We start from the raw sequence: 461,373 nt of genomic DNA, 5'->3' as shown, positions 1-461,373 counted from the left end.
GCAGCGCCTCCTGCCTGTGCCATTGTTTCAACCAACACGACGCCGGGCACTACCGGATATTCGGGAAAATGTCCCTTAAAAAAGAACTCCTCCGGCTTAAAAGTGTAGCGGCTTTCGCTGCCCTCATCATCGGCGCGGATAATTTCATCGACAAATAAAAACGGTTTCCGATGAGGAAGCAAAGCTTCAATATCTTTTGTCATCGTTTTCTCCTTTAGGGTAAACGCATCAGACATTTTTATGGATATCCCGCAGAACAATCTCCATTATTCTGCGATTCTTACCCATTTGTCTGATGCGTTTACCCTTCGTCTAAATAAATAGCGCGAAATTTTATCTAAAATTTCGCGCATCTCAAAAGGAAGGCAACCGCTTGAGATATTCCTAATGCGGTTGCCCAATTTTTCCTACTTTACTTTTTTGAACACTAACACGCCGTTGTGGCCGCCGAAGCCGAGTGAGCCGGATGCGGCGCAATCGACTGTGCAGGAAACGCCTTTTTGCGGCAGGTAATTCAAATCGCACCCTGCTTCCAAATCCGGTTCCGTTAAGTTCACGGTGGGAGGACAGAAGCCCTCCTCAATTGCTTTTACACAGATAATTGCCTCCAAAGCGCCGGCAGCTCCCAAACAGTGCCCGATCATCGATTTGGTAGATGAAATTTTCAGGTTGTATGCCTGTTGTCCGAAAGCTTTTTTAATCATCGAGGTTTCAGAGGGGTCGTTGATTGGGGTGGAGGTTCCATGTGCATTATAATACTGCACGTCCTCAGGTTTTACTCCTGCGTCCTCTAAGGCCTTTGTCATAGCCAAAGCGCCGCTAACACCGGAAGGGTCGGGGCTGGTCAGGTGATATGCGTCGGAGGATCCGCCGTAGCCTGCAAGCTCCGCGTATATTTTTGCACCGCGTTTTTTTGCATGTTCGTATTCTTCAAGGATAAGAATACCTGCACCCTCTCCCATCACAAAACCGGAGCGTTTCTTATCGAAGGGACAGCAGGCTTTGTGTGGTTCATCGTTGTAATCCGATGCAAGTGTTTGCAATACGCTGAACGCATTGATGCCGAAACCGGTGATTGCAGCCTCGGTTCCTCCTGCAAGGCACATATCCATTCTACCCGAGCGGATTAAATCGAGGGCATTGCCCAAAGCGTCGGTGCTGGAAGCACAGGCGGTCGTAATTGTCCACGAAACGCCGTGTAGTCCAAAATGCATACTGACGTTGCCTGCTGCCTCGTTCGGAATGAGCAGCGGAATAGCGAGAGGCGGTATCCGCGAGTGCCCCGCTTCAAAGTATTTTTTGAACGAACTTTCATGGATTTCAAAACCGCCGATGCCGTTTCCAATCATCACACCGGTACGGTCGCCCTCTATCGTTTCTTTTGAAAGCCCCGCATCCGCTACTGCCTGTACCGCTGCCGCCACTGCAAACTGCGAAAAGCGCGCCATTTTACGGGCATCCTTTTTATCCATAAACGCGGCAGGATCAAACTCTTTACATTCAGCCGCAATTCTTACCCTATCATCTCCCGGGTCATAGTTGACGGTAATCTTCTCGATTCCGCAGCGGCCTGCTTTTATTCCTTCCCATGTTTCCGCAACCGTATTTCCCAAAGCGGAAACGGCGCCAAGACCGGTAATTACAACTCTTCTCATTCTTTTCTCCTTATGATTAGGCGCCCATACCGCCGTCTACGCCGAGTACCTGCGCGGTAATATACACGGATAAATCGGATGCTAAAAAGACAGCCGCATTTGCAACATCAAGCGGCGTACCTCCGCGTTTTAGAGGAATAGCCGTTTCTATCCAATTCTTCCGCATATCTTCCGGTAATGACGAAGTCATATCCGTTTCGATATAGCCGGGCGCAATCGCATTGACACGCACCCCTCTGCTGCCGATCTCCTTTGCAAGGCTTTTGGTCATACCGATTAAGCCTGCCTTACTTGCCGCATAGTTAACCTGCCCGCCTTGTCCGTGCAGACCGACGATACTGGCCATATTGATAATGGAACCTTCCCGCTTCCGCAGCATATCGGAAGAGACGATTTGAGACGTTAAAAAGGCGCCGGTCAAATTAACGCGTAGCACCGAGTCCCAATCATCCTGCGGCATACGGAACGACAGTCCGTCCCGCGTAATTCCGGCGTTGTTGACTAAAATATGGAATCCACCGGATTGCTTGAGCGCCTCTTTTACCGTAGCGGTCAGTTCTTCGGCATTTCCGCAGTCGGCGTATATCTCGTGGAATACGCTATTGTGCTGTGCGGCGAAGGCTTCCATTTCCGCCTTTCCTTGCGATGGTTTTGTGCAAAGCCCCCATATCTCAGCTCCTTCTTCCAGAAAGCGACGGACTATCTCTCTCCCGATTCCGCGTGAAGAACCGGTTACCAATGTTTTTTTCCCTTGTAATAACATATAAACCTCTTATGAACGGCTGCCGTCTATCACAGCCGATAATTGTTCAGCGGTACCGGTGGGGTCGCAGTTTCCTGCACAGCCGCTGTCCCGCCACAGATTGCAGAGCGTCATACCCGGCCCTATTTCTAACAGCGGACATTCCGCCGTTCCGATTAACGATGCAATTTCCCGCTCTTCCTCAAGCCAATGTACGGGATGCGTTAGGTGTAGCACGGCGTTCTTTTTCGCTTCTTCGCCGGTTAAAAGCCGTTTTCCGGTAACATTTGAAAAAATCGGAATAACGGGATCATTGAACGGCACATCCTGCAGCACCGCGAAAAATTCTTCGGCAGCACCGCGCATCAACGGCGAGTGGAACGGCCCCGCTACCGCAAGCCGGACAAAGCGTTTTGCCCCCGCTTCCTTGCAGAGTTTTTCTGCGACATCAAGCCCTTCGGCTGTTCCCGATACAACGGTTTGCATCGGACTATTCAAATTTGCCGCAAAGACAATCCCCGTTGCAGGATCGGAATACGGTTTCAAAATTTCGACAATCCGCTCAGGATCAAGTTTGAGTACCGCCGCCATACCGCACCCACTGCCGGACGCTTTACTCTGCTCATCGAGTTTTTCGCAGTATTTCTGCATGATTTTTCCGCGCAAAGTTACCAGTTTTGTCATCGTTACAAGGTCTAAGACCTTTGCGGCATACAACGCTGAAAATTCGCCTAGGCTGAACCCTGCGGCGGCGGCCGGCGTAATACCGTGTTCCTGCAAGACTGTAATAATTGCAGCCTGCATCGCGGTGATTGCAATCTGGCTCCGGTCGCTGCGTGCAAGTTCTTCCGGTTCCGTGTTCCACAAGAAAGACGCAATATCCTTTCCCGAAGCCTTGCTCATCTCATCGATGACGGCGCGGGCTGACGGGTATTTCTTACATATATCTTCAGCCATTCCCTTAAACTGAGAACCCTGCCCCGAAAATAAAAAAATGTATTCCATTATTTTCCTTCCATAAGAATGATCTTAAAATCGTATTAGGCATTAGAACCGGATAATAGCGCCGCCCCATGTCAGCCCCGCACCGAAACCGGTAATCAGTATGGTCATACCTTCATGTAGTTTTCCCTGTTCTATCAATTCCGTAAGGGTGATGGGAATGGAAGCGGCTGAGGTATTCCCGTAGTTTTCGATATTACGGATGAATTTACCGAAGTCGATTTTAAGCCGCTTCGCAGCAGCTTCCAGTATCCGCTCGTTTGCCTGATGGCAAACAATTAAATCAAGATCGTCAGCTTTCAAGTGCTCCTTTGCAAGCAGCGTCTTAACGGTTTCGGTGATATGGCTAACTGCAAAATCATATACCGCTCTGCCGTTCATGTGTACGCGGCGGTCGGGCGAAATATAGAGCTTATCAGCACCTGTTCCGTCAGTGCCGAGTATGGTAGCGCCGATTCCAAGACCGCACGGATCAAATGTGTTTTCAAGCAATGCTGCGCCTGCCCCGTCGCCGAATAAAACACAGGTGGAACGGTCAGTCCAGTCCATAATACGGCTAAGTACCTCCGCCCCGCACACAAGTGCAAACCGCCAATGGTGCCGCTCCATCATACTTGCCGCCGTGTCCAGCGCATAGATAAAGCCGGAACATCCCGCCGTTAGATCAAAGCACACCGAATGCACTGCTTGTAGTTTATTTTGAATGAGGCAGGCATTTGACGGAGACCCCGGAAAATTAGGCGTTGCAGTACCGCAAATAATAAGGTCGATTTTGTCTGCCGTTACAGGTTCGGATGTTTTACTGTTCTTTATCGCTTCCGTACATGCCTGATACGCAAGCGATGCGCTTGTTTCATCCTCTCCGGCAATCCGGCGCGATCCGATACCGGTGTGACTCCTGATCCATTCATCCGACGTGCCGAGCTCCGGCGGAAAATCGGTATTTTTCATCTCTTTTAAGGGAAGGGCTTTACCCAATCCCTGCATAACAATAGCCATATTTATCTCCAAATAATATTGCGTTAGATATTTCGGTACAGTTTATAGTAGACTAGTATATTTGTTAATTTTTCCCTGTCAACCTTTTCCTTTTGAAAATATACGACGCATCTGCGTTGTCGCTCGTTCAGCGAAGTACATCCGTGTACTTCGCTGAACACAAGTTTGACCGGTGTCAAACTTGTTTCTGCTTAATACGCGCGGCTTCCGTGCCGCTACTGAAAATCCTCAACGTATCAAAAGCGGCACGGATGCCGCTGGTTCCCAGCAGTAGCGATGTTTTTGTGCAGCAAAAACTCGCGTTCAAAAATTGACAAGGAAGTCAATTTTTGAACTTGCCACGGACGGCGGTGGTTCTATTCAGTAGCGTGTTTGCAGGACAAACGCATCGGACAGGATAGATAAGAGGGAACCTCTAAAAACTTCCGTTTTTAGAGGTTTTCCTTAGATTTATTTGCGATGTATTTTTTATAAATTATTACAGTATAAAAATTTATAAAAAATACTCGTCGGGCATCTCTAAAAGCTAACCGAGTTTTTAGAGATGCCCAAGAATCGCAGAATACTGAGGCTGTGAGACCATTTGAGCCGCAGTCAGAACTGCCAAGGATGGCAGAGGTGATAAACAGAAACCGGTTTTTGAAAAAACCGGCAGCCAAGGAATTGACACGGATGGCAATTCCTTGGCGTTATTCCGGTTGAACAGCCTCAGTATTCTGCGGGATACTCAAAAAAGTGTCTGATGCGTTTGTCTTGGCAGAAAATGCAAAAATATACGGTTTTTCCTGATTTACTGTATAAATATACTTGATATAATGACAAGATTATGTATAATTAAATAATATCACTCACTATAACTTAAAAGGAGAAGTAGAGTATGAAGCGTAAAATGGTATGCTTATTAACTGCTTTGGTAAGCGTCGCGCTGATTTTAGCAAGCTGCGGCGGGCAGAGCGGTGAAAAAACTTCAGCAGCCGGTAATGCCAATGCGGAATTTATTATCGGTAACGGCGCCGAACCGCAGAGCTTGGATCCTGCAAAAATTCAGGGTGTGCCCGAACACCGCATCAATATGGCGTTGTTTGAAGGCTTGGTAACGTATGATCCCAAAACCGGTAATCCGATACCGGGTGTTGCAGAATCGTGGGATATCAGTGAGGATGGCATGACTTATACCTTCCACCTACGTAATGCAGAATGGAGTGACGGTACGCCGATTACCGCACAGACCTTTGTCGATTCATGGTTGCGTACACTTGCCCCTGAAACAGGTTCACAATACGCCTTTATGATTAGTTTAATCGTAAAGGGAGCGGAAGATTACAACACCGGTAAGGCGGATGCTTCTGCTGTTGCAATTAAAGCTGTGGATGATAAGACCTTTGAAGTACAACTGACCGGTCCGGCGCCTTATGCGGCCGATGTTATTGCACACTATGCTTTCAATGCAGTGCCGATGCATACAATTGAAAAATTCGGTGCCGACTGGATTAAACCCGGTAATTTTGTCGGAAACGGAGCCTTTGTGCTTGAATCATGGACACCGCAGGAAAAAGTTACCGTCGTACCGAACGAGAAGTACTGGAATAAAGAAAATGTGCATCTTTCTCGCATAACGTTCTTACCGATCGAAGACAGTAATACGTCTTTTGAAAAATATAAGGCCGGAGAGATAGATTGGGATACCGGTATTCCTGTTCCCCGTATCGATGAAGTGAAGCAGCTGCCCGACTATCAGGTAGCGCCCCAGCTTTCTACCTATTACTACATCTTTAACGTAAAACGCGGTCCGTTGCAGGATGTTCGTGTACGTAAGGCATTAACAATGGCTTTAGACCGTGAGGAATTGGTGGAAAAGGTAACAAAAGCAGGTCAGCTTGCAACTCGTTCTATCGTTCCTCCGATGGCAGGTTATACACCCGGTGAAGGCGCTGGCTACGACCCTGAGCAAGCGAAAAAGCTTCTTGCAGAGGCTGGATATCCCGACGGAAAAGGGTTCCCGGTAATGACAGTTATTTACAATACGCTGGAAGGTCATAAACTCATTGCTGAATATGTACAGGCGTCGTGGAAGCGTAACCTCGGTATCGATATTAAGATTCAGAATTATGAATGGAAAACATTCCTCGATATGCGTAATCAGCATGATTTTGATATTTCCCGTGCCGGATGGGTTGGCGACTATCAGGATCCCAACACCTTCTTGGAACTGTTTATAACCGGCAGCGGTAATAACGACGGCGAATACAGCAATCCTAAGTTCGATGAATTGATCCGTAAAGCTGCTACTATGAAAGGTGGGGCGGAACGCTTCCAAGTGTTGCACGATGCAGAAACTGTGTTCTTAACCGAAGATCAGGGAATATTGCCGATGTATTCGTATGTCAGCCAGAACCTTATCGACACGACCAAGTGGGAAGGCTGGTATACCAATCCGCAGAATATTAATCCGTATGTCGGTCTGAAGAAAGTAAAATAATGAGGCGCTCTTAAAACCTGAGGTTGTAAGACGTCCCATGGCGTCGGTTGATTTCTGAACAGAATATTCCGGCGCCGCAGAAGCTCGGGGATGGCGAAAAAGTAACCAACTTTTGAGACATCTCCGAGCTTTCTTTAAATTAAAAAAATTGAGTGGAGTATTGATATTATTCGCAAGGATACCGGTTTGTTATAATGAACGAAGAATCGGTGTTTCTTTTTTAATCGTGTCAATGCTTCCGTAAACACGTATGAATTTGGGGGAAGCATGATTCGATTTATCATACGCCGGTTAATCAGTTTGATTCCGACGCTTTTTTTAATTGTAACATTCAGCTTTTTTATCATGAAAGTTGCGCCCGGGGGACCTTTTTCCGCTGAACGGAATCCGCCGCCTGAGGTGCTTGCAAACATCAATAAGGTCTATCATTTGGATGAACCGATTCCGAAGCAGTATGTGCGGTATTTGGGGAATATGCTGCGGGGAGATCTCGGTCCGTCGTTCAGATATAAAGATTATACCGTCAATGACTTAATCGGCAATACAATGCCGAATTCGCTTATTCTCGGTATTACGGCTCTTTGCAGCGCTCTATTTTTCGGCTTGCTGGTGGGACTTGTTTCTGCGGTAAAGCGCAATTCCGTTGCCGATTATGCGGCGATGTCTATAGCTGTTATCGGTATTTCGGTGCCGCTGTTTGTTGTCGGTCCGCTTTTGATGCTCCTTTTTGCAGTAAAATTAAAATGGCTGCCGACTTCCGGCTGGATTACCGGCCGTCAAGGGTTAAAGACACTTATTATGCCGGCGCTTGCACTATCGCTGCCGTATTTTGCGTACATTGCCCGTCTTTCCCGTGCCAGTGTGTTGGAGGTGCTGCGTTCGGATTATATCCGCACAGCTTATGCAAAGGGGCTTTCGTATCCGGTAGTGCTCTTTAAGCATGCATTAAAGGGTGCAATGCTGCCGGTTATCAGCTATCTTGGGCCTGCCTTTGCAGGTATTATTACCGGCTCTGTTGTTATCGAAAGAATATTTTTAGTTCCCGGGCTTGGTACCTTCTTTGTACAGTCTGCTCTTAATCGTGACTATACACTGATTATGGGAACGGTAGTTATGTATTCCATCATTTTGATTTTGATGAATTTTGTTGTTGATATTCTCTATGCGGTTATCGATCCCCGCATTTCATATAAGTGAGGCTAAGATGGACGTTAAACAAACGGACGGCACAAACCAAACTCAGGAAGGCACACCGGTTAAAACGAAGGGTGATCTTCCGGTTAATGAATTCAACCAATCGATGAAGCCGATATCTCTCTGGGATGATGCATGGCGACGGCTGAAAAAAAACAAAATGGCGCTTATGGGGCTGTTCATTGTGAGCTTTTATGCAGCGCTTTCTCTTCTAGCACCAATTCTGCCGATTTATTCTTATTCCGAGCAGACGATTATCCACCAAAACCTGCCTCCTTCTCTTAGTAAGGCAGGGGATATGATGGTGCGTGTCCTCCGTGCGGATATGATGCGTACGGCAAAAAAAGAAGGTCGCGCGGAACTTTCTCAAAAGCAAAAGGAAGAGCTCGCTGCGTTACAGCGGGAAGTAACGAACAATCCGGTGCATAACCGCCGCTATCTTTTAGGTACGGATGCGCTCGGTCGGGATATGTTTGCCCGTGTCGTATATGGCGGCCGTATCTCGATTATGATCGGATTGATCGGTACGATTACCTCGCTTTTTATCGGCGTACTGGTCGGCGCGGTGAGCGGTTATTTCGGCGGCTGGCTCGATAACGTATTGATGCGCTTTGTCGATATTATGTACGGTTTGCCGTATATGCTCGTCGTTATCATTATGATGGCGATCTTGGGGCAAAATATCGTCATCCTATTTGTCGCGATTGCGCTTGTTTCGTGGCTGACTATTGCGCGCGTTGTACGCGGACAGGTTATCAGCTTAAAGAATGCTGAGTTTGTCGAAGCTGCTCGTTCGATGGGCGCTTCTACGCCGCGCATTATCTTCCGTCACATACTGCCGAACACGCTCGGTATTATCATTATTTACTCAACGCTTTCCATCCCGGGCTTTATTATGAACGAGAGTTTTCTTTCATTCTTGGGACTTGGTGTTTCAGCTCCGCGCGCTTCATGGGGGTCGCTTGTGTCCGATGGTGTAAACGTAATGACGATCTATCCGTGGCAGCTGTTGGTTCCGGCAATCGCAATGACGGTTTTCTTATTTGCAATGAACTTTCTCGGCGACGGCCTCCGCGATGCCTTCGATCCTCAGAGTAAAAACAGGGTGTAATGATGAATAATCAAAAATCAGACGAGAAAATCTTACAGGTTAAAAATTTACAAACATGGTTCTGGACTGATGCCGGCATCGTAAAGGCTGTTGACGGTGTTTCTTTCGATTTGCATAAACGCGAAATGCTCGCCATAGTCGGTGAATCCGGTTCAGGAAAGAGCGTAACCAACTTAGCAGTTATGAACCTCATTCCGAATCCTCCGGGGAAAATTATCGGCGGAGAGGTGTGGTTTGGCGGTAAAGACGTGCTCAAGATGGATAAGCAAGAGATTAGGCAGCTGCGGGGAAATAAAATCTCAATGATTTTCCAAGATCCGATGACGAGCCTTAATCCCTTCTTAAAAATCTCGACGCAGATGATAGAAACAATTCGGCTGCATCAGGGCTTATCGAAAAAAGATGCACGTGATCGGGCGATTGAAATGCTCAAGCTTGTCGGCATCCCCGCAGCGGAAAAGCGGGTTGACTGCTATCCTCACCAGTTCTCAGGCGGTATGCGGCAGCGCGTTATGATTGCGATGGGATTAAGCTGCGACCCCGAAGTGCTGATTGCCGACGAGCCGACCAGCGCGTTGGACGTTACCATTCAAGCACAGATTTTGGACTTAATCGGGGACTTGAGCGCCCGGCTCGGCACTGCCGTTATCTTGATTACCCACTCGCTCGGATTGGTGGCCGGTATGTGCGACCGCGTATGCGTTATGTATGCGGGGCGTATTGTAGAGCAGGGTGGGGTGGATGAACTGTTTGCAAATCCTGCACACCCCTACACGCGCGGGTTGATTAAATCGGTGCCGCGGATGGACAAGAAAAATGCAGGACGCCTGTTCTCTATCAGCGGGCAGCCGCCGAATGTTATCGACTTGCCGCCGTGCTGTCCGTTCTATCCGCGCTGTAGTGAAGCGATGCCGCAGTGTAAGACGGAGTATCCCGCTTCATACAGTCTTTCGCCCAGTCACCGCACGAGTTGTTGGCTCTATCAGTCGGGCAACGCTGCGAAGGAATCGGCCGCCGTATTCCAAGATTCAACGCAAGGCGGAGAGGCTGTTCCGGCTGCTTCCGTATCGAACAATGGCGTCGCTGAATCTGCGGAAAATAACAAATAGGAGGACGCTTTTTTATGGAAGAAAAATATAACGAATCGGAAGCATTATTGACCGTCAAGGATTTAAAGATGCATTTTCCGTTTGCGGAAGGCGGCCTCTTCTCACGTAAGAAAGGTGCTATCCGTGCGGTGGACGGCATCAGTTTTTCGGTCAAAAAGGGTGAAACGCTCGGCCTTGTCGGGGAGTCCGGTTGCGGAAAATCAACCGCAGCCCGCGCCATTGCGCAGTTGTATACACCGACGTCGGGTTCCGTTCTGTTTAAGGGGATGGAGCTTGCCGGTTGTTCGCACCATACGCTGATGCAGGCGCGCAAGGATATGCAGATGGTATTCCAAGACCCGTATGCATCGCTGAACCCGCGTATGACGGCAGGAAATATTATCGCAGAGCCGATGCGGATTTTAACGAAGCGCGGCATCCTTTCGTATACAAAAAAAGAAATTGACGATCGTGTCGAAGTGTTAATGGAAAAGGTCGGACTTTCTCGCTTTTTCCGCAACCGGTACCCGCATGAGTTTTCAGGCGGGCAGCGGCAGCGTATCGGTATTGCCCGTGCGCTTGCGCTTCAGCCGGAGTTAATCCTTGCGGATGAGCCGGTCAGTGCGCTCGACGTATCCATCCAAGCGCAGATTCTTAACCTCTTTAAGGATTTGCAGGATGAGTTCGGGCTTACCTATGTGTTTATCGCGCACGACCTTGCCGTTATTCAGTATATTTCTACGCGGGTTGCGGTTATGTACCTCGGTGTTATCGTAGAAATTGCGAATGCCGAAGAGCTGTATTCAAAGCCGCTGCACCCGTACACGGAAGCGCTCCTTTCTGCAGCGCCTATTCCCGATCCGGAAATCGAGCGCAAGCGCAAGCGCATTATCCTGTCGGGAGACGTACCGTCTCCTGCGGAAAAACGCACGGGCTGCTATTTTTACGATCGCTGCCCCAAGCGTATGGAGCACTGCAAAAACGCTATCCCGCAGCTCAAAGAAAAAGGCAACGGCCATCAAGTCGCCTGCTTCCTCTGTGAATAAGCTTTCTACCCTACAAAAAGCCGCCGCCGCTTTCGGCAAGCAATTGAAAATTGCAATGTTGTAAGTAAAAAAACATTACCAATTACAAATTAAATCGACCGTCCTCAAGTTGGAGAAGATTCCGGCATGGGGGCGTTTTTTTTGTGTGTTCGTAATTAAAATGGAAATTTTTTCTTGAGATTCTTAGCTATTTTTGTATCTGTGCTTCTGCATGAAACCACCGCCATCCATATTGCGGTACTGAAACGAGTTAGTGTTAAAACCATCACTTCTTAGCTTTTATTTTCAGAACTATGTCTTGAAACAAAGGCGGGTTCTTAGGGCAGAGCCCTAAGCCGTTATTTTTCTTTTTAGGGGTCGTAGGGGATATTTTTCTTTTTGTCGGAAAAAAAGAAAAATATCTCCTACTATCTTTCTTCCGTCGGCGCTTTAATGGGGGTGTATACGTAAAAGCCTTTTTTGGAGCGGAGGCGGAAAAGTTCATGCAGCACCTGTAAGTCGGCGGTTTTATAGAACCGGGCATTTTCGGCAAGCAAGGTCTTTAGGATTTCATCGGCTATGGGCGGTTCTTTGTATAAAACCTTGAGCGAATAGGTTTCTTTTATACCTGCTCTTGTCGCTGCATAATTGACGGCATCGGTAAAACCGCCTAGTTCATCGGCAAGCTGCAGCTCCTTTGCCCGTGTGCCGGAATATATCTTCCCTTGAGCCAATTCTTCGACCGTCGCACGCGGCAGGTTTCTGCCCTGCGCTACCGTATCTAAAAAGATTGAGTATGTATGCATAACTTCCAATTCCGATTGTGTTTTTTCTGCGTCGGTCGGATTGCGGAAAATTGAGTAGGGCATGCGGCCGGAAACACTTACTCCATCTACATGGATTCCGAAGTATTCTTGTACAGCCTTTTGAATAGATGGTGAAACGGCAAAGACACCGATTGAACCGGTAATGGTATAGGGTGAACAAAAAATATAATCGGCGGAAGACGCAATCCAATATGCACCCGAGGCTGCTATATCGCCCATCGACACAACAACAGGTTTGCCGATTTTTTTTGAGAGCCGTTCCAAACTTCTCCGTATATCCTCAGAGGCGTTCACCTCTCCGCCGCCTGAATCAATCCGCAATACTACTGCTTTAATTGAATCGTCATCAGCTGCTTCGTCGAATAAGTCTACGAGGGTGGGACTGTCCGCATTATCGGATGTATTATTGGAAGTTCCTGTAATGGAGCCGGTTAAATAAATAACGCCGATTTGATTATCCGTTTCTTTCTTTTTAAAAGACTTATTATAGCTATAGTAATTGATATAGTCCCGTGAAGAAAGGTTGTATGTTTCCTCATCCAGTACACCGAGTTCAACACCGCATTCTTCATACGTACCGATATCGGTGATCAGATTTGCATCAAGTGCCGCTTGAGCGCTGTTGCCGTTTACTTTCCGCAGTGCATCATTGTAGTTCACCGTATAGGTTTCAAAGCGGTTCGCATCATCGGCTCTATTTGCGGCTATATCCTGTAAGTACGTGTGCCATAAGTCTTTCAGTACGGATAGATTATTGTTACGCACGCCGGCAGACATCTCGGTACGTGAATAAGTTTCCGCCATCGACTTGAAAGCCCCCGCATGAGCAACATTCCATTGAACCCCGAGTTTATGTTCCATTTCGCCGTAGAAAAGCGATTCGGTGTAAAATCCCGATAAGTCCACTTCGCCCATCGGGTCAAGGTAGATATGGTCGGCAAAAGAGGCGATGTAATAGCGTCCTAATCCATAGTTTGTTGAAAATGCGTAGAGCGGTTTGTTGGCGTCTTTGTATTCAAGCAGCGCAGTCTTTAATTCGGTAAAATGCCCTGTGGAAATACCGTAGAGTCCGCTAAGGTCGAACAAAACCGCCGTGATACGCCGGTCGTGCGCTGCATGCCGTAACGCATCGGTAATATCTGATAAAAGAATTGCATCGGAGGCTGTGTCCGACAGTAGATAATTCCGCCAGATAAATTCATCGGGTTTTTCGGTAAGGCGTCCGGCAGGATTAATCAATAAAAGAGAATCGGCATAAACTGTAATACGGGTATTCTTTTGCTTTCCAGTGTTGTCATTGTATTTATAAAGACCTGCAATAAATAAAAAGAGCAAAATGAAAAATATAAGATTGATAATAATTAAGCGGATAAGATTCAAGCCGCGAAAGAACGAATAAAAGAAGCCGCGTTTTTTATCTTTCATAGTGAATTCCTCCGATGCAGAGCGCTTTCGCAAAGGCGATTTGTTACAGTCATTACCGGTAGAAAAAATTTGTATGGTGTCATTTTGACTGAGAAGATGTATCGGTGAACGGTTATTCGGCGGTATCTATTATATACGTTCCATATCTAATAGAAGGACTGCCCTGGGGGGGACTTGAACCCCCATGCCCGTGAAAGCACTAGTACCTGAAACTAGCGTGTCTACCAATTCCACCACCGGGGCAAAAAGCGCATTGCAATGAACATATTATAGATAAAAAGAGGCTTTTGTCAATCGTTTTTTTTTGATATACTCATCATAAATATGAGCGTATATCCGTCGGACAAACTATTTAAATTGTTGCGAAGCATTATCATTGTTTTGATTGCAATTATTGTAATCGGAACGGTGATAGCCTTTGTCAAAAAAACAAAAGAGCGAGCTTCAGAACGGCAGAATGAAGAACCGGCAGGAGGAGCTGCCTATATTCCCCCTAAGGAATATGCATTGTATGGCGACCTTGGCCAGCTTCGCGCCGTTACAGCCGATAATCCGCCGATTACGGTTATTCTCAAGCCGTTCCTTGAATATAAGGCTTCGGATACTGCATTTCAGGAAGAATTGGTTGCCAAAAAAGAAGCGCTAAAAAAAAGCATACTCGACTGGTTCTCGCTCGAAAGCGCATATCGGCTCAGCAGCGAGTTACCGCAGGATATAAAACAGACGCTTATGGAACGGATAAACAAGCAGCTCGTATTGGGAAAGATACATAATATCTATTTTGAAGAATTTGTTATTCTTTATTAAAGCAAGAACAACCTTTAAAAACTTCGGTGAGTTTTTGAGTGTTTATTTGCGGAGGAAGCAGTAAAAATGGTTGCAGTACAGATTATTATCGCCGTTATTCCGATTGTTGGGATTGTGATGGGCAGCGTTTTGGTCTTCTTTTATTTTTTATGGCGGCATAAGCAGATTATGCTTCAAATTAAGACAAATACCTATATCCGTCCTGCCGTTAATATTCGCCTTTTTTGCTTACTGTTAGGTATTATGCTGACCGTTATCGGCTGTGTATTATTCGGTTTGTTCTATTTTATTGCCGGAGTTGGGTATATTTTACTCGGAGGTCTAATTCCGCTCGCGCTTGGTATTAGCCTTACGCTCTTTTATGTAATTACTCGCCGCAGTTGGGGCAGTGAAGTACGAACGCCTGTTGCTTTGCCGGAAGGAAAAACGGAGGGATAGGCAATGAATATGACAACCGATTATGCCGCCGTTTATAAAAAAGAAGGGCTTAATCAAACGCTGCGGGATTACGAAGTGTGCAAAGCGGTATTAAACGGCAATACGCAAGCCTTTGCCGTATTAGTGGCGCAATATCAAAAACGGGTCTATATGCTTGGGCTGAGTTTTTTTGACAATACCGATGATTGTGAAGATTTTGTGCAAGACGTGATGTTGAAGGCATACGCTGCACTTGGGACGTTCCGCGCTGAGGCTCCGTTTGCGACATGGCTGATGCGTATCGCCTATAATACTGCCATTAACTCGGCTAAAAAACGACGGAGTTATATGTCGCTTGCTGATGGTACTGAAATTGAGTACCGGGGAGATAATCCCGAAGAAAAGCATCTCAATGAATGTATCATCTTGTCGGTGCGTGAGGCGGTAAACAGTTTACCCGATAGTTACCGTATTTGTATCGACCTTTATTTTTTTTACGATATGAGCTATACCGACATCGCGGCTGTTACCGAACTGCCGTTGAATACGATAAAATCTCATATCTTCCGTGCAAAGAAAATTTTACGGGAATATTTGAAAGAAGACCGGACGATTTTTGAGTACACCCATCGGGATACGATGTTCCCGTATCCGGTTGTTGTGCACAATTAGCAATTAATGGATGGAGATTCTATGAATTGTGATATTTTTCAAGATCAGTATCTTTTACTTGATAAAAACGAATCGTTGCCGACAGGGCTCAAGATGCATCTTTTATGCTGTACGTCATGTAGGCAAGCCGTTAATCGGATGGTTGCTGGAGAGAATGTTCAGCGGCAGATATTGCGTACACCTATTGCAGCGGATGAGCGGATGTTTGCTGCGACAATGAACGCAATACACTTACTGAATAAACAGACTGTTCCGGCTGTCTCTCGGCAGGAGAAAAATAAGTCGCTGCTTCCGTGGCTCGCTGTTGGTGTCTTTTTGATTACCGGATTTATCTTTTTGCCGTTCAGCGATATCGGAAAAATCGGTTTAAGCCAATTCGGCGATTCTTTCTGCATCTCGTTCGCGCTTTTATGCGCGGGTAGTATTATTACCTATTCTGCCGTATTCCTTGCAAAGAACTTGGTATTTTTTACCGAAAAATTTACGCGGCAAGTGTAAGGCAGAGTACAAGGTAAGCCGATTTTAAGAATTCGTTTTGCACCTAGCTGATTTTATGAGCTGTATTTATAATCCGCGGCTTTAATACAGAGTCGACCTGTTCTGAAACGGAAGTTTCCGAACAGGTTTGGTGTTTATTCCTGCTGCAAAATGTTCAATATCTTTTCTTTATCGCTTGCAGCAGTGTATTCCGTAAATGAATTTCCGTTTAAGTGTAACACGATGCTGCAAATTTCCATTAAAAATTCATAGTCGTGAGAAATAACAATAACGATTTTATCTTGTGCTTGCAATTCCCGTATTTTATCGGCTATAAGACGCATATTTTTTCCGTCTAAGCCGCTCGTCGGTTCGTCGAAAATGTACACATCCCTTTTTAATAATGAGGCGGCGGCGATTGCCAGTCGTTGTTTTTGTCCACCGGAGAGGATTTGCGGATGTGTATCCGCAACGGTATCTAAACAATAGTCTTTTAGGATTTCAGCAGTGTCGGCGGCGGAATCGTTTAATCGCAGTTCTTCTGCAGCGGAAACTTCAAAAAGATTACTGTCAAGGTTATTTGACAAATAGTATATCGTTTTCCTCCGTGTACGGCAGTTGAGTTTTATGTCATTGCAGCTGTCTTTTCCGCACGAATAAATACTGCCGTGTTTTTCACGCAGCAGTCCGCTCAGTACTTTTGCGAAGGTGCTTTTACCGGCGCCGTTACCGCCGATGATGCCGTATATCGTGCCACTCATAAAACAATAGCTTAAATTTTTCAGTAACGATTGTCTGTTGTATGAAAAAGAGATGTTATCGATTGTTAGGCGCCGTGTTCCGGACATTGTTTTTCCGTGCGGTTCAATACGGTCAAGGGAATATAAGCGTAAGCCCTGCTGCTGAAAAAATTCAACCGGTGAATGTTCAAATATTTCCTTTGTATAGCAGCGAATAATTTTTCCGTCTTCTATGTAATAATACCTATCGATGATATCTTTGAGATAGTAGATTCGATGTTCGGAAACGATAAGCGTTTTTCCTTTCTTTTTTAACAAAGCCATTAATCGTTTTAGCGCTTCCACACTTGCCATATCAAGATTTGCAGAAGGTTCATCAAATACATAGACCGGCGGATCAAGTGCATTGATTGATGCAATCGCGACTTTCTGTCTTTCGCCGCTTGAAAGCTGAAACAGATTTCTTGTTCGTAACGTTTCGCCGTTAATCATACGTAGAGAGTCGGTAATACGCTTGACAATTTCGGTACGTTCGATACCATAATTTTCCAAGCCGAATGCAATTTCATCTTCTACAACTTCTGCAAAAAACTGACTTTTTGGATTTTGAAAAATAGAGCCGATCATCCGCCCTATTTCATATAATTCCTTTTTGCTCGGGTCGATGCCGTTAAGCGATATACTGCCTTCCATTTTGCCTGAAAAAAATGTATAGGCGAGCCCGTTGAGGATTCGTGTTATCGTTGTTTTTCCGCATCCGCTCAATCCGATTAAAGCGACAGCCTCTCCGTCTTGTATCTCCATCGTTATATCATCAAGATTTTCTTTTGACGATTGCGGATATGAATAGTAGATATGATCTAATGTAATCATTTTTAATGCAGTTCCCAATAATATAATCCCGCGGATATAACAAGAGCGATCAGTGTGATAGTCCAATCAACGGCGGTAAATACGATAGCCCGCTTAGAGGTGTGTACTCCGGCAGCGGATATTCCTCGTACTTCCGCAGCAGCAGCTAATTCTTCCGCTGTTTTAGAAGCGGAAAACATCATTGGGATAAAGACATATTCCATTGTTTGCAGCGGTTTTGTTAAGGTAAATAATCCGCGCAATTTTAAAGACTCGATAATCTCTTTAAATTCATTTCCGATAATCGGAAAAAAACGCATCATAAAAATAAAAGACAACGCAATATTTCTATTGATTTTTAATTTGTTTATAACAGCGGTCAATTCTCCCGGCGGTGTTTTAATGATTGGAACAACCGATATAAGCACAGCGATCATTCGAGTGATAATAAATAAAAACATTTCAGGCAGCATTGTGCCTAATCCGTTACCCTTTGAAATAAGCTGTATTGTTTCGACAATGAGTAAAACAAAAACACAGCGGAATATACTGCGATAGTGTTTTTGAAAAACGCTATATGCTGCCAATAAACCGATTAAACAGAAAAATACGGTATTCTTGGAAATAACCGATACCAAAAATACCGTACAAAAGAATACTGCTAATTTAGTACGGAAATCCATACTTAATTTAACAACCCTGTTTTTATAAAATGTTTTTTAAGCATTTTATTGCCGATATAGCAGCCGAGCATTGCAGCAATAATAGTAAGGATTAATGAGATTGCAACCCATTTAGGATCGGTATAGTATTGTGTTTGTATATCGATTTGTTCCTTCGAAACACCGGTCTTTACAAAAGCATTATAGAAAAACCAAATTTCGCTCATACCGTGTGTGGCTCGTGTAAGTGAAGTAATAATCCACGCTATGGTAATTCGTTTGCAGTTCCGGTAGCTATCTTTACCCCACATGGAAAGTTCGCCGATAATTCCGCCGACAAAAAACCAAGGGAACATAAACGGTCCCATAAAGACGGTTGTTAAAACAGCATGCAGCGTATTATAAATAAGAACTACGCCCGGCTTATTGACCTTCATTGCCATGTACACAAAAAACGGTGCGAGGATAAACGCTGCAAACACGGCATTCAACACCATATTAAAAAATAAGGACGCGCCGGTGATCATCGAGAATGCAATAAACACAACGATCATTATTGCCGAAAAAATACCGATCGTCGCCAAATCCTTTACGGATAACCTATTTGACATAATAATACCTCCAGGTAGGAAGATATTACCATCGGTTTACATTATTGTTCTTTCCGAATCGGACAAGTTGTACCAAATAAGGCGGATAAAGAAGTCCGTCAGCACCGCCACGGACGGCGGTGGTTCCATACAGCAGCGATGTTTTTGCACAACAAAAACTCGCGTTCAAAAATTGACAAGGAAGTCAATTTTTGAACGTGCCACGGACGGCATTGTTCAGAAATGTCCATCCGTGGACATTTCTGAACTTCGAGTTTTTCATAAGAAAAACTCGATACTGTTTGGAACCACTGACATCCTGTCAGTAAGCAGCGGTTCCAAACAGCGTTAGCGGCGGGAGGGGAATTTTGTACATTTTTCAAAATGTACAAAATTGTACACAACCGTGCAGCAATCTCTGCACGGTTGTACCGATAGCCCCGTACAGAGCGGCCGGTACCTTGCAAGCAGTTGTTTTAGAGCAAGGTACCGGCAACGCCCATATAATGATGCTATTTTAAAAAGCGGGTATCTTTTTAGAGCTGCCGAATTAATTTTTTATATTCGCTCGGCCGCAAGTTATAGGTCTGCTTAAAGGCTTCCGAAAATTTTGCATGACTTGAGTAGCCGATTTCCAAAGCAATTTCCGTAATGTTTGCGGAGGAGTTTTTAAGAAGATCGATTGCTTTTTGAAGCCGCGCTTTTTTGACCGTTTCGTGAATGGTTGTTCCATAAACCGATTTATAGCAGGTTTTCATTGTTGTCGTTTTAATATGAAAGATGGCGGAAAGCTGCGCATAACTGTAGTTTTTATTTGAGTTTTTTATGACAAACTGATGGAGGCGTTTGATAATTTCCCGATTGTTTTTTTGCGCGTATTCACGGTCGATAAAATCGATGCCGCTTTTTAATATGCTTAAATACAAAAACAATTCCTGTATTTTTACTTTTAGATACGGAACGGCAATTTCTTCCGGCACGTGATACATTTCGTGAAATATATGATCAAGTTCGGGCGTTGCTCGTTTCAAAAAGAGGGTTCCGTTCTTACACAGGTGTTCTAAAATGATTCCGTAATCGATACAAAAATACTGCTGCAAGGTGCGGGCTTCTTCTCCTAATTCCGCCGGAATAATGTAAATGCTGATACCGTGATAGTGCCGTATCGGAAACCGAGAATGCTGCGAACAATTTTCTAAAGGATTGATTGCAAAGTCACCGGCATTCATGCTGACCTGTGTTCCGTCTTTTAATATCGATTCAAATGCGCCTTCTCTGCAATGGTTCAGTTCGTATTGCTTGATATTGTTATTGAGCAGATCCGCAGCGGAAGGTGGACATAATGTATCGGTATGGATGTCGTTAAACATAACATTCACACCGGGGAAAATACGATACGATGTAACGTAGCATATTCCGTTCCGTGTTTTGACGGTATGCACTGTTCCGTGCTGTAATTTTTTTACGGTTTTTATATCTCTGCCGTAGAGGTGGTTTAGGTAGTCCATAGAATTACCCTATCACGCTTTTGATGAAGGGAAGTACTGCGGTAAGCGAAAAGATAAAGATTGCACTGTAGGCTGCCAGCGAGAGTATTAATGCGGCTGTTTCGGCATATTTTTGCGTTTTGCCGATTCGCTTAAACAAACGCTGCCGTCCTGTCCATGCGAGGTATGCTGCGACAGTAATCGGGAGTGCCATACCTATCGACATACCGATAACCGCGATGATGCCGATACCTGCCGCATCCAACGTAGAAACCAGTACCAGTACAAGTAAGGCAGCGGGGCAGGGATATATGCCGCTGAGTAAAAAAGCACCCCATTGTATGTTTCCGGCGCTGCTGTACTGCGGGCGGTGGTTTTTATACCGTGCGGAACCGTAGCTGCCGGTATTATACGCCGGTTTGCTGCTTTGCCCGGGTGCGAGTGAGCGGCGGCTGAAACGAAAGCGGGGAAAACGATTGGGAAATATACCGGACAACAAATGGAGGATGGAAGCTACGGAAAGCAGCATCAGCAGAATAAAGGAAAAACCTTCAAGGTAAATTGCTGCAGAGTCGGTATGTGCGGATAATGCGCCGCTCACATTGCGAAAGATTAACAGTAATAAGAGGCTGGTTATGCCGTGCAGTCCCGCTAAGGTGAGGCTGGTTACAGCGGGCTCCCACACGGGGGCTTTTCTCGTCAGATAAAATGAGAACACCAGAGTTTTCCGGTGCCCCGGCCCCAACGCATGCATAATCCCATAAAAGAAGGCGAGCGTGATAATTGTCCAGAATGCTTGTGCCGAATGTGTCTGTGTCCACTCATAGATGGAATCGCCGAGCTTTGTGTGCAGCTGCGCTTGCCGGTTCACAATAAAATCAGCCGTTTTTTCCGTGCGGATGGGTGCAGGCGTATCTTTTTTGCCGGTAAAGGGGTTTGCCCAGAGCCCGACGGTCATAATACAGAATACAAACAGGATAATTCCGCGTCGTATCGTTTCTACTCCTATGTGTTTCCTTTTCAAATAATATAAAACGTATTTATATTGATTTTTCAGCATTACTCCGTATCGCATTATGTGATGTTCCTTAGTAGGTAATATGAATTTCTCTAGGATAATATGTTTGTAATCCCGGCTTCCACGAATTGTATGTCATTGTCATATCGGCGGTATCAAAAGGGTCGTAATATACCGGATATTTTTTATTTTCGACAATCGTGTATGTCGGCATCGTTTTGCCGGAAGCTCCGGTAAAAAACACCGGCGTCTTTTCATCATATCGGAAATCACAGAAAAAGGTGTAATCGTATACAGCAAAGTAGAAATTGCCGTTGTATTTTGACAAATCAACATAAAATCGATACGAAGCGATGCCGTTTTTTTGACGTACCGAAAAATCGCTCACCTGTGCAGGGCTCTCCCGCTTATCACCTTGCCGGATAAAGGTAAAATACGAATAGTTTTTAGTGTTGATAAAGGCATTGTCATAGACATCCTTTGTTTCAGCTCTATCAAAAAGACCGTCTCGGTTCAGATCATATCCTTGAATAATATCCGCGCTGAAAAAACGATCAAATGTCCATGTCTCATACGCACCTTGAATTTTTCCGTTATTCAATACGAACTCGGTTTGAGCGGAAACGAAAAGATGCGGATGGGCCATCAGTTGAACATGGGCGATAAAGAGCAGGGTAGTCAATAAAATCGAAATGCATACTATTTTTTTGTATCTATACCGTATCATTCCTTATACCTCAGGTGATTTTGTTGGAATATCGAGCAGATATAAAAAAAGAGTCCTTAACTCGAGGACTCTTTTTAGAAAGAATAAAAAACGGAGCGCTTAGACTTTCTTAACAACATAGTTGCTCTTTAAGCAGCGGGAACACAGTTTCAAGGTTAACGTTCTTCCATCAATTTCCGTTTTTACGTCGATAAGGTTGGGGCGCCATACGCGGCGTTGGTGATTCATTGATTTACTAACCGTATTACCGCTCATCGGCCCTTTTCCACAAATATCGCATCTGCGTGCCATAGTTCACCTTCCTTAGCTTTATCTATCAGCATTCAAAATAAAACGCAGGGTAGTATACTGTAAAAGGAATATTATGTAAAGAGGTGAATGAATATCAACAGGGGAAACGCATCAAGTCGTTTTTTTAACACCCCCGCGGAAAAATTGAGACTACTCGACCGGAACTGCCAAGGAGGGCAGTGGTTCCATATAGCAGCGATATTTTGGCTTTGCCAAAATTCGCCTTCAACTGTTGTACACGGATGTACAACAGTTGAAGATGGTTCAAATGGTCTCACAGTCTCAATTTTTCCGCGATTTTTATCTATTTTGCCTGATGCGTTTCCCCCTTTGCTGGAAAAATGTGCGAAATTTTATTTCCTTAAAATGCAACAGTTGAACAAAATATGAATTTTGGAAACTGTTGCATTCGTGCGCGAAAAGCGCACACATCAATACGCAAGTTTTCGAAAGAAAACTTGACGGTTAAGGTGAGCGGTGTCATTGTAGACGCTCACCTTATACCTATGAAATTTCGCACAGAAGGAAGGCAATCGCTGCAAATATTTTATAATGCGGTTGCCCTGTAAATATCAATTCTGAAACTGTGGGGCAAACGCTGCGACAAACTTCGGTATCAATTGTTCGGCAATCCCTTCTATATAAAGCCCTGCGGCTTGCTTATGTCCGCCGCCGCCGAATGAAGAGGCAATAATGCTAACATCGATGGTATCGAGAGATCGGAAGCCGACGCTGCAATGTGTTTCGGTATCCTGCCGGACAATACAAATTGCCTTTACTCCTGCAATGCTCTGGATAAGCTGATATGCCATATCGGAATCTCTGTTTTCGATGCCGATTTCTTGTTTATCCTGATACGTTTCATACGAAACGATGAGCCTTCCGTTATAATACGGCTTCATACGGGCTAATACGCGCGAGATAAGCGTCCGTGAGCCGAATGACTTACCACCGTTAATGGCTGCAAAGGTGTATTTCGGGTTTGCCCCCGCCTGTACCAACCGCGCAGTATGAGCGAACACTTCGCCGCTCCGTTCATCCAAGTGGCGGAAAAAACCGGTGTCGGTACAAAGTCCGAAAAACAGCATCTCCGCTTCATCCCGTGTTACGGAGCCGGTCATCTCTTCGATGATTGTTTGGATAATAAATGTTGTTGAAGGGGCGTCCGCATATACAAGCGAACCTGCTTCATTTGTCGTATTAGTAGCATGGTGATCAATGCAGATTGAAGGAAAGTTTTTTAATTGTTCGGCAATGTCGCCCGTCCGATCTATTCCCGAACAGTCAACAATGATGACGCCTGTGTTTTCAGGGTGTTTGATGAGCGCTTCCGGTACCTGCGCAGAAAAAAGCGATTCATACATCCGTATTTCAGGCCGTTGGAACGGCCCTGCAGAAAGCATTTGTGTCTTTTTCCCCAGTCGTTGTAAGAAAAGAGACATTGCAATACTGCTTCCGATACAGTCTCCGTCAGGCTCTTTATGACCGGCTATGAGGAACATCGGGTATGAATGCAAAAAATCGATTAATTTCTGCGGAACGGCAGGTGTAATAATATTAGCCATGAATAACCTAGTTTAAATGGAAAACAGGCATATAGCTCCAAGCTATTTTTAAGCCGACGAGGAGCTCTGAAAATCAATCGGATTTTTAGAACTCCTTATGCCAATTTCCGATACGGATTAGAACTCAAGCGCGAGCGAATCTACTCCGTCAAATTTATCATTATATTGTTGGGGATACGGCAGGAGACCCCATATTGAAGTATTTAAATCTTGTCGCGGGGCAGAAATTCTCACATATTCACATTTTCCGTCGCGGATAAAGAAAGACAGATACGGATTAATACGGGTATTGATAAATGAAATATCTGCCTTGTTTTCTTTCGGACTGAACCATGTGAACGGGATAAACGCCTCTCCGGTCTCTAATCCTGCCCGTCGATAGATAACATAGTATCCCTTTGGATGGGAGAATATTTTCAAAAGCTGAGTGTTGACATAATATACATCAGCTTCTTTTGATTCGGCTGCCAGCGGAAATACGCTCACTGCTCCAAACAGTAAAACACAGAAAACAAAATAACGGCATATCTTTTTCATAAAATTCCTCCAGAATATAGTAGTGAAATTATAACAATGGATATAAAAAATTGCAAGCATACGATTGCATCAGAAGCAATCGGAATCAACAGGCTTGACAGTAACCGTATAAATCCGTATATTCGATCAAACCAAGCATGGGGATGTTCCGGTTTCGACTAGGAAGCAGAGGCTTGAGTTGCAGGTGGAGAGCCGTGCTCCTAAAAAGCGGCAAACTTTATAACTGCCAACAATGACAGTTCCGACTACGCATTAGCTGCGTAATCGCGGAACCTACCGAGTGTTGCTTCCGAGCGAGGTAGAGTTCCGACGCTATTCGGAGCTTGCTTTTTACCGGATGCGGACGGTAGAAAGGACACTTCCCGCAATACGGATTCGACGCTTTCGGCGCTGACACCGGATCCCGACAATCACCTCGCGCCGATAAACCTGTAGACGCTCCTGTATCTCTTTTTAGGACGGGGGTTCAATTCCCCCCATCTCCAACGTTCCTTCCTATTGATACATAATCAAATATGGGCGCGGTTTAAGCGAAAATACTTCTTCCGGTTTCATAATTGGAATATCATATCCGGCGCCCTCAACCATCGGCTTCAAAAAAAGCTTGAAAGATTTGAGCGGAATATTTTTTGCCGCTGCATTATACGCATACGTCTCTTTTTTTAACTTCGGCGATCCAAAACCGTCGGAACAGTGGATGAGCTGCACCCGCTCATAATTGCTTTTTACTAATTGCCGCTGTTTAATCATCCGCGCATTAAACTGATGGATAACCAACATACGCCTGCCGCCGATACCATGCTCAATCATATAGTTCTGTATTATTTGCTGCGCTTCGTTGATTTCCTCTGCCGTCACAGAGCCGATTTCCTGCATCGGTTTTGTGGTACGCCATTCGGGATCAAGTGCGAGATGAACATTCGGATATTTTAAGAACGGGAGCAATTTTTTCGTTGCCTCGGCAACCGGATACTTTCCGATTTGATGGTCGAGGAACACATACCAACCCCGTTCCGCTGCAAATGTAATATACTGCTCTACAATAGCGGTAGAAAGTATACCGATTTCGCCGGCAGGCCAACAGGTACCGTAAATGATATAAAATGCGGGGATGATTTTTCGATTGCCGTTTGCGGAGTCGTAGAGTTTAACGAATTCGTTCATAATCGGTTCAATCTCTTCAAGCGAATACTGACCGAGTATCCCCATCGTGCGGGCATTAGGCTTTCCGTACAGGGCAAAAACATCGCTATTGAGCAATACCGATTGTAAGCCTTGTTCCGCTCGCTCTCTGTTCTTTATAATATCCTGATACTCAATAGGACCTGCCAGACCGCCTGTTTCCATCACGGCAATCTCTGACCTATCGAGGAAAAGGGCGCGGGGAAAGACCGGCTTCCATTCAATCTGTCCCTGCGGTACGGTGGTGTTCCTTTCAGGATTGACGGAATCATAGGTATAAGCGCCGACTGTATAAAGCACGGCTGCACAAAAAAACAAAGCGATTTTTTTCGGTAAAGGTACTACCATAGCTTTCATAGTATCGGCAGTAAACCAAAAAGCTATAGGTGCCGCTTCAAATCCGATTGTTAGGATTCGGGAGCCGGTTTAAACACATTTTTATTTCTTTGCAGCAGCCGGTACATATCGAGCAATTCACTGCGGATGCCGGAAAGTTCGGTGATACGGCTGCTCCCTCCCTTGCCGGAAAGATCGGAAAGGAGTTGTTGCCCGGCGCCTTCAAGCGTAAACTTCCGTATCTCAATCAAATACTTCATACGGAAGATTAAATCGAGGTGATGGTCGGTATACAGCCGTCGCCCCTGCTCATCCTTTTGCGGACGCAAAAAGGGCAGCGCCTGCTCCCAGTAGCGGAGAACATGCGCCTTAATGCCGGTTATCTTTTCAACTTCGCCGATGGAAAAGCCTGTCACGGTTTTACCCTGTCTTCCCATTTTACCCGGCTGCCCTTTACCCGTACCAAAAAGGGAATCGATGTAAAGCCGAGGTCTTTGCGTATTCGGTTGGTAATGTACCGGAGATAGGATTCGGAGACAAGGTCGGGTTTATTGGCAAAAATTAAAAACTCAACCGGTCGTGTGGAAGTTTGCACCATATATTTAAGCGTGAAAGAATTACGCTGCCCGTGCGGAGGAGGCACCGCCTCGAGCCAGTCCTTGAGCGCGAGGTTGAGTGCAGAGGTTTCTACCTTTTTGGTGAGCTGATCGAAGAGTTCCAGTGCGGTGTTCAAGAGGTCGGGAATGCCGCTTCCGTTCTGCGCGGACACCGGCACAATCGGGGCATATTCCATCTTGCCGAACATAATCTTGATATGTTGCTCCGCATCGCGGAATTTTTTTTCGCCTTTCACCAAATCCCATTTATTCAACACAAAGATGACGCCCAGCCCCCGCTTGGTCGCCTGCACGATGATTTTTTTATCCTGTTCGGTTAGCCCTTCCTCCGCATCGATCAGGTGAAACACAATGTCGGCATGTTCCAAGCTCTTCATTGCACGGACAACCGAGTAATACTCGATATCCTCTTTTACCTTTGTTTTACGCCTGATGCCGGCGGTGTCCTGAATGATAAACTGTCTGTCTTTATAGAAAAACTCACCTTCCACCACATCGCGTGTTGTACCGGCAATCTCCGACACAATCGATGCGGAGGTCTTGGTGAGGTAGTTGCTAAGCGTGGACTTACCAGTGTTCGGTTTTCCAATGAGCGCGATGCGGATCGCAGTATCGGCGGGCGCTTCGCATACCTGCGAAAAGTCCAAGCCCTTGGTTATCTCTTCGGCAAGCGGCGTGATATTGTCCCCGTGTTCGGCACTGATACACAGGAGCGTCGGGAAACCGAAGCTGAGGTAGTTGTAGGCTTCCGCTTCGCCGCGCCCGCCTTCGGTTTTATTTACCGCAGTGATGAGCTTATCCCAATAAGGCCGCAGAAAGCGGATAAATTCTTCATCTTCCGCAGTGGGTGCAGAGGCCTCTAATAATAGAAGAATTTTATCGGCACGGCGGAGCGCTTCCTGCGTTTTTTCTACGACCAGCTCATCCATCAGGTCTTCTTTTTTGTCGCCGCTGCGGGTCAGCTTAAAACCGCCCGTGTCCATCAGCCGTACCGGCTTCCCGTTGATAATTGCCTGCTCCTCGATGGGGTCGCGGGTTACGCCGGGGGTTGGGTCGGTAATAGCGCGGCGCTTCCGCAAAAACCGGTTGAATAGGGTAGACTTTCCTACATTCGGCCGCCCTGCTATCACCACAAGCGGCGTGTTCTCGTATTTTTTGCGGTAATCGACCCCACCTTCCGTTCCTTCCGAAGCTGTAGGGTCTGCATCTGGAAATTCCAGTCCTGCATCCGCTGCTGTGTGCTCGTGCATTATCGTATCGGTATTGCCTACTTCATTTCTATCGTCTCTTTCTGTATTTATCCTGCGATTTTTACTCATTCTCTTTCCTTATCGGACGTGATTATAGAAAATTACCGCAGCTCTCTCAAGCACCTAGCAGAAATAATAATTCTTGACGATACGTATCAATTATATCTATACGTACAAGAGGTGCTGTAGATGCAAGCAAAATTAACATTAAAAATGGAAAAGGATATTATCGATGCAATGAAACGCTATGTGGCAAACAACAACAAAAGTCTTTCGCGGTTGGTTGAAGATTTTTTCAAAACCTCTATCGGAGAAACACAGCAAACCATCACATTATCTCCGCTCGTAAAAGAATTAACAGGTATTATCAGTGAAGCGGATATAGAAAAGAGCAATTACATCGATTATAATGACAGAGAGATTCTTGATGTATTTTTGAAGTTACAAATAGTTTTTGTCGGAGATGAAGATTATAGAGATAAGTTTAAAAATAACGTCATGCCCGATGATATATTACTTATAAATAGTGGTCGTATAGTAAAAGCAATTGGCATTGTAAAAAGCGAGGGATTTGCTTTATCAGATTTTGATATTTCAGATATAGATGAAAATGATTTAATTAGTTCGACATATCCTGACTTTGATTTTTATGACGCACAAAGTTTTGCTAACGGCTGTAAAGTTTGTATTTACAAGCTCAAAGAAAGGGATTATTTAAAGATAAATAGAGGAGCTACGTTCTCTAATTGCTATCAGTATTCTGAACAAGATGTAATCAATCTCATCTCAATATATAGTGGAGAAAAAGATATGTTAAATAAAATAAAAAATTATACCGGTATCTTACGTACAAAGAAAAATATTATTTTACAAGGGGCGCCTGGAACAGGTAAAATATATATTACCGCTTCTCTTGCAGTATCACTTATAAATCCTGCATTTAAAGATTTTGATGACCATCAAAAAGTTATGGAAGAATATAATAAGTTTTTGATTGATATTGATGATGAACAAGGTGAAATTGTATCCGGTCAAATTGGTTTTGTAACTTTCCATCAATCATTAGATTACGAAGAATTTATAGAAGGATTAAAACCCTCTCTTGTTAATAATAATGTCACCTATAAAATTGAAGATGGAATTTTTAAATTGTTAGCTAATAAAGCAAAATATAAGAAGAATAATAATTTCTCTGAAGCGTATGAAGTTTTAATTGAGCAATTGGAAAAAGTAAGAGACGAAAATCCTAATGAAAAAATTCTGTTTAAAGATGCCTGTAAACGAAACAAGGTAAATAGCTTTATACAATATAAGTATGAATATATTGCTCCTACAGTGGGAATCGCTCCATCGTTTCGCGGCGGATTTCTTCGGAGGTGTCAAACCGGCTGGCAGCTTTGTAGAGAGTCTCTGCATCGGAAAGCCGGATAGATTCGATGCGCTGCGCAATCTCCGGTATTTTCTGTGCTGCCATGCTGAACCTGCGTAACCCCATCCCAAGAAGAAGCGGAACAGCCTCCGCCTTGGAAGCCATCTCTCCGCACATGGATACAAACCCGCCGCGCGAATCGCCGGTACGGTGCAGGAGCGGTTCCGCTTCGATAACATGGCGGATAAGCCGCAGTACCGCGGGTTGAAAACAGTCGGCTAAATGCGCAATGATTTGGTTTTCCCGATCTGCCGCCATCGTGTATTGAATAAGATCGTTGGTACCAATGGAAAAAAAGTCGACCGCCGGTGCATACAGGTCGGCGGCGATTGCGGCGGAAGGAACTTCTATCATAATCCCCACCGGAATATCTTTTTTATACGGTATCCGATTTTGTTCACACTCCAGCTCAATCTCTTTGATTAACTTCCGCACTGCGATGATTTCTTTTTTACAGGAGATCATCGGAAGAAGAATATGCAGATTGCCGGTACGCCCCGCTCGCAGCAGCGCCCGCAGCTGAGGCTTAAAGACTTCGGGTCGATCCAAACAATACCGAATACCCCGCCAGCCGAGAAGCGCATTCCGTTCCAAAAGGTTTTCCTGTTCTTTCAGCATTTTATCGGCGCCGGCATCAAAGGTGCGGATCAACACCGGTTTTGAGCCCATCCGTTCCAAAACGGTACGGTATGCTATGTATTGATGTTCTTCATCGGGGATATCACTGTTCCCTAAAAATAAAAATTCAGAGCGGAAGAGTCCGATTCCGGCAGTATTCTGAACAGTCGGCATCTCCGATTCTTCCGTAAGTACAATGTTTGCACTCAAATGAACGGGAATACCGTCTTGCGTATACACTTGCGCATAGTCCCGTGCTTCTTCGGTTACCTCAATTTGTTCAGTACCTGCAGATTTTATTTGAGCGACGGTTTTCTCATCGGGTTCCAAAATCAACGTTCCGTTCGTGGAATCCAGCACGGCATACATTCCGCTTTTTGCCGACTCCATAAGGCCTTGAACGGCAATCAATGTCGGAATGTTCCACGCTCGTGCCATAATCGCAATATGACTGGTTGCGCCTCCTTCTTCCATAATAATCCCACAGGGTGCAAGTTTTTTTATTTCGAGCGCTTCAGATGGTTTAAACACCCGTGCTGCAAGCAGGGTGTCCGGCTGTACGCCGACAAATCGAGAGGGTGGTTGCTTAGGCTGCGGATTCAAATGAGAAAACACCGGTTCGTAAGCATCCTGAATATCAACCGCCCGTTCGCAAAGATAGCTGTCGCCGGAAGCGGTCAGCATCGTAGTAACTTCATCTAATTTCCGTTTGAGCACTGCTTCGGCATTCGTCAGCGAAGTTTCTATTTCCGTATAAATACCGCGCATGAATTCTTCGTCGGCAAGCATTGCTTGATGGGATTCTAAAATAGCCTGTTCGGGGGCTTTTGAGGGAGCATTTGTTGTTCGGTATTGAGTAAGCGCCTGCCTTAGCTCTTCTTGAGCAGCTTGCACCGCAATCCGCAGCCGTTCTTGTTCATGGCGAATATTTTCTGCGGTAATTGCGTAGGCGGGGGTGGCCTGTATAACGTTTTCAGGAATACACACAAGCCGACATGCAACGAGACCGTCGCAGACAGATAAACCGGTAAACTTTTTCATAAAATCATTATAGAAAAAAAGATGGGGTTTGCATATATAACGGAACAGTACATCTAAAATGAGAACCGGTCCCTACGGGAATCGAACCCGTCTTTTAAGATTGAGAATCTCATGTCCTAACCGATAGACGAAGGGACCAAAAACAGAGCATCGGTTGCTCTACTAAGCGAAAACCTCTAAAAATAATCATTTTTAGAGGTTTTTCGGCGTATTCCCCAGGGAGGATTCGAACCCCCACAAGCAGAACCAGAATCTGCGGTGCTACCATTACACAACCGGGGAAAGTTGACGGGGGAGATACTATCATATATTGCTATTTCGTGTCAAGAATAACGGAATAACGATTCTATGTAAAGAACTTACCTACTTATTGCGTTTTTTATCAAAAACTGTTATCGTTGCACACACGAGAACGCCTTATCAGCAAAGCTGCTGGCGGCTTTTAATAGGTATCTCCCACAATCGAGATTTTTGGGAGTACTCTTATCATAATTAAGCGAGGTAAACTATGTTTTCAAATAAATGGGTGGCATTCGGCGTAGGTGTTGCAGCGGGTCTCGTAGCAGCATCCGTTATTAAAACTCCGGCTTTTCGCAAGGCCTGTATAGCAGTTACGGAAAAAGGTATGCAGCTTAAACAGGATGCCGTGGCCTTTATGGAAGCGGTGAAAGAGGACGCACAGGATATCGCAGCCGAAGCTGCATATAACCAATCGCAAAACGCATAAAAGCTTTTTATCAATTTATCGATGAACGTAACCGTTAAACACTCCCTGCCCGGCAGAATACGGCTGCACTACAATGCGGTTGAAATTTTGCCGCGGCAAGCTATCCTTGCGCAAACCCTCATCGCGGTGCAAGACGGCATAACCGACATTCAAGTTAATCCCAAAGTCGCATCTTTTTTGGTGTATTACGATGTAAAGACTCTTTCGGAAGATGAGGTACTCGCCTTATTCCGAGTGCTTTCCGAAAAATACCTGTCCGATGAAAGTCTGCTTGCCTCCGTCGCAAAAATTCCTGCGCCCGAAAGTGTATTTGATGTATTAGCGTCTACGCTCTTTGACGTTACCGTACGATCGCTTCTCCCGATGCCGCTTCGCAATCTGTTGCTCTACAAAAGGATTGTCCCGCGTATTATAAAAGCGGTACAGTCCATCTTTGCAGGAAAATTCTTTAGCACGGATTTACTGGATGCAACGGCGCTGACGGTTGCCGTTCTGGACGGCAAGGCGCAGACGGCTCGTTTTGTAGCAACATTGCTCGATATGGGGGAAGAAATTGAAGAGCTGACCCGCCGCCAATCGTACAATAATCTGGCGCAAATGCTGTTGATTTCAAATGAGCCGGTACATCTCATCGAAGGTGATCAAGAACGGACAATCCCGTCTTCCGCACTTAAAAAAGATGATCTTATCGTTGTCCGCGCCGGAAGCCAAATCCCCGCAGACGGGAATGTTGAACAGGGTGAAGGCCTTGTGAACCAAGCGAGTATTACCGGAGAATCGCTGCCGGTAGAAAAAAAGAGCGGAATATCGGTCTTTGCCGGCACTATTCTGTTGGAAGGGGAACTGTATATCCGTGTACGCACGGTCGGGTCGGAAACAAAGGTGAACAATATCATCGCGATGATCGACCGCTCGCAATCTTTAAAAGCTGCCGCTCAAAAACGATCGGAACTTATCGCGGAAAAAGTAGTGCCCTTCAATTTTTTACTGACCGGCTTAACCTATTTATTTACACGAAATATCACCAAGACTATTTCTACATTGATGGTTGATTATTCCTGCGCGATGAAGCTTGCCGCACCTATTGCCGTTCTTTCTGCAATGAAGGAAGCGGCGGAGCACGGTATTTCGATAAAAGGCGGAAAGTATTTGGAAGCGGCGGCGCTTGCCGATACCGTCATTTTCGATAAAACGGGAACTCTTACTTATGCGGAACCGGTTTTAGCCGGAGTGTATCCGTTCGGCGCTTTTGCAAAGGATGAAGTGCTTAGGCTCGCTGCATGCCTTGAAGAACATTTTCCGCATCCGCTGGGAAGAGCCGTTGTGCAAGCCGCCCAAGACCGGAACCTTGTACATCCCGAACGCCACGCAAAGGTTGAATACATTGTCGCACACGGTATCGCGTCTTCGTTAGAGGGCAAGCGGCTCTGTATCGGAAGCGCTCATTTTATTTTTGAAGATGAAAAAGTTCCGACAACCAAAGCGATAGCCCGCGTGCAGAAATCTGCCGAAAAATCCGGCTATTCTTTACTCTACTTGGCGATTGACGGACAGCTCGCCGGTATTTTGACTATTGGGGATCCTGCTCGAGAAGGTACCGCAGAAACCGTCGCCGAGCTGAAACGATTGGGTGTGCGTAATTGCGTTATGATTACAGGCGATGCCGAACAGGCGGCGGCAAAAGTCGCAGCTCAAGCCGGTATTACGGAATATCATGCACAGACGCTGCCGGAAGATAAGGTGCGCTATGTGCAGGAAGCGAGGGATGCCGGACACAAGGTGATTATGATCGGTGATGGAATCAACGACGCGCCTGCGCTTTCCGCCGCGGATGTCGGCATTGCGATGGGTAATTGTTCTTCCATTGCGGGAGACACCGCCGATATCGTACTGGCTGACGACGGACTTTCCGGTTTAATTACGGTGCGGAAGCTCGGTCAAAAAACACTGTCGCGGATAGATAAAAACAACAAGCTGATTATCGTCGGCAACTCACTGCTCCTGTTTGCCGGTATGTTCGGCCTTATTCCGCCCGCACTCGCGGCGGCGCTGCATAATTCGCTGACCATTGCCGTCAGTATCGAATCCATGCAAAAGCTATTAAAGGATGCGCGATGATTACCGGCTTTTTCCCCGGTCGCATACGGCTGCGAGCGCCTGTCTTTAAAGACACCGCAATCACCGAACGGGCATTATCCATCCTGCAAGCTCCGGCGCTCTCGTCAATCGTCAAAGCCATTGAGCATAATCCCGTTACCGGAAGTGTGCTGATAACGTACCATCCGACAAAGGTACCCATGGCGAAGCTGACCCCATTGCTTCCGTTTTTTAAAAAGCTGGGAAAAGAAGCTGAGACCTATTCTGAAAAAAACAAAGCTGACATTCTTGCAATGCTGGATGAACTGGAAGGGTACGTCAAAAACTGGGAAACGGCTTAACTGATTATGCAGCGTTTTCTATTATTATTCTGAGGGGGTTGCTAACAAACAGCCTGATGCGTTTGCCATGGTTTAAAACAGCAACCTTGTTACCACAATATAGATCGGGATAAGCGCTAAACTCAACAGCGTTCCCCACGCGGTAAGGCCGGCGGATTTTCCCGTATGGCAGTAATGTGTTTCCAGCACGATAATGTTGGCGGCAGGCGGCAAGATACAGATCATATACAGCGCCTGCTTATTGGCGGTTACCAATTCCAAATGCAGCAGCCCCGCAATAAAGATAAAGAGCGTCATCAAACAGGCGACCGTAAGCGCCCGTAGTACCGCCAGTTTAAGCGTGAGTTTTAAATCTTTTATTTCAAGCTTAATCTTTGCAAGCCACATACCGAGCACACCCATACCTAAAATACTCATAACCAATTTAAGGATTCGATATAAGGGCGGCAAATAAAGTTTGATACTGTCCCCGAAAGGAATACAGATAATGCCGATAATGAGCGCCGCAACGGGAGGAGATTTCAGTGTCCGTTTTATATCAATCTTTGCAGCGCCATTATTGATCAGCATCCCTGCGCCGATGGAATTTCCAAAAAGAGAGTTTCCGATATACAGCGAAAGTACGGCGGTTGCGGCGCCGTCTCCCCATACCGATGCAACAATCGGCAACGAAAGCCACCCGATATTCAAATAGAAAAAACATAACTGTTCGACGGCATCGGCGCTGAAAAGACGGCTCATATACATCATTACCGTCATCATAATAATCATAGCGAATATGCTGACAAATAAGTCGGCACGGCACGTTGAGATATTGTAAATAATAATCAACGGAATAATTATTCTGGTAAGCAAATATGCCGTCTGATTTTTTATATCGATCGGCGTTTTCCCAACAAGAAAACCGAACCCGAGATATAAAAACGGAAGCACTATTTTAACAGCCATTATTCCCCCCTTCCAGCGCTTTTGAAAATATACGGTGCATCTACTTCGCTGAACACAAGTTCGACCATTATCAAACTTGTTTCTGTTTAATCCGGCGGCATCCATGCCGCTCCTAAAAAGCCTTTTGAAAATAGACTGTTGAGCAGTGTACGTCCTTGTACACTGCTCAACGACGAGTTTGCAGGGCAAACTCGCTTCTGCATGGAATCACCGCCATCCATGGCGGTAAAGATACAAGGCGCGAACAAAAATAAAGCGGAGACGTACTTGTTGTACGTTGAGCATTTATTTTTGTGCAGCAACGCAGTAGACGGTATGCATATTTTCAAAAGAGGACGCTAAAAGATTCCAAACCTTGATATTGCGCCGCTGTAACGGTAAAATTGGAAATATAGGCGCGTGGATGGCTGTGCTGCACCGCATCGAAAAATTCGTAGAGCGCGGTGCCTTCTCCTTCCGCAAATATCTCCACCGAATAGTCGGGACAGTTCCGTACCCAACCGGTGATACCGAATTCCCGCGCTACCTGTACCGTCCAATAGCGGAATCCGACGCCCTGCACTCGGCCTTCCACAACGGCACGGGCGGCCTTTCGTTCGGCAGTATGCGGCGTATTCTTATGCATAGCATATCCTCAAAAAAATGCCCTCTTTCAACATACCGATGAACCTATCCTACTTATGAGCAAAGCCCAGCGCTTCCGCCGCATCGAGTATCGGTATGCCGAGGTCTTCCGCATAGTCGATACCGTTTCGTACTCCAGCTAAAACCTGTTCTATTTGGTGTGCATCGGCATTGCAGATAATACGGGCATTTTTTTGTGCCGCCCGTTTCCAAAACGCCGCTACGGGATATTGATAGTCTGCGCCGTAATCCCGCTGCACCTTCGATTTAATCAACCCGTAGCCGTTGATTTCAAGCGGCATTCCCAAATCATTTGCCGCATCGATCAGTGCATCAATGCAGGCAAGGCAGTCTGTGTCGATAGAGCGGATGCTGCTCAAAAACAAATCGGGATGAGCCAAAAATGCATAGAACCCCGACTGCATCCCCTCAATCGTAAAATCGATATAGGTATGCAACCGCCGCCTTTCGGTAACAGTTGCGATATATTCAAGTCCGCCGTGCAGCGGAAACCAGTGAGAACCAAACACCAAATAATCGGCTCCGTAACGGCCGATCAGTTCATCCTTAAACCAGCTGCGGTGCTGCGGCGACCATTCGCACTCAAAGCCGAAGTATACGGGAAAATCGGCTTCTTTTTTTGCTTCTTCAACAAGGCGCTTGTACAGCGGTATATCAGCCGCCGCCATCCGGCAGTAGAGCCACATGTCGTCATGCGGATAAGGACAATGATCGGAAAATCCGAGTGCGGAACAACCGTCAGCAGCAGCCTGCCGTACATAATCAATTGGAGTGCCCTCAGCGTGTTTGCACAGATACGTATGCGTATGAAAATTACTGAGCATAAAAAAAAGTATAGCGGTAAGCCCTTCAAATGTCAAACTTCTGCAGGGTAAACGCATTCTGCCCCCGGCAAAATTAGACGCAGGGTTTCGGCGGATGTATTATTTCCCGGACGGAGCTTCGCCTTCCTTTTTCCCTCGGTTCTTAAAATGATACAGATATCGTTTTATCTTTTGACTGGCGGTCTTTTCAAAGGCTTCGACCTGCTCGATCTTATCGATCCGTGACATCTTATTCACACTGGAATTAACGAAAAATTTAATCTCGTTTAAGATTTCCGCCCGTTTATAGGCCATTGCATCGGTAATGCCCGAAACAGCGTCCGCTACGGCAGATTGTAGATTCTGAATGGCGGAACCTTCTTTATTTTGATTTTGCTCTTTTTGTACCTCGGCTGCAAGTTTTTCTTCATCAAGCTGCACGTAGGCAACAAGGGATGATTTTTCCCCCTCAACAACGAGCGATTCCGTTACAAGCGGATGCTGATTCAGTACAAACTCAATATCTTCGGGGTAGATATTCTCGCCGCTGGCGCCGAGAATCATATTTTTTGAGCGGCCTTTAATTGCTAAATGCCCTTTTTTGTCCATTACAAAAAGATCACCGGTTTTGAACCAGCCGTCTTCGGTAAATGAATTTTTTGTAAGCTCAGGGGCGCGGTAATAACCTTTCATCACATTCGGTCCCTTGACCAACAGTTCGCCGATGCCGGTTTTGGGATCAGGGTTATCGATTTTAACCTCGACATCGGGGACGGCGTAACCGATCCAGCCCGGAACACTTTGGCGGACGGTCGAGCCGGCAATAAGCGGCGCCGTTTCCGTCAAACCGTACCCGATAACATACGGGAACTTAGCATCTCTCAAAAATTCTTCAACGGTTGTATCGGTTTTCGAGCCGCCCAAGCCGAAAAATTTCAAGTGTCCGCCGAATGTTTTTTTCAGCTGCTTTCCGGCAAGACGGTTTAGGAGTTTTTTACCGAGCTTAGTATGGTACATCCGTGCGCGGAACGGCGAGGAGTTAAAAGCCGGGAGTATCTTGTTCCGGTATATTTTTTCCATGACGATAGGAACGCTCAGCATCATTGTCGGACGTACTTTCAACAGAGCAGGCAGGAGTATCCGCGGCGAAGGAATCCCTTCAAGGTAGTACACACAGGCGCCGTTTAAAAAGAACATCAAAAAGCCGATCGTAAATTCATATACATGCGAAAGCGGCAGAATGGAAAGCGCCCTGTCATACTCGTTAATGCGTTGGCAGGACTGCCCTGCGATTGCATTGCAGACAAGGTTTTTATGCGAAAGCTCCACGCCCTTGGAACGACCCGTCGTACCGGACGTATAAATAACGGAAGCGGTATCGTTTTCCCTGCAGGTATGAGGCGGAGGGGCGCCGTCTCTTGTTTCCGTACCTTTTTTAACCGAAAAGTCCTGAATATCGATGAGGACGGAAACGGTTTCGGGCACTCTGCTCATCAGTTTTTCCGAAACGATAATCATCGTTGTTTCGGAATGTTCCAAACAAGCCTTAACCTCTTTGTCGGTAAAATCAGGCAACAGCGGAACGGCGATAGCCCCCATCGTAACAATTGCAAAATAGGCGATTCCCCAATGGGGCACGCTGTGGCTGTAAATTGCGACCTTATCACCGGGATTAACGCCAAGCCGATACAAATTTTGTTGCAGCTGTTTTATTTGCTTACCGGCTTCATTGTATGAAATCGGCTCTCCCGACACAAATGAAAGCGCCGGACGTGCCCCGAACCGCTTGATGCTATTCTCCAGCATCGCTTGAAAGGTATAATGTCCCAATTCATTGATTGTTTGCATAGGCAGTGTTCCTCCCTACAAGGCATTGTAATTTAGGAAATTGCTTAAAAACTGAAAGTCTATCAGCTTTTCCCGTAAGGAAATGATTTACCATATCCTCCAAGGCGGATTGCGAACCGGTTTTTAGGCAGTCCCAAATCGGAATGACTTTTACTTTTTAGTATTTTTTTTCGTTACCGGCGCCGCCGCTTCCGCTTCCCGTTCCGCAAGGCGTATCCCCTGCGCCTTTAATCCCTTTTCGGGATAATCCGCTGTTTTAAAACGCCCTTCGTTTTTCTTTGTCCGAGGCTTGGGCGCGTACTGCACCGTAAAGTCAAAATTTTCAGCCGTACTTGCGTAGAGTACGGTCGCCGTATCCGGTACGAACAGGTAATCGCGGTTCAAGATATAGGATTCAACCCGCGCCCGCTTGATATACGGATACTGTGTTTTCTCATCTTTATAAATAACCGTAAAGAGGATTTGTGACAATAATTCTTTTTCAGCAAACCCGCAATACCACATACCGGTATCGACAAAGAGCCGGTCGGGCACATCCATAACGGTGTACACCCCGCTTTTGCGCAGGATAAAAACACGGTCATACGGCGAAACTTTGAGTATTTCTTTTCCGGTAGTTACGGCAGTGCCGAGGTAGCCGGTTGCTTCGTCATAGCGGAGCGATACATCACGATTAACGGCTTCTTTTACATCTACCTTGGTAAAGCCGGTAATCTCCGTTTTGCGCGCCGTAACTTCGGGTGGCAGTTTTGCGAGGATTCCGTCAAGAACGCTGAGCGCATATTTTTTGAGGTTCTTTAAAAGACGGGCTATCTCTTTGAGCCGAGCGGAAATTTCCTGCACTTCGGCACGGTTTTTTTGAATATCGTAGAGCGAAATACGCCGAATGGGGATTTTGAGGAGCCGGTCGACATCGTCTTCCGTTACTTCCCGTATCAGCTCTGCCTTAAACGGTTCAAAACCTTTGATGACAGCCTTAATGACCGACTCGGCTGTTTTCATCGTTTCAATCTTTTTATAAATTCGCTCTTCGATAAATATCCGCTCAAGCGTTCTCAAGTGCAGCCGGTCGGTCAGCATCTCCTGCTCATACAAAAGCTCATCTTTCAGCAGGGCGGTCAGCTGTTTCGCGTGGGTTTTAATCACCTCGGTAACAGTCGTCTGTACCGGCAGATTGTCTTGAATGACCAGCAAATTACAGGAGATAGACTGCTCACAGTCGGTAAAGGCATAGAGCGCATCGACAACATCCGCTGCGTACACGCCGCGCGGCAGCTTGAGTTCTATTTCTACTTGTTCCGCCGTATAGTCGTTAATTTCCGAAATTTTTATCTTTCCCGACTTCGACGCCGATTCTATCGAAGCAATGAGGCTTTCTGTAGTGCTGCCGAAGGGGAGTTCACGGATCACAATCCGTTTATCGTCGGAGGTGTCCAACTTTGCCCGCACCAGCACCTTGCCCTTGCCGTCCTGATAGTCGGACACGTCGATAAGTCCGCCGGTTTGAAAGTCGGGATAGAGTGTAAAAGATTTACCGGAAAGGCAGGCTTTTTCCGCCTCGATAATTTCGCGGATATTATGCGGAAGTATTTTGGTAGACATGCCGACGGCGATGCCTTCCGCCCCGATGAGTAGTACGACAGGCAGTTTAGCACGGAATACAACCGGCTCTTTATTTCTGCCGTCATAAGAAGGAACATATCGCGTAATATGGGGATTAAACAGGATATCTTTTGCAAATTCGGTGATGCGGCATTCGATATACCGCGGGGCGGAAGCTTCGTCCCCCGTAAAGAGGTTTCCGAAGTTCCCTTGCTTGTCGATAAAGAGGCTTTTATTGGCGAGTACCGTCAATGCGTTGCCGATGGAAGCGTCCCCGTGCGGGTGATACTTCATACAATAGCCGACGACATTGGCAACCTTATGGAACTTTCCGTCATCCATCTCAAAAAGAGAATGTAGGATACGCCGCTGTACCGGCTTTAAACCGTCCTCTACGTCGGGAATTGCGCGGTCACGGATAACATAACTGGCATACTCTAAAAAATTCGTGTTAAATAAACTTTCTACATAATCCATACAAGGTTGTTAAGCATAGCGGAAAACACCGACATTGTCCAGATTCGCCAGCAGGGTAAACGCATCAGACTCTCTTTTAACATCCCGCAAAATATTCTGTTTTCTGTTTTTCTTCCATAAAATTGGAAAACTGAGAAAGCGACTGCCCTGTTACTGCCCTACTCTATTTTATGGAAAAAAACGGCAGCCTTGACTTTTTACTGCTGTTCGGCTATTATCTCCTATCTTTATAAATAAGGAGTGTGTTCACGTGCCCTGCGGAAAAAAACGGAAGCGACAGAAAATAGCAACGCATAAACGAAAGAAGAAGCTTCGAAAGAATAGACATAAGAACAAGTAACCTCTAAAAATATCATTACGCTTTTTAGAGGTTTTCAATAATCTTGTATCCTTCTCGATTATACCACTATACCGGTGTATAAAGCATATAAGAAGGATCTTTTATTATTTGCAAGATTATTATAGGCGTATTGTTCTATCGCTTTTATTACGGTGAGAAAGGGCTTTGTTGAGTATCTTCACAGCCCTTTTTTTATGTATCCGGCAGTTCACTGAACATATACATGGATAAAAACGTACTCTTATCAATACATGACCCGAAAGACCTACAATCTCTTTCAAGAGAAGATCTACATATATTAGCGCAGGAAATGCGCAGCGTTATTCTGGAAACAGTCGGCGCAAACGGCGGGCATCTTGCCAGCAATCTTGGCGTTATAGAGTTAACTATCGCACTGCATCGAGTGTTTTCGAGCCCAAAAGACGCAATCATCTGGGATGTGGGGCATCAATCCTATCCTCATAAGCTCCTAACAGGAAGGTATGATAATTTTTCAACACTCCGCTTAAAAGACGGCCTTGCAGGGTTCCCCAAACGGGAAGAAAGTCCCCATGATGCATTCAACACAGGACATGCCTCTACCTCAATTTCAGCAGCCGAGGGAATTCTTATCGGGCGAAAGCTACAGCACCAGAGCGGAAAGGTTATCGCTGTTATCGGCGACGGGGCTTTAAGCGGAGGAATGGCCTTTGAAGCGCTCCTGAATGTTACCCCGCTTACAAAGAATCTGGTTGTTATCCTTAACGATAATAAGATGTCCATCTCTCCGAATATACGGGCGGTTTCCGAATACCTGAGCCGCTTAACCGTGCGGAAAGGATATCAGCAGTTTAAGTATATATTTGATACCGCTGTCGGCAAAATTCCGTTTTTAGGTAGGCGCATTAATTTTTTGATTCACCGGTTAAAGCGGGGCGCCAAGGGGATTTTTTACAGAAACAATCTTTTTACCGATCTCGGCTTTGAGTATGTCGGGCCGCTGAACGGGCATAACGAAAAAGAGCTTGAAAAAGTATTCCGCAATGTCAAAAATATTGATGCGCCGGTACTTATTCATATTGAAACAAAGAAAGGGAAAGGCTATCCGCTCGCGGAAAATAATCCTTCCGCCTTCCACGGCATCGGACCGTTCAATATTGCCGACGGAAAAATTGAAAAGGCGAGTACAAACTCTTTTACCGAAGCATTTTCTCATATTATCATTGATGAGGCGGCAAAACGAGACGATATCGCCGCAATTACCGCTGCAATGGCACAGGGAACCGGACTTGAGCGGTTCCGGCAGCAGTTTCCCGATCGTTTTTTTGATGTCGGTATTGCCGAACAACATGCGGTAACCTTTGCCGCCGGACTTGCCGCGGCCGGTTTACGGCCTATCGCAGCCATTTACAGTACGTTTTTGCAGCGGGCAATCGATCAAATTATCCATGACGTTGCACTGCAAAAACTGCCGGTTATCTTTGCGATAGACCGTGCGGGAGCGGTTCCCTATGACGGCGAAACCCATCAAGGTCTCTACGATATCTGCTTTTTACGCAGTATTCCCAATATGACGGTGCTCGCTCCCGCCTCGGCAGCGGAAATGCGGGCGATGTTTGAATGGGCATTGCAGTTGGATGCACCTGTTGCAATACGGTACCCTAAGAATACCTGCGCAGCGGAGTGCCCCGCATTTTTGCTTCCGATGGAAACCGGCCGCGGCGTGTTCACCGTAACGGCAGAACACAGCAATGTGCTGCTGGTGTGCACCGGCGGGATGTTCCCGGAAACCGTTCAGGCGGCAGAGCTGCTCGGACAAAAAGGCATATCCGCCGATATATACAATCTTCGCTTCTTAAAACCCATTGACGAAACCTTTTTCTTGGAAAAAGTCAAAAAATACCCTGCCGTACTCTTTATCGAAGACGGCGCATATATCGGCGGTGTCGGGCAGTATCTGGAAAGTTTGGTTCAAAAACGACTTTCCGGTACAAAAACGGCAGTATGCGCCTTTCCCGACACGGTCTTTATGCAAGGTTCGCGGCAGGATGTTCTTGAATGCGCCGGACTAACCGGTGAGCAGCTTGCCAAAGCCGCATCGAGGCTTTGCTGATGAAGGATGGCGAAAAAGTAACCAACTTTTGAGACATCTCCAGTGTTTCCCTAACCGAGTTTTTAAAGATGCCTTAATGTATCTCAAAGCGGAAGCCAAGCGGTAAATGGTCTGAATATCCTTCGCCGGTCAGTACATTGTACCTGACCGGTTTACCGCCCTCAACGAGCGGCGGTTCATATAGCACGAAAAACAACAGCGGTTCAATATAAGCGGTTCCGTCATCCGAGGCAGTTTTTGAATCAGCGCCACTGTCCGCGCCGCCCTCGTAGAAAATATGATCGATTTTTTCCCACGAATTTTTAAAGTAATAACTGCCGTCAGGCTGCGTGCCTGCTTCGTTCTCCGCTTTATAGTTCGATACATCCCAACATACCGGAAAATCATTCAGCTGATTAAATTCTTTAAGGGTCTGATTAAAATCTCCACATACGATAAAAGGAATGCGCGGATTTTTTTCTCTATGCTCTTGAATCTTCTTTATCAACTGAGCTTCCTGCTGAGCACGGATAGCTGCACTGTCGGAACTGCCGGTCTTTGATTTCCAATGCGCTGCAAAGACGGTTAATAACCGCGGTTTGTCGTTACTCCCCGTATTCAATACAATCTCTATCAATGCTCGCAACGCTCTCTTTTGCTCGGTATAAAGGCGATGCACAAAATAGCGTTCAATGGGATACTTACTAAGGATGATTGTGGTAAATGCCCCTTTTTCCGAACGCGGCGGGCATATTGCATAGGGATAGTTTTCCCCGCTTGGCAGCTGTTTACAAAAATCCTCAATCACACGCTCATTTTCAACCTCCTGTAAGACTACAATATCGGGTAACCGGTCTTTTTTGCCGGTCAATTTTTCTCCTGCCGCAAACAAGGTGCCTTTCAGCCGTTCGAGACGCGCTTTATACTTCTGAGCTGTCCATCGGGATTTGCTTCCTTTGTATTCTTTGAATTCGCTACCGTCTTCTACGGCATCAAAAAATGTCTGCGTGTTATAAGTAACAAGCGTAACGGGTTCCTTAAACTGCGTATCCGTAAGAGGAGTGCACTGCGTGCATTGCAGAAAGAGAATACCGGCGGTAATACAGGCAAAGAACGAAAATAACAATCGTTTGAGTTTCATGGTTTAACCTCCGCCTCTTATATAGAGCACGAGATGCAAAATGGCTAGAAATTAGACGTATCTAAATCATTTCCTTACAGAAAAAGCCGGTGGACTTTCGGTTCTTGGGTCCTCGTTCCCTGTACACGTTGTGCCTTTTGTGATTTTATTATCGATATGAATAAAATCGTTTCCCATAAATCGATCGCAGGCAATGCCTGCTTTACTGTTTTATGTTCCGGCGGAAAAGGCGGGCAGAAAGAAAGAGATAATCGTAGTATGACAACCGGAACAAAGACAGCTGGAATAAAATGCAACAAGAAATGCAAACGGGATTTCGGACGGGAGAAGATTACCATCCTGTATGAAGATGAATATCTTGCGGTGATTTACAAGCCGGACGGAATGCTTTCCGTGCCGTATCCGGGGAGCCGCGCGCAGACTGCTCTCGAAGTTCTTGAGCGGATAATGCGCAAAAAAGGAACCTATTCTCAAGCGCATAGACCGTTTGCAGTTCATCGTCTTGATCGCGAAACATCGGGAGTAATGATGTTTGCAATGACGGAAAAAGCTCAAAAAAAGATTATGGATCATTGGCAGACTCTGGTAACGGGGCGTATTTACCGTGCGGTTGCGGAAAATCCTGTGCAGGGAAATTATGCGCGGAGCTATTTCGGTGTAATGAAGAACAGCGGCACCATTAACGATGAAATTGCATACAATGCGCACAATCGAGGTTTTGTTCCGCATGATAAAGCCCGCTTTAAGATGGTAAGCGCTGTAACTCATTACAAAATAATTGAGCGCGGGACTCATTATACGCTTTTTGAATTAAGCCTTGAAACGGGAAGAAAGAATCAGATTCGGGCGCATTTGGCATCGAAAGGGTATGTTCTTGCCGGAGATGAAAATTACCGAGCAAAAACCAATCCTTTCGGGCGGCTTGCTCTCCATGCACGGACGCTTGAATTTAATCACCCATTTACAGGAGAACCGTTGAAATTTGAAATCCCCGAACCGAAAGAATGGCTTCTGTGCGTCAAGAACGGAGATAGACCCAGTGCAGTTAAACATCCAAGATAAACCGCACCGGAGATATTTCAAGCGATTGCCTTGTCACTGGTGGTGGGTTTCGGGTATAGTGCTTTCCGTTTTTGAGGCATTATGTTTACAAAAGATTTTGACTTTGACTTACCGAAAGAATTAATTGCGCAATATCCTTCAGCCGAACGCGGAAATGACCGGCTGCTTGTGTTAAATAGACGGACGGGGACATTAACCGATGCGATGTTTTCCGACTTGCCCGATTTTCTGCCGCCCGATTGTTTAATGGTGTTTAACAACACAAAGGTGCGCCATGCCCGTTTGTATGCCCATACCGGTAGCGGCGAAACTGAATTTTTGCTGATTGAGCCGCTCGACGAAGGCTTTGTGTGGAAAACCATCGTAAAGCGTGCCAAGCGGCAGCGGGAGGGGAAGGAATACACTTTTGACGACGGCACCCGTGCCGTGCTGATTCCACCTCCTTCCCCCAATGCAGCGGAATCGGATTGCAAATATATACGTTTTGACCGCTGCATTGATGACCGTTGGCTGGAAGCCAACGGTCATATCCCGCTGCCACCGTACATCAAGCGCGGCGACACGGATGAAGATGCCGCGCGGTACCAGACGGTATACGCAAAGAACACCGGTTCGGTTGCGGCGCCTACTGCCGGGCTCCACTTTACGGAGCCGATTTTACAGGAACTGGATAAGCGGCATATTGCACGAACCGCTGTAACGCTGCATGTCGGCCTTGGTACGTTTTTACCGGTGCGAACTGAGGTTGTCGAAGAACACACGATGCACTCCGAAAAATTCTTTATTTCCGACGAAACAGCGGATGCAGTGGAAAACGCTCACCGGAGCGATAAAACCATATTGGCAGTCGGCACCACTTCGGTACGGACACTTGAATCCGCATGGAAATCCGATACGCAGCAGTTGAGCCGCGGAATGCAGGCAACGGATATATTTATCTATCCCGGCTTTCGGTTTGGGCTTACCGGAGCGCTGCTTACCAACTTTCATACGCCGCAGTCGAGCCTCGTAATGTTGGTATCCGCATTTGCCGGCCGTGACAATATCTTTGCAGCTTACCGCCATGCAATAGAAAAAAAATATCGCTTTTTCTCTTACGGCGATGCCATGCTCATTCTTTAAGAACCGTGGTAATGGACTAGGGCAGCCGTATTGGCAATATTTTAAGCGGTTGCCTGTCTTCTGCGCGGAATTTTATGCAAGATTATGCATATTTTTGTCTATATTTTTTATTTTTATTGACTTTTTTGAATATTTATGCACTATTACTCCATAGGTGACATAAGTGAAACAGCGGCTAACAAGATTAAAAACAATCAGAAAATTGATAAAATCATACCCGATTGAATCACAGGAAATGCTGCTCGGCTATTTGGATCGCGAGGGGTTTTCCGTTACTCAAGCAACCTTGTCGCGTGACTTAAAAATGCTCAAGGTGAGCAAGGTTTCCAACGGAAAGGGTGATTATGTCTATACGGTACCGAGTGAAGACCATCCTCGTGAAACCGAGCAGGCGGGCATCCAAGATTTTTTACGCGGGTATATTTCTATAGATTATTCGGGAAATATGGCGGTTATCAAAACGTACTCAGGGCATACCGAGCTTATTTCGATGGCGCTTGAAAATATGGGGTTTGAATCCGTTCTCGGTATTATTGCAGGCCGTGATAATTGCGTATTTATTTGTTTGAGGGAAGGAGTAAGCGGCGAGCAGTTTCTGCGTGAACTGAAAGATCGGATTCCCGAATTGGAAGACTGAAGGATGCGCCGAAAAACTTCATTGACTTTAAGTACCTTCGATGGTGTTTTAAGATATAATACGGAAATGCCGATACCATAGAAGTATGAAAAGCGTTCATTTTAGGATACCTTCTTATCTGATAGGAAGTATTCTCATATTCATAAGTATAGCGGCTGCTTTTGGAGCTGATGTGTCCTCACCGAATTCCCCGGCAGTAAAACAAGATGCCGAGAGCAAAGAATCCGTTATTACGGTAGAAACGGTAGCCGGTGAAGATCCGAAAACCATACATCTTTATCCGTTTGATCAAATACCGGATTCTGTTGAAGTTCGAGGATCGATTACCGGTTCATGGCTTTCCGCGCCGATTGAAAAAGTTATCAAAAAGGCGCCCGAATTGCATACGGATTCAAAAGGAAATACGTTTACGGTATCGGGAAAGTATGCGGAAGACAGTAAGAATGTATATATCATTTCTATTATTCCTAATCTTACCGATTACAGTTTGCCGGAGCACAGTCTCGTGCCGCAAGGTACGTGGATGCTGTACCGAAGGGCTGATACCGGCGCTCCATTGTCGATTAAAATATATCCGCGTGAAAATCCTGCCCTTTCGGTTTCTCTCCGTCCTGCAAGCCAAAAGGCTTATAGCGGGAAGTCGTTTATCGATATATGTCTTTTTAATGCTTATGTGCGGAAAGACATCGCTATAGGCGTTCCTTTTGAAACACTCTATCATATTTCGCTTTTACGGTTGAAAGCATTAAGTCAGTCAATCATTCCATGGGATTTGTTTAATCCGCCGCGTGATAACAGCCCCGTTAAATCGATGTCGCGCATAGTTGAAAATCTCCGGTATCGGTTGGTACGGGTGAAAGACGGTTGCTTTGACCATGACGGAAAGCCGGTGCATATCAGTAATTCCCAGCCGCAAACGGAATTGGAAATAACAGCTGCGATGAATATCGACCAAATCCGCTCTGAAGTAATTGGCGGTGTTGATTCGGCCGGTTTTGCAAAGTGGGTTATCGATGGGATTATTCGTCCTATTGCAGGGCAGGGGACGGTTGTTGAAGCGTTAAAACGCGAGACCGATGCGCCTAAAACTCATTTTACAAGGCCGTATCTGGATACCGAGAATATCTTTTTCGGATTGGATTGGATACGGAATCTCGGCGCCGCTGCTTTAAGCTTAAATTTGAAGCGCACTGTTTATCCCGACTCTTCCGGTTTGGATGTAGATAGCTGTCCTTTTGCGCTTACCGGAGCGGCAATTCCGGTAAGTACGAGTGCAAAAACGGGATCGGTAAAACAACCTGCTTTTTTGGGGTATCAACGATATGCAGGATATCAAACATCGTATCTTTTACCGCTTTTATATTATTTTGCCATCGTCGAACCTGATCACTTTTATCTTGCATGTATCAGCACGGTGTCTTCGGCTACGGAGCTGAGAACGTATGAGCGGATAGCCGTATTCTTTCCGTATTTTGACGGTTTTGGAGCATTCCATCTTGACATATATGAGGACGGCGAGCTGATACCGGTTGATGAGTTTATTGAAAAAAACAAAGATGCTTATACAGCGATGGTACGGGTACGCGCCCCTGAGAAAGGCCTCTTTAATCCGTGAAGTTATTGAGACCTTATGCCCGCTGATTGAATTTTTCTTCAAAATTTCAATCAGTTTCTTAAAAGAAGGAAAAATGCATCAGAGAATTATAGCACAAATTCCGCAAAAAAAGAGACTGGACAACCATTTGAGCCGTGTTGCGGCGAAACTCTGGTTGGGCAGTCTCTTTTTTTGCGGGGGGTATTCAAAAAAATATCTGATGCATTTTTCCTGAGTCCTTGACACTTTCTTATTCTTCTGGTATTCTCAAGCGTCATTCTGCTTCTGTAGCTCAGTCGGCAGAGCACAACCATGGTAAGGTTGGGGTCAGCGGTTCGATTCCGCTCGGAAGCTTTTTGTTTTATAGGAGGTTTGTGATGGCTAAGAAAACATCTGTTGAGCTTATCGCATTACAATGTACTGAATGTAAGCGGAAGAACTACACAACCGCAAAAAATCGGAAAAATATTCAGGGTAAGCTTGAGTTAAGTAAATATTGTCCGTTTGATCGTAAGCATACCGTACATAAAGAAACAAAAGTTAAATAAGTATTTGAAGTCCGACCGATGGCCTGCGGCTTTTAAATAGAGGTCAGTAGCTCCAATGGTAGAGCGTCGGTCTCCAAAACCGAATGTTGAGGGTTCGAGTCCTTCCTGGCCTGTTTCATAAATAAGGGGTAGATATGTCAAAAATAATTACTTTTGGAAAAGAGTGTGTTGCTGAGCTGCGCAAGGTGGTTTGGCCTACTCGTGATGATGTCGTTTCTGCTGTGAAGGTTGTTATTGTTTCTACCATTCTTGTTGCTGTTTTTCTTGGTATTGTTGATACGTTTTTTGTTGCTTGCCTTGGCTGGTTCTTTTAAGGAACGGTTATGGCAAAAGAATGGTATATTCTACATATCTTTTCGGGCTATGAAAAGAGAGTGGAGCGTGCAATACGCCTATTAATGGAAAACGGTGAGATTCCTGCGGGAGTTATCTCTGAAATCAAGATTCCCGAAGAGGAATTGACTGAGGTAAAAGACGGTAAAAAGCGGGTTGTTCGCCGAAAATTCCTGCCCGGGTATATCCTTATTGAAATGGACTTGCCTGCCGTAAACTGGAAAGGGGTGTGTGCTCCGATTAGAAGAATACATGGTGTTACCGGATTTTTGGGTGTTGTCGGCGATGCTCGGCCTCAGGCTATTTCGGCTGATGAGGCAAAAAGTGTTTTGCAGAAGTCAGGGGAGATTAAGGGCGAAAGAGCTCGATCCGTGCAGATGTTTACGCCCGGTCAACAGGTTAAAATTATAGAAGGGCCTTTTGATACCTTTACCGGCACTGTAGAAGAGGTTATGGCAGATCGCAATAAACTGCGAGTGATGGTTGCTATATTCGGTAGGACAACCCCTGTTGAAGTTGATATGCTTCAGGTTGAGTTGATTTAGTGGTTTGGTTTTTTATTTATGGGAGGGAATGTTTTCCCGTTAGTACCAGAAGGAGATGGTTATGGCAAAGAAAAAGGTTACTGCGGTTATTAAATTGCAGTGTCCTGCCGGAAAGGCAACGCCTGCTCCGCCTGTAGGTCCTGCGCTTGGGCCGCATGGTGTAAGTGCACCTCAGTTTGTGCAGCAATTTAACGACCGCACAAAATCGATGGAGCCGGGCTTGGTTGTTCCTGTTGTTATTACGGTCTATTCGGATAAAAGCTTTACTTTTATCTTGAAAACTCCGCCTGCTGCGGTTTTAATCAGAAAGGCATGTAATATCCAAAAAGGTTCTGCAAATTCGATAAGTCAGAAGGTTGCAACTTTGTCAAAAGCAAAGCTTGAAGAAATTGCTAAGATGAAGATGCCGGACATTACTGCAAATGATTTGGAGGCTGCAAAGAAAATTATTGCGGGAACTGCACGAAGTATGGGTGTGGAGGTAGAGCGCTAATGAAACACGGAAAAAATTACCGCAATGCGTTAAAAAAATACGATAATGCTGCTCTTTTCTCTGTTCCCAAAGCTGTAGAATTGGTGAAAGAGCTGAAGTTTGCAAAATTCGATGAAACGGTCGAAGTTCATGTCAGTCTGAAACTGGGTAAGAATCAGAGCGTTCGTGATACTGTTGTTTTGCCACATCAATTTAGAGGCGAGAAGCGTGTGTTGGTGTTCTGTAAAGAAGACCGTGTGAAAGAAGCTTTGGATGCCGGAGCTACGTATGCCGGTGCTGCCGATTATATCGAAAAAATTAAGGGTGGTTGGCTTGATTTTGATATCGCTGTTGCTACCCCTGATATGATGAAAGATGTCGGGCGGCTTGGTATGGTGCTTGGTCGGAAAGGTTTGATGCCTAATCCTAAAACCGGAACGGTTACTGCTGATATCGGCGCTGCTATCAATGAGCTTAAAAAAGGTCGTGTTGAATTCCGTGCCGATAAAACCGGCGTTGTTCATCTTGCAATCGGTAAAGTTTCGATGGATACGGATAAAATCGCCGAAAACATTACGATCCTTTTGACTGAAATTGGACGAAAAAAGCCTGCCGATGCGAAGGCTGATTTTATCCAATCGGTTTCTGTCAGCTCTACGATGGGGCCGGGTGTCTGGGTAGATTATAAGGTAGGAGAATAAGATGGCACTGCGAGCGCATAAACCGCAGCCTGCAAAAACGGCTGCTATCGAAAATATTACGAATGAGTTAAAAGCTGCTTCGTCTTTTATTTTTACAGAATACCGCGGGTTGTCTGTCGAGCAGATTACACAGCTGCGCGCAAAACTCCGTGAAAATAATTGTACCTACAAAGTCGTGCGCAATAATTTTGCACGCATCGCTTTCGACTCCGTGAATTTGGATGTTAAAGACTATTTAGTCGGGCCTACTGCAGTTGCGATGATGAGCGAAGATGCAAACGCTGCTGCAAAAACGTTGTTTGAATTTGCAAAAGAAACTCCTGCACTGGTGGTAAAAGGTGCTGTGGTTGACGGGGAATTCTATGATGCTGCAAAAATCGAAGCATTCTCTAAATTGCCCGGCAAAAAAGAACTTATTGCAATGTTTATGTCTACGGTCAATGCAACGACCGCAAAGTTTGTGCGTACTCTTCAAGCTATTGTTGATAAAGAAGGTGGCGCTTCCGACGCTGCACCTGCATCGACTGAAGCATAATTGGGTAGCTCTAAAACTTTGTTAGATTTTTAGAGTTCCCAATTCCAAATGCGGTAGTCAGGCTTCACGCGCTGTCTTCCTGTCTACCGTTACTGCGGCTTGTATGAGCTGTGAAATTTTAATTTATAGGAGAAGATAATATGGCGGCATTAACAAACGAACAAATTATTGAGGCAATCAAAGAGAAGACTATTCTCGAGCTTTCCGAATTGATTAAGTCGATGGAAGAAGTATTCGGTGTAACAGCGGCGGCTCCCGTTGCAGTTGTTGCCGGCGGCGCTGCAGGCGGTGCAGCAGCAGCTGAAGAGCAGACTGAATTTACCGTAACGCTTAAAGGTCTGACAGACCCCAGCAAGAAAATCGGCGTAATCAAAGAGGTTAGAAACGTTGTTGCAGGGCTTGGTCTTAAAGAAGCAAAAGAACTCGTAGAAGGCGCTCCGAAAGTATTGAAGGAGAATGTTTCTAAAGAAGAAGCTGAAAAGATTAAAGAGGCAATGACAGCTGCCGGTGCAGAGATTACGATTGCTTAATTTTTTTGATATAAGCCGGCTGTGTAGTGCAGTCGGCTATTGTTTGATTCTATGATTTTTTTCTCAAACGCTATGTGGAGCTTCCTCGTCAATAGGGGAGGCTTTTGTAGTTTAAACAGGTAAAAAATACGGTAATAAAAATAACGAACTATTAAAAAAATCTGTTTAAAAAATGGGTAGATTGTAAGATAAATTATATGCTGTGCAGTATGGCGTGCTTATTTTAAGTTTTTATAGAGACGCGAAGCTGCTTGGGCGAGAGAAGGGGGAAGACGGGATGCCTGTGCGGAAAACGGTTAATCGCCAATATATCGGAAAAAATATCCAAAATTTTATGGAGCTGCCTAATTTAATTGATATTCAGCTCGCATCTTATGAAAAATTTTTATGCCGCGGAACACACCGGAGCGGAAATACTTCGGAGGAAGTCGGTTTGGAGGATGTGTTTCGGACGACCTTCCCAATCGAAAGCCCAAACGGCGATATGACGCTGGAATATCAATCATATACACTTGATGAAAATGACATTAAATTCAGCGAATATGAGTGCAAGCAGAAGGGGTTGACTTATGCTATCCCGTTAAAGGCTCAGATAGACTTGGTATTTAATCAAACCGGTGAAATCCGCCGTAAGAGTATCTATATGGGCGATATTCCCTTGATGACTGAGCGGGGTACCTTTATCATCAACGGTGCCGAGCGTGTTGTCGTATCTCAAATACACCGCTCCCCGGGCGTTATCTTTTCTCACGACAAAGGTGTTTATTCAAGCCGTATTATTCCCTATCGTGGCAGCTGGCTTGAATTTGAAATCGATCAGAAAAAAGATCTGATTTATGCAAAGCTCGATAAGAAAAAGCGTATCTTAGGAACCCTGTTTTTGCGGGCGTTGGGCTATGAAAGCCGTGAACAGATTATCGACTTTTTTTATAAAACCGAAGTCTTACCGGTTGCCGAAGGAACAGCGGAATACGATAAACTGGTAGGCCGTGTGTTTGCCAAGCGGATAACCGTAGCAGATGAATCCGGGGAACGGACGCTCTATCAAGCCGGTGAAAAGATTCATCCGCACGTTGTTGATGAATTGCAGCAAAATCATATTACTGAAATTACCGTTATCGATTTTAAAAAAGAGGGCAGTCTTGATTCTCCTGTAATTATCAACTGTTTTGAACGGGAGGAAATCCGCTTTGCCGATGCTGCAAAGGGGCAAGAGCCTACAAAGGAAGAGGCGCTGTCTGTCGTTTACGCCGCTTTAAAGCCCGGTGATCCGATGACGGTAGAGGCTGCCGAAAAAGATTTAACTTCGATGTTTTTCTCTCCCCGCCGGTATGATCTCGGACGTGTTGGGCGGTATAAACTCAATAAAAAATTTGATTACGAGCATCCCGTTGAAGAATGTACGCTTATCCTCGACGATATCGTAAATACGATGAAATACCTTATTCAGGTTTACATTGGAGATGCTTCAATCGATGATATTGACCATCTCGGAAACAGACGTGTTCGCTCAGTCGGCGAGCTGATGACCAATACGCTCAAAACCGCGTTTCTCCGTATGGAGCGGATTGCGCGCGAGCGGATGGGTTCAAAAGAAATTGAAACGATTAAGCCGCAAGAGCTTATTTCCATAAAGCCTATTGTCGCAACCATCAAAGAATTTTTCGGGGCAAGTCAGCTTTCGCAGTTTATGGATCAGGTCAATCCACTCGCGGAGCTTACCCATAAGCGCCGTCTAAACGCATTAGGTCCCGGCGGTCTTTCCCGTGACCGTGCCGGTTTTGAAGTCCGCGACGTTCACTACACTCATTACGGTCGGATGTGCCCGATTGAAACGCCGGAAGGTCCGAATATCGGTCTTATCGTGTCGATGGCGAGCTATGCGCATGTTAACGATTACGGCTTTTTGGAAGCGCCGTATGTAAAGGTCGTGAATGGCGTTGCAACTCGCGAGGTTGAATACCTTTCGGCGATGGACGAGGATAAATATTACATTGCGCAGGTATCCACCGCAGTGCAGAGCGACGGTACGATTACGGCGGAGCAAATTGCGTGTCGTCATCAGGGGGACTACACCACGCGCAGCTCAAAAGAAGTGCAGTACATGGACGTGTCGCCCAAGCAGATTATTTCCGTGTCCGCTTCGCTTATTCCCTTCCTTGAGCACGACGACGCGAACCGTGCGCTCATGGGTTCCAACATGCAGCGGCAGGGTGTGCCGCTCGTATTTCCCGAGCCTCCACGGGTCGGTACCGGTATGGAAGGCAAGTGCGCCTATGATTCGGGCGTGTTAATCAAAGCAAAGCGGAGCGGTACGGTTACGTTTGTTTCCTCCGAGAAGATTTCCATCGAATCGGACGCACCGGAAGGAACGGAAGAGAAGATTCGCGACTATACGCTGCTGAAATATCAGCGCACCAATCAGGATACGTGTTACCATCAGCGGCCGATTGTTTCCGTCGGGCAGCACGTAGAGGTCGGTGATGTCATTGCCGACGGCCCCGCAACCTATCAGGGAGAACTTGCGCTCGGTCGCAATATTCTGGTCGGCTTTGTGCCGTGGAACGGGTATAACTACGAAGACGCTATTTTGATTTCTCGCCGCGTACTGAAAGAAGATATGTTCACGTCGGTGCATATTAAAGAATTTACGACGGAAGTCCGCGAAACCAAGCTCGGTGCGGAGCGGATTACCGGCGATATTCCAAATAAGTCGGAAAAAAGCCTCGACAACCTCGATGCGGAAGGTATTATCCGCATCGGCGCTCAAGTCCGCTCCGGCGATATATTAATCGGAAAGATTACGCCTAAAAACGAGTCGGAAACAACGCCGGAATTTAAGCTGCTCAACTCAATATTCGGTGAGAAGGCAAAGGATGTTCGCGATTCATCGCTGCGCGTACCGCACGGCGTTGAAGGCACAGTTATCGATGTACAGCGATTGAAGCGCTCACAGGGTGATGATCTTAATCCGGGTGTTGACGAATTTATCAAGGTTCTCATCGCGACAAAACGCAAGTTGCGCGAGGGCGATAAAATGGCAGGCCGCCACGGAAACAAGGGTATTGTTGCCCGCATTTTACCGGAAGAAGATATGCCGTATATGGAAGACGGTACACCGCTCGATATCTGCTTGAATCCACTCGGCGTTCCGTCTCGTATGAATATCGGTCAGATTTTGGAGTCGGAACTCGGACTCGCGGGCTTGCGCCTTGACGAATGGTACGAAGCGCCCGTATTCCAGTCGCCGACCAATGAGCAAATCGAAAAGAAACTGGTGGAAGCGGGTATCCCCGCCAACTCAAAGGTGAAGCTGCGCGACGGACGAACCGGTATGCCCTTCCAAAACGACGTATTTGTCGGGGTTATCTACTTTATGAAGCTGGCGCACCTTGTTGACGATAAGATGCACGCCCGTTCAACCGGTCCGTATTCTCTGGTAACTCAGCAGCCGCTCGGCGGTAAGGCCCAGTTCGGCGGTCAGCGCTTGGGAGAAATGGAAGTGTGGGCGCTCGAAGCTTACGGTGCAGCTAATACGCTGCAGGAGCTTTTAACTATTAAGTCGGACGATATGCACGGACGTTCCAAAATATATGAATCCATCGTAAAGGGACAGGCTGCGACCGCTGCCGGAATCCCCGAATCGTTTAACGTATTGGTACAGGAATTGCGCGGTTTGGCGCTGGACTTCACGATTTACGATGAAAAAGGAAAGCAAATCCCGCTGACTGAGCGTGATGAAGAATTGATTACCGAAAACAGCTCCAAGTTTTAATTGAGATAAGGATGGGCTATGAGAGATATACAAGATTTCGACAATATTATGATTAAATTAGCTTCGCCCGAAGCGATCCGTGCGTGGTCGTACGGCGAAGTGAAGAAACCCGAAACGATTAACTACCGTACCCTGCGGCCGGAGCGGGACGGGCTTTTCTGCGAGCGTATTTTCGGAACTACAAAAGAGTGGGAATGCTATTGCGGTAAGTTTAAATCAATCCGCTACAAGGGTGTTATTTGCGACCGTTGCGGTGTCGAAGTTACTCACTTTAAGGTACGCCGCGAGCGTATGGGACATATCGAATTAGCGGCTCCCGTTTCTCATATCTGGTACTATCGCTCGGTACCGAGCCGGATGGGACTTTTGCTGGACTTGCCGGTTGCGGCGCTCCGTTCGGTACTGTACTACGAAAAGTACATTGTTATTGAGCCGGGTGGAACCGATTTAAAGAAAAATCAGCTGTTGAGCGAAGATGAATACCGCGATGCTCAGGAGCGGTACGGCGGAGCCTTTACTGCAAATATGGGTGCGGAAGCTGTTAAAACCTTGTTAAGTAACTTAAATCTGGATGAGCTTGCCGCTCAGCTCAGAATGAAGATGATCGAAAAGGGCGCAAAAAGCGATAAGCGGCTTTTAAAGCGTATCGAGATTGTCGAACATTTTAGAACGTCAAACAATAAGCCCGAATGGATGATCCTCGACGTTATTCCGGTTATTCCGCCCGATTTGCGCCCGATGGTGCAGTTGGACGGCGGACGCTTTGCGACTTCGGATTTAAACGATTTATATCGCCGCGTTATTCACCGGAATAGCCGTTTGACCCGTTTGATGAGCCTTAAAGCGCCCGATATCATTATCCGCAACGAAAAGCGGATGCTGCAAGAAGCGGTGGATGCTCTGTTCGACAATTCGAAGCGGAAGCGCGTTATTAAGGGTTCTTCAAATCGCCCGCTTAAATCCATCTCCGATATGCTCAAAGGCAAGCAAGGACGCTTCCGTCAGAACCTGCTTGGTAAGCGCGTTGACTATTCGGGACGTTCGGTTATCGTTGTCGGTCCTGAACTGAAACTGTGGCAGTGCGGCTTGCCTACCAAGATGGCAATGGAGCTTTTTAAACCGTTCATTATGAAAAAGCTCGTTCAAAAAGAAATTGTTTCCAATATCAAGAAAGCGAAAATCATGGTTGAGCAGGAGGCCGCTCCGGTTTTTGCCGTTCTCGACGAGGTCATCAGCGAGCATCCCGTTATGCTGAACCGTGCGCCGACGCTGCACCGTCTTGGTATTCAGGCTTTTGAGCCGGTTCTTGTCGAAGGTAAAGCCATCAAGTTGCATCCGCTTGTTTGTAAACCGTTCAATGCGGACTTTGACGGCGACCAGATGGCTATCCACGTACCGCTTACGCAAGCGGCGCAGATGGAATGTTGGACGCTGATGCTTTCGAGCAGAAACTTACTCGACCCTGCAAACGGAAAGACAATCGTATATCCGTCGCAGGATATGGTTCTCGGGTTGTACTATCTAACCAAGCAGCGTTCGTTAAAGGAAGGACAGCATATCCGCCGGTATTCTTCGGTTTCCGAGGTTATGATGGCCGCAGAGGCAGGTTCTATCGGTTGGCAGGAACTTATCAAGATTAACTATCGCGGCGAAGAAGTGGAAACAACACCCGGACGGATCGTTTTTAATGAAGAGATGCCCGAAGGCGTTCCGTTTGTCAATACCGCTTTGGATGATAAGCAAATCCGCAAGCTGATCGAAACTGTGTACCGCACAAAAGGAACATGGATTACCGTTCAGATGCTGGATAAGCTTAAATCCGTCGGTTATTACTATGCGACTTTCTTCGGCGCAACACTGAGTATGGACGATATCATTATCCCTCAGGAAAAATCGACTATGCTCGAAAAAGCAAACAACGAAGTTCTTTCTATATATAATCAGTACCGTGGCGGCCATATCACGCAGGAAGAGCGGTATAACAGGGTCGTCGAGGTGTGGTCAAAGACAAACGAAGAGTTGACCACGATAATGATGGATACGCTCGCGAAAGATCAGGACGGCTTTAACACGATTTATATGATGGCTACCTCCGGTGCGCGAGGAAGCCGAAACCAGATACGTCAGCTTGCCGGTATGCGAGGTCTTATGGCTAAACCGAGCGGCGATATTATCGAATTGCCCATCCGTTCAAACTTCAAAGAAGGTTTGAATGTTATTGAATTCTTTATTTCTACGAACGGAGCTCGCAAGGGTCTTGCCGATACCGCGTTGAAGACTGCAGACGCCGGTTATCTGACGCGCCGTCTGGTCGATATTGCGCAGGATGTTGTTGTCAATGAAGAAGACTGTGGCACCATCAACGGTATTGAATACTCGGCGGTAAAATCCGGAGATGAGGTTATTGAATCTTTAAGCGAACGGATTGTCGGTAAGTATACGCTCGAGCGGGTAGAGCACCCGATTTCGCATGAACTCTTAATCGATGTAAACGAATATATCACCGATGAGATTGCAGCGAAGATTGAAGAGGCGGGCGTACAGACCGTTAAGCTCCGCACGGTATTAACCTGCGAGTCCAAACACGGCGTCTGCGTGAAGTGCTACGGCCGCAACCTTGCCCGCAATAAGATTGTTGAAATCGGTGAAGCGGTCGGTATTATTGCGGCACAGTCCATCGGTCAGCCGGGTACTCAGTTGACGATGCGTACCTTCCACGTCGGAGGTACGGCAAGCAGCACAACCGAAGAGAATCATATCACCTTTAAATACCCCGTCATCATCAAAGATATTTTGGGTACATCAATCTCACTTGATGACGGTAATCTGCTGTTTACCCGCCGCGGCACGCTTCTGTTTGAAAAAGTTCTTGAGGAGTATAGGCTTGCGGCAGGGGATTCCGTTGCGGTGGAAACGGGCGTTCGTGTTCTGCGTGACGATGTGCTGTATACCGCTGCGGATGGTACGGTTGTGAAGAGTCCGATGAGCGCTTTTGCCTATTTGAACGGTTCGACACTGTATTTGACGGCTTCCGAACAAAAAACCGAAATCAGAAACGGTTCGACGGTTGTTGTCAAAAAAGGTGATTACGTACCGGCCAGCTCGGTTATTGCAACCTTCGATCCGTATAATGAACCGATCCTTGCGGAGCAAGATGGGTTTGTCCGGTTTGAGGATATTATCCCCGGTTCAACCCTCGAAGAAGATGTGAACGATGAAACCGGCGTGGTTGAGCGCCATATTTCCGAACTGAAATCGGATATGACCTTGCAGCCCCGTGTCTTTATCTCGGATGAATCCGGTAATGCACTCGGCTTTTATTACCTGCCGGACGGCGCTCAGCTGATGGTAGAAGAGGATACGCAGATTAAGGCCGGTACTGTTATCGCAAAACTTGCAAAAGCTGCTGCGAGAACGCAGGATATTACCGGTGGTCTTCCCCGTGTTTCGGAACTGTTTGAAGCTCGCCGTCCGAAAGCTCCTGCTGTACTTGCTCAGGTCGCCGGTACCGTTTCGTTTAAAGGCTTGCTGAAAGGTAAGCGGATTGTTATCGTGAAGGATCATTACGGCAAGGATTATAAACACTTGGTTCCGATGTCCAAGCGATTGCTTGTCCGAGACGGCGATACGGTTGAAGCAGGTGAACGGCTGTGCGACGGTAACCTCGATCCGCATGATATTCTTGCAATTTTGGGTGAAAATGCGCTTCAGAATTATTTGATGAATGAAATCCGTGATGTCTATCGGATGCAGGGCGTTTCCATCAACGATAAGCATATTGGTGTTATCGTTCGCCAGATGCTGCGGAAAATTGAGGTTATGTCTGTCGGCGATACCCGCTTTATCTACGGTCAGCAGGTTGACAAGTATCAGTTCCATGCGGAGAACAAGCGCGTTACTGCGGAAGGCGGTCAACCTGCTGTCGCTCGTCCGATGTTCCAAGGTATCACCAAGGCTGCATTGAATATCGATTCGTTTATTTCGGCGGCTTCGTTCCAAGAAACGACGAAGGTCTTGACGAACGCCGCTATTGCCGGAAAAACCGACGAGCTGCGCGGCTTAAAGGAAAACGTTATTATCGGGCATCTTATTCCTGCCGGTACCGGTATGCCGCAGTATCGTTCGGTCAAGCTCTTCGATAAGAATATGAGCGACTTGGATGAGCAGGTCAACGAAATACTCGAACGGCGCAGACGCGAATTGGAAGAAGCGGAAGCTGCCGAAGCTCAAGCGGAGATGGATGAAGAAGACTTTGATACGGATGACGAGCTCGGCTACGAGAATACGGAGTCCGCCGAAACTTCTTATGATGAAACTTCTCTTGACGAACCTACAGGAGATTTTGAGGATTGACAGACTGTATATAGTACACTAGAATAGTGCGTCTGTATGTTCAGATTATAAGTGTATATACTTTGGGATCGTTATGAACAGGAATTTGTAACGATTCCGATTATAGCTTAATCCGTAGTGCTGGCGGAGAGATATAAGGAGTTAGGGCAAATGCCTACGATTAATCAATTGATAAAGCAGGGTCGAAAAGCGGTCGTCTCGCGAACCAAGAGTCCTGCATTGCAGTCATGCCCGCAGAAACGCGGTGTATGCACCCGTGTAATGACGGTTACGCCGAAAAAACCGAATTCCGCATTGCGGAAGGTTGCCCGTGTGCGCTTGAGCAACGGTATCGAAGTAACTGCCTATATTCCGGGTATCGGACATAACTTACAGGAACACTCCGTCGTGTTAATTCGCGGCGGCCGTGTTAAGGATTTACCGGGTGTGCGCTATCATATCATTCGTGGAACAAAGGATACGCTCGGTGTTGCCGATCGTAAGCGCGGCCGTTCAAAGTACGGCGCAAAGAAGCCTAAGGCGTAAAGGAGAGGTTTATTATGGGACGGAAAAAGAAGACTATCAATAGACCGATTGCGCCGGATGCACGCTACAACAGCGTTGTGCTTTCAAAGTTTATTGCCCGCATGATGCTTGACGGAAAAAAATCCGTTACGACAGCTATTTTGTACGACAGCTTTGATGTAATTAAATCAAAGACAGGCGAAGATCCGCTTACCGTATTTACCAAAGCGCTTGAAAATGTTAAGCCGCTTGTCGAGGTAAAATCACGCCGCGTTGGAGGCGCCACCTATCAGGTACCGATCGAAATCCGCGAATCCCGCCGCGAGGCGCTCGGAATGCGCTGGATTATCGGCGCTGCCCGCAGCCGGAACGGTCATGCAATGTCCGAGCGTTTAGCTGCCGAGGTTATCGATGCGTACAACAATACCGGTACCGCCTTCAAAAAGAAGGAAGATACCCACCGTATGGCGGAAGCGAACAAAGCCTTTGCTCACTACCGCTGGTAGTTTACAACTGCCGGTATCGATTGCATCGGTAATGCTGTGTAGTATGGAAAGCCTTGAAACAGTACGTTTCAAGGCTTTTTTTATTCGTCTTTTCGGTAATGCTTATATCCGGGATGCTTGCCCCATACGTTATAGTCGGCGCGCATACGGCAGAGCCGGTCTATGTTTTCTCGGGAAATTTCCGTTTTCTAACTTGACTGATACATTTCCGTTATTTGACGCGACCCAGCCGAGCTGCCACATTTTATGGCAAATGTCGCACATCTGATCTTTCATCTCTAAAATATTCATAGCGTATAGTATACTGCGGAATTTCTTTCTGCCAATTTCGCCCGCTTATTATTCGTGCGGAGGATTTAATACCCCGACGCTCTGCGTCGTAACAAAGGGTATTAAAGCCGACTGCAAACACCTTATGAGAACAACACCCCCGACGCTTGCGTCGGGGGTGTTGATTTTGACAAAACATACACATATTTGTATTATTCGTACGACTAACATATTCGCAATCCGGTTATAAGGAGTATAAACCCTATGGAAAAATCGATGGAGCAGCCGCTGATATTGCGTAGAGGTGTTCCGTACTTTTTGCTGTTTTCACTATATGCGATAATCAATACCTATTTACCGATTATGCTTAGAACGCTCGGCTTTTCAACTGCCCAAATCGGTATTCTGCTCGGCATTATTGAAATAGTAGGCGTATGTGCGCCTTTTTTTATTACGCGGCAGCTTGATAAAACCGGCCGCTACGGGTTGATAATGTGTATATTCGGATTCGATATTGCGCTATTACTGCTGCCCATTCTCCGCTTTCATTCATTTTTTGTTACGGCGCTTTGTCTCGGTATTTTTGCTGTAGGTTTTCAGGGAATGGTTCCGGTACTGGACGGTTTTACAACAAAGGCACTGGGGCAACATAACGCTCAATATGGGAAAATTCGGGCGCTCGGTTCTGTCGGCTTTGTCGGTATGAATTTATTTTTACAGCTGCATCCCTCTATTTCAGGGAAAAATCCTGTTTCAATGATTTTGGCTGTCAGTATAGTTGCACTCATGTTTGTGGTAACGCTCCGGTGGGTACCTGATTTATATGCTTCTTTGCTTGTCGAGACGGGAACCCCGATGAAAACGGAAGAAGCCACATTAAAAGAATCTACCGAAGGACAATCGGTAAAGGAGAAAGTTGCGTTTGCTGCATTCCCTAAGCTGTTTTGGGAATGTTTATTATTGATCTTTCTGGCCTTTTTAGGCTTGGTTCCCTGCCAGCGTTTTTTTTCGCTCTATGTTGAAGAATATATTAAAGTGGAAGCTTCTGCCGGTTTATGGGCGCTGTCGGCAATGGCGGAAATACCGTTGCTTATTATCTCCGGAAAACTTATCCGGCGTTTCGGCAAAGAACGGCTCCTTGCTGTCTGTTTACTAAGCGTGATTATACGGAATTGCTGTTATATTTTTATTCCCGGAATCAGCGGTGCGGTCGTAGGGCAGCTCTTGCATTCGCTGAGCTTCGGTTTATTCCACCCATTGGGTGTACTGCTCTGTGTTGTGCACAGTTACGGTAAAACAGTTACTGCTATGACTTTTTTTACTGCAGCAAACGGCATTGCCTACGTAATAGGGAGTATGGTTGGTGGGTATGTTATCGAATGTTTAGGGTATCCGGCGCTTTTTTTATTATTCAGCGTGTTTCCTGCTATCGGTATTGTATTTTATCTTTTTATTATGCGGCATGGTTGCTGATTATGCGGCGGGGTTAATATTTTCCAACCATCGAAACATCGGCTCCGAACCACTTTGTGGATATTGCCAGCAGGGTTCCGTCCCGTGCCATATCGGCAAGAAAAGCGTTTATTGTTTCCATTAATTCTCTGTCTTCTTTTCTAAATGCATAGCTGTAAGTATTGATGCTAATCGGATCTCCAATTACCTGATATAGTTTTTTCTTTTCTATTGTAATTTTACTGTAATATGTCAGCAAGTTCATGACGACCGCATCAAGCTGATCGTAATCCAATGCAAGCAGCATACTTTCTTGTCGGGAATAACGATATGGCCGACGACCGTTATTAATATAAAGGGGAGACTTCATTACAAGTTCGAACATTCCCTCATCGGATAGTATGCCGATCCGCTTATTCCGTAAATCGGAAAATTGACTGAATGGCACTGTGCCGTCCATACTTTGAAGTACAACAACCACTAACGCATCTCGTAAATACGGTGTACTTAGTAAAAAGCGTTCTGCATTTGCCTCATTATTAATAAAACCGCTTGCAATATAATTAATTTTTCTGTTTTCGAGCGCTGCGATTCTATCTGCGATGCTTATAATAGGTACAAGTCGCAGCTTTACGCCAAGCTTATCGGCAAGAGCTTGAGCTACATCCGCTTCGAATCCGGCAATTGCTCCTGTGCTGGAATAAAAACTGAGCGGTGGAATTGACGGATCGACGCCAACCACAAGCTCATTTTTGACAATAATCCTTGCCAATGAAGTATCATTTATTCCTTTATTCTCTATCCGGTTGCCGGTACAAGAAAAAAGTGAAAATACTAATAATATGCCGAAAAGACTTTTTATCTTCATTTTTACCTCAGCGTTATTAAAATCGAACATTCAATACTGATAAATTAGAACCGAACCATTTTCGGGAAAAATCCGGAATAGTGCCGTCTTCATTCATTTCGACCAAAACGGATTCGATTTTAGCGACCAGCGAACCGTCCGTTTTCCTAAAAGCGAACGTGTAATATTCGGTAGAAATAGCTTCATTTATAATACTGTAGTTCGGGCTTTGATCGAGCGTGTTGCAGGAGTAAATAAGGTCTAATACGATGGCATCGCAGGTACCTGCATTGAGCGCTTCATACAGGCGATCTATGGAGATCAATTGCTGAATGCTCACATGATCTTTCAATATCTCCATATCCGATAATGCTTCATCGCCACCTGTGCCTACCTCAACTGCTATCCTTCTATCTCTTAACTGATCCAATGTTTGGTATCCTTTGCTTGCAAGCGTTACAACAATTTTAGCATTTTGAAGATATGGCGCACACATTCGGTAATGCTGCTTACGTTCTTCCGTAAGGCTAAAACCGCTTGCAATGCAATCGATTACTCCCGTATTCAAAAGAATTTCTTTTTGCGTCCAATCTATCGGGTAAAAGATCGGATGAATACCGAGGCGGCGGCATAATTCCGTCATTATATCGACGTCATACCCTACTATTTCGTTCTTTTCATTTCTAAAAGAGAGGATGGGAACAAAATCGGAAACACCGATGACCAATGTGGCTTTTACCTGAACTTTCGCCCAAGAAGGATCTTCAATATATTCAATTTTATGATTGCGGTGGCATGAAGAAAATAAAATAAACAGTATACATAGCGCCGCATATACAGTTATCCGTTTTTTCATATTAGTTTCTACGACCTTCAACAACATTTTTACCGGAAAGGTACACAAACAGTATCATTTTTTATGTGTCCTGTAAAGGGAAATTGTTCAGGGCAAACGCATCAGACACGCTATTTTCAAAAGGACTTGGTTGTATTTTTGTTATATCCATAGTATCCTTTTGGGTATGACAAATAATACACGGATACAAGAGCTTGAAGCGCTGATAAAAAAGCATCAGGACTTATACTATAACGCAGAACCGGAAATTTCGGATGCGGATTTTGATTTATTGTGGGACGAACTGCGGAGCCTTGACCCTCGGAATGCCTTATTTGCAACGGTACCCAAGGACAGCGCCGACGGTTTCCCAAAAGCGGAACATATTATCCCGATGGGGAGCCAAGACAAGGCGGCGGATCCCGAAAGTTTCCAAAAATGGGCGGAGAAAATGCCGTTTTCCGATTTTCTGGTACAATACAAACTGGACGGCGCCAGTATGGAGCTGCAATATGAAAAAGGGCGGCTTGTTCGTGCGGTAACACGGGGTGACGGCAAAATCGGCGATGATATTACTGCGAATGTTAAAAAGATGCAGGGAGTCGTACTTGAGATGAAAGGAGATTCCGCTCCTAACGGAGCATCACCCTTTTCCGGCGGCATCCGCGGCGAAGTGCTGATGACCAAAGAGGTGTTGCACAATTTTTACCCCGATAAAAAGAATTGCCGGAATGCAGCAAACGGGTTGATGAAGCGGAAGGACGGCAGCGGCAGCGAGCGCCTCGAAATTATTTGCTATGATGCTGCCGCGGGAACAGTCGGGAAGCCCTTTACCGAAACCGCGCCTTTCACTACGGAAACCGAAAAGCTCAACTGGCTTAAAACGCAGGGCTTTTTACAAGTGCCGGTTACGCGGTGCGTCGGCGTCAGGGAGGTTATCGACTACCGCGCCCATATTATGGATATCCGCGGTACCATTCCTTATGACATCGACGGCCTTGTCGTCAAAAACGATGCTATCGATACTGCAGACCTCAGCAGGGCGCGTCCGGAAAAACAAATCGCCTTTAAGTTTAGCCTTGAAGAAGCGGTCACTGCGCTGCGCAGCGTCGAGTGGAGCGAATCGGGCGCTACCTATACCCCCATCGCGCTTATCGATCCGGTACAGCTGGCGGGTACAACCGTCAAGCGGGCAAACCTCTGCAATCCGAACATGATTGCGGAACTGAACCTCAAGATCGGCAGCAGAGTGCTGGTAACCAAACGGGGAGAGATTATCCCCAAGATAGAAGCGCTTATCGAAAATCCTGCATCAAGTGTGCCCATCGAACAGCCGTGCCGATGTACGAGCTGCGGCGCTGCGCTCCGTGACGAAGGTACCCGCCTGTATTGCCCTAATCCGGCGTGCCCTAAGCTCATTCATCACCGGATAGAAAAATGGATCAACACCCTTGATATTCAGGACTTTGGGACGGTGCTCCTCAAACAGCTTTTTGACGCACAGCGCCTTCGCTCTATTTCCGATTTATATACGCTGACTGTTGAGGAACTCGCAGCCCTCGAACGCATGGGAAAAAAGTCGGCGGAAAAAGTGTACCGCGCACTGCACGCCAAGCGGGAAATTCCGCTGCCGGTTTTTATTGCCGGTTTCGATATCGAAGGCATCGGCCGCACGATGGTAGAAAAACTGGTTGATACGGGCTTTGACACCCTCGAAAAACTGCTTGCAGCTTCGGAAGAAGATTTTGCCGCCGTATATCAATTCGGCAGTGTCCTTGCCCATACGCTTACGCTCGGCCTCCGCGATGCAAAGGAAGAGATGCTGCGCCTTACCGGCTCGGGGCTTATCGTTATTCAAGCGCCCGCCGCTGAACAAGGGAATCTGCCGCTTACAGGAAAAAGTTTTTGCTTTACCGGAGAGTTGAACACACTTAAAAGGAAAGAAGCTGAAGCGATGGTTCAAGCAAAAGGCGGAACGGTAAAATCTTCGGTAACGAAGGGACTTACGTACCTCGTAACCAATACCCCCGATTCCGGTTCGTCAAAAAACAAGAAAGCGCAGGAACTCGGCACTGCAATTATCACCGAGGAGGCATTTTTAAAACTGTTTTAATGTCGGCAAAAAAACTAAACTACCCGCGACCCCTGTCGACACAAAACAGAGCCGATAAGTATTCACTTACCGGCTCTTTGCTTTCTGCATTCGCCCCCTTAATTCACAGCTTGAATGAGAAATTCCTCACCGGATAAACCGATGAGGAATTAAGTATTCTTCCCCACAAAAGCGCCGTAGGGATTTTACTCTCAGTTAATTGTATAAATCGATAAAAATGAGTATAGTCCTTTCATGCTTGAATTTTTAGCGCTTTGCGCAGTCGGCGCCGAGCCGATCCTTTCAAATGAATTAAAACTGTTAGACTTTAAACCGGTTAACCGATTGCCGGGGCGTGTTTTTTTTACATCTACACTGAAGGAGCCGGAAGTTGTAAGCATCATGCGTGCAAACTTTTATCTCCGCACTGCGGACAGGCTCTATCTCGTTCTAAAAGAATTTGCCGCTGATAACTTCGATACGTTGTATGACACCGTTGCCGCGGTGGATTGGCAGCGTTTTTTTTCCAAAGATTCCAAGATAACGGTAGACAAGGTGAGAACCTTTAAGAGTAAACTCGCCTCCGAACATGCAGTGCAGCGAGCTGTTCATAAGGCGGTATGTACCGCGCTCTGTTCTGCATGGAAGATGGATGTATTACCGGAAACGGGAAGGGAGTGCAGCATACGCATATATATAGAACATAACCGCGTGTACCTGCTGCTTGACCTTTCGGGAGAACCGCTGCACCGACGGGGATACCGATTAAGCGGAGGCGCCGCGCCGATGAGGGAAACGCTGGCGGCTGTTCTGTTGCAGTGTATGCAATGGAAACGGAAGCTGCCGCTGCACGACGCTTTTTGCGGGTCGGGTACCATCCCGATTGAAGCGGTGTGGTATGCCTATAATATTCCGCCCGGAATCGGCCGCAGCTTTGCCTTTGAAACCTTTGCCTGCTATTCGTCTAAAAAAGACCGGCAGCTTATTGAAGAAGAACGCCGGCGCGGTACGCTCAATATCCGCACGGATTGCTTGGTACGGGTGAGCGGTTCCGACAACGATCCGGAGGCGGTGCGGCTTGCGCAAGCCAATGCAGAGCGTGCCTGTATGCTTGCAGGTAAAGCGCTGCAGCGGATTGGAAAAGATAACCGTATCCCGCGCCCCGAATTTATCCAAGCTGATTTTAGCGAACTTGCCGCGCCGTATCCCGAAGGAGTGCTTCTTTCCAATCCGCCTTACGGAGACCGCCTCGGCGATGAACAGGAAGCAACCGCGCTCTACGAAAAAATGACGTCCATTCCGCACGAGTTTGACAACTGGCGCTTAGGTTTTATTACTGACAAACCGGCTTTTGCAGATATATTCCTGCGTACAGGTATTACGCTCAAAAAGCGTCCGTTAAAAAGCGGTAACCTCGACACCTGCCTGTATTATTACGGAGTGTAGAAGATCTTTATATGACGGCTTTTTTTTCTACCATACATACCGTTTTTACCGGCATCGTGCTGCAGGCTGTGCCATTCATGCTGGTGGGGGCGCTTTTATCCTCAGCGCTGTACGCTTTTGTTCCCGACCGGATTCTTATCAAGGTTTTTCCTAAAAGACACGGACTTGGCTTTTTAACAGCGCTCTTTGCCGGAGCTCTGTTCCCCGTTTGCGAATGCGCTGCCGTTCCGCTGATGCGCAGCCTGATTAAAAAAGGCATTGCAATGCCCATCGCGGTTACCTTTATGCTTGCTTCCCCCATCGTCAACCCTATTTCGATTGTCTCGACGCTGTACGCTTTCCCACAACAGCCGTCCGTAGCAGTCTATCGGCTATGCTTCGGCTTGCTAGTTGCAGGTACGATTGGGCTTCTACTGTTGTTTTACCCCGAAGAAAAATACTTAAAGGAAGATTTTGATATGGAACAGGCAGCTCAACCACACACCCTTGCCGGCGTAGACACAGCGTTTCGGCTTGCGACAGGCAGAACGGCTCCTCAAAACGTACACAATGAGCTTCAATCGGACAACTCCGGCAAACCCACTGCAGAAAGCAGGATGCAATGGCTGCAATCCAAAACATACACGCTGCTGATGCACACCTGTTCGGAATTTTTTACCACAGGCCCCTTTTTAATTCTCGGTGCGTTTATCACCGCCATGATACGTGCAGCAGTCCCGCAGGAATTGTTCAGCATAACAAGCAGCAGCGCGATAGGTTCGCTTCTGCTAATGATGCTTTTCGCCTTTGTATTTTCCGCCTGCTCCACCTCCGATGCCTTTATCGCCCGCAGTTTTTTAGATAGATTCTCCTTAGGTTCAATCCTCGGCTTTTTAGTATACGGCCCGATGATGGATATAAAAAACCTGTTTATGCTGTTTTCTTTGTTTAAAAAACGGTTTGTCATAGAGCTTACGCTGATTATCACGGTAATCAATGTTATCGGTATTTCAGTATTAGCTCGGCTATTTTTATGATTGATTCGTGCGGGTTTCATACCCCGGCGCTCTGCGTCGGGGTTGTTGATTTTCCTTGATATCATATTTTTTATAAAAATTTTCATTTTTTGCCCCGAATTTCAAGCCATTTTGCGGCGCGTGCTTTATAAGACAGGCAGCATCAACCGCAAGGAGGTTTCTATGCAACAACAAGAATGGGCAAAGTCCACAACACGTATCAAACACCGTGCTGTATTGTTGATCTGGCTTGCAGCAATAGGCATAGCAGGGTGTCAACAACCGACAAAGCCGCTGCTGAAAGAAACAAAACAAGAAAAGCCTACAAACCCTTCTTCACCCAAACAGGATAAGCCTAACAACCAGCAGGGAGAAATTACCTATAAAGGGCTTGAGCTTCCCGAAAGCCTTGCACGTTCACCGCAGCGATTGCGTGAGCTGATTTTCCAAGGACAGCAAATTAGAGAAACGGAACCGCAACTCAATGCTCACGGGCAGGTAGTCAAATACATCGAAAAAGAAGTAGAACACGATCTTTCGGCAGCTTTTGATAACACGCTCTTGCTCGATCCTTCCCAGAACTCCATTTATCCCGGGTCAGTCTTGCGCGGTGATAATCTTGACAAAGATAGTTATCAAGAAATTACCGAAGGCAATAAACGGAAAGCGATAATATCTTTCGATTTGCAAGGTGTAAAAGATAAAGGTGGAAAATCGGGAATTACTTCAGGCGAAATTTTTCCGGATTTGGCATCATATAGAGATCTGCGCAATCGAATCCTCAGTCAAAGTATTACTTACCATGCCTCGGCCAATTTAAGCTATGAAGAGATGGAAATTACCAATGAGAAAAGCCTTGAAGCACAGCTTAAAATAGGAGTAGGTTTTGGTGCAGCAGGGATTAAAAGCAAAATTGCAGCAGGTTTTAAATTCAAGGATGGAGAACAGAAGGAGCGGCGTCTTATCAAATTCGTCGAAACATTTTACACCGTCGATGTGAATCAAGAAGCGGCACCGCTTATGGTCAATATACCGCGCGACAAGGTTGGAAACACAATGCCGGTGTATGTATCGTCGGTTTCTTACGGACGCATCGCCTACCTTACCATCGAATCCGATCAAAAGAAGTCTGAGCTCAAGGCAAATCTTGACGCGGTATTTAAAGTTACAACAACAAACCATGCCGAAGCCGATATTGATTTGGCAATCAAAAAGCTGGAAAAGGGAACAACCATTACAATCAATATTATCGGAGGCGGCAGCGAGGCAGTAACCGATCTGAAGCAGTTCCAAAAGTATATTGTAAAAGAAGGTTTTTCCTCAAAGAATCCGGGGCAGATTATTAAGTATCAATTACGGTTCTTAGATGACAATGCGACTGCGTATATCAAATATAGCGAAAAATACAAGACCGTCGAACGTACGGAAATTCCTGCAAAAGGATACAAGGTAACCGCAACGGTGGAAAAGATAAAATACACCGGACATAACACTATAGATGTTACCGGTACTATCGGTATGCAGCCGCTTGATAAAGATAAGCTGCGGAAAACGATCTTTAACTACGACAATAATACGAAACCAAAATTAACATTTACATATATGAAGGATGCACAACCTCAAGCGCAGACGGACACTATTATTGTACCGAACGAATCTTCTGTTGTTCAGCTTGCCTTCGATATAAAAGGAGACATCAGTGGCGTGGAGAATATTTTTGTAAGCGATAAACAAGGGAACAATCCACTGCAGAAGAGCCGTGCAGTCAGCGAGTTTAAAGCAAGCCCATTGCAATCTTTTACACTCTACCGGAAGGGAAACCCGACAGATACGTTATTATTCGATATCCGGTTTAAAGTTGAAAAAGAGCCGTAAGTCGTGCCGTCGTTGAACAGCGCACGTCCGTGTACGCTGTTCAACGACGAGTTTGCAGGACAAACTCGCTTCTGCATGGAACCAGCGGCATCCGTGCCGCTGGTGAACAGTGTACATCAGGGCTAATACCAGTCGCCACAGATAAGCCGATGAGCGGCGGAGCCGGGGAGCGGTATCGGGGGCAACGCATCGCGCGTAAACCATGCGGCCTCCGATAACTCTTCTTTTTGTACGGTAATATCTCCCGAAACATATTCGGCGCGGAAGGCAAGCATCAGCTGATTAGGATACGGCCAGCCTTGGCTTCCACGGTACCGGATGTTCTTAACCGTTAAGCCGACTTCTTCACGTACTTCACGGATAACGGCTTCCTCTGCCGTTTCACCGGCTTCGATAAAGCCCGCAATGCACGTATAAAGGTCGGAGATGTGCTGTACATGCCGTGCTAAAAGGATATGTTCCCCCTTACTGATGAGCACAATAATGCACGGCGCAAGCACAGGATAAAATATTCTGCTGCATTGCGGGCATTCCAATGCTGTTTCGGTTACGCTTAAATACAGCCGACTGCCGCATGAAGCACAATACTTAGTATGCTGCAGCCAATCAAGCAAAAGAGCTGCACGGGCAACAATCGAGGCATACTCGACAGGTTCCGTTATAAATAAATTCCGGTACGGTATCCGTTTAAAGCCTTCCGGTTCCGCTGCATCAGGCGATAAGGCCGCTGCAAAGGTACGGTATATCCTTTCACCGTAAAGGCTGATAATATCTTCATTACGATATGTTTTAAGAGCTTGGGAAACTTCGCTACCGATCGGCAGCTGTCCGCTTTCTAAAATAAAAATATCTTTCTTTTGTATTAACACACCGAATTCAAAATCAGTCCCATTGGGGCAATCTATAAGCGCCATATTCCCAGTTATCCTTTTATCAGTTTAAATGAACTCAACAATGGGACCTCTAAAAACTTGAGTTTTTTGCAGATGCCCAGTCCATGATTTCGGCAATTCCGACGCAGAGAATATACGCATTCTTTTTTGATGATGAGCGGGTGTTCAGGCATGAAGTGCGAACTTCATTGATCGGTTTCATAACCCCCATTATAGCAGAAAATTAAAAATGATGATACTTCTTTGATAGGACTAATTTTAAACTCGTCGGGCATCTCTAAAAATCTAACCGACTTTTTAGAGATGCTCCATAGTATAAGCAAGGAAAGCACAATGTTGATAATTACACATACCTCATCTGAAAGGTTTTAAGCGGCGTTCCTGCCATCTTTTCGGTTAAGAAAAAGAGGAACCGCTTGAGTTCCCCATAAGCGGCGGGGCTGAGTGGTAAATGCCGCGAATATCCGGGAGGCATTTCCGTCACTGCATACAGATACCCGAAAGCCTCTGCAGAAAGCGGAAACGTATGAGCATCGAACCGGCGACAGGAGCTGCAAAAGCACTCATCCTCTGCGGGGCTATATACAGCGCAGCACGTTTCCGCCGGGCAGGACGCGGCGTTTGCCGCAATTTCAGCGTCGGCTGCAATCTCGGCGCTGCCGGTTACAACCCCGGCGCTATGTGCAATCTCGACGCCGCACGTGCCGCCGCTTCCCCACCCCGCAGCATTGGTTACACTCCTGCCGCCGCTCCCCGCACCGATGCTTACAATCTCCGCGCTGCCGGTTATAACGCCGGCGCTAGATGCAATTTCGGTGCCGCACGTACCGCAGTGGAATATATCGGGAGCAACGCCTGCCGTCTGTAGCAGCCGCCATAAAAAGCGCAAGAGTCCCCGCTCGCATCCTGCATCGTCGGAAACGCACAGCCCGTCCAAAAAAGCGTTCACCAGCTGCCAGTTCACCGTGCCGCAGGTTTTTATCGTGATTTCGCTGCACACGGCGGCGCACCAACTGCGGGCTAAACTTTCGCGCAGCTCCATCCGGTAGGCGCTCACTGAAAAATCGGTAATTTTGTTTGAATTTTTTATCGGGTTTGAATAGAGCCAGACTTGCCCGCTCTGATAGGTAGAAACCATCCCCCGCAGTTTACTCCGTGCGCCGCCGAAAAGGGTCGCCGGTACAATCGTGCACCCATGTTCCTGCGGCACAAGAAGCGACACGTTCCGATGGTCGCTGCTAAAAGAAGAAACCGACAGCACAAGCGCCTCGGTATTCCAATAACGGTTACTCATACTGCCGGTCTTATGGTCGGAACGTGTAAGTGCGTCACGAACAAGTACGACCCATATAAGAACAACTTGCGCAGTGCGCGCGTAGCGGTACGCTGCATTGCGGTACAATCCACTGTGTTGCTGCGGTTAAAATTCCGCAGATTTCGGAGTCCGCGGATACGGAATAACATCGCGGATATTCGCCATACCGGTAACATAGAGGAGCAGCCGGTCAAATCCGAGCCCGAATCCCGAATGCGGTACGGTTCCGTAGCGGCGCAAATCCAAATACCACCAATAGTTTTTGACATCAAGGCCGAGATCGGTCATACGGGTTTCCAGCGCAGCAAGGTTGTCTTCCCGTTCGGAACCGCCAATAATCTCTCCCAGTCCCGGCACCAGCACATCCATCGCCCGCACCGTTTTGCCGTCCTCATTTTGCTTCATATAGAAGGCTTTTATTTCCTTGGGATAATCCGTTACGATAACGGGGCCTTTAAATACCTGCTCGGTTAAATATTTTTCGTGTTCGCTTTGAAGATCGCAACCCCAGAACGGTTTAAACTCAAACTCGGAAGCGTGTTTTTCAAGTTCCTTCACCGCATCGGTATAGGTGATGCGGGTAAACTTGGACTGCACCACGTGTTCCAGCGTTTCGATAAGCCCCGGTTTAATCTGCGCATTAAAAAACTCAAGGTCGGCTCTGCAATGAGTTAACGCCCATTTAAGGAGATAGACAACAAATTTCTCCGCTAAATCCATGTTGTCCTCAAGCCGGAAAAACGACATCTCCGGTTCTATCATCCAAAATTCGGAGAGGTGCCGTGTTGTGTTTGAGTTTTCCGCACGGAAGGTCGGCCCGAAGGTATAGACCCGTGAAAGAGCGGTTGCATACGTTTCTATCTCAAGCTGACCGGAAACGGTCAGATATGCCTCACGTTCAAAGAAGTCTTGTTTGTAATCAACCGCGAAGGTGGCAGGATCAACTTTATCTTTTAAGGCCTTGCGGATAATCTCCTGCATATTGAGCGTGGTTACCTGAAACATCTCACCGGCGCCTTCGCAATCGGAGGCGGTAATCAGCGGCGTATGCACGTACTGGAACCCGTGCTCTTGAAAGAAGTTATGCACGGCAAAAGCCATTTGGTTTCGCACACGGGCAACCGCTCCGAATGTATTGGTACGAGCGCGTAAGTGAGCTATGTCGCGTAAAAACTCAAACGTATGCCGTTTTTTTTGCAGCGGATAGGTTTCGCCGGAAGCCTCGCCGTACACAAAAATCGTTTTTGCGGCGACCTCTACGGCCTGTCCCGATGCGGGAGATTCGATCAATGCACCGACCGCTTTAATCGAGGCGCCGGTCGTAATCCTGCTTAATTCTTTTTCGGTTTGCGCATCGATCCCCTTATCGCGGTCAAAGGTGAGCTGAATCGACGCAAAGCATGAACCGTCGTTTACCTGAATAAAAATGAGGTTCTTTGTCTCGCGTTTGGTACGCACCCATCCGTAGACGGCAACCTCCTGCCCGTCCGGTTTTTGCGTGAGTATGTCTTTAATCAATGTAATCATTTTAAAATCTTATCCCTATTCGCTGTCGTATTCGATCAGTGTTTTAATCGGTAAATCACCGATAATTTTATCGTAGTGCAAAAACGGCAATCCGATAACGCCGCAAAAACCGACCACCTCGGCGCCGCCCTGATTCAGCATTTTCCGCGCCGCATTCAGCGTGCCGCCGGTTGCAATCAAGTCGTCGAGCAGCAATATTCGCTGACCTTTTTGTATATCGGAGGTGTGCACTTCGATCGTTGCTTGCCCGTATTCGAGGTCATAAGAACAGGAATAGGTTTCACCCGGCAGCTTTCCCTTCTTTCTGATGAGAATCAGCGGAATACCGAGCCTATCCGCAAAGGGAGCCGCAAAAATAAAACCGCGCGATTCGATAGCTGCAACCGCATCGATTTTTTCATCCTTATAAAAGCCCGTAAGCTTATCCAAGCAATAGTGAAACGCTTCAGGATTTATCAGAAGCCCCGTAATATCATAAAACAAAATTCCCTTCTTAGGAAAATCCGGAATCTTGCGGACGGCACTATCTATCAATGTATCTTTCATACTAACATTTTAACTTTACGGGGTATAATAGTCAAGGTAAAGCAATTGCAGCGCAGCGCCCTAGAGACGCCTCTTCGCTATTCTTTTCTAAACGCTTGTTTTTTGATACTATCGTTGAATGATGATACGGAATTTAAACGATATTGCAGGGCTTTCGGTAACGATTATGGGACTCGGATTAAACGGCGGAGGGCTTGCTTCGGCTCGTTTTTTTGCGGAACACGGCGCAAAAGAGGTTATCGTAACCGATATGAAAACCGAAGAGGAGCTTGCTCCCTCGGTTGCGGAGTTGCGGCGCTATCCCAATGTACGTTTTGCGCTCGGCGGTCACAATATTGAAGATTTCCGTACGGCGGATATGGTGATTAAAAACCCCGGCGTAAAATCGGAAGGAAATCCGTATCTTGCAGCTGCGCGCTGTATCGAAACCGATATTTCAATTTTTTTACAGCTGAGTTCCGCGCCGGTGCTTGCCGTAACCGGCAGTAAAGGAAAATCCTCAACCGTCAGTGCGCTGTATTATGGGCTGCAGCAATGCGGCATACGGGTATTCCTCGGCGGCAACATCACGGTGAGTCCGCTCACCTTCTTAACCGAAACACGAGCCGACACACCGGTTGTGCTGGAGCTTTCCAGTTGGCAGCTCAGCGACCTTGCGCAAAGCCCGCAGTTAAAACCGAAAATAGCGATTATTACCCATATTATGCCCGATCATCAAAACTGGTACGGCTCGATGGAACGCTATGTAGCCGACAAAAAAATCATCTACCGCAATCAGGATAACACCGATTACACAATCTGCAATTACGATGACGGCTGGGGAAAGACCTTTGCGCAAGAAACAGCTGGGCAAGTCTTTTGGTACAGCGCACATCCGCTGCCGCCGCATCTACTCGGCGCATGGATAGCCCCCGACGGCTCTGCTCGGATACGGCTGGCGCCGGACGAAGACCGCCTGCTGCTCCCTTCACGGATTACCGTTCCCGGCGCAGCGCTCAAACAAAATGTTATGGCTGCCTCGCTTGCTCTTGCGTTATACGGCGCCGATCTGCAACAGATCCCGTTCGTTATGCAAAACTATGGCGGTATTCCCCATCGGCTTGAATTTTTTTACGAAACGGAACAATTCAAATTCTATAACGATTCCGCAGCAACAATTCCCGAAGCGGCAGCGGCAGCAGTGAACGCTTTTGAAAAGCCGGTTATCCTCATCACCGGCGGAACCGATAAAAAGCTTGACTTTACCACTCTTGCGCCGGAGCTTAAAAAGGCAAAAGCATTGTTTTTACTTGCCGGCACAGGAACCGATAAATTGACACCGCTACTGCAAGCTCAGCACACCCCGTACTTTGGCCCCTTTCAAGACCTTTCTACCTTGCTTGAAGTAATCCGCCGAGACTATGAACCGACACTGCAAAACACGACTGCTGCAGAACAAGCAATCGTCGTATTTTCCCCCGGCGCTACGAGCTTCGGCATGTTTAAAAACGAGTTCGACCGCGGTCTTCGCTTTAAAGAAACAGTGCGGAAATGCTGGCCAAAAATCTGATGCATTTTCCTGTTCATTGATGTCGACGAAGCAAGCAATACCCTTGACGGCATGGTCAAAGATTTAAGCAAGCGCTATCTTGGACACATCAACTGTGCGCGTTTTACCCCGAACAAAGAGCGGATTGAAGATATTAAGCGTCTCGCTTCCGAATTTAAAGCGGACGGCGTTATCGGCGTCAATCTGAAGTTCAGCAACCTATACGGACACGGAAGGATACCTTGTGGAACGTACGATGAAGAAGCCGGTATACCGTGTCTCTGCATCGAAACCGATTTAATAAAGAGCAGCGGTTCCTTTTATTACGACGCCGGTTTTTCCATTCAGCGTGATAATATCGCCTGTTTTTAATACGGTTGTTGCATCAGCTGCGCCTACGATAGTCGGTTTCGATAGGTTCATCCCCATCAAGGCGGCGTGTCCGCTCAAATTCCCGTTTTCGGTAACGACGGCGCCTGCCCGTTCGATAAAAGAATTCATCAAATCGTTGGTTGCTTGGGTTACGATAATGTCTCCGTCCGCAAAGTCGGTCAGCAAGTCTTGCTCGGTACGGATAACTTTTACACGGCCGGTTACCACCGATTCAACGCCGGTGCCTTTGCCTTTCAGCAGTATCTTCCCGACGGTTTCAACCTTTAACAGGTTTGTCGAACCGACAAGTCCGATCGGGACGCCTGCGGTCAGTACGGCAAGTTCCCCTTCGTGCACATACCCTTTTTCTTTTGCGACGTTAATGCACTGTTCAAACATTTCGTCCGTCGATTTAAAAGAGGTCGTTACAATCGGGTATACGCCCCAGTTAAGCGATAACCGCCGAGCCGTTGCTTCAAAGGGAGTTACGGCAACAATCGGTACCTTCGGTTTGTATTTTGAAAGTGCTCGCGGCGTTTCGCCTGAAGAAGTTGCGGTAACGATAACCTGCGCATTCATTTCCAGCGCCATAGAACAGGTTGCGTGCGCGATGGCATTCGTGATGGTCAAAGAATGCTCCCGCGCGACCGCCCCCAAAATCTTGTCGTAATTTAACGAATTTTCGGTTGTAACGGCGATACGGTGCATCATCTTAACGGTTTCTACCGGATATTTTCCCGCCGCCGTTTCGCCGGAAAGCATGATTGCGCTTGTTCCGTCAAAGATAGCGTTTGCAACATCGGTAACCTCCGCCCGAGTCGGACGCGGATTATGCGTCATCGATTCGAGCATCTGGGTTGCCGTGATTGCCGGTTTGCTTGCCCGCAGTGTTTTGCGGATAATCATCTTTTGCACGAGCGGAATTTCTTCCGGCGGAATTTCGATACCCAAATCCCCGCGAGCAACCATAATGCCATCGGAAACTTCAATAATCTTATCGATGGCATCGACACCCTCTTGGTTTTCGATTTTCGCAATGATATGGATATTGTTCCCGTTCTCTTCTTCCAAAACTTTGCGGATACTTAAAATATCCGCCGGGCCGCGGGTAAACGAAGCCGCCACAAAATCGACTTCGTTTTGAGCGCCGAATTTTAAATCGGAAACATCCTGCTCGCTTAGGAAGGGAAGATTGATTTTTGCTCCGGGAATATTGATGCCTTTATGATTCGATACGGGGCCGTCGCTTTGGACGGTACAGATAATATCGGTACCGTTATCGATCCGCTCAACCCGCAGTTCGATTAAGCCGTCATCGATGAGGATGCGATTCTGAGGCTGTACTTCCTGCGCAAGGTTCTTATAGGTTACGCTGCATATCTTTTCATCGCCGACAACATCGCGCGTGGTGAGCGTAAACTCCTGCCCTTTAGTCAGCTGTACGGAATTAACACCGAAGTTTTTCAGCCGTATTTCCGGCCCTTTGGTGTCCAGCATAATCGCAATCGGCAAGTTGAGTTCTTGTCTAATCTTTTTGATACGGTCGATACGGATCTGGTGCTCTTCATGCGTACCGTGCGAAAAATTAAGGCGGCAGACATTGAGCCCTGCCTTAAATAATTCGCGCAGTATTTCTTCCGAGTCGGAAGCGGGACCGATAGTACAGACAATCTTTGTCTTTTTCATATCTTCTCCTATCGAATTAAAGCGAATATTTACGATTTCCACGCACGAATGCAACAGCTTCTAAAATATATACTTTGTTCGGCTGTTGCATTGTAAAGAATGAAGCCTTGTCTTTACGCCTTCTTCTTGTCGCGCGAAATAGCATCCACCAAAATGGCGATTGCGCCGTCTCCGGTTACGTTACATGCAGTTCCAAAGCTGTCCTGTGCAATATAGAGCGCGATAATCAAAGAACTCATCGTGTCGTTAAAGCCGAGGATGGACTGCACAAAGCCGAGCGCTGCCATAACTGCGCCGCCGGGAATACCGGGAGCTGCAACCATTGCAACACCCAAGATCGCGATAAAGGGGAGCATAATGCCGGCGCTTGCCGTTTGTCCGTGCAAGATGAGGATAGCCATCGAACAGCTGGTTAATGTGATGGTGCTTCCGGCAAGGTGAATGGTTGCGCAAAGCGGGATAACAAAGTCTGCAATTTTTTCCTGAATGCCGATTTTCTTTGCGGAAGCAAGCGTTACCGGTATGGTTGCTGCGGATGACTGTGTTCCCAATGCAGTAACATACGCCGGCAGCATTGTCTTAATCGATGTAAAGGGATTCCGTTTCGCAATCGTACAGGCAATGAGGTACTGGATGAGTATCATAATGACGTGCAGCGCAATGACGATTGCAAATACTTTGATGAATACCTTGAGGATAAGCCCAACTTGTCCCGCATGGGTCATGTTGGTAAATACGCCTAAAATATGAATCGGCAGAAGCGGAATAATGATAACTTCGATAACTTTCGTAACGATATTCTGAAATTCGCGTGCTGCATTTTTTAATGTTTCAGAACGGGTTACCGCGATACCGATACCCAGAACAAAGCTTAAAATCAACGCAGTCATAACGCCCATCAGCGGCGGCATATCGATACCGAATAAGCCGGGCAGCAGCGCATCTTCAGGGTTCGCATGGGAAAAAACATCCACATGAGAACTTAAAAAGAACGGGAAGAATATGGAATCGGTTACAAAGGCCAACGTACCGGCAAGCAGTGTTGAACCGTACGCAATACCGGCAGTGATAGCGAGCAGCTTTCCTGCATCGGCGCCCAAATCCGCAATACCCGGAATAACAAATCCGAGGATGATCAGCGGAATGATAAAGCTGAGAAAGTTGCCGAATACCCCGTTAAAGGTTGCCAAAATCTGAACAGGCAACGGCAAATGGATGGAGCGCGTCAAGTTACCGATTAAAATACCGGCAACGATTGCAATAATAAGACGCGGCAATAGACCTAATTTTTTTGCACTCACAATAAACTCCTTTTTAAAAGTGTCCGAACATCTCTAAAAGCTGACCGGTTTTTTAGAGATGTCCAACTATCTTTCTATAGTGTAGCTGACTTTCTGACGGTTGTCCAGTTTTTTTTGATATTCCGGCATCGTGATGTACCTCTTCTATAATTCTCTTCAATAGTATATACTGCCCCATCTGATGATTAAACTCAACATCTAAAGTTTTTAGAAATTGGTTGATAATTTGATACATCACATAATTAAGAAGGTGCACTATGGAACTCACGTATAAAGCAAAAACAGCATGGGAAAAGCTCACCGAAAGTGAACTTGCCGAGATGCAAACGCTTTCTCAAAATTACATCTCATTTTTAAACACCGGAAAGACCGAACGCGAATGCGCCGCTCAAATTATACGGCAGGCAAAGGAAGCAGGTTTTAAGCCGCTTGAAGAAGTGATAAAGAGCGGAAAAGCGCCTGCGGGTACAAAGGTCTATCTTAACAATAAAGATAAGTCCGTTGTGATGATGGTGCTCGGCGAGGATATCATGCAGGGGATGAATATTGTCGGCGCTCATATCGATAGCCCGCGTCTCGACGTCAAGCAGATGCCCCTCTATGAAGATTCCAACCTCGTGTTTTTAAAGACCCACTATTACGGCGGTATCAAAAAGTACCAGTGGACTGCAATTCCGCTCGCTATTCACGGGGTCATCTTTACCAAAGAAGGCAAGAAGGTTGAAATATGCATCGGTGAAGATGAAAACGATCCGGTGCTCTTTATCAGTGACTTGCTCATCCATCTTTCAAAAAAGCAGCTGCAGGAAACCTTAGCGGAAGGCATTACCGCCGAGCAGCTCAATGTCCTCGTCGGGAATATGAAACCTGCAACGCCGGATGAATCGGATGATAAGAAAAAAGACAAATCTAAAGAGGATAAAAAAGGAGATAAGGAGTCTCCCGTTAAGGAAAATATCTTAAAAATCTTGAATCAAAAATACGGCATTACGGAAGAAGATTTCCGCGTTGCGGAACTCGAGATTGTCCCCGCAGGAAAGGCGCGGAATGTCGGGCTTGATAACTCGATGATTGCAGGGCACGGCCATGATGACCGCGTATGCGCCTATACCACACTGAAAGCGATGCTCGAAGTTTCGGGGACTCCCGCAAAGACCTCCGTCGCCCTCTTTGCCGATAAAGAAGAGATCGGTTCGGTCGGTAATACCGGCATGACAGCGCTCTACTTTGAAAACATGGTCGCGGAGATTGCCGCCCTGCAAAAGGCTCCCTGCGATTTAGGCGTGCGCCGCGCATTTGCCAATTCCTGTATGCTGTCGGCCGATGTATCCGCCGGTTATGACCCCGCGTTTACGTCCGTATTTGAAAAGCTCAATTCGGCGTTTATCGGCAACGGTATCTGCATCAACAAATACACCGGCTCCGGCGGCAAGGGCGGCTCAAATGACGCAAACGCCGAATATCTCCAAAAGATCAGACATTTATTCGACACCAACAATGTTGTCTGGCAGACGGCGGAACTCGGCATGACCGACGCCGGGGGAGGAGGCACGATAGCCTACATCCTCGCTAAGTACGGAACGGAAGTCGTAGACTGCGGAGTGCCGGTATTGTCGATGCATGCCCCCATCGAATTGATCAGTAAAGTAGACCTTTTAATGGCCTACCGAGCCTACAAGGCGTTTTTAAAAGCACATTAAAGCGAAGCGGAACCTCTAAAAGCTGTGGTTTTTAGAGGTTTCGGTTAATCGATTTCGATACGAGAGAATATCAATGAATACAGCATACCCTGAATTACAGCAGGCCTTTGAAAAGATGATTCTATCGGCGTCAGGCTGGCGCAAAGTATTTGCTCAATCCGGAAGCGAAAACGACGGAGCGCCGGAAATTTCCGCCGCCGACCGCGATATTGTTTTCTTTGCCGCTCAATCATTTGCGGAATTCTTACAAGCTGAGTTTCCGGCAATCCGCACGATAGTCATAGCCCGCGACAGCCGTCCCACCGGCGCAGCGCTTTTAAAAGAGGCTGTAACGGCGTTTGCCGCTGCGTCCGCGATAACAGGTTCGGATGTGCCTATGGCGACGGTTGCTACGGCTATTTCCGCGGTGAAAAGTTCGGCGGCTTTAGCGGTACAATCGGTTGGAATAGCAGCGGCGCCGGAGATTATGGCGTACGCACGCGCTGCAGGGGCGGCTTTCATGTATATTTCCGCAAGCCATAATCCCATCGGGCATAACGGCTTTAAGTTCGGGTTGGATACCGGCGGTGTACTGGACGGCGCTCAATCCGCCCGGCTGATAGCCTTATTCACACAAAAATGCGCCGCCACACACCAAGATACTGCGGCTGCCTTGCGCAAACAGGCTAATCCGGCACAGGTACAAATGGTGTTTGAGGCAGAGGCTGCGCATAAACAAGCGGCGCTTGCAGCCTATCAAAACTTTTTACAGGAAGTGATTGCCGATTCAAAAGAGAGCGCGGAACAAGTGCGATTCTTTGACGGCATTCGACTTCAATGTACTGAGCTTGCAAAAGCAGGGAAGCCGTTTACGCTGGTTGCAGACTTTAACGGCAGCGCCCGCGCCGCTTCGGTTGACCGAGCTTTCTTTGAAAAGCTCGGTATGCAGCTTGTCGGTATTGCGGAAAAGGCCGGAAATATCGTCCACGGTATTATTCCCGAAGGGGGGAACCTCGCAACTTGTGCTGCAAAGATCGAAGAACTGCACCGGAGCAATCCCGCACAGGCGGAGAATACGTTGTTCGGCTACATGCCCGACTGCGATGGAGACCGCGGCAATATCATTTACTGGGATGAGGCGCAGCAAAAAGCGCTGATCCTTGAAGCGCAGGAAGTCTTTGCTCTTTCGGTTATCGCAGAACTGAGTTATCTGCACTACAGCGGTAACACCGGCGCGCCGCTCGCAGTTACCGTCAACGGGCCGACCTCGCTCCGCATTAACGAAATCGCAAAAGCCTTGGATGCGGAAGTGTTTTATGCGGAGGTCGGTGAAGCCAATGTAGTAAACCGGGCGGAAGATGCGCGCCGGTACGGTTACAAAGTGCGGATACTTGGCGAAGGTTCCAACGGGGGGAATATCACCTACCCCGCCGCCGTGCGTGATCCGCTGAATACACTCTTTGCAATCAGCAAGCTCTTGCTCATAAAAGATGAACCGAACCGCCTATGTCCGTTCCACATCTGGTGCGAGCGGTCGGGACAAGCGGCAAAGTACCGGAAAGACTTTACCTTTGCGGATATTATTGCAACGCTCCCCTGCTATTGGACAACCCCGACGCAGGAAGCGCGGGCGCTGATGCACATCCATACAACCGACCACACTGCGTTAAAATCGGCATATCAGAAGATTTTTATGCAGGAATGGGCGGATAAAAAACAGCTGCTGAAAGACCGGTTCGGTATAGCAGCCTGTAAAGTGTTTGCGTATAATGGAACGGTTTGTACGGAAAACCTCAGAGATTTTGGAGTTTCCGCAAAGGGTGGCCTCAAAGTGCAGTTCTATAATGCAAGCTATATGCCGATTGCCTTTATCTGGATGCGCGGTTCCGGTACCGAACCGGTATTCCGCATTATGGCAGACATCAAAGGATATGATCAGGCAGCGGAAGAATACCTTGTGCAGTGGCAGGGAGATATGGTACGCAAAGCCGATGCGGCGGTATCGGCAAAAAATTAAGAAAGCTGTAGCCGAATTTTACGGCGCCGGTAAAGGAATGCTGATGGTCTTACTGGCTATATGCATTCCGGCAATTATCGGTAGCTTTTAAGGGAAGGATAACGGAATGGGAATTCGAGGAGAATTATTTACCACTCAAATTCCGGTAGAGAACCGGACATATTTTTTTAATGTGAAAGAGAATCGGCTGGGTGATGTTTTTTTGCAGATTGTCGAAAGCAAAAACACTGACGGCGCCGGTTTTGACCGCCATGCAATTGTCGTATTTCAGGATGAAATGCAAACCTTTTTGCAGGGGCTTAACGAAAGCCTTGAATTTATCGAAAAAAAACGGAAAGAGCAGCTCAAGGAAAAACGAGAGAAAAAGCAGCGGAGTATTTCTGCAGAGACAGTCGGCGGAGAAAAAAAGAAAATCATCAATAAGCACAACTCAAGTACAAAACCGAAACCCGCGCGGAAGGTACGCATTGTCAAAAAAGACGAGGCAGAATAGGAAGTCTCCCTCGATGTCTTTGTCCCTTTATTTCATAAGCGATACGTTTAGAAAACCTTTGAATATCCGAAAAACCATAGCTTGCGTATCTTGCTTTTAGCTTAAACTTGGTGTATATTGCCGTAGTTTACGATTATCAGCCTTATGCGGAATGGAGCCTGTTTCGGCGGCACAGAAAGCAGCGGCGGTCATTTTTATTGATTGGCATACAGCCTGTTTAAAAATCAAAGCAGTTGTGTGAATGGGTGAGGTATGTCCTCATCTTATTTCGGAGGTGTCGGACATGATTTCAAAAAAAATCATCGAATATACTATGCGGTGTATGTCAATGTGTATCGCCGTTGTAATCTTTCTCCTTTCTGCGCAGTCAAAGCTGCCTATTCCGGAGAGCGTTTCTTTTCATGGATTAGATAAGCTTTTGCATGCATGCGCTTTCGGGAGTCTTGCTTTTACGCTTTCCTATTGGTTTGCTTCTGGTAAATGGCTTGCAAAACCGTTTAAATATTTCACGCTTGTTTGCCTTTTTACTGCTTGTTACGGTATCTCTGATGAAATCCATCAAATCTTTGTTCCCGGGCGCGATGCTTCCGTATATGACTGGTTTGCCGACTGTACCGGAGCTGTCTTAGCAACACTTGTACGGTTGGGGATGCTAAAACATCGGTTGGAGTTTTGATTCATGTAGCTCATGTAATGCCCCTGTGCTCATGCGTTAGAGAATATTGTTTTTAGGAAAAAGGCGCGAATGAATACCGCAATTATAGAAAAACTTACGGTCTTTTTTGATGCTAGACCCGAAATTATCCTTGCAATGCCTAAGGAAAGTGTTTTGCTGCATAGGCATACGATGACCGCTCTCTACTGGTATGAAGATTATTATCCCATCTATAAGCGCGGGCAAACATATATTCTTGAGCATGCTTTTAAGAAATAGACTGTTTTTATGAATTTTTGAGTGTGGTGTTAAAAATATTTAATTGATATTGGCGAATATGAGGCTTGATACAAGCTTGATGTTTTTTGGGAAATGTAACCTATGGAAAAAACAGTATATTTGGGAATTACCGGGGATATCATCCATCCCGGCATTATCAATATTATTGCAGAAGGTGCAAAATACGGACGCCTTATTATTGGGGTGTTGACGGATAGCGCTATTGTTTCGCATAAAAGATTACCGTATTTGACGTATGAACAACGAAAACAGGTTATAGAGAATATTAAAGGCGTAAGCGAAGTCATTCCGCAAGAAGACTGGTCGTATGTTCCGAATTTAAAAAAATTAAAACCGGATTTTATTATTCACGGTGATGATTGGCAAGTCGGCCCCTTAAGCAAGATCAGAGATGAAGTTTTTCAAGTAATGAACGAGTGGGGCGGTCAGGTGATTGAAATTCCTTACACGAAAGGAATTAATTCAACGGCGCTTGCCGCTAATATGCATACTATCGGGACAACGCCTGAAATTAGAATGAAAACGTTACGGAGACTTATCGAAGCAAAACCGGTTGTGCGGATTATGGAAGCTCATTCCGGCCTCTCAGGCTTGATTATCGAAAATATTGAAGTACAAAAAGAAGATGGTGTTCATCGTTACGATGGAATGTGGTCTTCAAGTCTTACCGATTCTACCAGTAAGGGAAAGCCAGATATTGAAGCGGTTGATCTTACAACTCGTTTACAAAGTTTAACGGATGTTCTGGAATGTACGACCAAGCCGATCATTTATGACGGTGATACGGGCGGCAAACCTGAGCATTTTGTATTCACCGTTCGAACTTTGGAGCGGAACGGTATTTCCGCTATTATAATAGAAGATAAAGTCGGTTTGAAGAAAAACAGCTTATTCGGTACGGAAGCTAAGCAGGAATTGGCACCGGTAGAAGATTTTTGTCATAAAATAGCGGAAGGTAAAAAGGCACAAGTTACCAAAGATTTTATGATTATTGCTCGCCTTGAATCTCTGATAGCAGGCCATTCTGTGGATGAGGCCTTGGAACGGGCTTTTGCATACGTAAAAGCCGGAGCCGATGGCGTTATGATTCACAGTAAAGAAAAAACAGGGGAAGATATTAAAGAATTCTGTAAACGCTTTAGAGGCGAATATAAAAAAGTACCGATCGTTTTAGTACCCACTACCTATAATCAATTTACCGAATCGGAGCTTGCTTCCTGGGGAGCAAATGTTATTATTTATGCGAATCACATGTTGCGGGCATCGTATCCTGCAATGTATAAAGTCGCAAAGACTATTTTAGAAGCTGAACGTTCTTTAGAAGTGAATGATATGTGTCTTTCAATAAAAAATATTTTGGAATTAATTCCGGGGACTAAATAAATGATACGCCCTCAATTTTTTTATGAGTTATTACAGGAAAACGGTACCGATTTTTTTACCGGAGTGCCTGATTCTTTATTAAAAAATTTCTGTGCATATATAACGGATACGGCAGATAAAACGCATCACATTATCGCAGCAAATGAAGGATGTGCTGTCGGACTCGCAGCGGGGCATTATTTTGCAACCGATACTATTCCGCTTGTGTATATGCAGAATTCCGGATTGGGTAATACGGTTAACCCGCTTCTTTCACTTGCAGATAAGGCGGTATATTCGGTTCCGCTTTTGCTTGTAATCGGATGGCGGGGGGAGCCCGGTGTTCATGATGAACCGCAGCATATAACGCAGGGAAAAGTAACTTGTGCACTTCTTGATGCAATGGAAATCCCGTATGCAATTTTGGAAACCGATGAGGAAAAGGCAGCTGTTCAAATTATACATGCCTATAAAATGATCAAAGAGAGAAATGCTCCGTTTGCGCTTGTAGTGCGGAAAGATTGCTTTGCACCCTATACGCTTAAATCAAACGACTCTGTCCCTGCTGAAATGACGAGAGAACAGGCAATAGAGCAGATAATAGCTCACGCTCCCTCAAATGCAGTTTTTGTTTCGACTACCGGAATGGCATCTCGTGAATTGTATGAATTACGCGAGAAAAATCGGCAAAAGCATAATACGGACTTTTTAACGGTCGGTTCAATGGGACATGCTTCTCAAATAGCGCTCGGTATTGCTTTATGCAAAACGCATCGTAAGGTCGTGTGTATTGACGGCGATGGCGCAGCTCTTATGCACCTTGGAGGGCTCAGTACGATCGGTACTCAAAAACCGAAAAACATGGTGCATATCGTTTTAAATAACGGCGCTCATGATTCGGTCGGCGGACAGCCTACTGTAGCGCGGAACATAAACTTATGTGCTGTTGCTTTGGCATGTGGATATGATCAAGCTCTATCCGTTGCAGCGCCGGAAGCGTTGCTGTCAAATTTAAAAATCGCGTTTGCAAGCCCCGGTACGGTATTTATTGAGGTGATGGTATCTAAAGGTGCGCGCCCTGACTTAGGAAGACCGAAATCATCTCCTATTGAAAATAAAAAAGCTTTTATGGCATTACTGGAGAAATAGTATGATTAAGGAAGCTGTTATTTTGGCTGGTGGCTTGGGGTCCCGCTTAAAAGATAAGACAAAAACAATGCCGAAAGGTTTTTTGGAAATAGGGGGAACAGCAATTGTAGAGCAATCGGTACAAAAACTGCTTGCTCATGGAATAGAAAAAATTATTATCGGTACGGGGCATTGCAACGAATATTATGACCGTCTTGCCCAAAAATATCCGGCTATCATTACGGTAAAAAATGAGCGCTATGCTGAAACCGGCAGTATGGGAACGCTTGAATGCTGTGCACCTTTGGTTACCGGTTCCTTTTTACTGCTGGAATCCGATTTGATTTATGATTCGATCGGATTATTTACTCTGATAAATGATGAGCGGAAAAATCTTATTTTAGCGAGCGGCGCTACGCATTCCGGTGATGAGGTATATCTCCAAGCTGATGCGGATATGCGCCTGACGGGGCTGTCTAAGAAGAAACAGGACTTACACAGTATTTTAGGTGAACTGGTCGGTATTACCAAATTGACGAAAGAAGTGTTAAATAACATGTGTGCGTACGCAAAGGATCATTATAATGATTTACCTAAAATGGAATACGAGCATGCGCTTTTGAAAATTGCGGAGACTGACGCTGTTGCGGTAAAGAAAATCGAGTACTATGTATGGCGGGAAATCGACGATGAAGATCATTTGGCGATGGCGGTAAATGATATTTATCCTCATATCGTAGAAAATGAAAACCTGCGCAATGTTCGCCGTGAAGTGCTTCTTAATCCGGGGCCTGCCACAACTACCGATAGTGTTAAATATGCTCAAGTCGCAGCAGATATTTGTCCGCGTGAAAAAGAATTCGGAAATTTAATGCAATGGCTTTGCGATGAAATGAAGCTGTTTGCGCTGGCGCCTCAGACTAATCCCGATGAGTATGAAACCGTTATGTTCGGATGCTCCGGTACCGGTGCGGATGAAGTCATGGTTTCTTCCTGTGTGCCCGATACCGGAAAGCTGTTAGTAATTGATAACGGCTCGTATGGGGCGCGGATGGCAAAAATCGCGCAAGTATATAAAATCCCTATGGATGTATATAAAAGTTCAACGTATGAACCTATCGACTTGGAAAAACTTGAAGCTGTATTTGCATCGAAAAAGTATACTCATCTTGCATGTGTATACCATGAAACAACAACCGGCTTGCTTAACCCCCTGCATATTATCTGCCCTATGGCAAAAAAATATGGCATGGTTACGATTGTTGACGCGGTAAGCGCTTATTGCGGAATGCCGATGGATTTAAAAACACTCGGTATAGACTTTATGGCATCTACCAGCAATAAGAATATTCAAGGCATGGCGGGTGTAGGATTTGTTATCTGCAATAAAGCCGAGCTTGAAAAGACCAAAGACTATCCGATGCGCAATTATTATTTAAATCTGTATGATCAATATGCGTATTTTTCAAAGACCCATCAAACACGGTTTACGCCGCCGGTACAAACGATGTATGCATTACGGCAGGCTGTTTTAGAGACCAAACAAGAGACCGTTCAAAAACGGTATGAGCGCTATACCGAGTGTTGGAATATACTAGTAGCAGCGGTTAAAAAGCTTGGCCTTGAAATGCTGGTAAAAGAGGAGCATCAAAGCCATTTTATTACGGCAATTTTGGAGCCGAAGACCCCTCAATACAGTTTTGATGCCCTGCATGACTTTGCTGCTGAACACAGCTTTACCATTTATCCGGGAAAGCTGGGGAATATTGATACATTCCGTATCGCAAATATCGGTGATATCAAACCTGAAGAAATGCGTACTTTTACCGTTAAACTCGAACAGTATATGCATGGAATCGGGGTAGGGAAGTAAACAACTTTTAAGGCACCCCCATTGATAATGCAGCCCTTTACAAGGGGCGTATTGTGTTTAGTAATATGTTAACGCTATTGGCATATATATGTTGATGGTATTGACATACAATGCAGTTGTTGATATATTTTCTTCACAATGTTACAGGCAGAATTAAAGAAAATATATCTTACACAACTTGAAAAACTGTGGAAAACCGATGACGGCATATATCGAGATGCATTAGCGGATATCCCCGATATAACAACCCATGCGTTTGTGGTATGCGGTGTTCGGCGGTGCGGGAAAAGCACCCTGTTACAGCAGTTTGTAAAGAAGCTCAATAAGCCGTTTTTTTATCTGAATTTTGATGATTTACGGCTGTTGGAATTCTCCGTTTCCGATTATGCAATACTGGATGCTGTTATTGAGGAATCGAAGAGTTCTCTTATTTTTTTTGATGAAATACAAGCCGCAGCGCATTGGGAATTGTATGTGCGGCAAAAGCTGGATCAAGGTTTTCAGGTTGTATTAACAGGCTCTAATGCCTCCCTTTTAAGCCGTGAACTTGGAACAAAACTGACCGGGCGGCATATCGTAAAAGAGTTGTTTCCGTTTTCTTATTCCGAGTATCTGCGCTTTGCGCATGCACAAAAAGGTATTCAATCGTTTGAAAGCTATTTTCAAACAGGCGGTTTTCCCGAGTATCTCAAGCTGAATAATTCCGAAGTTGTTATGCAGCTTCAAAAGGACATCTTATATCGGGATATAGCAGTGCGCTACAATGTCAGTGATGATAAATCGCTGCAGCGACTCTATGTGTATCTCGCTTCCAATGCCGCATCGCTGATTTCTCCCAGCAAGTTGAAAACAGTCGCCGGAGTAAAGTCGCATACCACCATTCTTGATTATTTTTCATATTTTGAGAATGCGTATTTGTTGAGCTTAGTGTCGAAATTTGCGTGGTCGCAAAAAGCGCAGAGCCTTGCCCCAAAAAAAGTTTATTTTACCGATATCGGATTGATACGGACGGCAGGGCTTACGTTTAGCGAAAATTCGGGGCATATTTTAGAAAATTTTGTGTTTAACGAACTCCGCCGAAAGTACGGGACTTTTGACGATAAACAAATCTACTATTATAGTGATGATGCGTGCGAGTGCGATTTTGTCGTTAATCCGCTTTTTGCACCGCAGTGCATTCAGGTATGCTTAGAGCTGAACCTCGATAACACCGAACGAGAGTTAAACGGACTTCTGAAAGCTATGGATTTCTTTAAGGTTCGGGAAGGACTTACCCTTACGCGGGATTCTCGTGATCTTTTTGTAAAAGAAGATAAAAGGATAACTATCATGCCTGCGTGGGACTACTTTGGGTAACAATGCGTCTGTCTGAAGAAACTAAAAGCATCATCATCGATTCCGTTCGTCGGCATTTTACGCAAGCTGAAAAAATTATCCTATTCGGTTCTCGTGCTGATGATAGCAAGCGGGGCGGGGATATCGATATACTGGTGCAAACGCCGCTTACTTCTGCTGCAGCCTTTGAAGAAAAATTACAGACGGCTGCGGCTCTACAATTGAAGCTCGGTGAGCAACGGATTGATCTACTTACAACAACCGGCGCTGATGATGGGCGGTTGATCGTGCAGAATGCATACCGGCAAGGTGTAGTATTATGGACGAAATAGCAAAACTAAAATGCGCTTCTGCACTGGAAGAATGTAAAAAACATATACACAGGATTGATGTGGCGCTTCAAACTTTGCATTCGTTTTTTCCGATTACAGAAGAGAGGCTGAACGCATTATCCGATGAGCAAACTGCTGTTTTGGATCAATTCCTCTATCGGTTTGCAAAGTTGCAAGATTGCATTGGCTTGCGGTTAATCCCTGCTGTATATAGTTTGCTGGAAAGCGATACAACCGCGCATCCGTTTATCGATATTCTCAATAAACTTGAAAAATTTAACATTTTAACATCGGCGGAGGACTGGCAGTATTTCCGTTCGTTGAGAAATAGTTTTGCCCATGAATACCCCGAGCGGCCGGAAGATATTGTCAATGCGGTTAATGCACTCTATGCTTCATGGGATAAATTTATGACACTATACATGAAGCTTGCTGTAACGGCAGAAAAACTGCTTGGTACGGAAGATTTGGAATGCCCGCTATCCAATAAATGAATAGCCTCCCCTGAAAACTTCATTTTTGAGGGGCTTGGGGTTAATTTACACGTTGTATAAATAGATTATACTATTTTATGGCTGTGTCTTTAAAGATTTTAAATTTATTGCTGTTTTTGTGCCTATACCTATAAAAACTTTAATTCTTGTTGGCTTTTTATGCTTATAGCTATAAGATTTGATTTATATTAGGATGTTTTATGGGTGTAAGCATAAAAACTACGGTCAGGCAATTGGATTATCTGCAGGACAATTTCTACAAATGCAATTTTCGGATGAATCTTGAATGTCTTGCTTGGAAGACGCTTAAAGATAAAATGGAATGTGATGGATTGACTTTCGAACGATTGTCTCCAAAATATATTTTTAAAGATGCCTATAAAGGTAAGTATATCGATTGCGAGCATATTTGAGCAATGAGGTAACATCTCCATGAAAAAACTACCGGTTGGTATCCATACGTTTTCTCAAATTAGAAATGAAGATTACCTGTATATCGATAAAACACAAGAAGCGTATCAGTTAATCAATAATTAAGCAAATTTAAGTATGTGGCTTTGGAGTGAAATTAAGAGAAGGATATAAAATGAAATATAAGATTGCGTTAATCGGCTGCGGCCGAATTAGTTTTAAGCATATTGAAGCATTTGTTGCGATGCAGGATACGGTTGATTTAGTTGCTGTTTGCGATCCCGTGCAGGAGCGTGCAGAAGAGAAAAAAGCTGAGTACGCTAAAGCACTGCCGAATGCAATGGTGAAAGTATTTGCCGACTATAAAGAAATGCTTGCGACGTGTAAACCGGAGATAGTAACGATTGCGACCGAATCCGGTAAGCATAAGGATATTGCGGTGCATTGTTTGCAGAATGGCTCTCATGTAATTTGCGAAAAGCCGATGGCACTTTCTACAGCTGATGCACAAGCGATGATTGATACGGCAAAACAACACGGTAAAACATTGGCAGTGTGCTTTCAGAATCGCTTTAATGCACCGGTGGTAAAAGCACGTGAAGCATATCAAAAAGGCCGTTTCGGTAAAATGCTGCACGGAATGATCCAAGTGCGCTGGAACCGAAATGAAGGTTACTACGAACAGGCAAAGTGGCGCGGTACGTGGGAGCAGGACGGCGGTACTCTGATGAACCAGTGTACGCACGGTATTGATCTTTTGCAATGGATGATGGGGGAAGATGCTGTCCGCGTGCAGGCGCAAACCCGCCGGTTTATCCGTCCGATTGATGCAGAGGACTTCGGTTGTGCGATTGTAGAATTTGCTTCCGGTGCTGTTGGCATAATAGAAGGAACTGCCGATGTGTATCCGAAAAATCTCAATGAAACATTGAGCTTATTCGGTTCGGAAGGTTCCGTTGTGATCGGCGGGCTTGCGGTTAATAAGATGGAAACATGGCGTTTTGCCGATGCGGAACAGGTAGGGGACACGGAAGAAAATGTCCTTAATCCTAATGAAAAAGACCCGCCGACGGTGTACGGTTTCGGACATACGGCTCTTTTTAGAGATGTCGTCGATGCAATCGAACATAATCGTGAACCGCTCGTTTCGGGCGAAAAAGGCAAAAAAGCTTTAGAGATTATCTTGGCTATTTATAAATCTCAAAAAACCGGATTGCCGGTAACGCTGCCGTGTGATTTTTCAACGTTGGAAATGAGGGGTATCTTTAAATAGATTAAGAGGAGAAAGATGATGAAAGTACCTTTTTATACTGCGACACGAGAATATAAAAATTTAAAAAATGAGTTCGATACGGCATTATCCTCAGTGCTGGAAACGGGGGATTTTATTTTAGGAAAAGCTGTAGCAAGTTTGGAAGAAGGAATACAACAGTATACCGGAGCAAAATACGCGGTCGGGGTTGCGAACGGCAGTGACGCATTGGTGATTGCTTCCGATATTCTTGGCTTTAAAAACGGCGCAGAGGTTATAACACCTGCTTTTACGTTTTTTGCATCCACTTCCTGTATTGCCCGCTTAGGCGGTAAACCTGTTTTTTGCGACATTGATGAAGACACCTTCTGTATGGATATGCAGGATGCGAAAAAACGTATAACAAAAAATACGGTCGGACTATTGCCTGTGCATTTATTCTTACAAACGGCGGATATGACTGCTTGTATGGCACTTGCAAAAAAGCATAATCTCCGTGTGTTGGAAGATGCAGCTGAGGCCTTCGGGATGCAGGATATGTATAACGGCGCTTTGCATCAGTCAGGAACTATCGGCGATATGGGGATTTATTCGTTTTTTCCGACCAAGACGCTCGGCGGCTACGGCGATGGCGGTATGATCGTTACGAATAACGAAGAGTATTACTTAAAAGCGAAAAGCTTGCGTGTCCACGGAGCGACAAAAAAATATCATCATGACTATATCGGCTATAACTCTCGGCTTGACAGTTTACAGGCTGCCGTTTTGGGTGTTAAGTTAAAATATATTGATGAATCGATTGCAAAACGAGCTGAACACGCAGCTCAGTATCGTGCTTTACTCAAAGATATCGGACAGATAAAACTCCCCGTAGTCAAAACGAAGGGAAAAGAGGTGTACTACGTGTTTAACATCCTTGCTGAGAAACGGGATGAACTGCAGGCATATCTCACCGAAAAAGGCATAGGCACAACGGTGTATTATCCCAAGTGCTTACATGAACAGGAATGTTTTAAGTATCTCGGTTACAAGAAAGGGGATTTCCCCGTTGCCGAAAAACTGTGCGCTTCCGTGCTTGCTTTGCCGATGTACCCTGAGTTGACTCAAGATGAAATTGCCTATACCTGTGATGCGATAAAAGTATTTTATAAGCGGTAGGGGAATATGGCTAAAAATTATTTTGTGCATGAATCGAGTTATGTTGATGAAGGTGCGGAGATAGGAGAAGAAACCAAGGTCTGGCATTTCACGCACATTATGAGCGGCGCTAAAGTCGGTAAAAGATGTTCCATCGGGCAGAATGTTAACATCGGCGGGAAGGCTGTTATCGGCAATGGCGTAAAGATTCAAAATAATGTTTCGCTATATGACGATGTGGTGATAGAAGACGATGTTTTTTGCGGCCCCTCCTGTGTGTTTACCAATGTGATAAATCCCCGTGCCTTTATTGAACGCAAACATGAGTATAAACAAACCTTGATTAAAAAAGGCGCATCTATCGGTGCAAATGCTACGATTGTTTGCGGAGTAACTGTCGGTGAATATGCGTTAATCGGTGCAGGAAGCGTAGTAACAAAAGATGTGCCGCCATACACCCTTGTCTATGGAAACCCCGCACGGGTGCACGGCACGGTGAATGAGGCGGGGGAGAAGGAGTAGAGGGGATGAAAGCCCTCTGGAAAAGTATTTATCATAGGCAATGATGAAAGATACGGAAAATATCCGTTGGAAACAGCGGTTTCAAAATTTTGAAAAAGCCCTCATCGTCTTTAAAGAAAGGTGCTCGGACGTTGAGGAACATCCTAAGGGTTCAAAATATTATGATGCATTTCAGATGGCATTGGTACAAGCTTTTGAAATTCTTATAGAGCTTTCTTGGAAGGTGTTAAAAGACTATCTTGAGAATGAAGGGTATACGGAAGTTCAAACAGGAAAGAGAGCATTCCGTCAAGCCTTTCAAGATGGAATGATTGAAAATGGAGAAGTTTGGTTAAAAGCTCTTGAAGTGAGAAATCTTACGAGTCATGTCTATGATGTTTCCCTTCTTGGAGAGCTTAATGATTTTGTGATTGAAAGCTTTTTACCTGAAGTTGAAAAACTTAATGATACACTGCGAGCGGAACTTTAGCGTATGCGGTACGGTTTGCCAGAAGAGCATATCAAAATCATTTTAAGTTACATTGCACGGCATAGCGAAATTGAGGAAGCTGTTTTATTCGGTTCGCGTGCATTAGGAACGTATAAGCAGGGTTCGGATGTGGACATTGCATTAAAAGGTAATAAAGTAGATTCTTTTTTGGCAGCGCATTTGAAGTCGGAAATTGAAGAGGAAACATGCCTACCCTATTTTTTTGACTTTGTTGCTTATGCTAAATTGAACCATAAGGATTTAATCAAGCATATCGATGAATACGGTGTGGTGTTAAAGTAGCGGTTGTTGAAAAATATCAAAAATATTTGTGTTTTGTAAAAGGATTGATAAAATGAATATAGGTGTTATTTTATTAAGTGTTTGTCTTAACTGCTGTGCCCAACTGTTTATTAGAAAAGGAATGCTTCAAGTCGGTGAAATGAACATGCTTCGAATGGCTTACAATATAGGGCTTTTAGCAAGCAATATATGGCTTTGGATTGCAATGTTTTGTTATGCAGTAAGTATTATCCTTTGGATGTCTGTTCTTTCAAAGGTTCAAGTCAGTTTTGCATATCCGTTCCTCAGTATAGGATATGTGCTTTCGGCAGTTGCCGGTTACTTGTTTTTTCAAGAATCTCTTTCGCCGGTTCGTATTGCGGGGATTGCAGTTATCTGTATTGGTGTTGTTCTTATTTCAAGAAGTTAAGGAAATTAAATGTATTATATCTTTGGTGGTAATGGTTTTGTTGGGCGCTATCTTGCAAATGAACTGTTAAACAGGAATGAATCGGTAACCGTTTGTGATATTCATGAAGTTCTGGATAGCCAAATAAATGAGAAGGCTGACTATGTTCATGTCGATATTCGTGATAAACGACAAATAGAAAATCTTTCATTTGCTTCGTGCGATACTGTTATAAATTTGGCTGCGAATCAGTATCACAACAGAGTACCCCAAAATCGCCATGATTATTTTTTTGATACCAATACTACAGGAACTCAAAATATCCTAGAGGTAATGTATGAAAGAGAATGTCTTAGCTATATTATGTTTACAACGGATATGACATACGGCAAGCCTCAATATCTTCCGGTTGATATAAATCATCCGCAGAATCCTTTTGGTCCTTACGGACAAAGTAAAAAAGTCTGTGAAGATATTTGCCGTGAATTTCGCAAAAAAGGGATAAATATAACGATTTTTAGACCTAGAATGATTATTGGACCTGGACGGTTTGGCATCCTTGTTAAGCTATTTAAACTGATTGATTTAGGTCTTCCTGTGCCTACGATCGGAAGTGGTAAAAATCATTACCAAATGATTTCGGTCTTTGATTGTGTTTCAGCAATTATTTGTGCTCTTGAAAAAGATATCCCTAATAAGGAGTATAATCTCGGATCGGAATCTCCGCCTAATATTACGATTCTTTTAGAAAAGGTTATACAGTATGCAGGCTCTTCTTCATCTGTTATTCATACGCCGGGAGGTTTTGTAAAACTAATACTTGCTCTTTTTGATAAAATAGGACTAACGATTATGTATCCCGAACAATTTATGATAGCCGATGAGGAGTACATTCTTGATATTTCACAAACTAAAAAAGATTTGGACTGGCAGCCTAAATATAGTGATGATGATATGTTAATAGATGCATATAGGATGTATTCGGAAACGAAAAGGAGAGACGGTAAGATTTAAATGGAGAAATTTAGAAATATATTAAAGCTCCTTCGTCTAAAACACTGTATAAAAAATTTTCTTGTTTTTGTTCCGCTTATATTTATGCGGGATGAAGGGGGGGGGCAGAGAATACTATATGTTTTAATTGGTTTTATTTCGTTTAGCCTTATTGCTTCAACAATATATATAATAAATGATGCTAAGGATGTAGAAAAAGATAAACTTCATCCAACTAAAAAAAACAGACCTTTTGCAAGCGGAAAAATTTCGATAGCAGAGGGTTTTGTGTATGCTGTATGTTGTTTTTTTATTTCTATAGGATTGCTTTCTTATCTAATTGTATTTCATCATGTCAGTTTTTTTGCTTTGTTCAATTTATTGCTATATTTTATTTTGAATTTAGCATATAGTTTGGGACTTAAAAATATTCCAATTATAGATATCACTATTCTAACAGCAGGTTTTTTGATTAGGGTTATGTTTGGTGCCATTCTTGCTGGAACCTTTGTTTCTTCATGGTTATATTTGACGATTGTTTCAGCTGCTTTTTATTTAGGTCTAGGGAAGCGTAGAAATGAAATCAAAATGGTTGAGGGTGGTATAGATGGCGCTACTCGTTCGGTTTTGCAAAAGTATACATTAAACTTTCTTGATAAATTTATGTATCTGTGTTTGGGTATGACCTGTGTGTTTTATGCTCTGTGGGCTAAGGAGTACCCTAATCCATATATGATTTTGACTGTGCCTGTGGTTATTATTATATTTATGCAATATAGTCTTGATATCGAAAGTTCCTATGATGGAGATCCTGTTGAAGTTGTTTTTGCAGATAAAAAGATAATGGCTTTTTGTTTGTTGTTTTTATGTATGTTGTTTGGAATTATATATCTATTATGAATGTATTTGATTTTGACGGAACGATTTATGATGGAGACAGTTCAATCAATTTTTGGCTTTTCTGTTTAAAAAATGATATAAAGCTTATTCGCTTTTTTCCTTTGCAAGTTAGCGGTCTGTTTTTATATATATTTAAATTTGTTGATAAAAAAGAATTTAAGAAATTGTTTTTTAAATTTTTACAAGGAATAAAGGATATAGATGCTTGTATTCTCTCTTTTTGGATTGAGAATGAAAATAAAATTAAAGGATGGTACAAAGAGATGCAGGCTTCAGATGATTGCATTATAAGCGCATCTCCTGATTTTTTGCTTCGCCCAATATGTAAAAAAATTGGTATAAATAATTTAATAGCCACAAATATGGACCAAAAGACGGGGAATATTCTAGGTGAAAACTGTTATGGAACTGTTAAGCCGATTTTATTTAAAGAAAAATTTGGAAAAATAGAAATTGAAAATTTCTACTCCGATTCAAAATCTGATTTGCCTATGGCTTTGCTAGCTGGAAATGCGTATTTTGTTAAAAGAAATCAAGTACAAAAATGGTGTCTAAGCTGAATTTGTGAATCATAAATTTTTATTATTGAGGATTTTTATGTTGAAATTAAAAAAGAAAGAGAGATATTTATTGCGTGTAATATTGCTGCTTGTGATTGTTTTTCTTGTATTTCCGGCGTTTATCGGTGAGAATTCTATCATTTCCATACACGATAATTTGGACTCCAATGCTGCATGGGCGAAAATGATCAAGGATAATGACTCTTTTTTTACGCTTAATAGTCCCACACCATCCTTTAATAATTTGTCAACTTTGTATTTTATGCAGGTTAATTATTCTTTATATTCTGCTATCTTTTGTCTTTTACCTACTTTCTTTGCCTATATGATTAATTATTATATTGCAATTATTGTAGGTTTCGTATCTATGCTTATCTTATTAAAAAGGCTTGGAATAGAAGATGATTTTATAGCTGTTGTTATCTCTATAATTTTTGCTGTATTGCCTAAATATTATTGGTCAGCTGTTGCTATTTCCTCTATACCAATTTTAGTAATTACATTTTTAGATATAATCAAACAAAATGCCGGATTTAACAAAAAATATATACTCCTTTTATTTTTTCCACTTATTTCAAATTTTGCTTTTGTCGGCATATTTGCTATAGGGTTATGGCTGCTTGTTTCCATAATTTTATTAATACGATCTAAAAAAATAAATATCAATCTGTTTGTTGCCTTTTTTGTTTTGTGTACTGGGTATATCCTTGTTGAATTTAAATTATTCTATCATGCCTTGGTAATAAAGGAGCCGTTAAATAGGTCAATATTTGCTCTGGGCGACGGTAATGTTTTGCTATGGTTTAAAAATTATTTTTTGAATGGTTGGTATCATTTTGCTTCTTTACAAAGAAAAATCATAATCCCGTTTGCATTTATTTTTTTACTTTTATATTTTTTATCTTTTTGGGTAAAACGGATAAAAACGCAATTTGAAAATATCAGTAGAAAAAATATTCACATAATATTATTTTTATTTTGTATACTTATCTCTTTTTCATTCATTGCGGCTTTGTATGAAAATAATTCTATCAGCACATTTGTTGAAACTGTCATTCCTCCTTTATCAGGGTTTAATTGGGGAAGAATTTGGGTTTTGAATATTCCGGTTTGGTATATTTTGTTTGCTTTAGTTGCTGTACAGATTAATGCTATATTTAATAAAAAATGGCTTGGCTATACCGTTGTTTTGTTGCAATTATGCTATGTTTTATTTTTCCCGACAGAGTATAATGATACTATTAAAACATGGTATAACGAAATTGTTTATAAAACAGGTCTTGATAAGGTCATCCATATAGATAAGACAATCTCTAAAAAATTTGTCTATAGCTCTGATGATTTTATTTCTTATAAAGAGTTCTTTGATATTGAGTTGTTTAATGATATAAAGCATGACATTGGATATGCTAATGAAAATGTAGTCGCTTTTGGCTATCATCCTGCGGTACTAATGTATAACGGCTTCCACACGGTCGATGGCTATAATAGTATTATTCCTCTTTCATATATGAGGAAATTCGGAAAACTGCTCGAGCCTGAATTTGCAGTGAATCCTGAAATGAGAGACTATTATAATAGTTGGGGTGGACGCATGTACTTATATAATGGCGGAGCTGATTTTTATGCGCCAACCCGTAATAAAAATCCTCAACCTGCGGCTTTACGTGTAGATATGAATATTTTGAAAGATACTTTTAATGTCAAGTATATCTTATCAAGGCCGGTGATTACTAACGCTGCTGTCTTAAAATTACATTTAGTGGAAACTTATACGCATAAAAATAGCATATATACTATTCATGTGTATAAAGTTTTGTAGTTAAATGTATTGAGCTTTTTAAGTAGGGCTAAATGGTTGATGTTTTTTCAAAAAATAAATCGATTTCCCGCGTTGTTATTTTTAATGTGTTTGGGAGTTTCGTTTTACAAGGGATATCGTTTTTTACTGCTCCAATATTTACGCGTCTTTTAAGTCCATCTGATTATGGTATCGTCGCTGTTTATACGGCATGGCAGGGCTTATTTATGTTATTTATCGGACTGCAAACTTATGGTTCTATTGCAAATGCCCGTATTACGTATGAAAAAAATACAATAGATATGTACTTATCTGCAATTATGACCTTAAGCTTCCTTTCTTTTGCTTGTGTTTTGAGTATTTGTATAATCTGGGTACGTCCATTATCAAGGATTTTGGGTATACAGCAGGGGTTTGTAATTCTGCTGCCCATTCATAGTTTTTGCGTCTTTATTGTTAACTTTTATACGACAAAATGGATGCAATTTAAAGATGTTGAAAAGAATGCTATTTTTGGAGTGTTAATAGCTGTCGTAAGTGTTTGTCTGTCGCTCATTTTTATTTACTTTTTTCAGGAGGAAAAATATCGAGGAAAGATATATGGTGCTGCTATTCCCCAAATTTTGTCGGCATGTATTTTTTTAGTTTTTCTATATAGGAATGGTCGATGTTTTTATAATAAAGACTATTGGCAATATTGTTTAAAATTGACTCTGCCGCTTATCCTTCATGGTGCGGGGGGGCTGATTCTATCCCAAAGTGATAGAATTATGCTGAAGAAGTTTGTTGGAGAGGAAAGTGTTGGTATATACAGTGTAGGATACAGCTTAGCTCTTATTATTTCTTCGATTTGGGGAGCCTTGAATACTTCGTGGGTACCTTTTTACTATGAGTATAAGAAGGATAACAACAGAAATCTCATTTTGGAAAAGGCTGGTCGGTATATGACGCTTTTTTCCGTGCTAACTATGGGGTTTTTACTATTAGCACCGGAGGTGTATAAAATTATGGCCCCATCGGCCTATTGGAAGGGAATCCGCCTTATTCCGCTTATTGTATTGGCGTACTATTTCAATTTTTTGTATGCCTTTCCTGCTAATCATGAGTTTTTTTATCAAAAAACTATCTATATATCATTAGGTACTTTAGTAGCTGCCGGTATTAATATTGGTCTAAATTTCTTGCTGATTCCCATATATGGAGATATGGGGGCGGCCATTGCAACGGTTGTTTCGTTTGTGTTCTTATTTCTTTTTCATGACATTATTGCGCGGTATGTTATAAAAAATTTGGAATATCATTTTAGGTTTTATCTGTGCGGTCTCGTACCTGTTCTGTGCGTTGCTATCTTATATTATTTTACATTATCGTTTTGGTATATACGATGGGCAGTCGCAACCTGTTTAGGGGTATTCCTTTTATTGCGTATTATTAAACAAAGGGCATTGTTTTAAAAAGGAAGGAGTCTTTATGGTTGATTTTAATATAGAAAATTTTATTTCAGAATATGTAATAAAGCGGAAAGAAAGTCTTTTTGCTTCTGATATTCGTGCAAATACAAAACAGTTGAGTGCTTGTATTGAAGGAAAAACAATGCTCGTAATTGGAGGGGCAGGCAGTATTGGAAGTTCTTTCATTAAAGCGTGTTTACCGTTTAAGCCCCGCACCCTTGTCGTAGTTGATACAAACGAAAATGAGCTTGCGGAATTGACGCGAGATTTACGAAGCACAAAGGGGTTGTTTATTCCCGATGACTATGCTACGTACCCGATTAATTATGCGGATGTTGTCTTTGAGAAGATATTGAGAGCGAGGAAAGGCTTTGATATCGTAGCAAATTTTTCTGCACATAAGCATGTCAGAACTGAAAAAGATATATATTCTATTGAAGCTTTGCTCAAAAATAATATTATAAATGCGAAAAAGTTATTGGATTTGTTAAAAGAATTCCCTCCAGCAGCATTTTTCTGTGTTTCTACGGATAAGGCTGCAAATCCTGTGAACGTAATGGGTGCAAGTAAAAGAATAATGGAGGATTTAATTTTTTCATACTCCGATTATTTCCCCGTTAAAACGGCACGTTTTGCGAATGTGGCTTTTTCAAACGGTTCGTTACCGGCAGGATTTTTAGAACGCATAGCTAAATATCAGCCGATTTCTGCTCCAACTGATGTCAAGCGGTATTTTGTTTCTCCGAAAGAGAGTGGCGAAATTTGTATGCTTGCTTGTATGCTTGGGCATAATCGTGAGGTATATTTCCCAAAGCTGGATCAAGTTTCAACAATGACTTTTTCCGATATTGCAGAAAAATTATTACACGAGTTGGGTTATACCGTATGTAAGTGCAGTTCGGAAGAAGAGGCAAAAGAGAAGGCCTTACAACTGTTTAGAGGTAGTAGGGATTATCCTGTTTATTTTTCTGTTTCAGATACAACAGGAGAGAAACCTTATGAAGAGTTCTTTACCCAAACAGAAACGGTTGATATGAATAAGTTTTCCGCACTGGGTGTTATTACGGGTATACAAAAGCGTTCATCCACTGAAATTAATGAATTTATTTTTGAACTGGAGCGATTGTTTAATAACGATACGCTGAAAAAAGCGGAGATTATAGCACTCTTAAAGAAATTTCTACCAAATTTTGAACACGAAGAAAAGTATAAGAATTTAGATGGGAGAATGTAAATTATGAATATTAATGAAGTTATTACTTTTATCAAAAAGCTCTATAATGCTGATTCCGTACAGCTGCACGCACCGGTTTTTATCGGCAACGAAAAAAAATATCTTGCGGAGTGTATTGACACCTCCTATGTTTCCAGTGTCGGTGCGTTCGTGGATCGGTTTGAAAAAGATATGGCAGAATATACGGGAGCTAAGCGGGCCGTTGTGTGTGTTAATGGCACGAATGGCATTGCAATAGCGCTTAAACTTGCGGGCGTTGAAATGAATGATGAGGTTATTACACAACCGTTGACATTTATTGCAACAGCAAATGCTATTTCTTATTGTTATGCCCATCCGGTATTTTTAGACGTTGATAAGGAAACAATGGGGCTTTATCCTGTAAAGATGGTTGAATGGCTGAAAGAACATGCTCTAATTAAAAATAATGAATGTTTTAACAAACAAACCGGTAGGCGCATTAAAGCTTGTTTGCCTATGCACACCTTTGGGCATCCTGTTAAGCTCGATGAACTTGTACAGGTTTGTAATGATTGGAAATTGGAATTAGTTGAAGATGCTGCTGAAAGCATCGGATCCTTTTATAAAGGGCAGCATACCGGAACATTCGGTAAAATCGGTGTTATCAGTTTTAACGGTAATAAGACAATTACAACCGGCGGCGGCGGGATATTGCTTTTTCAGGATGAGAAGCTCGGCTCCTATGCAAAACATATTACAACACAGGCAAAAATTCCTCATCGGTGGGAATTTAAGCATGATGCAATTGGATATAATTATCGTATGCCGAATATTAATGCTGCATTAGGATGTGCCCAGCTTGAAAATCTTGATGTGTTCTTAAAAAATAAACGGGAAACAGCTATGCGGTACAAGGCATTTTTTGAAGGCTCCGATATTACTTTTTTTGATGAACCGAACAGTACGCATTCGAATTTCTGGCTCAATGCGGTTATATGTGAAAATAAAGCAAAACAACAAGAATTTTTAACAGCAACGAACGATGCCGGTGTAATGACTCGTCCTATTTGGGAACTTATGAATCACTTACCTATGTTTAAAGATTGTGAATGCGGTGATCTGACCAATGCCGAATGGTTTGCAGAGAGGGTTGTGAACATTCCGAGCGGAGTAAGAATCGATTGTATAAAATAGATATAGGCGCATTATGAATAGACGATCAATTTTGAAAAAGATAGAACTTGCCGGTTTTAAATCAATTAGTTCATCAAAAGAATATGCCTTAGATATGGACTTGACCGATGTAAATATTGTTATCGGTTCGAATGGTTCCGGAAAAACAAATTTACTTTCTTTTTTCAAAATGCTTAATTACATGATGACCGGAGCTTTTCAGAACTATGTTGCTCGATATGGTGGTGCGGAATACCTTCTCCATTTTGGTTCGAAATATACATCGTCGATTGAATCGCGTCTTACGTTTGTTAACGATAAAGATACCGATGTATATGATATAGTGCTTGCAAAAACCATACAGGATTCTTTAATTTTTTTGGATGAATCAATAGAATGGAGAGAGCGGCGTTATGAACTCGCGGGGGGACAAAGAGAAAGTTATTTAGCTACTAATAACCTAAAATATAGCAGTGAAAGAATTATCAAATATATTTTATCAAATTGTAGAACATTTCAATTTCATGATACGTCTATGACTTCTCATATCAGGAATACGTCAGAAATTGAGAATAACCGTTGCCTTATGAGTGATGGCGGAAATATTGCTGCATATCTCTATATGTTAAAAAACAAATCATCAGAATACAAAAAGTATTATGACAGGATTGTTGAAAGAATAAAGTTTGTTATGCCGCAGTTCTGTGATTTTTCACTGGAACCACAGGTATTAAATCCTGACTATATAAAACTACGATGGTTTAGTGCTGATAATAATGAGTATGATTTCGGGGCTGAACAGTTATCTGATGGTTCTATCCGCTTTATTGCGCTTACAACGCTTTTTTTGCAGCCGCCGGAATTACTGCCGAATGTTATTATTGTCGATGAACCTGAGTTAGGCTTGCATCCGCAAGCAATTGATTTATTGGCTTCAATGATAAAAACCGCAGCAAAAAATGCTCAAGTTATTGTTGCAACGCAGTCTGCACGGCTTCTTGATAGCTTTGATTCATCTGAAATTATTGTTGCCGAGTATGATAGCATACGCAAATGCAGTCTCTTTCATCGGTTGGATCAAGAACAATTAAAGCTATGGTTGGAAGATTTTACTTTGTCTGAATTGTGGGAAAAAAATGTTTTAGGCGGGCAGCCGTGAAGTATATCTCTGTTATTTGCGAAGGGCAAGCTGAAGCTACTTTTGTAAAGCGCATACTGGTGCCATATTTTGCTTTACGAGATAAAATACTTATTCCTTGGACTGTATTAACCAAACTTGATAAAAAGCATGGTAAAATGTACAAGGGCGGAATGAGCAATTTTGAAAAAGCTCGTTCAACAATAACTAAGGCTCTTGCCAATGTAAAAAATGGTCACATATTTGTTACGACTATGTTTGATTTTTATAAACTTCCGCAGGATACACCTGGTATGGATAAAATAGAAACCATTAGTGATCCTTATAGGCAGGTGTTGTTGCTGGAGAAAGAAATACAAGCTTTTGAAAAAGTATCTCCGTATGTATATCTTCCGTATATACAATTACATGAGTTTGAAAGTTTGATTTTTGCTGATTTGGATAAGATCACCCAAAAATATTTTGAATCTGATTATGATATCAGTCCTCTTAAAGAAGCTTTAAAAGAAGTTAAAAATCCGGAGTTGATTAACGATGGAGAATCTACAGCACCGTCAAAGAGAATTCTTGCGTGTATTCCGGATTACGATAAAATTGGCGGAGGAATTTCCATACTCGAGAAAATCGGAATAGCAAAATTACAAAAAGAATGTAAGCATTTTTCCGATTGGATTTATAAATTGGAGCAGTTATAAATATGACCAAAATTTGTATTGTAACAGCAACACGAGCCGAATATGGTTGTCTACGCAGTTTAATAGATGCGGTGCATCATGATCATCATTTTCAGTTGCAGCTTGTTGTAACCGGTGCACATTTACTAAAAGAACAAGGCTATACGGTTGAGCGTATACAAGAAGATGGCTATCCGATCGCAGCGCTTGTAGATGTTGCGGTGGATAATACTTCTGAACTAACTATTGCTCATACAATGAGCCGTTATGCGGAAGGCTTTGCTGATACCTTTCATAAACTGATGCCGGATATTGTTTTTGTATTGGGTGACCGGTACGAGCTTTTGCCGATCTGTTCTGCAGCATTTATGATGAAAATTCCAATCGCACATCTTTCAGGCGGGGATGTTACCGAGGGGGCTTTGGATGATGCTATACGAAATGCAGTAACAATGCTTGCCGAGTATCACTTTCCCGGTACGGACGATTCTGCAAAAAATATCATCAGAATGCGGGGGAGTGATAAAAATGTCTTTACAGTCGGCGAACCTACGCTGGATTTCTATACAACAGGAACTTTGTTGACTCGCACGGAATTAGCCGAAACGCTGCATCTCGACTCCGGTAAACGGTGGGTATTGATGACGTATCATCCCGAAACGATGCAAGGTATTGATTATAATTTGGAAGCGGTAAAGAATATTATTCAAGCATTGCAGAGCATTCCGAATGTTCAAATTGTTATTACCAAGGCGAATATGGATTATGGCGGCAAGGAAATTAACGAATATCTTGAAACTGTCGCAATGCAATGTCCTAAGGTATTTTGTGTCGTTTCTTCGTTAGGACAGCTTCGCTATCTAAGCTTCATGAAACAGGCAGCGTTCGTTATTGGAAATTCGAGCAGCGGCATTGTTGAAACCCCTTTTTTGTCTATTCCAACCGTAAATGTTGGGAATAGGCAAAAGGGGCGGCATCAGTGCGCTAATATTATACAGGTATCTATTGGAGTTAATGAGATACAAGCTGCTGTTACTACAGCGCTCGCTGCAGATAAAAATGCCTACAACGATAAAAACTATTGGGGTGACGGGCGTACTGCTGAAAAGATTATAGAAGTTTTACATTCAATTATTTACAAGCAGGGATAAATTATGAAGAAAATTGTGAATACAGTACATGAGCTAGAAACACCTTGTTTTATAATCGATGAAGAACGGTTGCGTAATAATACCTTACAGTTACAGACTGCCTTGCAAACCTATTTTTCTCATTCAATTTTCTCATATTCGGTGAAAACAAATTCATTACCATGGTTGTTGACATATTTAAAAAATAGTGGGTGTTATGCAGAGGTTGTATCAGAAGATGAATACATGCTTGCTGAAGCATTAGGTTTTTCAAATGGAGATATTGTCTACAATGGACCGCTGAAATCAAAAGAAACATTTTTCCATGCACTTTCTAAAAGGAATATTATCAATATCGATACGAACCGTGAGTTATTATGGTTGGTTGAATTTTCACAACAAAATACTATACTTGCAAAAATTGGGTTACGTGTTAATATCGATATGGAAGCTCTATTGCCCGGTGTAACTGATTATCCCCAAGATGGTAGCCGTTTTGGGTTTGATATAGAAAATGGTGAATTTGAATCGGCACTTGCATATTTAAAATCTAACAATATAACGCTGTCGGGATTACATTTACATAGAACGACTAAAACAAGAAGCGTTGATGGGTATTTAAAGTTGTGTCGTTTTGCTATAGCTATAGCAAAAAACTATGGGTTAGATTTGGAATATATTGATATTGGTGGAGGATTTTATGGGGATAAACCGAATGCTCCTACCTATAATGACTATTTTGCTGGTATAAAAAATGTTCTTCAAGAGTATTTTGACCTGCAAAAATTAACTATTATCGTTGAGCCTGGTAATGCTATTGCTGCATCGTGTTTCGATTTTCTAAGTTCTATTATTGATGTGAAAAAAATAAAACAGCATTATGTAGTCACTATTGATGGTAGTCGAAATGATATTGATCCATTTTTTCATAAAGATTCATATTTCTATGAGATATATACCGCCCATCCTCATGATGAGCAAATTAAAAAAGTAAAGAGACAGATTATTGTTGGCTGTTCATGTTTGGAATATGATAGGCTTTTTGAAATGCACGATACTTACAAATTGACCACTGATAATAAAATACTGTTTAAATTTGTCGGAGCGTATACTATGGCATTAAGTCCTGTATTTATACGCTATTTCCCAAATGTTTATGTCTATAAAGAAAAATATATTTTAATAAGACCTCGATGGACATATCAAAAACTTATTTTAGACACTTAAATACAAGGAGTTTGATGTATTATGGTAAATCTATTATTTTGTAATGTTGGAAGGCGCGGGCGGTTACTTCACAATGCACAGCATTCGTTTAAAGGACGTGGAAAAATTATTGCAACTTCCCAAACGGAGTATTCTCCCGCATTATATTGTGCTGATAAGGGGTATTTAACACCGCCAATAGAAGATGCTTCATATCTTGACTGTTTGCTTTCTATATGTAAAAAGGAAAAAATTAACGCAATTACTACGCTAATCGATCCTGAGATAAGTCTCTTAGCAGCGAATCGGGCATTGTTTGAAAAAGAGAATGTTTTTGTTTTCACACCGGATGAGATGACAGCTGATATTTGTTTTGATAAGTTCCTTTTTTTTGAATATCTAACACAAAAAGGTATTGCTACTGTTAAGACATTTCGGACTTTAGATTCATTCATGATTGCATATGCAAACAAAGAAATAGATTTTCCTGTATTTATAAAGCCTGTTTCCGGAAGTGGTAGCGTTGGTGCCAGAAAGGTTGCAACAATGCAAGAGCTTCAAAGCCTTTTTGATGAGCATCAGTACGATTATATAATACAAGAATTTATGGATGCTGCAGATATGGATGTGGATGTATATGTCGATTATTATACACATGAAGCAGTTTCTGCGTTTGCAAAACGTAAATTAGAGACAAGAATTGGAGGCGCTAGTAAGACTGTTTCATTTAAAGATGAACAATTATTTGACACAATTAAACAGCTAGTCAAAGTCTTTAAATTCTATGGTACGATCGACGTTGATTTTTTTTATAAAAATGGTGTGTATTATATTTCTGAGATTAACCCTCGTTTCGGCGGAGCTTACTTACATCCTTATGGCATTGGTTTAGATTTTTTTGATTTTATGTTTAAGAATATGAATGGCGAAAAGAATATTCCTGTATTCGGTAATTATGATGAAGGAAGCGTTATGATGATGTACGATGATGTCGTTGTCTTAAAACAAGAAATGCTTGTGAAACTGAATGGGTGAGGAGAATCGTGGATTGATTGATATTATTTTAGCAAGTACTGTTGTATTACGGGATTGTGCTTGTAGCCCCTTTTTTCTACACAATGGACATTAATATGAAGTACAAAACTTTTATTATTGCAGAAGCAGGGGTAAACCATAATGGTAGCTATGATCTTGCTTTAAAATTGTGTGATGCTGCAAAAAAAACGGGAGCAGACGCCGTCAAGTTTCAAACTTGGAAAACGGATGCTATTATTACAAAAGATGTTGCCCAGGCAGAATATCAAGTAAAAAATACCGGAAAGGTAATCTCTCAATACGAAATGTTGAAGTCGCTTGAACTTTCGTATGATGATTTTCGTAAGATAAAGGCCTATTGTGATTCGATTGGTATTCTGTTTTTGTCTACTGCTGATGAACAAGAAAGTCTTGATTTTCTTGTTGAGCTGGGTGTTCCGCTGTTGAAGATTGGTTCCGGTGAAATTACCAATATTCCATTTTTGCGGTATGTAGGCTCAAAAAGGCTACCGGTAATTTTAAGCACGGGGATGAGTTCTTTAGCAGAGGTCGATGTTGCCTATCGAATTTTGCAACAGGCTGGAACTGATGATATTACCCTGTTACATTGTACGACCAGTTATCCGTGTCCTATCGAGACAGTCAATCTAAAAGCTATGCAGACACTTGCCGACGCTTTTCACTGTCCGGTTGGGTATTCCGATCATACTCTTGGCGATGAAGTCGCTATAGCTGCTGTTGCGCTTGGGGCAGTAGTGGTCGAAAAACATTTTACGCTTGACGTAACAATGCAGGGACCTGATCATGCAGCGAGTACTATGCCGAATGAATTTACGGCTATGGTACAAAAAATTCGACATATTGAAGCAGCGCTCGGAACCGGCATAAAAATACCGTCAAAAATGGAAACACAGATTTCCCAAGTGGTATTAAAAAAAATTGTTGCAGCACAAAATATCGCAAAAGGCGAAATCTTTACGGCAAACAATATCTCTGTAAAGCGAAGCGATAGCGGACTTTCAGCCTCATTGTGGGACTCTATAATCGGATTAAAAGCCGGAAAAGATTTTGGGATTGGCGAAGGGATAACATGGTAGCAAGAATAGATAATGACTTTTTGTACATTATTCCAGCCCGCGGCGGTAGTAAAGGGATACCTCATAAAAATATCAAGACATTGCACGGGAAGCCGCTGATTTATTATTCGATAGACATAGCACGTGCGCTAACAAGTGATGAGAATATCTGTGTATCGACGGATGATAAAGAAATTATCAAAGTTGTTTCTGATTACGGTTTGCAAGTTCCTTTTGTGCGACCAAAGGAATTGGCAAGTGATACGGCAAGTACGAATGATGTTTTGCTTCATGCACTGAAGTATTATGAGTCTATCGGAAACAAGTATATGGCAATAGTGTTGTTGCAGCCGACCTCTCCATTGCGTTTGGTAGAAAATGTGCGAGCAGCTGTAAAATTATATACTGATGATATAGATATGGTGGTGTCGGTAAAACTATCTTCTTCCGCTGCCGTTATATGTGAAGAAGATTCAGATGGCTTTTTAACGATGACTCTAAATAAAGATGATGTCCGGCGTCAAGATGTTAAATCGTATTATGAGTATAATGGTGCTGTTTATGTCATCAATCCAATATCTTTGAAGGAAAAAGGGTTGGCTCATTTTTCCAGGATAAAGAAGAGCATTATGGAAGATATAAACTCGATAGATATTGATACTCCATTTGACTGGCAGCTTGCTGAAGCAATTTTGGAGAAAAAGTTGGTAAAAGGCTTAAAGTAGTAATGAATACACATGATTTTACAAAGTATCTTGTACTAGATAGTACGAGTATTCTCGATGCTTTAAAGCAACTTGATGCTGTCTCTGATAATGGGATGCTTACATTGTTTGTTATCGATGAATCGAAGCGGGTGGTGGGTTCATTGACTGATGGTGATTGTAGACGAGCTCTAATCAAAGGTGCTTCTTTAGCGGATCCCATAGCAACCGTTATGCGGAAAGATTTTACCTATATTGATGATGATAATTATTCTTCCGATTTAATTTCCTTTATTAGGCAAAAAGGCATTAAACTTGTCCCTTATCTTCATAAAGATAAAACCGTTAAGAAAATTCTTGATTTTTCAAATGGAAAATCCTATTTGCCCATTGATGCGGTGTTGATGGCGGGAGGAAAGGGAGAGCGTCTTCGGCCTTTAACGCTTAATATACCTAAACCGCTCTTAAAAGTCGGCGGTAAGGCGATTATCGATTATAATATTGATAATCTTATGCACTGCGGTATTGATAATATAAATGTTACGGTAAATTACTTAGCCGAGCAAATAGAGGAGCATTTCTCAACTGAAAAAGATGGTATACAGATTAAATGTATTCGCGAAGGTGAAAAATTTTTAGGAACTATTGGCGGTGTGCAATATATACATGATTGGCATAATGATGTTATTCTTTTAATGAATTCGGATCTTTTTACCAATATAAATTTAGAAGAATTTTATTTGCATTTTTTAAAGAATGGCGCGGATATGAGTGTTGCAGCTATGCCATACAACGTGAATATACCGTATGGCATACTTGATATTGAAAATAAAAGAGATATTATTGGAATCAAAGAAAAACCGAGTTATTATTACTATGCAAATGCAGGGATATATCTTTTTAAGAGGTCGTTGCTTGATTTAATCCCCCATAATACTTTCTATGATGCAACGGATTTTTTGAATGATCTTATAGCAAAGCAATACAAAGTCATTCGTTTTCCGATTTCCGGCTATTGGATAGATATCGGTAAACCTGCTGATTTTCAAAAAGTACAGGAAATTGCAGAGCATTTGAAGGGGTGAGGTTAAAGGTCTTAACTTGAAAACTTTTTTACTTGGCATTATACAATAAATTTACTTTATGGTGTAAAAATGAAAACTGATGTTATAGAAAAGATAAAGTATATAGAAACAACATATTCTGTTGAAGATATTGAATATGCAGGTATCAAATTATGGCCTTTTTTTAGAAGTAATATTTTTACTCTGTACTATTATTCCGGTGAAGCACCTGAAGCGAATGAAGCTCAGAAGAAAAATAAATTATGGCGATTATTTACAGCATTGAAAGAGACTTCTTTAACTCAGATGTTAAAGAAACAAAGTGTAATTATTTTTACTGATGATCTAGAAATTAAGAAGCATAATGATGAATATATTGATAGGATTATGCAATGTGTTTTTGCTATCGAAACAAGGCAGATACCGGTTATTGTAAAACGTTTGTCGTATAATGTGCCTATTAAATATTACGTACAATCTGATCTTATTGCCAGTTTTATCGTATTATTTTCGAAATTGCTTCACTTTAAACAGAAAGCCTTTCAAGGAGAAGAGATAGTTAAAAATATTATCCATGATTTAGGGATTCAGTTTAATTATGAAAAAATTGTCCGGTTAATCATTGGTGGAATCAATTTTTATTACATATATTTTGAGTTGATAAAACCTTCTAAGATTTATGTGAATTGTTATTATGATATTATGCGAATGCCTGCGTTTTATGTTGCTAAGTTGAAACATATTCCGGTAATTGAGATGCAGCATGGGGTAATCAATAGTCATCATACCGCGTATACTTCGTTTAAAAGTTTTGATCCGAATCCCTATCCTGATTATCTATTGGTTTTTGGTGACCGATTTAAATTAGACGTTAGCGAACATATATATCATAAAAATTCAATATTTACCGTAGGCAGCTATTATATTGATTTAATGCGGCAAGAGGTAGAGATCAATAAGCATCTATTTGAAAAAAAATATGGGTTTTTAAAAGACAAAATTATTATTACTGTTGCAAGTCAGTATGACATCGATAGGGATATTCTTACATTTGTTGAGCAAGTGACTAAGTTAGATAGTCGATTGTTTTTTGTTTTTATTCCTCGGTTTGTTAAAGGTTATCACCGTAGTTATAAGAATGATAGTATTGTGATTGAAACGGAACTTAATGTCTATCAATGTATGCAAAATTCACATATAACATCCGCTGTGCTATCAACATGCGCAATAGAAAGTTTAGCTTTCGGTACTCCTGTAATCTTGATGGATATAGGCGGTTTGGCAAAGTTTGTGTATGGGGAATTTTTTAAAGGTATTGTATCGGTATTATATGTTTCTGAACCGAAAGACTTTGTAGAAAAAGTGGATCAAGCTATTCAACTCGACAGAAATATCATTCGCCGGGAAGGATCATGGTTCTTTGCGGATAATTATGAAGAAAGATTAAAAAAAGCTCTTACTATTATTGATGAAAAGAATAGGGTATCTCTAAAAACCTCAGGTGTTTAGAAATGCCTAATACTATTAGGAAGCATGATGAAAAATAAAGACAGGTATCATACGTTTTGTGAACAAGAAAAAGGTGTCCCAATTTTTAATAAAGATTGGTGGCTTGATGCCGTGTGTGGTGAAGATAATTGGAATGTAGTGTTAGTAGAAAAAGGTGGCAGTATAGTCGGCGCTTTGCCTTATTGCATTGATAAAAAACTATGGTTTAATAGAATACAAATGCCATTGCTGACTCAAACATTGGGGCCGTATATAAAGTATCCTGTAAACCAAAAATATTATAAACGTCTTTCTTGGGAAAAAGAAGTATATTCGGATTTAATTAAGCAATTACCTAACTATGATTTTTTTCAACAAAGCCTTTCTCCACAAATTACCAATTGGCTGCCGTTTTATTGGTGCGGGTTTAAACAGACAACACGCTACACGTATCGGATTAAGAATATTACGGAAGACCAATTAGAGAATGAATATGAAACTGATATAAGAAGAAGAAGAAGAAAAGCTGTTAATCTTGGTATTACTGTTGATGAGTTACATTCTGTAGATGATTTTTTTCTTTTAAATACAAAAACATTTAATCGGAAAAATATGCAGATTCCTTATTCAAAAGATATTGTTGTCCGTATTTATAATGCATGCATAATGCATAGCGCGGTGAAAATGTTTGCCGCAAAGCTGCTTGATGGGACTATTGTTGCTGCAAATTTTTTGGTTTATGATGATAATACGGTTTATTATTTGATGGGAGGAATAGACCCTACTGCAAAGGATATGGGAGGGATGGATATGGTGCAGCACCACTCTATTTTATTTGCCTTACAGTCCGGTAAAGTATTCGATTTTGAAGGAAGTATGGTTGAAAGTATTGAAAAATATTTCCGATCATTTGGAGCTGCACAAGTACCATATTTTCAAATATATCGTTGCGGTTCCCGATTATATAAATGTATGAAAAATATAAAAGATATTTTTGCGTCAGTTTAATTATTTGGAAATAAATACTATGCTGAAAATAAAAATTCCTAACTTTTGTATTTCCGAAATTGAATATACCTGCTCCATTGTTTTTACCGAATGGCTTGGCATCGATTATGAAATTACACCTATGGCGCAAAATACTGTTCTTATATCTTCCGGTGATAATACATTGCGGCTTAGTGCGGACTTTTTTGTTAGAGCTTCAAATAACTGGCTTAATGAAGAAGCAATGCCGTGTTTGCCGTTAAAGAACTATAATTTGACTGAATTGAAAACGACTTTACATAATGAAATTCATATTTGCGAGGCTGAGCTTCCCGTATTGTATGGTGTGCCGAAAATAGCGGTTGACGAAAATACTATTGACTGTGATATTGATATTTTAGGCAGTATCTTTTTTATGATTTCGCGTTACGAAGAAATTGTGGTAAAAGAACGGGATAATCATAATCGTTTTTCTGCAAAATCTTCAGTCGCATATAAAGAAAGTTTTTTATTTCGTCCTATTGCGAATGAATATGTGGAACTGTTATTTGCGTTGCTCCACTATTTATTTCCGCAGCTGGAACGGAAAAAAATGCAATTTAGAATATCTCCTACGCATGATGTTGATGTTCCGTTTAGATACCTCAATGTATCTGTGCCGCGTTTTATTAAGCATATGGGAGGAGATGTTTTAAAACGTAAATCTGTACTGTTAGCTTTTGATACATTATCTCGATGGAATAAAGTTAATAATGGCAAAGTAGAAGATGATCCCTATTACACATTTGATTTTATTATGTCTGAAAGCGAAAAGCGTGACTTAAAAAGCGCATTTTACTTTTTACCTTCAAGCAGTCCTGAAATGACAATACAATATCCCGTTACATTACCTCATATGCAAGCCTTATTGCAGACTATTGATAAACGCGGTCATGAAATAGGTATTCATGGTTTTTATGGGACGTATTTAAATAGTAAAGCGTTCACAGACGATGTACAATTGCTGCGAGATACACTTGAAGTGCTTGGAATTGGTCAAGAAATAAAAGGCGGTCGGCAGCATTATCTCCAATGGCAGAATCCCGAAACTTTCGTTATTTGGGAAAATGCAGGGATGAAGTATGATTCTACATTGAGCTTTGCAGATATGCCCGGCTTTCGATGCGGTACGTGTTATGAGTATTCAGTGTATGATTGTATAACACGAAGAAAATTAAAATTGAAAGAACGCCCGCTTATTGCAATGGAGTGTTCTATAATTGCAGAGCGATATATGAATTTAGGGCTAACCGATGATGCTTTACAAGTATTTAAAAATTTAAAAGTAAAATGTAAATATTATAACGGCAATTTTGTTTTACTGTTCCACAATACAGAGTTCTTAACAGAAGCTCAGAAACAATTTTATATAGAAGTTTTAGATTGTTGATTTTTTGAATTGGGAGCTTCTACAAACCCCAGTTTTTAGCGGTTCCCCTTTATTCGGAATCTTTATACCCTGCGGGTTATCCTCAATTTTATGGAAATTGGTATATGCAGGACGGAGTATAGAAGTTTTACAGGGATAAATATTGACGGATGTTACAAGAATACGATATAGAGTGATATAATAGGTTATAGGAGAGTTATACTATGTCAAATGTTGAAGCACTCATGAAAAAAATTGAAAACAATACCGAAGTTGTCGGTATTATCGGTTTAGGTTATGTGGGGTTGCCGCTTGCCGTGTCTTTTGCAAAAAAAAATGTGCAAGTCTTGGGATTTGAAAAAAGTGTGAAGAAAGCTGATGCAGTAAATGTCGGAAGCAACTATATCGGCGATATAAAAGATGGAGATTTGATTCGTGTTGTAAAAGAAACAAAAAAGCTTTCCGCAACAACAGACTTTTCTCGCATTAAAGAATGCGATGCTGTCATTATCTGCGTTCCGACACCGCTTGATCATTTTAAGAAACCTGATATGAAATTTATTGAACAGTCGTGTGTTGATATCGGAAAAAATATGAAAGTAGGCACTTTTATTTCACTTGAAAGCACTACATATCCCACGACAACTGAAGACTTTATGAAGCCGATTATCGAAAAAGAATCAGGCTTAAAAGAAGGTCGAGATTTTTGGCTTTGCTTTAGTCCCGAACGGGTTGATCCGGGCAATAAAGATTATAAGACTGATAATACGCCGAAAGTAGTCGGTGCTTTAGGCGAAGATGCTCAGAAAATTGCGGTTGCTCTCTATAGTAAAGCAATTCAGCATCTTTATCCTGTTTCCAGTCCCCGTGTTGCGGAAATGGTAAAAATACTGGAAAACACCTATCGGCTTATCAATATTTCACTCATCAATGAACTAGCGCTTTTAGCGGGTAAAATGGATATTAATATTTGGGAAGTAATAGACGCTGCAAAATCGAAACCCTATGGGTTCCAGGCGTTTTACCCCGGTCCCGGCATCGGTGGTCACTGTATTCCGCTTGATCCGTTCTATCTTGAGCATATCGCAAAGGGTTTTAACTTCGATTTAACAATGATAAATACGGCCGGTAATATCAATAACCAGATGCCGCATAAGATGATGAACAAGATTATGTATGCACTTAACCGCAAGCAAAAGGCAATGAATAGTGCAACAATTTTGTTTCTTGGGGTTGCGTATAAACCTGATATTGACGATCCGCGTGAAAGCCCTGCCTTACTTGTTATGGAGGAATGTGCTAAAAAAAGAGCAAATGTCCTGTATCATGATCCGTATATCTCTGAATGTATTGACGATCACGGAAAAAAATGGATCGGTACGGATTTAACTGATGCTTTATTATCTAAAGCAGATTGCGTTGTATTTACAACCAATCATTCATGTTTTGATATTGAGCATATTGTTGAAAAATCAACGTTAGTAGTTGATCTACGAAATGCTGTTAAGACTGTGCATATTGAAGATGGAAAGGTGTTTAAACTGTAAGATGAGGTTTTTATGAAAAGAGGTTTATATCTCTGTAAACAAAATTATAATTTCGATGATATAAATGTACATGCAACCGGAATTGCTAAAAAGATTCTATCTCAGCTTAAAGTATTGAATACAAATGGGTTGGATACAAAGTTGGTAAATTATAACTTTACAGATGTATCGTATTTTAGGCGGTTGCTTTCTTTCTTTTTTACTAAACGAGTGTATATAAAAAAAATTTCTAATATTGATTTTTCTGGAATTAATTTTATTTATGTTCGTCGATTTAGCCCTACCGATAGGAATTTACTTTATTTGCTTGCTGCTATCAAAAAAGTAAATCAGAATTGTAGGATTATTTATGAAATTCCCACATATCCTTATGATGAAGAGCATACAGGAATAAAAGGTTCCATTGTACTATTTACTGATCGTTTATTTAGAAAATGTTTATATAAGTACATTAATTATATAGCTACATATTCTCATCACGATGAGATTTTTGGCGTTCCAACGATCAAAATAGTGAATGGAATAGATTGTAGTGCTATCCCTCTTGTTACCGCTAAAGCATACCATGATGATATACATTTAATTTGTGTAGCCCAATTTTCTTCATGGCATGGGTATGATAGGTTGATAGATGGATTATATGCACACTATAAAAACAATCCTGAAAAAAAAATATTTATTGATTTTGTTGGCGATGGCGATGCATTGCAACAATATCGAGACATGGTGAGTACATATAAGTTAGAACGATATGTTATATTTCATGGAATTTTAGCAGGCGATGATTTGTCTGCTGTATTTAATCAAGCTGATATGGCTGTATGCTCACTGGGGTGCCATCGTAAAGGTATCATACTTTCTAGCGAGCTAAAATCGAGGGAATATATGGCTCGTGGTTTACCTATGGTGGCATCAGCTAAAATCGACATATTAACTAATGACTATGTATATGTGCACTATGTTCCTGATGATGATAGTCCTATTGATATTGAAGCTATTTTAAGTTTTTATGATATGCTTAAATGGAGAGAACCTCGGCAGAAACAGATATATAATATTAGAGCTTTTGCAGAAAATAATTGTGATATGCATATTACAATGCGGCCGATCTTGGATAAACTTTATGATTAAAAATAGGTTTGAATTTTGTTTAAGAGGTCAAGTTATTTTCTTGTTCTTCATTGGATATTTTTTTGCTATTATAGTTGCTTTGAGACCGATCGGAGCTGATAGAGATTCATTATCGTATTTGAGTTTATTTGATGCTATTTCTGGTGGTGTTATAAATGCCGGAGAAGTAGCTTTTACCACTGATATAGGTTTTTTGTTGATAGCCAAATTATCAATCTTTTTCGGAACAGGCTTTCGAGGCCTCCTTTTGATGTATTCGTTGTTAGCTTTTACATTAAAAATTTGTGTTATTTGTAAACAAGCCCTTTATCCGTATCTTTCTTTCTATATATATATAACTGCTTTTGTACTGCTCCATGAAGCGACCCAAATTCGAGTAGCCGTTTCTATCGGTTTTTTTTTATTGTCACTTCCCTATCTTTTTAAAAAAAAATATTTCATGTATGTACTTACAATTGTTCCTGCGATACTATTTCATTATTCCGCGTTTTTTTTATTGCTTCTTCCATTGGTAGAAAGGTTAAAAATTAAGCGTGTTTTTTATTTTCTGTTTCCAGTTATATTACTTTTTCTCGTTGAGGTTGGATGGTCGCTTTTTATGCTTTTTCGAATGATTGTTCCTGTTTTGCCTTCTTTTTTATCTAGTAAAATCAATATTTATCTTACTCTATTAGCTAATAGTAATAATACGGGAGCTAATATTTATTCTTTTGCTCATATTGTAATGTTTCTTTTGTATTATTTTTTATTGTATGTTAATAAATACCTCGCTTCTGATTATGATAGATTTCTTGTAAGAATATCATTTTATGGTATATGCAGCTTCTACCTTTTTAATTTTTTACCGGTTTTTGCTGTAAGAATTTCTGGGTATTTATCTACCGTTTTAATTGTTTTATTACCGAACTCAGTATATGCTATTAAAGAAAAACACATGATGGTTTTAGGGATGTTCTTTACTTTTACTTTAGGTTTTGTGTATTATTTTTTCACGTTAATGAATCCCCTTAATTTTTCTATATAGTGGAGTTGATATTCGTTATGACTATTGGCGTTATCATTGTAACATATAATCCAGATATTAATTTGTTAGAACAAACTTTTTTTTCTATTGCTGAGCAAGTTGATGAAGTCTTATTAGTTGATAATGGATCAGAAAATTTTGATGATATAAATACAAAATTTTCTCGTCTAAGAAATTGTACCATTGCTTCTTTGCATAAAAATATGGGAATTGCATATGCTACCAATGTCGGTTTTAGATATTTTATTAAAAAGAATTTTGATTATATTGTTTTAAGTGATCAAGATAGTATATTTGCTAAGAATTACATAAAAACTTTTTATGAAGCCTTGTCTTCAGTTTTATTGGATAATATCGCTGCTTTTGCACCTTCTATATATGATGTTATATCTAATCAGCATAGACGGTTTTATTATAAAAGAAGAATATGGATTAAGCAATGTTATCCAGATGCTCTTTATAGTGTTGTTTTTCAAGCGATTGCGTCAGGATTAGTAATTCGTGTGGCATATCTAAGAACTATTGGTTGTATGAATGAAGACTTATTTATCGATTCTGTGGATTTTGAATGGTGTTGGAAATTAAATTTTTATGATTATAAAATTATTGGCTGCAAAAACTTAGTTTTACAACATACTCTTGGTGACCGAGTTCGTGTGATTGGTCATAAGAAAATAAACATCCATACTAATATTCGATGTTATTATATTACACGTAATACGATATATTTGTCTTTACATACTAGATTTTTATCAGTGGTTGATAAGTTTATATTATTTTGTAAAGGATGTGCTTATCCATGGTTATTTGCCGTTTGCTCGGCTAAAAAGTTTACTACATTCAAATATTGTATGAGGGGACTCTATGATGGTGTTTTAGGTAGATTAGGCTACCATACTTCGTAATATACTATGTATCGTAGTTTTGTATATGCTGCAAATGTATTATACCATAAGGGAAATTAATAAATGATAACAGCTTCAATTGTTTTATATAATACAGATATTTCTCAATTACGTAGTGCAATTAATTCGTATGCGCCAAGTGCTGAACGGATGTTGTATCTGATTGATAACTCTGAAAAAGAGTTTGATCTAAAAGCATTAAATATGGATTTGACCCATATACGGTATATTTTTAATAATAAAAATGTAGGGTATGGCGCAGGACATAATATCGCTATTCGTAAAGCAATAGATGAAAATTCTCTATACCATGTGGTTTTAAATCCTGATATTCGATTTGATTCTCGAATCCTAGATGATTTAGAAATATTTATGAATCAGCATGGTGATACTGCCTATATATTGCCGAAAGTAATATATCCTAACGGCGAGTTGCAATATTTGTGTAAGCTCTTACCAACTCCTATAGATTTATTTATTAGGCGCTTTTTACCAGCTTGGGAATTTTTGAATAATATTAACGATAGATATGTGTTGAAAAATTCAGGATACGATAAGGTTATAAATCCTCCTTGCTTATCTGGATGTTTTATGTTTTTGCGTCTGGATACTATAAAACAAGGCAATATTTTTTTTGATGAGCAATTTTTTATGTATCTTGAAGATTTTGACTTTATTCGTCGTTTGCACAGAATTGGAAAAACTATTTTTTATCCTTATCTCACTATTATTCATGACCATGCGCGAAGTTCGTATCGTTCAAAAAAAATGTTGAAATTACATATCATTTCAGCAATAAAGTATTTTAATAAATATGGATGGTTCTTTGATAAAGAAAGAAAAATCATGAATGATAAAATTTTAAAAGAGATAGCACAATAATTCTATATATGTTAATTATTAATACCCTTTAGGAGCTCTATATGAAATCAATTATTCTTGCCGGAGGTTCCGGTACTCGGTTATATCCGCTGACACGGGCTGTTTCCAAGCAAATATTGCCGCTTTACGATAAGCCGATGATTTACTATCCGCTGTCAGTGCTCATGCTTGCGGGAATTCGTGAAGTTCTCATCATTTCTACGCCGCGGGATATTGCTCTCTTTAAGGAACTATTTGGAACCGGTGATTGGCTTGGTATGCGTTTTGAATATGCTGTCCAAGATAAGCCTCGCGGATTGGCTGATGCTTTTATTGTCGGTGAAAAATTTATCGGTAATAATTCATGCGCTTTAGTGCTTGGCGATAATATCTTTTACGGTCGTGGCTTTTCTGCAACCTTAGCTGATGGTGTCCATACAATAGAGCAGAATAACGGCGCTGTTATTTTCGGTTATTATGTAAAAGATCCTACTGCCTACGGTGTAGTGGCGTTTGATCAAGACGGTAAAGCTATTTCGATAGAAGAAAAACCGCAGCACCCTAAATCGCACTATGCGGTGCCGGGCTTATATTTTTATGATAACAGCGTTGTGCAGATTGCAAAAAATGTAAAACCTTCCGCCCGCGGTGAAATTGAAATTACGTCCGTGAATAATGCCTACCTTACTGCGGGAAAATTAAAAGTTGAAAAACTGGGACGTGGAATGGCATGGCTTGATACCGGCAGTTATGACGGTTTATTAGAGGCATCCAATTTTATTGCGACTATTCAAAAACGGCAGGGCATGTATGTATCGTGTATTGAAGAAATTGCATACTTAAAACGATGGATAACCAAGGAGCAGCTTTTAAAACTTGCTGAAGGTTATAAAACCGAGTATGGACAATACTTACAGTATATTGCGGAGAATTATTAATGCCTTTTACCATTGTACAATGCCCTATTGAAGAGTTCTTTTAAAAAAGAAAGCTGGAAAATCTAATTTTGTGAGATTACAATGAATAACTGTCATGGAAAAAAACTGCCGGTAGGCATACACTCATTTTCTGAGATCATTACCGGTAACTACGTCTACATTGATAAAACACAAGAAGCATATCAGTTAATCAATAATTATAAATACGTTTTTTTATCTCGCCCGCGGCGGTTCGGTAAAAGTCTCTTTTTAACCACCTTGCAAGCAATTTTTGAAGGGAAGAAGGAGCTTTTTAAAGGCTTATATATTTACGATAAATATAATTTTGAAGCCTATCCGGTTATCAGGATTCATTGGGGCGGTAATTTTACATCGGAAGTTAATTTCCAAAGTGAAGTACAATCAGCACTAACTTGGAATGCCGAATCCCTTGGTGTAATGCTTGATAAAGAATTATCACTTTCTTCTCAGTTTGATTTACTTATCAAAGAAACCTATAAAAAGTACAACAAGCGCGTTGTTATTTTAATAGACGAATACGATAAGCCGATACTGGACAATATTACCGATCCTGCAATGAGGGATTATGCACGCGATACGCTGAAAGGTTTGTATGAACATATCAAATACAACGACGAATATGTCAAATTTGCATTTCTGACCGGGGTGAGTAAATTTGCAAAGGTGAGTATTTTTTCCGGACTGAATAACCTTGTCGATATATCGTTGTATCCTCAATACGGAAATATCTGCGGGTATACGCAAACCGATCTCGAAACAAGCTTTCAGCCGTATCTGGAAGGCGCTGATATGGAAAAGGTGAAGCGCTGGTATGACGGGTATAATTTCTTAAAGGACAATGTATATAATCCGTTTGATATTCTTAACTTCTGTACGGCAGGACATTCATATAGGAATTATTGGTTCGAATCCGGAACGCCGACTTTTTTGATACGCCTGATGCAAGAAAAGCAGTTCTTTCCGCCTGATTTACAGAATATAAAAGTCGGAGAGGAAATCCTGCAATCTTTTGACATCGATAATATTGAGTTACCGGTATTATTGTATCAAGCGGGGTATCTTACGATAAAGGCAGCTGTTACGGTAAGGGAAGGACTTTATTATCAGTTGAGGATTCCGAATTTTGAAGTACAAAAATCTTTAAATGAAGAACTCCTCAATGTGGTAACGCCCTCAGTTATTGAAAAAACAAAGATGCAGGATAATCTATATTCTGCACTGGAAAATGCGGACATGGAAACGTTTAAAAACCATCTTGTGCGTGTTTTTGCGAATATTCCGTATCATAATTATTCAAGTAACTATATTGCGCAGTATGAAGGTTTTTATGCGAGTGTGATTTACACCTATCTCTATAGTTTGAACATGCCCTTTGTTGCCGAAGATTGCACCAATCAAGGGCGTATTGATATGAGCATCACCATTGAAAATAATGTCTATATTATTGAGTTTAAGATGGGTGCAGGAGACGGTATCGCACAAATAATGGAGAAAAAATACTATGAAAAATATCAAAATCAAGGTAAAGATATTTATGTCATAGGTATTAATTTTGATAGTGAAAAGAGAAATATAAGCGAATTTAAGTATGCGAAGCTATAACTTCGGTAGCTGCAATGAGATCGCTTCGGTGTAATTAAGGATACTCTATTTCGCCGTATAGAGCGGAAATGTATTGAAGAATTAAACAGGAGAATTATTAATGCCTTTTACCATTGTACAATGCCCTATTGCCGGACTTTACGAAATTCAGCCAAAAGTTTTTTCTGATAACCGCGGTTATTTTTTTGAAAGTTGGTCGCAACGCGATTTTGCTGCTGCTGGCATTGCTTATAATTTTGTGCAGGATAATCAGTCAAAGTCTTCCAAAGGAGTGCTGCGCGGGTTACATTTTCAAAAGAACTATCCGCAGGGAAAATTGGTACGAGTGTTAAGCGGAGAGGTTTTCGATGTTGCAGTTGATATTCGTAAGGGGTCTGCTACTTACGGAAAATGGTACGGGGTTCTCCTTTCTGCAGAACGGCAAAATCAGTTTTTTATTTCACCGGGATTTGCACACGGCTTTTTAGTATTGAGTGATGAAGCTGTCTTTGCGTATAAATGTACGGACTTTTATCACCCTGAAGATGAAGGTGGCATTATGTGGAACGATCCTGTAATCGGTATCGAATGGCCGAAATTAGATGTTCCCTATATATTCTCCGAAAAGGATACAAAGTACCCTGCTTTTGTTTGATTTTTTTGTTGATAAATTTATTCCTTTATAAGGAGGAATGAAAATGAAAAAATATTTTATTTATTTTGGTTTAATTTTTTGTATTTTAGGTAGTATGATAAGCTGTGATCAATTATCAGGCAAGTCGAATGAGCCTGATAATCAAGGTAACGAGAAAAAGTTACAGAGTATTAAAATTTCAACATTACCCGATAAATTAAATTATTTTATTGGTGATCAGATTGATTTTTCGGGTCTTAAACTTTATGAGGTATATAACGATACAACTACTTCTTTACTGCCGTTGGAGAAATGTACTATTGAGCCAATAAATATGTTTAAAATTGGAACTCAAGATGTTGTTATTAAGATTAATGAGATTTCTACAAACTTTCAAATAAATGTATCGTATAAAGCTAATAATTTGCCTGCTGTGTATATTGAAACTGATGATAAAAAACCTATTGCTTCTAAAAAAGATTATGTTGATGCCTCTATGAAAATAATTTGTAGGGGGGGGTAACATTTGATGATAAAATAAAAATTCGCGGTAGAGGTAATGCAACATGGGTTTCTTATCCTAAAAAGCCGTATCGATTTAAATTAAAGCAGAAAGAAAATTTACTTTCTGTTGATGCAGGTAAGGATACTGCATGGGTCTTACTTGCAAATTATACCGATAAAACGCTCTTACGTGTTGCTGTTGCTTTTTGGTTAAGTGAAGTATTTGATTTTCCATGGACTCCCAAAATGGAGTTTGTTGATCTGTTTATAAATAGTGAGTATATCGGAAATTATCAGCTTGGCGAAAATGTAAAGGTTTCGAGAAAAAGAGTTAATATTCCTAAAGAAACAGGTTATTTGATTGAAGTGGATCAATATTATGATAAAGAACCTAATTATTTTATTAGCGAAGAATATAAACGCGGTTATAGCTTTAAACATCCTGATGGAGAAAAGATAACTGGCGAACAAAGAACTGCTATTTTAAATTGGATAAATAATTTTGAAAGCGTTTTAAAATCAGATAATTTTAAAGATGAAAATTCAGGCTATAGAAAGTATATTGATGTTGAATCGTTTTGTAAATGGTTTTTATTTCACGAGGTTTTAGCTAATCTTGATACAAATACGTATTGCTATATAAATGATTTATTGTCAGATAAGCTTAAATTGGGACCTGTATGGGATTTTGAATGGTCACTTGGTATAGGATGGTATGATGGACATCGTCCACGTGATGTGAATTATTGGGCTCAAAAAGATCAGTATCTATATTTTAAACGCTTACTTGAGGATGAATATTTTGTAAATCATTTGAAAAATATATGGAATAATAAAAAGAACTATATAAAAGATAATATATTTTCTTTTATTGATGAGAAAGCTGATGAGATTGAGCAATCCCGAATACTTAATTTTAAACGGTGGAATATATTGCATGAAAGAATAAGTGTAGGCGGTATACCTCTTGGAAGTTATGAATCAGAGTTGAGTTGTGATAAAGAATTTCTCAAGAAACGAATAGACTGGCTGGATAAAGAAATTGAAAAATTATAGGCATATTATAAAATTAAAATAATCAACAACCCCGACGCAAGCGTCGGGGGATTAAACACTCCGCACGAATAAAACTTGGAGAGGTCTTTTATATGATTTGGCTTATAGGTTCTAAGGGGATGCTCGCAAGCGAGGTTGCTGCGCAGCTTAACCAATATAGTATACAATGGATCGGTTCGGATAAGGAAGTTGATATTACCGATAGAACATCTGTAGAAACTTTTGCGCAACGGAACTTTGTAACCGGCGCTTTGCAGTGGATTATTAACTGTGCTGCATATACGGCAGTAGATAATGCGGAAGACGACCCTGAAACAGCCCAAAAGCTGAATGCGGATGCCCTTATCAATATTTGTGAAATTGCAAAGCAATATGGGGCACAGCTTATTCACTTTTCTACGGATTATGTGTTTGACGGTGCTTCTGCCGTTCCTTATACGGAAGCTGATCATCCGCAGCCTCAGAGTGTGTACGGTTCCACGAAGCTCCAAGGTGAACGGAATATTGTTGAACGTTTGCCGGAACATTATATCATCCGTACTGCGTGGCTCTATGGAAAAAACGGAAATAATTTTGTTTCTACCATGCTCCGTTTGATGAATGAAAAAGAGAGCCTGAAAGTGGTCAATGATCAGAGAGGATCCCCAACCTATGCCGTGGATTTGGCAAAAGCTGTACTGCAAATCATTCAGCAGAACAATCACTGTTATGGTATCTATCATTATTCAAATGAAGGAAATATCACGTGGTACGATTTTGCTTGTGAAATTTATAAACAGGGGAAAGAATTTGGACTTATTAAAAGTGATTGTGTAGTTGCCCCTTGTGCAAGTAATGAATTTCCGCAGAAAGCTCATCGTCCCTCTTTTTCTTTACTCAACAAAGAAAAAATAAAAGCAGCCTTTTCTCTTTCAATTCCGCAATGGAATGAGAGCTTAACGGCATACCTTAAGGAGTTAGTCTAAATGCGTAGTTTTCAAAATATTCTTATCACCGGCGGTGCCGGTTTTATCGGTTCAAATTTTATCCGTACCTTACTTAAAAAAGACCCTACATTTACGGGACGTATTATAAACCTTGATGCCCTTACTTATGCAGGAAATGCCGCCAGTCTTTCTGACATAGAATTCGAATTCGGCGGCGATACGGCTGCCACACGGTATATTTTTATTCACGGTAATATTTGTGATAAAGAACTTGTCAAGAGTATTTTTGAAAAATATGACATTGATACAGTTGTGCATTTTGCTGCGGAAAGCCATGTAGATCGCTCTATTTTAGGACCTGAAGTATTTTTGCAGACAAATATACTCGGAACTTTTACGCTTTTAGAAGCGGCAAAAAAAGCATGGCAAGCAAAAAACGGTTCTATGCGGGAGGATGTGCTGTTTCACCATATCAGCACGGATGAAGTATACGGTTCTCTTGGATCGGAAGGATATTTTCAAGAAACTACCCCGTATGATCCGCGCTCCCCCTATTCCGCAAGTAAGGCATCAAGCGATCATTTGGTAAAGGCGTATTTTCATACCTACGGTCTTCCGGTTACGATGTCTAATTGTTCCAATAATTACGGTCCGTTCCAATTTCCGGAAAAACTCATTCCGCTGATGATTTTGAATATGCTGGAAGGAAAACCTCTGCCGGTGTATGGCGACGGTATGCAGATACGCGACTGGATTCATGTTGAAGATCATAACCGTGCCGTACAGCTCATTATGCAAAAGGGTCGGGTAGGAGAGACCTACAATATCGGCGGCGAAAATGAATGGGCAAATATTACGCTGTTACATAAATTGATTGATATTGTTTCTAAAAAAGCAGGACTGAATAAAGAAAAGGTTATTGCTTTAATAACCCATGTAACCGATCGGCTCGGGCATGACCGGCGCTATGCTATCGATTGTACAAAGCTTAAAACAGAGCTGGGCTGGAAGCGTATGTTTGATTTTGAAACAGGACTTGCTCATACTGTTGACTGGTATTTGCAAAATAAAGGTTGGATTGAAAATGTCCGTTCCGGCGAATACCGTAAGTGGATAGAAAAGAACTATGGCGGTCGGTAATATACTTGAAATGCAAAAAATACATAGGCTGTGACTTCCTAAAAATTAACTGGATCGAATAAGCTCTAAGGAGATTATAGTGGAACATGATATAAATAATAATTCTGACGAAATATCTTTGTTAGATTTAGTTGCCGTATTATGGCGCTGGAGATGGCTGATTGTTGCGCTAACGGGTATAGTTTCAATAGGTGTTTTTACCTATGTTCTTATTGGTAAAAAAATGGATCCCCAAAAGTCATATATGCCGGATGTATACACCAGTACAGCCTTTATGCGCATACAAAGCAGTACAAGTTCTTCCGGTGGAACTTTAGCGTCGATGCTGCAGCAAAACGGTCTCGGTAATCTAGCAGGGGGGGGCAGCGATAATACGCAGCAGTTAGCGCTCTATATTGCCGGCAGTAATTCTTTTCTCGATACTATTGCAGATGAATTGCATATTGCCGAAAAATATAAGATTAAAAAATTCCTCAAAACCGAGACCCGAACCATAGTCAAGGGTTTACTTAAAGCAAAAATGGATGAAAAAAGTGGAGTGTTTTCATTAGCTGCTACGCATATTGAGCCTGAGTTTGCGCAGAAAGCTGTCTTGATTGCTGTTGAGTATTATGAAAAACGTTTTGCAGAGCTTGGTCTTGATAAAAAAGTCCACGAAAAAGAAAATTTAGAGAAAAGTTTGAAACAATCATTTGATGAAATAAAACGTTTAGAGCGGGAAGCAGGCAATTTGGAAAATAAAATAGCTCAATCAGGTGGGATGAGAGGTACCGCTCTTACGATAGAACAAATCAAGCGTGAAATTTCTATTCAAGAAAAGATATACGGGCAATTAAAAGCTCAGTATGAACTTTTGAAAGTAGAAATGGCGGGCGAAACTCCGGTATTTCAAATATTGGATATGCCCGAAGTACCCGAAAAAAAATCCGGACCGTCGCGCGCAAAAATATGTATCGTTGCTTTTGCTGCAGGATTATTCTTTTCGATTTTTCTTGCTTTCCTTTTGAATGCCGTGCAGGAGATATATCGCGATCCTGAAGTGCAGGCAAAGTTCTTACGGAAAAAGGACAAGCCACATGAAGTATAAAACTATTTTACTCGTCTGTGTATGTTTTATTGCAGCTTTTTCATTGTGTGCAGCTTCAAATTCCGATGCGGAAACTGAGTCAAAGCGATTAGCTCAACAAGCAATGGCGAATCCCGATTATCGTGTTTTGCCGGGGGATATATATCAACTTGGTTATACGATTGGGCAAAATGCTGTGAGTTATCAGATCGTTGTGGACTCAAGCGGCATTATCCGTGTTTCTAATTTGGGTTCAGTGAATACGAACGGCAAAACATTTCTCGCAGTTAAAAAACAGGTTGAAACACTGGTTTCACAAAATTATCCACTGAGTGTGGTTCAGTTTGTACTTACAGCCCCCAGTACTTTTACCGTAACGGTGAAGGGGGAAGTGAATAAAACAACAGAAGTAAAAGCCTGGGGACTTATGCGCGCATCTCAAGCTATTACCGGTCTATTAACGGATTTTGCTTCAAATCGTTATCTGTCTATTACAGGGCGTTCCGGAAAAACAATTGATTATGATCTTTTTCAGGCAATACGTTTTGGGGATCTTACTCAAGACCCGTATTTATCGCCCGGTGATGTAATCTCTATCCCACGTGTTAAGCGGCGTGTTACACTTTCCGGAGCAGTTGAGCGTCCCGGAACGTATGAATTGGCAGAAACAGAAACGCTTGCTCAGCTGATTGACGTTTACGGCAGTGGATATACCGCCGGAGCCAATAGAACACAGGTTAAAATAACCCGTACAACAAACACAGAAGATGGAAGCACGAAGTTTGATTCTTTTTTTGTTGCGCTGAGCGGTGAGCCGGATGGAAATGAGCAGCTGCAGCATTTGGATAAAGTCTATATTGATACTCAAAAAACACTGCGGCCTTTTGTGTATCTGGATATGCCGCTTGATGCAGAAACGCGAGCGGGGCTTTTAGCAGATAATCAGACAGGTAATATAAGAGGCGGTCTTTCAAATCAGACCACTGCGAGTGCAATAAATAAAGACAGTGAAGGTAAAATTGTGGCTACGACTATTCCAATTCCCTTTAATGAAGGGGATGATCTTATTTCGATCGTTCGCGAGCGGTTACCGATTTTCACTAAACCGTGGATTGATGTTACAGGAGCGTATATCTTTCGGCAAGGAAAACAGATACCGATAAATTTAAGTCCGCTATTGTTTGATCAATCCTATCACGAAATTATTCCGATCGAGGCAGAAGACCGACTGGTTGTTCCCGAGATTAAACAAACCGTAACCGTTGATGGTGCTGTAACGAATCCCGGTTCGTATCCGTATACTCCCGGTCGTAAAGCTGACTTTTATATTGCATTAGCGGGCGGTTTTGACTATCAACGGAATACCGGTGGAGCTGTGGTAATTAGGGATGTGTATGGTAAAAAGCTTACCAAGGACGATATTCTCGGTCCAAATACGATTATTACGGCAAAAAGTAATGCCTTTATGTATAATTTTAATATGTATGTACCACTCATTACGGTAACAGCAACGATTTTAACTATCATTACTTCTATCATTACCTTGACGAAGCGATAAATTTTTTATTCGTGCGGAGTGTTTAATCCCCCGATGCTCTGTGTCGGGGTGTTGATTTCTCAAGATTTTTCCTTTCTTTTTTGAGGCAATCGCTCTAAAATATTTTAGGTTGTTATCTTCCTTCTGTGCGAAATTTGAGACAAGATTTCGCACTTATATCCTTCCTCTTTAAAAATCCCGTAAAATAGTATATGCTTTCCTCATGAACAATACGAAGGGCGACAGCGATTTCCTCTTTGCGCTTGATTATATATTGAATAAAGCGAATATACGCGAAATCGATGCATTTGCTGCAGCAATTGAACGTCGGCAAGGTCAGCTTGAGGGAGCGTTAAACGGTAACTTCCCGTTTACTCCGGAAGAAGCAGCCAAGAAAATGTCGGAATCGATCTATGCTTCTATTGATGCTAGTATGGATGGCGTTCGGCATACTTTTCGGAATTACGCCACCGATATTTTGCAAAAAGAAGCGCCTGAGCTTTCCAAGGATCAGATCGTCGATCTGGTTGATTCATGGATTCCTCAATCAAGCAGTCAACGTGGAAAAAGCCGCCGCGCTTCTTTAGCAAAGAACGGTTCGGTACAAGGTGTTCCTGCCGATCTGTTATACGAAATGGTTATACAGTTTGTTTCGTACAGTTTGGGCGAAATGCCGGTTGACACACAGCGCAGTCTTACCGCTGCAATGCATGATTGGACGGGTTCTTATTGGCGGCGCTTTCCTACCGGTATAAAGCAGGAGATAAAAGCTTTTTTGAATGGGGAGACAACATCCGGAGAGTTCCAAGGTCATCTGCGCGAGATGTTGGGGCTAGCATAAGGAGATTTGTATGCAGAAAAACGAACAGCCGTTTGAGGCGTGGACCGGATATTATAAAATAGAATATCTTGATGAAGAACCTAAAGTAACGGAAAAAGAGCTCTTTGATACGGTATTTGCCAAGTTGGAAAAAATACAAAAGCAAGTTATGCTTGAAAAAATTAAAAAGGCGGAGGCTCAGCTCATAATACTGGAAGATGAACTAAGCGTATTTTTAGCAAAAGGTGGACTGTAAATTATGATAGACCTATTCCTCCGGTAGATGATGATGAAGTCGATGGTAAGTATAATGAGCATGCAGGAGGATTTCATATGCTTAAATTATCGACATTGGTTCGCCTGGCTTTGGAAAAAAATCTGAAAAAATCACTGGAAACACCAGAAATCATCGATATTCTTAAGGCAAAGCATAATATCAGTGAAGGTGAGGCAAGGAATCTAATTGCATCGGAAATTAAGGATACTGTTAAAAAGTATCTGGATAATTTTCCCCCATTTGCGGATAACTTCAAAAATCTTAATGACTGGGATGTTTATATTTCTTTTGGTAAATATTTTCTTAGTGGAGGTATGTTTCCTAACGAGATATGGCGTAATACTTATAAGGTTACCGGTCAAGATGCAGAAGATTTCTGGAAAAAATGTTGGGAGTAATCTAATTTATTCGTGTGGTTTAGTACCTGCCGTTGCGCAGCTCAGCAGCGTGTTTCCTCTGCAAACACGCTGCTGAGCCGAGAACCAGTGCCATCCGTGGCAAGTTCAAAAATTGACCTCCTTGTCAATTTTTGAACGCGAGTTTTTGCTGCGCAAAAACATCGCTACTGCTTATAACCACGGACATCCTTGTCCGTTCCGATACGTTGAGGATACTTTTTTACCGTATGACGCAGTAGATATGTCGTATATTTCAAAAGGAGCCCAATCTTTTAATCTCTTCGATCTTGTCGCGAATGACCGCCGCCTCTTCAAACACTTTCTACTTCTTCTTGGCTGAGACCGGTCATTGTACAAATTTCGCCAATCGAGTAATTATGTATACGCATAAGTTTTGCCGTTTCAAGCTTTGTTTGGTACGCTCCATCGGAAAATCCTTGTTTAATACCCTGTTTAATACCCTGTTCAATGCCTTGCTCAATACCTTGCTCAATACCCTCGGCAAAGGCTATTCTGCCCGCTTCTGCTCGCTGTACCGCAATGTCCGTATCATAGTCGTATTCTGCTACTAGCATATTAATTACCTCCCGTGATTTTCTTTGTAAGTATTCCTTTAAGATACCTTTTTCTATACATATTTTTACCGCATTCGTAAAGCCGTTTTCAGGGTCGAGTTGTGTTTGTATGCGTACTTCTTCTACAAACAAACTGTATTCATCTAAAGTTCTGCAACAGCTTAATATTTGTGCTCCCTTCCTCGTATTTATATTATAGACCTTTACGATAAGTTCCAGCGGCAGGGCATCCGATTTTGTCATAAATGCATCTGAAAGCTTTAAAATTGTAGTTTCAGGGTAGTCTTCCATCCCATTGTAAAAGACGTAAAATTCCGGTGTAGGTATTTTTGACAGCTTTCTTAAGTATCTGTCTGTCGGAGTTTGCAGCTTTTCGTAGAGCCGCGCGATATATTGTAAAAAGCGTATCGGCATATTTTCATTGATAGTAGACTGATGCTCCGCAAGAACAACAATCTTATTGTCTACAAGGCAAGATATATCGTTGATAATATTCATGTACATGACATTATCAAGCCGTATGTTTTCTACCGGACATGAAAGCTGTAAATTAGTATTATGTAAGGCATTATACAACGACAAGAAGTTTTCTTTTGCCTTTTCGTCTTCGCTGAAAAGGTCGACAAACACCGAGTCTTTGTACCTGCGGTTGTGCTTTGGCATAGCGTACCTCACTTGTACGTTATTATACCATACTTACCACAATTTTATAACCTCTCTAATCAGAACGTCCTCGTCCATCCGAGGACGTTCTGATACGTTGAGGACACTTTTTTACCGTATGACGCAGTAGATATGTCGTATATTTTTGAACCAGGCTTTTGAAAATAGACGCCACAGATGCTAGGAGCGTACAAAAAACATCCGCAGGCGTACTTTTTGTACGTCGAGGACTGTTTTTTGTTAAGCGACAACGCAGATATACCGTATATTTCAAAAGGAGCCCAATCTTTTAATCTCTTCAATCTTGTCGCGAATGACCGCCGCTTCTTCAAAGAGGAGCATGTCGGCATATTCTGCCATCTGCGCTTCGAGCTTTTTGATAAGCTTTTTACGGTCGGCGGGGTTCAAAATATTAAAGCTGTTGACGAGCGGTTCCGTTTCGGTACGGGCGGCTTCTTTTTTGATTTCCGCTTCGCGTACCAGAATATCCTCGATGGATTTTTTAATAGTCTTGGGCGTAATGCCATGCGCCTCGTTATATGCTTGCTGGATTGAACGGCGGCGGGTTGTTTCTTCTATGGTTTCCTTCATCGCATCGCTGATGCGGTCGGCATACATCACCACGCTGCCGTTGGCATTACGCGCCGCCCGCCCGACAATCTGTACGAGGCTGGTGGTTGAACGCAAAAAGCCGATTTTATCCGCATCGAGGATACCGATAAACGATACTTCCGGCAGGTCGATACCTTCCCGCAGAAGGTTAATTCCGATCAGCACATCGAACTCACCCGCCCTCAAGCCCTTGAGGATTTCTACCCGCTCGATGGTTTCCACTTCGCTGTGAATGTACTTTACCTTTAAGCCCAGACCGGTGAGGTAGTCGGTAAGGTCTTCCGCCATCTTCTTGGTAAGCGTGAGAATGAGACTCCTCTCATCCTTTACGATACGTTTTTTCACCTCACCGTAGATATGCTCCATCTGCCCCTCACTCGGATGAATTTCGATGAGCGGGTCTAACAAACCGGTCGGGCGGATGAGCTGCTCAACAACGCGGGTGGAATACTGCAGCTCTTTGGGGCCGGGCGTTGCGGAAACAAATATTGCCTGATTGAGCATCTGCTCAAACTCTTTCATTTTGAGCGGGCGGTTATCCAGTGCGCAGGGGAGCCGGAAGCCGAAGTCCACAAGGTTCTGCTTACGGCTGCGGTCGCCTTCGTACATCGCGCCGATTTGCGGAAAGGTTACATGGCTTTCGTCCATAAAAAGGAGAAAGTCTTTGGGAAAGTAATGCAAAAGCGTTGCAGGCGGCTCCCCGGGCTTGCGGTTTGCAATCGGCGCAGAGTAGTTTTCTATCCCCGGACAATAGCCCATCTCGGAGAGCATTTCGATGTCGTATTCGGTACGGGTTTTCAGCCGTTCCGCCTCCAAGAGCTTTCCCTGCGTCTTGAGTGTTTCCAAACGGGTATCAAGCTCTTGTTTAATCCGCTCGATAGCATTAGGTATCGCATTCTCCGGCATAACAAAGTGCTTTGCAGGATAAATCGAAAGCTCTTCGTATTCTTGGCTCACATCTCCGGTCAGCGGATTAAAGCGGCGGATACGCACAATCTCTTCCCAGTCAAACTCAATGCGGTAGGCTTCTTCCATATACGCAGGGAATACTTCCATCACATCGCCCTTGACACGGAACCGACCGCGCTCCAACACCGCATCGTTCCGCTCATATTGCAGACTGATCAGCTGCTTTTTGAGTTTTCCGGGATCAATGGTCTGTCCTTTTTCTATGGTGATGCGTAAATCGCGCCACGATTCGGGCAAGCCCAAACCGTAGATGCAGGATACCGTCGACACAACGATAACATCCCGCCGCTCCATCAAACTGAATGTTGCCGAAAGCCGGAGCCGGTCTATTTCGTCGTTGATAGAAGCATCTTTTTCGATATAAAGGTCCCGCGCCGGGACGTAGGCTTCCGGCTGGTAGTAATCGTAGTATGAAACAAAGTATTCAACGGCATTTTCCGGGAAAAAGCCTTTGAACTCGCGGTAAAGCTGCGCCGCAAGCGTTTTGTTGTGGCTGATAATCAGCGTCGGCTTTTGTACCGCCTGAATGATATTCGCCATCGTAAAGGTTTTACCCGAACCGGTGACGCCTTTGAGCGTTTGAAACCGATCGCCTGCCAGTATACCGTCCGCAAGCTGCCGTATTGCATCCCCTTGGTCTCCGGCAGGCTGATAATCCGCCATGAGTTTAAACTGCTTCATAATGGAAGAAGTGTACCTTATTACGCACGGTTTGTGTAGAAGGAAAATATAATATAGTCCTAGCGGAGAACGGGTGAGGGGTGGTACAAGCGCGTGCCCTGCAGCAACCGCCTATTCCGCTGTATTTGCGCCTACCGTTTCGGTGTAAACCTCTTTGTTGAGTACTTCCAGCGACAGCTTTGTTCCTTCCGGAACGGTGTATGGTACTGAACATGCGCCGCCCGGATGCCGGAATGAGGTAAGGAGATCTTTATCCCCGTTGGGATACGCTGCATAGAGCGAAACGGTAAAGGGATAGGGAAACTCTGCCAGTGTTGTTTTAAGGATGCCGGACACCATACCGTTTGCCGATTCCGGTAGGGAAACGGTCAGTGTTACCGGAGAAAATACCGGAACTTCACTCTGTGCTGCGGCACTTTGCTGTTGTACGGTAATATCCGTTCCCGTGGCGCTGCCTGCGGTAAAAGCAAAGGTTACCGCAGCTCTTTGCATTACCTGATATATTTTTTTAAGATCGGCGCCGGTCATATCGGGAACTTGGGTTGTTTCCGTTTGCGTTCCCTTGCTTACCACAAAGGTCAGCTCCATATTATTTGAAATCGGTGTTCCCGCTGCGGGTTCCTGCTCAAGGATGGTGCCTGCAGGTTCGGCGCTGTATTTCGTCAAATACGGCTGTTTAATCCGGATGTATTGACGGCTGCCGGAAGTAAACAACTCCCGTATCCGGTTTTGTACATCTTCGATATTTTCTCCGATATAATTCTGTACCGTATCGATAACAGTCCCTTGGCTTACCACCAGCTCGATCCGCTTGCCTCCTTTGACGATAGCTCCCGGGCTGGGATCCTGTTCAAGGATAAGCCCTTTTTCGTCCGCTTTTTGAGAATAGCGGAGCTGAATGCGCGGATAGAGCTCACGCGCCTGCAAATCGAGCAGCGCTTCGGGTAAATCTTTACCGACAACATTCGGCACCATCACCTGTTCGGCACTTTTTAACGAAATAAAAAAGACCAGCGTCGAAACCGCAACAAAAACGATGAGCATCACCAACGATGTAATAACAATTGTTTTTCCGTTTCCGCTGATATCATCAGCAATATCACCTATACCCATAGTTAATCCTTAGATTTATGTTTCAGGAAGAGACCGGAGCGTTGTTCCGATAAAACCGGTTGCTCCGTTTAAAAAATCCTTCCATTGCATTGCTTTTTTGGTTTCTTTTTGGAGTATCTGAACCGCTAAAATACCCTTTCCCGTTTGTATCAAGACGCCTTCCCGTTTATCAATGCCGAGTACCAGTCCCGGCGTTTCGGGAGATTCCGCCGCTGCGTTCCCCGCATACGGATGAGCCTGTGTAATAGAAAGTTTTGAGCCAACCCAATAGGTAAAGGCTCCCGGCCACGGGGTGTAGGCGCGTATTTTCCGGTCTATTGCGGCAGCATCGTCCTGCCAGTTCAGTAATCCGCTGTCTTTTTGTATCAGAGTACAGTACGATGCCGTTTCATGATGTTGCGGCGTTGCAGTGACGGAACCTGTTTCTACCATTTTAAGCGCTTGCACGATGAGCAAAGCGCCGAGTTCTGCACAGCGGGTTAACAGTGTTTCGGTCGTATCGGACGATTCAACCGGCAGTTCTTTTTGAATGATGATGTCTCCCGCATCCATTTCCTGCGCCATATACTGAACGGTTACACCGGTTATGCTGTCTCCTGCAAGGATTGCTGCGGGTACCGGACTCGGGCCTCGCCAGTGGGGCAGCAGGGATGGATGAATATTGAGCGCGTGTTTGGGAAAGAGCGCCAGCGCCTTGGGGCCGAAAATCTTTCCATAGGCAAAACATACCATTATATCGGGTCTGAGCGCTGCTACGGCTTCGCGGAAGTCCGCATTTAGTTTTTCGGGCGTCAGTACCGGTACCTCCTGAGCGATAACGCCGTGTTCTTTTAGTTCGGCAACCGCCTGCGCTATGGCAGACTCAGCATACTTTTTACCGCGTCCGATACGGGCGGGCGGAGCGGTCAGCACACCGGCAAGAGGATATGCCTTTGCGATTGCCTGCAATGCAGGAATTGCACAATCGGGAGTCCCTGCGAAAAAAACATTCATTATGCACGCGCCCGCTTTTTTGCTTCGCGCTGTTTTTTGCGCTCTTGCTGTTGAGTGAACTTTGCAACGAGGCTATCCCGTTCTTTTTCGGATAACCGATCGATGAAAAGGACGCCTTCAAGGTGATCATACTCATGTTGGATAACCCGCGCGAGTAAACCGGTTGCTTCTATCGTCCTACGCCGTCCATTCATATCCTGATATTGCACGGTTACGGCTTCGGGGCGGATAACATCCGCATACATTTTAGGGATGCTTAAACAGCCTTCTTCGTAGCTGCATTGCTTTTCCGAAGTACCGACAATGAGCGGATTGATAAACACCCGTTCAACGCCGTCATCGATTTTTACGATAAAAAGTCTTATGTTTTTTCCTATCTGAGGCGCCGCCAAACCGATACCCTTATCAGTATCCATCGTTATAAACATTTCCCGTATCAATTCATGCAAGGCTTCATCGATATGTTCTACCGGCTTTGAGGGCTGCCGGAGCGTTTCTTCACCTAAATACAGTACCTTCATTGCGCATCATAGTACAAAATTTATGCGGTGCGGTCAATGTGTTTGCAAGGCACACGCATCTATCAACGGCTACTTGACTTTTTTGGGCTTATCTGGCATCATCCTTGGCATTCACGGTGGGTGTAGTTCAGTGGTAGAGCGCCAGATTGTGGATCTGGTTGTCGTGGGTTCGAACCCCATCACCCACCCTTTTACGTTTGTGCTCAATGGGCAGATGTTTATACATTAGTCTGTTTTGGGCATAACGGAAAATGCGCCTGTAGCTCAGCTGGATAGAGCAACGGACTTCGAATCCGTAGGTCGCACGTTCGAGCCGTGTCGGGCGCATTTTTTTACCTATTCACTTTTTTTAAACAATTCCTGTTACTCTTCAATAGACAAATCTTTTACATACAACAGTCCCATCCGCTTAAATCCGTTCCGTTCAAGTTCCGTAATAAAATGGGACGGCGTGCAAAAGTCGGCAAATAACAGCGTAGCAGCTAAGGGTGCGCTGTAGACGCAGGCACGCTGTAAAAGCGCCTTGCCGAGTCCAAGCCCCCGATACTCAGGCAATACGCGTAAGAACGGAATACAAAAACTTTCATTAAATGGAAATGCAATGACGGAGCACAATCCGCACAAGCCGTTTTCATTGTATGCAGTGATATACGCGGCATGATTCTGAGCGGTACCGTACTGGCGTCCGGCTGCAGCGCACACATCCGCATTAAAAAATGATGCGTACCCAAGCAATCGCCCCGCTTCCAATGCCGCCTTCTCGTCAAAGTCGTCAAAGGATATTATTTTATCACCGTCGTCGGAAGTTTCTTCCGTTTTACGGATAAAATTTTGCAAAAGTTCGCGATTCAATGCATCGTGTTTTTCAATTTGAAATATAAAATCTTCCTGCAAAAGTTGAGGGTCTGTTTCATCTTCAAAACCGATTTTTTCCAACCCCCAGATCATCCTGAGTTCATTGTACCATTCGTAAACGGCAGCTTTCATTTGCTGATCCTTGAAGCGGTACCATTCGCGCTCGACGGTAGGTGCGGTTTTTAGCACTTCTTTATACCGGCGGAACACTCCTTTCCGCTGACCGAGGGCATTCAGCAGCGCTTCTCTCAGCAGAGGGTTGTGTACCCGCGTCGTAAACTGTTCCATTACACGGAAGCCTTGGGCAGAAGTCCATTCAGGGAGATCATAATAACGTTGATCATCGATAGTCGTCTCATAATCATCGTCAATCTCATCCATGTCGACACAGATACCTTCAAGCGCATCGAATGAAAGAATTTGATCCTGATTTTCCATCGAAAAGATAATATCGTCGATTATTTCGGGTGATAAAATAAATGTCATACCATTTGATTATATCATAAAATAAGTGTAAAATGTATGTCTATTATAAATTATCCATAACAATATGGGAGGTCGTATATGAGCGATATTGTGTATATTGAAGGACGTGAGATTCTCGATTCCCGCGGAAATCCTACCGTTGAAGTTGATGTTGCGTTGAGCGACGGCAGTTTCGGCCGCGCCTGTGTTCCGTCGGGAGCATCTACCGGAGAGTTTGAAGCGCTTGAGATGCGCGACGGTGATGCGAAACGCTACGGCGGCAAGGGTGTGTTAAAGGCTGTCGATAATGTGAATACCGTTATTGCAGAAGAGCTTGAAGGAATGGATGCCTTGGAACAGGCTGAAATCGATCAGACTATGCTCAATCTGGATGGCACACCGAACAAATCGAAACTCGGCGCTAATGCGATGCTCGGTGTTTCTATGGCGGTTGCACGCGCTGCCGCCGACTATGTCGGTTTACCGCTGTACCGCTACTTGGGCGGCGCCCATACCTTACAAATGCCGGTGCCGATGGCGAACATCATCAACGGCGGTAAGCATTCCGACAACAAAATCGACTTTCAGGAATACATGGTGATGCCGATCGGCGCCGAGTCCATTCACGAAGCGGTGCGCATGACGGCGGAAGTATTCCATGCGTTAAAAAGCCTTTTAAAGGCGGACGGCAAGGCAACTTCCGTCGGCGATGAAGGCGGTTTTGCGCCGGATATCGATAACGAAGCGGCGCTGGAGTATATTATGAAGGCAATCGATAAGGCAGGCTACAAGCCGCGCACCGATATTGCCATCGCGCTTGACTGCGCTTCTTCCGAATTGTTCGACGAGGGCGGACGCAAGGGCTATAAATTCTGGAAATCCAATCCCGATAAGCTGTTCACTGCGGATGAGATGATCGAAATCTACAAAAAGTGGATTAACACCTATCCGATTGTTTCTATCGAAGACCCGCTCGATCAAAACGATTGGGAAGGTTATGCCCGTTTGACCAAAGAGCTCGGCAGCAAAATTCAGATTGTCGGCGACGACTTCTTCGTTACCAATACCGAACGGCTGCAGCGCGGTATTAAAGAAAAGGCCTGTAACTCCATTCTGATTAAGCTCAATCAGATCGGTACGGTTACCGAAACCATCGATGCGGTACGCATGGCGCAGAATGCGGGGTACACTGCCGTTATCTCCCACCGCTCAGGTGAAACCGAGGATGCGTTTATCGCCGACCTCGCCGTTGCCGTAGAAGCGGGACAAATCAAAACCGGTTCGATGAGCCGCAGCGACCGTATTGCAAAGTACAATCAGCTGATTCGCATCGAAGAAGAACTCGGCTGCCAAGCCCGCTATGCAGGCGCCGCAACCTTCGCACGCTACGGGTTTTAAGCAGTTATAGGCGGATATTTCTAAGCAGTTCCAAGCGGATATTCGGAAGTTCTTTTTCTAAATGAAAAACGAGTCCGATGTCCGCATGCTGATTTAATATTTTTAATTATATATTCATAATTAAAAATGATAGTAATTACCCATTACAAATTACCAATTACTAATTGATTTATAGGAGGATTTATTTATGAAACAGATTATTGCAACAGATAAGGCGCCGGCTGCAATCGGACCGTACTCACAGGGAACAGCCGCAAACGGCTTGATTTTCACCTCCGGTCAGCTGCCGATTGATCCCGCTACGGGCGCTTTTGTTCCGGGCGGTATTGCCGAACAAACCCGTCAATCGCTGATGAACCTGAAAGCGGTGCTCGAAGCCGGCGGCAGCAGTTTGGATAAGGTGCTTAAAACAACCGTGTTTTTAAGCGATATGAACAATTTTGCGGAAATGAACAAAGTGTACAGCGAGGTATTCGGTACCGGAAACTATCCGGGGCGCTCCGCTGTAGAAGTTGCCCGCCTGCCGAAAGACGGACTGGTCGAAATTGAGGCAATCGCTCTTGCGTAAGTCGATGTTGGCGCTGCCGCTTGCAGCAGCGCTTGTTTTTTCCGCTTGTACAAAACAAAAGACGGAAACCGAAGTCCCCCCAGCGCAAGAAAGCGCATCGGCGGTTCCGGTTGAAGAGCCGTCTGTCAATCATTGGAAATATTTTTCCGTTGACGGCAACGGTTCTGTGCAATTAAAAAATGCCGATGCTGTTTCCGAAATACCTGCTGCGGCGTTTAAACCGTGGACGGAGGCGGTTCGCGTTGCCGATTTCGGTTTAAATCAGGGGAATACCGTCTTTTTAATCAATAAGTGCGGGCTGTATCCGATTCACTCCTTACAAGCAGGCGCATCGCTTTCTCTTGGGCATGAGCTTTTTTCACACGCCACCGCGGGGGATCTGTATACAGTGGACGGACAGTATTTTATCCGTATCTATCAAAATTCGATCTTTTCATCGCGCGGCACATCAGAAAATACGCACTTCTTGTTACGTACTGACCCTGAATGCAAAGTCTATACGCCCGTAGCCGATGTAACAAATCTGCATTTACCTAAGGAAGCGCAGTGTAAATCGCTTGAGCAGGTAGGCGGGCAATGGTATGCAAGTTTTAAGGCTGATAGCGGAGCGGATATTTCCTTCTCGTATGTAAAATGCAGCAATTTTGCCGTCTTTATACAGAATGATGCCTATAACCATATCAAACAACTATCTGCAGAAGAATTTAGAGCAGCCTGCGAACCGCCGCTTTACAACCGGATGCCTGATATGCTCAAAGAATTGGCGGACATAATCGAAAGTGATAGGGATTTGTACTTGAAAGTATTCACCGAAGGTGCGTCGGATAGTACGATTTTCTTTAAACCTGCACGGAATCAAACAAACGATACTATGGAAGAGCGGGTACCGGTAACCGTTTATGCAGTTCAGTATCCCCAAAGAGACGGTAAGCAGAATGCCGCGATCCTATTACCTAATGGGACGTTGCTGCTTAATACCGGCGATAACAGCATACAGAAACTGCATTTACCGTCTTTGCCGGAAAACTTTATCTATACCGCGTTTTCTATCTCGGCTACGGAGATTACCGTCGCTTGGGAAGAATCGGTATTCTACGAAGTCGGACGCACAGGCATCTTTACCGCCGAGCTGGGTGAATTAGGCTTATAACCAAAAAATATGCGGAGACATCCTCTGGGCGCGCCGGATTAAATGCGTTCATCGCTTTAATCAGCGTTTCCAGAGATGTGTTCCGAGGTATCATCCTTTCGGCTGTCTGATTTGTGTAAGGCTTTAATCCCTCTATGTTTTGCCTCGGGGTTGTTGATAATAAAGGGAAGGCTGAGCAGCAGCTCGTCGATGCTTGTGATAAGATGGCGGGGGCGTATCCTGTCTTTAAACTCAAGCAACTGTTTAAATATGTAAAGGGATTCGTCAAGTACGACGCCAAGCGTCCCCGGAAATCGGATACGCACCTGCAGTGTCCATCGTGAAAGAAAGATCATCGCTTGCAGAATAACGGCTTTTTCCGAACCGTTCAGCAATGCTCCGCTTGTAAGAGAGAACCTTCCAATCGAGAAAAGCTCTCTCCCCACCGGAATAAAAAGATGGCAGATGATAATACCCACCGTTGAAATACAGAGCGGTATCCAATATATTTTTTGTTTTTCCGCAAGGCAAAGTAAAAAGCCGGCGAAAAAAATGACTGCCTTTGCCGGTAAGCCCGGTATAAATAAGAGTGCAATTAGCAAGGTAAAGCCGGTTATCAGCCGGATCCACGGATAAGCGGCAGGGTTCGTATTGTCAGGCAACTGCACGTATAGCGGAGAATCGGCGTCCCGTACATGAGCATACCATTCGGATTCCGCTTCAAAGGTTTCGCAAAAAATACCGAGGATCAAGGACGTTATTGCACCAATAAAGAGAAACGGCGGTATCATATAGAGAATCCCTTCTCCGAAGATACAGAAACGACCGATAAAAAGTTGTATGCAGTTCGATACAAAAGCCCCTGCCATACTGATTCCGGCGAGCGATAGCACCTTACGTGGAATCTTATGTAAGGCGTACATCACAAGTGCGGAACCGATTGTTCCTGCTGCCGAAAACAGGATAAGATAAGAAAAGAGCGTTCCGCTGATAAAAGCTTGTCCGAGAATTTTTATTGCCGTCAGCAATAAAAACGCCGGAAACGACAGTACATCAAGCGCCAGCATCAGCGGAACATTTGCAAGTCCTATCCGCAAAAACGGCAGCGGCTTGGGAATAACAAACTCAATAGCCGAAAGGAAAAAGCACAAGGCGCCGAAAACCGGTACCAACGCATCCTGTTTTTTATTCATAGTACAACCGGCTTAATGGCAGCCTGAACACCCGCCGCAGCCGCCTTCACCTGTACCGCAGCTGCTTCCGCATCCGCCTGCGAAGGATTGTTGAACTTCTTCAAGCTCTTCGGGGGTAGCATCTCGTACACCGGCAACCTTTATATCAAAGTGTAAGGTCTTTCCGGCAAGCGGATGGTTGGCATCCAGCGTGATAATATCGCCGTCAATACCGGTTATTACCACATGGTGACCGCTTGTTTCAAACTCCATGCCGACTTCCAGCTGTGTGTCGGGCGGAAACTGTGCACGGCTTACCTCAAAGACGGCGCGCGGATCGATTTCGCCGTAAGCTTGCTGAGGCGCTACCGTAAGCGAAAAGCTTTCTCCGGCTTCTCGCCCTTCAAGCGCTTTTTCCAAGCCGGGAATAAGCTGCCGATAACCGTGAACATAGTCTAGCGGTCCCATCTGTTCCGATGAATCTAAAACCTTTTGATCATCATCCTTTAAGGTATACTCAAGTGTAACCAAACAATCATCTGCAATTTTCATGCTGACTATGATACCGATTTTCCTACTTTCGGGCAAGGCAAAAGTTCAAATGCGGGGGGCTTCTTTTTGTGCGAAATTTTGTACTTCTTTTCGCACCCTTGACCTCTGTAGACCGTTTATGCTATATTTTGAAATCAACCGTTTAGTTTTGATGATATGCACCCGTTCATATATCATCATACAAAAATATTGGGAATCTTTAAAAACTTCAGTTTTTAAAGATTTTCCTTAAATCCTTTTGCGATGTTTTTAGATAAGTCATATCAATAAATAAAAAGACTTATCTAAAAACTCGTCGGGCAGCTCTAAAAATCTAACCAAGTTTTTAGAGCTGCCCATATAAAATAAGCGGAACTATTTATCCTTTTAATGATAGATGCTTCCGTGGAAATGTAAACAGAGGTTTTTATGTACGCACTTTTTGAATATAAAGGCAAACAGTATAAGGCTGAACAAGGTTCCAAGATTCTGGTGGACAAAATCAATGAACCGCAGGGAACGGCTATCGATATCGATACCGTTTTACTGGTTAACAATGACGGTAAGGTGTCTGTTGGAGCTCCCTACGTTGCGGGCGCAAAAATTTCGGCAACGGTTGAAGAGAGTATGCGTGATAAGAAGGTGATTGTATACAAGTACAAGAGCAAGAAAGACTATCACCGCACAATCGGGCATCGCCAGCACTACACCTATTTAACGGTTAATTCGATTACCGGGGTGTAAGCGCGGAATGATACAAGTCCTTTTGGAGCTTGATGAAAAGGAGCATCTTCTTTCCGTTGAAGCTTCCGGCCATGCGAATAGCGGCATTAAAGGACATGATATTGTGTGTGCAGCCGTAACGATCCTTTTAAGGACGACTGTACAGGCGCTCGGTTCCGTGCAAGCTGATGTCAGTGCGGAACAGCGCGGTTCGCTTTCTTTTCGGGTACTCAGCTATGACGAAACGCAAAGCGAAAAATTACGGTATGCAGCGGAATTTTTATGGCTTGGGATAACTTCTTTACAGGAAGAATATCCGCAAGCGGTTCAATGCAAAAAGATACAGCGGTAAACAGTACGTTTACCTGATACGAGGAGGCTACTATGGCACGGAAACGAGGCGGAAGCGGTGCAAAAAACGGACGAGATTCAAACCCTAAATATTTGGGCGTTAAGGTATACGGCGGACAGACGGTAAAAGCCGGTTCTATTTTAGTCCGTCAGCGCGGAACTCCTATCCATCCGGGCGATAATGTCGGCCGCGGCAAGGATGATACCTTATTTGCAACTGTAGACGGTACGGTTGTGTATCATCACCGCAATGGCAGACATTTAGCATCTGTAACGCAAGCGTAGGGATGGATGAGCGGTTAATTCCGCAATGATATTGGCAACTCTAAAAATCTAACCGAGTTTTTAGAGCTGCTCTGTTGTAAGCCGGCTCTCATGCCGGCTTTTTTTTCGAGAAGGAAACGAGGCAATGATTCAATTTGCGGATGAAGCTTTAATCGAAGTTTCATCGGGAAAAGGCGGGAACGGCTGTATTGCGTTCCGGCGGGAAAAATACGTACCTAAAGGCGGCCCGGCAGGCGGCGACGGCGGGCGCGGCGGCGATGTGCTGTTTGAGATTAAGCGGAATATGCGCACGCTTGTGCATTTACGCCATAAGCGTGTATTCCGGGCAAAAAACGGCTTGGATGGGCAAGGTTCAAAACGATTCGGTGCAAAGGGCGCCGACTGTATTATTCCGCTCCCGCCGGGCTGTATTATTAAAGATGCCGATACCGATGAGCTTGTCTACGATTTCGGCGACCGGACTGAGGGGCTTATCCCTTTCTTGACCGGCGGTAACGGCGGCTGGGGGAATTGTCATTTTAAAACCTCTACCAATCAAGCGCCGCGCACCGCTTTGCCGGGACAGGAGGGGCAAACTCGCCGGCTGAAAATTGAGTTGAATATCATTGCCGATATCGGACTTGTCGGCTTTCCTAATGCCGGTAAGTCCTCTCTGTTGGATTACTTTACCAATGCCCGCCCTAAGATTGCGCCCTATCCGTTTACCACCAAAATACCGAACCTCGGCGTACTCCGTATCGATGAGGAACAAGATATTATCATCGCGGATATACCGGGGATATTGGAGGGCGCTTCGGAGGGGGTCGGACTCGGTATCCGGTTCTTAAAGCATATTTCGCGGACGGCGGGGCTGGCCTTTCTGATTGACCTTTCCGATGAGAATTATTTAACCGCGTATGATACCCTCTGCGGAGAGCTTGCAGCCTATTCGGAAGAATTGGCTGCAAAAAAACGAGTTATTATCGCAACCAAGCTCGACCTTGAGGGAACAAAAGAACGGCTCAAAACCCTGCGGGAAAAACTTTCCGATGTGCCCGTACTCGGTATTTCGGTGTTTAACCGCTGGGGATTGGACGAAGTCCGCGATGCGTTTGCGGCGCTGGTAGAAGAGCTTGCCGTTGCAGATGCAGGCAAGAGTTCCGAAGCAGCGGCGGAGAGAATATCCGGTACTGTTCCATCCGGCGGAGCTGTATACGGCGGCGCATTCGGCAACACTCCAGTCGGCACGGCATCCGGTGTCGATTTAGGCGATGATGTTACCGCCCAAGGTTTATGGGCAGGTACGGCTGCGGCGGACAACAACTTTATGTATGCGGAGCTGGAAGCGCCCGTTTACGTGCAGCAAGAAGGTTTCGGCGCAACGGTGAGTTTAAGCCGCAAGCGGAAGGGTAAAAAATGAGGCTCGCCGTATTGGGCGGATCTTACAATCCTATTCATATCGGCCATTTAATGCTTGCCGATGCGGTTGCCCTCCGTTACGGGTACGACACCGTAGCCTTTGTCCCCGCCTTCTTATCTCCCTTTAAAGACGGGCATTCCGGCTGTACCGCCGAAGACAGACTCGCGATGGTCAAACTCGCAATCGCCGATAATCCTGCCTTTTACTGCGAACCCTGCGAGATTGAGCGGCAAGGTGTTTCGTATACCATCGATACGTTGAAGTTTCTAAAGAAAAAATTTCCGCAGTGCAAAGGAAAAATCGGGTTGATTATCGGTGATGATTTACTGGAAGGCTTTAGCGGCTGGCATGAAGCGGAGCGCATACCCGATTATGCCGATATAATGGTAGGAAACCGCATTATAGACCGGTATTCTACGGAACAAGCCGACACCGCGGGTACGGTTCCTCATTTAAGGGTAGATAATGCCCTGCTGCCGGTGTCTTCAAGCGGAATACGGGCGGCCATACAAGAAAAAAAGAGCTGGCGCTATCTTGTACCTTCAGCCGTATACTCGTATATTAAAGAACATAAACTCTATGAATGATATCCGTATTGAAAAATTCATCACAGCGCTGGATAGATATGCACGAGCCAATCTTTCCGATTACCGCTATGAACATTCATGCAGGGTTGCCTCTTATGCGGAAGAACTTGCCCGCCGGTACGGGTACGGACACAGGTTGCAGCGGCTCTGCTATCTTGCCGGTATTTCCCACGATATGTGCAAAGAAAAACCTATCGGTTTTTTACTCCGCACGGTACGGACGGACGGGCAACCGGTTACTCCTGACGAAACGGCAAATTCCGAGTTATTGCATGGGCGGGCAGCGGCGGTTTTATTGCAGGAGAATTACGGTATTCATAAAAAATCGCTTTTAAATGCGGTACGCTATCACACCTCCGCTTCTACAAAGTTTGATGCGCTGGGGCGGATTATCTATATTGCGGATAAAATTGAACCCGGCCGGAAAAATTGCGATTACTTACGGGAAAAGGTTGCACGGCTGACCCTTGATGAACTTTTTCTTGAAGTGCTGAAAGAGGTTATCGGTTTTGTGGAGTCGAAAGGACAAACAGTGCAGGCGTGTACCTATAAAACATATCGGTTTTTAAAAGAAAGAGAGACGAAAATACCCCATCGGGAGGAAGGAAATTGAAAGAGGGAAAAAACATCATCTTTTTATTGCTCATCTTAGCGATGCTCATTCCTTCGGGGGTGATTGTGGCACGGAATCTCAATGTCGACCCTATCAGCACGTCCCTTTCCGAGGATAATGTGCTCAAGGTGCTGTTTGTCATTGAAAATGATAATGTCCCTATTTCTACGAATGTTATCGCTCACTATTCGCAAACGCGGCGCGCAGCAATGTTCGATATTCCTGCGAATATCGGGTTGATTTTACCTCAGCTTGGACGTACCGGCGGCATCGGCTCGCTTTATACGGAAAAAGGCGCTGCTGTTTATAAAGACGAAATTGAAAAACTGACCGGTGTTGAAATCCCGTTCTATATCGTATGTTCGCTGACCGACTTTATGCATTTAACCGACTTGCTCGGCGGCATTTCGGTTTTTATCCCTTCTTCGGTGGATATCGATTCAGAGCAATACGGAAAGATTTTGCTCCCCTCCGGTTCGGTGCTGTTGGACGGCGATAAGGTTCGCGACTATCTATTGTATGAAGATGAGGCGGATGCCGAGGACGAAGCGGTAACCCGTAAGCAAAAAGCGGTATTGGCCTTTCTCCGCAGTTTATATGAACATCCCGAAATGCTCGAAAAAGAACAGTTTAAAGTGTTCAGCCCGTTGCTGCACGGCAATGTTACCGGCGGAAATTTAAAGCAACTTTTGGAATATCTCTGCAAAATCGATTCGGAGCGATTGGTTCCTCAGCGTTTAACCGGCGCCGTGCGTATCGTCGATTCAAAAGAATTGCTCTTTCCGTTCCGTGACGGTCAGCAGATAAAGGAAATTATCGGACAGACGCTTGCGGCACTTGCTTCAAAAGAGGGTACCACGTTAGAGCGGGTTTATGCGCTGGAAGTTTTAAACGGAACCGATGTAAACGGGCTTGCGCGGACTGCCTCCGAGCTATATCAGAGTTTCGGATATGATGTTATCCGTGTCGGGAATGCGGCGCAAACGGGAGTTGAGCATACTGTTCTAATCGATAGGATCGGGAACGAGGCGGTGGCAAAGATTGTCGGGCAGGTTGTCCGTTGCGAAAATATTGAATCCGCCCAAATCGGCGACGATCATTCCGGCAGCGAAACGAATGTCGACTTTACGTTGATACTCGGTAAAGATTTTAACGGCTATTCGGTACGGCAAAAAAAATAGAGAAGATGATCTTTATCGTTTTTAGCGATATCCATGAGTTTTAGAAAAATCAAGAGAGAACAGAGAGAGGATTATGGAAGTTAATTTTGAACAGGCTGCATTAACATTCGGAACGATTTTGCGCGATCTTAAAGCGGAATCGGTGGTAGTGCTCGATTTACGGCCGGCTCATATTTGGACGGACTTTTTTGTGATCGCGACTATAGCGAGCGGTAAACAAGCCGGCGGCCTTGAAGGCAAAATTATGGAAGCGGCAAAAGAGATGCAGATTGAGGAATACCGGACTATCAGAAAAAGTCCCGACGGCGACGAATGGAAGCTGCTCGATTTCGGCTCCATCGTTGTGCATTTAATGAGCCCCACCGCCCGAAAATTCTACGACCTTGAACGTTTGTGGTATGACAGCCCCAATCTATTAGCGTAAGGGGTAATGTAAAATAAGGGCAATTTGTAATGATAGAGAAACACTGATTAAATGCGCTCCTTGCTTTAATCAGCACTTCCAAAGTATCGATGATTCTTAAAAGTAAAATCTTGGAATTCCGATAATGATTGCAGGAGTATTGTGATGAAAAGACTCATTTTTACGATATCGGTTGCGCTGTCGGTACTCATAGCGCCGATATATGCAGCTGCGGATACAGCTCCATCAAAGACGACGGAAGATAAAAAACAAGAGCTTGATGAGATTGAAAAAGCCCAACAAGCATTGCAGTACGGGTTGGAATCGGAAATACTTGAAGTAGTCAATAAGGTAGATAAGCGGGATTTTGAAACGCTGCAAAGCGATTTTAACCGCCTTTTTATGGAGACAAAAAGTCCTGCCGTGCGTGAAGGCCTTTTCGATCTGTACCAAAAATATGAAGATCCTCAATTGACGGAAGCTGCGGTTGCAGTATTGGAAGATTATGAAGCCCAGCAGCGGACACTGGTAAAGGCGGTGCTGTCTTACCTTGCAGCGGTAAAGCCGGAACTTACCTCCGCCTTAAACGAAGCGCTGCAAAAAATGCTGACTCAAGATACGGCGGAGTATGGCGCGGAAACGGTTTCCGTATTAGGCGAAATCGGCGGCGATGAAGATGCCGCTTTTTTAGCAGACTATTTTGATAGCTTGACAATCGATGATGCAAAGCAGGAGCTTATTTTAAAACAGACGATTATGGCTGCGCTCGAAAAGCTGCATAGCGAAGATACCCGTGCGTTTTTACTTGAGCGGGCGCAGGATGAAAACGAGAATATTTACGTCCGCTCCAGCGCTGTTGCCGGTCTTGCCCAAATGGGGAACCCCGATATTGTGCCTCTGCTGGCAGAATTTTTCGAACAGCCGGAACCGCAGCTGCGGGAAGCTGCAATACGGGGCGCTGCTTCTTTTGATACGGACGAAACACGAAAGCTCATCTTACAGGGATTTAAAGACAGCTATTATAAGGTTCGGCTCGAAGCTTTAAAAACCGTACAAAAGACAAAGATGCAGGAAGCAGCGCCGTATGTGTTATACCGCGCAAAGTATGACCCGACGGATGCGGTTCGGTTTGCAGCGGTAGAAACGCTGGCTGTGCTGAATACGGCAGAAGGTAATGCATGGCTTGCCGAAACATTCCGCGATGCTAAAAAGAGCGAAAAATTACGGATTACAATCCTCAGCGCGGCGTTAAAGCACAATTCTACGGCGCTTGCCGCTGATTTGGATACGGTGGTGCTGGGAACCGTAACGGACAACAAGCAAAAGAAACTGCGGTATGAATTCGGTAAGGAAATTGCAAAAATCGAAAATACTGCAACGACGGAAATTTGCAAAGCTTTTTTACAGAGCGATGATGTGTTAACCAAAAGCATCGGGCTTGATATGTTTAAGACAAATGCTTCCGCGGACGCCCGCGCCTTAGTAGAAGCTATCGCACAAGACGAAAAACAGGGTGCACTACAGCGCCGCGCCCGGCGATTGCTGGAATAACGGGCTTGGCGTTATGCTTGCTGCCTTGGCGTAGGGTATGTCTTGGCAGCGTTGGTTTTAGCCGATTGACTGGCTACCGGCATCGATACAGGCGGAAACCTATGGCTTGCATAAACTTTTTCTTTATGGTACTATCCATAAAGAACTTTATTATCCTTATAAGTCTAGGCAGGAGTCGTTCAAACGGCTCTTTTTTTGTTTACGGGAGTTGATGCAATGGAATATGTGCAAAAAGAAACCGTTCCGTATTTTACCGATTATGAACAACTGGTTACCGGTCTCGGATATAAATTGGTTGATTTGCAGATTGTTCATCAAAAAACAATGTGGCTGGTAAAGGCCGTTATCTACAGTAAAAATGGAGTTGGAGTTGACGATTGCTCAAAGGTACATCGAGCGTTATTATCGCGTGCAGAGGTTTTGCTCAATTCTCAGGATATTCAAATGGAAGTAAGCTCTCCGGGGCTTAACAGAGTAATAAAAAATGCAGCGGAATTTCAAGCCTTTATTGGAGAAAATATAAAGGTATTGGAAGTTTCCTGTCCCGATTGGCTTGAGGGAGAATTGCTGGCTGCGGATTCGACGGGTCTCTGTTTAAATAGTTCCGGCGGGCAAAGAAATATCCGGTATGCGGATATAAAAAAAGCGAAATTGAATAAGATCTAAGGAGTCGTGATGGCTGGGGTAAAAATTGAAGACGTCCGTAAATTCGCGTTAGAAAAAGAACTGGATGAAGATCTTGCATTTAAAATTGTTGAACAAACATTAAAAGCTGCATACAAAACAGCCTTTAAAACCGATGCGAATGCAGTTGTTATTATCGGTGATGATGCAGTAAATATCTATGCACGTAAAAAGATCGTTGATGATGTTGTGAACCCCGTGCTTGAGGTAGACATAGAAGAGGCAACAAAACTTGCTCCTGACTGCGAACTCGGTGATGAACTCCTTTTTGAGCTGGATCCTAAGGATTTTAAGCGCGGTTCGATTCAAGCGGGTGTACAGCGCGTGCATCAATCCACGAGAGAAATCCAAAAGGACAGCATTTATTCCGAGTATAAGGCGAAAGAGGGCGAGATTATCATCGGCTATTATCAACGGAAGAAAAACGATAATATTTATGTCGATCTCGGAAAAGTCGAAGGTCTTTTGCCGCGGAAATTTCAGCTGCCTCAGGAAATATATCATCCGAACGATAGAATAAAAGCGCTTATAAAGGAAGTAAAAAAACACCGGCAATCGAATGTCGTACAGCTTATCCTGTCTCGTACCGACCCCGATTTTGTGCGCCGTTTAATGGAGCTTGAGGTTCCTGAAATTTACGATAATATTGTTGAATTGTACAAAATTGTCCGTGAACCCGGTTACCGGACAAAGGTCGCTGTTATCTCTCATAGGGAGGATGTAGATCCCGTCGGCGCCTGTGTCGGTCCAAAAGGCGCTCGTATCCAGACGATTATTACCGAGTTGGAGGGTGAAAAAATCGATGTGCTTGAGTATTCAAGCGATCCGGCTGTATTTATTGCCAATGCCCTCTCTCCCGCCGAGGTATTAGATGTTGTTATTCTTGATACGGAAAAGCGTACGGCGCTTGCCGTTGTTGCGGAGAGTCAGCTTTCAATTGCCATTGGAAAGCAAGGCTTGAATGTCCGGTTGGCAAACCGGCTGGCGGATTGGAGTATCGACGTCAAAACAGAAAAACAGTTCCAAGAGATGGATATTCACGCCGAGACTCGTAAGGCGGCAGAAGAGCTGTTCAATGATGAGGCTATTTTGCTGACGGAAGTTGAGGGGATTGACCCCGATGTTTTGGCGCTCTTGCATGAGAATCATATTGAAACAGTTGAGCAGTTCTTGGATGCTCCGCATCAAGAACTTTGTGCGCTTCCCGGTATGTCGGAAGAAAAAGTTAATACTCTTGAGGCGTTAATCAACGAAGCATTTGAGATTGTTGATGAAAATCAAGCGCCGGAGCAGGAAACACAGCCTGAAAATCAAACAATGTCTGCGCCTATTGAAGATGCGGAAGAAGAAGTATACGAATGTCCCGAATGTGGGGCGCCGATTACGATCGATATGACAGTCTGTCCTAGCTGTGGTGTCGGTTTAAGTTTTGAATATGAGGACGAAGAATAGGAGTCGTATGGCAGAAGGTATCGAAAATACTCAGGAACAAAAAGTTATTCTCAAAAAGGCAAGGCCTGAACCGGCTTCGACGCCGGTAGCTCAGCCTCAGGTACAGCAAACTGCAGAGCAGAGACCGGTACGAACCATAAAGCGTAAGCTCAAGCCGGTGGCGCATCCCGCGTCGAATTCCGCCCCATCAAACACTGCAGGGAATCGACCTGCCGGTGAGCAGAAGCGGCGCCCTGTTGTATCTTCGACTCCTACGGATCATTCCGCTCAGCTGAAAAAAACGGCGGAGCATCCTGCGCAGGCTTCGGAACGAAAAAATTCAGGGTATGCACAGAATGAAGAAAACCGACGTGTACAAAAGCACAGCGGCGAACGCACAGAGCGCTATGATAAGAACCGGCATGAAAAACCGATACGGAGAGAGAGTGCCGAAACCCAATCTCAGACTCAACAGACGCAATCGGATAATAAAAATCAAATCCGTTCGCTGGATTTAAGCAGCAAACGCCCTGATAGGCGCGCGGGGAATCTCGCGGGCGGCTCAAAACCGGTTAGCCGTTTCGGTAACCAAGGGAATCGGCATAAGTCCGGTTTTGCAGGCGGACAGGGGCGAACGCAGCAAGATGGACGCGGTGAGAACAATCGCGGAGGCCGCATGGGCGGCTATTCGTCAGATAGACCGCGTACAGGCGGTTTCAATAAGCCCGGTTTCCAAGGCGGACAGAATAGAGGCGGCGGCGGTCGGCCGATGTCAAGCCCGATGCCGCTTGAAACCAACAAACAGAATACTAAAAAAGCGTTTAAGGGCAAAAAGACTTATTCACGCAAGGATCAGGAGAGCGAATTCTTTGAAGAGAAGCTGCTTCAGCAAAAGAAGAAGGCTAAAGAAAAGGTAAGCGCCGTTCCTAAGAGCATCGAGATGATGGAATCCATTTCTGTTGCGGAGTTAGCTCGGAAGATGAACCTTAAAGCCTCTGAACTTATCGGCAAACTAATGGAAATGGGCATGATGGTAACGATGAATCAGTCCATCGATGCGGACACTGCAACCATTCTTGCTTCGGAATACGAATGCGATGTTAAAATCGTCAGCCTCTATGATGAAACCATTATCGAGACTGTGAGTGATGAAGATGCCGAGCTGCTGACGCGGCCGCCGGTTGTTACTATTATGGGACATGTAGACCATGGTAAGACCAAAACACTCGACGCTATCCGCAGTACCAATGTTACTGCACAGGAGTTCGGCGGCATTACTCAGCATATCGGCGCTTATATGGTGTCTACCCCCAAGGGAAATATCACCTTCCTCGATACGCCCGGCCATGAGGCATTTACGATGATGCGCGCGCGTGGTGCCGAGGTTACCGATATCGTCGTGTTGGTAGTCGCAGCCGATGACGGCGTTATGCCTCAGACGATTGAAGCGCTGAACCACGCAAAGGATGCAAAGGTTCCGATTATCGTTGCAATCAATAAGGTCGATAAACCGGAAGCGAACCCCGATAAGATAAAAACCCGCCTTGGTGAACTCGGCCTTGTTGCCGAAGAATGGGGTGGAGACACGATATACGTTCCTATTTCAGCCTTGCAGAAAAAAGGTATCGACGACCTGCTCGATGCAATTCTGTTGCAGGCGGAAGTGCTGGAGTTAAAGGCAAATTACGATTGCCGCGCGGAAGGAAAGGTTATTGAATCAAAGATCGATCACGGGCGCGGTGTTGTCGCAACGATTATCGTACAACGTGGAACGCTCCATACCGGCGATCCCTATGTGGCAGGCGTTTATTCGGGGCGTGTCCGCGCTATCTTTAACGACAAAGGCGAAAAAATTGACGAAGCAACGCCGAGTATGCCGGTAGAGATTTTAGGACTTGAAGGAATGCCCAATGCAGGGGATCCTTTCCAAGTAACCGAATCTGAGCGTATGGCTCGTCAGATTTCGTTAAAACGGCAGGAGCTCAAGCGGTTTGAAGACTCTCGCAATGTGAAGAAGGTAACGCTCGATAATCTGTATGAAACGATTACCGACGGCGAAGTCCTTGAACTCAAAGTAATTATCAAAGGTGATGTGCAGGGTTCGGTAGAGGCCTTAAAGCAGTCGCTTGAAAAGCTGTCTACCAAAGAAATACGCTTGAATGTTATCCATGCTTCTGCCGGCGCTATCAATGACTCCGATGTTATGCTTGCCGCAGCGGATTCCAATGCGATTATTATCGGCTTCAATGTCCGCCCCACATCACAGGCAAAGGCGCTTGCAGAGCAGGAAAAAGTCGATATCCGCAAGTATAACGTTATCTATAAAGCCGTTGAAGAAATTCAACAGGCTATGGAAGGAATGCTCAGTCCCGATATTAAAGAAAACGTTATCGGTATGGCTGAAATCCGCAGCGTCATTAAGGTACCTAAGGTCGGTAATATCGCCGGTTCTTACGTGCTTGAAGGTACGGTAAAACGGAGCAGTACGGTTCATCTTATCAGGGACGGTATTGTGGTGTTCTCCGGTAAGCTTGCGTCCTTGCGCCGGTTTAAGGATGACGTCAAAGAAGTGGCTGCAGGTTACGAATGCGGTATTGCGCTTGAGAACTTCAACGATATAAAGGTCGGCGACCAGCTTGAGATTATCGAAACCGTTGAGGTGGCACGCAAGTTGGCGGATACGCAGCATTATGAAGCGCCCGAAGCCCATACCGGCGATCACGGAGAAGCAGCCGAATGAGTGAGTTCCGTTTAGATAAACTCGCAGAGCAAATCCGCGAGGAAATTTCTCAGCTGATTTTTTCGGGAAAGATAAAAGACCCGCGCGTTTCCAACTTCCTTTCGATAAACAGAGTGGACGTATCCGGTGACCTTGCGTACGCAAAGGTATACGTTTCCAGCTTTATGGATGCGCACAAGACAAAGCAGGGTGTCAGGGGATTGGAAAACGCGGCGGGATTTATCCGCACAAACTTGGCAAAAAAGCTGCATATCCATCAGTGCCCTCAGTTTACTTTTATCTATGACGAAAGCATCGAAGAAGGCTTTAATATGGTAAAAAAACTTGAAGCCTTAGAAGCAGCGTCGGATTCCGAGAACAATGCCCAAGAGTGAACCTCAATTTATTATCCCCTTTGCAAAACCTTCCGGTATAACCAGCTTTATCTCCCTCTGGCAGGTAAAGCATGCGCTCGGCACTAAGAAAGTAGGGCACACCGGCACGCTCGACAGCTTTGCCGACGGTTTACTCGTATTGCTTTCGGGGAGATTAACCAAACTGGTGCCGTATATCACGGATTTCGATAAAACCTACCGCGTGCTGTTCTATTTTGGAAAAGAAACCGATACGCTTGACCCCGAAGGCGCCGTCATCGCCGAAAAGCCGCTTCCGATGTATGCTAACTTTATTTCGGCAATCAAGCAGCTAACCGGAACCATCGAGCAAGTGCCACCTGTGTATTCGGCGGTAAAGCAAGCGGGAGAGCGGCTTTCCGATAGAATACGGCGCGGAGAAGCGGTAACCGTTCCGCCTCGAACCGTTACCGTCTATAGCATCGATATTGAAGAAGTCTTTTATGCCCCGGACACTGATACGGGGGCTGAAAATTTCGGTGCGGATACAGGCGCCGACCATTCCGGCGATAATGTAGCCGCATTGAGTACGGTTCAAAAAGGATTAGGCGCCGAAAAATCCGAAGCGGTCGCAGTTCAAAAAGTCCTTGGCGCTGTGCTGTGCGTGCGCTGTTCCAAGGGAACATATATCCGCTCATTGGTGCGGGATATTGCCCATCGATGCGGTTCTGCCGCGTATGTCTATGCGCTTCGAAGAACGGCAGTCGGGCCGTTTACCCTTGAACAGGCGGCAGGCTTTTCGGCGCTGCAGCCGTTCGGGAGCGCTGCGGTGAATGCGGCAGATGCGGATTCAACCCGCGCAGCGCCGAAATCCGTCTATGATAGAAGGGTAGGGCAGTGTGGAGCGTACGTGCCGGATTCGCCGCCTGCATCGTATTCGGTTACCGAAGAAGAGGTAAGGCAAGCTGCGCTACCTTTAAGCGAAGCGATTAGCCGTGCTATACATTTTCAGACGGCGGAACTTCAAGCAAAATATTATCCTGCATTTATGAACGGGAAGCCCATCAGTAGGCACTGGTTTACCGGTGCGCAGCCGCTTGCGGACGGCGGAACTATCGCAGTGTTTTACGAAGGACGTTGCGCAGGTTTGATCACAAAAAACGGTAACCGGTTTCATTATCAAATAGTATTTAACAGGGGCAGGGTAAACGCATCAGATGCGTAAATTAAATTTCGCAAAATAAAGAGGTTGGGCGACCATTTGACCCATCTTCAACTGTTGTACATCCTTGTACAGCAGTTGAAGGCGAGTTTTGTGTGTGCACAAAACATCGCTATTGTATGGAACCACTGCCATCCATGGCAGTTCTGGTTGAGCAGCCTCTTTATTTTGCAGCGTATATTACAAAGAATCTGATACGTTTACCCTGATAGGCTGGAGTGATGAAGATTATCTATTGGGATGATTTAATAAAAGAAGAAAACATATATCCACAGGGTTCCGCTATTTCGATCGGCGGTTTTGACGGGCCGCACCGCGGGCACGAGCGTATCTTATCGGCGGTACTGGCAGCTGCACAGCATAAGGGCATCCCCGCAGGAATCATCACCTTTTTCCGTTCCCCTCGGTCGGTTAAGATTGGAAATGCATATACAGGCGATGTTTCTACACTGGAAATGAGGCTGCAAAAATTTGCCGCGCAAGGATTTAGCTTTACGGTGCTGATTGACTTTTCCACCGATTTCGCTAAAATGAAAGGTGCTGTTTTTTTTGACATACTAATAAAAACTATCTGCATAAAATATCTTGCCGTTGGCAGTGATTTTTCCTGCGGGTATCGCCACGATACGGGAGTAGGGGATTTACAGCGCCTTGCTCGTGAAAGGGGCTTTTGTTTTGATTCCATCGAACAGCTTTATTCGGCACAGCAAGAGCGTATCAGCTCAAGTGCAATACGCCATGCCGTTGAACAAGCTGATTTCGCCCTTGCAAAAGACCTCCTCGGGTATCCTTTTTTCTTAGATGTCGCAAAAATAGTCCAGCGGAGAGAGGGTTCTGTATGGTCGATCGAAAAGTCGGCTATAACACAGATTCTCCCACAGAACGGACGGTATTCAGCCTCTGCATATTTGCAAACGGGAGAGATTATTCCTGTACAGGTGGAGGTTACGGATACGTTGCTTGAAGTTTCCGAAGAGACCGCAGCGCCGGTTACGTTCGCCGCAGGAACATTGATACACAAATTGGAATTTATATGGAAGGAGTAAGAAATGGCACTTACAAAAGAACACACTGCATCGGTTGTTATGAAATTCGGTGCAAACGAAAAAGATACGGGCAATACCAAAGTTCAGATTGCGTTGTTGACCGATAGGATCCGCCAGCTCACTGAGCACTGCAAAATCAATAAAAAAGATAAGAGCAGCCAGCGGGGACTTTTGGTATTGGTAGGACAGCGCCGGCGCTTGCTGAAATACTACAAGCGTACCAACCTCGAAGGCTACCGTGCCCTTATTAAAGAGTTAGGTTTGCGCAAGTAAGATAGATGCTGCTTAATGTGCAGGGGACAGGGCATATTCGAAAACCTCGGTTTTTGGACGGCTTCCTTGATTTTCCTTTGATCGTTTTAAGCGGCATAAAACGGTTACCTATCGGAAACAGGTAGGTAGCCGTTTTTTATAAGTAATTTGAGGAATTGTAATTAATAGAAGGAAAGATTATGAGACAGAGAGTAACGTATAAGATCGGAAATGAAGAGTTAATTTTAGAAACAGGCCATCTGGCAAAACAGGCAAACGGCGCTATTTATGCGCAGTACGGCGGAACCGCAGTGTTGGCGACGGTGTGTGCGTCGTCTACGGCAGTTGAGGGGCTCGATTATGTACCGGTAACCGTCGATTATAATGAAAAATACTATGCAGCAGGAAAGATACCGGGCGGTTTTATCAAACGTGAAGGTCGTCCTAAGGATAAAGAGATTTTAGTTTCGCGGCTCATCGATCGTCCGATGCGGCCGTTGTTTGAAAAAGCTTTTGGGCGGGAAATTCAGATTGTACCGACCTGTATTTCCTCGGATATGACCAATCCGCCGGATATTTTAGCGGTTATTGCAAGTTCGGCTGCGGTTGTTATTTCCGATATTCCGTTTAACGGGCCGGTAGCGGGCGCCCGCGTAGCGTATCTCGACGGTGAGTTTGTGATAAATCCGACGTTCAGCCAGATTGAAAAGGCTGATATGGAAATCGTTGTCGCGGGTACCGCCGAGGGCATTACGATGGTTGAAGGCGGCGCTCACGAGGTTTCGGAAGAGGTGATGCTCAAGGCTTTGGAGAAGGCTCACGAGTTTATCAAAGCAATGTGTGCGCTGCAAAATGAACTCCGTGCAGCGTGCGGAAAGGAAAAATTGCCGCTTGCACCGGTGAATGCAACGCTTGCAAATAAAGATGCCATTTATGCAAAGGCGTATCCCGAACTTTCCAAAGCCTTATATACAAAGGGAAAGGTAGAGCGCCGCGAAGCCTGCGATGTTATCAGAAAGGCTTTAGCCGAAGAATACGCGGAGCAGCTCGCCGATGAAACACAGGCGAAGCTCTTTGCCGCTTTATTCGACGATATGGAATACCATATTTTGCGCGAAAACATACTGGAAAAAGGCTTGCGGGTTGACGGACGCGGCTTGGAAGATATCCGCCCCATTACCTGTGAAATCGGCGTACTGCCGCGCCCGCACGGTTCCGCAGTGTTTACCCGCGGGGAAACGCAGTCGCTCGCCGTTGTTACGCTCGGTACCGTGTTTGACGAACAAGTCTATGACGATATCGAAGGTGACCGCCGTGAGAACTTCATCCTGCATTATAACTTCCCGCCCTATTCGGTCGGTGAGGTGGGACGGCTTGGAACCGGACGCCGCGAAATCGGGCACGGGCACCTTGCGCACCGCTCGCTGATGCCGATGATTCCGTCCAGAGAAGCGTTCCCGTATACCATCCGTGTCGTTTCCGAGATACTTGAATCCAACGGTTCTTCGTCAATGGCAACCGTGTGCGGCGGTACGCTTTCGCTGCTGCACGCCGGCGTCCCGATGAAAAAACCGGTAGCCGGTATCGCAATGGGACTCATCACCGACGGAAGCCGCTTTGCGGTACTCTCCGATATTCTGGGAGAAGAAGACCACCTCGGCGATATGGACTTTAAAGTTGCCGGTACTGCAGAAGGTATCACCGGCTTCCAGATGGATATTAAAATCGCCGGCGTTTCCGCTGAGATTATGAAAAAAGCGCTTGAGCAGGCAAAAAAAGGCCGGCTCCATATTCTCGGCATTATGAATCAGACTATTTCCAAACCCTCCGAGCAGGTGTCCAAGTATGCGCCGCGGATTGAAACGCTCAAAATTCCGGTTGATAAGATCGGAGCGCTCATCGGACCGGGCGGAAAGATTATCAAGGCCTTGTCCGAGCAATACCATGTAACAATCAATACCGAGAACGATGGTACGGTTACCATCTACGGGCGGGATTCTTCGTCCGCGCTCGGCGCCAAGGCTGCGGTTACCGGTATCGTGGAAGATCCTGAGGTTGGCAGAATTTATGAGGGTACCGTTAAGTGCATCAAGGATTTCGGCGCCTTTATCGAAATTCTGCCCGGTAAAGAAGGGCTCTGCCATATTTCCAAACTGTCGCGCAGCCGCATCGAAAAAGTTTCCGATGTACTGCAGGAAGGACAAAAAGTACCCGTCAAGCTTTTGGAAATCGATAAGCTTGGCCGCTTAAATCTTTCGTATATCGACGCTTGCGAAGAACAGGAAAAAAACGCAAGCCGTTAAACGGCAGCTGTTCATTCGTTAGTAGAGGATAAATCGTGAGCATCGCTGATGGGGCAGTAAGGGTCTTTTCCATACTCAAGGATGGAGCCTTGCTGCCTGAATATCAAACATCCGGTTCCGCGGGTGCAGACTTACATGCATATTTGGCGGAACCGGTAACGCTGAACCCGATGGAACGTAAGCTCATCCCGACGGGGCTTTTTGTCGAACTACCTGTGGGCTATGAGCTGCAAGTGCGTCCGCGGTCAGGGCTTGCGTTAAAGTACGGCATTACGGTGCTCAATACACCCGGTACGGTTGATTCCGATTACCGCGGGGAGCTTTGTGTGCTGTTGGTAAACCTCGGTAGCGAACCCTTTACCGTTCGGAACGGCGACAGAATTGCACAAGCCGTAGTTGCTCAAGCCGTACAGGTAACTTTCGTACAAACTGATGTGCTTTCAAAAACAGGCCGGGGTGCGGACGGGTACGGTTCCACCGGCATCGCGTAAATCGATACATTGGAGCTATTATAAAAAGAAAAATGCCTCTGCCGCCGTATTCGGAGCTATTAGCATTTTTACGTTTCGGAGATTGAAGAGAATATGAGGGGCATAAGACAAAAGCAGCTTTTTTTATATATTGCTAAAGAGATGCTGCTGTACTTTTTTGTCTGCTTTTTGTTTTTATTCTTTATCTTTTTTGTTAATAATATTCTGTTATTGGCGGAAGATGTTCTTTCAAAACAAGCTCCTTTTAAAGATGTGGCATTGCTGATGCTGTATTCGCTGCCTGCGGTTATCGCGAATGCAGCTCCCTTTGCCGCCTTGATCGGTACGCTTATGGGCATCGGTCGCTTCGTCAGTGATTTGGAATTTCTTTCTATGAACGCACTGGGGATTTCGCCCCGCTTTTTAATGTTACCGGTGTTACTGGTCGGTTTGGTAGTTTCGATTGTTTCCTTTTTTACCAACGATGTATTGCTGCCTGCCAGTGCTGTTAATTTTAGGCGCGTCTATTGGGATATTGCAACCTCAACCCCTGCGCTAGAGCTTTCTTCTTATTCCGTAAAACGCAATCGTAATGCGGTTGTTGTAACGGGATTGATACAGGACGGAAAAATCCACAATCTTTTGATCGTTGATAAGAATGCGGATAAAGCATTCCGTATACTTGGTACACAGACTGCCGAGATTAAAAAGTCAGATGATCCGTCAATCGTGATGTCACTTAAAATGGCGCTGCCGCACCTTCTTATTTTAGATCCTTCGGATAAAAAAAAATACGATGCGGTGAACGGCGAAGCGGTAACCTACAATGTACTTGCAAAGAGTATTAAATCTTCTTATTTTAACACGATCGGGCCGTCCGAAATGTCCTCACTTGATCTCTATAAGGATATAAAAGAACAACAAACGCAAAACGAAGATAATCGGACACTCAATCTGTATTGGATGGAATTTCATAAGAAATTTTCCATTCCTTTCGGCGCCTTCTTTTTTGTATTACTTGCCTTTGCCATCAGCAGCGCCGGTAAGGTACATAATCAAGGTGTCGGTTTTGTATTGGGGCTTTTAATAGCCGTTGCATATTGGGCGCTGTTTATGGGCGGGCAGACGCTCTGTTTACGGCTTGATTGGAACGGTACCACCGCCATGTGGGTACCCAATATTATGGTCTTTGCCGCATCCATTGTGTTGCTGGGGAAAAAATTATTCAGATGAAAATTCTTCAACGATATTTGCTGCAGCTCTTTTTTCCTGTCTTTGTGATAACGATTTTATTTTTTATTTTGCTCCTGCAGCTCGGCGATCTTTTTCTCAATTTACCACAGTATTTGCAAAACCAAGCACGCTTTGTTACACTGCTGCGGGTGATGTATTTATATTTACCCAAGTGTATATCGTTTGCAATGCCGCTTTCAGTGCTGTTTGCCAGTTCATATACAATGGGAAATATGTACGCAAAAAATGAACTCACCTCTATTTTTGCATCCGGTATGCCGCTCACCGTGTTGGTGGCTCCGCTTGTGCTGTGCGGATTTTTGTTATCGATAGGGATGTTTTATTTTGAGGATCGTATCTTAATTCACTTTCAGAAACAGAAAATTGCACTGGTAAATTCTATATTGGAACCTCAACAGAATTTGAATAGCAGTGATTTGGTTATTTTATCCGAGTCGGGGAAGGTTGTGTATTTTGCCGATTATTACGATGACACTCAAAAGGAATTGAGCAATGTGCTGATCGTGATGCGAACCGAAGCAGGCGATATTTCTACCGTTATAAAAGGTAATTCTGCACGGTGGCAGGACGATCATTGGGTGGTAACGGATAAATCAATCTATACCTTTACCGCCGACAATGAGGTTCTCTACCAAGATTCAATCGATGAAAAACTTTTTTCCGAACCTCCCGAAACCTTTCAACGGAATATTACATCTATTGATGAGATGACTATTGCACAGGCAAAACTCTTTATTAATAATTTAAAAAAAATGGGGTTACCCTACCATGAATACCTTTCGCAATATTACCGGCGCTTTTCATTCCCATTTACAACGTTCATAGTTTTATTTTTTTCCGTTTCCATCGGCGGCCGCTTTAAAAAAAATATCCTACTGATGAGTTTGCTCTTTAGTTTAGCTCTTGCAGTTCTCTATTATGTTACCGAGATGATGACCATGCTTTTTGCAAAATGGGAGTATATTTCCCCGCTTGCAGGCGCATTTCTCCCTCTTTTAATTTTCACGTTTTTGAGCATCGCCATGCTGAGAATAGCGCGCACATAGTTTCTCACAATTCTCTAGCTTTCGGTATAGGGCATTTACGCTTCTTTTTTCTTTATCGCGACCTGATCGATTCGCTGTCCATGCATACTGAGTACCGTACAGATATAAGAGCCGGTGTCGATGCTGTCGCCCTGCCGGGGAATGGCGTCAAGATGGGCAAGCAGGTAGCCTGCAAGGGTGTAGTATTCTTCGGTAGGTGGGCGTTCAATATCATTTAAAAGTCCGAGCGCCTGTATTTCGTCAAGGCTCATCTGTGCGCTGACAATACTACTTCCGTCAGCCTGCGTATGCTGTTGCTGCTTGGTATTACCGGCTGCCTGAACGTTTCTATTAAACAAGCTTTCCAACAAACCTTCTTTGGTTATAAATCCCTCGATGCCGCCGTATTCGTCAATAACGCAGGCGGTATGTACGTTCTGCTCATTCAGTAATTCAAGCGTATGTTTGATGGTTTGCGATTCGGGAATGAACAACGGCTTCGTTAAAATCTTTTGTAGATTCGGCGGTGGTATTTCAAGCCTACTTTGCAAATAATCACGTGCACTGACAATGCCGATAACTGCATCGATTTTGCCTGCACATACCGGAAAATAGTCAAAATTCCTGTGCGTCTTTATCAACGTAAGGATATCCTGACTCTTATCCGTAATATCGATCCACACAATATCGGAGCGGTACGTCATACAGCTGCCGATTTTTTGCGTATATGCAGACGGATTCTTTTCTTTTGTCTGATATTGCGGCGGTAACGGAAGGTTCATACAATATGTGCAGCACAAAAGATGCAGAGCATAATGTCCGGATCGTATCGACTATAAACTGAGATCGACGAGAGCCGCGGTGCGTGCCGTACCGGCATAGATGCTTTCTTTGTGTGCATACGGTCGTTTTAATGACGCTATTTGCTGCCGTAAACCGGTAATATGCGTTTGCAGAAGCTCGCGGTTTTTTTTATTTTGCGCCAAAACTCTTTTTTGTAAGTCATCCAAATCCGTTTTAAGATGAGGAATATCCGAATGTTCCGTATTCTTGCAGATATTGGTGTACATATATTCCAGCGGATCGATTACTTTTTGAATAGTAAATATTTCGGCAATAATGGACTCTTCCAGTTCTGTGTGCTGCAGGACAGCATCGGTATTTTCGGCGGAAATACTTTTTTCTTGTTTTTCCAATACTGTGAGGTATTCGCGGAATTTAAGCCGTTGCTGCTCCAACAGCGACCTAAACCGTTTGAGGACTGCAATCCGTTCGGCAATTTCGGAATCGTTAAGCGTAGCTGTATACATTATCTTATCCTGCTATATTGACACCGGAAGTGGCCGGTTTTATTTCTGTTGTAGCGGCGGCTGTAGAGTTTACAACCTGATGCCAAGCCTCGCGCAGTTCTTCCATCATATCGCGTACCGTTATAAGCGGCTGCGGCTCCTTTTGCATATTGGCCTGAAAAAGCTGTTGGTTGAAGAATGAATAAAGCGATAAAAGATTTTCCGCAATTTCTCCTCCTTCATCCATATTTAAGGATGCCATCAGCTCGGTGATAACGTCCTGCGCTTTTAAGATGTACTGGTGAATGCGCTCGATATTCTCCGCTTCGATTTTTCCGTCAGGCATGCCTTCAATGGCAAGGGTAATGTTTTTAATACCCTCATCATACAGCATAATAATCAGAGACCCCGGACTTGCCGTCTTTACACGTGTCTCTTTATATGCCGTTAAGGCTTGACTGTTATAACTCATTTTTAATCCCCCATGCGATCACGTGTTCCTTTTATCTTATCGGCAAAAGAACCGGTCTGTTGAGTCCCTACGCGAAAAATCTTCCGCATTCATTAAACCTGTTCGGAAACTTCCGTTTCAGAACAGGTTACCTTGAAATGCGATGTTCTAAATCGTGCTATTTGTACGATTTAGAACTCGTCGACCTATTCGGAAACGCAGTTATCGAATAGGTCTATTGATTGTTGCTTGATTGTAATATGCAATAATCATTCGGTAAAATCATAACATAAACTGATTAAGGTTAAAAAACTGATGACTATCAGTTAAAAAAGGCAAGTACGTTGCTGTAAGCGGATGAAGGGAGTCGAACCCTCGTCTCCAGCTTGGAAGGCTGGGGTAATAGCCGTTATACGACATCCGCAAAAATATGAAGCCACTATACCGGAAAATGTAGGGCGTGTCAATCGGAATCTTTATTTTTTATACGGTAGTTTCCGGTATTTATCGAAGTTCGCCGTATAAGAGGCACCTTGAAAAACGCTTTTTTAAGTTTTTTCAAGATGCCTGCGCTGGTTATTTTTTACTCATAGCTGATGGTTATACTATTTACGTTGCCCAATTGCTGTTTTATAAATAGTACGAGATGCTGTTTTCCTTGATAATACGGCTTATCGTTTATCTTCCACTGTACTGCTGTACCGTTTATAGCGCGAAAGACGAGCGAATCGCCTTTTTCTCGCTGACCGGGCGCAATAGGTGTCTTATCATACAGTTTTGTACACCGTATCTTTGAAGAATCGAATTTCAACTCTAACCTTCCTGCAATTTTTTCCGTATAGTCGAATCGAAGGTCAGAATCTTCCTTGAGGACCCTATAAAAGCCAGAATTTCCCATATGCAGTAACCTATCAGTGCCATTGACCGTCCAAGAATCGACCATCTGTCCCGGAGAAGGCTGGGCGATAAACATGAGATTATCATGCTCGTAAACAGTACCCCCGTCAGCTATCGGTATATCGGGGGTGGTATCTGAACCAAAGAATCTAAAACATTTTATTTTGTTAGAATCAAAGTGTATGGTTGCTTGTGCCGCTGTTTTTACCGTATAGTCAATGTGAATACTACCATCGCTTTGCACATCACCAGCCTGTACGGCGTAATTGAACCATGCACGTGTTTCATGCTCTTTTTCCCCATCGTTGACCTTCCACTTGTCAACGGTTTGTCCGGTAGGCAGCGTCGCTTCAAAGTACAACCGGTCATTTTCGTACACGGTGGTACTTGTAAGTAATATCGCCTCCGCCCTCTTTCCAGCAGGTCATTTTGCCAGAATCAAACTGAATGGTAATTTTCCATTGTGCATAGAGCGTAGTGTCCTTGGTAACGGTGTCGGTTGCAAAGTCCCACGGTGTTTTACACTCTTTTTCTTTATACCAGCCGCCGAAAGCAAAGGGAGCCTTTGCCGGATCATTCGGTTTTTGTACCGTTTTGCCCTGTTCTACCTTGGCTTGCGCTACCGCAGTGCCGCCTTGCGCGTCAAAGGTTACCGTATAAACTGTTGGCATAACAGGGCCTTTACAGCTAAGAAAAACGCCCAATCCCGACAGCATAAGGAGCAGGAGGGGAATGCCTCGTACCATACTTCGCATCTTCATAATGATACTCCTTTATCATTTGGAATAAACTTTCTTCCATTATGCCTTCCCCCCCCCCCCCCTTAAGAAATCAAGTGTGCGATTCCCTTTTTAGCCTCTGATGCGGTATACTCTATCATTATGATTAAGGCATGTATTTTTGATTTGGATGGGACATTGACTAATACCGTTCGGACGCTTGCGTATTTTGTCAATGCGGAAACGGCGAAACACGGACTGCCCCCTGCACCGGTGGAACATTTTAAACAGTTTGCGGGAAACGGAGCGCGGACGCTTATCCACAGAGTATTGGCATACCACGGCGTTACGGATGCGGCGTTGGAAGACCGCATTTTGCAGGATTACAATGCAGCCTATGATGCCGATTTTTTACACCTTTGTACCGTATATGACGGCGTTGCCGATATGATTACAGCGCTGCGTAATCAAGGTGTCCAGCTGGCGGTTCTTTCGAATAAGCCGCAGCCGACTACGCAAAAAATCATCAAAGCTTTTTTTGATGCGGGGACTTTTTCCGCCGTTTTCGGTCAACGGGAAGGCGTTCCGCTTAAGCCGGATCCTGCCGGCGTGTTTGAGATTTTAGAGCTTTTACACCGCCAAAAACAGGAATGCCTCTACATCGGAGACACCTCCGTGGATATAAACACCGGAAAAAGCGCGGGGTTGGCTACTGTCGGCGTTCTGTGGGGTTTTCGAGACCGTGCCGAATTGGAAGGCGCCGGGGCAACGCATATTATCGCAAAGCCGTCGGAGCTGCTGCCGCTGGTAACCGCAATCCGGTAATTAGTCTTTTTTCAAAAATAGCATAAGTGCAATCGTGCAGATAATGACGTATCCGACAATGCTGTAATGGTCGGGAACTTCATGGAACAGTAAAAAACCGAACGCTGCCGCAAAGAGGATTTGCGTGTAGTCGAAAACGGCGATATTCTTTGCGGGGGCATAGGAGTATGCAGCGGTAACCGTAAACTGCCCGCCGGCCCCCGCAGCACCGGCGGCAAGCAGCCAGAAAAGCTGTTGCATGCTCATCGGTTCAAAGTTATAGATGAAAAAAGGCAGCAAAATCAGCATAGATCCCGCCGAAAAGAAAAATACCACAAACGGACCGTGTTCTTTGTGCGTTAAAAGATAGCGGACACAGGTATATGCGCCGCCTGCGCAGAGCCCTCCGAAACATGCCACGGAGGCGGCAAAGATATGACCCGATCCGGCAAAAGTCGGTTTAATAATTAAGAGGCTTGCGGCAAATGCACAGACCGCTGCAAGAAGTCGAGTAAACCGTATGCGCTCTTTCAGAAAGAGAAATGAAAAAAAAATAGTAAAAAACGGCGCGAGCTTTGCCAAAATGGAAGCGTCGGCGAGCGCTAAATGACTGACAGCATAAAAATTGGAAACCAATCCGGCAGTTCCCAATACGGTACGCAGTATCAAGAAGGGCAGATTTTTTTTCTGCGGCAGGGTAAACCGACGGGTTTGTATCAGAAAAAAGAGCGATGTACCGCAGGCAATGCTGTTCCTAAAAAACGCTTTTTGGATAGACGGCAAATCGCCGGAAAGCTTTGCGCATAAATTCATTACAGTAAAAAAGAAAGCCGAACAAATAATGCACAAAATCCCTTTTTGTGCGGAAGTCAATCGAATAGTCATAATATCGGTCTAAGTATAGCAGGAAGAATGACTGTAGACAACGCATAAAAAGCATCTTCATCCCTATTAATTCAAAATAATCTTATCCATTTTTGCATAAAAATACTGTTTCTTACTCTTTTTATTGCATATTTATACATAAAATACTTGACATTTTTTTCCGAAGAACTTACTATCAATGAAAGTTTTATTTTACGGAATCTTTAAAAGAGCCGACGTGAGATTTTAGAGGTTCCAAAACGTATGCACTATCGTTTTCGATGCGCATACGGTATCAAAAGGAGTTGAATATGAAAAAAAACATGCAAGCCGTTTTTGTTTTATTGGCTGCACTATTCTTGAGCGTATTCGTTGCAGGGTGCAGCAAAAAAGCGGAAACAAAGCCGGAGAAAGCTGAGTCGGGGGCTAACGGTAAGACCGCCTCGTACCATATCGGTATTGTAACGGGAACCGTCTCTCAATCGGAAGATGATCTTCGCGGCGCCGAAAAACTGATCGAAATGTACGGTTCCGCTAAAACCGGCGGTATGATTCAGCATATCACCTATCCTGATGACTTTATGTCTCAACAGGAAACGACCATCACGCAGATTGCCGCCCTCGCCGATGATCCGATGATGAAAGCGATTATCGTCAACCAAGGAATTCCCGGTACGGCAGAGGCGTTTAAACGCGTGCGGGAAAAACGTCCCGACATATTGCTGTTTGCCGGAGAGCCGCACGAAGACCCGCTTGTTATTCAAGCGGCTGCCGATATGGCGATAAGCAATGACTTCGTGTCCCGCGGATATACGATTATTTGGGCAGCGAAAGAACTCGGTGCAAAGACATTCGTGCATATTTCTTTCCCGCGGCACATGTCGTATGAAACGCTCGGTCTCCGCCGCCAAATCATGGAAGCTGCATGTAACGATATCGGGTTGAAATTTGTATTTGAAACCGCCCCCGACCCGACCAGCGATGTCGGCGTTGCGGGCGCACAGCAATTTATTCTGGAAAAGGTTCCGCAGTGGGTTGAAAAATACGGTAAAGAAACTGCGTTCTTCTGTACGAACGATGCGCATACGGAGCCGCTCTTAAAGCAACTTTTACAGTACGGGGGTATCTTTGTTGAAGCAGACCTTCCGTCCCCGTTAATGGGCTATCCGGGAGCGCTCGGTATCGACCTTACCGAACAGGCGGGCGACTTCGGAGCCATTTTAACGAAGGTAGAGCAGTCCGTTATCGATAAGGGCGGTGCAGGCCGGTTCGGTACATGGGCATACTCATACGGTTTTACCGTCAGCGCAGGTTTGGGAGAATACGCCCGCCGCATCATCGACGGCGAAGCGGAGAAAGGCAGCCTTACCGATCTATCGAAAGCGCTGGGTGTCTTTACCCCCAATGCACGGTGGAAGAGCGCATACTACACTGATGCCAATACCGGTGTCCGCGCAAAGAACCAAGCATTAGTATTTATGGATACCTACATCCTCGGAAAAGGCTTTTTGTCGACAACCGAGCAAGAGGTACCGCAGAAGTACTTAAATATGAAATTTAATAAATAAACCTGTTCGGAAACTTCCGTTTCTGAACAGGTTACCTTGAAATGCGATATTCTAAATCGTAAGTTTATTTTCAGCCGCTGAAATAGCGCGGCTGAAAAACACGTCGAGTTTGCTTCGCAAACATCGCGTATTAACGTATGCGCGTTCCGCACATCAATGCAGCAGTTTCCAAAGTTCACACTTTGTTCAACTGTTGCATTTTAGGGTACTATTTGTGCGATTTAGAACTCGTCGACCTATTCGAAAACGCAGTTATCGAATAGGTCTAATAATACGGACGGATTATTAAATTAAGGACTATTTAAAAAAAGCCTCCTCAGCACAACGGGTACATGGAAAGTTTTGAAGTGTACCCGTTTTTTTTGCTGAATGTTTGCTTAAATAGCGAAGGATTATAGAAACTTATGAATAATGATGAAGTTATCTTATCCATCGATCATATTACGAAGGAATTTTCAGGAACGCCCGTTTTGCAAGGTGTGAGTTTTGATGTCCATGCGGGAGAGGTGATCGGACTGGTAGGAGAAAACGGAGCCGGAAAGACAACATTGATGAGTATTCTGTTCGGTATGCCGGTGATTGCCGAAACGGGCGGCTACGGCGGAACTATTCGGCTGCTGGGAAAAGAAGTTGTTTTCAAAACACCGTTCGATGCTCTCGGTGCAGGTGTCGGGATGGTACATCAGGAGTTCTCGCTGATTCCGGGTTTTTCTTCCGGCGAAAATATTATGTTGAACCGCGAGCTTGAACAGGAAAGCATTATCTCCGACCTCTTTGGGCCGCGGCTTACGACATTAAACCGCAAAGCGATGCGCGAGCGTGCTCAGAGTACACTTAATCAACTGGGTGTTTCGATTAGCGCACAAACTCTTATTTCCGAAATGCCGGTCGGGCACAAACAGTTTACCGAAATTGCCCGCGAAATAGACCGCGATAATGTACGGCTTTTAGTGTTGGATGAACCGACCGCCGTCCTTACCGAATCGGAAGCGGAGGTTCTGCTCAAATCAATCAAGGCATTGGCGGAGAAAGGTATCGCGGTTATCTTTATTTCCCATCGCTTGCACGAGGTTATGGAAATTTGTGATCGGGTTGTTGTGTTGCGTGACGGTGTTTCAATCCAAGTCACGGAAACCGCAAAAACGGATATGCAGGCGATTGCGGCCGCAATGGTGGGAAGAAAGGTTGAAGGACAGACGGCCGAAAGAACGGCGCGTCAGTTCGAAGAAACCATCCTCGATGTAAAACACCTGTGGGTGGATATGCCGGGAGAGCTGGTTGATGATGCAAGTTTCTCCGTTAAAAAGGGAGAGATATTCGGCATCGGCGGTTTGGCCGGGCAGGGAAAAATCGGTATCCCCAACGGTATTATGGGGCTGTTCCGTGCGGGCGGCGAGGTTATCTTTAAAGGCAAGCCGCTCGACATCAGCAAAACCTCAAAAGTGCTTTCGGAAGGGATTGCTTTTGTTTCCGAAGATCGGCGCGGCGTCGGCCTTTTGTTGGATGAAAGTCTTGACTGGAATATCGCCTTTACCGCTATGCAGGCCAAGCATAAATATTTAAAAAAATATCTGGGCGGGTTAATCACCGTCCGCGACGAAAAAGCGATGAAGGCGCTTGCCGACGAGTATATCAAGATGCTGCAAATTAAATGCACCGGTTCCCAACAAAAGGCGCGGGAGCTTTCCGGCGGTAATCAGCAAAAGTTGTGTTTAGCGAAAGCATTCTGTTTGGAACCCGATTTGCTCTTTGTTGCAGAGCCGACGCGGGGTATTGATGTCGGCGCTAAAGCGCTGGTGTTGGAAGCAATCCGCACATTAAATAAAGAAAAAGGCGTTACCGTTGTGATGATTTCGAGTGAACTTGAAGAGCTGCGCTCTGCGTGCGACCGCATCGCTGTCGTATTTCAGGGCAAGGTTGCGCATATACTGCAGCCGTCCGAAGATCCGGCGGAGTTTGCACTTTATATGGCAGGAGTAAAATAGATGGAACAGTTAAAAAAACAACTTGCGGCATTCGGATGGCCGCGCATTATCATTTTCTTGTTTTTATTGTCGCTGTTTATCGCGGCTCCTTTTGTCAATGTCAGTATCGGTGCATCCCTTTCGGATACGATAAACCGCTTCGGGATGAATGCCCTCTTGGTGCTTGCGATGGTGCCGATGGTGCAGGCAGGCTGCGGTCTTAACTTCGGGTTATCGCTCGGCGTTATCGGCGGACTGCTTGGTGCAACGCTCGCAATGGAACTGAACCTAACCGGATGGGCAGGCTTTTTTTCAGCCGTCTTATTCACGGTACTGATATGTGCGGTGATCGGCTATGCTTATGGTAAACTTTTGAATCTGATTAAAGGCGAAGAGATGACCATCGCTTTGTATGTCGGATTCGCTGCGGTTATGTTTATGTCGATTTTATGGCTGCTGTTGCCGTACACTAATCCGACGATGGTGTGGGGCTATGCGGGAAAAGGTTTACGTACGACCATTACGCTCGAAGGATACTGGCTGAAAATACTGAATAATTTATGGGTGTTTAAAATCGGCGCATTCGTATTTCCGACCGGGCTTATTCTCTTTGTCTTTATCTGCTTTTTTATTATGAAGGTATTTATGAAGACACGGACGGGAACGGCGTTGACTGCGGTCGGGTCAAATCCTGAATTTGCGCGGGCGAGCGGCGTGAATATCGACCGAGCGCGGATTATCAGTACGGTGCTGTCTACCGTTATCGGCGGCGTCGGGATTTTGCTGTATCAGCAAAGTTTCGGCTTTATTCAGCTGTATCAGGCTCCGCTCTTTATGGCGTTTCCGGCGGTAGCGGCCATTCTAATCGGAGGAGCCTCGGTCAATAAAGCGTCGATTTTAAATGTGATGCTGGGAACGTTTCTGTTTCAAGGTATTTTAACAATGACTCCCTCCGTTATTAACAGCGTATTGCAAACCGATATGTCGGAGGTTATCCGTATTGTGTTGTCAAACGGTATGATCTTATATGCACTGACGCGGAAGACGCAGGCGGCGAGGTAGATTATGGTATCGTCTAATATGCTTAAAAAAAAGTGGGAACATTTTTCCGCGGTTGATTTTATTCTGGATAATTTGGTATCCATCATATTCTTGGTTATTTCGTTCCTTGCCATTCCCGTGTCGGGCTTATCGGCGCACCATATTATCGCCGAAATTTTAACGCGGATCGGCAGAAACTCCTTTTTGGTGTTTGCGCTCATCCTGCCGATTATGGCCGGAATGGGTATTAACTTCGGGATGGTTCTCGGTGCGATGGCAGGGCAGATCGGCCTTATTTTTGCAATGGACTGGAGTATCGGCGGTATCTACGGGCTGGTGTTTGCAGCCGGTATCGGGATGCCGCTTTCCATTCTGCTTGGAATTGTTGCCGGTTCGGTACTGAACCGTGCCCGCGGGCGAGAAATGGTTACAAGTTACATCCTCGGTTTTTTCTTTAACGGAATTTATCAATTCTTTGTGCTGTACATACTCGGGTCGGTTATTCCGATGCACAATAAGGCGATTATGCTTTCCCGCGGCTACGGAGTGCGTAATACGCTTGAGTTGGCGCCCGTCCGGCAGACGCTCGATACGGCAATTCCGCTGACGATTGCAGGATTTAAAATTCCGATTCTTTCGTATCTGATTATCATTGCATTGTGTTTCTTTATCGTGTGGTTTAGAAAGACAAAGCTTGGACAGGATATGCGGGCAATCGGGCAGAATCAAGCGGTTTCGCTCGCCTCCGGTATTGCGGTTGAGCGGACACGGATTATTTCGATTGTTATTTCGACGGTGCTTGCCTGTATCGGACAGATTATCTTCTTGCAGAATATGGGAAACATGAGCACCTATAACGCGCATGATCAAACCGGATTCTTTGCTGCCGCAGCAATCCTCGTCGGAGGCGCTTCGGTGAATAAGGCAAGCATTAGAAACGTCTTTATCGGCATTATCTTGCTGCATTTTTTGTACATCGTTACGCCGATGGCGGGACAGCACCTCTTTGATTCTGCGATGATCGGCGAATACTTCAGACAGTTTTCCGGCTATGCGGCAATTGCGTTATCGCTTGTCATGCACGCGGCGCGTAATCAAAAGAATGCGGAAAAACAGCGGGCTGCGCTGCGGGCCGAAAGCGGGAGGGCATAATGATTCGAGTACGTTCAAAAAAAGGTCAGCGGCTGGTTAAAATAGGCTTGGTTGTTTTTTACTTGCTCATTATGGCGCTTATGTTTTTATTCGGTCGTTCTCATACCGTGCTGATAGACAACAACAGCGACCCGAACGGCGCATATAAAGCGATTGACGGTTGCTCTATTTCGTTTAACGGTGAAAAGCCGCTCGAGATGTTTAAGGGCGACCGCGATAAAATTATGCTGCGGGGTCAGACTCATCATGTAAAGGTTAGCTTTTTTAACGGGCAAGAAGATGTTACCGGTACTATCACCATTCCGTTGTTTGAAGATGCGGTGATGGTGTCTATTCCGGCTTTTACGAGAGGCGAGAATGCCGTCAGTCACTTTGAGCTGTATAAACCGGCGGAGGAGTAGAATCTTGGTTCTTTTAAAATTCTTGACTGGATAAGTAATAAATTATAGTATGGTGCGAATTATTCTTTATATAGACGAGAGGAGATTTGCCGATGACTACTGTAGTATCAAAACCGCCGAAAACTATTTTTGTCTTGAATTTTTTAATATACACCGGTGTTTTTATTTTTATTTTTTTATATGCATGGTATGTAAGGATACTTCCGCAAGATGCGCTCTTTAAAATTTTAATAGCGCCATCTACCTTATTGACCGCCTGTGCTACGATTGTTTTCCCAATTGTTCTTTATAAAAAGACTATGGCTATTGTCCTCAACTGGCAGACGGAAGAAGACGGTGTAAATAAGGCGAATAAAGCGTTGGGTTTATATTCAAAACTCAGTATCGGTGTCCCGATTGTATTAGCGACTGTAACTCCGGTTGTATCGCTGTTATGGATAGGCGTGAATTCGACAATACTGTTTATTGCGGCAATTTTTACATCGACAGGGTGCTTGTTTTTTGTAGCGCTCTTTTTTTATGTGATCTGGATTCAGAAGCTTGAACAATATGTAAATTTTTTACCGCTTGAGAGAAAGCATATTTCTATGTCGTACACGACGCGCGGTATGCTTGTCGGTTTTTTCCTTTTTGCAGGTATCATTTTCCTTTGCATATCTCCATTTTTAGCGAGTCTTTATAATGGGATGACTATTATAGAGACCGTAACACATTCGATTATTCCGATATCTATCGTGGTATTGCTGGGAGCTCTTTTTGTCAACTATACACTTTACAAGGGCATTAATACCGGAATCGAACTTATCGTTTCTTTTACCGATAAATTGGCGCTTGGAGATTTTACTCCGAATTATTTGGAATTGCGACGGCGTGATATTTTCGGACTTTTAGGAACGAGATTAAATCTGTTCCATAAAAATACGGTCTCTTTACTTACCGGTGTAAAAGATAATACGAGAGCGATGAAAGAGGCTATCGGGGTACTTTCGGTGAACACTGCACAAACAGCGGATTCGGCTCATCAAATACATAGCAACATCGAAGGCATAACGCAACAGGCTGTTACGCAGGCTACAAGTGTTACGGAAACATCCGCAGCTGTTGAAGAGATAATCAACACAATAACGCAACTGAATGCCAGTATTGAAATACAGGCGGAAAGTGTTGCTCAGTCTTCATCGTCGATAGAACAAATGACGGCGAATATCACGTCGATTACACAAACGCTGGAAAAAACCGATGAGGCGATTAAACGGCTTGCTGCAGCGACGGCAGATGGAAAAACAACAATCGTAAATTCCAACGCCGTAACGGAAAAAATAGCTGAGGAATCGGGCGGATTGATGGAAGCGAGTAATGTTATTCAAAATATTGCAAGCCAAACTAATCTTCTTGCAATGAATGCGGCAATCGAAGCTGCCCATGCAGGAGAAGCCGGTAAAGGCTTTGCAGTGGTTGCCGACGAAATACGGAAGTTAGCGGAAGAATCTTCCGCACAAGGTAAAAATATTACAATGACATTGAAAATGCTTGGCTCTGAAATTGGCAGCTTATCTACAGCATCAAAAACCGTTGAAGAAAAATTTACCAGTATTTTTGAACTTTCAGAACACGTAAAAACTATGAGCGCTAATCTTATGCGAGCGATGGAGGAACAAGGAAACGGCAATCGTGAAGTCTTGAATGCCATCTCAAATATAAAAACAGTAACTTTAGATGTCAAAAACGGCTCGGAACAAATGCTCAGAGATGGAACACAAGTTGCCGGCGAAATGCAAAAGCTTGATAGTCTTACAAAAACCATTACCGACAATATAAACATAATGGCGCACGAGGTTGTTCAGATAAATAATGCCGTACAGGAAGTGAACTCTATTACGCAGCAAAATAAAGGAGCAATCGAAAGCCTGTCTGAGGAAGTCGGTAAGTTTAAGGTTTAGGGAACGGGTATGTTATATCTTTTTAAGCGTTGCGACTTCATCGGGTGTAAGCTCACGACAAGAACCGGCAGCTAATTGCCGGTCGAGCGTAACGCCGCCCATCGAAATCCGCTTGAGGTAGACTACTTCGTTTCCGAGCGCTTTTATCATTTTTTTTACTTGATGGTATTTTCCTTCGCAGATATGCATCAAAAAAGCCCATTCCGTTTTTATGTTGTGTGCTTCCGTGCGTTCAAAGGTTGCGGGAAGGCAGGTGAAGCTCTTTCCGAGTGCTAATCCTTGACTGCAAGCCGTTTGGGCGACGTTAAACTCGGCTTCGGTGAAAGGGGCTGCCGTTTCAAGATAATAGCTTTTGATGCAGGCGGATTTCGGAGCGGTAAGCCGATGAGTGAGTTCTCCGTCATCGGTAATGATGAGCAGTCCTTCGGTATCGATGTCGAGCCGTCCGATGGGAAAAAGCTTCATTGCGGAAAAAGGAGACGGAAGCAGCTCCATAACGGTGCGGTGCAGCGGGTCGGCGGTAGAAGTAACAACTCCTGCCGGTTTATTCAGCATAAGGTAACAGCAGATGCGGAGATATAGTTTTTCCCCGTTGTACAAAAGGGTATCGCTTTCAGGATCAAGCTGTGTCCCTGCATCGGTTACTCGCGTGCCGTTGATTCGGAAATCTTCTTTGCGCAAAAGCCGCCGTATATCTTTCCGCGAGCCCAACCCGTTTGCTGCAAGTATTTTATCTATCCTAACAAGCATATTCTGCAAATATTATACCTGTTCGATGTTGTCGGACAGGGTTACTGTTTAATCCACAGTCAGGCGGCGGTACAGAGCTCGCACCCCTTCAGCGCCATTGCTCAATAATGCAGTGATGCAGGGACGCCCGATCATTACCTGTGCCGCACCGAGCCGTTTCGCAGCGGCGATATCCGCACGGCTCCGCAATCCACCATCTACCCATACCTCGCCTGCAAACTTATGGAGCGTACTGCCGTACTCGGCTAAAAAATCCGCCGTGCTGCCGCGCCTTGTTTCTATCCTGCCGCCGTGATTGGAAATAACCGCAACATCGGGACGCAGCTCTCGTACCAGCTCGACATTTTCGGGTGAAAAGATTCCTTTGATGGCAAATGGCTTTTGTGCATACCGCTGTATCTCTTTCAGGCTCTGTGCATCTTTTTGCTCAAGGTGAACAAGATTGCGCATCGTTACAATGTTATAGGAATCAATATCGATCCCTATAATATCGGCAGAGCTGCGTACCCAATCTATCCGTTCAAAGATACGGGGATTAGGATACGGCTTAATGAACACTGCTCCGGTTTTTCCATACCGCTGTAGGGCTGCAAGACCGCCCTGTATCTTTGCATCGGGGTAACCGTCCCCGATACTGAGCAAAAAACCTGCTTCAGCACAGGCTTCAATTAAATCAAAATAAAATGCAGCTTCATCTTCGTAGCCGACGTTTTCGACTCCGCCGGTAATAGGCGCCAATCTAATGGGTGGTAGCTCATCATTATACGGTGTATCGGTGTAATACTTCTGCCATGCGGCGCAGTTGCTGATAAAATTGGCGCTCTCGAACACGCCGCCCATCCCGGGCAGTTCACCGATACAGCCGTGTCCGTCGCATTCGGCACAAAAATGACATTTATATCCGCTCATAATTTGTCTACAATAGGGGGAGTGTTTTATGCATTTATAAATTACGTTTTAGTGCAATCTTGGCTTCGAACATAGAAGTAGGAGTGGCGTAGAGGAGCGGATAAATCGAACAACGAAGGTCAAGATCGCAGGGGCCGATATTCCATGTATAGAACGGCGTCAGCGCTATCAGCATTGACTGTATGTTTACGGGGCGGGTTATCGGCATTGCAACAAAGCTGTGGAAACCTCCCTGCATTTTATCAAACTCAATATTTCCGAATCCGAAGAACATATTCAACCCGCCGTATAGCTCATTATGAATGATCGTAAAGGGCTTTATCAGTGGCGTAACAGGAAAAAGCCTGCCGGATTGAGTGTCCCGAATCTTAGAAACAAAAAATGTAAAATCAAAATTGACATGTTCAAGCATAATACGCGGTTCAAAAAACGCATAGATATTTCCGATAACATCCTGTTTGAGTGTTGCGCTTCTAAAATTCGTTTTATGCAAACCAACTTGTGTAAAAATAGCGACATTGTTATGAGGAATGAAGAGCACGGAAAGGGATGCTGCGCCGGATATCTTTGCCGCATTATCGGTAATATGAAAGGAAAGGTACGTGTTGGTGATGGCCGCATTGGAGAAAACACCTCCCTGCGTATATATGCCGTATTCTTGCTCGGTTTTTTTTATCCGCCCGTTCCAGCCGAAAGATCCTCCAACATACCCTGTGTTCAAAATGAGTCCTGCAGCACTGATACCTACGCTTTCACGAGGACGTGGTGGGGTAAAAAGTGCAGCAATATCGTTTTCATACATTTTTACCGGACGCATACCGTGTTTAAGAAAATCAAAGCTATAGCGTTCGCCCGTAAGACTTTGATGCTCTCCGGTAAAAATTGATAAAATCAGCGGCTTGCCTCCGAGATTGGGAAAGTTCAGAGAAAAATCAATAAAAGTAAATTGTCCCGGTGTCCGTGACTGTTGCTCCGGATGGAAAAAACGCAGGACATCAGGAACATAGAGTGCAAGGTTTAGGTCGCTATAAAAACGTTCTCCGTGCAGCAAACGGAAGTTTATGGACGATTCTTGGACTATACTGAATTGCGACGAGCTTCCCGGCTGTTTGGCTCCCGATATCCCGAAGTTAAATTTAGGTACGTTAAACTCTACGGCTGCGGCAGTGTATATTATCGAAAAACACACAAAGATACGCATTATATTTTTTTTCATTTAAGACTCCCTATGGGCATTTCTAAAAGCTCGGTTAGCTTTTAGAAATGCCCGACGAGTTTAAAATTAAGTCTTATCCAATAATAACTTAATTTTAAACGTCGCAACTAAATTTAAGGAAAACCTCTAAAAACTGAAATTTTTAGAGATTCCTTATACAGTGTCGGTATTTTTTCAGTGCTGCTTGATTCCTTTCCGCAGGCGCAGAGAGAGCATCTCCAGCAAAATAACGGTACCGAAAATAGTGTATGTGATAGCGCCGACCTCTCGTATATCATAATAGAGATTGCCTGCCATGAATAGATAATACCCGATACCGCCTGATCCTGCGGCGGCGCCGATTGCGACGGCATTGATAAAATTGATTTCGAAGCGGAAAAATGTCCATGAAATAATGGACGTTGCAGCCACCGGAATAACCGCTTGCGTAATAATGCCGAAAAATCCCGCTCCGCACGCCCGCAAAGCATCGATCGTATCGCGGTTAATCTGTTCAAAGCTTTCGGAGAACACTTTTACCAAATAGGCAATGCTGTGAAAGCACATACCGATAACGGCGGCATCGGTGCCGATATTAACCGTAACCGAGAAAACCAATACCCAGATAATTGTGGGGATTGAGCGGATAACTGCGGTGATAATACGGATTATTTTTACAACGGCTGAAGGGGCAATATTTCGGGCAGCCCCGAGAGCCAAAAAAAACGCGATAGCAGCGCCGCCGATTGTAGTTAAAATCGACAGTGCAAAACTGATACCGAGTGAGTACGCGAGTTCGCCAAGCGGAAGATGATCCGAGCGCTTCGGCTGCAAAAAAAGGATGCGTCCGTAGTGGAGCAGATTATGCCATGAATCTTTCCAATCGATTGTTTCCTGCGCAAGCAAGAAGCATCCCCAGATACTAATGCCGAAAAGGACAGCAAATACGATAGAGAGCGTCCATTGTTTTTTTCTCGGTGATCGGCATCGGTCAATATGAGCATGGGGTTTCATAGTAATATCCTTCTCACCGTGTTGGAAATACTGTCGATGCAGAGTACGAGTATCATCAATACACAAATGATAAGCCCTGCCTCAGGATAGCGAAAGCTCTTAAAATATAGATTGAAGAGAAAGCCGATTCCCGTGCCTGTTAAAATTCCAATGAGTGCGGAGTCTCTGACATTTGTTTCTATCGCGTAGAGCAGCCATGAAATAAAGAGCGGGAGAACATTCGGTAATACGCCGTGGATGATAATCGGCATATACGGTACACCGGCTGCTTCCAACGCCGTATACGATTCTTCGGCATGAGAGTCGATAATTTCGGTAAATGCACGGGTTAAATGTCCTGCGGTTATAAAGAAAAGAGCTAAAAAGCCTGTTACGGCATTTTGCTTAAAGGACAACAGCAATAGAATAGACCATGCAGGAAGTGGGATGTTTCTAAAAAAAGATGCGGCTCCGGAACAGACAATACGCAGTATACGGAACCGTCCGGTTGTTTGAGAACCGGCAACTGCCGCTATGCAGGCAACGCAAAAAGCGATAGTTGATGCCGTTATTGCGGTAACGGCGGTGTACAGCGAAGTCTTAAAAATGAGCGGCAGCACTGAAAGCGATTGTGCTGATGGGAAGAAGTTCCTTATCAGCCAATACAGGCCGCGCGGGATGCCGGTTAACGCATTCCATACCGTCAACCCTGTCATAATTGCCGAAACAACATATAACACGGCAGCACTGAAAAAAACAGTCAACGTTCTTAATTTTTTTTTCTTGAAGAAAGATCCCGAAGAGGGCGCTTTCCAGCGTCGATGTGATTCAAATGCAGGGCTTTGTCTGTCTATTGGAATATCAAATTTCATGGCAGTCTTTCTTTTCGGGATGGGATCCGGAAGAAAAAATAGTATGCAGTGCTTTTTCCGAAAGGTCTTCCGGTTTTCCGTCAAAGACCACGTTTCCGTTGCGTAAACCGATAATTCTGTCGGAATATCGTTTTGCATATTCAACATGGTGCAGATTCATAATACACGTAAGATTCCGCGTTCTAACTATTTTTTCGATATAATCAAGGATATCTTGTGCACTTTGCGGATCGAGCGAAGATACCGGCTCATCGCATAAAAGTATTTGCGGATTTTGCATCAATGCCCGCGCAATGCCGGTACGCTGTTTTTGTCCGCCGCTTAAATCTGCACACCGCTGATAAAGGTAATCCGAAAGCCCGAGTTCTTCAAGTATTGCCAGCGCTTGAGTTCTCTCTTCCTGCGTATACAGTCCGCATAGACTGCGGTACAGCGGTAAAGCGCCGAGGCAGCCGTGGAGCGTATTCTCAAGAACAGTGAGCCGCTCTACTAGATTGTAGTTTTGAAAAATCATGCCGATTTTTCTACGGACTTGTTTTAATCGGCGGCTGTTCATTTTTTGGAGTATTTCATCGTCGATTTTAACCGTACCGGCAGTACAGTCGATGAGCCGATTGATACAACGGATAAAGGTTGTCTTACCTGCACCCGAAGGTCCGATAACGGAAACCATCGAACCCTGTTCAATCGTAAGATTGATAGAATCCAGTGCAAGTCTGTCCCCTGCATAGCGCTTTGAAACATTTTTAAAGGTGATCAACACTTCAAACCTTGTCAGGCGGCTGTAGAACAGCCGCTGTGTTTATTCTTTAATCAACATCAAGTAAGATACCGGATGATACTGCATTACTTGGTAGAATTTCTTAATTCATCGTACCATGCATCATCGGTAGCAACCAACCGCGTCTTTTCGGAATACTTAGGATATATGCCCTTTTTACCGGAATCCTTTACGTTAAAAATTCCGGGATTATTTGCCGTTTTGTCCGAAGTCAGCGCTTCTCGTATCTTTTGTATATCCGCGGCTGAAACCGTGTTCGTATTGACGGTAATCGGCGCATTTAAGACGGGGATGGAGCGGATTACGGTCATTTCACTTCCTGCAAAGGATGTGAATGGTTCATCAGCTCCTTCGGTTACGCGATAAACTGCGCCTGTTCTATAATCTTCACCTTCAAGCAGTTCATACACGCCGATTGTTTGCGGGATAGCAAAAGCTGCGGCATCTGCATCGCCGCGGAAAAGGTTTACCTGCGAGCCTTGATGAGAACCGGCAAATAACACCTTGGAAAATACTTTGTCGCTCAATATAAGGTCGTCGGTATTATCAAGAGAAAAAGCAGCTGCTAAAACTTTTGCGGGAATAACAAAGCCCGAAGTAGAGCTTGCCGCCACAAACGACATTCTTTTTCCTTTTAATAGGCTTAAATCAAAACTACCATCCGCTTTTCTATAGGTACCGGCATCTTTCCGCTGCACGCCGATAAAGCTGTAATACTTTGCATCGTCAAGCGTCCCGCTGGAACCCGAATTAGTCGCAATAGGGATAACGGCGCTGTTCCGCTTGTGAGCGGTCAGGTATCCTTCGGCGCCGACATAAGCCATATCGGCCTTGCCGGAAACGAGCGCTTCCAATGCGATGTTATAATCGGTCGTGGTAAGAATTTCAACATCGCGACCGACGGCTTCTTTTAAAATTTCTTGGAATGCTGCGCGGGCATCTTTCATGGATTCGCTTGACTCATTTGGATAAAAAACCATTGTAAGCGGTTTTTGTTCAGCTTTGCTGCATGAACAAACAAGCACAACTGAAAGGCACATCATACAAAGAAACGGTTTAACATACCGCAGCGTCTTTTCTGCTGATGAAGTGGCTGCAGCACAAAATAAAGAGGATTTCATCACTTTCTCCACATTTTAGGAAATCGCTAAAAGCAGTCTTTAGCGTTTTTTGATTATGGGCGCCAGTCTACTATAATTGAAGTCTTTATGCAACCGCCCGCCGATTCTGCTATGCCGCGGCACGGATAGTATTATTCCGCTTTTTGTGTTACTATCGCCGCATGATCGGATTTTTTCTCAAAAAAAATTTTTTTGACGGATGGGATAATTTTCTCCCGCTCGCTCTTTTCAATATTGCATGTATACTGATTGTTTTTTTATTCTTCGGCTTGTCCTACCTACTGTCATCAATGCCGACGCTGTCTTTATTGAGCTTGTTTGTTTGTATCATATTGATGGGAGTGTTGCTTTTAGCCGTCTCTCATTTGATGTCCCGTATAGCCGATTATAAATCGTTTTCATTGAAAGAAATCGGCGGAGAAATCAAACGTACGTGGCGACACGGTGTTTTATTCTCATTAGTCGAAACTTTTTGTTGGGTTGTTGTCGGAGTCGCCGTTCCCTACTATTTTTCATTTCACAATTTTCTCGGTCTTTTTCTCGGTATCAGTGTCATCTGGATTTTTGCGGTTATACAGCTGTCACTTTTATGGTTCTTTCCGATACGGAGTCGGCTGGAATCGAATTTTCGCAAATGCCTTAAAAAGTGCTTTATTATTTTTTTTGATAATACCGGATTCACGCTCTTTATGCTGCTGTACAGCGTCGTCCTCGTTATATTGACCCCGTTCTTAGCTTTTTTGGTGCCGGGCTTTTCGGGACTCTTGCTTGCATGGAACAATGCTTTTAAACTGAGAATGTATAAGTATGATTGGATGGAGCAGCATCCTGAAATACCGATTCAGACCGTGAGGAAACAAATACCATGGGATGAATTGCTGGCGGAAGATCGGGAAACAGTCGGAACACGGACAATCCGCAATCTTATTTTTCCGTGGAAAGATTGATGATCGCGTTTATAGCATTCGATACCGTATGATAGAGGACATCTTTAAAAAGTTGGTCGGCTTTTTGATGCCCCTCATGATAGTTTTGATACATTTAATGCTGAGGAGGATATGATGAGTGTTCATATTGGAGCAAAACAAGGCGAAATTGCAGAACGGATATTGTTACCGGGCGATCCGCTGCGGGCAAAGTTCGTTGCCGAAAATTTTTTGGAAAATGCGCACTGCTACAATGAAGTCCGCGGTATGTATGGGTTTACCGGCACGTATAAGGGTATAAAGGTTTCCGTGCAGGGAACCGGTATGGGGCAGCCTTCTATTTCCATTTATGTAAATGAGCTTTTCCGTGAATACGGCGTGCAGAAGGCTATCCGTATCGGTACTGCGGGAGCTTTGCAAAAAGATATTCCGCTGCGTTCATTGATTATCGGGATGAGCGCTGCGACTAACTCAGGGACAAATACGCTCCGTTTCCGCGGAACCCAGTTCGCGCCTACAGCGGACTGGAAGCTTTTAAAACATGCTTATGATGCGGCAGTTCGTCTCGGTTACAATCCGTTGGTTGGTCCCATTGCTTCCTCTGATGTCTTTTATGACGAACTTGAAACGTGGAAGCTCTGGTCGCGGTACGGTCTTTTGGCGATTGAGATGGAAGCTGCCGAGCTGTATACCCTTGCCGCACAGTATAAGCGGCAGGCGCTCGCACTGCTAACCATATCCGACAATATGGTTACGCATGAAGAAACCACTGCGGAAGAGCGGCAATTGTCTTTTACCGCGATGATGCAAACCGCACTTGAGGCAATTATCGCCGAATAAATATAAATTGAAAGAAAGCGGGGATGTCTCAAAAGTTGGTTTACTTTTTCGATAACCTGTTCCCACTTTTTTGTAAAATTTCAAGCCGTTTTGTTATTGGTGACGCATATATATGGTATGAATATCATCAATAACAAAACACTTGACGGCAACACAACGCCTGACGGCGAAATCCTGTACTCTTTTGAATCGGAGGCGCCGCTTCCCGATACGGAAAGCTGTCCCGTAATTTTTGAATCGGATAATCCCGAATACAGCTTGGAAAAAACAGCCGATGCTGTTTCGCTCTGTGCTCAGACCGTATTCGGGATTCCGGCACTGTATCCATGGCAGCGGCTCGTGATTGCCAACATCCTCGATGCCGTACACGCCGCGGAAGCGGTAGCAGCTGCCGACGCTGCTGCCGTACAGCTGTCCGGAAATGCTGCAATGCAGGGCGGAATTTCTACAGCGCCGTTCGGAACCGCGGTATCGCAAACGGAGCCGGATTTTCTGTCCGGCACAGGCGAGCCTTTAAGCGAGCTTTACGATGAAGACGGTGTGCTGCGGGGTAGGCAGATTGTTTTGTTGCCGACCGGCGCGGGGAAATCGCTGTGCTTTCAGGTACCGGCGCTGTTGCTGGATAAGCCGACGCTTATTATCTATCCGCTTTTAGCCTTGATGAGTGATCAGATGCGCCGGATGTGCGAAGGCAATCTTGAACCGGTGTTGTTCCGCGGCGGTCAAAGCGGACAGGAACGAGCCACTCAGTATGCCCGCCTTGAAGGAACGGACGGGAAACCTCCTGCAAAGCTCATCATTGCCAATCCCGAAATTCTGATGCAGGAAGAAGTGTTAAACCGTATTGCAAAGCGCGGCATTGCCCACCTCGCTATAGATGAGGCTCACTGCGTCAGCGAATGGGGAGACAGCTTTCGGCCGGCCTACCAAACCTTAAAACAGGTTATCGAAACGCTGAAGCCGCCCGCCGTTACCGCTTTTACCGCAACGGCAGGCAACGAGGTGTTGAAGCGTATCGGTGAGGTGCTTTTTGACGGACGGGCTCATCTGGTACGTGGGGAATCGGATCGCACCAATATCACCTATTTTGTACGGCAATGCCGCGTAAAAGCGCCTGCTCTCCTGCAGGAGATTATGCAGCGGCAGCGCCCGATGGTTATTTTCTGTGCGACGCGGAACGGCACGGAACAAACTGCCGCGTTTTTACGCTATACGCTGCGGGATCGGGCGATTCGATTTTATCATGCAGGCTTACAGCGGGATGAAAAAGATGAGGTGGAGCAATGGTTCCATCAGCACGACAGTGCGATACTGGTAACCACCTGTGCGTGGGGGATGGGCGTCGATAAAAAGAATGTACGCACTGTGATTCATCTGAATGCGTCGCCCACTGCCGAAGCATACATACAAGAAGCGGGCAGGGGAGGGCGGGACGGTAATCCTGCACAGGCAGTCTTGCTGTGGAGTCCCGAGGACAAGGCACGGATCGCGCTATTGCCTGAAAAACAGCGGAAACGGGCGGAGATACTCGTGAGTTTTGCCGAAAGCGGTCGCTGCCGGCGCGAGGTTCTGCTCGAAGCGCTCGGAGAAGTGCGGGCTGTTCCGCTTCGTGCAGGAGATGAAAGCATCGCCTGTTCCGGTTGCGATATCTGTAACGGAACTGCGCTTCTGTATCCGCAAGATGAGCGGGAATTGATTGCATTTATAGCGGTCAATAAGCGAAAGTTTACCGCCCCGCAGCTTATCCGCGTATTACACGAAAACCTTCCGCTCTGGCGCGCCGGCGATATTGGCAGCCTTGTTTCGCAGCTTATCCAAGAGCGGAAAATCCGCCCTGCCAATGCGTTTTTCTGGAAAGGAGCGCTTATATGTTAGGGTAAACGCAGCAGGTTCTTTTGAAAATATACGACGCATCTACTGCGTCGCACGCTGAAAATAAATGCTCAACGTATCAAAGATACGCCGCCGCTTTATTTTCAGCTAGCTCCTTGTATCTGCATCGTCTATTTTCAAAAGGCTACGGAGAGGCTGTTCAAATGGTCTCACAGCCTCAATAATTCTGCGCTGTTTATCTACTCGACCTAATGCGTTTACCCGTCTGCAATGTCCATTCTTGCATTTTTTCATATAACAGAGTATATTTTTATCGGATATAAAACTATTGGCAGGTGTATGAACTCTGCCATTCACATAACGGAGGAATACAATGGTTAAAACAGTAAGAGATGTAGATCTTCACGGCAAGCGTGTTATCATGCGGGTCGATTTTAATGTTCCGATGAAGGATGGCGTTGTGCAGGACGATACGCGAATCGTCGCGGCATTACCGACTATCAAATATATTTTAGAGCAAAAGCCGCGCTCGCTGGTGTTGATGAGCCACCTCGGCGATCCTGCCAAAGATTCAAAAAAAGCTGCCGAAAAAGCGGCTAAGGACGGCAAGCCGTTTGATAAAGAGGCCTACATCGCCGGTAAGCATAAGATGAAACCGGTTGCGGCATATTTGGAAAAACTGTTAGGGACGCCCGTTCAGCTTGCCGATTCCTGCAAGGGACAAAAAGCTGTGGTTGACGCACTGCCCGAAGGCGGTATCTTGATGCTGGAAAATACGCGCTTCCATCCCGAAGAGACTTCGAAGGATAGCGCAGAACAGGAAGCGTTTGCGAAAGAGCTTGCCTCCTACGGCGACGTATACGTCAACGACGCCTTCGGTACCGCGCACCGTGCTCATGCTTCTACGGCGACCATCGCAAAATTCATGAAGGTAAAAGTTGCCGGTTTTTTAATGGAAAAAGAAGTTAAATATATTGAACCGATGGTAAAAAATCCGCCCAAACCGATGGTCGCCATCATCGGCGGCGCAAAAGTTTCTTCAAAAATTGCCGTACTGGACAGTCTTTTGAAAAATGCCGCTGCGCTGATTATCGGCGGCGGTATGGCGTACACCTTTCTTAAAGCGCAAGGGCATTCAATCGGGAAGTCCTTAGTCGAAGATGATTTTATCGATACGGCAAAGAAGCTTTTAACCGATGCAAAGGCAAAGGGCGTTAAAATAATTCTGCCGGTAGATCATATTTGTGCCGCCTCTTTTGCCGCCGATGCAAAGCCGGAAAGCGTAGACGGCTGCGACATTCCCGATTCGCTTATGGGAATGGATGTCGGCCCCAAAACCATCGAATTATACAAGGCGGAGATTTTAAGCGCAAAGTCCATCGTGTGGAACGGCCCTGTCGGTGTGTTTGAATTTGAAACTTTTTCCCACGGAACGGAAGCGGTCGCCCGCCTTGTTGCCGAAGCAACCGAAAAAGGCGCAATAACGGTAGTCGGCGGCGGAGATTCCGTTGCAGCTGTCAACAAGTTCCACCTTGCCGATAAGATGAGTCATGTCTCTACCGGCGGCGGCGCCTCGCTCGAATTCTTGGAAGGGAAAACATTACCGGGCATCGCCTGCCTCGACGCATAAACAAAACAGCGATGAAAGAATTTACCTGTGTTTCCTGTCCTATGGGCTGTAGGCTCCGAGCAATTGAAAAAGACGGCGCCTACACGATAGAAGGATATAGCTGTAAGCGCGGTCTTGAATACGGCTTGCAGGAAATGAAAGATCCCAGAAGAAATATCAGCTCGACGGTGCGCATTGAAAACGGCTTTTTAGCGGCACTTCCCGTTAAAACAGCGGCGCCTATTCCGAAAGGCATGATTTTTCAGGTGATGGAAGAGATTAACAAAATCAGGGTAACGGCGCCGGTGAAGACAGGAGCAGTTATTATCCCCGATGTGTTGCATACGGGCATCGACATTGTTGCAACCCGCGATATGCCATGCCGCGCTGAGTAATTTATGATGCGGCGCCGGTTTTAACGCGCCGTACAATCACGAACCTATAACAAAACGGCCGGTAATTCTTGCTGAACTACCGGTCGTTGCCGTTTACACATTGCATTTCAAGGTAACCTGTTCAGAAACGGAAGTTTCCGAACAGGTTTATTTTCGGTCGAACATCTCTAAAGTATCTGAAAAAACTCAGGTATAGCATTTAGAGATGCTTCATCACGATATCTTTCCGTTAAAATTCTGCGCTTGTTGCAACGGTGTCGGTCTTGAGTTTTAAGAAAGCGGTAAATTCATCGACGGACATCGTTTTTTGCGCTCCTTTCAAAAGCCGGACGGTAACACTGTTGTTCTGCTTTTCCTTTTCGCCGACAACAAGCTGGTACGGAATTTTTTGTTCCTGATACTTCCGTATCTTTGCATTCATACGGTCGGTATCAATATCAGCCTTTACGCGGAAGCCGGCTTTTGAAAGAGACGCGGCGATACTTTCGGCATATTCGTTAAATACGGGAGCAACGGGAATAACCATTGCCTGCACCGGAGAGAGCCACGGAGGCAGCGCACCGCCGAATTGTTCAATCAAAATACCGATGAACCGCTCCAGTGAACCGAGCGCCGCGCGGTGCAGCATAACGGGCTGATGCTTTTGGTTATCCTCTCCGATATACTCGGCATTCAGCCGGTCTTTAGAGGGCAGTTGATAGTCCGCCTGTATGGTACCGCATTGCCATTCTCGGCCGAGCGCATCGACAAGCGTAAACTCCAGCTTCGGCCCGTAAAAGGCTCCTTCTCCGGGAGCAATCTCGTATTCAAGACCGGCGGCTTTACACGCTTCCGCAAGCGCGTTCTCTGCCCTATCCCACGTTGCATCATCGCCGACCCGTTTTTCAGGCCGCGTGGAAAACTTAACGAGTATGGCTTTATCGTCAAAGCCGAAATCCCGATAGAGCGACTTGAGCAGGTTGCAGAACTTACAAACCTCGGAGGAAATCTGTTCTTCCGTACAGAAAATATGCGCATCATCCTGCACAAAACCGCGCACCCGCATAATACCGTGCAACGAACCGGAAGGCTCATTCCGCGTGCAGGAGCCGAACTCCGCAATACGCAGCGGCAAATCGCGGTAGCTCTTTATTCCCTGTTTAAAGATTTCGACATGCCCCGGACAGTTCATCGGTTTAAGTGCAAACACCCGTTTCTCGCTTTCGGTGATAAACATATTTTCCTTGTATTTTTCCCAGTGTCCCGAACGAAGCCAGAGACTCTGCGGCATAACAAAGGGGGTATTTACCTCAACATAGCCGTCCTCTTTAATCTTTTGGCGTACATGCTGCTGTACGGTTAAATAGAGCGTCCAGCCGTTCGGGTGCCAGAATACTTCGCCGGGATTGTCTTCTTCGATATGGAACAAATCGAGTTCCCGGCCTATCTTGCGGTGATCGTTTTTTTCCGCTTCCGCCTGCATAGTCAGATATGTTTTAAGGTCATTCGGCGTTTCCCATGCCGTACCATAGATACGGGTCAGCATCGGGCGTTTTTCATCGCCGCGCCAATAGGCGCCCGCAATTTTTTGCAGCTTAAAACTTTGGGCATTAATTTCTTTTGAATTGGCAACATGCGGCCCTCTGCATAAATCGAAAAAATTACCCGATCGATAAATCGAGATTTCCGCATCTTGAGGTAAATCATTGATAAGCTCGCACTTATACGGTTGATCCTTAAAAAGCTCAAGTGCTTTCTGCCTAGTAACCACTTCTTTCACAAAGTTCTGCGGAGTTGATAAAAGACGGCGCATTTCCTTTTCAATGCGCTCAAGATCAGTTTGGGTGATCGGTGTCGGAAGGTCAAAGTCATAATAAAACCCGTGATCAACGGCAGGGCCAATGGCTACCTTTGTCCCGGGGAATAAATTCATAACGGCTTCCGCCATTATATGTGCAATACTGTGCCGTATTAACGGTAATTTTTCCGATTTCGGTAATGAATAGTTCATACACCCTCCCTTTTATATCTTCCATTATATAAATATAGGTAAAAGCATACCGCCGAATTTTTAGGCTGTCAAGATACCATAAAACTGTCTGCATAAATGCGAGTCAAAAAATCTTGCAGAAAAATCTGTTATCCGATAATCTTACAGCATGGAAACTCAACACAAACTTTCTTTTGCTTCGGATTATATGGAAGGGGCGCATCCTGCGATTATCCAGCGCCTTGTACAAACAAATATGGAACAAACCGCAGGATACGGAACCGATGAATACTGCGAGCGGGCTCGTTCCCTTATCAGAAAAGCGTGCGAATGCCCTGAGGCGGCGGTGCATTTTCTGGTCGGCGGTACTCAGACAAACGCAACGGTTATCGATGCACTCCTTAACCGGTATGAGGGTGTTATCTCGGCACAGACCGGGCATGTCGCCGTACACGAAGCGGGAGCGATAGAGTTCGGCGGGCATAAAGTACTCCCCCTTGCCTGCGACAAAGGTAAAATCACCGCCACATCGGTTAAGCAGTATCTACAGGATTTTTATGCTGACGGAAACTATGAGCACATGGTTCATCCGGGAATGGTGTATATCTCGCAGCCGACTGAATACGGAACGCTCTACAGCAAGCAAGAACTGAGTGCAATCAGTACGGTGTGTCGCAAGTATCATATTCCGCTGTATGTTGACGGAGCACGGCTTGCGTATGCGCTTGCTTGCAAAGAAAACGATGTAACGCTTGCCGACCTTGCAGCACTCTGCGATGTCTTTTACATCGGCGGTACAAAATGCGGCACACTCTTCGGAGAAGCGGTTGTTATTCCCGATCCGAAACGTAGCCCGCATTTTTTTACCATTATGAAACAACACGGCGCGTTACTCGCAAAAGGCCGCTTACTCGGTATTCAGTTTGAAACGCTTTTTACCGATGACCTGTATCTTCATATCGGGGAAAATGCGATCCGAGCCGCCGATACCATTCGCACCTTTCTTGACTCTCACGGGTATGAACAATATTTTACGGCGCCGACAAATCAGATTTTTATCGTCCTTGAAAATACACGCTATGCAGAACTTTCAAAAAAAATCGCATTCGGGTTTTGGGAAAAGAAAGATGATTCGCACACCGTTGTCCGCATCGCAACCGACTGGGCAACCACGCCTGAGAACGTAGAAAAGCTCTTACAAGCACTTGCTTAAACGACAAAGGTCTATGTAAAAAAGTCGATTAGATTTTTAGAGATGCGCTCATTATGATATAATACAGACTTGATGTAAGGAGCACCATTATATGAATCGTCATTGTATTTTTCTATCTTTTTTTATTATCTTTTCAGGAACGGTTGTCTTCAGCTCATGTGCTAAAAAAAGCGATTCGGTTTCAACTAGACAGGTATATGCCGAAGCTGAACATCCCGCAGGAGCGGTAAAAAATGCGGCATACGCAAAAGATGCAACCACTACTGATGTAGATACCGCCGATATGCAGCGTCCCTTAGACGGCACAGAGACTGCAAATACCGCTGCAATGCTCGAACGGCAGCTCATAAAAGAAGGCTCGATCAATTTTGAAACGCACGATATAGCGGAAACCCGTCAGCACATCGAATCACTCGTTCAAAAATACGGCGCGTATATCAGTCAAGAAGATGAGCGAGCAAGCTCTTCACGGATATATCAGAATATGACCGTCAGAATTCCTAAGGCTCATTTTGATGTATTCGTAACGGAGCTTTCCGGCGGCGTTAAAAAAATCGATGAAAAATCCATTACCGTACAGGATGTAACGGAAGAGTTTATCGATAGTACCGCACGCCTTGCCGTCAAAAAAGAAACGGAACAAGGATACCTGCGGCTGCTCAACCAAGCAAAAACAATAAAAGATATCCTCGATATTCAAAATGAACTGCAGGATATACGGTCGGATATAGAATCGATAGAAGGCAGACTGCGGTATCTGAAAAATTCCGTTAATTTCAGTACGCTGCATATCAGTATGTACCAACAGATAGAAGCCGCATCGGAAACCGGTTCAGTTTTTATGCCGATATGGGATGCAATAAAAGGCGGAGTACAGGCCTTTGCCGCAGTCTGTATCGCACTGTTGTATGGCTGGGTATTTATCGCCTTGGGAATAGCCGCAATTATCATCATACTGCGGCGTCGGAAGGCAGGGTAAACGCATCAGGCCGTCTTTTTAACAACCCCGCGGAAAAATTGAGACTATTCGACCAGAGTTGAACCTCTTCGCGGTTCAAATGGTCTCACAGTCTCAATTTTTCCGCGATTTTTATCTACTTTACCTGATACGTTTACCCATTTACTGGGAAAATGTGCGAAATTTTATTTCCTTAAAATGCAACAGTTGAACAAAATATGAATTTTGGAAACTGTTGCATTCGTGCGCGAAAAGCGCACACATCAAGACGCAAGTTTTCGAAAGAAAACTTGACGGTTAAGGTGGGCGGCATCATTGTAGACGCTCACCTTATACCTATGAAATTTCGCACAGAAGGAAGGCAACCGCTAAAAATATTTTTAATGCGGTTGCCCAGCATCGAAAGGATAAGGCTGAGGAAGCACAATAGAAAATTTTATGTGAATCGGTATGTATAATGACAGACAAAGAGATACTGAAAGAATTAAGCGTAATCACAAAAGACAAGGTGCATTGGAACACAGCGATTGATGATGTCGCAGCAAAACTCGGCAAACAGTATTCAGCGGATGTAAAAGCAAAAGCATTGTGGCTTCTCGGTGAAATGGGATTACAGTATCCGTTATCGGTGCAGCCGTATATCGAAGGTTTATTTTCAGCCGCTAAGATAGCGCAGCTGAAAAACACGGCGAGTTTGCTGATCGCAAACGTCGCTGATTGTACGCCGTTTCTCATTGCATTCCGAAACGACGTAATGCAGCAACTTCCAAAGTTCATACTTTGTTCAGTTGCCGCATTTTAAGGAAAAAATTGCCAGCTATTTAAAAGACGGTAATCCGAAGTTACGGGAGCGCTCGGTAAACGCATTGGGACGAATAGGCAGGGCAAACAAGGATTTGATTCTTCCTTATTTTGCCACAATGATGAATATGCATTCCGACACAGCAGAAGCGGTACGGCTTGCGTTTGTATGGGCTTGTGAAAATATTGCAATGTTTATTTTCAGCCGCTGCAATAGCGCGGCTGAAAAACACGTCGAGTTTGCTTACGCAAACGTCGCTTATTGTATGTACGCTATCGCGTACCAATTCAGCATCCTCAAAAGTTGATACTTTGTTCGGCTGCTGAATTTTAAGGAACGAATGCACCGGAACTTTTTTGCAACACATTGGATTTGTTCTATGAGTTGATATCGGATAAGGGAGAGCGCGTACGAATTGAGGCGCCTGAAATGTTTCGGGTAATGGGAAAACGGATGCCGCATTCTGTAGAACCGTACTTGGAAAAACTGGAATGGTTTGCACAACATGATCCGCATCCTGTTGTTCGTATTCACAGCGGTGGCGCAATCCGCATAACGAAAAAAGTATTGGAGGAGATTAAATATGCCGCAGATGAGTAAAGGCGGAAAATATATTTTCGGCTGGTCTGAGATACGGGAAGATGGAGCGCTCATCTTTCCGCTACCGGCAGTGGAAGAATATAAATTACACCAAGAGCAATATATTTATATCGTTTCCGGCAGTAAGCAGACGGGCGGATTTTGTGTGATGAGCGAGCCTCTGCTGTCCCGCTCAACACTCAATCACATCTTAAAAGAAAACCCTCGTTTGGCGGATAGGACACTCAAAGAGGGTGAGTTGATTTCATATAAGGGAAGAAAATACGGCTGGCTTACCTTGAAAGATAATGGAGTTCACCTTTCAGAATCTTTAATGCAGATGTTGGATATAGAGACGGGAGATAAACTATTGGCAATTCGAAGCAGTAATATTGCTTTTACTATGGGTGCAAAAGGTTCATTGGTACAAAAAGCGAATGAATATACTGGAGAAATAGAAGTCTTCTGAAAATATGGTAAGAAGCTACTGAGGAGTAAAAACTATGACGATAAAAAAACTAGCAATCATCAGTCTTTCGCGGGGTTTGCTCGGCGAGCCGTTTATTAAGCACGAGGAAGAATTGGGCTTTAGGCGTTTACGCTCATACGGGATAGAAGTCGTTACTACTGCAAATGCCTGTAAAGGAATTGATTTTCTTCAAAGTCATCCCGAAGCCCGTGCGAAGGATTTATTGGATGCTTTCTCCGATCCGTCTATCGATATGATCCTGTGCGCAATCGGCGGAGACGACACATACAAGTTGCTGCCGTATTTATTTGAACATGATGAACTACGGAAGGCGGTACAACACAGCAAAAAGATCTTCCTCGGATTCTCCGATACAACGATGAATCATTTTATGCTGCATAACGTCGGCGTGAACACTTTTTACGGTCAGTCGTTTGTGGCGGATATCTGCGAACTTGAAGATGAAATGCTGCCGTATTCAAAAAAGTATTTTGAAGAATTGATTACAACCGGCACAATAAAAGAAATCCGCCCGAGCGATATGTGGTATAGTGAGCGTACGGCATTTGATGAATCACAGATCGGTGTAAAAAGAGTGCGGCACCGGAACAATGGATTTGAATTGTTGCAAGGGAATTCCGTATTCTCCGGCGCTATTCTCGGAGGCTGCATTGAAACAATGTATGATATGTTTGACAACACCCGCCATAATGACAGCCCTGCTTTGTGCCACCGGTATCATCTTTTCCCGAGCATTGACGATTGGCATGGTAAAATACTGCTTTTGGAATCGAGCGAAGAGCGCACAAAACCAGAGCTATATCAAAAGATGCTGCAAGCCTTAAACACTACCGGCGTTTTTGAAGTTATAAACGGCATCCTTGTCGGCAAGCCTATGGACGAAGTATATTATGAAGACTACAAACGCCTTTTAATCAGCGAAATCAACAAACCGGATTTGCCGATTGTGTACAACGTTAATATCGGACACGCAACACCGCGGTGTATTATTCCGCTCGGCGTTGAGGCGACAGTTGATGCGGATGAACAGGTTATACGGTTTGCGTAAAAGTCCTAAGATAAACATTTTACAAAAGGCAAGGCTTCAAATGTGTGATTTTCCAACATACTGATTAAACGACAAGCCGTACCGGTTGGACGATTCGTTCCTTTTTCCCATGCTTCTACCGTCTTAAGTGAAACACCCATGTAATTTGCAAACAAAACCTGTGTCATCCCAACGGAATTTCTTATGTGTTTTATTTCAATATTATTATATTTTTTTATAGGTTGAATTTCATACACGGTTTTACGGCCTTTTAACTCACCTCGTTCAATAGCAACCGCTTCATTTAAGCCGGCCATTAGACTATCAAAAAAATCACTCATATTCTTTCCTCCAGTTCCTTGCAGTTCCAATCATTATATCGCCTGCCTCCGGATTTTTGAGAAGGAATTGTTGCAATTCAGCCAAATCATCATCATTAAATCCAAGTGCAAACCACCTTTTTGTGAACGATGGCGTTTCTATAAATTCTCTTCTCATCTTATCCTTTACACGATACCCTATAAAATAGGGTCTTGTCAACGGTATTCCCTGAATACTTCCCAATCTATCTATCGATATGATATTATTCCGCTCGGCGTTGAGGCAACAGTTGATGCGGATGAACAGGTTATACGGTTTGCGTAAAAGAGGAGCTAAAAAATGACATGTATTCATTTTGTAAGGCATTGTCAATCGGATCATACGAAAAGCGGCGATGAGCGGCTTCGGCCTTTGACGAAAGAAGGTCTTGAGGACTCCCACGCAGTGTTGCATTATCTTAAAGATAAAAAAATTGATGTGTTTATCTCAAGTCCATATAAACGAAGCTATGACACGATCGCAAAAGCTGCCGAATATTATCATCTACAAATAAAAACCGATGAAAGATTGCGGGAACGAAAATCAGGCAAAAACGGGAATACTTTTGAACTGTTCAAAAAGCGATGGGCGGATAAAAATTACGCGGAAGAGGATGGGGAATCGCTTTATTCCGTGCAAAAAAGAAATATCGAAGCGCTTAAGGAAATAATAGAAATCTATCGGGATAAAAATATCGTAATAGGAACCCACGGTACCGCTTTAAGTACCATTCTCAATTATTATAATCCGGCATTTTGCTGCGATAGTTTTATGAGAATAATTGACTATATGCCGTATATTGTAAAACTTGGGTTTGACGGAGCGCAGTACGCCGGAATGACTGAGGAACTTATTATCAAAAAAGAATAAACCTGTTCGGAAACGGAAGTTCCCGAACAGGTTTAATACAACTGACCGCAGCGTAGGAACTATTGATTACGCAGTCCGCCGCCGTTTTGCGTTTATTACATTAAAATCCAAGAAGTCAGCTATTGAAAAATTTTGTGATAATCGGCATATTGGTACAGATATAGTATTAAAAAATAAAGCAGAATTGGAACAAAAGGTTACCTATGAGGTGTTACCGCTTCTTTACGAATATCATAAAGGAGAACTGCTTAAAACTTTATCGTATCCGCGGCGTAAATTTGTCCGACGCGGCTTTCTCCTTTAAAATAAACTGGAGCTTACCGGTAATGTTCGACATAACGAAACAATTGTCCTATGCGGATCTCTCCACGGCACTTGACTCGGGTTCCGACCTTAGCAGTATGAATTTTGCCGGTCTTACGCTTACCGGCATTAATTTTTCAGGGAAAAGATTTACCGGTTGCTCGTTTGCGCATAGCTGTTTTACGGACTGTTCCTTTACGGGTATACGGATACGGCTCTCTTTTTTTGACTTTGCCTGTTTTGTACATTGCACTTTTGATAAAGCTGATATTCAGTTTTCATGCTTTGCGGGAAGCACTTTTGAAAATACCGTTTTTACCGATTCGGAATTACTCATCAATAATTTTACTGGGGTTACGACACGTGAATGTAGCTTTAAGGATTCGGATTTATACGGTTCCCGTTTTATTCACTGCTCGCTGCATAAGACACCGTTCGAAAATTGCAATATAAAAAAAGTGTCTTTTCTAAAAAACACCTATGCCGATGTATCATTTAAATACTCCAATACACGTGTCGCTCATTTTGATACTGAGGAATTTATAAAATGAAAATATATCCTCACTATTCGAATGAAGGTTTTGTCAATAGCTACCTTGTCGGCAATGAGATACGCAAAGAAGCGCTGATTATCGATCCGGGAAAGATAACCGGAGAAGTAATCGGTCATATTGAAAAGAACGGTTATAGGCTTAGCGCTGTCTGTATTACACATAATCACATCCGTCACTATGGGTACGGGCTTCCGACGTTGTTAAAAATTTATAATCCACGCATATATGCAGCGGATCAAGTGCTCGTCGGTAAACATGGAAAGATGCTGCGGGGTGATTGCGCGCTTTCAATTGCCGGTTTTTCCGTCGAATGTTTTTCGGTGCCCGGACATTCACCCGATTCCTATCTATTTAAAATAAATAACTGTATTTTTACCGGCGACAGTCTTACCGCAGGGATCGTCGGCAGTACGCTGCATAGTTTTGCCGCAAAAACGCTTGCTGAGCAGCTTGAGAAAAAACTGTTTATTTATGATGATGCGCTCATCCTTTTGCCCGGGCATGGTCCGCCGACTACGATCGGAGTGGAACGTGACTTTACGCATGCAAATCTAAGGGGAAAACCGGTGAGTTCACCTCACCCCTAGAGCTGAGGTTTCTATTTGTTTCCGTGATAAGCGATCAGGGATTCCGCATTATAAATAGTGTCAAAAAAACAGTAGCTCACACGGTATAAAAGATGGTAAAATGTTCTTGGGGTGGAACAATGACATTACAAGAATCATTTGAAAACATTAAAGACGAAAGGATCGAAAGATGCAAGAAACACAATCTCGTCGATATACTGATGCTCGTGTTTGTGGGAGTATTGTGCGGGTATAAAAGCATAGAACAAATACAATTTTATGCAACATTAAGCGAACAAACCCTCAAAAAATATCTGAAACTGGAAAATGGCATCCCCAGCAGCGATACGATTCTGCGAGTGCTTGCAAGGATTGATGCAAAGCAGCTTGAAAAAGTATTCATAGAATATGCGCGGGAAGTATTCGGCAAGCATATTGCAGAAAATGAAGTATTAGCGATTGACGGAAAAACTATCCGGCGCTCTGAATATGCACCGACAGGCGAAGATAAAAAGGCTCATAAAGCTGCTCATGTTGTTTCGGCTTGGGCGCACTCCCTAGGTGTGTGCTTCGGGCAGGTGAAAACAGAAGAAAAATCAAATGAAATCACCGCCATTCCTGAACTTCTGGATCTGTTAGACTTAAAAGGGATGATTATTACTATAGATGCGATGGGTTGCCAGAAAAAAATCGTTGAGAAAATAGCAGAAAAGGAAGCGGAGTATGTCATTTCTCTGAAAGGAAATCAGCAATCGATCCATCGGGATGTAAAAGAGTTTTTTGAGCACCCCTGTGATGACGCTTATTGTCAGTATTACAATATTCAGCGAGGAGAATATAGCCTTGAAATTGGACACGGACGAATTGAAAAACGCACCTGTTATCTTTGCGGGAATATTGATTGGCTTTCAGAAAAAGATGAATGGAAGAATCTCAATGGCGTTGGAATGCTCGTGTGCGAAAGAACGGTAAAGAAGACTGGGAAGAAATCCGTTGAACAAAGATATTTTTTGACCTCACTGACAGATGTGCACAAGGCAGCATTTGCGATGAGGGCTCATTGGGGGATAGAAAATAACCTGCATTGGGTTCTCGATGCAATTCTCAATGAGGATTATTGTCTTGTGCGGAAAGACAATGCGGCAGCAAACTTAAGCGTCTTACGAAAAATTGTCTTGAATATACTCAAACAGGTTGACTTTTCGGATATCATAAAAGCAAAAAAAATGCCGCTTCTCCATAAGCAACACCTATGCAACAAACGAGAAGATTGCCTCGATAGAGTATTGCTCTCGTTATAATGCGGAATCCCTGGATAAGCGATGAAAGAAGGTTGACAGAGTGAGGTGATATGTAGTAATATTGCCGACGCTGCATCTTATCACTGCCGAGTAGCTGAAAATAGTGCAGCAGAATGAAAAAAAAGCTGTTAAGCTTATCAATTTCTTCTATAAAATATAATGTGTTTATATTATGCCGCGGTGCGAAGGTGGTAAGTATTGCTGATGTCTTTTGTTTTTTTTCTGTGTGTTTTTGATAATGAAAGAAAATTAAAAAAAAACAAAAGAAAAAAAGCAAAATGCGCTTGACAGAATAAATGATTTTGTGATATATTCTTCTTCGCTGCGGCGCACTAAGCCAGAGCGTCGGAGTGAGTGAACTGGTCTTTGAAATTAAAGGGAAGGGAAAGAAGAAAGCCAAAGAGCAATCATCTTTGGTAAGGAAAATAAGCGTAGAACAAAGAATGAGAGAAGAAGTGGCGCAGGGTGATGGATAGTTGCTTTGTGTTGTTATTTTTTTTCTCTCGAGGTCAACGTTCCTAAAATAAAAGAAACGGGACTTGCTTGAAAATTATTGAAATCAGACGCCCTTCGGGGTGTTTGAAATAAAATAATGGAGAGTTTGATCCTGGCTCAGAACGAACGCTGGCGGCGCGTCTTAAGCATGCAAGTCGAACGGCAAGAGAGAAGCTTGCTTCTCTCCTAGAGTGGCGGACTGGTGAGGAACACGTGGGTAATCTACCCTTAAGATGGGGATAGCTGCTAGAAATAGCAGATAATACCGAATACACTCGGCGCTTCACAAGAGGTGTTGAGGAAAGGAAGCTACGGCTTCGCTTGAGGATGAGCTTGCGTCCCATTAGCTAGTTGGTGAGGTAACGGCCCACCAAGGCGACGATGGGTATCCGGCCTGAGAGGGTGAACGGACACATTGGGACTGAGATACGGCCCAAACTCCTACGGGAGGCAGCAGCTAAGAATATTCCGCAATGGACGGAAGTCTGACGGAGCGACGCCGCGTGGATGAAGAAGGCTGAAAAGTTGTAAAATCCTTTTGTTGATGAAGAATAAGGATGAGAGGGAATGCTCATCTGATGACGGTAATCGACGAATAAGCCCCGGCTAATTACGTGCCAGCAGCCGCGGTAACACGTAAGGGGCGAGCGTTGTTCGGAATTATTGGGCGTAAAGGGCATGTAGGCGGTTATGTAAGCCTGATGTGAAATCCTGGGGCTTAACCCCAGAATAGCATTGGGTACTGTGTAACTTGAATTACGGAAGGGAAACTGGAATTCCAAGTGTAGGGGTGGAATCTGTAGATATTTGGAAGAACACCGGTGGCGAAGGCGGGTTTCTGGCCGATAATTGACGCTGAGATGCGAAAGTGTGGGGATCGAACAGGATTAGATACCCTGGTAGTCCACACCGTAAACGATGTACACTAGGTGTTGGGGCAAGAGCTTCAGTGCCAAAGCAAACGCGATAAGTGTACCGCCTGGGGAGTATGCCCGCAAGGGTGAAACTCAAAGGAATTGACGGGGGCCCGCACAAGCGGTGGAGCATGTGGTTTAATTCGATGGTACGCGAGGAACCTTACCTGGGTTTGACATCTAGTAGAAGGTCTTAGAGATAAGGCTGGGTAGCAATACCCTGCTAGACAGGTGCTGCATGGCTGTCGTCAGCTCGTGCCGTGAGGTGTTGGGTTAAGTCCCGCAACGAGCGCAACCCCTACTGCCAGTTACTAACAGGTAAAGCTTGAGGACTCTGGCGGAACTGCCGATGACAAATCGGAGGAAGGTGGGGATGACGTCAAGTCATCATGGCCCTTATGTCCAGGGCTACACACGTGCTACAATGGTTGCTACAAAGCGAAGCGAGACCGTAAGGTGGAGCAAACCGCAAAAAAGCAATCGTAGTTCGGATTGAAGTCTGAAACTCGACTTCATGAAGTTGGAATCGCTAGTAATCGCGCATCAGCACGGCGCGGTGAATACGTTCCCGGGCCTTGTACACACCGCCCGTCACACCATCCGAGTTGGGGGTACCCGAAGTCGCTTGTCTAACCTGCAAAGGAGGACGGTGCCGAAGGTACGCTTGGTAAGGAGGGTGAAGTCGTAACAAGGTAGCCGTACCGGAAGGTGCGGCTGGATCACCTCCTTTCTTAGAGAAAGGTAATACTAAATGCTTTGTAAGTTGTACACAAAGCTTTCGCTTATCGCTTCTTCTTTCCCTCTCTTTTTTATATTATTGGTTTGTAGTAAGGGGATATAGCTCAGCTGGCTAGAGCGGCGGCTTTGCAAGCCGTAGGTCAGGGGTTCGAATCCCCTTATCTCCAAAATCGTACGGTATAAATGCTTTTTGTTGTACGAAGAGATCTTTGAAAAGCTAGGGAAGGGAAAGAAAGAATGCTTGAAGGCGAGTTTTTTTTGTTGAAAAGGAATGAGCCGGAGAGTAGAGAAATAAGGTAAAAAGAAATGTTCTTGGCGATTGCTTGAATAAGCAAACGTTTTAAGAAGGGAACATAATATGGTCAAGCGAAGAATAGGTTTATGGTGGATGTCTTGGAGCCAACCGGCGAAGAAGGCCGTGATAAGCTGCGAAAAGCTTCGGGGAGGAGCACATATCCTGTGATCCGGAGATTGCCGAATGGGGTAACCCGATAGGAGAGATCCTATCATTACGCTCTTGAATAAAATAGAGAGGTAAAGCGATACTGAGTGAACTGAACCATCTAAGTAACTCAAGGAAAAGACATCAAAAGAGATTCCGAAAGTAGTGGCGAGCGAAATTGGAAGAGCCCAAACCCGTTAAACGGGGGTTGTAGGGCTGCACGGGCTTACGTACAGCAAGTGATAAAATGAATGTATAGTAGAAAGGTTTTGGGAAAGCCTGACAGAGAGGGTGAAATCCCCGTATACGAAATACAGTCATCTTGCCGGTGCAGTACCTGAGTACGGCGGGACACGAGAAATCCTGTCGGAATCCGGGTCGACCACGATCCAAGGCTAAATACGAGTTGGCTACCGATAGCGGACAAGTACCGTGAGGGAAAGATGAAAAGAACCCCGGTGAGGGGAGTGAAATAGAACCTGAAACCATAAACCAACAAGATGTTACAGCCCCTTGTGGGTAGTAGCGTGCCTTTTGTAGAATGAGCCTGCGAGTTACGGTATGCAGCGAGGTTAAGGAATAGGAGTTCCGGAGCCGGAGGGAAACCGAGTCTGAAATGGGCGAAGGTGAAGTTGCATGTCGTAGACCCGAAGCCAGAGTGATCTAGTCATGAGCAGGTTGAAGCAGCGGTAAAACGCTGTGGAGGACCGAACTACAATCTGTTAAAAAAGGTTTGGATGACTTGTGACTAGGAGTGAAAGGCTAAACAAACCTGGAAATAGCTGGTTCTCCCCGAAATGCCTTTAGGGACAGCCTTATACAAAATTACCGGAGGTAAAGCACTGGATGGACTAGGGGGCTTCACCGCCTACCAAACCCAATCAAACTCTGAATGCCGGTAATCAACGTATAGGAGTGAGACTGCGTGCGACAAGGTTCGTAGTCAAAAGGGAAACAGCCCAGACCGTCAGCTAAGGTCCCGAAATACTGCTTGAGTGTGAAATGAAGTGTGGATACCTAGACAGCCAGGAGGTTGGCTTAGAAGCAGCCATTCCTTAAAAGAGTGCGTAATAGCTCACTGGTCGAGTATACATGCGCAGATAATGTAACGGGGCTAAGCAGTATACCGAAGCTACGGGTCTTACACGATTTAAGTGTAAGGCGGTAGGGGAGCATTCCATGGACTGATGAAGGTGTACCTGAGAGGGGCACTGGAGGGGATGGAAGAGAGAATGCAGGTATAAGTACACGAAAAGAAAGGTGAGATTCCTTTCCGCCGAAAACCTCAGGTTTCCTGGGTAAAGGTCATCTGCCCAGGGTTAGTCGGCCCCTAAGGCGAGGGCGAAAGCCGTAGTCGATGGGAAATCGGTTCATATTCCGATACCTTTTATAATTTCGATGGCAGGACGCATGAGGCGAACCCCGGCCGGAGAACGGTTGTTCCGGTCGAAGTATTCAAGCCGTTATGAAGGATAGTAGGCAAATCCGCTATCCAAGGTGAGAAGCGACAGCGAGTGGATCGATGAGAGAAGCGAAGCGGGAGTAGTCATGGTGCCGGGAAATACTGTCTAAGGTTAAGGTTATAAAAGACCGTACCGTAAACCGACACAGGTAGGTAGGATGAGAAATCTAAGGCGCTCGAGAGAACTCGCGTTAAGGAACTCGGCAAAAAGCACACGTAACTTAGGGAGAAGTGTGACCTCTGTTTAGTAATGAGTGGAGGTAGCATAAAGCAGGCCCAGGCGACTGTTTATCAAAAACACAGCCATCTGCGAACCAGTAATGGGACGTATAGGTGGTGACACCTGCCCGGTGCCGGAAGGTTAAGAGGAGCGGTGAGCAGTAATGCGAAGCTGTCAATTGAAGCCCCGGTAAACGGCGGCCGTAACTATAACGGTCCTAAGGTAGCGAAATTCCTTGTCGGGTAAGTTCCGACCCGCACGAATGGTGTAACGTATCTGGGCACTGTCTCAACGCGAGGCTCGGTGAAATTTATATACCGGTAAAGAAGCCGGTTACCCATAGTTAGACGGAAAGACCCCGTGAACCTTCACCGTAACTTACTATTGGGACTTGGTTTATCATGTGTAGAATAGGTGGGAAACTGTGAAACTTGCTCGTTAGGGTGAGTGGAGTTGCAATGTGAAATACCACCCTTGATGAATTAGGTTTCTAACCTGTTCCGTGAAGCCGGAATGGGAACAGTGGTAGGCAGGCGGTTTGACTGGGGCGGTCGCCTCCTAAAATGTAACGGAGGTGCGCGAAGGTCTCCTCACGTCGGTTGGAAATCGACGCAGTGAGTGTAAAGGCACAAGGAGGCTTAACTGCAAGAGTGACAGCTCAAGCAGATACGAAAGTAGGTCTTAGTGATCTGGCGGTCGCGAGTGGAAGCGCCGTCACTTAACGGATAAAAGGTACTCCGGGGATAACAGGCTGATTTTCCCCAAGAGTTCACATCGACGGGAAAGTTTGGCACCTCGATGTCGGCTCATCGCATCCTGGGGCTGAAGTAGGTCCCAAGGGTTTGGCTGTTCGCCAATTAAAGCGGTACGTGAGCTGGGTTCAGAACGTCGCGAGACAGTTCGGTCCCTATCTGCTATGGGCGTTGGATATGTGAGAGGAGCTGCTTTTAGTACGAGAGGACCGAAGTGGACGAACCTCTGGTGTACCAGTTATCCTGCCAAGGGTAAGTGCTGGGTAGCTATCGTTCGGAAGGGATAACCGCTGAAGGCATCTAAGCGGGAAGCCCGCCTCAAGATTACATATCCCTCGGGGTTTAACCCCGCTAAAGACTCCTTGCACACTACAAGGTTGATAGGTTGCAGGTCTAAGCACAGTAATGTGTTATAGCCGAGCAATACTAATAAGTCGTGAGGCTTGACCATATTATCTTCTCTTCTTTACTTTTTCCCCTTGCTCTTTCTTTCCTGTCGCTTACAATAACAAAGCGCTTCCCTTTATTTAATAAATTTCGTTTCTTTTGTTTCGTTTTTTATTGCCCGGTTGCCATAGTGGAGAGGTCATACCCGTTCCCATCCCGAACACGGAAGTCAAGCTCTCATTACGCCGATGATACTGCTCATTCGAGTGGGAAAGTAGGTAGCTGCCGGGCTTTTTTTATATAACCGGCATCTCCGATTATATAAAAAACCGTCCAAAGGTTCCTTAAAATGCAGCATCTGAACAAAGTGTCAACTTTGGAAGGTGGTGCATTCGTGCGCGGAACGCGCACATGTCAATCTCGACGTTTGCCGTAGGGCAAACTCGCGGTTAACGAGGCAGCCTTATTTGGTTGCCGAAGTTATACCTTCGTATCAGTTTGCCGAATGCTTATTTCAAAGCTAGTGCTATTGTTAGGGCAAACTACCGTGTGAAACGCTTTATGCGTTTCACACGGTAGTTTGTCGAGTTCTTTGTCTAGCCACAAAAAATTTTAGAACTAGCCTATAGTTTTTTTTATCTGTTTTGTATATAATTTTCCTTATGAATCCTCAAGTTTCTACATTTGATAAATTGGTTGAGTCTCTTTCCACAGAAGAAGCGCAGATAATGCTCGCACATATTGCTGAGAGTATGAAGATGTCTGAAGATATACAGACGGATTCTAAAAAAGAGCCGTTGCTGAGCGATACTGAACTAAAAAAAAGCATTCAAATAAATGATGAACCTTTTTTTATTCGTTTATGGTTGCGCCTTAAGTCTTTTTTTAAGTCATCATCTATTGAGACAGTGTATGAAGAGGAATTGATTCGACGTCTTGGAAAGGACTTGCAGCATGAGTATAAGCAATACATCAATATAAAAGGAAATCTCTTTACAAAGGATTTTTATGAATTGTTGAGAGAATTACGAAAAACGCAACTATTTTTTACGTCTCTTTTATCCGCTTATGATACTGACAAAGGAAATTTTTACTTATTGGTAAGTTCTTTTGTCGCACCGGATGTGTATTTAAAATTAATGTATAATACTGATCCTTTTAGCTGTGTTCCCAGTTCTCAGGCAAACGCCAATCTCCGGTCTGAACTATTAAAAAAAATTGATGAATCATTTTCTCTGATGACGACGGATAATAAGGCTGGAATGTATCAAGCAGCTAATGCAATTGAATGGATGCGATATTTTTGTGAATTGCCGATTGATAAAGCTGTTTTACGCTTTACCGTAAATCCGGCAGTTGACCCTTCCTGTTCCGTTTATTTGCTTTCCGCAGAGATTAGTATGCTTGCATCGGTACTCAGTACAACAAAACCAATTCCTGATGTTGTACTTCAAGCTTTATTTTTGTTATCAAAGCAAGATAAGTTAAACGATAAAACGGTTAATATGGATGAAGAATCGGTTGAGTTTATCGCACAGGCTTCTCATGCGTTGGAAGCAATTAAGGAATTTTCCGTGAAAATTCCAATTTTGGACTTAGCCCGTTATACATTAAAATCGATACATTGGGAACCGCAACGTCTTGAAGGAGGGGAAGATTGGTTTCAACTCTTTAAAGTAGCATGGAAAAAACGATTTAGTGAACGGTGGCAACTATGGGCATCAGAGCAAAGACGCGCTCAATTAAGCCGTCAGATGCTGGATTTGTTGAAAACTGATCGGCTTGAACCTTTGATGTACCGTCCATGGGAGGATTCATGGCTTGTGCTTCGGTTTAAGCGTGAATTCTCATTTAGCTTTCTTGCTGCTTTTTTTTCAAGATTATATCCCTCTTTTGTGCAACCGGTATTAAAAACTTTATTAATGGAAGGAAATTTTTATCGTCGTGAGAATCTTGCGGAATATACGAATGCCTTTACAGCATTGGAAAAACAGCAAAGCTGTATTAGTACTTTTGAAACACGGTTATCTCCTGAGGGTGAAATTGGAGCGGCCTTTATCCAATTAAAGGAAAAAACTGTAGCAAGTTTGAAGAGTAAGAATAGTCTTGAAGCATTAATGAAAAATATTGAAACCGAAGCGAAGCAAATTATTAGTTCTTCTCAGAGTGCATTTAAAATATTGATTGCTTTGCTCAACGGCTTTATTGAGGGTAATAAAAACAGTGTATATGCACCGCTTTTAAATTGGATGATTATCCAAGGAAATGATAATGCAGATTTTAGAAAGCGAGTAGAGGGTGTAAAAAAATTGTTGCAGGAAGTAACAAGTATTCTGTCGGAAGCGGATAAGATTGAAACAGATTGATAATATGGAATAGAAAACAATAAACCTGTTCGGAAACTTCCGTTTCTGAACAGGTTACCTTGAAATGCGATGTTCTAATTTGCTTGACAAAAAAACAGAGCGACTTATACTCTATAAGGAGGAAAATATATGGCAGAATTTCTAAGTGACCGCAACTTTGAACTCTTTAAAGATTTAATATACAACGAAAGCGGTATCACTTTTTCTGTAACAAACCGATCCATTTTGGAAAGCCGTTTGAAAGATCGTTTACGCGAGAACAAAATGGACGATCTTGATGCGTACTATAAAATTTTGACTTCAAATAAAGAAGAACTGAAAATTATGTTAGATTCGGTTACCACCAATCTGACCCGTTTTTTCAGAAATCAACCTCATTTCGATGCTTTAGTTCATTATGTTATTCCTGAAATTGTCAAGATAAAACAAGCCGCAGGGCAAAACCAAATTCATATTTGGAGTGCGGGGTGTTCTACGGGTGAAGAGCCGTATACGATTGCTATGGTTATGAAGCGGCATTTACCGCAGGGATTTACAGCTGATATTCTTGCTTCCGATCTGTCGTTCAAGTCGTTGGTTGTTGGAAAACAAGGCTTTTATCCGGAAGGCCGTGTGGTTGGAATTCCTGATGATTATCTTGCACAGTACTTAACTAAACAAGGAACTGGCTATCAAATAAATCCTGAGATTATGAAAATGGTTAAGTTTGATTATCATAATTTAAAACATGATGCCAATAGAAATAACATCGATATTCTTTTTTGTCGTAATGTAATTATCTATTTTGACGAACCTGCACAACAGGCGGTTATTAATCGTTTCTGGGATGCGATGGCTCCTCACTCATTTCTTTTTATTGGACATTCGGAATCTTTGTTCGGTATGGATACGAAGTTTGAGTTTCTTAAAACCGAATGGGCATGTTTGTATCAAAAAAATGTTAAGTAGCGTTTTTATAGTTATGTACAAAAAAGGATATATGAATTTTTAATATATTTGCAAAAAATATAGGAGGTCGTTTTAGTATGGAAGATATAAAAGTTTTAATAGTTGATGACTCGGCTTTGATGCGGAGCTTGATTGGAAAAATAGTGGATGGGACACACGGATTGACTGTCGCTGATAAAGCAATGAACGGACGGTTTGCCTTACAAAAGTTAGAGCGAGTTCAGCCTGATATTATTGTGCTTGATCTCGAAATGCCGGAAATGAATGGAATAGAATTTTTGCGTGAACGAAAAAGGCTTAATATTGATATTCCGGTAATCATTCTGTCCAGTATTGCAAAAGAGGGCGCTCGTATCACAATGGATTGTCTGGAACTTGGCGCTAGTGATTTTGTTACTAAGCCTTCCGGCTCGGAATCGGCAAACTTAGCTACAGTCGCCAGTCAGCTTGTGGAATTTTTACAAGCGTATGGTAGACAGTATCAACTGAAGAAACAAGCTACTAGCGGTATTAAAACATCTCCAGCTACTCTTGCACCGCATTATATTCATACGCCCCATCTGCAGACAGCACCACAAACGCATACAGCTGTAAGCGGTACTTCTGTCTTTGCGGTATCTCCGGAAGAAGCTGAAAAACCGATGCAAGTTCGTCAGCCGGGAAAACTTGAAATTATTGCAATTGGGATTTCAACCGGAGGACCGAATGCCTTGCGCGAAGTGTTTGCGGAATTAGATCCGAATCTTCCGCAGCCGATTGTCGTTGTACAACATATGCCTCCGGGATTTACTTATGAATTTGCGAATAGCCTAAATAAGATATGCCCATTGGAAGTAAAAGAAGCTCAAGAAGGAGATCTTGTAAAACCGGGGCGTATTCTTATTGCACAGGGTGGTAAACACCTTATGGTTGAAAAGAAGCCTCTTGGCGTTATTGCGCATATTTCCGATGCTCCTCCTCAGAGCGGGCATCGTCCGAGTGCGGATGTGTTGTTTGCTTCTGTAGCGGAGCAATTCCAAAATCGTGCACTTGGAATTATCATGACGGGTATGGGCAAAGACGGAGCTGCAAGCCTCACACGGTTGTATCAAGAAGGTTCCCGCACTATCGGACAAGATGAAGCTTCTGCTATTGTATACGGTATGCCCCGTGTTGCTTACGAAATGGGCGGCGTAATGGAACAAGTTTCGTTAAGCAATATGGCCTCCGTTATAAATCGCTATGGAAGAGAATTTGCCTAAATATTAGGAAAGATTTTGACGGATGATGTGTGTGCATCAGTTCGGGGAGTATTTTCGGCCTAAATGGAAAGTGCTATTGCTGTGCTTCTGCTTTCAGGTGTTCGAGGCTTTCCGGACTGAGCATATCCCCTGCACTAATGCCTGCCCGCTCAAAGTAGCCTTGTGCTACTTCAAGGGCGTAGCGCACCGAATACGTGCTGGCAGTAATATCTAAGCTGAACGGCTGCATATCATAGATTTCTCGAACACAGCCCGTAGAATCAATAAAGGCAATGGAAAGCGGGTGGGGAGTATCTTTCATCCAAAAGCGTAATTTTTGATCTCGTTTAAAGACAAAGATCATACCGGTACCGCCCGGTATCTCTTTCCGGTGCATAAAACCACGCTGCTGCTCTTGGGCGGTTACCGCAAGTTCCACATCAATGGAAATACCGGTTCCTGTTTTTTTCGATTCGATGGTGATGGTAATAGGAGACGCTTTCGGTCTTTCCGTACCCGTACAAGATACGGTAGCCGCTGCAAAGATAAGAATGTATACAGCCGCAGACAAGTGTCTAAAATCCTTCTTGATGGAATATAAATACATGATAACTTTTCCTATGAAAGACCTTCTCAAAAATTCAGTTCCAGAGGATTCTCTTAAATTCTAAAATCCGTCGATAAAGTTTTGGCGGTTCGTTTCGGCAGCGGCTTTCTCGGTAGTGCTTTGAGAAATCAATTCATTGAATACCGTCAAATCGATATATTTTACGATAAGCGGCCGCTCGATAACAACACGGGTGTGTTCGTCTTCCCACACAGCACGCTGCGGGTTGATAGAGGTCGGTTCACCGTATTTTTCACAAAACTTGGAATAAACCGAATAGTAATCGATTGTATCGGTGTTTAGCTTAAAGATCATCGTATAAAGGTTATCCTGATAAAACTGGAACCATGACCTGCTGATAAAGTAAGAGCCTGCCGATTCGATAAGACTTCTGTTTTCCGTCGGCAGCAATGAAACATCCCGTTCGCCGCGGTACCCGAATACAGGATCCTGTTTGAGCGTCTCTTTTACTGCATCGATGTTCATGGCAAGCCGGATGCTGCGGTATTCGGTCGGTAATGCGATTTTTTCTTGTTTTTCGCTTTTTCCCGTAGGCTGCTTTAGTTCATTTCCAGTGGGTGCTTGAGCTGTGTGTACGGATTGTGCAGCTGTCGATGGTGCAGAAGATTCTCCTGCTGCTAAAGGTACTACAGTAACCGTAAAAAACAGAAAAGCCGTATATAAAAGATATTTCATCTTATACCCTCGGTGTCCTTGCATATCACCAGACCGGTTTTCCGCGATAGGTCGGTTCGTTTGCACGGGATTGCTTGCGGGCTTGTTCAATTTCCTGCATCTTTTTAAAGTATGCAGTCTGTTTTGACAGCTCAAGTGTATCGGTGATGATGATGCTGTCATCGGTACTGCGTACAATCGGGGTCATTAGAAACTCTGCAATCGCTTGCGAGACTTGTTCTTTGGGAATACTACACATCTTGGCAAGCTCCGCAGGGCCGAATAAGAAGGTGTGCTGCTTGCCTGCACCGGGCTGTATCCGTAGCTTTTCAAGTTGAATACTCAGCATATCGTACATCTTTTCAAGCGGAACAGGGATAAGCGTGTTTGCGAGCTGCTTGTACATCGCCCAAATGCGGTCGGCGAGGGTTGTAGTCAAGCGAGCAATCAGTTGGGGCTGAGTTGTAACCATTTGGTTGAAGTTTTGCCGGTTTACTGCTAAAAGCTGACACTCTTCCGCTGCGGTAATAGCTGTGGCCGAACGCGGCTTATTCTCAAGCAGCGCCATTTCTCCGAACATGTCTCCTTCTCTAAGAACGGCAAGTAATACTTCGCTATTGTCCACAATTTTAGAAATTTTTACTCGACCTTTTTGAATGATATATAGTTCCGTCCCTGATTGGCATTCGCAGAAAATCATTGATTCACGGTTATACACCCGAACCATTTGTTTGGTATCCGGTTCGAGCATCTCAATCGGCGCTTTTACACCGGTTGATTTTATTGCCATAAAGCGTTTCCGCGCCGTTTCGGCATATTGTCCGTCCGGTTTTTCTTTTAGGTAGTGATAATACGCATACAATGCAAGCTCAAACTTTGACATTCTCAGGTAATATTCGCCGATAGTAAAAAGATGGGAAATATCGGTCTCGATATTACGCTTCAGGGTAATTCGGGTAAGGGCTTCGTCCAAATACCGCATCTTTTTACTAAAAGAGTAGATAATCTTCATTGCAATAGGAGTGTTTTTTTCTATTAATTCCGGAAACTGTGTATAGTGTACGGCAATCAGCACTACATCGGAAACTGCAACAGCCGTTTCAATTTGACTATGGTGAGCCATACAGGCAATAACGCCTAAAAAGTCGCCCGGCCCGAGGAGATTTCCTTCTTCTTCCGCTACGACCTCGTTTTGCTTTGCAATTTGTACTTGCCCGCTTTGGATAATATAAAAACGATCGGTATCGGATTTCCCTTCAATGAGGATATAAGACCCACGTTTAAAATTTACAAAAGATAATTGAAGCACTTTATTACCCTCTTATTTTTTTGCTTGTCATCATAATACCAGTCTGTCGCAATGTGCGTAAGCCCCTCTATCCGGCAAAAATAACTTCCGGTTCAAGTTCAAACCCTGTTTTATCCTTCACCCGCTCTTGAATTGTCTCAATTAGTTCCACAATCTCCTGTGCAGTTGCAGAACCGGCATTCACGATAAAATTTCCATGCCACGGTGCCACTTGAGCGTCTCCTATTCGCAGACCACGTAAGCCGGCTTCATCTATCAGCTGACCGGATGGTTTTCCGAATGCATGATTATTTTTAAAGACGCTGCCCGCCGAAGGGAGTTTAAAATGCCCCTTCGCTGTCCTATCCGCAATGCGGCTCTCCATTATTTTACGGATGCGCATTGTATCTCCTTGCTCAACTCGGAACGTTGCGGAAAGTATCACCGTCCGGCTTTCATTCAGTTCTGCATACCGTTTATTTTGAGGCTGAAACGGTGAGCGTTTATAACCCCAGTCTTCTTGGCGGTATTTGAACTCTTTTATTGTGCAGCCTTTTTCAGAAAAACACAACACTGATACGGAAACCAATACGTCGGAAATCGATTTTTCGTAACAGCGGGCATTCATAAAGACAGCTCCTCCCACTGTTCCGGGAAGCCCTGCAAAATCTTCCAAGCCTGTAAGACCGTGATCTGCACAGAATTCCGTTAGATCCTGCATCAGCGCTCCGGCTTCCGCTTGAACAAACCGTTTTCCCGCAGATTCCACCGGCATGATTTTATTTAATCTGCGGGTATGGATAACAGCTCCCCGTATTCCTTCATCCGGAATCAGTAGGTTTGTTCCTCCGCCAAGCAGTATCGCCGGTATCTGCTCTTCTTTAATAAATGCAAGCGCTGTCTCCAACTCCTCCGGCGATGAAGGCGTAATATATATATCGGCATTTCCACCGATTTTGAAACTCGTAAATGGACTTAATTTGACATTTTTTTGTATTATATCACGGATTTTAACCGGGAAGCTGTTTTTTTTCTCTTTTTCTTCTAGATTAAACATACTAAAACACTATATACTATCAGCGGCATTTATAAAAGCGGCAATCGTTTATTATAGGGAGATTTTTATGAGTTTACGCATATATAATACATTAGGACATAGGATGGAAGAGTTTGTACCCGTCGATCCGAAAAAAGTAGGTTTTTACGGCTGCGGGCCGACCGTATATAACTATGCGCATATCGGTAACTTACGAGCATATATATTTCAAGATACGCTGTTTCGCCTGCTGCGGTTTTTAGGCTATGCGGTAACCCATGTGATGAACATAACCGATATTGGACACCTTTCGGGCGACGCTGATGACGGCGAAGATAAGATGGTTAAAACGGCAAAGGAACGCGGACAGAGCGTGTTGGAGATTGCCGATTTCTATACTCAAGCGTTCTTTAAGGATACCGAGCGGCTTAACATCCGCTGCCCCGATGTTGTGTGCAAGGCTACCGACCACGTATCCGATATGATAGAGCTGATCAAACGGATTGAAGCAAACGGGCATACGTATTCGGCAGGCGGAAACCTCTACTATGATATTATGACCTTTCCTAAATACGGGGAACTCGCCTCGATTAATCTCGAAGATCTCAAAGCCGGTGCACGTATCGCAGTTGATGAAAATAAGCGGAATCCTCATGATTTTGTGCTCTGGTTTACCAAGAGTAAGTTCGAAAATCAGGCCTTAGTGTGGGATTCTCCGTGGGGCAGGGGATACCCCGGGTGGCATATTGAGTGTTCCGCTATGAGTATGAAGTATTTAGGCGAGCAGTTCGATATTCATACGGGTGGCATCGATCACATCCGTATACACCATACGAACGAGATAGCTCAGTCTGAGGGGGCAACCGGCAAAAAATGGGTAAAATATTGGCTCCATAACGAGTTTTTGGTGATGAACAAAGGGAAGATGTCCAAGTCTACCGGCGATTTTATCACGTTAGATAAGGTTATTGATGCAGGCTATGCGCCGCTCGATTACCGGTTCCTGCTGTTGGGAGGACATTATCGCAGCCAGCTTACCTTCTCGTGGGAAGCGATGGATACTGCAAAAAATGCACGCAAAAACCTTGAACAGCGGATTGCCAATCTGCTTGCCGAAGCCAAAACGCTTCCCGATTTTCCCTCCGACAATCTGACAGCCGAACAGTCGGTTTCGCTGCTCCGTACTGAAAAAGCACGCTGCTATCTGGCGGACTTTATACAGGCGCTTGAAGAAGATATTTCAACGCCGCGCGCCCTTTCCGTACTGCAACAGGTAGTGAAAGATAAGGGGCTTGAAGCAAGCGAAGCTATCACGTTAATTCGCATTTTCGATACGGTTCTTGCATTACATTTAATAGAAGAAGCAGCGGCGCTTCATACCGGTATGGAATCGGTCGATAATGCAGAAGAAATCGAACGCTTGGTCGCTGAACGGACGGAAGCGAAAAAGAATAAGGACTTTAAACGGGCGGATGAAATCCGTAACGTGCTGAAAGACCGCGGAATTGCTTTGGAAGATACGGCAAACGGAACGCTGTGGCGCAAGATGTAACTTTTGGGGAGACTAAGTTGTTTGATGAATTAGCGCCGTTAGATGCGCTTTCCGATAAGGATTTTAAAACCATTTATGATGCGGCAGTTCCTGCACTGTACAAGGTTGCTTATAATATTGTACGAGAAGAGGATGCTGCCGAGGATCTGTGCCATGATGCATTGATTAAGATGACGGAAAAAGAAATGAAGTTTCCGTCATTAAACGATGCAAAGTATTGGCTCATTAGAGTGGTAAAAAATGCAGCGCTTAACTATGCAAAGCGGAGAGTGTTGGAGCGGAAAGTATATACGCGTGCCTTTAAAGAAGATCAGCGCAAAATGGACTCCGGTGAAACTGCGCTCTTGAAAGATGAAACAATTCAAGATGTACAGCATGCATTGGAGCAGTTGCCTGAAAAGCTGCGGATTGTATTACAGCTTCGCGAATATACCGAGTTGAATTATAAGGAGATTGGACGTATCCTTGGTATTAGCGAAGGAAATGTGAAAGTCCGTATTTTCCGTGCACGGGAATATTTAGCAAAAGTTATAGGAGAAGATAATGTCTACATGCCCTAATAAAGATCTTTTGTCTGCTTATATCGACGGTGAAATTCCTTTTCCTTGGAAGGGAACAATAGAACAGCATTTACAGCAATGCGTTGCTTGTAAAAAGATATACGGTCAATATGAGCTGATACACCATTATATGCAAAAACCTACGACCGGAGCGGAGTTTGATGCGGGTGCTTCTTTTGCTAAATTGCTTGAAAAGCGAAATGCCGTATTACAGAATAAACTGCAAGCCCAAGAGCGACGATGGGGATTAAACTCAGGTGAGCGTTGGTTTTCTTCTTCTATTCGTATTCCTGTTCCTGCAGCAGCTGCGGCTGTTCTGATTTTTGTCTTGCTGCCGCTCGTATTGTTCTTCAGAGTAGAATATACCGTTAATTCGGTTACTGCTGCGCAATCTTCTTTCACGCCGATTATTCCCGTTTCGCTTGAAAAACAAAAGCCTATTACCGAAATAGATTACGGTATTACGCAAACAAACGGCACTCAAAATTATGCCGTATCGACCAAATCGGTGAATACCAATGCTAAGTTCTTTACGGTCGGTGAATTTACTCGCTTATATTCAAAAGATGAAAATTTATTTCAGCCGGTTGAATCTACAGTCGATCTTAAAATTTCTTCTTCGTCGTTTCCGCTTTCATTGGAGCATCAACCGCTCTATATCATTGCCGATCCCAATATAAGAATCAGCAATCGATGAAACTTTTTTATCTCATAAGAAAGTATCCCTTTTTTCGCTTTCTTGTTTTTTCATTTGTTATCGGTGGTATAATAGCCGGTATTATTTTCCTTTCTCGATCTACCATTCGTTCCAATGTTATTATCGCTGTGTCTCCTCAAGTTACCGTACCGGGTGAACGAGTCACCGTAGCTGGTAAGAATTTTGGACAGCCTTCAATCCATTCGTGGCTGATGATCGGCAATAACAAAATTAAATCCGACCGGTGTATTGAATGGACGGATACGAAGATCGTTTTTGAAGCGCCCGATACGCTTTATGAAGATATGCTGTACGTGGTGACTAAGAATAAGCAAGGAAATGCTGTTATGCTGGTAAATCAGACAGTTTTTCCGGTTAGCTCAAAACGTACCGCAGACGAAAATCTTCCGTTTATCGATTCTTTGGAAGCCGATTCCGGCAATGTGGGAGATCTGATTTCCATTCACGGTAAAAACTTTGGTCACGCGCGGAATGATTCGGTTGTCCTATTTACAGGAACGCAGAATGCCGTTTATGCGCAAAATACTGCAAAAGAAGCGGTGTTGACCGGCGCTGAATGCAGCGAATCGGACTTCGATTACGAATTTTGGAGCGATCGTGAATTGCGGATACGGGTACCTGATGCCGCAGATACGGGAAATGTCGTGATTATTACCGAAGCGGGAATAAGTAATCCTGTGCCGTTCCGGTTAAAAAACAAATACGGTACTAAAACCTATACGGATACAAGGACATATCGTCTTGTTTCCGAAGTTGAAATTTCCGATTTTCTTGCTGAGATACCGAATACGTTCTTTTTGCAGATACCGTTGCCGCAAAAAACGGAAACACAGCGCACCGTTACCATTAATTCCGTTCAACCGGAGCCGTTTGTACCGTCATATCAGGGTGCGAGTATTTACCGTTTTCATAATGTTGAATCCGGCAGTAAAATACAGATCCGGCAAGAATACAGCGTATCCCGCAGTAGAGTTGAAACGAATGTCAACGTCGCTTCTCTCAGGAAAACGGGACAAAATAATCCGCTTTTATATGCCGCATATACCGAAGCTGATGAATTTCTCCCTGCCGATCATGCCGTCATTAAAAAGATGTGTCGGCAGATTGTCGGCTCTGAAACGAACCCTTATAATAAAGCATGGCGTATCTACACCTTTTTAACCTCCGAGCTAAAAGCGCGGGGAAGCAGTGCGGCAGATGCAGGTCGGTCTATTCTCACTGCTTTGGAAGAAAAGAACGGCAGCTCGTATGACCTTGCGCTGCTGTTTTGTACGCTTTCCCGCGCAGCCGGTGTACCGGCTGTTCCTGCCGCCGGACTATTGGTTGACGCGGAACAAAAAGCGGTATTGCATTGGTGGGCAGAGTTCTATATAAATGGTTTCGGCTGGGTTCCCGTTGATCCGGCGCTTGCGTCCGGTATTCCCTTTGATACCGGCGTTGCCGATAAGGGGCGATGGTATTTCGGCAATTTGGATGCCTATCATATTGCGTTTTCACGCGGGTATCAAACTCAAGCGCCTATGTTACCGAACGGTAAAACGACGGAAAAAGTGCGAAGCTATGCCTTTCGGTCTATTTGGGAAGAAGCCACGCCGAATATCAGCGGCTACAGTGCACTCTGGCGTATTCCAAAGATCACGGGAGTGTATTAAAAGAATTGCATTTTTTTAAATTAATTATTACATTATAAAGTGTAAAACAGCCTGTAAATGGACGGTAACCGGCATCGTTTTTAATTGTTTCGCTATCTAAAGGGGAAACTATCAATACGGATGAGGAGGAGCTTTATGGTACGTGTTTTATCGGTGGGCGGCTCAATCGTAGTGCCTCAACAGCCCAATGAAGTTTTTTTACGGGATTTTTCCTCCCATATACGCAGATGGCTCAGCGTATCGGCTGATAGAAAGCTGATTTTAGTTGTCGGCGGCGGCGGCCCAGCTCGAATGTATCAACAAGCATATAAAAATATTACCGATAACACGCCCTCAAATGATGAAGCCGATTGGATTGGGATTATGGCGACGCGGCTTAATGCGCAGCTTTTAAAAGCAATTTTTTCGGATATGTGCCCTAATCCTGTTGTGTATGACCCTACGGCAGTGGAGCTTTTTTCAGGACAGGTATTGATAGCCGCCGGTTGGAAGCCGGGTTTTTCCACCGATAACGATGCGGTTTTGCTGGCAGAGCGCTTTTCGGCAAAGCAGGTGATCAACCTGTCAAATATTGAAAAAGTATATACCGACGATCCTAAGAAAAATCCCGATGCAAAACCGATTGATACGATTTCATGGGAGCAATTTATTCGGTTGGTCGGTACGGAATGGATACCCGGAAAAAATGTTCCTTTTGATCCGGTTGCAAGCCTGCGCGCGCAGAAAGCGGGGATACAGGTCATCTGTGCCGGAGGTACCGATTTGGATAATCTCGATAACATCTTAAACGATTGCCCCTTTAAAGGCACGACGATAGGCTAGGCGTATGGATTATTATGAGGTTCTGGGAGTTTCTAAAACTGCTTCCGATGAAGAGATAAAAAAAGCATACCGTGCAAAGGCGCTGCAATATCATCCCGATAAAAATCAGGGAAATGCGTCCGCCGAAGAAATGTTCAAAAAGATAAACGAAGCGTATTCCGTATTGTCGGATTCCAAGAAACGCGCCGATTATGACCTCGGCGGCACTGCATCGCAGCAATATGGAACCTACACACAACAGTATGCACGGCAGAATCCCTTTACCTATAACCCGTTTGCAGAAGAAGATGATGATACGATGTTCGGCACATCGTATCACTGGACGTTCTACCATTCGCCGGAGCAGGAAAACGAGCCTGTTTCGCATCGCAGAGGATTGGGAGCTTTACTCGCCGGTATCTTATATCTGTGGCTCGGATTGCTCAGTTTCCGTGTTATATATGCTTTTGGTTTTTTAAGTCTTTTTATCGGTGTGCCGTTGCTTGTGAAAGGCGTTAAAAACCTGAAAATAGCGTTTGTATCGTTTTTTAAAAGCAGTCGTTAGCGTTCGCGGAAAATAATTCTCCCTCTGTTTAGGTCGTAGGGAGAGAGCGCAACTTTTACGCTGTCGCCGGGAACAATACGAATAAAATGTTTGCGCATCTTTCCCGATAAATGCGCCAAAATGACATGACCGTTTTTTAATTCAACACGAAACATCGTGTTGGGAAGGGATTCTTTGACAATCCCTTCAACTTCAATTGCTTCTTCTTTAGCCACAATTCCTCCAAAATAAAACATCGCAAAAGAATCTAATAGAAATCTCTAAAAACTTCAGTTTTTAGAAGTTTTCAGTTGCTTTTTTACTGAAATAACGCTTATAATTGTAAAATCTATTCATTAGTTTGTCAACTAATGGAAAAAGGTACAAAAAAGGAGTTTCAAAAATAGATGGAGAAACAGTTTTATCAAGAGATGAAGCAATCTCTGCATGAGCGCCGCGCCGAAATTATCAAAACATTTGTAGCAAACCATGAAAGTTTTAAGCAGATTATTGAATCGGTTGATCCTAAGGATTTCGGCGATATTGCTTCGGAAGATACCGACCGGAAGATGCTGGAGAGTATGAATGAAAAAGACGCCAAACGGATGCAGCTCATTGAATCCGCTCTTGCGCGTATCGAGCAGGGAAAGTATGGTAAGTGCATCAAGTGTGCAAAAAAAATACCGGAAGACCGGCTTCGGGCTATTCCTTATGCATTGATGTGCATCGAATGTCAATCCGAAACCGAACGAAAAAAACGTTAGTCTGAGGGGAGAAACAGCAGAGAACCGTACTGGAAATATTTTAAGCGGTTCTTTTCTTTTTGCACGAAATTTCGGAGGTATAAATGGAGAAAATATTTTTATTCATCGCAGACGGATTTGAAGAAGTTGAAGCGATTACGCCGCTTGATTATTTACGCCGCTGCGGAGCCGATTTGACATTAGTCGGAGTCGGTGCAAAAGTTATTCGCTCATCTCGCGGACTGGCTGTTACCTGTGACATTACCTTATCCGAGCTAATCGGCGAGGGGGCAAATGCGAAAAAAAATGTCGAGCAGTTGACGGCAGGTACTGCACTGGCAATCCTGCCGGGAGGCCTCCCGAACAGCCGTACACTCAGTAAAAATGCCGAACTTCGCTCTTTTATAACCGAGACGGCAAAACACGGCGGATTAGTTGCGGCAATTTGCGCAGCTCCGGCGTTAGCGCTTGGCGGATGGGGTTTGCTTGAAGGGAAACGATTTACCTGCTATCCGGGTATGGGAGAGGATTTGCCGACACAGCCCATAAAAGGAGCGCGTGTCATCCGAGACGGCCAATTTATTACCGCCTGCGGAGCCGGAGCTGCTGAAGAGTTTGCTTTTGCCTTGGTTGATGCCTTGTACGGCGAAAAAAAACTCATCGAGCTAAAAAGCTCAATCGTTGCCCTGTAGTGCGGTACCTATCGTTAGTATAATGAAGATAAACGGCTATCAAGATTGGAAGGAGGCGATGCTGCAGCTTCCTGAACGGACGTTTTTTCTCTTAATGCGTCTGTATCTGGGGAAAATTAAAACGCCTTTTAATAAGCAACGCCTCGTAGAGAGCCTCGGTGGATTTTTGTCGAAGCCCGAAACACAGCGGACGATGATAGAAAGCCTTGATCGCCTCGACCTGCTGATTTTAACAGCCGTTCATACACTGCCGGTGACCAACCGCGGTTCATTATTGATATTTTTATCTTCTGAAACCGCCTTACAGACTCGGCTGACCAATTTGGAAGAGCGGCTTGTTCTCTATCGGGACTGTTATACCGATGATTACGATAGACTAATCAACAACTACCGCATTAATCCGTTTTTGTATAAATCCGTCGAACCTTTATTGGATGCACACTCGCTTTTTTTACCGCAGCGAGAACAGGAACTTCAGAGTGAGGCAACGCTTTGCGATGATATCGTATTGGCCGGACTCTATACCTTCTTCCTCAAAGAAACCGATGTGCTGAAGATGAACGGCGCTTTTAAAGTAAAAGCCGAAAAGCAGCTTAAAGCGGTTTTTCAGGATGCAGCAACTGATATCGGCTGTTTTAAAACGCTCTGTACCGGCTTACAAAATCTCGGTTTGCTGATAGTGGAGTCCGCAAGCCTTACTCCCCAGCAAGGGCGATGGGAGGAGTTTTTTAAGCAAAAGCCGTTTGACCGAAAGATGTATACTATCGCCGCAGTGTACGGCCATGCACGTCGTGAGAGTATGCAAAAACGGGCGCAATTCTTTTCGGATTTTTTAACCTCGCTTGATCCTCGTGGGCTGTATGATGATATCGCATTGAAGCGCTTTTTTGATTTTTTATTCCTGCGTTTACATGCCGAAACAAACGGAGATGTCTCGATTTTCCCTGATATGATGATAGAGGATGAACTGCGTATGATCGATACGCTCAAAGCGCTTAAGTTTTTGCTGCCGGTCGGGGAATATTGGCAGTTGAATACGGCCTCCTTTAATCAAGAATCGGTAGAGCAGCCGTTGATTGCCGCTCCTTCATTTGAAATAACTATGTTACCCTTTACCGCTCTTGGGCGGATATTTCCGGTGCTCAGTTGCATGGAACCGGTATCTATTTTGACAACCGGCAGGTTTACCATCACACGTGCCGCTTGTTTGCGCTGTTTTGAGCGGTGCTGTACCGATAAAGCTTTGATCGCCTTACTTGAGGAAGCTTCCGGCGGGATAATCCCTCAAAATATAAAGGTGAGCATTTCCGAATGGTACTTACAGTGTACCGCCGTCGGTCTGTACTACGGGTTTGTTATAACCGTTGCAGAGGAAAAACGGAAGCTTTTTAAACAAAATGCAGGGCTTCAGGATATCATCTATAAGGAATTAGCCGACGGTGTGTATCTGATAAAGCAGATGGATTTGGATTCGGTTCGTATGATGATCAAGTCCGCCGGTCTGGATGTAACTTTTTATACTACGGGCGGTACGGGACAATATACTGCTGCCGGATTTGCCTCTATTGAATACCGACATTCCGCGCTTGACCGCTTTGATAAAAAAGCGAAAAAACGGCGCACAATTCAATGCAAACAGAAAAACGACTATTCCGAACATATTCGGGAACTGCAAGCTGTTGTAGATACGATGCCGATCGATCAGTATAATAAGCAAGGCTTGAAGGAAAAAATTGCAAAAAAGCTTATCATCACTAAAGAACAGCTGAATGGAGCGCCGACAGATAACGGTGTTCGAGAAGTGTCGGGGCTTGATTTTTTAGGGAAAATTCACCTTGCGGAAACTGCAATTGCCGACAACAGCCGTTTGGAAGTGTCGATTGATGGGGTTTCCGGCCGTCGGATAATTGTGGGTGTTCCTATTGCAATTGAAAAAACGGAACATGATGCACTCTTGGTGATTCAAGAAGATAACACGCAATGCAAAGAAAAAATTTCGATTGCCGGTATCATAAAGATGCGATCATTCCGTAGTTCATTTTTTTCTTAATGCTGATGGCCGGTTCAAACTTTTGAAAAAAATTCCGATATTGTAATCGGTATCTTGTATATTATATGTATGTTTGCACTTTGTTGCGAAAGTGCGTAAAAAGTCAATTGAAAGTTGGTACTTTCTTCTTGACTTTTATGGGAGGGTTTAAAGACGATGGGGGCATCGTTTATATTAGCGCCGTCTTTATTGAGTGCAGACTTTTCACGGCTTGCTGAAGAACTACACTTTATTGAAGCAAACGGGGGACAATGGGTTCATCTTGATGTGATGGACGGAGCTTTTGTACCGAATTTAACGTTCGGCGCTCCCGTTGTACGCAGCTTGCGAAGTAAAAGCACCCTTCCTTTTGACGTGCATTTAATGGTTGCTCGTCCTCAAGATTTTGTGAAAGATTTTGCGGCGGCGGGCGTCGATTATTTTACGTTTCATATTGAAGCGGCAATACATGCCCATCGGCTTATTACGGAAATCCGTGCCGCAGGTATGAAACCCGGTATCAGCATCGTACCGTCAACCCCTGTACATCTTTTAGATGAGGTGTTACCCTTCGTCGATCTTGTGTTGGTAATGACGGTTAATCCGGGCTTTGGCGGACAAACGATGATTCCCCAATGTCTCGGCAAGGTTGAGAAACTGTGTGAATACCGTGAAAAATACGGTTATCGCTATTTGATTTCGGTTGACGGCGGCGTTAATGCGGAAACACTTCCGGTTGTATGCAATGCCGGCGCCGATGTTGTTGTTTCGGGGTCATCTTTTTTTTCCGGAGAGATAAAGAAATGAAAAAAAAATTAGTATTTGCTTATCTTGTGTGCTTTGGTATCTGCAGTATTTTTGCCGAAAGCGCCGATTTACTGAGCGGTTTGGATGCATACAGCCGCGGCGATTGGACTGTTGCGGAGGGATCATTTGAGCGGGTACTTATTACAGCAGAACCGAATGATCGTACAGAGGCGCTCTACTGGCTGGTAATGTCCGAAGCTTCTGCACAAAATTATGAACGTGCATTGAAGTATGCCGATGCGTTTTTGGAAGCAGCCCCTGAAGATGAACGCGCCGCCGAAGTGAGTTATCAAAAGGGGCGGCTTTTACATTTATCAGGTGAGTATGAAGCATCGTCGGATATCCTCTATCGGTTTATTGAAAAGTATCCCGATCATCCAAAGATTCCATCAGCTTATTATTGGATAGGTGAAAATCTTTACGCAACGGGGAATCACACCGAAGCCCGTCAAATTTTTAGCAAAGTTGTCGTGAATTATCCTCAGTCGGGAAAGGTGAACGAGGCTCGATATAAAATCGTGCTTATCGATCAACAATCGGTCCGGGAGGAACTCTTGCAGATGGCGAATGAAACACAACCTGCATCGGCACAGACTGAAAAAGCATTCGAATCCGCCGAACCGAAATCCGATGACACAGATGCTCCAATTGCGTCAGATAGCACGGGCAGCAGTACCGAAGCTGCACCGGTTGGGGAGACAGCTCCGTTAGCGGACGAAAAACAGACCGAATACTTTGCCGACCGTTTAAGAGCGTTGGAGAAAAAAATCAATGAAATTTCTGCAACGCTGTCTCTGATAAGCGAAGAACAGGAAAATCTGCGTATACGGGAACAGCAGCAACAAAAAGAACAAGAAGAAGCCGAGCGGCAAAAACTTGAAAGGCGCCGTCTGGAACTGGCGGAATTGAAAGCTCGTACCCAAACCTTGGAAAAACTCTATGAACAGCATATCAAAGGAGTAAAATAATGTGGCTACCCAATAAAAAGATGATTCTATTATGCCTCTCGGCATGGGTGCTGAGCGGATTATTTGCAGCGGAAAATACAGTCGAAATGATCAGTGATCCGTTAAAGTTGGTTATTTATCCTAATACGGGTAATTTTTGTTTATATCACTCAAAGGTCGAAGATGCCCGTGTGTATGAGCCGCTGTATGATGATCGCTCTCAATCTTCCGTGAATATTTATTCGGTGCTCTTTAATGGTAAGATATTCCATCTTAATAATAAAAGCGGAAAGAAAATTATCATTAGCCAGTCAAAAAACGAGATAACGGTTATGTTCCAGATCAGCATGGATTTTCTGGCGACTCAGACATTTTCATTTGTACCTTCAAAACAGCGCTCAACGGGAAAGATCTTAAAAGTTGTAACTGAAATTCAAAATATTTCGGGGGATATTGCCGATATCGGTTTAAAGGCTCTATTTGACACTTCGTTAGGTGAAAAAAATCTTGTTCCGCTGTATACGGACTTGCGCAGTGAAATCGGAGCGGAACTGATGCTGCAGCCGGTGTTGGAAAAAGATTCCGTTATCTTTTCTGCAGATAGAGGATATGCTTGCCTCTTCTTCTTACGAAATGAATATGTAACGGTACCGACAGCTGTTTATATTGCAAATTGGGAGCGACTGGTAACAAAGAAGTGGCTACCTTCTTACGTAAGCGGCAGATCATTCCGTAAGTATGCATTTTCCGATCCGGGGCTTTTATACGTGTGGTCTGAGAAGAAGGTACTCTATAAAGAAACGTTCAGTGTTACAAACTGTATCGGCTTTTACGATTACCGAAATGCAGCTGATACGGTAACAGCATATTCAGCATATACTCAACAGACACAAGCAGCGCCGGAGAAAACCAGCCGATCTGCTACCGGTCCGGTGGGAAACTTGACTGTTACGACGATCTATCGTCCTGTTTCGGCAAATCAACCCGCTGCCACCACTAAAACACAGCCTGACGATAATACTCCCGCATCGGCAGTATCTGCAGAGCAATCCTCGGTCGCTCAATCTGCTCAACAGGATGCCTTGGGAAAACCGGAAGAACCGAAAAAAGATTACCGGTATGTACAGGAGCTGTTGGATAAAATTGCGGTGCTTGAAAAGTCTCCCGACGAATTATCTATGGAAGAGATTGCGAAATTACGCACGGAAGTAGATAATGCTATAGAGGCCATGCAGGAAGAATAATGCCGTCATCGATTCTTGAACAAGCAAAAAAACAATTTGCAAAGGGGAATTATCAACAGGTCATCAATTTATTGGAACCCCATGTTACGCAATACGTTGTGTCGGGTGATGCGAAAGATGTCGTGTATAATGCTTCGTTTAACAAATCGTTTCCTTTTTATCTATATTTAGGACTTGCTTGTTTGCATGCAGGGGATATCGGCGGAGCTGTTGATTATTTGACCTGCGCACGGCGTATTAAAATGACTGATCCCGATTTACTGTGTGCGCAGGCTGTGTTGTTTTTACGGCGTGGTGATACCGCACGTGCGATCGACTATTATCTGGAAGCAATTGAGTATAATCCTAATCATGTATTGGCACGTAGCGGATTGGATTTTATCCGGACACATAATACACCGGAAGCAATAGGGGACGCCGTTCAATCGGGCGAAATAAAAAAGTTTTACCCCCGTCCCGGAGTGCAGTCCTATATTAAAAAAAGAATAGCTTTGTTTAGCTGTCTTGTAGGCGCCGTGTGTGTCGTGGTAATTACACTAACGGTATTGGTGAAAAAACCTCTGCCGACATGGACGCGGAATAATAATAGGGCAGATCTTTCGGCATTCACATTGCTGTCGGACGAAAAAGCGCGCCCGATTGATACGAGCGGAACGTATCGATATACACTTTCGGAAAAAGAGGTACTTGCGGCATATCGGAATGCGCAGAAATATTTTCAGGATTCGAGGGATAATCTTGCGCAGATTGAAGTTAATCGTATTTTATCGTCGAACGCTGCTCATTCGATTAAACAAAAAGCGCGATTGTTGATGGATTATTTTGCAACGCCGGGATTCGATACCGTTCGGGATATTCCCGCCTATAGCGATGTGCGCGCCGATATTCCGCTCTATCTTGATTGCTGGACCATTTGGTCGGGGCGTGCAACAAATGTACAATCCAATGGGGACAATACGAGCTTCGATCTTTTGGTGGGGTATAGTGAGCGTATTCAGCTGGAAGGTGTTGTTCCTATCTTTTGTAATTTTTCGGTCAGAATAGATGCTGAGCGTCCGATAGAAGTATTGGGAAAAATTCAGCAACGGGGCGGCATCCTCTTTTTAAAAGCTGCCGGTATTCATCAAAGTCAAGTGCCGGAAAATAAACGCTGATTGGAGAAGATATGTATACGGCGGAAAAACTACGGATAGGAGGCAAGGGCAGCGTTCGGAGCATTGAACTCGGCGGCGATGCCCCCATCGCTATCCAGACTATGTGGAAGCAGCCGTTGCGTGAGGATACATTACAGGAGACGGTACGACAGATAGCTGCACTGGAGCAGCTCGGTTGCGACATTCTCCGGTTTGCCGTACCGGATGCCGGAAGCGCTGAAGCGTTTGTAAAGCTTACCGGAATGACGCCGATGCCGCTTGTTGCCGATATTCACTTTGACTATCGGCTTGCGTTGCGCTGTATGGATGGTTGCGCCGCAAAGATACGTATCAATCCGGGGAATATCGGAACGGAAGAGCGGGTGAGCGCGGTTATTAAAAAAGCACAGGATACCGGAACGGCGCTCCGCATCGGGGTTAACAGCGGCTCTCTCCCCGTCGATATACGAAACCGTATGGAGCAGGAAATTCGCGAAGGACGCAATGCGGAGGAGGCGAGGGCAGCCGCGTTGGTAGCGGGGGCGCAGCGAGAAGCGGCGCTTTTCGATAAACACGGCTTTACGCAGTATCTTGTGTCGATGAAAGCATCGTCGGTGAAAGAGACTATCATTGCCAATGAGCTGTTTGCCGCCCGGTCCACTGCGCCGCTTCATTTAGGTGTTACGGAAGCGGGTCCTTTGGTTTCGGGGATTGTCAAAAGCGCCCTCGCATTTTCAAAACTGCTTGAACGGAATATCGGCGCTACCGTGCGGGTGAGCCTTTCCGATACTATGGAAAATGAGGTTATTGCAGCGCGGGAAATTTTGATTGAATGCGGTAAACGGAAAGGCGGTATCAGACTTGTGTCGTGCCCCCGCTGCGGCCGCAATGGGTTTGATGTTCACGGTTTTGTTGCACGATGGCAGCATCGGCTGTTTGCCGAAAAGAAAGATTTGACGGTTGCAGTGATGGGATGTGTTGTCAACGGGCCAGGCGAGGGAAAATTTGCCGACATCGGGATTACCGGCGCGGAAAGCGTTATCCTATTGTTTAAGAGGGGCGTTATCGTTCGGCGTATCGATATACAAGGCTTGACGGAAACGGAAAAAAATACGGTTATCGATGCGGTCTTTGAGGAGGAGCTGAGGAGTTTATGAAAAAGTTTGTAATAGTATGTTTTACAATCCTTATCAGTGTGTTTCTGTATGCACAAAAAGTATCGACCGACTCGCTTGAATACCCTTGGCATCTGCTTGAGCAAGGAAAGGTTGCGTATGAAGCACGTGAATTCGGTAAAGCGCTCCTTTTGTTCAGGCAAGCGCGTGAAATGCATAAAACGCAGGTAACCGCTCAGTATGACTATCTTTTTGCCGCGCTTAAACCGCATCAGGTAAGGGCTGCCGGTGATCTTATTTCGGACGTATACCGCGTGTTGGAAAAGCGGCAGGATTATGAAGCGTGTGCAATCCTCGATAGGATTTTTCTTATTCATCCTCCTGCTTATTTTGATAAGTCGATTTCTGCAGTACTTGCGTGGTTAAAGAAGAGCGATGTTTATCCCGAATGCGATTATCTAATCGGAAAGGTCTATGAGCTGGAAGGAGAACTGACACAGTCTCGCCGGTTTTATCAGGCAGCATGGGAAGCGAGAGACTTCTTATACATCCCCGATATGCGGTTTGAAATTATTTATTCGCTTGCTCAAATTTCCGGCTTATTAAAGCAGTATGACGATCAAGAAAAATATCTTCTTCTCATTTTAACGGAAGATCCTGTGTATGGAACTACCAATGTTGAAAGTGCAACCTTGAGAGCGATGATCCATACGATTAAAAATGAACAGACGGTTGAAAAGTTTTTTTCATTATACCGGCATCATAATGATATAGCGCTTCGTGCTTATATTGAACTGACCGATATTTATCTCCGTGTCGAAGAATACGACCGCGCATTCAGGACTGCGCTGCTCGGAGCCGATATCGCAGTTACCTATTTGAGCGATACGTTGAAAAAGACGGATTTTATGTATAGGTACAGCGACTTTTCCGATCTATTGCTGAGAATCGGTGCAAATAATGAAATCCTGCACTGGACGGAAACCAAGCAAATTTGGAATGTCTTTTTGCAGTTTGCCGATTTGTTGTACCGACAGGGATTTGTCGTACAAGCAAATGATCTCTATTACAAATTGGCTAAAAGTTGTCCTTCTTTTACGTACGCAAAGGAAGCAACATACAGGCTTTCGCAAACTTTTTAAACGAAAAGAACTGCCGCATCTGAAGCGACAAAAACGGGGAGGTGAAAAATGAATATACACGACTACGGATTTTATCGGGTTGCTGCGGTAGTTTCTCCCTGTGCGGTTGGAGATTGTGCCGGTAATGCCGAGCGAATTATCAGTGCATTGCGAAAAAGCGCCGAAATGGGCGCCGATATTGCCGTATTCCCTGCATTGGCGCTCACATCCGCCAGCTGCGGTACCCTTTTTGGGCAGCGGTCATTATTGAATGCTGCAGAAGATCGACTTGAGTATATCGTCCGGCAAACTTCCATGGAGCCTATTATCGGTGTGCTCGGTTTCCCATTCTTTTTTTCAGGGAACATCTACAGTGCTGTTGCCGTCTTCAGCAGGGGGACTATCTACGGTATTGTACCGCTTGATGGAACCGTACATTCCCGCGTTTTTTCCATATATGACGGAAGAGAATCCTCGGTAATTCTTACCGGCTTGCAAAATACCGCTGTTCCGTTCGGTTCGGATTTGCTGTTTGAAGTGGAAAAAAGCCGGTTTTCGTTTGTAATCGGCAGCGAAAAAAATGCACGGAATCAAAGTCAAGCCGAAAACAAAAACACTTCTCCGGCGGCGGACAATACTCTCACGGTAACAGGATCGGCGCTCTACATTGAGCCGCTCGCACAGGCGTCGTTTGCAGGTTCTTTTACGGAACTCTGCCGCAGCGCTGCTGCTCGGTCAAAGCAGGAAAGAAATACGGTTTTGTTTGTCAACGCCGGTTGGGGGGAATCTACAACCGATACTGCCTGTGCGGGCGAGCGGGGTATTTATGAAAACGGCGAGTTGTTGGCGGCAGCAAACGGATTTGAGCTATCCACCTTTAATAAAACATCAGGTGATTTCAATTTTTCCGGCTATGAAGATGAAGCTGCTATTACCCTTGCAGATATGGATTGCGAGGCTCCCTCCGGTCTCGGCCGTAGTCCGTCGGCTTGCCGCCGTATTGTTATCCCGACCATTCCTTCCCGAGGGGTACTGCTTGTCCGTCCGCGCAACCCCAATCCGTTCATCCCTCTTGCGGTACAAAATAACGAGCAAGCATGGGAGAGCTTTTTCTCGCAGGTAATAGAACTTCAGGGACGCGGGCTTGCTAAGCGTATGTACCATACGGGGTGTACAAAAACCGTGCTCGGAATTTCGGGCGGCTTGGATTCCACATTGGCGCTTTTTATTTCAGTCCTTGCTTCTCGAATGCTCCGCCAGAAACCCGATTCGGTTACGGCAATTACTATGCCCGGATTCGGAACAACGGATAGAACCAAGTCCAATGCGCTCAAGCTTGCCGAGTTGCTTGGATGTACCGCCCTGACTATTCCCATAGAAAAAGCGATGATGCAGCATTTTGCGGATATCGGACATCCCACAGATCTCTGCAATACCGTTTATGAAAACGCGCAAGCTCGTGAGCGTACCCAAATTCTGATGGATAAAGCAAATCAGCTCGGTGCACTGCTTGTCGGCACGGGGGATCTTTCCGAATCGGCGCTCGGTTGGGAAACGTATAACGGTGATCACATGTCGATGTATAACGTTAATGCCGGTATCCCCAAAACACTGTTGCGCCATTGTATTCGCTATGTTGCAGCCTATCCAACCGCCTTTTTGCCGGATGCCGATAAGCATACCGAATTCTACGCCGTTGTACAGGATATTCTCGATACGCCGATTAGTCCCGAACTGCTGCCTGCACAAAAACAGGTTATTACACAAAAAACCGAGGACATACTCGGTCCCTATGAGCTGCATGATTTCTTTTTATATTATATTCTCCATACGGATTTCAGTCCTGCAAAAATTCTTCTGCTTGCCGAACATTGTTTTTCTACGGAACAACGGTATAATCGTCAACAGATACTCGGCTGTATGCGTATCTTCTACCGGCGGCTTTTTTCTCAGCAGTTTAAACGTTCCTGTGCTCCCGACGGTGTGCAGGTAGGTTTCGGCAGTTTTTCTCCGCGAGGGATATGGCAAATGCCGAGCGATATGAACGCTGCCGTCTGGATCGCCGAACTTGAAAAGTTGTCGGAGGTATGATAGATTGTTTCAATGTTTCATACAATTGCCGCGTGGATAGGGCAGTATATTTCTTATTTTCCGTTGGTTATTTTTATCAGCTTGCTTCTCGGAGGATTTAACCTTCCGATTTCGGAAGATATCATTGTTATTACTGCAGCCTTGCTCTGTAAACAAGAGAAAGCATCTATTCCTGCCTTCTATGCTGCTCTTTATTTTGGAGCAGTGATTAGTGATTGCCTTGTGTACTTTTGGGGATGGCTTTTAGGGAGGGGCAGGATTTCCAGCAGATTCTTTTCAAAATTGATAAGCGAAAATAGTGTCATTCGTATTTCCCGTGCCCTTAACCGGCACGGTTTTTTTACCTTTTTGTGTGGACGTTTTATTCCTTTCGGTGTACGTAATATTATTTCAATGACATCCGGCTTTGTCAATTTTCCGTTTTATAAGTTTGCTTGTTTTGACGCTATTGCAGCGGTCTGCAATATTTCGGCTTTATTCTGGCTGGTCTACTTTCTCGGGCAAAGGGGCAGTCATTTTATGAAGATTATCGGAATTGTGCTTTTACTGCTTTTTATCGGCTTCAGTATTTATGTTATGCGATCGGAAAAAATCTTTAAATCTTCACAAAAGGGGCATAGCGCCGAATGATGCATAATATGTATCGGTAAAGAGGAGACAGTATGAATAGATTCGCAATTATCGGTTTAGGCGCGTTCGGTGTCCGTATGTTGGAAGAACTGCTCCGTTTTACCGATGAAGTTATCATTATTGATAAGGATCCTAATCTTATTAAAAAGTATGAAGGCAAGGCTGTTAAAGGCTCTGTCGTAAATATCACCGATGAAGAGAGTCTCCGTAGAAATATTCCTCAAAGAATCGGTACTGCGATTGTTGATCTGGGCGGTAGAATTGAGCTTTCGCTGATGGTAACCAAATATTTAAAGCAGCTCGGCATTAAAGAGATTGTCGTAAAGGCCGAAACCGACCAACATGAGAATTTGCTGTCCATGGTCGGGGCAACCAAGGTGATTTTTCCCGACCGTGAAGCGGCAAAGCGGGTTATGCCGATGTTGGCATCAACTTTGTTGTTGAATTTTCTGCCGATTTCAGCGGATCTTGCACTGGCGGAAGTAAACATTAATGAAAAATATATCGGCATGACGCTCCTTGAAGCAAATTTACGGAAAGAACTCGGCCTCAATATTGTGGCAGTACGCAAGCAAGATTCTGAAACTTTTGAGTTTATTGAACCTGACTATCGGTTTGCCGCAGATGATATTCTCCTTTTAGCAGGTTCGGAAGAGCATATCTTTGCTTTCTCTCATCATAAAGAAGATTTACATAAAAAAGAGCATATAAGTCTTTTCCGTATGCTCTTTCCGCGTTTTCAGCTTTAGATTTTTCGTAATCTAAATTTCAATCTCATTCATTTTCCGCTCTGCGTAGGGCCAAAAGAAATGTGCCATAATGCCGCTTGCGAGCAGCGGAATACCGCTAAAACACAGCAAATAGCAGTGCTGCGGCATAGACGTCAGCGTTGCTGCCGTTACGGTGATGCTTAAAAGCAACAGGTCGGAACATAGCATGATGATAGTGTTCAGATTATGCTTAACTGCCGCTGCGGGTGTGTCCCAGTGGAGCTTTGGATGCGCGGTATCCAGCATCAGCGCAAGTAGGTTGCAGAACAGGGCGAGCGAGAGCGCGATTATAAACGCAGCGATAGCGGTCAATGGCGTTAGCGAAAAAAGAAGTGTAATGCCGCCAACCCCAATGAAGGAGCCGATACCTGCAAAGAGCATTGCATGTGCGAGCTTAGCCTGCATATACCGCTTTATCGAAAGGGGAAGGCTTTTTATCAGATTGAGGTTTTTTGCATCACGGGAAACGGCTGTTGCCGCGATGCCGGTTGCCGAGCCGAGAAAAGCGCCGCATACTCCTGCAATCACAAGCCCCGCACTGCTTTGCATAAAGACTTCCGTTCCTGCCGGTAGGTGAAGCGAGCCGGTAAGATACATAATGCCGTAGATGAGCGGCAGCAGTATGATGGTAAAAGGTCCGTTTAAAAGGTAGGCAGGCTCGCGGTTCATTATATGGATTTCCCGTAGCAGCAATGTACTAAAGACTGAACGGTGCTTAAACCCGCTGTGGATTAAGGTTTTTGTTTCTGATGCCGTAAGCCGCTTGAAGGTCTGTTCATCAAATCCATCCTGTGTTTTTTCATACACCGCTGAAAGCAGACCGATTATTGCTGCGGCTACGGCAATGCAGATTGTGATAAACAACAGAAAAGAACCGGCCGCTGCGGAAAAAGAACCGGCCGCAAGGGAGTCTGCAAAAAAATGCACCGGCAATAAATAGTGTATCAGTGCGGAAATGCGCTGCCGGTAACGCGAAAGAGTGCCTGCTAAGTCGGGAACGTCACGCAGCATATTAACCGATTGTACAAAATAGTTGATCCCAAGCGCCATTGCAATGCCGAGCAATCCGGTAATCATCATCACGAATCGACGCTGCTTAAAAATCTTCGTTATCCTCATGACACCGATATTGATTAGATAGCACAGTCCGATAATCGGCAGCGGAAAAAATACAGCGCCGATCAGTGCCATTGCATAGAACGAGGCAGGAGAATATTCATAACGTCCATACGTAACAGCGGTAATCCCGAAAAAGCTTATCGAAATAATCATGGCCGGTAAACAATGGGCAAGGAACTTTGCACTAAACAAAATACGGGACGGAATAGGCATCGCCCGCAGTGTTTGTTCGATGTTACCGATAAAGTAAGTAGAAAGAGTCAGTAAAAAATTAGAAATAAAGAGAAATACAAAGAGCGCTGTTATTTCGATTTCAAAGAGGAGATGTTGCATCCCCAATGGCTGTAAGCTCTTGTAGAGATTTACCGTGATCATCCTGAATAATGCGATAAAGCAGCCGCCGATGTATATCAAAAAAAGGATAAAAAGGCCTGTCTTAACGATAGATGTATTTTCTCCTGTGCTACCGGCAGTAGTGCCGGTAGTTTCTTTGCTTGAGTTATTTTCGGCGGCTGCTTCCGGAATGTTTTTTACCGCTTGCTCTTGTTTGTTTTGGCTGCCGCGGTGAGTACGGTTGTTTTTCCCCCTGATAAAATCTTGCCACCGGCTGATACCGAATACCATCATCGCATAGATTCGGAATAGGGACTTAAAAACAGCAATATATCGTGTGTCGGTTTTGTTTTTTTGATGCATATATGTATATCCTTGCCGTTATTATAATAGGGTTATCACTTTTCTGCAATTTAGCGTCCCGATGAGATCAGGGATTTACCGATGCGTTGACTTTGTATGGATTGGAGTAAAATAAGAGCATGAATATTATACGCGGCAGTACCGCTACTTAACATGAGTGTTCGGAGCAAAGGACATCCGCTAGCAGGAAAATCAACAACCATGACGCAGAACGGCGGGGGATTAAACGCTCCGCACGAATAAAAAGGCGGCAGTCTATTAGGTCTTATCGGATAATACGGCGCAGTAAATGCGCCGTATATTTTCAAAAGGATGTTATTTTGTAACTTTGGTGATCGTCACTGTCCATTCGCCGCCGTATTCGATTTTATGCACGGCTGCAAAATTATCCATATTTAATGCCATCGATAAGCAATCGAGGCTATTGTAATACAGCAGCGGCTTTCCGTCGGGAACATCACCGAAACTGTTCACATACGGCATAGAGCCGGTGTATACTTGTTTTCCGTTATTGAATACCGTTACCTGCACCACATCATTGACGGCTAATTTTAATGCATCCGCTGTTTCACGGCTGATATTTGTCCACACATTCCCATACTGGACATCGAGGGCGGGGATAGTTCCTAACAGTGAACCGTTATCAAAACGAGGCTTTTCGTAAGGAATACGGACAATCTCTTTTTTTGTGGATCCTACCTGTTCAAAACTGATAATTCCTCCTGCGAGCCGTGCGCCGGTAAAGGCATATACATCGCGACCGTGGAAGGTGTAGCTCTTTTCGGAGTTTTTCCGGCGGTTTACCGCTTCATCGATTAAACGGACTTCCGCAATTCCTAACCGGTCTGCAACAAGCGTAAGTGTTCCATTGTCAGGGGTAACAATATAGTGGCCTGTCTTAGTCTTTAAGACAACCGAATCGCGGTCGGTACCGACACCGGGATCAACTACCGATACAAAAACCGTACCTGCCGGCCAGTATTCTACCGTCTGAAAGAGCCGATACGCTGCATCCCAGATACTGTAAGCCGGTATTTCGTGGGTAAGATCATACAGCGGAATCGCAGATGATTGTGTAAAAGCGACACCCTTCATTGCGGAAACCGCGCCGTCCTTTAATCCGAAGTCCGTCTGAAATACCAACGGCCGAGAATTTCGGGGCGTTCCCGCACAGCCGGAAATACCGATTGCGATTATCAGCATACCCGCTGCAGCCAAACCGAATAACCTTTTATTGCACATAATTCCTCCTATAAAACCAACTTTGCTTTTGCAAACTTGGTCTCATTAACTGGTGGATAAGGATGTCCATCAGTTAATGAGGGCTTTTAAAATTCATCAAAAGAAACGTCTTCCTGCTTTACAGGTGCATCGCTTCCTTCAGGGGTATTCTCTATGTTTTTTACAGTTGATGTATTTGAATCGAATACATCGTATTTGTCATAGTCGGCTTTTAATTCTTCTACAAGTTGTAAAAGCGCTTTCTCGTCCAATGCTTTTAAAACATCCTGACATTGTGCGGGTGAAATTGCAATTCGTATGGCGGGGCTGTTTGCACCGTCGCTCGCTTGCGTTGTCGCATTAGCAAGAATGAAATACGGTCGCTGCGGAGTAATAAACTGATAATCGAACCGCAAAGTAGGGCGCGCTTCATGTGCTCCACCGAGTAGACCCCATGTCATTAAAATATCAGTTTTTCCGAATGCTCCTTTTTTCTTTGCACCTTCAGGAGTCAGTGTTTTATCTGCGAAGGCTGCGAGGTATTGTTCAATAGCATCCCGTAGAAGTACACGCTCTTTCTTTTTTAAGGAAATCCAAATATTATCTCCCATCATTTTATGATGGAATTTAACAGTGTTGGTTGACGGTTCAAAAACAAAGCTGATGTCGCGTGGCAGTAAATCGTTGGAATAACGTTTTACTATATTGAGATGCAGTACACCTAACGACTGAACCGGATAATTGCCGAGGAAGTCGGGATCATGCTTTTTTGACGTAGAGGCACAGGCACCGCTCAAAAGGACAATACCGAGCGTTGCAAGCAATAAACACAGGGGGATAATACGTTTCATAATAACTCCTATAAAAACTTGAGCTAAAAAGCTATGCAAGGATTAGTTAGACGGCACTTTTTAGCATATCTTTTTATCCCGCATTGTACGGAAAACATTCTCTTAATGCAAGGTCTTTGCATCGATGTCACAGGGTAAACGCATCAGGTGAGTAGGTAAAAACCAGTGAATATCATTATGTGCTGCAAGCTCGGAGTTTTTCCATAAAGCGTTTTTTATTGACAATTGCCCGTACATGGGTGCCGCTGCCGATAATTCCTCTATCGTTTGATACTTCCGCTTTAAAAGTTAAGAATTTTCCATTCTCACTGATGTCTATCAGTTCGGTATGGACATACACTTTCATCCCTTCAAGGGTTGCCGCGGTATGTTGAATGTCAACTTTTACGCCGACCATCGTATATCCTTCTTCTAAGAACGGAAGGACGCTGAGTGCTGCAGTCCGTTCAATTTTTAAAACCATGTTCGGCGTCGAAAACACCTCAAGCGTGTCGTCACCGTCTTGACTGGCCAACATTTCTTTTGTAACGGTAAAGCAAGTATCTCCTTTAATTCCGACTTTCATATCAACCTCCTACACCTACTACTTTATTGCACCGGCGGTCATTCCCTTAATAAAATACTTACTCATAAATAAATAGAGAATCATCATCGGTAAGATGGCTACAGTTAATCCGGTAAAGAGGAGCGTCCAGTTGGTACTGTGCTGACCGAAAAAGGTACTGAGGCCGACCGGTAGGGTTTTCAAACTTCTATTATGTAAAAAGACGAGCGGGAAAAAGAAGTCGTTCCAAATAGGAACCGCATTGTAGATGGTTACCAACGCAATCCCGGGTGCGATGACCGGCATCATAATTTTGCTGTAAATTGCAAAGTCGTTACATCCGTCGATTCGCGCAGCATATTCAAGGTCTGCCGGAATAGCCTTAAAGAAACCGGAAAGGATAAATATCGTCGAGGGAATACCCATTGCAGTAAAAATGAAGATAACCGACAAAAAGTTATCCATAAGCCCAAGTTTTCTGATAATCATAAAAAGCGGGATAATAGCGGCTTTGAGCGGCAGCATAATACCGCTTAAAAAGATCATATACAACAGGGTATTCCCTTTGAACACGTAGCGGCTGATAGCATAAGATGCCATCGAACCGAACAGCAGCACTAATACCATAGAGGATACCGTTACGATGATGCTGTTGAGAAAGAAGGTACTGAACCCCATATCAATCCAAACCCGTTTGTACGAAGAAAAATCGGGATTTGCCGGTAAGGCGAACGGGTGTTGGAGAATCTCCCGTGTGGGTTTTAGCGAGGATATGACCATATTAAAAAGCGGATACGCAATCAAAATAACATAGACAATCATCAGTATTAAAATACCGCCGATTACAAGGCTCTTTATCGGAGAGGCAGTTTTAATGCGCCAATTCATGTTCATACCTGTGTCTCCTTTGCTTTTCCGATTGCGACGGATACGAGCGAAATACAAAAGGTCATAATGTAGATTATAACAGCGATGGTACTGCCGATACCGATTTCGGGGTTACCCGTATCGACCGAACCGAAGGCTGTGCGGTAAAAAAGCGTACCGATGGTGTCGGTGCTGTAGTTCGGTCCGCCGCCGAGGTCGGTCATGGTGTATATCTGTTCAAAAACATTTAAGCTGCCGATGACGGTTAGTACCGTGATAACCGTTATGGATGGAATGATGAGTGGAAATATGATTTTCCAAAATAAGCCTACTTCGCTTACGCCGTCTATGTATGCGGCTTCGATACAGCTTTGATCGATTGAGTCGATGGCTGCAAGGAATACGAGTGAAGGAAAGCCTACCCAGCGCCAAATGTTGGTTGCGATAATGGCAAAGGTTGCCGTGCTTTCATCGCCGAGCCATGCCCGCCGGAGAGAGGAGAGGTCGATGAGGTTCAAAAAGCTGTTGACAAGTCCGTCGCTCTTTAAATACATACCCCACAAAAAACCGACCGCTACAATGGAAAAAAGTACCGGTATAAAAAACACGCGCTTAAAAAAGCCATGCCCTGCAATCTTTCTACTTAATGCATACCCGAACAGCAATCCGAGGCTGTTTTGAATGAGCATCGTACAACAGAACCAGATGCCGTTGTGCTTTAACGCATTCCAAAAGCGTTCATTATACGGAAAGGTAAAAAACAACTTTTTAAAATTACCCAATCCGGTGAACGAGCCGCGGAGTAGCTGATTCCAGTCAAAGAAACTGTTGAACAGGCTCATAAAAAGCGGCAGTAAAATAAAAACGCTGACAATGAGCAGCGCAGGCGTTACGAAAAACGCAATCCATAAAAATTTACTTGTTTTTGACGTTATCATACTGTTATATTACCCGGAGCAATCGCATCAGACTCCTTTTTAGTAGCCCCGCAGAATCAATGGGTTGTTCAACCAGAATTTCGCCGCTTCGCGGCTCAAATGGTCTCACAGCCCATTGATTCTGCGATATTCATCTACATACCGGTCTGATTCGATTGCTCCGAACGTTTATTGTTGAAAAGGTTTATAGTAGGTAGCGATACCGGTTTGTACGTTCTTACAGGCTTGTTCTGCAGTTAACGTACCTGCCAAATACCCCTGTCCTGCGGCCTGCCACAGTGCCGAACCGGTCGGCTGCTCATAGCGGAACGGAACGAGGAAGATATAGCTGGTGCTGTTTTTCATCATCGTGATGACTTTTCCGACAAACGGATCCAACGAGGTATCAACACCAGGGGTTGAGCTGATCATTTTAAGATCGGAGATCAACATATTGCCTACCTCGGTAGATCCGAGAAATTGCAGGAAGGTGAGCGCCGCTTCTTTATGCTTGGTTCCGGCATTGACTGCCCAGTTCATATCGGCATAGAAGGTAACATACTGTTTTCCTGCCGTTGTACCCGGTACGGGGAACGCATCGAAATCAAGGGAAGGATTGTTCGCCTTAAAGGTACCAGCTTCATACGAACCGCCGATCATGTGTGCGGCCATTTCGTTCATAAAAGCGCCTTGAATGTCGGTATAGCCGACACCGGTGAACAGTTCCGGCATATAGGGGCGTAAGGCGCCGATTCTTTTAACCGCATCGACAAAGCGGGGATCTTCGAAGGTGGTTTTACCGGCAACGACTGCATTGAAAAAGTCGTTAGCGCCGTAGAAATTGGGGCCGACGCCTCCTAACAGCGTTTCTACCGTCCATCCGTCTTTTGAACCGTTTGCAAGCGGGGTAATTCCGTTCTTCTTGCATACTTCAAGATTGGAAATAAATTCATTCCATGTTGTCGGAACTTTTAATCCGAGTTTTTTATAGATGGCTTTGTTGTAATAGCAGAAGATCGCTTGGCTTAACGCAGGTAGACCGTATATTTTTCCGTCTTTAACGCTCCGTGCTCCCTGCTTTGCCGGTTCGGAATAGTCTTTTAAATTGGGGATAAGGTTGTCGAGCGCAAGGAGATATCCGCTGTCCGCAAGGGTCTGTAAACCGCCGTAGGCTCTGCCCATAAAGACATCCGGTCCGCCGCCGCCTTGCAGCGATGCGCTTACAATCGTGTTGTACTCGGTGTTTTTGATGGCGGTTTGTTTTACGGTGATGTTCGGGTGCTTTTTTTCAAAGGCTTTAATCACCTTTTCATAGAATTCGACATCCTCGGTACGCCATGTCCAAAATTCCAGCGTAACTTTCTCGCCGGAACCGGTGCCTTTTTCATTTGAACCCATGGCTGTTAATGCCAACGGTGTCAAGAGAAAAAACGCTGCCAAAGCTGCAATGATTTTATTTTTCATCATTTGCCTCCTTTTTTTAGGTATCTCTAAAAATTCGGTTGGATTTTTAGAGGTTTTCCTATTTTAACCGATTTTAAAAAAACGGTTAATAACCTTTTTAATTCCGCTGTCCCACAGCGCCCATTCGTGCCCACCTGCGCTTTCTTCATAATAATGCGCGATGCCGTTTTCCAGTAAAAAACGGTGGAAGTCGCGGTTGACACCGATTAAACTGTCCGATGTGCCGCATTCAAGGGAGAGCCGTGGGTATACTTTTCTTTGCATAGATTTTTTCATTTTGAGTACCGCATTTTTATACTCGCTTTCCATATTCTCTATGCTGCCGAATATGCCCTCTGCCCATTCGGGGGTAAAGACGGGATGTTCGGGTGAAAGCTGCTCCCGCGTCAAGAAAGCGGAGGAAATGCCCGCGGCGGCTCCGAAGTTTTGCGGATACAAACACGCTGCTCGTATCGCTCCGGCTCCTCCCATCGAAAGTCCCGCGATAACGGTATCGTCCCGCTCCGCTGAAAGATGAAACAGTCTCCGTGTCAGTCGTATCAGCTCGTCCCCGGCAAAGGCGCCATATTGCTGCCCGGGAAGTTTACCGTCGATATAAAACGCATTTTCCGCCGCCGGCATGATGACGGCAATATGCTTTTCCGTTGCGTAGCGCCGTATGTTTGTGAGCGTGAGCCAGTCCGTATGGCAGCCGTATAACCCATGCAGCAGATAGAGCGTTTTGAGCGGACGGTTTTCCTGCGCCTGCGGCTTGTTACCGGAGGCATCGGGTGCGCTGTCCTCCGCCGGAATAATTGCGCACAGTGAAACCGGACGCATAAATGATTGTGCAAAAACTTCGGTATAAACAAGTGCCATGGTACTTTTCTTATCGCATCTAAAGCTTAAGGAAACTGTCTAAAAACTTCAGTTTTTGGACAGCCCCATTTTCCTATCATTTTCAAATTTTTTTTACAGCGCAGCCTTATAAATTGCAAGAACATCAGCTGCCGTTAAGGTTTGGAAACCGCGGATTTTTCCGCTGCGGCTCCGGTGCATCACAGCAGCTTCGGCCATCTCTTTAAGATGTTCTTCACCGATCCCCACTTCGTGCAGCGTCATCGGGATACCGAGCGATGCAAAAAATTCCGACGTCTTATCGATGGCGGCATTTGCCGTTTTATAGACATCCGCGTCTGCGGGCAAGCCCCACACATTAATGCCGTATTCGGCAAGTTTATGCACGGTATTGTCGTTCAGTACGTGCCGCATCCAGTGAGGGGTCAGGATTGCAAGCCCTACTCCGTGCGTAATGTCGTAAAAGGCGCTCAGCTCGTGTTCCATCGGATGAGCCGACCACATCGTCATTTTTCCGCAACCTAACAAACCGTTGATTGCCCATGTTCCTGCCCACATCAGATTGGCGCGGGCGTCATAATTATCGGGTTCCTTTAGCGCAATGGGACCGTAGTGAATACAAGTTTTGAGTACCGCTTCGGCGAATCGGTCTTGTAAGTAAGCCCCATCGTCCAATGAAAAATAACTTTCAAAGGTATGGCTCATAATATCCGCAGTACCGGCAGCCGTGTGCGCTTTGGGTACCGAAAAGGTGTAGCACGGATCCATCACGGAGAACTTAGGCATTACAAGCGGAACTTCAAAGCCGAGCTTTTCCTTGGTTTTAAAGTTGGTAATAACGGCGCCGCAATTCATTTCGGAACCCGTCGCTGCAAGGGTTAAGACAGTACCGAGCGGGAGAACTTCCGTTGCGGATGCTTTCCGGGTAACAATATCCCACGGGTCGCCGTTATAGTGGGCACCGGCAGCGATTGCCTTAGCACAATCGATGGAACTTCCGCCGCCGACAGGAAGGATAAAATCAAGCTTATGTTCCCGTACCAGTGCGATTCCTTTTTCAACTTCTTCTATCCGCGGGTTGGGAGAAATACCTGACAATTCCGCATAAAAGATACCTTTTGATTTTAACTGTGCGGTTATCGTATCGTAAAGCCCGATTTTCTTGATACTTCCGCCGCCGTAACAAAGCAGCACTCTATTGCCGTACTTTAGTATTTCATCGGCAAGCCCTTCGACACTGCCTTTCCCGAATAGTATTTTTACCGGTACATCAAAAACAAAATTGAACATCATAGCCTCCCTCTGGCAATCTTTTAGTTAGTATAGTGAAATAAAGTTTATCATAGATTAGATGATTATGCTATCCTGCGGTATTTTCCATGGTTTTGTAGTTTTCAGCTATTTTTAAAAGTTAATGCTGTTCTAGCAACTCCTTTATCACCTCACCGATATCTCCGTTGATGCAAATCGAACGCTGCTCGATTTCTTGCGGGGCAAACGCCTCTCCGTAATTGATGCACACGTAGACCGACTGCGGATTATGCGCCGCCATGTGTTGGAACGGATATTTGATAATCCCAGGAGTGTTTGCTCCGACGCCAAGTTCTAAAAAGAGGATGCGGCTGTTTTTGTATGCCGTAAGAAAATCGGCATAGCGTTGAGCAGCAGCTTGCCAACCGGCATCTTCGACAAACGTGTCATCAGCCCGCAGATTCATACTCATCGGTTTGCCACATACCGGACAGTACGGAATCAATTCTTTCGGAATCTTCATATCGTGCTGTTGCTCATACATTGCCCGCACCAAATAATTGGAATCAATCGCCTCTGCAATTTATTTTTCAAGCACCTCGGTTTTCCAATCCTTAATCGTCCTCGTTTCTTCACTGAAGCTCGTCCCAATCAGCACAATCTTTTTTCCCTCTGTCTTATACTTTGCGATGTAGTTTTGCTTTTGTATTTGCGCGATTGCATCTTCCGCACTGCCATTTCCGGAGAGTTTAAACTCGAAGATATACACAGCATCCACTGTTTGTACAATACAATCAGCCCGTCCTGTCGAACACTGCACTTCCGTCTGCACAAACTGCCCCATCAGTGCAAAGATAAGGTACACCGCAGTCTGATAGTTTTGCTCCCGCAGCTTGCTCAAAGATGTACATCCGTGTACATCTTTGAGCTGCAAGTTTGCATGGCAAACTTGTTTCTGCATGGAACCATCGCCATCCATGGCGATTCTGATTGTGAGGTTTCCTTCGCTAATATCATACGGTATGCTTGAGATAATCGCTTGCATCCGTTCCATAAAAGAGTCAACTTTCCCCTCACGGATGTCTTGTACAAACTGCCATACCGACTTGCCTGTATCACCGAGCGGTAAACCTGAATACGCTGGTAAAAGATTATGCAAAAAACCGTACCGTACCTCATTATTCGGAAAGCCCAGCCGATACAGCCGTACATCTTTTATATATTCTTTGATAGTCAGGTATCCCGCTTGAAACAGAATAGGAAGCGTATCCTGTGCTACCGCCCGATAGGTTTGCAAGCCTTCTTCATCAAGTTCAATATTTCCATCCAAGTCAGGAATAAAGTAGTGTGCTTCTTTGAGGTAATTGACCAAAAACGTCGGCGTTCCCGTTTCAAACCAGTAGCTTCCGAATCGCTCCTTTGCAAACGCATTTAATAAGCTAAACGGATTATACATGCCTTCCCCTGCAGGTGAAAAACAGTATCCGTCATACCATTGCTGCAAGGCGGTCAATGTTTCCTGATAGGTTAAGCTTTGCTCATCGGCAAGCACTTGTATTTCAGGTTGAAAATTTGCTTCCAATTCTTTTTGGGTGATTCCGCAAATGCCTGCATAGTGTTTTTCCAGTGATATATCCCGGAGATTATTCAAATCGCTAAAAATACTGATTTTGCTGAATTTGGTAACGCCGGTGAGAAAGGCAAAGCGGATATATTCATCGCAGGTTTTAATGACGGAGTAAAATGCTTTGAGTTCGTTTCGGTATTGCTCATTCAATGCTTCATTTACACCCATCGTTTGCAAAAGCGGTTTGTCGTATTCGTCTACCAGAATAACTACTTGCTTGCCGGTCTGCTGATATGCACGTTGTATAATCCCAGCAAAACGGAGCGCAAAGTTTTGTTCAGATGGTTTAGAACCATAAAGCTCTTCCCATTTGCATAGATGATTATTGAGATTGATACTCAAATCATCAGTGGCAGCATAGTTACCGGTATTAAAGTCCAGATACAATACCGGATATTCCTGCCATGCACTTCGGTTTTCTTGAGCAGCCTGTTCTTCCTCAGCTTTTTCGGGGTACAGTCCTTTGAATAGCTCTTTTTGCCCGAGAAAGTACGCAGATAATGTAGAGAGAAAGAGGCTTTTTCCAAACCGCCGCGGACGGCTAAGAAAATAAACACGACTGCTTGTTACTAATTGAGTGATATACTCCGTCTTATCTACATAGAGATACCGGTCATTCCGTAACACCTTAAAACTCTGTACGCCGACCGGCAATTTTCGTGGAAAGCTCATACAGTAACTATAGCAGGATTTGTCTTCTCTGACAATTTCGATGTTTCTCCCAGCTCTTTCTAAAAGTCAAATGGCATAAAAATCGGTACGCGGTCGGAAAGAACAGGCATTAGTATATGATAATCTAGAACTTTCTGCATGAATAGCGGTTCCAAACAAGTATCAACTTATGTACCTACTAACGCAGAACACGTTTCATAGCGTTTTTTCAGATCAAAAGGATGGAAGAGCGCAATTCATGGAGATGTCCCAAAAGTTGGTTACTTTCGGGATATCCCCGTCGAGTTTAAAATTAAGTCTTTATACAGTAATGACTTAATTTTAAACGTCGCATCTAAATCTAAGGAAACTGTCCAAAAACTGAAGTTTTTGGACAGCCCCATGAATTGCTTATGCGGCAGGTCGATTATGTAATCGAAGCGTCGTAGATACTCTTAATTGCAGTGGAAAGTGTTTTGTCAAATTCTTCTTGCGACTGTTGTGCGCGGAGATCTTCAGCAAGGGCACGGGAGAAGCTTGCAATCATGCCGTGGTTCTTTGCCAGCAAGGCATTGGCCTCTTCTCTGCTGTAACCGCCTGAAAGTGCAACCACACGTACAACTTGCGGATGATCGATAAATTCTTTATACAGATCTGCCTGCGTCGGGATGCTCAGCTTGAGCATAATCAATACATCCTTCGGCAATTTTGCAATGTGTTCGCGAATTTCCGTTTTGAGGATATCTTCGCATTTTGCTTTATCGGGGCTGTGGATATCAACTTCCGGCTCGATAATCGGGATTAATCCGTGCTTTGCAATCTGCAGTCCGATTTCAAACTGTTGGTCGATAACTTTTTTGATGCCGGAAGGATTTGCTTCCTTTATCACCGATCGCATTTTTGTTCCGAAGATATGCTTCTGCACAGCGCGCTGTAGTAATGCTTCCAAATCGGGCATCGGCTTCATTATCTGAACACCTTCTGCTAAATCGGCAAGACCTTTATCAACTTTTAAGAACGGAAGAACACCGCGCTTATCCCACAGGTAATCTGCCGTCGGAATGCCTTCAATATCGCGATCCATCGTTTGTTCAAAAAGAATAGCGCCGAGGATATGTTTTTTATCGAATTCTTTGCTGGTGATAATCCGTGTGCGCATGGCATGCACCATATCAAACATCTCTTTTTCATTTGAGTAGGCATCTTTCCCGATACCATAGGCAGCTAAGGCCTTAGGCGTACTACCGCCGCTCTGATCAAGGGCTGCGATAAATCCTTTACCGGTGTGCATCCGTTCTATTTTTTGCTTGTCCATCATAAAACCTCCTGCAAAATACTATGGCAATAGTATATCCGATGACAGCAAAAAACGCTAGCCTAGCTTCACATATTCGGATTTTCGGCATATAATTAGCACATACGAGGATAATATATGCAAAAAGTTTATACCGATAGTTTTTTCCAAGTTATGGAATTTCATATCCATCGCGATATACGTGAAAAATGCCGGTTTTCAAAGACGCTTTTTTCATCTACCGGAAACGTTATAATACGGAATATCAACGATATTTATGCCTTTACTTTTCAATATAACGAAGTCGTCGAGTCGGGTGCATTCGGAATGCCGGTGCGTGCCGAACAGTATTTAAAAGCAGGTCAGCTGAATGCGATGGGGCTGATTGACGAAATATTCCATTATATGTGCCGCCTCTACCGGCGGGATGTACGCGCCGATTTTTTTAGCAGCGGGTATGACTTTGTGCAAGCGGAACTCGCAAAAGAAAAGCTGCCCGACCTCGACGATTTATTACTCGAATTTTGTACCGAATTTCCTCCTGCCGAAGTGTACGGTGGGGCAATGACCGTCGAGGATTGGTTCCGCAATACCGAGCCGGTATCGGGTATCGAAAATAAATACCGTGCTTTTGAAGAATTGATTCTTTGTAAACTGGCAAATGAGAACCCCGCATTTCAACCTTTTTATCCGCTTTTTACCGATGAACAGCTTGCAGCACATCCTTCGTATAATTGTTTCTGGAATAGTCTTTGCGAATGGTCGTCTCAAAACGAGGTGTTCGGGCCTGAAAAAATCGATCTGATTTCGTTGCTTAAAGCTCCCGTTTCTTATGCGCCGTTTAGCTTGAAGGGGCAGCTTGAATATATCAAAAAACATTGGCTCGGCTTACTCAGCGAATTTATCGGAAGGCTTTTAACAAGTCAGGACATCCTTTCAGAAGAAGAGAAAGCTGCATGGCAGGGCGGCGGTGGCGGAGCCGAACACGATGCGTATCATTTTGAAGAGCTGACGCAGGAATATGAACGCTTTAGCGCCGATCGTGAATGGATGCCGAATGTTGTGATGATTGCGAAAAGCACGTTGGTGTGGCTGGATCAACTCAGTAAAAAGTATCAGCGGTCTATCACTCGCCTCGATCAAATTCCCGATGAGGAGCTGAGCTTTCTTGCAGAAGCGGGCTTCAACGCGCTGTGGCTTATCGGAGTATGGGAGCGCTCCCCTGCAAGTGCGCGGATTAAACAGATATGCGGAAATCCTGAAGCGGCGGCAAGCGCCTATAGTTTGACGGATTATGAGATAGCCGGAGATATCGGCGGCTGGGAAGCGCTTGAAGATTTACGCAGGCGTGCATGGGCGCGGGGTATTCGGCTTGCCGCGGATATGGTGCCGAATCATACCGGCATCGATTCAAAATGGGTCATTGAGCGGCCTGATCTTTTTATGCAAACCCGCGAAAGCCCTTTCCCGGGCTATAACTTTGACGGGGAAAACCTTTCTCACGATTCCCGTGTCGGGATTTACCTCGAAAACCACTACTATTCAAAAACGGATTGCGCGGTGGTGTTTAAACGGGTTGATCACTATACCGGTGATACACGGTATATTTACCACGGGAACGACGGAACGGGGTTGCCGTGGAACGATACCGCGCAGATTGACTTTCTCAATTCTGAAGCTCGGGAAGAAGTTATTCGGAAGATTTTGCACGTTGCGCGGAATTTCCCGATTATCCGCTTTGATGCGGCGATGGTGCTGGCAAAAAAACATATCCGGCGGCTGTGGTATCCGGAGCCGGGCAGGGGAGGGGATATTGCAAGCCGTTCCCGCTTTGCACTTTCTACGGTAGAGTTCCAAAAGCGGCTGCCCGAAGAATTTTGGCGTGAGGTGGTAGACCGCTGTGCAGTTGAAGCGCCGGATACCTTGCTGTTAGCCGAAGCTTTTTGGATGATGGAAGGCTATTTTGTCCGCACGCTCGGAATGCACCGTGTGTATAATTCCGCATTTATGAATATGCTGAAAAAAGAAGATAACGCAAAGTACCGGCTGACCATCAAGAATACCCTTGAGTTCGACCCGCAAATATTAAAGCGCTATGTTAATTTTATGAATAATCCCGATGAAGAAACCGCCGTAGCGCAGTTCGGCCGGGATGATAAATACTTCGGCGTCTGTACGATGCTGGTTGCGATGCCGGGGCTGCCGATGTTCGGGCACGGGCAAATTGAAGGCTTTGAAGAAAAATACGGTATGGAATACCGCCGCGCTTATTACGATGAGCAGGTGAACATCGGTCTTGTGGAGCGGCACCGTCGGGAAATTTTCCCGCTGATGCGGCAGCGCCGTTTGTTCTCCGGTGTAGAGAATTTCCTGCTCTATGATTTTTGGACGGACGGGCAGGTAAACGAAAATGTCTTTGCGTGGTCGAACGTGTACGGCGATTCCCGTTCTCTCATCCTCTATAACAACAAATATGAACGGGCTGCAGGCTGGATCAATATGTCCGCCGCTTATGCCGTTAAAGGCTCCGGTGATGAAAAACAGCTGGTGCAACGGACGCTTGCGCAGGGGTTACAGCTGACGGTTACCTCGAATCGGTTTGTGATTTTTCAGGAGCAGCATTCAAAATTGTGGTTTATCAGAAAAAGCATTGAAATTGCGGAGCGCGGTTTGTTTGTCGCCTTAAACGGTTTTGAAACGCAAGTGTTTTTGAATATTCATGAGGTAACCGACACTCCGGATGAACTATATCGGAAACTGTACGAAAAGCTCAAAGGCAGCGGGGTTGCGGATGTCGCAATGGGTATCAACGAGATCAAATTTAAAAAGCTCTACGATTCGCTTACCGCATGTGTGTCAAAAGAAGTGCTGCAAGATTGTATTCAACTGGTAAAGGATTGTAAGCATACCGAAAACCGACACGCGACGGAAGCTCATATCCAATCGTTTATCAACAAGCTTGAACCGTTAGCCGCTGCTTTCCTGACCGCTTTAGATGAAACATATCGTAGTAATCAGGCCGAGCAATTTCTCGCGGCAGGGATTCCGGCAGCTAAAACATCCGTCAAGCGGTTGTTGACGCTGTTCCGTGCACGTATGTACCGGTTGCTCCTCTGCGCCTCAGGTTTACTGATACAAGAAATGCCGTTGACTGCGGCAACCTCTGCCGTAACCGTATTTATTCATAAAATGTGCGGAACGGCCTCTCAGCTTTTCGTATCGTTCGGTTCGGTATTTTTGATGGCTGTTGAAGATATTGCCGTTTATTACAAGATGGAGGAAAATATCGGAAGGCTTTTTGCCTTTTTGCACCTCGAAGAAAAACTTACGACGCTGATTCGTTCGACCGGTTTTGATATCGATCCTATTGAAAATAAAGCCGATACGGTAAAGTACCTCTATTATGTGCACAATGCCCGCGGAAAAAAATCTATCCGTCGAACCGGTATTGTCCATCGGATGGCGCAGGATCCCAATGTTATTATCCGTCTCCATATTCACGAATGGGACGGCATTAAGTGGTTTAACCGTGAAGCGGCGGAATTGATTGCCGACGATATGGCAGCGATGCTCTTTCTTTCTGCCGCACGGCCGGTTACACAGGCAGAGTGCATTCAGAAAACGGCCGCTTCAGTAGAAAAATACTGCCGCTTTGATGCGGAATTTTCTGAGGCAATCCACAAGTCGGGATACCAAGTAGATCGGTACCTCAAGCTCTTTGCCGGTACGCTAAAGTAGTGCGGTTGATTCGTGCAAGGTATGTGAAATCAAAATGAAAAAGTATTGTTTTTTTCTCTTATTGGTGCTGACGCTTGCTTCCTGTGAGCCTGCCGTCAGAAAAGAAAGTCGCACCGTGTTTGCGCTTGGTACGGTGTGCAGTATCCAACTATTTACGGAAAAACCGCAGGCGGAAGCCGACGCCGTATTACAGACCTGTACACACCGGCTTGAAGAGCTGGAACGGCATTTAAGCGCAAATGCCGAAATCTCCACGCTTATCGATATCAATAAGGCGTCCGGCGTCTCTGCGGTTAATGTACCGGCGGATATCTATCCGCTGTTTGAACGGGCTGTTTTTTTTGCCGAAAAAACGGATGGCGCCTTTAATCCCGTGATCGGCGGGGTTGTGAAGCTCTGGAACATCGGCTTTGAGAATGCACGGAAGCCCGAAGATCGGGATATTCAGGCGGCGCTTTCTCGTACCGACTATAGGGATATACAGCTGACAGGCTCAGCGGTTTTTCTTAAAAAGGCAGGGATGAAGCTTGACCTCGGGGCGATTGCGAAAGGGTTTGCCGCCGACGAGCTTACCCGTATTGTACGGCAGGCTGGGATTTTACACGCCGTAATCGATATCGGCGGTACTATTTCCGTTGTGGGAAAGCGGCCGGACGGCAAGCGCTGGAATATCGGTATCCGCGATCCGCGTGTTCAGCAGGGGCAACCGATCATTTCCGCCCCGATTGAAAGTCGCAGTATTTCCACGTCCGGCAGCTACGAGCGGTATTTTGAGCAGGACGGCGTCCGCTATCATCATATTATCGACCCTGCAACCGGATATCCGGTACGGAATAATGTGATAGCGGTATCAGTTTTTTCCGATTCGGCAACCGACGCGGACGCTTTGTCGACGGCATGCTTTGTGCTCGGCTATGAGAAGGCGGTAAAGCTGCTTGCGGAAATCCCCTGTGCGGAAGCGCTCTTTATCTTTGGCGATAACAGCGTCCGTACAACCGGCAGCCTTGAAAAAAATATTATGATTTTAAATTCCGCTTTCCGCTTTGTGGACAGGGAGTCGTCTCTATGAAAATTATAAAAAAAAGTACCCGCGTGCAAGATATTTTACAGGTGGTAATCCTTTTCGGTTTTGCGCTGTATTGTACCGGTGTTGTTGTTTCCGGCTCGGCATACCGCTATGTGCATGAGCGGCACGTCCCCATGCTGTTGTTTTCCGCAGCGGTGTTTTTTATTATCGGTGTGCTCAAACTTAAAAGCGTTATGCAGGGGTTGCAACCGCATACCTCATTTTTTAATAGCGGATATGCTGCTGTTTTTGACCGGTTTGAGGGAGGAAGCCGTAGCGGGTACGCAGGTGTTTTCGGTCTTGCTGTTTTCGCCGTTGCCTTGGCCGGTATGGTTTCCGCTGCAAAAACCGGTATTGCATTTTCTCAGTTTTCGTATGCGGATTCTTTGGGCACTCAATATACTGCAGCGCCTCCGGCTCAGACAGCTCTAAGTCGAATTGCCCCGCCGCAACTGCCGCTGCAAGACGGACGCATCATTATGGATGACGACACGTTTTCTCTGTGGCTTACCGAACTCTATACCAAACTTGATAAATGGGTAGGTACGGAAATTACGGCAGTCGGCTCTGTTTGGAAAGACAGCGAATTATTTGAGCAGCATGATTTTGCCTTAGCCCGTATGATGATGACGTGTTGCGCTGCCGATATGCAGCCCGTCGGGTTACTTGCGCAGTGGAGCGGCGCTCAGGAACTAACCGACGGCGAATGGGTGGAAATTACCGGAACGCTTTCAAAAAAACCGTATAAAGCCGGATTTGACCCGTACATTATCGTAGCGTCCGTAAAGAAAGTTGATCCGCCGGGGCGGGAATACATTTATCCGTAATCGGTATTTTTTAAAGCTGTACGCGGGCAAGCCCTTCCGCAGCCTCTTTATAATCCTTCCGTATATTGAGCGCTCGTTGAAAGGCTTCCCGTGCGCTTCGTTTATCCCCTGCTTGTTCCCGGGCAAGACCGAGCCGGTACCACCACAGCGAATTGGATGGTTCCAAATGTACCGCCGCAGAGTAAGCGATGTCGGCTTTTTGGTAGCGCTTTGTTAAGCGGTAAATGTCGCCGGTATAAAAATAGGCAACGCTTGCCCGCTCTCCGGTAGGCGCCATGTCGATATAGCGTTCCATTTGACGGAGCGATTCTTTATAATCATTGAGATAAAAGTGAGCTTCGCCTAATGTTTCGATTATGCGTACATCTGATGCAATTTTGAGCGCTTCGTTGCAGGCAGCTACCGTTTCGCGGTATCTATGAAGGCGGAACAGCGACCACGTATAGACGGTGTAGGAGTCCATATTGCGCGGGTTTTGGCGGAGTTCGGCAAGACAGACACTGACTGCCGCTGTGTATGATGCTTTTGCTTCCTCCGCTCGTCCTGCGCTGTCCAAGCTGCGGCCGGTACGGTATAATTTCAGCGCATCCGCCTTTTCTTGTGCATAGATTACTCCTGATACGCACGCTAATACCGTAAGGATTACCAAAGCGCGTTTTATAAAACTATACATTTTCTGTTGTATGTTCATTTTATCAACCTCTCTTTCGTAGGGATTGAAAAGCCTCTAAAAATCAATATTTTTAGAGGCTTGTAATTACATTCCTAGAATGCCGGAACAACCTCACCGTTAGGATATTTTTCCATAATATACTTACGTACTTTATCGCTTTGCAGCGCTTTTATCAATGCTTTGATGCGCGGGTCGTTCTCGTTTCCCTGTTTAACCGAAATGACGTTTGCATAGGGAGAATCTTTTCCTTCAACAAGCAAGCCGTCCTTTGCGGCGGAAAGCCCCGCAGGAATAGCATAGTTTCCGTTGATGACGGCGCCTTCAACATCTGCAAGCACGCGTGGAAGTGTGGCCGCTTCAATTTCCTTAAACTGTAAGCTGTAGGGATTTTTGGTAATATCTTGCGGAGTAGCCGCTAAGCCTGCATCCCCGCGCAAGGTGATAATATGAGCGGATTCAAGCAATAGAAGCGCACGGGCTTCGTTTGTCGGATCATTCGGGATGGCAATGGTATCGCCGCTTTTAAATTCTGAGAGGTTTCCGTATTTTTTTGAATACAGCGCAAGCGGCTCAATATGAACGGTTCCTACACTAACCAGATGGTAGCCGTGTTCTTTGTTGAAGCTGTCCATGTAGGGAACATGCTGGAAGAAGTTTGCGAATTGTTCGCCCGTTTCAACCGCATCGTTGGGGGTTACATAGTCGGTAAACTCGGTAACCTTGAGCGTAATATTTTCCTTTGCAAGGTCCTCCGTTACAAGCTCTAAGAGCGCTTTATGAGGTTCCGGACTTGCAGCGACAGTCAAAATATTTTGGCTGTTTTCTTTTTTTGCACAGGAAATCGATAAACTTGCGCAAAAAACTGCACCAAACAGGAATGTAAGTAGTTTTTTCATGGGCAAATCTCCTTTCAATTGGAATGACCGGTAGATTACTATATATCTTTAAGCTCTGTCTAGGGCGATAGAAAGTTAAGCAGTAAAAACTGCTGTTGTTAAAAAGAGCTGTGCAAAGAGAGAAAAATGTTGCAGAAACCCGATATTTCGATTATCATCTATAATATAAATATAAACTCAATTATAACCGAATGTGTTAAGTATTGGAGGAAAACGATGACAATAGATACGCTCAAGCATGTAAAAGCACGTCAATGGGTTGATGAGGTGGCGGCGTTGTGTACGCCGGATAGCGTCTATGTGTGTGACGGTTCGGCAGCCGAGTACGACCGGTTGATGAAAAAATTGGTTGATGTAAAACTGGCAACGCCCGTAAAAAAACGAAAGAACAGTTTTTTATTCCGCTCGGATCCTTCCGATGTTGCGCGTGTGGAAAGCAGAACATTTATCGCTTCAAAAAAAGAAGAGGATGCCGGCCCCACAAATCACTGGACTGACCCCGTTGAACTCAAAAAAACGATGAGCGCTCTGTATAAAGGGTGCATGAAAGGGCGAACCCTCTATGTTATCCCCTTTTCGATGGGACCCGTCGGCTCCGATATTGCAAAAATCGGTATCGAAATTACCGACTCCGAATACGTTGTCTGCAATATGTATATTATGACACGGGTCGGCACAAAGGTACTCGATGCGCTTGGTTCCGACGGCGCATTTGTTCCCTGCCTGCACTCGGTCGGAAAGCCGCTTGAAGCGGGCAAAACCGATAACGGCGTATGGCCCTGCGCTCCGCTGGAACACAAATATATTTCTCACTTTCCGGAAGAGCGGCTGGTCTGGTCGTATGGCTCCGGTTACGGCGGGAATGCCTTGTTGGGTAAAAAATGCTTTGCACTGCGTATCGCTTCCGTGCTGGCGCGGGATGAAGGCTGGCTTGCCGAGCACATGCTCATCTTAAAAATAACCAATCCCGAAGGAAAATCAAAGTATATTACCGGAGCCTTCCCCTCCGCATGCGGTAAAACGAACCTCGCAATGCTTATTCCCACCATCCCCGGATGGAAGGTTGAAACCGTTGGAGACGACATTGCATGGATGAAGTTCGGCAAGGACGGTCGCCTGTATGCCATTAACCCCGAAGCGGGCTTTTTCGGCGTAGCGCCGGGCACTTCCGACCAATCCAACAAGAACGCAATGGAATCGATAAAAGAAAATACCATCTTTACCAACTGCGCCTTGACGGAAGACGGCGATATATGGTGGGAGCAGATCGGATACCCTGCGAAGGGCAAGCTCGTGGACTGGAAGGGTAACACCCGCGATGCGCTCCCGACGGATAAAAGCCCGAAAGGCGAAGAATTTGCGCATCCGAATGCCCGTTTTACCGCGCCTGCCAAGCAATGTCCGGCGATTGCAAACGAATGGGAAGACCCCAAAGGAGTGCCAATTTCCGCATTCTTGTTCGGTGGCCGTCGCCCCAGCACCATTCCGCTGGTACATCAATCCCGCGATTGGAACCACGGCGTATTCCTCGGATCCATTGTCGGTTCCGAAATTACCGCCGCAGCGCTCGATTTAAAAGTCGGCAGTATCCGCCGCGATCCGTTCGCCATGCTCCCCTTCTGCGGGTACAACATGGGCGACTACTTCCAACACTGGATCAACATCGGTAAAAAATCGACGGCGGACAAATTGCCCAAGATTTTCTACGTCAACTGGTTCCGCAAAGATTCTGACGGCAACTTTATCTGGCCCGGCTACGGAGAAAACAGCCGCGTGCTCGCATGGATATTCGACCGCTGCGACGGCAAAGACAATGCCGTAGAAACCGCTATCGGTTGGATGCCTAAAGACGGTGCGATCAATACCGAAGGACTGAACGTGTCGAAGGAACAGATGAAGGAAATCCTTTCGGTAGATGCTGAAGGCTGGAAGAAAGAAATTGCGGATATCCGCGAAAATCACTATCCTAAATTCGGCAATAAACTGCCCAAAGAGCTTACCGAAGCACTGAATACGCTGGAAAAACGGCTCGGCTAATCGTACCTATTTTGTAAAACTGCCGCACAAAGGAGGAACCGCGATGCAAATTTTTGATACTCATGCTCATATCGGATTGCTGTATGACGATCCTCTTGCGCAGTTACGCGCTATTCAAGAAGCAAAACGGGCTTCCGTTGTCAGGATTCTCAGTATTTGCAATAGCCTGCATGATTTCTATTCGGTATATGAAACGCTCAAAACCGATCAGTCGGTGTACCATGCCATCGGCGTGTCTCCGTCGGAGGTAACGGCTCCGGGTAAAGATTGGGCTGTTCAAGTTGAAAAAGGCCTTCAATTGCCCGGCGTTATTGCCGTCGGGGAAACCGGACTCGATTACTACAAAAAGTACGGGGATCAGCGCTCGCAGATTGAGCTGTTTATTACGCAGTTGGAGATAGCGGCAAAAGCGAAAAAGCCGGTCGTTATCCATAACCGGAATGCGGGAAAGGATGTGTTGAATATCCTGTCCGATCGGATACCCGAAGCAGGCGGTATTTTGCATTGCTATTCCGAAGATGCCGAATTTGCGCAGCTCGCGCTTAAACTACCGCTCTATTTCTCGTTTGCGGGTAATCTGACATATCGGAATGCCCGTAACTTGCACGAAACGGTACGTGTGCTGCCGCTTGACCGCATATTGGTTGAGTCCGAAAGTCCGTTTATACCGCCTGCGCCGTACCGGAAGGAGCGTAATATGCCGGCAAATACCGTTGCTACGGTTGAGTTTATGGCGAGGCTTTTAAAGATGGACATGGAAACTTTAGCGGCTCAACTGTGGAAGAACAGCTGTAAAGCATTCAACTTGCCGGAATGAACGAATTGAGTGCAATAGAAACCTGCGGAACCGAAAGCGGGCTGTATCGGCCGGTATCGATAGGGAGTGTAACACTTCCCGGAAATATTTTTTTAGCGCCGGTTGCGGGGTATTCCGACAGGAGTTTTCGGTCTATTTGTGTTGATTGGGGCGCGGATTTTACCTATACTGAAATGGTCTCGTCGGAGGCATACGTCCGCAATTCGGTAAAAACGGAAAAGCTTATCGCCCGTACGCATAACGAGCGGCGGTATGCGGTACAGATATTCGGCGCCAATCCCGACTTCATGGCGGAAACGGCGGTGCGCATCATTGAACGGTATCACCCCGAGTGTATCGATATTAACGCCGGCTGCCCTATGCCGAAAATCACTAAAACGGGGGCTGGCTCTGCATTGATGCGGAAGCCGGAAAAGCTCTACGCGGTGGTTAAAGCGGTTACGGAGGCAGTCGGCAAAACGGAAGCGGTGAAGCGTACCGCCGTCCCCGTAACGGTAAAGATACGCTCCGGATGGTCGCAAGCCGAGCTTACTTGGAAGGAAGCCGCCGCGGCAGCCGTTGATGCAGGCGCCGTTGCGTTGACCATTCATCCCCGTACCTGTGCGCAGTGCTACAGCGGAACAGCAGATTGGGATATTTTGGCGCAGCTGGTTCAGATGATGCGGGGTCGTATTCCCGTATTCGGTTCAGGCGATTTGTTCAGTCCGCAGGCTGCGTACGATATGCTTTCTTTGACTAAATGTGCAGGCGTCATGTTTGCGCGCGGAGCTATGGGCAATCCTTTCATCTTTCGGCAAACACGAGAATTGTTACAAACCGGTACCTATTCCAAAATAACGCCCGCGGATAAAATCGGGACGGCAAAAAAAGAACTTGCGCTGCTGTGCGAAGAAGTAGGGGAGCAGGTAGCCTGCCGCGAGATGCGTAAGCGGTTTGCCGCTTATACCAAGGGAATTGCAGGAGGCGCAAAACTCCGTGAGCAGCTGGTGCAGGCAAGTTCCATACAAGACTATGAAAGGATTTTAGAGAACTACTTTGTAAGCGGTGCAGCCGCAGACCGATAAATAAGGTAAGGACTGGTATGTTTGATTTTATCAATGCAATCATTACGGCAATCAAAGATTTTTTTGAAGGGCTCTTTTTTTCCTCATCGCCGGAGTATCAAAAAAAACGGCAGCTTAAAGGCTATGCAGCAGAGCTCAAAAAACTCAATCCGCCGTTATACCATAGCGGTAAAATACTGCTTCCGGCGTTCGGTTCGCTGTTGTATCAGCTGTACCATTTTTTGCAGCCGGTTAAAGCTATTCTGGACAAGACGGTTAATTCCCCTGATATACGTGCGGCCGAAAAATATCAAGCGCTTTTTTTTGAAGCGATCCTGTCGGAAGAGCAGGTAAAACAGCATCGAAGTTTTACCTTTCAAGCGCGGAGCCTCATTTTATCAAAGTGTAAAAACTATCAAGAAACGGAACACACATTGCAAGAACAAATACACAGTTTTAAAAACTTTGTCCGCCTTTTTCATACACCTGCGTTTAAAACACGCGAACAAGAATTGATCAAACTCTTTTTTCTTTCTGATCTGTGCGATTTTGACTACGCATCTTTCCTCAGTCAATTTAACAATAACTTGCAGCTCAATGCAGCAGCACCGTCATCGATTTCTCAGGATAATTTTGAAGAAGTATTTGCCGGTGATGTAATAAAGAATTTGCTGGATTTCCAATTTATCGTACGGCATGTTGCTATTACACAGACGACGATCAACGACGTTATTTTTCTGGCGCGGAGTTTGGGAAATTTTACCGATGAAACAGGCGCAAAACTGGAAAAAACGCTGAATACGGTCGAAAATCTTCTTGCAAATCAGCTGAAGAGAACAACAATACCGATAATGTTGAAATTGATTAAGGAAGATCCAAATTTTAAAGAAAAAATAACCGTTTCCGAATCAAAACCTCTGCAGGAATATATTGATCGGAGCAGCGAAAAGTTTCAAGCGGATTCAAAACGCCTTTTAAAAATCTCCAAAGAAAACAATATTACCGGATTAATAGAAAAATGTTTTGGTAGCGCTCAGTTGAAACCGTTGGATGGATATAATGATGTAGTCAATGATGCGATTCAAAATCTTTCCCCTATTTCTTTTGATTGGGTGAGACCGATGCAATTGTTAAAAGCGTTTACTGAAATGTATTTTGAAACGCACTACAAAACTTTTTTAAAATCGCTGCTGATTGAAGGTTTTTTTGTGAACAAACAGATTGAAGGACAATATGCGGCAATTTATCGTTCCTGCGAAATGCTGTTAGGTAAAATAAATAATTTTGAACAGCTTTTTAAACCGAAAGGTCAATGCAATCTCCTTGAGATTCAAGGCTATATTGCAGAGATTGAAAAAGGTAAAGATATGAAAAAACAGCTGCAGAAAATCGTTGATATTGCAAATATGCAGGCAAAGGCTATCGTTCAAACCGGAAGCAAAGCATATTCCGATCTGTATATTTTTACCGAGCACCTACTGGAGGATATAAAAGCTCCCACTTCCGAACTGATTACAAACATAAAAGCGCTTGCCGTTAGCTCTAAAAATAAAGAATCCTTCACCCGGTTGGAACAGGATCGACACATCTTTGCCATGTTCCTCGAAATAATGAAAAACTATGCAGTATTCGGTTCCATCGAAAAAGGAAAACCCACTGCGCCTATTCCTGCTGCCGTACCGAGCACGGAGCCTACGGTAAAACCTGCGCAGAAGTAGTGTTGCGCCGATAAAAATGAGGAAATTATCAAGCTTGTTATGATATTCAAAACCGCGATATTCCATAAGATATCTTTTTTTTCCTTTTTGCTCTGCGCCGCTTCTTTCTTATATGCCGACAGCTATTCCGGTTCGGGAACAAGCGACGCTCTTATTATCCGTGCACCGGTATGGGTTTTCCTTGAATCTCAGCCGGGCGTCATGGATAACGACACACAGGGCACGCGGCTGCCTCCTCGGCAAGCGCTTATCGAATTATCAAAAACGGTAATGGAAGGGATGACTTACGGCTGGCGGTTTTCTTATACGCCGTTCGATAAACGGAGACGTGTTGCGGAAGAGTTTGAATTAACGTCGCTCCAGACCATCCCTTCGAATGACACCCGCTTATCCGTTACGGAGCTTCGCCCGCAATACCCATATCTATACTGTTGGGCGGAATACCGCGTTACCGATGCAATCGCTTTACACAGAACGGAGTGGATACGCATCAATTATGTTACTGCTAAAGGTTCCGGCAAGGCAGCTCGCAAGATGGAAATAGACGGAGTGCGGCAGGCTTATCGGGACGCGGCGCTTGCCGCCGTTCGGGGGTATCTAAGAAAAAATATTAAAAACAAGCCCAAGTCCGTCAGCGGAGAAATGCTGATAAAAGATAACCCGCGGCTTTATGTTTCGGGCGGGAAGTTCACGGCTGAACTGACCGTCTATTTGTATGTTAAGGAAGTTATTCCCTACGAAGTCTTCTGAAACGGCAATTATTATTACTGCTTGACCTTTCATTATTTTACTTATATCATAAAAAAATACGTTAGAGGGTTAGAAGCTTAATAATCCTTGAGTTTTGATAAGTAAGGTGATTCGAATGAAAAAGTTAAAGATACCTGCAGTGCCGTCAATCAGAAGATTGCCGTCCTATTTACATATAGTAAAACAAGCTCAAGCGGATGGATTTCCGTATATTTCCGGTACCGTTATTGCTGAAGAGTTGCACCTTGAGCCCATTCAAGTGCGTAAGGATTTGGCTATTACCGGTATTATCGGTAAGCCGAAAAAGGGCTATCCGGTTGATGAACTCATTGCCGCTATCGAACATTTTCTCCGTTGGGATACGTTGCAAAGGGCCATTCTTATCGGAGCGGGGAACCTTGGAACCGCGCTTACCGGATATCAGGGATTTAGAGACCACGGATTAGAAATTTGCGCGGCTTTCGATAGTGACAAAAAAAAGATCGGCAAAAAAATTCATGGTATTCCGATTTTCGCAATGAATGAATTGGCGGAACAGATTAACGCTTTGCATCCTGCGTTGGCAATTTTGACAGCGCCGTCGCCCAGTGCACAAGATATTGCCGACCAACTGGTAGCAGCGGGAATTGATGCAATCTGGAATTTTACAAATGTAAAAATTAAAGTGCCTGATCACGTGCTCGTTCAGCGGGAAGATCTTACCTCAGGCTATGCGCTTTTAGGCGTTATGATGAATACCCGTATTCAGCAGGCGAGCGAATAACAATCGCCTTATTCTAAATACGGGGCTTTAAGAAATACAAGTGTTAAATCCTCGTAGTAAAACCGCTATGAATCCTTCCGAATATTCTCGACAGGCGGCGCTTTTTTATAACCGCCTTGTAAAACGATATAAACATTTAAAAAAATATGCACGGCGATTGGGCATCTTTGCCTATCGGCTGTATGATAAAGACATCCCCGAAATTCCCGTTGCCGTCGATCTCTATATTGAAGATACAACCGGAGCGTTGTTCGCTGTGCTTACCGAATATGAACGGTCTCCGTATAATAATGATAGCAATAAAGAAGGGAAAACGACCGCTTCTCTTTCGGAGTTGACGAAAGCGGTATGCGATGCTTTGCAAATTCCTGCAGCGCAAGTATACGAAAAATGCCGGAAGCGGCAGCGAGGTGAAGCTCAATATGAAAAGATTGCCGACAGCGGCAAGCGGATCATTATGCGGGAAGGTAAGTGCCGGTTCTTGGTCAATCTATCCGATTACCTCGATACCGGTTTGTTCCTTGATCATCGACCGGCTCGGCTTGCAATTGCCGAAAGCGCCGCCGGTAAGTCGGTGCTGAATCTCTTCTGCTATACTGCTTCTTTTTCCGTTCATGCGCTGGTAAACGGAGCGCGGCGGGTTTGTTCGGTTGACTTGTCGAAAAACTATTTGCAATGGGCGGCAGAAAATGCTCAGCTGAACGGCGTCGCTGATTCTGAGCGCTGTCGGTTTGTGCAAAGCGATGTCCGCCTCTTTCTGGAGCAGTCCGCAAAACGGAAAGAGCGCTGGGATATTATCATCTGCGACCCGCCGACATTTTCCAATTCAAAGCGGGCGCCTCAATTCTTCGATGTGAACCGGCATTGGCAGGATTTAATCCGCAGCTGCTGTAAGGTATTGTCGGCGGACGGCGTTTTATACTTTTCGACCAATTCACGAACACTGCGTTTTAACACAGCGGCGCTTTCGGATAATCAACTCGGCAGTACGGGAGAGAATAAGTTTGTTTATCATAATACGCTCTTTACCGTGCAGGACATCAGCGCACAGTCGATACCGGAAGATTTTCGCAATAAAAGGATTCATCGCCTTTGGAAGATAAACCGTAGTGCAACCTTTTGAAAATATGCATACCGTCTACGGCGCATCGTCAAAACTATACATCCGTGTATAGTTTTGACTGCGAGGAGATGTCGAAAAAGTAACCAACTTTTGAGACATCCCCATCGCGTCTCTGACAGGATGTCAGTGGTTCTATATAGTATCGAGTTTTTTTGGACAGCCTTGCGCGGTATTAAAATTTCTCCCATAAGAATGGGATAGGCTTTCCGGAAGACTTCTCAGAAACGGTAAGTTTATCTCTTTCAATGCGATACTGATATGTATGCGCTTCTTTGGCTCTTTTAAGGCAAGCATCTACATCCTTTTTTATGGATGATTTTAGTTCTGCTATAAATTCTGTAAGCGGAGTGTTTTCGGGTAACCCCAGCTCTTTGTATATGCTATTTTGCCCTAATTTTAATGCTTTCTTAATCAATTCACTCTGTTCTTTCGGAGCTTTTTTCAAAAACTCTTCATAAGACATATCTTTATAAGACATATCTGAAGAAAGCGGAAGTTTAACAAAGACCTCAAATATATCTTTATTTGTAATGGACTCTGGGACAAATTGCCGGTGGATAGCTTGGATATCTTTCAACGTAACTAAATCTTTTTGCTGTAATTCAAGGATGGGCAGCCACATATTAGGCATTGTCTCTTTTTCTGCGAAAACAAGTTTCGCAACTTCTTCAGGTGTTATAAGGTTATTATTTTGATAACTCAGACGTTCAAGTGTTGCCGTTATAGTTTTGGCATTGCCATCAATGTTCACGTGGTATACGGCAGCAGGTTCACCGTTACTATGACGCAATGTCAGCTTATCGCCTTCAAATTCATAAGTTCCGCCGTCATTACCTATTGTAAATCTCTTCCGAGCATTTATTGTAACCGTCTTCTTTTGCTCTGCCGTTTTACTGCCACCGTTTTTTTTCAGTGTTGCAGTTAATTCTAGCGTCCGGTAAACCAAATCCCATGTCTCAATATGTCCGCTATTTTCGGAAATCTTTAGTATGCTGTCGTTAGGAGATACCCATGTAAGTTTATACCCGGCAGGAGACTGAGGCAGCGAAATATCGGTATCTATTGCAGTCGGTAGCGTGTTGACAATGTCGTTTAAAACATCCTGAATATTTGGCTCGTTGTTTTTAGGATAGACGGTTACCGTAACGGTTTTTGTGGCTTGGACTCTTCCTGTTTTTGCGGTTGCAGTCAATGTTACTGTCTTTGTTTCCGTTTCATGCGGTTTAACCGTACAAGCCGGAACTGCGATAATGTCTGTCGGTTCTGCTTTCCATTCGATATCAACCTCAACTTCAATAAAAGAATTGGCGCTCTTCTCAATAGAAACCGTTTCTTTAATGGGTAGCGTAATAGAGGACATATCTTTCGTCACCACTGGAGAAATCTGTTTTATCACTCGTTCTGCGGCACGGCTTACCGCTTCTTGATTTGTTCCGCGCACGGTGACGGGGAAAGACTTTGGTGCGCAAACGGCGCCGCTTGTAATGGTTGCCGTCAATGTTACCGGAGTGTCCTCTTCGGGGCGGGTAATGGAACCTTCCTGTACTTTGATTATGGCTTCATTGCTTGACTCCCAGCTGATCTGAGTGCGGTGCAGTCCATGCAGCGGAAGATTTAGCTGATTAGAAGTTATGCTATCTGCAGTATCGCCATTTGGAAAATAGAGTTTTAAACTCTCTGCTGCTTTCTCAACCTTTTCTTGATCCGTTATGGTAGGTTTAAACTTCACTTTTACCGTTATGTCTGCGGTAATTTTTACTCTTGCTGTTCGGCTTCCTGCAGCGCCGGTACCTTCTTCAAAGACGTCGCCGTCGATGCTCCACCTATCAACGGTATATTCGAAAAAAGGCGATGCGGTAAATTCAACGGTTTTCCCTTGTTCCACTTTGTTGCCGGTAAAGGCTGTCCCGTCAAGCGTTGCGCTCAGCCTGCCGTTCCCGCCGTCTACGTCAAACGTTACGGTGTGCTTGGGCGGCAGTGTTTCTGAATGTTTGAAGGTTACTTTCACCGTTGTATCTGTGGTAATTGTTACTGTTGCGCTTAAACTTCCTGCAGTACCGCCTGTTTTTAGCGCAGTGTTTGGAGAAACTGTCCATGTTTCTACCTCATAGCCGGAGGCTGCCGTTGCAGTAAAGGTAAGCTCAGTGTTTTTATCTACCATGCCGCTGTCAGGCATGGCAGGTGTTACCGTTACATTACCCCCGGCGGTCTTTTCGAGTGTTACTTTGTACTGCACAACCGGCGTTTTGCTTTCGTTGCCGACATTCTGATTACAACCGAAAATCATTACCGCTGCAATGAGCGCAATACAGATAGAGAACATCCTCATAAAAGGACGTACACATTTCTTTGCATCATCATGATTCATAGGATTTTCCTTATTTTGATAATTTTATATACGGACGATGGGGATGCCTCAAAAAGCGGTTAGTTTTTGGACAGCCCCATACTTCATTATGAGGTACTCTTGAAAATCTGCCGACCAAGCTCTTGCTATGAGCAAATAGGGATAGTGCGGAAAAATGACGGCATTGCAGCCGGTCGCCGCTTGAAAAAACGGTAAACGAGTGCCGGTATATGGAATTGTTTTTTGCAGAAGTATGTTTTTTGAGCGCACAGGGAAGCGGCGTAGAATACAGCGGAAGGTCTATCCGCTTTTGAGTGAGAAAGTTATCGGATGCTACATTATGCTGAGTGCAGAGTGCAGAGTGCAGAATTGTGCCGGAAATTTTGCACGTGTCAAGTGCTTTGCGGCTTTTCCGAGAAAAGTGATAACGAGATAATCCTACAATTCGGCTTTGCATGGCGCTATTATAGACGCAAAGAGGAGAGAATACAAGGACACTCTTGCGATTTACCGGAGAAACTAATTTTTGTCTAAATCAATGAAGTTACAATGATAGCGGGTAGTATTAACCGTAAAGTTTCGCTATACTGAAAAAATGAGCGAATTGATACAACCGAAAGTTCTTAAAGGATTTAGAGATTTTTTACCGCGCGACGAAATACAGCGCTCTCTTTTAATTGAAACCGTTACCAATGTATTTAGAAATGCAGGGTTTGTGCCCATCGACACCCCTGCTTTGGAATATTCGGAAGTGCTGTTGCGCAAAAGCAACGGAGAAACCGAAAAGCAAGTATTCCGTTTTAACGATAACGGCGGACGAGACATTGCGCTCCGTTTTGACTTGACCGTTCCCTTTGCCCGCTTTATTGCGGAGCACTATAACGAATTATATTTTCCATTTAAACGATATCATATTGCAAAAGTCTGGCGCGGCGAAAAACCGCAGGCGGGGCGTTACCGCGAGTTTATTCAATGTGATTTTGACAGTGTCGGGTCGGACTGTGCCTATACCGATTTTGAAATTTTGAAAGTCATGTATAACGCCCTTAAAGCGCTCGGCGTTACAAACTTCCGTATTCATATTTCGCACCGCGGCATATTCAACCGGTTTTTGGACAGGCTGGAGCTAAAGGATAACAGTGAAGACATTCTCCGCATTGTCGATAAATTGGCAAAAATCGGTAAGGAAGCAGTAATTGAACAACTCGCAGAAATTGCCGGAGCTGAAAAGGCTGAAAAAATCGTGCAATACAGCAGCGGCCTTTCGGCAGGCACCGATTTTGAAACAATCCTTGCGCACATAGAAGCGCTTGCAGGAGGCGCTGCCCCCGATACCGGCCGGTTGCGGGACGTATATCAGCTCCTATGCGACGCAGGTATCGCGGAAAGCTTCATACTCGACCCCTCCATTACACGCGGCCTTGATTATTACACCGGTATCGTATACGAAACTTTTTTAACCGACCTTCCGCAGCTCGGCTCTGTTTGCTCCGGCGGCCGCTACGACAATCTAACGGGGCTTTATATGAAGGATACGGTGAGCGGGGTCGGCGCTTCGATCGGGCTCGACCGTCTCCTCGCAGGATTGGAGCAGCTCGGCATCGGCTCCAAAGCAGCCGGTTTTATCGATGCAATCGTGTTTTACGAGAAAGGCAACTCCATCCGCCGGAATAGCGCCGCGGCGAGGTATCTGGAACAATACGGATGCCGCGTAGAAGTGTTCCCCGAACCTAAGAAAATACAGCAGCAATACGGCTATGCAGAAAAGAAAGGCATCGAATGGGGGCTTTTTATTGAATCTACTTCCGAAAGCACCGGCGAGGTCAAGTTGCCTGACAGCGCCTGTGAGAATTGCCTGTCAAGCGGAGCCACTGTTTCTCCGGTATCGCAGAACTGTGCCGAAATGCCGGTGCGTCTGAAACACCTGCCGAGCAGAACGGAAACCAAGCTATTATTGAAAGATGTTTCGGCATCTTTGAAAGGCGGTAAAAAATGATTATTGCGATAGACGGTCCTGCAGGCTCGGGAAAAAGCACCGTTGCAAAGATGCTTGCAGCTGATTTCGGCTTTACCTTTATGAACACCGGCAGCTTTTACCGTGCGCTCACCCTCGCAGTGCTTCGTTCATTAGGTGGGGATGAAAGCGGCACCGGCGCGGAAAAACCGGATTTGGGAAATGAAACAAAGTGGACGGACTTTGCAAAAACCGTATCACTTGAATATAAGCGGGACGGAATGTATTTAGACGGTCGCTGCGTGGAAGCATATCTCCGCAGCGATGCTGTGGAATCAGTTGTCGCAGCTCTCTCTGCGATTGTTCCCATTCGGCATCTCATCAACGAAAAGATTCGAGCCGCTGCAGCAAAATTGAACATCGTCTGCGAAGGCAGGGATATGACCACCGTGGTATTCCCCGATGCCGAATGCAAGGTGTACCTCGACGCTTCCGCAGAGGCACGCGCACGGCGCCGCTTTGGGCAAGGCACCAGCAATCTCTCGGAAGCCGAAATACGGAAAAGCATTGAAGAGCGGGATGCTATCGACCGGAATAAAAAAGAGGGCAGTTTAAAAATTGCGCAAGATGCTTTCTATTTGGATACATCGGACTTGACGATAATGCAGGTTTGTGAGAAAATAAAAGACAAAATACACGATAAAGGGTTATTTATGGAACAAAAGGAAGTGGCAATGGATGCGGTTATAAATTCCGATCAGAGCATCCAAACACAATTACCAGAGGAGTATTTAAATTTTGAATCTCCTGAAGTCGGAACATTAAAAGAAGGCCGTATTATTGCGATAACCGATGATTCGGTTTTTATTGACGTTGGCGGTAAATCGGAAGGGCGTGTCGCACGCGAAGAATTTACCGAAGAGCCTCAGATCGGTGATACCGTACAGGTATATATCGAAAAAACCGAAGCAACAGACGGTAAGCTGATTATTTCCAAGCAGAAAGCAGACCGAACCGTTTTACGCAAGAAACTACAAAATGCGTACCGGGATAAAACTCCGGTAACGGGCGTCATCAAGAAGCTTGTGAACAAAAGCGGATACGATGTTGAGCTTGGCGCAAATATGATTGCATTCCTGCCGATCAGTCAGGCTGCCGCGCAGAAAGTGGATAAACCTGAATCCCTGTTAGGCGAAAAGGGAACTTTCTATATTGAAAAGATGGTCTTTGACCGCAAGGGAAACAGAGACAATATTGTAGTTAATAGAAGAAAATATCTTGAAGATACGCTGGAAAAAAACCGTGAAGCGTTTTTTGAAAATACCAACATCGGTGACGTTGTAAAAGGAACGGTAAAAAGTTTTACCAGCTTCGGCGCTTTTATCGATCTCGGCGGCTTCGACGGCTTGCTCCATATCAATGATATGAGCTGGGGACATGTTACCCGACCGAAAGATTTTGTGAAAAAAGGTCAAGAAATCGATTTGAAAGTTATCAGACTTGATCCGGCCGAAAAGCGCATCAATCTTTCATTAAAGCATTTTACTCCCGATCCGTGGCTTGAATTTGAAGATAAATTCCAAGTGAACGATATCGTAAAGGGTCATGTTACAAAGATTACCGACTTCGGCGCCTTTGTAGAATTATCCGAAGGTATCGAAGGTCTCGTACACATCAGCGAATTCAGCTGGGTAAAAAAAGTAAGCAAACCGAGCGATATGGTTAAAATCGGCGATGAAGTCGAATGTATGATCCTCGGCTATGATATTCAGGCAGGACGTGTTTCACTCGGCTTAAAGCAGGTAACGGCAAATCCGTGGGATAATATCGGCGAACGATATCCTGTCGGGACCCGTTTAACCCGTAAAGTGGTGAAACTGACCAATGCCGGTGCGTTTATCGAGCTTGAAGAAGGAATCGACGGCTTTTTGCATGTTGATGATCTTTCATGGACAAAACGGGTACGTCATCCGAATAGTGAGCTTGAAGTAGGTCAAGAGCTTGAAGTAATCGTTATCGAATGCAATCCGGCAGAGCACCGAGTCCGCCTCGGTGTAAAGCAATTAAGCGATGATCCGTGGAAGACCTTCGCGGAAGCATATAAGCCCGGCTCACTCGTTGAAGGTGAAGTTACTTCGGTAACCGACTTTGGAATATTCGTAAAAGTTCCCGGCGGCATCGAAGGTCTTATCCACAAGCAAAACCTCGTAGAAAACCGCGAAGATAATCCCGACGAAGTATTAAAGAAATATGCTGTCGGCGATAAGGTAAAGGCGGCTGTTCTTGATGTCAACGTTAAGGATAAGAAAACGGCTTTTTCAATACGCGACTATAAGAAACGTCTCCAACAGGAAGAGCTTTCCCGCTATATGTCTACAAAACAGGAAGACGGCGAGGGTGCCTTTACGTTGGGTGATCTCATGAAGAATAAAGCATCGGAATAGTTTTGCTGTGAGAGCAGCGTATGTATATTTTAGGTCATATTTTACCCGAAAAAATAGCTGCTCTCATCAATACTCCCTTGTTCACCGATGGCGCTTCGGCTTCGGGGGATGTATTGCTCGAAATTATTCTCCGTTCGAGTATGCAAGCAGTGGGCAGTACCGCTGCTTCTCTTTTTTTAACGGACGAAACGTTACAAAAAGCTCAAACGGTTGCGTATATATGTGATGATACTTTTTATTGCTTTGACGCAAAAAAAGAATTACCGGCAGCAGCGGCATGGGTGTTACGACAAAACGAACCGTTAAGAATGAATACCCCCGATGCAGAAAGCCGCTTTACATCCAACGGTATGGATGGAACTCCCTATGCGGCGTCGGGATTTATCGCAGTACCGCTGTGTATAGAGGATACTCGTATCGGTGTTCTTGAAGCAGTGAATAAAAGAGACGGAGGAAATTTTTTAGAATCCGACCTTTCGTTATTGAGCCTTGTAGCGGGATATGCCGCACCGGTTTACCGTACTTCGTGTGCATACCGTTTCTATGCGGATGCTGTAAAACACAGGGAGCAAATAACAGAATACGCAACGGAAAAAACGCCTTTTATAGCGTCCAGTCCGGTAATGCGAGAGAAATTTGAGCTCTGTAAGCAGCTTGCATCGTCCGATATACCGATACTTATTATAGGTGAAAATGGAGTAGGAAAAGCGTCAGTTGCAAAGCAGCTGCATATTCACAGCTGCCGTGCAGATCATCCCTTTATTCGTGTGAATTGTACTGAGCCGTCAGACCAGTTGCTTGCCCACCGCTTATTCGGCGCTGCTGCGGATGATACGGCCGTTATCGATGGCTCAGATGAAAGCTGTTTTAAACAAGCCGAAGGCGGTACCTTGTTCCTTGATGAGGCGGCGGTCATTCCGCTTTCACTGCAAAAGAGGCTTTTGGACAAGATTTTACAGCTTGAGCAAAGCGGCGGAAACATACGGTTAATAGCCTCAACATCCCGCGACATCGAACGCTTAACCCGCGAAGGAGACTTCCTATCGGAGCTGTACGGCAAATTAAATGTACTGCCGCTGTATATACCGCCGTTACGGCAGCGCAAAGAAGACATTGAAGCGCTTGCGCAGTTTTTTTTGCGTCAGGCAGCACAGGAAATGCGGAAACCGTTTACCGGTTTTTCGGCAGATGCTCACGAGGCATTGCAGCAAGCGGAATGGAAGGAGAATATACGGGAACTAAAAAACAGCGTCGAATACGGATGCTTAAACGGATATCCGCCGCTCGTTACCGCTGAATATTTATTTCCCCGCTCTGCTACAGCGGTGTTGACCGGAGAAATTGACGGTCTTAAAACCGCAACGGACGTATTTAAACGGACATATATCCGAACAGTACTGGAGAAAACCGGCGGAAATCAAACCGCGGCGGCTTCGATACTGAAAATTCAAAGGACATATCTTTCACGGTTGATGAAAGAACTAAACATAAAAAATTAACGGGAGACATATATGGCAGAACAAAATGATCAGACGCTTTCTTTTTCAGAACGCTGTGGGCAGTTTTTAACTCAGAATCGGAAACCGATCGTCGTTATACTGGGAGCTGTTTGTGCCGTTGTCGCAATCGCTTTGATTGCATCATCGCTCACTACACGTGCCGCAAAAAAAGCATCTATAGAAACGGAGACAATAATCTCTGAATGGACGGATTTACGAAATAAAAACGCCGAAGATATGACAGCTAAGGAAGATGCGCTTGTCGAAAAACTTGAAAAGCAAGCTACAGCAAACGGTCGCTCATACGCTGCATTTAGAGCCTATACAACGCTCGGAGAAATCTATGTACTCCGGAAAGATTGGGAAAAAGCGCTCACCTTTTACCAAAAAGCAGGAGAGGCGCAGCCAAAATCTTACACTGCCGGTATTGCTTATTTTAATGCGGCAGCCTGTGCCGATGAATTACAGCAACACGATAAAGCGTTGGAACTGTATACCTTGTCAGGCTCTTATGACGACTTTCCGCTTAAACCGCGGGCATTGTTTAACATTGGACGGCTTGAAGAAAGCCTCGCTCATTCGGATAAAGCAATTGAAGCATATACAAAACTTACGGAGTTGTATCCCGATAACGATTGGGCATTGCTTGCAAAATCGCGGATTATTGCTCTTTCCATTCAATAGAGGAAAATACTGTTGGGGGTGATGCGGCTGTTGCAACTTTTATACCAGCGATATACTTTTCTTTTTTGTTGTCTCTGCAGCCTGTTTATGACAACCTGCGGTATTCCGAATTTAATCTATCTTGAAAAACCGCAGCGTTCAGAGCATGATCCCAGTAATCTTGAAGATTTAAGTCAGCGGTATTGTGAATTCAATACCGCTGATACTGCGAATGCAACGGGAGCCGCAGGATATATTAAAGGAACCGAAATTTACTATCGTATTTATGAACGGAAGAATGACTGCGAAAATGATAGAAGCCAAATCGACCGGTATAATAGTGACAACCCGTTTACAGCAGTAGAGTATTTGGAAAATACAAAAAAATACTATCGCTTAATGACAAATCAAATCTCTACCCGCCCGTTAATTACAACATATCCTTCCGATGCTTCTGTCCGCTTCCGTTTACAAGACTACGGTACACCTGTTACCGATCCGGCTCAGCTTATCGTAAACTCAGTTTCAAAGGGAATTCCACAGAGGGATGACAGAATATCTCCTACTAAACGTACCTTTAAGAAAGACAATATCGCTGTAGGCGATAACGATGTACAACCGGCGTCCGTATCGGGCGGAACAGAAGAATACTGGTGTGTGAACTTTTATGCCGCCAGCTATGGATATACAACAACGTTTAGTACACTTCACAGTGAATTGGGATATCTAGGATATATTCTCATAAAGAAAACCTAATAACACTCGCAGAAAACCAAGCGATGATATTTGAGCAGACATATATTGAAAAGTTCGGAACACAAATGCAGACATTGTCGCGGGGGGCTGTCGTTTCAAACCCTGTTACTCTTCTATCTGCAAAAATAGAATTTTTGAAAAATGAAGCGGAAATTCTTTCGGCTATTCTTTTTTCTGTAATAATGAACCCAAATGTCGATGACTGGTTTGTACCACTTCCAATATAGTGCTCGTTTCTTTTAAGAACTCATTGATCGCTTTCAGCGAGTTAAAACCTTCGTGGATACTGGTATCTTGTTCTTTAATCGAAGAAGATATTTCCGCCAACGAACAGCCTGCCGCATCTAAGGTTTCCGAATTTTTATCATAATTGGCAAGAATACCGGTAAAAGATTTTTGAAACTTTGAAAACAGCGAAATAAAAAGCGACATATTATTATTGATATCGTTTACCGATGACTGCAATTCAGCCATTTTTGTCTCAATCATTTTCGCAAAGGTGCCGGTTTGGGTTGAAAGATTTCGTACCTCATTGGCGATAATTCTAAAACCGTCGCCAGCCTTACCTGCATGAGCGGCTTCAATTGAAGCATTAATAGCCAGAATACCGGTTTTTATCGAAATATCTTGAATATCGGAAACCATCGCTTTAACTTCGCCGGTATGTTCTTTGAGCGTTTCGAATGAGGCTGCTGTTGTTTGTGCCGTGGTTGCCGCTTCATCAATTTCATCAAGTCGATTATGAATTTCTTTTTGCAGCACTTTTCTTCCGCCGAGCGCCGCATCCAACAAATCGTCGACACGAATTGCATTCGTAGCAGAAGAGCTACTCTCTTTTTGAATTTCTTCAAATATTGAAATAATAGTTTCAAATCGTTCTTCCAGCTGTTCCATTGAACTTTTGATAATTTGAAACGAATGCTGCGTTACATAGTCTAATACGACGCCTTTATTGTATTTAACAACAATTTTATCTACTAAATCGGAGAAATTTTCAATGGCTGCCTGTTCATCTACCATAGAACTGTTCCTTAAAATAATCGATCAAGATAATCAATACCGCATTGCAGATTCGAAAGCCAATTTAAGAAAAGCTCTACCTTATCATCAGTATAAACGGCTCCGTGTTGCGGCGCAATAATAGAAGGGTTCAATAGCCGTACTACTTCAACCCAGCGCTTAACAACCTTATTAGCAGCCATATACCTGACATGAAAGCCTTCAATCAACGGGATATGCTTTTGAAAGTCATCGATAAAAAGTGTTTCATCTTCCTCTTTTTCAAATACGGCAGCGCCGATATCACCGCTGAACAAAATACGAGAACATTCGTCAAAAAGTGAAAAGTGCCCCGGCGAATGCATAAAGTGGGAAGGCACACAGCGTAGCTTATTGCCGGAAGGCAAGGAAATGCTCATACCCTTATCGGGGATACCGGTCATACGCGAAACATCCACAATACCGAAATGAGGCATAAAACGGAGCCAAAGGGACGAAATATAAATCTGTGCCTGCGTAATACCCAGCCACAGGGCGATACCCGAAGAAACGTCAGGGTCTTGATGAGAAAAAAAGATAATGTCGATTTTATCTACCGATATAAATCTACTGACAGCAGTTACTACCTGAGAAAAAAGATGTACCCCGCCCGGATCCAGTAAAATCCCACGGCCGTTATCGATGATTAGATACTGCATGGTCTGTACTGCCCCTTTCCGGTATTTTGTTTCACCGCCCAGCCAGATAAACTTATGATTTTCATCCTCGTAAAGAATCTTGCCTTGCACACGTGCATTTGTATCAGATATCATTATTTTTCTACTACCTCGCATTTAAAGACTGCATTTAACATACACGGGTAGTATATCCATAAATTCGATAATAGACAAGCCGCGGATGATTCCTAATTTCAAAAAGAAAAGGCTGAACAGCCTCTATTATTCTGTGGGGGTATAAAAACGTCTGATGCATTTCCTTCCTTCTGCGTGAAATTTTATCCAAAATTTCACGCACTTTATTCTAAAAGAGGCAAACGCATCAGATGAATAGAAGCAATATCGCAGAATACAAAGGCTGTGAGACCATTTGAATCGCAGAGCGATTCAACTCTGGTTGAACAGCCTCTGTATTCTGCGGGCAATGCACCAAGAAATCTGATGCGTTTGCTCTGAAGCCTTTTAAAAGATGCTGACAAATAGCGAGAATCTTAGTCCCCGTAAGACGATACTATTTCAATCTCTCCGTACTTTTTAAAACCGGAAGCCTGCCGACTTGTTTAGCTGTTTACCGGCGCCAAAAGGCGGGTACGCATAAGATAACAATGGTGTAAAGCTCCAAGCGGCCTGCCAACATAGAAAAAGAGAACAAAACTTTTGCCCAATGAGGAAAGAATGAAAAATCTCCGCCGCTGCCGATTCTTCCGAATGCAGCGCCGATATTGCCGACCAAAGTAAGCGCAGCTGCTATGCCGGTAAGGATGTCTGCGCCGGTTAAGGCTGCCGCCAAAAATGTTACCAACAGACACACAAAATAGACAAATATAAAACCTGCAACGCTGTATACAACGTCTTTCCGTCCCGGGCGGCGATTCAGTTGGATGCTGAACACACCGTGCGGATGCAAAAGTCGCTGCATTTCGTTCAATGCCTGCTTACGTAAAATAACCCAGCGAATAACTTTGATACCGCCTGCCGTTGAACCGGAGCATCCGCCGACAAACATCAGTAAAAAGAGGAGCGCTTGGGCAAACGCAGGCCATGCACAGTAATTCACCGTAGAAAATCCGGTGGTTGTCATAATCGACGCAACATGAAAAAAGCTGTGACGAAAAGCGGCTGCTATGCCGTAAATCGGCACAAGCACTAACGCCACACCGACTCCTGCACAAAAAGCGATACGGATATACGCCCGCAATTCGGAATTTCTAAAAAATTCTTCGGGTTTTCCGGTAAAAAGGTGAAAGTAGAGGCTGAAATTCACGCCTGCCAAAAACATAAACACCGTACAGATAATTTCAATAGCTGCCGAGTTATAATACCCGATACTGGTGTTTTGGGTTGAAAAGCCTCCGGTACCGAGCGTAGAAAAACTATGGCACATTGCTTCTAAAAACGGCATTCCTGCAATACATAAGAGGATAATTTGCAAAACCGTCATCCCCAAGTAAATAAACCAGAGCGCTTTTGCCGTATGGGTGATCTTTGCAGTAACCTTTCCCTTGTCCGGGCCGCTCGTCTCGCTTTTTATCAGCTGAAAACCGCCGACGCCGAGCAACGGGAACAACGCCACGGTTAACGCAACAATCCCCATACCGCCGAGCCAGTGCATTTGCGTACGCCATACGCGCAACGCCATCGGGTAGCTTTCGATATTCTGTAAGGCGCTTGCGCCGGTTGTCGTAAATCCGGAAACCGATTCAAAAAACGCATCGCTAAAGTGCGGCACAAATCCCGAAAGCATAAACGGAACCGCACCCAATAAGCCTGCGCCGAGCCATGCGGCGCTTACCAAAAGGATTCCCTCTCGCACGGTAAGCCGGATCGGTTGCCGCTTCGTCTTGATAAATAGAAGAAGTGTTATTGTCCACAAAACTGCCATCGGTATAAAAAATGCCGACAGCATGTTCCATTCATGCATATAAACAGCAACGGAAACCGGAATCAAAAAACTTCCGGCAACAATCGAAAGAATCATAAAGATGATGGTTAAACATTGGAAAAATTTCATTTTTTACCGGCAAAATACTTAATAACTTCGTCGCTTTGTGCAACTTGTACGATAATGGCGAGTTTATCATCCGCTTCAAGGACGGTATTACCATCGGGGATACGGCAGCCTGTTTCGTTCGTAATGAGCAGTATAAGGAACACACCGGGCATTGCAATATCTTTCAGACTTTTCTCTACCGCTTCCGACTGATCGGAGATAATGACCTCGACTATCTCAAGTTCACCTGCGCCCATCGTATGGATACGGGTAAGATGTTTACCTCCCAGATGGCTCATAATAACATCAACCGTAACGTCCTTTAACGGAATTGCAACATCCACGCCGATTTTATATGCTACGTTCGACATCACGGAGCTTTGCACAAGCGCAATGGTTTTGGGGATACCGAGTGTTTTAAGATACGCGGAAGTAATCATGTTCAATTCGTAATTTTGCGTTGCATTGATAACGAGATCGAAGGAATTAAGCGCAATCTCTTCTATAAATGCCTCATCGGTAACATCTCCGCTGTAGATGCGCGCTTCGGGATACTCCGCCGCTGCCTGTTTTGCAAGGGTACTGTCTTTATCGATAATGGCAACTTCCCAACGAGGCTTTGAACGAAGTCCGAACAGACGTTTAAACATGCCAAACGAATGCTTTTCGATGAGGCTTGCCGCAACCCGCTTGCCAACCTTCCCGATACCGACCAGTGCAATCTTTTTGATAGGTTTAACCGTGAATCCCGCAAGCGCATAAAACCGTTCAATATAATTCGGCAATGTCAAAATCGAAATTCGCATACCGGCATGAAGGATCGTACCACCCGAAGGAATAGCAGTCTTATTTTCATCCTCTACGGCGACAACAACAAAAGGGCTATCGGTAGTAACAGAGCGGATATTCTGTAGCGTCATCCCGTCTAGCTTACTCCCTGCACCGATGGTAAAACAGGTGAGCTGATATGGAGAATCTTCGAAGGCGATAATATCACTGACAGCGCCATGCTCAACCGCATTGATGATGGCAAGCGCCGCTTCTTGGTCGGGATGCACCAAAAAATCGATACCCAATGTACGGTCTTTTCCGGTATTCAGCGACGCGACATAGTTTTCGTTTCTTACGCGGGCAATTTTCAGCACCTTGGGGGCAAGAGATTCTGCAACACCGCAGATAATCATATTCAGTTCGTCACTGTCCGTAAGGGTAACCAGCGCATCTGCCCGTTGGATTGCCGCTTCAGTCAAAACTTTCGGATCGTTACCGCGCGCTTCCGTTACGGTACAGTCCAAGCGATTGGCGGCATGGCGGGCGGTTTCTTGATTTTGTTCAATAAGAACCACATTATGCTTTTTTGCGATTAATCTTCGGGCAAGCTCAACTCCTGTTACGCCTGCGCCAATAATAATGACAGTCATTTGCAATGATACTAACACAAAAGCATCGGGATGGACAGGGGTACATTGATGGGGAATGCTCCCATTCATAATTCATAATTATAAATGGGAATTCCTATTGGGCATTTCTAAAAACTTAGGTATAGTTTTTACCCTGATCGTCTCTTTCCCGCTATTGCGTAGTACCGTTAGGGGTAAGGCTGTGTCGTGGTCAGTTTACCGTCCGAGCCGACATACCAATTTTGACTGGGATAGCCCCCCGGCGTTACCGTGAACTTGCGGTAGTTGTTGTTAACATCACCCTGCAATACTGGCCTGGTGGAATACGCGACATAGTTTGCATCTTCCATTGAGATACGCGCAACTTGCGAAGCGCTTAAGTTACCAGTAATACGAATATATGCATTGGGCACTAAATATACGTCGTTTTTCCCTTTCTCTGTACCTTCCGAAGGAGTAATTACACTAGCACCTTTTAATGTAAGAGTATTACCGGAAATAGATACACCTCCGCCAGTGCTTGTTGCTTCGCATTCCGTAATTTTAGTATTGTCCAACACACAGGCGCCGGCATACTGGTGGATATAAATGCCGCCGCCTTGTCCATTGTCTGGAGCTGTGTTATTGTTGAGTTGTGCATATTCCAACGTAACCTTCCCTTTATTGTAGATACCTCCGCCCGAGCCATAATTACCATTGACTACACAGTTACTAATAACAACAGGGTTAGTATCGGTTCCTTTTACGATTAATGTTCCCATATCGGCTTCGGCATTAGAGTTCGGATCGCCGACATATATTCCGCCGCCGCCGTGAATTGTAGAGCCATTGGTCACCATATTATGCCGGATAGTAACACCTTCTTTAATCGTACACTCAGCCTTTTTACCCACGGAGATACCGCCGCCTGAAGTTTTTGCCGTATTGCCTTGAGAAGCGTTATCGCCGCCGATAGTACAGCCTGGCTCTATAATAAGCTTTGCGCTACGTACCGCGATGCCGCCGCCGCTTTTAGCGCTATTCCCTGAAATACGAGCACCGTCTTTTAACGTCAGCGTACCGTTTACAGAACCGCTTGTATTTGTTTTTATGTAAGCACCGCCACCGTTGTAATTGCCTGCGTTATTGCCCGTAATAGTGCCGCCCTTAACGGTATACTTTGAGTTATCGTTATAGCCGCCGCCAAAATATACCCCCGCACCGCCATTGTTAAAATAAGGATCCGAAGCCGTACTTGTAAGGTTATTATTTTCTACGGTAACTTTATCCAAAACTCCCGTTATATGTGATGTTCCATTAGAAGGGTTGAATGCAATACCGCCGCCACGCAAACCTGCCGTATTTCCCGAAATACTTGTCTCAGTTATAACAGCTTTCGTGTTGACACCGCCCGATGCAGCTACACATATTCCACCGCCTTCTATATCTGCCTCGCAGTCCATAATAACGCAGCCCTTTATCGTTAGCTCTTTAATACCCTTACAGTAGATACCGCCGCCCATACCAAGGTCGCCTCCTCCCGCAGCCTTGCCGTTTTTAAGAACGATATTTTCGAGGGTAAGCTTTGTATCGGAGCCCGTTACATTAAAGATACGGTGTGCATTTGAACCGAGTTCTTCCTTATTTGCGTCGAGACTATCGTATGCACAGCCTTTATTACCGCGTATGGTGATGCTCTCGGTTACAGAAATCTCGCCATAGTTACCGGGATCAGTAGTAGCTGTAATTTCACCATCTACAACAATCGTATCACCTGCCTTCGCCTCAGATATTGCATCTTTGAGACTCTCCCAAGCATAGGCGACGCCGCCACTTATCGCCGTTCCTTTTTTCAATATAAGCTCTTTATCATCGTCGTTCGAAATTAATACCCAGCCCTCCGCCAGTGAGCCCGCCTCTATTAAATGGAAACAATAGTTAAATAGAGCAGCATTCCCATTAGGTAGCTTTACCAAGGTTGTATTCTTTTGAGCATCATAGTCCTGCGGCTCAATATTGATATAGAAACCTACCGCAAAGTTTTTTGCCGTTATAAAAGCACCTTGAGAAGCGGGGCGAGCTCCCACACACAAAGTATTTGACCCCGTCGTATTGTTTCCAATCTGTGTTGCACCGGTTACAGTAAGTGCAGCACCATTAGGCTGATGCAGATATATGCCCGAACCTTTTCCGCTGCTTCCTATAGTGTTTTCTTGTATTTTGGTACCGTTAAGCGTACAAGCTCCTTCATATAAGAAGATACCGCCGCCGCTGTTCGCTGCTTGATTGGCATATTCGCTCGTGCCTTTGCCGATTATTCCGTTGTTTATTATCAGTGTTCCTTCATTGTATATTCCACCGCCGTTGGCTGCTGCTGTACATTCCTGTACGACACAGCCGGTCATTGTTAAGGTTCCGCCGCTTTCTATCAGCATTGCGCCGCCGTTTCCGGCTTCTCCTCCCCCCGCGGCTTTCCCGTTTTTAAGGGTAAGGTTTTCAAGTATCAGTTCACCGCCATTTTTGATAGTGAAAATACGATGGGCACTCGTATCGAGCTCATCTTTATTTGCATCGAGTATATCGGTATTTGCATCACTGTTCTTGCTTTTTATCGTAACCTTCTTGGTGATTTCGATTGCACCGCTGTTACCGTCAGCACTTGTTGCCTTTATTGTGTCCTTTATAAAGATACTGTCTCCATCTTCAGCTACTGCAACGGCAGCTTTTAGCTGTCCCCAAGCGTTCGGTCCCGCGCTTATTTCCATTTTGTCATTGCGTTTTGTTTTATAGCATACCACTTCTTCCGGACTATTCTCAAAACCCTCTTTTTCCGCCCATACCGTAAGCTTATATACGGCATCGGGAACGGCAGGTAATTCTATCGTTTGAGGTGTTTGTCCGGAGCTTTTGCTTACAACCGAACTGTTGCGTTCCAATTTATAGTATACCGTAGCTCCGGTTGTAGCCGTTGACACTCGCAGTAATACCTTTCCCGTACCGGGTTGATATACTATTTCATGCGGATCGGCTTCACTTCCGCTCTTCATTGTTGCTGTCCAATTGCCGGTCTGAACATCTATATGTACCGGACTAACTTTATTGATACTGGTCGAAACACGTAATTCATCTTCGGAAAACAGCCCAGCCTCATCTTGCAGTTGAAACCGGTACTGCTTTACCGCGCCGCGAACTTCGACATCCGTTTTTACGCAAAGAATCCATTTTTCAGTTGAAGCCGGTAATATATCGGGCGTTACTCCTGATTCAACATCTACAAGCTCTAAAGCTGCTGCATTACTGTATTCCAACAACCGCCCGCCTGCGCCGCTGATATCGAATCCGCTTTTGTCTGCCTTTACCGTTAACGGTATCGAGGTGTATGAGCCGGAGCCTTCAGCGATAGAAAGCTGTGCAATATCTTTATGCAGAAGGTCCGATCCATTTATCTCCGTATCCATACCCGACACTTCAAGGAACAACACATAGTAATGCTTGCCGTTTACATCGGCTGCAGCGGTCTTGCCGATTGCTCGATAGATAAGATTGGGCGGAGGGGTATTTGCTTTTACATTGAGCTTAAATGTTTCTGGAAATTTTCTCCCGTCTTTAGCATACAGCGTAATCGTCGCTCCGATATTCTTTTTGCCGTATTCATGTTTTTGTAAAAATTCCTTTTTATATGTGAGCGTTAATTGACTGTATGAATCCTGTGTCAGTTCATAATCATCGGGTTGTTTTGGGCTGCTTGTCGTTGTGCCTGCAACGTCTGTGGGAAAAACGACAATATCGGTAGGGGCGCCTGCATCTCGCGGCAGCTTAAACTTGAAGTTTTTGGGATTGCGAACGGTAAATGTTATCGTTACATTACTTGATGAAGGAATACTCTGTATTGTGTCTTTATCGGTTCGTACCGTGATTGCAGGATCAAAGCTAGACTGGACAATTGCAGCCTGTGTTGACCAATAACTTAAATAGGTGTCAATATCGGCCTGATAATTTTCACATCCGGCACATAAAACGATGGCTGCCAAAAAAATAAGAAGTTTACGCATAGGAGAAACCTCCTTCTTTTCATATTAAGCTCAGTAGAGTAGGTACTGTATCCACAGTTCCTGTTTTACAGGTCGCGATGAGATTTACTAACGCGACACTTACACTGCTCCATCCATCTTAGCCGAATACTATCATAATACCGATTAAAGGTAAATTACACAAAGCCGTTCCTTAAAATTGAACAACTGAACAAAGTGTCAACTTTGGAAGTTGTTTAATTCGTGCGCGAAAAGCGCACAGTATAATACGTGACGTTTGCCGAATGGCAAACTCACCGGTTGGATGATTTTGACCGCGCAATCGAAGCAGGAAAAAAGACCGGAGAAGAAAACGCCGCCGCTTTTATGCAGGGCGTTGTAATGATCCGGAACGGTTTATTCGTGCGGAGGGTTTAATACCCCGACGCTTGCGTCGGGGTTGTTGATTTGCACTGCTGGAATCAAAGCATGGTCTGCAGTATTATGAAGTACAAGAAAAAGCGTATCCTAACTTACGGCATTTTCGATAATACGGATGAGTAAATCGATTCCTTTATAGATGGAGCTTACGGGGATGCACTCAAAACGGCCGTGGAAGTTAAAGCCGCCGGCAAAGATGTTAGGGCAGGGGAGTCCCATAAACGAAAGCCGTGCGCCGTCCGTCCCGCCGCGGATGGGGTGGATAATCGGCGTGATGCCGATCTCTTCCATAGACTTCTTCGCAAGGTCGATAATTTCGATATGCGGTTCAATTTGTCCGCGCATATTATAGTAACTGTCTGTAATGGAAAGCGTGATGATAGCTCCGTATTTTGTATTCAAAAAAGCAACGGCATTCCGCAGCAGTGTTTTCTTTTGCTCGAATTTGTCGGTAGAATGGTCGCGGATGATATACGACATGGATGTGTGATCCACTGCGCCGTTAAGGTGAGTAAGCAAAAAGAAGCCTTCGTACCCTTCCGTATATTCGGGCTTTTGTTCCACCGGCAGCATAGCGTCCAACTCGCCGGCAACCCGCAGCGAATTGATCATGATATTCTTTGCCGTGCCCGGATGGACGTTTTTCCCTTGAATTTCGATTTTAGCGCTTGCGGCGTTAAAGTTTTCGTATTCAAGTTCTCCGATTTCTCCGCCGTCGATGGTATATGCAAAATCCGCTCCGAATTTTTTTACATCGAAGAGGTCTGCGCCTCTGCCGATTTCCTCGTCGGGGGTAAAGCCGATTTTAATCGTACCGTGCTGCACCTGCGGGTTGTCGCGGAGGTATTCAACCATTCCCATGATGATGGTGATGCCCGATTTATCATCCGCTCCCAAAAGCGTGGTGCCGTCAGTGGTGATAATATCTTCGCCGATAAGCTTGTTGAGGAACGGAAATTCCTGTACCGTCAGCGAATAGGTTTCGTTCAGTTTAATATCGCCGCCTTTATAGTGCACAATCTGCGGGTTGACGCATTTTCCGTCCAAGTCGGGCGCGGTATCCATGTGTGCAATAAATCCGATAACCGGCGCTTTTTTACCGGTGTTGGCAGGGATTGTTCCGTAGATATATCCGTGCGCATCCTGTTCGGCATCGGCTACGCCCAGCTCGTGCAATTCCTGCACCAACATCTTTCCAAGCTCAAGCTGTCCCTTGGTGCTAGGGCATTCGGGATTATCTTCATTCGACTTGGTATCGACTGCAATGTATTTAAAAAAGCGTTTTACTGCATCCATTTTATCATCCCTCCTTACTTTCCGGTAAACAGTTTTTTCAGCATACCGAATATGCCCGTTTTTTGTTTTACGGACTGAGTGTGTGCCGAAGACTGTACCGGCGCCTTTCCGGTTCGGCTCCGCTGTTCCGGCATTCGGTCTTGGTTCTGCCGTCTTTTTTGCTTTGAACCCTGCCGTGTATCGCCCGTTTGGGACGGAACGTATTTATCACCCTTGCGCCGCTTTTTCTCAGGCTGCCCCTGCCGGTTTTTAGTGCGGTTTGCGGTTGCTCCCGCCTTTCCTTTCTTGTCGGCAGCAGGCTGAGCATTGCGGCTTTCTTTGGCGTTTTCCGTACCCTCGTTGGTATCCCCAAAGGCGGCGCTATCCTGTGAGGCAAGTTTTTTTCCGTACTGTTTTTTGTAGTATGCCATCCGCTCTTCAAAGCTCAAGCCGCCGAGTGAGTCGGCAGATTTTCTATCGGTTTTGTCTTCTCCCTGCGTGCCTTTCTTTTTGCGCTTTGAATCGGCAAGCCGGGAAGCAGGTTTCGCTGTTTTAGCGCCGCGCCGGGAGTCTTTCTCATCCCGCCTCGATTTTTCACCGGGGCGCGGCTTGCGTCCGAATCGTCCGCCGGATCGTTCTTCGTCAAAGGAGTCGCGGTCAAGCCGTATATACTGATCGGCGCTGCGGTCTTTTTCAAAATCCTCTTCGCCGGGGATAACAACCGGTATCTTTGCTTCTATATACTTTTCGATATCGGGAAGGTTGTACACATCCTGTTCCGAGCAAAGGCTGTACGCAGCGCCGGTCTTTCCCGCCCGCGCCGTTCTGCCGATTCGGTGTACGTAGTTCTCCGCCTCATTCGGAAGGTCGTAGTTGATAACCATTGCGAGGTCATTGATGTCGATTCCCCGCGCCGCGACATCGGTTGCAACCAAACAGCTGAGTTTACCCGCCTTAAACGAATCGATAATATGCAGCCGTTTCGGTTGGGGCAAATCGCCGATGAGGAACTCCGTCGCATAGCCGTTAATGCGCAGCCGCTTTGCAACAATCTCCGTTGTCTTTTTGGTGTTGCAGAAGATGATGGCATTCTCCGGTTTTTCGTTACGCAAGATACCGAGTAGCAGGGACATCTTTTGCTCTGCAGCCACGTGGAACAGCTTCTGATTGATTTCATCAACCGTCACATTATCCGCATCGATGGTGATCTCTTTTGCATCGATGGTGTATTCCCATGCGAGGTTCTTGACCCACGTATTTAAGGTTGCGCTGAATAGCATCGTTTGCCGCTCTTCCGCCTTTGACAATACCGAAAGGAGACTGCGCAAATCGGGATAAAAGCCCATATCGAACATACGGTCTGCTTCATCAACGACTAAAAAGCCGACGTTTTTCAGCTTCATGGTTTTTGATTTTTCAAGATCGATAACGCGACCGGGGGTACCGATGATAAGGTCTACTCCGTTTTTAAGCGCTTCTTCCTGCTGCTGATACCCGACGCCGCCGTAAAAGCTCGCGGCACGGATCCCCGTATGTTTACCTAATTTAAGCGCTTCTTCTTCGACCTGTACGGCAAGTTCCCGTGTGGGAACAAGAATCAAAGCGGGGCGGCGGTCTTCGGTTCCTGCAGCAAGCATCCGCTGCATCAATGTTACCAGATAGGCAGCTGTTTTTCCCGTACCTGTTTGGGATTGTACATAAAGATCGGAACCGTCCATTCCTGCGGAAAACACCTGCTCTTGAACCGGAGTGCATTCAATATAACCGGCTTCTTCAAGCCCCTGTAAAAGAGTGGAATCAAGATTACAATTAGAAAAATTCATTTGCCGATAAGTATAGCACACAGGCGTCGTTATGAATAGCGGATTAAAAGATTTTTACCTTGATAAAACTCTGTTCAAAATGCATTTAAACGGCAAAAAGAAACTATCATCCAAGTCTTGCACTTTTTGCATTAAAAGACTATGCTGTTTGCAAATCGGATATATTATATTGAATAATATAGTATACACACCTATTCACACCATACTTTAGAAGGACGATACTATGCCTGAAAAAAAACTCGTAATGATTGACGGTAATACTGCCGCCGGTCACGTTGCGCATGCGCTCAGCGAAGTTATCGCAATTTATCCTATCACGCCGTCAAGCCCGATGGGGGAAGTTGCCGATGAGTATTCCGCCCACGGAAAGACTAATATCTGGGGAACCGTGCCGCAAGTTGTCGAATTGCAATCCGAAGGAGGAGCTTCCGGAGCTGTTCACGGTGCATTAACCACGGGAGCGCTCTCTTCAACCTTTACCGCATCACAGGGTCTCTTACTGATGATCCCCAATATGTACAAAATTGCCGGTGAGCTTACCAGCACGGTATTCCACGTTGCAGCCCGTGCCTTGGCAACCAGCGCACTCTCCATCTTCGGCGATCATCAGGACGTTATGGCATGCCGCCAAACCGGTTGGGCAATGCTGGCTTCAAACTCCGTACAGGAAGTTATGGATCTCGCGATTATCGCTCATACCGCGACGCTCGAAGCGCGCGTTCCGTTCCTCCACTTCTTCGACGGCTTTAGAACCTCTCACGAAATTCAGAAGATTGAAGAAGTTTCGCAGGATGTGATGCGTCAGATGGTCAATGACGATCTGGTACGCGCACACCGTCTCCGCGGCTTAACGCCGGAAAAACCGATGATTCGCGGAACCGCTCAGAACCCCGACGTATACTTCCAAGCGCGCGAAGCGGTTAATAAATACTATCTGGCAACCCCCGAAATCGTTCAGCGGGTTATGGATAAATACGCGACCTTAACCGGACGCGCTTATCACTTATTCGACTATTACGGCGATCCCAATGCGGAATCGGTCATCATTTTGATGGGTTCCGGCGCTGACACGGTAGAAGAAACCGTAGACTATCTGAATAGCCAAGGTAAAAAGTACGGCTTACTGAAAGTACGCTTATACCGCCCCTTCAGCGCGGAAGCCTTTGTAAAAGCATTGCCCGCTTCCGTACAGAATATCACCGTACTCGACCGCTCGAAAGAACCCGGTTCGCTCGGTGAAGCGCTCTATGAAGATGTACGCACTGCAATCGGTGAAATGCAGGCTGCAAAGAAATGCCCCTTTACTCACTATCCCGTTATCCTCGGCGGTCGCTACGGTATGGGTTCAAAAGAATTCACTCCGGCAATGGTTAAAGCCGTATTCGATAATATGGAAGGAGAAAAGAAGAGCAACTTTGCCGTTGGTATCGAAGACGACGTAACCCATGTAAGCCTTGCCTACGATCATCACTTCCATGTTGACGATTCCGGTATGCATCAGGCAATGTTCTACGGGCTCGGCTCGGACGGTACGGTCGGTGCTAACAAGAACTCCATCAAAATTATCGGTGAAGCGACCGACAACAACGCGCAAGCCTATTTTGTGTATGACTCCAAGAAGTCCGGATCGATTACCACCTCGCACCTTCGTTTCGGAAAGAAAAAGATCCGCAAGCCCTACCTCGTCGGACAGGCGGACTTTATTGCGTGTCATAAATTCACCTTCCTCGAAACCTACGATATGCTCAAGAGCCTTAAAAAAGGCGGTACTTTCCTGTTAAACAGTCACTGGAATAAGGATGAGGTATGGGAGCATCTGCCGATAGAAGTGCAGAAAGACCTTATCGCGAAAGAAGCGAAGTTCTACGTTATCGACGGTGTCAAGATTGCGGAAAAAGCGGGTATGGGCAACCGTATCAACGTCGTTATGCAGACCGCATTCTTTAAGATTTTCGGTATTTTGCCCGAGGACGAAGCGGTAGCGCTGATTAAGAAATTTATCGAAAAATCCTACGGCAAGAAAGGACCGGAAATCGTTCAGAAGAACATCAAGACCATCGATATGGCGCTTGAGGGGGTTGAACAGGTTACCTATCCCAAAGAGGCAACGAGTAAACTTTCTCGCCATGCCGCAATGAGCGCCGATGCGCCGGAGTTTGTCCGCAAAATATTAGGCAAAATCGCTATCAATGAAGGTGATGCGGTAAAGGTGAGCGAAATTCCGGCAGACGGTACCTTCCCGACTGCAACGACTCAGTATGAAAAACGTGCAATTGCAGAGCATATACCGATTTGGAAGAGCGAACTCTGTATTCAGTGCGGTCAGTGCACCGTTGTGTGTCCTCATGCTGCTATCAGAATGAAGGTCTACGATAAATCCAATATCGGCCATGCGCCTTCCGCATTCCGCTCTATACCGTATAAGGGCAAGGAATTCGATAATTCCCTCTTTACCATTCAGGTTTCTCCCGAAGATTGTACGGGATGCGGTATCTGCGTGGAGCAGTGTCCTGCAAAGTCTAAGGAAAATCCGGCGGTTAAAGCGATCAATATGGAAGGCTTTGTCGAACACCGCGCTGTTGAATCGGAAAATTGGAAGTTCTTTATGAGCCTCCCCGACCCCGATACGCGGAAGGTCAACTTGAGCCAGCCGAAAGGTATCGGTATGCGCCGTCCGCTCTTCGAATTCTCCGGCGCTTGCGCAGGTTGCGGTGAAACTCCCTATATCGGTGTTCTGTCGCGACTTTTCGGTGATCGTGCCGTTATTGCAAACGCAACCGGTTGTTCTTCCATTTACGGCGGTAACCTCCCTACAACTCCGTATGCAAAACGCGCGGACGGACGAGGGCCGGTATGGTCGAATTCCCTCTTTGAAGATGCTGCCGAATTCGGTTACGGTATGCGCTTAACCAGCGATAAACTTGCAGAATACGCGCGCGAAGTTGCCGGAAAGCTTAAAGAGAAAGGTATCGCGGCGGCCACTATCGATAAGGTATTGAGTAATACGCAGGCCGATGATGCGGCAATCGATGAGCAGCGCGGCTTTGTTGCCGATCTGAAAAAGGAATTGGAAAAATCTTCCGACCCGCTCGCAAAAGAGCTGCTGTCCTTAACCGATCACTTTGTTAAGCGTTCCGTATGGATACTCGGCGGTGACGGCTGGGCATACGATATCGGATACGGCGGTTTGGATCACGTGCTTGCTTCCGGCAGAAACATCAACGTACTGGTACTCGATACGGAGGTGTATTCCAACACCGGCGGTCAGATGTCAAAGGCTACCCAGATCGGCGCTATTGCAAAATTCGCCGCATCCGGTAAGGAGACCAGCAAAAAAGACCTCGGTATGATGGCGATGAGCTACGGCTATGTGTATGTTGCACAGGTTTCCATGGGTGCAAATATGTCGCAGGTTATCAAAGCATTCCGTGAAGCGGAAAGCTATGACGGACCTTCGATCATCATCGCATACAGCCATTGTATCAACCACGGTATCAACATGACGAAGGGTATGTCGAACCAGAAAGAGGCTGTTACCTGCGGTCTGTGGCCGTTGTACCGCTACGACCCGCGCTTAACGGATCAAGGCAAGAACCCCTTCCAGCTTGACAGCAAAGAGCCGGACTTTAACCTTGCAGACTTTATGTACAAAGAAGTACGCTTCAAGTCGTTAAAGAATGCAAACCCCGAACGCGCTCAAATGCTGCTTGATAAAGCGGTTGCGAAGGCGAAGCGGCGTTGGCAGGAGTATAAATACCTTGCCGACCGCCCGTTCTAAGCGGATACGGTAGACGGTGCGGGGCTGTCGAAAAAGTAACCACCTTTTGAGACATCCCCGTGCTCGGTAATGTAACGATAAAAACAAGCCGCTTGCTTCCGGTTGGAGGTAAGCGGCTTTGTTATGAAAGGCGCTGTAAAAGTTTTGCGGCGCCTTTTTTATTCGTGGTGAAGAACTCATCTCCGATATGCCGCGCCGAAAAACACGGCGTTTCCTACCAGCCTCCCGAAGCCCCGCCTCCTCCGAAGCTGCCGCCGCGACCTGAATAACCGCCGCCGCTTGAATAGCTTCTGCCTGAACCCAGACTATAACTCCTTCCGGAACCTGAAGTATAGTTTCTATTCGAACCTTATTTAGAAACCTTACTATTTCTCTTCACGCTTCCATATAATCAAGTATCTGATCATTTAATGATTTTTTTATTTCTCTCCACATCGGCATATATGTGTTCATAAGCGACTTGAAATTATCATTATGATGTTTTTCAACCAAATGAATGAGTTCATGCAAAATGACATAGTCTAAACATTCAGGTGTTTTTTTTGCAAGCTGTACGTTAAGCCATATTTTTTTAGTTACCGTATTACACGTACCCCAGCGCGTTTTCATATACTTTGTCTGCCATCCCGTAGGTTTTAAGTTGGTGATACGTTCCCAGCGAGGCAATATCCGTTCGATTTCCTGTTTAAGAATGCTTCGGTACCATTCACGAACAAAGCGTTCCCGCTGTAGTACGGTGCTGTTTTTCCGTACCGTCAAAAGAGCTTTGGAACCTGAAAGCTCAAGTGAGTTTTTACTGCCGAGACATACTTCAAGATAATACCGTTTACCCCAAACATAGAGCGTCTCTCCCGATACATATTCACGCGCGGATTGGCGCTCTTGTGTTTTAAATTGAGCAATCTGTCTTTTTATCCACGGCAATTTCGTCCGCACAAATAACATAATGGTTGCATCTTTTATGCTGAATGGGGCTGATATTGTTACCGCACCGTCGGGAGGGCGCACTGAGAGGTGCATATTTTTTATATTTTTCTTGTACACTGTAATCGGTATATCCGAAACGGTTATAATCATTTAATACTCCGGTTGCTCCGCTGCGAGCGCATAGACGCTTTCTACCAACATCTGATCACCTAACACAGTAAAAAGCGCTCTCTTAATTTTTTTTGCTTTAAACTGATTATTACGGAAGTCCGCTTCTTTACTGTCCCGTATCGTTTGATCAAGCGTAAGGGCTAATTGTTCATCATTTCCAAAGTTGTCATAAAATGCCCGCAGCGCTCCGCTTTTTCTGATACTCACCGGATAGTCGGAATTATTTTCCGGCTGTTCTGCTTTTTTTACTAATTCAATATACTGCAGCAGTAGCTCTTCGTAACTATGGGCTTCTTTTCGGCGCTGTTCAACTAACTGAGCAAGAATGAGGGAAAGTTTTTCGTAGTATTTAGGATTTAACGGCTGTTTTTCGACAATCTTTTTTCTGATATTATTTTCAATTGCTTCGGCAACCGCTTCTTTATCTTTCCCTTTTAATTTTTCTTCCTGCATTAACACAAAATCAAGCAACGTAAAATCGTCAAAAGCGCCAAGTTTTCGGCTGTCATCGGCTTTGATATAGGTGTCAATAAGATACCGCATATCGTTCTCATATAATTTAAGATCGATAAAATCTCCGCTTGCCCGTCCGATTTCCATTTTAAGCGAAGTATAAAAGCTCACTCGCTCATCTATATCGGCACGTTGCTCTGCGGTATAACCGGCATCTTCCATGTCGCCTTTAATCTCGGCATACGCACGGATAAGCCGATTGACCAAGGTATAGAGCTTTTCACGGCTTTGCGCATAGACTTCTTCATCAAGTCCGGTAATACCGTTCTCCCCGCAAAAGTAGTGAATATAATCAATGAGTTGAGGATTACCTGCCGTTATTCCGCCGCATAAATCAGCCAGTTCTTCAAGAATATGATTAAGATGTTTCCGCGCTTCAATAAGACGGTTCTTTAGTAAATCTTTGATATCCTCTTCCGCAAAACCTTCAAAAGCGCCGGATGTGTACTTTGCAAGCGCATCCTTTAAACTTCCGAAAAGCTGTTTATAGTCGATAATATAGCCGAACTCTTTTGACGCTCCATCCAGCCGGTTGACGCGGCATATTGCTTGAAACAGGCCATGATCCTGCATTGACTTGTCGATATACAAGTAGGTACACGGCGGCGCATCGAAACCGGTCAATAATTTATCCACTACAATAAGAACCTTCATGCGGGCAGGCTCTTCAACAAACTGCCGTTTTGCTTCCGTTTCAAAAGCTTCAACGCTTTGCCCGTTTAACATCTTTTGATAAACATCATATTTTTTGTATTCTTCGGAATCGGCAGCTTCCGTAGCAAGTTTATTTTTTTCGGGTGTAAAAGATGTGATGATAGCGCAGTGAGGAAAGCCCTTTCCAGTAAAAATCTCATAGTATTTACACGCATCATAAATGCTGTTTGCGGCGAGCAATGCATTGCCTGTTCCGTCGCACAGCCTGCTTTTTATGGTAAAATCCGATATGATATCTTCGGCAATCACTTCCAGCCGTTTACGGGAACTGTAAACAGTCTGCATAGTTGCCCACCGTTCTTTGAGTTTTGCTTTAGCAGCATCATTTAAACCGCGCGTTTTCGCCTCAAAGTACGCGTCAATTTTTTCTTGTGCGGTGATGGTTTGTTCAATATCCCGCGCTTCATAACGTAAATCCAGTACCACTTTATCTGCAACCGCTTCGTCGTATTTATAAGTATGAATATACCCGGGTGCAAACACTTCAAGACTTGTCTTTTTATCTTTTACTAAAAGCGGCGTACCGGTAAAACCGATAAAAACAGCATCGGGGAGGATTTGTTTCATACCGATGTGCAAAAGCCCGCTTTGCGTTCTATGACATTCATCGACAAAAACGAAAAAATCTCCTTTTGCTTTGAAATTTTTCGGTAAGGCTTCTTTTAATTCTTTGATGAATTGCTCAACCGATCTTTTCGCTGTAGTAGCATCATCTTCTTTACCGGCTGCAGCGCCGTGTACACCGAATTTATGAATAAGCGAACAGAGCAATCGACCGCTGGTATTATGCCTATCGTTTGTATCAACTTGAATTGTACTGTCTAAATTTTTGATAAGATCAACGCATGAAGTTATCCGAGTAATATGTTCTGCAACACCTTTGTATTTTTTCTCTATTTGGTCGTCCAACTCTTCGCGATCGGTGATAATGAGTACACGGGCATTGGCATCATGCATCAATATCCATTTTGAAAGCCACACCATCGTAAGTGTTTTTCCGCTTCCTTGGGTATGCCAAATAATGCCGCCCTGCTTTTTTGCCAGTTTTAACTGTGCTTTTTTAATACCGAAAAATTGATTATGGCGGCAAATCTTTTTTCTGCCGTTGTCAAAAATGATAAAGTTATGAATCAAATCAAGGAATCGATCTTTATGAAATAAACTGAATAGGTGCTGTTCAAGTTTATCAGGGAAATGCTTGCATTGTTCAAGGATAGTAAGGGATACTCCATCCAGCGGCTGCGCTTCCGTATGAACGGTATCGTTTTTCCATTCAAGATAATATTTTTCTTCCGTTTCGACGGTTCCGTACCGTAGACCTTCCGTATAATTTCCGGCTATGCAAAATTGTATCGTCGAAAAAAACGGTTTGTTAAAATACGGCTCTTGATTTGAAAGAAGCTGCCGTATACCCGCAGCAACGGAAACGGTTGCCCGTTTGAGTTCGAGCACGGCAAGCGCAATACCGTTTACAAACACGACAAGATCGGGACGGCGCTCCGATTCTGAGCGGATGGTTACCTCTTCGGCAATGAAGAACCTATTTTGCAACGGATGATCCCAGTCGATTAGATAAACCGTTGTAGGAGTTTTACCGGCGGTTTCCGTAACCGGTATGCCGTATTTTAAAAGCGTATACACCGTTTGATTTGCGTGATATAAACCGTGTTCTAAATTATTTGCAGCTTTTATTAATTGATCAATTGCTTTTTCCACAAGCGTTATACTATATCCGCCGCCATGCGAATCGGTAAGCCACGCAAGTAAATCTTTTTCTCTGATATTCGTATTTATTGTATGCTGCAAGTTTCCGGCATATTCATAGTCTAAGTATTCCGCACTGCAAAAGAGATGCAGGATGCGATCCTGTGTTTGACGTTCCGTCTCATTTATTTTTGGCATCGGGCTTCTCCTTATGAGGTTTTGTTCGTGCAGCTTTTTTTAATTTTTTTGCAGTATTTTTTAAGCTTTCTAAATAAACTTTTTCTATAGGACTGAGTATAAGATTTTGATATGTACGGTACTCTTCTTTTGCTTTTTTTAAAGCTTGTTCATGGCTTACTGTTCCGGATCCTTGAAGTAATTTCCGTTTACCGGAACTTAACACGGCATCCAGCTGTTCGATATAGTCTTGCATATACATCGGTTTATGCTCAATGGCATTGATTTCAGCTATATCAAAATAACCGGAAACAAGATTATTGAGAATTTTTAATTCTTCTTCATCCAAATAATTTTTTGCGATACCTACATCTTTCAGCACCGGAAGATCACCTGAAAACGTTTTAAGACCCATGAACGGTTTTTGAGCGTCAGCTCTTTTAAAAATAACTTCGGCTGCCGTATTACCGTGCGCTGCATAGTGCAGTTTATTTTGCACAATCTTAAAAAAGGCAAGAGACTCTTCACTCTTTGGATCATAGTCGACACTGGTTGCATAAAGATCGAGCACTTGCCGATACAACATCTTTTCAGAAGAACGTATATCCCGAATACGGTCAAGCAACTCTTTCCAATAGCTTCCTCCACCGTTTCCTTTCAACCGTTCATCATCCAAAGCAAAGCCTTTTTTAATATATTCCTTTAAAACGGAATTAGCCCAGATGCGGAATTGAGTGCCTCGTATGGATTTTACTCGATAGCCGACAGAAATGATGACATCAAGGTTATAATACTCAATTGTTCGTTCTACAAGCCTCTCTCCTTCATTTTGAACTGTTGCAAAATGTGCAACAGTTGCCTCTATTGACAGTTCTCCTTCAGCGAAAACGTTTTTAATATGGCGGGAAATCGTTGATTTGTCACGTTGAAACAGCTGTGCCATTTGATCTAGTGAAAGCCATACTGTTTCATCCTTTAAGTTAACATTGATCTTTGCAATGCCGTCTTCACTGTTATAAATCAATATCTCACCGTAGTTATCAGTTTCATTTATTTTTAACATTTTATTTTCCTTCCTTAATTTTCGCCGTATACCCTTCCGTTTTTTCTGCGGCATACGGAATTTCTTCCTGCTCTTTTCTCTGCGTAAATTGCACATTCGGTTTATCTTCCGGTAGGCGGATTTTACCCGTCAAAAGTGCATCCATCATTCCCTGTTTTATCAACCGGATTTTTTCCAGCTTCTTTTTTAAGGCTGATAATTCCGTATCCATATCCGAAAGTATTTCAGCTATTGCGGTTTGTTCGGCAAGAGTTGGAGGGATTGATATAATAATTCTACTCATAATAGAACTATTTAGTTTGTATCTTGTTCCTCCGACCACTAAGTGTTGAAACCTTATGATTTTCAGTGCATAACTAAGAAATCTTGTATTAGCAATACCAGCAAGACCAGTAATAACATGGGTGTGATTGTTAACCCAAACTCGACCGTTGACATAAATAACGGGATAATTTAGTAAGTCATTTGCCCCATCTTCTGCAAGAAGAACAAACTCCCCTTCATGTGTATATCCTTTAACATAATCTAGAATTCCATTTGCTCCGTAATATGGATACGAACCTTTTTCCCGTTGGGCTTCTGTTACTGGTATCCGCAGAGAATCGTAGACTTTAACAATATTCTCTAACCGTTTTTCAACCCACTCGCCCTTAAATCCCGGCAAGCGGCGTTTTCCGGTAAGCAGCTCTTGCATAACACCTTGCTTTACCGCTTCTTTTTTTGCAATAAGCCGTTCCAAAGTTGTTATGTATAAATCCGTGTCGGAAAGCACTTCTGCAATGCGGTGTTGTTCAGGGAGCGGAGGAAGAAGGATAGAACATTTTCCAATAACAGTTTGATCTATTGTTGTCATTGCAGCTGTTTTTGCATTTGAAAGAAAAAACATCCGTGCATATCTTGAAATACATTGCAAATATAGAAACATTGGTAAAACTTTATTTTTGTTTGTTCTAAATCGAACTATATGGCTATCAAAAACGACTGGTGTTTTGCTTGTTTGTTTATACCAATTACAAAAAGCGATTCCATCCGGCACAACAGAGGAACGAGTGAAAAATAAATCTCCGTCATTTACTGCAAAACTCTTTATTTCTGTATGCGTTGCATTAAATAACGCTAGTCTCTTACTTACAATTGGAACTTTATTATACAGGTCACCGACATTAATGATAGGAATACCACGAAATTTACGATCATTGTTGTAAAATAGACCGTTTTGCATTCCACCATCTGATAAAGATATAAGCTCTACAATTTCCCAACCTTCAGGCGCTACCATTTGATTCCCATCCTTTGGAGGTGCGCTTTAACTTTTTGTTCAAGGGCTGCTGTTTCTGCTTCAAGTTCCGGTAAGGTATGGTCGTAGCGTTCGGCAAGTTCGGTGATACGGTTTGAAATATGATGATTTACCGATTCGTAGAGCGCGTAAATGCCGTTTGAAATAGAGCGGAACCATTTTAAATCGAGGAGGAGCTTTAAGCATTCCTTATCGGATAGTTCGGCATAGCGGCAGCGTGTTTTTTCATCAAGCGCAGCACGGAATCCTTTTAGCAGTTTGCTCTGTTCGTCAATCTTATTTTGTTTTTCCGATAAAGATTGCAAAACCGCCGCCTCGTCCGAGCTGCCGGATTCTTTGTTTAATTCTGCAAGCCGTTGCTTTAGCAGCGCCTTGTTCAGTGTTTTCTTTTCTGTTAAAACTTCAGCAATAATCGAATCTTCTTCAGCATTTTCTAAAAGTTCATCCACTTCTTCTTGAATTACGGTAATAAGTTGTTCTATCTTATCGATCGCTGTTTTTTCCGTAAAGAAAAAATGTTCAATGACAAGTTCTTTAGGGATAACCTTACCATCCCACTCGGTTTTTGTTGCACCGGGGGCGGCATTTTTTTTGGCGCTTGGCTTTTTTAAGCTGTCAATCTCACGAATAACGGCATACCCGTCCTGCATAATAAGGTAGACATCATCGCCCATCGTTTCGTTCCAGTATGACAGCAATACTTCGTACACATCATATATATCGATCAACGCTATCGGTTTAAATGCTTTGATAATAGCAGCCGCCAGCTGCCGGATGAGTTCTTTCGGCTTCGTTTGTTCAGTGATTTCGCACAACGGTTTTCTTACCTTTTGAACCCAACTTTCAAAAGCTGCTTCAAGCGTGTGTGCATATTCTTCGAAAGCAGGATCTTTTTCGATAATACCGTAGAACGCTTCTTTTTCCGCTGCAAGCGAATAGAAATCTTTTCTGAGCGGCTTAAAAAGTGCCAGTTTTAATTGAGGAAATGCATTCCAATATGTTTCCAAGCTGTCGATGTCATCTACAGGTATGCCGCCTTTCAAATGTCCGCTTAAGTTCTGTATATCTTCTCTTGCGCCGCTTTGTATGTAGCGCGGAATATTGAGGTTATAATCGTTTTTTTCTTGTATTTCGCTCAATGGAATGAAGCGGGAGTAATAAGGGATTTCCGTCTGCGCATTGAATACCGTTGTGATTTTATATATATCCCGTTCCCGTAGACGGTTTTTGTTGCCGTCTTTTATAAAATCTCTACTTGCGTCAATCATAAAAATTCCGCCGCGCTTTTCAGCCTTCTCTTTGTCGATAACGATAATACACGCGGGAATACCGGTACCGTAAAACAAGTTTGCAGGCAGCCCGATAATACCTTTGATGTATCCCTTATTAACCAATGCGCGGCGTATTGCCGCTTCCGCATTTCCTCTAAATAGAACGCCGTGCGGAAGGATGACCGCTGCTTTGCCATTCCGTTTTAATGATTTAATAACGTGCAAAAGCCATGCAAAGTCTCCGTTCTTTTGAGGCGGACGCTCTCCGTATCCCTCAAATTGACCATAATCCTGTAAGCCGTCTGTCCAATTTTTATCGGAAAACGGCGGGTTGACAACGGCGAAATCGAATTGCTGCAAGGCGCTTTCATCATCGGGATCTTTATACTGCGGAGAAGAAAACGTATTGCCGCTTTTTATCTCTCCCGTTCCTCTGTTGTGCAGCACAATATTCATGCGGGCAAGTCCCGCTGTCGTAATATCTTTTTCCTGTCCGAACACCGCTACATTCCGCGGAGCAGCTTCCGCCGCCCGAATCAAAAGAGACCCGGAACCGCAGGCAGGATCATACAAGGTGCTTTCACCGGATACAGCCTTTTCAATCCCGATAACATGCGCTAAAACACGAGAAACTTCAGCGGGTGTGTAGAATTGTCCCTTGCTTTTTCCGCTTTCGGTCGCAAACTTTTTCATTAAGAATTCGTAGGCATCTCCGATGATATCATCGCCGTCCGCACGGTTTTTACCGAAGTCGGGCATTTTATCGCGGAAGATTGCAAGCAGATTGCTAAGCTTATCTACCATTTCCTGCCCGCTTCCGAGTTTTTCAGGAACATTAAAATGTGCGTTATCGATAACACCGCGTAAATTGTTCGCTTCGGCAAGTTTTGCAATAACCTTGTCCATGCCTTCACCGATATTTTTCTGTCCGATAAGTGCGAGCATATCGTCAAAACTGCCGCCTTCAGGAATATCAATTTCTCCGTATACGACACCCTTGTATTTATCCGATACATATTTTACGAACAACAGCGTTAATATATAGTCTTTGTACTGCGAACTGTCCATTCCGCCACGTAAACTGTCGCAGCTTGCCCACAAACTGCCGTATAATTCACTTTTTTTAACTGCCATAAGCGGATTCTCCTGTGTACTTAAGCGCATTCGATTCGTGCGGAGGGTTTAATACCCCGACGCTTGCGTCGTAACGAAGGGTATTAAAGCCGACTGCAACCACCTTATGAGAACAACATACCCCGACGCTCGCGTCGGGGTTGTTGATTTGGCGGTCGGTTGTGTACAGAATTATGTACATCAATTGGCTATCGATTGCTATACGTTGCTGTAACCTACTATTATACAAGGCAACAGGCCAAACCGCAAGAGTATTGAAAATCCCATTGTACCCGGTGCAGCAAAGAGCGATATGTACGCCTTTATGTACTACTTTAAAGAATTTGCAATGGATAAAAAGTTTGATGAACAGATTACCAATGTGTGGGATTTAATTGATACCCCATCGGCAGTCTATTACCGGAAAGCGGGAGAGCCGATTAACCAGCTATTTATGGCAGCATTGACCACCGATACCTGGACACAAAAATTAGCCGCTGCTTATGATGCGAAATACGGCGCCGGAGCATGCGATACTGCAGTAGCTGCAGGAAACTTTAAAAATGCCGGATATTTGTTCATAGACGGATTTTTAAAGAAAACTACCGACTACGAAAGCGAAGGAAAGATCGCTTCCAAGATTGTCGTCGATGCGGCAACTCCCGTTATAGGTTTTTCACCGGTCAGTAAATATTCTATCGGTGCAGAGGGTACATACAACAAGGTAAAATTTTTTAACAACATGAACGGTTTTAACGGTTATGCGTATAAATTTTACACACAAATTGCAAAAACAACCGACCGCCCCTACACGGCGATGCTTTTTATCAATTATCTGTCAACAGCAGAAGGCATTGCAAACTATCAGGAAGGAAACGGCGTGTATTCTACAAATAATACGGTACAGCAGGATATCGATTCTTTACTAAACGGATTTGTAATGGAAAATTATGCCGATGTAAAATCCGATTGGGCATCGATTGTAAAACTTCTTGAAGGATATAATTGAGCCGGTTTGTATCGAGTCGTTTAACTTAGTAGGAAAAACCTATGACACTTAGCGTAAAGCGGACTGGCAATAAGTTAAAATCGTTTTTCTCCCAGCCCTCAAATATCATTCTTACCACTACGCTCATTTTACTCGGCGTAACCACCATTTTCCCGCTTATTTCGATGATTATCGAAAGTTTTACCGTACATTTACGGGAGGCGCTGTTTCATGGAGAGCCGGCGGGAAGCATATCGCTCAGCGGATGGAAATCGCTTCTATTCACGTCGGAGTATAACTACAGTAAAAATTACTTTTATGTTCCGCTGTTTAACTCAATCTCCATGGCGTTGATTGCTTCCGCAGTTGCGATTATTATCGGCGGAGTATTTGCATGGTTTATCAACCGGACGAATATCCCGCTGAAAAAACCGATATCGGCGCTGCTTTTATTTCCGTACATTATGCCGTCGTGGACGATTGCGCTTTTTTGGCACAATATGTTTGCTAACGTAACGGTGCACGGATGCAGTGCAAACGGGATTATCGCTTCGTTATTCCATATCTATGCGCCGGAGTGGTTTGTTTACGGACGATTCCCTATCGGGATGACGCTCGGTATTCACTATGCGCCGTTTGCCTATATTCTGATCGGCGGTATTCTGAAAAACATGGATGCCAACCTTGAAGAAGCGGCAACCATTCTAAAAACGCCGCGCTGGAGAATCCTTATAAAGATTACCTTACCGATTGTAGCTCCCGCGATGATGAATACATTTTTGCTGGTGTTCGCCAGTTCCGTAAGCGCGTATGCCGTACCCGTTTTTCTCGGTACTCCTATCGGCTTTATGACGTTAACCACCTCGATGACCTATTTTAATCAGGCATATCCGGCGCAAGGCTATGCAGTCGGTATCGTGCTGGTAGTATTAGGGTTATTCGTACTGGGCATCAACAACCTATTTACGGGAAAACGGAAGTCATACACAACGGTAACCGGTAAGAGTTCGCAAGTATCATTCATCAATTTGAAAGCAGCGCGGCGGCCGCTTGCAGCAGCAGGTCTTCTTATCGTCTTCGCTATCTCTATTCTGCCGATGATCACCTTTGCACTGGAATCGGTACTGAAAAGCGCCGGTAATTATACACTCGGCAATATGTCGTTTAATTTCTGGATCGGAGACCCCAATTCGCAAGCTCTGCAAGCGCAATACTACAACTGGGAAGGCGGTATTTTGGTCAATGCTCATGTATGGAGTGCGCTGGGGCATAGCTTACTGCTCTCACTTGCCTGCGCACTGATTGCCGGTACGTGCGGATTGTTGGTCGGCTACGCGGTTGTAAACAAACGGCATTTCAAGCTATCAAAAATCGTGAGCACACTCGCGTTTATTCCATATCTTATTCCTTCGATGGCGTTCGGTATGGCGTACCTTGCACTGTCGGTTAACTGGTCGTTTTTATACGGATCGTTTTTTCTGCTCGTGTTGGTCGGCGCTATTAAATATATGCCTTTTGCAACAAAGTCCGCTACAGGCGCGATGCTGCAACTGTCAGGCGAAATAGAAGAAGCCGCAATTTTAACCAATACGCCGTGGTGGAAACGGATGTTGAGAATTATCTTTCCGATTCAAAAGCCGAGTTTCTTGTCGGGATATCTCTTGCCGTTTATCTCGTGCATGCGCGAATTGTCTTTGTTCGTGCTTTTGATTGTGGATAGTAATTTCATTACAACAACCCTACTGATGTATTACAACGAAAAAGGATATTCTCAGTACGGCAATGCGTTAAACTTATTGATTGTCATTATCGTGCTGCTTATCAACTGGGTGGTGAATAAATTGACAGGCGCAAGCGTTACGAAAGGCGTAGGAGGAAAATAAGATGTCTGAGATTATATTGGAACAGGTGACAAAGCAATGGGGAAAATTTGTCGGCGTCGATAACCTCAATATGACAATAGACGACCGTGCATTTGTAACGCTGCTTGGTCCTTCCGGCTGCGGAAAAACGACAACGCTCCGGATGATTGCGGGACTGGAAACGCCTACATCGGGAAAGATTATCATCGACGGCACACCCGTCTTCGATTCGGAGAAAGGAATCAATGTGCCGCCGTCAAAACGGAATGTCGGCTTTTTATTTCAAAACTATGCGTTGTGGCCGCACATGACGGTGTATCAAAATATCGCATTCGGCTTGCAAAACTTAAAGTGGGATAGCCGGCGCATCAGAGAACGGGTGGCGGAGCTGCTTGCCTTGCTGAAAATCGAGCAATTTGAAAAAAGATATCCGAGTGAGCTTTCAGGCGGACAACAGCAGCGGGTTGCCATTGCGCGCACGCTTGCTCCCAATCCAAAAATTTTATTTATGGATGAGCCGCTGTCAAACCTTGATGCAAAGCTGAGGACGGAAATACGGGTTGAACTGAAACGGCTGCACAGCACTACCGATTCCACATTTGTGTATGTTACGCATGACCAGCTGGAAGCGATGACGCTTTCTACGAAGGTCTGCATTATGGAAAAGGGACTGTTAAAGCAATACGCCGCTCCACTCGAAATGTACAATAAGCCGTCGTGTGTATTTGTCGGCGACTTTATCGGTAATCCTACTATGAATTTTATCGAGGCGGAATACCGTAAGGGTACCATTCAATTTTGCGGATTGCAGGCAGAATTTGTCAGCGATACGCCGCTCCCGTTTGAAGAAAAAAGCGTTATTCTCGGCATTCGTCCTGAATATGTGCAGATAAGCGAACACGGAAGCGCAGAGGGAACCGTCTTTTCAACCTTACCTGCGGGCATGGAAACAACCGTTAAGATCAATTCACACGGCACCATTCTTACCTCCGTTGTGTTCGGCAGTGTCGATTATGACATTGATAAAAAAGTCTCATTCGACTTTTCCGGTAACTCCATCATCCTCTTCGATAAAGGAACCGAAGCAAATATTGCGATGGGTCGCTTGGGCATCTCTAAAACTCAAGGTTAGTTTTTAGAGGTTCGTACTTGCAGTTTAATGGATAGCAGCATGACGTCAGCAACATTACATCACCTCTACGATTATTTGGTTCCGCTGGTAACGGGAGCCTATCGGGAAGCATCACGGTATAGTGTTCAGGGAATTGAAAAAAAAGAATTGAACGATATTGCCACGTTTACCGACCGGTTTATGGAACAAACAATTGTAGAGGGCATCCGGCAGCGTTTTCCCGATCATACGTTTATCGGTGAAGAATACGGCGAAAACCGCGGGGAAAGTCCGTACGAGTGGCTTATCGATCCGATTGACGGTACAGTGAATTTTGCTGCCGGTATTCCGATGTTCGGCACAACACTCGGCTTGCGGAAAAATAAAGAAACGATTTTCGGCATCATATTCGATTGGCCGAATAACGCTATTTACTACGCAATCAAAGGCGAGGGAGCGTACTGCGGCACTATGAAACTGCGGGTGTCGCAGCGTTCGCGGCTTGACGAATCGATTGTCAGTATTTGTTTAACATCGAGTTATAATGCCGAATACAGCGGAAAAGTACTCGACCTTATACAAAAATTGCAGCCGCATGTACGCGGCATACGGATAATTGTTTGTACGGTCTATGAGCTTATCTGGCTTGCAACCGGCAAAAGCGAAGCGATGATTAACGTCAAGCCGTCAATGGGCTTAAGTTCCTGCGCCGGTAAGTTGATTGTCAGCGAAGCGGGCGGTAAGGTAACCAATCTATCGAATAAGCCGCGACAAGAAATCGATGATTTATTAATCACCAACTCGGTTATCCATGATGCAGTGTATAACATTATCGCGCAGGCATCCAAATAATACTATTCCGTGATATGACATACTCACATCACGGGTATTCCCCGTATACTATAAATTATAAACACAGCGGAAGTACTCTACGCCGACGCTATTGATTTTCGATTCGTGCGGGGTATTGTTGATAAAATCTATATACGAACAAGCTCACTGTCGCACTGAAAACTTTGTCTATCAAATTTGTAACGGTGCCGCCGAAGTATGCCGCAAATGTTAAGCTCTGTGTTACAACATATATTCCTTGAACGGCGTTGTCTACTTGAGGAATGGAGGTATTTGCTGAGTAAAAAAGATAGGAAATGGTGTCGCCCAGAATTGAATTGGTAATGGCTGAGATAAAACCTATCCACATAAAATTTTCGGTTGTGTAAGAAACATCCATATAAGGGGTATTCGGGTTTGAAGGTGTCTTGGCTTTTTCCCGTTCGGAATAAAATACCAGATGTGCAACTACTGCGGTAGAAATATGACAGAGCATAAAAAGAAGCCCTGTATTTGCGAAAATGCACAAAAGAGCGTTACTTGCGATTGCACACACAATCCCCGGAATAAGTCCGCACAAGGCTGTTACGGCAATGGTAAGCAGAGAATCCAAATACAACGGAAAAGCAACAAGCCCTGCAAGATATGAACACATACAATTAATCACAATGCTTGCAATGGTGAACATGATTGTAAACATCCTTCGGTTGATTCGTTTCATTACATTTTTTCCCATTAAAATAGCAGCCCTAAAAGTTTTGCTTTTTCAATCAAATCATGCCGATCGCGAATAAACATTTTTCCGTAAACGGCCGTCCGCTGATTTAAGATTGTTTTTTCCGATTTTCCGAGCAGTTTTGCAATTTCAACTACATCAAGCCCCTCAGCAAGATGAATGAAAACCTCTTTCTCTTTTTTTGAAAGACTTTTGTAATTATCAAAAAGATAACTTTTTTCGTTATGAACGCTGTGCTTACCTTTGTTCTGCGGTAAAAGAGTGTGCAAAACTTTGCTTGCAACGCTATTGTAATACGTGTTCCCTGAACCTACCGCAAGGATTGCTTTTTCAACTTCATCAATAGAGGATTCTTTTGTAATAAATCCTTGAACGCCGATCAAAAGTGCATGTTCTACGTGAATATCATCATTGTACATAGTGTAAATCAGAATTAAAATATCAGGCTTCACACCTCTCATTTTTGAAACCGATTCAAGCGAGTTTTCACCGTCGAGGTTTAAATCGAGAATCACAATTTTGATATCTTTATCTTCATTAAGTTTTTTTACCGCTTCCGGGATTGTTCAGACGCCGATTATCGAAAATGACGGATTTCTGTTTTGAAGCATAAAAATCATTCCGTCCCGTAAGCCCGTGTGATCATCAATGAACAGAATCTTTAACGGTGATTGCAATGGTAAAGCCTCCTTCATTTATAAAATCCGCACTGCCGTCTATCATTTGGGCACGCTTTTTGATATTGGTAAGTCCGTAATGCTTTACGGCAGCTTTTTGCTTCTTGCTTGCAACTTCGGTTTCTTCAAAACCCTTTCCGTTATCGCAGATGATAAAACGGAAATCATCAATCCCGTCTACAATTTTTATTTCAACTTGTGTTGCATCGGAATGCCGTGAAATATTACTCAACGCCTCCTGCAAAATTCTGATGAGGTGTGTCTTTTGCGTATTTTTGAGTGTACCTATTTTCTGACTTGCAACATATAGATTTGTTTTTATTCCGAAATTCACTTCAAATGCACTGCAAATCTCGCGTATAATTTTTTCAAAATCTTCCGTAAACTCAATACTTCCGGAGCTGATCATATAACGAATTTCGTTTAGGGCTTGTTTTGCGTAAAATTTCGATTTTGAAAAGTCTTCTTTTTCAAGATAGATATTGAGCGCGGCAAGATTCTGTGCAACTCCGTCGTGAAGGTCGCGGCTGAAATTACTCTGTTCGGTCTGCATTGTTTTAAGTTGTTCGAGTTGCATTGAATTTTTAAAGAATTTTTCAAGGATTATAAAAGCTGCAATCGCAATCAGAAAAAGGGCGCTATATAAAAGAGAGTCGTAGCCGAGGTTCAGCCTTGTCTGCACCTCATGAATGTGATTTTGAAAACTGATAATAGCATCTGTGTTACGATTACCACTTTGAATGTTTTGAATGATTGCTTCAAGTTCTTTTTTTAGAGGTGTATCAAAATAAGTAAAGGCTTGGTAGTCTGATCTTAGTTTAAGGGCAATTAATTCAAAATCTACAGGATTTTCAGAAAAAATGTCAGCGCTATCACTGCCGGCAACTATGCTTTTCGGATCCATTTGAAGCACTAACATTTCCGTGTCGAGTTTTTGAATAAGATTGTTACTTGCCCGCTTAAAAAAAATTGTGCAAAAAAAGATTGCGAGTGCGGTGTAGATAAATATCGACTCGATTTTGAAAATTTTCTTCATAACACCCGGCAACATATTTTTTCATTATAGCACAAACCTATATTTCTGTCTTAGGAAAAATTCCCAAAGTTTTTAGGAAAAATGACCAAAGGAATATGTAAGGGATGGAGTATAATTGCAAAAAAGCCGAACTACAATGCTGATTTTGTCGGCATCGCTGGAAATAAATAATCATTATTGGAGGAATAAGATGGGATTTTTAAATCATGTAAAAACTGCTTGGAATGGACAAGTTCGCTGTGACTGGTGCGGAAAATACTACAAGCAAATAGACGGAGACGGATTATTCGGTTCTGCCGGCGGACTTGTAGGACGTGCTGTCGCCACGGCAAAGAAAAACTACTGTTCAAAGGCGTGCAAATTAGCGGCAGAAGAAGCAAAAGCCGAAAAAAAAGCGGATTTTGAAGAACGTAAGGCAAAAGGCGAACTTACCGAAATGGAAAAAATAAAAGACCAAATGGCACAGCCTTTTGAAGAGGCAAAACAACAGATGAAAGATTCAATCGCACAGCCGATGAACGGAGTCAAATCTCAAATGAAAGGTGCCTTTGGCTCTGCTTTTGGCGGAATATTCGGGAAAAAATGATGAAAGATTTAGAAAAAAGAAAAAATCCGGAACAGGATTTAATAAAATCCTTTTGTGATAGACTTGGTGCTGTTCAATGTAGTAATTGCAGAGCGAAAAATCATGCAGACATTGAATACATCAACGATAACGGTGATTTTTGTATGGTTGAAGCAAAAACTCATTTATCCGGCGACGGGCATAATGCAGTACACAAACTTTTTGGCGAGCTTTTGAAACTAACAGGTTATCAATCATCAAAAACACATGAGAACATTAAATATCAACTTTTGATAGACAACAGACCTGATGAAACAGGAAAACGAGGAGGACAGTTTTTTCATGAATTACTTGTAAAACATATTCCCAAAGATAAGTTTCTTGCATTTGGAAAAATTGTTCCTATCGACAAAGTTATTGAATTTGATATGAAAACAATAAAAGAATTCTCTTGGGAAGAATTTTATAATTTGGAGGAAAAATGATATGGAATTCTTGGAAAAAATGGAGGTTTACAGTGAAAACAAACAAGAAAACGGGAGCCGCATCGCTCATCACAGCTGCATTCGGGGCGATGGGGGGGGGGGGGGGGGGGGGGGACCTCGAAATCAACAACCCCGACGCTTGCGTCGGGGTTGTTGCTCTCATAAGGAGGTTGCAGTCGGCTTTAATACCCTTTGTTACGACGCAGAGCGTTCGTCAAAACTATACATCCGTGTATAGTTTTGACTGCAAGTTGTGAATCTGCCGCAACATTGCTGCTGTTCGGAACCACCGCCGTCCGTGGCGGTAGAGGAACGGCGGGTATTAAACCGCACGAATAATTTTTTAGAGGAGTGTTTTATGAAAAGGTATTTTACTGTCGTAAGTATGGTGTGTTTGTTTGCATTAGTGAGCATTGCCGGAACAACGGCGCAGGAAGCGCAAAAAGTAAACCCTCCAACTGACTTTAAGTACGATTTAAACGAAACCTGTGACGGTGTTATCATTCAAAGATACAAAGGCACAGAGATGGAGGTGGTAATCCCCGCAGTTATTGAAGATTTTCCGGTAGTTGAGATCGGTTATGAGGCATTTTCAGAAACAAACATAGTTTCTATTGTTTTTCCGGATTCCGTTACGACTATCCATGGATGCTGCCAATACTGCGGATTTTTAACAAAAGTTGTATTGCCGAAAAACTTAACATATATACCCTCCCGTATGTTTGAGGGCTGTACTGCATTGAAAGAATTTACCCTGCCGGAGGAAATAAGCACAATCGGTCCAGGCGCTTTTGCTAGTTCCGGATTGGAAGCTATCGAAATACCCGACAGTGTAAAGAAAATAGGCGACAAGGGTGAATATGAAGTCTTTGCCGGTTGTCAAAATTTGAAAACCGTTACCATCGGAAATGGGATAAAAGTTATAGGCAGTAGAACATTTTCCGGCTGTACAAACCTCATGACCGTTATGATCGGGAATGGAACAGAAAACATAGGGTATCACGCATTTTCCGACTGTACGAACCTCACAACTGTTACGATCGGCAGAGGAATACGGGCTATCGGCGACTTTGCATTCAAGAATTGCAGCAGTTTAACGACCGTAAACATTGGAGTAGAAAAACTTGAAAAGGGTTCTTATGTTGGAGCTTACGAAACAGGCTATGGCGAAAAAGTCTTTTCCGGTTGTTCTGCTTTAAGCTTAAAAGAAAAGCAAAAGCTACGGAAAACCGGATACACCGATGAGTTTTAGCAGGTAATGCTTTTGCACCAGGGGGGCGTACGGAGAAAGTGGCCGGTGGAATGATAAACCGGTATGCCTGTATTGCATTCTGTAATCAATAACCGTTGAACCCATTAGAAATAAAGAATTTAACAAAGAAGATGTAGCCTATTATCTTGATTCGATCCTTTTTGAATACGGAAAAAAAATGAAAAAAGATATCGAAATAAGTAAACACAATGAAAAATGACGACCTGTTTACAATCGAATACTGAGTGCGAAAAACTGCAGCAAAGAAGCGACGGGTAAAATTGTCATACCTTCTCTCATGCGGAATGGAATGCCGTAGAACTGGCGGACAAGTGGATCGATGAAACACCGAAAGTAACAAAAATTCTCTGTACAGATGGAGATGGAGAAGTTTTTCATCAACTTTCTGCCAAAACCGAAAAGCCGGCCGAAAGAGTACAAAAGCGACGGAAAATAACAAGGGCAGAGCGGCAGATGGCGGAATAAGGGGATGGCACAATACATTACCCCCTGAAGAAGCTGCAGAATTTTGGAAAAATCTTTAAAATATGGATCAAGAAGATGATTTGCGTGATGAAAAAATCTATCACCACTTGGCTGCTATGGAAAGGCATGATGATTTTATAAAAGAAAAATTAATGACAAAAGACGACACTGTTTTTTTATGGCGCAACCTCGTACGTTACAAACAGGCAAAGGAACGCGGTCATAAATCAGCGGACTATTTTCTTGATGAAACGTATGAGAATTTCGGTTTTTTCGGAACGCTCTTGCACAAAACGCAGAATCCCTCATGCCTATATCTACACTGCAGACGGTTCTCTCGCTTCGCGTTTCCGTATTGACTCTCAGGATATCCCCGAAAAACTTTCAACACTGTATAAAACCGATATGCCGCTCGGAAAATACGAAGCTCAAATTATTGCATGGGCAAAAAAATCACCGGCACGGATGATTGAAGAAAACTGCCATACAAATTGGGATTCAATGCGAGCGGCGTGGCAGAATTCTTTTGAAGAAATTTATTCATAAAAGGAAATTTAATTATGTCAGAACACAGTAAGGAAAGAAAAATGCAGGAAAAACTCTAAAAAGAAAACAACCAAATAATGATTCGTGCGGAGGGACAATACCCATCGTTCCTCGGCGTTTGTTCTTCAATCAGTTCTAAGCCGTTTAAATATGCAAACTTAATTAATGTTAGACTTATTGGGTTATGATAATACGGTATCAAAATTAAAAGATATTATCAAAGACAATGACCTTAACATTATTGTCACTCATTACAAATTATCAAATAAGCTACAACTTCTGCTTAACGATAATTTGCTCATCGCGTATACCGCTGCCGCAATCTCTTAGCAAGTTTTTTACCGATTCACTTGAAACAATAAAATGTGCATCAAGATTAATATCAGTAAATGCATCCTCACTAATGGCAGTAACGCTATTCGGTATCACAACGCTTGTTAAAGAGGTACAGCCGTAAAATGCCGCCCAGCAAATCTCTCTAACACTGTCAGGTATAGTAATCTTTGTTAAAGAAGCACAGCAGGAAAAAGCCTCTTCGCCAATTTCGGTAATACTGCGAGGTAGTACAATACTTGTGAGCGAACTACAATTATGAAAAATCTCCTCTCGTATTTTTGTCACGCTATCCGGTATCACAATGCCGGTTAAGCCGGTACAGCCCGAAAACGCTCGATTGCCGATTTCAGTAACACTAACCGGTATTGCAACACTTGTTACAAAACTACAGTCGGTAAATGCATCACTACTAATCTCAGCCACACTATCAGGGATGATAATACCGCCTTGTAAACCTGCAGCAGCAGCGATCAGTGTTGTCTTGTCCTTTGTATACAGGATATTATTTTCACTGCAATACACCGTATTTGCATTATCAACGGTAATATCTATTAAACCGGTGCAGCTCCCAAAAGCTCGCCCTCCAATCTCCGTAACACGCGCTGGAATAACAACATGTGTTAAAGCAGTACATAAGATAAACGCCTCCCAGCCAATTTCAATAACAGAGTCAGGTATTACAATGTTTGTGAGGGAAGTGCAGCAGCTAAATGCCGACCAGTCAATCTTAGTAACACTGTCAGGAAGCTCAATACGTGTTAAAGAACTACAGCAGAAAAACATCTTCCAACTAATTTCAGTAATACTGTCGGGTATTGTTACGCTTATTAAAGAACTGCACTCATTAAAAGCTCCACCGCCGATTTTCGTAACGCTGTTCGGTATCACAACATGTGTTAAACCGGTACAGCCGGAAAATACTTCTTCGCCGATTTCAGTAACACTATCGGGAAGAACCAGACTGACTACTAACTTTTTTTTATCAACTACGGAGATTAGTGTCCCATCTCTTATGTTCAGCAGTTTGAGATTTGCTTTTTCTTCTGCCGTCAATAGCAATTCATCTACGCTTGCAATATCGTCTTTATTGATAGTCAGCATATCACACTCCATCGCAAATAAGCTTAAGGGTTTCCTATCGTCAGTATAGAACATTTTTATCTTTGATGGTATGCTCATAGACAGTAACGCGGGCTATAGCGAAGCTGCACGGAAAGAGGTAGAGCAGAGCGCAAGGGACTATTTAGCTTGGTTGGATGCACTGCAACAAGCGTAAAGCGTTTCTTAATATCAATTACATTAGGAGGGATATGATGGCAATTCCAACGTATGAAGAGTGCATGCTACCGCTTATGAAAATTGCAGAAGATGGTAAAGAGCATTTATTTAGAGAAGCTACTGACGCATTGATAAATCAATTTAAGTTAACTGAGAAAGAAAAACAAGAATTGCTCCCAAGCGGCTCAGCATTTGTTGTTAATAATAGAATTGGATGGGCAAGAACATATTTAACAAAAGCCGGTTTATTATTAACCACTAAAAGAGGTTATTTTCGCATATCGGAAGAAGGAAAGAAACTCTTGCAAAAGGAGCCTGCATTTATCAATACTAAAATGCTCAAAGAATATGATGCTTTTAATGAATTCCAGACGACAAAAGAGCCTGATAATTCTGAAAATAATAAAATTGAACATAATATTGAACAAAGCATTACTCCACATGAATTGCTTGAAAGCGGTTATCTCAGTATAAAAAATGAATTAGCAGATGAGTTATTGTCTACAATTAAAAATATCAGCCCTTCAAAATTTGAAAAACTAGTGATTGATTTATTGGTTAAGATGGGATACGGCGGTTCAATCAAAGAAGCTGCCACGGTAGTTGGAAAGTCCGGCGATGAAGGAATTGATGGCATCATTAAAGAAGATAAGTTAGGCCTTGATGTTATTTACATTCAAGCAAAAAAATGGGATAGCGGTACTATCGGACGCCCCGAAATACAAAAGTTTGCAGGGGCATTGTTAGGAAAAAAAGCAAAAAAGGGAATATTTATTACTACTTCAACATTTACAAACGAAGCAAAAAAATATGTTACCGATATTGATGCAAAAATAATACTACTTGATGGAAAGCAATTAACTGAATTAATGATAGAAAATAATCTTGGGGTAAGCACACAAGATGTTTACACAATAAAACGAATCGATTCGGATTATTTTGAAGAAGATTAAAATCAAGGGAACTGTCAAAAACTTGCGCAGTTAGTGTTAGCGGATTGCTTAAAATAATCCCCTCAATTCTTTTCTTATTCATAATGTCTGTTGCCCTCAGCATAGGCACCGGTGTCTATATCAAGGACTTCGCGCACAGGCTTGATAAGCGATTCTTCGTAGCGGCATATCCATCGTTCAGGCTGTGCTGAACCATCCGGTATGCCGTCGATGGTGTCGCCGGTTTCTATGGGCTCAGCATTTATTAAAAGATAGAACGCGGTGTTATACACATAATTTACCATCAGGTTCGGATCAATCGTGTGGCGGCAAACTGTGCTACAGCGGTGTCCGAATCGTACGAAAAACATTCGGCATTTTCCAAGCGCTTTTGTATCACTGCTTCCATCTGCTCTCGAGCCGGCATTGTTACCGGCGCTTTAAACAAGAGCTTTACAATCAACACCCCCGACGCAAGCGTCGAGGTTGTTGTTCTCATAAGGTGGTTGCAGTCGGCTTTAATACCCTTTGTTACGACGCAGAGCGTCGGGGTATTAAATCCTCCGCACGAATAAAAATGCCGCCGACTTTTTCTTCTTTGGTTAAATCCTGTTGAAAAATCTTATCCATATTTCACCTACCCTTCTCTTCTATTTTTGAAAGTATGAAAAAACCGTTACGCGTTTATAATATTTTTCTCAAAAAAATCGATTGCATTTTTAAAATCGTTTTCGTTCGGTCGGCCTTTGTTTAAACCGCCGATGAGTTTTAAGGGTCCGAAGGTATCAAAACCTTTACAGCCGAATATACCCAGACAGATCTTTCCGTTTTGTTCGGTTCTTTTACGCAGCGTTTTTTCAAACCCTGCATTAACCGCTCCGGCGGTGTAAATAAAAAACAGTTTTTGTACGCCGCTCGCAAGTGCTTGTTCAAATAGTGTATCGACCGGTTTTGCAAATTTAAAGTAAAAAATTCCGGAGGCAAAACCGACCGTATCATATCGCTTAAAATCATCGGGATTAAAATCGACAGCTTTGATCAGAACCGTTTCGGGGTACTTCTCTTTTATTTTATACAGCACTTTTTCAGTGTTCCCGTGGTGTGTTGAACTGTATACAATGCATACATTACTCATAGCATAATTCTCCTTCATTATTTATATAGCCGTATCGTTTGGGGTATACGGCCGAGAGCTCTTTTTCCAAAATAATATTTCCATCATTTAATCTTTTTTGCGCAACCGTTCGATATGCAAAATCGATTGCGTTGCTTTTACAATGATAAAAACACTCTCCGCATAAGATACAATTTTTTTGATCTTTTATCGAGACCTTACCATCTACAAAAATAAAATTGTTAACAGGGCACACTGAAATACATTTTTTACATGCATGGCAGTTTTCTCGTATAATCGATACGGTTTTAAACTTTGCATGTATTTTTTCTTGCGAAAGTATGTTCAGCATAAGACGCATAGGGACTTTGGTATACGCAAAAGAACTGCTATTGTCTTGTATATGTTCCGTATGCAAACATAAATTAAAAATACTACTTATGGCCTTCTCTATTAAGCGTTCTTCCGTGTCACCGGGCTTGTGCTCCAATATTTTGGTACGAAAAAATCTGCTCAGTGTATGAAAGGAGGCAAGTTTTATTCCCAAAACCGGCACATATTTTTTCTTTTTTAATGCGCGCCCCATCTCTTCCAATGCAATAAATGAATGAGCACCTCCGTACGTGATAAACGGAACAGCAATTTTTGAACGCTTATGATCCGGTTCAGGCAGCGCTTCAAGAATGCGCAATACATGAGTTTCCGCATGGCCTGCGTATACCGGCGCGCCTGCAAAAAGAGCATCGAATTCTTGCAAGCGTTCTTCCAAGATTTTTTGCCTTTCGGATTTTGAGGCAAACAACAGGTTATCATCTTTTGTAATATTTATGATATCCGCTGTGCCGCTTTTCTCTTCGATACTCCTCTGAATCATGCGTGCAGCAACCAATGTGTGTCCCGAAGGACTAAATACAATGATAGCAGCTTTCATAGTAAATCCTCCCATAAACCTTCCTTAAAATGCAACAGTCGAACAAAATATCAATTTTGGAAACTGTTGCATTCGTGCGCGGAACGCGCACATATAATCCGCGAGTTTGCGCTTACGCAAACTCGCAGCGTTTTTAGACAATGCCAACTGCATTGTCTAAAATAAGCCGTCCTATAAATTCGACAACCGCAGCCTTTATCAAAAAGCGAGGATTGGCGAATTGCCGCACTTTTGCAACGAAATGAAAAAGTGCAATCAATAGGCGATGTTTGCGCTTGCGCAAACTCGCAGCGTTTTTAGATAATGCCAACTGCATTGTCTAAAATAAGCCTTCATTTGAGCTTAAATCGGGAATATTGTTATCTACCAATTCCGCTAAACGAGCAATTGCGCCAAATTCTTTTTTTGAAAGTGAATTTAAATACGCTGCGAGTATCTCGTTAAAACCGGCGTGAAATTTTTCGTGATTGTTATACGCAATGATTCCTTCTTTCGTCAGCTTAAAATAAACGGTTTTTTTGTTATCCGCTTTTTTATATTTTTCTATCAATTTTTTCTTGATCAGCTTATCGGCGACTTGCGTTACAGCACCATTTGTAATCCCGAGTTTTTCCGAAAGCTCGGAAGCGCTGTGTCCGCCATCCAAACCTATCGCTTCTATAAAATGAATTTCACTTTGGTACAAAGTATGCTGTGTACCGAAAGTCCTCGGTCTTTTATCATTAGCGTTTATTTTATACTGAATTTTTACCGTCCGTTTTATGAGATTTTCTACATCATTCATTGCATTGTCCTTTTTATTTTAGCCACTAAAATAAAAATATATTAAAATGCAGTCGATGTCAATATGTTTTAGCAACTAAATATTTTAATACACTATGGGATATTGCTGAAAACGAGTAAAAAGTTTTTATAGCGATTTCTTCTTAAACTCCGCCCGATCCATTACATATTTCTAAAAGATGTTTTTTTATCAAAGCCATGATTAACAATCTTTTCAGAATCCGTTAAATTCTTGGATTCGCAATTTTGATCATTTTTAAGTGAAAACAATACCATTGACATTTTTGATTGTTTGCGCCACTATCCCTACCCTTGTATTTTATGGAGGTTTTATGACATCTAAAAAGTGTTTACAGGCAGCTATAGGGGCTGCTCTGTTGTCGGTGTGCCTGCTTGCAGGTTGTGCCAGTGTTCCTGCTACCGCAGTATCGGATACTGCAGCAGCTTCAGAACTTGCTGTTATGAAAGGTTCATGGCAGCCCCTCAGCCGTTTTGAAGATGATGCTGTTTTGCAGGATGTATACGCTAAAAATGCTGCTGCAATGCCGTACTATAGTGAAGGCGGATTAAAAGCAGCAGTACATTATGCGGTGGCGGCGCCCGTGATAAAAGCTGTTTTTGACGGTTCAAATACGGTAGCGTTTACTGTACGTACTGCCGACGGTTCTGAGAAAGAGGTTTTGTGTGAATATACCTTTAAAGGTACACGCCCTATGGTTGAAGATTCGACTCGCAATTGGCTCACATTTGAAGCGGTAAAACCAATTCAAGAATTAAAGAATTTGCGCTATTTTGTTGTTACGGCTCCTCAAGTTGATAAAAAAACCGGAATAAAATCATTTGATGCCCGCTTCGGTAAATGGGGAATTCGATCGCTGGTACATGGGGATCCTTTGAAGCGAGCGCCTTTTGTAGAAGCAAATCTTTCAAAAGAAGAGGTACTTAAACAGTTTACGGCTGTTATCAATACAGTGGCAGCAGAAAAATTACCCAAAGAACCGCTTGCGTTGTATAATGGCAAATGGGTAAATTCAGTTACCGTTTGCGAAGATCCGCGCCCTGCTATTCAAAATGTTTACACGCAATTGATTAAAGAATTTGCCGGACAAAATCCGAAGGGCGGTGATTATACAAAAGAAGATATTATGGCACTGGTGTACAAGGCATTCGGTACCGCCAATGATTTTACTCATATTGAATTTGTTGCAGGAAATGGTAAAAATGAGATTATCGTATGGAAAGGTGATAAAGAAGTCAGCCGCAGTTCATATATACAAGATAGTGCACATGCCGCACATCCGGCATATCGTGCATTTTCCGCTACTGATCCTGCATTTAAAGGTAAGTTGGCTCATTTCGCAATTACCATTCCCCACGCTGTCCCGCCTCACATGCATTTCTGGTACGGGACTTCCGTCGAAGAAGCCGCAAAAATGAAGAACGCACCTACCTGTATACGTGCTGATGTATCTGAAGAAGAGATGGTGCAGCATGTCCTTGATAGCTGCCGGAGCTTTTTAAAAGGGTCTATACATTAATTAGTTAAAACGGAGTTGTCTTACCGATGGCAAAAACAATTAGTTTTTACCATCGGCAGGAGCAGGAGTATTAAAAACGCTCTGCACGAATAAACGACAAAATACCGCCACATAAGGATTCTATACTTTAAACTGATTATCCCAATCATCAGAATTATAAATCTTATCTAAGTGATACTGATTATCTGTCAACTACACCCTATCGGGTATAGATACTTATTTTAAAAACGATTATACACCCGATAGGGTATATTTCAGCGCTCTTCTTTTGACAGTATACCCTAAAGGGTGTATATTACATATGCAACAACTTCACGGGAGACTATGTTTATATATTTAAAGTCCCTTTAAGTAACAATTGAAATAATCTTTTTCTCTATAGATTTTTGCACCCGAAAAATTTTTTAATCCGGTCTTTCGGTAATTTTGTATTTTGCCGCTACTATCTATGTAGCTGTGATTTATCACTTCGGTAATATCTGAAAAATTATAATTTTCGGGAAGATCAAAAAAGGAGAATGAAAAGGCAGTACCGAAATTAAAATAATTCCCGTCACGCATTTTCACAACAAACCCCGTCCAGCTCATTAACGTTTCGCCTCTTATTTGATTTAATATTTCTATCGGAAAAGAATATCGGCTTCTTTCTATTCTTACTATTTTTTTAGAGTCTATGATATTATGTTCTATACAAAAATGACTTACGATTTGCCTGTAAGGATTCTCCTCATTATTGAGAAAAATTTTATTTCCTTTTTCTTCTTCGAATCTTCTTATCGCTAAATCTATATATGTATCCGCACACGAAAATTTGACGCATGGAATAATCACATTGTCTCTTAAAACTACAGCCGCTCGATATATGCATCCATATATATCATCCACTACCGGTTCGATATTCATTTTTAAAAATGTAATTATTTCTTTTTCAGTCATATTCGACTTCTTTATTCATACTGTCTGTTACCCGCAGCATAGGCGCCGGTATCTATATCGAGAACTTCGCGCACCGGCTGGATAAGCGATTCTTCGTAGCGGCATATCCATCGTTCAGGCGGTGCAGAACCGTCCGGTATGCCGTCAATGGTGTCGCCGGTTTCTATGGGGTTATCATTTATTAAAAGATACAACGCGGTGTTGTATGCATGATTTACCATCAGGTTCGGATCAAGTCCATGAAAATGATATTGTATGTCGGGCAAGAACAACAAGCTCATGCCGAGCGTATCGACAAGCATATCTTCGCCGCCTTGAATAGTAAAAAAGCGGACGTTCACGGCAAATTGAATAAAACGGTTTTCACGGGGAAGCGTATGGTTGCGAATAGTTTCTGCGGTAAAAAGTTTTCCCGAATTTTCAAAATAAACAGCAGTACAGCCAGGAAAAAGCTCGACCAGCGCTTCTGTAAAATCCATATCGAGTGCTGCACGCTCCAATGCGGGAAGTGCCGCCGCCAGCATATCGGTACCGATGAGTGCATATCGACATTCGGACAAAATAGCATCTTTATCGTCTCCGCAGTCCCACATCTGGCTTTTGGTAAAATCGTCAATGGTATTTCCGTCAAAGGCGGCGGGAGCAATCATTAGCATAGGCGGATACGCCCCATCCTTAAATTCCGCCCGATATCGAGTGGCGGCAAATTGTGCTACGGCAGTGTCGGAATCGTACGAAAAACATTCGGCATCTCCCAAGCGCTTTTGCATCACCGCTTCCATCTGCTCTCGAGCCGGCATTGTTACCGGCGCTTTAAACAAGAGCTTTACAATAAAAATGCCGCCGACTTTTTCTTCTTTGGTTAAATCCTGTTGAAAAATTTTATCCATATTTTATTTTACCTTATCGTAAACCGACCCGCTATGACCGATGACCAGACAAGCATAACGAGTTTATTGTACTGTATCGCACATATCCTCTATAAGAGTTTCTTACATTGAATAATGTATACGTTAAAACTGTGCAGCCCATTCGGCAAGGGAAGCCTTGTTCAGCCGTCCGTTCAATAGTTTGCCTTCCACGATTTTTGCATTCGGTGCACTCGGCTGCAAGTTGGTGACCGCCTTCCCAAAACTACTCCCGCCCGATGTCGCAAACAGCACGATTTTTTTACCGCTAAAATCATATCGTTCAAGAAAGGTATTGATAATCGTCGGCGCAATATACCACCAAATCGGAAAGCCGACAAAAATCACATCATAGTCAGCGATATGTGCATCATCATCCACAATCGCAGGGCGGGAAGATTTATCAGCCATCTCTACACTACTGCGTGATTTTTTATCCATCCAATCCAAATCCGCCTTTGTATACGGAATAGCCGGTTTTATCTCGTGCACATCCGCACCCGCAGCCTCTGCCAATATCCGCGCAGCTTGAGCCGTTACTCCCGAAGCGCTAAAAAATGCCACTAATTTCTTTGCCATCATACCCTCCTCGTAAAGATTAAAAGTATCCTCAAAAGTTGAACAAATTTTCAAAGATACCGTCCTCTGAATATATAAGGCAAACTGCCGTTTAAGTCAAGAAAAAATATTTTACACTATTGGGGATCTCTAAAAATCAGTTATATTTTTAATTTCGTAAAAAAACAAATTATGGCAGCCGGTTATAAGATAGAGGGCAACGAGAAACAGACCGAGTATCACATAATTCCATATATGCTGCACAGTACGGTAATAATATATCGGTGCAGTGCCGATCTCCGGCAGTGTGATAGGATCGACTGGGAGCTGATAATAGCGGGCAATGCTTTTTATATTGAGTAGATAAAATACCGGTGTACCGCTCTGCAAAAATTTTCCTACTAAGCCTGTTTTTATTGGGGTTGAAGCCGACAGCCGTACTGTTTCCGTTGTGATGCTGTCGTTATATTCGCCTACTGAAAGCAGATTTCCGCCGATATTGATGAAGGCTTTTATAGGAGTGTATGCAGTTGCCGTATAAAATGCGTAACGGTTTTCAATATTTTTTTCTAAATCCGTCCCATACAAGAACTGTAAGCCGTAACTGTTCAATCGTTTTTGTATGCGCCCGATAATCTCCGGTTCAAATTCCTGTCCCACATCTTTTACACCGCCGAGCGAATAGGCGATTGTTTTATGCGCTATAATCTTTTGCTCATAGAGGTACTGCTCCATATCAAGGTAGGTAAAATCTTCTCTATTGCCGCCGTACATTGATGAACCTATCGATGTTACCATAACGGGTTGTAATCCCATAGCATCTGTCGCTACAATAAAGGCGAGGTTAAGCGCCGGAAAAGAGCTGGAGCAATTAGCGGCAATAGTGTCGCCCTTCTGCAAACCGGCCTCTTGAAAGAGCTTTACAAGCAGCGCTGCAAAATCGGGATTAACGGTTGTCCGTTTGCTTTCCACATTACCGAGTGTTGTCGTAATACCGCTCCACTCCAAACCGATAAGCCCGCTATCCAGTCTATCAACCGTTGTATCTATTTCGATACCTCTTCGGCTCATCTCCTGCCGGACAGCTTGTTGCGCCTGCTTCATCTTTTTTGCTGCGGCTGTCATTTCAGAATATGCCTGATGTTTTCCGGTAACACTATGCGGTTTTACATAATAATAGATAACTAAAAAAAATGCCGCCAGTAGTATCAACACACAATTTTTCGCAGTATAGGTCAAATGTAATTTCATAAGCCGATACCTACCGCAGCTACCAGCTCGTACAATGCTTTAATCACAATAGCGACAATGATAAGCGCTGCAAGCGTGCGTACCGCACCGTTCCGGTCTACTTCCTGCGCTAAAATACCGGGGATGATAGTTCCGATGCTGTGTACATTCAAAAAGTAAAGTTCATGGACATGGAGTAGATGGAAATTGCCATACTGCAAAATCATTTTTATTAAAAAGCTCAGCATAATACAAACAGCGAATCGTCGTCGACCGTACAGAATAGTAGCGCGGGAAAGTATTTTTAAAACCGCAACGGTGAGCAAACTGATAAAGACCGTTATGATCAGTTTAAGAGGGGCATCCAAATACAGCGCAAAGTATGCCGGAACGATCAGTCCGCCGGGTGAAATTTCGGTGAGTTCGTAAAAAGCAATGCTGACAATAACCCCGAGTGTCAGTATCTCATGTATCATGGATGACCGTTCCTTTGCTTTCAAAATAGTCCGTAAGCCGCTTCCCCGATTTGCAAATATTTCCTGCCGCAAATATTACCGCATCGCTGCCTACCGTATCAAAATAGGCATCGTCTGTTAGCATGAGTATTTTTGCACGCTCTATGTGTTGCCGTCTTAGATACTTATAAAACAGCTGCTTATTTTCTCCGGAGATAAGAATGATGTCAAAGAGCTGCTGATGTTTTGCCGTAAAATTCACGTATTGCTCCATCCGGCTGAGCCGGTCTGCCCTATTATTAATAAGCAAATACTTTTTGTGCTGCCAATAGGATTGTGTCATACAATTGTTTAATATGATTTTAGTTGAGACCGGATCATTAGCAGCCAAGGTATTGATAAAAAAAAGAGTACTGCCTTTCGCGTTGCAATACGATAGTACTTTTAAGCTGCCCGGATCTTTATAATATGTTTTCATTGCAGCAAATGCTTGTGTGGTGTCAACACTAAGAAATCGGCATATTGCAAGTGCCAATGCAACGTTTTCAGGAAAATCGACTTCGCGGTAGTATTCTTGAATTTCATCGCTCAAAAATGACTGGGTGTGTTTTGTATCGCATAGCTGCTGAAAGAATGGAAAATAATCGCTGTCTGCAGTAAAGAATACCGCATTGGAGGGAATGGTATTGGAAAGAGAATACGCAATACTGTCGAGATTCTTCCCCATTTCATCCAAATGATCTTCCCGAACATTGGTGATAGCTGTAATGTCGGCAGTGAGGATACGCTGTTCACATATACGCTGCAGCTCCGGTTTTACCGCCATACATTCTACGATTAAAATATCCGCTTTTTGCCGGGCAGCCCAATGGACGGCTTTTATCTGTTCGCGGATATTGGCTTTCCCTTGCCGGTTAATTTCCTGCTCAACGCGATTCACATCGATAATCCGCGGCGATGTACCGGTGGTTTTTGTAAATACCTTATACCCGCCCGCCCGTAAGCCCGCATCAATTAACCGGCAGACCGTTGACTTTCCGCGGATACCATTGATATGAATAACGTATTTTATTTTTTTTCTATGATATTTGAGATACCGGTATTCGAAGCAAAGATAGAGAATATAGAGTAAGGATAATATGATGATAATCAAAAGCTATACCTCTATCCTTGCATAAAACAGCCGGTTATTCTTTTACTTCTTTTAAGTAAGCTCCTACGCCATTTTGCATGATATCTGCATACGAGGGAAGCCCTTCCAGAATTATTTCTTTCTCCGGTTCATTTTCTCCCATAACCTCAATGTGTTGGACAACACCGGTTAAGTGCCTACCGACACGCTCCTCTATAGGGTGTCCGTTTTCATCATACGGAACAAACAGCCGACCGATTTTTTGTGCTTTTACATACATCGGGTCTTTGCCGGTAAGTACGAGATTTTCATCAGTTTTGCCCCGGAGCCGTCCCTGTGAAGCATTCGCTGTTTCCATGAGCGCCGCATACGTGTTGGTATAATCCCCCAACTCTCTATGCGTAAGCCCGTGCAGGGTTGCAGGGGAAGGTTCAAGCCCGATTTGAATATCTTCAAACTCCATATTCATTACAACTTGCGAAGCAATCGGCATTGCCCGCTCGTGTGCAACAATCGCGTTAATAACCGGATATTCAGGCGATGCCTCGTGCAAGTCAATGGTCATATTGATGTCGTTTTTCTTGATCATTTCGGTGATGGCGAATGCGACTTTTTCTGTAAAAGTTCCGTCAGGTCTGCCCGGATACGCCCTGTTCAGGTTGCGTGTTTCGTTCCCTGAAAGTTTTTGCCCGGACGCTGCATGAATATACACATCAGGATCCGGCCATTGGTCAAGCGGGTTTGTCGCACGTGAACCAAACCTAAACCAGCGTTCACCGTAGGGTGTTTTAATGGTATACCGTTGCGGAGAACCTTCTTGCGGGTCGTTATGAGAAAGCGCACTTGCGTTTGCCCGCGGGAGTATATACACCGTGCCTTTTTCAACCTTTAAGTTTTCGATAAGCAGCACGGTTGTTAAAAAACTTGATGGTTCATTCGGATGGGTATTTCCCAAAACCAGTACGCTGCCTCCGGGTTCCGATCCCTGTAGCACATAGACATCGCTATCGCCTCGTGTTCCCTTTAACGCCGGAAGATAGTCGCTCAAGCGCTGCATGGAGGTAACGCCTTCACCTTTTACAATCGGCTCCAATTCCCGTGTTTTCAGAAATTCGCGCCCTGCAAAAAAAACAATACCCAGCGCTAGAACGATCATAATAATACCGGTGGTCTTAGTTCCTTTCATCGTTTCCCCTCATTATTTTATAAATAAAATTCTCAGAATTAACGGAATAATGACAAGCGCAGCATTTAACTGCTTTGTGATACTTTTTTCCGTCAATATATTGGCAACAACCATTATCAAAACATATAACAGCAGGGCTAAATAGATATACATCATCATACTGTTTTTCCTTTAATAAATTAATGATCCCAATTCCTTTGAGAAGATAATCATTACAATAGAATAAATGATAATGACTAACGCAGGAATGAGCGATTTCTTTAATACCGGAGTGTAGTCTTTCATGCCGACAATTTGCGCGGCAAATATACCGGCAAGAGCCGTCGGCGGCATTAAATCACCCAATGCTGCGATAAACGATATTGCAGAACCGGTGATGATTTGATTTTTGGCTAAGAATACCATGAGGAAAGGAACACCCAAGACAGAAGAAGCCCCGAATGAAGAAACGGCACCGAATAAAGGTATCGTGATTGCCATTGCAATATAGACCAGTGACGGCGGCAGACTGAGGCTGTTTACGACAATGAATCCTCGCACACCGGTGAGGGTGATAGTCTGTATAAACATACCGACGCCCATCAAGATGCCCATAACCGGCAAACTTTCAGTAATAGCCTTCTTTGATACCGTAAAGAAATTGATTTTCTTTCCACAAAAAGCACCGACAACTGCGCTGATCATAAAGATGAGCGGCATTCCCAGTCCAAAGACATTCGGCAGTACCTTATCCATAGTCATCAGGAACAACGCAAGAAGAATTGGGAGATATAATCTAAAGCCGTACGCATTAATAGCAGAAAAATCTATCTTGCTTTTTATGCCATCGTAGTCGATCTTTTTTACATGTTTTAAGCCTAAGAACAGAACTGAAAAAATTGCAACCGGTACGGTTAAAAGCAGGAGGGGAATGGTAAAGCCGACATAAGGCATATCGATTCCGCCGCCGATGATCATTGCTGGAATATTAACAGGAGGAGCAATCATACCGCATAAGCCGCCCAGTGCAATGATTGTAGCGGTTTCCACCATGGGAATGCCGATGTACATCAGGATCGGTGCAACAATGCTTCCTGCGGTCAGTACCGAGGCGGTAGAAGAACCGGTTATCATACCGGGAAACATGGAAATAAACATTAACAGGATTAAAAGCAACCACGGAGTTTTATGGAAGCGTTTAATAATAGTGGCACTCAACGCATTTAATGTACCGATTTCTTGAATAACCTTCATAAAAATCATAGCGGTTGCTATAACCAAAATCGTATCCAAGTAGCCGAACATCCCTTCAACTAAATGCCGGATAGGAATGCCTTCACCGGCAAGTAATGTGCCCGTTATCGACGCAAGCACCATCGCTAAACTTACCGGTAATTTAAATGTAAAGCAGGAGATTGCAAAAACGGCAATCATTGCTAAAAATAATATCAATTCAATTGACATAGTATACCTCTATAGATCAATCGCATCAGAGTGTTTTTTTAATACCCCGCAGAATAAGGAAACTGTCCACCCAGAGTTTCGCTGCTGCGCAGCTCAAATGGGTGTCCAATCTCCTTATTCTGCGATTTTTATCTATTCGTCTGAAGCGATTGATCTCCTTCGAAACTAAGATGTGCGGAAATTTTGAAAAGAATTCCGTACAAAAAAGGCAACCGTTTGAACAATTTCTGATACGGTTGCCCTTTAGATATTACTGAAACAGCTTTTTTAAAGGCTCAACAGTGTTTGTGATTTTAGGAACAGTCTCCAGCGGGATCTTTTTTTCGGCGGCTGTTTTAGTAAAAAGTCCGTCTTTATTTCCATCATTTACAACGATTAAATAATCGCAATAGGGAGCCGCTACTTTTACAAACTTGTCGGAAAGTTCTCCTCTCCGCGCTTCTCCGCCGATGTGTAGCCCAATAATTTTAATGCTTTTTGCTTTTGCTGCTTTAATCAGCTTTTCTGCACGGGCAAGCTCATCTTCCGCCTTTATTCCGGCTGCTCCCAATCCCTTAGAGCTGCCGCCGATTGCAAGGATCAGTGTTTTTTCGTCCTTTAAGCCGACATCGGTGATCAATGCATCAAACTTTGCTTCAATCCCTGCCTTTTTTAACAAGGCTTTTACCATCTGTACATCGGCGCTTTGTCCAATCGATGTCAGCGTTGCCGGTTTTTCAAATTGAGCCGCAAATAGCGCTAATGCCGATAACAAAAATACTATGGTAATAAATAGCTTTTTCATGTATCTTATCTCCTAAAAAGTCTAACAATTGAGACCCTCTAAAAGCTGCCAGAGCCTTTAGAGGGCAGCGATTTTAAAATACGAAGTCTTAGAAGCCTAACGCTTTGCCGTCTCTTCTGGGATCGGCGCCGCCTTCAAGCATTCCGTTTGACTTATACAGTACGCCCTGCACGGAACCCATGCCTCTATCCCACTCGGAGGTCTTGTTTACCTTATGTCCCATTGCTTCAAGTTGCTTGATCGTTTCATCGGAAATACGGGTTTCTACATTGATCTTGTTGGAGGTATTGTCCCACAAGCGCGGGGTGTCGATTGCTTCCTGCATACCCATCTTGTGGTCGATTACTCTACTGATAACCTGCGATACCGTGCTGATAATTTTTGTTGCTCCCGGTGAACCCAATACCATAAAGGGCTTGCCATCTTTTAACACGATAGTCGGAGACATGGAGCTAAGCGGTGTTTTGTTGGGCGCTACCGAGTTGGGGTGTCCTGCACCGAGTACAAAGTCATCCATTTCGTTATTCATAACAAATCCATAGCCGTCAACTACAACACTGTTTCCAAACAAACCGTTAACGGTTTTGGTAATTGCTACCATGTTGCCTTCTTTATCAGCAATTGAGTAGTGAGTCGTATCCTCAGATTCATAAAGCCACGGATCATGCGCTTTACTTTCGTGCGATACTTTAAGGTCTATTTCTTTGGCAATTTCTTTTGCATATTTTTTAGACACAAAGCCTTTCATCGGAACCGGCGTGTAGTCGCTGTCGCCCATGTACTTTGCTCTATCCGCATACGCGAGTTTATATGCTTCTGAGAACAGGTGAAGATATTCGGGTGAGTTTACTTTTAACGAGCCGACATCGAAGTTTTCCAAAATATTGAGAATTTCGATAACGATGGCACCGCCTGAGCTGGGCGAAGGTGAAGAAATAATTTCATAACCGCGATAGGTACCTTTAACCGGCTGCCGTACCAAGGGTTTGTAATTTGCCAAATCTTCCATTGTATAGAGTCCGTCATACTTATTGAGCGTCTTTACAATGGCTTCTGCAACTTCACCTTTGTAGAATCCGTCTTTTCCGTTCTTGATGATAATATCCAAGGTTTTTGCCATATCGGGGTTGGTAAAGAGATCATCCACTTCGTAGGGAAGTCCTTCTTTATTCAAAAAGACCTTTGCCGATTCAGGATATTTTTCCAATTTATCAAACTGAGACTTCATATCGTTTGATAAGGTCGGTGTTACATAGAATCCGTTCTTTGCAAGATTAGCTGCCGGGCGGATAACTTGTTCCCGTGACATAGTTCCGTAGTTTTCCAGTGCATACAAAAGACCGGCAACTTCGCCCGGAACCGCAGCGGCTTTTCCGCCTTCCAATTTCTGATTACCTACAACCTTTCCGTCTTTACCCACCTTCCACATCTCGGGTGACGACTTTTGCGGAGCACGCTCTCTAAAGTCGATAAAAACAGTTTCTCCGGTTTTTGCGATTCTGATTAACATGAATCCGCCGCCGCCTAAACCTGAAGAGTTCGGTTCAACAACTCCCAGTGCAAAACCTGCTGCAACAGCAGCATCGATCGCGTTGCCGCCTTTTCTTAAAATTTCCGCCCCTATCCTGCTTGCTTCAACTTTACTGGTAGACACAACACCGATTTTACCGGTCGCATTTCTATCGGTTCTAATCATCTCACCGTTTTTATCATACGGCTTCCAATTCTCTGCAGACTGAGCAGATTCTCCTTGCGGCGTACTGGTACATGACACCAGCATCATCGCAGCCAAAGTCGATGCGCATGTGAATAATCGTAAAAATTTCAGTTGTTTCATTGCGGATCCTCCTAAAACGTTATTTTTCGGCAAAAGCCAATTTACATTATGATAAAGACTCTTATTTTGTCAAGGTAAAGTATAAATTGTATACGGAAATGTAAATTGCAAGAGGTATTGCCCAAAAAGGATTTTTATATAACATTGCAGGAAATAATGGATACACTAGATAGCTACGATGAACAGAGCATCCCCACTGAAAAAAGCGGCTTCACCGTGATTCTCGATAACAGCAATACGGGGCAAGCACAGTACCAAGATGCACCGCTTTTTGCCGGTCAAACGCTTGCAATAAGAACACCGAATGATGATACAACGGTACGGCAAAACATAACGACGGAGAATAGCGCTGTCTCTCGGCAAAAAACAGCACCGGATAAAATTTCAAAAAGAGCAGCGTCAAGGTCGAAAAAGTATGTTCCGGAGCAAATTCGTAGAATGAAGAATCTCTATCAATATGGGGACGGTTCTTTTAGACAGCAGTGCAAAAACTTCTATGTGCAAGGAAAATTCATGGAGAACTATGAAGATAATGCTCCTTGGACTGGAGAAATATACGAGTATTGGCCATCCTACCATAATTTATCATTAGCTCAGCTACGCGGGTATTTTACATGGCGAACTGAATTGCGGAAGGGAAACTATCAGAAAAATTGCGACGCCTTTGTTTTGATGTACCTATCTGAGCTGTTTAATGGAATAGGAGCGGTATCCGCGGAAGAAAGCTTCCACAAAATACAAGAGTTTAAAGAAAGCTATATCGATTCAGGATTAAGCACCGGATATATACGGTATAATATTCAGCAGTGGATGTTTGACTTTGCTGTGGTAAACGGACTGGATACTGAAATAGCATACCGATATGCTGCCCGTCAAATGTTGGAACGAGATTCCAATATTGAAATTCTACGTAATCCGGAAAAATACAGCGATAAGGAGATATTTAACGCACTCTGCCTGTTCAGCGGGAGAACCCCCGATTCATCGATTGTAATACAAAAGGATAAAGAAACAGGAATCTACCTTTTTGCAGCAGTGTGGAGGCTCGCATCGGCACAATATCGTCAGGGTGAAAAGGATCTTTTTGAACTCTGCTTTGGGATACAGTATTCACGGTACTGGAATCCGCTCAACAATACGCTCTATTACAGAAGAGGAAAACGGGAGACTGTAATTTATGAATTGAACTCATGCCGGAAGTACAGCTTTCAAAACAATATATGGCATGAATATGGCTATCACAAATGGTATGACGGACAACAGCACATAACGGAACTTTTACATGAAGCTGATCGGCGCTTCCGTTTGTATTTAAAAACAGGACGCCCGCTTAAAGAGAGGAAAGAGGAAGCGTGGGCGGTACCTTATATAGAAGCGGTTATTGGGGCGGATCGGAAAGCAAAGCTCGAGGCGGCGCGTCCTAAGATCTCGATTGACTTTTCAGGCCTGGATAAAATCAGAAAGGATGCGCTTGAAACTCAAGACAGCCTGTTAACCGAGGAAGAGACGATGGGCTCGCCGGAGGCTGCGTCCAAACAGACGGAAAACTCAAAGCACACCGGTACTCCCGAATATGACGGAGATGCTATACCGGACGCTGCATCTATACCGATTCCCGCGGCCGTTCCATCGACCGCATCTATGCCGTCCGCAGCAGTGCCGTCGGATTCAGCATTCGTACAATCCGTTCCGTCCGGAGTGTCCGTTCCGTTAGATGGTTTGTTAGACGGTATGCAGATACAGCTGTTGCAGATGCTGCTCCGCGGGGAGCCGGTACAGGAATTGATTACCGCACAGCATGGAATGCCGAGCGTTATCGCCGATGCTATCAACGAGGCCTTGTTTGATCTTATCGGCGATACGGTCGTGGAATGCGACGGAGAAACGATTACCCTTGTGGAAGATTATCGGGGAGATGTAGCTAGTGCGATAGGGGAGGACTACCCTAATTACTGTATTGACAATAGTCTCTATAAAGTGTAGCCTTTGATAAGGTTTTATAATGTTTTGAGAGGTGAGACCATGTCTGATAATGATAATGTGAAGTATTCGGAATTCTTAACAACAAAAGAAGCTGCAAAATATTTAAATATGTCTCCCACAACATTAAGAAATTGGGACAAAACAGGAAAATTAAAAGCTGTCAGAAATCCATATAATAATTATCGCCGGTACAAGGTCGAAGATCTTAATAATGTTCTTTTGGAATTAAATGAACCAAGAGCAGAATATAAAACGAGAAATCTTTTTACAAGGGACATATCTGAATTAAAAGACAAAGTATTACAAGGTGACTGTCTTGACTTAATGCGATATATTCCGGATAAATCAATTGACATGATATTATGTGATTTACCGTATGGAACAACACAAAATAAATGGGACTCTGTTATTGATTTAAAAAAATTGTGGGCTGAATATACGCGCATTATAAAAGACAATGGGGCTATAGTATTAACAGCACAAGGATTGTTCACCGCAAAATTAATTTTAAGTAATGAGAGTTGGTTCAAATATACTATTGTTTGGATTAAATCAAAATCAACAAACTTTTTAAATGCAAAAAAACAACCGCTTAGAAAACATGAAGATATTTGTGTGTTTTATAAAAAACAACCGACATATAATCCTCAAATGATAAAAGGTGAAAGTTACGATAAAGGTATTCGTAAAAACCAATGTACAGGTAGTTACGGTGATTTTAAACCGAGACATGTTCAAAGTAACGGTATGCGCTATCCGAACGATGTTGTCTTTTATGATGATACATCAGACCGTGAAGATTTTGTTTACTTTAAAACAGCTGAAGCCGAAGGTGCTGTATATCATCCGACTCAAAAACCCATTTCTTTAGGCCGTTATTTAATTCGTACCTACAGTAATCCCGGCGATATTATTTTAGATAATGCATGCGGTAGCGGCAGCTTCCTTGTTGCTGCAGCAATGGAAAATCGGCATTTTATAGGAATTGAGAAAAACGAAAATGCCCTTTTGCACAAAGTACAAGCTATTGATTACATAGAAGTATGCAATAAAAGATTAGCAAAAGTTTTCAAAAATAAAGATTTCGATGAAGAATCCAATTTAATGGTAGCATTACAATAAAATGGCCGATACATCAGTAAAAAGAAATGAACGAGACTGGGCAGGACAATTAATTAGTTGGTTAAAATCTGCAATAGAAAAGAAAGTTACTATCTTCCAAGATGCAACCAATGATACCGGCATTAAAATGGAATCGGGAAAGACCAAATTTCCGGATATATTGCTATTTACCGACAAAATTTCCGGTGTCATTTTTAATGGGTGGGAGTTAAAATTTCCTGACACTCCTGTTGATGATTATGAAATGCTTAATAATGCATTAGAAAAAGCAAAAAAAATAAGAGCAGAATCTTTTGTTACATGGAATGGAATGCAAGCTGTAATATGGGGAATAAATACAGCTGAATACACAATTGATACTCTTGTAAGAATAAAAGAATATCCCAAGGAAGCAACGATTTCAAGTCGCGAAGATTTATCAGACCCTATTAATTTTGTTAAAAATGAGCCGTTATTGAAACAACGAGCTTATAATATTTTGCATGATTTAGAACATCTTTATACAGAAGGAAAATTAAAACCGGCAATAAACATCACAAGAAATATCGTTAAAGCAATCCAGGATACGGCTAGCATCATAATTCCGCAATTTCAGTCGAGTATTGAAAATGAAAAAAATATAAATACCTTATTTCGATCAAATTTTAATAAATGGAAAATATATGAAAGTTCTACATTAAAAATACTATCATCTTCATCAAAAAGGGCTGAACATATTGTTCCTGAACAAGTACTCGCAAAGTTTACTTTTTATAACTTGGTAGGAAAAATTCTATTTTATCTTACATTATGTGAAAATTTAAGCGGAGAGCTTCAAAGGGTAAAAATTGAAAAAACACATAATTTAAAATTAATCCTTAATAGTTATTTTGAAAGAGCACAAAAAATAGATTACCAAGCAATATTTCAACCTTATTTTACTGATTTTATAGAATATTCTGATATAACTGAAAAAGCCTTATTTGGCTTAATTTCGGTATTAACAGAATTTGATTTTAAAATCTTACCGACAGAAGTAATTGGAAATATCCTTGAAAACTTAGTGCCTAAAAATGAAAAACAAAAGTTTGGACAATATTTTACACCGGAAATTTTAGCACATTTAGTTTCGTTCCCTACTGTAAAAACAAATTCAGCTTTTTTGTTTGATCCTACTTGTGGGACAGGCAGTCTTTTAAATTCTTTTTATAAAATTTTAAATTTTTACGGCATTGATAATCATTCGATTTTATTAAGTCATATTTGGGGGAATGATATATCTCATTTTCCGGCGATTCTATCAGTTATAAATCTATATAAACAAGATGTAACAAAAACTGATAATTTCCCAAGAATAATAAGAAATGATTATTTTAATTTAGAAGTCGGAAAAGAAATTATTTTTCCTGATTCACAGAATTATATCGAACATATTTCCGTTAAAATACCTCTCTTTGATGGAATAGCAAGCAATTTTCCCTTTATTCAACAAGAAGACATCCCTAATGAAATTTTAACGAAGCACTTTAGAAAACTTTTTCAAGAAAAGCAACAAGTTTTCTTTAAAAATGGAGCATTTAAAATAAATGAGCGATCAGACTATTTTACTTATTGTATATATAATTCGATCACTTTCTTAAAAGATGGCGGTATCCTTTCGGCAATTACCTCAAACGCATGGCTAGGAAAAGAATATGGATTTCAATTTAAAAAGTTTTTATTAGATAATTTTCATATAAAATATATTATACAGAGTAAAGCTGAACATTGGTTTACTGATTCACAGGTAGCCACAATATATTTTGTTTTGGAAAAAGTTGTAAATGATGAGTCTACAAAATTTGTAACAATAAACTTTAAACTCTCTGAATTCTTTAATAAAAAAAGTACACAAGAGCAAATTCAAAAAATTGAAGATTTCTATGCAGATATTGATACTTGTAATGACAGTAAAAATATCAAGTGGAAACAAAACGAATTCTTTTCAGATTTATATGTTAACAAAACTGATAATTTTTCTGTCAGTATTATTTCAAAAAAGACTCTTGTCGATTCTATTGACAAACAAACAAACTGGTCCGAATTTTTTATTTCATCCAATCTTTTCCATCCCTTTGATAAATATTTGGTTAAATACTTTCCAAGTATCTTTGAAGTTATTAGAGGAGAACGAACCGGTTGGAATAAAATGTTTATAATAGAAGAAAAAAAGAAAATAGAAATAAAAATTGAATCCCGATTTTTAATCCCAATGATAAAGTCTCCGACAGAATTGTCTTCTATGCTTTTCCAAAATATTTTTTCGAATTATCTCTTTGTCTGCAATGAAGATTATAAGAATTTAAAAGAAGGCACAAAAAAATGGATTGATAAATTTAAAGATAGGCCTAACAAAAATGAAAGCAAAACTATTTCTGAAGCAAATGCAGGTCATAAGCCTTATTGGTATTCCTTACAGCCAAAAACTGCTAATGTTATAACAGCTATTAATCCGTATCAACGATTTTTCTTCACCTATTCTAAAGTACCGTTTGTTATCGACCAACGATTGATAGCAATGAGAACGAATGATATATTTGCTACCGAATTAATTACAGCTTTACTGAATTCTGCAATAACTTATTTAACTCTAGAAATGAGAGGAACCTCCCGTAATTTAGGTGCTTTGGATTTAAATGCAACATATCTAAAAAATCTTCGTGCATTAAATCCTGAATTATTAGATGAAAAACAAAAAACAGAAATTATAAATGCTTTTAAAGCTATAGAAAAAAGAGAGGTTGGAACAATCTTTGAAGAAATAAAAAAAGAAGATAGGATTCATTTTGATAAAATTATATTACAATCCTTTGGAATTAATACAAATATACTTGAAATGGTTTATTCATTGTTAATAGAATCTGTTCGCAATAGAATCAATATGAAAGATAGATAAAAGATACTTGAAAAAGGAAACAACATGAACGAAGCAGAAAGAAAAGTTCCTAAGCGGATTGCGCAGACAGTATTACATTCTTTAAAAGGCGGTGTTGTGCCCCGTATCGGGCTGCCCTATATTACCGTCGGAAGGAAAAATGAAATTCAAGCCTTGCTGCATGATGTTGATATTATCTCCGAAGGCGGCGCTTCGTTCCGGTTTATTGTCGGGCGGTATGGAGCGGGAAAGAGTTTTTTACTGCAAGCTATCCGAAATTATGTGATGGATCGCGGGTTCATTGTTGCGGATGCAGACCTGTCCCCGGAGCGGAGACTGCAAGGAACGCGGGGGCAGGGGCTGGCAACTTATCGCGAGCTGATCGGGAATCTTTCCACAAAGACAAAACCGGAGGGCGGCGCACTCACGCTGATATTGGAGCGATGGATCAGCACCGTGCAAAATGAAGCTTTGCAAGAAAGCGGGCTGCAACCCGGAGACCCGGCGCTGACTGCGCGTGTCGATCAAAAGATTTATGCCGTAACCGCTTCGGTGAGCGAGCTGGTACACGGTTTTGAGTTTGCGCAATTACTTTCAGCCTATTATCATGCCTACCTCAAGAGCGATGATGAAACGAAAGCAAAAGTAGTGCGGTGGTTCCGGGGTGAATATGCCCTCAAGCGCGAAGCAAAGGAAGAACTCGGTGTCAATATCATTATCACAGATGATGACTGGTACGAGTATCTCAAGCTCTTTGCAACATTTTTTCGGCTGGCGGGCTACTCCGGCATGATGATTATGATCGACGAACTCGTCAATATTTATAAAGTTCCCAACTCAATCACGCGCCAGTACAATTACGAAAAACTCCTCACCATGTACAACGACACCTTACAAGGAAAGGCAAAATACCTCGGTATTATCATGGGGGCAACACCGCAGGCAATAGAGGATAAGCGGCGCGGTGTGTACAGCTACGAGGCACTCCGCTCCCGGCTTGCAGAGGGGAAGTTTTCCAAGCCCGGTGCACGGGACTTACTTGCGCCGGTAATCAGACTTGACCCGATTACTGCAGAAGAAATGCTGATCCTCTGTGAAAAACTCGCCGCGATGCACGCCGGACTCTATGGCTATGAACAGAAAATCACCACGAACGATTTGGCTGGGTTTATCAAAATTGAATATGAGCGGATCGGTGCCGATGTACATATCACCCCGCGCGAAGTAATCCGGGATTTTATCGAGCTGCTGGATATTTTGTACCAAAATCCGGGAATGAGCATTATCGCGTTACTAAACTCCGATACATTTTCGTATGCAAAGTCTGATGCGGTATCGGACACCACCGATGAAAACTATGCCGAGTTTACGATTTAAGGTGAACTACATAATTCCTTTTTCATGTATACTCTTGCTTGACAACCGGTCTATACATTGTATACACTGACTATGCGGAGGTACTGGTATGCAGGCTGTAGTTCAGAAATGGGGTAATAGTTTAGGTTTGAGAATCCCTTCGTTTTGGGCAAAAGATAATGATATAAAAAACGGCAGTACCGTTGAAGTGATTATGGAAAAGGAAAAGATCATTATTCTTCCTCAAAAAAAATCTCTTGATGCTATGCTTGCGCTAGTAAATGAAGAGAATATACATTCGGAAATTTCTACAGGATATGCAGCTGGAAAAGAAGCATGGTAAATTCAAATTATGTCCCTGAAAAAGGCGATCTAGTCTGGCTCGATTTTGATCCGCAGATAGGGCATGAGCAAAAAGGCCGACGCCCTGCAATTTGTATTTCTCATAAACAATATAATCAAAAAATCGGACTTGCTTTGATCTGTCCGATTACAAGCCATATAAAAGGGTACCCTTTTGAAATTGTGCTGAATGGGCATTCAATCAGCGGATGTATATTGAGTGATCAAATAAAAAGTCTTGACTGGAAACAACGAAACTGTCATTTCATAGAAAAAGCAGCCGCTGAAGAAATTGATTCTGTCGTTCAAAACATACAGTTGATGATCGAATAAAATAATGCTCGTATGTTCTTTTAGTGAGTAAAAGAATAGTGCCTGCTCTTTTTGCACACGGCACTCATATCAATTTTGGGCATCAAACTTTTAAGTTTTACAGATACAATTCAATTAAGTTGATAATCGTCTTTTTAGCTTCATCCTTCGACAGAATAGCGTTCTGTGGAAATAAAATAGACGGATCGATTTTCATTGCGGTACATAATTTTAGCAGTGTATTTAAAGTCGGAGTCCGTTTTCCCGTTTCGATGTAGGTAATCATATTCTGCGAGACTCCCGATTCATACGCAAGCGTCATCTGCGAATAGCCGAGACGCTCTCGTTCCTGTCTGAGGCGCCGACAGACATATAATTCCAATTCTTGTACATCCATTATTTAATTCTTTATGAAATATTGTATGCAGTCAAATAAATCAAGTATTGACAATACCTAATATAGTATGTAAAATTATTACAACATATACTTAATGAAAAGGAGTTTTTATGAAAAATTTATTGCGTATTCGTATTGCGTCAAGCATTACTATGCTGTGCTGTATTTTAGCTTTTACAGCGTGTTACCAACCTGTAAAGCAAAATAGCCCGCAAAGTACTCAACAGCAAAACGGCGGTAACAACGGTGGACAGCAAAACGGCGGCGGCAACGGCGGCGGCAACGGCGGTAACAACGGTGGACAGCAAAACGGTGGTGAAGATAGTAGTTCTCCTACATATACGGTTTACTTAAGAAATGCCAGTACTAATTCTGCTATAACTTTTTGGTATGTAAAAGAGATTGATAATGAGGATGTTACATCATATTATTCTTATGTACGTATCAATCCAGGAGAAAGAGGATATATAGCAAATATACCAGGTAATAAGAAATACAAGGTTAATTCAAAAGTTGAGAGCTTGTCTGATCCATCTGAATGGACAGCTAAAGCGTTTGATGAATTGTATTTAGATGAAGATAAATACCTTGTAGTATATTAATACATGCCCATGGATAAGTTGATCGAAAATCAATTGATAGGAGATTTTAAATGAGAAGAAAAATCTTAGTTATAATGTTAGTATGTATGGCATTGTTAGTTGGATTTGCAAGTTGCGGAGTAAGAGAAGTAACTTGTACGCAATGTCAGGGAACCGGAAAATGTAACTTCTATCCGGCACTACGCATTCTATGATCTTGGCATAACAGATTCCATTGTACTTCTTATGGCAAAAGAATGCGATCTCCTTATTTCCGGGGACAGTAAACTTTGCGATTATGCTCGCTCCTTAGAACTACCCCTTATAGATTTTAAAGGAATGGTCAATGATCTTAGTTATAGATAGTATATGAAAGTCCCCGAATAGAGATATACCTATTCCTTCAGCTTTTCAATCTCTTCAAAAAGTTTATACACATTACAAAATGACGCGAAGGAATCTTCATCCTGCTTATTTCTTTCTTCCAATTTCAAAACCGTTGTATTACTTTGTCCATGCCGCTTTAGTTCCGGCGCAATACAAATCGGACCCATCGTCATAATCGGAAGATCGCGTCCGTCATCAGTTTTAATCAACAACCCCGACGCGAGCATCGGGGTATTAAACCCTCGCACGAATAACCGGTAGTACAAACTCAACAAAACTTCCGGTATGATATCTCTAAATTTAAAAAATATTGACATCATCAATAAATATACCTACAATAAATATAAAGGGAGTTATTATTATGGCACAGACAAACATAAATATCCGTATAGACGAGGACTTAAAAAAGCAGTTTGAAGCTTTCTGTTCCGAGATTGGAATGACTATGACAGCAGCATTTTGTGTATTTGCAAAAACGGCGGTCAGGAAACAAAAAATACCGTTTGAAATAGCAACGGATCCGTTCTACAGTGAAAGCAACATGGCTCATTTACGCCGCGGCATTGAGGCTCTGAATGCCGGAAAAGGCGTAGAGCATGAGCTTATCGAGGCATATGAATGAAAAAAATATGGTTTGATGAAGCTTGGGAAGATTATGAATATTGGCAACTACAAGATAAAAAAACAATAAAGCGTATCAATATGCTGCTTAAAGATATTGAACGAGGAAGCTTTGACGGTATAGGTAAACCGGAGCCTCTAAAGGGCGAATTGAGCGGGTTTTGGAGCCGCCGTATTGATGACGTGAACAGGCTTGTGTACCGAGTGAGTAAAAATACTTTAGAAATCCTTTCCTGTCGCGGACATTACGAAGATTAATTGAAATACAGGTCTCTCACACTCAGGCAGTAGACGCTCCGGTACTAAGGATTTTGCGATGGACATTTTTAATCAATACGCCCCTTTTATACAGGATTATATTTACCGCTCCGGTTGGCAGGCGCTTCGTGCGGTGCAGAATGCGGCGGGCGATGCTCTTTTCAATACCGATAAGAATGTGCTTTTAACGGCATCCACCGCTTCCGGCAAAACCGAAGCGGCGTTCTTTCCTATCTTGAGTCTCTTGTACGAAGAGCCGTCCGCCTCGGTGGGGGTGTTGTATATCGCTCCGCTCAAGGCGCTCATCAACGATCAGTTTGGACGGCTGAATGAGCTCTGCGAAGAAGCGGGAATCGCCGTAACGCGGTGGCATGGTGATGCGCCGCAGAGCCAAAAGCGGAAGCTGCTCCGTAAACCGGCGGGGATTTTGCAGATCACCCCGGAATCCCTTGAAGCGCTGATGATCACCAAGCAGAGCGAAATCCCCTCTTTGTTCCATGACCTACGCTTTATCGTCATCGATGAAGTCCACTCCCTGCTGCGTGCCGACCGCGGCGGGCAAACCTTTTGCCTGATCGAACGGCTCTGCCGGACTGCGGGCTGCAATCCCCGGCGGGTTGGGCTTTCCGCCACACTCGGTAACCCTGAAGAAGCGGGAGCCTTTCTTGCTGCAGGCAGCGGGAGAGAAACGGTTATCCCCAAATACGACGGCGGCAAAGAAGTGTGGCGGCTTTCGATGGAACACTTCTTCAATACGGAGCCGCAAGCTGACGAAGGTAAGCCCATCACAGTAGAGGCGCTTACCGTAGAAGCCGCGACGGATACTGCCCCCAAGGCCGCAGACCCGGGGATGGGCTATATCTTTGAGCATACCCGCGGCAGAAAATGTCTCGTGTTTACCAATTCCCGCGAGGAGTGCGAATCCGTATGCCAGCACCTCCGGCAATACTGTGAAGTTAACCACGAACCCGACCGCTTTTTAATTCACCACGGCAACCTTTCCGCTTCGTACCGTGAAAGTGCGGAAGAAGAAATGAAGGATGACGATTCGCTCATCAGTGTGTGCGCTACGGCTACGCTGGAGCTGGGGATTGATATCGGCAAGCTTGAGCGGGCATTCCAGATTGACGCGCCGTTTACCGTCTCCGGTTTTTTACAGCGTATGGGACGTACCGGACGGCGCGGCACTCCTTCGGAAATGTGGTTTGTTATGCGGGAAGATCATCCCGAATCGCGGGCAATGCTGCCGGAGATGATTCCGTGGTATCTTATTCAAGGGATTGCGCTCGTCCAGCTTTACATCGAAGAGCGCTTTGTGGAACCGCCGCGCACGGAAAAGCTGCCGTTTTCCCTGCTCTATCACCAGACCATGAGCACGCTTGCATCCTCAGGCGAGATGACACCGGCGGAGCTTGCATCCAGAGTACTGACACTTTCGGTATTCCGCCGCATCAGTCAGGAGGACTTCCGTACCTTGCTCCGGCACCTTATCAGTATTGACCATATCAACCGCACGGAAAACGGCGGGCTGATTGTCGGGATTACAGGAGAGCGGGTTGTCAACAATTATAAGTTTTACGCAGTGTTCCAAGAAAATATCGAGTACACGGTGCGTTCCGGTTCCGAAGAGCTGGGAACAATCGTCAAACCGCCGCCTGCGGGCGAGAAGATAGCCATTGCAGGCAGAGTGTGGGCAGTGGACGAGGTGGATCACCAGCGCCGCGAGGTATACTGTACGCTGGTAAAAGGGAATATCCCTGCGTATTTCGGTGATGTGGCAGGCGATATACACACCCGTATCTTGGAACGGATGCATACTGTCCTTGCCGAACAGAAAAGCTATCCGTACCTGATGCGCCATGCCGTGTGCCGGTTGCAGGAAGCGCGGAATACATTTCACAAGGCAGGGATGGATACTCACCCGCTCATTTCCCTCGGCGGCACTATGTGGGCGCTCTTTCCTCAGCTGGGCAGCTATGCCTTTCTTGCGCTGGAACGCTTTCTCAAGCTCCGCTGCGGTGCACGGCTTGGGCTCAAAGGCTTGAGTCCGTCCAGACCGTACTACCTACAGTTTACCATGCAGGTAAGCGCACAAGAATTCTATCGCATTATTGCCGAAGAAGCCGCACAAAACTTTGACCCGCTCGAGCTTGTGTACGAAAACGAAGTTCCCATCTTTGACAAATACGACGAGTATGTTCCCTCTGAGCTGGTACGCAAAGGATTTGCCTTAGGTGTGCTGGATATCGCCGGAATGAAGCAGCGGGTACTGGGATGGAAGGAGAATGCGGGAGAGCTGTAATGTCAGTGTCTACGAAAGTTTATACACTGCATATTGATTGAGCGATACACCTTCTTGTGCTGCCTGTAATGCCAGTTTTTTATGTAAAGACTTTGGAATACGAAGTACAAACTTACCGCTATAATTCATTTCATCAACCGGTTTTGGAACTTCAAAGCCGTTTTCGAGTTTCGTTTCAATCCATCCTTCCATCGCTTCGTAAATATTTCGATACGCCTCTTCAAAAGAATCGCCGGTACTCCGACAACCGTCCAGTTCCTGAACGGAAGCATAATAATATTCGCCGCTTTCGTCGGATAGCTTTTTTATAACAATCGAATACGGTAAATTTAAGTAGTCTTTTATATCCATTTTATGCCTCTTGTACACGCTTTAAAATATCTTTTATATAGCACGCTTTCAATACATTATCAGCTTTTATTGTAATCACATTTCCAACAGTATTGATATATTGCCGGTGAGAACCTTTTTGTCTGTCAAGTCGATAACCTATAGCCATAAGCACCTTATCAGCTTCTTGCAGACGTATGCCGTTTGGTTGGTTTTTTATCATAGCCATATCCCGTACAAAAAACAAGTTATATTTTACTTTAACGGCTTAAAGTAAAATATAAGATTTTATAATTTCCTTTTAGGGCTGTTTGCGGTTTATTCGGTTTGGTGAAAAAAGAAGGTTGAGTTGACTCTTTTATAATTCGATTACCCGTGTTATAATTTACCAAGGAGGGTATTACCATGCGGATATTAATGATAACCAGTGAAGCGGTTCCTTTTGCAAAAACAGGCGGCTTAGCCGATGTCGTATCTGCCTTATCCTACGCATTAAAAAAACTTGGGCATGATGTTAGAATTGTTATGCCGCGTTATTATAGAATTGATAAAAAAACTTTAACGCCTATTCCCGGCGCAATGGGAGTGTCTATCGGCAATAGAGAATATTGGACGGAAGTATTTGAATCGACACTCCCCAATTCCGATATACCGATATATTTTATTGATCATGAAGAAAGTTTCGGCCGCGACGGGTTGTACGGTTCTCTTTTTGAACCTGACTTTAATGATAACCCCAAGCGGTTTTCGATATTGAGCCATGCAGCCTTTCAACTTTGCAGAAAGCAGCATTGGATTCCCGATCTGATGCACGCACATGATTGGCAGACGGCGCTGGTGCCCGTGCTGTTAAAATTTAATACGCAATATCGCGATTTTCAAGAGACGGCAAGTGTCTTTACCGTGCATAACATCGGCTATCAGGGAATCTATAATAAGGCGAGCTATGTGGATACGGGACTCGATTGGGGATATTTTTATTCTGCCGGTTTTGAGGACTGGGATAGAATGAATTTCTTAAAAGCCGGCTTGTTATCTGCCGACCGGCTGACAACCGTTTCTCCGACTTACGCACAGGAAATACAAAGCGCTGAATACGGTTTCCGAATGGACGGTATTCTTCGTTTCCGCAAGGATGCTTTAACCGGTATCTTAAACGGCGTTGACACTTCTGTATGGAATCCTAAAACGGATAAACAGATCCCCTTTAATTATACAGCCCGCTCTCTTGCGAAAAAAGCGAAGAATAAAGAAGCCTTGCAAAAATATATGGGACTCCCACAGGATGAAAAAGTTCCGGTGTTCGGTATGATAACACGGTTGACCGATCAAAAAGGAATTGCGGAATTATTCGGACCATCGTACGGTGCGGCATTCAAAATATGTACCGATATCAATTTACAACTGATTGTGCTGGGCGCCGGTGATCGATGGTGCGAAGATGAATTATTGGCGCTTTCAAAACGGCTGCCAAATCTCCGTGTGTATGTCGGCTATGATGACAAATTGAGCCATTTAATAGAAGCCGGAAGTGATTTCTTTTTGATGCCATCGCGATATGAACCGTGCGGGCTTAATCAGATGTATTCGCTACTATACGGAACATTGCCGGTTGTACGCAATACCGGCGGGCTTGCAGACACGGTCGACAACTATGATGAACAAACAGGAGACGGAACCGGTTTTGTGCTGAATCTGCTTACGCCTGACAGTATTTATAATACCGTTAATTGGGCGGTAAATGCGTGGTTTAAAAACCCCGAGCACATCGTTAAAATGCGAAAGCGCGGTATGGCGAAAGATTTTACGTGGGATACCTCTGCAAAGCAGTATCTCGCGGTATATCAAGAAGCTGTCGGAAATAAGGTTTTCAATAAGCATTAAGCTTGGGTAACCGCACCGGATACTTTATTGAATATCCCCGCAAAATAAAGGGGCTGTTCAACCAGAGTTGCCAATGTGATTGCCTTGAATATTAATACGGACAGGCTTTAAGTAATGAAAAAGACGAATGCAATGCGCCTTTTGGAGGCGGCAGGTGTTTCTTATAGCAGCGTCGAATATGCGTGGGATGAGGAACATTTGGATGCGGTGTCTGCTGCACAGAAGTTACACATCGAACCCGATATGCTCTTTAAAACGATTGTGATGATAAGCGAAGACAATGATATTTTTGTTTTTTGCGTACCGGCGCCTTCGGAAGTCAGTTTGAAAAAGGTACGGAATATAACCGGTAAAAAGATAACACCGCTTAAACTCGAGGCGCTGCAAAAAACAACGGGCTACATCCGCGGCGGCTGTTCCCCGCTCGGCATGAAAAAGCATTTTCCTACATTTATCGATGAAACCGCACAGCTGTATGACCGTATCTATGTGAGTGCCGGGGAACGGGGGCACATGCTCTGTATTGCCCCTGCAGATTTGCAAGAAATCTGCGCCGCCGCTTTTTGCGACATCGCCGACGGATAGGACATCCTATTGCGTTATAAAACAGGTAATGCTATAGTAGTGAAATACTAAGGAACTCCTTAGATTAGACATTCAGGCTGCTATAGAGAGCTTTTAAAGAGTATGTGGAGGTTACCCTGATGGAAAAAATAGTAAAATTATTGCACCGCAAAAGCTGTGTAGTACTTACGGCGCTATGCGTGCTGACCTTTAGTGCTTGCCGTTTCCCATATACGGTAAAAAATGCCCGTTTTAAAAACGAGTTTTCATGGGTGTATGCTGAAAAAGATTTTAACTTTAAAAACGCCAATACGGTGCAAGGAACTTTTACGTTGCCTAAAAATGTTAAACATAAGGGATTGCGTTTTGTTGCAATGTTTCCGGCAACTTTCCGTAATAATAAGTGGAGTGCTGTTATAAAAATGCCTTACAAGCTTACTCTTACATGGGAGGGCGGCAGCTTAAAAAGAGAAGAAGTAGAAGCAAAAAGTGATTGGTTCGGACTTAATATGTATTTCCCCGAGGAAGAGATAAGAAAACTGCCGGTACAACAAGAAATTACCTATACATTGGAATATAAAGCCGGTGTATATACTAAACTACAGGATACGGCTAATCGTGATAAGCTCACCGATCTGCAGGATCATCCTGAAAGCTATCCGGGTTTTTATGATGCGGTATTGGTCGTAGCCGAGTGCTCAACAAAAAAGATGCCGTAAGCTTAAAGTTAAAAATTATTGCAGGTTAGCTTGACGGTTTCAGCATGATCGGTGCCGTGTATGTGCTGATAATCGGTTGTATCGGTGGCGCCGTTCGCATATCCGGTATCGGTTTCAATGTCTTATAATGTATACGGACGTACATTTACTGGAAAAGTATCTGCACCGCCTATTTGCAATGCGATCTGCATTTTCACGCTTTCCACCCTATAATTGTAGATATGCCGAGCTGTAGAATTGCACTTCCGCAGTACCAACCGCCTCACCCCAAAGCACAGTCTCCTGCAAAGAAAAACCTGCGCAAAAGGCTTGATATACCTGCATTTGACGGCATAATTTCACAGCTCACAGCTCGAATACTCTTTAGATAGTTTTTTATCTACTTTTTACACACAGCATTATCTTTTCTCATTATGTCCTGTCCTCTACCGTAATGCGCAGCAGGCAGCGGCGCTGCCTCAACAGCAACCTTTACCGGAGACACGGGCGACAGCGATAACTGGGAGTATATTAAAAAACAAGATCCTAAAGGAACTGCGGATGCAGCAACGAATTATCCGGCGTTCCACTGGGTAAATACCTATAACAAAACGTATGCTGAGTGGCTTGGCAGAAAGACTTTTAACTGGTACATGCCGAGCATCGCCGAGCTATGCGAGGCGTGCAAGAACAAAGGTGCAATCAATGAAAGCTTTACAAAGATACGCAGTCTTAACGTTTCCTATGCCGGTTTGGAACTCGGTCTTGTAGACTATTGGTCGTCGTCGCAGAGTTCCAGCAGCAATGTTGATGTATGGAGAATGAATTTCCCGAATGACCACGTGGGAGGCAGTGCCAAGTTTAACAGTGGTCGGGTTTGTTGTCTGGCAAGCTTTTAATAAAAACGGTACATCCGTGTACCGTTTTTATCTTCGAGTTTAAGCGCTTCAGCAACAGCAGTGCAGAAGATGCCCTCAACCAGATAAAAGAGAAAAACTACGCCGCGAAGTACAAGACTGACGAGAAGAAAATTGTGCTGATTGGAAGTTCGTTTGATGAAAAGACGAGAACATCGCATTTCAAGGTAACCTGTTCAGAAACGGAAGTTTCCGAACAGGTTTAATAAACCGCAGCGGGTAACCGTAGGCGCCGTAACAGAGGTAACGAGCGGTAGCCCTGCGGCGGTGAAAATACACGACAACGTTCAAAGGAGAAGTAGTATGTCGAATAAAGAGCAAAGGAAATTTTTTGAAAGTAGGTTTTTTAGCGCATCTTGGGGCGCTTCTGCCGGACACAATAGCGTTTGGCGTGATGAGTACAAAGAAGAAACAATAATTAAGATAGTAGCCAAAGTAATCGCATCAGAGGAGTAAATCAATTCCGTAGAAGAAAAAACTCTGATGCGATTACCTTCATCCTTAGTCGGTTACGTATTGCTTATAGTCTCCGTAGCCGGCGGCATCCATTTCTTCGTAGGGAATAAACCGCAGCGAAGCCCCGTTGATGCAATAGCGCAAGCCTGTTTTATCCTGCGGACCGTCGTCAAAGACATGGCCTAAATGCGCGCCGCCGGTTTTTGAGGTAACTTCAACTCTATTCATACCGTGGCTGCCATCGGGCGTAAAATCGACTGCCTGCGAGGTAATCGGCTTGGTAAAGCTCGGCCATCCGCAGCCTGCATCATATTTATCGCTCGAAGAAAAAAGCGGTTTTCCCGTAACAACATCAACGTAAATACCCTTTCCTTCAAACTTGTCATATTCACTGGTAAAGGGACGTTCGGTTGCTTTTTCCTGTGTTACACTGTATTGCAGCGGAGTCAGCCGTTCCTTAATCTGCTTTGCATCCGGTATTTTGAACTGTGCTTCATCATGCAGGGGGACGGATGCAAGGTTTAAATTGATATGGCAGTATCCGTTCGGATTTTTTTCAAGGTAGTCTTGATGATAGTCTTCCGCCAATACAAAGTTCCGCAGCGGTTCCGTTTCTACCGCAATCGGGCGGGAATACTTTGCCTGCATCCGCTTTAAAAAAGCCTGAATAACCGGCAGGTCTTTCTTATCGGTGTAGTAGATGCCGGTGCGGTATTGCCTGCCGACGTCATTCCCCTGCTTATTTACGGAAAGCGGGTCGATAATGCGGAAATAGTGTTCCAATAGTTCTTCGAGCGCGATAACACCGGTATTGTAGGTTATTTTGACAGTTTCAGCATGATCGGTGCCGTGTATGTGCTGATAATCGGTTGTATCGGTGGCGCCGTTCGCATATCCCGTATCGGTTTCAACAACGCCTGCAATCCGGCGGAAGTATCCTTCCACACCCCAAAAGCAGCCCCCTGCCAAATAAATCTCTTTTACATTTCCTGCCGTTACCATAGCTGCTTCTCCGTTCTTGTTTCCGTTCTGCGGTTTATGTCTTTCTCCTGCCTGCACTTTTACACAGCTGCAGAGAGCCAGGGCAATGCAGAGCGGCGCCGCTAAATGAATATGTTTATGAATGATCATCGTGCTTTTCAGCTCCTTGTTAATCCCAAGCGGAAGTATCCGCCCAGAAGATCGATATGACGTGCCGAATGGCAGTCTGATAGTAAACAAGGAGCTATAATGCGGAGTTACAAATTAGTAATCATTCCTGTTTCTTTTCCAATGATTTTAAAACGTTGAGCGCCGCTTTGGAATCCTGCTGGGCAACGGCAATCAATTCGATGATGTGCGGGTATTTTGCTAAAAAGTCTCCCCACTTTGTCAGCCGGTCTATCTGGAATTGCTCCGAAGCTGCGTATTGCGCTTCTTTTGCTGCGGTTTCCGCTAACAGCATTTCGCGCTGTTGTTCATACGTGTTATATGCCTGTTCCGCAATCTTATAGGTGTGGATGTCGGGGATAGCGAGTTTTGTTAACGTAACGGCTTCTACGGAGAAGTCTTGCCCGGTTGCCTTAGTAAGTTCATCTTTGAGCTTTTCCGAAAGCGCATGATAATCGGTTTTTACTTGCTGATATTCATAAGGATTATCAATCAATTCCGAAACATACCGGTACATAATTGTCTGCAACGCCGCGCGTATATGCGAGTCGATATACGATTCAAGCGCTTCTTGCGTTTGAATCGTATTTTTTTCTACAATTGGTACCAGCTTTTCAGGCTTCAGTGTAACGAGGGCATCCATGCCGAAGCCCCAAGAAAAATCATCTTTTGTATTCAATACTTTGGCGTATCGGTCTGCCGACGGGAGCGAACCGTCTGCGATATAATTGACATGCCGCGGCGTAAGGTCGAATACCAGTATCTGTGCATTTGTGGGAACAATCCGCTCCCATCGCCATGTAAAGTTTCCGGGCATAATCGCTTGAGGATAGTATCCGCCGGACTTTGACAGCATAACGCCGTATTTTCCTGCCGGAACGGAGAATTGCGTCCATCCGAAAAAGAACACCGCTGCCGCACACGCAAGTAGAATCAGTGTAACGATAATCAATTTACGAAATGCTTTCATAATTTTATCCTCTACAGTCGGCTAGACTTTAAACTTGCCGACTTCATCCGTTAAATTTTCGATGCTTCGCTTATTTTGCTGCGTTATGTTATTGACTTCTTGAACGGCGTTATTGATCTGCGCCGCCCCTATCGCCATTTCATTCATGCCATCGGTAATGATGCGGGTAAGCTCATCCAGCTTTTGCATCTCTTCTCCAACGCTTTCCCCGCCTTTCAGCATCTCTTCGGAGCCTGCCTGTACTTCTATCGTTACCGTATTGATGTTCTTAATAGCCGTTAATACTTCCTTACTGCCGTTTTCTTGTTCGCGCATTGCATGGGTTAGGCTATTGCTCATATCTTTCACTTGTTCCGCTAAGTTAAATATCGTATTGAATTTTTCTTCTACGGTTTGGGAAGATGTGGAAAGCGTTTCGATTTCTCCGCTGAGTGTTTTAAGCGTTGTCGTTATGGCCTTTCCTTGCATGGCGGAATCTTCCGCTAACTTACGGATTTCGTCTGCGACAACAGCGAACCCTTTTCCTGCCTCGCCTGCATGAGCCGCTTCGATGGCAGCGTTCATTGCAAGCAAGTTTGTTTGGGATGCAATATGCTGAATAACACTCGAGGCTTCCATCAGAGAGCCGGATTCTTCAGCTATTTTTTGCGTTACGGTATTTGAGGTTACGAGCGTTGCCTTACCGTCATCTGTTGCGGTTGCAAGGCTTTTTACCGCTCCGTTTGTTTTTTCGAGTATACCGGTAATAGAGGCTATATTCGCGACCATTTGTTCAATCGACGATGAGGACTGTGCGACACTTGCCGCTTGTGTTTGGATACTGGTGTTAAGCTGCTTAATAGTGCGGACAATTTCTTCGACGGTTGCTGCCGTTTCGGTAACACTTGCGGCTTGGCTTAATGCCTGCCGTTTTACGCCTTCGATATTGGCGCTGATTTTATTCACTGCGTCGGCTGTTTGTACCATATCATTTGCAAGTTTATTACCGATGGCTTCCATTTCGGCGCTGCTTGTTCCGATGGATTTTATCGTATGTCCGATCTTCTCAATGGTTTGGTTAAAATACTCGGACAAATCGGTTACTTCATCGTTTCCCGTAACCGGTAATCTGACCGCTAAATTGCCTTCACCCTGCGAAATATCTTTTAATGCGTATACCGTTGCCTGAATAGGTTTTACCAGTTTAAGGGCGATAAAATAAACGATGAGAAGAGCCGAGATAAATATACAAATGCCGATAATCATCATTGTGATACTCATCGAATTGACCGTTCCCATAAATTCATGATAGGGAGCATTAATAACAATCGTCCAACCTGATAGGTTGCTTTTTGCATACGAGGCTATCTTTGAAATGCCTTTATATTCATAATGTCCGATAGCAGGTGTTTGCGCTTTTAACGCAATCTGCTCGAATGCTCCGAGGCTTGTCAAAGTCGAATCGGTTGCTCCTGACTCGGAAGCATTAAAAAGCTTTTCAACCAGAGATTCATCCCTATCTGCAATAGTAGTTCCCGTTAAACCGATAATGTAACAGAAGCCGCTTTTACCGACGGCAATATCTTCGATATTTTTTGAAAGCAGTAATCCGCTGACATCGGCTGAAAGGACACTGTGCACATAATGGTTTTCGTCGAAGATTGGAACTGCAAGTGTGATGACAAGCGTTCCTCGCGCCCGCTCTCTATACGGTTCCGAAATAAAGGGAGTTCCCGACAGGGCTGTTTGAAACCAGACTCTGTCGCTTACCTGAACGGTATTGCCGACATAATAGAATGTACCGTCGGGATCGGTTACATCCAGTTCAATGATTTTACTGTTTGCTTCAGCTTCTTTTTGTAAAAGCGCTACTCGTTCCTGATACGAATATGCAGGATCGGTTAAAAAAGGCATACGCGCAATGCCGCTCAGGAATTGATAGAGCGCCTTAATTCTTCCATCGATGATATTCGCAACATCGACGGCTTTGTCCGTTAAATGCCTTTCGACCTTTTCCGTTACGGCTTTGCGCGCAATGTGAATGGCAAGCGTTGCTTCAGTAATGCCGGCGACTACTACCAAAAGACCGAAAATAAGAATGAGTTTATAGCGGATTGGAAACCGTTTCGGAACTTTTTTCATAAAGGTAATGCTCCTTTTCAAACATGGGTGTAATTTAGCTTCTATGTAATTCAACCGCAATAAGTGCATTTTAGTCTTTTCGCTTATTACTGTCTATGCTTCCCTGCTACGGCGATAATCATGATAAGCGCTAAAAATATGCGTGATGCGGTTCTCCGTAAAAAAATAAAAAAATAATTTTTTTCTTGACAATGCACTAGAGGCATTGTAAGATTAAACGGTATAAGGAGGCACTGTAACATGAAAATTATTTTTTACGGAGTGCGTGATGTCGAAATCCCTATCTTTAAAGCGGTAAATAAGAAATTCGGGTACGAAATGACCTTAATTCCCGAATATCTCACCGATGAGGCAACCGCAAGAAAAGCAGCGGGACATGACGTTGTCGTATTGCGCGGAAACTGCTTTGCAACGAAAGAGCGGCTGGATATTTATAAAGAACTCGGCGTTAAATATGTACTGACCCGAACGGTAGGCGTTAATCATATCGATATACCGTATGCAAAAGAATTAGGTTTTAAAATGGCTTATGTGCCGTTCTATTCTCCGAATGCGATTGCCGAGTTGGCATTGACGTTAGCGATGACGCTGTTGCGCAACGTTACCTATACCGGAAATAAAACAAAAGATAAGAACTTTATCGTCGATAAGCAGATGTTCTCGCGCGAAGTGCGGAATTGTACGGTCGGTGTGCTCGGATTGGGACGAATCGGTATGACGGCTGCCAGACTGTTTAAGGGCTTAGGCGCAAAAGTTATCGGATTTGATATTTTCCCGAAGACCGGTGTGGAAGACATCGTAACGCAAATGTCGATGGATGAGGTACTGGCAAAATCCGATATTGTCACGCTTCATGCACCGTATATCAAAGAAAACGGTAAGATTATCACCAAAGAATCAATTGCAAAGATGAAGGATAATGCCATCCTCATCAATACGGGACGCGGAGAGCTTGTCGATACCGATGCGTTGGTTGAAGCATTGGAAAGCGGAAAACTTTACGGTGCGGGTATCGATACCTTGGAAAACGAGGTTGAAATTTTCTTTAAGGATTTTAAGGGTAAGACCTTGCCCGTTCCTGCGTTTGAAAAGCTGGTCAATATGTATCCGAAAGTCATTATTACCCCGCACGTCGGTTCCTATACCGATGAGGCTGCATTGAATATGATTGAAACAACCTTCGATAATATAAAGGAATATATTGAAACCGGAGATTGTAAGAATAAAATCCAATAATAATTTAAATAGTGTGCAACAGTAAATGCATCTTGTATGAGGAGGTAATAAAAGATGGCTACATTTACGTTTGATATGTATCTAACGTTGGGACTGGCGATTGTACTGTACTTATTGGGAAGCGGTATCAAAGCTAAAGTCGGGGTTTTGCAGAAGTACTACATTCCTGCGCCGGTTATCGGAGGAACACTGTTTTCAATTGTAATGTTGATAGGTCATAATATGGGACTGTTCTCATTTACATTTGACGGGAACTTAAAGAATTTCTTCATGGTTGTGTTCTTTACTACAATCGGATTCTTAGCAAGTGTTTCAGCATTGAAAAAGGGCGGTGTCGGCGTTATCCTGTTTTTAATTGCTGCGGTTATTCTTGTTATTATTCAAGACGGTGTCGGTGTTGCTTTGGCAAAGGTATTCGGACTTAATCCCGGTATCGGTTTGGCGGCAGGTTCCATCCCGCTGACCGGCGGACACGGAACTTCCGGCGCTTTTGGCCCCTATCTGGAAGAACACGGGGTTAACGGAGCTACGGTTGTTGCAATTGCTTCGGCAACGTACGGTTTGGTTGCAGGGTGTGTTATCGGCGGCCCGATTGCGAAGCGCTTAAAGGATAAACACAACTTAGTGTGTAAAGAAGGCGATGCTCAGAAAGCTACTCAAGAACAGGCTGAAAAAGATGAAACACTTGCTCAGAAAGGTACTATGTCTGAAAAAAGCTTTTTTAAAGCAGCTGCGATGATCGGTATTGCGATGGGCGTCGGCGGCCTTATCACGCCGCTTATTAAAAAAGCGGGATTATCTTTGCCGGCATACCTTATTCCGATGCTTATTGCCGCAATTATGCGTATTTGCATACTTTGTTACCTTCAACATCATGGGGCGGGATTACGATGCGGCAGTTATCGCAACCGGTCACTGCGGTTTCGGTATGGGCGCTACCCCGAACGCTATCGCTAACATGGAAGCTTTTACCTCGGTAAACGGTTTCTCCACAAAGGCATTCTTAGCGGTTCCGCTCGTCGGTTCGCTGTTTATCGACTTTATCAATGCGATTGTTATTCAGACATTTACCAGTATTTTTGTCGGATAATTTTGAATCAAACGCATTTCGGGCATCTCTAAAAGTCTAACCGAGTTTTTAGAGATGTTCACTATCTAAAAACGGCTAAAAAGTGCTTTGCTGTCTCGACAGTAAAGCACTTTTCGTATTATGATAGAGCTATTATTCAGGATGCTTTTTCAAGCTATTTATTCCTTATAGGAGGTATGAATGATTACAACAGAGTACATAAGCTTTGTTACAAGCTTGTTGTCATCTTTGCTTGGGCTTGGCATTGTGTTTTTATCTCTGATATTCTTGGCGATTTATGTTACAATCGTTTCGAAGATTATATCAGGCTTAGAGAAAAACTTACCGGCCAAAGCTCAAGCTGCCCCTGCACCGGCGGCTGCATCTGCTGCCGTAAATGCAAAACCTGCAGCGGGTGCCGAAGCGGTAAAAGTTGCCGTTATTGCGGCCGCTATCAGCGAAGAAAGGCACGAGCCTTTAAATTCATTCGTAATTACGAATATTAAGAAATTATAGATCATAGAAAAGGAGTGTGTAGTATGAACTATGTAGTTACCGTAAATGGTGAAAAATATGAAGTTGAAGTGGAAAGAGTAGGCGGAGGAACTTCCTCATTGTCAAGAAGACCGCCGGAACGGGTATCGCGCCCTGTTCAAGCTGCTCCTGCTGCACAGCCTGTTGCAGCTCCCCAGCCCGCGGCTCCGGCGCCTGCCGCTCCCGCTGCTTCGGGTGGAGCAGGAACCATAGTTAGCCCGATGCCCGGTACCGTTCTTGATGTAAAGGTTAAGGAAGGCGATGCTGTTTCCGTCGGTCAGGTTGTCATTATTTTGGAAGCTATGAAGATGGAAACCGAAATCGTGTCCGAAGTTGCCGGTTCCGTAGCTGCCGTCCGGGTAAAGAAAGGAGATGCCGTGGATACGGATACCGTACTGGTAGAGGTTAAATAAGGGGCATCGCATGGAATTTATTAAGGTCGTAGGGACGATGATGCAACAATCGGGCTTTGCCGCGTTGACATGGCAGCAGCTCGTGATGTTTGTCATCTCGTTCGTTTTAATTTATTTAGCCATCGTCAAACAGTTCGAACCGTTGCTGCTGTTGCCGATTGCTTTCGGTATGTTTTTGACGAATTTACCGTTAGCGGATTTGATGAAGGAAGCGGATCCTTGGTATACATCCGGTGTACTGCGGATTATCTATAGCGGTATCAAAAGCAATCTCTTCCCGTGCTTAATCTTCATGGGAATAGGCGCAATGACCGATTTCGGGCCGCTTATTGCAAACCCGATTAGTTTATTGCTCGGAGCGGCGGCGCAGTTCGGTATCTATATCACCTTTATGACTGCCAGCGCTTTACCGATTTTTACGGCGAAGCAGGCTGCTGCAATTGCCATCATCGGCGGAGCCGACGGGCCTACTTCTATTTATATCGCGAATAACTTGGCTCCTGAACTGTTGGCGCCGATTGCCGTTGCAGCGTATTCGTATATGGCGCTGATTCCGATGATTCAGCCGCCGATTATGAAGCTGTTAACCACTAAAAAAGAACGGGCGGTTAAGATGAAGCAGCTCCGGAAAGTGAGCAAGACCGAAAAAATCGTATTCCCCATCGGAACGGTTCTGTTTACTGCGCTGTTGCTGCCGTCGGTTGCACCGTTGCTTGGTATGCTGATGTTAGGCAATATCTTTAGAGAATCCGGCGTTGTGCAGCGCTTATCCGATACGGCGCAAAACGCTTTGATCAACATCGTTACGATTATGCTCGGTGTTACGGTCGGCGCTACTGCCAACGGAGAACTGTTCCTGCGAGTGCAAACCATCTCCATTATCTTTATGGGATTGTTTGCGTTCTGTATGTCTACCGTCGGCGGTATTTTGCTCGGAAAGCTCTTGTATGTTATTACCGGCGGTAAAATCAACCCGTTAATCGGTTCCGCCGGCGTTTCGGCAGTACCGATGGCTGCGCGTGTTTCGCAAACGGTCGGTGCGTCCGAAAATCCGACGAACTTTCTGTTAATGCACGCAATGGGACCGAATGTGGCCGGTGTTATCGGCTCAGCGGTTGCAGCCGGTTATTTTATGCTGATTTTCGGCAAGTAATATGCAGAGGGAATACCGATGTTATCGGCGTTCCCTCTTTCTACAATAATTATAGTTGGAAGGAGATGTATTATGAGTAAGGTTATGTCATTGCATGATGCAATCAAAACGTACGTAAAATCGGGCGATGTGCTTTGTTTCGGCGGTTTTACGACAAACCGCAAGCCTTATGCAGCGGTGAACGAGATTTTGCGTCAAGGTTTGGGTGATTTTATCGGGTATTCCGGTCCTGCAGGCGGCGACTGGGATATGCTGATCGGTGAAGGAAGGGTAAAGGCCTTTATTAACTGCTATATTGCAAACTCCGGCTATACGAATGTAGCGCGCCGCTTCCGCAACGAAATCGAAAAAAACAAGAAAATGCTGTTGGAAGACTATTCGCAGGATGTGCTGATGCTGATGCTCCATGCCTCTTCTCTCGGCCTTCCGTATCTTCCGGTACGGCTGATGCAGGGTACCGACTTGGTAAACAAATGGGGTATCAGTAAAGAAGAGCGTGCAAAAGACCCGCGTCTCCCCAATGATAAGTTGGTAGAGGTAGAGAACCCCTTCAATCCCGGTGAGAAAGTTGTCGCCGTACCGGTGCCGCGCTTGGATACCGCAATCATCCACGTGCAGAAGGCTTCTGTTAATGGGACCTGTTCAATAGAAGGTGACGAATTCCACGATGTCGATATTGCAATCGCTGCAAAGAAATGTATCGTAACCTGCGAGGAGCTCGTAACCGAAGAAGAAATGAGAATAGAGCCAAGCAAGAACTCAATTCCCGAATTCTGTGTCGATGCCGTTGTTCATACTCCCTACGGCGCTCATCCTGCTCAGTGCTATAACTATTATGATTACGATGCAAACTTCTTTAAAATGTACGACAGCGTTCCCAAAACCGAAGAAGATTTTAAGGCTTTCTTACAGGAATGGGTATACGGCGTAAAAGATCACGACGAGTATATCGATAAATTGGGTGCAAGCAGATTGGCAAAACTGAAAGTTGTACCGGGCTTCGGCTATGCGGCAAAGCTGGTAAAGGAGGATAAGTAAGATGGCAAATTATAAAAATTATACCAATAAAGAAATGCAGGCGATTACAATCGCGAAGACCATTAAAGACGGTCAAATCGTTATTGTAGGTACCGGTCTTCCTTTAATCGGGGCGTCGTTGGCAAAGCGGATCTTTGCTCCGAATTGCAAGCTGATTGTGGAAAGCGGTTTGATGGACTGCGCGCCGATTGAAGTACCGCGCAGCGTCGGTGATAACCGGCTGATGGCTCACTGCGGCGTGCAATGGCCGAACGTCCGCTTTATCGGGTTTGAAGCAAACGAGTGGCTCAACGATAACGACCGCATGATTGCCTTTATCGGCGGCGCTCAGATTGACCCTTTCGGCAACGTAAACTCAACCTGTATCGGCGACTACCATAACCCCAAAACCCGTTTTACCGGGTCCGGCGGGGCAAACGGTATTGCAACCTATTCAAACACCGTCATTATGATGCAGCATGAAAAACGCCGCTTTATCGATAAAATCGACTACATCACCAGCGCCGGATGGGGAGATGGCGCTGGTGGCCGTGAAAAGCTCGGTCTTCCGGGAAACAGAGGCCCGATTGCCGTTGTTACCGACCGCGGTATCCTCAAGTTTGACGACAAGACCAAGCGGATGTACCTTGCCGGATATTACCCGACTTCTTCCCCCGAAGACGTACTGGAAAATACCGGTTTTGACCTCGATGTTTCCAAGGCTGTTCTGCTGGAAGCGCCGAGCGAAGACGTCATTAAGATGATCCGTGAGGAAATCGATCCCGGACAGGCATTTATCAAAGTTCCCGTAGAGGAGTAAGTAGCAGGGTAGAGTAAACGCATCAGGCTATTTTTTAGCAGCCCCGCAGAATATAAGGAGGCCGTTCAACCTTTCCTTTTGAAAATATGCATACCGTTTACGGCGTTGCTGCACAAAAATAAATGCTCAACGTACAATAAGTACGTCTCCGCTTTATTTTTGTTCGCGCCTTGTAGCCGGTACCGTTATTTTCAAAAGGCTGACGGAAAGGATTGTTTTAGACGGCACCGCCACAAGTATTCTGCGGTTTTAATCTACTCTGCCTGATGCGTTTACCCATCTGCTAGAAGAGATATGCGAAATTTTTGATAAAATTTCGCATAGAAAAGAGTTTTTCCCGTGAGTTTTGTGCTTGCGGGAGGAGCCGTAACCGGAGGAATAAATATGGGTGATTATTCGATGCCATGCTATTTCCAAAATATGGAACAAGTTGGAAAAGAGTTGGCACATATTGATGAAGAAAATGAGAAGCTGATTAAAGACGTTGAAGAGGAAATCGGTAAGCTGATAGATGAAATCCACGAAGCGGGAACGCCGACGGAGGCTATCAACGAAAAAGGTCAGATGACCGCGCTGCAGCGGGTTGCCGATCTGATTGACGAAGGTACGTGGTGCCCTTTAAACAGCCTCTATAATCCGCAGGACTTTGAAACCGCGACCGGTATTGTCAAAGGCTTGGGGCGGATTAACGGAAAATGGGCGGTCATCGTTGCGTCCGATAACAAGAAGATTGTCGGTGCGTGGGTTCCCGGGCAAGCGGAAAACTTACTGCGGGCTTCCGACACGGCGAAGTGTCTGCGCATTCCGTTGGTCTATGTATTAAACTGTAGCGGTGTTAAGCTTGACGAGCAGGAAAAAGTCTATGCCAACCGGCGCGGTGGAGGTACTCCGTTCTATCGGAACGTAGAGCTGCAGCAGCTCGGTGTTCCCGTCATCGTCGGTATCTATGGAACGAATCCGGCGGGCGGCGGCTACCACAGTATCAGCCCGACCATCCTGATTGCGCATGAAAAAGCGAATATGGCAGTGGGCGGCGCCGGTATCGTCGGCGGTATGAACCCGAAAGGCTATATCGACGAAGAGGGCGCCGAGCAGATTATCGAAGCAAGCAAAAAATCCAAGGGCGTCGATGTACCGGGAACGGTTTCCATTCACTATAACGAAACAGGCTTTTTCCGCGAGGTGTACAGCGACGAAATCGGCGTATTGGACGGTATCAGAAAGTACATGGACTACCTGCCCGCATATAACTTGGAGTTTTTCCGCGTAGACGAACCGCGGGAACCGGCGCTCGACCCGAACGATCTGTATTCTATTTTGCCGATGAACCAGAAAAAGATATACAATATCTACGATATTATCGGCCGGTTGGTAGATAACAGCGAATTTAGCGAGTATAAAAAAGGCTACGGTCCCGAAATGGTAACCGGACTTGCGAAGGTGGACGGACTGTTAGTCGGTGTTGTGGCGAACTTCCAAGGATTGCTGCTGAAATATCCCGAATACAAGCAAGGCGCGGTCGGTATCGGCGGTAAGCTCTACCGGCAGGGACTTATGAAGATGAATGAGTTCGTAACGCTCTGCGCACGCGATAAAATCCCGATTATCTGGCTGCAGGATACTACCGGTATCGATGTCGGCAACGATGCGGAACGTGCGGAACTGTTGGGCTTAGGTCAGTCGCTTATCTACTCCATCCAGAATTCCAATATTCCGCAGATGGAAGTTACGTTGCGCAAGGGTACCGCTGCGGCTCACTATGTATTGGGCGGGCCTCAGGGTAACGATACCAATGCGTTCTCGCTGGGGACTGCGGCAACCGAAATCAACGTAATGAACGGAGAAACCGCTGCAACTGCGATGTATTGCCGTCGTTTGGTAAAAGATAAAGATGCAGGAAAGGATTTAACGCCTACCATTGAAAAGATGAATAAACTGATCAATGAGTATAAGGAAAAGTCCGTTCCGCAGTATTGCGCCAAAACCGGTATGGTTGACGAAATCGTGAGCTTGTATGATATACGGGCGTATATGATCGCCTTTGTGAACTCGGTATATCAGAACCCGAAAGCGATATGCGCATTCCATCAAATGCTGTTACCGCGGGCAATTAGAGAATACAATACCTTTGTAAAGAAATAAGGGAAAACGGGGATGACGAAAAAGCAATAGGCTTTTGCGACATCCCCAAAATGTATTATTCGGAGTTATCAGTTTATGGAAAGAATTGTTCTAAAGTTAGGTATGTTTGAAACGCTTATGGTTGCGGTTATTGCAATCTATGTGGGAGAGTTTTTGCGGAATAAAATTCCGGTTCTCAAAAAATATTGTTTGCCCGCTTCTGTTGTGGGCGGTACCTTATTTGCGCTCCTTTCGTTATTGCTCTATTCGGTCAATGTTTTTGAATTGAATTTTGATTATAAAACGGTCAATCAGCTGTTCTATTGTTTATTCTTTGCCGCAAGCGGCGCCGCGGCGAGTTTGGCGCTGCTGAAAAAAGGCGGTAAACTCGTAATTATCTTTACCGTATTGGCAGCCTTGCTTGCAACTTTGCAAAATGCTGCTGCTATTTCGGTGGGAAGCCTCTTTCATATCAGTCCGCTCATTTCGATGATGACGGGTAGTATCCCGATGACCGGCGGACACGGAAATGCCGCTTCGTTTGCGCCGATTGCCGTAGAAGCAGGTGCAACTGCGGCTATGGAAGTTGCAATTGCCGCAGCTACGTTCGGCTTGATTTCAGGCTGTATTATTGGCGGGCCGTTCGGTAACTTTATGGTTAAACGCTTCCATCTTGAAAATCCCGAGTTGGATGGAAAAATGGAAGCTGCAGAATTGCAGGCTGAAAACTCAGGCGGTACTGCGGGCGCTTTGGTAGATAAATCCAATGTGCTGCAGGCAGTGTTTATGCTCTGTATTGCGTGCGGTATCGGACAAGTTTTATTCTTAATCTTGAAGTATTTTAAGATCAACTTCCCCATTCACGTATGCTGTATGTTCGGCGGCATTGCCATGCGTCTTTTGTTGGATTTAACTTCAAAAAGCAATCCTTCAAAGCACAACGTATTGTATGATGCATTCGATATCGTCGGTGAATTCTCGTTAGCCTTGTTTGTTTCGATGTCCATTATTTCTATGAAACTTTGGCAGCTTGCCGGCTTAGGCACCGCACTGGTGGTATTGCTGCTCGTACAAGTTGTGCTGATTGTACTTTTCTGCTATTTCCTGACATTCAATTTATTAGGCAGAAACTACGATGCAGCGGTGATGGCGGTTGGTCATATCGGATTCGGTTTAGGCGCTGTGCCCGTTTCGATGACGACGATGCAGACAGTATGCCGCAAGTACCGCTATTCCAAGTTAGCATTCTTTGTCGTGCCGGTTATCGGCGGCTTTATCAGCAATATTACCAATGCCATTATTATCACAAAGTTCTTGGATTTGGCAAAGCACATGCTTGGACTTTGAGAAGCAAGCAGTTTTTGCTGCATATAACGGTAACTGCTGACTGAAAAGCGGTTACCTGAAAATTTTATCGGCAAGGGAGCAGTACATCGTTATGAGTATATTTACTATGGGCGTAGACGTCGGTTCTACAGCTTCCAAGTGTGTTATTATCAAGGACGGAAAGGAAATCGTCGCAACGGCTGTTGTTCCGGTGGGAACGGGAACCAGCGGACCGGCACGGGTGATGAAGCAGACGCTGGATCAACTCGGGTTTACCTCGATGGAGCAGCTTGACGGAGCTATTGCAACCGGCTATGGACGTAATTCGTTAAAGGAAGTACCGGCGCAGATGTCGGAGCTGTCCTGCCATGCCAAAGGCGCCTATTTCTTGTTCCCGCATGTACGCACTATTATCGATATCGGCGGGCAGGATTCTAAGGCCTTAAAACTTAGCGATAACGGTATGCTCGAAAACTTTGTTATGAACGATAAGTGCGCTGCCGGTACGGGACGCTTCCTCGATGTTATCGCGAAGGTTCTGGAAATCAACTTGGAAGACCTCGAGAAACTTGACGAGCAGTCCACCAAAGAGTTGACAATCAGCTCAACCTGTACCGTGTTTGCCGAATCGGAGGTTATCTCTCAATTGGCGAGCGGTGCGAAAATTCCCGATATCGTAAAAGGAATCCACACGGCAATAGCGAGCCGCGTCGGCAGTTTGGCTAAGCGTGTCGGTATTCAAGATGATGTTGTAATGACCGGAGGAGTTGCCCTGAATAAAGGAATGGTTCGGGCAATGGAAAAAAATATAGGGTTTAAAATTCACACGAGTGAATATTGCCAGTTAAATGGCGCAATTGGAGCCGCTCTGTTTGCATATCAAAAGTGTCAACAAGCGGGAAATAAGTAAGGTTCTACGCCGGTAAATGCAAGGCCGGTGCAGACCTGAATGGCATCTTTTAAAGAACAAGCCTGTTTTTTAAAGATGACCTTGAGGACATAGGAGGAAACAAATGGCCCAAAAGATGGAAAAGTTACCCAACAAAACGCCGCGGCCGATTGAAGGGCATAAGCCTGCTGCCGCTCTTTTACGCGATGTCGTAGATAAGGTCTATGCAAATGCATGGGAGGCAAAACGGCGCGGTGAATTAGTCGGATGGAGTTCTTCTAAATTTCCAATTGAATTAGCGAAAGCTTTTGATCTTAATGTTGTGTATCCCGAAAACCATGCGGCGTCGACAGCTGCAAAGAAAGACGGATTGCGCCTCTGCCAAGCTGCGGAGGATATGGGATACGATAACGATATCTGCGGTTATGCACGCATCAGTCTTGCCTATGCCGCAGGAGAGCCGACCGATTCGCGCAGAATGCCGCAGCCCGATTTTTTGCTGTGCTGCAATAATATCTGCAATATGATGACAAAATGGTACGAGAATATTGCGCGTATGCATAATATCCCGCTCATCATGGTAGACATTCCGTTCTCCAATACGGTGGATGTACCCGAAGAAAAAGTGGATTATCTACTTGGCCAGTTTGACTATGCCATCAAGCAGCTGGAACAATTGACCGGAAAGAAATTCGACGAAAAGAAATTCGAGGATGCTTGTGCGCGTGCAAATAGAACCGCAGCGGCATGGCTGAAATCCTGTTCGTTTATGTCGTATAAGCCGTCCCCGTTAAGCGGTTTTGACCTGTTTAACCACATGGCTGACATTGTCGCCGCCCGCTGTGAAGAAGACGCTGCTGTCGGATTTGAACTGCTGGCACAGGAATTCGAACAATCCGTAAAAGAAAACACCTCTACGTGGGAATATCCCGAAGAGCACCGTATCTTGTTTGAAGGTATTCCGTGCTGGCCGGCGCTCCGCCCCTTGTTTGACCCCTTAAAGGACAGCGGTGTCAACGTAACGGCAGTTGTATACGCTCCGGCATTCGGCTTCCGCTATTCCAATATCCGTGAAATGGCCGCCGCGTACTGCAAGGCGCCGTGCTCAGTCTGTATCGAAACCGGTGTCGAATGGCGCGAGACCATGGCAAAAGAAAACGGTATCAGCGGCGCCTTGGTCAACTACAACCGCAGCTGCAAGCCGTGGAGCGGTGCGATGCCCGAAATTGAGCGGCGTTGGAAGGAAGACCTCGGTATCCCTGTTGTTCACTTTGACGGTGATCAGGCTGACGAGCGAAACTTCTCTACGGAACAGTATAAAACACGTGTACAGGGCTTGGTAGAAATTATGGACGAGCGCAAGCAGGAAAAGAAAGCAAAGGGCGAGGACGTCTATACCAACTTTAAGAACACCAAAGAGACCGACTGGTCGAAGCCGACGCTGGAGTAGGGGAGGACAGTATGGAAACAATCAAAGATTTATTGGAACAATTTAAATATTTGGCGAATAATCCGCGGAAGCAGCTGGATAAATACCTTGCAGCAGGAAAAAAAGCCGTCGGTATTTTCCCGTACTATGCGCCCGAAGAGATTGTCTATGCGGCGGGCATTGCGCCGTTCGGCGTATGGGGCGGGCAAGGTCCCATTGAGCGGGCGAAGGAATATTTCCCGACATTCTACTATTCGCTGGCATTGCGCTGTTTGGAAATGGCCTTAGACGGCACGCTCGACGGGCTTTCCGCTTCGATGCTGACAACGCTGGATGATACCCTGCGTCCGCTTTCTCAAAACTACAAGGTAAGCGCCGGGCGGAAAATCCCGATGATCTTTATCAACCACGGGCAGCACCGCAAAGAAGACTTCGGCAAGAAGTACAACGCACGTATCTTTACCAAGGCGAAAGAAGAGCTGGAAAAAATCTGCGGCGTAAAAGTAACCGATGAAAACCTAAAGAAAGCGTTTAAAGTGTATAACGAAAACAGGGCGGAAAAACGCCGATTTATCAAGCTCGCCGCTTCTCATCCGCAGAGCGTTAAAGCTTCCGAGCGCTGCTATGTGCTGAAAAGCTCATACTTTATGTTGAAAGATGAACATACGGAGCTGCTCAAGAAGCTGAACGCCTTACTCGAAGCCTTACCGGAAGAAAAATGGGACGGCGTTCGGGTGGTTACCAGCGGTGTTATCACCGATAACCCCGGCTTGCTGCAAGTCTTTGACGACTACAAGGTTTGTATTGTCGCCGATGACGTTGCGCATGAATCCCGCGCGTTGAAGGTTGATATTGATCTTTCCATCGACGATCCGATGATGGCGCTTGCCGATCAATTTGCCCGCATGGATGAAGACCCGCTCCTCTACGACCCCGACCTTACGAAGCGTCCTGCCTACGTTGTAAAACTGGCAAAGGATAACAAGGCGGACGGATGCTTGCTCTTTATGATGAACTTCGACGACACGGAAGAGATGGAATATCCTTCGCTAAAACAGGCGTTCAGCGCGGCAAAGATTCCATTGGTAAAAGTCGGATATGATCAGCAGATGTCGGACTTTGGGCAGGTAAAAACGCAGCTCGAAACATTCAACGAGATTGTACAGCTTAATCGGATGTAAGGGGGTAGCAGTATGAGTGAAAACGTATGGGAAAATGATGATTTTATTTTTAAAGGCGCAGAATTAAAGGGCATGACGCAGAAGGGAAAAGATAAGGTAAAGACGCAAGGACTTACCGATATGATTATTCCCGCAACAGCGCCCGACGGAACTCCTATTACGCGGATTGGAGACAATGCGTTTTATCGCAGGGGTTTAACCTCCGTTGTTATTCCCGACACGGTAGAGAGCATCGGCTATGATGCATTCGGCGTGTGCAAATTAACTTCGGTTAAACTGCCGAGCGCGTTGAAGGACATCGAGGGCTTTGCGTTTTACCGGAATGGGCTTAAAGAAGTTACCTTCGGCGGTAAGGAAACAAAGATTGAGCCGAGCGCCTTTGCATTAAATGCATTGACGGAACTCCATTTGCCTGAAACACTGGAGCTGATTGATACTTCATCCTTCTACAAGAATGAGCTGACGGCGGTAAAAATTCCTGCATCGGTGAAGAAAATCAATATGTATGCTTTTTTGAAGAACAACATCAAAGAAGTAGAAATCCCTAAATCGGTAGAATTTTTGCATGCACATGCATTTGAACCGAACACGGAAGTAAAAAAATAAAACCATCTGTGTTTTCAATAAACCTGTAATGTCTTTTTCCCGATATGCATCCGTGTATGTCGGGAATGAGCGCTGTAAGCATATCATGGGAATCGCTAAAAACCTTACATAGCGCCTTCTTTTCTAACAGACGGCTTAATATTGACAGCGTTGCTTTTAAAATTGTAGTATTCATTATGAATTTAGATATTGTGCTTTGATACGAGGAGGTATATATGAAAAAAGCTGTGTCATACAAGCATTCAAAACAGCGGGAGGCACTGTTCAATCTTTTATGTTCTACTCGCACGCATCCTACGGCAGCATGGCTGTATGAACAGCTTCGGAAGGATTTTCCGCATCTGAGTCAGGGAACTGTTTATCGCAATTTAAATATTCTTGCCGAGCAAAAACGAATCAAGGTTATCAATGTTGACGGTACCTTTGCTCATTTTGATGCGGATATGAGCGCTCACAATCACGTCATCTGTACCCGATGCGGCAAGGTAGAAGATGCTTTTATGCCGTCCGATGAACATTGCAATCAAAAGGCTGCGGAGCTCAGCGGCTATCGCATTGATTCACATCGGTTTGATTTTTTTGGAATTTGCCCTGATTGTCAGCGTCTTGAACATGATTAAGTTCTATAGTAACCTATTTAATATGCGGAAAACTTTCGCACGAGACAAACTTCTTTAAGAACTCTATGAGTTTTTGGGATGTCTGAATATCCGTTTAGAAATGGAGGTCATAATGAATAAAACACTGAAAACATTGTTTTATATTCTCTGTGTTTCTGTTCTGTTGTTCGGTTTTGGAGCCTGTAAATCCCAGCCCGAACCAAAACCGGAGCCGAAGCCTGAGCCGGTAAAACCTGTTGAGCCGGAGAAAAATGAAGAACAGGAGAAAATTGCTCGTTTACTGAATGAGATGGCAAAGGTTCGTGCCGAAGCGGTTAAGGCAAAAGCGGATACGGCTTATCCTGCGCAATTTAAATCGGCCGACGATACGGCTGCCGAAGCGAGAAGCGGCTATGAAGCAAATAATTTTGCAGCAGCGCAGGAAAAGGCTCAAAGGGCTATTACGCAATATCGAACGCTGATCAATCAAATGAAGATTGCCGAGTTAAAGGCGAAGATCGACAAAAATGATTTGTCGTCCTATGATGCGGAAAGCTATAAAAAAGCCGAAGACCTGTCCGCACAGATATCCGGATTATATGAATCGGATCCTGCAAAAGCCTTTGAACTCTCCGAGCAGGCGCTGAATTACTATGAAACGGTAAAAGAGGCAGGGTTTGCTTCGATGATGAACGATGCAAAAAAGAAAGCTGATGAAGCGCGTGAACGTGCCGATTCTGTGAAAGCTGCTGCAGCTATGAAAGACGCCTATGAAAAGACAGTAAACCGTTACCGCCATGCAGGTATTGCAGCAGGCAATAAGAAGTACGAACAAGCATATATGGGGTATATGACTGCTGCCGATGAGTTTGACGATATATACGAAAAGGTAAAAGTTAAACGGGCACAGGCAAGTGATGCAATGGAACGGGCAAAAGCTCGTCAGGAAGCCAGCAGCAAGCTTGCAAAAGAAGCTGACCGCGAAGCGCCGTTGCCGGAAAATGCGGAAGGTTTTTCCGAAGAGCCGGTTAACCTTGACGAATTACAGCGTTCTACAAATACCGGCAATGCAACGCCATCCGGTAACGGGAGGTAACCCATGAAAAAAACAGCTATTCTCTGTACCGTATTCTTTTTAGTAGGGACGGTCTTTTTGTTTGCCGTATCGTACGATAATAACGAATATCAGCGAAAAAGCCGCGCTTATTCCGAATTGGCACAGCGGGCATATAGCGAAGGCGATTATGACGCTTCTATAGAGTATTCACGGCTTGCCGAAGAGAATGCTCAAAAATCGGCCGATTATATTCAATATATGCTTGCCCGCGTTGAAGCTGAACAAGCAATGAATAGAGCACGTACTCGCTATACATGGGCAAAAAACAACAAGGCCGAAGAGAAATACCCCGAGGCATTTAAGACGGCAACCGAAGCGCTGCAGGCAGGAAATACCGCATTTGAAAATAAAGACTTTGACGTCGCGGTTGTCTGTGCGAAAAAAGTTTTAGATGCGCTTGCCGTTGTTACCGGCGATGAATCTTCATTTGCAACCCTGCCGGCTCAATACCGTATCCGCACATGGCGCGGCGAACGGGATTGCCTGTGGAATATCGCAAAGGATAAGGCGATTTATGATAATCCGTATCTGTGGCGGAAGCTGTATGAAGCGAATAAAGAGAAATTGCCCGATCCCAATAATCCCGACTGGGTTGAACCCGGAATTATTTTAACAATTCCGAGTCTCCGCGGCGAAAAACGCAGCGGTATGTACGATCCTGCGGTAACCTACGAAAAATTACCGTCGGCAAAAAGTAAAAAATAATCTGATGAAAACCTCTAAAAACCACCGTTTTTAGAGGTTTTTTTATATCCCTGCTCATCATCGGCAAGGATGCATTCGTAAATAAAAAAAGAGCGCGGTACACATAAGCGCATGGTCGTAAGGGGCTGTTCCCATCTTATTCAATACCTCATCGACAGGAACCGCCTCGGCTTCTAAAAACTCATCTTCATCAAGATGCTGCGCCTGCGTATTCGATTCACAATCTGCAAAATAGATATGGCTTTTATTTCCCATAATCGCAGGGTTGGGGTATACCTCGCCGAGCAACGTTAAGTTGTGTTCCGTTTTTCCCGTTTCTTCAAGCAGCTCTCGCCGCGCCGCTTGTTCCGGCGTTTCTCCTTCGTCGACCACGCCGCCGGGAAATTCGATCGATAGCTGTGCCGAACCGTGCCGCCACTGCTCTACCATTAAAAAATAATGCCGACCGTTCGCATCGGTAATGCGAGGAATAACGATAACCCATTCCGGCGCGGACAATGTAGAAAACGTCTTTGTTTCGTTGTCGGGCGAAATACTGGTAATTTCGTTGACGGAAAATACCCGTGTGGTACATATTTCTTTTGTAGAAACGGGTTTCCATGAAAGACGAGGATTTTTTTGCATAAAAGTACAACCTTCCTTTGACATAATGAGTATTTAGCCTTATTCTATAGAAGAGGAGGCTTTATGGCAATTATCACAATTTCACGGCAAATAGCTTCTTACGGCGATGAAACGGCATTAGAACTGGCGAAATCGCTCGGCTACGAGTTTATCGATAAAAAAGACCTCGAGAAAGATCTGATTGGCAAGGGAATTTCTAAAGAGAGCCTTGCGCATTATGACGAGCGAAAACCCGGGTTTTGGGCATCGCTTTCTCGCAACCGCGACTCCTATTTTGATTATTTACGGGAGATCGTGTACGGATATGCACTGAAAGGAAATAGCATTTTTATCGGGCGCGGCGGCTTTGCGCTATTGCGCGGCATCCCCGGCTGTTATGCGGTACGGCTGGTCGCTTCCGATGATATCCGAATTGCGCGGTTGATGAAAGAGTTCGATTGGTCGGAAAAAAGAGCGCGCGCTTTGATGGCAGAAAGCGATGCCAATCGCGAAGGCTTTCACAAATGCTTTTTTGATATGAAACCGGAGGATCCTACTCACTATCGACTCGTTATTAATACCGATTTCGCTACGGCGCCGCTTGCCGCAAGTATTATTACGCACGCATGTAAGGAAGCTATTTCACCGGCGGAAGAACAGGAAGGACTCAAACGTATTTCGGAACTGTTATTAGGGCAGCGGATTGTTAATGTGATTGCGTTTAAAGAAGAGCTTCCGATTTATTTTTTGGATGCGGAAGTTTCCGATACGCAGATTGTGCTGCACGGAGTTGCGGATTCCGTTGCATGTATCGACAGAGCGCTTAAAATAGCCGAAAATTTGGCGCAGGGGCGTTCGGTGTCTACACAGATCAGCATAGTTAACGAATATAAGCCCTATCCGTAACCGAATGCGGTTGTATAGGATATCAGGGCAACCGTATCGGAAATATTTTAAGCGGTTGCCTTCCTCTGAAACTTCTTGACTATCCCCTATCTTCATTGTAGACTTATTTTGTTCTATTTTGGTTATCGCTAAAGGAGTGTTTTTGGATACCTCATATACAATCGTATTGGAAGATCAAACGGTGCTGTCTTCTTTATGCGGCGCAAATGATGAGAATTTACAGGTTTTTGAAACCTATTTGGGCGTTCCCGTTATCTGCCGGGGAAACGAGGTAACGGTTGTAACGTCCGATCAAGCGGTTTGCAATAGGTTCCAAAAACTCATCGACACTCTTTTGAAAAGTCCCGAAATTACGTCGGAAGGTTCTGCCGATTTTATTGCTTCCTGTGTTGCCAATAGCGTGCCGCAAGGAGGGGCCTTCTGCCCGCAGTGTATTCATATTCCGCGCGGCATAAAATCAGTCTATCCCAAGAATAGAAAGCAGGCCTCGCTGATAGACTCCATCTATGCAAACGATATAACGTTCGGACTCGGTCCTGCCGGTACGGGGAAAACCTATATTGCGGTGGCGCTTGCGTTAAAAATGTTGCTGTCCCATAAGGTACGTAAGCTGATTTTAACCCGCCCGGTGGTGGAAGCGGGTGAAAGCCTCGGATTTTTGCCCGGTGATCTTGTCCAGAAAATTAATCCCTATCTGCGTCCGCTGTTCGATATTATGGAAACGCTGCTGCCTGCCGATGTGCTGCGCAGTATGGAAGAGTCTAATACCATCGAAGTAGCGCCGCTTGCCTATATGCGCGGGCGGACACTGCACAATGCCGTTGTGATTTTGGATGAAGCGCAGAATACGACAAAAGAACAGATGAAGATGTTTTTAACGCGGATGGGCGAAGGTTCAAAGCTAATTATTACCGGAGACCCGTCCCAGTCGGATATCCGCGGAAGATCCGAATCGGGGCTTGTCCATGCCGTCTCTTTAATCCGTACCATCGATGGAATTGGAATCGTTGAATTTTCTGCAGATGAAGTAGTCCGTCATTCGTTGGTACAAAAGATTATTAATGCGTATGAAAAACAATAACACCGTAAATGTAAAAGATAACTCAACTCTTGCAGATTATAGCGGAGTCACCGAATGAGAGACGAAAACAATTCCGGATATATGAAAGCTGTAGTATTGCCGTCCGTAGCGGGCTTTTTCCGCAAGATTATAGACGGTTTTCGAACTGAAAAAGTTTTTTCCATCCTCTTTATTGTAAGTTTTTTTGTTGTTATCGCAGCGATGCTGTTTACCACGCTTGACCGCGGAGGGCTTGCCTACTTAAATCTTGACGAATTTGCCGTAGGAAGAGTTGCCGAGCGCGATGTCGTTGCAGGCAGGAACATTTCCTATACGGATCAGTCTGCGACGGAGATCAGAAAAGCTGCCCGATTGCAGACGATTACACCTATTTTTAGGCAGGACGCGGAACTGGTATCTGAAACACTCAAAAAATACGATGAGTTTGTTTCGTTTATGCTTGCGTTGCATAATGATGCGGAAGCAATTTTTGACGCACGTGTGCAGGAACAATATCCGGGGCTATTTGATGCCCAAGTTTTGAAAAAATTGCAAAAGTCAGGACAATTTGACACTATTTTAGCCGCCGCTCAAGCAATCGTCAAACAAATTATGGCGGTCGGTATTGCAGAATTTCCCGAGAAAGGACTCGAAGGGTTTAATCAAACGGAGATGACGCTATTAGTGCAACGCGGAAATAACCGTGAGTACATCAATATTCAGACGAGTGCGGTTATTAAAAAAGGCAATCTCGATACATATATCAAAAATGCAATACGCTCGCTGAATGCAAGTCTTGACTCCGCCATAACGGCAGCCCTCATTCGGCCGTTTTTGCAGCCGACCATTATTTACGATGAAAAAGAAACGGAAATGCGGGCGCAGGAAGCGCTTAAACAGGTTCAGCCGGTAATCGTTACCATTCAAAAAAATCAAAAGATTATTAAACGCGGCTTTATTATTACCGCAGAAAACTACCGGCAGCTGCAAGCCTATTCCGATGCGGGAAATTATCTTGACATCAGTAAATTTTTGGGGCTTTCCGCTTTTATTCTCTGCCTCTATATAATCGGCGTCTTTATGTGTTCGGCGCAGACAGTAGGGGAGCGATTAAAAGAAAGCCGAAAAGTCTTTTTATTGCTGATTTCGCTTGCCGTGTATCTTATCGTTCTATTTACGGCAAAAGCGCTATCCCTTGTGCAGGCGCTCGATATTATCCCGTTCATCCCGGCGGCGCTGACGGCTATGCTGGTAGTGACGCTTATTTCCACACGGATTGCGATACGGATGGTATTCCTTATTATGCTGATTGTACTGACGGCAACCGGTTTTAAACTTGAACCGGCGCTTTTTGCGCTGTTCTCCGGCTTGTTGTCCGTATCGCTGATGAATTTGACTGGACGGCGAATGGATTTAATTAAGACTGCCTGTCAGCTTGCGCTCATCCATCCGATTATTACCTTTGTGCTTTGTTCAGTGTTTCCCGATTCATACAGCGACTTCGTTTTTGTGCTGCTCGGCTCGGTGATAAACGGCTTTATCAGCGGTATCTTTGTGCTCGGCTTTTTACCCATTTTGGAAGACCGGATGAATACGCCGACCTGCTTCCGCCTGATGGAGCTTTCCGACCTTAACTCCCCGACGATGAAGCAGATGCTGTTGGCGGCATCCGGCACCTATAACCACACGATGATGGTTGCGACATTGGCGGAAGCAGCCTGCCGCGAAATCGGGGCAGACGCGCTGTTGGCGCGGGTCGGCGCGTATTATCACGACATCGGTAAAATGGCGAACCCTGAGTATTTTGTCGAAAATCAAACTTCGTATAATAAGCACTTGGATTTAAACCCGCGGCTTTCGGCGGCTATCATCCGTAGTCATGTAAAAATCGGGGTGGAGAAGGCGGAAAGTATGCGGCTGCCCCGCGAAGTTATCGATATTATCGGGCAGCATCACGGTAATTCACTGGTGCAATACTTTTATGCAAAGGCGAAAGAACTCGATCCCAATGTTAGCCCCAAGGACTTTTCGTATCCAGGGCAGCCGCCGCGCACCAAAGAGGCCGCCGTGGTCATGCTTGCCGACGTGAGCGAAGCCGCCTGCCGGACGTTAGATCATCCGTCGGTTCCGCGGCTGGAAAAATTTATTGCAAAGCTCGTTAAGGCGAAAATGGAATCGGGACAGCTTGATAACTGCGACTTAACGCTGCGGGAATTGCGCATTATCCAAGAATCATTTGTAACGACGCTTGCAGGGTATTATCATTCCCGTATCAAGTATCCGAATCAAAAAGACCCCGACGAAAAAGAAGGCGCAGACAGCAAAACTGCCGACGAAAAAGCCGCACCGCAGGATACCTCGCCGGAAAAAACAGCCGACAAGACTGCCGACGAAAAATCGGTACAGCAGGGAACTCCAGCGCAGGGGGAAATGCCGCTTGAGAAAAGCATTTCTCCCGATGTAAAAAATTACCTACAAATAGACCTCGGATTAGCGGCGCCGGAGCAAACCGCGGCAGGAATGCAGGGACAGTCGGACGGGAAGGGCAACAAGGAAGAATAGCATGAATACTATTGCAATTACATGGCAGGACATCCCCGAACCGAAGTGGGGTATGCAGGTTCTGCCTTTTTTAGATGCGGTACTTACACAGCTTGAACACACGAATTGGGATTTATCCGTTGTATTTTGCCGCGATGCGTTTATTCACGAGCTGAATAAAACCTACCGGCAGATCGACTCGCCGACCGATGTGCTGTCTTTTGAGCAGGGCGATGAATACGATGATGAAGACGAAAACGTGCGTTTTAATGCGGGAGATATTGTAATTAGCCTCGATAGTTTGCGCTCAAATGCCGAAACTTTTAATGTAACGATGAATGAAGAATTAAAACGGCTGCTGATACACGGGATTTTGCATCTGAGCGGGATGGATCACAGCGACAACGACCCTCAGCAAGAGATGCTGCAATTACAGGAAAAAATACTCAAGCAATATAATAATACGGTTATCTATCAGGAATAAGTATGGGGATATTTGATAAACTGAAAAAAAAGCGGGCAGTTTCCGAGATTCTACAGGAAGCGCTCAATGAAGAAAAAGAAGATATGATACGCGGGGTGGTAGACCTTTCCGACACCGCAGTAAAAGAAGTGATGATTCCGCGGATTGACGTCGATTTTATTCCGCTGGATATGGAAACGGAAGAGTTGCTGACGCGGGTGGCGGAAAGCGGTCATTCGCGATTTCCGGTTTATGACGAATCGATCGATAATGTAGTAGGAATTCTGTATGTGAAGGATTTAATCAATTCATTCGCAAAAAAAGAACCGATTGATTTGGAAAAGATTATCAGAAAACCGTTTTTTGTACCCGAATCCAAGCGTATCGACGGTCTATTGCGGGAATTTAAACGCCGTCATGTGCATATTGCCATTGCGGTCGACGAGTACGGCGGTATTTCGGGGATTGTTTGCATGGAAGATATTATCGAAGAGATTGTCGGCGACATTCAGGATGAATTCGATAATGAAGGGGAAGATATCGCTTCCATCGGCGATGGTCTCTGGCTCTGCGATGCCCGTGTCGATATGGATGATCTGGCGGAATGTTTGCATACGGAGCTGCCCTCCGATGAGTTTGAAACGCTCGGCGGGTTTGTATTTGATTTATTCGGAAAAATCCCCGTGCGTTACGAAAAAGTGCGATGGAAGAACTTTGATTTTATCGTTCAGGATATGGACGGGCATAAAATAAACACGGTAAAAATCGCAGCGGTTAAGGATGATGATCACTAAGCCGTTCCGGTCGCTGCGGATGTCGGTATACAATTAAGGATAACAATTATGCGTAAAAATAGTCTGTTTAGTGTGTTTCTGCTCTGCGTCGCGCTGCCTCTTTTGGCTTCTCCCATTCAGCTTTTTGAGAAAGGGAAGGAGCTGCAATACCATGAAAACTGGTACGGCGCTATAGAGCTTTATCAACAAGCCTTAAAAGAAAATCCCGCCTATAATGCTGTGTATCGGGGGTTAGCCGAATGTTTTTACGCACTGGGCGAATATGATCAGGCTATTGTCTACGCGGAAAAGGCGCGCCGTTACTCTCCGCAGGATGTCGATATCGAAAACCTCTATGCGTTTATTTTGATCGGTATCGGGCGTATCGAAGACGCGCAAAAGATTTTTTCCGGCATTCTGAACCGTTACCCGAACAACCTTGACGCCCGCTTCGGAATGGCGGAAATCGAGGTAACGGGCGGCCGCTTAACCAGCGCTTCGGAACTGTACACCGCCGCGCTCCGCCGCCAGAGCGAGAACCGCAAAGCGCTTTTGTCGCTTGCCCTGCTCAGCCACGAAACGGGTAATCTTAAAGCGGCGCAGAGTTACATCAGCCGCGCTCTGCAATACCACGGGGATAACGCGCAGGTGCATTACTTTGCCGGTTACCTTTCAGCCCTTGCAGGAAACCTAAAGGAAGCGGAAGGCCGCATCCGTGCAGCGCTTACCATCGACGAAAACTACGACAAGGCACGGGCGCTCTTATGTTCGCTTTTATACAGCTCCGGCCGGTACCGCGAGGCGATGTCCGTAGCCGATTTGCGCATTGCGGGCGACCGTAAGCGTGCCGATGCGTGGTATGTAAAAGCGCTCTGTTTAATGAAGCTTTCGCAAAAAAAACAAGCGTTTGAAGCCGCGCAAATCGGACTTTCCGTCGATACCGAAAACGAACTGATGCGCACCCTGCTTGAGGATATTGCTGTTCAGACCTTTGAGTTTGAAGATACGCAGCGAAAAGAACTCGCCGGTGCGCATCGCATAAAGGGTGATGCTTTTTTAAACCGCAACATGACCGACCAAGCCTTATATGAATACCGGCGCGCCCTCAAAGTGTATCCGTATGACACGGAAAGCCGGCAAGCATACTCCAATATCCTGATGCGGCAGGGCTTTTACGAGCGCGCCGTGCAGCAGCTTGAATTTATTCAGTCCATCGAAAAAAGCACCGCCCGAATCAACGACACGGTAGAGGCCTACAGTAAGATGCTTGACCACTCGGTGCGGAACCGATGGAAGATCGATCCGCTGTATTTAAATAAGGCACACCTTTCCGTCGGGCTTTTTTATCAGGTAAATGCAGCCAATGTGTTTCATCCCGAAGCGGAAAAACTCACCGCTGCATTGATAAACGATATTCTTTCTTATAACCGCCGTTTTGCGGTTTCCGCTCATCTGGATGGTCCCAGTTCGTATATGGAAGCGTTCAGACAGGCGCGCACTGCCGGAAATGATTATTTCGGTATCGTCAATTTGCAAGAAAACGAGCGGGATATACAGATTACACTTGACCTCTATGTCGGACGTACCGGTTCAAAAGCGGAAACCTTAACGGTGTACCGGTCGGGTAATGACCGGTTCGGCAATGCTGTACGACGCATCATCGGTTTGTTTAATCAGGCAATGCCGGTTATCGGCAGCATCGTCGGGCGTTCCCAAGCGGAAGCGGTTATCGATATCGGTTCGGGCGACTGCGACTTTACCGATTATACTATCGAAATCGTCAAAAAGGGAACGCTCACCATTGCGAATGAAGGCATCGGGCTTTTGTACAACGAAAAAGACGTACTCGGGACGTTCACAATAGGGCGTGTTTCGGAAGACCTTACCGAAGGAACGCTTACGCGCAAGGGGTACTACGATAGGATGACGAAGGGCGATATGGCGGTGCTCATTTACACCGATCCGGCAAAGACCGGCAACAAGGCTGAAAAAACCGTCGACGGTACCGACCCGCGCGGGCAGCAGATGTCTCAGTTACTGTCCTTGTTGCGAAGTATCCGATAGCACCTGTCCTTTTGAAAATATACGTCGCATCTGCGTTGTCGCTTAACAAAAAACACCCGCAGGCATGTTGAAAAGTGTACTTCCATGTACGCTTTTCAACGACAAGTTTTTCTAGCGAAAAACTTGCAGCTATTTGGAACCACGGACATCCTTGTTCGTTCTGAAAACTCTTTGTAAATAGACTTTCCGTAAGCCTTTTGAAATAGCCTGTTAAAAAACGTACATCCGTGTACGTTTTTTAACGACAAGTTTTTCTTAGCGAAAAACTTGCTACTGCTTGCAACCACCACCATCCGTGGCGCTGTTGGCAAGTGTACATCCGTGTACGCTTGCCAACGATAAGTTTTTCTAACGAAAAACTTACTACTGCGTGGAACCACCGCCATCCGTGGCGGTTCTGAAATACCATTTGCTGTTAGCCTTTGAAAATAGCGGTACTGGATACAAGGCGCGAACAAAAATAAAGCGGAGGCGTACTTGTTGTACGTCGAGCATTTATTTTTGTGCAGCAACGCCGTAGACGGTGTCGCTATTTTCAAAGGTGCGGGAAAATTCGCAGCCACAGTAGTCTTGTCGATACAATCCCAACTCCTTGCTCAGTCTAATAGACTCAAGATACCCGTCCTTTTTCTTAAAATCGCTCGGCAGCCACCGGCACTTGTCCGTGGCAAGCTCCATACCGATTTCGTTGATTTTTGCTGCGCTTTTAAGCGGGCTAAGCGAAAGCGTTGTACAGAAAAAATCGAAACCTTCAGCCGTTGCCTCGCGTACCGTTGCGGCAAGCCGAAGCCGATAGCAGCGGAAGCAGCGCTCTCCGCCTTCAGGGCAATCCGTGTAGCCTTCCGCAATTTCGAGGAATTGTTCATGGCTATAGTCCCGTATCACATAGTCAATCTGATAGGGAAATTTTTTTGACGTGTTATACTGTTCAATTAAACGAATTTGTTCATCCGCCCGTGTACGGTATTCGAGTTGGGTATCAATATTGGGATTATAATAAAACACCGTCAGTTTAAAATATCCGGCAAGTCGTTTTATTACCGAAGAACTGCATGGCGCACAGCACGAATGGAGCATAAGACGCGGCGGCTTTTCAGCGGTAAAGAAATTGCCGAGTTCCGCGATGGTTTGTTCCATTAATAATTGAAAATTTTGCTTCATACCAATATGTTTTGTTTAATAAAAGATTGGATGTCTTCAAGCAGTGTATAAAGCGAGTTTCCGGATTCGCGGGGCAGCCTAAAGGCAATAGCGCCGGGATGTCCGCCTCCGTCGGTAATCTTAAAATGAGTAAGGACCGGATGTAAATCAATACCTCGTGAGGATTCGCTGGCGCGGATTCGGCACTGTATTTTATTTGATTTAGCAGGAGAATCATAATAAGCGGAAATTCCTACGCCGTCGGCTTTCTCCGCAATGGCATTGGTTGCTTCCTTAATCATGCCGATAAACTGTGGGTATTCGATATTTTTAAAGAAAGCATTCGATTCATCTTCTGACAAGATAATCGTTCCAATATGTCCGGTATATCTGGCGCGGTTGATAATGGTATGATAGATTTCCTCGGTTTCGGCATCGGTTGTCTCCATCACATCAAGCAGCCGCTCCATCGATTCGATTTTTTTCGTTCGCCCCGATGAATGGGTGCTGATCCGCAACATTAAATTGAGATGTTTGGAAAAATAGTCAAAAACTTCTTTATCGTGCGGGTTGGAAATATAATTTCCCATTTTTGCATCCCCAAGCATACCGGTTAGGAGCGTCAGCACCAGATTCCGCGAATAGAGCTCTTCGATGCTGTAGCGCTGTCGTATTTCGGGATGATTGGCCAATTTATAGCATATTCTGCATAAAATCTCGCAAGTGCTTGACGCATGAAGAACGAGAGAATAGGCGGGATCTCCGATATATGCTGCATCGGAATCAAAGTGATGGTCTATTTCAAGTTTTGGAATAGATGAGGTATTCAGGAAATCATAGATACAGCCGTTTGCGGCTATCATATCCGGCTTTGGTGTATCTAAAATACAGAGCACTTCGACGGAACGGATCGCCGACATTGTTCCATAGTACACATTAATCTTATTATATTTGCAGATGGAATTGAGAAATTTAAGGTTTTCAGGCGGCACGGATTCTAAAAAAATGCTGACATGTTTATTAAATTTGCGCAGCAACAACGCTCCCGCAACTGTCGAGGCATAGCAATCTTCATCAGGGCTTTCGTGACCGAGAATCAAGAATGAACGGTGCGCTTTCATGAGATGATAAATATTTTTTATTACCCGATTTCGTGCTCCGATAGTCATATTCTGTCGTTTAAAGCGTAAACCGGGTGTAAATTTGCTCCCTTGAGAATCCATATTAAATCATTATAACATACTTTCTAATAAAGTGTTATCCCAAAATACATTTTTTTAGGAAAATGTCTGATGCGGTCAGTACGGAAGTTGTCAGAAACCTGATGCAGCTGCTCACCTTTTGTACGAAATTTTTGAAAAATTTCGTACGATTTTATTTAAGAATAAGGCGGCTGCATCAGGTGGAGTAAAGCAAATACCGAAGAATCAGGAGACTGTGAGACCATTTGAACCGCGAAGAGGTTCAACTCTGGTTGAATAGCCTCCTGATTCTTCGGGGAATTTCTACAAGAAGCCTGATGCAGCTGCCTTATGAGCTCTAGGCTTTTTAACATTTTTTTGATAAAATCGATCAAATCACGGAGAAAGTCATGGAAAATGCACTTTGTTTTCATAACGCGACAGTAGTAACCGGTTACTCATTAATGGAAAACGGATGTGTCTATGTTAAAGACGGCAAGATTGAAGATGTCTTTAGCGAGCGCCGCTTTTTAAAAAAACGTTTTTCTCCGGAAGTACGTATCATCGATGTCGATAAAGCGTATATTGCTCCGGGGTTAATCGATACCCACATTCACGGCTTTGCGGGCTTTGGAACGGAGGATAGTTCTGCGGATTCCATCCTCGAAATGTCAAAGGCACTTGCCGAATATGGCGTAACAGCCTTTAATCCTACGCTGTATCCGACAGAGCCGGAGAATATGACCGAATGTATCCGCGCTATTGTCGATGCAATGGGGCATGAAGAAGGTGCGACCATCATGGGGCTGCACCTTGAGGGTCCGTTCATTTCGCCGGAAAAACCCGGAGCGTTAAGCCCTTCCGCAATCAGCCCCGTCAATTTGGATTTGATGGATAAGTTTTGGGCTGCCTCAAACGGAAATATCGTCAATATGACGGTTGCGCCCGAGCTTAAAAATATGCGCGAGTTAGCGCTTTACTGCATTAAGAAAAATATTGTGTTGCAGGCGGGGCATACGAATGCGCTCTACGAGAATATGCTTGAAGGAATGCAGGCGGGGATTTTACATTCAACACATCTTTTTAATGCGATGAGCCAAATGCACCACCGTAACCCGGGAGCTGTCGGCGCGATTTTAATCCATCCTGAAATGTCCTGCGAGATTATTGCAGACGGTATCCATGTTCATCCCGACTTAATCCGGCTTTTGGCGCGGGATAAGCCGATCGACAAGATTGTTTTAATAACCGATAGTCTCAAGCCGACGGAGCAGCATAAGGGTACGCTGGTTGCGAACGGAGAAGAAGTTGTACTCCAAGACGGATGTTTTCACCGTAAAAGGGATGGAGTTATTGCCGGTTCAAGCCTTTCGATGATTCGCGGGGTTAAAAATCTTGTGTCTTTCGGCTTTCCGGTAGAGACCGCCGTCCGATTCGGCTCTGCAAATCCGGCGGAAATTATGCGGTATTCCAAACGCGGTTCCATTATGCCGGGATACAAAGGTGATCTTATCGTATTCGATAAGCAGTTCAATGTGCTTGCAACCGTCATAAAAGGAAATTTGAAAAAGAATTTATTTTAAAAGAACTAAAAAGGTTACAGGAGAAGCTATGCGGTTAATTATAAAACCCGATTATGATGCTTGTTCCGTATGGGCGGCAGATTATATTTGTAAAAAAATTACGGACTTTGCTCCGGCGGCGTCAAAGCCGTTCGTTCTCGGCCTGCCGACCGGTTCTACTCCGCTCGGTGTCTACAAAGAATTGATTAAACGGCATCGGGAAGGGAGCATTTCGTTTCAGAATGTCGTTACTTTTAATATGGATGAATATGTCGGTTTATCCCCCGACCATCCGCAAAGCTATCACTACTTTATGCATGAAAATTTTTTTAAGCATATCGACATTTCCCCTGTAAACATTCACATTTTAGACGGTATGGCAAAAGATCCTAAAGCGGAATGCAAACAATACGAAGCGGCGATTGCACAATACGGAAAAATTCATCTCTTTATGGGTGGGGTCGGAGCAGACGGGCATATTGCCTTTAATGAACCCGGGTCTTCCCTTTCGTCCCGTACACGGCAGAAAACACTGACTCAGGATACGATTGCGATGAATGCTCGTTTTTTTAACGGTGATACGGCGGCTGTCCCCAAGACAGCGCTGACCGTCGGAATCGGCACCATTACCGCTGCGGAAGAAGTGATGATCCTTGCAACCGGTTATAACAAAGCGCGGGCGGTGCGGCATGCGGTGGAAGGCAGCGTTAATCATATTTGGACGATTTCCGCACTGCAACTGCATCCGCACGCAATCATCGTGTGCGACGAACCGGCAACCGATGAACTCCGCGTTGGAACCGTCCGGTATTTTAAAGATATCGAATCTTCAATTTCAGCAGGTGGAACAAAATAAGCATGCAAAAATCGCTTAAGTTTCAAACCGTTTCTTTTTTTATCATTCTGGCGATTACCGTTGTGCTGGTAGCGCGGGTTTTCCTGCCTTATGCGAGTGTACTGTTATGGTCGGCAATCCTCTATATTATGTTTGGACCGCTGTATCATAAATTGCTGAAAAAGCTGAACGCGGAGTCCCGATGGTTTAAAATGCAGCAGAGAATTATCGCCGCTTCATTTTCGGTTGGTATTATCATAGTGGTTGCCGGAGCTCTCTTCTTTTTCGCCATAAAGTTGATTGGACAGGGGCAGATGTTCGTAAAGAAAATGATGAACTTTTTTGTTACACATCCGCAGTTATTGAGAATGGAAAAAGACGCGCCGCTGAACGAATTGGTTATGCAGATTTCGATGGGAACAATCGACCTTTCGGTATTCGATGTAAAAAAAGAGCTGATGAATTTTTTTATTCAATATGCAAATACGATTGTCCGCTATGCGACGAGTATTGCAAAAAATATCGGTAATTTTGTGCTTTCGCTCTTGTTTATGTGCTTTGCGCTCTATTTTCTGTTTATTGACGGGCAATACCTCGCTTCGGTTTTTGTAACGGCTATTCCGATTCAGGTGTCGGAAGGTCAAAAACTGGCGGCAAAGATAAAAGACACTATCACCAATCTTTTTATGGGATACTTTCTCGTTTCGATATGCCAATTTGCAGCAGCGTTTATCGTGTACACAATTTTTCAGGTGGAAGGTGCGTTGCTTTTATCCTTTTTAACCTTTTTTAGCTCATTTTTGCCCTTTTTCGGCTGCGCGTTGGTATGGGTACCGCTTGGGATAGAAATAGTGCTAACGGTCGGTGTACTCAAAGGGATTCTCTTTCTCTGTATCGCAGGTTTTTTTATCAGTTCAGTCGATAACTTTTTACGGCCGATGTTTTTAAAAGACCGCATCCAGATACACCCGCTGCTGATTTTCTTTTCGATACTTGGCGGTATCCGTTTTTTTAAACTGAATGGAATTGTGCTCGGTCCGCTTTTCGTCATTCTCTTGTTTACGCTGATCGACATTGCACGAACTTCGGACAGTACGGATGACACTATGGATATTGAAGAGTAACTTCGAGCTATGAACAATCATCCGCTTTTGAATAATCGGCGTATTGAGCGAGTGCATCCGTTGCTTTCGCCGCAGCAGATGCTTGAAAAAATTCCGGTATCGAATGCCTCATGCCGGACGGTATTAACCGGAAGAAAAGAGGTGGAGGCGATTTTGTCCGGCGCCGATAAGCGGTTTTTATTGATTGCCGGTCCGTGTTCCATCCACGACCCTGTTTCTGCGCTCGATTATGCGAATCGGTTAATGCGTCTACGGATAAAATACCGTGATACCTTTTGCATTATTATGCGGGTGTATTTTGAAAAGCCGCGTACCGGTTTAGGCTGGCGCGGCTTAATTGTAGAACCCGCGCTTGATGGAGTGATTAATATTACCGGCGGGTTGGAAACAGCGCGCAAAACGCTGAGCGCTATTACAGAACTGGGACTGCCGGCCGCTTCGGAGCTGCTCGATCCTATTGTGCCGCAATACACTGCGGATTTTATCAGTTGGGCGTCTATCGGTGCGCGCTCCGCCGAAAGCCAGATACATCGGGAACTTGCTTCGGGGCTGTCGATGCCGGTCGGTTTTAAAAACCCTACCGACGGCGATATCGGTACGGCGATAAACGCGATTGTTTCTGCGCGGGAACCGCATGCCTTTCTAGGCCTCATGCAAAACGGCAGCCCCGCCGTAATGCATACAAGCGGCAACGAATATGCGCACCTCGTATTGAGGGGTAGCGTGCATGGGGCAAACTGCGATAGACGTTCAATAGGAGAAAGCTGCCGTCTGTTGGCAGAACAGGGTATACGGCCGGCGATTTTGATTGACTGTTCGCATGGTAACTCGCAGCGGCAGCCCGAAAAGCAGCGGGACATCCTGCTCGAAAGTCTCCGGCTGAGGCTGGAGGCTCCGCAGATTGAGGCAATCCGCGGCTGTATGCTCGAAAGCTTTATTCAGGCAGGTAGTGTCTCGCCGGAGCAGTGCTCCGAAAAGAGCCAATACGGTAAATCCATTACCGACCCCTGCATGAGCTGGGAAATGACCGAATCGCTTCTCACCGAAGCCGCGGATATATGGACAGGGCAACTGCATTAGAAATATTCCAAGCAGTTGCCTTCCTCTTGTATGAAATTTTGTTAAAAATTTCATACATTTTTTTAAGGAAGGACAAGCGCATCAGACAGATAGATAAAAATCGCAGAAGAATTGAGATCAGACAACCATTTGAGACGCAAAGCGGCGAAACTCTGGTTGGATGGTCTCCATTCTTCTGCGGGGTAGTTAGAAAACGGTCTGATGCGCTTGTCCTGTACTCGGAGATAGTTTTATGAAAAAAATTAAATTGTACACCGACGGAGCATGCTCTCAAAATCCCGGTCCGGGCGGATGGGCATTCGTGATGATTCTCAAAGATACGCAAGGAGAGCAGCCTGAGCAGGAATTGCTGCGGGGTTCAGGCGGAGAAAAATTGACTACGAATAACAGGATGGAATTATCCGCCGTTATTCAAGCGCTTACCACCTATCAGGAAAAGATACAGCCCCGCTATGCAGATTGTCAGGTAACCCTGCATACGGATTCTCAATATGTACAGCAGGGGATTTCGTCTTGGATAAAAAAGTGGAAGCTGAACGGATGGAGAACGGCCGACAGAGGAGCGGTGAAGAATCAAGATTTGTGGCAGCAGCTCGATGCGCTTGCTTCTCAACTCAGCATTGAGTGGATGTGGGTAAAGGGGCATGCCGGTAACCGCTACAATGAACTGTGCGACACCCTCGCCGTAGAAGCGGCAAAAAAAGCGAAGTAACCTATCGGGACTTCTAAAAACTGAGACGTTTAGAAAAGCTCTATCATACTTCGCTCATTTTCCGTATCGATTACACAAAAGGGAGGCTTGTATGAAAAACGAAACAACATATCAAGAATTAGCGGATCGTATTGCGGCGGCGAAGCACTGCGTTGCGTTTACAGGCGCCGGAGTCAGCACCTTGTCCGGCATTCGGGATTTTAGGGGGAAGAACGGACTCTATACGCTGCCTGAAACCGATAAGATGTTCGATATAGAAGTATTTAGGGAAACGCCGTCCGTGTACTATCGGCTTGCGAAGGAATTTATCTACGGATTGCCGGAAAAAGAACCGTCAATTGTGCATCAGGTGCTTGCAGGGTTGGAGGCTCGCGGCATATTAAAGGCGCTTATTACGCAAAATATCGACTTATTACATCAGAAAGCCGGAAGCAAGCACGTTATCGAGGTACACGGTTCTCCTTCCCGGCATAGCTGCACGCATTGCTCCTATAGTACAACCTTTGAAGATGTCATCGAGGTTGCCCGCACAGGAGAGGTTCCGCTTTGCCCAAAATGCGGTCATGCATTAAAGCCGGATATTACGTTTTTCGGCGAAGCGCTCCCGTTTGACGCGATAACGGAGGCTCAACAGGAATGCGGCAGGGCGGATCTGTTGCTGGTATTGGGCAGCAGCCTTACCGTCTATCCTGCCGCAGCATTGCCGCAACTGACCCTGCGAGCGGGCGGTGCGGTGGCTATCGTTAACGAACAGCCGACCTATTTTGACGATTACGCAGTTCTCCGCTGCACTGATTTACAGGAATGCTTTGAATATCTTGAACATGCGCTGCTTGAATAGTGTGCAGCTTCAATAGGGCTTCTTCTAAAAAATCTCAGCATACTTTGAGGTGGATTTTAGTAAACCTGTTCGGAAACTTCCGTTTCTGAACAGGTTACCTTGAAGTGCGATGTTCTAAATCGTAAGTCAATTTACACCACGGATGGTGTAAATTGACGATGTCGCTTATTAACGTATGCGCGGTCCGCGCATCAATGCAGCAGTTTCCAAAGTTCACACTTTGTTCAACTGTTGCATTTTAAGGTGCTATTTGTGCGATGCGAGAACTCGTCGACCTATTCGAAAACGAAAGCTTCAGAATAGGTCTAGTATATTGAAAATTTTTTGCTGGTAAAAAACACAAATCGGTGTTATACTATTTTTAAGCTATTATATTTAAAGCTGACAGTGACGAATTTATTGCTGTTAGCTAAGGAGGATGAGATGAAAAAGATCATTGCGTTATTGCTCATGTGTCTATGCAGCGTTGCATTTGTTTTTGCAATGGGACAAGGTGACAATTCAAAAGCCGATCCGAATGCGCCGGTAACCCTTTCGGTGTATATGCAGATGGATTTGGCAAACCCCCAATCGGCCTATTGGCCCGAAACCGTCGCTGCATTTGAAAAAAAATATCCGAATATTAAACTTGAATTCGAGTATGTAAGCGGCGAAGCCTTCCATGATAAGTTCCAGATCATGGCTGCGTCAGGGGATATTCCCGATGTATTCACCACGTACGCGGGCGCCCGCTCAGGCTATGTGCTTGATCGCGGTATGGTAAAAGACCTACGCCCCTATCTGACGGACGATTTAAAGAAACAATACAATTCCACCGTTTGGGCGCCCCAGGGACCGAATGGAGAAATCTACATTATTTCGCAAAATCTTGCGGTATGTACGGTTGTCTATATTAATCCGAAGCTGCAGAAAAAGCTCGGTTTGACCACTCCGAAAACCCTCGACGAAATGATCGCTCAAGTTCCTACTATCAGAGCTGCCGGTTTAACCCCGCTTGCCTTTGCCAATAAAGGTCAGTGGCAGGCTCAGTCGCTCTTGTTATCCATGTTGACAGACCGTATGGCTGGTACCGCATGGTTTGATAAGGCAATGGTTGGAAAGGCAAAATTCTCCGACAAACAGTTTGTCGATGCAATCAACGTGATTAAAACAATGACCGATTCAAAGCTGTTCCCTCCCGGGGTAAACCAGATGGAAGGTACCGCTTCTTGGGGTGAATTTATTGCTGATAAGGCTGTGTATCTTTTGGATGCAGGCTGGCGTATTTCTGCATTAAAGAATGCTGCAAAACCCGAAGACTATGCGCAATATCAGCTGATGGCGTTCCCCGCCATTGCCGGTGAGGTTACACACGGTTCAAGCGCTGCGACAATCGGTGAAGCGTTCGGTATGAATGCAAAATTGACCGGTGCAAAAGCCGATGCTGCATGGAAGTTTATTTCCTTTATGTCCGGTAAAGAAGCGTGCGAAATTTTGACAAAGTACGGTACGACCACTACCTATAAACTTGATCTTTCAAAATTCGATATCGACCAGCTTACAAAGCAATACATCGACCTGATTAATAACCAAAGCATGGGCTATGTTATCGATGCGAAGATGGACAGCGAAGGTGTAAATAGCTTGCTTAACCCCGGTATTCAGGCTGTTATGATCGGGCAAAAGACTCCTGCTCAGCTTGCAAACGAATACGAAGCATGGGTTGCTGCTAACGATTCTCACCGCAAGAAGTAAAATCAAAACCGGAACCCACTGAAATCGTAGGGAATAATGGGTAATTGGTAATGTTTAATGTACAATTAGGCTTACTGCCAATTACCCGTTACTATAATTACACATTATCTATTGAAAACATCGCCGCAGCGACCGGTCTCAGCAAGGCAGAGGTAGAAGCGCTTAACTAATGTATAATTAAATTATCAATTACCAATTAAGAATTAAGAATTAAGAATTAAGAATTAAATACTAAGGCGGTTTACGGTATATGACCTATTTGCGGCAAAAGCGGACAAGTTATATTTCTTTTATTTTGCCTGCTTTTATTATTTACATCGGTATCATTATCTTTCCCGTGCTGTTCAGCTTTTATTTAAGTTTGACAAAGTGGAAAGGCTACGGAAAAATGGAATTTATCGGGCTTGGGAACTATATCAGAATGTTTACCGATCCCGTGTTCTACATCGGGTTGCGGAATAATATCCTTATTGTATTGATTTCGGTATTGGGACAGATTCCGCTCGGCCTGTTGCTTGCGTATATGCTGTACCGGAAAATGGTAAAACATGCAAACTTTTTTGAAGTGCTGATTTTCTTACCGATAACGATTTCGTCCGTTATCGTTGCGCAGCTGTGGAACCGAATATTTTCTCCTGTTGGCGTCGTTCCTGCAATTATACGCGACCTCACCGGTAATCCCGACTACATTATGACAATATTTGAAGATAAGTATCTTGCGATTGTGCCGATCCTCTTTGTACTGTTGTGGCAGCATACCAGTCTGTATATGGTTATCTTTTTAGCCAACTTGCAGCGGATACCGTACAGCGTTATAGAGGCTGCCCAGCTGGAAGGTGCGCGGGAAGGAACGATTTTTACCCGCCTTATTGCTCCGATGCTCGCAAATGTTATCTTTATCAATACGATCCTTGCAGTTTCGGGCAGTTTTAAGAGTTTTGACCTGATTTATTCGATGACCGGCGGAGGGCCTGCGCACTTTACGGAAGTTATTGCCGTTTATATGTACAATACAACCTTTGTGTTCCAGAATTACGGATACGGCAGTGCGCTAGCCGTTATCATTATTATTTTTACCGTTATAGCCCTGATGATAAGCCGCGCTGTAACAAAACGTTTTGATTACTAGGAGGCTGATATGACGACAAAACAAAATATGCTGCAACAAGCCTCTCATGGGTGGCGAACAAGCGCTTATATTTTGATGCTGACCTTTGCGGTGCTCACACTCTTTCCGCTCATTTGGCTTTTTTATTCATCCTTTAAGCTGAACGCAGAAATTATGGTTCACCCGTTGGCGCTGCCGAAAGCTCCTACCTTTTTTAACTATACCGAATCGTGGGCAAAGGGCGGGTTGGGTATCGCGCTTGTCAACAGTTTTATCTATACCATTACGGCGACCGTTTCGACTATGCTGCTCGCAATGGCAGCCGCTTTCGGATTGACGAAATTCCCTTTTAAATCGGCAAAGATATTTACCTCGATTTTTGCCTTCGGGTTAATGATCAGTGTTCATGCGGTTATTATTCCGCTATTCCAACTGGAAGCAAAACTCGGTATGATTAATACTCGTTTAGGCGTCATCATTCCGTATGTTGCATTCAACTTGCCGATTTCCATTATGATTGCAGTCTCGTATGTTAAAGGTATTCCTAATGCGCTCATTGAATCGGCGGAAATAGACGGAGCAAAATACCGCTACATATTCTGGACGATGATTATGCCGCTCTCCGTTCCCGTCATTGCGACGATGGTTATTCTATCATTCCTGCAGCATTGGAATGAGTTTTTATTCGTGTTCGTCTTTACCACGAAGGCAGCGCTGAAGAGTTTGCCGGTTGCGATTACACAGTTTGCGGGGCGGCTCAACATCGACTATGGTTTACAATATGCATCCCTTATTATCGGTGTGCTTCCGATGATTGTATTTTATATTGTATTCCACGCACAGTTGATTAAAGGCTTTGGGGAAGGGGCGTTAAAGGAATAGCGGCGTTTGTTCTTATTTTTTTTCTTACTTATTGAAGGAGTTTTTAAATGAATAGAAAAAAGCGGGTACTCGTGGGCGGAATGCACCATGAGTCCGATACCTTTAACCCGATTACCACCGGACCCGATGATATTTGGGTCTTACGGGGAAAAGATCTTTTAGAGGGAAAGGGACAAAGTTCCGTGTTCGGTTCGATTGCTACGCTAAAAGAAGCGGGATACGAGGTTATTCCGACGCTTATTGCACGGGCGGTTCCGAACGGTGAATGGGACAAAGATTACTACCTTTCGTTAAAAAAGGAATTCTTGCAGGCGATTAAAGATGCGTTGCCGCTGGATGCGCTGTGTCTTTCCCTGCACGGCTCGATGCGGGTGCGCGAAATCGGAGAGGCGGAAGGCGATTTACTGGAAGATATCCGTAAAATCTGCCCCGACATTCCTATTTTGTCATCGCTTGATATGCACGCAACGATTTCGCAGCTGATGCTCGACTATGTAGACGGCTATGTAGGATATAAGTGCGCCCCGCACACGGACACGTATGAAATCGGCATTCATGCAGCGCGTATGACCATCGACACGTTGGAAAAAGGCATCAGACCGGTTATGTCGGCGGTTAAGATTCCGTTCCTTATCGCAGGCGAGCAGTCGGAAACCAGCGTTGAACCGATGAAAAAGCTGACGACAACATTACGCGAATACGAGAAACAGCCGCACATTATGGCTGCCTCCTACCTACTCGGCTTTCCGTGGGCTGATACCGCCGACAACGGTGTTACGGCGATGGTGGTAACCGACGGAGATAAACAGCTCGCAACAGAAAAGGCACGGGAGCTTGCGCAGTTGTTCTGGGATACCCGAAAAGAATTCTGCTTTTACAACGAAACCCGCGAACCTGCCGACGCTCTTGTCCATGCACGTTCCAGTGTTGAAGCAGGCGTTTATCCGGTAGTGCTTTCCGACTCGGGTGACAACCCGACCGCCGGTTCTTCGCAGGACGTAACTAACTTTTTAAAGGCGATCCTTGCCGATTCCTTCTTAACCTCGTTAAACCCGCCGCTGTGCTATCAGGCTTTTTACGACCCTGCCTTAGTTGCAGCCGCCTTTAAAGCCGGAGAAGGAAATGTCGTAGAAGGGACGCTCGGCGCCGCCTTCGACAAGGAAAAAAGCTCCCCCATTCAGGTAAAAGCGACGGTAAAAAAACTGTGCAAGGCATGGGCAGGCGCGCAGAATAGCGATATGGCGCTCTTGGATGTCGGCGGCGTGGATGTGGTCGTAACGTCAAAGCATGTCGGCTGCTATGACCCCGAAATGATGCGGGCGCTTGGCGTCGAACCTACGGAGCGTAAGGTTATCGTTGTCAAGCTCGGCTACCTTGAACCGGAGATCCGCGCCATTGCAAAACGCTCGATGCTCGTGCTCACCGACGGCAGTACCAACGAAGTGTTCTCTCGGCTGCACTACAAATATTTACCGAGTCCGATGTATCCGATGGATAAGGATATGGATTGGCACGCCTAGGCGTCCTTTTGAAATATACGACGTATCTACACCAAAACTATACATCCGTGTATAGTTTTGGCTACGAGTTTCGGCATAGCCGAAACATCGCTTCTGATGGAACCAGCGGCATCCGTGCCGCTACTGTAAGTAGTCCTCGACGTATCAGAACCGCCACGGATGGCGGTTGTTCCACGCAGTAGCAAGTTTTTTGCCAAAAAAAACTTGTCGTTGAAAAGCGTACACGGAAGTACGCTTTTCAACAGCCTGCGGGTGTTTTTTGTAGTTTCAGAACGGACAGGGATGTCCGTGGTTTCACGCAACAGCGATGTTTTTGCGTGAGCAAAAACTCGCCGTCAGCAAATGTACACGGATGTATATTTGCTGACAAGGTATCTACGCCGTCTATTTCCAAAAGGCATTTCAGTACCGCCACGGATGGCGGTGGTTCTACGCAAAAGCGATGTTTTTGCGCAGCAAAAACATCGCCGCCAGCGAATGTACACGGCGGTACATTTACCGGCAAGATTTACCTTCTTTCCCGTGCGAAGTGGATGCCGGAAACATCAAGCTGCGGCACTCCTTCCGGTAAGGAGATATCCGTCGCATTCATAGAATCGGCGATTGCTTGAGCCATAGAATCAAGCTCATAGCCCTTATCGGGACTCATCGTTGAAGCAATGGTGATACGTTCGTTGATAATTTCCATATCATCCATGTTCTTTTCGATAAATTCCTGAATAAGGTCACCCGACCGTACTGCCCATGAGCCATTTTCCACAATAGCGATTTTTCTATTCTGTAAGTTCAAAAGCCTCATGTGATCCAAGAACTCATGGATCGGCGGGAAAATGTTCAAGTTATATGTCGGAGAACAAATAACGATATGGCTGAACTTGAATGCTTCGGAAATAAGATACGACACATGGGTACTCGACGCATCGTATACCGACACATTCGTAATGCCTTTTTCAACAATCTTTGAAGCAAGCGCAAAGGCCGCGGATTCCGTATTTCCGTAAATGGAACCGTACACCAGTAACACGCCTTTTTCTTCCGGCGTGTAGGTTGCCCAGTGCAGGTATTTGTCGAGGATGTAGGGAAAGTTGTCCGCCTCCCATACCAAACCGTGCAGAGAACAGATGTATTTAATCTTAGGTAATAGGTCGAGCTTGAGCACCTTTCCAACAAGGTGCATAACCTCAGGGCCATACTTACCGACGATGTTTGTCAGATAGCGGCGTGCTTCATCCATCCAGTCGCGCGGGTAGTTTACTTCTTTTGCAAAAAGCTTACCGTCAAGTGCGATAAACGAGCCGAACGCATCCGCAGAAAAGAGCACTCCGTTGGTTACATCAAGGGTAACCATAACTTCCGGCCAGTGCACCATCGGCGCTTCAACAAAGGCAATGGTGTGGTCTTCAAAGGTGCGGGTGTCTCCTTCTTTAACGGTATCGGTTTTGTAGTTGTCGGGATCATAGGCGAACTGACGCATCAGCATAAAGCCTTTTTCCGTGGAGATAATTGTCGGCGCCCATTTGTCCAACACGGTGGTTACGGAGGAGGAGTGGTCGCATTCCATGTGGTTTACAACAAGATAGTCAACCTTATCGCGTCCATATTTTTCCAGCAAATAGGCAATATTTTCCATCAGCTGCGGGCAGGATGTCCATTCCGCCGTATCAAATAGGATGGTGCTCTTTTTGTCAAAAAGAAGATATGCGTTGTAGCTCACTCCGAGGGGTATCGGGTGCATATTTTCGAATAATGTTAAGCGGTGATCGTGTCCGCCGACCCACCATACATCTTTTGTAACTTCACGTACATTGTACATAGTAAACTCCTTTTTAGTTGTTGCGGAACGTCAGCTTAATAAAGCGATCTTTTGCTTCACCGCAATCGGGACAGGTAAATTCCGGATCAAGATGCTCAAACAAAGTCTCCGGCGGAATATCCGCGTCCTTATTTCCTTCTTCCGGTACATACTTATAGCCGCAGCCCAAACAGACATAACGGGGGCCGATAGGTGAGGGGCGGGGCACAGGCGCTTTCTTAATCTTCGGATAGGGGAAAGTCAGTTCTTCTTTTGACAGCGCATTGAGTTCTTCAATTAAGATCGGAATAACTTCTTCCAAATCGCCGACGATACCGTAATCGCAGTGTGAGAAAATCGGCGCTTTCTTGTTCTTGTTGATGGCAATAATACGGGAAGCGTCTTTAATACCTTTTAGGTGCTGAATAGCTCCGGAAATACCGATTGCAAAATACAAGTTTCCTTTAAACTTTTGGCCGGACATGCCGACATAGCGCTGTACCGGAACGTACTTCAAAGTCTCTGCTGCGGGGCGGGAAGAACCGATTGATGCCCCTGCTGCTTTTGCCAAGTCTTCAATGAGATGCCACGTTTCTTTGTCCTTTACACCGCGACCGCCTGAAACACCGATCGGCGCCATTGCCATCACTGAATTGATATCCACATCTTTGTAAAACTTGAAGCGTTCAACCTCAACCAACTGTTGAATCATCTTGTGGACTTTTTCTTTCATCGTATCACCGTCGGGGAAGATACGTTTGCGCATGCCGGTAATACCGATTCTCGGATCACCTTTTAGTCGAGCTACTGCCATTTCATACTCCTTAATACTGAATTAATTTTTATTTTGATAAACGGATACGGAGCTGTCCAAAAACTGCAAGCCTATCGGTTTGTTCTGTACGGAATTTATCATCGTATCCGCTAAAACGGAGTGCAAATCTGTTTTGGACAGTTCCCTTAAATTTAACAGTTATTACCGGTTTGCCTTACCGAGTTTTCCCAATATCTTCGATGCAATAACGAGCCGTTGGATTTCGTTGGTGCCTTCGTAGATGGTGGTAATCTTGGCATCGCGATACATCTTTTCTACCGGAATGCCTTTGATAAAGCCTGATCCGCCATGGATTTGGAGCGCTGCATTCACCACTTCAAGCGCGATATCCGATGCATACATTTTTGCCATCGCGGAATCAAGGCCGTAATCCTCGTGGTTTTCTTTCTTTTCCGCAGCTTTGTAGATCAGAAGGCGGGCTGCTTCGATCTTTGTCAGCATATCAGCAAGCTTAAATGCGAGGTTCTGCTGAGCGCCGATCGGTTTACCGAACTGTTCGCGGGTGCGTGCATATTTTACCGCTTCTTCATACGCGCCTTGTGCGATACCGAGCGCTTGCGCTGCGATACCGATACGGCCGCCGTCGAGGGTTTTCATAGCGATTTTGAAGCCTTCACCCTCTTTACCGAGCAAGCGGTCATGAGGAATCGTTACTTCATTGAAGATCAGCTCTGCAGTTGCGGAAGTACGGATACCGAGTTTGTCATAGTGTTCACCGAATTCAAAACCCTCATCGCCTTTTTCCACGATGAATGCACTGATCCCCCTTGTTCCGGGAACATCGGGATTTGCAGCAAATACAACATAGGTGTCAGCCTTGGGCGCATTGGTAATGAAAATCTTTGAACCGTTCAGAATGTAATTGCTGCCGTCATCGATATACTCGGTTTCGGTACCGCCGGCATCGCTGCCCGCATTGGGTTCCGTTAGGCCGAATGCACCGATTTTCTCGCCCTTTGCAAGCGGTACTAAATATTTCTGCTTTTGAGCTTCCGTTCCGAATTCTGCAATCGGATATGCGCCTAAAGACGTATGTGCTGAGCAGATAACACCGATACCGCCGTCCACGCGGGAAAGCTCTTCAACAACGATTGCGTAGCTGATAACATCAAGCCCCGCTCCGCCGTAATCCTTGGAATAGGGAATGCCGAGCCACCCGTGAGCGGCCATCTGCTTTACCTGATCTTCCATCCATGCATCTTCAACAGGGCCGCGATCTTTTTCGAGTACGATCGGTTTTACTTCTTTTTCAGCCCATTCGCGAACCTGCTTGCGCAACGCTTCGTGTGCTTCTGTCGTTTTGAATAACATGATTTACCTCCTGTCAAGTATTCACTTTTTGCTATTCGGAGAGTCCCTAAAAACCGGTAATGATTTTAGAGAGTTTCTTCATTGTGTATATGCCGCTTCATTTCATGTAAATAATAAAGCTGCACTTCATTCCTAATTTCTATTTTAAAGCAGGTATAAAAGATTTGTCAATGAGAAAATTAAGAATTGTTCTTATTTTTTAAAGCTGAGAGATTAGAGCATCTGCAAAAAACTCAAGTTTTTTAGAGATCTCTATAAAATCTTTCCCATTTTGTTTCTTTTCTTTCTCAATAAGGCAAAAAAAACGCCGAAAATCATAAAGACGAGAGTTTATCTATTATTTATCTATATAGAGGCAAATTGGAGGTTCAATATATGCAAACACTTGATGTCCAAAATGATATGCAGCCGGTCAATTATACGGAAGCGGTACAGTCAAGTAATCAGGATAAAAAAAATGCAAAGGAACCTGATGTGAAAGGCTCATCCTTTATCGATATAATACAAAAACTGATGGCGGAGAAGACTGACAGCCGTACTGCGGGAGACGAAAAAATATCCGGCAATGCAGCGTCGGAACAGACCGAGCGTAAAAAAAATGCTGCGGCACAAACCGAATTATCCCGGTTAAAGAACAAAGCCGGAAAGCAAAGTGATCCGCGTGCACAACACCTTGCCGAAGCAGATGCACGGGAAGGGGAGGCCGCCGAAGCGCTTGCAGACGCGGACGTTTTGCGTGCCTTTGAAGACGGAATCGATGTAAAGAATGCGCTTGAAAACGGCGCGGATAAGCAGCTTCAAACTTCGATGTTTGCTCAAGCGGAGACGGATGCCGTGCCTGAAGGAGCCGCTTTACTCTCTGCCGAAGAGGCGCACCAGTTGAAAAAACAGAAAAACGGCAAAGCGGAATCCGGCTTGGCTGTAGGTATATCGGCTTCCGATACGGCAGAGCTGTCCGGAAAGCAGAAGAAAAATGCTGATGAACTCGCCGCGGATAGCGCTCTCGAAAAAAGCACAAAGGCGCAGCAGGTAAAACAGCACAAACCGGTGTTTACTATTATAGATGAGCGCACGGTGAATGCCGCTCCGGTTACTGCGGACGGTTCCGTACACGAAGCGGGCGCCGCCGTGCGGGTTACCAATGCGCCGTCGGTTGATATGGCGGCAGACTTCCGTAGTATGACGGCTGGTTTGGGCACCGCTGCAAACGGTACACAGACAGCGCAGGAGAGCGGCGCACCGAGTTTTGCCTCGTTGGTTGCGCAGCAGGTGCAGGATATGGCGCCCGACTTTGTGCAGGCAGGGCGGATTGTATTGCAGGATAACAACGCAGGTGTCATCCGCTTGCAGATGCAACCCGCGCATCTCGGTAATGTCAGGATCAATTTGGAATTGGCTGGCGGTAAAAAAATCGTTGGGAAGATTATCACGGGATCAAAAGAAGCATACGAAGCATTTAAAGAAAGCATCGAACAGCTCGCCAAGGCCTTTGAACAGGGCGGATTCGCGAGTGCGCAATTCGATGTCAGCTGGTCGGGCGAAGGCGGCGGTCGGCAATTTGATGGCGAGAACGGTCAATTTAATGAATTATTTGCACAAAATGACCGGCTTGAGGTAATGCAGGGCAATCGTTATGCCGATACTGAAACTGTCTACGCATTCGGGCAAGATCAAGCAGTGAATGTATTTGCGTAAAATGGGAGATAAAGAGATATGAACATCAGTACGGTAGCGCAAGGAAACGGAGTTCCGATGCCTTCTTTTGAAATGAGTCCGGAAGAAAAAGCCCTGCTCAACATGGAAGTTGACACAATCAATAAACAGAATTTTCCGGAAGGGCGAAAGCCGAAGCAGGAGCTGGGAAAAGACGATTTTCTGCAACTACTCGTAGCGCAGCTGACTCATCAGGATCCCACCAGCCCGCTGGAAGACACTCAGTTTGTCGCTCAGATGGCGCAGTTCACGTCGCTTGAACAGTTGACAAACATGAACCAGAGCTTCGGAACTTTGAATAGACTGATCGGAGATTCTTCGGCGGTCAATGTGGTCGGCAAACAAGTTGATATCGAACAGAGCAGCGGTACCGTTTCGGGAACTATTACGGCTGCAACCCGCGGCGAGAATCCGCAGGTACAGGTTAACGGCAAATGGTATGCATGGTCGGACGTACAAACCGTCTATGCAAATAACTAAACTATATAATAGAAGAGAGGAGATACAGATATGATGCGGTCATTATTTTCCGGCGTTTCCGGAATGCAGAATCACCAAACAAGAATGGATGTTATCGGTAACAATATTGCAAACGTAAACACGACCGGTTTTAAGCGCGGACGGGTTAATTTTCAGGATTTGATTTCTCAGCAGTTGAGTGGCGCTTCCCGTCCGAACGAAGAAGTCGGCGGTGTGAACCCGAAAGAAGTCGGCCTCGGTGTTATGGTTGCGAGTATCGACACCGTGCATACGCAGGGCGCTTTGCAGTCAACCGGTATCAATACCGATATCGCGGTGCAGGGAAACGGTTTCTTCGTACTCAAGTCGGGTGAAAAGAGCTTTTATACCCGCGCCGGAGCCTTCGGTGTCGATAAAGACGGTACGATGGTGAACCCCGCAAACGGTATGCGTGTTCAGGGCTGGATGGCGCAGGAAGTAGACGGTACCCGCCTTATCAACACCTCCGCACAGACAGAAGACCTCATCATCCCAATCGGGCAGAAGATCGACGCCCGTGCGACTACTTCGGTAAACTACGCCTGTAATCTCGACAAGCGGCTTCCGGAATTACCCGAAAACGCGAACCGCGCACAAGTGTTGGAATCGACATGGACAACCGAGTTCAAAGTATACGACACTTTCGGCGAAACCCACGAACTGAATTTAAGTTTTTCGCGCGTTCCGGGCACTCAAAACCAGTGGCTCGCGACGGTCAATGTTGACCCTGAAAATGCGGAAGCAACGGCAACGCGCACGGGTGTCGGCACCACCGAAGGAACCGGCAACACGTTCACCGTTACCTTTGACAACTACGGACATCTCGCATCGGTTACCGATACGGCAGGAAATGCTTCCGCTGAAGCAGGGCAAGTACTCGTGCAGGTTTCCTATAACGTTCCCGGTGCAACAGCCGGTGAAGACGGCGCTCCTGTCCGCCATACCTTCGATATTAACCTAGGAGAGATCGGTACTTCACGCAATACAATTACCCAATTCGCAGAACGCAGCACCACTAAAGCTTACGAACAGGACGGATACGCGATGGGCTATCTTGAAAACTTCAAGATTGATCAGAGCGGTATTATCACCGGTGTGTACTCCAACGGAGTAAGCAATGAGATCGGTCAGCTTGCAATGGCGGGCTTTGCAAACCAAGGCGGTTTGGAAAAGGCCGGTGAAAATACCTATATTCAGTCGAATAACTCCGGTATTGCGAACATTACCACTTCGGGCGTTATGGGAAAGGGCAAGCTGATTGCCGGTACCCTCGAAATGAGTAATGTCGATTTAACCGATCAGTTTACCGATATGATTATTACGCAGCGCGGGTTCCAAGCAGGGGCAAAAACTATTCAAACTTCGGATACAATGCTTGAAACCGTATTGAATTTGAAGCGGTAATAAGGTAATATGAAGGATACATTATGGTAAAGGTTACGCGGCTTAACGGTACACAGTATTGGATAAATCCTCATCAGATTGAAACGATAGACTGTAATCCCGATGTAACGTTGCACATGCTATCGGGCAAAAGTTTTGTGATAAAAGAAACGCCCGACGCGCTGATCGACGCTATTGTCGCGTACCGCAGATGTATCGGTATCTTTAAAAACGAAATGTAAGGGAGCTGTCTTAAGTTATGGATATAGCATCATTTATAGGTATATTCGGCGGTATCGCTGTCGTTATGTTCGGCGCTTTTATGGGAAGCTCGCTCGGCGGACTTATCGACGTTCCTTCGATGTTCATCACGATCGGCGGTTCGTATATGTGTTTGTTCTTAACCTATCCGCTTTCTTACGTTATCGGTATTTTCAAGGTTATGGGCAGGGTGTTCAAAGTTGCCGACTATAAAGAGAAAGAAATGGTACAAAAACTCGTCGCCTTGTCCGAAAAAAGCCGCCGTACCGGTCTTTTGGCTCTGGAAGAAGAAATTCAGGATTTTGAAGATGATTTTCTTCGCACCGGACTGCGCAATGTTATCGACGGTATCGACGGAGCTGCCATTCGTGTGTCGATGGAAAATGAATTGACACAGATGGAAGAGCGGCACAATAAATGGATTTCATTAGTAAACGCATGGGCGACACTGGCGCCCGGCTTCGGAATGTTGGGAACGGTTATCGGTCTTATCGGTATGTTGTTGAACATCGAAGATAAGAGTTCGTTAGGTCCGAACATGGCAGTTGCGTTGGTTACGACGTTTTACGGTTCTATGATGGCAAACTGGCTGCTCATTCCTATCGCTTCCAAACTTTCATACCAGAATAATCTGGAAGTACGCTCAAAGGAAATGATTATCGAAGGAATCCTTGGTATTCAATCGGGCGATCACCCGCGTATCCTTGCACAGCGATTGCTGACGTATCTTGATCCTAAAGACCGAAAGGTTTTGGAAGCTGAACTGATAAGGGATTAGTTCATGGCACGGAAAAAGAAAGGCGCAAATGCGCCCGGTAGCGGATGGCTGACAACGTATGGCGATATGGTTACGCTGATGCTCTGTTTCTTCGTTATGTTGTACGAGCCGAGCGAAGTAGATATAACCCGCTTACAGGCGTTATCGGCATCTATCAGCGGCGATCCTACCGGCGGTTCCATCTCGTTGTCGGCTGGTAAACTTGCCGACCTCGGCAATACTATCAGTTCAATGCCGTCTATGGAAAAAGGAAAATTGCTCGGAACCGCCTTAAAAAAGGCTGTGTCGATTTTTGCACCTGAAATAAAGACCACTAAGCTTGCTGTTACCAGCGATGAACGCGGTGTTGTTATTTCGCTTGCAGCTGATGCCTTTTTTGCACGAAACAGTGCGGAATTGAATATCGAAGAAAGCCGCGAAACATTATTGAAAATTGCGCAGTTTTTATCCGATAAAGAATTAGCGGCTCGACGTTTCCGTATCGAAGGACATACGGATTCAAGCGATGCGCTTGCGGGAAAGTGGACAAGCAACTGGGAACTGTCAGCTGCCCGCGCAATCAACGTATTGCATAATTTGACTGACTTCGGTGTACAGGAAGATAAGTTTTCCATTGCCGGCTATGCAGATACTCGTCCTGTCTATTCCAACGAGACTGCAGAAGGGCGCGCATATAATAGACGGGTTGATATTATCATTTTGGATGATGCACATTTTTAGTGCTTCCCTAAAGATTTACTTGAAGAGAGAGGAGTAACCACAATGGCTGACGAGCATACAAATTTGACTGATGAACACGGAATGGATGAAAACATCGGTGTCGATAATCCGGTAAAAGCTAAAAAAGCGGGGCTTATTCCGACGCTTCTGAAATACATTGCCATCGTACTCGCTGCTTTGATTTTTATCGTGACGGTTGTCGTTATTACGGTTAATCTGATGTCAAAGCGGGGACAGTCCCAGTCCGAATATCCTATTGCGGAGGAATACCGCGACTCGCGTGAAATGCTGCAATATTATTCTGCGATCGGTGCGGTAAAGACATTTACTAAAGATGTTACGCCGGGTACCGTTGTGGTTAACGTCGAGCTTGGATACCCGCAGAACGATAAGACAACTTCGCAGGAACTGACAGCACGGTTGGTTGAGTTGAAGGATTTTCTCCGTGGTTATTTCCAAAGTAAGACGATTGCGGAACTGAAACAGGAAGAGAAGATTAAAATCGAAATCCGTAATCAAATCAATGACAATATACTATCAAAGTCGAAGATAAAAGCGGTTGCTTTTACTCAATATGATATTATAGAACAATAGGGATTGTATGACTGAAGTATTATCGCAGGACGAAATAGACCAGCTTCTCACTGCAATCAGCTCGGGGGATACCGAAGCGGAAGAGTTTAGACCGGTTAATGATACGCGTAAAATCAAAATTTACGATTTTAAACGGCCGGATAAATTCTCTAAGGAGCAGATGCGTACCGTTTCAATTATGCACGAAACCTTTGCGCGTTTGACTACCACCGCTCTTTCTGCTCAGCTGCGGAGTATGGCGCACGTACACGTTGCCTCTGTCGATCAGCTGACGTATGAAGAGTTTATCCGTTCAATCCCTACGCCGACCACGCTGGCCGTAATTAACATGGATCCGCTGAAAGGGAATGCCGTTTTGGAAATAGACCCTTCCGTTACCTTCTCTATCATCGACCGTCTTTTCGGCGGTACGGGACAAGGTACGATGGTGCAGCGGGAATTAACCGACATCGAAGCCTCCGTTATGGAAGGGGTTATCGTTCGTATCTTGGCGAATATGCGCGAGGCATGGACGCAGGTTATCGATTTACGTCCCCGCTTGGGACAGATTGAAACAAACCCGCAGTTTGCGCAGATTGTACCTCCTTCCGAAATGGTTGTTTTGGTTACGCTTGAAACAAAAGTCGGCGAAGAAGAAGGAATGATGAACTTCTGTATTCCCTATATCACGATAGAACCGATTATTTCAAAACTTTCCAGCCAGTTCTGGTTCTCGTCGGTGCGCAGAAGTTCAACAACTCAGTACATGGGCGTACTGAAAGAAAAGCTGTCTACGGTAGATATGGATGTCGTCGCCGAAGTAGGTTCGCTAAAACTGCCGGTACGGGATGTACTCAATCTTCGTGCGGGTGATGTGGTACGGCTTACTGATACGAGAGTAGGGCATCCGTTTACGCTGAGCGTCGGCAGCAGAAAGAAATTCTGGTGTCAGCCCGGCGTTGTGGGAAATAAAGTTGCCGTACAGATATTGGAAAAGATTGAGGATATCAATCAGGATGAATTTGAAGAGCTAAGTGCTGATCAGGAGGAATTATATGAGTGATGGGTCCATTTCTCAGAATGAAATAGATGCGTTGTTGTCGGGTATGGGCGGTTCTACCGGCGCGCCTACAGACGGAGCGCTTACACCGGCACGTCAAGAAGCATTACAGAAGTTTTTTGACGGGAATGTTCCCGCACTCTCCGCAAATCTGGATTCGATGACAGGTAAAACCGTATCGATATCTAATCCTGTTGTCGAGCTGAGTAACCGTGAAGCCTTTTTGCAGAAAGTGCCGGATATGGCAGTTGCCGTTACCATTGATTTTGACGGTGCGCTGACGGGTGATCACTTGTTTGTGTTGGCTCCCGAATTTGCGGAAAAGCTGGTAAGCCTCGTAAATAATGAAGAAAGTGTTACGATTGACGACATGGCTCTTTCCGTTATCAGTGAGACTATTGCACAATATGTTGGAAAGGAAATCAGTGCATTTGACGGTGAAGATATTAAAGGCGTTACCAATATGCCGGCCGAAGCTCATCATGTGCCTAAGGCAATGGTACGGCTTTCGCAGGACTTTGCACTTTTAACATATTCGGTTACAATTGACGATACAGCCTTCAATTTATGGGAGATTATCGCAAAAAAGACGGCAGAGCAAATTGCCGATAAATTGAATAAAACGGAGAGCGCTTCGCAGGTAACACCTGTGCAGCCTATTTCGCCGCAACCTGCTCCTGAGCAAGGAAGTACAATGGGGGCAATGAATATGCCGATGAACGGAATGAATGGAATGCCGCAGATGGGGCAGCAACCGATGGGTATGGGAATGCAAATGCAGGGTGGAGCGCCGGTTCAAGGCGGAATGGTGATGCCCGGCATGAACCCGAATGTGCAGTCTGTACAATTTTCTCCCCTGTTAAACGGAGTAACCGAATCGGAACAGGGAAATATCGGACTGATTATGGACGTGTTCATGGAAATGACCGTCGAACTCGGCCGTACCCGCAAAATGATTAAAGAAATTTTGAGCATGGGTGAAGGGCATATTATCGAATTGGATAAGCTTGCCGGTGAACCGGTGGATATATTAGTTAATCATAAACCGATTGCAAAAGGAGAAGTTGTCGTTATCGATGAAAATTTCGGTGTTCGCGTTACCGAAATTTTGTCGCCGGCTGAACGCATTAGCGACACATAGCTATACAAAGAGCCGGATCTTTTAGAAGTATCCTTTTGCGGTACGGAGAGCGTAACCGGCTTACCGGTTGCTTCTAAGAGACGGCTTAAGCGGATATTGGGTGGGGGATATGTCTAAAGACACAGGTAAAATAATAGTATTCTCTTTTCTTTTGATATGCGGTGCCTTGTGTGCGTTTGCGGATAACGGAATAGCAGCGGAAGCCGGTAATTCCACTGTCCCTGAGACAGCTCCTGCAGAAACAGGGATCGTTTTACAAGCGGATGAATCGGCTTTTCCAGTGCAAGATATACCTGCGCCGCGGGCTTCAAGAAGTTCAACTGTTTCAATGTTGCTTCAGCTGATTGTATCGCTGGCGGTCGTATGTGCGCTTATTTACGGGGTGCTGTATTTTATCCGACGTTCAAAGCAATTTACCGCCGCTGATGATCCTTTCTTAAAAAATGTTGCAAGTTTACCGCTTGCTCCTAATAAAACCCTCTACATTGTAACTCTTATTGATAAAGCCTATTTGATCGGTGCATCGGATGCGTCGCTGTCGCTGATCGCGGAAATCACCGATAAAGAACTCATCGATGCGATGAACCTGCACGCGGCGCAGACGGCCGGTCCCAAGCAGAGTTTCAGCTCATTACTGCACACCTTTTTCCCTGCGGCAAAACCCAAAGAAGCGGATGCGAATCCTTTCGATTCATTTTTAGCCATGCAGCGGGGGCGTTTGCAAAACTCAGGCGCAGCGCAGGCAAACGGAACTCCGCAAGAGGCGGAAACCGGCGGCGCGGGGAGGGACGGGCAATGAAAAAGCTCGCGCTGTGTATTTCATGCATTTGCCTGTTTTGTATTCCGGTAACACTGTCCGCGCAGAGTAATACCGGTACATCGCAGACCGGACGTACCGAAATAGACGCCACTCGTCAGGCGGGGACTATCCCCTTTGTTAACTTGAATATCCGCGAACCTCAAAATAATCGGGAAGTAGCCTTTTCCATTCAGCTGCTCCTGTTAATAACGCTGATCACCCTTGCGCCGAGTATTCTCCTTTTAATGACCTCGTTCTTGCGGCTCAGTATTGCACTCGACTTTATTAAGCGCGCGCTGTCGCTGCAGCAGGTGCCGCCAACGCAGGTGCTCAACGGTATTGCGCTTTTTCTGACAATTTTTATCATGTGGCCGACCTTTACGGACATATACAATAAATCGTTTAAACCGATGGCGGATGGACAGATCAATATCGAAACCGCCTATACCGAAGCGGAAAAGCCGTTGCGTCTTTTTATGTATAAGCAGATGGCGCATGATCCCTCTCATATCAGGCTCTGTATGTCACTTGCCCGTATGGAAAAGCCTAATACGCTCGCCGACGTTCCCACACATGTGCTCATTCCTGCATTTATCCTGCACGAGCTGACCATTGCTTTTCAGATAGGTATCTTCCTTTATTTGCCGTTTATCATTATCGACATGGTCGTAGCGAGTATCCTGATGTCGATGGGTATGATTATGTTGCCGCCGGTACAGATTTCGATGCCGTTTAAGCTGATCTTATTCGTACTGGTGGACGGCTGGAATTTATTGGTCGGTCAGCTCTTTCAGTCATTCTTGTAGAAGTAAAAAGGAGGAAAAACGATGAGTATCGGGATGATTGTCAATCTCTTGCGTGAGGGCATTTTTCAGGTATTTATATTAGCTGCTCCTATTCTGCTGGCTGCATTAGTTGTCGGTTTAATCGTAGCGATTTTTCAGGCGACTACCTCCATTCAGGAACAGACGCTCACCTTTGTGCCGAAAATTTTGACGATTTTGGGTATGCTTGCGCTTTTAGGCGGCTGGATGTTCAGCGTATTGCGGGATTATACCGTCCGCCTTTTTGACATTATTCCTCAGCTGGTGCAAGGGTAGGGAACCTTTAGGCGACGTTGAATAATGGATCCTAACCCTTTCTCTTTTTTACTTGTAAAAGCTCCTCTCTTTTTTTTAGTATGCGTGCGGATATTTGCGATGATTTCTACGACGCCGCTTCTTTCGACGAGGGCGGTGCCGCGTATTGCAAAAATTTCGCTGGCGGGGTTAATCGGCTTTTTGGTGATGCCGGTTGCCTACGGTTCCCCGCTGGATGTGCAGGGATTTAATCTTGACTATGCGCTGCTGGTTGTTGGCGAAGCGCTGCTCGGGGTGCTGACCGGTTTTTTTATCAGCATTATCTTTGCGTCATTCAGTACGGCAGGACAGTTCTTTTCGTATCAGATGGGATTCGGCGTATCGGAAGTGTATGATGCGCTTGCTCAAATTGAAAACCCGCTGATGGGACAGTTCTTAAACTTTATCGCCGTGTTGATCTTTTTACAGATTAAGGGGTTTCAGACGCTGTTTTTAGGCGGCGTACTCCGCAGTTTTCAGTCGATCAACTGTTTTATGTTTTTGGAAAAACGGGAGTTGCTTGCCTCATTCCTTATGACAAACCTTAGCAGTCTTTTCTTAAATGCAATGATGATTGCGATGCCGGTTATGGGAACCCTCTTTTTAGTGCATGTTTCGATGGGGTTGCTGTCAAAGGCCGCGCCGCAGATGAATCTTTTATCGGAAGGTTTCCCGATAACTATTTTGCTGACCTTCTTCCTTTTGACCGTATTGTTGCCGTTTATGGCGAATTTCTTTGTGCGGATTATGGAAAGCGGATTTGCTGCTTTTGAGTCGCTTTTGATTCGTGTCGGCGGAGGTATTTAGTATGCGGAAACTCGTGATGGAAACTGCAAGCGAATATAATAAGCGGAATTTTTTCATCGATTTGCAGTGGTTTGCCGCAGAGGATGAAGGACGTACCGAAGACCCAACCGACTATAAGATACGTAAAGCGCGCGAAGAAGGGCGTGTTGCAAAAAGTCAGGATATCAACGCGGCATTGGTACTGCTGTTTCCAGCCGGAGCGCTGATCTTTCTTTCATCCTTTTTTTTGGAAGAGTGTATGGAAATTCTGCGCTTCTTTTTTTTACGGAGCACGCAGGCTGATATCCGGAGTGGTCTTTGGTTCGGAATCTTTGTGCAATATTTTTTAAAGCTTGCGCTCCCTCTTGCGCTTATTGCAATGCTTGCAGGCGTTATCGCCAATGTCATTCAAAATAACGGATTTTTATTTTCTACTAAGCCTATTCAGCCTCAATTCAATAAGATTGTTCCTGACTTTATACGTTTTTTTAAGCGGGCGCTTTTTTCTACCGAAGGTTTATTCAATTTTGCAAAGTCGTTGACAAAGGTTGTTGTGCTGGTATTTGTTGCCTTTTTGGTGATACGGGCAAATCTTCCTCATTTTATTGAGCTGCTGACGGTGAGTTTTCCGCAGGCGATTTTTTTTATTGCAGGACTTGCGGCAAAATTACTTGCAACCGCTGCTTTGCTGCTTTTGATTCTAGCAATTCCCGATTACTTTTTTCAACGTAAGCAATTTATCGATTCGCTGAAGATGACAAAGCAGGAAATAAAAGAGGAATACAAGGAATTGGAAGGAGATCCGCAGGTTAAGGGGCGAATCAGACAGCAAATGCAGGCGATTCTTTCTCAAAATGCCATCCGCAATGTGCCTAAGGCCGATGTGGTTATTACGAACCCGACGCACTTTGCTATTGCAATGCAGTGGGATTCAAAAACGATGGCAGCGCCGATGGTACTGGCAAAGGGTGCCGATGCAATGGCGCAGCGGATAAAGGCGATCGCTCGTGAGCATAATATTCCATTAATAGAAAACAAACCGCTTGCTCGTGCACTCTATGCGAAAGTTCAAATCGGTGATATAATTCCTGAGGAATATTATCGGGCGCTTTCGTTAGTATTTGCAGAAGTATATACCCTCAACAACAAAAAACAGGAATTTTATAGAAGATAATTATGGCCGCAAAAAAATACAATATCGATATCGCAGTTGCATTTACCGTCATTCTCATGGTGCTGATGTTTATCATCCCGCTCCCCACTGTGCTCCTTGATTTTTTTATGGCGCTGAACCTAACCTTCAGTCTTGTCGTATTGTTGATTGTCCTGTTTACTGCACGTGCTACCGATTTTTCGGTCTTTCCTTCATTGCTGTTGCTCAGTACCATCTTCGGATTGGTATTGAACGTGTCGTCTACTCGTCTTATCCTTTCCAAAGGGGAAGCATTTGACGGAGCGATGATTCGGGCATTCAGCTCGTTTGTTATCGGCGCATCGGGTAGTCAAGGTCTCGTTATAGGGTTTGTCATCTTTATCATCCTTATTGCGGTGCAGGCCTTTGTTATTACGAAAGGCGCCAAGCGGGTCGCCGAGGTTTCAGCCCGTTTTAAACTCGACTCTCATCCGACAAAGAGTATGTCCATCGATGCCGAATACAATGCCGGTATTATTACCGATGAAGAAGCCCGGCAGAAAAAAGAACAGCTGCAACGGGAAGATGACTTTTACGGCGCGATGGACGGCGCAAACCAGTTTGTGTCCGGTAACGTAAAAGTCGGTATTTTTATTACGGTTATCAATATTATTGCCGGTTTGATTATCGGGATGGTGTTCCGAACCGAATCTTTCTCTAATGCGCTGCGCACCTACACGACGTTGAGTATTGGGGACGGGTTGCTTGCGCAGCTGCCTTCGCTCTTTTTGTCGGTAGCGACCGGTTTACTGGTTACCCGTATGATCGACGAAGGCTCATTCGGGCAGGATATTAAAAAGCAGTTTTCCCAAATCGGGTGGATTTACTTTGTTGCTGCCGGTACGCTTGCTATTATGGGAGTGCTTCCCGGCTTTCCCCATGTTGTGTTATTTATTATCGCGTTTGTGTTGGCCTTTGTCGGGTGGAGAATCATCAAGGAAGAACAGACATTTAAGGCCGGTAAAGAAAAGCAGGCTGCACAAAAACAGGCTGGGCAGCAACAGCGCGCTGGAAGCGGAGGAGAGCCTGGGGCACCGGGAGAAATTGCTCCCATTGTGCCGCTTGATCCTTTGTCGCTGGAACTCGGCTACGCGCTGATTCCGCTTGTCGATAAGGACAAGGGTGCGGAACTGCTTGAGCGTATTACACGCATTCGGCGGGAAGCTGCGCTCGACCTCGGTTTGGTTGCCCCGCGTATCCGTATTATCGACAATATGCGGCTTGAACCGAGCGAATATTGTTTTAAGATTAGGGGCGTAGAAGTGGCGCGGGGAAAAATCCGTATGGGTTGGTACCTCGGTATAAATCCCGGCGGCGTTTCCGAAGAAATTCCCGGCGAGCGCACTGTCGATCCTACCTTTGGCTTACCTGCCGTATGGATATCCGAAGAGAATCGCGATCGTGCCGAGCGCGCCGGTTATACCGTGGTAGATCCTCCTGCGATTATCGCGACGCACCTCACTGAGGTGATTAAAAAGCATGCCGCCGAAATTCTCGGACGGCAGGAAGTGCAAGGTATTATGGATGCGCTGCGCAAAGACTATCCTGCGGTTATCGACGAAGCGGCAAAGGTATGCAGCCTCGGTGAGGTACAGAAAGTGCTGCAAGGGCTTTTGCGGGAACAGGTATCCATCCGCAATACAATCGTTATTTTGGAAACGCTTGCGGATTTCCGTCCGATTACCTCCGATGTTTCTCTACTTGTAGAAAAGGTTCGGCAGGCGCTCGGACGGCAGATATGTTTACAATATGCCGATGAAAATAAAACACTCCATGTGCTGACGGTCGAACCTGCACTTGCTCAAAAAATTGTTGAAAGCAGAATAGATACGGGAAACGGACCGATGGCGGCGCTGGAACCGTCCGAGCAGCGGATGTGGATACGATCGCTTATCCAAGCGGTTACAACGATGCAGAAAAACGGCTTCCTTCCTATTGTACTGGCGCCCGAAGCTTCCGCCCGTATTTTGATTAAAAATTCAACCGATAGGGAAATCCCCGATCTTGTGGTACTCTCCATCCCCGAAATTGCGAAGGACATACAGGTTGAAGTGATCGGTGAGATTAAGTTGGAACAGGATAAAAACTAATGGAACTTTTTGTTGAGCAAGATTCGACGTATGAAAAATGTCTGAGAAAAATTACAAAAAAACACGGCGATGCTGTTACCATCTGGAGAAGAAAGGATGCAAAAGTTAGCCGGCTTTTTGGTCTTTGGGAAAAAGACGTGGTAGAAGTAACCTTTACGATAAATGATACTATATCTTCGCGGCCGTCCCTGCTTTCGGAACAGCAGCCTCTGCTGAGGCCGGCGCCTAGAGTTACTCCTGTGAATAGTTTCAACGATGAGGAAGAACGGCGAAAAATTCTAACACGATATGCAAATAAAAATCCTGCGGCGGCGGATGAATTACGCCAATATGTTGATATGACTTCGAAAAAGAGTCCTGAAAAAAAGCCTGTGCCTACACCGGTGCAAGCACAATCTTTGGATAAACTGGCGGAAACGGTTGAACGACTTGTGACGGAAATGAAAAAACAGAACGCACCGCGGGTAGATGCCGAACATGAGCATATTGTTAAAGTTCAAAAAATACTCGAAGAAAATGATTTTTCTCCTTCATATATCAAAAAGCTTTCTGCCCGTTTGAAGGATGAGCTAAGCTATACCGAAATTGAAAATTTTTTGACGGTGCAGAAAAAACTGTTTGAATTGCTTGCCGAATCGATCAAAATTAAACCTGCCGACAGTCAGTCTAAAACTCGAGTTGTGTTATTGGTTGGTCCTACAGGAGTTGGGAAAACAACAACGCTTGCGAAAATTGCCGTGCAGTATATCCGTAAAAATTCCGAACATCCCTTGCGCGTTAAAGTGATTACAATTGATAACTGGCGTATCGGGGCAGCGTATCAGATGAAGCGCTATTGTGAATTGATGGGAATTCCGTTGATGGTTGCGTCAAGTCCCGCAGAAGTACGCAAATATATGGCATTGTATCGCGAAGAAGCCGATGTTATTTGTATCGATACTATCGGTAGAAGTCCGAAAGACCGCGAAAAGATTTCGACCATGCAAAATTATTTTACCGAATTGGGGGATGATGCCGAAGTATATTTGACAGTATGCGCCGGAACGCGGATAAACGATATTCGCGAGATTATGAAAGAGTATGCGGTTTTTAAATACAAATCGCTAATCATCACAAAGTTTGATGAAACCTCATATATCGGTAATTTATTGAGTGTTATTTCGGAAACGAATATACCGATAACGTATATAACGGCGGGGCAGGAAGTTCCACAGGATTTTATGCTTGCCGATGTCGAAGTCTTTTTAAGGAAACTAAAAGGATTTTCAATCGATGACGAATATATCAATCAACTATGCAATAAAGATAGAGAGCAACTGCTTAAAGTTTCTGCTTTAAAGAAGCCCGAAACGCAATCAATTTGATAAAAGTTTAAAGTGTGGAGAAAAGAATGGGTGATCAAGCTGACGGATTACGTCTTTTAATGAAAGAAATACATAAAACGGCTGACGCTATCGGCAGTAGTCAGGATACGGCGCAAAAGACTCGCATTATTGCCGTTACCAGCGGTAAGGGGGGCGTAGGCAAAACCAACGTCGCCACCAATATGGGAATTGCGTATGCTCAGATGGGAAAGAAAGTTATTGTGCTTGATGCCGATCTCGGACTCGCCAATGTCAACGTTATTATGAATGTTATTCCGCAGTACAATTTGTATCATGTTATTAAAAAGCAGAAGAAATTGTCGGAAATTATTATTGACACCGAATACGGTATTAAGCTGATTGTGGGCGCTTCCGGTTTTGCAAAGATTGCGAATATGGCGGAAGCGGAGCGCAATGAATTTATTAACGAAATGTATACGCTTTCCGATGTCGATATTATTATCATCGATACGAGCGCAGGGGTGTCTAAGAACGTACTGAGCTTTGTCGCTGCTGCCGATGAGGTAGTTATTATCACAACCTCCGAGCCGACTGCGATTACCGATGCCTACGGTATCATAAAGGTGATTGCAACGGAAGTCGATAACATGAACCTCAATCTCAAAATGATTATCAATAGGGTTGATTCGGCGGCAGAAGGCAAGCGAATTGCAGATCGGATGATCAACATTGCCGCACAGTTTTTAAATCTTAAAATTGAATATCTGGGCTTCATCTATAATGATCCTTTGGTAACAAAAGCTGTCCTCAAACAAAAACCTTTTATTATTGCAGAACCCAACGGCAAAGCGGCAAGCTGTCTAAAGCACATTGTATCACGTATGGAAAAAACCGAAATTCCCGAAACCGGCGGCTTTGCAGGCTTTGTAAAAAAATTATTCGGACGCCGCTGGGAAACGGAATAGAAAAACCTCTAAAACATCAAGTCTATTGGTTTATTCGTGCGGAGGGTTTAATACCCCGACGCTTGCGTCGTAACAAAGGGTATTAAAGCCGACTGCAACCACCTTATAGAACACACAGTGCGAAACGTTGAGCAGTGTGCCCCGACGCTTGCGTCGGGGTTGTTGATTGATGGAGAGAATGCGTATATGACGATGACAGCGCGATTCAGGGCGGTATTTTTTGATAAAAATTTTCTAAGAACATTATTCACAATCGCTCTCCCGATTATGCTGCAGAATTTTCTGAGCGCCTTTGTCAATATCCTCGATACGGTGATGATCGGTAAGCTCGGTACTATCGAGCTTGCGGCTGTCGGCTTGGGGAACCAACTCTTTTTTTTGCTCAACCTGATTCTATACGGTATCGGTTCCGGTAGCATGGTATTTACGGCACAGTTCTGGGGAAAAAAAGATTTTAAGGGCTTACAGAAAACGCTCGGTATTTCTATGCTGGTGTCCGTATTCTTCGCTGTTTTCTTTACGGTTTGCTGTGTGAGTATGCCGAAAGAAATACTATCGCTGTATACAAAGGATAGCGCCGTTATTGAAACCGGTGTGCAATATCTGAGGCTATCGGCATTGTGCTTTATTCCTTTTGCGATAAATTTTATGCTGATGATTACGCTGCGTTCCATCGAAAAGGTGAAAATTGCAGTCGGTGCTACGCTGGTGTCTTTGATTGTCAATACGACGCTGAACGCTGTTTTAATTTTCGGGTTATTCGGCGCTCCTGCATTGGGTGTCCGCGGGGCGGCTATCGCGACAGTTATTGCCCGCTTTGTTGAACTCTTTATTACTTTTACCGTAACAAAGTATCGGAAATATCCCGTTTTAGGAACGTTTAAAAGCCACTTTACTTTTGATGCTAAATTCTTAAAAGTGTACCTTGTAATCGTACTACCGGTATTGCTAAACGAAACCTTGTGGTCTTTCGGGATTACATTCCATCATAAAATTTTTGCAAGTATCAATACGTTTTCGTATGCCGCCTTTAATATTACTAATACTATTTCGCAGTTGACATGGGTTATCTTTATCGGCTTCGGTAATGGGGTAAGCGTTTTAATTGGAAAGAAAATAGGCGAAAAACATGACAGTGATGCACGGCAATATGCCGCTAAAGTGCTGCTATTTATTCCGATTGTTGCGATATTTATCGGAGCGGCGCTTATTCCTATTTCGTATCTTGTGCCGTTTATCTTTAATGTGGAGCCGATCGTATTGTCGACAGTTAAAAAGTTATTCATCGTATTGGCCTGCTGTTATCCCCTCAAAGCCTGCAACATGTGTATTCTGATAGGGCTGGTGCGTGCGGGCGGCGATACCCGTTTCGGCATGATTTGCGATACCTTCATTATGTGGCTGATTGCAATTCCGCTTGCCTATTCCGTATCGATTCATACCGCGCTTCCGCCGTGGGTCGTCTATATGTGCCTCTTTAGTGAGGAGCCGCTCAAACTGCTGTTAGGGCTGTGGCGCATAAAATCCGGTAAATGGCTTCATTCAGTTACCGACTAACCCCTAGGGCAAACATATCAGACGTTTTGCTGATTGCCCCGCAGAATAATAGGCTGGGGATGTCCCAAAAGTTGGTTACTTTCGGAACATCCCCGACGAGTTTAAAATTAAGTCTTTATACAGCAACGACTTAATTTTAAACATTGCATCTAAATCTAAGGAAACTGTCCAAAAACTGAAGTTTTTAGACAGCCCCATCTTCGCGGTTCAAATGGTCGCCCAGCCTATTATTCTGCGCTTTTGATTTATCTGTCTGATGTGTTTGTCCTTTTCCTGAAAAAATTTGTGCAAAATTTTAGATAAAATTTTGTACAAAGGGAAGGCAAACGCATCAGACGAGTAAATATAGATCGCAAAATCAGGAGATTGTTAAAAATATACTTTCCGTTAGCCTTTTGAAATAGCCTGTTAAAAAACGTACATCCGTGTACGTTTTTTAACGACAAGTTTTTCTTAGCGAAAAACTTGCTACTGCTTGCAACCACCGCCGTCCGTGGCGGTACTGATACGTTGAGGATATTCAGAAGCGGCACGGATGCCGCTGGTTCCATCAGAAGCGATGTTTCAGCGATGCTGAAACTCGCTGCCAAAAGTGTACAAGGATGTACACTTTTGGCAAGGTAACGCAGTAGATGTGCCGTATATTTCAAAAGGAGTCTGATGCGTTTACCGTGGATTGCTATATTTGCGTCGCTATGATATGCTTTAGCGTATGAAAGATATGCGCCGAACGGTTCTTGTTTTACTTTCCTTTTTTTTTATTGCAATTTCCGGTTTTACGGATCCGTTGACGGAGGGAATGTATACCCGTGAGCGGCTGATGCAGGTGTATCGCGACGAAATAGCGGAGGCTTCTTCACATGAAATAGCGGCGAACGAAGTTGGCGAATGGTATAACATTATCGAAACATCTCTTTTTATGCTGATACGCAGAACCGAACTCTTTCGCGGCACGATGCGCTTAATTATAACTGACCGGAAAAATGCCCGTTGTATGATGTATCCCGACGGGACATTTCTTGTAAGTACCGGTCTTTTGGATTATATCGATTCCGTTCTTTTCATGGATACCACCGGTTCTGCGCGTAGGATACGGAATTTGAATAACGAGCGAGAGAATTTTTTTGCCCCTATCGCTGCAGTGTGTACGGCGCAGTTTGCGCTCAACTATTACAGTACCGCTAAGATCATCTCGCTTTCTCCTGAAAAATTATATACCGCCGACATCATGGCAAGCGTATTACTTAATGTTGCCGGTTATCCTCAGGGGTTATTGGAAGCATGGCTTAATCGGTTGGCTTCACTTTACGCTGATACGGAAACGGCAAAAGTCTTCGCATCATTTGCAACCGGCTCCATAAAACCTGCTGTACGGTTTGAGCAGTTAAACAGTAACGGAGATGATATTACGCATCTGTACGAAGAAATTTCAGGGGTACTATTTGCACTTCAGAATCGCAGAGGAACCGCCGATGCGCGTACTGTGTTGGGTAATTTACTGCAACTCTTTCCGCAGAGCCTTTATATCAATCGTCTGAATGCTCTCGTTTCTCATCAAGCATGGCTAAGCAGTCTTGATAAGCGGGATACGGAGATGGCTACTATTCTTCCTGCTGCAGTGTATGATAATGCATCGGTGTTTGCGTTTTTTCAGTCGGCGGATTTCATGTTTGAAAATGATGACGATGAACAGTCCGATTACGTTTCAAAAACAATGCCGACACGGAGTAACAGCGCTGTATATGAGCAGGCAAAAAAAGCATATAGCGATTATCTTACTATGATATACGAGGCGGGAATCGCATCGGGGTATGCGTATCTACTCGCTTCGTCTCCGCTGACTCATGAACGGAATGCAGTACTCAGCATTGCAGAACAGGCTGATCTCTTTCATACGAGTGCTGATGATAAAACAGCGCGGGCAAACTATGCTGCGCTGTTGTCTCTACTAAGAAAAGACTATACAAAGGCGCAACAGCTGCTGGCTGATTGTCTCTCTTCATCTGTTCGAAAAACAACCGGTAAAGTGTTGTTTGTAACGACGGGATTTCCTGCCGATGAACGGCTAATCCGCTGCAATTATTTCCGTATCCTAAAAAAATTAAACAATAAAACAGGCGCTGCAAAAGAAAGGCAATGGCTTGCCGATATCTTAAAAGAACCTGAAGCGGTTACTCCGATTGTGCTCCGCAATGTGTCTGTCGGCGATACGGTTGATAAACTGTTGAGTGCGTGGAATAGACCGTCTGCAATTATCTACAATTATTACAACGAACGCTGGCTGTATCGACTGCTTAATACCGAAGTTATCATACGCTCTAAAGACGGGGACGGAGCGGTACTGCAGATGAGTGTCGGTTTTCCGTCATCGTTAACGCTCTTTAATGATATACGCACCGGCGACTCTCGTGATGGTTTTGAAAAAGTGTGCGGAAAAGCGGTGTACCGCAGCTGCGATGCACTGATGTATCACCGGCAAGGAAATCTTCTACAGGTGGTATACGGTAATAACAAAATACGGAACATCACTATTCGGAATATAAATGAAAAAAGGTAATCTCGTTCTCTATAAAAATCAGCCTGCGCTCATTACCGATGTACAGGCTGATAAATTTGAAATTGCGTTGGAATCCGGTTCAAAGAAAGTACGCGAAAAAGACATTGTGCTGCTCCATAGCGGAGAATGCCGGAGCATTAAGGCGGCGCTTGATGCCGAAGTTCCCGCTGCGGATTTTGGCGAAGCTGCGGATTTCTTTGAAGGAGAAACGCCGTCTTTCACCGAGCTTGCGGAGCTGCTATGGGGAACGTACACGGCGGAGCAAAGCTGGCAGTTGTGGCAAGCTCTGTGTCGTTCGCCCTATTTTATTTGTACTTCGCCTACGGATCCGATCGGTATTCGCACGCAAGCGGAAATAGAGCGGCTTAATCAAAAGCAGACGGAGAAAGCGCAGGCCGAAAAACTGCGGCAGGATTTTATCGCAGCCCTTCGCGCCTGTATGCAGGGAAAGCCGTTTACAGAAAGTAAAGAATTATATACGCCGTTTTTTCAAGAGCTTGAGGCGCTCGCCTTGGGGAGTTCTTCCGCTTCCAAAATATTAAAAGATGCAAAGATGGAGCAAACTCCCGAACAGGCGCACGAGATTCTGTTAAAAACGGGTTTTTGGCCTATCGAAAAAAATCCCTATCCTGCACGCTTCGGCCATTCGCTTCATTCATCTAAGGCGGATATCCCCGCGCCTGTGTTTCCGTCCGATCCGTTCGATTTAGCAGCAATCCCTGCGTATGCAATCGATAATCCCGGCAGTACCGATCCCGACGATGCGGTTTCTTTTGACGGAACATACTTGTGGATTCACATTGCAAACCCTGCCGACACCATTCAGGCGGATACGCAAAGCGATGCCGATGCCTGTGCTCGCGGCGCAACACTATATACACCTGAGGGGGCAGCTCGAATGCTCGGCGAAAAAGCGGTTGACTATTTTGCCCTCGGGCTAAAACCCGTATCTTATGCGCTTTCTTTTAAGCTGCTCCTCGGTAGTGACGGTGCAATCGAAGAGGTTTCAATCCACCGTACCAAACTTTCGGTTATCAGGATGACGTACGAAGAAGCGGATGCTCAAAAAGACACTCCTGCGTTAGCTTCGCTTTTTACCATAGCGGAGAAAAACCGCATCAGACGGGAGAATGCGGGCGCCGTATCCATCGATTTTCCCGAAGTGTCTATTACGCTGACGGAGCAGGACGGCACAAAACGGGCGCAGGTTCAGTCTGTTGTCCAGACCGAAGCCGCTGCAATGATTAAAGAAATGATGCTGCTTGCAGGGGAGGCAGCTGCCCGTTTTGCGTTTCAGCACAGTATTCCGTTTCAGTATATCAGTCAGGAGGCGCCCGAACTGCCGAATAAGTTGCCGTCCGGTCTTGCAGGGGAATACAGGAAGCGGCGCGCCATGCGTCCGCGCAGCGTGGGTACCATTCCGTCGATGCACGCTGCGCTCGGGCTTGCGATGTATGGACAGGTAACAAGCCCGCTCCGCCGCTACGGGGATCTGGTAAGCCATCGCCAGCTGTTGAACTATATTGACGGTAAACCGCTAACGCCTGCGGCAGATCTCATCCTTAAAATAGCGGCGGGGGACGTGGCAGGGCGCGCCTGCGTTTCTGCGGAACGGGCATCCCGTCAGCATTGGACACTCGTGTACCTGCTGCAAAATCCCGATTGGCGCGGTACGGCAGTTGTGCTTGAGGCAATGGGCAAAAAGGCTCATATCTTTATTCCGTCGCTTGGATATGAAGGCGACATAACGCTTGATGCCGAACCGGAACTCAATCAGGAACTGACCGTAAAGGTGCGCCGCATCCGTCTTGCCTATCTGCAAGCCTCGTTTGAACAGGTGTAAGCTTTATTACACGTTCAACAATACTTTCTCAGGTTTCTCTGAAACTGCTCCTTGAGGATACCCGATAATTCCATCCCGCAACCTTCCCAAAATTATAAAAGGCAGGTATACTAAAGAAGATAATCAGGGTAACCCCCTAAGGAGTATAGGTATGGCGATGCAAAAACAGTATGCCCGTGAACTGATGCGGTTTATCGATCAAAGCCCGTCGGTGTATCATGTGATTGAAAATGCCGGTAAAAAGCTCGAAGCGGTCGGCTTTACCCGTCTTGACCTTTCGGATGCTTTCGATTTAAAGCCCGCAGGAAAATACTTTGTAACCGCAAATGGCAGCGCTCTTATCGCATGGCAGATGAGCCGCGGGAAGAAAGCGCGCGGATTTAAGCTTGTCGGCAGCCATAGCGACTCCCCCTGTTTGCGGATAAAGCCGCATCCCGAAGTAACGGTGCAAGATCATTACCTCAAGCTGAATACCGAAGTATACGGCGGGGCAATTCTTTCAACATGGTTTGATCGCCCGCTTTCCGCAGCGGGACGTGTAGTTGTGCGGACGGATGATCCGCTTGCGCCTCAAGAGATGCTGTTCTCGTTTAAAGGTTCGCCGCTTATCATACCGAACCTCGCTATCCACATGAATCGCGAAGTAAACGACGGGTATAAAATTGAACGTCAAAAAGATGTGCTGCCCTTGCTCGGTATCATCAATAAAAAGTTTGAAAAGGACGGATATCTTATTTCACTGATATCTAAACAGCTGCATGTTCCGGTGAGCACAATCCTCGACTTTGACCTCTATTTGTATGATACGCAGCCCGGAAGTTTTTGCGGTCTTTCCGATGAATTTTTTTCGACGGGAAAAATCGATAACCTCGGTATGGCCTATGCATCCCTCGATGCGCTGATTGCGCAAGATGCTCCGTTAGACTATGTAAAAGCCGCCTGTATCTTTGATAACGAAGAAGTCGGCTCGGAAACGATGCAGGGCGCCGGTAGCCCGTTCTTTGCGGATACGCTCAAGCGAATTACGATTGCCCAGTGTGAAGCAGGTGAGCAGTGGTTTGAACTGTTCCAGCAGCAGTTGAGCAGGTCTTTCCTTATTTCCGCCGATCAGGCGCACGCTTTCCATCCCAATTATCCCGAAAAAAACGATATTACCAACTTCCCGCTTGTAAACGGCGGACCGGTGGTAAAACTTGCCGCTTCGATGAGCTATGCGAGCGACGGTATTTCGGCGGGGATATTTAAAGATCTCTGTGCAAGGGCCGGCGTTCCATGCCAAAACTTTGTCAACCGTTCCGATATAAAAGGCGGTTCAACCATTGGACCGATTACGACGACAAACTTGCGGATTAAGACGGTCGATATCGGGAACCCCATCTTGTCGATGCATTCCATTCGCGAGCTGGGCGGCGTTGCGGATCAAGCGTATATCACGCAGGTGTTTAATCAGTATTATAAAGAGTAATAAGGCATCTCTAAAACTCGGTTGGATTTGCTTCGCATCCTTCGGGAACGTCTAAGGGGATGTTCGAAAAAGTAACGGCTTTTGAAGCACCCCTTATACGGTGCTCCTTAAGATATATGCTAAAAATGCCGAAATTACAAGAGAAAGGGGCTTTTGTGCGCGTTTATGCCGAATTTAAATGAAATTACTAAGTTTAGAGAAGATCTGAAAAAGATTGCTCATGAAGATGGAGTAACTGCTCGGTGGGGCGAGCGAGTCTATGATGAACTCCCTCTGCCGAATCAGGAAGAGGTTCCCGATATTGATCTCGATGCCTTACTGCCTGCAACGGAGCCGGAGCAAACCGCTGCTGCTGATGATGCCGTTGACAAATCTTCCGAGTCTATGCCCGCATCGCAACAGGCTGCCGAATCGGTTCCCGATATGTTCGATACGGTGCCGGTTACGGATGCTCCCGACATATCGATGGATACCCCTTTTCCCACCGATTTCGGCGATAATGGCATCGACGATACAGGCTCTCTTGCGCCTTCCGGTGCAGATGATTCGGTCGATACCGAATCTCCTCAAGCCGAGGAACCGAGCGCCAAGCCCGACGAACCCGAAGTGGTAACCGGAGATGCGTATCCCGTTGACGAAGAAGGAATGCCGGATACCTCAGACATGGATACGTTCCTTTCTTCATTTGATTTTGACAATCTTTCCGGAGATGATTCAGATGCTTCCGATATCGCCGAATCTACGGCTACCGATGAACCATCAACGGAGCGTGATGATCCGTTTAATTTTGACGATATGCTTTCTTCCTTTGATTTTGCGCCCGAACCGATAAAAGCAAATGAATCTACGCCGGCTGATGATACGATTGATGATGATACGATTCCGGAAGATGTGGAAACGTTAGATGAAAGTGATGAAGTTCCGGCTGATGAAGATATGCTTCAAGAAGAGCGTACCATCCCTGATATTACTATTCCCGACATTGATTTATCGGCTTTTGATTCCTCTTCTGATGATGCTTCAAGCAATCCTGATGTTTCCGGCGATTTGGATGAAGTGGATGATCATTCTCATTTTGATGTTCCTGATATGGATGATGATGAAGAAACCGCTCAATTTCCGGTATCCGATGAAACCACCCAGTCCAATACCTCAGCAGCTTCCACTGTCAATGAGGATGAAAGCGGCAGTACTACGGAAGAATCCGATAGTTTGGACAATATGGATGAACTTTCACTCTTTTCCGAAAATAGGGATGATCCTCCAGCCGAATCGGCGGATGACGGAGCGGATGCGTCGTCATTTGAGTTTAGCATGGATACTCCGAGTACCGAACCTATCAGTATTCCGCCGATTGCCATTCCACCGATTGCCGGTACTGATGTCGGTTTTGACGGAATCGGTATGCCGGAGCACATAACCGATACCTTTTTTAACCAGCCGGAGGGCGATAGCGGGGATCAAAGCGGTTTTTCTTTGGAAGAAAATCCGCTTGACAGCGATATAACGGAAGTAGCTGACGATCAATTCAATCTCCCTGATAACTTTAAAGATTTTTCGGCTGATGCTCACTCGCAGATGTTCGATTCCGTTATTGCCAAGAGTACCGGTTCTTCGGATGACGGCGAAGCGTTAACAATATCGGATGATGATTATTTTAATTTTTTAAACAAGCTTGAAACCTTCCCGTTTAATGTGCAGCTTGCTATTCAGGACTATATCGCCAATGGCGACGACCGACCTGAAAATAAGATGAATTTTATCCGCTTTGTACTGGAAAAAGATTCTCTTAAAAAAGTTGTCAATAAGCTCGAAAAGATAATCAATAGATCGATTCCTATTCCACGCGGATTTCAACGGAAGACGGTTGAAGAGTATGAACGGGAAAAACAGACCTTTAAATATTGGTTTATGCATCGGTTCTTGCCTGTTGCCGTTATGTCTGCCATTGCGCTTATTCTGGTATTTTGTATTTCAGTCTTATCATGGCAGTTTATTTATAAACCGATACGCTCGGAAGCCTTTTATAAGACCGGCTATTCCTATCTGGAAAACGGGCAGTATGAAACTGCAATAGAAAAATTTAATCGGGCAGGTGATTATAAGCGAAAGAAAAAATGGTATTTTTCGTATGCTCGTGCGTTTAGAGCGAAAAAACAATTTACCGCTGCGGAAAAAATGTATCTCCGCCTCATTTACGACTTTGCGAACGATAAGCAGGGCGGCTTGGAATACGCCGATATGTTGAGTACCGATCTGCGTAATTACGAAAAAGCTGAAGCGGTTTTGCGTCGTCGCGTACTCGATCATTATGTCAATGATAAGGATGGAATGCTCGCTCTCGGCGATGTGTTTATGAATTGGGCCGATGAAGATCCTGAAAAGTACGACGATGCGGTAAAGGTTTACAGCCGACTAATCGAGCTATACGGTGAAAGCGATACCTTCCTTGTACGGATGATGCGCTATTTTATCCGCACGGATAATCTGGCGGAAGTGCTGAATCTCAAAGATCATTTCTCTTCCCGCATAACGAAAATCGGCGCGGAAAATCTGACTGAATTGAGCGGTTACTTGCTCGAAAAACGGTATAATCCTAAACCGCTCGATTCGGAAAAACTCCGCTCAAAAATCGACGATGTGCGTATGCTGTTGGAAAAAGCCGTGCAGACAGATAAAACGATGCCGGAAGCGTATTATAATTTAGGCCGCTTTTTTATCTACAATAATAAGCAGGACGGTGCAATAGAAAATTTGACCGAATCGATTAAGCTGTTTAAAACCGCCGCCCCGATGACCGCACGGCGTACCGGTAATTATGTCGATGCAATGCGCCTATTGGGAGAGCAGTTGGTAGATCAGAAAAAATACCTTGAAGCCCAAACCCTTTATGCTGACGCGCTAAATATATACCGCGAATATACAGCCTTTAAACCGCTGCCGCCGAACAAAGCTATCGGAAAGCTCTATGCGGATTACGGCGACATCGACTACTTTATCTCATATAATTTTGATTCGGCTCTTGACAGCTATCAAAATGCGGTAAAAGAACTGTATAACACGCCATCGGTGAATTATCGAATCGGCTATATACACTATCAACAGGAAAATTACCGGCAGGCAATAGAAGCAATGAGTCATGCGTATGCAGAAAAAGCACACGATAAGAATTTGCTGTACGGATTTGGAAATGCGTTCTTTAAGCGTGGCGATTATTTTGCTGCTTTGGCTGCGTATGAAGAGCTTTTAGGCTTGCTGAATGCACAGCGTGCGCGGAAAGAACAAGCATTGTCCAATACTCGCCCTGACGATGTTGCGTTTATTGAGCGTTATATGCATACGGCTAATAATTTGGGCGCAACGCTGAGCAGATTGTCCGAGCGAACGGGCGACTCTCAGAAGAACGGACGTGCGCTTGCACTGTATGCGGAATCTACCCGTGCGTGGGATGCTTTAACCAGAAATCCTCAGACGATGATCCGTGCAAAATCGGTCGGCTTGGCCTATTTGAATACCCAAAATATGCTGAATACAAAGAGTTCGTATCAATCAGAGATTTATACCGATATACCGATGATACTCGAAAACGAGAGAGCTCTGGAACAAAAAGAGGATAAATAGTCTATGGATACCGAGATTTTAAAGTATGTTACAGCCGATACGGCAAACGGTATTACGGGCGTATTATGCACAATTATCGAAGCGCATGGATCTTCTCCGCGAGAAGCCGGAACGTCGATGTGGGTAACTGCGGAAGCTGTCCGCGGCACGGTAGGCGGTGGTATTTCCGAACATGAAGTGATCAAAAAAGCACGTGAAATGCTGAAAACAGGCGATGCTACCTGTATCATAAAGAAAAATCTTACAGCAGAGGAAGGGCTTGCGTGCGGAGGTTCAATCCAAGTGTATCTTGAAAAGATAGGGAATGACCCTGAACTATTTATCTTCGGTGGCGGACACGTCGGCCGCGCGCTTGCAAAAGTTGCTGCCTTTATCGGATTTCGCGTTACCGTTTGGGATGATCGTGCCGATTGCATTACAGAAGAACTATTCCCGACGGCGCGGCGGCTTTGTTGTCCGTTGGAGCAGCTGTTTTCCAAAGAAGACGTATTGCCATCTCACACCGTTCTACAGTTTCACGAGAACGTATATTGCGTTGCGGTAACCCGTGGGCATCGCTGCGATGCGGATGTACTGCGGTACCTGTACGGTAAAAAACTTGCCTATATCGGTATGATCGGCTCATTTGAAAAAAATGCTGCGGTTGTAAAGCTGCTTGCCGATGAAGGTATCGGCAAAGAGTACCTCGATTCCATCTATAAACCGATCGGACTGCCCATCAGAGCGGAAACGCCTGAAGAAATTGCAGTTTCCATCGCCGCCGAGCTTATTGCTGTGGAGCACCACGGAAATCCCGCACTACTCCGCAGCGGCTACGCCGACTCTCGCCACGGATAAGAAAAGAAAACTCATCTATGCTGTGCAAAATAGGCATCGATTTCGGGGCGCAATTCAATTCCGACTTTTTCAAAAATGTTCAACAATGCTTCGTATGATCCGGCGCCGCCTAAAAAGTCCCAAAATTCTGCCGCAACTTTTAGCTCATATTCCAAATCAACATCCCCCGATGCAAGCGTCGGGGAATGTTGTTCTCATAAGGTGGTTGCAGTCGGCTTTAATACCCTTTGTTACGACGCAGAGCGTTGCCGGAGCGGCGGGTATTAAAGCCTCCGCACGAATCAATCATCCCTCGCATTGTCCAGCGACCGTATTCTTTCGGTTCATACGGATTATACGGAATTGCAAGAAGTGTATGGATATGAGCTGTCGGATGTTCGGCAAGTGTTACCGCGACCCATTTCAAAAGCGTACGTTTAAACTCTATAAACCCACCTTTATTTGGTTTGGCTGTTTTTATACTCTTCAATTTCAGTCATTTGTGTATTTGTAAGACTCATCTTTTCATCTCCTTTCCTTCAAATGAAAAATTGTTTCGGAATAAGCACCTTTATCTTTTTCGGTCCTATTTAAAACCGGACGATGATATTGATTAACAATACGCATACCGGATTTCTCTGCAATAAGCGGATACATATTGAATTTATCATTTGCAACTAAAAATACATTATAGTCTGTCGCTAAATAGGTTTTTGCATTATTAAGAACAGCGCTAATGCCTTCCACATAACTTTCGCGGGCTTCTTTCCCCTTTCCTTTAAATAAAGGACCTATCTCCAAATCATCATGACGGGTAAAGCCGAATATGTCATATGCATACGCATGTTGTTCATGGTAGTCTATTAATCCGACATACGGCGGAGAAGAAAAAATACCTGCAATTTTATGCTTCCGGATTAATTCATATAACTCAGGTTTGTTTTGTTCTATTTTTTCATCGAGATTGATTGTGCGGGAATCTCCGGTTACGCAATATTGAAAAGTTTGCGTCTTAAGCATTTTAAATTCAGCCAGGCGTTTGACGGTATCCTTTGCATAAGTATTCCACCATCTCAATATCGAAAAAAGCGGTTTGCAAATCTTCCCATGTTTTGTACAATAATACGGAGCGGTTACCGGCTCATATATTGTTGCAAGGTCTGAATGGGTTGTCGCCCTGCAACTGCGCATTGTTCTACTTAAAATTATTTTTGCGATATTTCGTTCAGGTTTATTCGGTATTTTTTCAATAAGCTGAAAGACCAAATCGATTTCGTTCCGAATATTCTGCACGTACCATTTATCTAAGAATGTACCCGTTTCTTTTTGCTTTAGTTGAATATTAAATGTATGGACAAGCTTTTGATAAACAGAAAAAAATTCTTTTTCTTTTTCAGCTCCATAGGTCTTTTCATCGATATTCTTTTGCCGTACATCGATTTTAAACTGCGGCGACGGAAAATACTTATTGTTAAAAGTTAAAAGCTCAGCGCTTAGCGCATCTTCAAATTCCGGTATGGAGTAAGCAGCGGTAAAATCACGAAGTCTATTTGTTATAAACGAAAGTTCATTTTCAAGCATTTGTAAATCGCAATTTTGTATTTTTGCATTTGCAATGACTGTATTAAACTCCGAAATATCCACGCCGATTGCATGAATACCTAATTCATTTACCTGTACAAGTGTTGTTCCGCTGCCGCAAAATGGATCAAGTACAACATCTCCCTTATGAAAAAAGACATTTTGTTTAAAGCTGTCGGTATGCTCATCTAAAAAATATTCGACAAGCTGCGGAATAAATTTCCCTTTATAAGGATGCAGCCTATGAACATGTTTTGTCGTTTCAGCTTCCTTATATTGTTCGAAAGACAAAGTCCAATTCAATTTTTCACCGAGCCGCTCTTCCCAATCCGTCTGCCGTTTACCGGAACGCGACTGATAATAGTGAAGCAATTCCGTTTTTGAAACTACAGGGGCACCGTTATGAAAAAATTTATTTATTCGTCCGTATTGAATAAGATACGTAATATTTGAGTTTGTTACATGCTTTCCCAGCAACACCGTAGCCCAATGCCCAGCTTCGGGGATAGAGATGAAATCATCTGGTTGGATTGTAGCGAAAAGCTCATTTTGCATAGTTTCTCCCAATTCTGCCGTTAAAGCAACGGCAAAATTGAAGATTATCCTACCACCTTCTGCCGTTTTTTTCTACCTTCTGATGGGAGGATATTGTTTATCCTCTTATCCGCTTACACGCGCACCCTTGAACGATAACCGAAAAATAACTAAAATATTTACTTATTGCAGAAAAGCAAGCAGGAGATTGGCGTCATGGAAGACATATTGCACACGATTGAATTGGAAAAAGCATATAATCCTAAAGATTTTGAAGATAGAATCTATGCGGATTGGGAAAAGCAGGGCTGTTTTAAGCCGGTTAAAAAGACTGACAGTACCGATAGATATGTCGTAGCCATTCCTCCGCCCAATGTAACCGGTGTGCTTCACATGGGACACGGTTTAAACAACGTGTTGCAGGATGTCGTTGTCCGCTACCACCGCATGAAGGGTGATGAAACGCTTTGGATACCCGGTACCGACCATGCCGGTATCGCAACGCAAAATGTGGTTGAACGTCAGCTAAAGGCGGAAGGCAAAACACGGCATGACCTCGGGCGGGAAGCTTTCCTCAAACGCACATGGGAAGTAAAAGAAAAGCACCACTCGATTATCACCAATCAGCTGCGTAAAATCGGCGCTTCTGTCGATTGGTCCCGGGAACGGTTTACGATGGACGAAGGGCTTTCCTATGCCGTCCGCACCGTATTTGTTACCCTCTATGAACGCGGGCTTATCTACCGCGGCAACTATCTGGTTAACTGGTGTCCTTCCTGCGGAACCGCACTTGCCGATGATGAGGTTGACCATGAGGAGACCAAAGGGGGAATGTACCATATTTTATACCCCCTCGCCGATGAAAACGGTGCCCCTTCCGCGTCGGAATATATCGAAATAGCGACAACCCGTCCCGAAACGCTTTTGGGCGATACCGCCGTTGCCGTACACCCCGATGATCCCCGCTATACTCATTTGGTAGGAAAGAAGCTCGTGCTGCCGCTGACGGGCCGCTGTATTCCGATTGTTGCAGACAGCTATGTCGATAAGGAATTCGGGACGGGCGCTGTAAAAATAACCCCCGCTCACGACCCTAACGACTGGGAAGTCGGCAAGCGGCACAATCTCGAAGTTATCAATATATTAAACCCCGACGGTACGCTGAATGCGGCGGTACCCGAAAAATACCGCGGCATGACGGTGAAAGCCGCCCGTGAAGCGGTTATTGCCGATTTGGAAACGGCAGGCTTGTTTAAAGAGAAAGAAAACATTAAACATGCCGTAGGGCATTGCTACCGCTGTCACAGCGTCGTAGAGCCGTATCTTTCGGAGCAATGGTTTGTCAAAATGAAGCCGCTTGCAGACAAGGCGCTTGCCGCGTGGAAAAAAGGCGAACTCGTGTTCTATCCGCAAAAATGGGAAAATACCTACAGCCATTGGATGGAAAATATCCGCGATTGGTGTATTTCGCGGCAGCTATGGTGGGGGCACCGGATTCCGGTGTGGTATTGCGAAGACTGCGGTAAGATGACCGTTTCGGTGCAAGATGTAACCGAATGCCCCCATTGTAAGAGCGCCGCCCTCAAGCAGGATAGCGATGTACTCGACACGTGGTTTTCCAGCTGGCTGTGGCCGTTCTCCACACTCGGTTGGCCCGAAAAAACCGAGGACTTGCAGCGCTATTACCCGACCTCCGCCGTCATCACCGCCCATGATATTATCTTTTTCTGGGTTGCCCGTATGATTATGGCAGGGCTTGAGTTTACCGGCACCGTTCCTTTTCGCGATGTTTACCTGCATGACTTGGTGCGCGATAAACAAGGACGCAAGATGTCCAAATCGCTCGGCAACGGTATCGATCCGCTGAATATTATCGACGAGTACGGCGCCGACGCCCTTAAATTTACACTTACCTTTATGTGTACGCAGGGGCAAGATATTCTTATCGACAACGAATCTTTTAAACTCGGCTCCCGCTTTGCCAATAAAATCTGGAATGCTTCACGCTATATCTTAGGAAACCTCGAAGGGCGGCGCATTGTTCCCGTTTCCGCCTCGGAATTAACTGAGCTTGACCGATGGATTTACCACACCCTCAACGAAACGGTCAAAAATGTGCGGGCAGCCTTTGAAGGGTACCGCTATAACGAGGTAGGGCACGGCATTTATGAGTTCTTCTGGAATAACTTTTGCGACTGGTATGTCGAAGGGACGAAGCTTTCATATAAGAGCGGAGATGATGCGGAAAAAGACCGGATAACCTCGGTGCTGCTTGCCGTTTTGGAAGAATCGCTCCGGCTGCTGCATCCTGTGCTTCCCTTCGTCACTGAAGAAATCTACCGCAAACTTCCCGAACACTGCGCTGCCGGAGCTTCACACCGTGCAAAGGCACTGATAACCGCTGATTATCCCGTCTATTGTGAAGAGCGTATCGATACGGCAGCAGCTGCGCGTTTTTCAGCGCTGCAAAATATCGTGCGGCTTATCCGTGCGCTCAGAGCAGAATGCGGTATCGATCCTCAGCTTAAACTGCATATTGCGCTCTATATAGAAGCAGGCTCTCCCGCAGCGGCGGCGTTTGAGAATATCGATTTAATTAAGTTATTGGCGGGACTCGCGGATATTGCCTTTATCGAAACGCCTGCTGATAAACCTGCAAATTCTATCGGGACGGTAGGAGCCGGTTTTGAAGCCTTTATCATTACCGGAACCGAGGTAGATCGCAGTCAATTGGCTGCACGCTTTACAAAAGAACTCGAAAAAGAAAAACAGGCGCGGTCCCGTTTAACGGCAAAACTTTCTAATGCAAATTTTACAGATCATGCTCCGGCTGAGGTTGTCGAAGGGGAAAGAGAAAAACTGCGCCAAACGGAACGGCTGATTGAGAAGTTCACGCTGTATTTGCACGACCTTGTATAGAGTAGGGGAAAAAGGAGAAGAAGATGGAACAACATGAAGTAGCATTGTTAAAAGGAATGTATCTTGCCCCTTATATTCATTTGGCAACCAGCCTTCGCGGAAAAGCTCGGCATGCAGGCGGCAATATGTTCCGGCATCAGCTTGATACTATGGCAACGCTCATTGACTACGGCTATATCGATAGTATTTTGCTTAAAGCCTCAATCGTCCATGATGTATTGGAAGACGTGCCTGATTTTAATGTGAATGAACTGCTCTCTATTGACTCGGAATCTCCTGCTGTCTATGAATTGGTTATGGAAGTTACCCGTCGGCCGGGGCAGACAAAGCCCGAATATCTACAGCATATTATTAGGCATGGTTCACAGCGTGCAAAGGTATTAAAGTGCGCCGACCGAATCAGCAATATGATCAGTTTAGGGTTTGTCAACGACCCAGAGTTTATTAAACGGTATTGTAATGAAACGGAGATATATGTCTTTCCGATTGCATTGGAAGTAAATTTTGATATGTATAATGAATTGCTGTATCTGGTACAGTCCCGTTTACAATATCTTGCAGATTTTGAGTTTCTGCATCAACATCGCAAAGATACTGCTTCTGTTTAACAGGCACCTCTAAAACTTGAGTTTTTGCAGCTGCCCAATAGGATAACGTTTACTCGTGTGTGTGGAGCTGCCGTTTTTCAGCAGCTCCTTTTTTCATTTCCGTAATTTATTCGTCGAAGTCGTCGTCAAAACTGTCGTCATCGTCATAGGTATCATCAAAATCGCCGTCGTCAAAATCATCATCGAAGTCATCGTCAAAATCATCGTCGAAATCATCATCAAAGTCGTCGTCGCTAAAATCATCGTCAAAATCATCATTGCCGAAATCATCGTCAAAATCGTCATTGAAATCATCATCATCATCGAAAGGCGCGGTCGATAAGAAATGATTTCCGAAAAAGAAAGAAACTTTGTTACTCATAGTGAACCATCCATTGTGTTTTGGAATATCTTATAAAAACGCTTTACAGGTAAAACGCCGCCGTTCGGTAAACAGCAACTGCATAATAATAAGAGAATACTACTCTGTCAACCGGCTTTCGGCATGATTTGTGTTAGGGAAACACTGATTAAATGCGCTCCTCGCTTTAATCAGCACTCCCTTAGTTTAACCGTGCGAGACAGCGCCGGTATTTATCCGGGTTAACCCGAAAGGCGACAATGGGATCGCCACCTTCTTCGGTTGCCTTGCCGATTGCCGCCGAGGCTTCTTCGATCATGCGGGGAGCAGGAATAAGCCGTCCCGCTCTTGTAGTAAGACCGATACCGAGTGATTTTTTAACGGAAGCATCTAAAAGCGCATGGATTTCATCATAGAGACTGCTCGCAATTTGCATCGCCTGATCTAAGGGGGCATAAAAAATGATGATACCGAGGGTATCTTTATTAAAAATAAATATCTTATGAATACGATCGAGTGTTGAACGCAGTAAATGGATAATTTGCTGATTATGTGGAAGATCGGGTGCATGGATCAGCATGAGCGTTAAATCTTCTTCGGCAACGGCGGTTTCCGTGATAGCGGTGGTCAATTCTTCGATGAGCGTTGCCTGTTCAAGTGAACGGCTATCGCTGTGCGCTGTATCCGAAAGCGGGGTGTTTTCAAACGTCGTAATCGGCGGTTGTTTGGCTGCTTCTTGGCTTTCATCCGCCGCTTTTAGGGGGTGGGTATGATTTTCAAAGAAGCCGTAGTTTTCTGCGCCGAAGCTCTGGTTGACATCCGATTTCGAGGTATCTGCTGTTTTCTGAATATTCGGTTCAGTGTTTGAGGAGACCGGCTGCTCTGTATCGGCGCCGTCCAGTTCCTCTATCGTACTGTGGTCAAGCTGTATATGTTCTGCGTGTTCCTGAGATTCGGGCGTGGTTTGTTGGGGCTGTTCATCATCGTAAATATGAAGACGGTTTAATGATTCCAGTTGTTCATCTAATGGCAACGAAGGTTCAAATTCATGCGTCTTTACTGTTTGTTCTCCCGTCGTCGGCTCTTCATTAAAGGGAGCATGGTTTTTATAGGTACTCGTATCCTCCTGCTGCAGGGTAGCCGGATTGTCCGTTTCGGTAAAATTTTTCGCTGAAGATGCTGTTTCTTCTTTATCGCAAGCAGCTGTAGCGAGGGGAAGATCGGGTTGAACGGCATCAAAAGCGGTTATATCCGCTTCCGGAGCACGAATTGTATCTTTTAATGCTGATTTTTTTTCTACAGATTTTGGGTTAATGTACGAAAAGATCAGAACTATAACGGTCATCAGCACAATCAGCAGTAATAAAAAGAATACTATTTGACCGCGGTTAAAAACCGTTTCAAGCGGAAGCATTTGGAGCGCTGCATGGACGGTAACGGTAGTACCCATTTCTTTAACCGGAATATGTGTTTGGGCAGCAGTAAAAAAGAGCGGTAGGTTTTTTACTTCGACTATATACTGTTCATTATATGAAAAAATATCGGTGTTTTTCGGCCAGATAAATACGATACCGGCATTATCTCTAATTAAAACTGCTTGAACATATTTGCTGTAGTTACGGCATAGTTGCTCAAGTTGTACTTGCAGCCGGGCAGAATCAGCCTCGTGAACGGATTCCGACAAAATTCCGCCGGTATGCTGAGCAAATATCTTAAAGTTCTTCAACGCTTCCGTTTTTCCCACAGCGGAATCGCTGTAAAGGGTGAAAACAAACCATAGCAAACTTCCAATAATAACAAGCAATGCACATGCGGCATAGACCGACATCAATATTTTTTTCATCATAAATCAGTATACTCCGAAATGAGTTCCGATACAAGTTCCATATCGGTCAAATTTCCTTTTCTATGGGCTTTACACCATGCAAGTGCGGGAAGAAGCGGCATAACGGTATTCAGACTGTTTTGTTTTAAGTTTTCAGTAAAGGATGCAAGGAATGCCGTATACGGGAATTGCTGAAAGTCTGCCCGTTGCCAGCGGATGATACTGTGTTTTTCCGCTTCAAAAGCCGCCCTGTAAGAATCCAAGAGCGGCGTTCGATAGGTGATGCCTTTTGATGTCCGTTCGCTGTAGGTTTCGGTACGGAACATAAGGCGGACAAACGAGTGCTCTTGCGAGATGACGCGCATCGCAGCGTCGGCATATTGGGCTGAAAGATAGGTGCCTCGGCTATACGCCGTGCCGCCGGTATAGGCAAAGTCCATTCCGCTGCATTCGATATGCCGGTAACCGAGCGCTTGTGCCGCATGGTAGGCAGCGACGGCAACGGTGCCGGATCCCGTGGTAAGCGGCGGAATGGGAGAAAAAAGTGCGGCTGTTTGGACGAGCGGGTGCCCGCCTGCCGTAAAGAACAGGGCATTGCCGTTTTCGTAAAATCGGCGCGCTCCGGCTGTGTTAGCTGAAAGGTCGAAAATGCCGATCGTCTCTTTGGGGATAACGCCGATGGTATGCTGATATGAGATATGCTGCGGGTCAATCGCGATGAAGAATTCCGGTGTAATACCGTTTGCGCATACGGCGGGAAAGGCTGTATCGGTACAAAAAACCGTGTACCGCTTCCGATGCTGCTTAAGCAGAACCAATCCTTCTTCCAAGCTTGGGCCTGCCCCCAATATGAGCGCTGTTCGCTTGGTATCCGTGTACGGGTATGCAGGTTTGACGGCGCCCGCGAGACGTAAGTTTAAAAAGATGTTCCGCAGCCAGATTTTTCCGAAATGGACTTGAACCGAAAAATCCGCTTTGATTTTTTCGAGTGCGTGTTCGATTTGCCGCGGTAAATCTGCTATTTGAGCTTTATAGTATTCACTCCATGTTCTTAGAACATAATAACCGAAGGTACCGTGTACGGCCGGTAAATAAGCCGCTACGAGTGCGGTTTCAAAAGCGGCATCGGTACAGGGCGGCAAAAGGAATACCCTGCTGTCGGCTAATAGCTCCGTATAGTCGATGAGCGAAAGCAGCTGTTTGAAGGATTCGTAATCGGATTCCGTAATTGCACAAAATGATTGGGAGGATTTATCTAAAAAAAGTTTGATATGGATGCCGTTCCCCAGTCCGCAAAAAAGCATAAAGCCGACGGAGAACGCGGCAGCGGTGCGTTCTGCTTCCCGTACGGGATTATAGAGGGACTGCAACGCTTGTCCCGATGCAAAGAGCGGCACCGGTTCCCCTGTCTTTGCGGGTGCAGTACCCTTATAAGCAGCCCCTATTTGAGCACGCCGGAGATGTTCTGCGAGTTCCGGCTGTTTGATGTTTATCGCAGCAAGGTTCTTCTCTAGGATCGTCATGCTTTTATCCTTTTAATGAGCGAGCCGAGTACACGGCTGACCTGTTCCGCTAAGTTTGTTTGTGCTTTTGTATCCGTAGGATTTTTTATCACATTACAATAAGCGGTATAGCTGCATAAGACGCATATCTGTTTTTCAAGTGCCGCAGCATCGGTCGCGAGCCGCGCCGGTTCCGTTGCGATTAGTGCAGGGATTTCGGTATTCAGTGTCTTTAACAGGGAGCGGGCAATCCGTGTGCGCTCATTGCGGGAAGGCGCAGGGTGGGGGGCTGCCGAAAGCCGTGTTGCTGTTTGTGCGTTATTGGAACTGCGGGCTGTTAGGTCTATCGGTTTGATATTTGGCAGCGGGGCTCCTCCCGTACCGGCGCGGGCAAGTCTCCGTGCGGATTCCGGCGGCAGCTGCAAAAACCATTGCCGGTAGGTTTCAAGGGATTGCGCGGCAAAGTTTTGGACAGCAAGCGAATCTGCAAGCGGATGGAGTCTATTCGCCGCAGCAAATAAGCGTACGATACTTGCATGGGGGCGTGCATGGGTAAAACCTTTTGCAGCTGCCAAATCGACGCCGGCGAGTATGATGTTTCGGTCTGTATGCCGTAACAGCAGTTCGCAGGCCGTTCCCGTTACCGTGCCGTTTTCTCGGGCTGCAAGCGGTTGCAGGTTTGCCGCCGTAAAGAGCATTGTTTCCAGCGGAGAATTGTAGGAAAGCGGCACGCATGGATGAGTCTCTAATATCGATGCGGGAACGGCCGCTTCGAGTGGAAAGGCGACAGGGACTATTGCAGGCAGCCTATCAAAATGAGGCAATGCCCAGTAGCCGGCGTCGGTACCGATGCAGAGGTCTATCGAGATATCCCGCGCCGTAAGGGCTGTGCACGCTGATGATACTGCAAGGATAGAGTAGGGCGCTACCTGAGCTGCGGTAAGCTGTTCTAAGCTCGGGCCTGCTCCGGCTAAGATAAAATCCCGTTCGCCGAAATGCAGCGTCGCAGGGTGTTCAAGGCCGATAAAATTATTGATGGTGTTTTTAAGCCACTTATTTCCGAAGAAAGATCGGGTGTGCATGATACTAGTAAGTATATCGATTGCATACCGGATATTTTTCCAAACCGTATCTGCCTCATTTGGAAAAGCTTTATCGGCAGCCCTCCAGCTTAAAAAACGGGTTCCTGCCAATTGTTCATCGGGTATGTGAGACAGCAGAAAAAAAGGCAAACTACCGTTTCCCGGCCGCCAGACAGCATCCCAAAGATAATCGGAATCCGAAAAAAGTGTTTCGCTGTAGCGCACCGCAATACGCTTTGTACAAGGAAATTGTGCTTTCAGTACGGGCGCGAGGTAGGATTCTCCCGGCTCCGTTATGATAATAATGGTAGGATTGCCTTCAATGGCAGCGGCAAACTGTTCCGCTTCTTTATTTGGGTTGTATTTTGAATGGAGACGAAAAGGAAGCATGAGGAAGGCAGTTGGCCGCTATGCGGAATTGCATAGCGGCGAAGTGAAATATACGGATTAGGAAATGCCTAATTCTTCAAAGAGGTGCTTGTAGGTTTCAAAATATTCGGACTTAGCAAACTCTTCAATCTTCTTTTCGGGCAATGCCTCTAACAGTTGATCCATATAGGAAAGAACCGATTTAATCTCATTTTTCAGTTCCAATGGAATAGAAATGGTTTCCTGCTTTTTACTCGCAGCTTGTAACAATGTTTCCTGCTTCGGTTCTTCGGGAACTTTTTCGCTTTCTTTTTCCGCCTCAAGATCGGAACTTGTATCTTCAGCGATTGCGTCCAATTCTTCAATTGTATCTTCCGTATCTTCAGATTTGGCTTCTTCGATTTCTTCCGACTCACTTGCAGGAACTTCGGCTATAAAAGGTTCTTCGATAATTTCTTCTTTTATTTCCGCTTCGGCGGTAGTTGAACCGTCTGCAAACGGGTTTCGGAAATCTTCGTCATTTTGAAGTTCGTGGATCGTACGGTCATCTGTTATTTCTCCAGCAGCCATTTTGGTGTCAACCGGTTTCATGTCTTCAGCGGGAACTTCAATCTCTTGCTCCGAGGGAATATCGAAGGATTCTATATTTATATCTTCAAAGTCGGTTTCGTCATCCACAGGCTCAGCTTCTTCGATATCCTCAAGCTCGGCGGCTTCTTGCTGATCTGCCGTATCTCCATCAATAAGCCCCATATCTTCATCCGTAACTTCCGATTGATCATCAAGGTAACTGAGATCTTCCGGCAACGATGTAATGGGGGAAGGCTCTACATTAAAGACCGGATCGGATGCAAGGAGTTTTTCCCCTTCCGTCTCCGGTTCATGATCGCTATTTCTCTCTTCTGAAGAAAGCTCCGCTATACTCTCCTCAAAGGAGTGGTCGGCAGGGGGCTTTTCTTGCATCTCGGGATCAATATCTTTCGTAAGTACAGGCGGTACTTCATAGGTTTCGGTTGTTTCCGCGGAAGATTCCTCATCGGTCGACGCCCGCTCCTCATCTTCACTGTTCCGCTCTTCAGTGAAATCCGCCGTAATAAGGATATTATTTAACTCATCACCGGTGAGTGCAATCGTTTCGTCCGTATCATCATCGCTGAAAAAGCCCGAACTTTCCGCATCGGCGGCTTTGTCTTCTTGGTGGTCACCGGAATCTTTTACCGCTGTTTCGGAAATTGCTTTTGAGTGAGCCGCCATACCCACTTTTAAGCTATTCAGCTCTGCTTTCAGATCGCTGATTTCATGAGCAATTTGCATCAGCAATTCGGTTGCTTTATCTTGTTCAGCGGCAGTGCGTTGAGTAGTTACGACTGTTGTGTCCATAGTTTCTTTTGAATCCTTTTCCGGATTGAGTTTTGCTGTCGCATTTTCCTGTTCGGCGACATGTTGTGTTGAAAGTAAATCTTGTTTAACAGCTTCAATATCATCAAAGAAAGCAGGTTTTTCAGCATCGGGTGATTGTTTGTCGTCTGCACCGAAAATCGGAATATCGACGTTATCTTCTACAACCTGTGAGGACAGCTCCGCAAGCGGCTGCTCTTTAGTCGCTTCATCATCGGCTGTAACGTCAATGTCGAAAACGGCATCTTCTTTTTGCTTGCTGTGTTCGGCTTCTTGTCTTTCGGATGTATCGTCTTTGAGAATATCGTCAAAATCATCGACCACCTCAAAGTCGTCGTCCGATTCGGAGCTTTCAGACGGAGCTGCATCTTCAAAATCTTCAAGAGAAATTTCACTGAAGTTTTCGAGACCTGCTGGCGGTTCATTGTCGCCCGAATGTTTTTCGGTATCATCCGTGATTTCGGTAAAGTCAAGATCTATCGGCTCTTCTTCAACAAAAGTATCAGCTGTTTCTTTAGGCGCTGCTTCGGTAGGGCTGTCATCCGACAAAAAGTCATCCAAATCCAATGACTCAAAACTGTTTTCGTCAAGTGCAATATCGGAAGTATCACTGTCGGTATATGAAGGATCAGGCGTTTCCAGCGGTATTTCGGTTGAAGTATTTGTATCGTTCAACTCCTCAAGTTCGGGCATTTCAGTATCTGCAGCCATATCCGAAAATGAGAAATCATCATCAAAATTTATAGTATCTTGGTCGTTTTCCATGCCGGAAGCGCTCGCCGATTGAAAATCGTCCGAATCGAGCGGTTCGATAGTATCTTTCTTTTTTTTAAGCCATACACCATACATGTCTAATTTTTCAGTGCTCTTACTGTCTATAGAAAAATTGGGATCATATAAATCGTCGGTTTTGTTAAAATTATCCATAAATATTTCTCCACGAAAGCGGTGTTATTATAACATGTATCGGCATTCCCTGTATATAACATGAGCGGAACTCTTATAGGGCGCCTCGAAAAGCCGTGCACATTTTTAGAAAATGTCGACCATCGGTTGGAAAACATATCATCACTTTTCTATTATAGCGTATTTTAAATAAAATTCAAGAAAATATTTATTTTGCCGTTATTAGAAGCGATTATGAAATTTTATTTGAAAGTTATTACGCCGATCTTCGTATTTGCGTTTGTTTATAGTTTTTTGAGTATGTGCTTTGGGGCACGAGGTTTTTTTGCATGCCGTCAGTTAAGACGGCAGCGTGAAGCTCTCGTACAACATGTGCAGCTTTTGTCCGATATTGGGGAAGATCTGAATATCCGTATCGCGAATTTATCCTCAGATCCTCAGACCATTGCTGTGTATGCGCATGAATTAGGCTATGTCCAAAAAAACGAACGGCTTATCAAACTGATGAATTTTTCCGGCGCTGCGGAGCGTACCGAGGATGCCGGTGTCGTATACTTGATTGAAGCTCCCCGCTATTTGCCGGATGCAGTTTGTAAAACGATTGCCGTTTCCATGAGTATTATCGTTATTATGTGCGAGATGATTGTGAGCAAAAAAAATGCGTATTCAAAAAAAAGCTCCTAATTCGGCCGCTGCCGTTGCTGTAGAACTCAAGCGCGGAAATATCGTCATTATTCCAACGGATACGATTTACGGATTTTCCGGTTTGATTGGAAAGACTGCCGAAGCAATTGCCCGCATTAAGGGGAGAGAAGAAAACAAACCGTTTATCGCTCTCATCGCCGAACCGGCGGATATTTACCGCTATACCGATATAAAAATTCCCGAACATATTTTGAACTTGTGGCCTGCGCCGCTCACGCTTATCGTACCGTTAAAAGGGCAGGGGACTCAAGCCTTTCGCTGTCCCGCAGATGAGTGGCTGCGTAGTGTTGTCGCTGCAGCAGGGGATGCAGTGTATTCGACGAGCGTTAACCGTTCGGGAACCCCGCCCCTTACCGATATAGAAGCTATTTGCCGCGAATTTGAGGATTCCGTTTCGTTAATTGTCGATGACGGTAATCTTGAGGGGCTTCCTTCTACTCTTGTGGATTTAAGTTCCGGCACTCCCCGCGTACTCCGCCAAGGCGCTGTTGTGATTGATTAATAAGGATAATCGCATCAAACTGTTTTGCTGTATTTCCCGCAGAATAATGAGGCCGTTCGACCAGAGTTTCACCGCTTTGCGGTTCAAATGGTTTCACAGCCTCATTATTCTGCGATTCTTATGTATAAGTGTCTGATGCGATTACCCTGCTGCAGGGAAAGAAACGTGAAATTTTGGGAAAAATTTTACGCAAAAGGAAGGGAATCGCATCAGATTTTTAATCACCCCGCAAAATAAATAGGCTATACCTACCCATGCGGATGGGCTTTGTGATACAGGTCTTGGAGCTGTGCTGCTGTGATGTGTGTATACCGTTGGGTAGTTGTGATATTGCTGTGCCCCAATAGTTCTTGCACAACCCGTATGTCTGCCCCGCGGGTGATGAACATCGAGGCGAAGCTGTGCCGGAAGGCGTGCGGCGTCAGTTTTTTATAGTTCGGGAGAAGGGCTGTGTACCGATTGATGATGTACCGGATGCCCTGCGTTGTAAGCGCCCCGCCGCGGCAGTTTAAAAAAAGCGCTTCTTCCGCAATTACGGTCTTTAACCCATCCTGTTCTTTTAGGTAGGCAATCAGTTCCGCGCGCTCCGTTAAATAGCGCTGCACTGCTTCCCGTGCAAAGTCCGCAAAGAACACCTTGCGTTCTTTGCTTCCTTTTCCCCGTACGATTGCCCAGCTGCAATCTCCCTTTAAATCCGTTATTTTGAGTCCTTGCAGCTCCGCCGCGCGGCAGCCGGTAGAGTAGAGCGACGAAAAGATCGCCGCATCGCGGGCGTACCATAAAATGCCCGCTTCTTTGGGAAATTCGCAAAAGCGTTCCGCTTCATCGGGAAAGAGGAAGCGGGGCAGCTTGTCCGGCTGCTTGAGGTTGCGGACAACCGCGGCGGGGTTCGTGGTGCAGAGTCCTTTCTGCAGGGCATAGCGGTATAGCCCCCGCACGCAGGAGAGGGTTCGGTTAATGCTTGCCGGTGCGAAATGCCGGTTTCCGAGGTCTGCAACAAAGATGCGTATCTGAGTTCGGGTAACCTCGATAAGGGACAACTCATTGTCCGTAAGCCAATCTGAAAAAAGTTTGAGGTCGTTGCGGTAGGCTTCAATGGTTTTTTCCGAAAAATGCCGCACCCCTGCGCTGTAGGCGAGGTAGTCTTCAAAGACCGTATCCATCGCTAGTCGATATCCCGATCTTCAATGCCTTCGACAACGCTGTGCAGGTAATCGCAATCGGGGTTGACGCAGGCCTTGTAGCTTCCGTTCTTTTTATCGTATTTTTCAACCATGAACCAGCCGCATTTGGGACACACGGCGTTGATAGGCTTAAAATGAGAGATAAAATTGCACTTTGGGAAATTGGTACAGCCGAAGAACTCTTTACCTCGCCCTTTTGCCCGCCGTGATACGATGTCCCCGCCGCAGCCGGGACGTGGGCACTTCGCTAACGGAATGGATTTGGTATTGCGGCATTCGGGGAAGCCTTCGCACGCCAAGAAAAAACCGAAGCGGCCGAGCTTTTTCATCATCCTTTTGCCGCATTTTTCGCAGGTAAAGTTTGTCGGCTCATCGAGTGTTCCTTTCAAACTGCCCAAATGCGCCATCACCGAATCCACCTGTGTGATGAACGGGGTATAAAAGGAGCCGATAATCTTTGACCAGTCGGCATTGTGTTCTTCTATTTCGTCCAGTTTTTGTTCCATACCGGCGGTAAAGTTGACATCGATCACATCGTTGAAGTTTGCGACTAATAGATCATTGATGATTCTGCCGAGCTGAGTAGGAACAAGCTGTTTGTTGGAGCGGTTGACGTAGTAACGGTCGAGCAATACCGAAATAATCGGCGCATACGTTGAGGGGCGCCCGATGCCTTTTTGTTCCAGCATTTTAACGATACTTGCATCGGTATAACGGGCTGGCCCCTGCGTAAAGTGCTGTTCGGGCGTAAGGCTGTCCACCGTCAGGGTGTCGCCGGTTTTTAACGCCGGCAATGCCTTGCCTTTTTCTTCTTTTGAAAGGAGAAGATTGAGCACGGCGTAGAAGCCTTTGTCCGTTACCTTGGTAGAAACCGTTCTAAAGACCGCATCTCCGGCGGAAATTTCATAGCTGAGCGTTTCCGTCTTTGCGCCGGTCATCTGGCTTGCGGTAAAGCGTTCCCAGATAAGGGTATAGAGGCGCAGCTGGTCGCGGTTGAGGTAGTCTTTCAGATAGTCGGGCGTATAACTACAGTATGTGGGGCGGATACCTTCGTGGGCATCCTGCGCTTTTGCGCCGACGCTGTAAAAATTGGTTTTTTCCGGTAGATAGGCGGGATACTGCTCGCCGATCCACTTGCGGACTTCCGCAAGGGCAACGTCGGAGATACGCACAGAGTCGGTACGCATATAGGTGATTAACCCGACGCGGCTTGAACCGACGGCAATACCTTCGTACAGCTGCTGCGCAATCTGCATTGTTTTACGGGAGGTAAAGCCGAGCCGATTCGCTGCCGTTTGCTGCATCGTAGAGGTTGTGAATGGAGGTTTAGGATGGATGGTCTTTTGGGTGCTTTTGACATCGGTAACCGTTGCTTCTTTTCCATTCAATACATCAATGATAGCCTGTACTTCACGCTCATTTTTTAACGCAGGTTTTTCTCCTTTATATAACGCGAGCTGGGCATCAAAGGCGGTTTTTCCTTTTTTAAAGGCGCCTTCCAGCGTCCAAAATTCTTCGGGGATAAAATTTTCCACCTCCGCTTCCCGTTCACAGATGAGGCGCAGCGCAACCGACTGTACCCGCCCTGCGGAAAGTCCGTTCTTTACTTTTTGCCAGAGCAGGGGCGAAAGGTTATAGCCGACAAGCCGGTCGAGTACGCGGCGGGCTTTTTGCGCGTTGACCTTTGCCTCGTCGATATCCATAGGATTTTGCACGGCGGTTTTAATTGCCTGCGGGGTGATCTCGTTAAAGACGATACGGTTTATCGGCACATTTTCGCATTTTTCCCGTATCGCATGGCAGAGGTGATAGGCGATAGCTTCCCCTTCGCGGTCATTATCACTGGCGAGAAAGACGTGTTTGGCGTTCTTTGCATCTTGCTGCAGTTCTTTGAGTAACTTGGCTCTACCTCGTACGGTGATATATTCGGGCTGGAAGCCGTGCTCGATATCGATTGCGATACGAGACTTCGGTAAATCGATCAAGTGCCCCATCGAAGCCTTAACCGTATAGCCGTTGCCCAAATATTTTTCGATTGTTTTTGCTTTTGCCGGCGATTCTACGATAATCAAGTTTGTTTTTTTCGTTTTTGCCGCGGTTTTTTTCGCCATTTATCGTGCTCCTTTCTTAAAACAAAGGTAGTTGTGTCTGTTGCTCTCTCTGCAAATATTGCAAAGTTGGGTTTGCCCATTCGCGTAAAAGGTCGCCGGCATGTTCAACCGGAATTGCCCCGTCCTCAGCAAGTTTTTTACAGCCGGTATTCTGCACGGAATCCTGCAGTCCGCCGTATATGCACACGTCGCGTCCTTGCTCAAGGGCAAAGTCAGCCGTAATGAGCGCTCCCGATTTTGTCGGCGCTTCGACGACAACGGTTGCGCGGGCTAACCCCGAAATGATTCGGTTACGCTGCGGAAAGCGATAGGCAAGCGGCAGTTCCCCGGGCGCATATTCGCTGAGGATGCATCCGCCCGTTTCGAGTATCCGGCCTGCGAGCCGTGCATTGCTCTGCGGATAGAGCCGGTCAAGCCCGCAGGCGAGTACAGCTGTCGTTAGGCCGCCGCCTTCCAAGGCTCCCCGATGAGCAAAAGTGTCGATGCCGCGTGCCAGCCCCGAAATAACGGGAATACCGACGTGCCCGCATTCGGCGCCTAGCTGCAGTGCCGCTTTAATGCCGTTCCCTGTCGGGCGGCGCGTACCGACAATTGCTACTGCGGGCGTATCGGCTTGCGGTAAGACGCCGCGGTAGTATAGCAAGAAAGGCGCATCGGGGATTTCCCGCAGCAGGGGGGGGAAGTCGGGATCATCGTAAAACGTCATGTTGATTCGGCAATACTTCATCAGCGACTCGGCTCTTTCCACTGCCTGCGGCAGCTGTTCGGGTTTATAACTGCGCGTGCGGAGTGGTCGCTGTATCATCCGGCTGAGCGTATCTATTGAACTTACTGTAAGTGCTTGCGAAGTGTCAAGCGTGCGGGCAAGTAAAAGCCTCTCGCTGCCTTTGAGAAAAGAGCAATAAGAGAGGGCTATGTAGAGTTTCCGCTTTTCGGAATCGGTTGTTGTGTTCATCAAAGTATGTGAGAATCCTGTTGTTTACTGCTTATTACCGCATAGCCGACCGTCAAAGCCTTAGCGCCGCGCATTTTCTACAAAAGCTTTATTCCGTTCGGCGTCGGCGCGCTGTTCGGCGCTCCCGCTCGTTTTGATAATGCGGTCGTAGGCGGCAATCGCTTTTTCATATTGACCGGTCATGTAATAAGCGCGCCCGAGGATGAACAGGGAGTCCAGCGGCTTTTTTTCGCGGGCGGCAACCGGTTCCATAATTGTGATGGCATCTTCCGGCCGGTTCAATTCAAAAACGTAGAGAACGGACAGTGCATACACCGCCCGCGTATACGTGGGGTCGAGCTCCACCGCGCGCTTATAGGCGGAGACCGAGAGGTCGAAATAAGATTGCCGTTCGCCGAGGCTCATATTCGGGTAATCGAGGGTACTTTTTGCGATGATAGCGGCGCATACGCCGATTTGATAAAACACATGCTGATTTTCCGGAAAGTATTCCAATGCGCTGCGGAAGGATTCAATTGCTTTTTTGTACATCTTTTTATCCATGTACCGGCGTCCCAGGATTTTGTACCAAATACCGACCCGCTGTTCCATGGTCAGAATATCGTTGATCTTTCCTTGATATTTTTGGATGGCTGATTGCAATTCTTCTATAGAAGAGGGATTCTTAACACCCATCTCCATATCCTGCATTCGCCGTATAAAGGCGTTATCCTTACAGGCGACGCAAAGAAAAAGAACGGAACACAGTAGACCAATATACGGAATTTTTTTTGATTTCATATATATCTTCATATTGACATATTTATATATCTTTGTCCGATTGTCAATATTACGGCGGCGGCAAAGGGCATCAGACGGTTTTGGAAATCTTGCGGTTCCTTTGCTTTTTAACTATAATATGCCCTCAGAATCGGGAAACGCCGGTTAATTCGAGGAGTGTAAATAAAAGCCGTACAGATAGCACGACTTTTATTTACACAAGTTTGCTCAAACGCAAACTTGTATATCATCTGCACGTTCTCGCTTCGTTGCGAACGTGCGTAAAAAGTCAATCGAAAGTTGATACTTTCTTCTTGACTTTTTATGGGAGTTGTTTATGTCTGCTAAGGAAATACCGATTGAAGAAATCGCGCTGCAAATTGTTCTTTCCATTGGAATTATCGTTATCGCTGCAAAGTATCTGGGACTTCTTGCTAAAAAAATCAATATTCCGCAGGTTGCAGGGGAAATTGTTGCAGGACTTTTCTTACGCTATCTACCTTTTTTCCGTAACTTTGGCGGGGTCGAACCGAATATTATCTACGCTGAAACCAACCAGTTTATCGAATATATGTCCGAAATCGGCGTTATCCTGATTATGTTCTCCGCCGGCTTGGGAACTAATTTAAAATCGCTTGTTAAATCCGGTGTAAAATCCACCGTGATTGCTGCATGCGGTGTTATCGTACCATTGGTTCTAGGTACGGTTATGGCGTTAGGTTTTTGGGGGTTTGACGGCTTCGGGACACCGGTATTTTATCAGGCGCTGTTCATCGGTACTATTTTAACGGCAACTTCGGTCAGTATTACCGTCGTTGCATTGAAAGAGTTAGGGAAAATAAATTCGGAAGTCGGTCAAACAATTATCAGCGCTGCAATCATCGATGATGTATTCGGTATCATTGTATTAACGGTTGTCCTCGGTGCAAGTTCCGGTAAGGGCGACTACCTCGGGCTTATGATAAAAACGGCAGCATTCTTTGCCGCTTCGTTGGTTGTGGGATATCTGATTTACCGAATTTTTAAATGGTATGATGGCCGACACCCGCATTCCCAGCGTATTCCGATTTACGGGTTGGGAGTCGCGTTGATTTTTGCCTACTGTACCGAACGTTTCTTCGGTATCGCCGATATTACCGGGGCTTATGTTGCAGGGGTTGTATTTTGCAATTTGCATGATGCCTCCTATATGGAGAGAAAAATAGACATCAATTCGTATATGTTTTTTAGCCCACTCTTTTTTACTGCTATAGGACTTAAAACGGACTTAAGCGGACTGAATATGAGCTTGATATGGTTTTCGATCGCCTTTGTGCTTGTCGGTTGTATCACCAAAATAATCGGCTGCGGCGGTTCGGCACTGGCTTTGGGCTTTAAGCGGCAGGAATCGCTCCAGATAGGGCTGGGAATGATGGTGCGCGGTGAGGTGGCTCTCATCGTAGCTCAAAAGGGACTCGCTGTCGGTATGGTTCAGGCTGAATATTTTGCACCGGTTATTTTGCTGATTATTGTTTCTTCTATGATTGTGCCTATTTTGCTGGGAAAAGCTTTTTCGGAAAAGAACCTGCCTCCGGCTGGGACAACCGCCGTATAGAAAGAATTATCGATGGCACCGTAAAAACATATCCTATTTTTTTTAATTATCGGGAAGCGGAAAGCTAACCGCAATATGGTATACTAAGGAAGTGCTGATTAAAGCGAGGAGGTATATATGAATATTTCACCGGAACTTTTAAAAAAGTTTGAGCGCGACTATCGCGCAGAGCCGTCGAATACGGTTATTGCAGGGGCTGTCGCTAAGAGCGGCATCGAGGATGCATCGTTTAACTATGATGTCCGCCGCCGCCACAATTTTTGTTTTTCGCACGAAACAGAGCGCGGAGAAATTACCAATCAAAAGAAGAGCGGGCGCTGTTGGATGTTTGCTTCGCTGAATGCCGCCCGTGTAGAAATAATGAAAAAGCTCAACCTTGAAACCTTTGAGCTTTCCCAGAACTACACGCTATTTTGGGATAAACTTGAAAAATCCAATTATTTTTTTGAAAGCATTTTGGAAACCCTTGACGAACCGCTTGAAGGGCGGCTGCTGGCGCATTTGCTGGCTAATCCTATTCAAGACGGCGGACAGTGGGATATGTTTTCCGGTATCCTGCAAAAATACGGCGCCGTGCCTAAGGATGTAATGCCCGAGACCTTTCATTCTTCCGATACACGCTTTTTTGTTGCCGAATTAACCCATCGTCTCCGCAAATACGCACAGCTGTTGCGAGCCGGGCATAAGGCAGGAAAGGCTATCACAGCGCTCCGTGCAGACAAGGAAATCTATCTTTCGCATGTATACAGCTTTTTGGTTAAGGCGCTCGGTGAACCTCCTCGCGTATTCGACTTTGAATGCCGCGATAAGGATAAGAAGTTTCATAAAGCGGAGCAGATTACCCCGCAGCAGTTCTTTAAAGAGTATGTCGGCTGGGATTTAAACAATAAAATCAGCTTAATCAATGCGCCCACGGCGGATAAGCCTTACGGCAGAGCCTACACGGTAAAATTCCTCGGTACCGTGAAAGAAGCGGAACCTATTCACTATATCAACGTGCCGATCGAAGTGCTTAAAACGGCGGCTATTGAATCGATTAAAGCCGGTAAACCCGTTTGGTTCGGTTGCGATATGGGGCCGTATATCTGCCGCCCCGAAGGTATTATGGACACGGAAGTATACCTCTACGATAAAACGCTCGGCGAACTGCCTGAATTTACCAAAGCGGAACGGCTCGATTACGGCGATAGCCTCCTTACCCACGCAATGGTGCTCACCGGCGTCGATCTTGATAAATCCGGTAAGCCGATTAAATGGCAGGTAGAAAATTCGTGGGGTGATGAATCGGGCAAAAAGGGGATGTTCTCGATGTCCGATGCGTGGTTCGATGAGTATACCTATCAGATTATGGTAGAAAAGACCTTTGTCGATCAAAAATGGCTCGACGCCTTAAAACAGCCGCTTGTTCAGCTTGAACCATGGGATCCGATGGGAGCGCTGGCGCGGGGGTAGGAAAACGGGTTATCACTCGGATTTTTATTCGTGTGGAGAGTTTAATACCCCGATGCTTGCGCCGGGGCTGTTGATTACAGGGCATCTCTAAAAAGCTAAACCGAGTCTTTAGAGATGCTATGCTTTAAGCAGTTATCGATTTTTAAAAAGTTTTCCGTCCCTGCATAAGGTTAAAAAGCGCTTCAAACATCTCTTTTGCAGCGCTGCCGTACCGTGTGTCAAGCTGTTCCAGTACGGAATCGATCTTTTTCTTTCCTTGAATTTCCGCGTCGGTAATCGAACCGCTTGAACTCAACAATGCTATCGCTTTTTCTACCGCAGGGGAATTGATACCGTTCCGCCGCGCCTGCTCAAAATAAGCGGTAAGGGCTGCCGCATCTTCGGGATGTTTTTCGATATGCAGTATTGCGGGCATACTCTTTTTTCCTTCTACAATATCGTCGCCGCGTTTTTTTCCGGCATTTCCCGTGCTGATATTTTTTACATCGTCGAGTATCTGAAAGCCGACTCCAACCCTTGTAAAAAGCGCTGCAAAAGATTGGCTTTCTTCATGTTTTTTTCCGGCAGCGCGCATACCGGTATAGGCGGCAAGTGCGGCAAGCGCCCCTGTCTTTAAACTGATCATTCGTTCATAATCCTGCCGCGAAGGAAAAAAACCGGCAGTCCGATGCCAGTGGATATCGAGCGCCTGTCCTTCATGCAGGGCTCGGATATGCGTAAGCGCTGCGCCATATAAATCGAGCTTTATGCTTGCAGGAGCCTGATAGCTTTCAAGCGATTGCAATGCTCGAAAGTAAAGCCAGCTCCCCGAATTGAGCGCCGAATCGAGCCCGTAGGCTACGTAAGCGGCAGGCTTTCCCCGGCGCAGTTCTGAATTGTCTTCTATATCATCATGAATAAGACTTGCCGTATGGATTCCTTCGACCAGCGGCGTAAGTGTGTAGATATCCTCGTTTTTGCCCTCTGCAAGCTGATAGGCAAGAACAGTGAGCAGCGGTCTCCAGCGTTTTCCGCCGCCGGATACCAACGAGGCGCATGGAGCGGATAGAAGTGCAATAGGATTTTGTTCCGTAGCGGATTCCGGTACATCGGATAAAAATGCAATATGCAGCGCGCGTTCAATCTTTTCAAGCCGTTGCTTAAATTCATCATTCATACTACTATTATATCTTATATTTTATTGATAGAGAACTACTCTTTTGGGGTAAAAAAGGAACAGATGGGAAATCAGTATCGGGAACCGGACTATTGGTCGCGTAAGGCTTTTGCGGAAGGCTATCCTGCGCGGTCGGTTTATAAATTGGAAGAAATGCAAAAAAAGTTTAATCTATTTGGAAAAAACGACAGCGTGCTTGACCTCGGCGCCGCGCCGGGAAGCTGGACAACGTTTTTGCTTAGGTTTCTTTCTCCGGAAGGGCGCGTGTGCGCAGTTGATTTACAGCCGCTTTCGGAGTCGATACAGGATATGCGGCTTTCGTTTTTCCAAGGGGATCTGACAGCGGCGGCCATGGCTGCTGCGGTAAAAAGCTGCGGCCCCTACCGTTCCGTTATCTGCGATGCGGCGCCCGCAACCACCGGCAATAAAACCGTCGACACTGCCCGCTCTGCCGCCCTTGTCGATATGGCGCTTTACTATGCCGAAACACAACTTGAAGCTCACGGCAGCTTTGTCGTTAAAATATTTCAAGGCGGCAGCGAGCAGCAATACCTACAGCAGATGCGGAAGTTGTTTAAAACCGCCCGCGCCTTTAAACCGGAAGCATGCCGCCGCAGCAGCTTCGAAACCTACCTACTCGGCTTGGATTTTAAAGGGTAAACGCATCAAATCATTTTGACTATAGTGCAACATAATTTTATAGGTAATACTTGACTATATAGAAAAATATGTATTATTATATATTCAGGAGATGCTGAAATGTTAGTGGAAACTGCTCAAATTATGCCGATAACCTTGTTGCAGAAAACTCTTACGCAGACTGTCAGAAAGATTTCTGAAGACAAACAGCCGATTTTTATTATGAAAAACAATGTTATGGAAGCTGTTATGATTCCATTCGACCGTTACGAAAAACTTTCAGAATTAGAAGAACTTGCAGAACATAAAGAAATTTTTTCGATGGTTCAAGACAGACTGAAGCATTATGATTCTTCAAAGACAGTCAGCTTGTCATCGTTGAGAAATAAATAATGACAAAAAAATGGGAAGAAAAACGAGAGCAATTCGAAAAAATCCAATTAATTCCGGAAGCTGCTGAAGAATATAATAATTTGGATGGCAGTATCAAAATTGAGGTTGATAAAAAATTCGTAAAACTTGATAAAAATCCTTTTCTTGGTCTTCCATTAGGCAATAAAGCTGATATGGATTTGACAGGTTTTTATAAACTTTATGCCTGTGGAAAAAGTGTTCGTATTGTTTATCGACTTCTGACTCCGGAAAAAGTAGAAATCATAGAAATTTGGGGAATCGGAAAACGTGAGAATATGAAAGTTTATAAAGATGTAGATCACAGAAAAAACGAATGACAGTTCTCTATTATTTCCTTGACAACTCCTATCACTAGCCCTTACAATATATATAAATATTTTTAACATCATAAGAGGAGCTTCGTGATGGGAATTGGAACAGAAAATATAAGAACAATTGCGATTGCAGGGCATGGACAGTCCGGCAAAACAACGCTTATTGAAAATCTTGCGGCAGTAACGGGTACAATTGCACGGGCGGAAACGGTTGCAGGCGGCAAAACAGTCAGCGACTACACCCCCGAAGAAATAGAGCGGAAAATTTCGATATATTCGGCACTAGTGTCGACAAACTGGAACGATACGGTTATCAATTTCTGGGATACTCCCGGCTCTTCGGACTTTATTGGCGAGGTTATCGCTGCCTTCCGGTCGGCGGAAACGGGATTGATGGTACTCGATGCAAAATCGGGAGTACAGATTGAAACTATTAAATACTGGCGGGACCTTGACCGCCGGAATAAACCCCGCTTGGTTTTTGTTAATAAAATGGATGAAGACCGCGCCGACTTTGATCACGCAATGCAAGATGTAAAAACTCAGTTTAAGGCTGATGTGTTTGCGGTTACCTTCCCGATCGGGAAAGGCGCCGAGCTTACCGGTATTGTCGATGTATTGCACGGTGTAGCATATCAAATAGATTCAAACGGGAAAGAAAAAGAAATACCTATTCCCGATTCGGAAAAAAAACGATACGAAGAAATGCGCGAGGTGCTCGCAGGAGCTGCAGCGGAAGGCGATGAAGATTTATTAGTAAAGTTCATCGACGAAGGAGAACTCAGCAGCGATGAAATTGCGAAAGGACTCACACTTGCGATGAAAAACAATAGAATCGTGCCGATCTTTGCCGGAGCCGCGCAAATGGGACTCGGTTTAACGGCGATTTTACGTTTTATCACAGAGATTTTACCCTCTCCGGCCGGTTGTTTGGAACGCGCAGTAAAAGGTGAAGAAGAGTGTACCATCAAGATCGATCCGGAGCCTGCGTTCTCCGGCTTTATCGTTAAAACTGCAAACGACCAGTTTTCGGGGCGGCTTTCGTACATCAAAGTTATTACCGGCACGCTCGTATCGGACGCAGAGGTATATAACATCAACGAACAAAAGAAAGAACGGGTCGGTAAGTTATACCGCGCTGCAGGAAAGAAACTGACCGAAGTAAAGGAACTTGCCGCCGGAGATGTCGGCGTTGCGGTTAAACTCGCAGCGGCAAAAACCAACGATACCCTCGCTGCATCTCAAGACTGTCCACCGTTTGTAAAACTGCGCAATCCCGATCCTATCTATTCGCTTGCGGTAGCCGCCGTCGATAAGAAAAACGATGACAAACTTGGCGAACAGCTGCTCCGCGCCTGCGAAGAAGACATGACGCTCTCTTTTGTCTATAATCCCGAAACAAAGCAAAACGTATTCTCCGGCATGGGAGACTTGCATACATCCATCGTACTTGACCGTATCAAGAAGCAGACAAAGATTGAAGTACAAACCTCTATTCCCCGCATTGCTTACCGCGAAACCATTCGGCAAAAAGCGCAAGCGGAATATACACATAAAAAGCAATCGGGTGGACACGGTCAGTTCGGGCGGGTCGTACTGGCGATTGAACCGCTGGAGCGTGGTGCAAAATACAGCTTTACCAACGCGGTATTCGGCGGGGCGATTTCCAAGGGTTACATTCCCGGTGTCGAAAAGGGTGTAAAAGAAGCGATGGAAAACGGCGTTATGGCGGGTTATCCCGTTGTCGATGTCGGTACGACGGTATTGGACGGTAAAGAGCATCCGGTAGACTCTTCGGAAATGGCCTTTAAGATCGCCGCCCGAAACGCATTTAAAAATGCAATGCGCAATGCGGGGCCGATTCTGTTGGAACCGATTATGAATTTAACGGTCTACGTGGAAACTGCCTACCTCGGCGATATTATGAGTGATCTATCTTCGCGCCGCGGTCGGATACTCGGTCAATCTCAGCTTGCAAATGGTATTGAAGAAATCCGCGCACAAGTACCGCACAAAGAACTGCTTCGTTACGCTATCGATCTGAGGTCGATGACCAGCGGAACCGGTTCTTTTGAGATGTCGTTTGACCATTACGACCCGATATCCGGTAAGATTGCCGATGAGGTAGTCGCTGCGGCGAAAACCTTTATAGAGGAACAGGAAGAATAACACCGATAGATAACGCTGATGAAGGCTATCCTTTATCAGCGTTTATTGTATAGAGAGATAGAGAGAAAGCCGCACATATATACAGAAAGGAGAGTATTATGGCAGAAACAACAGCAATGCTGGAGCATCAAAATCCCCCTAAACGAATTCTTATTTTTGATTTATGCACAAACCTCGGATGGATAGCAGCTAATTTTGTGACATCACCCTTTGTAGGGAGTACCGGTAGTTTAAGCGAAGTTGTCAGAACAAAAGCTTTTATCATCGGCGTAGCATTGGCGGCAATTAATCCTATTATAAAACAGAGGTTGTTATTCCCTGCAATCATGAACTGGGAAGAAGATGCTGATAAGGCAAAAAGATGTATTTTGCTGTATTCAAAATTATTATTGGCATGCCCGCTCATTATAGCGTTCATCTTTCCGCTTTTCATTTCCTATGAAATGAGATTATTCCAAGACACCGGCATCTTTTTATCGGCAATATTCAGTACAATCGGAAATATTTTTTTAATCGGCGGATTATTTTGTGCAAGTACCATTAGAAGTTTTGAAAAATGGGTATCGTTCGTTCCGCTCGAAGAAGACAGCATCACGCTTTCTATGTTAAATCGAGTAGCGCTGATGTCCGTTACCTGTATTGTCGCGGTAGTTCTTTTAGTGCTTGCGCCGGTTGTACGGTACCAGCAACATGATACCCATACCAAGTTGATTACAGCAGTCTTACCGCTTTTTATATACGGTTTAGTTTTTTCAGTATTTAATTTATTGACCATCATACGTTCATTTGAAAGAAGAATAGCATTGATACAGCAAATTGTCAGAAAATTAGCAAACGGAGATTATCGGCAAGAAATGCTTAGTGCATGGACGCGGGATGATATAGCTCTTTTATTATTAGACTTTAATAAATTACTCACATTTAATAAAAACTTCTTAAAAGAGTTGAATGAAAGCGTTACCGTTTCAACTCATACGGCAGAGGCACTGTCTTCTAATATGAAGATAACCTCTGCATCTGCTGAGAAGATCGGTGAAAGTGTATCTTTTGTGCGAGACCATATTCAAGAACAGTCGAGCGGCGTTTTAGAGATGCAGGAAAGTCTTCGTCAAGCAATAGAAAATATTGAAGATCTTGATAACAGTATTGAAACACAATCGACTTCCATCAGCCAAGCAGTTCTTGTTATTGAACGGATGGTTGCCGATATTCAGTCGGTTACCCGTACGATAGAAAACACCTTTGATTCGATTAAACATTTAAATACTGCTGCCGATGCCGGCAATGCAGCGGTCTCGAATGCTCATACGATTGTAAAAAATATCAGTGAACAATCCGAAGGATTACTTGAAGCAAGTAATGTTATTCAACATATTGCAAGTCAAACCAATTTGCTTGCAATGAATGCTGCTATTGAGGCTGCTCATGCAGGAGATGTCGGAAAGGGGTTTGCCGTTGTTGCCGATGAAATCAGAAAACTTGCAGAAGAATCAAGTGCTCAGGGAAAGAATATCACCACAGTACTCAAAACACTGAAAGAAAAAATTGAAGAGCTTAATTCGGTTGCAGAAGCAACTTCTGTGCAATTTGCAGAAATTATGCGGCAGCTTTCGACAGTCAATAGCGGCAGTAATACCATTATGGAATCGGCGACTAAACAAAACGACGGCAATACGCAAGTACTCGAAGCCGTTAAAGAAGTCAATGCCATAACGGCGCAGGTTAAGCAAAGCTCTGTACAAATACGTTCAGGTAATACGGAAGTCGGTAAGGAGATGGCAAAGCTGGTTGAAATTTCTCAAAACATCGACAGCACTATAAGCAGTGTAAGCGGCGATACTGAACGAATTAGAAAGGTTATCGATGAGGTAAGCGCCGGTAGCGCACAGAACCGAAAAGCGGCACAGAGTGTCATGAAGTATCTGAACCAACTTTCGCTGTAATTAAAAAGATTCATAGGGAGCTTCCGTTATACGCATAATGGAAAACGTTCGTGAGAAGCTCCCTGCTTCATTAGTATAAAAGCAGTCAAATTAACGGAAGAGACCGTTTGCCGATACGTTTATCGCAAAAAAAGACAAACAGTACGGTTACGAAAATACCGAAATACTATGTGTCCGGCGCATACAGCCAATCCCAATCTCTGACGGCGCCTACAATGAGGCAAACGCCGAAAACAAAAACCACAACCGCTATTATTTTTCCGAAAATAGTAGGATTATTTTTTATCCATTGCTCAATACGTTCGTCCATAGTTTACCTCCTCCTATCCCATTTTTCTAAAGATTATTGAATAATTTCTAAACCATGTAAATATGCAAATTTGATTAAACTTGCACCGTAAAAGTCCTCAAAATGTAAATCGATATTTTCTTTTGGAATTTCTTTTAATGAGCTATAAAACGAAATATATTTTTTCTTTAACTTATCTTCTTTGATGACTTTATTAAAATATCTTTCAGCCGGCTCTTTGCCTCCAAAATAGTAGATATAGTAGAGCAAAGCATACCCTTTTAATGAGCCGTTTAAAATTCTTTCGATATTTTTATTTGTATCTTCAAAGTCTGCAAATAAAGGCATAATATGTTTATGTAATAATCCCATAATTTGCGTTACGGTATCTTTATAGCTTGCTCCGGCCAACTGCCACCAAGCGCCCGCTTTTCTTCCGGCTAAAGAACTAAGTTCTCTGCCGTAAATAATTCCTTCACCGGTTATGCCTGCTTTTTTCATAGCCTTTGAATAAATGTTGATATGCGGGATAAACTCAACATTAGATTCACAGTTGTATCTATTGGCTTGAAAATATATTTCAAAAATAATGTCTTTGTTATTTGCAATTTTTCGTAAAGTCTTTCCTTTACCTAACACTTTAAAGTTGGGGAAATTGCGTGCTATTTCTTGCCATGCTTTTTCGCAAAGTTCTCTTGGTTTCATAGCTTCCTCCTAAAAACTTATTTCCAAAATTCTAATATTTCAAAATCTTCACAGTCAAATGCGATAATTTTATCCCAATCTCTTTTTAAGATAATATCATCAACTTGTGCCGCCGTATATAATTCGTCTAATAACTTGTAATTATATTCTCCGCTTGATTTTTTATTCGTGCGGAGGGTTTAATACCCGCCGTCCTCGGCAACGCTCTGCGCCGTAATAGAGGGTATGAAAGCCGACTGCAACCACCTTATGAGAAAAACATACCCCGATGCTCTGCGTCGGGATATGTTGATTAGAATAATCACCAAACGCTTGTAAAATCTGAAAATTGAGATACATTTTCAAGAAACATATCCTCATAGTGAACTTTCGTATTTTTGATGCGTATAAATCCAAAACCTGTATCATCATGAGGATAAGCAACAAATCCTAATTCATCAAACACAAAAAAACAATGTCCGTCAATTCCTTCATCCATCATCATTAATAAAGAGAACATAGATATAATATCATAATCCGTAGTTAGAATTTTTTTGAATCCTAAAGATAAACAATTATCATTATCGTAAATAGAAGCGCTAATTGTTTCTATATATCCAAAATCAATTAAATACTTTTCTATGTATTTTATGTAATTGTTTATGTTGCTGTTATTTAGATTATATTCTTTTACTTTGAAAATATTCGAAACTATGATTATATTATTTGTATATTTTCTAAAAAAATGCATAAAATAATCGACTATTTTATTTGCACGAAAAATAGTGAAAGGTTTATTTCTTTTGCAATATCCTTTCCAGCCTTTACTATCGGTATAAGAATTCAAATTTACCAATTCTTGAATATTAAAATTTGTGTTATCCATTATCGTGTTCATCTATCTACTTTTATCCCACCAGTTTTTGATAATACTTTTCTAATTGTTTTATATTCCGTGCTCTTTTTAAAGAATCGGCATCATTTTTATCCGTATAGGTCAGCCATTTATTATATAAGTTATATAAAATTTTCTGTCCGGTTTCGGTTAAATCGAGATTCGTATATAAGAGTTTTACAATTCTGCCTTCTCTGTCTACAGGATTTTCCTTTATCAGCTTTTTTTCATAGGCAAAATTAAGGAATGTAATATTTTCTTCATATAGAGTATAAATAGTTTCGGGATAGCCTCTATAACTTTGAAATAAAAATCCTATATCAATGACAACTTCTTTTAGAAAATATAATTCATGATAAACATAATTTATGATTTTTTCAAGGTTCTCCTTATCTTCAAGATTTGTAACTTCAATAAATTGATAATACTTCCAATTAAATAAATTTATCGGTTTAAAACAAGGCAGTATATTTTCCGTTTTTTCAAAAGTCGGTGCATAAAGGACATAAAACTTTTCCCGATACAGCACACCGATTCGTTTCCCTGACACAAGTACAATATACTCTTCAAAAATGGCTTCCAGTGAAAAATTATTTATTCCTTTGCATTGTTTTTCCATATATTGAGCAAATTTTTTAGTGGTCATTTATTTTCTCTCTCCTAATCCGAACATAAGCCATATCCGGTTTTGCTTTATCAGATTATACATAATTTTACGGTATTTTTCTATCCTTTAAAAAGCGTAAAAACAGCTATTCTTATTATAGAAAATCCCGATTAAAGATGATATAATTATAAACAATATTTAATTGGTGAAAGGCTTTTACATGGCAAAAGAAATTAATACTTTAAAAGAATTTTTAGACAGCAGAATCTATTCGGAGCTGATTCGGCTTACGGATCCGGCAAGTATTGAAGAAAAAATCAAGAATATTGAAATTTCCCGATTACATGATAGATTAAAACAACGTCAATTTTTATTGGAAGGTTTTACTTGTAAATTATCTACCGAAAAAGAACTGGCCGAATGGTATTTGCATCTAATCAAAGAAAATAAAAGCGATATTGTTCTTTGGACAAAAGAATTTTGGAAGTACAGTAATGATACGTCGGATGAATATCCTGACGGCGAATTTGCTCCGGAAGAAAAACTTGATGAAGATGAAAAATCAAAACTTATTTCAGTCGGCAAATATACAAAGTCATGTTTAGCCATGTATATGCTGGAATTCGATATATTAAAAAATTATCCTGCAATTTTAGCAGATTATTATAAAAGGCTGTGTATTCCGGGTGCGGTCAAATATGCAAGAGAAATGAAAAAACTCTTTGCCCGAATATTCGGGGAAGGTTAAGGCTTCTTCAAGATTTGCTAATCCTTGCAAAAAGTTTTTATGGGAGGTATAAAATGGCACGATACGAACTTGGCGCAATTTACGAAATAGATGCAGGCGAAAAATCCTATTATGCCCGCCTTTTAAATTGCGATTTATATGGAGTATTCGAACCTGTTTCTGGTGAAATATCCGAAGAAGCATTTGAAAATACACCATATCGCCTGTATGTTTCTACCGGTAGTTATGCAGTAAAAAGAGGCATTTGGAGAAAACTTTTTCCTTCGCCCGATAAAACGGATATTGAACGCTGGAGCCGTCCTCTGCATTTAGTTGTATTTACACCTTGGGACATTGAGGGAGCCCTCAACCGCCGGACTTCATTTGACAAATACGGCCATACTGAAATACTTGATGAAAAAACATATATTCAATGCCTTAAACAGGGCTTTATTTCAATCATTCAACCTATGTATGAAAAGATCCCTCAGTTCCTCAATAATTATTACGATAATTGGCCTACAAGTGAAATTTACAGCGACGTCCTAATCGGCACCGGCACGCCAGAACATCAACAAAAACAAATGAGCAATTTAAAGAAACTGGGATTTGATGTTTCGAAGTAGCAAAACAGGAGAAATCAACATACCCCGACACAAGCGCCGGGGTATGTTGTTCTCATAAGGGGGTTGCAGTCGGCTTTAATACCCTTTGTTACGACGCAGAGCGTCGGGGTATTAAACCCTCCGCACGAATAAAATGCTTACATTGAAAGAATTAATTAAAAATCAAAAAAATTGTAATGAAAGCTTCTTTGCGGAAGTATCGGATAAACTATGGAAAATCGGAGAAATAGAAGAAATTAAAAATCAAACCGATGAGGATTTATTCTTTTTTCATATTGCCGTTAACATCATAGGAAATTGGAAGGGTGACGGTTGGTGGGAATTTATCTGTAATTATCCGCAGCTTATCCGGTATGTTCCCGACACATTGGCAGCATTAAAATTATCCGATATGAAAACGGCCTTTGAAACCGTAATAAAATGTTTCCCTGAAAATACGGTTTTTGAATATTCAAGTACCTATGTAGATACGGTCAATTTTCTTCAAAATATCAGATTCAAAATAAGCGATACATATTTAAATTCGATTCCTGCAGATAAGAGAAAAGAAATGTCCGAGGCTTTACATAAAAGCATTGATGACCTTGAATCATTGACAGATAAACGCTGGGCTTATGATGCAAAAGATGACGGTTGGTCGGATGTAATTGATTTTATCGGAGAAAAGAAATAATGGAGAAAATGATAATGCAGTATATCGGAGAATTAACAACATAAATAATAATTTGACAAAATGTGATAATGAAGATGATACTTATAAATTTAATGTACCGAAAAAAATACATGAATTATTTAAAGATTAAAAGAGAGGTGCTTAACACTTCGAGAAATAGGTAAACAAGGATTTAATTATGATAACAATCGGAAACATCGGAAGATTTGAATCGATACCGAAAATTTTAAACGATGTACTAAATGAAAATATTTCTGCATTGGAAGAACATCTATTAAACGGGTGGAAGCTTAACAAAGCAATAAGAGTCGGCAAATACACCGAACTCTCTCCTTTAGATTTTGCATTGATAATGGAAAAATTTCAATCTATAAAATGGCTGACGGAAAAAGGAGTAAACCTTAATGTAAAGGAGCAGCCAAGTTTTCTTCTAGCAGTGAGATATTGTAATGAAGAGGTAATAAGGTTTCTTGTTTCCCATGGTGCAAAGATAGATCTAGTAAACAACGTGGGTTCGGAAGCATTTTTAGAAGCATACTATGGTAAACGCTTTGACAATTTTCCGATTATACAAGAACTTGGGCATACCGCGGCTAAATACGGCGGACAACTCTTTCGTCACGCGGTTTCTGACCGTAATTATAAAACTCTGGAATTTCTAATTGAACATGGAGCAGATATTAATTACAATAAGTCCGACATGGTATATTCCAATCAACCGACTCCATTGTGTGTAGCTGCAAGATATGTTAATTTGGAAATGTGTAAATTTTTAGTGAAGCATGGCGCGGACGTTACGATTGCCGAAAAAGACGGAATGCGTCCATATAGCATAGCCTTGGAAAAAGGCGATGAGGAAATGGCAGAATATTTTAAATCATTAGAGCCTTCCGAATTTCATCAAACACAAAATAAATTAGATGAATTAAAACCGTATAAATTGCCAAAGAAAATAATTAAATTTTTAAATAGTGAAAACCTACACTTTGAGTTAGCGGATTCCGACTTTGGATATATTGAGTTCTTCAAACTGATTGATACTATTCCATTTAAATTCGGCCGACAAAAATTATTAAGACTTTCCCGCTCTCTCGGAGATTATAGTCATATTTATATTGTATGGAACCCGAAAACAAAAAAGATTGCAAGCTATGATATGGAACATGAAGAGCTCATCGATTTGGCAGCCTTTGATGATTTTATAGAAAATATGACAAAGTATATGAACCGGATTTTTGAATAATAACTGATAATGAGAAAAAAGCTTAATGAATATAAAACGCATAGACAGATATTTCTATAATATAGATGAGGAGACGATAGATTGGGAAGATTAATTTTTATTTTACTGCTTTCCGTTTCAGGACTTATTTTTTTAGCGGTTATCTTCGGAATGTATATTTATATGAAACGGACTGTTTCCGGTGGAAAATCATTGATGGAAGAAGCAGTAAACGAACAGACTGATACTACAAAAATGGAGCTCAGTGAGCTTTTAGTATATGCATCTTCGATACTTGGGGCGGTATTATTTGCCTTACAGGTGATAAAAAAGGGAGGCTCAGGATTTTCTAATTTGGCAACATATATTATTTTGCCTCCGGTTATGGCTCTCTTTAATGCACGGAAGCGTACCGGAAGAAGTATTTTTGTGTTTGTGGCTGTCGCAATATTTTCACTTTATATGTTTTTGGTATATATCATAATCAGCGTTCCGGTGAAGGCTCCGGTTTTTACGATTAACAACACAAAGATTAAGATGGCACATACAACTGTTGCCGATATAGTTGCAGACGGATTCGATATTTATGTAAAACAGGCTAATCCTTCCGGCAGAGATTATAAAAAACTGCTTTCTTGCGGTGCTTTTAAAAAATATCCCGTTGATCGGAGTATTCTCGTTGAAAAAGGATTCCGAAGAAATAATACTGCTATACCTTATGCTCATTATCTTCTTGTAAAAGACGGCTTTGTGATTGGGAGCATCGGTCTTTATGGTCATAAAAAGAAGGATACGGTATTAGAGGATTGTAAAATCATTCATTTAAAAATTGACGAATACTGTATCTCCGATGCAAGAGAAAATTCAATTCGTTATTGTCTTGATGATGTTGAGCTGCTCGTTCCATTGCAGCGAGAAACATTGCAAAAAACATTCGATAAAAAACTGTGGTTAGTACCGCCGAGAAATACGACAGACATAACTCAGCTGCACTACGGCATTAAATGGTCAACCGGAAGCGATCATCTCTTTTGGAATGAATACTTTGCTTATATTCATTTTAATGAAAGTAATGATATGACCGGCTTTGAGATTTCAACCGAAATAGCACGTGATTGGAATGAATGAGAGAGCTCAGTCGTTATAATAAACCATGTATTTTATAATCTATCTTCTATTTTATATTATAGCTTTAACACTGCGATAAGTTCTTCTCCATCCAATATCAAAATGAAGCATAATATATCCTTTATGACTTAAATTTATTCTGCAATATTAATTCCTTTCTTGATAAGTTTTTTCTTTGCTTTTTCGGAAATATAAATAACGGTGCCGTCAATAAGTTTTAAGTTTGGAAACTGTGCCAACTCTTCATCGGAAATAGATTTAATATCAAATAAGTTATCCTCGCCGTCCCATTGCGGAATAAGCTGCATATTAATTTCATTTCCGCCATCAAGAAACAGCTGTGTTACCTTTGGGGCCAATTCAGCAGGAATCTCCAATTGCTGAAACCAGCTTTTTACTTCAGGTATCATTTTATCGTAGTAATCATCGGGATCTATTTCTTTTTTTGCATAATCATTGCAAAAATCATATACATCAAATTTCGGTTTAAGCAGTTCTTGTTTGTACATCAGCTCTTGGATAACAGCAAGTTTAAAATTGAAGTTTGTAAATGTCAGTACTTCACCTTTTACCTTTGGCAGCGCCCATTTACCGCTCGACACCCTCGGCGGTTTATACCAAAAACTTATATCCCGTATAGGTTCAGGTTCGGCACATACCAAATCGGCTATCTCATCGGTTTTTGATTTTCTCAAACGTTCCTGAAAAGATATTGCGCCCAGAACCGAGTTTAATTTGCTCGACAATGAGCAATTTATTTTCCAATTTCCCACTTTCATTTCTAAAAATATATAAGCTTCTCTCAATGTTTTTTGAGGTATAGCTTCCAAAATAGTTTTACCGTTTATCGTAAAAATGCCGGGAAACACCTGCTTGGGATTTACATCGAAAAACGAAAAATTTACTTTTTTCTCCCATTCCTTATCTTCACATATTCTTATGTCTAGTTCGCTGATACGTCCTTTGGAAACAAAACTCTTTATTCCTATATTATCCCAGATATATATTTCCTCTAAATCATCTTTACTTACTGTTCCATCAGGCGGCTTACGCAATACTTTTCTATATTCACCGAATTTCTCCGCAAGAATATCTATTGATAGGTTTTCAATAAACTCATCATTAATATACAAACCGTTTTTAGTTAAATTGATATGAAGTTTCTGTTGCGGCATAGCCGGCTGTTTATCCTGTTTATTTGATTCCAAGTTTTTTATAATACTCATTTTATAACTCCTTACCATATAATATTTCTTTAATAGCTCTTATGTCAATTTTATACCATGTTTTATTAACATACATAAGTGCATCCCATAATTGGATTTTTACTTCACTGTCATCACTATATCGTATTACTATTCTTAACTGCGGTGCAGTCATTTTAAACATCTTTCCGTCATTACGCTCATCATCATATTTTGCAGTATTTAAAATATCCGTTATTGCTTTTATATCATCATCCTTAATTGTTCGTAAGGCTGTATCCGTATTATCGGAAAATTGCATTGATACAATTTCATCAGGGCTTATAATACATTGTTTTGAAATAGTCATAAAGCCGTCCTTTCCATCAACAGATAGTGCAAAAGTAATGAATATAAATATACAAAATGCAATTACTTGTTTCATTCTTTCCTTTATTCGTGCGGAGGGTTTAATACTCGCCGTCCTCGGCAACGCTCTGCGTCGGGGTTGTTGATTACAGCATGTTCACAATTTCAATCGTATTCTCAGATTGAAGCAGGCTGAACAGTTGTTTATAAGCACTTATGATTTTTTCTCTATTTTCTTTATCTGACAAACCTAAAATATAGCAATCGCTATTTGTGTCGATAAGATATAATACCTTGTCACTCATCGCAGTAAGCCTACGGAAAACTTCCGGCGGTTCAAATTCCGTATCTTTATCCAAGTGAAGCATATTCGCTTTTATCTTTTTTACTAATAGATTGTAACCGTATACAATATCTCCCACATTCGCCTTCCAATCGAACATTGCCAAATAGTTCAAATCTATAAAATCGTTTATCAAAGAGACACAAATATCTTCTTGCTCCAATGCTGTATGGTATATTTTCTTGGCTTTTTGCGGAGATATGCCGAGTAATTTGCAAAGCGATAAAAAAGTTTGTTCCGTATCGGCAGGTAAGCTTTTGTTCCGGCAAGCAAGTTTTTCTTTTGTCTCCCAAATACGTCTGTCTTCTTCTTCAAGTATTTTTATTTGCAGTTGTCCGTATTGTGTTAAAGCCGTTTTTATATTCTCAATGATTTTTTTATCAAAAACAGGGGTGTTCTTTCCTATAAAATTGAACCACTCTTGTCCATTCTTGCCTGTGATGTCATAATCATAAGAAACAATTTCACAACGATCTCCGATTCTCACAACGGCAAAGATTTTATCTTCACAATAATCAACCATACAGATACTTTCGGGTATAAATGCTCTATGGCCGCCATTCTCGTAAAAGCGATTGGTGTATTTTGAGCTTTTGAGTGAAATACAATCAAAAATATTTTGTGCTTTAATTTGTGTCTCCATCATTTCTTGAGTCTGACTCGAAAACTTTGCGTTGTTTTCCAATATCTGCCGAAAGAGTTGTATATCAAATGCCGACCCGCCTATGAGTTTTTCGTCTTTGTAGTACACCCACGACACAGTTCGGCCGATATTTTTTCCGTTCATATTCCATTCCTTTTTTTTATTTATGAATTCACATTGCATAATGCTATTTCTTTTAGTCCTCTATCGTAAAACGAGGTAAGGCATATTTCGCCTGAGATGTTTTCGAGCCTGTGTTTGGACATTCCTCTTGGAAAGGTAATATCGGAATATTCACGTGTGCTGAGTGAAAAAACTTTTTGCTTGCCTTTCCAATCATCGGTTTTAAAAAGAGGAGTCATTATCACATATTGAGAATCAGTAAAGCATCCGTTGATGCTGCCTTTTTTACCGTCTTTTTTTAAGTCATCTGATTCGATAAATTTTTTGATTACTTTCCCATCTTCGGAAATACTTGCAAGGGCATAATAATTCATTCCCCACTTATTAACCGATGTTTGGCTGTCGCCCGGAGTAAAGGCATAGATTTCTTTACCCGATATTTTAATGCTGTCTATTTTAGGTGCCTCGCCGCATCTGTCTTCTTGATGTGTAAATACCTTTTTATCTATTGTAGAAAAACATTTCCATTCGGTAGATTTTGCAGCAGCATCAAATTCCAAAAGAGCAAAATATCTTGCGTCCCCGCAATAAAATTCATTTTCAAAGCAAACGGGAATTGTCTTGCTGTCGGATATATTTTGAAAATACCTCTGTTGAGCTTTTTCCGGCACAATGCTTCTTCTTAGCTGTGAATTATTTTTTATCGGAATTATTTCCGGAGAGGAATGAATGCCGGAGTAATACCGCACTTCTTTTGCCGAAATGATGAGTCCGAAACTTGTACCATATCGAAAAAGCACAGGATAATCTCTGCCTAATGTTTTCTCATATTCAATCGGAATCTTTTTTATACCATCGACAGAAAGCACAAGGAGGTAAAATTTATCCCAATCGCTCTTCACGCCTGTAGTCAGAATTATAGCAGTTCCATCCGGCAACAAAACAGAGCTATGCACAAACGAAAGCTCACTATCCAATTCCCATTTTTTCAATAAACTTAATTTTAGGTTATTCATATTTTATCTTCCTTATTTGTTTCAATATACTTAATCCTTTCAACCGAGCTTCTTCATCAACTAATCCTCTTCCTTTCATATTCTATTGTATCATTTTTCCTTATCGTTTTTAAGAGGGACGATGAAAATCTGACAGTAGAAAAAACACCTTAAAAAGGGTAGAATAGTGTCAAATATGTAATGAAATGAGAATTGTGCGTGGAATGTAGTTATAGAAATGTTGATTATCGATATTTAAAGAATGGCTTATCAATCGATAAGCCGGAACGTTATATAAAATAACAATTTAGGAGATAAAAGCTATGCAGCTAATCGATAAAATCAAAGAAATTGAAAAGTATATATGCAAGCATTTTGAAGAATGGGATTTGGATGATCCTGTCGAAGAAGAATATCTGAACGACTATCAGGAAATTTCGGGAGCTTCCGAAGAAGAGCTATCAGTATTTGAGAAGAAGTTCGGTATAACTTTGCCGGAAGACTTCAAAGAACTTTACCGATATAAAAATGGAAGTAAATACTTAAGTATTTTACCCTGTGTTATAGATGAAATAGAAATGCTGTTTAATCTGATGAGCTTACAGGCTGTAACAAGCACAAAAGAACATTTTCAAAATAGAGATGCGCTCTTAACGGAATTTACGGATTATTTTACAAACGAAGATATTGAAAATATGAAGGACAGTAGGATTAAACCCTATCTCTTTAATAAAAAATGGATTCCCTTTGCCGAATACTGTGACAGCTGCTTTCTGATGTTGGATTTTGATCCGGATATAGCGGGAAAAGAAGGTCAGATTATCTGCTATATTCATGATCCGGATAAAGTGGTTTATGCAGCGCCGAGTATTACAGAATTGGTTTCCAGTATACTTGAAGAGATTAATTAATACAAGCTAACTTTATGATTTGAAAATAGTTGAAAGGGAGATAACAAATGCTAAAGATCGGAGAAAATCATACGTTTGAAGATGACTGGAATGGAAGACAGAGCTGTCTGATGTATTTAAAAGAAGATGGATCTGCATCATGGTCAGTGGATGTCGGATTTGCTAAAGGTAATTTTAGGGGCGAAACAATAGCACCTTCTATTTGCATAAATCGGATAGGTACAAACAAAAACTCAGCAGCAGAATTAATTGGAGAATCCTTTTCTGTAATGACAATAGAAGAAAGCGATGACAGAGAAGATTCATTTTACATTTATGAACACGAACCGATGGTTTCATACAAATTAAAAATTCTTGAAATAAGGAATAGCAAGGCTCATATCCAATGCAGCGGAATATTAATAGTGGATGGATATGCTGAACCCTATGAACAGGAAAAATTTGAAATCGATAGTTGGATACCTGTTATTGAATCGGTTAAGGACTGGGAAAAATTCGGATTATAGGAAAAGTTAGGCGAGCGGAGGAACTATGAACGAGATTGAGAAATATAGAATATTGAGTGCAGGAAAAGCCTTTGGTCACCGTGCAAAAATTGCTTTGGTGTTGCTTGATAGCCGCACAGCCTATGAAGAACTTAAAGAGGAAGCGGCACAAACTTCAGTTGCCGGAAGTTATGGTTGTGCCGGAGGTTTTCCATCCGAAATACTTGAAAGAATAATAACAGAATTGATATGCCGCGATAGCCGTGATACATGGTATTTGCCTGACAATGTAAAATTTTGGGACAGGCGTTTCGGCAGTCTGTTTGAGACCAAGTTTTTTTGCTATGATGATGATGTAGAAACGTGGAGTAAGATACTTTACAAATTCTTTGTAAAACTCAAGTGGATGCCGAAAAGAGAAGATTATACTTCAACAAAAAGCTATAATAATGTTTGGGGATATTTTGCAGAACTTTTAGCGGTTGTAAAACAAAATAATCATCCCGAATTTGATAAGTATTATGAAATTACAATCAAAAACGGAATGAATGCAGTGATTTTGGAAAGAAAGTTAAAAGAGCTGTCTGAAATAAAACAGTCCTTTGTCGGAGTTTAAATAAATTTGAACTAAAAAACGAATTTGATGAATGATGGATTAGTCGCATTTATAGTAGTGAACTGACTGTTATGTGAATATGGGAGAATAAGTATGAATTACTATAACTGGAATGCAAAATAAGATTGATTTATTAAACCGGAGGTCGTAGTATAATAATGATTACTGAATGGATAGAAAGAATAAAGCGAAAACACAATTGTAAAGCACATTTTGGGAATGATAGTTTTCAAATGAAAGACTGTATCGTAGCTCCAGTCCACCTGATCCCGGAGGAGATTTATGATAATCAAGAGTTTGATTTCTATGTTAAAACAAAATATGATGTTTACCTACTCCGTATTATAAATAATGAATCTAAGTACGGTATTATTTATCCGGCAAAACTGAGTGGTATTATATATATCGTAAGCAATTTACCTATTAGCAAAAAGAATATAACCGAATCTATTCAAAAAACATTAAATCGATTAGAGGAATATGGCTTTCCAAATTTAAAGAACTCAAAATGCAAAATCGCATTTCAAATGGAGTAATCAACAACCCCGACGCAGAGCATCGGGGTATGTTGTTCTCATAAGGTGGTTGCAGTCGGGCTTTAATACCCTTTGTTACGACGCAGAGCGTCGGGGTATTAAACCCTCCGCACGAATAAATTGAGCACTTACACAATGAAAGAAAAAACTTTGGTTACTCTTAAAGATGAAATATCTTTTGAATATCCGTTTTCTGATGATATGCCTATGATTTACTTAGGCGAAATAGCTAATATGCCGGAACATGGCATTTTTATAGGTCAATCCGGAAAATGTTATTTTGGGTATCATATTTCAAATTTTAGAGAATTAAGCGAAGATGAGATATAAAAATATTAAGACAGAAAATATTTGGAGAAGTTTATAATGAATAATCAGATGGATTTTGTACTGCCTACTTTATATGATAAATTTTTATCAGAAATGGGCGGGGATGGAGAATTTACAATAGAGGATACCGGTATCATTTTATATTCAAAGGCGGATTTGGTAGAAAGAAATACTACTTATCAGATAGAAGAATGGGAGCCGGATTTTTTTATGATTGGACAGGGCGGTGACTTGGCTTTCTTTATAAAAAAAGATTCTGATGATACTATTTATATGAATGATTTGGGAGCTTTGGGGTCGATTGAAATGAAGCGTGTAGCCTCAGATGTATATGAGTTTGTCAAACATTCAGGTGAGGGGATTGATTGGAGAACTTAATGGAATTAATTGAATACATGCGGCTAAGAAATAAAATGACACAAAAAGAATGGGAAGACTCTTTTGAGAAAAAGAAACGAGAGATTATTGTTCTAAGGCACGAAGGCGGCGGCGGAAGTTTGAGAAACGGTTTTTGGGACTGGGCTGCTTATTTCTTAGCTTATGTGGACTGTGAAACAGGTGAACTGCATAAAGAAGAAGGGCGTATAGTATATCCTGTCACAGACAAAGAAAATTTACCATATCAATTTGAAGACGAAACCATTTACAAATTAAAGGTGCGTGCAAAGCTTCCTGAGGAAGTTCCAAACGGTGTACTACCGACAAAAAAACATTTTTTAGTTGTGGAAGTTCTTGAAAAAAATGCGGCTTGTAAGGAATTGGAAGAAATACTTGCAGAGTATAGAAAACCTATAATTTTACAAGATGATATATTAGGTGAACTGATTTATGATAAACAAATTAAAAGTTTTCAAGGAAGTATTATTTGGCAGGATAGAAAAATAAATATTATATTAGATGTAGATAAGGATAATAAGGGTGAAATAACAAAGGCGAAAAAAGCCTTGAAAACAATGCTTTCAGAGCAGGCAAAATGGGATGCAGATCTGCGTAGTTTTGCTTCAAAAAAGCTTACTAAACTCGCCTGCGAATGGGTAGAATCTGATGAAGAAGCTGCTGAAATTACAGAAGAAAGTTTTGCAAAAAGAATTAGCCTCAGTTCAATTTGGATGACATCAGGCGGTTCATTTTCTGCCTATTTTGATGATGACGACCTTTTCTTCGGGCATTGTATAACAGTATGCGGAAGCTTAAAGAAGGGGATTGTGTCAGCCGATATGGAAGGGTAAGAAAATATAAGGAGAAGCGATGGAATTTATCATAGCTGAGGAGGGTGTTCCTCAAAGTATCGGTTGTGAAGGGGCAACGTTTGCATATTATGGGAGTGAAATAGAATTTCACTATGAAACAGTGCCGCCGCATGGGGATGA

At 44.4% G+C, this 461,373-nt stretch carries 426 protein-coding genes, 9 tRNA genes, 3 rRNA genes, 1 other RNA gene and 2 pseudogenes (2 of these 441 cut by a window edge); 289 read left to right on the top strand and 152 right to left on the bottom strand.

All coding sequences use genetic code 11. The features are described 5' to 3' along the window. From fabZ to ABK01_RS10985, 5 genes are all read right to left on the bottom strand, one after another. On the bottom strand, positions 1-203 hold the 5' portion of the coding sequence (fabZ, locus tag ABK01_RS11005) for a 3-hydroxyacyl-ACP dehydratase FabZ (RefSeq protein ID WP_016522437.1). 220 nt of this gene lie to the left of the window's left edge; only the first 203 of its 423 coding nucleotides appear in the window; it begins with the start codon at positions 201-203; its stop codon lies off the left edge, out of view. 204 nt (positions 204-407) lie between these two features. Continuing rightward, on the bottom strand, positions 408-1,655 hold the full coding sequence (gene fabF / locus ABK01_RS11000) for a beta-ketoacyl-ACP synthase II (RefSeq protein ID WP_212565460.1): 1,248 nt from the start codon (positions 1,653-1,655) through the stop codon (positions 408-410). A 16-nt stretch (positions 1,656-1,671) separates the two neighbouring features. Next, the gene (gene fabG, locus ABK01_RS10995) at positions 1,672-2,418 is read right to left on the bottom strand and encodes a 3-oxoacyl-ACP reductase FabG (protein WP_253675658.1); all 747 of its coding nucleotides are present in this window, start codon (positions 2,416-2,418) and stop codon (positions 1,672-1,674) included. 9 nt (positions 2,419-2,427) lie between these two features. Then, positions 2,428-3,402, bottom strand: a complete 975-nt coding sequence (locus ABK01_RS10990; RefSeq protein ID WP_253675657.1) for an ACP S-malonyltransferase — start codon at positions 3,400-3,402, stop codon at positions 2,428-2,430. 42 nt (positions 3,403-3,444) lie between these two features. Continuing rightward, positions 3,445-4,398, bottom strand: a complete 954-nt coding sequence (locus tag ABK01_RS10985; protein ID WP_253675656.1) for a beta-ketoacyl-ACP synthase III — start codon at positions 4,396-4,398, stop codon at positions 3,445-3,447. Positions 4,399-5,275: 877 nt separating this feature from the next. Here ABK01_RS10985 and ABK01_RS10980 point away from each other — a divergent pair. The 5 genes from ABK01_RS10980 to ABK01_RS10960 all read left to right on the top strand — a co-directional run bounded on the left by ABK01_RS10980 (position 5,276) and on the right by ABK01_RS10960 (position 11,316). Further along, positions 5,276-6,877 (top strand): peptide ABC transporter substrate-binding protein, encoded by a 1,602-nt coding sequence (locus tag ABK01_RS10980; protein WP_253675655.1) that lies wholly within the window; start codon positions 5,276-5,278, stop codon positions 6,875-6,877. Positions 6,878-7,144: 267 nt separating this feature from the next. Further along, entirely contained in the window at positions 7,145-8,074 is a 930-nt protein-coding gene (gene oppB, locus ABK01_RS10975; RefSeq protein ID WP_016523217.1) for an oligopeptide ABC transporter permease OppB, read from the top strand. A gap of 7 nt (positions 8,075-8,081) precedes the next feature. Next, positions 8,082-9,182 carry an ABC transporter permease gene (locus ABK01_RS10970; RefSeq protein WP_253675654.1) on the top strand — a complete coding sequence of 367 codons (1,101 nt, stop codon included), beginning with the start codon at positions 8,082-8,084 and terminating at the stop codon, positions 9,180-9,182. A 2-nt stretch (positions 9,183-9,184) separates the two neighbouring features. Then, entirely contained in the window at positions 9,185-10,291 is a 1,107-nt protein-coding gene (locus ABK01_RS10965; RefSeq protein WP_253676616.1) for an ABC transporter ATP-binding protein, read from the top strand. 14 nt (positions 10,292-10,305) lie between these two features. Then, a complete protein-coding gene (locus ABK01_RS10960; protein ID WP_298680978.1) occupies positions 10,306-11,316 on the top strand; it encodes an ABC transporter ATP-binding protein in 1,011 nt (336 codons plus the stop codon). Between the two features lie 407 nt (positions 11,317-11,723). Here the strand turns inward: ABK01_RS10960 and sppA are convergent, their stop codons facing one another. Next, complete coding sequence (gene sppA / locus ABK01_RS10955) at positions 11,724-13,547, bottom strand: signal peptide peptidase SppA (RefSeq protein ID WP_253675653.1); 1,824 nt, start codon at positions 13,545-13,547, stop codon at positions 11,724-11,726. A 159-nt stretch (positions 13,548-13,706) separates the two neighbouring features. Further along, positions 13,707-13,790 (bottom strand) — tRNA-Leu (locus tag ABK01_RS10950). A gap of 81 nt (positions 13,791-13,871) precedes the next feature. Between ABK01_RS10950 and ABK01_RS10945 the strand changes: the two genes are divergently transcribed. From ABK01_RS10945 to ABK01_RS10930, 4 genes are all read left to right on the top strand, one after another. Continuing rightward, complete coding sequence (locus tag ABK01_RS10945) at positions 13,872-14,354, top strand: flagellar basal body-associated FliL family protein (protein WP_253675652.1); 483 nt, start codon at positions 13,872-13,874, stop codon at positions 14,352-14,354. Between the two features lie 66 nt (positions 14,355-14,420). Then, the gene (locus tag ABK01_RS10940; protein ID WP_206181368.1) at positions 14,421-14,792 is read left to right on the top strand and encodes a hypothetical protein; all 372 of its coding nucleotides are present in this window, start codon (positions 14,421-14,423) and stop codon (positions 14,790-14,792) included. Positions 14,793-14,795: 3 nt separating this feature from the next. Then, on the top strand, positions 14,796-15,443 hold the full coding sequence (locus tag ABK01_RS10935; RefSeq protein WP_206181369.1) for an RNA polymerase sigma factor: 648 nt from the start codon (positions 14,796-14,798) through the stop codon (positions 15,441-15,443). A gap of 21 nt (positions 15,444-15,464) precedes the next feature. Then, positions 15,465-15,941 (top strand): hypothetical protein, encoded by a 477-nt coding sequence (locus tag ABK01_RS10930; RefSeq protein WP_206181370.1) that lies wholly within the window; start codon positions 15,465-15,467, stop codon positions 15,939-15,941. 134 nt (positions 15,942-16,075) lie between these two features. Here ABK01_RS10930 and ABK01_RS10925 read toward each other — a convergent pair whose 3' ends face one another. The 9 genes from ABK01_RS10925 to ABK01_RS10885 all read right to left on the bottom strand — a co-directional run bounded on the left by ABK01_RS10925 (position 16,076) and on the right by ABK01_RS10885 (position 24,389). Further along, entirely contained in the window at positions 16,076-17,533 is a 1,458-nt protein-coding gene (locus ABK01_RS10925; RefSeq protein WP_253675651.1) for an ABC transporter ATP-binding protein, read from the bottom strand. 2 nt (positions 17,534-17,535) lie between these two features. Beyond that, entirely contained in the window at positions 17,536-18,195 is a 660-nt protein-coding gene (locus ABK01_RS10920) for an energy-coupling factor transporter transmembrane component T family protein (RefSeq protein ID WP_253675650.1), read from the bottom strand. A 2-nt stretch (positions 18,196-18,197) separates the two neighbouring features. Next, complete coding sequence (locus ABK01_RS10915; RefSeq protein ID WP_253675649.1) at positions 18,198-18,785, bottom strand: MptD family putative ECF transporter S component; 588 nt, start codon at positions 18,783-18,785, stop codon at positions 18,198-18,200. Between the two features lie 515 nt (positions 18,786-19,300). Next, positions 19,301-20,272 carry a helix-turn-helix domain-containing protein gene (locus ABK01_RS10910; protein WP_253675648.1) on the bottom strand — a complete coding sequence of 324 codons (972 nt, stop codon included), beginning with the start codon at positions 20,270-20,272 and terminating at the stop codon, positions 19,301-19,303. A gap of 4 nt (positions 20,273-20,276) precedes the next feature. Continuing rightward, complete coding sequence (locus tag ABK01_RS10905) at positions 20,277-21,275, bottom strand: HoxN/HupN/NixA family nickel/cobalt transporter (protein ID WP_253675647.1); 999 nt, start codon at positions 21,273-21,275, stop codon at positions 20,277-20,279. A gap of 64 nt (positions 21,276-21,339) precedes the next feature. Then, positions 21,340-21,996, bottom strand: coding sequence for a DUF1007 family protein (locus ABK01_RS10900; protein ID WP_253675646.1), 657 nt, complete (start codon positions 21,994-21,996; stop codon positions 21,340-21,342). Between the two features lie 99 nt (positions 21,997-22,095). Continuing rightward, positions 22,096-22,287: a 50S ribosomal protein L28 gene (rpmB, locus tag ABK01_RS10895; RefSeq protein WP_006189625.1), complete on the bottom strand. Its 192-nt coding sequence runs from the start codon at positions 22,285-22,287 to the stop codon at positions 22,096-22,098. A 572-nt stretch (positions 22,288-22,859) separates the two neighbouring features. Further along, positions 22,860-23,852, bottom strand: a complete 993-nt coding sequence (locus tag ABK01_RS10890) for a DHH family phosphoesterase (RefSeq protein WP_253675645.1) — start codon at positions 23,850-23,852, stop codon at positions 22,860-22,862. A 117-nt stretch (positions 23,853-23,969) separates the two neighbouring features. Continuing rightward, positions 23,970-24,389, bottom strand: a complete 420-nt coding sequence (locus tag ABK01_RS10885; RefSeq protein ID WP_016523233.1) for a hypothetical protein — start codon at positions 24,387-24,389, stop codon at positions 23,970-23,972. Positions 24,390-24,528: 139 nt separating this feature from the next. On the opposite strand from ABK01_RS10885, the gene ssrA reads away from it, so the two are divergent. Further along, positions 24,529-24,877: a transfer-messenger RNA gene (gene ssrA, locus ABK01_RS10880) on the top strand. A gap of 7 nt (positions 24,878-24,884) precedes the next feature. Here the strand turns inward: ssrA and ABK01_RS10875 are convergent. The 3 genes from ABK01_RS10875 to der are packed head-to-tail and all read right to left on the bottom strand — an operon-like array spanning position 24,885 to position 27,843. Then, positions 24,885-25,928, bottom strand: a complete 1,044-nt coding sequence (locus ABK01_RS10875; RefSeq protein ID WP_212565446.1) for a hypothetical protein — start codon at positions 25,926-25,928, stop codon at positions 24,885-24,887. A gap of 50 nt (positions 25,929-25,978) precedes the next feature. Beyond that, complete coding sequence (locus ABK01_RS10870; RefSeq protein ID WP_230974446.1) at positions 25,979-26,344, bottom strand: MerR family transcriptional regulator; 366 nt, start codon at positions 26,342-26,344, stop codon at positions 25,979-25,981. Then, the gene (gene der / locus ABK01_RS10865; protein ID WP_253675644.1) at positions 26,320-27,843 is read right to left on the bottom strand and encodes a ribosome biogenesis GTPase Der; all 1,524 of its coding nucleotides are present in this window, start codon (positions 27,841-27,843) and stop codon (positions 26,320-26,322) included. The genes ABK01_RS10870 and der overlap by 25 nt, the downstream gene beginning before the upstream one ends. 120 nt (positions 27,844-27,963) lie before the next feature. Here der and ABK01_RS10860 point away from each other — a divergent pair, with 120 nt between their 5' ends. After that, positions 27,964-29,205 (top strand): DUF6364 family protein, encoded by a 1,242-nt coding sequence (locus tag ABK01_RS10860; protein ID WP_253675643.1) that lies wholly within the window; start codon positions 27,964-27,966, stop codon positions 29,203-29,205. Here the strand turns inward: ABK01_RS10860 and ptsP are convergent. The 3 genes from ptsP to ABK01_RS10845 all read right to left on the bottom strand — a co-directional run bounded on the left by ptsP (position 29,105) and on the right by ABK01_RS10845 (position 31,144). Further along, the gene (gene ptsP, locus ABK01_RS10855) at positions 29,105-30,862 is read right to left on the bottom strand and encodes a phosphoenolpyruvate--protein phosphotransferase (protein WP_253675642.1); all 1,758 of its coding nucleotides are present in this window, start codon (positions 30,860-30,862) and stop codon (positions 29,105-29,107) included. The two genes, ABK01_RS10860 and ptsP, sit on opposite strands and share 101 nt — an antisense overlap. A 66-nt stretch (positions 30,863-30,928) precedes the next feature. After that, positions 30,929-31,000, bottom strand: a tRNA-Glu gene (locus ABK01_RS10850). 73 nt (positions 31,001-31,073) lie between these two features. Next, positions 31,074-31,144, bottom strand: a tRNA-Gln gene (locus ABK01_RS10845). A 226-nt stretch (positions 31,145-31,370) separates the two neighbouring features. Between ABK01_RS10845 and ABK01_RS10840 the strand changes: the two genes are divergently transcribed. Genes ABK01_RS10840 through ABK01_RS10830 form a run of 3 tightly spaced genes read left to right on the top strand, consistent with a single transcriptional unit; the run spans position 31,371 to position 34,027 of the window. Then, the gene (locus tag ABK01_RS10840; RefSeq protein WP_212565442.1) at positions 31,371-31,589 is read left to right on the top strand and encodes a hypothetical protein; all 219 of its coding nucleotides are present in this window, start codon (positions 31,371-31,373) and stop codon (positions 31,587-31,589) included. A 21-nt stretch (positions 31,590-31,610) separates the two neighbouring features. After that, entirely contained in the window at positions 31,611-33,707 is a 2,097-nt protein-coding gene (locus tag ABK01_RS10835; RefSeq protein ID WP_253675641.1) for a heavy metal translocating P-type ATPase, read from the top strand. Further along, positions 33,704-34,027: an HMA2 domain-containing protein gene (locus tag ABK01_RS10830; protein ID WP_212565440.1), complete on the top strand. Its 324-nt coding sequence runs from the start codon at positions 33,704-33,706 to the stop codon at positions 34,025-34,027. Before ABK01_RS10835 ends, ABK01_RS10830 begins: the two co-directional genes overlap by 4 nt. Positions 34,028-34,099: 72 nt before the next feature. Here ABK01_RS10830 and ABK01_RS10825 read toward each other — a convergent pair whose 3' ends face one another. From ABK01_RS10825 to ABK01_RS10805, 5 genes are all read right to left on the bottom strand, one after another. Next, positions 34,100-34,975: an AEC family transporter gene (locus ABK01_RS10825; RefSeq protein ID WP_253675640.1), complete on the bottom strand. Its 876-nt coding sequence runs from the start codon at positions 34,973-34,975 to the stop codon at positions 34,100-34,102. Between the two features lie 325 nt (positions 34,976-35,300). Then, positions 35,301-35,600, bottom strand: a complete 300-nt coding sequence (locus tag ABK01_RS10820) for an acylphosphatase (RefSeq protein WP_253675639.1) — start codon at positions 35,598-35,600, stop codon at positions 35,301-35,303. A 49-nt stretch (positions 35,601-35,649) separates the two neighbouring features. Then, complete coding sequence (locus tag ABK01_RS10815) at positions 35,650-36,444, bottom strand: PHP domain-containing protein (RefSeq protein WP_371922048.1); 795 nt, start codon at positions 36,442-36,444, stop codon at positions 35,650-35,652. Positions 36,445-36,543: 99 nt separating this feature from the next. After that, entirely contained in the window at positions 36,544-38,271 is a 1,728-nt protein-coding gene (locus tag ABK01_RS10810) for an AMP-binding protein (RefSeq protein ID WP_253675637.1), read from the bottom strand. 150 nt (positions 38,272-38,421) lie between these two features. Continuing rightward, the gene (locus ABK01_RS10805) at positions 38,422-40,350 is read right to left on the bottom strand and encodes a DNA topoisomerase IV subunit A (protein ID WP_253675636.1); all 1,929 of its coding nucleotides are present in this window, start codon (positions 40,348-40,350) and stop codon (positions 38,422-38,424) included. Positions 40,351-40,913: 563 nt separating this feature from the next. On the opposite strand from ABK01_RS10805, the gene dxs reads away from it, so the two are divergent. After that, complete coding sequence (dxs, locus tag ABK01_RS10800) at positions 40,914-42,782, top strand: 1-deoxy-D-xylulose-5-phosphate synthase (protein ID WP_253675635.1); 1,869 nt, start codon at positions 40,914-40,916, stop codon at positions 42,780-42,782. Positions 42,783-42,855: 73 nt separating this feature from the next. Here dxs and ABK01_RS10795 read toward each other — a convergent pair whose 3' ends face one another. Then, a complete protein-coding gene (locus ABK01_RS10795; RefSeq protein ID WP_253675634.1) occupies positions 42,856-43,902 on the bottom strand; it encodes an endonuclease/exonuclease/phosphatase family protein in 1,047 nt (348 codons plus the stop codon). A gap of 156 nt (positions 43,903-44,058) precedes the next feature. Between ABK01_RS10795 and ABK01_RS10790 the strand changes: the two genes are divergently transcribed. From ABK01_RS10790 to rpsG, 17 genes are all read left to right on the top strand, one after another. After that, entirely contained in the window at positions 44,059-44,964 is a 906-nt protein-coding gene (locus ABK01_RS10790) for an RluA family pseudouridine synthase (protein ID WP_212565433.1), read from the top strand. Between the two features lie 81 nt (positions 44,965-45,045). Continuing rightward, entirely contained in the window at positions 45,046-46,086 is a 1,041-nt protein-coding gene (gene queA, locus ABK01_RS10785; protein ID WP_253675633.1) for a tRNA preQ1(34) S-adenosylmethionine ribosyltransferase-isomerase QueA, read from the top strand. A 163-nt stretch (positions 46,087-46,249) separates the two neighbouring features. Beyond that, positions 46,250-46,723 carry an arginine repressor gene (locus ABK01_RS10780; protein ID WP_253675632.1) on the top strand — a complete coding sequence of 158 codons (474 nt, stop codon included), beginning with the start codon at positions 46,250-46,252 and terminating at the stop codon, positions 46,721-46,723. 172 nt (positions 46,724-46,895) lie between these two features. Next, positions 46,896-48,338, top strand: a complete 1,443-nt coding sequence (locus ABK01_RS10775; protein ID WP_253675631.1) for a hypothetical protein — start codon at positions 46,896-46,898, stop codon at positions 48,336-48,338. Positions 48,339-48,598: 260 nt separating this feature from the next. After that, positions 48,599-48,671 (top strand) — tRNA-Thr (locus ABK01_RS10770). Positions 48,672-48,694: 23 nt separating this feature from the next. Beyond that, the gene (gene rpmG, locus ABK01_RS10765; RefSeq protein WP_016523242.1) at positions 48,695-48,865 is read left to right on the top strand and encodes a 50S ribosomal protein L33; all 171 of its coding nucleotides are present in this window, start codon (positions 48,695-48,697) and stop codon (positions 48,863-48,865) included. Positions 48,866-48,905: 40 nt separating this feature from the next. Continuing rightward, a tRNA-Trp gene (locus tag ABK01_RS10760) sits at positions 48,906-48,978 on the top strand. A 21-nt stretch (positions 48,979-48,999) separates the two neighbouring features. Then, a complete protein-coding gene (secE, locus tag ABK01_RS10755; protein WP_044013336.1) occupies positions 49,000-49,179 on the top strand; it encodes a preprotein translocase subunit SecE in 180 nt (59 codons plus the stop codon). 9 nt (positions 49,180-49,188) lie between these two features. Beyond that, positions 49,189-49,743, top strand: coding sequence for a transcription termination/antitermination protein NusG (gene nusG / locus ABK01_RS10750; protein WP_212565429.1), 555 nt, complete (start codon positions 49,189-49,191; stop codon positions 49,741-49,743). Positions 49,744-49,804: 61 nt separating this feature from the next. Next, a complete protein-coding gene (gene rplK / locus ABK01_RS10745) occupies positions 49,805-50,236 on the top strand; it encodes a 50S ribosomal protein L11 (protein WP_212565428.1) in 432 nt (143 codons plus the stop codon). Beyond that, positions 50,236-50,916, top strand: coding sequence for a 50S ribosomal protein L1 (gene rplA / locus ABK01_RS10740; protein ID WP_016523246.1), 681 nt, complete (start codon positions 50,236-50,238; stop codon positions 50,914-50,916). The genes rplK and rplA overlap by 1 nt, the downstream gene beginning before the upstream one ends. Position 50,917: 1 nt before the next feature. Further along, positions 50,918-51,451, top strand: coding sequence for a 50S ribosomal protein L10 (rplJ, locus tag ABK01_RS10735; protein WP_016523247.1), 534 nt, complete (start codon positions 50,918-50,920; stop codon positions 51,449-51,451). A 140-nt stretch (positions 51,452-51,591) separates the two neighbouring features. Beyond that, entirely contained in the window at positions 51,592-51,981 is a 390-nt protein-coding gene (gene rplL, locus ABK01_RS10730) for a 50S ribosomal protein L7/L12 (protein ID WP_212565426.1), read from the top strand. Between the two features lie 277 nt (positions 51,982-52,258). Beyond that, positions 52,259-55,756, top strand: coding sequence for a DNA-directed RNA polymerase subunit beta (gene rpoB, locus ABK01_RS10725; RefSeq protein WP_253676614.1), 3,498 nt, complete (start codon positions 52,259-52,261; stop codon positions 55,754-55,756). Between the two features lie 18 nt (positions 55,757-55,774). Beyond that, positions 55,775-60,109 (top strand): DNA-directed RNA polymerase subunit beta', encoded by a 4,335-nt coding sequence (gene rpoC / locus ABK01_RS10720; RefSeq protein WP_253675630.1) that lies wholly within the window; start codon positions 55,775-55,777, stop codon positions 60,107-60,109. Between the two features lie 150 nt (positions 60,110-60,259). Further along, positions 60,260-60,634 carry a 30S ribosomal protein S12 gene (rpsL, locus tag ABK01_RS10715; RefSeq protein WP_016518396.1) on the top strand — a complete coding sequence of 125 codons (375 nt, stop codon included), beginning with the start codon at positions 60,260-60,262 and terminating at the stop codon, positions 60,632-60,634. A 14-nt stretch (positions 60,635-60,648) separates the two neighbouring features. Continuing rightward, positions 60,649-61,119: a 30S ribosomal protein S7 gene (gene rpsG / locus ABK01_RS10710; RefSeq protein ID WP_044013319.1), complete on the top strand. Its 471-nt coding sequence runs from the start codon at positions 60,649-60,651 to the stop codon at positions 61,117-61,119. A gap of 129 nt (positions 61,120-61,248) precedes the next feature. Here the strand turns inward: rpsG and ABK01_RS10705 are convergent, their stop codons facing one another. Then, entirely contained in the window at positions 61,249-61,362 is a 114-nt protein-coding gene (locus ABK01_RS10705; protein ID WP_253676613.1) for a class II aldolase/adducin family protein, read from the bottom strand. A 291-nt stretch (positions 61,363-61,653) separates the two neighbouring features. Here ABK01_RS10705 and ABK01_RS10700 point away from each other — a divergent pair, with 291 nt between their 5' ends. After that, entirely contained in the window at positions 61,654-62,862 is a 1,209-nt protein-coding gene (locus ABK01_RS10700; RefSeq protein ID WP_253675629.1) for an MFS transporter, read from the top strand. A gap of 13 nt (positions 62,863-62,875) precedes the next feature. Here ABK01_RS10700 and ABK01_RS10695 read toward each other — a convergent pair whose 3' ends face one another. Both ABK01_RS10695 and ABK01_RS10690 read right to left on the bottom strand, forming a co-directional pair. Beyond that, positions 62,876-63,709 carry a substrate-binding periplasmic protein gene (locus ABK01_RS10695; protein ID WP_253675628.1) on the bottom strand — a complete coding sequence of 278 codons (834 nt, stop codon included), beginning with the start codon at positions 63,707-63,709 and terminating at the stop codon, positions 62,876-62,878. A gap of 16 nt (positions 63,710-63,725) precedes the next feature. Next, positions 63,726-64,544 (bottom strand): transporter substrate-binding domain-containing protein, encoded by an 819-nt coding sequence (locus ABK01_RS10690; protein WP_253675627.1) that lies wholly within the window; start codon positions 64,542-64,544, stop codon positions 63,726-63,728. Positions 64,545-64,710: 166 nt separating this feature from the next. Here ABK01_RS10690 and ligA point away from each other — a divergent pair, with 166 nt between their 5' ends. The 4 genes from ligA to ABK01_RS10670 all read left to right on the top strand — a co-directional run bounded on the left by ligA (position 64,711) and on the right by ABK01_RS10670 (position 70,931). After that, complete coding sequence (ligA, locus tag ABK01_RS10685) at positions 64,711-66,636, top strand: NAD-dependent DNA ligase LigA (RefSeq protein WP_253675626.1); 1,926 nt, start codon at positions 64,711-64,713, stop codon at positions 66,634-66,636. A 234-nt stretch (positions 66,637-66,870) separates the two neighbouring features. After that, the gene (locus ABK01_RS10680; RefSeq protein ID WP_253675625.1) at positions 66,871-68,061 is read left to right on the top strand and encodes a THUMP domain-containing class I SAM-dependent RNA methyltransferase; all 1,191 of its coding nucleotides are present in this window, start codon (positions 66,871-66,873) and stop codon (positions 68,059-68,061) included. Positions 68,062-68,072: 11 nt separating this feature from the next. Next, positions 68,073-69,077: a permease gene (locus tag ABK01_RS10675; protein WP_253675624.1), complete on the top strand. Its 1,005-nt coding sequence runs from the start codon at positions 68,073-68,075 to the stop codon at positions 69,075-69,077. Positions 69,078-69,239: 162 nt separating this feature from the next. Beyond that, positions 69,240-70,931, top strand: coding sequence for a thiol-activated cytolysin family protein (locus tag ABK01_RS10670; RefSeq protein WP_253675623.1), 1,692 nt, complete (start codon positions 69,240-69,242; stop codon positions 70,929-70,931). A 122-nt stretch (positions 70,932-71,053) separates the two neighbouring features. Here ABK01_RS10670 and nudC read toward each other — a convergent pair whose 3' ends face one another. From nudC to ABK01_RS10650, 5 genes are all read right to left on the bottom strand, one after another. Next, on the bottom strand, positions 71,054-71,845 hold the full coding sequence (nudC, locus tag ABK01_RS10665; protein WP_212565417.1) for an NAD(+) diphosphatase: 792 nt from the start codon (positions 71,843-71,845) through the stop codon (positions 71,054-71,056). 49 nt (positions 71,846-71,894) lie between these two features. Continuing rightward, a complete protein-coding gene (locus ABK01_RS11715) occupies positions 71,895-72,026 on the bottom strand; it encodes a hypothetical protein (RefSeq protein WP_256481848.1) in 132 nt (43 codons plus the stop codon). A 141-nt stretch (positions 72,027-72,167) separates the two neighbouring features. Then, positions 72,168-73,118, bottom strand: a complete 951-nt coding sequence (locus tag ABK01_RS10660; protein ID WP_253675622.1) for a DNA repair protein RecO — start codon at positions 73,116-73,118, stop codon at positions 72,168-72,170. Positions 73,119-73,244: 126 nt separating this feature from the next. Further along, the gene (gene asnS / locus ABK01_RS10655) at positions 73,245-74,666 is read right to left on the bottom strand and encodes an asparagine--tRNA ligase (protein WP_253675621.1); all 1,422 of its coding nucleotides are present in this window, start codon (positions 74,664-74,666) and stop codon (positions 73,245-73,247) included. Between the two features lie 15 nt (positions 74,667-74,681). Beyond that, on the bottom strand, positions 74,682-75,212 hold the full coding sequence (locus ABK01_RS10650; RefSeq protein ID WP_016523116.1) for an adenine phosphoribosyltransferase: 531 nt from the start codon (positions 75,210-75,212) through the stop codon (positions 74,682-74,684). Positions 75,213-75,330: 118 nt separating this feature from the next. On the opposite strand from ABK01_RS10650, the gene murD reads away from it, so the two are divergent. Both murD and ABK01_RS10640 read left to right on the top strand, forming a co-directional pair. Continuing rightward, a complete protein-coding gene (gene murD / locus ABK01_RS10645) occupies positions 75,331-76,761 on the top strand; it encodes a UDP-N-acetylmuramoyl-L-alanine--D-glutamate ligase (RefSeq protein WP_253675620.1) in 1,431 nt (476 codons plus the stop codon). A gap of 51 nt (positions 76,762-76,812) precedes the next feature. Continuing rightward, on the top strand, positions 76,813-77,112 hold the full coding sequence (locus tag ABK01_RS10640; RefSeq protein WP_253675619.1) for a 2-hydroxyacyl-CoA dehydratase: 300 nt from the start codon (positions 76,813-76,815) through the stop codon (positions 77,110-77,112). On the opposite strand, the gene pyk is transcribed toward ABK01_RS10640, so the two are convergent. After that, on the bottom strand, positions 77,038-78,798 hold the full coding sequence (gene pyk, locus ABK01_RS10635) for a pyruvate kinase (RefSeq protein ID WP_253675618.1): 1,761 nt from the start codon (positions 78,796-78,798) through the stop codon (positions 77,038-77,040). The genes ABK01_RS10640 and pyk overlap by 75 nt on opposite strands. Before the next feature lie 113 nt (positions 78,799-78,911). Then, on the bottom strand, positions 78,912-80,099 hold the full coding sequence (locus ABK01_RS10630) for a dicarboxylate/amino acid:cation symporter (protein WP_253675617.1): 1,188 nt from the start codon (positions 80,097-80,099) through the stop codon (positions 78,912-78,914). A gap of 257 nt (positions 80,100-80,356) precedes the next feature. Here ABK01_RS10630 and ABK01_RS10625 point away from each other — a divergent pair, with 257 nt between their 5' ends. From ABK01_RS10625 to ABK01_RS10360, 53 genes are all read left to right on the top strand, one after another. Next, positions 80,357-81,799: an aminopeptidase gene (locus ABK01_RS10625; RefSeq protein WP_253675616.1), complete on the top strand. Its 1,443-nt coding sequence runs from the start codon at positions 80,357-80,359 to the stop codon at positions 81,797-81,799. 73 nt (positions 81,800-81,872) lie between these two features. Next, entirely contained in the window at positions 81,873-83,795 is a 1,923-nt protein-coding gene (locus tag ABK01_RS10620) for a phosphoglucomutase (RefSeq protein ID WP_253675615.1), read from the top strand. Positions 83,796-83,901: 106 nt separating this feature from the next. Continuing rightward, positions 83,902-84,288, top strand: a complete 387-nt coding sequence (locus ABK01_RS10615) for a PUR family DNA/RNA-binding protein (protein ID WP_253675614.1) — start codon at positions 83,902-83,904, stop codon at positions 84,286-84,288. Positions 84,289-84,571: 283 nt separating this feature from the next. Then, a complete protein-coding gene (locus tag ABK01_RS10610) occupies positions 84,572-84,964 on the top strand; it encodes a VanZ family protein (RefSeq protein ID WP_212565407.1) in 393 nt (130 codons plus the stop codon). 69 nt (positions 84,965-85,033) lie between these two features. Continuing rightward, a complete protein-coding gene (locus tag ABK01_RS10605; RefSeq protein ID WP_253675613.1) occupies positions 85,034-85,222 on the top strand; it encodes a hypothetical protein in 189 nt (62 codons plus the stop codon). A gap of 102 nt (positions 85,223-85,324) precedes the next feature. After that, positions 85,325-86,626 (top strand): phosphoenolpyruvate mutase, encoded by a 1,302-nt coding sequence (gene aepX, locus ABK01_RS10600; protein WP_253675612.1) that lies wholly within the window; start codon positions 85,325-85,327, stop codon positions 86,624-86,626. After that, positions 86,627-87,754 (top strand): phosphonopyruvate decarboxylase, encoded by a 1,128-nt coding sequence (gene aepY / locus ABK01_RS10595; RefSeq protein ID WP_253675611.1) that lies wholly within the window; start codon positions 86,627-86,629, stop codon positions 87,752-87,754. 1 nt (position 87,755) lies between these two features. Next, a complete protein-coding gene (locus ABK01_RS10590) occupies positions 87,756-89,606 on the top strand; it encodes a 2-aminoethylphosphonate aminotransferase (RefSeq protein ID WP_253675610.1) in 1,851 nt (616 codons plus the stop codon). A gap of 138 nt (positions 89,607-89,744) precedes the next feature. After that, positions 89,745-90,962 (top strand): ATP-binding protein, encoded by a 1,218-nt coding sequence (locus tag ABK01_RS10585; protein ID WP_253675609.1) that lies wholly within the window; start codon positions 89,745-89,747, stop codon positions 90,960-90,962. Continuing rightward, positions 90,944-91,273 carry a nucleotidyltransferase domain-containing protein gene (locus ABK01_RS10580; protein ID WP_253675608.1) on the top strand — a complete coding sequence of 110 codons (330 nt, stop codon included), beginning with the start codon at positions 90,944-90,946 and terminating at the stop codon, positions 91,271-91,273. Before ABK01_RS10585 ends, ABK01_RS10580 begins: the two co-directional genes overlap by 19 nt. Then, the gene (locus ABK01_RS10575; protein ID WP_212565400.1) at positions 91,261-91,767 is read left to right on the top strand and encodes a hypothetical protein; all 507 of its coding nucleotides are present in this window, start codon (positions 91,261-91,263) and stop codon (positions 91,765-91,767) included. The genes ABK01_RS10580 and ABK01_RS10575 overlap by 13 nt, the downstream gene beginning before the upstream one ends. Positions 91,768-92,199: 432 nt before the next feature. Then, complete coding sequence (locus tag ABK01_RS10570; RefSeq protein ID WP_212565399.1) at positions 92,200-92,304, top strand: AAA family ATPase; 105 nt, start codon at positions 92,200-92,202, stop codon at positions 92,302-92,304. Positions 92,305-92,353: 49 nt separating this feature from the next. Next, on the top strand, positions 92,354-93,451 hold the full coding sequence (locus ABK01_RS10565; RefSeq protein WP_253675607.1) for a Gfo/Idh/MocA family protein: 1,098 nt from the start codon (positions 92,354-92,356) through the stop codon (positions 93,449-93,451). A gap of 15 nt (positions 93,452-93,466) precedes the next feature. Then, entirely contained in the window at positions 93,467-94,588 is a 1,122-nt protein-coding gene (locus tag ABK01_RS10560) for a DegT/DnrJ/EryC1/StrS family aminotransferase (RefSeq protein WP_253675606.1), read from the top strand. Positions 94,589-94,594: 6 nt separating this feature from the next. After that, on the top strand, positions 94,595-95,089 hold the full coding sequence (locus ABK01_RS11735; RefSeq protein WP_212565397.1) for an acyltransferase: 495 nt from the start codon (positions 94,595-94,597) through the stop codon (positions 95,087-95,089). Between the two features lie 40 nt (positions 95,090-95,129). Then, positions 95,130-95,558, top strand: coding sequence for an HI0074 family nucleotidyltransferase substrate-binding subunit (locus tag ABK01_RS10545; protein ID WP_253675605.1), 429 nt, complete (start codon positions 95,130-95,132; stop codon positions 95,556-95,558). Positions 95,559-95,561: 3 nt separating this feature from the next. Next, a complete protein-coding gene (locus ABK01_RS10540; protein ID WP_212565395.1) occupies positions 95,562-95,861 on the top strand; it encodes a nucleotidyltransferase family protein in 300 nt (99 codons plus the stop codon). 52 nt (positions 95,862-95,913) lie between these two features. Continuing rightward, a complete protein-coding gene (locus ABK01_RS10535; protein WP_230974440.1) occupies positions 95,914-96,270 on the top strand; it encodes a DMT family transporter in 357 nt (118 codons plus the stop codon). Positions 96,271-96,279: 9 nt separating this feature from the next. Next, positions 96,280-97,263 (top strand): NAD-dependent epimerase/dehydratase family protein, encoded by a 984-nt coding sequence (locus ABK01_RS10530; protein WP_253675604.1) that lies wholly within the window; start codon positions 96,280-96,282, stop codon positions 97,261-97,263. Next, positions 97,264-98,142, top strand: coding sequence for a UbiA prenyltransferase family protein (locus ABK01_RS10525; RefSeq protein ID WP_253675603.1), 879 nt, complete (start codon positions 97,264-97,266; stop codon positions 98,140-98,142). Next, positions 98,139-98,702: an HAD-IB family phosphatase gene (locus ABK01_RS10520; protein WP_212565393.1), complete on the top strand. Its 564-nt coding sequence runs from the start codon at positions 98,139-98,141 to the stop codon at positions 98,700-98,702. The genes ABK01_RS10525 and ABK01_RS10520 overlap by 4 nt, the downstream gene beginning before the upstream one ends. A 37-nt stretch (positions 98,703-98,739) precedes the next feature. Further along, on the top strand, positions 98,740-100,524 hold the full coding sequence (locus tag ABK01_RS10515; RefSeq protein WP_253675602.1) for a DUF6044 family protein: 1,785 nt from the start codon (positions 98,740-98,742) through the stop codon (positions 100,522-100,524). A gap of 32 nt (positions 100,525-100,556) precedes the next feature. Beyond that, entirely contained in the window at positions 100,557-101,957 is a 1,401-nt protein-coding gene (locus ABK01_RS10510) for an oligosaccharide flippase family protein (protein ID WP_253675601.1), read from the top strand. Positions 101,958-101,973: 16 nt separating this feature from the next. Further along, complete coding sequence (locus ABK01_RS10505) at positions 101,974-103,188, top strand: polysaccharide biosynthesis protein (protein ID WP_253675600.1); 1,215 nt, start codon at positions 101,974-101,976, stop codon at positions 103,186-103,188. Between the two features lie 3 nt (positions 103,189-103,191). Then, a complete protein-coding gene (locus ABK01_RS10500; protein WP_212565388.1) occupies positions 103,192-104,343 on the top strand; it encodes a LegC family aminotransferase in 1,152 nt (383 codons plus the stop codon). A gap of 31 nt (positions 104,344-104,374) precedes the next feature. Next, on the top strand, positions 104,375-105,481 hold the full coding sequence (locus tag ABK01_RS10495; protein ID WP_253675599.1) for an AAA family ATPase: 1,107 nt from the start codon (positions 104,375-104,377) through the stop codon (positions 105,479-105,481). Then, a complete protein-coding gene (locus ABK01_RS10490; RefSeq protein WP_253675598.1) occupies positions 105,478-106,155 on the top strand; it encodes a DUF4276 family protein in 678 nt (225 codons plus the stop codon). Before ABK01_RS10495 ends, ABK01_RS10490 begins: the two co-directional genes overlap by 4 nt. A 2-nt stretch (positions 106,156-106,157) precedes the next feature. Then, complete coding sequence (gene neuC / locus ABK01_RS10485) at positions 106,158-107,285, top strand: UDP-N-acetylglucosamine 2-epimerase (protein WP_253675597.1); 1,128 nt, start codon at positions 106,158-106,160, stop codon at positions 107,283-107,285. A gap of 3 nt (positions 107,286-107,288) precedes the next feature. After that, positions 107,289-108,491 carry a type III PLP-dependent enzyme domain-containing protein gene (locus ABK01_RS10480; RefSeq protein ID WP_253675596.1) on the top strand — a complete coding sequence of 401 codons (1,203 nt, stop codon included), beginning with the start codon at positions 107,289-107,291 and terminating at the stop codon, positions 108,489-108,491. A 21-nt stretch (positions 108,492-108,512) separates the two neighbouring features. Next, positions 108,513-109,505: an ATP-grasp domain-containing protein gene (locus tag ABK01_RS10475; RefSeq protein ID WP_253675595.1), complete on the top strand. Its 993-nt coding sequence runs from the start codon at positions 108,513-108,515 to the stop codon at positions 109,503-109,505. Positions 109,506-109,600: 95 nt separating this feature from the next. After that, a complete protein-coding gene (neuB, locus tag ABK01_RS10470) occupies positions 109,601-110,602 on the top strand; it encodes an N-acetylneuraminate synthase (RefSeq protein WP_253675594.1) in 1,002 nt (333 codons plus the stop codon). Beyond that, positions 110,596-111,306: an acylneuraminate cytidylyltransferase family protein gene (locus tag ABK01_RS10465; protein ID WP_253675593.1), complete on the top strand. Its 711-nt coding sequence runs from the start codon at positions 110,596-110,598 to the stop codon at positions 111,304-111,306. Before neuB ends, ABK01_RS10465 begins: the two co-directional genes overlap by 7 nt. Before the next feature lie 2 nt (positions 111,307-111,308). After that, positions 111,309-112,370: a nucleotidyltransferase family protein gene (locus tag ABK01_RS10460; RefSeq protein ID WP_253675592.1), complete on the top strand. Its 1,062-nt coding sequence runs from the start codon at positions 111,309-111,311 to the stop codon at positions 112,368-112,370. A 69-nt stretch (positions 112,371-112,439) separates the two neighbouring features. Beyond that, entirely contained in the window at positions 112,440-113,858 is a 1,419-nt protein-coding gene (locus ABK01_RS10455) for a hypothetical protein (RefSeq protein ID WP_253675591.1), read from the top strand. Between the two features lie 24 nt (positions 113,859-113,882). Then, a complete protein-coding gene (locus ABK01_RS10450) occupies positions 113,883-114,845 on the top strand; it encodes a GNAT family N-acetyltransferase (RefSeq protein ID WP_253675590.1) in 963 nt (320 codons plus the stop codon). Between the two features lie 19 nt (positions 114,846-114,864). Beyond that, a complete protein-coding gene (locus tag ABK01_RS10445; protein WP_253675589.1) occupies positions 114,865-116,253 on the top strand; it encodes a polysaccharide deacetylase family protein in 1,389 nt (462 codons plus the stop codon). 203 nt (positions 116,254-116,456) lie between these two features. Continuing rightward, complete coding sequence (locus tag ABK01_RS10440; RefSeq protein ID WP_253675588.1) at positions 116,457-117,779, top strand: nucleotide sugar dehydrogenase; 1,323 nt, start codon at positions 116,457-116,459, stop codon at positions 117,777-117,779. A gap of 12 nt (positions 117,780-117,791) precedes the next feature. After that, the gene (locus tag ABK01_RS10435) at positions 117,792-118,910 is read left to right on the top strand and encodes a glycosyltransferase (RefSeq protein ID WP_253675587.1); all 1,119 of its coding nucleotides are present in this window, start codon (positions 117,792-117,794) and stop codon (positions 118,908-118,910) included. After that, positions 118,903-119,934, top strand: a complete 1,032-nt coding sequence (locus tag ABK01_RS10430; RefSeq protein WP_212565371.1) for an EpsG family protein — start codon at positions 118,903-118,905, stop codon at positions 119,932-119,934. Before ABK01_RS10435 ends, ABK01_RS10430 begins: the two co-directional genes overlap by 8 nt. A 17-nt stretch (positions 119,935-119,951) precedes the next feature. Continuing rightward, positions 119,952-120,839, top strand: a complete 888-nt coding sequence (locus ABK01_RS10425; protein WP_253675586.1) for a glycosyltransferase family 2 protein — start codon at positions 119,952-119,954, stop codon at positions 120,837-120,839. Positions 120,840-120,902: 63 nt separating this feature from the next. Beyond that, positions 120,903-121,721 carry a glycosyltransferase family protein gene (locus ABK01_RS10420; protein ID WP_253675585.1) on the top strand — a complete coding sequence of 273 codons (819 nt, stop codon included), beginning with the start codon at positions 120,903-120,905 and terminating at the stop codon, positions 121,719-121,721. Between the two features lie 41 nt (positions 121,722-121,762). Beyond that, positions 121,763-122,638 carry a glucose-1-phosphate thymidylyltransferase RfbA gene (gene rfbA, locus ABK01_RS10415; RefSeq protein WP_253675584.1) on the top strand — a complete coding sequence of 292 codons (876 nt, stop codon included), beginning with the start codon at positions 121,763-121,765 and terminating at the stop codon, positions 122,636-122,638. Positions 122,639-122,719: 81 nt separating this feature from the next. Beyond that, positions 122,720-124,261, top strand: coding sequence for an ATP-binding protein (locus tag ABK01_RS10410; protein ID WP_253675583.1), 1,542 nt, complete (start codon positions 122,720-122,722; stop codon positions 124,259-124,261). A 100-nt stretch (positions 124,262-124,361) separates the two neighbouring features. Further along, complete coding sequence (rfbC, locus tag ABK01_RS10405) at positions 124,362-124,895, top strand: dTDP-4-dehydrorhamnose 3,5-epimerase (RefSeq protein WP_253675582.1); 534 nt, start codon at positions 124,362-124,364, stop codon at positions 124,893-124,895. 43 nt (positions 124,896-124,938) lie between these two features. Then, a complete protein-coding gene (locus ABK01_RS10400; protein WP_253675581.1) occupies positions 124,939-125,397 on the top strand; it encodes a bacterial Ig-like domain-containing protein in 459 nt (152 codons plus the stop codon). A gap of 14 nt (positions 125,398-125,411) precedes the next feature. Then, complete coding sequence (locus ABK01_RS10395; RefSeq protein ID WP_371922047.1) at positions 125,412-126,434, top strand: CotH kinase family protein; 1,023 nt, start codon at positions 125,412-125,414, stop codon at positions 126,432-126,434. Positions 126,435-126,526: 92 nt separating this feature from the next. Continuing rightward, positions 126,527-127,399 carry a dTDP-4-dehydrorhamnose reductase gene (gene rfbD, locus ABK01_RS10390; RefSeq protein ID WP_253675580.1) on the top strand — a complete coding sequence of 291 codons (873 nt, stop codon included), beginning with the start codon at positions 126,527-126,529 and terminating at the stop codon, positions 127,397-127,399. After that, a complete protein-coding gene (gene rfbB / locus ABK01_RS10385; protein ID WP_253675579.1) occupies positions 127,400-128,500 on the top strand; it encodes a dTDP-glucose 4,6-dehydratase in 1,101 nt (366 codons plus the stop codon). Positions 128,501-128,579: 79 nt separating this feature from the next. Next, the gene (locus ABK01_RS10380; protein WP_253675578.1) at positions 128,580-129,587 is read left to right on the top strand and encodes a GNVR domain-containing protein; all 1,008 of its coding nucleotides are present in this window, start codon (positions 128,580-128,582) and stop codon (positions 129,585-129,587) included. Further along, complete coding sequence (locus ABK01_RS10375; protein ID WP_253675577.1) at positions 129,577-131,124, top strand: SLBB domain-containing protein; 1,548 nt, start codon at positions 129,577-129,579, stop codon at positions 131,122-131,124. The genes ABK01_RS10380 and ABK01_RS10375 overlap by 11 nt, the downstream gene beginning before the upstream one ends. A 202-nt stretch (positions 131,125-131,326) precedes the next feature. Further along, positions 131,327-131,944, top strand: coding sequence for a hypothetical protein (locus ABK01_RS10370; RefSeq protein ID WP_212565361.1), 618 nt, complete (start codon positions 131,327-131,329; stop codon positions 131,942-131,944). A gap of 10 nt (positions 131,945-131,954) precedes the next feature. Beyond that, positions 131,955-132,179, top strand: coding sequence for a hypothetical protein (locus ABK01_RS10365; RefSeq protein WP_212565360.1), 225 nt, complete (start codon positions 131,955-131,957; stop codon positions 132,177-132,179). 77 nt (positions 132,180-132,256) lie between these two features. Then, positions 132,257-132,598: a hypothetical protein gene (locus ABK01_RS10360; protein WP_253675576.1), complete on the top strand. Its 342-nt coding sequence runs from the start codon at positions 132,257-132,259 to the stop codon at positions 132,596-132,598. 253 nt (positions 132,599-132,851) lie between these two features. Here ABK01_RS10360 and ABK01_RS11835 read toward each other — a convergent pair whose 3' ends face one another. The 6 genes from ABK01_RS11835 to def form a co-directional block, all read right to left on the bottom strand. Next, entirely contained in the window at positions 132,852-132,917 is a 66-nt protein-coding gene (locus tag ABK01_RS11835; RefSeq protein ID WP_212566607.1) for a UvrB/UvrC motif-containing protein, read from the bottom strand. Next, the gene (locus ABK01_RS10355) at positions 132,910-133,836 is read right to left on the bottom strand and encodes an Rpn family recombination-promoting nuclease/putative transposase (protein ID WP_253675575.1); all 927 of its coding nucleotides are present in this window, start codon (positions 133,834-133,836) and stop codon (positions 132,910-132,912) included. The genes ABK01_RS11835 and ABK01_RS10355 overlap by 8 nt, the downstream gene beginning before the upstream one ends. Before the next feature lie 270 nt (positions 133,837-134,106). After that, positions 134,107-136,098 carry an excinuclease ABC subunit UvrB gene (gene uvrB / locus ABK01_RS10350; RefSeq protein ID WP_253675574.1) on the bottom strand — a complete coding sequence of 664 codons (1,992 nt, stop codon included), beginning with the start codon at positions 136,096-136,098 and terminating at the stop codon, positions 134,107-134,109. 111 nt (positions 136,099-136,209) lie between these two features. Further along, positions 136,210-137,211 carry a PASTA domain-containing protein gene (locus ABK01_RS10345; protein WP_212565356.1) on the bottom strand — a complete coding sequence of 334 codons (1,002 nt, stop codon included), beginning with the start codon at positions 137,209-137,211 and terminating at the stop codon, positions 136,210-136,212. A gap of 15 nt (positions 137,212-137,226) precedes the next feature. Then, positions 137,227-138,204 carry a methionyl-tRNA formyltransferase gene (fmt, locus tag ABK01_RS10340; protein WP_253675573.1) on the bottom strand — a complete coding sequence of 326 codons (978 nt, stop codon included), beginning with the start codon at positions 138,202-138,204 and terminating at the stop codon, positions 137,227-137,229. Further along, complete coding sequence (gene def / locus ABK01_RS10335; RefSeq protein ID WP_212565354.1) at positions 138,204-138,725, bottom strand: peptide deformylase; 522 nt, start codon at positions 138,723-138,725, stop codon at positions 138,204-138,206. The genes fmt and def overlap by 1 nt, the downstream gene beginning before the upstream one ends. A gap of 116 nt (positions 138,726-138,841) precedes the next feature. Here def and ABK01_RS10330 point away from each other — a divergent pair. Together ABK01_RS10330 and ABK01_RS10325 are read left to right on the top strand one after the other, a co-directional pair. Further along, positions 138,842-138,913: transfer RNA gene (locus ABK01_RS10330), tRNA-His, on the top strand. 65 nt (positions 138,914-138,978) lie between these two features. Continuing rightward, positions 138,979-139,052 (top strand) — tRNA-Arg (locus ABK01_RS10325). Positions 139,053-139,088: 36 nt separating this feature from the next. Here ABK01_RS10325 and ABK01_RS10320 read toward each other — a convergent pair. Next, positions 139,089-140,066: a GNAT family N-acetyltransferase gene (locus ABK01_RS10320; RefSeq protein ID WP_253675572.1), complete on the bottom strand. Its 978-nt coding sequence runs from the start codon at positions 140,064-140,066 to the stop codon at positions 139,089-139,091. 78 nt (positions 140,067-140,144) lie between these two features. On the opposite strand from ABK01_RS10320, the gene eno reads away from it, so the two are divergent. From eno to ABK01_RS10305, 3 genes are all read left to right on the top strand, one after another. Next, positions 140,145-141,443: a phosphopyruvate hydratase gene (gene eno / locus ABK01_RS10315; RefSeq protein WP_253675571.1), complete on the top strand. Its 1,299-nt coding sequence runs from the start codon at positions 140,145-140,147 to the stop codon at positions 141,441-141,443. A gap of 187 nt (positions 141,444-141,630) precedes the next feature. Beyond that, positions 141,631-142,011 (top strand): RidA family protein, encoded by a 381-nt coding sequence (locus tag ABK01_RS10310; protein WP_212565351.1) that lies wholly within the window; start codon positions 141,631-141,633, stop codon positions 142,009-142,011. Next, the gene (locus ABK01_RS10305; protein ID WP_253675570.1) at positions 142,004-143,161 is read left to right on the top strand and encodes a DUF8086 family protein; all 1,158 of its coding nucleotides are present in this window, start codon (positions 142,004-142,006) and stop codon (positions 143,159-143,161) included. Before ABK01_RS10310 ends, ABK01_RS10305 begins: the two co-directional genes overlap by 8 nt. Positions 143,162-143,217: 56 nt before the next feature. On the opposite strand, the gene ABK01_RS10300 is transcribed toward ABK01_RS10305, so the two are convergent. Both ABK01_RS10300 and ABK01_RS10295 read right to left on the bottom strand, forming a co-directional pair. Then, positions 143,218-144,333 carry a Gx transporter family protein gene (locus tag ABK01_RS10300; RefSeq protein WP_253675569.1) on the bottom strand — a complete coding sequence of 372 codons (1,116 nt, stop codon included), beginning with the start codon at positions 144,331-144,333 and terminating at the stop codon, positions 143,218-143,220. Positions 144,334-144,345: 12 nt separating this feature from the next. Beyond that, positions 144,346-144,864 (bottom strand): FKBP-type peptidyl-prolyl cis-trans isomerase, encoded by a 519-nt coding sequence (locus tag ABK01_RS10295; RefSeq protein WP_212565349.1) that lies wholly within the window; start codon positions 144,862-144,864, stop codon positions 144,346-144,348. A gap of 408 nt (positions 144,865-145,272) precedes the next feature. On the opposite strand from ABK01_RS10295, the gene rplU reads away from it, so the two are divergent. From rplU to ABK01_RS10195, 20 genes are all read left to right on the top strand, one after another. Next, entirely contained in the window at positions 145,273-145,587 is a 315-nt protein-coding gene (rplU, locus tag ABK01_RS10290) for a 50S ribosomal protein L21 (protein WP_016522145.1), read from the top strand. A gap of 7 nt (positions 145,588-145,594) precedes the next feature. Next, entirely contained in the window at positions 145,595-145,918 is a 324-nt protein-coding gene (locus ABK01_RS10285) for a ribosomal-processing cysteine protease Prp (protein WP_016522144.1), read from the top strand. 32 nt (positions 145,919-145,950) lie between these two features. Continuing rightward, positions 145,951-146,202: a 50S ribosomal protein L27 gene (rpmA, locus tag ABK01_RS10280; RefSeq protein ID WP_006187878.1), complete on the top strand. Its 252-nt coding sequence runs from the start codon at positions 145,951-145,953 to the stop codon at positions 146,200-146,202. Between the two features lie 124 nt (positions 146,203-146,326). After that, a complete protein-coding gene (gene obgE, locus ABK01_RS10275) occupies positions 146,327-147,601 on the top strand; it encodes a GTPase ObgE (protein ID WP_253675568.1) in 1,275 nt (424 codons plus the stop codon). After that, positions 147,598-148,188: a nicotinate (nicotinamide) nucleotide adenylyltransferase gene (gene nadD, locus ABK01_RS10270; protein WP_253675567.1), complete on the top strand. Its 591-nt coding sequence runs from the start codon at positions 147,598-147,600 to the stop codon at positions 148,186-148,188. Before obgE ends, nadD begins: the two co-directional genes overlap by 4 nt. Next, the gene (gene yqeK / locus ABK01_RS10265) at positions 148,181-148,801 is read left to right on the top strand and encodes a bis(5'-nucleosyl)-tetraphosphatase (symmetrical) YqeK (protein WP_253675566.1); all 621 of its coding nucleotides are present in this window, start codon (positions 148,181-148,183) and stop codon (positions 148,799-148,801) included. The genes nadD and yqeK overlap by 8 nt, the downstream gene beginning before the upstream one ends. Beyond that, positions 148,798-149,982, top strand: coding sequence for an LCP family protein (locus ABK01_RS10260; RefSeq protein ID WP_212565343.1), 1,185 nt, complete (start codon positions 148,798-148,800; stop codon positions 149,980-149,982). Before yqeK ends, ABK01_RS10260 begins: the two co-directional genes overlap by 4 nt. A 73-nt stretch (positions 149,983-150,055) precedes the next feature. Continuing rightward, entirely contained in the window at positions 150,056-150,406 is a 351-nt protein-coding gene (gene rsfS, locus ABK01_RS10255) for a ribosome silencing factor (RefSeq protein ID WP_253675565.1), read from the top strand. A gap of 144 nt (positions 150,407-150,550) precedes the next feature. Beyond that, positions 150,551-151,936, top strand: a complete 1,386-nt coding sequence (locus ABK01_RS10250; protein WP_253675564.1) for a HEAT repeat domain-containing protein — start codon at positions 150,551-150,553, stop codon at positions 151,934-151,936. Positions 151,937-152,152: 216 nt separating this feature from the next. Then, the gene (rimP, locus tag ABK01_RS10245) at positions 152,153-152,602 is read left to right on the top strand and encodes a ribosome maturation factor RimP (RefSeq protein WP_253675563.1); all 450 of its coding nucleotides are present in this window, start codon (positions 152,153-152,155) and stop codon (positions 152,600-152,602) included. A 9-nt stretch (positions 152,603-152,611) separates the two neighbouring features. Next, positions 152,612-154,072, top strand: a complete 1,461-nt coding sequence (nusA, locus tag ABK01_RS10240; protein ID WP_212565332.1) for a transcription termination factor NusA — start codon at positions 152,612-152,614, stop codon at positions 154,070-154,072. A 7-nt stretch (positions 154,073-154,079) separates the two neighbouring features. After that, on the top strand, positions 154,080-156,791 hold the full coding sequence (gene infB, locus ABK01_RS10235; protein ID WP_253675562.1) for a translation initiation factor IF-2: 2,712 nt from the start codon (positions 154,080-154,082) through the stop codon (positions 156,789-156,791). Then, positions 156,788-157,165, top strand: a complete 378-nt coding sequence (gene rbfA, locus ABK01_RS10230) for a 30S ribosome-binding factor RbfA (protein WP_253675561.1) — start codon at positions 156,788-156,790, stop codon at positions 157,163-157,165. The genes infB and rbfA overlap by 4 nt, the downstream gene beginning before the upstream one ends. Further along, positions 157,152-158,348, top strand: a complete 1,197-nt coding sequence (gene truB, locus ABK01_RS10225) for a tRNA pseudouridine(55) synthase TruB (RefSeq protein WP_253675560.1) — start codon at positions 157,152-157,154, stop codon at positions 158,346-158,348. The genes rbfA and truB overlap by 14 nt, the downstream gene beginning before the upstream one ends. Positions 158,349-158,566: 218 nt before the next feature. Then, a complete protein-coding gene (locus ABK01_RS10220) occupies positions 158,567-159,391 on the top strand; it encodes an FAD synthetase family protein (protein WP_253675559.1) in 825 nt (274 codons plus the stop codon). Between the two features lie 3 nt (positions 159,392-159,394). Beyond that, a complete protein-coding gene (gene rpsO / locus ABK01_RS10215) occupies positions 159,395-159,664 on the top strand; it encodes a 30S ribosomal protein S15 (protein WP_016522131.1) in 270 nt (89 codons plus the stop codon). 179 nt (positions 159,665-159,843) lie between these two features. After that, positions 159,844-161,946, top strand: coding sequence for a polyribonucleotide nucleotidyltransferase (pnp, locus tag ABK01_RS10210; protein WP_253675558.1), 2,103 nt, complete (start codon positions 159,844-159,846; stop codon positions 161,944-161,946). 35 nt (positions 161,947-161,981) lie between these two features. After that, positions 161,982-162,437 carry a dUTP diphosphatase gene (gene dut, locus ABK01_RS10205; RefSeq protein WP_253675557.1) on the top strand — a complete coding sequence of 152 codons (456 nt, stop codon included), beginning with the start codon at positions 161,982-161,984 and terminating at the stop codon, positions 162,435-162,437. Positions 162,438-162,530: 93 nt separating this feature from the next. After that, positions 162,531-163,649 carry an LptF/LptG family permease gene (locus ABK01_RS10200; RefSeq protein ID WP_253675556.1) on the top strand — a complete coding sequence of 373 codons (1,119 nt, stop codon included), beginning with the start codon at positions 162,531-162,533 and terminating at the stop codon, positions 163,647-163,649. Next, a complete protein-coding gene (locus tag ABK01_RS10195; RefSeq protein ID WP_253675555.1) occupies positions 163,646-164,716 on the top strand; it encodes an LptF/LptG family permease in 1,071 nt (356 codons plus the stop codon). The genes ABK01_RS10200 and ABK01_RS10195 overlap by 4 nt, the downstream gene beginning before the upstream one ends. 35 nt (positions 164,717-164,751) lie before the next feature. Here ABK01_RS10195 and ABK01_RS10190 read toward each other — a convergent pair whose 3' ends face one another. From ABK01_RS10190 to ABK01_RS10165, 6 genes are all read right to left on the bottom strand, one after another. Next, complete coding sequence (locus ABK01_RS10190) at positions 164,752-165,477, bottom strand: transporter associated domain-containing protein (RefSeq protein ID WP_253675554.1); 726 nt, start codon at positions 165,475-165,477, stop codon at positions 164,752-164,754. A gap of 51 nt (positions 165,478-165,528) precedes the next feature. Continuing rightward, positions 165,529-166,005 (bottom strand): flagellar biosynthesis protein FlgN, encoded by a 477-nt coding sequence (locus ABK01_RS10185; protein WP_253675553.1) that lies wholly within the window; start codon positions 166,003-166,005, stop codon positions 165,529-165,531. 4 nt (positions 166,006-166,009) lie between these two features. Continuing rightward, positions 166,010-166,456, bottom strand: a complete 447-nt coding sequence (fliS, locus tag ABK01_RS10180) for a flagellar export chaperone FliS (protein ID WP_253675552.1) — start codon at positions 166,454-166,456, stop codon at positions 166,010-166,012. Positions 166,457-166,787: 331 nt separating this feature from the next. After that, positions 166,788-166,859, bottom strand: a tRNA-Gly gene (locus ABK01_RS10175). A gap of 159 nt (positions 166,860-167,018) precedes the next feature. Further along, positions 167,019-167,711: a hypothetical protein gene (locus ABK01_RS10170; protein WP_253675551.1), complete on the bottom strand. Its 693-nt coding sequence runs from the start codon at positions 167,709-167,711 to the stop codon at positions 167,019-167,021. Beyond that, positions 167,698-168,093 carry an InlB B-repeat-containing protein gene (locus ABK01_RS10165; protein WP_253675550.1) on the bottom strand — a complete coding sequence of 132 codons (396 nt, stop codon included), beginning with the start codon at positions 168,091-168,093 and terminating at the stop codon, positions 167,698-167,700. Before ABK01_RS10165 ends, ABK01_RS10170 begins: the two co-directional genes overlap by 14 nt. Positions 168,094-168,213: 120 nt before the next feature. Here ABK01_RS10165 and ABK01_RS10160 point away from each other — a divergent pair, with 120 nt between their 5' ends. Next, positions 168,214-168,876, top strand: coding sequence for an HAD family hydrolase (locus ABK01_RS10160; protein ID WP_253675549.1), 663 nt, complete (start codon positions 168,214-168,216; stop codon positions 168,874-168,876). Here ABK01_RS10160 and ABK01_RS10155 read toward each other — a convergent pair whose 3' ends face one another. Then, positions 168,877-169,740, bottom strand: a complete 864-nt coding sequence (locus ABK01_RS10155) for a DMT family transporter (protein ID WP_253675548.1) — start codon at positions 169,738-169,740, stop codon at positions 168,877-168,879. It lies immediately after the preceding gene. A 290-nt stretch (positions 169,741-170,030) separates the two neighbouring features. Between ABK01_RS10155 and ABK01_RS10150 the strand changes: the two genes are divergently transcribed. From ABK01_RS10150 to ABK01_RS10125, 6 genes are all read left to right on the top strand, one after another. After that, on the top strand, positions 170,031-171,287 hold the full coding sequence (locus tag ABK01_RS10150; RefSeq protein WP_253675547.1) for a DUF3798 domain-containing protein: 1,257 nt from the start codon (positions 170,031-170,033) through the stop codon (positions 171,285-171,287). Between the two features lie 404 nt (positions 171,288-171,691). Continuing rightward, the gene (locus tag ABK01_RS10145) at positions 171,692-173,272 is read left to right on the top strand and encodes a sugar ABC transporter ATP-binding protein (protein WP_253675546.1); all 1,581 of its coding nucleotides are present in this window, start codon (positions 171,692-171,694) and stop codon (positions 173,270-173,272) included. After that, the gene (locus ABK01_RS10140; protein WP_253675545.1) at positions 173,273-174,313 is read left to right on the top strand and encodes an ABC transporter permease subunit; all 1,041 of its coding nucleotides are present in this window, start codon (positions 173,273-173,275) and stop codon (positions 174,311-174,313) included. It begins immediately after the preceding gene. Between the two features lie 3 nt (positions 174,314-174,316). Next, positions 174,317-175,444, top strand: a complete 1,128-nt coding sequence (locus ABK01_RS10135; RefSeq protein ID WP_253675544.1) for an ABC transporter permease subunit — start codon at positions 174,317-174,319, stop codon at positions 175,442-175,444. After that, positions 175,444-175,845, top strand: a complete 402-nt coding sequence (locus tag ABK01_RS10130; RefSeq protein WP_253675543.1) for a DUF6672 family protein — start codon at positions 175,444-175,446, stop codon at positions 175,843-175,845. Before ABK01_RS10135 ends, ABK01_RS10130 begins: the two co-directional genes overlap by 1 nt. Positions 175,846-175,937: 92 nt before the next feature. Next, positions 175,938-177,785 (top strand): methyl-accepting chemotaxis protein, encoded by a 1,848-nt coding sequence (locus ABK01_RS10125; RefSeq protein WP_253675542.1) that lies wholly within the window; start codon positions 175,938-175,940, stop codon positions 177,783-177,785. 12 nt (positions 177,786-177,797) lie between these two features. Here the strand turns inward: ABK01_RS10125 and ABK01_RS10120 are convergent, their stop codons facing one another. The 7 genes from ABK01_RS10120 to ABK01_RS10090 form a co-directional block, all read right to left on the bottom strand. Beyond that, positions 177,798-178,535: a pseudouridine synthase gene (locus ABK01_RS10120; RefSeq protein ID WP_253675541.1), complete on the bottom strand. Its 738-nt coding sequence runs from the start codon at positions 178,533-178,535 to the stop codon at positions 177,798-177,800. Between the two features lie 48 nt (positions 178,536-178,583). Next, positions 178,584-179,444: an alpha-hydroxy-acid oxidizing protein gene (locus tag ABK01_RS10115; RefSeq protein WP_253675540.1), complete on the bottom strand. Its 861-nt coding sequence runs from the start codon at positions 179,442-179,444 to the stop codon at positions 178,584-178,586. Between the two features lie 34 nt (positions 179,445-179,478). Next, positions 179,479-180,660, bottom strand: coding sequence for a hypothetical protein (locus tag ABK01_RS10110; RefSeq protein ID WP_253675539.1), 1,182 nt, complete (start codon positions 180,658-180,660; stop codon positions 179,479-179,481). A 174-nt stretch (positions 180,661-180,834) separates the two neighbouring features. Then, positions 180,835-181,653 carry a PhnE/PtxC family ABC transporter permease gene (locus ABK01_RS10105; protein WP_253675538.1) on the bottom strand — a complete coding sequence of 273 codons (819 nt, stop codon included), beginning with the start codon at positions 181,651-181,653 and terminating at the stop codon, positions 180,835-180,837. Beyond that, on the bottom strand, positions 181,650-182,504 hold the full coding sequence (locus ABK01_RS10100; RefSeq protein WP_212565311.1) for an ABC transporter permease subunit: 855 nt from the start codon (positions 182,502-182,504) through the stop codon (positions 181,650-181,652). Before ABK01_RS10100 ends, ABK01_RS10105 begins: the two co-directional genes overlap by 4 nt. After that, a complete protein-coding gene (gene phnC / locus ABK01_RS10095; protein ID WP_253675537.1) occupies positions 182,494-183,267 on the bottom strand; it encodes a phosphonate ABC transporter ATP-binding protein in 774 nt (257 codons plus the stop codon). Before phnC ends, ABK01_RS10100 begins: the two co-directional genes overlap by 11 nt. 83 nt (positions 183,268-183,350) lie before the next feature. Next, positions 183,351-184,406 carry a phosphate/phosphite/phosphonate ABC transporter substrate-binding protein gene (locus ABK01_RS10090; protein ID WP_230974415.1) on the bottom strand — a complete coding sequence of 352 codons (1,056 nt, stop codon included), beginning with the start codon at positions 184,404-184,406 and terminating at the stop codon, positions 183,351-183,353. Positions 184,407-184,567: 161 nt separating this feature from the next. On the opposite strand from ABK01_RS10090, the gene ABK01_RS10085 reads away from it, so the two are divergent. The 5 genes from ABK01_RS10085 (at position 184,568) to ABK01_RS10065 (ending at position 190,009) form a co-directional block, all read left to right on the top strand. Continuing rightward, positions 184,568-185,353, top strand: a complete 786-nt coding sequence (locus ABK01_RS10085) for a YesL family protein (protein ID WP_253675536.1) — start codon at positions 184,568-184,570, stop codon at positions 185,351-185,353. A gap of 114 nt (positions 185,354-185,467) precedes the next feature. Then, on the top strand, positions 185,468-186,172 hold the full coding sequence (gene deoD, locus ABK01_RS10080) for a purine-nucleoside phosphorylase (protein WP_212565308.1): 705 nt from the start codon (positions 185,468-185,470) through the stop codon (positions 186,170-186,172). A 117-nt stretch (positions 186,173-186,289) separates the two neighbouring features. Next, positions 186,290-188,047, top strand: coding sequence for a RecQ family ATP-dependent DNA helicase (locus ABK01_RS10075; RefSeq protein ID WP_253675535.1), 1,758 nt, complete (start codon positions 186,290-186,292; stop codon positions 188,045-188,047). Positions 188,048-188,378: 331 nt separating this feature from the next. Then, entirely contained in the window at positions 188,379-189,635 is a 1,257-nt protein-coding gene (gene pgk / locus ABK01_RS10070) for a phosphoglycerate kinase (protein WP_253675534.1), read from the top strand. A gap of 11 nt (positions 189,636-189,646) precedes the next feature. Then, positions 189,647-190,009, top strand: a complete 363-nt coding sequence (locus ABK01_RS10065) for a DUF1667 domain-containing protein (RefSeq protein WP_253675533.1) — start codon at positions 189,647-189,649, stop codon at positions 190,007-190,009. Between the two features lie 229 nt (positions 190,010-190,238). Here the strand turns inward: ABK01_RS10065 and thrS are convergent, their stop codons facing one another. Further along, positions 190,239-191,999 (bottom strand): threonine--tRNA ligase, encoded by a 1,761-nt coding sequence (gene thrS, locus ABK01_RS10060; RefSeq protein ID WP_253675532.1) that lies wholly within the window; start codon positions 191,997-191,999, stop codon positions 190,239-190,241. 148 nt (positions 192,000-192,147) lie between these two features. Between thrS and ABK01_RS10055 the strand changes: the two genes are divergently transcribed. The 7 genes from ABK01_RS10055 to ABK01_RS10025 all read left to right on the top strand — a co-directional run bounded on the left by ABK01_RS10055 (position 192,148) and on the right by ABK01_RS10025 (position 197,068). Beyond that, on the top strand, positions 192,148-193,191 hold the full coding sequence (locus ABK01_RS10055; RefSeq protein WP_253675531.1) for a threonine aldolase family protein: 1,044 nt from the start codon (positions 192,148-192,150) through the stop codon (positions 193,189-193,191). 91 nt (positions 193,192-193,282) lie between these two features. Further along, entirely contained in the window at positions 193,283-194,170 is an 888-nt protein-coding gene (locus tag ABK01_RS10050) for a DUF4349 domain-containing protein (protein WP_253675530.1), read from the top strand. A gap of 436 nt (positions 194,171-194,606) precedes the next feature. Then, positions 194,607-194,951 (top strand): hypothetical protein, encoded by a 345-nt coding sequence (locus ABK01_RS10045; RefSeq protein ID WP_253675529.1) that lies wholly within the window; start codon positions 194,607-194,609, stop codon positions 194,949-194,951. Next, positions 194,938-195,258: a HEAT repeat domain-containing protein gene (locus ABK01_RS10040; RefSeq protein WP_253675528.1), complete on the top strand. Its 321-nt coding sequence runs from the start codon at positions 194,938-194,940 to the stop codon at positions 195,256-195,258. The genes ABK01_RS10045 and ABK01_RS10040 overlap by 14 nt, the downstream gene beginning before the upstream one ends. Positions 195,259-195,404: 146 nt before the next feature. Next, positions 195,405-195,551 carry a hypothetical protein gene (locus ABK01_RS10035; RefSeq protein ID WP_253675527.1) on the top strand — a complete coding sequence of 49 codons (147 nt, stop codon included), beginning with the start codon at positions 195,405-195,407 and terminating at the stop codon, positions 195,549-195,551. Further along, entirely contained in the window at positions 195,535-195,999 is a 465-nt protein-coding gene (locus tag ABK01_RS10030; protein ID WP_253675526.1) for a hypothetical protein, read from the top strand. The genes ABK01_RS10035 and ABK01_RS10030 overlap by 17 nt, the downstream gene beginning before the upstream one ends. Positions 196,000-196,033: 34 nt before the next feature. Further along, entirely contained in the window at positions 196,034-197,068 is a 1,035-nt protein-coding gene (locus ABK01_RS10025; protein WP_253675525.1) for a S66 family peptidase, read from the top strand. 5 nt (positions 197,069-197,073) lie between these two features. Here the strand turns inward: ABK01_RS10025 and ABK01_RS10020 are convergent, their stop codons facing one another. Both ABK01_RS10020 and ABK01_RS10015 read right to left on the bottom strand, forming a co-directional pair. Beyond that, positions 197,074-197,388: a helix-turn-helix domain-containing protein gene (locus ABK01_RS10020; protein ID WP_253675524.1), complete on the bottom strand. Its 315-nt coding sequence runs from the start codon at positions 197,386-197,388 to the stop codon at positions 197,074-197,076. Next, entirely contained in the window at positions 197,381-197,545 is a 165-nt protein-coding gene (locus ABK01_RS10015; protein WP_253675523.1) for a hypothetical protein, read from the bottom strand. Before ABK01_RS10015 ends, ABK01_RS10020 begins: the two co-directional genes overlap by 8 nt. A 162-nt stretch (positions 197,546-197,707) precedes the next feature. Between ABK01_RS10015 and ABK01_RS10010 the strand changes: the two genes are divergently transcribed. The 11 genes from ABK01_RS10010 to ABK01_RS09960 all read left to right on the top strand — a co-directional run bounded on the left by ABK01_RS10010 (position 197,708) and on the right by ABK01_RS09960 (position 210,966). After that, entirely contained in the window at positions 197,708-198,277 is a 570-nt protein-coding gene (locus ABK01_RS10010) for a histidine phosphatase family protein (protein ID WP_253675522.1), read from the top strand. 401 nt (positions 198,278-198,678) lie between these two features. Beyond that, the gene (locus ABK01_RS10005) at positions 198,679-199,131 is read left to right on the top strand and encodes a pentapeptide repeat-containing protein (RefSeq protein ID WP_230974413.1); all 453 of its coding nucleotides are present in this window, start codon (positions 198,679-198,681) and stop codon (positions 199,129-199,131) included. After that, positions 199,128-199,721, top strand: coding sequence for an MBL fold metallo-hydrolase (locus tag ABK01_RS10000; protein ID WP_212565298.1), 594 nt, complete (start codon positions 199,128-199,130; stop codon positions 199,719-199,721). The genes ABK01_RS10005 and ABK01_RS10000 overlap by 4 nt, the downstream gene beginning before the upstream one ends. A gap of 119 nt (positions 199,722-199,840) precedes the next feature. After that, positions 199,841-201,001, top strand: coding sequence for an ISAs1 family transposase (locus tag ABK01_RS09995; RefSeq protein WP_253675521.1), 1,161 nt, complete (start codon positions 199,841-199,843; stop codon positions 200,999-201,001). A gap of 589 nt (positions 201,002-201,590) precedes the next feature. Next, a 16S ribosomal RNA gene (locus ABK01_RS09990) occupies positions 201,591-203,140 on the top strand. A gap of 101 nt (positions 203,141-203,241) precedes the next feature. Beyond that, positions 203,242-203,315: transfer RNA gene (locus ABK01_RS09985), tRNA-Ala, on the top strand. A 193-nt stretch (positions 203,316-203,508) separates the two neighbouring features. Beyond that, positions 203,509-206,475: ribosomal RNA gene (locus tag ABK01_RS09980) — 23S ribosomal RNA — on the top strand. 113 nt (positions 206,476-206,588) lie between these two features. Next, a 5S ribosomal RNA gene (gene rrf, locus ABK01_RS09975) occupies positions 206,589-206,702 on the top strand. Together the 16S, 23S and 5S rRNA genes with 1 tRNA gene alongside form the textbook arrangement of a ribosomal RNA operon. Before the next feature lie 371 nt (positions 206,703-207,073). Continuing rightward, positions 207,074-208,777 (top strand): DUF5312 domain-containing protein, encoded by a 1,704-nt coding sequence (locus ABK01_RS09970; RefSeq protein WP_212565297.1) that lies wholly within the window; start codon positions 207,074-207,076, stop codon positions 208,775-208,777. A gap of 129 nt (positions 208,778-208,906) precedes the next feature. After that, entirely contained in the window at positions 208,907-209,725 is an 819-nt protein-coding gene (locus ABK01_RS09965) for a CheR family methyltransferase (RefSeq protein ID WP_253675520.1), read from the top strand. A gap of 77 nt (positions 209,726-209,802) precedes the next feature. Then, positions 209,803-210,966, top strand: coding sequence for a protein-glutamate methylesterase/protein-glutamine glutaminase (locus tag ABK01_RS09960; RefSeq protein ID WP_253675519.1), 1,164 nt, complete (start codon positions 209,803-209,805; stop codon positions 210,964-210,966). A 73-nt stretch (positions 210,967-211,039) separates the two neighbouring features. Here the strand turns inward: ABK01_RS09960 and ABK01_RS09955 are convergent, their stop codons facing one another. From ABK01_RS09955 to murB, 4 genes are all read right to left on the bottom strand, one after another. Further along, positions 211,040-211,552 carry a DUF192 domain-containing protein gene (locus ABK01_RS09955; protein WP_212565295.1) on the bottom strand — a complete coding sequence of 171 codons (513 nt, stop codon included), beginning with the start codon at positions 211,550-211,552 and terminating at the stop codon, positions 211,040-211,042. Between the two features lie 60 nt (positions 211,553-211,612). Beyond that, the gene (locus ABK01_RS09950; protein WP_253675518.1) at positions 211,613-212,248 is read right to left on the bottom strand and encodes a hypothetical protein; all 636 of its coding nucleotides are present in this window, start codon (positions 212,246-212,248) and stop codon (positions 211,613-211,615) included. A gap of 25 nt (positions 212,249-212,273) precedes the next feature. Beyond that, positions 212,274-213,536: a Crp/Fnr family transcriptional regulator gene (locus tag ABK01_RS09945; protein WP_253675517.1), complete on the bottom strand. Its 1,263-nt coding sequence runs from the start codon at positions 213,534-213,536 to the stop codon at positions 212,274-212,276. 67 nt (positions 213,537-213,603) lie between these two features. After that, positions 213,604-214,572, bottom strand: a complete 969-nt coding sequence (gene murB / locus ABK01_RS09940) for a UDP-N-acetylmuramate dehydrogenase (RefSeq protein WP_253675516.1) — start codon at positions 214,570-214,572, stop codon at positions 213,604-213,606. 67 nt (positions 214,573-214,639) lie between these two features. Between murB and ABK01_RS09935 the strand changes: the two genes are divergently transcribed. The 6 genes from ABK01_RS09935 to ABK01_RS11730 all read left to right on the top strand — a co-directional run bounded on the left by ABK01_RS09935 (position 214,640) and on the right by ABK01_RS11730 (position 220,399). Next, a complete protein-coding gene (locus ABK01_RS09935) occupies positions 214,640-216,103 on the top strand; it encodes a cysteine--tRNA ligase (RefSeq protein WP_253675515.1) in 1,464 nt (487 codons plus the stop codon). A gap of 17 nt (positions 216,104-216,120) precedes the next feature. Continuing rightward, a complete protein-coding gene (locus ABK01_RS09930) occupies positions 216,121-216,663 on the top strand; it encodes an RNA polymerase sigma factor (protein WP_040859137.1) in 543 nt (180 codons plus the stop codon). After that, positions 216,647-217,360, top strand: coding sequence for an anti-sigma factor family protein (locus ABK01_RS09925; RefSeq protein WP_253675514.1), 714 nt, complete (start codon positions 216,647-216,649; stop codon positions 217,358-217,360). The genes ABK01_RS09930 and ABK01_RS09925 overlap by 17 nt, the downstream gene beginning before the upstream one ends. Further along, the gene (locus ABK01_RS09920) at positions 217,357-219,033 is read left to right on the top strand and encodes a transglutaminase domain-containing protein (RefSeq protein ID WP_253675513.1); all 1,677 of its coding nucleotides are present in this window, start codon (positions 217,357-217,359) and stop codon (positions 219,031-219,033) included. Before ABK01_RS09925 ends, ABK01_RS09920 begins: the two co-directional genes overlap by 4 nt. Before the next feature lie 135 nt (positions 219,034-219,168). Further along, positions 219,169-219,855: a UMP kinase gene (gene pyrH, locus ABK01_RS09915; RefSeq protein WP_212565289.1), complete on the top strand. Its 687-nt coding sequence runs from the start codon at positions 219,169-219,171 to the stop codon at positions 219,853-219,855. A 4-nt stretch (positions 219,856-219,859) separates the two neighbouring features. After that, entirely contained in the window at positions 219,860-220,399 is a 540-nt protein-coding gene (locus ABK01_RS11730) for a DnaJ domain-containing protein (protein WP_305880059.1), read from the top strand. Here ABK01_RS11730 and infA read toward each other — a convergent pair. After that, positions 220,396-220,614: a translation initiation factor IF-1 gene (infA, locus tag ABK01_RS09905; RefSeq protein ID WP_016523428.1), complete on the bottom strand. Its 219-nt coding sequence runs from the start codon at positions 220,612-220,614 to the stop codon at positions 220,396-220,398. The two genes, ABK01_RS11730 and infA, sit on opposite strands and share 4 nt — an antisense overlap. Positions 220,615-220,785: 171 nt before the next feature. Between infA and ABK01_RS09900 the strand changes: the two genes are divergently transcribed. The 12 genes from ABK01_RS09900 (at position 220,786) to ABK01_RS09845 (ending at position 233,679) form a co-directional block, all read left to right on the top strand. Then, positions 220,786-221,142 (top strand): TraR/DksA family transcriptional regulator, encoded by a 357-nt coding sequence (locus tag ABK01_RS09900; RefSeq protein ID WP_212565287.1) that lies wholly within the window; start codon positions 220,786-220,788, stop codon positions 221,140-221,142. Between the two features lie 83 nt (positions 221,143-221,225). Beyond that, on the top strand, positions 221,226-221,813 hold the full coding sequence (locus tag ABK01_RS09895; RefSeq protein WP_253675512.1) for a DJ-1/PfpI family protein: 588 nt from the start codon (positions 221,226-221,228) through the stop codon (positions 221,811-221,813). A 22-nt stretch (positions 221,814-221,835) separates the two neighbouring features. Continuing rightward, positions 221,836-223,863: a hypothetical protein gene (locus ABK01_RS09890; protein WP_253675511.1), complete on the top strand. Its 2,028-nt coding sequence runs from the start codon at positions 221,836-221,838 to the stop codon at positions 223,861-223,863. 156 nt (positions 223,864-224,019) lie between these two features. Further along, the gene (gene rpe, locus ABK01_RS09885; RefSeq protein WP_212565284.1) at positions 224,020-224,649 is read left to right on the top strand and encodes a ribulose-phosphate 3-epimerase; all 630 of its coding nucleotides are present in this window, start codon (positions 224,020-224,022) and stop codon (positions 224,647-224,649) included. Further along, complete coding sequence (locus ABK01_RS09880) at positions 224,646-225,617, top strand: tetratricopeptide repeat protein (RefSeq protein WP_253675510.1); 972 nt, start codon at positions 224,646-224,648, stop codon at positions 225,615-225,617. The genes rpe and ABK01_RS09880 overlap by 4 nt, the downstream gene beginning before the upstream one ends. Beyond that, a complete protein-coding gene (locus tag ABK01_RS09875; RefSeq protein WP_253675509.1) occupies positions 225,617-226,840 on the top strand; it encodes a hypothetical protein in 1,224 nt (407 codons plus the stop codon). Before ABK01_RS09880 ends, ABK01_RS09875 begins: the two co-directional genes overlap by 1 nt. Further along, positions 226,840-227,994: a tetratricopeptide repeat protein gene (locus ABK01_RS09870; RefSeq protein ID WP_253675508.1), complete on the top strand. Its 1,155-nt coding sequence runs from the start codon at positions 226,840-226,842 to the stop codon at positions 227,992-227,994. The genes ABK01_RS09875 and ABK01_RS09870 overlap by 1 nt, the downstream gene beginning before the upstream one ends. Before the next feature lie 11 nt (positions 227,995-228,005). After that, positions 228,006-229,130 (top strand): (E)-4-hydroxy-3-methylbut-2-enyl-diphosphate synthase, encoded by a 1,125-nt coding sequence (gene ispG / locus ABK01_RS09865; protein WP_253675507.1) that lies wholly within the window; start codon positions 228,006-228,008, stop codon positions 229,128-229,130. Continuing rightward, on the top strand, positions 229,127-230,230 hold the full coding sequence (locus ABK01_RS09860; protein WP_212565282.1) for a hypothetical protein: 1,104 nt from the start codon (positions 229,127-229,129) through the stop codon (positions 230,228-230,230). Before ispG ends, ABK01_RS09860 begins: the two co-directional genes overlap by 4 nt. A gap of 48 nt (positions 230,231-230,278) precedes the next feature. After that, positions 230,279-232,300, top strand: a complete 2,022-nt coding sequence (locus ABK01_RS09855) for an NAD(+) synthase (RefSeq protein WP_253675506.1) — start codon at positions 230,279-230,281, stop codon at positions 232,298-232,300. A gap of 12 nt (positions 232,301-232,312) precedes the next feature. Continuing rightward, positions 232,313-232,930, top strand: coding sequence for a DedA family protein (locus ABK01_RS09850; RefSeq protein ID WP_212565280.1), 618 nt, complete (start codon positions 232,313-232,315; stop codon positions 232,928-232,930). A 32-nt stretch (positions 232,931-232,962) separates the two neighbouring features. Further along, the gene (locus tag ABK01_RS09845) at positions 232,963-233,679 is read left to right on the top strand and encodes a potassium channel family protein (protein ID WP_253675505.1); all 717 of its coding nucleotides are present in this window, start codon (positions 232,963-232,965) and stop codon (positions 233,677-233,679) included. A 12-nt stretch (positions 233,680-233,691) separates the two neighbouring features. On the opposite strand, the gene ABK01_RS09840 is transcribed toward ABK01_RS09845, so the two are convergent. The 12 genes from ABK01_RS09840 to ABK01_RS09785 all read right to left on the bottom strand — a co-directional run bounded on the left by ABK01_RS09840 (position 233,692) and on the right by ABK01_RS09785 (position 247,060). Next, complete coding sequence (locus tag ABK01_RS09840; protein WP_253675504.1) at positions 233,692-235,515, bottom strand: putative ABC transporter permease subunit; 1,824 nt, start codon at positions 235,513-235,515, stop codon at positions 233,692-233,694. Between the two features lie 315 nt (positions 235,516-235,830). Further along, entirely contained in the window at positions 235,831-236,757 is a 927-nt protein-coding gene (locus tag ABK01_RS09835) for an SAM hydrolase/SAM-dependent halogenase family protein (protein ID WP_253675503.1), read from the bottom strand. A gap of 86 nt (positions 236,758-236,843) precedes the next feature. After that, positions 236,844-237,587, bottom strand: a complete 744-nt coding sequence (locus ABK01_RS09830; RefSeq protein WP_253675502.1) for a hypothetical protein — start codon at positions 237,585-237,587, stop codon at positions 236,844-236,846. A 175-nt stretch (positions 237,588-237,762) separates the two neighbouring features. Next, entirely contained in the window at positions 237,763-238,152 is a 390-nt protein-coding gene (locus tag ABK01_RS09825) for a thioesterase family protein (protein ID WP_212565277.1), read from the bottom strand. A gap of 18 nt (positions 238,153-238,170) precedes the next feature. Beyond that, positions 238,171-239,025, bottom strand: coding sequence for a carbohydrate ABC transporter permease (locus tag ABK01_RS09820; RefSeq protein ID WP_253675501.1), 855 nt, complete (start codon positions 239,023-239,025; stop codon positions 238,171-238,173). Beyond that, a complete protein-coding gene (locus tag ABK01_RS09815) occupies positions 239,022-239,936 on the bottom strand; it encodes a carbohydrate ABC transporter permease (RefSeq protein ID WP_253675500.1) in 915 nt (304 codons plus the stop codon). Before ABK01_RS09815 ends, ABK01_RS09820 begins: the two co-directional genes overlap by 4 nt. A gap of 168 nt (positions 239,937-240,104) precedes the next feature. Next, positions 240,105-241,382, bottom strand: coding sequence for an ABC transporter substrate-binding protein (locus ABK01_RS09810; RefSeq protein ID WP_253675499.1), 1,278 nt, complete (start codon positions 241,380-241,382; stop codon positions 240,105-240,107). 60 nt (positions 241,383-241,442) lie between these two features. Further along, the gene (locus ABK01_RS09805) at positions 241,443-242,237 is read right to left on the bottom strand and encodes an alpha/beta hydrolase (RefSeq protein WP_253675498.1); all 795 of its coding nucleotides are present in this window, start codon (positions 242,235-242,237) and stop codon (positions 241,443-241,445) included. 93 nt (positions 242,238-242,330) lie between these two features. Beyond that, a complete protein-coding gene (locus tag ABK01_RS09800; protein ID WP_253676611.1) occupies positions 242,331-243,506 on the bottom strand; it encodes an iron-containing alcohol dehydrogenase in 1,176 nt (391 codons plus the stop codon). Positions 243,507-243,627: 121 nt separating this feature from the next. Continuing rightward, the gene (locus ABK01_RS09795) at positions 243,628-243,990 is read right to left on the bottom strand and encodes an SIR2 family NAD-dependent protein deacylase (RefSeq protein ID WP_253675497.1); all 363 of its coding nucleotides are present in this window, start codon (positions 243,988-243,990) and stop codon (positions 243,628-243,630) included. A 60-nt stretch (positions 243,991-244,050) separates the two neighbouring features. Continuing rightward, positions 244,051-245,766 (bottom strand): ATP-binding protein, encoded by a 1,716-nt coding sequence (locus tag ABK01_RS09790; protein ID WP_253675496.1) that lies wholly within the window; start codon positions 245,764-245,766, stop codon positions 244,051-244,053. Between the two features lie 406 nt (positions 245,767-246,172). Then, positions 246,173-247,060, bottom strand: a complete 888-nt coding sequence (locus ABK01_RS09785) for a fructose bisphosphate aldolase (RefSeq protein ID WP_253676610.1) — start codon at positions 247,058-247,060, stop codon at positions 246,173-246,175. 117 nt (positions 247,061-247,177) lie between these two features. On the opposite strand from ABK01_RS09785, the gene ABK01_RS09780 reads away from it, so the two are divergent. The 3 genes from ABK01_RS09780 to ABK01_RS09770 are packed head-to-tail and all read left to right on the top strand — an operon-like array spanning position 247,178 to position 252,670. Further along, positions 247,178-250,777, top strand: coding sequence for an alpha-amylase family glycosyl hydrolase (locus ABK01_RS09780; protein WP_253675495.1), 3,600 nt, complete (start codon positions 247,178-247,180; stop codon positions 250,775-250,777). A 34-nt stretch (positions 250,778-250,811) separates the two neighbouring features. After that, the gene (locus tag ABK01_RS09775; RefSeq protein ID WP_253675494.1) at positions 250,812-251,846 is read left to right on the top strand and encodes an FAD:protein FMN transferase; all 1,035 of its coding nucleotides are present in this window, start codon (positions 250,812-250,814) and stop codon (positions 251,844-251,846) included. Beyond that, on the top strand, positions 251,843-252,670 hold the full coding sequence (locus tag ABK01_RS09770) for a TIGR03943 family putative permease subunit (RefSeq protein ID WP_212565270.1): 828 nt from the start codon (positions 251,843-251,845) through the stop codon (positions 252,668-252,670). Before ABK01_RS09775 ends, ABK01_RS09770 begins: the two co-directional genes overlap by 4 nt. Positions 252,671-252,680: 10 nt before the next feature. On the opposite strand, the gene ABK01_RS09765 is transcribed toward ABK01_RS09770, so the two are convergent. Together ABK01_RS09765 and ABK01_RS09760 are read right to left on the bottom strand one after the other, a co-directional pair. After that, a complete protein-coding gene (locus ABK01_RS09765) occupies positions 252,681-253,343 on the bottom strand; it encodes a tetratricopeptide repeat protein (protein ID WP_371922046.1) in 663 nt (220 codons plus the stop codon). A 92-nt stretch (positions 253,344-253,435) separates the two neighbouring features. Continuing rightward, the gene (locus tag ABK01_RS09760; RefSeq protein ID WP_253675493.1) at positions 253,436-254,239 is read right to left on the bottom strand and encodes a MetQ/NlpA family ABC transporter substrate-binding protein; all 804 of its coding nucleotides are present in this window, start codon (positions 254,237-254,239) and stop codon (positions 253,436-253,438) included. A 216-nt stretch (positions 254,240-254,455) separates the two neighbouring features. Here ABK01_RS09760 and ABK01_RS09755 point away from each other — a divergent pair, with 216 nt between their 5' ends. From ABK01_RS09755 to ABK01_RS09725, 7 genes are all read left to right on the top strand, one after another. Beyond that, complete coding sequence (locus tag ABK01_RS09755; protein WP_212566598.1) at positions 254,456-256,276, top strand: phosphoenolpyruvate carboxykinase (GTP); 1,821 nt, start codon at positions 254,456-254,458, stop codon at positions 256,274-256,276. 43 nt (positions 256,277-256,319) lie between these two features. After that, the gene (locus ABK01_RS09750; protein WP_212565268.1) at positions 256,320-257,093 is read left to right on the top strand and encodes a TatD family hydrolase; all 774 of its coding nucleotides are present in this window, start codon (positions 256,320-256,322) and stop codon (positions 257,091-257,093) included. Beyond that, the gene (gene dusB / locus ABK01_RS09745) at positions 257,090-258,157 is read left to right on the top strand and encodes a tRNA dihydrouridine synthase DusB (protein WP_253675492.1); all 1,068 of its coding nucleotides are present in this window, start codon (positions 257,090-257,092) and stop codon (positions 258,155-258,157) included. Before ABK01_RS09750 ends, dusB begins: the two co-directional genes overlap by 4 nt. Before the next feature lie 17 nt (positions 258,158-258,174). Next, on the top strand, positions 258,175-259,854 hold the full coding sequence (locus ABK01_RS09740) for a DUF5312 family protein (protein ID WP_212565267.1): 1,680 nt from the start codon (positions 258,175-258,177) through the stop codon (positions 259,852-259,854). A gap of 39 nt (positions 259,855-259,893) precedes the next feature. Next, positions 259,894-260,604, top strand: coding sequence for a hypothetical protein (locus ABK01_RS09735; RefSeq protein ID WP_212565266.1), 711 nt, complete (start codon positions 259,894-259,896; stop codon positions 260,602-260,604). A 115-nt stretch (positions 260,605-260,719) separates the two neighbouring features. Next, entirely contained in the window at positions 260,720-261,367 is a 648-nt protein-coding gene (locus ABK01_RS09730; protein ID WP_212565265.1) for a redox-sensing transcriptional repressor Rex, read from the top strand. Between the two features lie 67 nt (positions 261,368-261,434). Next, positions 261,435-262,490: a class I SAM-dependent methyltransferase gene (locus tag ABK01_RS09725; RefSeq protein ID WP_253675491.1), complete on the top strand. Its 1,056-nt coding sequence runs from the start codon at positions 261,435-261,437 to the stop codon at positions 262,488-262,490. A 172-nt stretch (positions 262,491-262,662) separates the two neighbouring features. On the opposite strand, the gene ABK01_RS09720 is transcribed toward ABK01_RS09725, so the two are convergent. Further along, positions 262,663-264,858, bottom strand: coding sequence for an immunoglobulin-like domain-containing protein (locus ABK01_RS09720; RefSeq protein WP_253675490.1), 2,196 nt, complete (start codon positions 264,856-264,858; stop codon positions 262,663-262,665). A 574-nt stretch (positions 264,859-265,432) separates the two neighbouring features. Between ABK01_RS09720 and hisS the strand changes: the two genes are divergently transcribed. The 5 genes from hisS (at position 265,433) to ABK01_RS09695 (ending at position 272,153) form a co-directional block, all read left to right on the top strand. Then, entirely contained in the window at positions 265,433-266,833 is a 1,401-nt protein-coding gene (gene hisS, locus ABK01_RS09715; protein ID WP_253675489.1) for a histidine--tRNA ligase, read from the top strand. Then, positions 266,830-269,235, top strand: coding sequence for a 30S ribosomal protein S1 (gene rpsA, locus ABK01_RS09710; protein WP_253675488.1), 2,406 nt, complete (start codon positions 266,830-266,832; stop codon positions 269,233-269,235). The genes hisS and rpsA overlap by 4 nt, the downstream gene beginning before the upstream one ends. A gap of 20 nt (positions 269,236-269,255) precedes the next feature. Continuing rightward, positions 269,256-270,734, top strand: a complete 1,479-nt coding sequence (locus ABK01_RS09705; protein ID WP_253675487.1) for a sigma 54-interacting transcriptional regulator — start codon at positions 269,256-269,258, stop codon at positions 270,732-270,734. A 12-nt stretch (positions 270,735-270,746) separates the two neighbouring features. After that, entirely contained in the window at positions 270,747-271,418 is a 672-nt protein-coding gene (locus ABK01_RS09700) for a tetratricopeptide repeat protein (protein WP_253675486.1), read from the top strand. 87 nt (positions 271,419-271,505) lie between these two features. Further along, the gene (locus ABK01_RS09695) at positions 271,506-272,153 is read left to right on the top strand and encodes a hypothetical protein (protein ID WP_230974399.1); all 648 of its coding nucleotides are present in this window, start codon (positions 271,506-271,508) and stop codon (positions 272,151-272,153) included. 162 nt (positions 272,154-272,315) lie between these two features. Here the strand turns inward: ABK01_RS09695 and ABK01_RS09690 are convergent, their stop codons facing one another. The 5 genes from ABK01_RS09690 to ABK01_RS09670 form a co-directional block, all read right to left on the bottom strand. Further along, positions 272,316-273,173 (bottom strand): methyl-accepting chemotaxis protein, encoded by an 858-nt coding sequence (locus ABK01_RS09690; protein ID WP_212565258.1) that lies wholly within the window; start codon positions 273,171-273,173, stop codon positions 272,316-272,318. Between the two features lie 11 nt (positions 273,174-273,184). After that, entirely contained in the window at positions 273,185-273,964 is a 780-nt protein-coding gene (locus tag ABK01_RS09685; RefSeq protein ID WP_253675485.1) for an oxygen-binding di-iron domain-containing protein, read from the bottom strand. A 472-nt stretch (positions 273,965-274,436) separates the two neighbouring features. Beyond that, positions 274,437-275,879 carry a TrkH family potassium uptake protein gene (locus ABK01_RS09680; protein WP_253675484.1) on the bottom strand — a complete coding sequence of 481 codons (1,443 nt, stop codon included), beginning with the start codon at positions 275,877-275,879 and terminating at the stop codon, positions 274,437-274,439. Beyond that, a complete protein-coding gene (gene trkA, locus ABK01_RS09675; RefSeq protein ID WP_371922045.1) occupies positions 275,876-277,279 on the bottom strand; it encodes a Trk system potassium transporter TrkA in 1,404 nt (467 codons plus the stop codon). The genes ABK01_RS09680 and trkA overlap by 4 nt, the downstream gene beginning before the upstream one ends. A 167-nt stretch (positions 277,280-277,446) precedes the next feature. Next, positions 277,447-281,289 carry a right-handed parallel beta-helix repeat-containing protein gene (locus tag ABK01_RS09670; RefSeq protein ID WP_253675482.1) on the bottom strand — a complete coding sequence of 1,281 codons (3,843 nt, stop codon included), beginning with the start codon at positions 281,287-281,289 and terminating at the stop codon, positions 277,447-277,449. 249 nt (positions 281,290-281,538) lie between these two features. Here ABK01_RS09670 and ABK01_RS09665 point away from each other — a divergent pair, with 249 nt between their 5' ends. Next, positions 281,539-281,685 (top strand): nucleotide exchange factor GrpE, encoded by a 147-nt coding sequence (locus tag ABK01_RS09665; RefSeq protein WP_253675481.1) that lies wholly within the window; start codon positions 281,539-281,541, stop codon positions 281,683-281,685. A gap of 90 nt (positions 281,686-281,775) precedes the next feature. Here the strand turns inward: ABK01_RS09665 and pepT are convergent, their stop codons facing one another. Both pepT and ABK01_RS09655 read right to left on the bottom strand, forming a co-directional pair. Next, the gene (gene pepT, locus ABK01_RS09660) at positions 281,776-282,984 is read right to left on the bottom strand and encodes a peptidase T (RefSeq protein ID WP_253675480.1); all 1,209 of its coding nucleotides are present in this window, start codon (positions 282,982-282,984) and stop codon (positions 281,776-281,778) included. A gap of 14 nt (positions 282,985-282,998) precedes the next feature. Continuing rightward, positions 282,999-284,786 carry a DEAD/DEAH box helicase gene (locus tag ABK01_RS09655; RefSeq protein ID WP_253675478.1) on the bottom strand — a complete coding sequence of 596 codons (1,788 nt, stop codon included), beginning with the start codon at positions 284,784-284,786 and terminating at the stop codon, positions 282,999-283,001. Between the two features lie 223 nt (positions 284,787-285,009). Here ABK01_RS09655 and nifJ point away from each other — a divergent pair, with 223 nt between their 5' ends. After that, positions 285,010-288,564, top strand: a complete 3,555-nt coding sequence (gene nifJ, locus ABK01_RS09650; RefSeq protein ID WP_253675477.1) for a pyruvate:ferredoxin (flavodoxin) oxidoreductase — start codon at positions 285,010-285,012, stop codon at positions 288,562-288,564. A 375-nt stretch (positions 288,565-288,939) separates the two neighbouring features. On the opposite strand, the gene ABK01_RS09645 is transcribed toward nifJ, so the two are convergent. The 6 genes from ABK01_RS09645 to ABK01_RS09620 are packed head-to-tail and all read right to left on the bottom strand — an operon-like array spanning position 288,940 to position 297,716. Next, positions 288,940-289,641, bottom strand: a complete 702-nt coding sequence (locus tag ABK01_RS09645; protein WP_253675475.1) for a M48 family metallopeptidase — start codon at positions 289,639-289,641, stop codon at positions 288,940-288,942. Next, entirely contained in the window at positions 289,642-292,791 is a 3,150-nt protein-coding gene (locus tag ABK01_RS09640; protein WP_253675474.1) for a type I restriction endonuclease subunit R, read from the bottom strand. It abuts the gene before it with no gap. Then, positions 292,775-293,833: a virulence RhuM family protein gene (locus ABK01_RS09635; protein WP_253675472.1), complete on the bottom strand. Its 1,059-nt coding sequence runs from the start codon at positions 293,831-293,833 to the stop codon at positions 292,775-292,777. The genes ABK01_RS09640 and ABK01_RS09635 overlap by 17 nt, the downstream gene beginning before the upstream one ends. A 1-nt stretch (position 293,834) precedes the next feature. Beyond that, positions 293,835-295,112 (bottom strand): restriction endonuclease subunit S, encoded by a 1,278-nt coding sequence (locus ABK01_RS09630; protein WP_253675471.1) that lies wholly within the window; start codon positions 295,110-295,112, stop codon positions 293,835-293,837. Then, positions 295,106-297,535, bottom strand: a complete 2,430-nt coding sequence (locus ABK01_RS09625) for a type I restriction-modification system subunit M (RefSeq protein WP_253675470.1) — start codon at positions 297,533-297,535, stop codon at positions 295,106-295,108. Before ABK01_RS09625 ends, ABK01_RS09630 begins: the two co-directional genes overlap by 7 nt. After that, on the bottom strand, positions 297,525-297,716 hold the full coding sequence (locus tag ABK01_RS09620; RefSeq protein ID WP_253675469.1) for a hypothetical protein: 192 nt from the start codon (positions 297,714-297,716) through the stop codon (positions 297,525-297,527). Before ABK01_RS09620 ends, ABK01_RS09625 begins: the two co-directional genes overlap by 11 nt. A gap of 123 nt (positions 297,717-297,839) precedes the next feature. Between ABK01_RS09620 and ABK01_RS09615 the strand changes: the two genes are divergently transcribed. The 4 genes from ABK01_RS09615 to ABK01_RS09600 are packed head-to-tail and all read left to right on the top strand — an operon-like array spanning position 297,840 to position 302,327. Next, complete coding sequence (locus ABK01_RS09615; RefSeq protein ID WP_253675468.1) at positions 297,840-298,523, top strand: hypothetical protein; 684 nt, start codon at positions 297,840-297,842, stop codon at positions 298,521-298,523. A gap of 41 nt (positions 298,524-298,564) precedes the next feature. Beyond that, entirely contained in the window at positions 298,565-300,385 is a 1,821-nt protein-coding gene (locus ABK01_RS09610) for an ABC transporter permease (protein WP_253675467.1), read from the top strand. Between the two features lies 1 nt (position 300,386). Further along, positions 300,387-301,496: an ABC transporter ATP-binding protein gene (locus tag ABK01_RS09605; RefSeq protein ID WP_253675466.1), complete on the top strand. Its 1,110-nt coding sequence runs from the start codon at positions 300,387-300,389 to the stop codon at positions 301,494-301,496. Between the two features lie 39 nt (positions 301,497-301,535). After that, a complete protein-coding gene (locus ABK01_RS09600; RefSeq protein ID WP_253675465.1) occupies positions 301,536-302,327 on the top strand; it encodes an inositol monophosphatase family protein in 792 nt (263 codons plus the stop codon). Positions 302,328-302,415: 88 nt separating this feature from the next. Here ABK01_RS09600 and ABK01_RS09595 read toward each other — a convergent pair whose 3' ends face one another. From ABK01_RS09595 to ABK01_RS09585, 3 genes are all read right to left on the bottom strand, one after another. Beyond that, positions 302,416-303,027 (bottom strand): hypothetical protein, encoded by a 612-nt coding sequence (locus ABK01_RS09595; RefSeq protein ID WP_253675464.1) that lies wholly within the window; start codon positions 303,025-303,027, stop codon positions 302,416-302,418. Positions 303,028-303,041: 14 nt separating this feature from the next. Beyond that, positions 303,042-303,557 carry a DNA-binding response regulator gene (locus ABK01_RS09590; protein WP_253675463.1) on the bottom strand — a complete coding sequence of 172 codons (516 nt, stop codon included), beginning with the start codon at positions 303,555-303,557 and terminating at the stop codon, positions 303,042-303,044. A 130-nt stretch (positions 303,558-303,687) separates the two neighbouring features. Further along, positions 303,688-304,755, bottom strand: coding sequence for a sensor histidine kinase (locus ABK01_RS09585; protein ID WP_253675462.1), 1,068 nt, complete (start codon positions 304,753-304,755; stop codon positions 303,688-303,690). 190 nt (positions 304,756-304,945) lie between these two features. Between ABK01_RS09585 and ABK01_RS09580 the strand changes: the two genes are divergently transcribed. From ABK01_RS09580 to ABK01_RS09560, 5 genes are all read left to right on the top strand, one after another. Beyond that, a complete protein-coding gene (locus ABK01_RS09580; RefSeq protein ID WP_253675461.1) occupies positions 304,946-305,341 on the top strand; it encodes a hypothetical protein in 396 nt (131 codons plus the stop codon). Next, positions 305,338-305,805: a hypothetical protein gene (locus ABK01_RS09575; protein WP_253675460.1), complete on the top strand. Its 468-nt coding sequence runs from the start codon at positions 305,338-305,340 to the stop codon at positions 305,803-305,805. Before ABK01_RS09580 ends, ABK01_RS09575 begins: the two co-directional genes overlap by 4 nt. 32 nt (positions 305,806-305,837) lie before the next feature. Then, on the top strand, positions 305,838-306,062 hold the full coding sequence (locus tag ABK01_RS09570) for a hypothetical protein (RefSeq protein ID WP_253675459.1): 225 nt from the start codon (positions 305,838-305,840) through the stop codon (positions 306,060-306,062). A gap of 101 nt (positions 306,063-306,163) precedes the next feature. Then, the gene (locus tag ABK01_RS09565) at positions 306,164-307,057 is read left to right on the top strand and encodes a leucine-rich repeat domain-containing protein (protein ID WP_212565245.1); all 894 of its coding nucleotides are present in this window, start codon (positions 306,164-306,166) and stop codon (positions 307,055-307,057) included. A gap of 732 nt (positions 307,058-307,789) precedes the next feature. Next, on the top strand, positions 307,790-308,089 hold the full coding sequence (locus ABK01_RS09560; protein WP_212565244.1) for a hypothetical protein: 300 nt from the start codon (positions 307,790-307,792) through the stop codon (positions 308,087-308,089). 270 nt (positions 308,090-308,359) lie between these two features. Here the strand turns inward: ABK01_RS09560 and ABK01_RS09555 are convergent, their stop codons facing one another. Then, on the bottom strand, positions 308,360-309,526 hold the full coding sequence (locus ABK01_RS09555) for a leucine-rich repeat domain-containing protein (protein WP_253675458.1): 1,167 nt from the start codon (positions 309,524-309,526) through the stop codon (positions 308,360-308,362). Between the two features lie 76 nt (positions 309,527-309,602). On the opposite strand from ABK01_RS09555, the pseudogene ABK01_RS11830 reads away from it, so the two are divergent. Further along, a pseudogene (locus ABK01_RS11830) lies at positions 309,603-309,701 on the top strand (flavodoxin family protein); the annotation flags it as partial. A 34-nt stretch (positions 309,702-309,735) separates the two neighbouring features. Beyond that, positions 309,736-310,656 carry a restriction endonuclease gene (locus tag ABK01_RS09550; protein WP_230974397.1) on the top strand — a complete coding sequence of 307 codons (921 nt, stop codon included), beginning with the start codon at positions 309,736-309,738 and terminating at the stop codon, positions 310,654-310,656. Positions 310,657-310,730: 74 nt separating this feature from the next. Here the strand turns inward: ABK01_RS09550 and ABK01_RS09545 are convergent, their stop codons facing one another. The 6 genes from ABK01_RS09545 to ABK01_RS09520 form a co-directional block, all read right to left on the bottom strand. Further along, positions 310,731-310,940, bottom strand: coding sequence for a DUF4261 domain-containing protein (locus ABK01_RS09545; protein WP_230974396.1), 210 nt, complete (start codon positions 310,938-310,940; stop codon positions 310,731-310,733). Then, positions 310,940-311,134: a hypothetical protein gene (locus ABK01_RS09540; RefSeq protein ID WP_230974395.1), complete on the bottom strand. Its 195-nt coding sequence runs from the start codon at positions 311,132-311,134 to the stop codon at positions 310,940-310,942. The genes ABK01_RS09545 and ABK01_RS09540 overlap by 1 nt, the downstream gene beginning before the upstream one ends. Before the next feature lie 177 nt (positions 311,135-311,311). After that, positions 311,312-311,770 (bottom strand): flavodoxin family protein, encoded by a 459-nt coding sequence (locus ABK01_RS09535; protein WP_253675457.1) that lies wholly within the window; start codon positions 311,768-311,770, stop codon positions 311,312-311,314. Continuing rightward, complete coding sequence (locus ABK01_RS09530; RefSeq protein WP_253675456.1) at positions 311,763-312,680, bottom strand: 4Fe-4S binding protein; 918 nt, start codon at positions 312,678-312,680, stop codon at positions 311,763-311,765. The genes ABK01_RS09535 and ABK01_RS09530 overlap by 8 nt, the downstream gene beginning before the upstream one ends. 133 nt (positions 312,681-312,813) lie before the next feature. Then, entirely contained in the window at positions 312,814-312,996 is a 183-nt protein-coding gene (locus tag ABK01_RS09525) for a hypothetical protein (RefSeq protein ID WP_212565240.1), read from the bottom strand. A gap of 3 nt (positions 312,997-312,999) precedes the next feature. Further along, positions 313,000-313,464: a MarR family transcriptional regulator gene (locus ABK01_RS09520; RefSeq protein WP_253675455.1), complete on the bottom strand. Its 465-nt coding sequence runs from the start codon at positions 313,462-313,464 to the stop codon at positions 313,000-313,002. A gap of 331 nt (positions 313,465-313,795) precedes the next feature. Here ABK01_RS09520 and ABK01_RS09515 point away from each other — a divergent pair, with 331 nt between their 5' ends. Then, positions 313,796-315,001 carry a hemin-binding protein B gene (locus ABK01_RS09515; RefSeq protein WP_212565238.1) on the top strand — a complete coding sequence of 402 codons (1,206 nt, stop codon included), beginning with the start codon at positions 313,796-313,798 and terminating at the stop codon, positions 314,999-315,001. A 336-nt stretch (positions 315,002-315,337) separates the two neighbouring features. Here the strand turns inward: ABK01_RS09515 and ABK01_RS09510 are convergent, their stop codons facing one another. The 11 genes from ABK01_RS09510 to ggt form a co-directional block, all read right to left on the bottom strand. Beyond that, positions 315,338-315,937, bottom strand: coding sequence for a hypothetical protein (locus ABK01_RS09510; RefSeq protein WP_253675454.1), 600 nt, complete (start codon positions 315,935-315,937; stop codon positions 315,338-315,340). 11 nt (positions 315,938-315,948) lie between these two features. Beyond that, a complete protein-coding gene (locus ABK01_RS09505; protein ID WP_253675453.1) occupies positions 315,949-316,827 on the bottom strand; it encodes a DUF4261 domain-containing protein in 879 nt (292 codons plus the stop codon). A 123-nt stretch (positions 316,828-316,950) separates the two neighbouring features. Continuing rightward, on the bottom strand, positions 316,951-317,424 hold the full coding sequence (locus ABK01_RS09500) for a flavodoxin (protein WP_212565236.1): 474 nt from the start codon (positions 317,422-317,424) through the stop codon (positions 316,951-316,953). 129 nt (positions 317,425-317,553) lie between these two features. Next, positions 317,554-318,654: a poly-gamma-glutamate system protein gene (gene pgsW, locus ABK01_RS09495; RefSeq protein ID WP_253675452.1), complete on the bottom strand. Its 1,101-nt coding sequence runs from the start codon at positions 318,652-318,654 to the stop codon at positions 317,554-317,556. Next, the gene (gene pgsC / locus ABK01_RS09490; protein WP_253675451.1) at positions 318,651-319,109 is read right to left on the bottom strand and encodes a poly-gamma-glutamate biosynthesis protein PgsC; all 459 of its coding nucleotides are present in this window, start codon (positions 319,107-319,109) and stop codon (positions 318,651-318,653) included. The genes pgsW and pgsC overlap by 4 nt, the downstream gene beginning before the upstream one ends. Beyond that, entirely contained in the window at positions 319,099-320,241 is a 1,143-nt protein-coding gene (gene pgsB, locus ABK01_RS09485; RefSeq protein ID WP_253675450.1) for a poly-gamma-glutamate synthase PgsB, read from the bottom strand. Before pgsB ends, pgsC begins: the two co-directional genes overlap by 11 nt. Positions 320,242-320,275: 34 nt before the next feature. Further along, on the bottom strand, positions 320,276-321,406 hold the full coding sequence (locus tag ABK01_RS09480; RefSeq protein ID WP_253675449.1) for a M14 family metallopeptidase: 1,131 nt from the start codon (positions 321,404-321,406) through the stop codon (positions 320,276-320,278). A 12-nt stretch (positions 321,407-321,418) separates the two neighbouring features. Next, a complete protein-coding gene (locus ABK01_RS09475; RefSeq protein ID WP_253675448.1) occupies positions 321,419-321,565 on the bottom strand; it encodes a hypothetical protein in 147 nt (48 codons plus the stop codon). A gap of 12 nt (positions 321,566-321,577) precedes the next feature. Further along, positions 321,578-322,849 (bottom strand): TRAP transporter large permease subunit, encoded by a 1,272-nt coding sequence (locus ABK01_RS09470; RefSeq protein ID WP_253675447.1) that lies wholly within the window; start codon positions 322,847-322,849, stop codon positions 321,578-321,580. A gap of 250 nt (positions 322,850-323,099) precedes the next feature. Further along, on the bottom strand, positions 323,100-323,633 hold the full coding sequence (locus ABK01_RS09465) for a DUF6305 family protein (RefSeq protein WP_253675446.1): 534 nt from the start codon (positions 323,631-323,633) through the stop codon (positions 323,100-323,102). Between the two features lie 88 nt (positions 323,634-323,721). Next, positions 323,722-325,470 carry a gamma-glutamyltransferase gene (gene ggt / locus ABK01_RS09460; RefSeq protein WP_253675445.1) on the bottom strand — a complete coding sequence of 583 codons (1,749 nt, stop codon included), beginning with the start codon at positions 325,468-325,470 and terminating at the stop codon, positions 323,722-323,724. Positions 325,471-325,626: 156 nt separating this feature from the next. Between ggt and ABK01_RS09455 the strand changes: the two genes are divergently transcribed. From ABK01_RS09455 to mazF, 6 genes are all read left to right on the top strand, one after another. After that, entirely contained in the window at positions 325,627-327,453 is a 1,827-nt protein-coding gene (locus tag ABK01_RS09455) for a TerB N-terminal domain-containing protein (protein WP_253675444.1), read from the top strand. A gap of 39 nt (positions 327,454-327,492) precedes the next feature. Continuing rightward, positions 327,493-328,575, top strand: a complete 1,083-nt coding sequence (locus ABK01_RS09450; protein WP_212565226.1) for a DNA methyltransferase — start codon at positions 327,493-327,495, stop codon at positions 328,573-328,575. A gap of 1 nt (position 328,576) precedes the next feature. After that, on the top strand, positions 328,577-331,489 hold the full coding sequence (locus ABK01_RS09445) for an N-6 DNA methylase (protein WP_253675443.1): 2,913 nt from the start codon (positions 328,577-328,579) through the stop codon (positions 331,487-331,489). Positions 331,490-331,513: 24 nt separating this feature from the next. Further along, entirely contained in the window at positions 331,514-332,845 is a 1,332-nt protein-coding gene (locus ABK01_RS09440) for an ATP-binding protein (protein WP_253675442.1), read from the top strand. Positions 332,846-332,933: 88 nt separating this feature from the next. After that, positions 332,934-333,167, top strand: coding sequence for an AbrB/MazE/SpoVT family DNA-binding domain-containing protein (locus tag ABK01_RS09435; RefSeq protein ID WP_212565223.1), 234 nt, complete (start codon positions 332,934-332,936; stop codon positions 333,165-333,167). Then, positions 333,161-333,499, top strand: a complete 339-nt coding sequence (mazF, locus tag ABK01_RS09430; RefSeq protein ID WP_212565222.1) for an endoribonuclease MazF — start codon at positions 333,161-333,163, stop codon at positions 333,497-333,499. Before ABK01_RS09435 ends, mazF begins: the two co-directional genes overlap by 7 nt. A gap of 97 nt (positions 333,500-333,596) precedes the next feature. Here the strand turns inward: mazF and ABK01_RS09425 are convergent, their stop codons facing one another. Beyond that, a complete protein-coding gene (locus tag ABK01_RS09425) occupies positions 333,597-333,875 on the bottom strand; it encodes a helix-turn-helix domain-containing protein (RefSeq protein ID WP_212565221.1) in 279 nt (92 codons plus the stop codon). Between the two features lie 110 nt (positions 333,876-333,985). On the opposite strand from ABK01_RS09425, the gene ABK01_RS09420 reads away from it, so the two are divergent. Next, a complete protein-coding gene (locus ABK01_RS09420) occupies positions 333,986-334,477 on the top strand; it encodes a hypothetical protein (protein WP_253675441.1) in 492 nt (163 codons plus the stop codon). Between the two features lie 374 nt (positions 334,478-334,851). On the opposite strand, the gene ABK01_RS09415 is transcribed toward ABK01_RS09420, so the two are convergent. Continuing rightward, positions 334,852-335,163, bottom strand: coding sequence for a hypothetical protein (locus ABK01_RS09415; protein WP_212565219.1), 312 nt, complete (start codon positions 335,161-335,163; stop codon positions 334,852-334,854). 41 nt (positions 335,164-335,204) lie between these two features. Here ABK01_RS09415 and ABK01_RS09410 point away from each other — a divergent pair, with 41 nt between their 5' ends. Genes ABK01_RS09410 through ABK01_RS09400 form a run of 3 tightly spaced genes read left to right on the top strand, consistent with a single transcriptional unit; the run spans position 335,205 to position 338,024 of the window. Then, positions 335,205-335,465 carry a type II toxin-antitoxin system RelB/DinJ family antitoxin gene (locus ABK01_RS09410; protein WP_212565218.1) on the top strand — a complete coding sequence of 87 codons (261 nt, stop codon included), beginning with the start codon at positions 335,205-335,207 and terminating at the stop codon, positions 335,463-335,465. Beyond that, entirely contained in the window at positions 335,462-335,722 is a 261-nt protein-coding gene (locus ABK01_RS09405; protein ID WP_212565217.1) for a Txe/YoeB family addiction module toxin, read from the top strand. The genes ABK01_RS09410 and ABK01_RS09405 overlap by 4 nt, the downstream gene beginning before the upstream one ends. A gap of 58 nt (positions 335,723-335,780) precedes the next feature. After that, complete coding sequence (locus tag ABK01_RS09400; RefSeq protein ID WP_253675440.1) at positions 335,781-338,024, top strand: DEAD/DEAH box helicase; 2,244 nt, start codon at positions 335,781-335,783, stop codon at positions 338,022-338,024. 9 nt (positions 338,025-338,033) lie between these two features. On the opposite strand, the gene ABK01_RS09395 is transcribed toward ABK01_RS09400, so the two are convergent. Continuing rightward, positions 338,034-338,375 carry a type II toxin-antitoxin system HicB family antitoxin gene (locus ABK01_RS09395; RefSeq protein ID WP_212565215.1) on the bottom strand — a complete coding sequence of 114 codons (342 nt, stop codon included), beginning with the start codon at positions 338,373-338,375 and terminating at the stop codon, positions 338,034-338,036. Between the two features lies 1 nt (position 338,376). Then, positions 338,377-338,577 (bottom strand): type II toxin-antitoxin system HicA family toxin, encoded by a 201-nt coding sequence (locus ABK01_RS09390; protein ID WP_253675439.1) that lies wholly within the window; start codon positions 338,575-338,577, stop codon positions 338,377-338,379. Between the two features lie 182 nt (positions 338,578-338,759). Here ABK01_RS09390 and glgA point away from each other — a divergent pair, with 182 nt between their 5' ends. The 5 genes and pseudogenes from glgA to ABK01_RS09365 all read left to right on the top strand — a co-directional run bounded on the left by glgA (position 338,760) and on the right by ABK01_RS09365 (position 342,873). Further along, complete coding sequence (gene glgA, locus ABK01_RS09385) at positions 338,760-340,238, top strand: glycogen synthase GlgA (RefSeq protein ID WP_253675438.1); 1,479 nt, start codon at positions 338,760-338,762, stop codon at positions 340,236-340,238. A gap of 114 nt (positions 340,239-340,352) precedes the next feature. Beyond that, entirely contained in the window at positions 340,353-340,823 is a 471-nt protein-coding gene (gene ybaK, locus ABK01_RS09380; RefSeq protein WP_253675437.1) for a Cys-tRNA(Pro) deacylase, read from the top strand. Between the two features lie 119 nt (positions 340,824-340,942). Beyond that, entirely contained in the window at positions 340,943-341,521 is a 579-nt protein-coding gene (locus ABK01_RS09375; protein ID WP_253675436.1) for a hypothetical protein, read from the top strand. Between the two features lie 898 nt (positions 341,522-342,419). Next, a pseudogene (locus ABK01_RS09370) lies at positions 342,420-342,623 on the top strand (PD-(D/E)XK nuclease domain-containing protein); the annotation flags it as partial. A gap of 97 nt (positions 342,624-342,720) precedes the next feature. Further along, positions 342,721-342,873 carry a hypothetical protein gene (locus ABK01_RS09365; protein ID WP_253675435.1) on the top strand — a complete coding sequence of 51 codons (153 nt, stop codon included), beginning with the start codon at positions 342,721-342,723 and terminating at the stop codon, positions 342,871-342,873. Positions 342,874-342,918: 45 nt separating this feature from the next. Here the strand turns inward: ABK01_RS09365 and msrB are convergent, their stop codons facing one another. The 3 genes from msrB to ABK01_RS09350 form a co-directional block, all read right to left on the bottom strand. Continuing rightward, positions 342,919-344,001, bottom strand: coding sequence for a peptide-methionine (R)-S-oxide reductase MsrB (msrB, locus tag ABK01_RS09360; RefSeq protein ID WP_371922043.1), 1,083 nt, complete (start codon positions 343,999-344,001; stop codon positions 342,919-342,921). A gap of 124 nt (positions 344,002-344,125) precedes the next feature. Further along, positions 344,126-344,992: an SPFH domain-containing protein gene (locus ABK01_RS09355; RefSeq protein ID WP_253675433.1), complete on the bottom strand. Its 867-nt coding sequence runs from the start codon at positions 344,990-344,992 to the stop codon at positions 344,126-344,128. A gap of 21 nt (positions 344,993-345,013) precedes the next feature. After that, positions 345,014-347,113 carry a methyl-accepting chemotaxis protein gene (locus tag ABK01_RS09350; RefSeq protein WP_253675432.1) on the bottom strand — a complete coding sequence of 700 codons (2,100 nt, stop codon included), beginning with the start codon at positions 347,111-347,113 and terminating at the stop codon, positions 345,014-345,016. Positions 347,114-347,353: 240 nt separating this feature from the next. Here ABK01_RS09350 and ABK01_RS09345 point away from each other — a divergent pair, with 240 nt between their 5' ends. From ABK01_RS09345 to ABK01_RS09265, 17 genes are all read left to right on the top strand, one after another. After that, positions 347,354-348,349 carry a 2-hydroxyacid dehydrogenase gene (locus ABK01_RS09345; RefSeq protein ID WP_212565205.1) on the top strand — a complete coding sequence of 332 codons (996 nt, stop codon included), beginning with the start codon at positions 347,354-347,356 and terminating at the stop codon, positions 348,347-348,349. Between the two features lie 54 nt (positions 348,350-348,403). Beyond that, positions 348,404-349,306, top strand: a complete 903-nt coding sequence (locus tag ABK01_RS09340) for a sodium/glutamate symporter (protein WP_253675431.1) — start codon at positions 348,404-348,406, stop codon at positions 349,304-349,306. Continuing rightward, positions 349,224-349,439, top strand: a complete 216-nt coding sequence (locus tag ABK01_RS09335; protein WP_253675430.1) for a sodium/glutamate symporter — start codon at positions 349,224-349,226, stop codon at positions 349,437-349,439. Before ABK01_RS09340 ends, ABK01_RS09335 begins: the two co-directional genes overlap by 83 nt. A 180-nt stretch (positions 349,440-349,619) precedes the next feature. Beyond that, the gene (locus ABK01_RS09330) at positions 349,620-349,934 is read left to right on the top strand and encodes an OadG family transporter subunit (protein ID WP_212565203.1); all 315 of its coding nucleotides are present in this window, start codon (positions 349,620-349,622) and stop codon (positions 349,932-349,934) included. Positions 349,935-349,957: 23 nt separating this feature from the next. Continuing rightward, a complete protein-coding gene (locus ABK01_RS09325; protein ID WP_212565202.1) occupies positions 349,958-350,365 on the top strand; it encodes a biotin/lipoyl-containing protein in 408 nt (135 codons plus the stop codon). Positions 350,366-350,375: 10 nt separating this feature from the next. Next, positions 350,376-351,518: a sodium ion-translocating decarboxylase subunit beta gene (locus ABK01_RS09320; RefSeq protein ID WP_253675429.1), complete on the top strand. Its 1,143-nt coding sequence runs from the start codon at positions 350,376-350,378 to the stop codon at positions 351,516-351,518. 72 nt (positions 351,519-351,590) lie between these two features. Next, positions 351,591-352,556: a glutaconate CoA-transferase subunit A gene (gene gctA / locus ABK01_RS09315; RefSeq protein WP_253675428.1), complete on the top strand. Its 966-nt coding sequence runs from the start codon at positions 351,591-351,593 to the stop codon at positions 352,554-352,556. 1 nt (position 352,557) lies between these two features. Next, entirely contained in the window at positions 352,558-353,355 is a 798-nt protein-coding gene (gctB, locus tag ABK01_RS09310; protein WP_206181501.1) for a glutaconate CoA-transferase subunit B, read from the top strand. A gap of 339 nt (positions 353,356-353,694) precedes the next feature. Further along, positions 353,695-355,497 carry an acyl-CoA carboxylase subunit beta gene (locus tag ABK01_RS09305; protein WP_253675427.1) on the top strand — a complete coding sequence of 601 codons (1,803 nt, stop codon included), beginning with the start codon at positions 353,695-353,697 and terminating at the stop codon, positions 355,495-355,497. A gap of 75 nt (positions 355,498-355,572) precedes the next feature. Beyond that, positions 355,573-356,823 (top strand): sodium/glutamate symporter, encoded by a 1,251-nt coding sequence (locus ABK01_RS09300; protein WP_212565198.1) that lies wholly within the window; start codon positions 355,573-355,575, stop codon positions 356,821-356,823. A 91-nt stretch (positions 356,824-356,914) separates the two neighbouring features. Then, on the top strand, positions 356,915-357,712 hold the full coding sequence (locus ABK01_RS09295) for an acyl-CoA dehydratase activase (RefSeq protein WP_230974392.1): 798 nt from the start codon (positions 356,915-356,917) through the stop codon (positions 357,710-357,712). Between the two features lie 103 nt (positions 357,713-357,815). Continuing rightward, the gene (locus tag ABK01_RS09290; RefSeq protein WP_253675426.1) at positions 357,816-359,141 is read left to right on the top strand and encodes a 2-hydroxyacyl-CoA dehydratase subunit D; all 1,326 of its coding nucleotides are present in this window, start codon (positions 357,816-357,818) and stop codon (positions 359,139-359,141) included. A gap of 11 nt (positions 359,142-359,152) precedes the next feature. Beyond that, on the top strand, positions 359,153-360,301 hold the full coding sequence (locus ABK01_RS09285) for a 2-hydroxyacyl-CoA dehydratase subunit D (RefSeq protein ID WP_253675425.1): 1,149 nt from the start codon (positions 359,153-359,155) through the stop codon (positions 360,299-360,301). Positions 360,302-360,313: 12 nt separating this feature from the next. Beyond that, positions 360,314-360,907, top strand: a complete 594-nt coding sequence (locus ABK01_RS09280) for a leucine-rich repeat domain-containing protein (protein WP_253675424.1) — start codon at positions 360,314-360,316, stop codon at positions 360,905-360,907. 215 nt (positions 360,908-361,122) lie between these two features. Further along, positions 361,123-361,527, top strand: a complete 405-nt coding sequence (locus ABK01_RS09275; RefSeq protein ID WP_212565195.1) for a Fur family transcriptional regulator — start codon at positions 361,123-361,125, stop codon at positions 361,525-361,527. A gap of 112 nt (positions 361,528-361,639) precedes the next feature. Further along, the gene (locus ABK01_RS09270) at positions 361,640-362,602 is read left to right on the top strand and encodes a hypothetical protein (RefSeq protein WP_212565194.1); all 963 of its coding nucleotides are present in this window, start codon (positions 361,640-361,642) and stop codon (positions 362,600-362,602) included. A 3-nt stretch (positions 362,603-362,605) separates the two neighbouring features. Further along, entirely contained in the window at positions 362,606-363,328 is a 723-nt protein-coding gene (locus tag ABK01_RS09265) for a DUF4398 domain-containing protein (RefSeq protein WP_253675423.1), read from the top strand. A 57-nt stretch (positions 363,329-363,385) separates the two neighbouring features. On the opposite strand, the gene ABK01_RS09260 is transcribed toward ABK01_RS09265, so the two are convergent. Then, positions 363,386-363,952: an NUDIX hydrolase gene (locus tag ABK01_RS09260; protein WP_212565192.1), complete on the bottom strand. Its 567-nt coding sequence runs from the start codon at positions 363,950-363,952 to the stop codon at positions 363,386-363,388. A 63-nt stretch (positions 363,953-364,015) separates the two neighbouring features. On the opposite strand from ABK01_RS09260, the gene ABK01_RS09255 reads away from it, so the two are divergent. The 6 genes from ABK01_RS09255 to ABK01_RS09230 all read left to right on the top strand — a co-directional run bounded on the left by ABK01_RS09255 (position 364,016) and on the right by ABK01_RS09230 (position 371,738). Continuing rightward, positions 364,016-364,837 carry a cytidylate kinase-like family protein gene (locus tag ABK01_RS09255; RefSeq protein ID WP_212565191.1) on the top strand — a complete coding sequence of 274 codons (822 nt, stop codon included), beginning with the start codon at positions 364,016-364,018 and terminating at the stop codon, positions 364,835-364,837. 142 nt (positions 364,838-364,979) lie between these two features. Further along, on the top strand, positions 364,980-365,918 hold the full coding sequence (locus tag ABK01_RS09250) for a PhoH family protein (protein ID WP_212565190.1): 939 nt from the start codon (positions 364,980-364,982) through the stop codon (positions 365,916-365,918). Between the two features lie 54 nt (positions 365,919-365,972). Next, complete coding sequence (locus tag ABK01_RS09245) at positions 365,973-368,459, top strand: HD family phosphohydrolase (RefSeq protein WP_212565189.1); 2,487 nt, start codon at positions 365,973-365,975, stop codon at positions 368,457-368,459. A gap of 1 nt (position 368,460) precedes the next feature. Beyond that, positions 368,461-368,922, top strand: a complete 462-nt coding sequence (gene ybeY / locus ABK01_RS09240) for an rRNA maturation RNase YbeY (protein WP_212565188.1) — start codon at positions 368,461-368,463, stop codon at positions 368,920-368,922. A 2-nt stretch (positions 368,923-368,924) separates the two neighbouring features. After that, positions 368,925-369,695 (top strand): hemolysin family protein, encoded by a 771-nt coding sequence (locus ABK01_RS09235; RefSeq protein ID WP_212565187.1) that lies wholly within the window; start codon positions 368,925-368,927, stop codon positions 369,693-369,695. Between the two features lie 48 nt (positions 369,696-369,743). Further along, complete coding sequence (locus tag ABK01_RS09230) at positions 369,744-371,738, top strand: tetratricopeptide repeat protein (RefSeq protein ID WP_253675422.1); 1,995 nt, start codon at positions 369,744-369,746, stop codon at positions 371,736-371,738. Positions 371,739-372,233: 495 nt separating this feature from the next. On the opposite strand, the gene ABK01_RS09225 is transcribed toward ABK01_RS09230, so the two are convergent. Next, positions 372,234-372,899 (bottom strand): epoxyqueuosine reductase QueH, encoded by a 666-nt coding sequence (locus tag ABK01_RS09225; protein ID WP_253675421.1) that lies wholly within the window; start codon positions 372,897-372,899, stop codon positions 372,234-372,236. Further along, positions 372,896-374,101 (bottom strand): DHH family phosphoesterase, encoded by a 1,206-nt coding sequence (locus tag ABK01_RS09220; protein WP_253675420.1) that lies wholly within the window; start codon positions 374,099-374,101, stop codon positions 372,896-372,898. The genes ABK01_RS09225 and ABK01_RS09220 overlap by 4 nt, the downstream gene beginning before the upstream one ends. Before the next feature lie 368 nt (positions 374,102-374,469). On the opposite strand from ABK01_RS09220, the gene nagA reads away from it, so the two are divergent. The 10 genes from nagA (at position 374,470) to ABK01_RS09170 (ending at position 385,457) form a co-directional block, all read left to right on the top strand. Then, positions 374,470-375,642: an N-acetylglucosamine-6-phosphate deacetylase gene (gene nagA / locus ABK01_RS09215; RefSeq protein WP_212565184.1), complete on the top strand. Its 1,173-nt coding sequence runs from the start codon at positions 374,470-374,472 to the stop codon at positions 375,640-375,642. Between the two features lie 28 nt (positions 375,643-375,670). Further along, a complete protein-coding gene (gene nagB, locus ABK01_RS09210) occupies positions 375,671-376,477 on the top strand; it encodes a glucosamine-6-phosphate deaminase (protein ID WP_212565183.1) in 807 nt (268 codons plus the stop codon). 2 nt (positions 376,478-376,479) lie between these two features. After that, positions 376,480-377,580 (top strand): AI-2E family transporter, encoded by a 1,101-nt coding sequence (locus tag ABK01_RS09205; protein ID WP_212565182.1) that lies wholly within the window; start codon positions 376,480-376,482, stop codon positions 377,578-377,580. 9 nt (positions 377,581-377,589) lie between these two features. After that, positions 377,590-378,660: a 3-deoxy-7-phosphoheptulonate synthase gene (locus ABK01_RS09200; RefSeq protein WP_212565181.1), complete on the top strand. Its 1,071-nt coding sequence runs from the start codon at positions 377,590-377,592 to the stop codon at positions 378,658-378,660. Between the two features lie 232 nt (positions 378,661-378,892). After that, positions 378,893-379,372, top strand: coding sequence for a ribonuclease HI (rnhA, locus tag ABK01_RS09195; RefSeq protein WP_253675419.1), 480 nt, complete (start codon positions 378,893-378,895; stop codon positions 379,370-379,372). Positions 379,373-379,463: 91 nt separating this feature from the next. Further along, positions 379,464-380,213 (top strand): Sir2 family NAD-dependent protein deacetylase, encoded by a 750-nt coding sequence (locus ABK01_RS09190; protein WP_212565180.1) that lies wholly within the window; start codon positions 379,464-379,466, stop codon positions 380,211-380,213. 423 nt (positions 380,214-380,636) lie between these two features. After that, a complete protein-coding gene (locus tag ABK01_RS09185) occupies positions 380,637-381,947 on the top strand; it encodes an ABC transporter substrate-binding protein (RefSeq protein WP_253675418.1) in 1,311 nt (436 codons plus the stop codon). Positions 381,948-382,197: 250 nt separating this feature from the next. Further along, positions 382,198-383,076, top strand: coding sequence for a carbohydrate ABC transporter permease (locus ABK01_RS09180; protein WP_212565178.1), 879 nt, complete (start codon positions 382,198-382,200; stop codon positions 383,074-383,076). Positions 383,077-383,085: 9 nt separating this feature from the next. Then, positions 383,086-383,937: a carbohydrate ABC transporter permease gene (locus tag ABK01_RS09175; protein WP_253675417.1), complete on the top strand. Its 852-nt coding sequence runs from the start codon at positions 383,086-383,088 to the stop codon at positions 383,935-383,937. A 47-nt stretch (positions 383,938-383,984) separates the two neighbouring features. Beyond that, the gene (locus ABK01_RS09170; protein ID WP_253675416.1) at positions 383,985-385,457 is read left to right on the top strand and encodes a M81 family metallopeptidase; all 1,473 of its coding nucleotides are present in this window, start codon (positions 383,985-383,987) and stop codon (positions 385,455-385,457) included. A 508-nt stretch (positions 385,458-385,965) separates the two neighbouring features. Here ABK01_RS09170 and ABK01_RS09165 read toward each other — a convergent pair. The 3 genes from ABK01_RS09165 to ABK01_RS09155 all read right to left on the bottom strand — a co-directional run bounded on the left by ABK01_RS09165 (position 385,966) and on the right by ABK01_RS09155 (position 389,395). After that, a complete protein-coding gene (locus ABK01_RS09165) occupies positions 385,966-387,270 on the bottom strand; it encodes an FprA family A-type flavoprotein (RefSeq protein WP_212565175.1) in 1,305 nt (434 codons plus the stop codon). A 13-nt stretch (positions 387,271-387,283) separates the two neighbouring features. Then, positions 387,284-388,063, bottom strand: coding sequence for an FAD-binding protein (locus tag ABK01_RS09160; RefSeq protein ID WP_253675415.1), 780 nt, complete (start codon positions 388,061-388,063; stop codon positions 387,284-387,286). 162 nt (positions 388,064-388,225) lie between these two features. Beyond that, a complete protein-coding gene (locus ABK01_RS09155; RefSeq protein WP_253675414.1) occupies positions 388,226-389,395 on the bottom strand; it encodes an acyl-CoA dehydrogenase family protein in 1,170 nt (389 codons plus the stop codon). A gap of 375 nt (positions 389,396-389,770) precedes the next feature. Here ABK01_RS09155 and ABK01_RS09150 point away from each other — a divergent pair, with 375 nt between their 5' ends. From ABK01_RS09150 to ABK01_RS09040, 23 genes are all read left to right on the top strand, one after another. Next, entirely contained in the window at positions 389,771-391,090 is a 1,320-nt protein-coding gene (locus ABK01_RS09150) for a flagellar hook-length control protein FliK (protein ID WP_253675413.1), read from the top strand. An 18-nt stretch (positions 391,091-391,108) separates the two neighbouring features. Further along, positions 391,109-391,588: a flagellar hook assembly protein FlgD gene (gene flgD, locus ABK01_RS09145; RefSeq protein WP_212565171.1), complete on the top strand. Its 480-nt coding sequence runs from the start codon at positions 391,109-391,111 to the stop codon at positions 391,586-391,588. 30 nt (positions 391,589-391,618) lie between these two features. Further along, positions 391,619-393,010 carry a flagellar hook protein FlgE gene (gene flgE / locus ABK01_RS09140; protein WP_016523500.1) on the top strand — a complete coding sequence of 464 codons (1,392 nt, stop codon included), beginning with the start codon at positions 391,619-391,621 and terminating at the stop codon, positions 393,008-393,010. A 23-nt stretch (positions 393,011-393,033) separates the two neighbouring features. Continuing rightward, a complete protein-coding gene (locus ABK01_RS09135; RefSeq protein ID WP_016523501.1) occupies positions 393,034-393,231 on the top strand; it encodes a flagellar FlbD family protein in 198 nt (65 codons plus the stop codon). Between the two features lie 17 nt (positions 393,232-393,248). Then, a complete protein-coding gene (locus tag ABK01_RS09130; RefSeq protein WP_212565170.1) occupies positions 393,249-394,028 on the top strand; it encodes a motility protein A in 780 nt (259 codons plus the stop codon). Positions 394,029-394,031: 3 nt separating this feature from the next. Further along, a complete protein-coding gene (gene motB, locus ABK01_RS09125; RefSeq protein ID WP_253675412.1) occupies positions 394,032-394,748 on the top strand; it encodes a flagellar motor protein MotB in 717 nt (238 codons plus the stop codon). Positions 394,749-394,790: 42 nt separating this feature from the next. Continuing rightward, entirely contained in the window at positions 394,791-395,342 is a 552-nt protein-coding gene (locus ABK01_RS09120) for a flagellar basal body-associated FliL family protein (RefSeq protein WP_212565169.1), read from the top strand. Positions 395,343-395,349: 7 nt separating this feature from the next. Continuing rightward, on the top strand, positions 395,350-396,384 hold the full coding sequence (gene fliM / locus ABK01_RS09115) for a flagellar motor switch protein FliM (protein ID WP_016523505.1): 1,035 nt from the start codon (positions 395,350-395,352) through the stop codon (positions 396,382-396,384). After that, complete coding sequence (fliN, locus tag ABK01_RS09110) at positions 396,377-397,522, top strand: flagellar motor switch protein FliN (RefSeq protein ID WP_212565168.1); 1,146 nt, start codon at positions 396,377-396,379, stop codon at positions 397,520-397,522. The genes fliM and fliN overlap by 8 nt, the downstream gene beginning before the upstream one ends. A 109-nt stretch (positions 397,523-397,631) precedes the next feature. Then, on the top strand, positions 397,632-398,321 hold the full coding sequence (locus ABK01_RS09105; RefSeq protein ID WP_253675411.1) for a FliO/MopB family protein: 690 nt from the start codon (positions 397,632-397,634) through the stop codon (positions 398,319-398,321). After that, positions 398,318-399,127, top strand: a complete 810-nt coding sequence (gene fliP, locus ABK01_RS09100; RefSeq protein ID WP_253675410.1) for a flagellar type III secretion system pore protein FliP — start codon at positions 398,318-398,320, stop codon at positions 399,125-399,127. Before ABK01_RS09105 ends, fliP begins: the two co-directional genes overlap by 4 nt. A 21-nt stretch (positions 399,128-399,148) precedes the next feature. Further along, positions 399,149-399,421 (top strand): flagellar biosynthesis protein FliQ, encoded by a 273-nt coding sequence (fliQ, locus tag ABK01_RS09095; RefSeq protein ID WP_206181584.1) that lies wholly within the window; start codon positions 399,149-399,151, stop codon positions 399,419-399,421. Positions 399,422-399,445: 24 nt separating this feature from the next. Beyond that, on the top strand, positions 399,446-400,246 hold the full coding sequence (gene fliR / locus ABK01_RS09090; protein ID WP_253675409.1) for a flagellar biosynthetic protein FliR: 801 nt from the start codon (positions 399,446-399,448) through the stop codon (positions 400,244-400,246). Between the two features lies 1 nt (position 400,247). Further along, complete coding sequence (flhB, locus tag ABK01_RS09085) at positions 400,248-401,399, top strand: flagellar biosynthesis protein FlhB (protein ID WP_253675408.1); 1,152 nt, start codon at positions 400,248-400,250, stop codon at positions 401,397-401,399. Positions 401,400-401,401: 2 nt separating this feature from the next. After that, the gene (gene flhA / locus ABK01_RS09080) at positions 401,402-403,507 is read left to right on the top strand and encodes a flagellar biosynthesis protein FlhA (RefSeq protein WP_253675407.1); all 2,106 of its coding nucleotides are present in this window, start codon (positions 401,402-401,404) and stop codon (positions 403,505-403,507) included. Beyond that, complete coding sequence (gene flhF / locus ABK01_RS09075) at positions 403,507-404,871, top strand: flagellar biosynthesis GTPase FlhF (RefSeq protein ID WP_253675406.1); 1,365 nt, start codon at positions 403,507-403,509, stop codon at positions 404,869-404,871. The genes flhA and flhF overlap by 1 nt, the downstream gene beginning before the upstream one ends. A gap of 26 nt (positions 404,872-404,897) precedes the next feature. Further along, positions 404,898-405,797 carry a MinD/ParA family protein gene (locus tag ABK01_RS09070; RefSeq protein ID WP_212565162.1) on the top strand — a complete coding sequence of 300 codons (900 nt, stop codon included), beginning with the start codon at positions 404,898-404,900 and terminating at the stop codon, positions 405,795-405,797. A gap of 186 nt (positions 405,798-405,983) precedes the next feature. Then, a complete protein-coding gene (locus ABK01_RS09065) occupies positions 405,984-407,354 on the top strand; it encodes an MATE family efflux transporter (protein WP_253675405.1) in 1,371 nt (456 codons plus the stop codon). Positions 407,355-408,066: 712 nt separating this feature from the next. Beyond that, positions 408,067-409,911 carry a hypothetical protein gene (locus ABK01_RS09060; RefSeq protein ID WP_253675404.1) on the top strand — a complete coding sequence of 615 codons (1,845 nt, stop codon included), beginning with the start codon at positions 408,067-408,069 and terminating at the stop codon, positions 409,909-409,911. Then, the gene (locus tag ABK01_RS09055) at positions 409,898-411,754 is read left to right on the top strand and encodes a ribonuclease catalytic domain-containing protein (protein ID WP_253675403.1); all 1,857 of its coding nucleotides are present in this window, start codon (positions 409,898-409,900) and stop codon (positions 411,752-411,754) included. The genes ABK01_RS09060 and ABK01_RS09055 overlap by 14 nt, the downstream gene beginning before the upstream one ends. 151 nt (positions 411,755-411,905) lie before the next feature. Next, on the top strand, positions 411,906-413,219 hold the full coding sequence (locus ABK01_RS09050) for a M18 family aminopeptidase (RefSeq protein WP_230974388.1): 1,314 nt from the start codon (positions 411,906-411,908) through the stop codon (positions 413,217-413,219). Positions 413,220-413,384: 165 nt separating this feature from the next. After that, complete coding sequence (flcA, locus tag ABK01_RS09045) at positions 413,385-416,840, top strand: periplasmic flagellar collar protein FlcA (RefSeq protein WP_253675402.1); 3,456 nt, start codon at positions 413,385-413,387, stop codon at positions 416,838-416,840. 3 nt (positions 416,841-416,843) lie between these two features. Then, positions 416,844-417,677: an XdhC family protein gene (locus tag ABK01_RS09040; RefSeq protein ID WP_253675401.1), complete on the top strand. Its 834-nt coding sequence runs from the start codon at positions 416,844-416,846 to the stop codon at positions 417,675-417,677. An 11-nt stretch (positions 417,678-417,688) separates the two neighbouring features. On the opposite strand, the gene ABK01_RS09035 is transcribed toward ABK01_RS09040, so the two are convergent. The 3 genes from ABK01_RS09035 to ABK01_RS09025 all read right to left on the bottom strand — a co-directional run bounded on the left by ABK01_RS09035 (position 417,689) and on the right by ABK01_RS09025 (position 419,792). After that, positions 417,689-417,832 carry a TdeIII family type II restriction endonuclease gene (locus ABK01_RS09035; RefSeq protein ID WP_253675400.1) on the bottom strand — a complete coding sequence of 48 codons (144 nt, stop codon included), beginning with the start codon at positions 417,830-417,832 and terminating at the stop codon, positions 417,689-417,691. Positions 417,833-417,894: 62 nt separating this feature from the next. Next, positions 417,895-418,083 (bottom strand): TdeIII family type II restriction endonuclease, encoded by a 189-nt coding sequence (locus ABK01_RS09030; protein ID WP_253675399.1) that lies wholly within the window; start codon positions 418,081-418,083, stop codon positions 417,895-417,897. A gap of 98 nt (positions 418,084-418,181) precedes the next feature. After that, a complete protein-coding gene (locus tag ABK01_RS09025; RefSeq protein WP_253675398.1) occupies positions 418,182-419,792 on the bottom strand; it encodes a DNA methyltransferase in 1,611 nt (536 codons plus the stop codon). Positions 419,793-419,987: 195 nt separating this feature from the next. Between ABK01_RS09025 and ABK01_RS09020 the strand changes: the two genes are divergently transcribed. Further along, positions 419,988-422,690, top strand: a complete 2,703-nt coding sequence (locus ABK01_RS09020) for a valine--tRNA ligase (protein WP_253675397.1) — start codon at positions 419,988-419,990, stop codon at positions 422,688-422,690. A 23-nt stretch (positions 422,691-422,713) separates the two neighbouring features. Then, positions 422,714-423,298, top strand: a complete 585-nt coding sequence (locus tag ABK01_RS09015; RefSeq protein WP_212565155.1) for a hypothetical protein — start codon at positions 422,714-422,716, stop codon at positions 423,296-423,298. Positions 423,299-423,404: 106 nt separating this feature from the next. Here ABK01_RS09015 and ABK01_RS09010 read toward each other — a convergent pair whose 3' ends face one another. The 5 genes from ABK01_RS09010 to ABK01_RS08990 all read right to left on the bottom strand — a co-directional run bounded on the left by ABK01_RS09010 (position 423,405) and on the right by ABK01_RS08990 (position 430,741). After that, a complete protein-coding gene (locus tag ABK01_RS09010; RefSeq protein WP_253675396.1) occupies positions 423,405-423,659 on the bottom strand; it encodes a hypothetical protein in 255 nt (84 codons plus the stop codon). Between the two features lie 181 nt (positions 423,660-423,840). Then, positions 423,841-425,484 (bottom strand): diguanylate cyclase, encoded by a 1,644-nt coding sequence (locus ABK01_RS09005; RefSeq protein ID WP_253675395.1) that lies wholly within the window; start codon positions 425,482-425,484, stop codon positions 423,841-423,843. Next, positions 425,481-426,986: a motility associated factor glycosyltransferase family protein gene (locus ABK01_RS09000; protein ID WP_253675394.1), complete on the bottom strand. Its 1,506-nt coding sequence runs from the start codon at positions 426,984-426,986 to the stop codon at positions 425,481-425,483. The genes ABK01_RS09005 and ABK01_RS09000 overlap by 4 nt, the downstream gene beginning before the upstream one ends. Continuing rightward, a complete protein-coding gene (locus ABK01_RS08995) occupies positions 426,983-428,437 on the bottom strand; it encodes a 6-hydroxymethylpterin diphosphokinase MptE-like protein (RefSeq protein WP_212565151.1) in 1,455 nt (484 codons plus the stop codon). Before ABK01_RS08995 ends, ABK01_RS09000 begins: the two co-directional genes overlap by 4 nt. 57 nt (positions 428,438-428,494) lie before the next feature. Continuing rightward, the gene (locus ABK01_RS08990) at positions 428,495-430,741 is read right to left on the bottom strand and encodes a hypothetical protein (protein ID WP_212565150.1); all 2,247 of its coding nucleotides are present in this window, start codon (positions 430,739-430,741) and stop codon (positions 428,495-428,497) included. A gap of 213 nt (positions 430,742-430,954) precedes the next feature. Between ABK01_RS08990 and ABK01_RS08985 the strand changes: the two genes are divergently transcribed. Both ABK01_RS08985 and ABK01_RS08980 read left to right on the top strand, forming a co-directional pair. After that, on the top strand, positions 430,955-431,404 hold the full coding sequence (locus ABK01_RS08985; protein WP_212565149.1) for an FtsB family cell division protein: 450 nt from the start codon (positions 430,955-430,957) through the stop codon (positions 431,402-431,404). Further along, positions 431,379-431,927 carry an L-threonylcarbamoyladenylate synthase gene (locus ABK01_RS08980; protein ID WP_212565148.1) on the top strand — a complete coding sequence of 183 codons (549 nt, stop codon included), beginning with the start codon at positions 431,379-431,381 and terminating at the stop codon, positions 431,925-431,927. Before ABK01_RS08985 ends, ABK01_RS08980 begins: the two co-directional genes overlap by 26 nt. Positions 431,928-432,175: 248 nt before the next feature. Here ABK01_RS08980 and ABK01_RS08975 read toward each other — a convergent pair whose 3' ends face one another. From ABK01_RS08975 to ABK01_RS08960, 4 genes are read right to left on the bottom strand one after another with little or no spacing between them, the layout of a single operon-like run. Continuing rightward, the gene (locus ABK01_RS08975; protein ID WP_253675393.1) at positions 432,176-433,090 is read right to left on the bottom strand and encodes a tyrosine-type recombinase/integrase; all 915 of its coding nucleotides are present in this window, start codon (positions 433,088-433,090) and stop codon (positions 432,176-432,178) included. A 2-nt stretch (positions 433,091-433,092) separates the two neighbouring features. After that, on the bottom strand, positions 433,093-435,222 hold the full coding sequence (gene topA / locus ABK01_RS08970) for a type I DNA topoisomerase (RefSeq protein ID WP_253675392.1): 2,130 nt from the start codon (positions 435,220-435,222) through the stop codon (positions 433,093-433,095). A 16-nt stretch (positions 435,223-435,238) separates the two neighbouring features. Further along, positions 435,239-436,177 carry a DNA-processing protein DprA gene (dprA, locus tag ABK01_RS08965; protein ID WP_253675391.1) on the bottom strand — a complete coding sequence of 313 codons (939 nt, stop codon included), beginning with the start codon at positions 436,175-436,177 and terminating at the stop codon, positions 435,239-435,241. A 60-nt stretch (positions 436,178-436,237) separates the two neighbouring features. Next, entirely contained in the window at positions 436,238-436,957 is a 720-nt protein-coding gene (locus tag ABK01_RS08960; RefSeq protein ID WP_253675390.1) for a tetratricopeptide repeat protein, read from the bottom strand. A 316-nt stretch (positions 436,958-437,273) separates the two neighbouring features. Here ABK01_RS08960 and ABK01_RS08955 point away from each other — a divergent pair, with 316 nt between their 5' ends. Continuing rightward, positions 437,274-438,530, top strand: a complete 1,257-nt coding sequence (locus tag ABK01_RS08955) for a cation:proton antiporter (protein ID WP_212565144.1) — start codon at positions 437,274-437,276, stop codon at positions 438,528-438,530. 117 nt (positions 438,531-438,647) lie between these two features. Further along, on the top strand, positions 438,648-439,982 hold the full coding sequence (locus ABK01_RS08950; protein ID WP_253675389.1) for a C1 family peptidase: 1,335 nt from the start codon (positions 438,648-438,650) through the stop codon (positions 439,980-439,982). A 142-nt stretch (positions 439,983-440,124) separates the two neighbouring features. Here ABK01_RS08950 and ABK01_RS08945 read toward each other — a convergent pair whose 3' ends face one another. Continuing rightward, positions 440,125-441,138 (bottom strand): polyprenyl synthetase family protein, encoded by a 1,014-nt coding sequence (locus tag ABK01_RS08945; protein ID WP_253675388.1) that lies wholly within the window; start codon positions 441,136-441,138, stop codon positions 440,125-440,127. A gap of 63 nt (positions 441,139-441,201) precedes the next feature. Here ABK01_RS08945 and ABK01_RS08940 point away from each other — a divergent pair, with 63 nt between their 5' ends. From ABK01_RS08940 to ABK01_RS08920, 5 genes are all read left to right on the top strand, one after another. Further along, positions 441,202-441,798, top strand: coding sequence for an SAM-dependent methyltransferase (locus ABK01_RS08940; protein ID WP_212565141.1), 597 nt, complete (start codon positions 441,202-441,204; stop codon positions 441,796-441,798). 99 nt (positions 441,799-441,897) lie between these two features. Further along, complete coding sequence (locus ABK01_RS08935; RefSeq protein WP_212565140.1) at positions 441,898-442,170, top strand: hypothetical protein; 273 nt, start codon at positions 441,898-441,900, stop codon at positions 442,168-442,170. Further along, entirely contained in the window at positions 442,170-442,508 is a 339-nt protein-coding gene (locus tag ABK01_RS08930; protein ID WP_253675387.1) for a type II toxin-antitoxin system RelE family toxin, read from the top strand. The genes ABK01_RS08935 and ABK01_RS08930 overlap by 1 nt, the downstream gene beginning before the upstream one ends. Before the next feature lie 87 nt (positions 442,509-442,595). Next, a complete protein-coding gene (gene fusA, locus ABK01_RS08925; protein WP_253675386.1) occupies positions 442,596-444,674 on the top strand; it encodes an elongation factor G in 2,079 nt (692 codons plus the stop codon). A gap of 98 nt (positions 444,675-444,772) precedes the next feature. Then, the gene (locus ABK01_RS08920; RefSeq protein ID WP_253675385.1) at positions 444,773-446,617 is read left to right on the top strand and encodes a methyl-accepting chemotaxis protein; all 1,845 of its coding nucleotides are present in this window, start codon (positions 444,773-444,775) and stop codon (positions 446,615-446,617) included. A 166-nt stretch (positions 446,618-446,783) separates the two neighbouring features. Here ABK01_RS08920 and ABK01_RS08915 read toward each other — a convergent pair whose 3' ends face one another. The 4 genes from ABK01_RS08915 to ABK01_RS08900 form a co-directional block, all read right to left on the bottom strand. Then, positions 446,784-446,927: a hypothetical protein gene (locus tag ABK01_RS08915; protein WP_253675384.1), complete on the bottom strand. Its 144-nt coding sequence runs from the start codon at positions 446,925-446,927 to the stop codon at positions 446,784-446,786. 33 nt (positions 446,928-446,960) lie between these two features. Next, positions 446,961-447,611 carry a DUF4304 domain-containing protein gene (locus ABK01_RS08910; protein WP_253675383.1) on the bottom strand — a complete coding sequence of 217 codons (651 nt, stop codon included), beginning with the start codon at positions 447,609-447,611 and terminating at the stop codon, positions 446,961-446,963. 301 nt (positions 447,612-447,912) lie between these two features. Next, a complete protein-coding gene (locus ABK01_RS08905) occupies positions 447,913-448,488 on the bottom strand; it encodes a hypothetical protein (RefSeq protein WP_371922009.1) in 576 nt (191 codons plus the stop codon). A gap of 10 nt (positions 448,489-448,498) precedes the next feature. Next, a complete protein-coding gene (locus ABK01_RS08900) occupies positions 448,499-449,131 on the bottom strand; it encodes a hypothetical protein (protein WP_253675381.1) in 633 nt (210 codons plus the stop codon). A 181-nt stretch (positions 449,132-449,312) separates the two neighbouring features. Between ABK01_RS08900 and ABK01_RS08895 the strand changes: the two genes are divergently transcribed. From ABK01_RS08895 to ABK01_RS08875, 5 genes are all read left to right on the top strand, one after another. Next, on the top strand, positions 449,313-449,840 hold the full coding sequence (locus ABK01_RS08895; protein ID WP_253675380.1) for a hypothetical protein: 528 nt from the start codon (positions 449,313-449,315) through the stop codon (positions 449,838-449,840). Positions 449,841-449,893: 53 nt separating this feature from the next. After that, entirely contained in the window at positions 449,894-450,445 is a 552-nt protein-coding gene (locus ABK01_RS08890; protein ID WP_253675379.1) for a hypothetical protein, read from the top strand. A gap of 133 nt (positions 450,446-450,578) precedes the next feature. Continuing rightward, positions 450,579-451,118, top strand: coding sequence for a hypothetical protein (locus ABK01_RS08885; RefSeq protein ID WP_253675378.1), 540 nt, complete (start codon positions 450,579-450,581; stop codon positions 451,116-451,118). Positions 451,119-451,296: 178 nt separating this feature from the next. After that, positions 451,297-452,361, top strand: coding sequence for an ankyrin repeat domain-containing protein (locus ABK01_RS08880; RefSeq protein ID WP_016523669.1), 1,065 nt, complete (start codon positions 451,297-451,299; stop codon positions 452,359-452,361). An 81-nt stretch (positions 452,362-452,442) separates the two neighbouring features. Beyond that, positions 452,443-453,468 (top strand): hypothetical protein, encoded by a 1,026-nt coding sequence (locus ABK01_RS08875; protein WP_253675377.1) that lies wholly within the window; start codon positions 452,443-452,445, stop codon positions 453,466-453,468. A 134-nt stretch (positions 453,469-453,602) separates the two neighbouring features. Here the strand turns inward: ABK01_RS08875 and ABK01_RS08870 are convergent, their stop codons facing one another. From ABK01_RS08870 to ABK01_RS08855, 4 genes are all read right to left on the bottom strand, one after another. Beyond that, positions 453,603-454,694 carry a DUF6892 domain-containing protein gene (locus tag ABK01_RS08870; RefSeq protein ID WP_253675376.1) on the bottom strand — a complete coding sequence of 364 codons (1,092 nt, stop codon included), beginning with the start codon at positions 454,692-454,694 and terminating at the stop codon, positions 453,603-453,605. Position 454,695: 1 nt separating this feature from the next. Beyond that, complete coding sequence (locus tag ABK01_RS08865; protein ID WP_253675375.1) at positions 454,696-455,097, bottom strand: hypothetical protein; 402 nt, start codon at positions 455,095-455,097, stop codon at positions 454,696-454,698. Positions 455,098-455,167: 70 nt separating this feature from the next. Then, complete coding sequence (locus tag ABK01_RS08860; protein WP_371922008.1) at positions 455,168-456,151, bottom strand: DUF6630 family protein; 984 nt, start codon at positions 456,149-456,151, stop codon at positions 455,168-455,170. A gap of 20 nt (positions 456,152-456,171) precedes the next feature. Beyond that, positions 456,172-457,146 carry a hypothetical protein gene (locus ABK01_RS08855; RefSeq protein WP_253675373.1) on the bottom strand — a complete coding sequence of 325 codons (975 nt, stop codon included), beginning with the start codon at positions 457,144-457,146 and terminating at the stop codon, positions 456,172-456,174. Between the two features lie 302 nt (positions 457,147-457,448). On the opposite strand from ABK01_RS08855, the gene ABK01_RS08850 reads away from it, so the two are divergent. From ABK01_RS08850 to ABK01_RS08815, 8 genes are all read left to right on the top strand, one after another. Next, positions 457,449-458,036, top strand: coding sequence for an SMI1/KNR4 family protein (locus ABK01_RS08850; RefSeq protein ID WP_253675372.1), 588 nt, complete (start codon positions 457,449-457,451; stop codon positions 458,034-458,036). 47 nt (positions 458,037-458,083) lie between these two features. Next, a complete protein-coding gene (locus tag ABK01_RS08845) occupies positions 458,084-458,542 on the top strand; it encodes a hypothetical protein (protein ID WP_253675371.1) in 459 nt (152 codons plus the stop codon). A gap of 25 nt (positions 458,543-458,567) precedes the next feature. After that, complete coding sequence (locus tag ABK01_RS08840; protein WP_253675370.1) at positions 458,568-459,137, top strand: hypothetical protein; 570 nt, start codon at positions 458,568-458,570, stop codon at positions 459,135-459,137. A gap of 158 nt (positions 459,138-459,295) precedes the next feature. Further along, positions 459,296-459,673 (top strand): hypothetical protein, encoded by a 378-nt coding sequence (locus tag ABK01_RS08835; RefSeq protein WP_252722273.1) that lies wholly within the window; start codon positions 459,296-459,298, stop codon positions 459,671-459,673. A gap of 135 nt (positions 459,674-459,808) precedes the next feature. After that, positions 459,809-460,003 (top strand): hypothetical protein, encoded by a 195-nt coding sequence (locus ABK01_RS08830; RefSeq protein ID WP_016523680.1) that lies wholly within the window; start codon positions 459,809-459,811, stop codon positions 460,001-460,003. A gap of 36 nt (positions 460,004-460,039) precedes the next feature. Next, entirely contained in the window at positions 460,040-460,381 is a 342-nt protein-coding gene (locus tag ABK01_RS08825; protein WP_253675369.1) for a hypothetical protein, read from the top strand. Continuing rightward, the gene (locus ABK01_RS08820) at positions 460,381-461,232 is read left to right on the top strand and encodes a DUF2262 domain-containing protein (protein ID WP_253675368.1); all 852 of its coding nucleotides are present in this window, start codon (positions 460,381-460,383) and stop codon (positions 461,230-461,232) included. Before ABK01_RS08825 ends, ABK01_RS08820 begins: the two co-directional genes overlap by 1 nt. A 19-nt stretch (positions 461,233-461,251) precedes the next feature. Continuing rightward, on the top strand, positions 461,252-461,373 hold the 5' end (the start) of the coding sequence (locus tag ABK01_RS08815) for a hypothetical protein (protein WP_253675367.1). 286 nt of this gene lie beyond the right edge of the window; the window shows 122 of its 408 coding nt (coding positions 1-122); its start codon is at positions 461,252-461,254; its stop codon lies off the right edge, out of view.

Origin of the sequence: Treponema sp. OMZ 305, assembly GCF_024181325.1 — a bacterium.
Taxonomy (GTDB): domain Bacteria; phylum Spirochaetota; class Spirochaetia; order Treponematales; family Treponemataceae; genus Treponema.
Note: the sequence above shows the minus strand (reverse complement) of the source record. Positions and strands in the feature narration are given on the sequence as shown.

What these genes read in the sequence shown, in the direction of transcription:
- ABK01_RS10695 (WP_253675628.1), bottom strand. Translation starts at nt 63,709, where the DNA reads ATGAAGATAAAAAGTCTTTTCGGCATATTATTAGTATTTTCACTTTTT.
- flcA (WP_253675402.1), top strand. Translation starts at nt 413,385, where the DNA reads ATGCCGAATTTAAATGAAATTACTAAGTTTAGAGAAGATCTGAAAAAG.
- ABK01_RS09765 (WP_371922046.1), bottom strand. Translation starts at nt 253,343, where the DNA reads ATGTATAGTTTTATAAAACGCGCTTTGGTAATCCTTACGGTATTAGCG.
- ABK01_RS08900 (WP_253675381.1), bottom strand. Translation starts at nt 449,131, where the DNA reads ATGACCACTAAAAAATTTGCTCAATATATGGAAAAACAATGCAAAGGA.
- ABK01_RS10025 (WP_253675525.1), top strand. Translation starts at nt 196,034, where the DNA reads ATGACGATAAAAAAACTAGCAATCATCAGTCTTTCGCGGGGTTTGCTC.
- ABK01_RS09515 (WP_212565238.1), top strand. Translation starts at nt 313,796, where the DNA reads ATGACATCTAAAAAGTGTTTACAGGCAGCTATAGGGGCTGCTCTGTTG.
- fusA (WP_253675386.1), top strand. Translation starts at nt 442,596, where the DNA reads ATGGGAATTGGAACAGAAAATATAAGAACAATTGCGATTGCAGGGCAT.
- aepY (WP_253675611.1), top strand. Translation starts at nt 86,627, where the DNA reads ATGATACGCCCTCAATTTTTTTATGAGTTATTACAGGAAAACGGTACC.
- ABK01_RS09400 (WP_253675440.1), top strand. Translation starts at nt 335,781, where the DNA reads ATGGACATTTTTAATCAATACGCCCCTTTTATACAGGATTATATTTAC.
- pyrH (WP_212565289.1), top strand. Translation starts at nt 219,169, where the DNA reads ATGGTACGTGTTTTATCGGTGGGCGGCTCAATCGTAGTGCCTCAACAG.
- ABK01_RS09540 (WP_230974395.1), bottom strand. Translation starts at nt 311,134, where the DNA reads ATGAGAACAACAACCTCGACGCTTGCGTCGGGGGTGTTGATTGTAAAG.
- ABK01_RS10700 (WP_253675629.1), top strand. Translation starts at nt 61,654, where the DNA reads ATGGAAAAATCGATGGAGCAGCCGCTGATATTGCGTAGAGGTGTTCCG.
- ABK01_RS10440 (WP_253675588.1), top strand. Translation starts at nt 116,457, where the DNA reads ATGTCAAATGTTGAAGCACTCATGAAAAAAATTGAAAACAATACCGAA.
- nifJ (WP_253675477.1), top strand. Translation starts at nt 285,010, where the DNA reads ATGCCTGAAAAAAAACTCGTAATGATTGACGGTAATACTGCCGCCGGT.
- ABK01_RS09690 (WP_212565258.1), bottom strand. Translation starts at nt 273,173, where the DNA reads ATGGTAGATGAACAGGCAGCCATTGAAAATTTCTCCGATTTAGTAGAT.
- ABK01_RS10920 (WP_253675650.1), bottom strand. Translation starts at nt 18,195, where the DNA reads ATGGATTTCCGTACTAAATTAGCAGTATTCTTTTGTACGGTATTTTTG.
- ABK01_RS10065 (WP_253675533.1), top strand. Translation starts at nt 189,647, where the DNA reads ATGAAAGAATTTACCTGTGTTTCCTGTCCTATGGGCTGTAGGCTCCGA.
- rpsG (WP_044013319.1), top strand. Translation starts at nt 60,649, where the DNA reads ATGGGACGGAAAAAGAAGACTATCAATAGACCGATTGCGCCGGATGCA.
- thrS (WP_253675532.1), bottom strand. Translation starts at nt 191,999, where the DNA reads ATGAACTATTCATTACCGAAATCGGAAAAATTACCGTTAATACGGCAC.
- ABK01_RS09900 (WP_212565287.1), top strand. Translation starts at nt 220,786, where the DNA reads ATGGAGAAACAGTTTTATCAAGAGATGAAGCAATCTCTGCATGAGCGC.
- ABK01_RS09855 (WP_253675506.1), top strand. Translation starts at nt 230,279, where the DNA reads ATGAATATACACGACTACGGATTTTATCGGGTTGCTGCGGTAGTTTCT.
- ABK01_RS09180 (WP_212565178.1), top strand. Translation starts at nt 382,198, where the DNA reads ATGACCTATTTGCGGCAAAAGCGGACAAGTTATATTTCTTTTATTTTG.
- flhF (WP_253675406.1), top strand. Translation starts at nt 403,507, where the DNA reads ATGGAACTTTTTGTTGAGCAAGATTCGACGTATGAAAAATGTCTGAGA.
- ABK01_RS10185 (WP_253675553.1), bottom strand. Translation starts at nt 166,005, where the DNA reads ATGTATACAGCTACGCTTAACGATTCCGAAATTGCCGAACGGATTGCA.
- ABK01_RS09355 (WP_253675433.1), bottom strand. Translation starts at nt 344,992, where the DNA reads ATGAAAGCATTTCGTAAATTGATTATCGTTACACTGATTCTACTTGCG.
- rpsL (WP_016518396.1), top strand. Translation starts at nt 60,260, where the DNA reads ATGCCTACGATTAATCAATTGATAAAGCAGGGTCGAAAAGCGGTCGTC.
- ABK01_RS09300 (WP_212565198.1), top strand. Translation starts at nt 355,573, where the DNA reads ATGGAAAGAATTGTTCTAAAGTTAGGTATGTTTGAAACGCTTATGGTT.
- ABK01_RS09235 (WP_212565187.1), top strand. Translation starts at nt 368,925, where the DNA reads ATGGGGATATTTGATAAACTGAAAAAAAAGCGGGCAGTTTCCGAGATT.
- ABK01_RS09730 (WP_212565265.1), top strand. Translation starts at nt 260,720, where the DNA reads ATGAAAAAGTTAAAGATACCTGCAGTGCCGTCAATCAGAAGATTGCCG.
- flgE (WP_016523500.1), top strand. Translation starts at nt 391,619, where the DNA reads ATGATGCGGTCATTATTTTCCGGCGTTTCCGGAATGCAGAATCACCAA.
- ABK01_RS10875 (WP_212565446.1), bottom strand. Translation starts at nt 25,928, where the DNA reads ATGAAAGCTATGGTAGTACCTTTACCGAAAAAAATCGCTTTGTTTTTT.
- ABK01_RS09740 (WP_212565267.1), top strand. Translation starts at nt 258,175, where the DNA reads ATGTTTGATTTTATCAATGCAATCATTACGGCAATCAAAGATTTTTTT.
- rplL (WP_212565426.1), top strand. Translation starts at nt 51,592, where the DNA reads ATGGCGGCATTAACAAACGAACAAATTATTGAGGCAATCAAAGAGAAG.
- ABK01_RS09440 (WP_253675442.1), top strand. Translation starts at nt 331,514, where the DNA reads ATGAACGAAGCAGAAAGAAAAGTTCCTAAGCGGATTGCGCAGACAGTA.
- ABK01_RS10860 (WP_253675643.1), top strand. Translation starts at nt 27,964, where the DNA reads ATGCAAGCAAAATTAACATTAAAAATGGAAAAGGATATTATCGATGCA.
- dusB (WP_253675492.1), top strand. Translation starts at nt 257,090, where the DNA reads ATGAACGAATTGAGTGCAATAGAAACCTGCGGAACCGAAAGCGGGCTG.
- nudC (WP_212565417.1), bottom strand. Translation starts at nt 71,845, where the DNA reads ATGGCGCTTATAGATTGCCCCAATGGGACTGATTTTGAATTCGGTGTG.
- ABK01_RS09550 (WP_230974397.1), top strand. Translation starts at nt 309,736, where the DNA reads ATGATGGCAATTCCAACGTATGAAGAGTGCATGCTACCGCTTATGAAA.
- ABK01_RS10050 (WP_253675530.1), top strand. Translation starts at nt 193,283, where the DNA reads ATGAATCGTCATTGTATTTTTCTATCTTTTTTTATTATCTTTTCAGGA.
- ABK01_RS09395 (WP_212565215.1), bottom strand. Translation starts at nt 338,375, where the DNA reads ATGGATATAAAAGACTACTTAAATTTACCGTATTCGATTGTTATAAAA.
- ABK01_RS09775 (WP_253675494.1), top strand. Translation starts at nt 250,812, where the DNA reads ATGAAAAAGTATTGTTTTTTTCTCTTATTGGTGCTGACGCTTGCTTCC.
- der (WP_253675644.1), bottom strand. Translation starts at nt 27,843, where the DNA reads ATGAGTAAAAATCGCAGGATAAATACAGAAAGAGACGATAGAAATGAA.
- ABK01_RS09135 (WP_016523501.1), top strand. Translation starts at nt 393,034, where the DNA reads ATGGTAAAGGTTACGCGGCTTAACGGTACACAGTATTGGATAAATCCT.
- ABK01_RS09190 (WP_212565180.1), top strand. Translation starts at nt 379,464, where the DNA reads ATGAAAAACGAAACAACATATCAAGAATTAGCGGATCGTATTGCGGCG.
- ABK01_RS10815 (WP_371922048.1), bottom strand. Translation starts at nt 36,444, where the DNA reads ATGCTCAGTAATTTTCATACGCATACGTATCTGTGCAAACACGCTGAG.
- ABK01_RS09935 (WP_253675515.1), top strand. Translation starts at nt 214,640, where the DNA reads ATGAGTTTACGCATATATAATACATTAGGACATAGGATGGAAGAGTTT.
- rpsA (WP_253675488.1), top strand. Translation starts at nt 266,830, where the DNA reads ATGATTATTGCGATAGACGGTCCTGCAGGCTCGGGAAAAAGCACCGTT.
- oppB (WP_016523217.1), top strand. Translation starts at nt 7,145, where the DNA reads ATGATTCGATTTATCATACGCCGGTTAATCAGTTTGATTCCGACGCTT.
- pepT (WP_253675480.1), bottom strand. Translation starts at nt 282,984, where the DNA reads ATGGATGCAGTAAAACGCTTTTTTAAATACATTGCAGTCGATACCAAG.
- ABK01_RS09055 (WP_253675403.1), top strand. Translation starts at nt 409,898, where the DNA reads ATGAAAAAAGGTAATCTCGTTCTCTATAAAAATCAGCCTGCGCTCATT.
- ABK01_RS10650 (WP_016523116.1), bottom strand. Translation starts at nt 75,212, where the DNA reads ATGAAAGATACATTGATAGATAGTGCCGTCCGCAAGATTCCGGATTTT.
- ABK01_RS10885 (WP_016523233.1), bottom strand. Translation starts at nt 24,389, where the DNA reads ATGAAAAAGATATGCCGTTATTTTGTTTTCTGTGTTTTACTGTTTGGA.
- ABK01_RS10980 (WP_253675655.1), top strand. Translation starts at nt 5,276, where the DNA reads ATGAAGCGTAAAATGGTATGCTTATTAACTGCTTTGGTAAGCGTCGCG.
- ABK01_RS09260 (WP_212565192.1), bottom strand. Translation starts at nt 363,952, where the DNA reads ATGCAAAAAAATCCTCGTCTTTCATGGAAACCCGTTTCTACAAAAGAA.
- ABK01_RS10640 (WP_253675619.1), top strand. Translation starts at nt 76,813, where the DNA reads ATGGTCAAAGATTTAAGCAAGCGCTATCTTGGACACATCAACTGTGCG.
- rpmG (WP_016523242.1), top strand. Translation starts at nt 48,695, where the DNA reads ATGGCTAAGAAAACATCTGTTGAGCTTATCGCATTACAATGTACTGAA.
- ABK01_RS09565 (WP_212565245.1), top strand. Translation starts at nt 306,164, where the DNA reads ATGAAAAGGTATTTTACTGTCGTAAGTATGGTGTGTTTGTTTGCATTA.
- fabG (WP_253675658.1), bottom strand. Translation starts at nt 2,418, where the DNA reads ATGTTATTACAAGGGAAAAAAACATTGGTAACCGGTTCTTCACGCGGA.
- ABK01_RS10005 (WP_230974413.1), top strand. Translation starts at nt 198,679, where the DNA reads ATGAATTTTGCCGGTCTTACGCTTACCGGCATTAATTTTTCAGGGAAA.
- ABK01_RS10475 (WP_253675595.1), top strand. Translation starts at nt 108,513, where the DNA reads ATGGTAAATCTATTATTTTGTAATGTTGGAAGGCGCGGGCGGTTACTT.
- ABK01_RS10125 (WP_253675542.1), top strand. Translation starts at nt 175,938, where the DNA reads ATGACTACTGTAGTATCAAAACCGCCGAAAACTATTTTTGTCTTGAAT.
- ABK01_RS10450 (WP_253675590.1), top strand. Translation starts at nt 113,883, where the DNA reads ATGATGAAAAATAAAGACAGGTATCATACGTTTTGTGAACAAGAAAAA.
- ABK01_RS08820 (WP_253675368.1), top strand. Translation starts at nt 460,381, where the DNA reads ATGGAATTAATTGAATACATGCGGCTAAGAAATAAAATGACACAAAAA.
- ABK01_RS09845 (WP_253675505.1), top strand. Translation starts at nt 232,963, where the DNA reads ATGAATAGATTCGCAATTATCGGTTTAGGCGCGTTCGGTGTCCGTATG.
- ABK01_RS09890 (WP_253675511.1), top strand. Translation starts at nt 221,836, where the DNA reads ATGAAGATAAACGGCTATCAAGATTGGAAGGAGGCGATGCTGCAGCTT.
- aepX (WP_253675612.1), top strand. Translation starts at nt 85,325, where the DNA reads ATGGAAAAAACAGTATATTTGGGAATTACCGGGGATATCATCCATCCC.
- ABK01_RS08890 (WP_253675379.1), top strand. Translation starts at nt 449,894, where the DNA reads ATGGCACGATACGAACTTGGCGCAATTTACGAAATAGATGCAGGCGAA.
- ABK01_RS09630 (WP_253675471.1), bottom strand. Translation starts at nt 295,112, where the DNA reads ATGGTAGCGCCTGAAGGTTGGGAAATTGTAGAGCTTATATCTTTATCA.
- fliP (WP_253675410.1), top strand. Translation starts at nt 398,318, where the DNA reads ATGAAAAAGCTCGCGCTGTGTATTTCATGCATTTGCCTGTTTTGTATT.
- ABK01_RS09500 (WP_212565236.1), bottom strand. Translation starts at nt 317,424, where the DNA reads ATGGCAAAGAAATTAGTGGCATTTTTTAGCGCTTCGGGAGTAACGGCT.
- ABK01_RS09050 (WP_230974388.1), top strand. Translation starts at nt 411,906, where the DNA reads ATGGCGATGCAAAAACAGTATGCCCGTGAACTGATGCGGTTTATCGAT.
- ABK01_RS09510 (WP_253675454.1), bottom strand. Translation starts at nt 315,937, where the DNA reads ATGACTGAAAAAGAAATAATTACATTTTTAAAAATGAATATCGAACCG.
- ABK01_RS09850 (WP_212565280.1), top strand. Translation starts at nt 232,313, where the DNA reads ATGTTTCATACAATTGCCGCGTGGATAGGGCAGTATATTTCTTATTTT.
- ABK01_RS08895 (WP_253675380.1), top strand. Translation starts at nt 449,313, where the DNA reads ATGGCAAAAGAAATTAATACTTTAAAAGAATTTTTAGACAGCAGAATC.
- ABK01_RS10625 (WP_253675616.1), top strand. Translation starts at nt 80,357, where the DNA reads ATGGAACTCACGTATAAAGCAAAAACAGCATGGGAAAAGCTCACCGAA.
- nagB (WP_212565183.1), top strand. Translation starts at nt 375,671, where the DNA reads ATGCGGTTAATTATAAAACCCGATTATGATGCTTGTTCCGTATGGGCG.
- ABK01_RS10945 (WP_253675652.1), top strand. Translation starts at nt 13,872, where the DNA reads ATGAGCGTATATCCGTCGGACAAACTATTTAAATTGTTGCGAAGCATT.
- ABK01_RS09955 (WP_212565295.1), bottom strand. Translation starts at nt 211,552, where the DNA reads ATGTATTTATATTCCATCAAGAAGGATTTTAGACACTTGTCTGCGGCT.
- ABK01_RS10135 (WP_253675544.1), top strand. Translation starts at nt 174,317, where the DNA reads ATGGTATCGTCTAATATGCTTAAAAAAAAGTGGGAACATTTTTCCGCG.
- ABK01_RS10435 (WP_253675587.1), top strand. Translation starts at nt 117,792, where the DNA reads ATGAAAAGAGGTTTATATCTCTGTAAACAAAATTATAATTTCGATGAT.
- fliQ (WP_206181584.1), top strand. Translation starts at nt 399,149, where the DNA reads ATGAGTATCGGGATGATTGTCAATCTCTTGCGTGAGGGCATTTTTCAG.
- ABK01_RS09435 (WP_212565223.1), top strand. Translation starts at nt 332,934, where the DNA reads ATGCAGGCTGTAGTTCAGAAATGGGGTAATAGTTTAGGTTTGAGAATC.
- ABK01_RS08935 (WP_212565140.1), top strand. Translation starts at nt 441,898, where the DNA reads ATGTTAGTGGAAACTGCTCAAATTATGCCGATAACCTTGTTGCAGAAA.
- ABK01_RS09130 (WP_212565170.1), top strand. Translation starts at nt 393,249, where the DNA reads ATGGATATAGCATCATTTATAGGTATATTCGGCGGTATCGCTGTCGTT.
- rfbC (WP_253675582.1), top strand. Translation starts at nt 124,362, where the DNA reads ATGCCTTTTACCATTGTACAATGCCCTATTGCCGGACTTTACGAAATT.
- ABK01_RS08950 (WP_253675389.1), top strand. Translation starts at nt 438,648, where the DNA reads ATGAATATTTCACCGGAACTTTTAAAAAAGTTTGAGCGCGACTATCGC.
- ABK01_RS09620 (WP_253675469.1), bottom strand. Translation starts at nt 297,716, where the DNA reads ATGTACATAATTCTGTACACAACCGACCGCCAAATCAACAACCCCGAC.
- ABK01_RS09820 (WP_253675501.1), bottom strand. Translation starts at nt 239,025, where the DNA reads ATGAACATGAATTGGCGCATTAAAACTGCCTCTCCGATAAAGAGCCTT.
- ABK01_RS09185 (WP_253675418.1), top strand. Translation starts at nt 380,637, where the DNA reads ATGAAAAAGATCATTGCGTTATTGCTCATGTGTCTATGCAGCGTTGCA.
- ABK01_RS10940 (WP_206181368.1), top strand. Translation starts at nt 14,421, where the DNA reads ATGGTTGCAGTACAGATTATTATCGCCGTTATTCCGATTGTTGGGATT.
- ABK01_RS10020 (WP_253675524.1), bottom strand. Translation starts at nt 197,388, where the DNA reads ATGAGTGATTTTTTTGATAGTCTAATGGCCGGCTTAAATGAAGCGGTT.
- ABK01_RS10705 (WP_253676613.1), bottom strand. Translation starts at nt 61,362, where the DNA reads ATGTGGCAGCTCGGCTGGGTCGCGTCAAATAACGGAAATGTATCAGTC.
- ABK01_RS09700 (WP_253675486.1), top strand. Translation starts at nt 270,747, where the DNA reads ATGGCAGAACAAAATGATCAGACGCTTTCTTTTTCAGAACGCTGTGGG.
- ABK01_RS10810 (WP_253675637.1), bottom strand. Translation starts at nt 38,271, where the DNA reads ATGCAAACAATCAATGAATTGGGACATTATACCTTTCAAGCGATGCTG.
- ABK01_RS09840 (WP_253675504.1), bottom strand. Translation starts at nt 235,515, where the DNA reads ATGCATCAAAAAAACAAAACCGACACACGATATATTGCTGTTTTTAAG.
- ABK01_RS08960 (WP_253675390.1), bottom strand. Translation starts at nt 436,957, where the DNA reads ATGAAATCAAAAAAAATTCCGTATATTGGTCTACTGTGTTCCGTTCTT.
- murD (WP_253675620.1), top strand. Translation starts at nt 75,331, where the DNA reads ATGATGATACGGAATTTAAACGATATTGCAGGGCTTTCGGTAACGATT.
- pyk (WP_253675618.1), bottom strand. Translation starts at nt 78,798, where the DNA reads ATGAAAAAGACAAAGATTGTCTGTACTATCGGTCCCGCTTCCGACTCG.
- ABK01_RS09455 (WP_253675444.1), top strand. Translation starts at nt 325,627, where the DNA reads ATGGATACACTAGATAGCTACGATGAACAGAGCATCCCCACTGAAAAA.
- ABK01_RS10590 (WP_253675610.1), top strand. Translation starts at nt 87,756, where the DNA reads ATGATTAAGGAAGCTGTTATTTTGGCTGGTGGCTTGGGGTCCCGCTTA.
- topA (WP_253675392.1), bottom strand. Translation starts at nt 435,222, where the DNA reads ATGGCGAAAAAAACCGCGGCAAAAACGAAAAAAACAAACTTGATTATC.
- ABK01_RS09695 (WP_230974399.1), top strand. Translation starts at nt 271,506, where the DNA reads ATGACAACCTGCGGTATTCCGAATTTAATCTATCTTGAAAAACCGCAG.
- ABK01_RS09105 (WP_253675411.1), top strand. Translation starts at nt 397,632, where the DNA reads ATGTCTAAAGACACAGGTAAAATAATAGTATTCTCTTTTCTTTTGATA.
- ABK01_RS09585 (WP_253675462.1), bottom strand. Translation starts at nt 304,755, where the DNA reads ATGAAGAAAATTTTCAAAATCGAGTCGATATTTATCTACACCGCACTC.
- ABK01_RS09785 (WP_253676610.1), bottom strand. Translation starts at nt 247,060, where the DNA reads ATGGACAAGCAAAAAATAGAACGGATGCACACCGGTAAAGGATTTATC.
- ABK01_RS09325 (WP_212565202.1), top strand. Translation starts at nt 349,958, where the DNA reads ATGAACTATGTAGTTACCGTAAATGGTGAAAAATATGAAGTTGAAGTG.
- ybeY (WP_212565188.1), top strand. Translation starts at nt 368,461, where the DNA reads ATGAATACTATTGCAATTACATGGCAGGACATCCCCGAACCGAAGTGG.
- ABK01_RS09605 (WP_253675466.1), top strand. Translation starts at nt 300,387, where the DNA reads ATGTCTGAGATTATATTGGAACAGGTGACAAAGCAATGGGGAAAATTT.
- ABK01_RS09425 (WP_212565221.1), bottom strand. Translation starts at nt 333,875, where the DNA reads ATGGATGTACAAGAATTGGAATTATATGTCTGTCGGCGCCTCAGACAG.
- ABK01_RS10030 (WP_253675526.1), top strand. Translation starts at nt 195,535, where the DNA reads ATGCCGCAGATGAGTAAAGGCGGAAAATATATTTTCGGCTGGTCTGAG.
- ABK01_RS08860 (WP_371922008.1), bottom strand. Translation starts at nt 456,151, where the DNA reads ATGAACGGAAAAAATATCGGCCGAACTGTGTCGTGGGTGTACTACAAA.
- ABK01_RS09320 (WP_253675429.1), top strand. Translation starts at nt 350,376, where the DNA reads ATGGAATTTATTAAGGTCGTAGGGACGATGATGCAACAATCGGGCTTT.
- ABK01_RS10840 (WP_212565442.1), top strand. Translation starts at nt 31,371, where the DNA reads ATGTTTTCAAATAAATGGGTGGCATTCGGCGTAGGTGTTGCAGCGGGT.
- ABK01_RS10360 (WP_253675576.1), top strand. Translation starts at nt 132,257, where the DNA reads ATGCTTAAATTATCGACATTGGTTCGCCTGGCTTTGGAAAAAAATCTG.
- rpsO (WP_016522131.1), top strand. Translation starts at nt 159,395, where the DNA reads ATGGCACTTACAAAAGAACACACTGCATCGGTTGTTATGAAATTCGGT.
- ABK01_RS10565 (WP_253675607.1), top strand. Translation starts at nt 92,354, where the DNA reads ATGAAATATAAGATTGCGTTAATCGGCTGCGGCCGAATTAGTTTTAAG.
- ABK01_RS10045 (WP_253675529.1), top strand. Translation starts at nt 194,607, where the DNA reads ATGACAGACAAAGAGATACTGAAAGAATTAAGCGTAATCACAAAAGAC.
- ABK01_RS09350 (WP_253675432.1), bottom strand. Translation starts at nt 347,113, where the DNA reads ATGAAAAAAGTTCCGAAACGGTTTCCAATCCGCTATAAACTCATTCTT.
- ABK01_RS09815 (WP_253675500.1), bottom strand. Translation starts at nt 239,936, where the DNA reads ATGATAACGTCAAAAACAAGTAAATTTTTATGGATTGCGTTTTTCGTA.
- ABK01_RS10345 (WP_212565356.1), bottom strand. Translation starts at nt 137,211, where the DNA reads ATGGGTATAGGTGATATTGCTGATGATATCAGCGGAAACGGAAAAACA.
- ABK01_RS10375 (WP_253675577.1), top strand. Translation starts at nt 129,577, where the DNA reads ATGAAGTATAAAACTATTTTACTCGTCTGTGTATGTTTTATTGCAGCT.
- rpoB (WP_253676614.1), top strand. Translation starts at nt 52,259, where the DNA reads ATGCCTGTGCGGAAAACGGTTAATCGCCAATATATCGGAAAAAATATC.
- ABK01_RS09450 (WP_212565226.1), top strand. Translation starts at nt 327,493, where the DNA reads ATGTCTGATAATGATAATGTGAAGTATTCGGAATTCTTAACAACAAAA.
- rfbB (WP_253675579.1), top strand. Translation starts at nt 127,400, where the DNA reads ATGCGTAGTTTTCAAAATATTCTTATCACCGGCGGTGCCGGTTTTATC.
- ABK01_RS08850 (WP_253675372.1), top strand. Translation starts at nt 457,449, where the DNA reads ATGCAGCTAATCGATAAAATCAAAGAAATTGAAAAGTATATATGCAAG.
- ABK01_RS08940 (WP_212565141.1), top strand. Translation starts at nt 441,202, where the DNA reads ATGGGAAATCAGTATCGGGAACCGGACTATTGGTCGCGTAAGGCTTTT.
- ABK01_RS10155 (WP_253675548.1), bottom strand. Translation starts at nt 169,740, where the DNA reads ATGACTATTCGATTGACTTCCGCACAAAAAGGGATTTTGTGCATTATT.
- ABK01_RS10870 (WP_230974446.1), bottom strand. Translation starts at nt 26,344, where the DNA reads ATGGGAAGACAGGGTAAAACCGTGACAGGCTTTTCCATCGGCGAAGTT.
- ABK01_RS09720 (WP_253675490.1), bottom strand. Translation starts at nt 264,858, where the DNA reads ATGAATCATGATGATGCAAAGAAATGTGTACGTCCTTTTATGAGGATG.
- ABK01_RS09970 (WP_212565297.1), top strand. Translation starts at nt 207,074, where the DNA reads ATGAATCCTCAAGTTTCTACATTTGATAAATTGGTTGAGTCTCTTTCC.
- rpmA (WP_006187878.1), top strand. Translation starts at nt 145,951, where the DNA reads ATGGCACGGAAACGAGGCGGAAGCGGTGCAAAAAACGGACGAGATTCA.
- ABK01_RS09345 (WP_212565205.1), top strand. Translation starts at nt 347,354, where the DNA reads ATGAAAATTATTTTTTACGGAGTGCGTGATGTCGAAATCCCTATCTTT.
- flgD (WP_212565171.1), top strand. Translation starts at nt 391,109, where the DNA reads ATGAACATCAGTACGGTAGCGCAAGGAAACGGAGTTCCGATGCCTTCT.
- ABK01_RS08865 (WP_253675375.1), bottom strand. Translation starts at nt 455,097, where the DNA reads ATGAAACAAGTAATTGCATTTTGTATATTTATATTCATTACTTTTGCA.
- uvrB (WP_253675574.1), bottom strand. Translation starts at nt 136,098, where the DNA reads ATGAAGCAGTTTAAACTCATGGCGGATTATCAGCCTGCCGGAGACCAA.
- ABK01_RS09465 (WP_253675446.1), bottom strand. Translation starts at nt 323,633, where the DNA reads ATGAAAAAGCTATTTATTACCATAGTATTTTTGTTATCGGCATTAGCG.
- ABK01_RS09920 (WP_253675513.1), top strand. Translation starts at nt 217,357, where the DNA reads ATGAAACTTTTTTATCTCATAAGAAAGTATCCCTTTTTTCGCTTTCTT.
- truB (WP_253675560.1), top strand. Translation starts at nt 157,152, where the DNA reads ATGCCCAAGAGTGAACCTCAATTTATTATCCCCTTTGCAAAACCTTCC.
- rbfA (WP_253675561.1), top strand. Translation starts at nt 156,788, where the DNA reads ATGAGTGAGTTCCGTTTAGATAAACTCGCAGAGCAAATCCGCGAGGAA.
- ABK01_RS10585 (WP_253675609.1), top strand. Translation starts at nt 89,745, where the DNA reads ATGTTACAGGCAGAATTAAAGAAAATATATCTTACACAACTTGAAAAA.
- ABK01_RS10540 (WP_212565395.1), top strand. Translation starts at nt 95,562, where the DNA reads ATGCGGTACGGTTTGCCAGAAGAGCATATCAAAATCATTTTAAGTTAC.
- ABK01_RS09415 (WP_212565219.1), bottom strand. Translation starts at nt 335,163, where the DNA reads ATGATGTCAATATTTTTTAAATTTAGAGATATCATACCGGAAGTTTTG.
- nadD (WP_253675567.1), top strand. Translation starts at nt 147,598, where the DNA reads ATGAGGCTCGCCGTATTGGGCGGATCTTACAATCCTATTCATATCGGC.
- ABK01_RS09230 (WP_253675422.1), top strand. Translation starts at nt 369,744, where the DNA reads ATGCGTAAAAATAGTCTGTTTAGTGTGTTTCTGCTCTGCGTCGCGCTG.
- ABK01_RS10925 (WP_253675651.1), bottom strand. Translation starts at nt 17,533, where the DNA reads ATGATTACATTAGATCATATCTACTATTCATATCCGCAATCGTCAAAA.
- ABK01_RS10930 (WP_206181370.1), top strand. Translation starts at nt 15,465, where the DNA reads ATGAATTGTGATATTTTTCAAGATCAGTATCTTTTACTTGATAAAAAC.
- ABK01_RS10200 (WP_253675556.1), top strand. Translation starts at nt 162,531, where the DNA reads ATGAGGGGCATAAGACAAAAGCAGCTTTTTTTATATATTGCTAAAGAG.
- ABK01_RS09770 (WP_212565270.1), top strand. Translation starts at nt 251,843, where the DNA reads ATGAAAATTATAAAAAAAAGTACCCGCGTGCAAGATATTTTACAGGTG.
- ABK01_RS08855 (WP_253675373.1), bottom strand. Translation starts at nt 457,146, where the DNA reads ATGAATAACCTAAAATTAAGTTTATTGAAAAAATGGGAATTGGATAGT.
- ABK01_RS10520 (WP_212565393.1), top strand. Translation starts at nt 98,139, where the DNA reads ATGAATGTATTTGATTTTGACGGAACGATTTATGATGGAGACAGTTCA.
- ABK01_RS10680 (WP_253675625.1), top strand. Translation starts at nt 66,871, where the DNA reads ATGCTTGAATTTTTAGCGCTTTGCGCAGTCGGCGCCGAGCCGATCCTT.
- ABK01_RS08845 (WP_253675371.1), top strand. Translation starts at nt 458,084, where the DNA reads ATGCTAAAGATCGGAGAAAATCATACGTTTGAAGATGACTGGAATGGA.
- ABK01_RS09875 (WP_253675509.1), top strand. Translation starts at nt 225,617, where the DNA reads ATGTGGCTACCCAATAAAAAGATGATTCTATTATGCCTCTCGGCATGG.
- dxs (WP_253675635.1), top strand. Translation starts at nt 40,914, where the DNA reads ATGGATAAAAACGTACTCTTATCAATACATGACCCGAAAGACCTACAA.
- ABK01_RS08840 (WP_253675370.1), top strand. Translation starts at nt 458,568, where the DNA reads ATGAACGAGATTGAGAAATATAGAATATTGAGTGCAGGAAAAGCCTTT.
- ABK01_RS10150 (WP_253675547.1), top strand. Translation starts at nt 170,031, where the DNA reads ATGAAAAAAAACATGCAAGCCGTTTTTGTTTTATTGGCTGCACTATTC.
- ABK01_RS10250 (WP_253675564.1), top strand. Translation starts at nt 150,551, where the DNA reads ATGAAAAGACTCATTTTTACGATATCGGTTGCGCTGTCGGTACTCATA.
- ABK01_RS09825 (WP_212565277.1), bottom strand. Translation starts at nt 238,152, where the DNA reads ATGAAAGTCGGAATTAAAGGAGATACTTGCTTTACCGTTACAAAAGAA.
- ABK01_RS09475 (WP_253675448.1), bottom strand. Translation starts at nt 321,565, where the DNA reads ATGATGATGTATATCTATTTAGCCCTGCTGTTATATGTTTTGATAATG.
- ABK01_RS09020 (WP_253675397.1), top strand. Translation starts at nt 419,988, where the DNA reads ATGGAAGACATATTGCACACGATTGAATTGGAAAAAGCATATAATCCT.
- ABK01_RS10140 (WP_253675545.1), top strand. Translation starts at nt 173,273, where the DNA reads ATGGAACAGTTAAAAAAACAACTTGCGGCATTCGGATGGCCGCGCATT.
- ABK01_RS10505 (WP_253675600.1), top strand. Translation starts at nt 101,974, where the DNA reads ATGGTTGATTTTAATATAGAAAATTTTATTTCAGAATATGTAATAAAG.
- ABK01_RS09780 (WP_253675495.1), top strand. Translation starts at nt 247,178, where the DNA reads ATGCAAAAAGTTTATACCGATAGTTTTTTCCAAGTTATGGAATTTCAT.
- ABK01_RS09070 (WP_212565162.1), top strand. Translation starts at nt 404,898, where the DNA reads ATGGGTGATCAAGCTGACGGATTACGTCTTTTAATGAAAGAAATACAT.
- ABK01_RS10825 (WP_253675640.1), bottom strand. Translation starts at nt 34,975, where the DNA reads ATGGCTGTTAAAATAGTGCTTCCGTTTTTATATCTCGGGTTCGGTTTT.
- ABK01_RS08920 (WP_253675385.1), top strand. Translation starts at nt 444,773, where the DNA reads ATGGCAGAAACAACAGCAATGCTGGAGCATCAAAATCCCCCTAAACGA.
- ABK01_RS10935 (WP_206181369.1), top strand. Translation starts at nt 14,796, where the DNA reads ATGAATATGACAACCGATTATGCCGCCGTTTATAAAAAAGAAGGGCTT.
- ABK01_RS09950 (WP_253675518.1), bottom strand. Translation starts at nt 212,248, where the DNA reads ATGAAATATCTTTTATATACGGCTTTTCTGTTTTTTACGGTTACTGTA.
- ABK01_RS09680 (WP_253675484.1), bottom strand. Translation starts at nt 275,879, where the DNA reads ATGAAATTTTTCCAATGTTTAACCATCATCTTTATGATTCTTTCGATT.
- ABK01_RS09670 (WP_253675482.1), bottom strand. Translation starts at nt 281,289, where the DNA reads ATGCGTAAACTTCTTATTTTTTTGGCAGCCATCGTTTTATGTGCCGGA.
- ABK01_RS09530 (WP_253675456.1), bottom strand. Translation starts at nt 312,680, where the DNA reads ATGAAAGCTGCTATCATTGTATTTAGTCCTTCGGGACACACATTGGTT.
- ABK01_RS10035 (WP_253675527.1), top strand. Translation starts at nt 195,405, where the DNA reads ATGCCGCATTCTGTAGAACCGTACTTGGAAAAACTGGAATGGTTTGCA.
- ABK01_RS10460 (WP_253675592.1), top strand. Translation starts at nt 111,309, where the DNA reads ATGAATACACATGATTTTACAAAGTATCTTGTACTAGATAGTACGAGT.
- ABK01_RS09160 (WP_253675415.1), bottom strand. Translation starts at nt 388,063, where the DNA reads ATGGCAGTAGCTCGACTAAAAGGTGATCCGAGAATCGGTATTACCGGC.
- ABK01_RS09470 (WP_253675447.1), bottom strand. Translation starts at nt 322,849, where the DNA reads ATGTCAATTGAATTGATATTATTTTTAGCAATGATTGCCGTTTTTGCA.
- rpe (WP_212565284.1), top strand. Translation starts at nt 224,020, where the DNA reads ATGGGGGCATCGTTTATATTAGCGCCGTCTTTATTGAGTGCAGACTTT.
- ABK01_RS09895 (WP_253675512.1), top strand. Translation starts at nt 221,226, where the DNA reads ATGGAGAAAATATTTTTATTCATCGCAGACGGATTTGAAGAAGTTGAA.
- ABK01_RS09735 (WP_212565266.1), top strand. Translation starts at nt 259,894, where the DNA reads ATGATATTCAAAACCGCGATATTCCATAAGATATCTTTTTTTTCCTTT.
- ABK01_RS09025 (WP_253675398.1), bottom strand. Translation starts at nt 419,792, where the DNA reads ATGCAAAATGAGCTTTTCGCTACAATCCAACCAGATGATTTCATCTCT.
- ABK01_RS09790 (WP_253675496.1), bottom strand. Translation starts at nt 245,766, where the DNA reads ATGAGCTTTCCACGAAAATTGCCGGTCGGCGTACAGAGTTTTAAGGTG.
- ABK01_RS09525 (WP_212565240.1), bottom strand. Translation starts at nt 312,996, where the DNA reads ATGCAGTTGGCATTATCTAAAAACGCTGCGAGTTTGCGCAAGCGCAAA.
- ABK01_RS08990 (WP_212565150.1), bottom strand. Translation starts at nt 430,741, where the DNA reads ATGGATAATTTTAACAAAACCGACGATTTATATGATCCCAATTTTTCT.
- ABK01_RS09365 (WP_253675435.1), top strand. Translation starts at nt 342,721, where the DNA reads ATGTCGAATAAAGAGCAAAGGAAATTTTTTGAAAGTAGGTTTTTTAGC.
- ABK01_RS09205 (WP_212565182.1), top strand. Translation starts at nt 376,480, where the DNA reads ATGCAAAAATCGCTTAAGTTTCAAACCGTTTCTTTTTTTATCATTCTG.
- ABK01_RS09170 (WP_253675416.1), top strand. Translation starts at nt 383,985, where the DNA reads ATGAATAGAAAAAAGCGGGTACTCGTGGGCGGAATGCACCATGAGTCC.
- ptsP (WP_253675642.1), bottom strand. Translation starts at nt 30,862, where the DNA reads ATGAAAAAGTTTACCGGTTTATCTGTCTGCGACGGTCTCGTTGCATGT.
- ABK01_RS09655 (WP_253675478.1), bottom strand. Translation starts at nt 284,786, where the DNA reads ATGAATTTTTCTAATTGTAATCTTGATTCCACTCTTTTACAGGGGCTT.
- ABK01_RS10835 (WP_253675641.1), top strand. Translation starts at nt 31,611, where the DNA reads ATGAACGTAACCGTTAAACACTCCCTGCCCGGCAGAATACGGCTGCAC.
- ABK01_RS09960 (WP_253675519.1), top strand. Translation starts at nt 209,803, where the DNA reads ATGGAAGATATAAAAGTTTTAATAGTTGATGACTCGGCTTTGATGCGG.
- ABK01_RS09645 (WP_253675475.1), bottom strand. Translation starts at nt 289,641, where the DNA reads ATGATTATAACCGTTTCGGATATACCGATTACAGTGTACAAGAAAAAT.
- ABK01_RS11715 (WP_256481848.1), bottom strand. Translation starts at nt 72,026, where the DNA reads ATGAAACCGATCAATGAAGTTCGCACTTCATGCCTGAACACCCGCTCA.
- ABK01_RS09795 (WP_253675497.1), bottom strand. Translation starts at nt 243,990, where the DNA reads ATGAAGATTCCGAAAGAATTGATTCCGTACTGTCCGGTATGTGGCAAA.
- nusA (WP_212565332.1), top strand. Translation starts at nt 152,612, where the DNA reads ATGGCTGGGGTAAAAATTGAAGACGTCCGTAAATTCGCGTTAGAAAAA.
- fliN (WP_212565168.1), top strand. Translation starts at nt 396,377, where the DNA reads ATGAGTGATGGGTCCATTTCTCAGAATGAAATAGATGCGTTGTTGTCG.
- dprA (WP_253675391.1), bottom strand. Translation starts at nt 436,177, where the DNA reads ATGAACACAACAACCGATTCCGAAAAGCGGAAACTCTACATAGCCCTC.
- ABK01_RS10410 (WP_253675583.1), top strand. Translation starts at nt 122,720, where the DNA reads ATGAATAACTGTCATGGAAAAAAACTGCCGGTAGGCATACACTCATTT.
- ABK01_RS10530 (WP_253675604.1), top strand. Translation starts at nt 96,280, where the DNA reads ATGTATTATATCTTTGGTGGTAATGGTTTTGTTGGGCGCTATCTTGCA.
- rnhA (WP_253675419.1), top strand. Translation starts at nt 378,893, where the DNA reads ATGAAAAAAATTAAATTGTACACCGACGGAGCATGCTCTCAAAATCCC.
- ABK01_RS10990 (WP_253675657.1), bottom strand. Translation starts at nt 3,402, where the DNA reads ATGGAATACATTTTTTTATTTTCGGGGCAGGGTTCTCAGTTTAAGGGA.
- ligA (WP_253675626.1), top strand. Translation starts at nt 64,711, where the DNA reads ATGACAAATAATACACGGATACAAGAGCTTGAAGCGCTGATAAAAAAG.
- ABK01_RS10010 (WP_253675522.1), top strand. Translation starts at nt 197,708, where the DNA reads ATGACATGTATTCATTTTGTAAGGCATTGTCAATCGGATCATACGAAA.
- ABK01_RS09410 (WP_212565218.1), top strand. Translation starts at nt 335,205, where the DNA reads ATGGCACAGACAAACATAAATATCCGTATAGACGAGGACTTAAAAAAG.
- ABK01_RS09480 (WP_253675449.1), bottom strand. Translation starts at nt 321,406, where the DNA reads ATGAAAGGAACTAAGACCACCGGTATTATTATGATCGTTCTAGCGCTG.
- ABK01_RS08975 (WP_253675393.1), bottom strand. Translation starts at nt 433,090, where the DNA reads ATGGATACGGTCTTTGAAGACTACCTCGCCTACAGCGCAGGGGTGCGG.
- sppA (WP_253675653.1), bottom strand. Translation starts at nt 13,547, where the DNA reads ATGAAAGATAAAAAACGCGGCTTCTTTTATTCGTTCTTTCGCGGCTTG.
- fliR (WP_253675409.1), top strand. Translation starts at nt 399,446, where the DNA reads ATGGATCCTAACCCTTTCTCTTTTTTACTTGTAAAAGCTCCTCTCTTT.
- def (WP_212565354.1), bottom strand. Translation starts at nt 138,725, where the DNA reads ATGAAGGTACTGTATTTAGGTGAAGAAACGCTCCGGCAGCCCTCAAAG.
- ABK01_RS10890 (WP_253675645.1), bottom strand. Translation starts at nt 23,852, where the DNA reads ATGGCTAATATTATTACACCTGCCGTTCCGCAGAAATTAATCGATTTT.
- ABK01_RS09545 (WP_230974396.1), bottom strand. Translation starts at nt 310,940, where the DNA reads ATGGTAAATTATGTGTATAACACCGCGTTCTATCTTTTAATAAATGCT.
- ABK01_RS08870 (WP_253675376.1), bottom strand. Translation starts at nt 454,694, where the DNA reads ATGAGTATTATAAAAAACTTGGAATCAAATAAACAGGATAAACAGCCG.
- ABK01_RS10915 (WP_253675649.1), bottom strand. Translation starts at nt 18,785, where the DNA reads ATGTCAAATAGGTTATCCGTAAAGGATTTGGCGACGATCGGTATTTTT.
- rplA (WP_016523246.1), top strand. Translation starts at nt 50,236, where the DNA reads ATGAAACACGGAAAAAATTACCGCAATGCGTTAAAAAAATACGATAAT.
- ABK01_RS11735 (WP_212565397.1), top strand. Translation starts at nt 94,595, where the DNA reads ATGGCTAAAAATTATTTTGTGCATGAATCGAGTTATGTTGATGAAGGT.
- ABK01_RS08985 (WP_212565149.1), top strand. Translation starts at nt 430,955, where the DNA reads ATGAAATTTTATTTGAAAGTTATTACGCCGATCTTCGTATTTGCGTTT.
- ABK01_RS09285 (WP_253675425.1), top strand. Translation starts at nt 359,153, where the DNA reads ATGGAAACAATCAAAGATTTATTGGAACAATTTAAATATTTGGCGAAT.
- ABK01_RS09290 (WP_253675426.1), top strand. Translation starts at nt 357,816, where the DNA reads ATGGCCCAAAAGATGGAAAAGTTACCCAACAAAACGCCGCGGCCGATT.
- trkA (WP_371922045.1), bottom strand. Translation starts at nt 277,279, where the DNA reads ATGACTGTCATTATTATTGGCGCAGGCGTAACAGGAGTTGAGCTTGCC.
- ABK01_RS09005 (WP_253675395.1), bottom strand. Translation starts at nt 425,484, where the DNA reads ATGATGAAAAAAATATTGATGTCGGTCTATGCCGCATGTGCATTGCTT.
- ABK01_RS10805 (WP_253675636.1), bottom strand. Translation starts at nt 40,350, where the DNA reads ATGGATTATGTAGAAAGTTTATTTAACACGAATTTTTTAGAGTATGCC.
- ABK01_RS09610 (WP_253675467.1), top strand. Translation starts at nt 298,565, where the DNA reads ATGACACTTAGCGTAAAGCGGACTGGCAATAAGTTAAAATCGTTTTTC.
- flhA (WP_253675407.1), top strand. Translation starts at nt 401,402, where the DNA reads ATGGCCGCAAAAAAATACAATATCGATATCGCAGTTGCATTTACCGTC.
- pnp (WP_253675558.1), top strand. Translation starts at nt 159,844, where the DNA reads ATGAGACAGAGAGTAACGTATAAGATCGGAAATGAAGAGTTAATTTTA.
- ABK01_RS10295 (WP_212565349.1), bottom strand. Translation starts at nt 144,864, where the DNA reads ATGAAAATTGCAGATGATTGTTTGGTTACACTTGAGTATACCTTAAAG.
- ABK01_RS09760 (WP_253675493.1), bottom strand. Translation starts at nt 254,239, where the DNA reads ATGAAAAAACTACTTACATTCCTGTTTGGTGCAGTTTTTTGCGCAAGT.
- ABK01_RS08945 (WP_253675388.1), bottom strand. Translation starts at nt 441,138, where the DNA reads ATGAATGATGAATTTAAGCAACGGCTTGAAAAGATTGAACGCGCGCTG.
- murB (WP_253675516.1), bottom strand. Translation starts at nt 214,572, where the DNA reads ATGTTTAATCTAGAAGAAAAAGAGAAAAAAAACAGCTTCCCGGTTAAA.
- ABK01_RS10820 (WP_253675639.1), bottom strand. Translation starts at nt 35,600, where the DNA reads ATGCATAAGAATACGCCGCATACTGCCGAACGAAAGGCCGCCCGTGCC.
- rplU (WP_016522145.1), top strand. Translation starts at nt 145,273, where the DNA reads ATGTACGCACTTTTTGAATATAAAGGCAAACAGTATAAGGCTGAACAA.
- ABK01_RS10165 (WP_253675550.1), bottom strand. Translation starts at nt 168,093, where the DNA reads ATGAAGATGCGAAGTATGGTACGAGGCATTCCCCTCCTGCTCCTTATG.
- rplK (WP_212565428.1), top strand. Translation starts at nt 49,805, where the DNA reads ATGGCAAAGAAAAAGGTTACTGCGGTTATTAAATTGCAGTGTCCTGCC.
- rplJ (WP_016523247.1), top strand. Translation starts at nt 50,918, where the DNA reads ATGGCACTGCGAGCGCATAAACCGCAGCCTGCAAAAACGGCTGCTATC.
- ABK01_RS09225 (WP_253675421.1), bottom strand. Translation starts at nt 372,899, where the DNA reads ATGAAGCAAAATTTTCAATTATTAATGGAACAAACCATCGCGGAACTC.
- ggt (WP_253675445.1), bottom strand. Translation starts at nt 325,470, where the DNA reads ATGAAACAACTGAAATTTTTACGATTATTCACATGCGCATCGACTTTG.
- ABK01_RS09640 (WP_253675474.1), bottom strand. Translation starts at nt 292,791, where the DNA reads ATGCCAAAAATAAATGAGACGGAACGTCAAACACAGGATCGCATCCTG.
- ABK01_RS10670 (WP_253675623.1), top strand. Translation starts at nt 69,240, where the DNA reads ATGCAACAACAAGAATGGGCAAAGTCCACAACACGTATCAAACACCGT.
- ABK01_RS10675 (WP_253675624.1), top strand. Translation starts at nt 68,073, where the DNA reads ATGACGGCTTTTTTTTCTACCATACATACCGTTTTTACCGGCATCGTG.
- ABK01_RS09010 (WP_253675396.1), bottom strand. Translation starts at nt 423,659, where the DNA reads ATGAGTAACAAAGTTTCTTTCTTTTTCGGAAATCATTTCTTATCGACC.
- ABK01_RS08995 (WP_212565151.1), bottom strand. Translation starts at nt 428,437, where the DNA reads ATGCTTCCTTTTCGTCTCCATTCAAAATACAACCCAAATAAAGAAGCG.
- ABK01_RS10525 (WP_253675603.1), top strand. Translation starts at nt 97,264, where the DNA reads ATGGAGAAATTTAGAAATATATTAAAGCTCCTTCGTCTAAAACACTGT.
- ABK01_RS08980 (WP_212565148.1), top strand. Translation starts at nt 431,379, where the DNA reads ATGCGTATTCAAAAAAAAGCTCCTAATTCGGCCGCTGCCGTTGCTGTA.
- ABK01_RS10465 (WP_253675593.1), top strand. Translation starts at nt 110,596, where the DNA reads ATGGTAGCAAGAATAGATAATGACTTTTTGTACATTATTCCAGCCCGC.
- ABK01_RS09800 (WP_253676611.1), bottom strand. Translation starts at nt 243,506, where the DNA reads ATGTTCAATTTTGTTTTTGATGTACCGGTAAAAATACTATTCGGGAAA.
- ABK01_RS09255 (WP_212565191.1), top strand. Translation starts at nt 364,016, where the DNA reads ATGGCAATTATCACAATTTCACGGCAAATAGCTTCTTACGGCGATGAA.
- ABK01_RS09600 (WP_253675465.1), top strand. Translation starts at nt 301,536, where the DNA reads ATGACGTCAGCAACATTACATCACCTCTACGATTATTTGGTTCCGCTG.
- ABK01_RS08880 (WP_016523669.1), top strand. Translation starts at nt 451,297, where the DNA reads ATGATAACAATCGGAAACATCGGAAGATTTGAATCGATACCGAAAATT.
- yqeK (WP_253675566.1), top strand. Translation starts at nt 148,181, where the DNA reads ATGAATGATATCCGTATTGAAAAATTCATCACAGCGCTGGATAGATAT.
- neuC (WP_253675597.1), top strand. Translation starts at nt 106,158, where the DNA reads ATGACCAAAATTTGTATTGTAACAGCAACACGAGCCGAATATGGTTGT.
- ABK01_RS10425 (WP_253675586.1), top strand. Translation starts at nt 119,952, where the DNA reads ATGACTATTGGCGTTATCATTGTAACATATAATCCAGATATTAATTTG.
- rpoC (WP_253675630.1), top strand. Translation starts at nt 55,775, where the DNA reads ATGAGAGATATACAAGATTTCGACAATATTATGATTAAATTAGCTTCG.
- secE (WP_044013336.1), top strand. Translation starts at nt 49,000, where the DNA reads ATGTCAAAAATAATTACTTTTGGAAAAGAGTGTGTTGCTGAGCTGCGC.
- ABK01_RS08830 (WP_016523680.1), top strand. Translation starts at nt 459,809, where the DNA reads ATGAAAGAAAAAACTTTGGTTACTCTTAAAGATGAAATATCTTTTGAA.
- ABK01_RS09705 (WP_253675487.1), top strand. Translation starts at nt 269,256, where the DNA reads ATGTATATTTTAGGTCATATTTTACCCGAAAAAATAGCTGCTCTCATC.
- ABK01_RS08835 (WP_252722273.1), top strand. Translation starts at nt 459,296, where the DNA reads ATGATTACTGAATGGATAGAAAGAATAAAGCGAAAACACAATTGTAAA.
- ABK01_RS10285 (WP_016522144.1), top strand. Translation starts at nt 145,595, where the DNA reads ATGATACAAGTCCTTTTGGAGCTTGATGAAAAGGAGCATCTTCTTTCC.
- ABK01_RS10570 (WP_212565399.1), top strand. Translation starts at nt 92,200, where the DNA reads ATGAAAAAACTACCGGTTGGTATCCATACGTTTTCTCAAATTAGAAAT.
- nagA (WP_212565184.1), top strand. Translation starts at nt 374,470, where the DNA reads ATGGAAAATGCACTTTGTTTTCATAACGCGACAGTAGTAACCGGTTAC.
- ABK01_RS09200 (WP_212565181.1), top strand. Translation starts at nt 377,590, where the DNA reads ATGAACAATCATCCGCTTTTGAATAATCGGCGTATTGAGCGAGTGCAT.
- flhB (WP_253675408.1), top strand. Translation starts at nt 400,248, where the DNA reads ATGCGGAAACTCGTGATGGAAACTGCAAGCGAATATAATAAGCGGAAT.
- ABK01_RS09330 (WP_212565203.1), top strand. Translation starts at nt 349,620, where the DNA reads ATGATTACAACAGAGTACATAAGCTTTGTTACAAGCTTGTTGTCATCT.
- neuB (WP_253675594.1), top strand. Translation starts at nt 109,601, where the DNA reads ATGAAGTACAAAACTTTTATTATTGCAGAAGCAGGGGTAAACCATAAT.
- queA (WP_253675633.1), top strand. Translation starts at nt 45,046, where the DNA reads ATGTTTACAAAAGATTTTGACTTTGACTTACCGAAAGAATTAATTGCG.
- ABK01_RS09805 (WP_253675498.1), bottom strand. Translation starts at nt 242,237, where the DNA reads ATGGCACTTGTTTATACCGAAGTTTTTGCACAATCATTTATGCGTCCG.
- ABK01_RS10620 (WP_253675615.1), top strand. Translation starts at nt 81,873, where the DNA reads ATGAATACAGCATACCCTGAATTACAGCAGGCCTTTGAAAAGATGATT.
- ABK01_RS10100 (WP_212565311.1), bottom strand. Translation starts at nt 182,504, where the DNA reads ATGAAATTTGATATTCCAATAGACAGACAAAGCCCTGCATTTGAATCA.
- ABK01_RS10830 (WP_212565440.1), top strand. Translation starts at nt 33,704, where the DNA reads ATGATTACCGGCTTTTTCCCCGGTCGCATACGGCTGCGAGCGCCTGTC.
- ABK01_RS10145 (WP_253675546.1), top strand. Translation starts at nt 171,692, where the DNA reads ATGAATAATGATGAAGTTATCTTATCCATCGATCATATTACGAAGGAA.
- ABK01_RS10105 (WP_253675538.1), bottom strand. Translation starts at nt 181,653, where the DNA reads ATGAAACCCCATGCTCATATTGACCGATGCCGATCACCGAGAAAAAAA.
- ABK01_RS09445 (WP_253675443.1), top strand. Translation starts at nt 328,577, where the DNA reads ATGGCCGATACATCAGTAAAAAGAAATGAACGAGACTGGGCAGGACAA.
- eno (WP_253675571.1), top strand. Translation starts at nt 140,145, where the DNA reads ATGAGCGATATTGTGTATATTGAAGGACGTGAGATTCTCGATTCCCGC.
- ABK01_RS09040 (WP_253675401.1), top strand. Translation starts at nt 416,844, where the DNA reads ATGGATACCGAGATTTTAAAGTATGTTACAGCCGATACGGCAAACGGT.
- ABK01_RS09625 (WP_253675470.1), bottom strand. Translation starts at nt 297,535, where the DNA reads ATGGCAGTTAAAAAAAGTGAATTATACGGCAGTTTGTGGGCAAGCTGC.
- ABK01_RS09015 (WP_212565155.1), top strand. Translation starts at nt 422,714, where the DNA reads ATGGAACAACATGAAGTAGCATTGTTAAAAGGAATGTATCTTGCCCCT.
- ABK01_RS10605 (WP_253675613.1), top strand. Translation starts at nt 85,034, where the DNA reads ATGAATACCGCAATTATAGAAAAACTTACGGTCTTTTTTGATGCTAGA.
- rsfS (WP_253675565.1), top strand. Translation starts at nt 150,056, where the DNA reads ATGGAAGTTAATTTTGAACAGGCTGCATTAACATTCGGAACGATTTTG.
- ABK01_RS09420 (WP_253675441.1), top strand. Translation starts at nt 333,986, where the DNA reads ATGAAAAATTTATTGCGTATTCGTATTGCGTCAAGCATTACTATGCTG.
- ABK01_RS09830 (WP_253675502.1), bottom strand. Translation starts at nt 237,587, where the DNA reads ATGAAACGTATTATCCCCCTGTGTTTATTGCTTGCAACGCTCGGTATT.
- ABK01_RS09060 (WP_253675404.1), top strand. Translation starts at nt 408,067, where the DNA reads ATGAAAGATATGCGCCGAACGGTTCTTGTTTTACTTTCCTTTTTTTTT.
- ABK01_RS09685 (WP_253675485.1), bottom strand. Translation starts at nt 273,964, where the DNA reads ATGATATCTGATACAAATGCACGTGTGCAAGGCAAGATTCTTTACGAG.
- ABK01_RS10115 (WP_253675540.1), bottom strand. Translation starts at nt 179,444, where the DNA reads ATGAGCGGATATAAATGTCATTTTTGTGCCGAATGCGACGGACACGGC.
- gctA (WP_253675428.1), top strand. Translation starts at nt 351,591, where the DNA reads ATGAGTAAGGTTATGTCATTGCATGATGCAATCAAAACGTACGTAAAA.
- ABK01_RS09555 (WP_253675458.1), bottom strand. Translation starts at nt 309,526, where the DNA reads ATGCTGACTATCAATAAAGACGATATTGCAAGCGTAGATGAATTGCTA.
- ABK01_RS09595 (WP_253675464.1), bottom strand. Translation starts at nt 303,027, where the DNA reads ATGAAACGAATCAACCGAAGGATGTTTACAATCATGTTCACCATTGCA.
- ABK01_RS09275 (WP_212565195.1), top strand. Translation starts at nt 361,123, where the DNA reads ATGAAAAAAGCTGTGTCATACAAGCATTCAAAACAGCGGGAGGCACTG.
- ABK01_RS10310 (WP_212565351.1), top strand. Translation starts at nt 141,631, where the DNA reads ATGAAACAGATTATTGCAACAGATAAGGCGCCGGCTGCAATCGGACCG.
- hisS (WP_253675489.1), top strand. Translation starts at nt 265,433, where the DNA reads ATGAGCGAATTGATACAACCGAAAGTTCTTAAAGGATTTAGAGATTTT.
- fabF (WP_212565460.1), bottom strand. Translation starts at nt 1,655, where the DNA reads ATGAGAAGAGTTGTAATTACCGGTCTTGGCGCCGTTTCCGCTTTGGGA.
- nusG (WP_212565429.1), top strand. Translation starts at nt 49,189, where the DNA reads ATGGCAAAAGAATGGTATATTCTACATATCTTTTCGGGCTATGAAAAG.
- ABK01_RS10690 (WP_253675627.1), bottom strand. Translation starts at nt 64,544, where the DNA reads ATGAAAAAACGGATAACTGTATATGCGGCGCTATGTATACTGTTTATT.
- ABK01_RS09155 (WP_253675414.1), bottom strand. Translation starts at nt 389,395, where the DNA reads ATGTTATTCAAAACGACAGAAGCACACGAAGCGTTGCGCAAGCAGGTT.
- ABK01_RS11730 (WP_305880059.1), top strand. Translation starts at nt 219,860, where the DNA reads ATGGATTATTATGAGGTTCTGGGAGTTTCTAAAACTGCTTCCGATGAA.
- ABK01_RS09580 (WP_253675461.1), top strand. Translation starts at nt 304,946, where the DNA reads ATGGGATTTTTAAATCATGTAAAAACTGCTTGGAATGGACAAGTTCGC.
- ABK01_RS09520 (WP_253675455.1), bottom strand. Translation starts at nt 313,464, where the DNA reads ATGAATGATGTAGAAAATCTCATAAAACGGACGGTAAAAATTCAGTAT.
- rfbA (WP_253675584.1), top strand. Translation starts at nt 121,763, where the DNA reads ATGAAATCAATTATTCTTGCCGGAGGTTCCGGTACTCGGTTATATCCG.
- ABK01_RS10400 (WP_253675581.1), top strand. Translation starts at nt 124,939, where the DNA reads ATGAAAAAATATTTTATTTATTTTGGTTTAATTTTTTGTATTTTAGGT.
- ABK01_RS10960 (WP_298680978.1), top strand. Translation starts at nt 10,306, where the DNA reads ATGGAAGAAAAATATAACGAATCGGAAGCATTATTGACCGTCAAGGAT.
- ABK01_RS09065 (WP_253675405.1), top strand. Translation starts at nt 405,984, where the DNA reads ATGACGATGACAGCGCGATTCAGGGCGGTATTTTTTGATAAAAATTTT.
- ABK01_RS08955 (WP_212565144.1), top strand. Translation starts at nt 437,274, where the DNA reads ATGTCTGCTAAGGAAATACCGATTGAAGAAATCGCGCTGCAAATTGTT.
- ABK01_RS09750 (WP_212565268.1), top strand. Translation starts at nt 256,320, where the DNA reads ATGCAAATTTTTGATACTCATGCTCATATCGGATTGCTGTATGACGAT.
- ABK01_RS10795 (WP_253675634.1), bottom strand. Translation starts at nt 43,902, where the DNA reads ATGAAACTCAAACGATTGTTATTTTCGTTCTTTGCCTGTATTACCGCC.
- ABK01_RS08885 (WP_253675378.1), top strand. Translation starts at nt 450,579, where the DNA reads ATGCTTACATTGAAAGAATTAATTAAAAATCAAAAAAATTGTAATGAA.
- ABK01_RS10545 (WP_253675605.1), top strand. Translation starts at nt 95,130, where the DNA reads ATGATGAAAGATACGGAAAATATCCGTTGGAAACAGCGGTTTCAAAAT.
- ABK01_RS10615 (WP_253675614.1), top strand. Translation starts at nt 83,902, where the DNA reads ATGGGAATTCGAGGAGAATTATTTACCACTCAAATTCCGGTAGAGAAC.
- ABK01_RS10455 (WP_253675591.1), top strand. Translation starts at nt 112,440, where the DNA reads ATGAAAACTGATGTTATAGAAAAGATAAAGTATATAGAAACAACATAT.
- ABK01_RS09995 (WP_253675521.1), top strand. Translation starts at nt 199,841, where the DNA reads ATGACATTACAAGAATCATTTGAAAACATTAAAGACGAAAGGATCGAA.
- ABK01_RS09265 (WP_253675423.1), top strand. Translation starts at nt 362,606, where the DNA reads ATGAAAAAAACAGCTATTCTCTGTACCGTATTCTTTTTAGTAGGGACG.
- ABK01_RS10195 (WP_253675555.1), top strand. Translation starts at nt 163,646, where the DNA reads ATGAAAATTCTTCAACGATATTTGCTGCAGCTCTTTTTTCCTGTCTTT.
- ABK01_RS10480 (WP_253675596.1), top strand. Translation starts at nt 107,289, where the DNA reads ATGAAGAAAATTGTGAATACAGTACATGAGCTAGAAACACCTTGTTTT.
- ABK01_RS10790 (WP_212565433.1), top strand. Translation starts at nt 44,059, where the DNA reads ATGAATAAAATCGTTTCCCATAAATCGATCGCAGGCAATGCCTGCTTT.
- ABK01_RS10355 (WP_253675575.1), bottom strand. Translation starts at nt 133,836, where the DNA reads ATGCCAAAGCACAACCGCAGGTACAAAGACTCGGTGTTTGTCGACCTT.
- ABK01_RS09575 (WP_253675460.1), top strand. Translation starts at nt 305,338, where the DNA reads ATGATGAAAGATTTAGAAAAAAGAAAAAATCCGGAACAGGATTTAATA.
- ybaK (WP_253675437.1), top strand. Translation starts at nt 340,353, where the DNA reads ATGAAAAAGACGAATGCAATGCGCCTTTTGGAGGCGGCAGGTGTTTCT.
- ABK01_RS10500 (WP_212565388.1), top strand. Translation starts at nt 103,192, where the DNA reads ATGAATATTAATGAAGTTATTACTTTTATCAAAAAGCTCTATAATGCT.
- ABK01_RS10120 (WP_253675541.1), bottom strand. Translation starts at nt 178,535, where the DNA reads ATGCTTGTTAGGATAGATAAAATACTTGCAGCAAACGGGTTGGGCTCG.
- ABK01_RS10900 (WP_253675646.1), bottom strand. Translation starts at nt 21,996, where the DNA reads ATGATACGGTATAGATACAAAAAAATAGTATGCATTTCGATTTTATTG.
- ABK01_RS10320 (WP_253675572.1), bottom strand. Translation starts at nt 140,066, where the DNA reads ATGACATTTATTTTATCACCCGAAATAATCGACGATATTATCTTTTCG.
- ABK01_RS08825 (WP_253675369.1), top strand. Translation starts at nt 460,040, where the DNA reads ATGAATAATCAGATGGATTTTGTACTGCCTACTTTATATGATAAATTT.
- ABK01_RS09390 (WP_253675439.1), bottom strand. Translation starts at nt 338,577, where the DNA reads ATGATAAAAAACCAACCAAACGGCATACGTCTGCAAGAAGCTGATAAG.
- ABK01_RS10560 (WP_253675606.1), top strand. Translation starts at nt 93,467, where the DNA reads ATGATGAAAGTACCTTTTTATACTGCGACACGAGAATATAAAAATTTA.
- ABK01_RS10370 (WP_212565361.1), top strand. Translation starts at nt 131,327, where the DNA reads ATGAACAATACGAAGGGCGACAGCGATTTCCTCTTTGCGCTTGATTAT.
- rfbD (WP_253675580.1), top strand. Translation starts at nt 126,527, where the DNA reads ATGATTTGGCTTATAGGTTCTAAGGGGATGCTCGCAAGCGAGGTTGCT.
- ABK01_RS09150 (WP_253675413.1), top strand. Translation starts at nt 389,771, where the DNA reads ATGCAAACACTTGATGTCCAAAATGATATGCAGCCGGTCAATTATACG.
- ABK01_RS10910 (WP_253675648.1), bottom strand. Translation starts at nt 20,272, where the DNA reads ATGGACTACCTAAACCACCTCTACGGCAGAGATATAAAAACCGTAAAA.
- ABK01_RS09405 (WP_212565217.1), top strand. Translation starts at nt 335,462, where the DNA reads ATGAAAAAAATATGGTTTGATGAAGCTTGGGAAGATTATGAATATTGG.
- pgsW (WP_253675452.1), bottom strand. Translation starts at nt 318,654, where the DNA reads ATGAAATTACATTTGACCTATACTGCGAAAAATTGTGTGTTGATACTA.
- asnS (WP_253675621.1), bottom strand. Translation starts at nt 74,666, where the DNA reads ATGATTACATTGATTAAAGACATACTCACGCAAAAACCGGACGGGCAG.
- ABK01_RS09560 (WP_212565244.1), top strand. Translation starts at nt 307,790, where the DNA reads ATGAAACGTATGAGAATTTCGGTTTTTTCGGAACGCTCTTGCACAAAA.
- fliM (WP_016523505.1), top strand. Translation starts at nt 395,350, where the DNA reads ATGACTGAAGTATTATCGCAGGACGAAATAGACCAGCTTCTCACTGCA.
- ABK01_RS10110 (WP_253675539.1), bottom strand. Translation starts at nt 180,660, where the DNA reads ATGAAAAAAAATATAATGCGTATCTTTGTGTGTTTTTCGATAATATAC.
- ABK01_RS09615 (WP_253675468.1), top strand. Translation starts at nt 297,840, where the DNA reads ATGTACTACTTTAAAGAATTTGCAATGGATAAAAAGTTTGATGAACAG.
- pgsC (WP_253675451.1), bottom strand. Translation starts at nt 319,109, where the DNA reads ATGATACATGAGATACTGACACTCGGGGTTATTGTCAGCATTGCTTTT.
- ABK01_RS09335 (WP_253675430.1), top strand. Translation starts at nt 349,224, where the DNA reads ATGGGGCGGGATTACGATGCGGCAGTTATCGCAACCGGTCACTGCGGT.
- ABK01_RS08905 (WP_371922009.1), bottom strand. Translation starts at nt 448,488, where the DNA reads ATGAACACGATAATGGATAACACAAATTTTAATATTCAAGAATTGGTA.
- ABK01_RS09165 (WP_212565175.1), bottom strand. Translation starts at nt 387,270, where the DNA reads ATGTACAATGTACGTGAAGTTACAAAAGATGTATGGTGGGTCGGCGGA.
- ABK01_RS10535 (WP_230974440.1), top strand. Translation starts at nt 95,914, where the DNA reads ATGAATATAGGTGTTATTTTATTAAGTGTTTGTCTTAACTGCTGTGCC.
- pgk (WP_253675534.1), top strand. Translation starts at nt 188,379, where the DNA reads ATGGTTAAAACAGTAAGAGATGTAGATCTTCACGGCAAGCGTGTTATC.
- ABK01_RS09810 (WP_253675499.1), bottom strand. Translation starts at nt 241,382, where the DNA reads ATGATGAAAAATAAAATCATTGCAGCTTTGGCAGCGTTTTTTCTCTTG.
- mazF (WP_212565222.1), top strand. Translation starts at nt 333,161, where the DNA reads ATGGTAAATTCAAATTATGTCCCTGAAAAAGGCGATCTAGTCTGGCTC.
- ABK01_RS09755 (WP_212566598.1), top strand. Translation starts at nt 254,456, where the DNA reads ATGACAATAGATACGCTCAAGCATGTAAAAGCACGTCAATGGGTTGAT.
- ABK01_RS10190 (WP_253675554.1), bottom strand. Translation starts at nt 165,477, where the DNA reads ATGAACCTTCCGTTACCGCCGCAATATCAGACAAAAGAAAAGAATCCG.
- motB (WP_253675412.1), top strand. Translation starts at nt 394,032, where the DNA reads ATGGCACGGAAAAAGAAAGGCGCAAATGCGCCCGGTAGCGGATGGCTG.
- ABK01_RS09120 (WP_212565169.1), top strand. Translation starts at nt 394,791, where the DNA reads ATGGCTGACGAGCATACAAATTTGACTGATGAACACGGAATGGATGAA.
- ABK01_RS10160 (WP_253675549.1), top strand. Translation starts at nt 168,214, where the DNA reads ATGATTAAGGCATGTATTTTTGATTTGGATGGGACATTGACTAATACC.
- infB (WP_253675562.1), top strand. Translation starts at nt 154,080, where the DNA reads ATGGCAGAAGGTATCGAAAATACTCAGGAACAAAAAGTTATTCTCAAA.
- deoD (WP_212565308.1), top strand. Translation starts at nt 185,468, where the DNA reads ATGAGTGTTCATATTGGAGCAAAACAAGGCGAAATTGCAGAACGGATA.
- ABK01_RS10220 (WP_253675559.1), top strand. Translation starts at nt 158,567, where the DNA reads ATGAAGATTATCTATTGGGATGATTTAATAAAAGAAGAAAACATATAT.
- ABK01_RS10610 (WP_212565407.1), top strand. Translation starts at nt 84,572, where the DNA reads ATGATTTCAAAAAAAATCATCGAATATACTATGCGGTGTATGTCAATG.
- ABK01_RS09280 (WP_253675424.1), top strand. Translation starts at nt 360,314, where the DNA reads ATGAGTGAAAACGTATGGGAAAATGATGATTTTATTTTTAAAGGCGCA.
- rpmB (WP_006189625.1), bottom strand. Translation starts at nt 22,287, where the DNA reads ATGGCACGCAGATGCGATATTTGTGGAAAAGGGCCGATGAGCGGTAAT.
- ABK01_RS08915 (WP_253675384.1), bottom strand. Translation starts at nt 446,927, where the DNA reads ATGGACGAACGTATTGAGCAATGGATAAAAAATAATCCTACTATTTTC.
- ABK01_RS09270 (WP_212565194.1), top strand. Translation starts at nt 361,640, where the DNA reads ATGAATAAAACACTGAAAACATTGTTTTATATTCTCTGTGTTTCTGTT.
- ABK01_RS09880 (WP_253675510.1), top strand. Translation starts at nt 224,646, where the DNA reads ATGAAAAAAAAATTAGTATTTGCTTATCTTGTGTGCTTTGGTATCTGC.
- ABK01_RS09000 (WP_253675394.1), bottom strand. Translation starts at nt 426,986, where the DNA reads ATGACGATCCTAGAGAAGAACCTTGCTGCGATAAACATCAAACAGCCG.
- ABK01_RS09340 (WP_253675431.1), top strand. Translation starts at nt 348,404, where the DNA reads ATGGCTACATTTACGTTTGATATGTATCTAACGTTGGGACTGGCGATT.
- fmt (WP_253675573.1), bottom strand. Translation starts at nt 138,204, where the DNA reads ATGAATGTTTTTTTCGCAGGGACTCCCGATTGTGCAATTCCTGCATTG.
- ABK01_RS09725 (WP_253675491.1), top strand. Translation starts at nt 261,435, where the DNA reads ATGAATCCTTCCGAATATTCTCGACAGGCGGCGCTTTTTTATAACCGC.
- ABK01_RS09295 (WP_230974392.1), top strand. Translation starts at nt 356,915, where the DNA reads ATGAGTATATTTACTATGGGCGTAGACGTCGGTTCTACAGCTTCCAAG.
- ABK01_RS10000 (WP_212565298.1), top strand. Translation starts at nt 199,128, where the DNA reads ATGAAAATATATCCTCACTATTCGAATGAAGGTTTTGTCAATAGCTAC.
- ABK01_RS10085 (WP_253675536.1), top strand. Translation starts at nt 184,568, where the DNA reads ATGATCGGATTTTTTCTCAAAAAAAATTTTTTTGACGGATGGGATAAT.
- ABK01_RS10300 (WP_253675569.1), bottom strand. Translation starts at nt 144,333, where the DNA reads ATGAATAAAAAACAGGATGCGTTGGTACCGGTTTTCGGCGCCTTGTGC.
- ABK01_RS10420 (WP_253675585.1), top strand. Translation starts at nt 120,903, where the DNA reads ATGATAACAGCTTCAATTGTTTTATATAATACAGATATTTCTCAATTA.
- ispG (WP_253675507.1), top strand. Translation starts at nt 228,006, where the DNA reads ATGTATACGGCGGAAAAACTACGGATAGGAGGCAAGGGCAGCGTTCGG.
- ABK01_RS10365 (WP_212565360.1), top strand. Translation starts at nt 131,955, where the DNA reads ATGCAGAAAAACGAACAGCCGTTTGAGGCGTGGACCGGATATTATAAA.
- ABK01_RS10510 (WP_253675601.1), top strand. Translation starts at nt 100,557, where the DNA reads ATGGTTGATGTTTTTTCAAAAAATAAATCGATTTCCCGCGTTGTTATT.
- ABK01_RS09635 (WP_253675472.1), bottom strand. Translation starts at nt 293,833, where the DNA reads ATGTTAAAAATAAATGAAACTGATAACTACGGTGAGATATTGATTTAT.
- glgA (WP_253675438.1), top strand. Translation starts at nt 338,760, where the DNA reads ATGCGGATATTAATGATAACCAGTGAAGCGGTTCCTTTTGCAAAAACA.
- ABK01_RS08910 (WP_253675383.1), bottom strand. Translation starts at nt 447,611, where the DNA reads ATGAAACCAAGAGAACTTTGCGAAAAAGCATGGCAAGAAATAGCACGC.
- ABK01_RS08930 (WP_253675387.1), top strand. Translation starts at nt 442,170, where the DNA reads ATGACAAAAAAATGGGAAGAAAAACGAGAGCAATTCGAAAAAATCCAA.
- gctB (WP_206181501.1), top strand. Translation starts at nt 352,558, where the DNA reads ATGGCAAATTATAAAAATTATACCAATAAAGAAATGCAGGCGATTACA.
- fliS (WP_253675552.1), bottom strand. Translation starts at nt 166,456, where the DNA reads ATGAGTTATAACAGTCAAGCCTTAACGGCATATAAAGAGACACGTGTA.
- ABK01_RS10660 (WP_253675622.1), bottom strand. Translation starts at nt 73,118, where the DNA reads ATGAGTAACCGTTATTGGAATACCGAGGCGCTTGTGCTGTCGGTTTCT.
- ABK01_RS09375 (WP_253675436.1), top strand. Translation starts at nt 340,943, where the DNA reads ATGGAAAAAATAGTAAAATTATTGCACCGCAAAAGCTGTGTAGTACTT.
- ABK01_RS09965 (WP_253675520.1), top strand. Translation starts at nt 208,907, where the DNA reads ATGGCAGAATTTCTAAGTGACCGCAACTTTGAACTCTTTAAAGATTTA.
- ABK01_RS10970 (WP_253675654.1), top strand. Translation starts at nt 8,082, where the DNA reads ATGGACGTTAAACAAACGGACGGCACAAACCAAACTCAGGAAGGCACA.
- ABK01_RS10985 (WP_253675656.1), bottom strand. Translation starts at nt 4,398, where the DNA reads ATGGCTATTGTTATGCAGGGATTGGGTAAAGCCCTTCCCTTAAAAGAG.
- ABK01_RS10965 (WP_253676616.1), top strand. Translation starts at nt 9,185, where the DNA reads ATGAATAATCAAAAATCAGACGAGAAAATCTTACAGGTTAAAAATTTA.
- ABK01_RS10090 (WP_230974415.1), bottom strand. Translation starts at nt 184,406, where the DNA reads ATGAAATCCTCTTTATTTTGTGCTGCAGCCACTTCATCAGCAGAAAAG.
- ABK01_RS09505 (WP_253675453.1), bottom strand. Translation starts at nt 316,827, where the DNA reads ATGGATAAAATTTTTCAACAGGATTTAACCAAAGAAGAAAAAGTCGGC.
- ABK01_RS10430 (WP_212565371.1), top strand. Translation starts at nt 118,903, where the DNA reads ATGATTAAAAATAGGTTTGAATTTTGTTTAAGAGGTCAAGTTATTTTC.
- ABK01_RS10055 (WP_253675531.1), top strand. Translation starts at nt 192,148, where the DNA reads ATGGAAACTCAACACAAACTTTCTTTTGCTTCGGATTATATGGAAGGG.
- ABK01_RS10445 (WP_253675589.1), top strand. Translation starts at nt 114,865, where the DNA reads ATGCTGAAAATAAAAATTCCTAACTTTTGTATTTCCGAAATTGAATAT.
- ABK01_RS10515 (WP_253675602.1), top strand. Translation starts at nt 98,740, where the DNA reads ATGTTGAAATTAAAAAAGAAAGAGAGATATTTATTGCGTGTAATATTG.
- ABK01_RS09220 (WP_253675420.1), bottom strand. Translation starts at nt 374,101, where the DNA reads ATGGATTCTCAAGGGAGCAAATTTACACCCGGTTTACGCTTTAAACGA.
- ABK01_RS09925 (WP_253675514.1), top strand. Translation starts at nt 216,647, where the DNA reads ATGTCTACATGCCCTAATAAAGATCTTTTGTCTGCTTATATCGACGGT.
- rimP (WP_253675563.1), top strand. Translation starts at nt 152,153, where the DNA reads ATGGAATATGTGCAAAAAGAAACCGTTCCGTATTTTACCGATTATGAA.
- ABK01_RS09175 (WP_253675417.1), top strand. Translation starts at nt 383,086, where the DNA reads ATGACGACAAAACAAAATATGCTGCAACAAGCCTCTCATGGGTGGCGA.
- ABK01_RS09870 (WP_253675508.1), top strand. Translation starts at nt 226,840, where the DNA reads ATGCCGTCATCGATTCTTGAACAAGCAAAAAAACAATTTGCAAAGGGG.
- ABK01_RS09860 (WP_212565282.1), top strand. Translation starts at nt 229,127, where the DNA reads ATGAAAAAGTTTGTAATAGTATGTTTTACAATCCTTATCAGTGTGTTT.
- ABK01_RS09245 (WP_212565189.1), top strand. Translation starts at nt 365,973, where the DNA reads ATGAGAGACGAAAACAATTCCGGATATATGAAAGCTGTAGTATTGCCG.
- ABK01_RS10575 (WP_212565400.1), top strand. Translation starts at nt 91,261, where the DNA reads ATGGACGAAATAGCAAAACTAAAATGCGCTTCTGCACTGGAAGAATGT.
- ABK01_RS09835 (WP_253675503.1), bottom strand. Translation starts at nt 236,757, where the DNA reads ATGTGCAATAAAAGGTTATTCGGTTTGGCTGCAGCGGGTATGCTGATA.
- ABK01_RS10075 (WP_253675535.1), top strand. Translation starts at nt 186,290, where the DNA reads ATGAATATCATCAATAACAAAACACTTGACGGCAACACAACGCCTGAC.
- ABK01_RS10130 (WP_253675543.1), top strand. Translation starts at nt 175,444, where the DNA reads ATGATTCGAGTACGTTCAAAAAAAGGTCAGCGGCTGGTTAAAATAGGC.
- obgE (WP_253675568.1), top strand. Translation starts at nt 146,327, where the DNA reads ATGATTCAATTTGCGGATGAAGCTTTAATCGAAGTTTCATCGGGAAAA.
- ABK01_RS10015 (WP_253675523.1), bottom strand. Translation starts at nt 197,545, where the DNA reads ATGAGAAGAGAATTTATAGAAACGCCATCGTTCACAAAAAGGTGGTTT.
- ABK01_RS09535 (WP_253675457.1), bottom strand. Translation starts at nt 311,770, where the DNA reads ATGAGTAATGTATGCATTGTATACAGTTCAACACACCACGGGAACACT.